At 36.0% G+C, this 461373-nt stretch carries 505 protein-coding genes, 1 tRNA gene, 2 pseudogenes, 7 riboswitches and 2 other annotated features (2 of these 517 cut by a window edge); of the genes and pseudogenes, 119 read left to right on the forward strand and 389 right to left on the reverse strand.

The genetic code is table 11. From position 1 onward, the window contains the following. The 26 genes from trmFO to BGI23_RS18460 form a co-directional block, all read right to left on the reverse strand. Positions 1-491, reverse strand: partial view of an FADH(2)-oxidizing methylenetetrahydrofolate--tRNA-(uracil(54)-C(5))-methyltransferase TrmFO gene (gene trmFO, locus BGI23_RS18335; RefSeq protein ID WP_002028254.1) — the 5' end (the start) only. It extends 814 nt beyond the left edge of the window; 491 of the gene's 1305 nt are visible here — the first part of the coding sequence; its start codon is at positions 489-491; the stop codon falls past the left edge of the window. Between the two features lie 50 nt (positions 492-541). Further along, complete coding sequence (gene topA, locus BGI23_RS18340; RefSeq protein ID WP_001286973.1) at positions 542-2620, reverse strand: type I DNA topoisomerase; 2079 nt, start codon at positions 2618-2620, stop codon at positions 542-544. A gap of 144 nt (positions 2621-2764) precedes the next feature. Further along, a complete protein-coding gene (dprA, locus tag BGI23_RS18345; protein ID WP_061131599.1) occupies positions 2765-3634 on the reverse strand; it encodes a DNA-processing protein DprA in 870 nt (289 codons plus the stop codon). An 87-nt stretch (positions 3635-3721) separates the two neighbouring features. Next, entirely contained in the window at positions 3722-4624 is a 903-nt protein-coding gene (gene sucD, locus BGI23_RS18350) for a succinate--CoA ligase subunit alpha (protein ID WP_000115178.1), read from the reverse strand. Positions 4625-4643: 19 nt separating this feature from the next. After that, a complete protein-coding gene (gene sucC, locus BGI23_RS18355) occupies positions 4644-5804 on the reverse strand; it encodes an ADP-forming succinate--CoA ligase subunit beta (protein ID WP_001020785.1) in 1161 nt (386 codons plus the stop codon). A gap of 193 nt (positions 5805-5997) precedes the next feature. Next, entirely contained in the window at positions 5998-6771 is a 774-nt protein-coding gene (gene rnhB, locus BGI23_RS18360) for a ribonuclease HII (RefSeq protein WP_001174718.1), read from the reverse strand. Between the two features lie 51 nt (positions 6772-6822). Next, positions 6823-7713 carry a ribosome biogenesis GTPase YlqF gene (ylqF, locus tag BGI23_RS18365; RefSeq protein WP_000236700.1) on the reverse strand — a complete coding sequence of 297 codons (891 nt, stop codon included), beginning with the start codon at positions 7711-7713 and terminating at the stop codon, positions 6823-6825. 20 nt (positions 7714-7733) lie between these two features. After that, the gene (gene lepB / locus BGI23_RS18370) at positions 7734-8285 is read right to left on the reverse strand and encodes a signal peptidase I (protein WP_000711860.1); all 552 of its coding nucleotides are present in this window, start codon (positions 8283-8285) and stop codon (positions 7734-7736) included. 101 nt (positions 8286-8386) lie between these two features. Next, positions 8387-8731 (reverse strand): 50S ribosomal protein L19, encoded by a 345-nt coding sequence (rplS, locus tag BGI23_RS18375; RefSeq protein WP_001186516.1) that lies wholly within the window; start codon positions 8729-8731, stop codon positions 8387-8389. 146 nt (positions 8732-8877) lie between these two features. Next, the gene (gene trmD, locus BGI23_RS18380; protein ID WP_000686892.1) at positions 8878-9612 is read right to left on the reverse strand and encodes a tRNA (guanosine(37)-N1)-methyltransferase TrmD; all 735 of its coding nucleotides are present in this window, start codon (positions 9610-9612) and stop codon (positions 8878-8880) included. Next, a complete protein-coding gene (rimM, locus tag BGI23_RS18385) occupies positions 9612-10127 on the reverse strand; it encodes a ribosome maturation factor RimM (protein WP_044791576.1) in 516 nt (171 codons plus the stop codon). The genes trmD and rimM overlap by 1 nt, the downstream gene beginning before the upstream one ends. Before the next feature lie 120 nt (positions 10128-10247). Beyond that, positions 10248-10475, reverse strand: coding sequence for a KH domain-containing protein (locus BGI23_RS18390; protein WP_000737403.1), 228 nt, complete (start codon positions 10473-10475; stop codon positions 10248-10250). Between the two features lie 14 nt (positions 10476-10489). Beyond that, positions 10490-10762, reverse strand: a complete 273-nt coding sequence (gene rpsP / locus BGI23_RS18395; protein ID WP_000268750.1) for a 30S ribosomal protein S16 — start codon at positions 10760-10762, stop codon at positions 10490-10492. A 100-nt stretch (positions 10763-10862) separates the two neighbouring features. Continuing rightward, on the reverse strand, positions 10863-12212 hold the full coding sequence (gene ffh / locus BGI23_RS18400; RefSeq protein ID WP_000863461.1) for a signal recognition particle protein: 1350 nt from the start codon (positions 12210-12212) through the stop codon (positions 10863-10865). A 12-nt stretch (positions 12213-12224) separates the two neighbouring features. Next, the gene (locus tag BGI23_RS18405; protein WP_000891062.1) at positions 12225-12557 is read right to left on the reverse strand and encodes a putative DNA-binding protein; all 333 of its coding nucleotides are present in this window, start codon (positions 12555-12557) and stop codon (positions 12225-12227) included. Positions 12558-12690: 133 nt separating this feature from the next. Further along, positions 12691-13680, reverse strand: coding sequence for a signal recognition particle-docking protein FtsY (ftsY, locus tag BGI23_RS18410; RefSeq protein WP_000007646.1), 990 nt, complete (start codon positions 13678-13680; stop codon positions 12691-12693). Positions 13681-13695: 15 nt separating this feature from the next. After that, positions 13696-17265, reverse strand: a complete 3570-nt coding sequence (gene smc / locus BGI23_RS18415; RefSeq protein WP_070806755.1) for a chromosome segregation protein SMC — start codon at positions 17263-17265, stop codon at positions 13696-13698. Positions 17266-17412: 147 nt separating this feature from the next. Further along, a complete protein-coding gene (gene rncS, locus BGI23_RS18420; RefSeq protein ID WP_001146876.1) occupies positions 17413-18150 on the reverse strand; it encodes a ribonuclease III in 738 nt (245 codons plus the stop codon). Positions 18151-18208: 58 nt separating this feature from the next. Then, positions 18209-18442, reverse strand: a complete 234-nt coding sequence (acpP, locus tag BGI23_RS18425) for an acyl carrier protein (RefSeq protein ID WP_000786062.1) — start codon at positions 18440-18442, stop codon at positions 18209-18211. Positions 18443-18511: 69 nt separating this feature from the next. Further along, complete coding sequence (gene fabG / locus BGI23_RS18430; RefSeq protein WP_000911785.1) at positions 18512-19252, reverse strand: 3-oxoacyl-[acyl-carrier-protein] reductase; 741 nt, start codon at positions 19250-19252, stop codon at positions 18512-18514. After that, positions 19252-20196 (reverse strand): ACP S-malonyltransferase, encoded by a 945-nt coding sequence (fabD, locus tag BGI23_RS18435; protein WP_000516951.1) that lies wholly within the window; start codon positions 20194-20196, stop codon positions 19252-19254. Before fabD ends, fabG begins: the two co-directional genes overlap by 1 nt. A 14-nt stretch (positions 20197-20210) precedes the next feature. Further along, entirely contained in the window at positions 20211-21203 is a 993-nt protein-coding gene (gene plsX, locus BGI23_RS18440; RefSeq protein WP_000684108.1) for a phosphate acyltransferase PlsX, read from the reverse strand. Further along, positions 21200-21793: a transcription factor FapR gene (gene fapR, locus BGI23_RS18445; protein WP_000747352.1), complete on the reverse strand. Its 594-nt coding sequence runs from the start codon at positions 21791-21793 to the stop codon at positions 21200-21202. The genes plsX and fapR overlap by 4 nt, the downstream gene beginning before the upstream one ends. A gap of 88 nt (positions 21794-21881) precedes the next feature. Next, the gene (gene recG / locus BGI23_RS18450) at positions 21882-23930 is read right to left on the reverse strand and encodes an ATP-dependent DNA helicase RecG (RefSeq protein WP_001006880.1); all 2049 of its coding nucleotides are present in this window, start codon (positions 23928-23930) and stop codon (positions 21882-21884) included. A 288-nt stretch (positions 23931-24218) separates the two neighbouring features. Then, positions 24219-25895: a DAK2 domain-containing protein gene (locus BGI23_RS18455; RefSeq protein WP_000027110.1), complete on the reverse strand. Its 1677-nt coding sequence runs from the start codon at positions 25893-25895 to the stop codon at positions 24219-24221. Positions 25896-25917: 22 nt separating this feature from the next. Beyond that, positions 25918-26280 (reverse strand): Asp23/Gls24 family envelope stress response protein, encoded by a 363-nt coding sequence (locus tag BGI23_RS18460; protein WP_000021109.1) that lies wholly within the window; start codon positions 26278-26280, stop codon positions 25918-25920. 378 nt (positions 26281-26658) lie between these two features. Between BGI23_RS18460 and rpmB the strand changes: the two genes are divergently transcribed. After that, positions 26659-26847 carry a 50S ribosomal protein L28 gene (gene rpmB, locus BGI23_RS18465; RefSeq protein WP_000124776.1) on the forward strand — a complete coding sequence of 63 codons (189 nt, stop codon included), beginning with the start codon at positions 26659-26661 and terminating at the stop codon, positions 26845-26847. A 73-nt stretch (positions 26848-26920) separates the two neighbouring features. Here rpmB and spoVM read toward each other — a convergent pair whose 3' ends face one another. From spoVM to BGI23_RS18550, 17 genes are all read right to left on the reverse strand, one after another. Beyond that, positions 26921-27001: a stage V sporulation protein SpoVM gene (gene spoVM, locus BGI23_RS18470; RefSeq protein WP_001213599.1), complete on the reverse strand. Its 81-nt coding sequence runs from the start codon at positions 26999-27001 to the stop codon at positions 26921-26923. Between the two features lie 66 nt (positions 27002-27067). Continuing rightward, a complete protein-coding gene (locus tag BGI23_RS18475; RefSeq protein WP_001998094.1) occupies positions 27068-27748 on the reverse strand; it encodes a thiamine diphosphokinase in 681 nt (226 codons plus the stop codon). A gap of 99 nt (positions 27749-27847) precedes the next feature. After that, positions 27848-28492: a ribulose-phosphate 3-epimerase gene (gene rpe, locus BGI23_RS18480; RefSeq protein WP_000589966.1), complete on the reverse strand. Its 645-nt coding sequence runs from the start codon at positions 28490-28492 to the stop codon at positions 27848-27850. A 2-nt stretch (positions 28493-28494) separates the two neighbouring features. Further along, positions 28495-29376: a ribosome small subunit-dependent GTPase A gene (gene rsgA / locus BGI23_RS18485; protein WP_001113936.1), complete on the reverse strand. Its 882-nt coding sequence runs from the start codon at positions 29374-29376 to the stop codon at positions 28495-28497. A gap of 285 nt (positions 29377-29661) precedes the next feature. Continuing rightward, positions 29662-31635: a serine/threonine protein kinase PrkC gene (gene prkC / locus BGI23_RS18490; protein ID WP_000904734.1), complete on the reverse strand. Its 1974-nt coding sequence runs from the start codon at positions 31633-31635 to the stop codon at positions 29662-29664. An 8-nt stretch (positions 31636-31643) separates the two neighbouring features. Further along, complete coding sequence (locus BGI23_RS18495) at positions 31644-32396, reverse strand: Stp1/IreP family PP2C-type Ser/Thr phosphatase (protein WP_000648696.1); 753 nt, start codon at positions 32394-32396, stop codon at positions 31644-31646. A gap of 4 nt (positions 32397-32400) precedes the next feature. Then, positions 32401-33489 carry a dual-specificity RNA methyltransferase RlmN gene (gene rlmN / locus BGI23_RS18500; protein WP_000450543.1) on the reverse strand — a complete coding sequence of 363 codons (1089 nt, stop codon included), beginning with the start codon at positions 33487-33489 and terminating at the stop codon, positions 32401-32403. A gap of 4 nt (positions 33490-33493) precedes the next feature. Further along, positions 33494-34828, reverse strand: a complete 1335-nt coding sequence (rsmB, locus tag BGI23_RS18505; RefSeq protein ID WP_001249687.1) for a 16S rRNA (cytosine(967)-C(5))-methyltransferase RsmB — start codon at positions 34826-34828, stop codon at positions 33494-33496. Next, positions 34825-35769 carry a methionyl-tRNA formyltransferase gene (fmt, locus tag BGI23_RS18510; RefSeq protein WP_000598789.1) on the reverse strand — a complete coding sequence of 315 codons (945 nt, stop codon included), beginning with the start codon at positions 35767-35769 and terminating at the stop codon, positions 34825-34827. The genes rsmB and fmt overlap by 4 nt, the downstream gene beginning before the upstream one ends. A 23-nt stretch (positions 35770-35792) precedes the next feature. Beyond that, positions 35793-36263, reverse strand: coding sequence for a peptide deformylase (def, locus tag BGI23_RS18515; RefSeq protein WP_000279468.1), 471 nt, complete (start codon positions 36261-36263; stop codon positions 35793-35795). 11 nt (positions 36264-36274) lie between these two features. After that, entirely contained in the window at positions 36275-38680 is a 2406-nt protein-coding gene (gene priA / locus BGI23_RS18520; RefSeq protein ID WP_070806756.1) for a primosomal protein N', read from the reverse strand. Beyond that, positions 38677-39882, reverse strand: coding sequence for a bifunctional phosphopantothenoylcysteine decarboxylase/phosphopantothenate--cysteine ligase CoaBC (gene coaBC / locus BGI23_RS18525; RefSeq protein ID WP_070806757.1), 1206 nt, complete (start codon positions 39880-39882; stop codon positions 38677-38679). Before coaBC ends, priA begins: the two co-directional genes overlap by 4 nt. A 172-nt stretch (positions 39883-40054) precedes the next feature. Then, positions 40055-40267: a DNA-directed RNA polymerase subunit omega gene (rpoZ, locus tag BGI23_RS18530; RefSeq protein ID WP_000933970.1), complete on the reverse strand. Its 213-nt coding sequence runs from the start codon at positions 40265-40267 to the stop codon at positions 40055-40057. Between the two features lie 2 nt (positions 40268-40269). Next, entirely contained in the window at positions 40270-40887 is a 618-nt protein-coding gene (gene gmk / locus BGI23_RS18535; protein WP_001257738.1) for a guanylate kinase, read from the reverse strand. Between the two features lie 13 nt (positions 40888-40900). Continuing rightward, the gene (remA, locus tag BGI23_RS18540; RefSeq protein WP_001251456.1) at positions 40901-41164 is read right to left on the reverse strand and encodes an extracellular matrix/biofilm regulator RemA; all 264 of its coding nucleotides are present in this window, start codon (positions 41162-41164) and stop codon (positions 40901-40903) included. A gap of 67 nt (positions 41165-41231) precedes the next feature. After that, positions 41232-42107, reverse strand: coding sequence for a YicC/YloC family endoribonuclease (locus tag BGI23_RS18545; RefSeq protein ID WP_000564125.1), 876 nt, complete (start codon positions 42105-42107; stop codon positions 41232-41234). A 100-nt stretch (positions 42108-42207) separates the two neighbouring features. Then, positions 42208-44928, reverse strand: a complete 2721-nt coding sequence (locus tag BGI23_RS18550) for a calcium-translocating P-type ATPase, SERCA-type (RefSeq protein WP_044791564.1) — start codon at positions 44926-44928, stop codon at positions 42208-42210. Between the two features lie 105 nt (positions 44929-45033). Here BGI23_RS18550 and BGI23_RS18555 point away from each other — a divergent pair, with 105 nt between their 5' ends. The 3 genes from BGI23_RS18555 to BGI23_RS18565 all read left to right on the forward strand — a co-directional run bounded on the left by BGI23_RS18555 (position 45034) and on the right by BGI23_RS18565 (position 48692). After that, positions 45034-46743 (forward strand): Rqc2 family fibronectin-binding protein, encoded by a 1710-nt coding sequence (locus BGI23_RS18555; protein WP_000863254.1) that lies wholly within the window; start codon positions 45034-45036, stop codon positions 46741-46743. Positions 46744-47013: 270 nt separating this feature from the next. Further along, positions 47014-48084, forward strand: coding sequence for a M24 family metallopeptidase (locus BGI23_RS18560; RefSeq protein ID WP_000172815.1), 1071 nt, complete (start codon positions 47014-47016; stop codon positions 48082-48084). Between the two features lie 83 nt (positions 48085-48167). Further along, the gene (locus BGI23_RS18565; RefSeq protein WP_001012034.1) at positions 48168-48692 is read left to right on the forward strand and encodes a DinB family protein; all 525 of its coding nucleotides are present in this window, start codon (positions 48168-48170) and stop codon (positions 48690-48692) included. Between the two features lie 29 nt (positions 48693-48721). Here BGI23_RS18565 and BGI23_RS18570 read toward each other — a convergent pair whose 3' ends face one another. After that, positions 48722-49090, reverse strand: a complete 369-nt coding sequence (locus BGI23_RS18570) for a YoqO family protein (protein WP_001208254.1) — start codon at positions 49088-49090, stop codon at positions 48722-48724. Between the two features lie 15 nt (positions 49091-49105). Continuing rightward, positions 49106-49471: a YoqO family protein gene (locus BGI23_RS18575; RefSeq protein ID WP_001226109.1), complete on the reverse strand. Its 366-nt coding sequence runs from the start codon at positions 49469-49471 to the stop codon at positions 49106-49108. A gap of 166 nt (positions 49472-49637) precedes the next feature. On the opposite strand from BGI23_RS18575, the gene BGI23_RS18580 reads away from it, so the two are divergent. The 3 genes from BGI23_RS18580 to BGI23_RS18590 all read left to right on the forward strand — a co-directional run bounded on the left by BGI23_RS18580 (position 49638) and on the right by BGI23_RS18590 (position 52143). Continuing rightward, positions 49638-51023: a hypothetical protein gene (locus BGI23_RS18580; protein WP_000537895.1), complete on the forward strand. Its 1386-nt coding sequence runs from the start codon at positions 49638-49640 to the stop codon at positions 51021-51023. A gap of 165 nt (positions 51024-51188) precedes the next feature. Beyond that, the gene (locus BGI23_RS18585; protein ID WP_001003945.1) at positions 51189-51443 is read left to right on the forward strand and encodes a YbeF family protein; all 255 of its coding nucleotides are present in this window, start codon (positions 51189-51191) and stop codon (positions 51441-51443) included. Between the two features lie 22 nt (positions 51444-51465). Further along, on the forward strand, positions 51466-52143 hold the full coding sequence (locus BGI23_RS18590; protein ID WP_070806758.1) for an HAD family hydrolase: 678 nt from the start codon (positions 51466-51468) through the stop codon (positions 52141-52143). A 39-nt stretch (positions 52144-52182) separates the two neighbouring features. On the opposite strand, the gene pyrE is transcribed toward BGI23_RS18590, so the two are convergent. The 39 genes from pyrE to panE form a co-directional block, all read right to left on the reverse strand. Continuing rightward, positions 52183-52815 (reverse strand): orotate phosphoribosyltransferase, encoded by a 633-nt coding sequence (pyrE, locus tag BGI23_RS18595; protein WP_000711449.1) that lies wholly within the window; start codon positions 52813-52815, stop codon positions 52183-52185. Continuing rightward, complete coding sequence (gene pyrF / locus BGI23_RS18600) at positions 52812-53528, reverse strand: orotidine-5'-phosphate decarboxylase (protein ID WP_000083494.1); 717 nt, start codon at positions 53526-53528, stop codon at positions 52812-52814. Before pyrF ends, pyrE begins: the two co-directional genes overlap by 4 nt. Further along, a complete protein-coding gene (pyrD, locus tag BGI23_RS18605) occupies positions 53513-54442 on the reverse strand; it encodes a dihydroorotate oxidase B catalytic subunit (protein WP_001081057.1) in 930 nt (309 codons plus the stop codon). Before pyrD ends, pyrF begins: the two co-directional genes overlap by 16 nt. After that, positions 54439-55218 (reverse strand): dihydroorotate oxidase B electron transfer subunit, encoded by a 780-nt coding sequence (gene pyrK / locus BGI23_RS18610; protein WP_000983358.1) that lies wholly within the window; start codon positions 55216-55218, stop codon positions 54439-54441. Before pyrK ends, pyrD begins: the two co-directional genes overlap by 4 nt. After that, positions 55215-58433, reverse strand: a complete 3219-nt coding sequence (carB, locus tag BGI23_RS18615; RefSeq protein ID WP_001126112.1) for a carbamoyl-phosphate synthase large subunit — start codon at positions 58431-58433, stop codon at positions 55215-55217. The genes pyrK and carB overlap by 4 nt, the downstream gene beginning before the upstream one ends. Beyond that, positions 58418-59515, reverse strand: a complete 1098-nt coding sequence (locus BGI23_RS18620; RefSeq protein ID WP_000828682.1) for a carbamoyl phosphate synthase small subunit — start codon at positions 59513-59515, stop codon at positions 58418-58420. Before BGI23_RS18620 ends, carB begins: the two co-directional genes overlap by 16 nt. Next, entirely contained in the window at positions 59512-60798 is a 1287-nt protein-coding gene (gene pyrC / locus BGI23_RS18625) for a dihydroorotase (RefSeq protein ID WP_070806759.1), read from the reverse strand. The genes BGI23_RS18620 and pyrC overlap by 4 nt, the downstream gene beginning before the upstream one ends. Next, complete coding sequence (pyrB, locus tag BGI23_RS18630; protein ID WP_000018853.1) at positions 60782-61696, reverse strand: aspartate carbamoyltransferase; 915 nt, start codon at positions 61694-61696, stop codon at positions 60782-60784. Before pyrB ends, pyrC begins: the two co-directional genes overlap by 17 nt. 148 nt (positions 61697-61844) lie before the next feature. Further along, positions 61845-63128, reverse strand: coding sequence for a uracil permease (uraA, locus tag BGI23_RS18635; RefSeq protein ID WP_070806760.1), 1284 nt, complete (start codon positions 63126-63128; stop codon positions 61845-61847). 146 nt (positions 63129-63274) lie between these two features. Further along, the gene (gene pyrR / locus BGI23_RS18640; RefSeq protein ID WP_001156487.1) at positions 63275-63817 is read right to left on the reverse strand and encodes a bifunctional pyrimidine operon transcriptional regulator/uracil phosphoribosyltransferase; all 543 of its coding nucleotides are present in this window, start codon (positions 63815-63817) and stop codon (positions 63275-63277) included. Positions 63818-64019: 202 nt separating this feature from the next. Continuing rightward, positions 64020-64928 carry an RluA family pseudouridine synthase gene (locus BGI23_RS18645; protein ID WP_000005838.1) on the reverse strand — a complete coding sequence of 303 codons (909 nt, stop codon included), beginning with the start codon at positions 64926-64928 and terminating at the stop codon, positions 64020-64022. Positions 64929-64932: 4 nt separating this feature from the next. Beyond that, entirely contained in the window at positions 64933-65391 is a 459-nt protein-coding gene (gene lspA, locus BGI23_RS18650) for a lipoprotein signal peptidase LspA (RefSeq protein WP_000642177.1), read from the reverse strand. 124 nt (positions 65392-65515) lie between these two features. Further along, a complete protein-coding gene (locus BGI23_RS18655) occupies positions 65516-65845 on the reverse strand; it encodes a TraR/DksA C4-type zinc finger protein (RefSeq protein WP_001004664.1) in 330 nt (109 codons plus the stop codon). Positions 65846-66001: 156 nt separating this feature from the next. After that, positions 66002-68767 (reverse strand): isoleucine--tRNA ligase, encoded by a 2766-nt coding sequence (gene ileS2 / locus BGI23_RS18660; RefSeq protein WP_000455926.1) that lies wholly within the window; start codon positions 68765-68767, stop codon positions 66002-66004. 71 nt (positions 68768-68838) lie between these two features. Then, positions 68839-69063: a binding site (T-box leader), on the reverse strand. Between the two features lie 51 nt (positions 69064-69114). Then, entirely contained in the window at positions 69115-69621 is a 507-nt protein-coding gene (divIVA, locus tag BGI23_RS18665) for a septum site-determining protein DivIVA (RefSeq protein WP_001131612.1), read from the reverse strand. Positions 69622-69710: 89 nt separating this feature from the next. Further along, positions 69711-70478, reverse strand: coding sequence for a YlmH family RNA-binding protein (locus tag BGI23_RS18670; RefSeq protein WP_000029726.1), 768 nt, complete (start codon positions 70476-70478; stop codon positions 69711-69713). Between the two features lie 15 nt (positions 70479-70493). Then, complete coding sequence (locus tag BGI23_RS18675; RefSeq protein WP_000450919.1) at positions 70494-70757, reverse strand: YggT family protein; 264 nt, start codon at positions 70755-70757, stop codon at positions 70494-70496. Between the two features lie 6 nt (positions 70758-70763). Beyond that, on the reverse strand, positions 70764-71234 hold the full coding sequence (locus BGI23_RS18680; RefSeq protein ID WP_000119138.1) for a cell division protein SepF: 471 nt from the start codon (positions 71232-71234) through the stop codon (positions 70764-70766). Positions 71235-71253: 19 nt separating this feature from the next. Then, positions 71254-71928 (reverse strand): YggS family pyridoxal phosphate-dependent enzyme, encoded by a 675-nt coding sequence (locus BGI23_RS18685; protein WP_000218033.1) that lies wholly within the window; start codon positions 71926-71928, stop codon positions 71254-71256. Next, a complete protein-coding gene (gene pgeF, locus BGI23_RS18690) occupies positions 71925-72743 on the reverse strand; it encodes a peptidoglycan editing factor PgeF (RefSeq protein ID WP_001209002.1) in 819 nt (272 codons plus the stop codon). The genes BGI23_RS18685 and pgeF overlap by 4 nt, the downstream gene beginning before the upstream one ends. A gap of 117 nt (positions 72744-72860) precedes the next feature. After that, positions 72861-73145 carry a YlmC/YmxH family sporulation protein gene (locus BGI23_RS18695; RefSeq protein ID WP_001998116.1) on the reverse strand — a complete coding sequence of 95 codons (285 nt, stop codon included), beginning with the start codon at positions 73143-73145 and terminating at the stop codon, positions 72861-72863. A gap of 167 nt (positions 73146-73312) precedes the next feature. Next, a complete protein-coding gene (gene sigG, locus BGI23_RS18700; RefSeq protein ID WP_000197753.1) occupies positions 73313-74092 on the reverse strand; it encodes an RNA polymerase sporulation sigma factor SigG in 780 nt (259 codons plus the stop codon). 157 nt (positions 74093-74249) lie between these two features. Next, complete coding sequence (gene sigE / locus BGI23_RS18705) at positions 74250-74969, reverse strand: RNA polymerase sporulation sigma factor SigE (protein WP_000976948.1); 720 nt, start codon at positions 74967-74969, stop codon at positions 74250-74252. Positions 74970-74988: 19 nt separating this feature from the next. Continuing rightward, positions 74989-75906 (reverse strand): sigma-E processing peptidase SpoIIGA, encoded by a 918-nt coding sequence (spoIIGA, locus tag BGI23_RS18710; RefSeq protein ID WP_000261994.1) that lies wholly within the window; start codon positions 75904-75906, stop codon positions 74989-74991. A 315-nt stretch (positions 75907-76221) separates the two neighbouring features. After that, a complete protein-coding gene (gene ftsZ / locus BGI23_RS18715) occupies positions 76222-77376 on the reverse strand; it encodes a cell division protein FtsZ (RefSeq protein WP_000888991.1) in 1155 nt (384 codons plus the stop codon). A 39-nt stretch (positions 77377-77415) separates the two neighbouring features. Further along, entirely contained in the window at positions 77416-78723 is a 1308-nt protein-coding gene (ftsA, locus tag BGI23_RS18720; RefSeq protein WP_001087553.1) for a cell division protein FtsA, read from the reverse strand. 401 nt (positions 78724-79124) lie between these two features. Beyond that, on the reverse strand, positions 79125-79895 hold the full coding sequence (divIB, locus tag BGI23_RS18725) for a cell division protein DivIB (protein WP_000798232.1): 771 nt from the start codon (positions 79893-79895) through the stop codon (positions 79125-79127). Positions 79896-79993: 98 nt separating this feature from the next. Then, positions 79994-80899, reverse strand: a complete 906-nt coding sequence (gene murB / locus BGI23_RS18730) for a UDP-N-acetylmuramate dehydrogenase (protein ID WP_000437033.1) — start codon at positions 80897-80899, stop codon at positions 79994-79996. 61 nt (positions 80900-80960) lie between these two features. Then, the gene (gene murG / locus BGI23_RS18735) at positions 80961-82055 is read right to left on the reverse strand and encodes an undecaprenyldiphospho-muramoylpentapeptide beta-N-acetylglucosaminyltransferase (RefSeq protein ID WP_001265415.1); all 1095 of its coding nucleotides are present in this window, start codon (positions 82053-82055) and stop codon (positions 80961-80963) included. A gap of 105 nt (positions 82056-82160) precedes the next feature. Then, positions 82161-83252 carry a stage V sporulation protein E gene (spoVE, locus tag BGI23_RS18740; RefSeq protein WP_044791554.1) on the reverse strand — a complete coding sequence of 364 codons (1092 nt, stop codon included), beginning with the start codon at positions 83250-83252 and terminating at the stop codon, positions 82161-82163. Positions 83253-83342: 90 nt separating this feature from the next. Continuing rightward, positions 83343-84695 carry a UDP-N-acetylmuramoyl-L-alanine--D-glutamate ligase gene (murD, locus tag BGI23_RS18745; protein WP_000860122.1) on the reverse strand — a complete coding sequence of 451 codons (1353 nt, stop codon included), beginning with the start codon at positions 84693-84695 and terminating at the stop codon, positions 83343-83345. Next, on the reverse strand, positions 84696-85670 hold the full coding sequence (gene mraY / locus BGI23_RS18750; RefSeq protein WP_000893058.1) for a phospho-N-acetylmuramoyl-pentapeptide-transferase: 975 nt from the start codon (positions 85668-85670) through the stop codon (positions 84696-84698). It lies immediately after the preceding gene. A gap of 22 nt (positions 85671-85692) precedes the next feature. Further along, the gene (murE, locus tag BGI23_RS18755) at positions 85693-87168 is read right to left on the reverse strand and encodes a UDP-N-acetylmuramoyl-L-alanyl-D-glutamate--2,6-diaminopimelate ligase (RefSeq protein ID WP_000766300.1); all 1476 of its coding nucleotides are present in this window, start codon (positions 87166-87168) and stop codon (positions 85693-85695) included. A 208-nt stretch (positions 87169-87376) separates the two neighbouring features. Further along, entirely contained in the window at positions 87377-89293 is a 1917-nt protein-coding gene (locus BGI23_RS18760; RefSeq protein WP_001266224.1) for a stage V sporulation protein D, read from the reverse strand. An 81-nt stretch (positions 89294-89374) separates the two neighbouring features. Next, positions 89375-91525 carry a penicillin-binding protein gene (locus BGI23_RS18765; RefSeq protein WP_083322780.1) on the reverse strand — a complete coding sequence of 717 codons (2151 nt, stop codon included), beginning with the start codon at positions 91523-91525 and terminating at the stop codon, positions 89375-89377. A gap of 21 nt (positions 91526-91546) precedes the next feature. Further along, entirely contained in the window at positions 91547-91909 is a 363-nt protein-coding gene (gene ftsL / locus BGI23_RS18770) for a cell division protein FtsL (RefSeq protein WP_000067081.1), read from the reverse strand. 15 nt (positions 91910-91924) lie between these two features. Beyond that, a complete protein-coding gene (rsmH, locus tag BGI23_RS18775) occupies positions 91925-92857 on the reverse strand; it encodes a 16S rRNA (cytosine(1402)-N(4))-methyltransferase RsmH (RefSeq protein ID WP_000481789.1) in 933 nt (310 codons plus the stop codon). Positions 92858-93225: 368 nt separating this feature from the next. Next, the gene (gene bshC / locus BGI23_RS18780; RefSeq protein WP_000403051.1) at positions 93226-94842 is read right to left on the reverse strand and encodes a bacillithiol biosynthesis cysteine-adding enzyme BshC; all 1617 of its coding nucleotides are present in this window, start codon (positions 94840-94842) and stop codon (positions 93226-93228) included. Between the two features lie 79 nt (positions 94843-94921). Then, the gene (gene panE / locus BGI23_RS18785; protein ID WP_070806762.1) at positions 94922-95812 is read right to left on the reverse strand and encodes a 2-dehydropantoate 2-reductase; all 891 of its coding nucleotides are present in this window, start codon (positions 95810-95812) and stop codon (positions 94922-94924) included. A 293-nt stretch (positions 95813-96105) separates the two neighbouring features. Between panE and BGI23_RS18790 the strand changes: the two genes are divergently transcribed. Next, a complete protein-coding gene (locus tag BGI23_RS18790) occupies positions 96106-96579 on the forward strand; it encodes an N-acetyltransferase (protein ID WP_000506707.1) in 474 nt (157 codons plus the stop codon). Between the two features lie 35 nt (positions 96580-96614). On the opposite strand, the gene BGI23_RS18795 is transcribed toward BGI23_RS18790, so the two are convergent. The 3 genes from BGI23_RS18795 to BGI23_RS18805 form a co-directional block, all read right to left on the reverse strand. Next, positions 96615-97121 carry an RsfA family transcriptional regulator gene (locus BGI23_RS18795; RefSeq protein WP_000246478.1) on the reverse strand — a complete coding sequence of 169 codons (507 nt, stop codon included), beginning with the start codon at positions 97119-97121 and terminating at the stop codon, positions 96615-96617. Positions 97122-97251: 130 nt separating this feature from the next. Beyond that, on the reverse strand, positions 97252-97425 hold the full coding sequence (rpmF, locus tag BGI23_RS18800; protein ID WP_001984764.1) for a 50S ribosomal protein L32: 174 nt from the start codon (positions 97423-97425) through the stop codon (positions 97252-97254). 61 nt (positions 97426-97486) lie between these two features. Further along, on the reverse strand, positions 97487-97987 hold the full coding sequence (locus tag BGI23_RS18805; RefSeq protein ID WP_000872145.1) for a YceD family protein: 501 nt from the start codon (positions 97985-97987) through the stop codon (positions 97487-97489). A 213-nt stretch (positions 97988-98200) separates the two neighbouring features. Between BGI23_RS18805 and BGI23_RS18810 the strand changes: the two genes are divergently transcribed. After that, the gene (locus BGI23_RS18810; RefSeq protein WP_001187903.1) at positions 98201-99382 is read left to right on the forward strand and encodes a nucleotidyltransferase; all 1182 of its coding nucleotides are present in this window, start codon (positions 98201-98203) and stop codon (positions 99380-99382) included. A 28-nt stretch (positions 99383-99410) separates the two neighbouring features. On the opposite strand, the gene BGI23_RS18815 is transcribed toward BGI23_RS18810, so the two are convergent. After that, positions 99411-100433, reverse strand: coding sequence for a SepM family pheromone-processing serine protease (locus tag BGI23_RS18815; protein WP_000476306.1), 1023 nt, complete (start codon positions 100431-100433; stop codon positions 99411-99413). Next, on the reverse strand, positions 100426-101217 hold the full coding sequence (locus BGI23_RS18820) for a patatin-like phospholipase family protein (RefSeq protein WP_000662598.1): 792 nt from the start codon (positions 101215-101217) through the stop codon (positions 100426-100428). The genes BGI23_RS18815 and BGI23_RS18820 overlap by 8 nt, the downstream gene beginning before the upstream one ends. Positions 101218-101330: 113 nt before the next feature. Between BGI23_RS18820 and ylbJ the strand changes: the two genes are divergently transcribed. Beyond that, the gene (ylbJ, locus tag BGI23_RS18825; protein WP_000273105.1) at positions 101331-102560 is read left to right on the forward strand and encodes a sporulation integral membrane protein YlbJ; all 1230 of its coding nucleotides are present in this window, start codon (positions 101331-101333) and stop codon (positions 102558-102560) included. Here ylbJ and coaD read toward each other — a convergent pair. Together coaD and rsmD are read right to left on the reverse strand one after the other, a co-directional pair. Further along, on the reverse strand, positions 102552-103043 hold the full coding sequence (gene coaD / locus BGI23_RS18830) for a pantetheine-phosphate adenylyltransferase (protein ID WP_000200598.1): 492 nt from the start codon (positions 103041-103043) through the stop codon (positions 102552-102554). The genes ylbJ and coaD overlap by 9 nt on opposite strands. Then, a complete protein-coding gene (gene rsmD / locus BGI23_RS18835) occupies positions 103040-103606 on the reverse strand; it encodes a 16S rRNA (guanine(966)-N(2))-methyltransferase RsmD (RefSeq protein WP_001266987.1) in 567 nt (188 codons plus the stop codon). The genes coaD and rsmD overlap by 4 nt, the downstream gene beginning before the upstream one ends. 503 nt (positions 103607-104109) lie before the next feature. Here rsmD and BGI23_RS18840 point away from each other — a divergent pair. Next, entirely contained in the window at positions 104110-104499 is a 390-nt protein-coding gene (locus BGI23_RS18840; protein WP_000616011.1) for a DUF7147 family protein, read from the forward strand. Positions 104500-104553: 54 nt separating this feature from the next. Here the strand turns inward: BGI23_RS18840 and BGI23_RS18845 are convergent, their stop codons facing one another. The 6 genes from BGI23_RS18845 to BGI23_RS18870 form a co-directional block, all read right to left on the reverse strand. Further along, positions 104554-104820, reverse strand: coding sequence for a YlbG family protein (locus BGI23_RS18845; protein ID WP_002080814.1), 267 nt, complete (start codon positions 104818-104820; stop codon positions 104554-104556). Between the two features lie 126 nt (positions 104821-104946). Continuing rightward, complete coding sequence (locus BGI23_RS18850) at positions 104947-105399, reverse strand: YlbF/YmcA family competence regulator (RefSeq protein ID WP_000634351.1); 453 nt, start codon at positions 105397-105399, stop codon at positions 104947-104949. A gap of 115 nt (positions 105400-105514) precedes the next feature. Next, the gene (locus BGI23_RS18855; RefSeq protein ID WP_001998138.1) at positions 105515-106087 is read right to left on the reverse strand and encodes a histidine phosphatase family protein; all 573 of its coding nucleotides are present in this window, start codon (positions 106085-106087) and stop codon (positions 105515-105517) included. An 82-nt stretch (positions 106088-106169) separates the two neighbouring features. Continuing rightward, positions 106170-106415, reverse strand: coding sequence for a YlbE-like family protein (locus BGI23_RS18860; protein WP_001200990.1), 246 nt, complete (start codon positions 106413-106415; stop codon positions 106170-106172). A gap of 11 nt (positions 106416-106426) precedes the next feature. Beyond that, entirely contained in the window at positions 106427-106876 is a 450-nt protein-coding gene (gene ylbD / locus BGI23_RS18865) for a YlbD family protein (protein ID WP_001143334.1), read from the reverse strand. A 141-nt stretch (positions 106877-107017) separates the two neighbouring features. Further along, on the reverse strand, positions 107018-108052 hold the full coding sequence (locus BGI23_RS18870; RefSeq protein ID WP_000735391.1) for a CAP domain-containing protein: 1035 nt from the start codon (positions 108050-108052) through the stop codon (positions 107018-107020). Positions 108053-108259: 207 nt separating this feature from the next. On the opposite strand from BGI23_RS18870, the gene BGI23_RS18875 reads away from it, so the two are divergent. Beyond that, positions 108260-108625 carry a YugN family protein gene (locus BGI23_RS18875; protein WP_001160940.1) on the forward strand — a complete coding sequence of 122 codons (366 nt, stop codon included), beginning with the start codon at positions 108260-108262 and terminating at the stop codon, positions 108623-108625. Positions 108626-108671: 46 nt separating this feature from the next. Here BGI23_RS18875 and BGI23_RS18880 read toward each other — a convergent pair whose 3' ends face one another. From BGI23_RS18880 to ctaB, 7 genes are all read right to left on the reverse strand, one after another. Then, entirely contained in the window at positions 108672-109670 is a 999-nt protein-coding gene (locus BGI23_RS18880) for a formamidase (protein ID WP_000535781.1), read from the reverse strand. A 228-nt stretch (positions 109671-109898) separates the two neighbouring features. After that, positions 109899-110804, reverse strand: a complete 906-nt coding sequence (gene ctaG, locus BGI23_RS18885) for a cytochrome c oxidase assembly factor CtaG (RefSeq protein WP_000069012.1) — start codon at positions 110802-110804, stop codon at positions 109899-109901. 85 nt (positions 110805-110889) lie between these two features. Further along, positions 110890-111222 carry a cytochrome c oxidase subunit IVB gene (gene ctaF, locus BGI23_RS18890; protein WP_000985699.1) on the reverse strand — a complete coding sequence of 111 codons (333 nt, stop codon included), beginning with the start codon at positions 111220-111222 and terminating at the stop codon, positions 110890-110892. A gap of 3 nt (positions 111223-111225) precedes the next feature. Further along, positions 111226-111849, reverse strand: coding sequence for a cytochrome c oxidase subunit III (gene ctaE, locus BGI23_RS18895; protein WP_000557861.1), 624 nt, complete (start codon positions 111847-111849; stop codon positions 111226-111228). Continuing rightward, positions 111849-113684, reverse strand: coding sequence for a cytochrome c oxidase subunit I (gene ctaD / locus BGI23_RS18900; RefSeq protein ID WP_011040617.1), 1836 nt, complete (start codon positions 113682-113684; stop codon positions 111849-111851). The genes ctaE and ctaD overlap by 1 nt, the downstream gene beginning before the upstream one ends. A 60-nt stretch (positions 113685-113744) precedes the next feature. Further along, positions 113745-114794: a cytochrome c oxidase subunit II gene (gene coxB, locus BGI23_RS18905; RefSeq protein WP_000745271.1), complete on the reverse strand. Its 1050-nt coding sequence runs from the start codon at positions 114792-114794 to the stop codon at positions 113745-113747. A gap of 93 nt (positions 114795-114887) precedes the next feature. Continuing rightward, complete coding sequence (gene ctaB, locus BGI23_RS18910; protein WP_001015058.1) at positions 114888-115811, reverse strand: protoheme IX farnesyltransferase; 924 nt, start codon at positions 115809-115811, stop codon at positions 114888-114890. A 498-nt stretch (positions 115812-116309) separates the two neighbouring features. Here ctaB and ctaA point away from each other — a divergent pair, with 498 nt between their 5' ends. Next, on the forward strand, positions 116310-117245 hold the full coding sequence (ctaA, locus tag BGI23_RS18915) for a heme A synthase (RefSeq protein WP_001188736.1): 936 nt from the start codon (positions 116310-116312) through the stop codon (positions 117243-117245). Between the two features lie 78 nt (positions 117246-117323). Here ctaA and pyc read toward each other — a convergent pair whose 3' ends face one another. From pyc to BGI23_RS18930, 3 genes are all read right to left on the reverse strand, one after another. After that, on the reverse strand, positions 117324-120770 hold the full coding sequence (gene pyc, locus BGI23_RS18920; protein ID WP_070806763.1) for a pyruvate carboxylase: 3447 nt from the start codon (positions 120768-120770) through the stop codon (positions 117324-117326). Positions 120771-121104: 334 nt separating this feature from the next. Further along, positions 121105-122286 (reverse strand): putative lipid II flippase FtsW, encoded by a 1182-nt coding sequence (gene ftsW / locus BGI23_RS18925; RefSeq protein WP_000832780.1) that lies wholly within the window; start codon positions 122284-122286, stop codon positions 121105-121107. A 125-nt stretch (positions 122287-122411) separates the two neighbouring features. Then, positions 122412-122699, reverse strand: a complete 288-nt coding sequence (locus tag BGI23_RS18930) for an Fpa/YlaN family protein (protein WP_000135695.1) — start codon at positions 122697-122699, stop codon at positions 122412-122414. Positions 122700-122849: 150 nt separating this feature from the next. Here BGI23_RS18930 and BGI23_RS18935 point away from each other — a divergent pair, with 150 nt between their 5' ends. Then, complete coding sequence (locus BGI23_RS18935; protein WP_001289788.1) at positions 122850-123347, forward strand: molybdopterin-binding protein; 498 nt, start codon at positions 122850-122852, stop codon at positions 123345-123347. Positions 123348-123378: 31 nt separating this feature from the next. Here BGI23_RS18935 and BGI23_RS18940 read toward each other — a convergent pair whose 3' ends face one another. Both BGI23_RS18940 and BGI23_RS18945 read right to left on the reverse strand, forming a co-directional pair. Next, the gene (locus tag BGI23_RS18940) at positions 123379-124707 is read right to left on the reverse strand and encodes a PhoH family protein (RefSeq protein ID WP_000358084.1); all 1329 of its coding nucleotides are present in this window, start codon (positions 124705-124707) and stop codon (positions 123379-123381) included. Between the two features lie 246 nt (positions 124708-124953). Beyond that, positions 124954-125409 (reverse strand): pyridoxamine 5'-phosphate oxidase family protein, encoded by a 456-nt coding sequence (locus tag BGI23_RS18945; RefSeq protein WP_000024590.1) that lies wholly within the window; start codon positions 125407-125409, stop codon positions 124954-124956. 145 nt (positions 125410-125554) lie between these two features. On the opposite strand from BGI23_RS18945, the gene BGI23_RS18950 reads away from it, so the two are divergent. Beyond that, a complete protein-coding gene (locus BGI23_RS18950; RefSeq protein ID WP_001995040.1) occupies positions 125555-125755 on the forward strand; it encodes a YlaI family protein in 201 nt (66 codons plus the stop codon). A gap of 37 nt (positions 125756-125792) precedes the next feature. Here BGI23_RS18950 and BGI23_RS18955 read toward each other — a convergent pair whose 3' ends face one another. The 3 genes from BGI23_RS18955 to typA all read right to left on the reverse strand — a co-directional run bounded on the left by BGI23_RS18955 (position 125793) and on the right by typA (position 128385). Beyond that, positions 125793-126068, reverse strand: a complete 276-nt coding sequence (locus BGI23_RS18955; RefSeq protein WP_001258148.1) for a hypothetical protein — start codon at positions 126066-126068, stop codon at positions 125793-125795. Positions 126069-126080: 12 nt separating this feature from the next. Then, a complete protein-coding gene (locus tag BGI23_RS18960) occupies positions 126081-126383 on the reverse strand; it encodes a YlaH-like family protein (RefSeq protein WP_000893666.1) in 303 nt (100 codons plus the stop codon). Positions 126384-126540: 157 nt separating this feature from the next. After that, on the reverse strand, positions 126541-128385 hold the full coding sequence (gene typA, locus BGI23_RS18965; RefSeq protein ID WP_000914763.1) for a translational GTPase TypA: 1845 nt from the start codon (positions 128383-128385) through the stop codon (positions 126541-126543). 140 nt (positions 128386-128525) lie between these two features. Between typA and BGI23_RS18970 the strand changes: the two genes are divergently transcribed. Further along, positions 128526-128705, forward strand: coding sequence for a DUF5325 family protein (locus BGI23_RS18970; protein ID WP_000400127.1), 180 nt, complete (start codon positions 128526-128528; stop codon positions 128703-128705). A 104-nt stretch (positions 128706-128809) separates the two neighbouring features. Here BGI23_RS18970 and BGI23_RS18975 read toward each other — a convergent pair whose 3' ends face one another. Further along, complete coding sequence (locus tag BGI23_RS18975) at positions 128810-129610, reverse strand: inositol monophosphatase family protein (RefSeq protein WP_070806764.1); 801 nt, start codon at positions 129608-129610, stop codon at positions 128810-128812. 88 nt (positions 129611-129698) lie between these two features. Then, positions 129699-129887, reverse strand: coding sequence for a hypothetical protein (locus BGI23_RS18980; protein ID WP_001250164.1), 189 nt, complete (start codon positions 129885-129887; stop codon positions 129699-129701). Positions 129888-130093: 206 nt separating this feature from the next. Between BGI23_RS18980 and BGI23_RS18985 the strand changes: the two genes are divergently transcribed. Further along, positions 130094-130720, forward strand: coding sequence for a YktB family protein (locus tag BGI23_RS18985; protein ID WP_000175082.1), 627 nt, complete (start codon positions 130094-130096; stop codon positions 130718-130720). An 82-nt stretch (positions 130721-130802) separates the two neighbouring features. On the opposite strand, the gene BGI23_RS18990 is transcribed toward BGI23_RS18985, so the two are convergent. Beyond that, positions 130803-131072 (reverse strand): UPF0223 family protein, encoded by a 270-nt coding sequence (locus BGI23_RS18990; protein WP_000456550.1) that lies wholly within the window; start codon positions 131070-131072, stop codon positions 130803-130805. 365 nt (positions 131073-131437) lie between these two features. Between BGI23_RS18990 and speA the strand changes: the two genes are divergently transcribed. Both speA and BGI23_RS19000 read left to right on the forward strand, forming a co-directional pair. Next, positions 131438-132910, forward strand: coding sequence for an arginine decarboxylase (gene speA, locus BGI23_RS18995; RefSeq protein ID WP_000084888.1), 1473 nt, complete (start codon positions 131438-131440; stop codon positions 132908-132910). A gap of 75 nt (positions 132911-132985) precedes the next feature. Further along, entirely contained in the window at positions 132986-133816 is an 831-nt protein-coding gene (locus BGI23_RS19000; protein WP_000635349.1) for a protein-glutamine gamma-glutamyltransferase, read from the forward strand. A gap of 34 nt (positions 133817-133850) precedes the next feature. Here the strand turns inward: BGI23_RS19000 and BGI23_RS19005 are convergent, their stop codons facing one another. The 4 genes from BGI23_RS19005 to BGI23_RS19020 all read right to left on the reverse strand — a co-directional run bounded on the left by BGI23_RS19005 (position 133851) and on the right by BGI23_RS19020 (position 134834). Beyond that, a complete protein-coding gene (locus BGI23_RS19005) occupies positions 133851-133979 on the reverse strand; it encodes a GapA-binding peptide SR1P (RefSeq protein WP_000536793.1) in 129 nt (42 codons plus the stop codon). Positions 133980-134024: 45 nt separating this feature from the next. Further along, positions 134025-134153: a GapA-binding peptide SR1P gene (locus tag BGI23_RS19010; protein ID WP_000536805.1), complete on the reverse strand. Its 129-nt coding sequence runs from the start codon at positions 134151-134153 to the stop codon at positions 134025-134027. A gap of 59 nt (positions 134154-134212) precedes the next feature. Continuing rightward, on the reverse strand, positions 134213-134341 hold the full coding sequence (locus BGI23_RS19015; protein WP_044790724.1) for a GapA-binding peptide SR1P: 129 nt from the start codon (positions 134339-134341) through the stop codon (positions 134213-134215). A gap of 196 nt (positions 134342-134537) precedes the next feature. Beyond that, positions 134538-134834, reverse strand: coding sequence for a DUF3055 domain-containing protein (locus BGI23_RS19020; protein WP_070807320.1), 297 nt, complete (start codon positions 134832-134834; stop codon positions 134538-134540). A 127-nt stretch (positions 134835-134961) separates the two neighbouring features. Between BGI23_RS19020 and BGI23_RS19025 the strand changes: the two genes are divergently transcribed. Continuing rightward, positions 134962-135354 carry a DUF1885 family protein gene (locus BGI23_RS19025; protein ID WP_001163309.1) on the forward strand — a complete coding sequence of 131 codons (393 nt, stop codon included), beginning with the start codon at positions 134962-134964 and terminating at the stop codon, positions 135352-135354. Position 135355: 1 nt separating this feature from the next. Here BGI23_RS19025 and BGI23_RS19030 read toward each other — a convergent pair whose 3' ends face one another. The 5 genes from BGI23_RS19030 to pdhA all read right to left on the reverse strand — a co-directional run bounded on the left by BGI23_RS19030 (position 135356) and on the right by pdhA (position 140719). Next, positions 135356-135583 carry a hypothetical protein gene (locus BGI23_RS19030; protein ID WP_001221351.1) on the reverse strand — a complete coding sequence of 76 codons (228 nt, stop codon included), beginning with the start codon at positions 135581-135583 and terminating at the stop codon, positions 135356-135358. A 239-nt stretch (positions 135584-135822) separates the two neighbouring features. Beyond that, positions 135823-137235 (reverse strand): dihydrolipoyl dehydrogenase, encoded by a 1413-nt coding sequence (gene lpdA, locus BGI23_RS19035; protein ID WP_000260111.1) that lies wholly within the window; start codon positions 137233-137235, stop codon positions 135823-135825. Between the two features lie 5 nt (positions 137236-137240). Further along, on the reverse strand, positions 137241-138530 hold the full coding sequence (gene pdhC, locus BGI23_RS19040; RefSeq protein ID WP_070806765.1) for a pyruvate dehydrogenase complex dihydrolipoyllysine-residue acetyltransferase: 1290 nt from the start codon (positions 138528-138530) through the stop codon (positions 137241-137243). A 92-nt stretch (positions 138531-138622) separates the two neighbouring features. Further along, positions 138623-139600: a pyruvate dehydrogenase complex E1 component subunit beta gene (gene pdhB / locus BGI23_RS19045; protein WP_000068166.1), complete on the reverse strand. Its 978-nt coding sequence runs from the start codon at positions 139598-139600 to the stop codon at positions 138623-138625. A gap of 3 nt (positions 139601-139603) precedes the next feature. Further along, positions 139604-140719 carry a pyruvate dehydrogenase E1 component subunit alpha gene (gene pdhA, locus BGI23_RS19050; RefSeq protein ID WP_000536893.1) on the reverse strand — a complete coding sequence of 372 codons (1116 nt, stop codon included), beginning with the start codon at positions 140717-140719 and terminating at the stop codon, positions 139604-139606. 513 nt (positions 140720-141232) lie between these two features. Here pdhA and BGI23_RS19055 point away from each other — a divergent pair. Next, the gene (locus BGI23_RS19055; protein ID WP_000274562.1) at positions 141233-141379 is read left to right on the forward strand and encodes a YjcZ family sporulation protein; all 147 of its coding nucleotides are present in this window, start codon (positions 141233-141235) and stop codon (positions 141377-141379) included. A 147-nt stretch (positions 141380-141526) separates the two neighbouring features. Next, entirely contained in the window at positions 141527-142081 is a 555-nt protein-coding gene (gene def, locus BGI23_RS19060) for a peptide deformylase (RefSeq protein ID WP_000957059.1), read from the forward strand. 60 nt (positions 142082-142141) lie between these two features. Here def (BGI23_RS19060) and BGI23_RS19065 read toward each other — a convergent pair whose 3' ends face one another. Continuing rightward, positions 142142-142915: a Cof-type HAD-IIB family hydrolase gene (locus BGI23_RS19065; RefSeq protein ID WP_070806766.1), complete on the reverse strand. Its 774-nt coding sequence runs from the start codon at positions 142913-142915 to the stop codon at positions 142142-142144. Between the two features lie 547 nt (positions 142916-143462). Between BGI23_RS19065 and BGI23_RS19070 the strand changes: the two genes are divergently transcribed. Together BGI23_RS19070 and rnjA are read left to right on the forward strand one after the other, a co-directional pair. Continuing rightward, on the forward strand, positions 143463-143675 hold the full coding sequence (locus BGI23_RS19070; protein WP_000576444.1) for a DNA-dependent RNA polymerase subunit epsilon: 213 nt from the start codon (positions 143463-143465) through the stop codon (positions 143673-143675). A gap of 4 nt (positions 143676-143679) precedes the next feature. Beyond that, the gene (gene rnjA / locus BGI23_RS19075) at positions 143680-145347 is read left to right on the forward strand and encodes a ribonuclease J1 (protein WP_000670368.1); all 1668 of its coding nucleotides are present in this window, start codon (positions 143680-143682) and stop codon (positions 145345-145347) included. Positions 145348-145385: 38 nt separating this feature from the next. On the opposite strand, the gene BGI23_RS19080 is transcribed toward rnjA, so the two are convergent. The 10 genes from BGI23_RS19080 to BGI23_RS19125 all read right to left on the reverse strand — a co-directional run bounded on the left by BGI23_RS19080 (position 145386) and on the right by BGI23_RS19125 (position 152362). Beyond that, entirely contained in the window at positions 145386-146051 is a 666-nt protein-coding gene (locus BGI23_RS19080; protein ID WP_000504032.1) for a potassium channel family protein, read from the reverse strand. 83 nt (positions 146052-146134) lie between these two features. Continuing rightward, the gene (locus BGI23_RS19085) at positions 146135-147001 is read right to left on the reverse strand and encodes a hypothetical protein (RefSeq protein WP_001167329.1); all 867 of its coding nucleotides are present in this window, start codon (positions 146999-147001) and stop codon (positions 146135-146137) included. Between the two features lie 241 nt (positions 147002-147242). Further along, positions 147243-148373 carry an N-acetyldiaminopimelate deacetylase gene (locus BGI23_RS19090; RefSeq protein WP_000261645.1) on the reverse strand — a complete coding sequence of 377 codons (1131 nt, stop codon included), beginning with the start codon at positions 148371-148373 and terminating at the stop codon, positions 147243-147245. 61 nt (positions 148374-148434) lie between these two features. Then, positions 148435-149157, reverse strand: a complete 723-nt coding sequence (gene dapD, locus BGI23_RS19095) for a 2,3,4,5-tetrahydropyridine-2,6-dicarboxylate N-acetyltransferase (protein ID WP_000783248.1) — start codon at positions 149155-149157, stop codon at positions 148435-148437. Positions 149158-149228: 71 nt separating this feature from the next. Next, entirely contained in the window at positions 149229-150113 is an 885-nt protein-coding gene (locus tag BGI23_RS19100) for a transcriptional regulator CcpC (RefSeq protein WP_001984809.1), read from the reverse strand. Between the two features lie 142 nt (positions 150114-150255). Then, complete coding sequence (gene cbpB / locus BGI23_RS19105) at positions 150256-150699, reverse strand: cyclic-di-AMP-binding protein CbpB (RefSeq protein ID WP_000623566.1); 444 nt, start codon at positions 150697-150699, stop codon at positions 150256-150258. 170 nt (positions 150700-150869) lie between these two features. Next, complete coding sequence (gene abbA / locus BGI23_RS19110; RefSeq protein ID WP_000817794.1) at positions 150870-151061, reverse strand: antirepressor AbbA; 192 nt, start codon at positions 151059-151061, stop codon at positions 150870-150872. 107 nt (positions 151062-151168) lie between these two features. Further along, positions 151169-151687 (reverse strand): ribonuclease H-like YkuK family protein, encoded by a 519-nt coding sequence (locus BGI23_RS19115; RefSeq protein ID WP_000896651.1) that lies wholly within the window; start codon positions 151685-151687, stop codon positions 151169-151171. Positions 151688-151761: 74 nt separating this feature from the next. Then, on the reverse strand, positions 151762-151911 hold the full coding sequence (locus tag BGI23_RS28465; RefSeq protein WP_000440537.1) for a hypothetical protein: 150 nt from the start codon (positions 151909-151911) through the stop codon (positions 151762-151764). A gap of 214 nt (positions 151912-152125) precedes the next feature. Further along, entirely contained in the window at positions 152126-152362 is a 237-nt protein-coding gene (locus tag BGI23_RS19125) for a YkuJ family protein (RefSeq protein ID WP_000055151.1), read from the reverse strand. Positions 152363-152595: 233 nt separating this feature from the next. Between BGI23_RS19125 and BGI23_RS19130 the strand changes: the two genes are divergently transcribed. Then, positions 152596-152832: a glutaredoxin family protein gene (locus BGI23_RS19130; protein ID WP_000717880.1), complete on the forward strand. Its 237-nt coding sequence runs from the start codon at positions 152596-152598 to the stop codon at positions 152830-152832. Positions 152833-152941: 109 nt separating this feature from the next. Here BGI23_RS19130 and BGI23_RS19135 read toward each other — a convergent pair whose 3' ends face one another. The 3 genes from BGI23_RS19135 to fadH all read right to left on the reverse strand — a co-directional run bounded on the left by BGI23_RS19135 (position 152942) and on the right by fadH (position 155820). Beyond that, entirely contained in the window at positions 152942-153430 is a 489-nt protein-coding gene (locus BGI23_RS19135) for a DUF3993 domain-containing protein (protein WP_001233819.1), read from the reverse strand. A gap of 182 nt (positions 153431-153612) precedes the next feature. After that, positions 153613-154830, reverse strand: a complete 1218-nt coding sequence (locus BGI23_RS19140) for an EAL domain-containing protein (RefSeq protein ID WP_000564304.1) — start codon at positions 154828-154830, stop codon at positions 153613-153615. Between the two features lie 225 nt (positions 154831-155055). Beyond that, a complete protein-coding gene (gene fadH, locus BGI23_RS19145) occupies positions 155056-155820 on the reverse strand; it encodes a 2,4-dienoyl-CoA reductase (RefSeq protein WP_000660918.1) in 765 nt (254 codons plus the stop codon). Between the two features lie 242 nt (positions 155821-156062). On the opposite strand from fadH, the gene BGI23_RS19150 reads away from it, so the two are divergent. Together BGI23_RS19150 and BGI23_RS19155 are read left to right on the forward strand one after the other, a co-directional pair. Next, complete coding sequence (locus tag BGI23_RS19150) at positions 156063-156920, forward strand: metallophosphoesterase (RefSeq protein WP_000724517.1); 858 nt, start codon at positions 156063-156065, stop codon at positions 156918-156920. 97 nt (positions 156921-157017) lie between these two features. Next, positions 157018-157254, forward strand: coding sequence for a hypothetical protein (locus BGI23_RS19155; RefSeq protein ID WP_000283744.1), 237 nt, complete (start codon positions 157018-157020; stop codon positions 157252-157254). 159 nt (positions 157255-157413) lie between these two features. On the opposite strand, the gene BGI23_RS19160 is transcribed toward BGI23_RS19155, so the two are convergent. Both BGI23_RS19160 and ppx read right to left on the reverse strand, forming a co-directional pair. Continuing rightward, entirely contained in the window at positions 157414-159522 is a 2109-nt protein-coding gene (locus BGI23_RS19160) for a polyphosphate kinase (RefSeq protein WP_070806767.1), read from the reverse strand. A 108-nt stretch (positions 159523-159630) separates the two neighbouring features. After that, the gene (gene ppx / locus BGI23_RS19165; protein ID WP_070806768.1) at positions 159631-161169 is read right to left on the reverse strand and encodes an exopolyphosphatase; all 1539 of its coding nucleotides are present in this window, start codon (positions 161167-161169) and stop codon (positions 159631-159633) included. Between the two features lie 177 nt (positions 161170-161346). On the opposite strand from ppx, the gene BGI23_RS19170 reads away from it, so the two are divergent. Then, complete coding sequence (locus BGI23_RS19170; protein ID WP_000804868.1) at positions 161347-161805, forward strand: YkyB family protein; 459 nt, start codon at positions 161347-161349, stop codon at positions 161803-161805. A gap of 31 nt (positions 161806-161836) precedes the next feature. On the opposite strand, the gene BGI23_RS19175 is transcribed toward BGI23_RS19170, so the two are convergent. After that, on the reverse strand, positions 161837-162499 hold the full coding sequence (locus tag BGI23_RS19175) for a YkyA family protein (protein WP_000922491.1): 663 nt from the start codon (positions 162497-162499) through the stop codon (positions 161837-161839). A gap of 630 nt (positions 162500-163129) precedes the next feature. Further along, the gene (locus BGI23_RS19185) at positions 163130-163771 is read right to left on the reverse strand and encodes a diguanylate cyclase domain-containing protein (protein WP_070806770.1); all 642 of its coding nucleotides are present in this window, start codon (positions 163769-163771) and stop codon (positions 163130-163132) included. A gap of 164 nt (positions 163772-163935) precedes the next feature. Between BGI23_RS19185 and BGI23_RS19190 the strand changes: the two genes are divergently transcribed. Continuing rightward, positions 163936-164169, forward strand: a complete 234-nt coding sequence (locus BGI23_RS19190; RefSeq protein ID WP_000939450.1) for an SPP1 phage holin family protein — start codon at positions 163936-163938, stop codon at positions 164167-164169. 31 nt (positions 164170-164200) lie between these two features. On the opposite strand, the gene BGI23_RS19195 is transcribed toward BGI23_RS19190, so the two are convergent. Next, on the reverse strand, positions 164201-164701 hold the full coding sequence (locus BGI23_RS19195) for a hypothetical protein (RefSeq protein WP_070806771.1): 501 nt from the start codon (positions 164699-164701) through the stop codon (positions 164201-164203). A 403-nt stretch (positions 164702-165104) separates the two neighbouring features. Between BGI23_RS19195 and BGI23_RS19200 the strand changes: the two genes are divergently transcribed. The 3 genes from BGI23_RS19200 (at position 165105) to metE (ending at position 170332) form a co-directional block, all read left to right on the forward strand. Then, complete coding sequence (locus BGI23_RS19200; protein ID WP_000842024.1) at positions 165105-166646, forward strand: MDR family MFS transporter; 1542 nt, start codon at positions 165105-165107, stop codon at positions 166644-166646. 154 nt (positions 166647-166800) lie between these two features. Further along, positions 166801-167364, forward strand: coding sequence for a PadR family transcriptional regulator (locus BGI23_RS19205; RefSeq protein WP_000062057.1), 564 nt, complete (start codon positions 166801-166803; stop codon positions 167362-167364). A gap of 363 nt (positions 167365-167727) precedes the next feature. Further along, positions 167728-167915, forward strand: a riboswitch (cobalamin riboswitch). Between the two features lie 128 nt (positions 167916-168043). Next, the gene (gene metE, locus BGI23_RS19210) at positions 168044-170332 is read left to right on the forward strand and encodes a 5-methyltetrahydropteroyltriglutamate--homocysteine S-methyltransferase (protein WP_070806772.1); all 2289 of its coding nucleotides are present in this window, start codon (positions 168044-168046) and stop codon (positions 170330-170332) included. Between the two features lie 38 nt (positions 170333-170370). Here metE and comJ read toward each other — a convergent pair whose 3' ends face one another. Continuing rightward, the gene (gene comJ / locus BGI23_RS19215) at positions 170371-170760 is read right to left on the reverse strand and encodes a competence protein ComJ (RefSeq protein ID WP_000424015.1); all 390 of its coding nucleotides are present in this window, start codon (positions 170758-170760) and stop codon (positions 170371-170373) included. Positions 170761-170798: 38 nt separating this feature from the next. After that, positions 170799-171233: a DNA-entry nuclease gene (gene nucA / locus BGI23_RS19220; RefSeq protein ID WP_000811499.1), complete on the reverse strand. Its 435-nt coding sequence runs from the start codon at positions 171231-171233 to the stop codon at positions 170799-170801. Between the two features lie 236 nt (positions 171234-171469). Between nucA and BGI23_RS19225 the strand changes: the two genes are divergently transcribed. After that, complete coding sequence (locus BGI23_RS19225; protein ID WP_000388462.1) at positions 171470-172219, forward strand: DUF3967 domain-containing protein; 750 nt, start codon at positions 171470-171472, stop codon at positions 172217-172219. 53 nt (positions 172220-172272) lie between these two features. Here the strand turns inward: BGI23_RS19225 and kinB are convergent, their stop codons facing one another. Then, a complete protein-coding gene (gene kinB / locus BGI23_RS19230) occupies positions 172273-173547 on the reverse strand; it encodes a sporulation sensor histidine kinase KinB (RefSeq protein ID WP_000420387.1) in 1275 nt (424 codons plus the stop codon). A 309-nt stretch (positions 173548-173856) separates the two neighbouring features. Here kinB and BGI23_RS19235 point away from each other — a divergent pair, with 309 nt between their 5' ends. Together BGI23_RS19235 and BGI23_RS19240 are read left to right on the forward strand one after the other, a co-directional pair. Beyond that, a complete protein-coding gene (locus tag BGI23_RS19235) occupies positions 173857-174057 on the forward strand; it encodes a hypothetical protein (RefSeq protein WP_000929285.1) in 201 nt (66 codons plus the stop codon). Positions 174058-174180: 123 nt separating this feature from the next. Beyond that, positions 174181-175338 carry an aminotransferase A gene (locus BGI23_RS19240; protein WP_000434567.1) on the forward strand — a complete coding sequence of 386 codons (1158 nt, stop codon included), beginning with the start codon at positions 174181-174183 and terminating at the stop codon, positions 175336-175338. A 21-nt stretch (positions 175339-175359) separates the two neighbouring features. Here the strand turns inward: BGI23_RS19240 and malR are convergent, their stop codons facing one another. The 4 genes from malR to BGI23_RS19260 form a co-directional block, all read right to left on the reverse strand. Next, positions 175360-176382 carry a maltose operon transcriptional repressor MalR gene (gene malR, locus BGI23_RS19245; protein ID WP_000219043.1) on the reverse strand — a complete coding sequence of 341 codons (1023 nt, stop codon included), beginning with the start codon at positions 176380-176382 and terminating at the stop codon, positions 175360-175362. Between the two features lie 280 nt (positions 176383-176662). Beyond that, positions 176663-177505: a maltosaccharide ABC transporter permease MalD gene (gene malD, locus BGI23_RS19250; RefSeq protein ID WP_001022608.1), complete on the reverse strand. Its 843-nt coding sequence runs from the start codon at positions 177503-177505 to the stop codon at positions 176663-176665. Further along, the gene (gene malC, locus BGI23_RS19255; RefSeq protein ID WP_001194989.1) at positions 177506-178807 is read right to left on the reverse strand and encodes a maltosaccharide ABC transporter permease MalC; all 1302 of its coding nucleotides are present in this window, start codon (positions 178805-178807) and stop codon (positions 177506-177508) included. A 65-nt stretch (positions 178808-178872) separates the two neighbouring features. Beyond that, positions 178873-180132, reverse strand: a complete 1260-nt coding sequence (locus BGI23_RS19260; RefSeq protein ID WP_070806773.1) for an extracellular solute-binding protein — start codon at positions 180130-180132, stop codon at positions 178873-178875. A 324-nt stretch (positions 180133-180456) separates the two neighbouring features. On the opposite strand from BGI23_RS19260, the gene BGI23_RS19265 reads away from it, so the two are divergent. Continuing rightward, a complete protein-coding gene (locus tag BGI23_RS19265) occupies positions 180457-182217 on the forward strand; it encodes an alpha-glycosidase (RefSeq protein WP_070806774.1) in 1761 nt (586 codons plus the stop codon). Between the two features lie 41 nt (positions 182218-182258). On the opposite strand, the gene malL is transcribed toward BGI23_RS19265, so the two are convergent. After that, the gene (gene malL / locus BGI23_RS19270) at positions 182259-183935 is read right to left on the reverse strand and encodes an oligo-1,6-glucosidase (RefSeq protein WP_000415194.1); all 1677 of its coding nucleotides are present in this window, start codon (positions 183933-183935) and stop codon (positions 182259-182261) included. 263 nt (positions 183936-184198) lie between these two features. Between malL and BGI23_RS19275 the strand changes: the two genes are divergently transcribed. Further along, complete coding sequence (locus BGI23_RS19275) at positions 184199-185299, forward strand: ABC transporter ATP-binding protein (protein WP_000818923.1); 1101 nt, start codon at positions 184199-184201, stop codon at positions 185297-185299. A gap of 55 nt (positions 185300-185354) precedes the next feature. On the opposite strand, the gene BGI23_RS19280 is transcribed toward BGI23_RS19275, so the two are convergent. The 3 genes from BGI23_RS19280 to BGI23_RS19290 form a co-directional block, all read right to left on the reverse strand. Continuing rightward, a complete protein-coding gene (locus BGI23_RS19280; protein ID WP_000218426.1) occupies positions 185355-185864 on the reverse strand; it encodes an SDR family NAD(P)-dependent oxidoreductase in 510 nt (169 codons plus the stop codon). 64 nt (positions 185865-185928) lie between these two features. Further along, a complete protein-coding gene (locus BGI23_RS19285; RefSeq protein WP_000145657.1) occupies positions 185929-186027 on the reverse strand; it encodes a hypothetical protein in 99 nt (32 codons plus the stop codon). A gap of 174 nt (positions 186028-186201) precedes the next feature. Continuing rightward, positions 186202-186657 (reverse strand): RDD family protein, encoded by a 456-nt coding sequence (locus tag BGI23_RS19290; protein WP_000769088.1) that lies wholly within the window; start codon positions 186655-186657, stop codon positions 186202-186204. 132 nt (positions 186658-186789) lie between these two features. Between BGI23_RS19290 and BGI23_RS19295 the strand changes: the two genes are divergently transcribed. Further along, the gene (locus BGI23_RS19295; RefSeq protein ID WP_000758783.1) at positions 186790-187221 is read left to right on the forward strand and encodes a DUF3997 domain-containing protein; all 432 of its coding nucleotides are present in this window, start codon (positions 186790-186792) and stop codon (positions 187219-187221) included. Positions 187222-187267: 46 nt separating this feature from the next. Here the strand turns inward: BGI23_RS19295 and BGI23_RS19300 are convergent, their stop codons facing one another. Next, positions 187268-188032, reverse strand: a complete 765-nt coding sequence (locus BGI23_RS19300) for a hypothetical protein (RefSeq protein ID WP_000973883.1) — start codon at positions 188030-188032, stop codon at positions 187268-187270. Between the two features lie 37 nt (positions 188033-188069). After that, positions 188070-188798 carry a DUF4184 family protein gene (locus BGI23_RS19305; protein WP_001116879.1) on the reverse strand — a complete coding sequence of 243 codons (729 nt, stop codon included), beginning with the start codon at positions 188796-188798 and terminating at the stop codon, positions 188070-188072. Between the two features lie 152 nt (positions 188799-188950). On the opposite strand from BGI23_RS19305, the gene BGI23_RS19310 reads away from it, so the two are divergent. Both BGI23_RS19310 and BGI23_RS19315 read left to right on the forward strand, forming a co-directional pair. Beyond that, the gene (locus BGI23_RS19310; RefSeq protein WP_000059971.1) at positions 188951-189220 is read left to right on the forward strand and encodes a hypothetical protein; all 270 of its coding nucleotides are present in this window, start codon (positions 188951-188953) and stop codon (positions 189218-189220) included. A 10-nt stretch (positions 189221-189230) separates the two neighbouring features. Further along, the gene (locus tag BGI23_RS19315; RefSeq protein WP_000567995.1) at positions 189231-189983 is read left to right on the forward strand and encodes an AAA family ATPase; all 753 of its coding nucleotides are present in this window, start codon (positions 189231-189233) and stop codon (positions 189981-189983) included. Between the two features lie 29 nt (positions 189984-190012). Here BGI23_RS19315 and BGI23_RS19320 read toward each other — a convergent pair whose 3' ends face one another. The 3 genes from BGI23_RS19320 to BGI23_RS19330 all read right to left on the reverse strand — a co-directional run bounded on the left by BGI23_RS19320 (position 190013) and on the right by BGI23_RS19330 (position 192179). Then, the gene (locus BGI23_RS19320) at positions 190013-191188 is read right to left on the reverse strand and encodes an acetyl-CoA C-acetyltransferase (protein WP_000552088.1); all 1176 of its coding nucleotides are present in this window, start codon (positions 191186-191188) and stop codon (positions 190013-190015) included. A 139-nt stretch (positions 191189-191327) separates the two neighbouring features. Beyond that, positions 191328-191777 (reverse strand): NUDIX hydrolase, encoded by a 450-nt coding sequence (locus tag BGI23_RS19325; protein ID WP_000540524.1) that lies wholly within the window; start codon positions 191775-191777, stop codon positions 191328-191330. 108 nt (positions 191778-191885) lie between these two features. Next, positions 191886-192179: a DUF3928 family protein gene (locus BGI23_RS19330; protein WP_000288327.1), complete on the reverse strand. Its 294-nt coding sequence runs from the start codon at positions 192177-192179 to the stop codon at positions 191886-191888. Positions 192180-192339: 160 nt separating this feature from the next. Here BGI23_RS19330 and BGI23_RS19335 point away from each other — a divergent pair, with 160 nt between their 5' ends. After that, the gene (locus tag BGI23_RS19335; RefSeq protein ID WP_000371612.1) at positions 192340-192957 is read left to right on the forward strand and encodes an ImmA/IrrE family metallo-endopeptidase; all 618 of its coding nucleotides are present in this window, start codon (positions 192340-192342) and stop codon (positions 192955-192957) included. A gap of 15 nt (positions 192958-192972) precedes the next feature. Here the strand turns inward: BGI23_RS19335 and BGI23_RS19340 are convergent, their stop codons facing one another. From BGI23_RS19340 to BGI23_RS19355, 4 genes are read right to left on the reverse strand one after another with little or no spacing between them, the layout of a single operon-like run. Next, positions 192973-193272, reverse strand: coding sequence for a hypothetical protein (locus BGI23_RS19340; protein ID WP_001190634.1), 300 nt, complete (start codon positions 193270-193272; stop codon positions 192973-192975). A 51-nt stretch (positions 193273-193323) separates the two neighbouring features. Further along, a complete protein-coding gene (locus BGI23_RS19345) occupies positions 193324-194085 on the reverse strand; it encodes a DUF1129 domain-containing protein (RefSeq protein WP_000703256.1) in 762 nt (253 codons plus the stop codon). Positions 194086-194101: 16 nt separating this feature from the next. After that, positions 194102-194878: a DUF1129 domain-containing protein gene (locus BGI23_RS19350; RefSeq protein ID WP_070806775.1), complete on the reverse strand. Its 777-nt coding sequence runs from the start codon at positions 194876-194878 to the stop codon at positions 194102-194104. After that, positions 194878-195210 (reverse strand): PadR family transcriptional regulator, encoded by a 333-nt coding sequence (locus BGI23_RS19355; protein WP_070806776.1) that lies wholly within the window; start codon positions 195208-195210, stop codon positions 194878-194880. Before BGI23_RS19355 ends, BGI23_RS19350 begins: the two co-directional genes overlap by 1 nt. Before the next feature lie 195 nt (positions 195211-195405). Between BGI23_RS19355 and BGI23_RS19360 the strand changes: the two genes are divergently transcribed. After that, complete coding sequence (locus tag BGI23_RS19360; RefSeq protein WP_070806777.1) at positions 195406-196182, forward strand: 3-hydroxybutyrate dehydrogenase; 777 nt, start codon at positions 195406-195408, stop codon at positions 196180-196182. A 30-nt stretch (positions 196183-196212) separates the two neighbouring features. Here the strand turns inward: BGI23_RS19360 and BGI23_RS19365 are convergent, their stop codons facing one another. The 4 genes from BGI23_RS19365 to BGI23_RS19380 all read right to left on the reverse strand — a co-directional run bounded on the left by BGI23_RS19365 (position 196213) and on the right by BGI23_RS19380 (position 199850). Beyond that, a complete protein-coding gene (locus BGI23_RS19365; protein WP_000393331.1) occupies positions 196213-196374 on the reverse strand; it encodes a YvrJ family protein in 162 nt (53 codons plus the stop codon). Between the two features lie 67 nt (positions 196375-196441). Then, positions 196442-197503, reverse strand: coding sequence for an S-methyl-5-thioribose-1-phosphate isomerase (gene mtnA / locus BGI23_RS19370; RefSeq protein ID WP_070806778.1), 1062 nt, complete (start codon positions 197501-197503; stop codon positions 196442-196444). Continuing rightward, positions 197500-198681, reverse strand: a complete 1182-nt coding sequence (gene mtnK, locus BGI23_RS19375; RefSeq protein WP_070806779.1) for an S-methyl-5-thioribose kinase — start codon at positions 198679-198681, stop codon at positions 197500-197502. Before mtnK ends, mtnA begins: the two co-directional genes overlap by 4 nt. Before the next feature lie 91 nt (positions 198682-198772). Further along, a riboswitch (SAM riboswitch) is annotated at positions 198773-198914 on the reverse strand. A 72-nt stretch (positions 198915-198986) separates the two neighbouring features. Then, a complete protein-coding gene (locus BGI23_RS19380; protein ID WP_044821791.1) occupies positions 198987-199850 on the reverse strand; it encodes a carbon-nitrogen family hydrolase in 864 nt (287 codons plus the stop codon). 14 nt (positions 199851-199864) lie between these two features. Here BGI23_RS19380 and BGI23_RS19385 point away from each other — a divergent pair, with 14 nt between their 5' ends. From BGI23_RS19385 to BGI23_RS19410, 6 genes are all read left to right on the forward strand, one after another. Continuing rightward, positions 199865-201043 carry a pyridoxal phosphate-dependent aminotransferase gene (locus BGI23_RS19385; RefSeq protein ID WP_044793867.1) on the forward strand — a complete coding sequence of 393 codons (1179 nt, stop codon included), beginning with the start codon at positions 199865-199867 and terminating at the stop codon, positions 201041-201043. 64 nt (positions 201044-201107) lie between these two features. Then, positions 201108-201213: riboswitch (SAM riboswitch) on the forward strand. 64 nt (positions 201214-201277) lie between these two features. Further along, positions 201278-202522, forward strand: a complete 1245-nt coding sequence (mtnW, locus tag BGI23_RS19390) for a 2,3-diketo-5-methylthiopentyl-1-phosphate enolase (RefSeq protein ID WP_044793866.1) — start codon at positions 201278-201280, stop codon at positions 202520-202522. After that, positions 202519-203178 carry a 2-hydroxy-3-keto-5-methylthiopentenyl-1-phosphate phosphatase gene (gene mtnX / locus BGI23_RS19395; protein ID WP_070806780.1) on the forward strand — a complete coding sequence of 220 codons (660 nt, stop codon included), beginning with the start codon at positions 202519-202521 and terminating at the stop codon, positions 203176-203178. Before mtnW ends, mtnX begins: the two co-directional genes overlap by 4 nt. Further along, a complete protein-coding gene (locus tag BGI23_RS19400) occupies positions 203175-203813 on the forward strand; it encodes a methylthioribulose 1-phosphate dehydratase (protein WP_000811326.1) in 639 nt (212 codons plus the stop codon). The genes mtnX and BGI23_RS19400 overlap by 4 nt, the downstream gene beginning before the upstream one ends. Beyond that, positions 203791-204303, forward strand: coding sequence for a 1,2-dihydroxy-3-keto-5-methylthiopentene dioxygenase (locus BGI23_RS19405; RefSeq protein ID WP_000057307.1), 513 nt, complete (start codon positions 203791-203793; stop codon positions 204301-204303). The genes BGI23_RS19400 and BGI23_RS19405 overlap by 23 nt, the downstream gene beginning before the upstream one ends. Positions 204304-204607: 304 nt before the next feature. Next, a complete protein-coding gene (locus BGI23_RS19410; RefSeq protein ID WP_000054670.1) occupies positions 204608-204883 on the forward strand; it encodes a hypothetical protein in 276 nt (91 codons plus the stop codon). Between the two features lie 38 nt (positions 204884-204921). Here BGI23_RS19410 and BGI23_RS19415 read toward each other — a convergent pair whose 3' ends face one another. From BGI23_RS19415 to BGI23_RS19430, 4 genes are all read right to left on the reverse strand, one after another. Next, a complete protein-coding gene (locus tag BGI23_RS19415; protein WP_000365613.1) occupies positions 204922-205254 on the reverse strand; it encodes a DUF3909 family protein in 333 nt (110 codons plus the stop codon). Between the two features lie 5 nt (positions 205255-205259). Then, positions 205260-206138, reverse strand: a complete 879-nt coding sequence (locus BGI23_RS19420; RefSeq protein WP_070806781.1) for an NAD(P)-dependent oxidoreductase — start codon at positions 206136-206138, stop codon at positions 205260-205262. A gap of 4 nt (positions 206139-206142) precedes the next feature. Continuing rightward, on the reverse strand, positions 206143-207282 hold the full coding sequence (locus BGI23_RS19425) for a serine hydrolase domain-containing protein (RefSeq protein ID WP_000591952.1): 1140 nt from the start codon (positions 207280-207282) through the stop codon (positions 206143-206145). 90 nt (positions 207283-207372) lie between these two features. Further along, on the reverse strand, positions 207373-208665 hold the full coding sequence (locus BGI23_RS19430; RefSeq protein WP_001023204.1) for a GGDEF domain-containing protein: 1293 nt from the start codon (positions 208663-208665) through the stop codon (positions 207373-207375). A gap of 332 nt (positions 208666-208997) precedes the next feature. Between BGI23_RS19430 and BGI23_RS19435 the strand changes: the two genes are divergently transcribed. The 3 genes from BGI23_RS19435 to BGI23_RS19445 all read left to right on the forward strand — a co-directional run bounded on the left by BGI23_RS19435 (position 208998) and on the right by BGI23_RS19445 (position 210686). Further along, a complete protein-coding gene (locus BGI23_RS19435; protein ID WP_000180604.1) occupies positions 208998-209615 on the forward strand; it encodes a nitroreductase family protein in 618 nt (205 codons plus the stop codon). A 290-nt stretch (positions 209616-209905) separates the two neighbouring features. Further along, a complete protein-coding gene (locus BGI23_RS19440; protein ID WP_000100487.1) occupies positions 209906-210124 on the forward strand; it encodes a hypothetical protein in 219 nt (72 codons plus the stop codon). Positions 210125-210320: 196 nt separating this feature from the next. Further along, a complete protein-coding gene (locus BGI23_RS19445; RefSeq protein WP_000468018.1) occupies positions 210321-210686 on the forward strand; it encodes a DUF3915 family protein in 366 nt (121 codons plus the stop codon). 97 nt (positions 210687-210783) lie between these two features. On the opposite strand, the gene ptsP is transcribed toward BGI23_RS19445, so the two are convergent. The 4 genes from ptsP to glcT all read right to left on the reverse strand — a co-directional run bounded on the left by ptsP (position 210784) and on the right by glcT (position 216146). Then, on the reverse strand, positions 210784-212496 hold the full coding sequence (gene ptsP, locus BGI23_RS19450; protein WP_070806782.1) for a phosphoenolpyruvate--protein phosphotransferase: 1713 nt from the start codon (positions 212494-212496) through the stop codon (positions 210784-210786). Further along, positions 212496-212759, reverse strand: a complete 264-nt coding sequence (gene ptsH, locus BGI23_RS19455) for a phosphocarrier protein HPr (protein ID WP_000411079.1) — start codon at positions 212757-212759, stop codon at positions 212496-212498. Before ptsH ends, ptsP begins: the two co-directional genes overlap by 1 nt. A gap of 135 nt (positions 212760-212894) precedes the next feature. After that, complete coding sequence (ptsG, locus tag BGI23_RS19460) at positions 212895-214958, reverse strand: PTS glucose transporter subunit IIABC (protein WP_000473192.1); 2064 nt, start codon at positions 214956-214958, stop codon at positions 212895-212897. Positions 214959-215297: 339 nt separating this feature from the next. Then, a complete protein-coding gene (gene glcT / locus BGI23_RS19465) occupies positions 215298-216146 on the reverse strand; it encodes a glucose PTS transporter transcription antiterminator GlcT (RefSeq protein WP_000073863.1) in 849 nt (282 codons plus the stop codon). A gap of 165 nt (positions 216147-216311) precedes the next feature. Here glcT and BGI23_RS19470 point away from each other — a divergent pair, with 165 nt between their 5' ends. Beyond that, positions 216312-217118, forward strand: a complete 807-nt coding sequence (locus BGI23_RS19470) for a Cof-type HAD-IIB family hydrolase (protein WP_070806783.1) — start codon at positions 216312-216314, stop codon at positions 217116-217118. Positions 217119-217188: 70 nt separating this feature from the next. On the opposite strand, the gene phnF is transcribed toward BGI23_RS19470, so the two are convergent. From phnF to scpA, 6 genes are all read right to left on the reverse strand, one after another. Continuing rightward, the gene (gene phnF / locus BGI23_RS19475; protein ID WP_002194085.1) at positions 217189-217920 is read right to left on the reverse strand and encodes a phosphonate metabolism transcriptional regulator PhnF; all 732 of its coding nucleotides are present in this window, start codon (positions 217918-217920) and stop codon (positions 217189-217191) included. Beyond that, positions 217850-218638 (reverse strand): glucosamine-6-phosphate deaminase, encoded by a 789-nt coding sequence (gene nagB / locus BGI23_RS19480; RefSeq protein WP_001024206.1) that lies wholly within the window; start codon positions 218636-218638, stop codon positions 217850-217852. The genes phnF and nagB overlap by 71 nt, the downstream gene beginning before the upstream one ends. Positions 218639-218642: 4 nt before the next feature. Further along, a complete protein-coding gene (gene nagA, locus BGI23_RS19485; RefSeq protein ID WP_014893528.1) occupies positions 218643-219785 on the reverse strand; it encodes an N-acetylglucosamine-6-phosphate deacetylase in 1143 nt (380 codons plus the stop codon). 208 nt (positions 219786-219993) lie between these two features. Beyond that, positions 219994-220896, reverse strand: coding sequence for a ComEC/Rec2 family competence protein (locus BGI23_RS19490; RefSeq protein WP_001214100.1), 903 nt, complete (start codon positions 220894-220896; stop codon positions 219994-219996). Between the two features lie 77 nt (positions 220897-220973). After that, positions 220974-221546, reverse strand: coding sequence for a segregation/condensation protein ScpB (gene scpB / locus BGI23_RS19495; RefSeq protein WP_070806784.1), 573 nt, complete (start codon positions 221544-221546; stop codon positions 220974-220976). Between the two features lie 158 nt (positions 221547-221704). After that, a complete protein-coding gene (gene scpA, locus BGI23_RS19505; RefSeq protein ID WP_001199760.1) occupies positions 221705-222448 on the reverse strand; it encodes a segregation/condensation protein A in 744 nt (247 codons plus the stop codon). Positions 222449-222617: 169 nt separating this feature from the next. On the opposite strand from scpA, the gene BGI23_RS19510 reads away from it, so the two are divergent. Together BGI23_RS19510 and BGI23_RS19515 are read left to right on the forward strand one after the other, a co-directional pair. After that, on the forward strand, positions 222618-222713 hold the full coding sequence (locus BGI23_RS19510; RefSeq protein WP_000510194.1) for a YjcZ family sporulation protein: 96 nt from the start codon (positions 222618-222620) through the stop codon (positions 222711-222713). 98 nt (positions 222714-222811) lie between these two features. Next, on the forward strand, positions 222812-223330 hold the full coding sequence (locus BGI23_RS19515; RefSeq protein ID WP_000283586.1) for a DUF309 domain-containing protein: 519 nt from the start codon (positions 222812-222814) through the stop codon (positions 223328-223330). A gap of 20 nt (positions 223331-223350) precedes the next feature. Here the strand turns inward: BGI23_RS19515 and ribT are convergent, their stop codons facing one another. The 3 genes from ribT to BGI23_RS19530 all read right to left on the reverse strand — a co-directional run bounded on the left by ribT (position 223351) and on the right by BGI23_RS19530 (position 224623). Further along, entirely contained in the window at positions 223351-223719 is a 369-nt protein-coding gene (ribT, locus tag BGI23_RS19520) for a GNAT family N-acetyltransferase RibT (RefSeq protein ID WP_000908396.1), read from the reverse strand. A 68-nt stretch (positions 223720-223787) separates the two neighbouring features. Further along, complete coding sequence (locus tag BGI23_RS28760) at positions 223788-223970, reverse strand: hypothetical protein (RefSeq protein ID WP_041184137.1); 183 nt, start codon at positions 223968-223970, stop codon at positions 223788-223790. Between the two features lie 215 nt (positions 223971-224185). Further along, the gene (locus tag BGI23_RS19530; RefSeq protein ID WP_000853792.1) at positions 224186-224623 is read right to left on the reverse strand and encodes a peptidylprolyl isomerase; all 438 of its coding nucleotides are present in this window, start codon (positions 224621-224623) and stop codon (positions 224186-224188) included. A 187-nt stretch (positions 224624-224810) separates the two neighbouring features. On the opposite strand from BGI23_RS19530, the gene BGI23_RS19535 reads away from it, so the two are divergent. Next, entirely contained in the window at positions 224811-225677 is an 867-nt protein-coding gene (locus BGI23_RS19535; RefSeq protein WP_000850502.1) for a DUF1002 domain-containing protein, read from the forward strand. A gap of 30 nt (positions 225678-225707) precedes the next feature. Here the strand turns inward: BGI23_RS19535 and BGI23_RS19540 are convergent, their stop codons facing one another. The 14 genes from BGI23_RS19540 to dacF all read right to left on the reverse strand — a co-directional run bounded on the left by BGI23_RS19540 (position 225708) and on the right by dacF (position 236331). Further along, positions 225708-226511 carry a Cof-type HAD-IIB family hydrolase gene (locus BGI23_RS19540; RefSeq protein WP_070806785.1) on the reverse strand — a complete coding sequence of 268 codons (804 nt, stop codon included), beginning with the start codon at positions 226509-226511 and terminating at the stop codon, positions 225708-225710. 97 nt (positions 226512-226608) lie between these two features. Beyond that, complete coding sequence (spoVAF, locus tag BGI23_RS19545) at positions 226609-228081, reverse strand: spore germination protein SpoVAF (RefSeq protein WP_000165587.1); 1473 nt, start codon at positions 228079-228081, stop codon at positions 226609-226611. Continuing rightward, positions 228068-228637 (reverse strand): stage V sporulation protein SpoVABEA, encoded by a 570-nt coding sequence (gene spoVAEA, locus BGI23_RS19550; RefSeq protein WP_001254414.1) that lies wholly within the window; start codon positions 228635-228637, stop codon positions 228068-228070. Before spoVAEA ends, spoVAF begins: the two co-directional genes overlap by 14 nt. A gap of 5 nt (positions 228638-228642) precedes the next feature. Continuing rightward, positions 228643-228993, reverse strand: coding sequence for a stage V sporulation protein AE (gene spoVAE / locus BGI23_RS19555; RefSeq protein WP_000345905.1), 351 nt, complete (start codon positions 228991-228993; stop codon positions 228643-228645). 3 nt (positions 228994-228996) lie between these two features. After that, positions 228997-230013, reverse strand: coding sequence for a stage V sporulation protein AD (gene spoVAD, locus BGI23_RS19560; protein WP_001241152.1), 1017 nt, complete (start codon positions 230011-230013; stop codon positions 228997-228999). A gap of 13 nt (positions 230014-230026) precedes the next feature. Further along, entirely contained in the window at positions 230027-230485 is a 459-nt protein-coding gene (gene spoVAC / locus BGI23_RS19565; RefSeq protein ID WP_000147736.1) for a stage V sporulation protein AC, read from the reverse strand. Positions 230486-230499: 14 nt separating this feature from the next. Further along, entirely contained in the window at positions 230500-230916 is a 417-nt protein-coding gene (spoVAB, locus tag BGI23_RS19570) for a stage V sporulation protein SpoVAB (protein ID WP_000572932.1), read from the reverse strand. Further along, positions 230909-231529: a stage V sporulation protein SpoVAA gene (gene spoVAA, locus BGI23_RS19575; protein ID WP_070806786.1), complete on the reverse strand. Its 621-nt coding sequence runs from the start codon at positions 231527-231529 to the stop codon at positions 230909-230911. The genes spoVAB and spoVAA overlap by 8 nt, the downstream gene beginning before the upstream one ends. A gap of 116 nt (positions 231530-231645) precedes the next feature. Further along, positions 231646-231744 (reverse strand): methionine/alanine import family NSS transporter small subunit, encoded by a 99-nt coding sequence (locus BGI23_RS19580; protein ID WP_000016826.1) that lies wholly within the window; start codon positions 231742-231744, stop codon positions 231646-231648. Next, positions 231744-233270, reverse strand: coding sequence for a sodium-dependent transporter (locus BGI23_RS19585; protein WP_000450065.1), 1527 nt, complete (start codon positions 233268-233270; stop codon positions 231744-231746). Before BGI23_RS19585 ends, BGI23_RS19580 begins: the two co-directional genes overlap by 1 nt. Positions 233271-233407: 137 nt before the next feature. Then, entirely contained in the window at positions 233408-234166 is a 759-nt protein-coding gene (sigF, locus tag BGI23_RS19590) for an RNA polymerase sporulation sigma factor SigF (protein ID WP_000350729.1), read from the reverse strand. A 12-nt stretch (positions 234167-234178) separates the two neighbouring features. Continuing rightward, complete coding sequence (gene spoIIAB / locus BGI23_RS19595) at positions 234179-234619, reverse strand: anti-sigma F factor (protein ID WP_001243400.1); 441 nt, start codon at positions 234617-234619, stop codon at positions 234179-234181. Next, positions 234620-234970 (reverse strand): anti-sigma F factor antagonist, encoded by a 351-nt coding sequence (spoIIAA, locus tag BGI23_RS19600; protein ID WP_000059133.1) that lies wholly within the window; start codon positions 234968-234970, stop codon positions 234620-234622. A gap of 170 nt (positions 234971-235140) precedes the next feature. Beyond that, on the reverse strand, positions 235141-236331 hold the full coding sequence (gene dacF, locus BGI23_RS19605) for a serine-type D-Ala-D-Ala carboxypeptidase DacF (protein ID WP_000831992.1): 1191 nt from the start codon (positions 236329-236331) through the stop codon (positions 235141-235143). A gap of 166 nt (positions 236332-236497) precedes the next feature. On the opposite strand from dacF, the gene BGI23_RS19610 reads away from it, so the two are divergent. From BGI23_RS19610 to BGI23_RS19625, 4 genes are read left to right on the forward strand one after another with little or no spacing between them, the layout of a single operon-like run. Then, on the forward strand, positions 236498-236917 hold the full coding sequence (locus BGI23_RS19610; RefSeq protein ID WP_070806787.1) for a GntR family transcriptional regulator: 420 nt from the start codon (positions 236498-236500) through the stop codon (positions 236915-236917). Then, the gene (locus BGI23_RS19615) at positions 236883-237764 is read left to right on the forward strand and encodes an ABC transporter ATP-binding protein (RefSeq protein WP_070806788.1); all 882 of its coding nucleotides are present in this window, start codon (positions 236883-236885) and stop codon (positions 237762-237764) included. The genes BGI23_RS19610 and BGI23_RS19615 overlap by 35 nt, the downstream gene beginning before the upstream one ends. After that, positions 237754-238818: an ABC transporter permease subunit gene (locus BGI23_RS19620; protein WP_044793856.1), complete on the forward strand. Its 1065-nt coding sequence runs from the start codon at positions 237754-237756 to the stop codon at positions 238816-238818. The genes BGI23_RS19615 and BGI23_RS19620 overlap by 11 nt, the downstream gene beginning before the upstream one ends. Positions 238819-238830: 12 nt before the next feature. Then, entirely contained in the window at positions 238831-239895 is a 1065-nt protein-coding gene (locus BGI23_RS19625) for an ABC transporter permease (protein WP_000486549.1), read from the forward strand. 24 nt (positions 239896-239919) lie between these two features. Here BGI23_RS19625 and BGI23_RS19630 read toward each other — a convergent pair whose 3' ends face one another. Then, positions 239920-240465, reverse strand: coding sequence for a hypothetical protein (locus tag BGI23_RS19630; protein ID WP_000873780.1), 546 nt, complete (start codon positions 240463-240465; stop codon positions 239920-239922). A gap of 99 nt (positions 240466-240564) precedes the next feature. Further along, complete coding sequence (locus BGI23_RS19635; RefSeq protein ID WP_001003315.1) at positions 240565-240984, reverse strand: MarR family winged helix-turn-helix transcriptional regulator; 420 nt, start codon at positions 240982-240984, stop codon at positions 240565-240567. Positions 240985-241142: 158 nt separating this feature from the next. Here BGI23_RS19635 and BGI23_RS19640 point away from each other — a divergent pair, with 158 nt between their 5' ends. Both BGI23_RS19640 and BGI23_RS19645 read left to right on the forward strand, forming a co-directional pair. Beyond that, on the forward strand, positions 241143-241814 hold the full coding sequence (locus tag BGI23_RS19640) for an SIMPL domain-containing protein (RefSeq protein WP_001161458.1): 672 nt from the start codon (positions 241143-241145) through the stop codon (positions 241812-241814). A 134-nt stretch (positions 241815-241948) separates the two neighbouring features. Continuing rightward, positions 241949-243238 carry an NCS2 family permease gene (locus BGI23_RS19645; RefSeq protein WP_000676254.1) on the forward strand — a complete coding sequence of 430 codons (1290 nt, stop codon included), beginning with the start codon at positions 241949-241951 and terminating at the stop codon, positions 243236-243238. Between the two features lie 34 nt (positions 243239-243272). Here BGI23_RS19645 and corA read toward each other — a convergent pair whose 3' ends face one another. The 9 genes from corA to spoIIM all read right to left on the reverse strand — a co-directional run bounded on the left by corA (position 243273) and on the right by spoIIM (position 251350). Beyond that, positions 243273-244235, reverse strand: coding sequence for a magnesium/cobalt transporter CorA (gene corA / locus BGI23_RS19650; RefSeq protein WP_001998197.1), 963 nt, complete (start codon positions 244233-244235; stop codon positions 243273-243275). A gap of 62 nt (positions 244236-244297) precedes the next feature. After that, positions 244298-245602 carry a pyrimidine-nucleoside phosphorylase gene (locus tag BGI23_RS19655; protein ID WP_001243079.1) on the reverse strand — a complete coding sequence of 435 codons (1305 nt, stop codon included), beginning with the start codon at positions 245600-245602 and terminating at the stop codon, positions 244298-244300. A gap of 7 nt (positions 245603-245609) precedes the next feature. Further along, positions 245610-246431, reverse strand: a complete 822-nt coding sequence (locus BGI23_RS19660; RefSeq protein WP_001078446.1) for a purine-nucleoside phosphorylase — start codon at positions 246429-246431, stop codon at positions 245610-245612. A gap of 12 nt (positions 246432-246443) precedes the next feature. Further along, positions 246444-247628 (reverse strand): phosphopentomutase, encoded by a 1185-nt coding sequence (gene deoB, locus BGI23_RS19665; RefSeq protein WP_001046082.1) that lies wholly within the window; start codon positions 247626-247628, stop codon positions 246444-246446. A gap of 424 nt (positions 247629-248052) precedes the next feature. Further along, entirely contained in the window at positions 248053-248796 is a 744-nt protein-coding gene (locus BGI23_RS19670) for a FixH family protein (protein WP_001993299.1), read from the reverse strand. A gap of 143 nt (positions 248797-248939) precedes the next feature. Next, on the reverse strand, positions 248940-249830 hold the full coding sequence (xerD, locus tag BGI23_RS19675) for a site-specific tyrosine recombinase XerD (protein ID WP_000390084.1): 891 nt from the start codon (positions 249828-249830) through the stop codon (positions 248940-248942). A gap of 6 nt (positions 249831-249836) precedes the next feature. Further along, on the reverse strand, positions 249837-250067 hold the full coding sequence (locus BGI23_RS19680) for a YqzK family protein (protein WP_001250432.1): 231 nt from the start codon (positions 250065-250067) through the stop codon (positions 249837-249839). Between the two features lie 103 nt (positions 250068-250170). Beyond that, positions 250171-250626 (reverse strand): ferric iron uptake transcriptional regulator, encoded by a 456-nt coding sequence (gene fur / locus BGI23_RS19685; RefSeq protein WP_000392655.1) that lies wholly within the window; start codon positions 250624-250626, stop codon positions 250171-250173. A gap of 106 nt (positions 250627-250732) precedes the next feature. Next, the gene (spoIIM, locus tag BGI23_RS19690; RefSeq protein WP_223290733.1) at positions 250733-251350 is read right to left on the reverse strand and encodes a stage II sporulation protein M; all 618 of its coding nucleotides are present in this window, start codon (positions 251348-251350) and stop codon (positions 250733-250735) included. 155 nt (positions 251351-251505) lie between these two features. Between spoIIM and BGI23_RS19695 the strand changes: the two genes are divergently transcribed. Continuing rightward, complete coding sequence (locus BGI23_RS19695) at positions 251506-252057, forward strand: GNAT family N-acetyltransferase (RefSeq protein WP_000803491.1); 552 nt, start codon at positions 251506-251508, stop codon at positions 252055-252057. A 23-nt stretch (positions 252058-252080) separates the two neighbouring features. Here BGI23_RS19695 and BGI23_RS19700 read toward each other — a convergent pair whose 3' ends face one another. Beyond that, a complete protein-coding gene (locus BGI23_RS19700) occupies positions 252081-252620 on the reverse strand; it encodes an NUDIX hydrolase (RefSeq protein ID WP_000067038.1) in 540 nt (179 codons plus the stop codon). Between the two features lie 74 nt (positions 252621-252694). Between BGI23_RS19700 and mciZ the strand changes: the two genes are divergently transcribed. Both mciZ and BGI23_RS19710 read left to right on the forward strand, forming a co-directional pair. After that, positions 252695-252823 (forward strand): Z-ring formation inhibitor MciZ, encoded by a 129-nt coding sequence (gene mciZ / locus BGI23_RS19705; RefSeq protein WP_000870299.1) that lies wholly within the window; start codon positions 252695-252697, stop codon positions 252821-252823. A gap of 59 nt (positions 252824-252882) precedes the next feature. Further along, a complete protein-coding gene (locus BGI23_RS19710) occupies positions 252883-253797 on the forward strand; it encodes an aldo/keto reductase (protein ID WP_044793853.1) in 915 nt (304 codons plus the stop codon). 29 nt (positions 253798-253826) lie between these two features. Here the strand turns inward: BGI23_RS19710 and BGI23_RS19715 are convergent, their stop codons facing one another. The 3 genes from BGI23_RS19715 to BGI23_RS19725 form a co-directional block, all read right to left on the reverse strand. Next, positions 253827-254654 carry an aldo/keto reductase gene (locus BGI23_RS19715; protein ID WP_044793852.1) on the reverse strand — a complete coding sequence of 276 codons (828 nt, stop codon included), beginning with the start codon at positions 254652-254654 and terminating at the stop codon, positions 253827-253829. Between the two features lie 129 nt (positions 254655-254783). Further along, a complete protein-coding gene (locus tag BGI23_RS19720; RefSeq protein ID WP_001227172.1) occupies positions 254784-255308 on the reverse strand; it encodes a GrpB family protein in 525 nt (174 codons plus the stop codon). A gap of 68 nt (positions 255309-255376) precedes the next feature. Continuing rightward, positions 255377-255640, reverse strand: coding sequence for a YqkE family protein (locus tag BGI23_RS19725; protein ID WP_000727549.1), 264 nt, complete (start codon positions 255638-255640; stop codon positions 255377-255379). Positions 255641-255841: 201 nt separating this feature from the next. On the opposite strand from BGI23_RS19725, the gene BGI23_RS19730 reads away from it, so the two are divergent. Beyond that, the gene (locus BGI23_RS19730; protein ID WP_070806789.1) at positions 255842-257431 is read left to right on the forward strand and encodes a bifunctional metallophosphatase/5'-nucleotidase; all 1590 of its coding nucleotides are present in this window, start codon (positions 255842-255844) and stop codon (positions 257429-257431) included. A 123-nt stretch (positions 257432-257554) separates the two neighbouring features. Here BGI23_RS19730 and BGI23_RS19735 read toward each other — a convergent pair whose 3' ends face one another. After that, complete coding sequence (locus tag BGI23_RS19735; RefSeq protein WP_070806790.1) at positions 257555-258031, reverse strand: ribbon-helix-helix domain-containing protein; 477 nt, start codon at positions 258029-258031, stop codon at positions 257555-257557. Positions 258032-258152: 121 nt separating this feature from the next. On the opposite strand from BGI23_RS19735, the gene BGI23_RS19740 reads away from it, so the two are divergent. Beyond that, the gene (locus BGI23_RS19740; RefSeq protein ID WP_000898954.1) at positions 258153-259151 is read left to right on the forward strand and encodes an alpha/beta fold hydrolase; all 999 of its coding nucleotides are present in this window, start codon (positions 258153-258155) and stop codon (positions 259149-259151) included. A gap of 131 nt (positions 259152-259282) precedes the next feature. Further along, the gene (locus BGI23_RS19745; RefSeq protein ID WP_000994774.1) at positions 259283-260602 is read left to right on the forward strand and encodes a Na+/H+ antiporter family protein; all 1320 of its coding nucleotides are present in this window, start codon (positions 259283-259285) and stop codon (positions 260600-260602) included. Positions 260603-260625: 23 nt separating this feature from the next. Here the strand turns inward: BGI23_RS19745 and BGI23_RS19750 are convergent, their stop codons facing one another. Both BGI23_RS19750 and BGI23_RS19755 read right to left on the reverse strand, forming a co-directional pair. Beyond that, entirely contained in the window at positions 260626-261489 is an 864-nt protein-coding gene (locus tag BGI23_RS19750; RefSeq protein WP_070806791.1) for a LacI family DNA-binding transcriptional regulator, read from the reverse strand. 102 nt (positions 261490-261591) lie between these two features. After that, entirely contained in the window at positions 261592-262071 is a 480-nt protein-coding gene (locus BGI23_RS19755; protein ID WP_046197871.1) for a GNAT family N-acetyltransferase, read from the reverse strand. Positions 262072-262152: 81 nt separating this feature from the next. On the opposite strand from BGI23_RS19755, the gene BGI23_RS19760 reads away from it, so the two are divergent. Next, a complete protein-coding gene (locus tag BGI23_RS19760) occupies positions 262153-263076 on the forward strand; it encodes an alpha/beta hydrolase (RefSeq protein WP_014893526.1) in 924 nt (307 codons plus the stop codon). 10 nt (positions 263077-263086) lie between these two features. On the opposite strand, the gene BGI23_RS19765 is transcribed toward BGI23_RS19760, so the two are convergent. Further along, complete coding sequence (locus BGI23_RS19765; protein ID WP_000360809.1) at positions 263087-263332, reverse strand: YqkC family protein; 246 nt, start codon at positions 263330-263332, stop codon at positions 263087-263089. A gap of 139 nt (positions 263333-263471) precedes the next feature. Here BGI23_RS19765 and BGI23_RS28205 point away from each other — a divergent pair, with 139 nt between their 5' ends. The 5 genes from BGI23_RS28205 (at position 263472) to ribH (ending at position 267735) form a co-directional block, all read left to right on the forward strand. Further along, on the forward strand, positions 263472-263678 hold the full coding sequence (locus tag BGI23_RS28205) for a CDGSH iron-sulfur domain-containing protein (RefSeq protein WP_001151582.1): 207 nt from the start codon (positions 263472-263474) through the stop codon (positions 263676-263678). A 190-nt stretch (positions 263679-263868) separates the two neighbouring features. Continuing rightward, a riboswitch (FMN riboswitch) is annotated at positions 263869-264012 on the forward strand. Between the two features lie 298 nt (positions 264013-264310). Further along, positions 264311-265423, forward strand: a complete 1113-nt coding sequence (gene ribD / locus BGI23_RS19775) for a bifunctional diaminohydroxyphosphoribosylaminopyrimidine deaminase/5-amino-6-(5-phosphoribosylamino)uracil reductase RibD (RefSeq protein WP_070806792.1) — start codon at positions 264311-264313, stop codon at positions 265421-265423. Further along, positions 265405-266049 (forward strand): riboflavin synthase, encoded by a 645-nt coding sequence (gene ribE, locus BGI23_RS19780; RefSeq protein WP_000493919.1) that lies wholly within the window; start codon positions 265405-265407, stop codon positions 266047-266049. Before ribD ends, ribE begins: the two co-directional genes overlap by 19 nt. 12 nt (positions 266050-266061) lie before the next feature. Continuing rightward, positions 266062-267255 carry a bifunctional 3,4-dihydroxy-2-butanone 4-phosphate synthase/GTP cyclohydrolase II gene (gene ribBA / locus BGI23_RS19785; RefSeq protein ID WP_000468988.1) on the forward strand — a complete coding sequence of 398 codons (1194 nt, stop codon included), beginning with the start codon at positions 266062-266064 and terminating at the stop codon, positions 267253-267255. A gap of 18 nt (positions 267256-267273) precedes the next feature. Then, positions 267274-267735, forward strand: coding sequence for a 6,7-dimethyl-8-ribityllumazine synthase (gene ribH / locus BGI23_RS19790; RefSeq protein WP_000230900.1), 462 nt, complete (start codon positions 267274-267276; stop codon positions 267733-267735). A gap of 23 nt (positions 267736-267758) precedes the next feature. On the opposite strand, the gene BGI23_RS19795 is transcribed toward ribH, so the two are convergent. The 8 genes from BGI23_RS19795 to BGI23_RS19830 all read right to left on the reverse strand — a co-directional run bounded on the left by BGI23_RS19795 (position 267759) and on the right by BGI23_RS19830 (position 274670). Beyond that, a complete protein-coding gene (locus tag BGI23_RS19795; RefSeq protein WP_000549778.1) occupies positions 267759-268079 on the reverse strand; it encodes a hypothetical protein in 321 nt (106 codons plus the stop codon). A 330-nt stretch (positions 268080-268409) separates the two neighbouring features. Next, positions 268410-269408 (reverse strand): biotin synthase, encoded by a 999-nt coding sequence (gene bioB / locus BGI23_RS19800; protein ID WP_070806793.1) that lies wholly within the window; start codon positions 269406-269408, stop codon positions 268410-268412. A gap of 1 nt (position 269409) precedes the next feature. Further along, positions 269410-270219, reverse strand: coding sequence for a malonyl-ACP O-methyltransferase BioC (gene bioC, locus BGI23_RS19805; RefSeq protein ID WP_070806794.1), 810 nt, complete (start codon positions 270217-270219; stop codon positions 269410-269412). Beyond that, the gene (locus BGI23_RS19810; protein WP_070806795.1) at positions 270185-270925 is read right to left on the reverse strand and encodes an alpha/beta fold hydrolase; all 741 of its coding nucleotides are present in this window, start codon (positions 270923-270925) and stop codon (positions 270185-270187) included. The genes bioC and BGI23_RS19810 overlap by 35 nt, the downstream gene beginning before the upstream one ends. Next, positions 270922-272109: an 8-amino-7-oxononanoate synthase gene (bioF, locus tag BGI23_RS19815; RefSeq protein ID WP_070806796.1), complete on the reverse strand. Its 1188-nt coding sequence runs from the start codon at positions 272107-272109 to the stop codon at positions 270922-270924. The genes BGI23_RS19810 and bioF overlap by 4 nt, the downstream gene beginning before the upstream one ends. Beyond that, complete coding sequence (gene bioD / locus BGI23_RS19820) at positions 272075-272803, reverse strand: ATP-dependent dethiobiotin synthetase BioD (RefSeq protein ID WP_070806797.1); 729 nt, start codon at positions 272801-272803, stop codon at positions 272075-272077. The genes bioF and bioD overlap by 35 nt, the downstream gene beginning before the upstream one ends. Continuing rightward, positions 272803-274191 (reverse strand): adenosylmethionine--8-amino-7-oxononanoate transaminase, encoded by a 1389-nt coding sequence (gene bioA / locus BGI23_RS19825; protein WP_070806798.1) that lies wholly within the window; start codon positions 274189-274191, stop codon positions 272803-272805. The genes bioD and bioA overlap by 1 nt, the downstream gene beginning before the upstream one ends. Before the next feature lie 122 nt (positions 274192-274313). Next, positions 274314-274670 carry a hypothetical protein gene (locus BGI23_RS19830; RefSeq protein ID WP_070806799.1) on the reverse strand — a complete coding sequence of 119 codons (357 nt, stop codon included), beginning with the start codon at positions 274668-274670 and terminating at the stop codon, positions 274314-274316. 140 nt (positions 274671-274810) lie between these two features. Beyond that, positions 274811-275031: a binding site (T-box leader), on the forward strand. A 277-nt stretch (positions 275032-275308) separates the two neighbouring features. On the opposite strand from BGI23_RS19830, the gene nhaC reads away from it, so the two are divergent. Continuing rightward, a complete protein-coding gene (gene nhaC, locus BGI23_RS19835; RefSeq protein ID WP_070806800.1) occupies positions 275309-276682 on the forward strand; it encodes a Na+/H+ antiporter NhaC in 1374 nt (457 codons plus the stop codon). Between the two features lie 49 nt (positions 276683-276731). Here nhaC and cpdB read toward each other — a convergent pair whose 3' ends face one another. Further along, positions 276732-279116, reverse strand: a complete 2385-nt coding sequence (gene cpdB, locus BGI23_RS19840) for a bifunctional 2',3'-cyclic-nucleotide 2'-phosphodiesterase/3'-nucleotidase (protein WP_070806801.1) — start codon at positions 279114-279116, stop codon at positions 276732-276734. 356 nt (positions 279117-279472) lie between these two features. On the opposite strand from cpdB, the gene BGI23_RS19845 reads away from it, so the two are divergent. Together BGI23_RS19845 and BGI23_RS19850 are read left to right on the forward strand one after the other, a co-directional pair. Then, complete coding sequence (locus BGI23_RS19845; RefSeq protein ID WP_070806802.1) at positions 279473-280252, forward strand: GDSL-type esterase/lipase family protein; 780 nt, start codon at positions 279473-279475, stop codon at positions 280250-280252. A gap of 72 nt (positions 280253-280324) precedes the next feature. Further along, complete coding sequence (locus tag BGI23_RS19850) at positions 280325-280771, forward strand: MarR family winged helix-turn-helix transcriptional regulator (RefSeq protein ID WP_000445817.1); 447 nt, start codon at positions 280325-280327, stop codon at positions 280769-280771. Positions 280772-280795: 24 nt separating this feature from the next. Here BGI23_RS19850 and BGI23_RS19855 read toward each other — a convergent pair whose 3' ends face one another. The 7 genes from BGI23_RS19855 to argC form a co-directional block, all read right to left on the reverse strand. After that, the gene (locus tag BGI23_RS19855; protein ID WP_070806803.1) at positions 280796-281002 is read right to left on the reverse strand and encodes a hypothetical protein; all 207 of its coding nucleotides are present in this window, start codon (positions 281000-281002) and stop codon (positions 280796-280798) included. A 58-nt stretch (positions 281003-281060) separates the two neighbouring features. Further along, on the reverse strand, positions 281061-281621 hold the full coding sequence (locus BGI23_RS19860; protein ID WP_070806804.1) for a DUF2062 domain-containing protein: 561 nt from the start codon (positions 281619-281621) through the stop codon (positions 281061-281063). A 177-nt stretch (positions 281622-281798) separates the two neighbouring features. Beyond that, positions 281799-282749, reverse strand: a complete 951-nt coding sequence (gene argF / locus BGI23_RS19865; protein ID WP_070806805.1) for an ornithine carbamoyltransferase — start codon at positions 282747-282749, stop codon at positions 281799-281801. 12 nt (positions 282750-282761) lie between these two features. Beyond that, positions 282762-283922: an acetylornithine transaminase gene (locus BGI23_RS19870; RefSeq protein ID WP_070806806.1), complete on the reverse strand. Its 1161-nt coding sequence runs from the start codon at positions 283920-283922 to the stop codon at positions 282762-282764. Then, on the reverse strand, positions 283919-284686 hold the full coding sequence (gene argB, locus BGI23_RS19875; protein ID WP_001286781.1) for an acetylglutamate kinase: 768 nt from the start codon (positions 284684-284686) through the stop codon (positions 283919-283921). The genes BGI23_RS19870 and argB overlap by 4 nt, the downstream gene beginning before the upstream one ends. Positions 284687-284697: 11 nt before the next feature. Next, a complete protein-coding gene (gene argJ / locus BGI23_RS19880; RefSeq protein WP_070806807.1) occupies positions 284698-285921 on the reverse strand; it encodes a bifunctional glutamate N-acetyltransferase/amino-acid acetyltransferase ArgJ in 1224 nt (407 codons plus the stop codon). A gap of 10 nt (positions 285922-285931) precedes the next feature. After that, complete coding sequence (argC, locus tag BGI23_RS19885; RefSeq protein WP_070806808.1) at positions 285932-286969, reverse strand: N-acetyl-gamma-glutamyl-phosphate reductase; 1038 nt, start codon at positions 286967-286969, stop codon at positions 285932-285934. 223 nt (positions 286970-287192) lie between these two features. Between argC and BGI23_RS19890 the strand changes: the two genes are divergently transcribed. After that, positions 287193-287378 carry a YqzH family protein gene (locus tag BGI23_RS19890; protein ID WP_001003230.1) on the forward strand — a complete coding sequence of 62 codons (186 nt, stop codon included), beginning with the start codon at positions 287193-287195 and terminating at the stop codon, positions 287376-287378. A 183-nt stretch (positions 287379-287561) separates the two neighbouring features. On the opposite strand, the gene BGI23_RS19895 is transcribed toward BGI23_RS19890, so the two are convergent. Beyond that, complete coding sequence (locus BGI23_RS19895) at positions 287562-288356, reverse strand: SDR family oxidoreductase (RefSeq protein ID WP_000147804.1); 795 nt, start codon at positions 288354-288356, stop codon at positions 287562-287564. Between the two features lie 9 nt (positions 288357-288365). Beyond that, positions 288366-289319, reverse strand: coding sequence for an MBL fold metallo-hydrolase (locus BGI23_RS19900; RefSeq protein WP_070806809.1), 954 nt, complete (start codon positions 289317-289319; stop codon positions 288366-288368). A 165-nt stretch (positions 289320-289484) separates the two neighbouring features. Here BGI23_RS19900 and proI point away from each other — a divergent pair, with 165 nt between their 5' ends. Next, positions 289485-290324, forward strand: coding sequence for a pyrroline-5-carboxylate reductase ProI (gene proI / locus BGI23_RS19905; protein ID WP_044793839.1), 840 nt, complete (start codon positions 289485-289487; stop codon positions 290322-290324). Between the two features lie 50 nt (positions 290325-290374). Here proI and sdaAA read toward each other — a convergent pair whose 3' ends face one another. The 4 genes from sdaAA to rnz form a co-directional block, all read right to left on the reverse strand. Further along, positions 290375-291253, reverse strand: coding sequence for an L-serine ammonia-lyase, iron-sulfur-dependent, subunit alpha (gene sdaAA, locus BGI23_RS19910; RefSeq protein ID WP_000489463.1), 879 nt, complete (start codon positions 291251-291253; stop codon positions 290375-290377). 18 nt (positions 291254-291271) lie between these two features. Further along, positions 291272-291931, reverse strand: a complete 660-nt coding sequence (gene sdaAB / locus BGI23_RS19915; protein ID WP_000877446.1) for an L-serine ammonia-lyase, iron-sulfur-dependent subunit beta — start codon at positions 291929-291931, stop codon at positions 291272-291274. A 45-nt stretch (positions 291932-291976) separates the two neighbouring features. After that, positions 291977-292123 (reverse strand): hypothetical protein, encoded by a 147-nt coding sequence (locus BGI23_RS28210; RefSeq protein WP_001998205.1) that lies wholly within the window; start codon positions 292121-292123, stop codon positions 291977-291979. Between the two features lie 549 nt (positions 292124-292672). After that, positions 292673-293596 carry a ribonuclease Z gene (gene rnz / locus BGI23_RS19925; protein WP_000397444.1) on the reverse strand — a complete coding sequence of 308 codons (924 nt, stop codon included), beginning with the start codon at positions 293594-293596 and terminating at the stop codon, positions 292673-292675. A 189-nt stretch (positions 293597-293785) separates the two neighbouring features. On the opposite strand from rnz, the gene BGI23_RS19930 reads away from it, so the two are divergent. The 3 genes from BGI23_RS19930 (at position 293786) to BGI23_RS19940 (ending at position 298200) form a co-directional block, all read left to right on the forward strand. Further along, on the forward strand, positions 293786-294037 hold the full coding sequence (locus tag BGI23_RS19930) for a DUF3932 family protein (RefSeq protein WP_000656493.1): 252 nt from the start codon (positions 293786-293788) through the stop codon (positions 294035-294037). 182 nt (positions 294038-294219) lie between these two features. After that, a riboswitch (M-box (ykoK) riboswitch) is annotated at positions 294220-294387 on the forward strand. Positions 294388-294717: 330 nt separating this feature from the next. Continuing rightward, on the forward strand, positions 294718-297423 hold the full coding sequence (mgtA, locus tag BGI23_RS19935) for a magnesium-translocating P-type ATPase (RefSeq protein ID WP_070806810.1): 2706 nt from the start codon (positions 294718-294720) through the stop codon (positions 297421-297423). Between the two features lie 75 nt (positions 297424-297498). Further along, on the forward strand, positions 297499-298200 hold the full coding sequence (locus BGI23_RS19940; RefSeq protein ID WP_000262358.1) for an MgtC/SapB family protein: 702 nt from the start codon (positions 297499-297501) through the stop codon (positions 298198-298200). A gap of 41 nt (positions 298201-298241) precedes the next feature. Here BGI23_RS19940 and BGI23_RS19945 read toward each other — a convergent pair whose 3' ends face one another. After that, on the reverse strand, positions 298242-299480 hold the full coding sequence (locus tag BGI23_RS19945; protein ID WP_070806811.1) for a DNA polymerase IV: 1239 nt from the start codon (positions 299478-299480) through the stop codon (positions 298242-298244). Between the two features lie 151 nt (positions 299481-299631). Between BGI23_RS19945 and BGI23_RS19950 the strand changes: the two genes are divergently transcribed. After that, positions 299632-299832 carry a hypothetical protein gene (locus tag BGI23_RS19950; RefSeq protein ID WP_000842873.1) on the forward strand — a complete coding sequence of 67 codons (201 nt, stop codon included), beginning with the start codon at positions 299632-299634 and terminating at the stop codon, positions 299830-299832. Positions 299833-299876: 44 nt separating this feature from the next. Here the strand turns inward: BGI23_RS19950 and BGI23_RS19955 are convergent, their stop codons facing one another. Both BGI23_RS19955 and BGI23_RS19960 read right to left on the reverse strand, forming a co-directional pair. Then, on the reverse strand, positions 299877-300995 hold the full coding sequence (locus BGI23_RS19955) for a tripeptidase T (RefSeq protein ID WP_000609808.1): 1119 nt from the start codon (positions 300993-300995) through the stop codon (positions 299877-299879). A 127-nt stretch (positions 300996-301122) separates the two neighbouring features. After that, the gene (locus tag BGI23_RS19960; protein WP_001993297.1) at positions 301123-301668 is read right to left on the reverse strand and encodes a GNAT family N-acetyltransferase; all 546 of its coding nucleotides are present in this window, start codon (positions 301666-301668) and stop codon (positions 301123-301125) included. 190 nt (positions 301669-301858) lie between these two features. On the opposite strand from BGI23_RS19960, the gene prli42 reads away from it, so the two are divergent. Next, positions 301859-301951: a stressosome-associated protein Prli42 gene (gene prli42 / locus BGI23_RS19965; RefSeq protein ID WP_000549038.1), complete on the forward strand. Its 93-nt coding sequence runs from the start codon at positions 301859-301861 to the stop codon at positions 301949-301951. A 72-nt stretch (positions 301952-302023) separates the two neighbouring features. Here prli42 and BGI23_RS19970 read toward each other — a convergent pair whose 3' ends face one another. The 19 genes from BGI23_RS19970 to BGI23_RS20070 all read right to left on the reverse strand — a co-directional run bounded on the left by BGI23_RS19970 (position 302024) and on the right by BGI23_RS20070 (position 320647). Next, positions 302024-302263, reverse strand: a complete 240-nt coding sequence (locus BGI23_RS19970; protein WP_070806812.1) for a DUF3894 domain-containing protein — start codon at positions 302261-302263, stop codon at positions 302024-302026. 66 nt (positions 302264-302329) lie between these two features. Beyond that, complete coding sequence (locus BGI23_RS19975) at positions 302330-302890, reverse strand: L,D-transpeptidase (RefSeq protein ID WP_001146556.1); 561 nt, start codon at positions 302888-302890, stop codon at positions 302330-302332. A gap of 16 nt (positions 302891-302906) precedes the next feature. After that, positions 302907-303875, reverse strand: a complete 969-nt coding sequence (locus tag BGI23_RS19980; protein ID WP_000472677.1) for an aromatic acid exporter family protein — start codon at positions 303873-303875, stop codon at positions 302907-302909. 100 nt (positions 303876-303975) lie between these two features. Beyond that, complete coding sequence (locus BGI23_RS19985) at positions 303976-304698, reverse strand: amino acid ABC transporter ATP-binding protein (protein WP_044793835.1); 723 nt, start codon at positions 304696-304698, stop codon at positions 303976-303978. Then, complete coding sequence (locus BGI23_RS19990; protein WP_001046919.1) at positions 304691-305350, reverse strand: amino acid ABC transporter permease; 660 nt, start codon at positions 305348-305350, stop codon at positions 304691-304693. The genes BGI23_RS19985 and BGI23_RS19990 overlap by 8 nt, the downstream gene beginning before the upstream one ends. Before the next feature lie 36 nt (positions 305351-305386). Further along, entirely contained in the window at positions 305387-306166 is a 780-nt protein-coding gene (locus BGI23_RS19995; RefSeq protein ID WP_000735480.1) for a transporter substrate-binding domain-containing protein, read from the reverse strand. Positions 306167-306416: 250 nt separating this feature from the next. Further along, entirely contained in the window at positions 306417-306830 is a 414-nt protein-coding gene (locus tag BGI23_RS20000) for a BrxA/BrxB family bacilliredoxin (RefSeq protein ID WP_001998211.1), read from the reverse strand. A 143-nt stretch (positions 306831-306973) separates the two neighbouring features. Next, a complete protein-coding gene (locus BGI23_RS20005) occupies positions 306974-307381 on the reverse strand; it encodes a YjdF family protein (RefSeq protein ID WP_070806813.1) in 408 nt (135 codons plus the stop codon). 121 nt (positions 307382-307502) lie between these two features. Then, on the reverse strand, positions 307503-307967 hold the full coding sequence (locus tag BGI23_RS20010; protein WP_014481752.1) for an NUDIX hydrolase: 465 nt from the start codon (positions 307965-307967) through the stop codon (positions 307503-307505). A gap of 69 nt (positions 307968-308036) precedes the next feature. Then, positions 308037-308741, reverse strand: a complete 705-nt coding sequence (locus BGI23_RS20015) for a DUF421 domain-containing protein (protein ID WP_044793833.1) — start codon at positions 308739-308741, stop codon at positions 308037-308039. 105 nt (positions 308742-308846) lie between these two features. Then, positions 308847-310025 (reverse strand): FtsW/RodA/SpoVE family cell cycle protein, encoded by a 1179-nt coding sequence (locus BGI23_RS20020; RefSeq protein WP_000831200.1) that lies wholly within the window; start codon positions 310023-310025, stop codon positions 308847-308849. A 341-nt stretch (positions 310026-310366) separates the two neighbouring features. After that, positions 310367-311686 (reverse strand): dihydrolipoamide acetyltransferase family protein, encoded by a 1320-nt coding sequence (locus tag BGI23_RS20030; protein ID WP_070806814.1) that lies wholly within the window; start codon positions 311684-311686, stop codon positions 310367-310369. A gap of 15 nt (positions 311687-311701) precedes the next feature. Beyond that, a complete protein-coding gene (gene bfmBAB / locus BGI23_RS20035) occupies positions 311702-312685 on the reverse strand; it encodes a 3-methyl-2-oxobutanoate dehydrogenase subunit beta (RefSeq protein ID WP_000290076.1) in 984 nt (327 codons plus the stop codon). A gap of 13 nt (positions 312686-312698) precedes the next feature. Next, positions 312699-313700: a 3-methyl-2-oxobutanoate dehydrogenase subunit alpha gene (gene bfmBAA / locus BGI23_RS20040; protein ID WP_000852555.1), complete on the reverse strand. Its 1002-nt coding sequence runs from the start codon at positions 313698-313700 to the stop codon at positions 312699-312701. 27 nt (positions 313701-313727) lie between these two features. Further along, positions 313728-315149 (reverse strand): dihydrolipoyl dehydrogenase, encoded by a 1422-nt coding sequence (gene lpdA / locus BGI23_RS20045; protein ID WP_001051291.1) that lies wholly within the window; start codon positions 315147-315149, stop codon positions 313728-313730. 4 nt (positions 315150-315153) lie between these two features. Further along, positions 315154-316257: a butyrate kinase gene (buk, locus tag BGI23_RS20050; RefSeq protein WP_000115774.1), complete on the reverse strand. Its 1104-nt coding sequence runs from the start codon at positions 316255-316257 to the stop codon at positions 315154-315156. 87 nt (positions 316258-316344) lie between these two features. After that, a complete protein-coding gene (locus tag BGI23_RS20055; protein WP_001162675.1) occupies positions 316345-317445 on the reverse strand; it encodes a leucine dehydrogenase in 1101 nt (366 codons plus the stop codon). Between the two features lie 34 nt (positions 317446-317479). After that, on the reverse strand, positions 317480-318379 hold the full coding sequence (yqiS, locus tag BGI23_RS20060) for a phosphate butyryltransferase (RefSeq protein WP_070806815.1): 900 nt from the start codon (positions 318377-318379) through the stop codon (positions 317480-317482). Between the two features lie 195 nt (positions 318380-318574). Beyond that, positions 318575-320647 (reverse strand): sigma-54 interaction domain-containing protein, encoded by a 2073-nt coding sequence (locus BGI23_RS20070; protein WP_000811007.1) that lies wholly within the window; start codon positions 320645-320647, stop codon positions 318575-318577. A gap of 136 nt (positions 320648-320783) precedes the next feature. Between BGI23_RS20070 and BGI23_RS20075 the strand changes: the two genes are divergently transcribed. Further along, positions 320784-321017, forward strand: a complete 234-nt coding sequence (locus BGI23_RS20075) for a DUF2627 domain-containing protein (protein WP_001190187.1) — start codon at positions 320784-320786, stop codon at positions 321015-321017. A gap of 54 nt (positions 321018-321071) precedes the next feature. Here the strand turns inward: BGI23_RS20075 and BGI23_RS20080 are convergent, their stop codons facing one another. Then, complete coding sequence (locus BGI23_RS20080; protein ID WP_044793830.1) at positions 321072-321800, reverse strand: glycerophosphodiester phosphodiesterase; 729 nt, start codon at positions 321798-321800, stop codon at positions 321072-321074. A 50-nt stretch (positions 321801-321850) separates the two neighbouring features. Here BGI23_RS20080 and BGI23_RS20085 point away from each other — a divergent pair, with 50 nt between their 5' ends. Further along, the gene (locus tag BGI23_RS20085; RefSeq protein WP_001247671.1) at positions 321851-321997 is read left to right on the forward strand and encodes a YycC family protein; all 147 of its coding nucleotides are present in this window, start codon (positions 321851-321853) and stop codon (positions 321995-321997) included. Between the two features lie 253 nt (positions 321998-322250). Here the strand turns inward: BGI23_RS20085 and BGI23_RS28765 are convergent. The 20 genes and pseudogenes from BGI23_RS28765 to accB all read right to left on the reverse strand — a co-directional run. Beyond that, a pseudogene (locus BGI23_RS28765) lies at positions 322251-322349 on the reverse strand (sporulation initiation factor Spo0A C-terminal domain-containing protein); the annotation flags it as partial. A gap of 241 nt (positions 322350-322590) precedes the next feature. Then, positions 322591-322827 (reverse strand): winged helix-turn-helix domain-containing protein, encoded by a 237-nt coding sequence (locus BGI23_RS20095; protein WP_070806816.1) that lies wholly within the window; start codon positions 322825-322827, stop codon positions 322591-322593. Positions 322828-323099: 272 nt separating this feature from the next. Further along, the gene (locus tag BGI23_RS20100; RefSeq protein ID WP_070806817.1) at positions 323100-323558 is read right to left on the reverse strand and encodes an SMI1/KNR4 family protein; all 459 of its coding nucleotides are present in this window, start codon (positions 323556-323558) and stop codon (positions 323100-323102) included. Between the two features lie 19 nt (positions 323559-323577). Then, the gene (locus tag BGI23_RS20105) at positions 323578-324030 is read right to left on the reverse strand and encodes a YrhA family protein (protein ID WP_070806818.1); all 453 of its coding nucleotides are present in this window, start codon (positions 324028-324030) and stop codon (positions 323578-323580) included. A gap of 139 nt (positions 324031-324169) precedes the next feature. Continuing rightward, positions 324170-324739: an imm11 family protein gene (locus tag BGI23_RS20110; protein ID WP_070806819.1), complete on the reverse strand. Its 570-nt coding sequence runs from the start codon at positions 324737-324739 to the stop codon at positions 324170-324172. A gap of 36 nt (positions 324740-324775) precedes the next feature. Further along, on the reverse strand, positions 324776-326062 hold the full coding sequence (locus BGI23_RS20115; protein ID WP_083322785.1) for a WXG100 family type VII secretion target: 1287 nt from the start codon (positions 326060-326062) through the stop codon (positions 324776-324778). 573 nt (positions 326063-326635) lie between these two features. Then, positions 326636-327430: a sporulation transcription factor Spo0A gene (spo0A, locus tag BGI23_RS20120; RefSeq protein WP_014297988.1), complete on the reverse strand. Its 795-nt coding sequence runs from the start codon at positions 327428-327430 to the stop codon at positions 326636-326638. A gap of 287 nt (positions 327431-327717) precedes the next feature. Then, positions 327718-329016 carry a SpoIVB peptidase gene (spoIVB, locus tag BGI23_RS20130; RefSeq protein ID WP_070806820.1) on the reverse strand — a complete coding sequence of 433 codons (1299 nt, stop codon included), beginning with the start codon at positions 329014-329016 and terminating at the stop codon, positions 327718-327720. Between the two features lie 118 nt (positions 329017-329134). Next, the gene (gene recN / locus BGI23_RS20135; RefSeq protein ID WP_000947749.1) at positions 329135-330874 is read right to left on the reverse strand and encodes a DNA repair protein RecN; all 1740 of its coding nucleotides are present in this window, start codon (positions 330872-330874) and stop codon (positions 329135-329137) included. A 266-nt stretch (positions 330875-331140) separates the two neighbouring features. Further along, on the reverse strand, positions 331141-331590 hold the full coding sequence (argR, locus tag BGI23_RS20140) for an arginine repressor ArgR (protein WP_001032581.1): 450 nt from the start codon (positions 331588-331590) through the stop codon (positions 331141-331143). Positions 331591-331732: 142 nt separating this feature from the next. Continuing rightward, on the reverse strand, positions 331733-332572 hold the full coding sequence (locus tag BGI23_RS20145) for a TlyA family RNA methyltransferase (protein WP_001274741.1): 840 nt from the start codon (positions 332570-332572) through the stop codon (positions 331733-331735). 3 nt (positions 332573-332575) lie between these two features. Next, complete coding sequence (gene dxs / locus BGI23_RS20150) at positions 332576-334468, reverse strand: 1-deoxy-D-xylulose-5-phosphate synthase (RefSeq protein WP_070806821.1); 1893 nt, start codon at positions 334466-334468, stop codon at positions 332576-332578. A 302-nt stretch (positions 334469-334770) separates the two neighbouring features. After that, on the reverse strand, positions 334771-335661 hold the full coding sequence (gene ispA / locus BGI23_RS20155; RefSeq protein WP_000150362.1) for a (2E,6E)-farnesyl diphosphate synthase: 891 nt from the start codon (positions 335659-335661) through the stop codon (positions 334771-334773). Beyond that, positions 335661-335891 carry an exodeoxyribonuclease VII small subunit gene (gene xseB, locus BGI23_RS20160; protein WP_000428423.1) on the reverse strand — a complete coding sequence of 77 codons (231 nt, stop codon included), beginning with the start codon at positions 335889-335891 and terminating at the stop codon, positions 335661-335663. Before xseB ends, ispA begins: the two co-directional genes overlap by 1 nt. Then, entirely contained in the window at positions 335881-337239 is a 1359-nt protein-coding gene (gene xseA / locus BGI23_RS20165; RefSeq protein ID WP_000415266.1) for an exodeoxyribonuclease VII large subunit, read from the reverse strand. Before xseA ends, xseB begins: the two co-directional genes overlap by 11 nt. Before the next feature lie 26 nt (positions 337240-337265). After that, positions 337266-338126 (reverse strand): bifunctional methylenetetrahydrofolate dehydrogenase/methenyltetrahydrofolate cyclohydrolase FolD, encoded by an 861-nt coding sequence (folD, locus tag BGI23_RS20170; protein ID WP_000226728.1) that lies wholly within the window; start codon positions 338124-338126, stop codon positions 337266-337268. 23 nt (positions 338127-338149) lie between these two features. After that, positions 338150-338542, reverse strand: coding sequence for a N utilization substance protein NusB (gene nusB, locus BGI23_RS20175; RefSeq protein ID WP_000830249.1), 393 nt, complete (start codon positions 338540-338542; stop codon positions 338150-338152). Positions 338543-338889: 347 nt separating this feature from the next. Further along, positions 338890-339282: an Asp23/Gls24 family envelope stress response protein gene (locus tag BGI23_RS20180; RefSeq protein ID WP_000807630.1), complete on the reverse strand. Its 393-nt coding sequence runs from the start codon at positions 339280-339282 to the stop codon at positions 338890-338892. Positions 339283-339304: 22 nt separating this feature from the next. Continuing rightward, entirely contained in the window at positions 339305-340657 is a 1353-nt protein-coding gene (accC, locus tag BGI23_RS20185; RefSeq protein WP_000592876.1) for an acetyl-CoA carboxylase biotin carboxylase subunit, read from the reverse strand. Between the two features lie 16 nt (positions 340658-340673). Further along, positions 340674-341162: an acetyl-CoA carboxylase biotin carboxyl carrier protein gene (gene accB, locus BGI23_RS20190; protein ID WP_070806822.1), complete on the reverse strand. Its 489-nt coding sequence runs from the start codon at positions 341160-341162 to the stop codon at positions 340674-340676. Between the two features lie 469 nt (positions 341163-341631). Here accB and BGI23_RS20195 point away from each other — a divergent pair, with 469 nt between their 5' ends. Beyond that, on the forward strand, positions 341632-341820 hold the full coding sequence (locus tag BGI23_RS20195) for a hypothetical protein (RefSeq protein WP_002081027.1): 189 nt from the start codon (positions 341632-341634) through the stop codon (positions 341818-341820). A 98-nt stretch (positions 341821-341918) separates the two neighbouring features. Here the strand turns inward: BGI23_RS20195 and BGI23_RS20200 are convergent, their stop codons facing one another. Genes BGI23_RS20200 through BGI23_RS20240 form a run of 9 tightly spaced genes read right to left on the reverse strand, consistent with a single transcriptional unit; the run spans position 341919 to position 347441 of the window. Then, entirely contained in the window at positions 341919-342575 is a 657-nt protein-coding gene (locus BGI23_RS20200) for a SpoIIIAH-like family protein (protein ID WP_000914701.1), read from the reverse strand. A 15-nt stretch (positions 342576-342590) separates the two neighbouring features. Next, entirely contained in the window at positions 342591-343253 is a 663-nt protein-coding gene (gene spoIIIAG / locus BGI23_RS20205) for a stage III sporulation protein AG (protein ID WP_000368876.1), read from the reverse strand. Then, positions 343243-343875, reverse strand: a complete 633-nt coding sequence (spoIIIAF, locus tag BGI23_RS20210; RefSeq protein ID WP_001161050.1) for a stage III sporulation protein AF — start codon at positions 343873-343875, stop codon at positions 343243-343245. The genes spoIIIAG and spoIIIAF overlap by 11 nt, the downstream gene beginning before the upstream one ends. 12 nt (positions 343876-343887) lie before the next feature. Further along, positions 343888-345060: a stage III sporulation protein AE gene (spoIIIAE, locus tag BGI23_RS20215; protein WP_000943695.1), complete on the reverse strand. Its 1173-nt coding sequence runs from the start codon at positions 345058-345060 to the stop codon at positions 343888-343890. Positions 345061-345070: 10 nt separating this feature from the next. Beyond that, positions 345071-345454 carry a stage III sporulation protein AD gene (gene spoIIIAD / locus BGI23_RS20220; RefSeq protein ID WP_077317075.1) on the reverse strand — a complete coding sequence of 128 codons (384 nt, stop codon included), beginning with the start codon at positions 345452-345454 and terminating at the stop codon, positions 345071-345073. A 23-nt stretch (positions 345455-345477) separates the two neighbouring features. Beyond that, complete coding sequence (spoIIIAC, locus tag BGI23_RS20225) at positions 345478-345681, reverse strand: stage III sporulation protein AC (protein ID WP_000020914.1); 204 nt, start codon at positions 345679-345681, stop codon at positions 345478-345480. 14 nt (positions 345682-345695) lie between these two features. Next, entirely contained in the window at positions 345696-346211 is a 516-nt protein-coding gene (gene spoIIIAB / locus BGI23_RS20230) for a stage III sporulation protein SpoIIIAB (RefSeq protein WP_000238697.1), read from the reverse strand. Next, positions 346205-347131, reverse strand: a complete 927-nt coding sequence (gene spoIIIAA, locus BGI23_RS20235) for a stage III sporulation protein AA (RefSeq protein ID WP_070806823.1) — start codon at positions 347129-347131, stop codon at positions 346205-346207. The genes spoIIIAB and spoIIIAA overlap by 7 nt, the downstream gene beginning before the upstream one ends. Before the next feature lie 28 nt (positions 347132-347159). Continuing rightward, positions 347160-347441, reverse strand: coding sequence for a YqhV family protein (locus BGI23_RS20240; protein WP_000816054.1), 282 nt, complete (start codon positions 347439-347441; stop codon positions 347160-347162). A gap of 186 nt (positions 347442-347627) precedes the next feature. Here BGI23_RS20240 and BGI23_RS20245 point away from each other — a divergent pair, with 186 nt between their 5' ends. After that, the gene (locus BGI23_RS20245; RefSeq protein ID WP_070806824.1) at positions 347628-348206 is read left to right on the forward strand and encodes a GNAT family N-acetyltransferase; all 579 of its coding nucleotides are present in this window, start codon (positions 347628-347630) and stop codon (positions 348204-348206) included. After that, the gene (locus BGI23_RS20250; protein ID WP_000825748.1) at positions 348187-348489 is read left to right on the forward strand and encodes a hypothetical protein; all 303 of its coding nucleotides are present in this window, start codon (positions 348187-348189) and stop codon (positions 348487-348489) included. Before BGI23_RS20245 ends, BGI23_RS20250 begins: the two co-directional genes overlap by 20 nt. Positions 348490-348524: 35 nt before the next feature. On the opposite strand, the gene efp is transcribed toward BGI23_RS20250, so the two are convergent. From efp to BGI23_RS20270, 4 genes are read right to left on the reverse strand one after another with little or no spacing between them, the layout of a single operon-like run. Beyond that, the gene (gene efp / locus BGI23_RS20255) at positions 348525-349082 is read right to left on the reverse strand and encodes an elongation factor P (protein ID WP_000626512.1); all 558 of its coding nucleotides are present in this window, start codon (positions 349080-349082) and stop codon (positions 348525-348527) included. Positions 349083-349103: 21 nt separating this feature from the next. Beyond that, complete coding sequence (pepQ, locus tag BGI23_RS20260) at positions 349104-350165, reverse strand: Xaa-Pro dipeptidase (RefSeq protein ID WP_000411051.1); 1062 nt, start codon at positions 350163-350165, stop codon at positions 349104-349106. A 4-nt stretch (positions 350166-350169) separates the two neighbouring features. Beyond that, on the reverse strand, positions 350170-350610 hold the full coding sequence (aroQ, locus tag BGI23_RS20265; protein WP_000757087.1) for a type II 3-dehydroquinate dehydratase: 441 nt from the start codon (positions 350608-350610) through the stop codon (positions 350170-350172). Between the two features lie 52 nt (positions 350611-350662). Beyond that, the gene (locus BGI23_RS20270) at positions 350663-351151 is read right to left on the reverse strand and encodes a YqhR family membrane protein (protein WP_070806825.1); all 489 of its coding nucleotides are present in this window, start codon (positions 351149-351151) and stop codon (positions 350663-350665) included. A gap of 244 nt (positions 351152-351395) precedes the next feature. Between BGI23_RS20270 and BGI23_RS20275 the strand changes: the two genes are divergently transcribed. Both BGI23_RS20275 and BGI23_RS20280 read left to right on the forward strand, forming a co-directional pair. Next, positions 351396-352316: a DUF1385 domain-containing protein gene (locus tag BGI23_RS20275; RefSeq protein ID WP_000797109.1), complete on the forward strand. Its 921-nt coding sequence runs from the start codon at positions 351396-351398 to the stop codon at positions 352314-352316. 79 nt (positions 352317-352395) lie between these two features. After that, entirely contained in the window at positions 352396-352797 is a 402-nt protein-coding gene (locus tag BGI23_RS20280; RefSeq protein ID WP_001014455.1) for an SA1362 family protein, read from the forward strand. On the opposite strand, the gene BGI23_RS20285 is transcribed toward BGI23_RS20280, so the two are convergent. The 3 genes from BGI23_RS20285 to splB form a co-directional block, all read right to left on the reverse strand. Further along, on the reverse strand, positions 352794-353456 hold the full coding sequence (locus tag BGI23_RS20285; protein ID WP_070806826.1) for an HAD family hydrolase: 663 nt from the start codon (positions 353454-353456) through the stop codon (positions 352794-352796). The genes BGI23_RS20280 and BGI23_RS20285 overlap by 4 nt on opposite strands. A gap of 53 nt (positions 353457-353509) precedes the next feature. Further along, positions 353510-353938 carry a transcriptional regulator MntR gene (mntR, locus tag BGI23_RS20290; RefSeq protein WP_001143076.1) on the reverse strand — a complete coding sequence of 143 codons (429 nt, stop codon included), beginning with the start codon at positions 353936-353938 and terminating at the stop codon, positions 353510-353512. 144 nt (positions 353939-354082) lie between these two features. Further along, complete coding sequence (splB, locus tag BGI23_RS20295; protein WP_070806827.1) at positions 354083-355108, reverse strand: spore photoproduct lyase; 1026 nt, start codon at positions 355106-355108, stop codon at positions 354083-354085. A gap of 271 nt (positions 355109-355379) precedes the next feature. On the opposite strand from splB, the gene BGI23_RS20300 reads away from it, so the two are divergent. Then, a complete protein-coding gene (locus BGI23_RS20300; RefSeq protein ID WP_044793817.1) occupies positions 355380-356222 on the forward strand; it encodes a hypothetical protein in 843 nt (280 codons plus the stop codon). A gap of 28 nt (positions 356223-356250) precedes the next feature. Here the strand turns inward: BGI23_RS20300 and BGI23_RS20305 are convergent, their stop codons facing one another. Next, positions 356251-357087, reverse strand: a complete 837-nt coding sequence (locus BGI23_RS20305; protein ID WP_000514091.1) for a lipoate--protein ligase family protein — start codon at positions 357085-357087, stop codon at positions 356251-356253. A gap of 170 nt (positions 357088-357257) precedes the next feature. Between BGI23_RS20305 and BGI23_RS20310 the strand changes: the two genes are divergently transcribed. The 6 genes from BGI23_RS20310 (at position 357258) to BGI23_RS20335 (ending at position 360540) form a co-directional block, all read left to right on the forward strand. Next, a complete protein-coding gene (locus BGI23_RS20310; RefSeq protein ID WP_000108655.1) occupies positions 357258-357641 on the forward strand; it encodes a rhodanese-like domain-containing protein in 384 nt (127 codons plus the stop codon). Positions 357642-357891: 250 nt separating this feature from the next. After that, complete coding sequence (locus BGI23_RS20315) at positions 357892-358869, forward strand: LacI family DNA-binding transcriptional regulator (RefSeq protein WP_001273962.1); 978 nt, start codon at positions 357892-357894, stop codon at positions 358867-358869. A 96-nt stretch (positions 358870-358965) separates the two neighbouring features. Continuing rightward, complete coding sequence (locus tag BGI23_RS20320; RefSeq protein ID WP_041184139.1) at positions 358966-359547, forward strand: TetR/AcrR family transcriptional regulator; 582 nt, start codon at positions 358966-358968, stop codon at positions 359545-359547. Positions 359548-359618: 71 nt separating this feature from the next. Continuing rightward, positions 359619-359951 (forward strand): DMT family transporter, encoded by a 333-nt coding sequence (locus BGI23_RS20325; protein WP_000312351.1) that lies wholly within the window; start codon positions 359619-359621, stop codon positions 359949-359951. Position 359952: 1 nt separating this feature from the next. After that, complete coding sequence (locus BGI23_RS20330; protein ID WP_000312623.1) at positions 359953-360267, forward strand: DMT family transporter; 315 nt, start codon at positions 359953-359955, stop codon at positions 360265-360267. Positions 360268-360282: 15 nt separating this feature from the next. Beyond that, positions 360283-360540, forward strand: a complete 258-nt coding sequence (locus BGI23_RS20335; RefSeq protein ID WP_000265384.1) for a DUF3975 family protein — start codon at positions 360283-360285, stop codon at positions 360538-360540. Between the two features lie 10 nt (positions 360541-360550). Here the strand turns inward: BGI23_RS20335 and BGI23_RS20340 are convergent, their stop codons facing one another. From BGI23_RS20340 to gcvT, 12 genes are all read right to left on the reverse strand, one after another. Continuing rightward, on the reverse strand, positions 360551-360742 hold the full coding sequence (locus BGI23_RS20340) for a hypothetical protein (protein ID WP_070806828.1): 192 nt from the start codon (positions 360740-360742) through the stop codon (positions 360551-360553). Positions 360743-360993: 251 nt separating this feature from the next. Next, positions 360994-361587 (reverse strand): ABC-2 transporter permease, encoded by a 594-nt coding sequence (locus BGI23_RS20350; RefSeq protein WP_001249400.1) that lies wholly within the window; start codon positions 361585-361587, stop codon positions 360994-360996. Between the two features lie 14 nt (positions 361588-361601). Then, positions 361602-362225, reverse strand: coding sequence for an ABC-2 transporter permease (locus BGI23_RS20355; RefSeq protein WP_070806829.1), 624 nt, complete (start codon positions 362223-362225; stop codon positions 361602-361604). A 32-nt stretch (positions 362226-362257) separates the two neighbouring features. Further along, entirely contained in the window at positions 362258-362890 is a 633-nt protein-coding gene (locus BGI23_RS20360; protein ID WP_070806830.1) for an ABC-2 transporter permease, read from the reverse strand. A gap of 14 nt (positions 362891-362904) precedes the next feature. After that, positions 362905-363573 carry an ABC-2 transporter permease gene (locus BGI23_RS20365; protein ID WP_070806831.1) on the reverse strand — a complete coding sequence of 223 codons (669 nt, stop codon included), beginning with the start codon at positions 363571-363573 and terminating at the stop codon, positions 362905-362907. After that, the gene (locus tag BGI23_RS20370; protein WP_070806832.1) at positions 363554-364426 is read right to left on the reverse strand and encodes an ABC transporter ATP-binding protein; all 873 of its coding nucleotides are present in this window, start codon (positions 364424-364426) and stop codon (positions 363554-363556) included. The genes BGI23_RS20365 and BGI23_RS20370 overlap by 20 nt, the downstream gene beginning before the upstream one ends. Before the next feature lie 3 nt (positions 364427-364429). After that, positions 364430-364804, reverse strand: a complete 375-nt coding sequence (locus BGI23_RS20375; RefSeq protein ID WP_001021352.1) for a GntR family transcriptional regulator — start codon at positions 364802-364804, stop codon at positions 364430-364432. Between the two features lie 116 nt (positions 364805-364920). Next, positions 364921-365112 (reverse strand): hypothetical protein, encoded by a 192-nt coding sequence (locus BGI23_RS20380; RefSeq protein ID WP_000535935.1) that lies wholly within the window; start codon positions 365110-365112, stop codon positions 364921-364923. Between the two features lie 70 nt (positions 365113-365182). After that, positions 365183-365386 carry a DUF3929 family protein gene (locus BGI23_RS20385; RefSeq protein ID WP_000262495.1) on the reverse strand — a complete coding sequence of 68 codons (204 nt, stop codon included), beginning with the start codon at positions 365384-365386 and terminating at the stop codon, positions 365183-365185. Between the two features lie 362 nt (positions 365387-365748). Then, positions 365749-367224 (reverse strand): aminomethyl-transferring glycine dehydrogenase subunit 2, encoded by a 1476-nt coding sequence (gene gcvPB, locus BGI23_RS20390; RefSeq protein ID WP_000795696.1) that lies wholly within the window; start codon positions 367222-367224, stop codon positions 365749-365751. Then, complete coding sequence (gene gcvPA / locus BGI23_RS20395) at positions 367221-368564, reverse strand: aminomethyl-transferring glycine dehydrogenase subunit 1 (protein ID WP_000903231.1); 1344 nt, start codon at positions 368562-368564, stop codon at positions 367221-367223. The genes gcvPB and gcvPA overlap by 4 nt, the downstream gene beginning before the upstream one ends. Positions 368565-368584: 20 nt before the next feature. Next, positions 368585-369685: a glycine cleavage system aminomethyltransferase GcvT gene (gcvT, locus tag BGI23_RS20400; RefSeq protein ID WP_000631772.1), complete on the reverse strand. Its 1101-nt coding sequence runs from the start codon at positions 369683-369685 to the stop codon at positions 368585-368587. A gap of 391 nt (positions 369686-370076) precedes the next feature. Between gcvT and BGI23_RS20405 the strand changes: the two genes are divergently transcribed. Both BGI23_RS20405 and BGI23_RS20410 read left to right on the forward strand, forming a co-directional pair. Continuing rightward, positions 370077-371759: a DEAD/DEAH box helicase gene (locus BGI23_RS20405; RefSeq protein ID WP_001100019.1), complete on the forward strand. Its 1683-nt coding sequence runs from the start codon at positions 370077-370079 to the stop codon at positions 371757-371759. After that, a complete protein-coding gene (locus tag BGI23_RS20410) occupies positions 371746-372540 on the forward strand; it encodes a YqhG family protein (RefSeq protein WP_001183969.1) in 795 nt (264 codons plus the stop codon). Before BGI23_RS20405 ends, BGI23_RS20410 begins: the two co-directional genes overlap by 14 nt. Before the next feature lie 35 nt (positions 372541-372575). Here the strand turns inward: BGI23_RS20410 and BGI23_RS28770 are convergent, their stop codons facing one another. Both BGI23_RS28770 and BGI23_RS20420 read right to left on the reverse strand, forming a co-directional pair. Further along, a complete protein-coding gene (locus BGI23_RS28770) occupies positions 372576-372707 on the reverse strand; it encodes a hypothetical protein (protein ID WP_000064669.1) in 132 nt (43 codons plus the stop codon). 97 nt (positions 372708-372804) lie between these two features. Further along, complete coding sequence (locus tag BGI23_RS20420) at positions 372805-373032, reverse strand: hypothetical protein (protein ID WP_000032699.1); 228 nt, start codon at positions 373030-373032, stop codon at positions 372805-372807. A 73-nt stretch (positions 373033-373105) separates the two neighbouring features. On the opposite strand from BGI23_RS20420, the gene BGI23_RS27810 reads away from it, so the two are divergent. Continuing rightward, positions 373106-373222, forward strand: coding sequence for a GTP pyrophosphokinase (locus BGI23_RS27810; protein ID WP_083322864.1), 117 nt, complete (start codon positions 373106-373108; stop codon positions 373220-373222). Between the two features lie 128 nt (positions 373223-373350). Then, the gene (locus tag BGI23_RS20425; protein WP_001073109.1) at positions 373351-373983 is read left to right on the forward strand and encodes a VC0807 family protein; all 633 of its coding nucleotides are present in this window, start codon (positions 373351-373353) and stop codon (positions 373981-373983) included. 67 nt (positions 373984-374050) lie between these two features. Here BGI23_RS20425 and BGI23_RS20430 read toward each other — a convergent pair whose 3' ends face one another. The 10 genes from BGI23_RS20430 to comGA form a co-directional block, all read right to left on the reverse strand. Further along, positions 374051-374251, reverse strand: coding sequence for a YqzE family protein (locus BGI23_RS20430; protein WP_000106079.1), 201 nt, complete (start codon positions 374249-374251; stop codon positions 374051-374053). A gap of 38 nt (positions 374252-374289) precedes the next feature. After that, positions 374290-374787, reverse strand: a complete 498-nt coding sequence (locus BGI23_RS20435; protein ID WP_044793804.1) for a shikimate kinase — start codon at positions 374785-374787, stop codon at positions 374290-374292. A gap of 119 nt (positions 374788-374906) precedes the next feature. Beyond that, a complete protein-coding gene (locus BGI23_RS20440; RefSeq protein WP_070806833.1) occupies positions 374907-375557 on the reverse strand; it encodes a 2OG-Fe(II) oxygenase in 651 nt (216 codons plus the stop codon). 175 nt (positions 375558-375732) lie between these two features. After that, positions 375733-376104 (reverse strand): competence type IV pilus minor pilin ComGG, encoded by a 372-nt coding sequence (gene comGG / locus BGI23_RS20445; RefSeq protein WP_000595196.1) that lies wholly within the window; start codon positions 376102-376104, stop codon positions 375733-375735. Next, entirely contained in the window at positions 376101-376571 is a 471-nt protein-coding gene (comGF, locus tag BGI23_RS20450; protein WP_000923058.1) for a competence type IV pilus minor pilin ComGF, read from the reverse strand. Before comGF ends, comGG begins: the two co-directional genes overlap by 4 nt. Then, positions 376541-376843 (reverse strand): competence type IV pilus minor pilin ComGE, encoded by a 303-nt coding sequence (gene comGE, locus BGI23_RS20455; protein ID WP_070806834.1) that lies wholly within the window; start codon positions 376841-376843, stop codon positions 376541-376543. The genes comGF and comGE overlap by 31 nt, the downstream gene beginning before the upstream one ends. Further along, positions 376836-377291 carry a comG operon protein ComGD gene (gene comGD / locus BGI23_RS20460; protein WP_000810387.1) on the reverse strand — a complete coding sequence of 152 codons (456 nt, stop codon included), beginning with the start codon at positions 377289-377291 and terminating at the stop codon, positions 376836-376838. Before comGD ends, comGE begins: the two co-directional genes overlap by 8 nt. Then, positions 377288-377587: a competence type IV pilus major pilin ComGC gene (gene comGC / locus BGI23_RS20465; RefSeq protein ID WP_001178694.1), complete on the reverse strand. Its 300-nt coding sequence runs from the start codon at positions 377585-377587 to the stop codon at positions 377288-377290. The genes comGD and comGC overlap by 4 nt, the downstream gene beginning before the upstream one ends. Before the next feature lie 11 nt (positions 377588-377598). Continuing rightward, positions 377599-378630 (reverse strand): competence type IV pilus assembly protein ComGB, encoded by a 1032-nt coding sequence (gene comGB / locus BGI23_RS20470; RefSeq protein WP_052587781.1) that lies wholly within the window; start codon positions 378628-378630, stop codon positions 377599-377601. Then, positions 378623-379666: a competence protein ComGA gene (gene comGA, locus BGI23_RS20475; protein ID WP_044793799.1), complete on the reverse strand. Its 1044-nt coding sequence runs from the start codon at positions 379664-379666 to the stop codon at positions 378623-378625. Before comGA ends, comGB begins: the two co-directional genes overlap by 8 nt. Positions 379667-379871: 205 nt before the next feature. On the opposite strand from comGA, the gene BGI23_RS20480 reads away from it, so the two are divergent. The 3 genes from BGI23_RS20480 to BGI23_RS20490 all read left to right on the forward strand — a co-directional run bounded on the left by BGI23_RS20480 (position 379872) and on the right by BGI23_RS20490 (position 382435). Beyond that, positions 379872-380567: a helix-turn-helix transcriptional regulator gene (locus BGI23_RS20480; protein ID WP_044793798.1), complete on the forward strand. Its 696-nt coding sequence runs from the start codon at positions 379872-379874 to the stop codon at positions 380565-380567. A gap of 125 nt (positions 380568-380692) precedes the next feature. Next, positions 380693-380935 (forward strand): DUF2626 domain-containing protein, encoded by a 243-nt coding sequence (locus BGI23_RS20485; protein WP_044793797.1) that lies wholly within the window; start codon positions 380693-380695, stop codon positions 380933-380935. Positions 380936-381040: 105 nt separating this feature from the next. Further along, positions 381041-382435: an L-cystine transporter gene (locus BGI23_RS20490; RefSeq protein WP_044793796.1), complete on the forward strand. Its 1395-nt coding sequence runs from the start codon at positions 381041-381043 to the stop codon at positions 382433-382435. 239 nt (positions 382436-382674) lie between these two features. Here BGI23_RS20490 and BGI23_RS20495 read toward each other — a convergent pair whose 3' ends face one another. Continuing rightward, positions 382675-383073, reverse strand: a complete 399-nt coding sequence (locus BGI23_RS20495; protein ID WP_070806835.1) for a hypothetical protein — start codon at positions 383071-383073, stop codon at positions 382675-382677. An 87-nt stretch (positions 383074-383160) separates the two neighbouring features. Further along, on the reverse strand, positions 383161-383376 hold the full coding sequence (locus BGI23_RS20500) for a DUF3912 family protein (RefSeq protein WP_001008330.1): 216 nt from the start codon (positions 383374-383376) through the stop codon (positions 383161-383163). 254 nt (positions 383377-383630) lie between these two features. Here BGI23_RS20500 and BGI23_RS20505 point away from each other — a divergent pair, with 254 nt between their 5' ends. Further along, positions 383631-383942 carry a hypothetical protein gene (locus tag BGI23_RS20505; RefSeq protein WP_001080447.1) on the forward strand — a complete coding sequence of 104 codons (312 nt, stop codon included), beginning with the start codon at positions 383631-383633 and terminating at the stop codon, positions 383940-383942. Positions 383943-383978: 36 nt separating this feature from the next. On the opposite strand, the gene BGI23_RS20510 is transcribed toward BGI23_RS20505, so the two are convergent. The 6 genes and pseudogenes from BGI23_RS20510 to BGI23_RS20535 form a co-directional block, all read right to left on the reverse strand. Continuing rightward, positions 383979-384467: a hypothetical protein gene (locus tag BGI23_RS20510; protein WP_070806836.1), complete on the reverse strand. Its 489-nt coding sequence runs from the start codon at positions 384465-384467 to the stop codon at positions 383979-383981. A 79-nt stretch (positions 384468-384546) separates the two neighbouring features. Beyond that, a pseudogene (locus BGI23_RS20515) lies at positions 384547-384889 on the reverse strand (group-specific protein). A gap of 90 nt (positions 384890-384979) precedes the next feature. Then, a complete protein-coding gene (locus BGI23_RS20520; protein ID WP_000817964.1) occupies positions 384980-385240 on the reverse strand; it encodes a DUF3966 domain-containing protein in 261 nt (86 codons plus the stop codon). Between the two features lie 96 nt (positions 385241-385336). After that, entirely contained in the window at positions 385337-386395 is a 1059-nt protein-coding gene (murG, locus tag BGI23_RS20525) for an undecaprenyldiphospho-muramoylpentapeptide beta-N-acetylglucosaminyltransferase (RefSeq protein ID WP_070806837.1), read from the reverse strand. Positions 386396-386413: 18 nt separating this feature from the next. Beyond that, on the reverse strand, positions 386414-389812 hold the full coding sequence (gene metH, locus BGI23_RS20530) for a methionine synthase (protein ID WP_070806838.1): 3399 nt from the start codon (positions 389810-389812) through the stop codon (positions 386414-386416). Continuing rightward, the gene (locus BGI23_RS20535) at positions 389812-391644 is read right to left on the reverse strand and encodes a bifunctional homocysteine S-methyltransferase/methylenetetrahydrofolate reductase (protein WP_000770334.1); all 1833 of its coding nucleotides are present in this window, start codon (positions 391642-391644) and stop codon (positions 389812-389814) included. Before BGI23_RS20535 ends, metH begins: the two co-directional genes overlap by 1 nt. Positions 391645-391714: 70 nt before the next feature. Further along, positions 391715-391824: riboswitch (SAM riboswitch) on the reverse strand. 203 nt (positions 391825-392027) lie between these two features. Then, a riboswitch (SAM riboswitch) is annotated at positions 392028-392137 on the forward strand. Between the two features lie 93 nt (positions 392138-392230). Here BGI23_RS20535 and metI point away from each other — a divergent pair. From metI to BGI23_RS20555, 4 genes are all read left to right on the forward strand, one after another. After that, on the forward strand, positions 392231-393343 hold the full coding sequence (gene metI, locus BGI23_RS20540) for a cystathionine gamma-synthase/O-acetylhomoserine thiolyase (RefSeq protein ID WP_000103875.1): 1113 nt from the start codon (positions 392231-392233) through the stop codon (positions 393341-393343). Beyond that, positions 393340-394503, forward strand: coding sequence for a cystathionine beta-lyase (gene metC, locus BGI23_RS20545; protein ID WP_000122291.1), 1164 nt, complete (start codon positions 393340-393342; stop codon positions 394501-394503). The genes metI and metC overlap by 4 nt, the downstream gene beginning before the upstream one ends. Before the next feature lie 162 nt (positions 394504-394665). Then, entirely contained in the window at positions 394666-395178 is a 513-nt protein-coding gene (locus BGI23_RS20550) for a cysteine hydrolase family protein (RefSeq protein WP_016718484.1), read from the forward strand. A 433-nt stretch (positions 395179-395611) separates the two neighbouring features. After that, entirely contained in the window at positions 395612-395902 is a 291-nt protein-coding gene (locus BGI23_RS20555; protein WP_000894375.1) for an ArsR/SmtB family transcription factor, read from the forward strand. 143 nt (positions 395903-396045) lie between these two features. On the opposite strand, the gene BGI23_RS20560 is transcribed toward BGI23_RS20555, so the two are convergent. Beyond that, positions 396046-397158, reverse strand: a complete 1113-nt coding sequence (locus BGI23_RS20560; RefSeq protein ID WP_000525121.1) for a class I SAM-dependent methyltransferase — start codon at positions 397156-397158, stop codon at positions 396046-396048. Positions 397159-397167: 9 nt separating this feature from the next. Continuing rightward, on the reverse strand, positions 397168-397797 hold the full coding sequence (locus tag BGI23_RS20565; protein WP_000871248.1) for an MBL fold metallo-hydrolase: 630 nt from the start codon (positions 397795-397797) through the stop codon (positions 397168-397170). A 170-nt stretch (positions 397798-397967) separates the two neighbouring features. Between BGI23_RS20565 and BGI23_RS20570 the strand changes: the two genes are divergently transcribed. Continuing rightward, complete coding sequence (locus tag BGI23_RS20570; protein ID WP_000524853.1) at positions 397968-398141, forward strand: DUF2759 domain-containing protein; 174 nt, start codon at positions 397968-397970, stop codon at positions 398139-398141. Between the two features lie 80 nt (positions 398142-398221). On the opposite strand, the gene glcK is transcribed toward BGI23_RS20570, so the two are convergent. The 14 genes from glcK to BGI23_RS20640 form a co-directional block, all read right to left on the reverse strand. Then, positions 398222-399205, reverse strand: coding sequence for a glucokinase (gene glcK / locus BGI23_RS20575; RefSeq protein ID WP_000391706.1), 984 nt, complete (start codon positions 399203-399205; stop codon positions 398222-398224). A gap of 19 nt (positions 399206-399224) precedes the next feature. Next, complete coding sequence (locus BGI23_RS20580) at positions 399225-399425, reverse strand: YqgQ family protein (RefSeq protein ID WP_000949156.1); 201 nt, start codon at positions 399423-399425, stop codon at positions 399225-399227. A gap of 103 nt (positions 399426-399528) precedes the next feature. Further along, the gene (locus tag BGI23_RS20585; RefSeq protein WP_046197825.1) at positions 399529-400107 is read right to left on the reverse strand and encodes a 5-formyltetrahydrofolate cyclo-ligase; all 579 of its coding nucleotides are present in this window, start codon (positions 400105-400107) and stop codon (positions 399529-399531) included. A gap of 104 nt (positions 400108-400211) precedes the next feature. After that, positions 400212-400361, reverse strand: a complete 150-nt coding sequence (rpmG, locus tag BGI23_RS20590) for a 50S ribosomal protein L33 (RefSeq protein WP_001265616.1) — start codon at positions 400359-400361, stop codon at positions 400212-400214. A gap of 69 nt (positions 400362-400430) precedes the next feature. After that, positions 400431-402785 carry a sugar phosphate nucleotidyltransferase gene (locus BGI23_RS20595; protein ID WP_044793786.1) on the reverse strand — a complete coding sequence of 785 codons (2355 nt, stop codon included), beginning with the start codon at positions 402783-402785 and terminating at the stop codon, positions 400431-400433. A gap of 379 nt (positions 402786-403164) precedes the next feature. Then, the gene (phoU, locus tag BGI23_RS20600) at positions 403165-403821 is read right to left on the reverse strand and encodes a phosphate signaling complex protein PhoU (RefSeq protein ID WP_000251231.1); all 657 of its coding nucleotides are present in this window, start codon (positions 403819-403821) and stop codon (positions 403165-403167) included. A gap of 168 nt (positions 403822-403989) precedes the next feature. Continuing rightward, a complete protein-coding gene (gene pstB, locus BGI23_RS20605; RefSeq protein WP_000226683.1) occupies positions 403990-404805 on the reverse strand; it encodes a phosphate ABC transporter ATP-binding protein in 816 nt (271 codons plus the stop codon). A 28-nt stretch (positions 404806-404833) separates the two neighbouring features. Then, positions 404834-405700, reverse strand: coding sequence for a phosphate ABC transporter permease PstA (gene pstA, locus BGI23_RS20610; RefSeq protein ID WP_001242546.1), 867 nt, complete (start codon positions 405698-405700; stop codon positions 404834-404836). A gap of 1 nt (position 405701) precedes the next feature. Continuing rightward, positions 405702-406652 (reverse strand): phosphate ABC transporter permease subunit PstC, encoded by a 951-nt coding sequence (pstC, locus tag BGI23_RS20615; RefSeq protein ID WP_000940902.1) that lies wholly within the window; start codon positions 406650-406652, stop codon positions 405702-405704. A 27-nt stretch (positions 406653-406679) separates the two neighbouring features. Next, positions 406680-407597 carry a phosphate ABC transporter substrate-binding protein PhoX gene (gene phoX, locus BGI23_RS20620; RefSeq protein WP_000871254.1) on the reverse strand — a complete coding sequence of 306 codons (918 nt, stop codon included), beginning with the start codon at positions 407595-407597 and terminating at the stop codon, positions 406680-406682. A gap of 322 nt (positions 407598-407919) precedes the next feature. Further along, on the reverse strand, positions 407920-410040 hold the full coding sequence (locus tag BGI23_RS20625; RefSeq protein WP_000516825.1) for a peptidoglycan D,D-transpeptidase FtsI family protein: 2121 nt from the start codon (positions 410038-410040) through the stop codon (positions 407920-407922). 109 nt (positions 410041-410149) lie between these two features. Beyond that, complete coding sequence (locus BGI23_RS20630) at positions 410150-411427, reverse strand: MFS transporter (RefSeq protein ID WP_000871368.1); 1278 nt, start codon at positions 411425-411427, stop codon at positions 410150-410152. Positions 411428-411543: 116 nt separating this feature from the next. Beyond that, positions 411544-412155, reverse strand: a complete 612-nt coding sequence (gene sodA / locus BGI23_RS20635) for a superoxide dismutase [Mn] (RefSeq protein WP_001052031.1) — start codon at positions 412153-412155, stop codon at positions 411544-411546. Between the two features lie 221 nt (positions 412156-412376). Continuing rightward, positions 412377-412450, reverse strand: a tRNA-Ile gene (locus BGI23_RS20640). A 242-nt stretch (positions 412451-412692) separates the two neighbouring features. Here BGI23_RS20640 and BGI23_RS20645 point away from each other — a divergent pair. The 3 genes from BGI23_RS20645 to ispG all read left to right on the forward strand — a co-directional run bounded on the left by BGI23_RS20645 (position 412693) and on the right by ispG (position 415144). Then, on the forward strand, positions 412693-413457 hold the full coding sequence (locus BGI23_RS20645; RefSeq protein ID WP_000021910.1) for a DUF1189 domain-containing protein: 765 nt from the start codon (positions 412693-412695) through the stop codon (positions 413455-413457). Positions 413458-413510: 53 nt separating this feature from the next. Then, the gene (locus BGI23_RS20650) at positions 413511-413876 is read left to right on the forward strand and encodes a hypothetical protein (RefSeq protein ID WP_070806839.1); all 366 of its coding nucleotides are present in this window, start codon (positions 413511-413513) and stop codon (positions 413874-413876) included. Positions 413877-414040: 164 nt separating this feature from the next. Continuing rightward, positions 414041-415144, forward strand: coding sequence for a flavodoxin-dependent (E)-4-hydroxy-3-methylbut-2-enyl-diphosphate synthase (ispG, locus tag BGI23_RS20655; protein ID WP_011040674.1), 1104 nt, complete (start codon positions 414041-414043; stop codon positions 415142-415144). An 80-nt stretch (positions 415145-415224) separates the two neighbouring features. Here ispG and BGI23_RS20660 read toward each other — a convergent pair whose 3' ends face one another. The 4 genes from BGI23_RS20660 to BGI23_RS20675 all read right to left on the reverse strand — a co-directional run bounded on the left by BGI23_RS20660 (position 415225) and on the right by BGI23_RS20675 (position 418314). Beyond that, positions 415225-415638 (reverse strand): Fur family transcriptional regulator, encoded by a 414-nt coding sequence (locus BGI23_RS20660; RefSeq protein ID WP_001054512.1) that lies wholly within the window; start codon positions 415636-415638, stop codon positions 415225-415227. Positions 415639-415651: 13 nt separating this feature from the next. Beyond that, the gene (locus tag BGI23_RS20665; protein ID WP_000613823.1) at positions 415652-416485 is read right to left on the reverse strand and encodes a metal ABC transporter permease; all 834 of its coding nucleotides are present in this window, start codon (positions 416483-416485) and stop codon (positions 415652-415654) included. Further along, entirely contained in the window at positions 416485-417255 is a 771-nt protein-coding gene (locus tag BGI23_RS20670; RefSeq protein ID WP_001059652.1) for a metal ABC transporter ATP-binding protein, read from the reverse strand. The genes BGI23_RS20665 and BGI23_RS20670 overlap by 1 nt, the downstream gene beginning before the upstream one ends. 180 nt (positions 417256-417435) lie before the next feature. Further along, on the reverse strand, positions 417436-418314 hold the full coding sequence (locus tag BGI23_RS20675) for a YitT family protein (protein ID WP_000435966.1): 879 nt from the start codon (positions 418312-418314) through the stop codon (positions 417436-417438). A 149-nt stretch (positions 418315-418463) separates the two neighbouring features. Between BGI23_RS20675 and BGI23_RS20680 the strand changes: the two genes are divergently transcribed. After that, positions 418464-418718: a DUF2624 domain-containing protein gene (locus BGI23_RS20680; protein ID WP_001048963.1), complete on the forward strand. Its 255-nt coding sequence runs from the start codon at positions 418464-418466 to the stop codon at positions 418716-418718. Between the two features lie 26 nt (positions 418719-418744). Here the strand turns inward: BGI23_RS20680 and BGI23_RS20685 are convergent, their stop codons facing one another. Further along, on the reverse strand, positions 418745-419641 hold the full coding sequence (locus tag BGI23_RS20685; protein WP_000912464.1) for a deoxyribonuclease IV: 897 nt from the start codon (positions 419639-419641) through the stop codon (positions 418745-418747). A 133-nt stretch (positions 419642-419774) separates the two neighbouring features. Beyond that, entirely contained in the window at positions 419775-421085 is a 1311-nt protein-coding gene (locus BGI23_RS20690) for a DEAD/DEAH box helicase (protein WP_000194027.1), read from the reverse strand. A 180-nt stretch (positions 421086-421265) separates the two neighbouring features. Here BGI23_RS20690 and vrrA point away from each other — a divergent pair, with 180 nt between their 5' ends. Together vrrA and BGI23_RS20700 are read left to right on the forward strand one after the other, a co-directional pair. Next, on the forward strand, positions 421266-422003 hold the full coding sequence (vrrA, locus tag BGI23_RS20695) for a VrrA/YqfQ family protein (protein WP_000484139.1): 738 nt from the start codon (positions 421266-421268) through the stop codon (positions 422001-422003). Between the two features lie 89 nt (positions 422004-422092). Further along, positions 422093-423043: a 4-hydroxy-3-methylbut-2-enyl diphosphate reductase gene (locus BGI23_RS20700; protein ID WP_070806840.1), complete on the forward strand. Its 951-nt coding sequence runs from the start codon at positions 422093-422095 to the stop codon at positions 423041-423043. A 40-nt stretch (positions 423044-423083) separates the two neighbouring features. Here BGI23_RS20700 and BGI23_RS20705 read toward each other — a convergent pair whose 3' ends face one another. The 31 genes from BGI23_RS20705 to gpr all read right to left on the reverse strand — a co-directional run bounded on the left by BGI23_RS20705 (position 423084) and on the right by gpr (position 454224). Further along, positions 423084-424205, reverse strand: coding sequence for a Nif3-like dinuclear metal center hexameric protein (locus BGI23_RS20705; protein WP_070806841.1), 1122 nt, complete (start codon positions 424203-424205; stop codon positions 423084-423086). Next, complete coding sequence (locus tag BGI23_RS20710; protein ID WP_070806842.1) at positions 424202-424909, reverse strand: tRNA (adenine(22)-N(1))-methyltransferase; 708 nt, start codon at positions 424907-424909, stop codon at positions 424202-424204. The genes BGI23_RS20705 and BGI23_RS20710 overlap by 4 nt, the downstream gene beginning before the upstream one ends. A 165-nt stretch (positions 424910-425074) precedes the next feature. Then, positions 425075-425431 (reverse strand): cytochrome c550, encoded by a 357-nt coding sequence (cccA, locus tag BGI23_RS20715; RefSeq protein ID WP_000828145.1) that lies wholly within the window; start codon positions 425429-425431, stop codon positions 425075-425077. Positions 425432-425816: 385 nt separating this feature from the next. Beyond that, positions 425817-426944 carry an RNA polymerase sigma factor RpoD gene (gene rpoD, locus BGI23_RS20720; RefSeq protein WP_000764060.1) on the reverse strand — a complete coding sequence of 376 codons (1128 nt, stop codon included), beginning with the start codon at positions 426942-426944 and terminating at the stop codon, positions 425817-425819. A 59-nt stretch (positions 426945-427003) separates the two neighbouring features. Continuing rightward, the gene (gene dnaG, locus BGI23_RS20725; protein WP_000528216.1) at positions 427004-428800 is read right to left on the reverse strand and encodes a DNA primase; all 1797 of its coding nucleotides are present in this window, start codon (positions 428798-428800) and stop codon (positions 427004-427006) included. 851 nt (positions 428801-429651) lie between these two features. Then, positions 429652-430464 carry a pyruvate, water dikinase regulatory protein gene (locus BGI23_RS20740; RefSeq protein ID WP_000368943.1) on the reverse strand — a complete coding sequence of 271 codons (813 nt, stop codon included), beginning with the start codon at positions 430462-430464 and terminating at the stop codon, positions 429652-429654. Positions 430465-430493: 29 nt separating this feature from the next. Next, positions 430494-431126 carry a transcriptional regulator CcpN gene (locus tag BGI23_RS20745; RefSeq protein ID WP_000583759.1) on the reverse strand — a complete coding sequence of 211 codons (633 nt, stop codon included), beginning with the start codon at positions 431124-431126 and terminating at the stop codon, positions 430494-430496. Positions 431127-431233: 107 nt separating this feature from the next. After that, positions 431234-431980 carry a DNA repair protein RecO gene (gene recO / locus BGI23_RS20750; protein ID WP_000487010.1) on the reverse strand — a complete coding sequence of 249 codons (747 nt, stop codon included), beginning with the start codon at positions 431978-431980 and terminating at the stop codon, positions 431234-431236. Between the two features lie 33 nt (positions 431981-432013). Further along, complete coding sequence (locus BGI23_RS20755) at positions 432014-432157, reverse strand: YqzL family protein (protein ID WP_000883924.1); 144 nt, start codon at positions 432155-432157, stop codon at positions 432014-432016. Positions 432158-432333: 176 nt separating this feature from the next. Continuing rightward, positions 432334-433239, reverse strand: a complete 906-nt coding sequence (era, locus tag BGI23_RS20760) for a GTPase Era (protein ID WP_001080241.1) — start codon at positions 433237-433239, stop codon at positions 432334-432336. Continuing rightward, positions 433232-433630, reverse strand: a complete 399-nt coding sequence (locus BGI23_RS20765) for a cytidine deaminase (RefSeq protein WP_001014347.1) — start codon at positions 433628-433630, stop codon at positions 433232-433234. Before BGI23_RS20765 ends, era begins: the two co-directional genes overlap by 8 nt. Before the next feature lie 99 nt (positions 433631-433729). Beyond that, a complete protein-coding gene (locus tag BGI23_RS20770; protein WP_000715482.1) occupies positions 433730-434083 on the reverse strand; it encodes a diacylglycerol kinase family protein in 354 nt (117 codons plus the stop codon). Then, positions 434080-434550 (reverse strand): rRNA maturation RNase YbeY, encoded by a 471-nt coding sequence (gene ybeY / locus BGI23_RS20775; RefSeq protein ID WP_070806843.1) that lies wholly within the window; start codon positions 434548-434550, stop codon positions 434080-434082. The genes BGI23_RS20770 and ybeY overlap by 4 nt, the downstream gene beginning before the upstream one ends. After that, positions 434547-436691, reverse strand: coding sequence for an HD family phosphohydrolase (locus BGI23_RS20780; RefSeq protein ID WP_000946450.1), 2145 nt, complete (start codon positions 436689-436691; stop codon positions 434547-434549). The genes ybeY and BGI23_RS20780 overlap by 4 nt, the downstream gene beginning before the upstream one ends. 193 nt (positions 436692-436884) lie before the next feature. Then, positions 436885-437844, reverse strand: a complete 960-nt coding sequence (locus BGI23_RS20785) for a PhoH family protein (protein WP_000840516.1) — start codon at positions 437842-437844, stop codon at positions 436885-436887. Between the two features lie 3 nt (positions 437845-437847). Further along, positions 437848-439047 (reverse strand): sporulation protein YqfD, encoded by a 1200-nt coding sequence (yqfD, locus tag BGI23_RS20790; protein WP_000792485.1) that lies wholly within the window; start codon positions 439045-439047, stop codon positions 437848-437850. Between the two features lie 296 nt (positions 439048-439343). Then, positions 439344-439637, reverse strand: a complete 294-nt coding sequence (gene yqfC, locus BGI23_RS20800; RefSeq protein WP_000732266.1) for a sporulation protein YqfC — start codon at positions 439635-439637, stop codon at positions 439344-439346. 107 nt (positions 439638-439744) lie between these two features. Then, a complete protein-coding gene (locus BGI23_RS20805; protein WP_000054571.1) occupies positions 439745-440188 on the reverse strand; it encodes a GatB/YqeY domain-containing protein in 444 nt (147 codons plus the stop codon). 15 nt (positions 440189-440203) lie between these two features. Then, positions 440204-440377 carry a 30S ribosomal protein S21 gene (gene rpsU, locus BGI23_RS20810; RefSeq protein ID WP_000048061.1) on the reverse strand — a complete coding sequence of 58 codons (174 nt, stop codon included), beginning with the start codon at positions 440375-440377 and terminating at the stop codon, positions 440204-440206. Positions 440378-440772: 395 nt separating this feature from the next. After that, positions 440773-442125: a tRNA (N(6)-L-threonylcarbamoyladenosine(37)-C(2))-methylthiotransferase MtaB gene (gene mtaB / locus BGI23_RS20815; RefSeq protein ID WP_070806844.1), complete on the reverse strand. Its 1353-nt coding sequence runs from the start codon at positions 442123-442125 to the stop codon at positions 440773-440775. Positions 442126-442131: 6 nt separating this feature from the next. After that, the gene (locus BGI23_RS20820; RefSeq protein ID WP_070806845.1) at positions 442132-442881 is read right to left on the reverse strand and encodes a 16S rRNA (uracil(1498)-N(3))-methyltransferase; all 750 of its coding nucleotides are present in this window, start codon (positions 442879-442881) and stop codon (positions 442132-442134) included. Positions 442882-443026: 145 nt separating this feature from the next. Next, entirely contained in the window at positions 443027-443965 is a 939-nt protein-coding gene (gene prmA, locus BGI23_RS20825) for a 50S ribosomal protein L11 methyltransferase (protein WP_070806846.1), read from the reverse strand. A 28-nt stretch (positions 443966-443993) separates the two neighbouring features. Then, on the reverse strand, positions 443994-445109 hold the full coding sequence (gene dnaJ / locus BGI23_RS20830) for a chaperone protein DnaJ (RefSeq protein WP_000043935.1): 1116 nt from the start codon (positions 445107-445109) through the stop codon (positions 443994-443996). A 204-nt stretch (positions 445110-445313) separates the two neighbouring features. Continuing rightward, on the reverse strand, positions 445314-447149 hold the full coding sequence (gene dnaK, locus BGI23_RS20835; RefSeq protein WP_000034690.1) for a chaperone protein DnaK: 1836 nt from the start codon (positions 447147-447149) through the stop codon (positions 445314-445316). A 26-nt stretch (positions 447150-447175) separates the two neighbouring features. After that, the gene (gene grpE / locus BGI23_RS20840; RefSeq protein ID WP_070806847.1) at positions 447176-447754 is read right to left on the reverse strand and encodes a nucleotide exchange factor GrpE; all 579 of its coding nucleotides are present in this window, start codon (positions 447752-447754) and stop codon (positions 447176-447178) included. A gap of 121 nt (positions 447755-447875) precedes the next feature. Beyond that, positions 447876-448892, reverse strand: a complete 1017-nt coding sequence (gene hrcA, locus BGI23_RS20845) for a heat-inducible transcriptional repressor HrcA (protein ID WP_000954950.1) — start codon at positions 448890-448892, stop codon at positions 447876-447878. A 133-nt stretch (positions 448893-449025) separates the two neighbouring features. Then, positions 449026-450165, reverse strand: a complete 1140-nt coding sequence (gene hemW, locus BGI23_RS20850) for a radical SAM family heme chaperone HemW (protein ID WP_070806848.1) — start codon at positions 450163-450165, stop codon at positions 449026-449028. A gap of 52 nt (positions 450166-450217) precedes the next feature. After that, positions 450218-450592, reverse strand: coding sequence for a winged helix-turn-helix transcriptional regulator (locus BGI23_RS20855; RefSeq protein WP_001293546.1), 375 nt, complete (start codon positions 450590-450592; stop codon positions 450218-450220). A 132-nt stretch (positions 450593-450724) separates the two neighbouring features. Continuing rightward, the gene (gene lepA, locus BGI23_RS20860; protein WP_001030957.1) at positions 450725-452548 is read right to left on the reverse strand and encodes an elongation factor 4; all 1824 of its coding nucleotides are present in this window, start codon (positions 452546-452548) and stop codon (positions 450725-450727) included. A 210-nt stretch (positions 452549-452758) separates the two neighbouring features. Continuing rightward, the gene (locus tag BGI23_RS20865) at positions 452759-453121 is read right to left on the reverse strand and encodes a YqxA family protein (protein WP_000534316.1); all 363 of its coding nucleotides are present in this window, start codon (positions 453119-453121) and stop codon (positions 452759-452761) included. Then, a complete protein-coding gene (gene gpr, locus BGI23_RS20870; protein ID WP_000662632.1) occupies positions 453121-454224 on the reverse strand; it encodes a GPR endopeptidase in 1104 nt (367 codons plus the stop codon). The genes BGI23_RS20865 and gpr overlap by 1 nt, the downstream gene beginning before the upstream one ends. A gap of 181 nt (positions 454225-454405) precedes the next feature. Between gpr and rpsT the strand changes: the two genes are divergently transcribed. Further along, a complete protein-coding gene (rpsT, locus tag BGI23_RS20875) occupies positions 454406-454663 on the forward strand; it encodes a 30S ribosomal protein S20 (RefSeq protein ID WP_001274011.1) in 258 nt (85 codons plus the stop codon). Positions 454664-454747: 84 nt separating this feature from the next. Here rpsT and holA read toward each other — a convergent pair whose 3' ends face one another. Continuing rightward, positions 454748-455758, reverse strand: coding sequence for a DNA polymerase III subunit delta (gene holA, locus BGI23_RS20880; protein ID WP_001279918.1), 1011 nt, complete (start codon positions 455756-455758; stop codon positions 454748-454750). A 345-nt stretch (positions 455759-456103) separates the two neighbouring features. Here holA and BGI23_RS20885 point away from each other — a divergent pair, with 345 nt between their 5' ends. After that, positions 456104-456238 (forward strand): YqzM family protein, encoded by a 135-nt coding sequence (locus BGI23_RS20885; protein WP_000997609.1) that lies wholly within the window; start codon positions 456104-456106, stop codon positions 456236-456238. A 26-nt stretch (positions 456239-456264) separates the two neighbouring features. Here the strand turns inward: BGI23_RS20885 and BGI23_RS20890 are convergent, their stop codons facing one another. From BGI23_RS20890 to BGI23_RS20900, 3 genes are all read right to left on the reverse strand, one after another. Further along, entirely contained in the window at positions 456265-458586 is a 2322-nt protein-coding gene (locus tag BGI23_RS20890; RefSeq protein ID WP_070806849.1) for a DNA internalization-related competence protein ComEC/Rec2, read from the reverse strand. A gap of 14 nt (positions 458587-458600) precedes the next feature. Further along, on the reverse strand, positions 458601-459158 hold the full coding sequence (locus tag BGI23_RS20895) for a ComE operon protein 2 (RefSeq protein WP_000439783.1): 558 nt from the start codon (positions 459156-459158) through the stop codon (positions 458601-458603). 63 nt (positions 459159-459221) lie between these two features. Further along, positions 459222-459821 (reverse strand): helix-hairpin-helix domain-containing protein, encoded by a 600-nt coding sequence (locus BGI23_RS20900; RefSeq protein ID WP_070806850.1) that lies wholly within the window; start codon positions 459819-459821, stop codon positions 459222-459224. Positions 459822-459898: 77 nt separating this feature from the next. Here BGI23_RS20900 and comER point away from each other — a divergent pair, with 77 nt between their 5' ends. After that, complete coding sequence (gene comER / locus BGI23_RS20905) at positions 459899-460726, forward strand: late competence protein ComER (protein WP_061132138.1); 828 nt, start codon at positions 459899-459901, stop codon at positions 460724-460726. Between the two features lie 171 nt (positions 460727-460897). Here the strand turns inward: comER and BGI23_RS20910 are convergent, their stop codons facing one another. Then, positions 460898-461373: the 3' portion of a class I SAM-dependent DNA methyltransferase gene (locus BGI23_RS20910; protein ID WP_070806851.1), read on the reverse strand. It continues 274 nt past the right edge of the window; 476 of the gene's 750 nt are visible here — the last part of the coding sequence; its start codon lies off the right edge, out of view — the gene reads right to left on this strand; the stop codon is at positions 460898-460900.

Here is a 461373-nt window from a genome sequence, read left to right on the forward strand (position 1 = left end):
GGTGCTGCTGCATCATAGAAATAAAAGTAGTCTTCACCCGTTAATTCTTTTAATTGCGCAGAAAGATCAGGCGACGTAAGTGGACCTGTCGCGATAACAGTAGGACCTTCTGGAATTTCAGTGATTTCTTCATTCACCACAGTTACGTTCGGATGATTTTTCACATATTCCGTTACTTTTGCCGCAAATTCATGACGATCTACCGCTAAAGCCCCTCCTGCTGGTACAGAACACTCATCAGCTGCACGAATAATAACAGAATCCATTAAACGCATTTCTTCTTTAATAACACCAACAGCATTTGTTAATGTGTTTGCGCGAAGCGAGTTACTACATACTAATTCTGCAAATTTATCTGTGTGATGAGCTGGCGTTTGCCTTACCGGTCTCATTTCGTATAATCTTACTTGGACACCACGTTTTGCAATTTGGTAAGCTGCTTCACTTCCTGCAAGACCTGCGCCAATGACGTTTACTACTTGTGTTGTCATATATTTATCACCTTTCCTTTTCTTCCCGAAAAAAATGTGAGCAGTTACGCTCACATTTGTTGTTCTTCTTCATAATCACACGAAATACATTGTACTTGTACGCCCTTTTTCAACTTCTTCTCTACTAGCATACCTTCACACTTCGGACATTTACGGCCAATCGGCTTATCCCAAGATACAAAGTCACACTCTGGATACGTACCGCACCCATAGAAAAGACGTTTCTTTTTATTACTACGACGTTCAATAATTTGACCTTTATCACATTTCGGACAAGTAACACCGATTTCTTTCACAATCGGTTTTGTATTACGACAATCTGGGAAATTCGAGCAAGCCATAAATTTCCCGTATTTACCCATTTTAAAGACCATTGGGTGATTACATAATTCACAATCTTCCCCAGCTGGTTCATCTTTAATTTCCACTTCACGCATTTCTTTTTCCGCTTTTTCTAAACGCGGTTCAAATCCTACGTAGAAATCATCAACAATTTTTACCCAATTCGCATTTCCTTCTTCTACTTCATCGAGGCTTTGCTCCATGTTAGCAGTAAATTCAATGTTAATAATTTCCGGGAAAAACTCTAAAATAAGTTCAATTACTATTTCACCTAGTTCAGTTGGAACGAAGCGTTTATTATCCAAACCTACATATCCACGTTTTTGAATCGTTTCAAGTGTCGGTACGTAAGTCGACGGTCTTCCAATTCCAAGCTCTTCAAGTGTTCTTACTAAACGAGCCTCTGTATAGCGCGGCGGAGGTTGTGTAAAGTGTTGCTTCGGTTCTAAATCCTTCGAAAATACGGTTTCCCCTACTTCTAAAGGTGGCAACATCTTATCCTTTTCTTCAGCCCCATCATCTTTCGACTCTACATACACTTTCATAAATCCTGGGAACTTTACAACCGATCCACTTGAACGGAACTGAACATTATTATTAATGAGTCTCGCTGTCACAGTATCCATTATAGCAGACGCCATTTGACTTGCAACAAATCGCTCCCAAATCAATTTATACAATCGAAGTTGGTCACGACTTAAGAAACTCTTTAGTTCCTCTGGCTTTCTCATTACCGAAGTAGGACGAATTGCCTCATGCGCATCTTGTGCGTTCGACTTCTTCGTTTCTTTCTTCTTTTCTGTTCCTATGTATTCCGTACCAAACGCCTCAGTAATGTACGTACGTGCCTCTGTTTGAGCTGTTTCTGAGATACGTGTTGAATCAGTTCTCATATACGTAATAAGACCTACAGTTCCTTGTTTTCCAAGATCAATTCCTTCATACAATTGCTGCGCAAGCATCATCGTTTTCTTTGCTCGCATGTTTAACTTACGCGCCGCCTCTTGTTGCAAGGAAGATGTTGTAAATGGTAATGCTGGATTACGTTTTCGCTCTTTTCGCGTTACATTTTCAACTGAGAACGCATTATCTTTCAGCCGTTCAATTATTTCATTCACTTGTGTTTCATTCGTTAATTGAACTTTTTCACCATCTACACCGTAAAAGCTTGCTTCAAATGTGTCTTTCCCTTTCACAAATTCTGTCTTAATTGTCCAGAATTCTTCAGGCTCGAAACTTTGTATTTCTCTTTCACGTTCGATAATTAAACGAACTGCTACAGATTGTACGCGTCCTGCACTTAATCCTTTTTTTACTTTCTTCCATAATAAAGGACTAATATTGTAACCAACAAGACGATCTAGTATACGTCTTGCTTGTTGTGCATCTACTAAATTCATGTTAATCGCGCGAGGATGTTTGAATGATTCTTTTATTGCATCTTTTGTAATCTCATTAAACACAACTCGGCAATCTGATTCAACGTCCACATTTAACGTATTGGCTAAATGCCAAGCAATAGCTTCCCCTTCGCGGTCTGGATCGGCCGCGAGATAGACTTTCTTTGCTTTTTTTGCTGCTGATTTTAAGTCTTTTAAGACGGGACCTTTACCACGAATGGTAATATACTTCGGGGTGAAGTTGTTCTTTACTTCTATCCCCATTTGGCTTTTAGGTAAATCGCGAACGTGTCCCATAGACGCGACAACTTTGTATTTTTTCCCTAAATATTTCTCAATGGTCTTCGCCTTAGAAGGCGACTCCACGATTACGAGGTAATCTGACATGCTAGTGCCTCCTTAAGAGGTGGATTCAAGTCTTCATTAATCTTATTGATTTCTCTTGTTTTTGTCAATCAAGAATGAATATACCATACAGTGCCTATCTACCATTTGTCAATAATTGTTTAATAAAAACATAAAAATATAAGGTTAATTTAAAATCTCTTCCAGTATATCTTCTGCATTTCTTACTAGTTTCGCTCCTTGTTGAATGAGATGATTTGTTCCTGATGCACTATCTATAAATATAGGTCCAGGAAGTGCAAATACCTCTCTATTTTGCTCTAGAGCAAGGTCTGCGGTAATAAGTGTTCCACTTCTTGATTTCGCTTCTACAACTAAAACACCTTTACTTATGCCACTAATAATTCGATTCCTTTTTGGAAAATACCATTTTTTCGGTGCATAGTGCGGAGGATACTCTGTTAATAACAATATATATTCATTCCACACTTCATATAAATATCGATTCTCTCTTGGATATATATACGATAATCCATGTCCTAGTATCGCAATTGTTGGGCAATGCCGTCTTACTGTAATTTCATGAGACATCGCATCTATCCCTCTTGCAAATCCACTGACAATAAGCCATTCTTTTTCTAATAATGGATGTAAAATAAATTTCAAACTTTCATATCCATATAAAGTCGGTTCTCTTGTTCCAACAACCGCTAATTTATTCACTTTATTGAGAAAATCTTTTTCTCCTTTTCCATATAATACAAAGGGAGGATCTTGTATTTCACGTAATAATTTTGGATAATCTTCATCCCATATTGTCATATAAAAGAATCGATTTTTCTCTAAATAAGATATATATTGTGGGAGATTTGAACTTTGAAGAAAATTTACTAATTCTGAAGATTTTTTCGAGGATATTCCAGTGTAACATTCAATTTGTTTTGCATTAAAATTGTATATTTCCTTCAATTCTGGATCGACATGTAATAGCCTCTCTATCGCCTTCCAATGGTCTGCTAACAAGTAATGAAGATGTAATAATCGTTCTCTTTTCATCCCAATTCTCCTTACCCATAATTTTTATTATGTTAACAAGAAGTTTGTAAAAAGACACCTTCAAGCAAGAAGGTGTCTTTCAACAGATTAGTAGTTTTTACAAGTCTCAAATAGACCTTTTTCTTTTAAGACAGAGATTAGCGTTTCACCCATAACTGCTGGAGTTTCCGCTACTTTAATACCACAAGCTTCCATCGTTTTAATCTTTTCTGCAGCAGTTCCTTTACCGCCAGAAATGATTGCACCAGCATGACCCATACGTTTGCCAGCAGGCGCTGTTTGGCCGCCAATGAAGCCTACAACAGGTTTTGTCATATTAGCTTTCACCCATTCAGCTGCCTCTTCTTCCGCTGTACCACCGATTTCACCAATCATAATTACAGCATGTGTTTCTTCATCTTCATTAAATGCTTTTAACGCATCAATAAAGTCTGTACCGTTAACAGGGTCTCCGCCGATACCTACAGCCGTAGATTGACCAATACCTTCTTGTGTTAACTGATGTACAGCCTCATACGTTAATGTACCAGAGCGAGATACGATACCTACATGACCTTTTTTATGAATGTACCCTGGCATAATACCAATTTTACATTCATCAGGTGTGATAACACCTGGGCAGTTCGGTCCAAGTAAACGTGTATGTTTACCAGCCATATATCGCTTTACATTTACCATATCTAATACAGGAATTCCTTCAGTAATACATACTACTAAATCAATTTCTGCATCAACTGCTTCCATAATTGCATCAGCCGCAAAAGCGGGTGGAACGTATACAACTGAAGCGTTTGCGCCTGTTGCTTTCACTGCATCTTCTACAGTATCAAATACTGGTACACCTTCAATATCAGTGCCACCTTTACCTGGCGTTACACCACCGACAATTTTCGTACCGTATTCTATCATTTGCTTTGTGTGGAATAACCCTTGAGAACCTGTAATACCTTGAACAATAACTTTTGTATCTTTATTAACTAATACGCTCATTTTTCTCCCCCGCTTTCTATTAGCCCACTAGTGAAACAATTTTTTGCGCACCGTCTGCCATAGATTCTGCTGCAACAATATTTAAGCCAGACTCATTTAAAATTTTCTTACCTAACTCTACGTTTGTACCTTCAAGACGTACAACTAAAGGCAATTCAAGACCTACTTGTTTCGTTGCTTCAATAACACCTTCTGCAATAACATCACACTTCATAATGCCACCAAAAATGTTAACGAAGATACCTTTTACATTTTTGTCAGAAAGGATAATTTTGAATGCTTCTGTAACCTTTTCAGCTGTCGCACCGCCACCAACATCTAAAAAGTTAGCTGGATCGCCATGGTAATGTTTAATGATATCCATAGTAGCCATCGCTAAACCTGCACCATTAACCATACAACCGATATTTCCATCTAAAGGAATGTAGTTTAAGTCATATTTAGAAGCTTCGATTTCTTTTGCATCTTCTTCATCAAGGTCACGAAGTTCTAAAATGTCTTTATGGCGATATAAAGCATTAGAGTCAAAGTTTAATTTCGCATCTAATGCCATAACTTTACCATCACCTGTTGTAACAAGTGGGTTAATCTCTGCGATAGAGCAATCTTTTTCGATAAAAGCACGGTATAAGCCCATCATAAACTTCACAGCTTGTCCTACAAGCTCTTTTGGAATATTGATGTTAAATGCAATTCGGCGTGCTTGGAAGCCTTGTAAGCCTACTGCTGGATCAATATATTCTTTAAAGATTTTTTCAGGTGTTTTTTCTGCTACTTCTTCAATTTCTGTTCCGCCTTCTTCAGAAGCCATTAAAACAACTTGAGAAGTTGCACGGTCTAAAACAAGACCTACATAATATTCTTTTTTAATATCGCAACCTTCTTCGATAAGTAAGCGTTTTACTTCCTTACCTTCAGGACCTGTTTGATGTGTCACAAGTGTAGTTCCTAAAATGCTCTCTGCATATGTACGAACTTCATCTAAATTTTTTGCAACTTTTACTCCGCCAGCTTTGCCGCGTCCACCAGCGTGAATTTGTGCTTTCACTACACATACATCCGTTCCCAATTCTTTCGCCGCTTCTACAGCTTCTTCTACTGTAAATGCAACCTTCCCGTTCGGAACGCTAACCCCATAGCTTCTAAGGACTGCCTTACCTTGGTACTCATGGATATTCATGGTCCCATCCTCCCCTGTTTTCCTGTTTTACTCAAAAAGTTTTTTAATGTTTAAAAAACATTACATTGCCATTGTATAAGATGATTGGCACGCTGTCTACAATAAAGTGTCAGAAAACTGAAATCGCTTTATTCTTTTTGGGAAATAGTAATGTTTATATGTCAAAATACAAAATAAGCTGCGTTTTCGCAGCTTATTTTTGAATCATATCTTTAATTGGCGCAAACGATTTTCGATGTTCTTCTAATATGCCATGCGCTTCAATCGCTTCTAAATGTTGTTTTGTGCCATATCCCATATGTTGTTCAAATCCATATGCAGGATACTTTTCTCCAAGCTCTTTCATCATACGATCTCTCGTTACTTTCGCAATAATGGATGCAGCTGAAATAGAAATACTTTTTGCATCACCTTTAATAATAGATGTTTGCGGAATTGGTGTAGGGAGTTTCATCGCATCAATTAATAAATATTGTGGTGTACAAGATAAATTCGCAACAGCATCTAACATCGCTTGTTTCGTCGCTTGATAAATATTTATTTCATCAATAACTTGCGGTGATACAATTCCAACTCCAATTGCAATTGCTTGCGCTTTAATTTCATCATAAAAACGCTCACGTTTCGCTTCACTCAGCTTTTTCGAATCGTTTAACCCTGGAATATAAAAGTCTTCCGGAAGAACGACAGCTGCCGTCACAACAGGCCCAGCTAACGGTCCACGACCTACTTCATCTATACCCGCGATATATGTGAGACCTTTTTCACGTAACGCATTTTCATATTTAGACATTTCTAGAAATTTTTCTTTTTCCTTTTGTGCTAACTCTTTTTGTTTATACCACTTCGAAATGAGCTTTTGTACCCCTTTACGTTCATCTTTCATTAATATCTGAAAGCGGTCGTCCTCTTCACTTATAATCTCTTGCAGTAAATGTTCCGCCTCTTGAATCGTCACTTTTTGCATTCATGCCACTCCCTTTATATACAAAAAAGAAAAGACGTACAAACGCACGTCTTATACTTCTTCTACTTTTTCTGCATCTTCTGTCTGCTCTGCAAACTCTTCTGGTGTTTCAAACGTCATTTTTCCAAGTTTGCCACCACGAAGCTCACGAAGTACAAGTTCAGATGTTTTATCATAATCAATCATTCCGCCGCCCATTAAACAGCCTCGGTTTTTTCCAATCGCATCAAATAACTCCACGATATCTTCTGGAATGTCATTTAAATTATAGCGCTCTTTTAATCGCTCTGGGTAATGTTTCTCCATAAAACGTAGCGCATAAACAGCTACGTCTTGTAGATTTAAAATAGAATCTTTAATTGCACCAGTCGTAGCTAGACGTAATCCAACTAATTGGTCCTCAAATTTAGGCCATAGTATACCTGGTGTATCAAGTAATTCCATTTCCTTCCCAACTTTAATCCATTGCTGAGCTGTTGTCACACCAGGACGATCTCCTGTTTTAGCAATATTTTTCTTCGCTAACTTATTAATCAACGTAGATTTACCAACATTCGGTATCCCCACAATTAATGCACGAATCGCTCTCGGTCTAATACCTTTTGCAACCATTTTATCAAATTTCTCTTTCACTAACACTTTACAAGCCGCCGCAATTTCCTTCATACCTTGTCCAGCCTGTGCGTTAATTGAAATTGCCATATGGCCTTTTTCTTTAAAATATGCGATCCATTGCTTTGTTAAACGATCATCTGCCATATCCGCTTTATTTAAAACAACAAGCCTCGGTTTATGTGTAATAATCTCATCGATCATCGGATTTCGAGAAGATAAAGGTAATCGAGCATCTACAAGCTCAATTACAACATCAATTAACTTTAATTTTTCTGTTACTTGGCGTCTAGCCTTTGCCATATGTCCCGGGAACCATTGAATTACCATGTTGCCACCTTCTTTTTCTTTTATTTCACAATACGAGCATCTTTTAACGGCCAATATAGTATATTTGCCTTTCCAATCACTTGGTCCATTGAAATTGTACCAATCGAACGGCTATCTTTACTAAAACGACGATTATCGCCTAAAACAAATAATTGACCTTCTGGAACAGTTTTCTTCCCTGTCATTTCTTCAAGAGTGAAATCATATGTAAGCGGTCCGTCAGCAATTTGTTTTTTCTGCTTGTCTAAATACGGCTCCTCATAAGTCTTTCCGTTAACATATAGTTTATCATTACGATACTCTATTTCATCGCCTGGCAGGCCGATAATACGCTTAATATAATCTTTATCTTCCGTTGCTCGGAATACAATAATATCAAATCGTTTCGGATCTCCTATGTGATAACCAATTTTATTAACAATCATTCGATCGCGATCATGTAATGTAGACGCCATCGATACTCCATCTACGAGAATTGGCGCAAAGAAAAACTGTCTAATAACACCTGCTAATACAACAGCTATCAAAATTGCCTTAATCCATTCCCAAAGTGAACTCTTTTCTTTCTTCATGCTTTTCCCCTCCACGATTATGTAAGCTGATCGTATTATATCAAAATTTTATATAGATTGGAAAAAGGGAGCTTGTGCATTTACAAGCTCCCATACATGTCTTATCGAATTTCTTTAATACGTGCTTTTTTACCGCGAAGGTTACGTAAGTAGTATAACTTAGCACGACGTACTTTACCACGGCGAAGTACTTCGATTTTCGCGATTCTTGGCGTGTGAACTGGGAATGTACGCTCTACACCTACACCGTAAGAAATCTTACGAACTGTGAATGTTTCACTGATTCCGCCACCACGACGTTTAATTACAACACCTTCGAAAAGCTGAATTCTTTCACGAGTTCCCTCAACTACTTTTACGTGTACACGTAAAGTGTCTCCAGGACGGAATGAAGGAAGGTCAGTTTTTAATTGGCCTTTTGTAATTTCTGCGATTAATTGTTGCATATTAAATTCTCTCCTTTAAACAGATGCTCTTATAAAGTCTAAATAAATTACAGCGGAACATCGTTAATACGGCTACTGATTTCAGCAGCACAAGTGTTATAATAGCATATTGCTAAGGCTGTTGCAATAGAAAATATATCAAGCACTTATTTGCCTTCTTTAATCTGTTCTAGCCACTTCTTTTCTTGCTTAGACAATTCTCGTTCTTCTAGTAAATCCGGTCTACGCGTGTACGTACGACGTAGTGATTCTTTATGTCGCCATTCATCAATATTTTTATGATTTCCCGACATTAATACATCTGGCACTTTCATACCACGAAAATCAGCTGGACGTGTATAATGAGGATGCTCTAATAAACCTGTACTAAACGAATCCTCGACTTGTGAAGCATGATTTCCTAGTACTCCTGGAAGGAGACGTACGACACTATCAGTTATAACCATAGAGGCTAACTCTCCACCCGTTAATACATAGTCACCGATAGAAATCTCATCTGTTACGAGATGTTCACGAATTCGTTCGTCATATCCTTCATAATGCCCACATACAAAGATTAAATGTTCTTCCTCTGCAAGCTCTTCCGCTTTCTTCTGAGTAAACCTTTCACCTTGCGGACACATTAAGACAACTCGCGGCTTCCGCTCTGTCTCTTTCGTTAAATCTTCTACAGCATCAAAAATAGGCTGAGGAGTTAACACCATCCCAGCGCCGCCACCATACGGATAATCATCCACACTATTATGCTTACTCGTTGTATAATCGCGGAAATTGACAACACGAAGCTCTACCGCTTCTTTTTCTTGTGCTTTCTTTAAAATTGAAGATCCAAACACACCTGTAAACATATCTGGAAACAAAGTTAAAATGTCAATTTTCATTATAGTAGCCCTTCCATTACATGAATGGTTACTAATTTATTCTCAATGTTAACTTGAAGCACAACATCATCAATATAAGGAATTAACAAATCTTGACCTTTTGGACGTTTAATTACCCAAACATCATTTGCACCAGGAGATAGAACTTCTTTTATTGTCCCTAGCACTTCTCCTTCTTCCGTTACAACGTTGCAACCAATAATTTCATGATAGTAGTATTCACCTTCAGCTAGTTCGCCTAATTGATCTTCAGGTACTTTTAAAAGAGAACCTTTAAACTGTTCTACTTCATTTACATTCCCATATCCTTCAAATGTCAATAAATCAAATGTTTTATGTTGACGATGAGAAGTAATCTTTACTGGGAAAGGCTCTCCACCTTTTTCATTCGATATGTATAACGTATTCCCTACCTTATATCGCTCTTCTGGAAAATCAGTACGAGAAACCACACGAATTTCTCCTTTTACGCCATGAGTATTTACAATTTTTCCTACGTTAAACCATTTTGTCATAAACAGTATGTCACCCCTGGTTTCTATATAAATTAAGCATCCCCATTTCACATATGGAACATGCAACTTCTCTTTAAATGTTAAAAAAGGGAGAGGAATAACTCCTCGCCCTTTTTACGTTTATTGAATTTCCAGTGTTACTTTTTCACTATTGTGATGTCCCACTGAATACAAGAGCATTCGAATTGCTTTCGCAACTTTCCCTTGTTTTCCAATGACTTTTCCAACATCCTCAGGATGTACAGTTAATCGATACTTTATCTCTCCGTTGTAAAGTTCCTGTGTAACTTTTACATCTTCAGGATAATCGACAAGAGGCTTGACAATCGTCTCGACTAACTTCTTCATAGTCATTGCCTCAATTACTTACCTTGTTTAGATAAGTGGAATTTCTCCATGATACCTTGGTTAGAGAATAAGTTACGAACTGTATCAGATGGTTTAGCACCATTTCCTAACCATTTTAATGCTGCTTCTTCGTTGATCTTAACTTCAGCTGGTTGAGCAACCGGATTGTAAGTACCGATTTCCTCAATGAAACGTCCGTCACGAGGAGAACGAGAATCTGCAACAACTACACGATAGAAAGGAGTTTTTTTAGCTCCCATACGTTTTAAACGAATTTTAACTGCCATTTATAAAGCACCTCCGAATTTATTTCACACAGATAATTATATTAGCAAAAAGACTATTGCTTTGTAAAGTATTTTTTCTTAACAGAGCCATCTTTTTTCCTTACATGAATGGAAACTTCAATCCACCTAGTCCTTTTTTCTTACCTTTTTGCATTCCAGTCATCGTTTTCATCATTTTTTTCATATCATCAAATTGCTTGATTAAACGATTGATTTCTTGTACCGTTGTACCGCTACCTTTGGCAATGCGTTTTTTGCGACTAGCATTGATTATTTCCGGTTGTTCTCGCTCTAATTTAGTCATAGAACGAATAATTGCCTCAATATGCCCAATTTGTTTTTCATCAACTTGTGCATTTTTCAGCCCTTTAATTTTATTTGCACCAGGAAGCATTCCTAACAATTCATCAAGCGGTCCAAGTTGACGCACTTGTCCAAGTTGTTCTAGGAAATCGTCAAGTGTAAACGAAAGCGTACGCATTTTTTGCTCAAGTTCTTTTGCTTTCTCTTCATCAACTGTAGCTTGCGCTTTTTCAATTAATGTTAAGACGTCTCCCATCCCTAAAATACGGGATGCCATACGTTCTGGATGGAACGCTTCAAGTGCATCTAGTTTTTCACCCATACCAGCAAATTTAATTGGCGTATTTGTAACAGCTTTAATAGACAATGCCGCACCACCGCGCGTATCACCATCCAGCTTCGTTAATACAACCCCTGTTAAACCTAGCTGTTCATGGAAACTTTGTGCAACATTAACCGCGTCTTGTCCTGTCATCGCATCGACAACAAGGAAAATTTCATCCGGTTTCGCAACTTCTTTCACTTTCGCTAATTCATCCATTAGTTCTTCATCAATATGCAGGCGACCTGCTGTATCAATTAAAACATAATCATGATGATCTTCTTTCGCTTTTGCAATCGCTTGTTTCGCAATTTCAACAGGACTTACTTGATCTCCTAAAGAGAATACAGGCATGTCCAATTGCTTCCCTAATGTTTCAAGCTGTTTAATCGCTGCAGGACGGTAAATATCCGCCGCAACAAGCATTGGTTTACGATTATGCTTTTTACGAAGCAAATTCGCAAGCTTACCTGTCGTCGTTGTTTTACCTGCACCTTGCAGACCAACCATCATAATAACAGTCGGTGGCTTATTAGCAACAGCAATTTTGCTTTGCTCTCCGCCCATAAGTTCTGTAAGTTCTTCCTGTACAACCTTAATTACTTGTTGTCCAGGTGTCAAACTTTTCATTACATCTTGTCCGACAGCACGTTCAGATACACGCTTTACAAAATCTTTTACTACTTTAAAGTTAACGTCCGCTTCTAAAAGAGCTAGACGAACTTCTCTCATCATTTCTTTCACATCGGCTTCAGAAACTTTTCCTTTGCCGCGGATTTTTTGCATCGTCTGTTGAAGTCGGTCGGCTAATCCTTCAAATGCCATATTGCCGCCCTCCTAATCTAATTTTTCGATAGCTTCAACAACTTGTTTCATTTCTTCATTCACATGCTCTTCTTCGCTGATTAGCTGTTTTAGCTTTGCAACAAGTCGCTGTCGCTCTTGAAACTTTTGAAGTAATACTAATTTTTCTTCATATTCTTCAAGCATCGCTTCAGTCCGTTTAATGTTATCATACACGGCTTGGCGACTCACATCAAATTCTTCCGCAATTTCACCAAGAGATAAATCATCTAGATAATAAAGCGACATATAACTTCTTTGTTTTTGCGTTAACAACGATTGATAAAAATCAAATAAATAGTTCATTCTCGTTGTTTTTTCGAGCATGTTGGATCATCCTTTGTTAAGTGATTTCCCTTTACATGAATTAGTTTACATGGAGTACAAAAGAGTGTCAAGTTTTTTTCTTAACATCTCATATTTTTATGGAAAAAGAAGCGGAAAATACCGCTTCTTTCACTTATACTTCTTCTGTTTCTACTAAGTTCGCAAATAAACCATATACATATTGTTCTGGATCGAACTGTTGCAGATCATCCATTTGCTCTCCTAATCCAACGAATTTCACCGGTACATCCATTTCGTTACGAATTGCTAATACAATACCACCTTTAGCAGTTCCATCTAACTTCGTTAAAACAATACCAGTCACATTCGTTGCTTCACGGAATGTTTTCGCTTGACTTAAACCGTTTTGTCCTGTTGTTGCATCAATAACAAGTAATACTTCATGAGGAGCTCCTGGTACTTCACGCTCAATTACACGCTTTACCTTCTCTAACTCTTTCATTAAGTTTACTTTATTTTGTAAACGTCCTGCTGTATCACATAGTAATACATCTACTTTACGTGCTTTTGCAGCTTGTACAGCGTCATACATAACCGCTGCTGGATCAGACCCTGATCCTTGTTTAATCACTTCTACCCCAACGCGATCGCCCCATACTTCTAATTGTTCAATCGCTCCAGCACGGAATGTATCTCCTGCTGCTAATAAGACAGACTTACCTTCTGATTTAAACTTATGAGCCATCTTACCAATTGTTGTCGTTTTACCTACACCATTCACACCAACAAATAAAACAACTGTCAAGCCATCCTTTTGCTCATTAATTTCATTAGTAAAATCACTGTCACCTTTATAAATCTCTATTAATTTTTCCGAAATAACAGCTTGTACTTCTTTTGGATCTTGAATATTACGACGTTGTACTTCTTCTTTCAGCTGGTCGATTAATTCCATCACTGTCGAAACGCCAACATCTGCACCGATTAAAATTTCTTCTAATTCTTCGAAGAAATCTTCATCTACTTTACGGTAACGAAAGACTAAATCATTTACTTTATCTGCAAACGAATTTCTCGTTTTTTCTAATCCTTGTTTAAACTTCTCTGTTACCGTATCTGTTTGTTTTGAAATTTTTTCTTTTAGTTTTTTAAAAAAGCTCATACTGTCCCATCCTTTCTATTTGCTTGCAACTAGTTCTTCTCCATCATCTAAACGAACAGAAACAAGTTTAGATACCCCTGACTCTTGCATTGTTACACCGTACAATACGTCAGACTCTTCCATTGTACCTTTTCTATGTGTAATTACAATAAACTGTGTCTCATCACTAAATTTCTTCAAATACTGAGCAAAACGGGCAACGTTTGCCTCATCAAGAGCAGCCTCTACCTCATCTAATACACAGAATGGGACTGGGCGCACTTTTAAAATACCAAATAGCAGCGCAATTGCCGTTAAAGCACGCTCTCCACCTGAAAGTAAACCTAAGTTTTGCAGTTTCTTCCCTGGCGGTTGCGCTACGATATCAATACCCGTATTTAATAAGTCCTCTGGATTCGTCATAACTAAATCCGCTCTACCGCCTCCAAATAATTCAGAGAACACCGATTGAAACTCCATTCGAATTCCTTCAAACGTAGTAGAAAAGCGTTTTTTCATTTCTTCATCCATTTCAGTAATAAGTTGGTGCAATGTCGTTTTTGCTTCTTCTAGATCATCTTTTTGCTCTAGTAAGAATGTATGACGCTCTGCCACACGCTCATACTCATCAATTGCTCCTAAGTTTACTGTACCTAGCTCTTCGATGGAGAGTTTAATTAGTTTCACCTTTTTACGTGCATCCTCAGCAGGCATCACCATTGTATACTTCAGTTTTGCCGCTTCAAATGAAATCGTATATGTTTCACGTAAATGTTGTAATCTATTTTCTAACTCTACATCAAGTCGGTTTATTTTTACCTCTTGATCTTTCAATATCTCAAGAATGTATTTATGTTTACCTGTTGTTTCTTTCAGGTTACGCTCTAACTGTTCTACTCTCTCTTGTAACGATACACGTTGTTCACGACGAGAGCGAATTAACTCTGAAGTTTGATTACGATCATATGCTTTCTTCTCAATCATATTCGTAATTTGTTCTTCACCACTTGAATTCGATGTCATTTCTTGTTTTAAGAATGCTAAATCCTCTTTCGTTTTGACAAGCGTTGCATCGGTTTCTTCTTTTTCCTTCGTCAATCGTTCTACTTTTTCTTTTTGATTAGATAAGCGTTGTTGCTTTTCAGCTGCTAACACTTTTAACTCAGTCATTTCTTTTTGAACTTTTTCTTTCGAAGAATGTTGCTCACTTTTTTGTTTTGTTAAAGCTGTGATTTTGCTATCTAATTCCGTAATCTCTGCCTGAAGAGTCGCTAAAATCTTTTCTAACTCTTCTTTACGGCCTTGCATTTTCACTTGGTCTTGCAAGAACCCTTCAATCTCTAAATCGTAAATAGATAAACGATCATTAATACGATGTTCTTCTAATTCTAAGCGACTAATTTCTTCTCTTAATTTCTGTTCATCTACACGCTCTGCTTCTACACTTTGCCTTAGTTCGCGTATTTGCACTTCTTTTTCTTGAATCTCTTGTTTTACTGCTTTAACAAAGTTTTCTAACTTCGTTGTTTTTTCTTCCATATCAGTTAACTTACTCGTCCACTCTTCTAGTTCACGTTGACGTCCTAATAAAGATGATTTCGCCTGTTTTACCGCTCCACCCGTCATAGAACCGCCAGGGTTTACTACATCACCTTCGATTGTTACAATGCGATAACGGTATTGCAATTGTTTCGCCAACTCATTCGCTCCGCGTAAATCTTTTGCAACAATAACAGTACCTAATAAATTTGAAACTACATTTTCATATTTATTGTTATATTGCACGAGTTCTGCTGCCACACCTACAAACGATGGGTGCTGATTTACAATACGTAATTGCTCAAATGATAACGATCTACCTTTAATAACAGCTTGCGGTAAAAACGTTGCTCGTCCATGTTTATTTTGTTTTAAAAACGCAATTGCACTACGAGCATGTTCTTCTTTTTGTACAACTATATGCTGCATCGCTGCACCTAGAGCAATTTCCATTGCAATTTCATATTCTTTCGGTACCGTTAGCAGTTCTGCAACAGCACCCTCAATACCTTGCAACCTATTTTCTCTAGCTTTTAATACTTCACGTACCCCTTGATAGAAACCAGAGTAGTCCTCTTGCATCTCTTCTAGCATTTCTTTTCGAGAACGTGCCTGTTGTACAAATTGATATGCTTGATACAGTTTTGTTTCGTTTTCACTATACTGCGCCTTGCATTTCCCAAGTGCCGCTTCTGTCTTTTGTATATTCGAAAGGATTCCAGCTACTTTTTCTTTTACTTGTTCATAACTTTCCACAAGTTTTGTCTTTTTCGCTGTAATTTCCATACGCATTTCTACATATTTCGCATTTTCTTCATCAAGGCGTTCATTTTTTGAGTTTTGTTGTTTAGATTGTTCTTCAATCATAGATAACTCATTACGATGACTAGCTTGTTGATTTAAAAGTTCAATATAGTCACCTTTTAAATTCTCAATTTGCTCTTCTAAATTGTCAGCAAACGTTGCAAGTAATTGCTCATTATCATGCAATTTCGTCTCCAACTCTTTTACATGATTTACAAATTGCATCAATACTTCTGTACTCGATTCAATTTCACCATCATAACTTGTAGCTTTCTCTGTTAATTCAACAATTAACTGTTCGAGTTGTGCACAATGCGTCGTTGCATTTTGCTTTCTCTCTTTTAATAGCTCACGTTGTCCTTCTAACTTTTCTAGCTCTTTACTAGAAAGCAAAAGTACTTCTTGCAGGGAATCTACAGACTCATCTACTGCTTGTAATTGGCCTCGTAATTCCTCTAACTCTTCTTCACCTTTTTGTAAATGCGTTGACATTTTCGCTTCTTCGTTTTTATTATGCCCAAACTGATTTCGAAGCGCTTCCCATTTCTCATGTAATTCTTCAATTTCATGTACAATAAGCGCCGCTTCTACTTTCTCTAATTCTTCTTTTTTCTCGAGATAATCCTTTGCAATAGAAGCTTGTCTTTCTAAAGGTTCTACTTGACTACTTAATTCGTGAATTATATCTTGTACACGATTTAAGTTTTCTTGTGTGTCTGCTAATTTACCTTCAGCTTTCTTTTTACGAAGTTTGTATTTCAGCACTCCCGCCGCTTCTTCAAATACACCACGACGTTCTTCTGATTTACTACTTAAAATTTCTTCAACTTTCCCCTGGCTAATAATCGAAAAAGCTTCTCTTCCCATACCAGAGTCCATAAATAAATCGATAATATCTTTCAACCTGCATGATTGTTTATTAATATAAAAATCACTATCACCAGAACGAGATACACGACGCGTTACACACACCTCATTATATTCAATCGGTAAACGTTGATCTTCATTATTTAAAGTTAATGTTACTTCAGCAACATTAACCGCTCTTCTCGTATCACTACCTGCAAAAATAATATCTTCCATCTTTGCACCACGTAATGATTTTGCCGATTGTTCACCAAGTACCCAACGAATGGCATCAGTAATATTACTTTTCCCGCTTCCATTAGGTCCTACTACAGACGTTACACCTGGGACAAAATCGACAGATACACGCTCAGCAAAAGACTTAAATCCTGCTATTTCTAATCTTTTTAAAAACACGAAAGGCCTTCCTCCTATTCTCCGTTGCTATAAATGTTGTTTATACAAAAACAAACGATTATACGGATTTCATTTCCTTACATTTATAAACGAAAGGAAAGTTTCATTCTATGCACAAGGAATCCCCCTCATTCAAAGGGGGATTCCTTATAGTTGTTCTTTTAACTTTTTCAACGCTTCTGCAGCAGCTTGTTGCTCTGCTTCTTTTTTCGACTTGCCACTACCAAGACCTAAGGCCACGTTATTTAACGTAACACGTGACACAAATTCTCGATTGTGAGCCGGTCCTTTTTCTTGCAAAATTTGATACTCAATATTGCCACTACCATCACGCTGAATCAACTCTTGTAATTGACTCTTATAATCCATCACATGAGAAAAAGCACCTTCATTAATTTTAGGGTATACAATTTCTTTTAAGAAGCCCCATACTGTTTCTAACCCTTGATCAAGATAAAGGGCACCAATAAACGCTTCAAAGACATCCGCTAATAAAGCTGGTCGTTCACGTCCGCCTGTCATTTCCTCACCTTTTCCTAATAAAACTAGGCTACCAAATGACAACTCGTTTGCAAAACGAACAAGAGATGGTTCACATACAATAGCTGCACGTAGTTTTGTTAACTCTCCTTCGCTCATTGTCGGATATTTTTGAAACAGATACTGCGATACAGTAAGTTCCAATACTGCATCTCCAAGGAATTCGAGACGCTCATTGTCTTCATGCGGTTTTTTTCGATGCTCATTCACATACGATGAATGCGTAAATGCTTGAATCAATAATTTTTCATCTGTAAACGTAATACCTATTTTTTCTTGAAATACTTTAAACGCTTCACGATATTTTGTTTCGTATTTTTTTTCTCTATATTTACGGTACGGCATAGGTCCCTCCAGATATAAGCCGAGAAGCCCCGCTAAAAAACGGGACTTCATTCAAGCATTATAGATGACTCTCTATGTAAGTCACAGCATCGCCAACAGTAGCAATCTTTTCAGCATCTTCATCAGAAATTTCCATTTCGAATTCGTCTTCTAATTGCATTACAAGTTCTACTACATCTAGGGAGTCTGCTCCTAAATCTTCCTTGAAGCTTGCAGCTGGTACTACTTCTGTTTCTTCTACTCCTAAACGATCAACGATAATTTTTGTTACACGCTCTAAAACATCTGCCATTCCATTCACCTCCCCTCAAATATTATATTAAATATTGTCCAAAAAAACTAGCTGAAATCGATTCTTTTATTACATTACCATACCGCCATCAACATTTAACGTTTGACCTGTAATATATTTGCTTTGATCAGAAGCAAAAAACGTTACAGCATTTGCGATATCTTGCGCTTCCCCAAACTGAGCTGCAGGAATTAATTTTAACATTTCAGCTTTTATATTTTCATCTAATACGTCTGTCATATCTGTCGCAATAAATCCAGGAGCAATTGCATTTACAGTAATATTACGGCTTGCTAACTCTTTTGCTGATGTTTTTGTTAATCCGATTACACCTGCTTTAGCAGCAACATAGTTTGCTTGTCCTGGGTTTCCCGTTACTCCGACAACAGAAGCGATATTTACAATACGTCCTTGACGTTGACGCATCATATATCGAGATACTGCCTTTGTACATAAGAATACACCTTTTAGGTTTGTATTAATAACTGTATCCCATTCTTCTTCTTTCATACGCATTAATAAATTATCTTTTGTTACACCTGCATTATTTACAAGAATATCAACTTGTCCAAATACATCTACAGTTTGTTTCACCATATTTGTAACGTCTTCAGCATTTGCAACATCTGCTCTTACTGCAATTGCATCCGAACCTAGTTTCTTTATTTCATCAACTACTTCATTTGCCTTTTGCTCGTTACCAGCATAGTTTACTACAACATTTGCCCCTTGTTTTGCTAAATCAATCGCAATTGCACGACCAATTCCACGTGAAGCACCCGTTACTAATGCTACTTTCCCTTTTAACATCAGTTTTCTCCTCTCAAATTTGAAATGGTATCTTGTAATGTCTCTTCATCGTATATCGCGTATGCTTTCACTGATGAATCAATTGACTTCATAAGTCCAGCAAGTACTTTCCCAGGTCCAATCTCAATAAATGTATCTACCCCTTGACTCACCATATATTCAATGGATGGATACCATAAGACAGGCGAATAGAGCTGCTCGATTAGCTTTTCTTGAATATGCGCACCACTTGTAATAACGTCTGCTGTTACATTTGCGATTACCGGAATATTCGTATCTTGAATTGTAATTTCATTTAAGACACTTTGGAATTTCTCCGCCGCTGGCTTCATAAGCGCAGAGTGGAACGGTCCACTTACTTTAAGCGGAATTGCTCTCTTTGCACCATGTTCTTTCGCTCTTTGAGAAGCAATCTCGACTCCTTGCTTTGTTCCAGAAATCACAATTTGCTTCGTACTATTCATATTAGCAATTTGTACTGCATACCCTTCACTTGTTACTTCTTCTGTAACTTGTTTCAGCATATGTGGATCAGCACCTAAAATAGCCGCCATTGCACCTTCTCCGCCAGGAACAGCTTCTTCCATATATTCCCCACGTTTCCTTACAGCATATACTGCATCCTCAAAAGTTAATGCACCCGCTGCTACAAGAGCGCTATACTCACCTAAACTATGCCCTGCGACAAAGTCTGGTGTAATATCATATTCTTTTAAAGCTGTCAAAATAGCAAAACTCGTTGTTAATAAAGCAGGTTGGGCATTTGTTGTTAACGTAAGCTTTTCCTGCGGCCCTTCAAAAATCACTTCTGAAAGTGAGTCTTGCAACACCTCATCTGCTTTTGCAAATACATTTGCAACCTCTTTATTATTCTCTGCTAACTGTTTACCCATTCCAACTGCCTGTGAACCTTGGCCCGGAAAAAGAAATGCTAGTTTTCCCATTTCAAACCCTCCTCTTATTGGAGTGGCTCTTTCTCCATTACGCTTGAAATAGTAGGAATAACTTCTTTCGCTACCATTTCTCTCGTTTGACGAATCGCACTAAATATCGATTGGTCATTGGAAGAACCGTGAGCCTTAATGACAGGAGCCTTCAATCCAAATAATGCCGCTCCTCCATACTCCGAATAATCCATTTTATCTTTTAATACCATAAGTTTTGGCTTTAATACCGCTGCTGCTAATTTGCTCGTAAACGAACTCATTAACTGTTCTTTTAACATAGAGAATAATGCAAGTGCTGTTCCTTCTAATGATTTCAGTGCTACATTCCCTGTAAAACCATCACATACAACAACATCTGCTACACCTTGCAATAAATCTCTTGATTCAACGTTCCCAACGAAATTAATTGGGGCATCTTTAAGCATTGCAAAGACTTGTTTTGAAAGCTCGTTACCTTTACCATCTTCTGTTCCAACGTTTAAAAGTCCAACGCGAGGATTTTTAATTCCTCTTACTTTCTCAGCGTATACAGATCCCATTACTGCATATTGATATAAATGAATTGGTTTTGCATCAACGTTCGCTCCAACATCTAACATAACAAAACCTTCTCCATCAACAGTTGGCATTGTAGGGGATAAAGCTGGTCGCTCAATTCCTTCCATACGACCTACAACAAACAATCCAGCCGCCATTAAAGCTCCTGTACTACCAGCTGATATACAAGCATCCGCTACACCGTCTTTCACTTGCTGCGCCGCAAGTACCATTGAAGCCTGTTTTTTTCGACGAACCGCTCTTACTGGTTCATCTGTCGATTCAATTTTTTCGTCTGTATGAAGTATAGTAATTCGTTCTTCACTCGTTAAGTATTGACGAATTTCCTCTTCTTTCCCCACTAACGTAATATGTAAATCAGAATATTCCTTAATAGCTTTCATTGCTCCTAGTACGACAGCCTTTGGAGCATGATCGCCGCCCATTGCATCTATTGCGATTTTCATAAGTTGTTACCTTCCTCACTATAATTACTAGATCGATACATTTCAAAAGTGCCTGTAAAAACAAGTTCTTCTCCAACAAAGCTACGCACTTTGACAACCGTCCGCCCTTTATCATTCTCTACATCTTCCACGCGCGCTTTTGCAACAACACGCTCTCCTAATTTTACAGGACGAATGTATCGAATGGTGGACTTTGCAGTTAAAGCTAATTCTTCATCAATAACCGCAACAGCTAGTGAGTTTGCTTGTGCAAACAAATGATGCCCACGGGCAATTTGATTTCTTTTAAATACGTGTTCTACCTTCACTTCAAAAATAGAAATCGCATGTCTATCTAATTCTATATCAATAATTTCTCCGACAACCTCTTCTAACGGTAAAGATTTCACATCTTCTTCATGTTGCTTTGTAGCTACATGTTTAATTCTTTCTCTTAATTCAGGAATAGATAATTCCATACGATCAAGACGTACAGTTTGTATACTCACTTGAAATTTTTCTGCTAAATCTTCATCCGTAATAAAAGGATTCGTTTCTATCGTTTGTTGTAATAATTCTTGTCTTTCTTTTTTACTTCTTCTTTTTTTCATACCGCACCATCCATTTTTATGACTAGGTACTAACAGTAGTATATAATCATTAAAAGTAGAATGCAACAAAAACTTTTGTTGCCTCCCTTTAATCGAGCTTCTCTCCCTGGAACACACCTGTCCCATCAAGATACGTACGCAACGACGCATATTGATCATTATGCCAAAATGCTTCTGAATCTACTAGTAACGCCGCATCTTGTCTAGCTGTTTCTAGCGCCCGATAATCATGTACCATATCAGCAACCTTGAATTCTGGTAAACCACTTTGCTTACTCCCAAAGAAATCTCCAGGACCTCTTAACTCTAAATCTTTTTCCGACAATACAAATCCATCATTCGTTTCGGTCATAATACGCATTCGTTCTTTTCCCGTTTCCGATTTTGGATCCGCGATTAATAAACAATACGATTGTTCACTACCACGCCCAACACGTCCTCTTAGCTGATGAAGCTGTGATAAACCGAAACGCTCTGCATCATAAATAACCATTACAGTCGCATTCGGTACGTTCACACCTACTTCAACAACTGTTGTCGATACAAGAATTTGCACTTTATTTTCACTAAATTGTCCCATTATCTCTTCTTTTTCTTGAGATGATAATCTTCCATGCATTAATCCAACTTGACATTTCCCCTGATAATGATGAGTCAGCATACTATGTAAATCGATTGCATTTTGCACATCAAGTTTCTCAGATTCTTCAATAAGAGGACAAATAACATATGCTTGTCTTCCTTTTTTTATCTCTTTCTCTACAAAACCGAGAACACGATCTAACATGTCATGTTTTGCCCAGTATGTTTCAATTACCTTTCTACCAGCCGGCATCTCATCGATTATAGAAACATCCATCTCTCCAAATGCAGTAATTGCTAACGTACGTGGAATCGGGGTCGCTGTCATAAATAATACGTCTGGACTCTCGCCTTTCTCACGTAAAACTCGTCGCTGCGCTACACCAAATCGATGTTGTTCATCAGTAATCACGAGACCTAACCTATGAAAAATAACTTCATCTTGAATTAAAGCATGCGTTCCAACAAGGATATCTATTTCTCCTTGTTCTAATTTTGCCAAAATCTCTCGGCGTCTCACACCTTTAACTGAACTTGTTAACAATTCAACCTTCATACCAAAGTGCGAGAACGTCTCTGCGAGCGATTGATAATGTTGTTCTGCTAAAATTTCTGTTGGAACCATTAAAGCACCTTGATAATGCGCTAATTTCGCTGCATAAAGACCAATTGCAGCGACCACCGTTTTACCAGAACCTACATCACCTTGCAGCAGACGATTCATTCGATAAGGAGATGTCATATCTTTCATAATTTCATCTACAACTCGGCGTTGCGCACCAGTTAATGGAAACGGAAGTGCATCGATAAACTCTTGCAATTCTTCTGAAGGAATTTCTTTTTTCGTCCCTTTCGAATTTTCCCTCTCCATTTTTCGTAACGTTTGCATTTTCAACTGAAATAAGAAAAACTCTTCATATACAAACCGGCGACGCGCTTGCTTCAAGTCTTCCTGCCCCGATGGAAAATGCAAAGCCCGAAGTGCTTCATAACGTGGCAGTAATTTATACCGACTTAGCAATCCATCTGGTAACACTTCAACTATAGAGTCTCCATACTCCTTTAACGCTTGTGCAATAAAACGGCGCATCTGTTTTACTGTAAGTTTCCCTTTCACTGAGTACACAGGCTCCACTTCTTGTTGACGTACAACCGGTCCAAAATGAAGTTCTGATACCGCAATCGTTTGACGATGCTGGTCCCATTTTCCAGTAATCGTTACCGTTTCATCTAAATTTAACTTCTGCTTATAGTACGGCCTATTAAAACATACAGCTGTAATTAAATAACGACCTACGAGGACACGAACCGTAAGACGCGACTTCTTCTTCCCGTAATATTGCAGTAAAGGAGCACTATGAACTTTTCCCTCAACTGTTACACGTTCATCATGCTTTACTTCTGCAAGATCTTTCATCGCATAGTCTTCATAACGGTACGGAAAATGTTCTAATAGATGAGAAACTGTATAAATTCCCATCTCGTGTAGTAATTCAGATGTTTCTCCTCCGATTCCCTTTACATCCGTAACAGGAACTTGTACAACTTCATTCAAAATTCTCACGCTCCGTCACATTATTTTTTGATTCATTATCCATTAACATGATTGACATCTGTAATCGCTCTCTTTCACCCTATATATTCTATCATAGGCATTCTAAGAGAAACTACTCAAATCCCTCATAAACAACACGAAAGAAAAGAGCCTCACTATTAGCAGCAAGGCTCTTTTTTATCTTCAATATGCTAGCCTTTTGAATAAAAACTAGTAATAAACTTCATATTACTACTTATTATCCATTAGCAAGTAAGTAATCCATTTATTTTCAAAACGAATTTTTTCTTATTCTACAGAGAAGATGAAAGAATACACCGGTTGGTTTCCAGCATGTACTTCTACTTCTGCATCTTCAAAATTCTCTTCTACAAACTCAACTAATTCAGCTACTTCTTCATCAGTTGCATCTTCACCTTGTAGAATCGTTACGATTTCAGAATCTTCATCAATTAGTGCTTCTAGTAATTGCTTCGCAGCTCCTACTTTTTCAGCATTTGTTGATACGATTTTTCCATCTGCGATACACATGAAATCATCTTTTTGAATTGCCACACCATCAATTTCCGTATCACGTACAGCATACGTAATTTGACCTGTTTTCACATGAGATAAAGCTTCTTTCATGTTTTCTTCATTTTCCTCTAGCGTTCCAACTGGATTAAATGCTAACATTGCAGCCATACCTTGAGGAACTGTTTTTGAACGAACTACAATCACTTCTTGATCCACAACTGACGCTGCTTGTTCTGCTGCCATTACGATATTCCCGTTGTTCGGTAAAATAATGATTTTTTCAGCGTTTGCTTCTTCAATTGCCTTCACGATATCCTCCGTACTTGGATTCATCGTTTGGCCACCTTCGATAACTTTCGTCGCGCCAATGCTTTCAAATAAAGTTTTAATACCAGATCCCATAGCTACAGTTACGATACCATATGGTTGTTTCTCTTTAGGCTGGCTAGTTGGCTCAGGCATCATAGCAGGCTCATCTAATAAAGCGGTATGCTGTTCACGCATATTCTCTACTTTAATCTTTATTAAACTACCGTAACGTTGTCCGTAGTTCATAGCGTCTCCAGGATGTTCTGCATGAATATGAACTTTTACAATTTCATCATCAGATACAACTAGTAGTGAATCACCATACACACTAATATCTTCACGGAATTTTTGTTCAGAGAAATTATGTTCTTTCACTTTATCAGCTTCTAATTTCACCATGAACTCCGTACAATATCCATACTTAATATCTTCTGTACTCAATTGGCTTTGTACACTACGGTGATGTTCTGCGCGCACCATTTCATTCATAGATGGTTGGGCAGGTGCATCAGAAGAAATCGTTTCTCCTTTTAAGTCAGCTAAAAACCCTTCGTAAACTACTACAAGACCTTTACCACCGCTATCTACAACGCCAACTTGTTTTAATACAGGTAATAAATCTGGCGTACGATTTAACGATGCATTTGCTTCTTTCACAACGTCTTCCATAAACAAAACAAAGTCGCGCTGTTTTTTCGCAACTGTTACTGCATATTTACCCGTTTCTCTTGCAACCGTTAAAATCGTTCCTTCAATCGGTTTCATAACCGCTTTGTAAGCCGCCTCTACTCCAGCTTCTAAAGCTGCAGCAAAATCAACTGTTGTTAATTCTTCTTTTTGTTCAATGGATTTCGAGAAACCACGGAACAACTGAGATAAAATAACTCCAGAGTTACCACGAGCTCCCATTAATAATCCTTTGGCTAAACTTACGCCGACTTTACCAGCATGTTGTGAAGGATTTGCTTTCACTTCACGTGCGCCTGAAGTCATAGATAAGTTCATGTTTGTACCGGTATCGCCATCTGGAACTGGAAATACGTTTAATGCATCAACAAGCTGAACATTATTCGTTAAATTATTCGCTCCTTGAATGATCATTTGTGATAAACGTTTTCCATCAATTTTTTGAATTGACACAGATTTTCCTCCTTAATGCACATTACAAGTTTATTACTTTAACTCCTTGTACGTAGATGTTTACAGAATCTACTGCTAGTCCTACAGTTTGATCTAATGTATATTTCACTTTCGTCTGCACGTTATGTGCTACTTCTGAAATTTTCGTACCATAGCTCACAATAATATACATATCAATATGTACTTCATCTTCATCTTTACGAACAATAACACCTCTAGTGAAATTTTCTTTTCGTAAAATGTCTGTTAATCCATCTTTTAACTGATTTTTTGATGCCATACCTACGATACCGTAGCAATCTACCGCGGCACCTCCAGCAATTGTTGCAATTACATCTGTACTAATATCAATTTGACCGTACTTCGTTTTAATTTCAATTGACATCTCGTTTTCCCCCTTCATAAATGGTGAAAGTGAGTTAGACTACTTTAGTTACTATCATATAATCTTTTTAAAGAAAATTCCATCGTTCTTTCTTTTTCACTCTCATATTTTATGTTGAAAACTACACTTTTTTATGATGAGCAAAATAGTCCATTGTTATTATACAACATGTATCACTATAATATGTCAAGCAATTTTTCTTGATTTCAACTTTTCTTCATTGACATATAGTGTCAAGTAATTTTTCTTGATTTCTTTTTTCTACAGTGTTGCATTCTCTTTTTAGTTGTGTTAAATTATAGTAGTGTTTTTAGCATCGCATAAAAGACTAACATTGAAAAATTACGTATGGTAAGGTATCAAGGGAGGGAAATATAAATGGCTCGTGTTTGTGCTATTACTGGAAGAAAAGCTCGTTCTGGTAACTCTCGTTCTCACGCAATGAACGCTACAAAACGTAAGTGGGGCGCTAACCTTCAAAAAGTTCGCGTACGCATCGACGGAAAAGTTCAACGTGTTTACGTTTCTGCTAGAGCATTAAAATCTGGCAAAATCGAACGTGTTTAATAATAAAAAAAAGAGCCGCTAGGCTCTTTTTTTACTATACCAATGGAAAAAGCACCGGTAATAGGTGCTTTTTTTAATCTTTTTTGAAGGTATTTAACATGGCACGAACAATTCCACCAAGAAATTTAGGTAACTTAATTGTATAAAATCTCATGGTTTCCCTCCTAATCCCCATTACTCCACTTGGTCACTATATGATGTAAGGAGCAAAATTGTTTCTTTAATCAGTGCTTCTTATCACCATTAATATGCCAGAAGTAAATGAAAAAGTACCTTTTTCCTCAACGAGTTCATTACTAATACAAAGTGTGGATCCCCACTCTATTTTTTTATTCGTTAGAGGATATTTAAAACCAAGTAATGTAATCCCTTCCACTATTTCAGTAACAGGCACAAAAGATACATAAGGGAAATTTTTATTTTCTTCAATTATATGTGTACCCACTCTTTTTACACTTATTTCATTTTGATTGTCTACAATACACATCTCTATTCCTACTTCTAATCCTTTTAAAAGCATTTGTATATTCGCTAAACCGTGATCAAGTCTTCCGCCAGTAGCACCAAAAATACGAATGAGTGCCGGCTTTTGTTCTAACGCCCAGTTAATCGCAATTTCTAAATCTGTTTGATCTTTTTCACGAGGAACAATATGTAAATCATTTGTTTGTTGCCCCATCCATGCTAATTCTTCTTCAGTAACCGAGTCATAATCTCCAAACGCAACAGCAGGAGTAATACCTCTTTTTAATAAACGATATACTCCTCTATCAACTGCCGCCCACACTACTTTCTCATTTTCATATGAAGAAAAATCTGCACAATATTCCGCAGGTCCTCCCGCTAAAATATGAATAATCATGTTTCCTTCCCCTTCTATTGTAAAAAGGCAATCTGCCATTCGGTAGATTGCCTTTTTATATATTTTTTCTCTACCCTTTATAAATAGTGAAAACTTACTACACTAGAAGATTCACTGGGATAAAGACTCGTTCATTCATTATCCACGAATGACACGAATTGCTTCACCGCGGTCTTTTTGATTGTATACCGCTGACCCAGCTACAAGTACATTTGCTCCTGCTTCTACACAAAGTCTTGCTGTTTCAGCGTTTACACCACCATCAACTTCAATTTCTACTTCTAGATTGCGCTCTTTAACCATTTCTGCAACTTGTTTAATTTTCGGTAATACAGAATGAATAAATTTCTGCCCACCAAATCCAGGGTTTACTGTCATAAGTAATACCATATCAATATCTTCTAATACATGCTCAATCACTGAAACTGGCGTATGCGGATTTAATACAACTCCTGCTTTAATGCCATGAGATTTAATTAACTGAATTGTACGATGTAAATGAGGGCACGCCTCTACATGAACAGTAATAATATCCGCTCCCGCTTTTGCGAAAGTCGGGATATAGTTATCAGGATTTTCAATCATTAAATGTACATCTAACGGTAACGATGTGATCGGACGAATTGCTTCTACAATTAATGGTCCAATCGTAATATTTGGTACGAAATGTCCATCCATTACATCGACGTGAATGTAATCCGCTCCGCCTTTTTCTACATCTTTAATCTCTTCCCCTAATTTTGAAAAATCTGCTGATAAGATCGATGGTGCAATTTTAATCATAACTAATACCTCGGCTTTCTCTCTCTAATTTCTTCTACAAATTGTTTGTAATTCTTATAACGATATTCTGTAATCTTCCCCTCTTCAACCGCAGCCTTCACAGCGCATTTCGGTTCAGAAAGATGTGTACACCCTCTAAATTTACAGTATTGGCTCGCTTCTTTCAACTCTGGAAAACAATATGTAAGATCTTCTACCTCTATATCTATGAAATCGAGTGAACTAAAACCAGGTGTATCTGCAACTAGTCCGCTTCCAATCGCAATTAATTCTACGTGTCTTGTCGTATGTTTCCCGCGTCCTAAATGTGAGGAAATATCATTCGTTTTCAGTTCTAATTCTGGACGTAAGACGTTAAGCATAGAAGATTTTCCAACACCAGATTGCCCCGCAACAACGGAAACACAACCTTCTAAGAACGGTTTTAAAATATCAATACTTTCCGATGTATTTATAGAAGTAAATAATACATCATATCCCATCTCACGATAGTCATTTGCATAAGATTCAACAGTTTCTCTCATTTTTTCATCAACTAAATCCATCTTACTAATGCAAATAATCGGCTTAATGTTATGATATTCAATCAGCACTAAAAATCGATCTAACAGCCCCGGATTAAAATCTGGTTCTACTGCTGAAAAAACAAGAATTGCTTGATCAACATTAGCAATAGGAGGCCTAACAAGTTCATTTTTTCGATCAAATACTTCAAGTACGTATCCTTCACTTGGATTATCAGCCTGAAAAACAACTTGGTCTCCTACCAGTGGTGTAATTTTATTTTTTCTAAACACACCACGCCCGCGACATTGTGTAATCCCTTCTTCATGCTGCACATAATAAAATCCACTTAGAGCTTTTACAATTTTTCCTTCTGGCATATAATTCTCCTTTATTCTGTATAAAGTGAAGCTGGAATTCATATTGAATGGATTATCATTCTTTAAATAAAGATTTCAAAACCCGTCATATATACACATTAATATATTTAATCTACCATCATATTTAATCTACCATCAAATTTAAAATATTATTTATAACAGTATCACTTTTATATCTTTTTGAATCATATATTTTTGCCTGTTATACAGTCCACTATATGTAGACAGCATAACAGGCAGAAGTAATACATTCCATTCTCTTTGGAGATAAAATGGAATTCATTATTATTGAGTTGGGTATGGTACTTCTTTGTCGATAATCGTTACACCATCTCGTACAATTTTATAATGTCCTTTTGTACCTTCTTGAATTACAAATTCTAATGAAATAGTTGCCGACTCTGAAATTGTTCTAGTTTCAATTGGTCTATCCATTTTTTGTTGCATATCTTCTTTATAAATTTCTATCGTTTGCGGTTTTTTCTCACCTATTATAGAAGACTCATACGGAATAGAAATATTATCCACTTTCACGGTTTTCGTTACTTTCGGCTTAGGGCCCTCTGAGATGATAATCGTCACTTTATCCCCTTCTTTTAACGGCGTTCCCGGTTTTGGAGATTGCGAAATTACAAGTCCTTTATCAACAGTATCGGAATACTCTCGTTTTATATCTGGAGTTAGTTTCCTCTCATTCAAATAACCATTGACACTATTTTCAGTCCATCCTGAAAAGTCACCTGGTCTAATTTGATAAGGACCTTTACTTACCCAAATTTTCAGGTCTTGTTCCGCCTCTACTACCATTTGATCTGGCGTCGGAATTTGCTCAACGATTTCACCTTTTGGTCTATCATTTTCAATATAATTTATTGTAACTTGTTTATATTTTTCTTCTAATTCAGACCTTATGCTCTCAAAATCTTTCCCTGTAAGATCACTCATCTTACTTTTCTTTTTCCCACCTGATTGATAGATAGTAATTTTAGAGTTTTCTTTCACGACTCTTCCTGCCACAGGGTCTGTTTTTATAACATCACCGGTTTCAACATCATCTGTATATACAATATTAGGTTCCGTAACTTCAAAACCCTTTTCAACTAATGTATTTACTGCGGTCGTATATTTCATACCAGCCACATCAGGTACTTTTACATCTTTTGGAATAAAGAATCCTGGAATAACAGTAAGCGCTAACGTTATTCCAATCGCTAACAGTAAAAATGTTGTAATTAAAATTTTGAGCCATTTATTACTTCGTTTTTTCTTCTTACTTAAATCCGTTTCTTCTTTTCTTATCTGTTCATCCACTTTACTTCCTTGTAAAACAATTGTTTCATCAGTTACATTTTCGAATAATTGTTCCTGTTGAATAACCGGAATCGCTTTTGTCGCTTCCATATCTTCCGGTATGTAAAATGGCTGCTCATTTATCCTCTCTGGATATAGCGCAGTTTCAATATCTCGTTTCATCGCATTAGCAGATTGATATCGATGAAACGGATCTTTCGCAGTTGCCTTTAATATAATATTTTCGACACTTTGCGGAATATTTTCATTCCATCTTTTTGGAGACGGAATTTCACTTTGTAAATGTTTTAAAGCTATAGCAACAGCAGATTCGCCAGAAAATGGTTGTCTTCCTGTTAACAACTCAAACATAACAATCCCTAGGGAATAAATATCTGATTGTTTATTTGCTATCCCGCCACGTGCTTGTTCTGGTGATAAATAATGCACCGAACCGAGTACTGAATTTGTATGTGTAATTGTTGTTGCACTTGTAGCTGTCGCAATTCCAAAATCTGTTACTTTTATTACTCCATCAGCTCGAATTAAAATATTGTGCGGTTTAATATCGCGGTGCACAATTTCAAAATGATGGGCGTGTGCCATGGCGGATGTTAACTGCTCCATAATATCAAGAGCTTCTCCTATCGGTAACATTCCTTGCTCAATTATGTATTGCTTCAATGTTTGTCCTGGTACATACTCCATTACAAGATAATATATACCATCTTCTTCTCCGACATCATACATATTCACAATATTTGGATGCGACAACGTTGTAACAGACTGCGCTTCTCGATGGAAACGTTTAATAAACTCTTCGTTATTTGAATAGTCGAGTCTTAATATTTTCACCGCTACATCTCGGCCTAGTATATCATCATGAGCTAAATAAACATTGGCCATTCCACCGCCACCAATCATTTTCAGTAGCTTATAACGGTCATTTAAGCGTTTTCCAATCAGCACGTTGCACTTCACCTACTTTCGTTTGTCGAACCCGCATAATCAATGAGAACAAGGGTGATATTATCTTCCCCGCCACGATCATTCGCCAATTGAATGAGACGTTGTCCCTTAGTTTCTAGCTGTTCATTTAACTGTAAAACTTGTTGCATATCAGCAATAGAAACTTTGTTAGATAGTCCATCAGAGCAAAGAAGTAACTGATCATCTTCCTCTAGCACTAATGTTTTCACATCTAATCCGACTTTCTCTTCTGTTCCTAATGCCCTTAACAAAACATTCTTTTTCGGGTGATATTCTGCGTCTTCTTTTGAAATTTCACCATGTCTCACAAGTTCATTAACAAGTGAGTGATCTTCCGTTACAAGCGAGATTTCTCCCTCTGATACCATATAACAACGACTATCTCCTATATGACCTATCGTCACAAAATTTGGTGTACAAATCGCTATTATAAGTGTTGTTCCCATACCATTACATTCTACATGTTGCTTAGAGTATTCATATATACGCTCATTAATAATCCCCACGCTAGTATGTAACCACTCTTCTACTTTTTTTGGCTCGTTCATATTATGCGTTTGCTTCCAATAATCATGGAATAATTGAATGGTCATCGAGCTAGCTACATCACCAGCTCGATGACCTCCCATTCCATCTGCTACTACCGCTAAAATATTTCCATCTAAATTGTGAAAAACTCCTGCACTATCTTCATTATGTTGACGAACTTTTCCTTTATCTGATAGAAACACGGCTTTCATCTCGTCACCTCGTCTCTTCTTTGCGCTCCTTCGCACGCAACTGACCGCAGGCTGCATCAATATCATGACCTTGTTCACGGCGAATCGTTACATTTACTCCACGATCTTTTAACGTTTTTTCAAATAAGAAAATTTGTTCACGTGGCGTACGTACATAATCACGTTCAGGTACATAGTTTACCGGAATTAAGTTCACATGACATTTTACACCTTTCAAGAGCGCAGCAAGCTCTTCAGCGTGCTCAACTTGGTCATTTTCGCCTCCAAATAGTCCATATTCAAAAGTAATACGACGCCCTGTTCTATTTACATAGTATTTAATAGCTTCCATCAAATCTGGTAGCTTATAAGCACGGTTAATCGGCATTAATTTTGAACGTAATTCTGAGTTTGGAGCATGCAGTGAAATCGCAAAATTAATTTGTAAATCTTCTTCAGCGAACTTATAAATTTTCGGGATGATTCCACTTGTCGAAACTGTCATATGTCTCGCACCAATATGAAGTCCTTTTTCATGATTAATGATGCGTAAGAATCCCATTAAATTATCATAGTTATCAAATGGTTCTCCAATTCCCATAACGACAAGAGAACTTACACGTTCTTCTGATTCATCAAGTGCACGTTGCACTTCTACTACTTGTGCTACAATTTCTCCAGCTTCTAAGTTTCGCTTTAAACCGCCAAGCGTTGAAGCACAGAACGTACACCCAATACGACAACCTACTTGTGTTGTTACACAAATGGAATTTCCATATTCATGTCGCATTAATACCGTTTCAATAGAATATCCATCATATAATTGGAATAAGAATTTAATTGTTCCATCCGAAGACGTTTGTTTTACTAACGTATTTAAAGTAGTAATATCAAAGGAATTCGACAATTTTTCACGCAATCCTTTAGAAAGGTTTGACATATCCTCATAATTTTTTACACGTTTTTTATATAACCAATCAAAAATTTGGCCAGCACGGAACTTTGGTTCTCCTTGCTCCTTTAACCAATCTTGCATTTCATGAAGTTGTAAAGAGTAAATTGATGGTTTTTTCGTTTCTAAATTTTTCTTTTGTTTTCTCACAGTCGTTTCCACGATGCTACACCTTCTTCCTTAAACAAGCAATATAAAAGCCATCTGTTGCAAAATAATGCGGTAAAATTTGTACTTGACCTTCATCAATATACGGACTTAACTTTTCTGGCATACGCTCTTTTATCGTAGTATCCCACTCGAACTCAGGATGCTCTTGTAAAAATCGTTCTATTACTTGTTCATTTTCTATTTTCTCAATTGTACACGTACTATAAACAAGGCGACCACCTTGTTTTAATAACGGTGCGATTTTTTCTAGTATTGCAAGTTGAATCGTCGATAGTCTTTCACTATCGCCTTTATCTTTACCTAACTTAATATCAGGCTTACGTCTAATTACACCAAATCCAGAACATGGGGCATCTACTAATATTTTATCAAACGTTTCATTTGCAAAGTGTTCTTGTACTTTTCTAGCATCTAATGCCTTTGTTTCGACATTTCCTAGACCAAGTCGCTCTGCTTGTTGTTTAATTAAACGTACTTTGTGTGCATGTAAATCAAGGGACATGACTTGACCAGTTCCTTTTAATCGCTCTGCAATATGCGTTGTTTTTCCACCTGGAGCAGCACAACTATCAAGAACTACATCTCCCTCATCTGGTTCTAAGGCACGTGCTACCAGCATAGAACTTTCATCTTGAATAGAAAGAAAACCTTTTTTAAACGCATCTGTGTGCGCTACATTCCCTCTTTCAATTTGAATTGCATCATCTGATAAATCGCCACGCTTCGCTTCTATACCTTCACTAGCTAATAATGTAATTGCTTCTTCTACTGTTATTTTATCAACATTTACACGCGCTGTTGGTACAGGCGGTAACATGTTCACTTCACACATTTTCTCAGCAGTTTCTAAACCATATTCTGAAGCCCATTCTTGGACAAGCCAAACTGGATGACTTGTTGCAGTTGCCAAGCGTTCTACCGGATCTTTGATTTCATCTACAGAAGGTACACCTTCTCTTTGAATCGAACGTAATACACCGTTCACCATACCAGCAATTCCTTTATGCCCGCGACGCTTTGCAATCTCAACGGCTTCATGAATAGCCGCTCTTTCTGGTACTCGGTCTAAATAGATCATCTGATATAACGATAAACGAAGCAATACCCTTACCCATGCCTCAACCTTCTTTTTTAAAAAAGGTTGTAAATAATAATCTAATGTATCACGACGTTGAATTGTTCCATATACAATTTCAGTTAATAAACCAATATCTTTTCTATCAATTGTACTTTTTTCAATTAGATTATTTAAAAGTAAGTTACTGTATGCACCACTTTTTTCTACTTGAATTAAACCATCAAGAGCTAATTCACGAACATTTTGTCTCATGCATTTTCTCCTAACTTCGTTCCAATTTCAGGTTTTGTGCCACGTAAAAATTGCTCACAACTCATACGCTTTTTACCAGAAGGTTGTAATTCTGTAATTTTAACACCCGTTTCATTACCAGTTGCTACAACGAAACCATCTTCTTCGATCGCAACAATCGTACCTGCTTCAGCTGATTTCGTTACAGGTACTTTTTCTCCCCACCATACTTTAACAACTTGTCCTGCTAAAGTTGTATAAGCAACTGGCCATGGATTCAATCCGCGAATGTGATTGTATACTTCTTCACCTGTTTTTGTCCAATCAATTTTCTCTTGCTCACGTTTTATATTATATGCAAACGTTACTTCTTCCTCGTTTTGTTTAATTGGTTCTAACTTACCTTGAATTAGTAAAGGTACTGTTTTAGATAAAAGATGTGCCCCTGCTTCACTTAACTTATCAAATAACGAGCCTGTCGTTTCACGCTCTTCAATTTCCACTTCTACTTGCGTTAAAATATCACCAGCATCCAATTTTTCTACCATATACATAATTGTAATACCTGTTTTTTCTTTCCCTTCCATAATTGCATAATGGATTGGTGCACCACCACGAAGTTCAGGAAGTAAAGAAGCGTGGACGTTAATACATCCATACTTTGGTGCTTCTAAAATTTCATTTGGTACAATTTGACCGAACGCAGCTGTTACAATTAAATCCGGCTCTAATGCCAATACTTTTTCATATTCGTCTTTTTCACGGATTCTTAACGGTTGTAACACTGGAATACCATGTTTTTCTGCTTCCACTTTAACAGGTGTAGGTGTTAATACTTTCTTTCTGCCTACCGGACGATCTGGTTGCGTCACAACACCTATTACATCATAGCCATCTTCAATAAGACGACGAAGCACCGGCACTGAAAAGTCCGGTGTTCCCATAAATACTACTTTTATCATTTAAAAACCGCTCCTTTTAATACCTATTCTAATTCGTTTTCCTCATAATATCTTGTCACTTTCGATGTAAATAACACACCGTGTAAATGATCGATTTCATGTTGAATTGCACGCGCTAAAAACCCTTCTGCTTCTAGTAAAAATACTTTGCCTCGACGATTTTGCGCACGCACTTTAATATAATCCGCACGTTCCACTTCACCATAAAGTCCCGGGAAGCTTAAACAGCCTTCGGGACCTACTTGTTCACCACGTTTTTCTAATATCGATGGATTGATTAACTCAATTTTCCCAGTATCATCACCGATATCAACTACCGCCACTTGCAAGCTTACCCCTACTTGAGGCGCAGCTAAACCGACTCCGTCCGCAATTAACATTGTTTCATGCATATCTTTCAACAATTTCACTAACTTTTTATCAAAGTTAATTACTCTTTCACACGGTGTTTCTAACACTTCATTTGGATGCTTTACTATTTCTAAAACTGCCATATTTCCCTCCGCTACATTAACATTGTTGGATTAAAATCAATTGAGATTTGTAGCTCTTTTTGCATTTCTGCTTGATAATGTTCATTTACCATTTTGAGCACGTTCTTTAAGTTTGGTTCCCGTTTGTATTTTATCATGCATTGATAACGATATCTATCTTTTATCCTTGGAATTGCTGAAGCAACCGGTCCTAACACCATCGTTTGCTGCGAACAGTGCGTCCGTAAATGACCGACAATTTTTTCCGTCACTTGTACTGCCTTTAATAATTCTGGATGAGATACCGTCACAAGTACAACATAGTAATAAGGTGGGTATTGTCTCGTTCGCCTCATTTGCATTTCTTGATCAAAAAACACATCATATTGTTGGTTCTTTGCTAACTCTATACTATAATGTTCTGGCGTATACGTTTGAATGATAACTTCCCCTGGCAATTCATGTCGGCCTGCTCGTCCACTTACTTGCGTCAATAACTGATAAGTCTTTTCACTCGCCCGGAAATCAGGTAAATGAAGCATCGTATCAGCAGTTAAAACACCAACAAGCGTTACTTTCGGAAAATCTAACCCTTTTGCAATCATTTGTGTTCCAAGTAATATATCTGCTTTTTCTTCCCCGAACGCCTTTAATAATTTCTCATGCATCCCTTTACGACTCGTCGTATCTACATCCATTCGAATGACTCGTGCCTCTGGAAATAGTTTTGTAATTTCTTCTTCGACCTTTTGCGTACCTGTACCAAAGAAACGAATGTATGTACTTTGACAAGCAGGACACGCAGTCGGCATATTTTCTTCGTAACTGCAATAATGGCATTTTAAACGATGATTCATTTTATGATATGTCAGCGAGATATCACAATGCGGACATTGTACAACATACCCGCAATCACGGCACATAACAAATGTAGAATGACCTCTTCTATTTAAAAAGAGCACCATTTGTTCTTTCTTTTCTAACCGATCTGCTATTTTTTCATGCAGTGCCTTTGAAAACATGGAGCGATTCCCGTCACGAAGTTCTTCACGCATATCAACAATCTCTACTGTCGGTAAAGCTTGTTCGTTCATACGTTTTTCCATCGTCAGTAATTCATACACACCTTTTTTCGCTCTTGCAAACGATTCAAGCGTCGGTGTTGCACTACCAAGAACGATAGGGCATTTATGATATTGTCCTCTCCACACAGCTACATCCCTTGCATGATACCTCGGATTATCTTCTTGCTTGTAGCTCGATTCATGTTCCTCATCAATAATAATAATCCCTAAATTTTCAAAAGGAGCAAATACAGCTGAACGTGCACCAACTACGACTTTCACTTCTTTTCTTAAAATCTTACGCCATTCATCATATTTTTCTCCAACAGACAGCGCACTATGAAGAACTGCAACTTGTGAGCCAAATCTACCTTTAAAACGATCTACCATCTGAGGCGTTAGTGCAATTTCAGGAACAAGTACAATAGCTTCTTTTCCTTTCTCGAGCACCGCTGCTATAGATTGTAAATATACTTCTGTTTTTCCGCTTCCTGTAACACCATATAGTAAAAATGGATTGTAAGTTTCATTTGTAATTGATGATAAAATCGGTGTAATAACTTGCTTTTGTTCCTCAGTAAGTGGGAATGGTTTCGTTTGTTCAAAATCGTCATCGTCATACGGATTTCGGTACACTTCCACATACTTTTCTGAGAGTAGTCCCTTTTTAACAAGTGCTTTAATTGGAGCATCTGTTATTTGTAACTCTTCTGTTATTACTTTCAACGGTACACTTTTATAATTTTCCACAAAATAATAGAGGACATCTTGTTGTTTTTTACTTTTCAGTTCAAATGCTGCTAATTCTAATTTATCTTCTGGCAACTCCGGTTGAACGACTCTTTGTTTCTTCTTTTGTACTTTATCTTTTACTTGATAAACAACTTCAATCGTACCATGTTTAATTTCTTGTTGAATCGTGCGGTATAGCTGTGGCTGCGTCTCAATCGCTTCCCAATCTATCGCTTCTTTGTCCTGAAATAAAAACAGTAGTTCAGGTGCTACTTCTTCTTGTTTACGAAGTTGTAGACGTTTTTTATATGTTGCTTTTATCGCCGTTGGAAGCATAACTTGAAAAGCTGAAATCATATAACATAACGTTTCACTTGTAAGCCAATACCCTAGCTTTAACAACTCTTCATTTAAAACGGGTGTTACATCTAAAATTTCATGAATTGTCTTTAACTTCTTACTTTCTACTTCAACCGAATCTTTAATCCCAATAATAAAACCTTGCAATTTCCTTGGGCCAAACGGAACTACTACACGCATGCCTGTCTGGACAATATCTTCCCATTTTTCAGGGATAATATAATCAAATGGTCGATCTGTCTGACGTGCAGGTACATCAACAATTACACTTGCAAATTTCATAGACGATCATCTTCTAACATCATTTCAATTTGCTTTAATATTTCACGAGCAACCTCTTTCTTCGTTAAAAGTGGCAACTCTATAACTTCTCCATCTTTTCTATACATTGTTACAATGTTCGTATCTGTACCAAATCCAGCTCCTTGCGCCTTTACGTCGTTTGCAACAATCATATTCGCATTTTTCTCACGTAATTTTTTCGTTGCATATTCCTCTACGTTTGTCGTTTCAGCCGCAAAACCGATAAGTAACTGTTTGTCTTTCATCTCACCTAACGTTTTTAAAATATCTACTGTTCTCTCAAGTTCAATTACAGCATCGCCATTTTTCTTTTTCATTTTATTATCATGAACGTATTTCGGGCGATAATCTGCAACTGCTGCTGTTTTAATAACAACATCCACGTCTTCATAATGTTGAATAACCGCCTCTAACATATCTTGTGCAGATTCCACTTGCACCGTAGTTACATGTAATGGCGGGTTTAATGCTGTCGGTCCCGAAACGAGTATAACATCAGCGCCTAAGTTCGCTGCCACTTCCGCAATCGCATATCCCATTTTTCCAGAAGAAAAATTGGTCATAAAACGAACTGGATCAATCTTTTCACGTGTTGGACCAGCAGTTATTAATATTCTTTTTCCATGCAATGGTTTTTGTTCTGAAAAAGCCTCTTCTAACCGTGCGATAATCGCTTCAGGTTCTTCTAATCTTCCTTTCGCTACATAACCACACGCTAAAAAACCTTCTCCAGGCTCAATAAATGTATATCCTAACGTTTTTAACGTCATCATATTTTTTTGAACAATTTTATTTTCATACATATGCACATTCATAGCAGGTGCAATCCACACTGGGGCTGTAGTAGCTAACAAAGTAGTTGTAATCATATCATCTGCAATACCGTTAGCTAACTTTCCAATACAATTGGCTGTAGCAGGTGCAACAAGTACAACATCTGCCCAATCTGCTAAATCGATATGAGCAATAACAGCTGAGTCTTTCTCATCGAATGTATCCGTATATACATCATGGCGAGAAAGCGCTTGGAATGTAAGAGGTGTAACAAATTTCATTGCCGACTCACTCATCATTACTTTTACAATAGCACCAGATTGTGTCAATTTACTCGTTAACGCAGCCGCTTTAAAGACCGCAATGCCTCCTGTTACACATAAAAGTATCTTTTTCCCTTTTAGCATATGGCTCGTCCTCTTTCTTTTTCAAACTTATAATACTGAAACAAGATTATCAGCTCATCAGTATCAATATTTCTTCCCTACCGTAAAAAAATAACAACCTACTTGTAAATAGGTTGTTACCGTTACATAGAAAATTATAAAGTCTATGTTTTAAATTGTCGAAGACAAAGTCTTATTCAGTTACTTTATCTTCACTTGGTACGTAGCTTAACGCTTCCATATCGATTTCTTCTAATGCTTTACCTACACATTTATGAGAAACTGGTTTTTCTACAACACAGTTATTAGCAAGTTGCATTTCGCGCGCACGTTTTGCAGCCACTGTTACAAGTGTATATTTAGAATCGATTTTTGTTAATAATGAATCAATTGATGGATTTAACATAATTATAGACCCTCCGTCATTTCTTTATAATATTTTGCTACTCTTTCGCGGCGGCAATGTTCGCCAACCACAATTGCTTTAATTCTTTCACAAGCTAGTTCAACTTGGTCGTTTTCTACAACGTAGTCGTAAGCGTCCATCATATCAATTTCTTCTTTCGCTACCGTTAAACGATTTTCAATAACATCTTCAGTTTCTGTACCACGACCGACAATTCGGTTCTTTAGTTCAGATAAACTTGGAGGTGCTAAGAAAATAAATACACCTTCTGGGAAAGCTTTCTTAACTTGAATTGCTCCTTGCACTTCAATTTCTAAGAATACATCTTTTCCTTCTTGTAATGTTTTTTCAACATAGTCAATTGGTGTTCCGTAATAATTACCTACGAACTCAGCCCACTCAAGTAATTTTTCATTACGAATCATTTCCTCAAATTCTTCTCTCTCTTTAAAGAAATAATCCACACCATCCACTTCACCTTCACGTGGCTTACGTGTCGTTACTGAAATGGAGTACTGAAAACGTGTATCCTCATGACTAAACAGCTCTTTTCGAACCGTTCCTTTACCAACCCCAGAAGGTCCTGAAAGAACGATGAGCAATCCTCTTCTACTTCTCATAAATATGTAAAACCTACCCTTCCTCACTTAAATCTTCTTTATTATTCAAACGATGTGCAATCGTCTCTGGCTGAATTGGACTTAATACAACATGCCCATCATCCATAACAATAACCGCCCTTGTTTTTCTCCCATACGTAGCATCAAGCAAAGCATTGTGTTCGCGTGCTTCCTGTACTGTTCGTTTAATAGGAGCTGACTCCGGACTTACAATAGCAATAATTCGATGAGCAGATACAATATTTCCGTATCCAATATTTAAAAACCGCATGGCCATAGTTTGCGCCTCCTAGTAAGTCTATCCGATTTCTCCACCACGTATAACTTTATATATTTTTTGAAAGCTACTCAATATTTTGTACTTGTTCACGAATTTTTTCAAGGTTATTTTTCATTTCTACAACATATTTTGAAATTGTTAAGTCATTTGCCTTAGAACCAATCGTATTAATTTCTCTATGCATCTCTTGCACGATGAAATCCATTTTCCTTCCAACAGGCTCTTCAATCTGCAGTGTTTCACGGAATTGTTCTAAATGACTTTGCAAACGAACTAACTCTTCGTGAATATCACAACGCTCAGCAAAGATTGCAACTTCTGTTAGCAATCTTTGTTCATCTAGATCTTGATTATGTAATTCCTTTAAGCGATTTTCTAATCGTTCACGATATTTTTGTGTAACAATTGGTGCATGCGGAATAATAGCATTTACACAATTATGAATCTCTTGTAAGCGATACGCTATATCTTTATGTAATCGTTCTCCTTCGCCATCTCTCATCGTTTTTAACATATGAGCAGCTTGGCGAACAGCCTCATATAAACTGTTCTCAAATTGTTCATTTACGTTTTCTACCTCTTCAATCGCTGTTACTTCTGGCATTGCCATTAATTGCTCGAGTGTAATAGAATCTTGTAATTGAAATTTTCCTTTTATATCTTCCATAATTGATTGGTACTGCTCAAGAAGCGACCAATTCACACTTAATTTTCTTTCAACAAGCCCTTCACCCGCTATACTAATAGACACTTCAATACGTCCACGGCGAACTTGCTGTGCAATTATTTTACGAATTTTGTCTTCAAATACCGTCATTTGCTTCGGTAGTCGAATACTCATCTCTAGAAAACGGTGGTTCACCGATTTCATTTCTACTGTAATTTGAAAAGTATCACTCTCTACTTTCGACCTTCCAAATCCTGTCATACTACAAATCATTTTTTATCACATCCAAGCCATGAAATAACTCAATGAAAAAGGTAATAGAGACAAGGCTCTACTACCTTCTGTAAATTATATCACATTTTCATATCATTGACTATTTCAAGTTTAATCCCTTCTTATATAATATTGGCTTTTTCTTCCCCTTTTTCCCTGTTAATAAAGAGCCTACTAATAAGAAGGTCGGAATTGACGATAAACCTCCAATTAACAACCAATCTCTCGCTTGTATTGGCATCGTGCTAAAAATCGGTTGTAACGGTGGATAATATATAACGACTAGCATGAGTAGTAATGAAATGATAACCGCTCCTACTAAATACACATTTCCAAACGGATTGCGGTGGAAAACAGAATGCTCACTTCGGCAATCAAATACATGAATCAGCTGAGCAAGTACCAATGTTGCAAACGCTACAGTTTGTGCATATTTCAGTTCATTTGGATGTTGATTATACGCAATAATAAATGCTACTAACGTCACTGCTCCTATTAGAAAGCCACGGCTTATAATTTTCCAGGCAAGCCCTCTAGCAAATACCCCTTCTTTCGGATGACGCGGCGTTCTCTTCATCACGTCTCCCTCGGCCTTATCCAAACCTAACGCCATCGCCGGTAAACCGTCAGTAACTAAATTCACCCATAAAATTTGAATTGGAACCATCGGCAGCGGTAGTGCAAGTAACATGGCAAATAACATGACCAAAATTTCTCCAACGTTCGATGCTAATAAATAACGAATAAACTTACGTATGTTCTCGTATATATTTCTACCTTCTTTAATTGCTGATTTTATCGTAGCGAAATTATCGTCCAGCAATACGAGAGATGAAGCTTCTTTTGCAACATCTGTCCCTGTAATTCCCATCGCTATCCCAATATCCGCAGTTTTTATAGCCGGAGCATCGTTTACTCCATCACCTGTCATCGCCACTATATGCCCTTTATTTTGCAACGCCTTAACAATTTTCAATTTATGTTCTGGTGATACACGAGCAAATACATACGTATCTTCTACAACATTTTCTAATTCTTCTACATCCATAGTTGCGAGTTCTACCCCTTCAACAACGCGTCCACCTGGTGGTAAAATACTTAATTGTTCTGCAATCGCCATTGCAGTCACTTTATGATCACCTGTAATCATCACTGTTCGAATACCAGCTTCTCTGCACTCTTTTACTGCCTGCTCTACTTCTGGTCTTGGCGGATCAATCATTCCTTGTATTCCAACTAACATAAAATCTTTTTCAACGTCTCTTTCATGTTCAATTGAGTCTGTTACTTTTAAAGGCTTAAAAGCAACTGCAATTGTTCGAAGTGCTTGACTACCTAAGCTATGAATAGCCGCCTGTACTTCTTTTCTATACAACTCACTTAATGGTTGCTGCTTATCCCCCCATAAAATCGTTTGACTCATTTGCAGAAGGACATCTGGTGCTCCCTTCGTAACGACAAACTTTTTCCCCTCTCGATCTCGTACAATAACACTCATCATTTTTCGAGTTGAATCAAACGGAAATTCACGAATAATTTCAAATTTCCCTTTCAGCGCCTCACGCGTTATCCCCGCTTTCATTGCTGCAGCTACAAGCGCCCCCTCAGTTGGATCTCCATCTAATACATACGCCTTTTTCTTTTGAATAATATTTGCGTTATTACATAGCGAACCAAATGTAAGTAGTTGATAAAGTGATTTCGTCTTAGCTGGATTAATTTCTTTTTCACCTTTCATAAAAGAGCCATTAGGTTCATACCCTTGGCCTGTCACTTTCCACAATTCTCCACCTGACCACATATGTGTTACCATCATTTTGTTTTGCGTCATCGTTCCTGTTTTATCAGAGCATATGACAGAAGCACAGCCTAACGTTTCTACTGCTGGTAACTTCCTTACAATTGCTCTCTTTTTTATCATACGCTGTACACCAAGCGATAAAGCTACTGTAACGATTGCTGGTAACCCTTCTGGAATAGCAGCAACAGCTAGCGACACGCCAGCTAAAAACATATGATATACTTCATTCCCTTGATACACACCAGCTAACACGACAAGCGCTGTCAAAATAAGAGCCACAATAATTAATATTTTTCCAAGTTGCTCTAATCTTCTTTGCAATGGTGTTTCCATTTGCTCTGCATTTTGCAACATATTTGCAATTTGGCCCATCGCTGTATTCATACCCGTTGCTACAACGACTCCTGTTCCAGACCCTCGTGTAATCATCGTACCCATAAAAGCCATATTTTTTTGATCACCAATTGAAACATCTTGCCCTTGCAACGCTTCTACTTTCTTCTGCACTGGAACTGACTCTCCTGTTAAAGCTGATTCTTCAATATATAAACTCGACGCCTCAACAAGACGTACATCAGCTCCAATACGATCGCCACTAGAAAATTTAATAACATCACCTAAAACGAGTGCTTTAGACGGTGCCTTTACCCACTTTCCATTTCGCAGTACAGTTACTTGTGGAGCGGCTAGCTCTTTTAAAGCTTCCAAGGACTTTTCAGCTTTTCTTTCTTGAAAAAATCCGAGGATACCATTGATAATAACAATTGCCACAATCGCAATAGAATCAATGTATTCCCCTAAAAAAGCCGAAACGATTGTTGCACCAAACAAAACAAGCACCATAAAATCTTTAAATTGCGCCAAAAATACCATTAGTGCAGAAGGCCTTTTTGCTTCATCTAGTTCATTTGTACCAAATTTTTTTATTCGCCCTTCTGCTTCTTTCTCTGTAAGTCCAACCTTCACATTCGTATTCGTTCTTTCTTCCACTTCATGTGCACGCATTCCATACCAGTTCATCCTGCTATCGACCTCCTGATTCCAGACATACTCTATTGAAAGCTTATTCAGCCTCGTCCAAAAAAATGCTATAATTAACTTTTAGTTAGAAAGGAGTGTTCATTTATGGCATTCGATGGATTATTTACAAGAGCGATTACACATGAAATTGCAAATTCTCTTTACACGGGAAGAATTTCAAAAATATATCAACCTTCAAAATACGAGATTTTATTACATATTCGAGCAAACGGAAAAAATCAAAAACTGATTCTTTCCGCTCATCCGACATATGCACGTTTACACTTAACAAATCAAAATTATGATTCACCTGCACTTCCACCAATGTTCTGTATGCTTCTTCGTAAGCATTTAGAAGGTGGATTCATTGAAAAAATTGAACAAATTGATTTAGAGCGTATTATTCAAATTACCGTTCGTAGCAGAAATGAAATTGGTGATGAATCGCTAAAAACATTAGTAATTGAAATTATGGGACGACATAGTAACATCATTTTAGTAGACACAAAAACAAACAATATTTTAGATAGCTTAAAACACGTTTCCTTAGCAGTAAACCGACATCGAACTGTATACGCTGGAGCTGAATATATTGCACCACCAGCACAACATAAAATTAACCCACTTCAGATCGAAACAAATGATGAATTTATTAGACCGCTAGACTTTCTATCTGGAAACATGGATAAACAGCTAGTCGGAACCTTTACCGGAATATCACCGTTATTCGCAAAAGAAGTAGTGAAAAAAGCAGGTATGGTAAATGAAAAAGCATTAGCTGACGCATTTTTCTCCATACAAAAACCATTATTAACTCATACATATTCACCAACAATGACTACTTCAAATGGGAAAGAATTCTTTTATCTTTTCCCTCTTGCGCACTTAGCTGGAGAAGACAAGACATTCTCATCTGTTAGTGAATTGCTAGACCGTTTCTTTTTTGGAAAAGCAGAGCGTGACCGTGTAAAACAACAAGCTCATGATTTAGAGCGCTTTATGCAAAACGAAAAAAATAAAAATGAGAAAAAACTCATTAAACTAGAAAAAACATTACAAGATGCTGGAAAAGCAGATAAATATCAACTATTTGGAGAACTACTTACAGCCAATATGTACGCTTTGAAAAAAGGCGATAAAGATATTGAAGTCGTTAACTATTATGATGAAAATGGTGGAACTGTAAAGATCGCATTAGATCCTTTAAAAACGCCATCTGAAAATGCACAACGCTATTTCCAAAAGTACCAAAAAGCGAAAAATTCCGTTGTTGTTGTAGAAGAACAAATCGAAAAAACAAAGGAAGAAATTCTTTATTTTGATAGCTTACTTCAACAAATGGAAGCTGCTTCTTCAAAAGATATTGAAGAAATTCGTGAGGAATTAGCTGAAGAAGGTTATATGCGCAATCGTAAAACGAAAAACGGAAAGAAAAAGCCTACTAAACCAGTATTAGATAAATATGTAGCAAGTGATGGCACAGAGATTTTCGTCGGTAAAAACAATAAACAAAATGATTATTTAACAACGAAATTTGCCCGTCGTGATGAAATTTGGTTACATACGAAAGATATACCTGGTTCTCACGTTGTCATTCGTTCTTTAGAACCTGCTGAAGAAACTTTACTAGAAGCTGCCAAAATTGCTGCTTATTACAGTAAAGCAAAAGAGTCTAGTTCTGTACCTGTTGATTTCACAAAAATACGCCATGTGAAAAAACCGAGTGGTGCAAAACTTGGTTTTGTTACGTACGACAATCAGCAAACAGTTTATGTAACACCAGATGCTGATACTGTAATGAAATTAAAAGCGTAAATACAAAAATGCGTTGCTTATAAGCAACGCATTTTTTATATGTTGTCAATTTAGTTGCTATATCCATTCCATATTGTCAAAAAATTTGACAGTTTCATTTCACATTTGTATAAATTTTTTTACAACATGTAAATAACGTACAAGTGCAACTCCAATCAATATTTTTATCTCCCCTCCCCTAAAATATATGTTGCCCCTACCATACTTTCTTCAAATATACATCTTGGCACACTTTTTGCTTTATTCAATACTGTGAATAGGGGGAATAACATGACTTTAAAAATTAATAAAATCCAAAATCAACTACAAAACTACGAAATTGACGGATTGCTTATTACCAAAAAAGAAAACCGCCAATATGCAACTGGTTTTACAGGTAGCGCTGGCGTCGTCTTACTCTCTGCGGATAAAGCAGTTTTTATAACTGATTTTCGCTATGTTGATCAAGCGAAATCACAAATAAAAGATGCTGAAATTATTATGCATAAAGGAAATTTAGAGGAAGAAGTTGCAAATCAAGTATCAAAATTAAACATTCAAAAACTTGGAATTGAAGAAAATAATATGACATTGCAACAATATAAAAACTTACAAAAATATGTACATACAGAAATGGTTCAAGTGTGTGAAATCATTGAAAACATTCGTCTTATTAAAGACACTCATGAAATAGAAACAATGAAAATCGCAGCTAATATTGCGGACGAAGCATTTCACCACATCCTTACGTTTCTAAAACCAGGAATAAGTGAAAATGATGTACGAGATGAGTTAGAATTTTTCATGCGAAAAAAAGGGGCTACATCCTCTTCCTTCCAAATCATCGTAGCTTCTGGCGTCCGTTCTTCCCTTCCTCATGGAGTTGCATCCAATAAAATAATCGAACGAGGCGACGTCGTTACATTAGATTTCGGTGCACTTTACGACGGATATTGTTCCGATATAACACGTACTGTAGCAATTGGAGAACCATCAGAAGAATTCAAAAAAATATACAATGTTGTACGGGAAGCATTAAAACGCGGGACTGAAGCGATTAAACCTGGGGAAACTGCGAAAAGTATCGATGATATAACGAGAGATTACATTACTGAGCATGGATATGGCCAATATTTTGGACACTCTACTGGTCATGGTCTTGGGTTAGAAATACATGAACCTCTTCGCCTATCCCAAGAAAGTAAAGCTACTTTAGAAGAAGGTATGGTTGTTACCGTTGAACCTGGTATTTATATTCCGAACTGGGGCGGCTGTAGAATTGAAGATGATATCGTCATTACAAAAGACGGATATGAAGTGATTACAAAATCAACTCGGGAACTAATTGTTATTCCGTGTTGAAATCATAGCCTTTTTTAAAGGAGTTTTTCGTTGCACATAGAATTCATTCTCTGGAGTCATCGTTTAAAGAGGGGGAATTTTAATTGAACTTTGTAATTGATAAAATAGATGGTTTACAGCCTGAATTTTCAAAACTTGTTTCCATGATGGATTACGCTCGCTATACAACAATGCAAGCCGTGGAAGGTTTAACAATTGAAGAACTTGATTATTTATATGATGAGGAAGCAAACTCAATTGGCATGCTTTTGTACCATATGGCCGCTATTGAATTTTACTACCAGATTCATACTTTTGAAGACCGTGAACCAACGGAGGCTGAGTTAGAACGTTGGTTACCTGCTATTGAGTTAGGGGATCTTGGACGTGAGAAAATAAAAGGAAACTCTATAGAATTTTACATAAACACATTACAAGAAGTACGTTCGAAAACGATCGAGACTTTTCAATCGTTACCTGATGAATGGCTATTTAAAACGACAGACTTTTGGTATGACAAACCAGCAAATAACTACTTTAAGTGGTTTCACGTATTTGAAGATGAAATCAATCATCGCGGACAAATTCGCTTAGTTAAAAAGATGCAAAAAGCTCATTCAATAAAATGAGAAAATGCCACCTTATTTGGTGGCATTTTCTATTCGTTAGCGAATAGCTTTTCATTTACTTTTTTAACGACTAGCGCTACCACTATTAAAATGCATGTTAAATATAACAATTTCGCAAAAAATAACCATCCTTGAAACATTACAATTCCATCTATTATTTCATTTCCCTTCAGTAACAAAAATGGAATCGTGCTAATTATAATACCAAACTCGATGCTGAAAACAATTTTCTTTTTTCTGCTATATGATTTCCATTCGTTCCAGCGATACATAGGTGCAAAAATCAATACTCCTATACATAATATAACTGGTACCCATTCACTTTTAAAAAATTGCCCTGAAATAACTGATAATAGTAAACAAACGAGCACACCATAATAACCTATTTTCTCTCTCATTCGTACTCCCCCATTCTACTTCTCCTTTAATATGTAACTTGCTATGCTTATAACAATTCTTAGAAAAATAACTACTACAATTACAATATAAAGACTTTTTGCAGACGACATCCATTCTTGAAAAATAGACATTTTCTCCATTTGTTTCTGACCCTCTATTAAAATAACTCCTACGAATAATGAACAAACAACGATGATACCTATCATAATTCCAATACTTTTCTTGCTATATTGTTTCATATCATCCCAGTTATATAAAAGTATAAGTACAAACCCAAAAACAGGTATAATACTGATCCATTCATTGCTTGTAAACATATTTAAAATGATTAATAGACTACAAGAGAGGATAAAGCCCCAAAACCCAATTATTTTGCGCATAAGCCCTCCTTTAATTCCATTTTTAGGATTAATTGTATTGTAACATCCATTTTTTATCCTTACCATTGCAGTACATGAAATTTTACTTTTTTTCTGTTTCTTATACTCACATACTTTCCCTACTTTCATACAATAAACTACACGATTGCCTAAGGATGTGAATGTTATGGGAGTTGAATTAACGCTATTACACGCTCTCTATGTTATTTGTTTACTCACTATTATTATCTTTTTTATTTTCCGAAAGGATACGACGATTATTTGTATCGTTTTCATCTTTTTATTAGCATTAACTGCTACAAGTTCTATCCCTCTTGCCGTTAGCGGCATTTTTCAAAGTTTTATTTACGCTATTACTGAGCTATTACCAACTATATTAATCATTTCCATTATCGTATCCATGAGCAATTTACTCGTTCATACCGGCATAAATGATACGATGATTTCACCATTTACAAAGATGATTCGTACCCCTACCCTCGCCTACTGGATTATCGGCCTTTTAATGATGACAATTTCTTTCTTCTTTTGGCCTTCTCCAGCTGTTGCCTTAATGGGAGCGATTTTATTACCGGTTGCTGTACGTGTCGGTCTTCCGCCAATTGGAGTGGCAATTGCTATGAACTTATTCGGTCATGGGATTGCTTTATCCGGCGACTTCGTTATACAAGGTGCACCAAAATTAACTGCAGACGCTGCTGGTCTTCCTGTTTCTAGCGTTGTTTCTGCAAGTGTTCCACTCGTTATCGTTATGGGGGTTGTGACAACTTCTGTCGCTTTTTTCTTCTTACGAAAAGAGTTTCATACAAGACCATCGTTACAAGACTCTGTTTCATCAACGGAACCATCTAAAACTACTATTTTATTATCCCCTCACATAAAGAAATGGCTCGCTATATGTATCCCTATCGTATATATCATTGATATCCTTTGCATGATTCAATTTAAACTACAAGGAAGCGATGCAACTGCACTTATCGGCGGGACGACTGTTATTATGATTATCATCATTTCTCTCATCGCCTATAAAGGCAATGGACTGAATAAAACGACCGATTATTTTATAGAAGGTCTCCAATTTGGATTTAAAATTTTCGGACCAGTTATTCCAATCGCTGCACTCTTTTATTTAGGGGATAGCGGCTTTGTGAAAATTATCGGGGACTATTTACCGAAAGGTTCGCACGGAATCATTAACGACTTAGGAATCGCTTTGTCTCAAACAGTTCCTTTAAATCAATATGTATCGGCGGGAACATTAACTATCGTTGGTGTCATAACAGGTTTAGATGGATCTGGCTTTTCTGGTATATCACTTGCTGGTTCCATTGCCAATCTTTTCGGAACAGCACTTGGGCATGGCACAGCTACATTAACAGCACTCGGGCAAATTGCTGCCATATGGACCGGAGGCGGGACGTTAATTCCTTGGGCACTTATTCCTGCCGCTGCAATTTGTAAAGTGGATCCATTTGAACTTGCACGCCGAAACTTTTTACCGGTTGTTATCGGTTTACTTGTCACCACGATCGTTGCGATGTTTCTTCTATAGCGTAAGCAAGTTTTCTCTTGCTTACGTATTTTATTGTGAAATCCAGCATTTATTACTGACTTTCAAAAGGGATTATATACATGTTAGCGAAGTTACATTAAGAGAGTATTTTTTTAAAACGTTTACGAGAAACAGATTACTTCCATTCGAAAAGGGGACATAACTATGAATGAATTGATTTTCGTCTTATTAATTTGTCCGTTACTTATCTTTATCGTTTCTGTTGTTGGAACCCGCAAGACGAAAACGTATTACGTCATGCCGATTGTAACGTTTGCTAGTTTTTTAATAATAGGTGTTATCGCCTTTACTCCAAAATTCTTCTTTTGGGTTGGCATGTACAGTATCTTTTCATTTATTATTTCTTATATGACGCTATTGTTTGTAAGAGGATATGAGGTTGCGGAAAACGCTAAATAGTTATTAGCAAGGAGATTATCATATGATTTTCTTTGATATTGATGGAACTTTACTTGATTATAAGGCTGCTGAAAGAAATGGTATTATAGATTTCTTTCAAGTATATAGTACTATTTTTTCAGGTAATGAATTAGAGGCGACAGAAGTCTGGCATGAATTATCAGAAGCATATTTCAACAAATTTTTATCCAAGGAATTATCTTTTCAAGAACAACAAAGGATGCGAATGTATCATTTATTTAAAACATATGGAGTAAACTTATCACCCGAAGAATCTCAGCACAAATTCAATCAATATATAAAACTATATAAGAACAACTGGACGGCGTTTGAAGATGTACACTATACATTACACGCCTTGCAGCAAGAAGGGCACACATTAGGTATCATTAGCAATGGTGACTATGAGCAACAAGTCGAAAAGTTAACCACTCTAAACATTCTACAATATTTTAAATATATATTTACTTCTAGTGAACTTGGCATATCAAAACCAAACCCTGAAATTTTTCAAAGAACTGTATTACAATCGAATTTTGAAATGAAAGATTGCTATTATATTGGTGATCGATTAAAGACAGATGCAATTAGTAGTACAGCAGCTGGAATGCAAGGGATATGGTTAAATCGGGATAACTCGCAACTCAAGTACAATATTCCTACTATATGCTCTTTACATGAAGTTTTAACAGTGATATAAAAAGACGACCGCGTTCCCCCGCAGTCGTCTTTTTTCGTGTTACGCTGTGATCCAAGCTTCGTTAGCTGGATTTTTGCGCCACTCTTGTAATTTTTTCGTTTCAGCTTGTCCGATCATACCTTTTTCTGCTGCTACTTCAGTTAATGCACTGTAGTCGCTTAAAGAGTATGATGCTACGTTAGCTGCTTCTAGTTTTTCTTTTCCTGCTTCTAGCTCGTATGTGAAGATTGATACGATTCCTAATACTTCACAGCCAGCTTCGCGAAGTGCTTCTACACATGTAATTGCACTACCGCCAGTTGAAATTAGGTCCTCTACTACTACTACCTTTTGACCTTTTTCAGCTTTTCCTTCAATTTGGTTCCCTTTACCGTGACCTTTTGCTTTACTACGTACGTAGCACATTGGTAAATCCATACGATCGCTTACCCATGCAGCATGCGCAATACCAGCAGTTGCTGTTCCTGCAATAACTTCTACAGTTGGGAAGTGCTCTTTAATTAACTCTTCTAATCCAGCTGCAATCGCTTGACGTACTTTTGGATAAGATAAAGTTAAACGGTTATCACAATAAATTGGTGATTTCATACCTGAAGACCAAGTGAATGGATCATTCGGTTGTAAAAATACTGCTCCAATTTCTAATAAATGCGATGCGATTTCTTTTTTCATACTGTTACACCTTCCCACTGTTTTTTTACTGTTTTATACGCTTCAAGCGGATTTTCTGCTTTTGTAATACTACGTCCAACTACGATATAGCTTGAGCCAAGTTCCCTCGCACGTTTCGGTGTTGCTACGCGCACCTGGTCATTTACATCATCGCTCGCAAGACGAATCCCCGGTGTTACTGTTACAAATTCATTTCCGCATACTTCACGTAATTTTGGAACTTCAAGTGTTGAACAAACAACGCCATCAAGTCCACTTTCTTTCGTTAGTTTTGCATAATGAGCAACCGCTTCTTCTAACGTTTTCTCAATGCCGATCTCTTTTTTCATCATAGCTTCCGAAGTGCTTGTTAGTTGTGTAACTGCAATACAAATCGGTCTCTCTTTTCCTTCTTGCTTACCTTCCTCTAATCCCTCAATCGCAGCTTTCATCATACTGCTTCCCCCAGCAGCATGAACATTTACCATATCAACATCTAGACTAGCTAGGCTACGCATAGCGCTTTTTACTGTATTCGGAATATCATGAAGTTTTAAATCTAGAAAAATCTTATGTCCTTTTTCTTTTAAGTACGTAATAATCGCAGGGCCTTCTTTGTAAAATAACTCCATACCAACTTTGACAAATAACTCTTCCCCTTCAAAGTGGCGCAAGAATTGTTCTACATCTTGTTTCCCTGGAAAATCTAATGCAACGATTAACGACTGTGACATGTTTGCTTCCAGCTCCTTCCTTGGCATTCCGAAATGTGATCAAATCCTAATTCATCTAGTAACGCTGGTAACTCTTCAATAATTGTCGGACATACGAACGGATCGATAAAGTTCGCTGTACCTACTGCAACTGCGCTTGCGCCAGCGTAGAAGAATTCGATTACATCTTCCGCTGTTTCAATACCACCCATTCCGATAATTGGAATGTTAACCGCTTGGCTTACTTCATGTACCATACGAATTGCTACTGGCTTAATCGCAGGACCTGATAATCCACCTGTACGGTTTGCTAAAATTGGTTTAGCTGTTTTTAAATCTAGACGCATACCAAGCAATGTATTAATCATCGTTAAACCATCGGCACCTGCATTTTCAATCGCTTTTGCGATTTCTACAATGTTTGCCACGTTCGGTGACAACTTCACGTATACAGGTACTTCAGAAACCTCTTTTACTCGCTTCGTTAAATCAGCAGCAATTTCAGGATTTGTACCAAAGGCGATACCACCTGTTTTTACGTTCGGACAAGAAATATTTAATTCTAGTGCATGGACATTAGGCGCTTTAGAAATTTCCTTTGCAACCGCTACGTAATCCTCAGCTTGTGAACCTGCAACGTTTGCAATGATTGGAAGGTCAAATTGTTCTAACCATGGTAATTCAGAATTCATTACTTTTTCTAATCCTGGGTTTTGAAGTCCGATTGCATTTAACATGCCACCCGGTGTTTCAGCAACACGAGGCGTCGGATTTCCATAGCGTGGTTGTTCTGTCGTCGCTTTAATCATGATTGATCCTAGTACACTTAAATCGTAAAACTGTGCATATTCACGACCAAATCCAAAGCATCCAGATGCCGGTATAATTGGATTTTTTAATGATAATCCTGGTAATTCAACTTGCAATCTGTTCATAGTACAACCTCCCCGATTGGAAATACTGGTCCGTCGCTACACACCTTCTTGTAAGAATGTCCACTTGGATCTTCTTGTAAGTGGCATACACATGCGAAACAAGCTCCAATACCACAGCCCATACGTTCTTCTAATGAAATATAGGCTTTTTTCTCTTTGTAACGTCCTTCTAATGCACGAAGCATCGCTAACGGACCACATGAATAAAGAATATCAAAGTCAATTCCATAATGATCAATTACATCTGTGACAAATCCTTTTGTACCGTGTGTACCGTCTACTGTCGCAACGTACGTATCACCAAGCTCTGCAAATTTTTCTTCATAGAAAACGACATCTTTCGTTTGGAAACCTAAGATGTGAATCACACGTACACCTTTTGCAACGAGGCGCTGTGATAGTTCATAAAGTGGTGGTACACCAATCCCCCCGCCTACTAGTAAAGCTGTTTGACCAGCTTCTGCTTCTTCTACAGGAAAACCGTGTCCTAATGGTCCTAATACATCTACCATTTCACCTTGTTTTCTAGTTGCTAATGTTTTTGTCCCTTGTCCTTCCGCACGATATAGCATTGTAAATTCGTTCTTCTCTTGATCTACATTACAAATACTAATTGGGCGGCGCAGAAGGGGCGCAATGCCCTCTGCTACCTTAATGTGTACAAACTGCCCTGGTTCGTTCATTTGCTGTACTAAAGTTCCTTGAAGCACTAATTCGTAAATGTTCTTTGCGATTTCTTTTTGATTAACGACGATCATATTTTGCTTTTGCATCATGCATGTACCACCTCGTGACGCTTTGTTTGCGTAATTTCTTTCATTGAATGAGCTGAGAATGTCATAGATTCTAATACTCGTAAGATTGCTCTCGTTGTATCAAGTGATGTTAAGCAAGCTACACCATTTTCTACTGATTCACGGCGAATGCGGAAACCATCACGCGCTGGTTGTTTGCCTTTTGTTAATGTATTGATTACAAACTGTGCTTTTCCTTGGCGGATAATATCTAGTAAGTTGTAGTCCTCAGAATCAATTTTGTTTACAACTTGTACTGGGATATTTTGCTCTGTTAACGATTTTGCTGTTCCAGCTGTTGCTAATAAGTTATAGCCGATTTCATGGAAACGTTTTGCAATTTCCATCGCCTCTTCTTTATCTTTATCCGCTACAGTAATGATTACTGATCCGTGCGTTGGGATGTTAATTCCAGAAGCAACTAACCCTTTGTATAATGCTTTTTCAAGCGTTAAATCTTTACCCATTACTTCCCCTGTTGATTTCATTTCAGGTCCTAATGTTGTATCCACTGAGCGTAGTTTCGCGAATGAGAATACCGGAGCTTTTACATATACTTCTTTCTCTTCTGGGTGATAGCCCGTTCCGTATCCTTGCTCTACTAGGTCTTGCCCTAGAATAACTTTTGTTGCAACGTTTGCCATTGGTACACCTGTAATTTTACTTAAGAATGGTACTGTACGGCTCGCACGTGGATTTACTTCAATTACGTACACTTGATCTTCGAATACTACAAACTGGATATTTAGTAATCCAACAATGTTTAATCCTTTTCCAAGTGCAATTGTATGTTCAATAATTTGTTCTTTTAATTTTTCAGATAAGCTTTGTGGTGGATATACTCCAATTGAGTCACCAGAGTGAACTCCAGCGCGTTCAATATGTTCCATAATACCTGGAATGAATACATTCTCACCGTCTGAAATTGCATCTACTTCAATTTCTTTACCGACCATGTAACGGTCGATTAATACTGGGTGATCTGCGTGAACTTTAACTGCATTTTTCATGTAGTGCAGTAGTTCTTCTTGACGATATACGATTTCCATCGCACGTCCACCTAGTACGTAAGATGGTCTTACTAATACTGGGTAACCAATTTCTTCTGCGATTGCTACCGCTTGTTCTACAGTCGTTGCTGTTTTACCAACTGGTTGTGGGATACCAAGTTTTGTTAAAGCAGCTTCGAATTTATCTCGATCTTCTGCACGGTCTAAGTCTTCAAGTGATGTTCCTAAAATCTTCACACCATGTTCTTCTAATTTTGCCGCTAAGTTAATCGCCGTTTGTCCACCGAACTGAACGATAACACCTTCTGGTTTTTCTAAATCGATGATGTGCATTACATCTTCAATCGTTAATGGTTCAAAGTATAATTTGTCAGAAATACTGAAGTCTGTTGAAACAGTTTCTGGGTTATTGTTAATGATAATCGCTTCATATCCAGCTTCTTTAATTGCCCATACTGAGTGAACTGTTGCATAGTCAAACTCAACACCTTGACCAATGCGGATCGGACCAGATCCTAGAACTACTACACTCTTACGATCTGTTACAATTGATTCGTTTTCCTCAGCGTATGTGCTGTAGTAATACGGTGTTGCAGATTCAAACTCTGCCGCACAAGTATCTACCATTTTGAATACTGGCGTCATATTATTTTCTTTACGCATATCGTAAATTTCGCGCTCCGTTTTGTTCCAAGCTGCTGCGATGTAGTGATCGCTGAAGCCCATTTCTTTTGCGGTTTGTAGTACTTCCATATTTCCTACATTCGCTTTTACTTCGCGTTCCATATTTACGATGTTTTCAACTTTTTGTAAGAAGAAGAAGTCCATTTCACACCATTCGTTAATCTCTTCTTTCGTTACACCTTGACGAATTGCTTCTGCTATGATAAACAGTCGCTCATCATCTGCTTTAATAATGCGTTTTTTCATTGTTTCTTTATCAAGTTCTTTTAAGTGGTCTAATTCTAAGTGATAAATGCCAAGCTCTAAAGAACGAACCGCTTTTAATAATGATTCTTCTAAGTTACGTCCGATTGACATAACCTCACCAGTTGCTTTCATTTGCGTTCCAAGTGTTCTGTTCGCTGATTCAAACTTATCAAATGGCCAGCGTGGAATTTTTGAAACAACATAGTCTAATGCTGGCTCGAAGCAAGCGTAAGTTTTTTGTGTTACTGGGTTTACGATTTCATCTAATGTTAAGCCGACTGCAATTTTCGCTGCTAATTTCGCAATTGGATATCCAGTTGCTTTAGATGCTAATGCAGATGAACGACTTACACGTGGGTTTACTTCGATTACATAGTATTGGAAGCTATATGGATCTAGTGCAAGCTGAACGTTACATCCACCTTCAATTCCTAGTGCACGAATAATTCGTAATGAAGTGTTACGTAACATTTGGTATTCACGGTCGCTTAACGTTTGGCTCGGTGCTACAACGATAGAATCACCTGTATGAACACCAACTGGATCAATGTTTTCCATGTTACATACTACAATCGCGTTATCATTTGAATCACGCATTACTTCATATTCAATTTCTTTACAACCAGCAATACTTTTCTCTAATAAACATTGTGTTACTGGGCTATGTTTTAAACCACTTGTTACGATTTCAATTAACTCTTCTTCGTTATGGCAAATTCCGCCGCCCGTTCCGCCTAATGTGAATGCTGGACGAACGATTACTGGATAACCAATTTCGTTTACAAAGCTATATGCTTCATCAAGGTTATGAATGATTTCACTTGGTGGTGTTGGTTCATTTAAATCTTGCATTAATGTACGGAACAAATCACGATCTTCCGCTTGCTCGATTGCCGATAATTTTGTTCCTAAAATTTCAACTCCGCACTCTTCAAGTACGCCTGATTTTGCAAGTTCAACAGCCATGTTTAAACCTGTTTGACCACCTAATGTTGGTAAGATTGCATCTGGACGTTCTTTACGAATGATTCGGCTTACGAATTCTAATGTTAAAGGCTCAATGTATACTTTATCTGCTGTTGCAGTATCGGTCATAATTGTTGCTGGGTTAGAGTTAACAAGGATTACTTTGTAACCTTCCTCTTTAAGAGATTGACAAGCTTGTGTACCAGAGTAGTCAAACTCCGCTGCTTGCCCAATTACAATTGGTCCCGATCCGATTACTAAAATTGTGTTAATGTCTAGGCGTTTTGGCATAACTCTTCCCCTTCTTTCTTGAAGTTTTCAATCATTGTTAAGAAATCTTCGAATAAATCATTTGCATCTTCTGGTCCTGCTGAAGCTTCTGGATGGTATTGTACTGTAAATGCAGGGAACTTCTTATGACGAAGGCCTTCTACTGTTCCATCATTTAAAGCAACATGTGTAATTTCAAGTTCTGTATTTTCAACTGATTCTTCTTCTACTGCGTAACCATGGTTTTGAGATGTAATTGCTACTTTTCCAGTTGCAAGATTTTTTACTGGATGGTTTAACCCACGGTGGCCGAATTTTAACTTACTTGTATTCGCCCCAGATGCTAGAGCGAACAATTGATGCCCTAGGCAAATTCCGAATAAAGGAACTTTACCGATAATGTCTTTTAACATTTCAATTGCTTCTGGTACATCTTTTGGATCCCCAGGTCCGTTACTTAGCATAATCCCATCTGGGCTAAGGCGTAAAATTTCTTCAGCTGTTGTGTTGTAAGGAACTACAATCACATCGCAATCACGTTTATTTAATTCTCTTAAAATACCATGTTTCATACCGAAGTCTACTAGTACAACGCGATGTCCGCGACCTGGGCTTGGGTATGGATCTTTCGTTGATACGCGTTTCACATGATCTGTAAATACTGTCGCTTTTAATTGACTCACGATGTATTCTACATCTGCATCCATATTACAAAGGCGTCCGCGTAATGTACCGTATTGACGAATTTTTCTCGTTAATTTTCTCGTATCAATCCCTGCTAATCCTGGGATGTTTCTTTCTTTTAAGTAGTCATTTAACGAAATTTCATTACGGAAGTTTGATGGGTGATCACAAATTTCGTTTACGATTAAACCATTTACAGATGGGTGAATCGATTCAAAATCGTCACGGTTGATGCCGTAGTTTCCGATTAATGGGTACGTGAATGTTACAATTTGACCGCAATATGATGGATCAGATAATGTTTCTTGATATCCAGTCATTCCTGTTGTAAATACAACCTCACCTGACTTTTCGATTTCTCCTCCGAAACCTGTTCCAATTAATACTGTTCCATCTTCTAAGATAAGTTGTCTTTTCATACTAATGCACTCTCCTTTTGCCATGCGATCTTACCACCAACGATTGTCATTACCGGCCATCCTTGGCATTTCCAACCTGCGAATGGTGTATTTTTTCCTTTTGATAAGAATGTTGTTGGGTCAATCTCTTCTTCTTGTTCTAAATCAATAATTGTAATATCAGCTGTTCTACCTTCTTTCAGGCGACCTGCTTCTAAGCCGAATGTATCAGCTGGCTTTTCTGTTAAGAATTGAATTAATTGTTCTAATGTAATAATTCCTTTTTTCACAAGGTTTGTGTATAAAAGCGGGAATGCTGTTTCAAAACCAGTAATTCCGAATGGTGCTCTTTCAATTCCTTGTGCTTTCTCTTCTGCTGTATGCGGTGCATGATCAGTTGCGATTATATCGATTGTTCCATCTAATAAACCTTCAATTAATGCTGCATGATCTTCTTTTCCACGAAGCGGTGGGTTCATTTTAAAGTTAGGGTCAGCTGATGGGATATCATCTTCACATAACACTAGGTGATGAGGTGTTACTTCTGCTGTTACTTTAATTCCAGCGCGCTTTGCATCACGGATTACACGTACAGAGCCTTTCGTACTTACGTGACATACGTGATAGTGACAATCTGCCGCTTCAGCAAGCAGTATATCCCTTGCAATATGTACAGATTCACATACTGATGGGATACCGTTTAATCCGTGTTTCTCAGAAAACTTCCCTTCATGTACACAACCTTTATTAATAAGAGTATTCTCTTCACAGTGCGCAACTACTGCCATATTTAATTTCGCTGCACGTTTCATAGCAGCTAACATCATGCTAGCATCTTGTACGCCTACACCGTCATCAGTGAAAGCAAATGCTCCAAGTTCTTTTAACGTTTCGAAATCTGTCATTTCAGAACCCGCTTGACGTACTGTAATTGCTCCATATGGTAATACGTTAACATGCGCTTTTTCTTTAATACGATTTTGTAAGTCTTCCATATGTTCTCTACAATCTGGTACTGGGCGTGTATTTGGCATTGCACAAATTGTAGTGAATCCACCTTTTGCCGCTGCTAGTGTACCTGTTTCAATTGTTTCTTTATGTTCACCACCTGGTTCACGAAGGTGTACATGTACATCTACTAATCCAGGTGCGATTAACTTTCCGTTCACATCGATTACTTCAGCATTATCTGCCGTAATATTTTCTGCTACCTTAGCGATTTTACCGTCTTGTACGAGAAGATCTGTTGCTACGATTTTTCCTTCTTCATTCATATAACGACCATTTTTAAACAAGTAATTCATGTTTCATTCCTCCTAATACATTTGGTAAGGCGCGTTTTAGTACAGCCATTCTTACGTAAACTCCATTTTCCATTTGTTTAAATATGCGTGAACGCTCACACTCAACAAGTTCACTTGCAATTTCAACATCTCGGTTTACAGGAGCTGGATGCATAATAATGCTTCCTTCTTTCATACGCTGTTCTCTTTCCACTGTTAATCCGTGTTTCTCATGATACTCTTTCATAATGTCTGTTTCATAATGATCATGACGCTCATGTTGTACACGAAGTAACATCATTACATCCACTTCTGGAACAAGCTCATCTAATGGTTTGTATGTTCCAAATGTGTTGTCTTCATCTTTCCACTCTTCTGGACTTGCGAAGTAAATTGTTGCACCCAGTTTCGTTAATGCTTCTGCATTCGAACGTGCTACTCGGCTATGACGAACATCTCCTACTATCGCAATCTTCAATCCTTCAAATCTTCCAAACTCTTGTTTAATTGTAAGAAGGTCGAGTAAGCACTGCGTTGGGTGGTTTCCACATCCATCTCCAGCGTTTAAGATTGGAATATTCACCTGATCTTTTAGTTCATCGAAGTAGCGATCTTGCTCGTGGCGGATGACCACTGCTTTTGTTCCGATTGATTCTAGTGTTCTTATCGTATCGTATAATGTTTCTCCTTTTTGTACGCTAGATGCATCAGCTGAAAAGTTTAAAACATCAAGTCCTAATCTCTTCTCAGCAACTTCAAAGCTAAATCTTGTTCTCGTACTATTCTCAAAGAACAAGTTTGCAACAAAAGTTTGCTCTGTCGTTTTGCTTTCTTTCCCATTCGCAAAATCTTCTGCGTCTTTTAGGATTTCTGAAATTTCTACTTCCGATAATTCACTCATCGTTAACAAATGGCTCATCGTCATCCCTCATCTTTCTGATTTTTATGTTACCACTTTTGTATTTTTATAACAACCTTTGCATAAAAATACCCTAGTCATGTGAGACTAGGGTGCAAGAAAGAAGCCACCCTTTCCGGTCTCACAGGACTGAATTAAAAGGTTATTATTATGAAGCAATCTGCTTAGATTGTTTTATTTGTTTCGTTTCCGGTAGTAGTAAATTTAGCAGTACACCTACAATTGCTGCTAGTGCCATTCCTTCTACTTGGAATGATTCTCCTACGTGAAGTACCGCTCCACCAATACCGATTACTAGTATTACTGATGCAATCATTAAGTTTCGTTTGTCACTTAAATCTGTTTTATCGTCTACCATCATACGTAATCCGCTTGATGCGATTACACCGAATAGTAAGATTGATACACCCCCCATAACTGGTGTTGGTATCGAATGAATCAGTGCAGAAATCTTACCGATAAATCCGAACATGATTGCGAATACGGCTGAACCGATGAATAAGTATACACTGTACGCTCTTGTAATTGCTAGCACACCGATGTTTTCACCATACGTTGTATTCGGTGGTCCACCGATTAGTGATGCGATTAATGTTGCTACTCCATCACCGAAGATTGAACGGTGTAAACCAGGTTTGTCAATTAAATCTCTTTTAATAACATTTCCTAGTACAATTTGGTGTCCGATATGTTCTGAAATTGTTACTAGTGCAACTGGTACCATCAAGAGTACGATCTTCCATGAAAACTCTGGTGTGTATGTTACAAATGGTACTGTGAAATCTGGTACAACAAACCATTTTGCCTCAGCTACCGGCTTTAAGTCTACTAGCCCTTGGAAGTAAGCGAAGATATATCCGCCGATAATGCCAAGTAACACTGGTATGATACTGAAAAATCCTCTTCCGAATATTGAGCATATAATTGTAATTGCTAATGTTACTAATGCTACTGAAAAGTGTGTAAAGCTATATTTGCCATCCGCACCATTCATCGCCATGTTAACTGCTGTATGTGCTAAAGCTAGACCGATTACCATTACTACTGGACCAACTACGATTGGTGGTAGTAATTTCATAATCCACTTTGATCCTGATTTCTTAATTCCGATTGAGATTAAGATATACACAAGCCCTGCTAGCAAACCACCAAGCATTGCTGCTCCCGGTCCACCTGCCGTTTTTGCTGTTATAATCGGTGCGATAAAGGCGAATGATGATCCTAGATAGGCAGGTACTTGACCTTTCGTTATAAGAAGAAACGCTAACGTTCCTAATCCACTTGATATTAATGCTACTGACGGATTCAATCCTGTTAAAAACGGAACAAGCACTGTTGATCCAAACATCGCGAACAAATGTTGTATACTTAAAAATAACCATTTTCCCGGTTTCGGTACTTCATTAACGTCTAACACTGGCTTTTGTTCCATTGTTACATCCTCCTTCAGTTTAAAACTTTGCAATAAAAAAACTCTTTGTGCCTGTGCACAAAGAGTCCTACACTTTCGTATGCCAAATTTGACATATGAAAGCCAAGACCCTTTGGCAGCCTCACAGGACTACATTTAAAAGGGCTTTACTTATCGTATATGCTTACTCGATCTTGTTGATCTGTCTCTTGCAAATCAACTTCGATACGCTCTTCACTTGATGTTGGAATGTTCTTTCCTACATAATCAGCGCGAATTGGTAGTTCACGATGACCTCTATCAACAAGAACCGCCAATTGGATTTGTGATGGTCTACCTAAATCCATCAGAGCATCCATTGCTGCTCGAACTGTTCTGCCTGTATATAATACATCATCTACAAGGATAACTTTTTTCTTCGTAATATCTACAGGGATATCAGAACCTTTTACAAGTGGTTCTTTATTTTTCGATTGTAGCGTTAAATCATCACGATACAACGTAATGTCTAGCTCTCCAACTTCTATTTCTTTTCCTTCAATTTGACCAATTCGTTCTGCCAAACGTTGTGCAATAAAAATTCCACGAGTTTTAATTCCGACAAGAACACAATTATCGACACCTTTATTTCGTTCCACGATTTCATGACTAATTCGTGTTAAAGCGCGGCGAATCATTTGGTCATCTAAAACGACAGCTTTCTCTTGCATGCTCTACACCTCCAAGCTTTTTTCTTGCGTGAGAGTAATGGTATAAAAAAAGTCCTCTCAGCGTGTGCGAGAGGACTTTTGAAAAAGGGTACAGCATACCCTATGCATTTCAAACCGTTACCTTCTCAACCTCACGGGGCTGTGTTAAAGGATCATTATTTAACTGTTGTCAGTATCTCAGTTTTCTTATGATTTGTCAATACTATTTTCGTAAAATATTTAATGCGTCTTCAAATACTTCTGGAATCGGTGCCTCAAACTGAATATATTCACCAGTACGAGGATGATCAAAGCCTAAAATACCTGCATGAAGTGCTTGTCCGTTCATATCTAATGTTTTCTTTGGTCCATACTTTGGATCTCCTGCAAGTGGATAGCCAATATATTTCATATGAACACGAATTTGATGTGTACGCCCTGTTTCTAAGCGACATTCTACAAGTGTGAAATCTTTGAATCGCTCTAACACTTGGAAATGCGTAACAGCATGCTTACCATTTTCATCAACCGTCATACTTTGGCGTTCTTTCTTATCACGAGCAATCGGAGCATCAATCGTTCCCTTATCGTGCGGAATAACACCGTGTACAATCGCTTTGTAACGTCTCGTTACTGTTTTTGCTACAAGTTGATTTACAAGTGATTCGTGTGCCATATCATTTTTAGCAACCATTAATAGACCAGACGTATCTTTATCAATACGATGTACGATACCCGGACGCATCACACCATTAATGCCTGATAAGTCTGTACAATGGTGCATAAGACCGTTCACAAGTGTACCACTTGTATGACCTGGTGCTGGATGCACAACCATACCACGCGGCTTATTAACAACAAGTACATCTGCATCTTCATAATAAATTTCTAAGTTCATATCTTCTGGCTGAATATCTAACTCTTCTGGCTCAGGAATCGTCACTGTAATTTCATCATTTTCTCTAACTTTATAATTCCCTTTTACAGCTTTTCCATTAACTGTAACAACGTCATCTTTAATCCATTGTTGTACTTGTGTACGTGACCATTCATTATTTATTCCTGCAACGAATTTATCAATTCGCTCGTTTTTTTGTTCTTCTGCAACTGTTACTTGTACTACTTCACTCATTCAATTACTCCTTCGTTTTCTTGCCTTCTAATAATGTTTGAATAATAATTAATACAACACCAATACATAATGCTGAATCAGCGATATTAAATACTGGATAGTTATACGAGAAAATATACACGTGAATGAAATCCACTACTTCTTGTCTAAATACACGATCAATAAAATTACCAATTGCTCCGCCTAAAATTAGACCTAATGAAATTCCTAGAAGCTTGTCTGTTTTTGCATATTTTTTCATATAAAATACGATAAATGCTACAAAAACGACTGTAATAATGTAGAAAAACCACATTTTATTTTCTAAAATGCCCCAAGCAGCTCCTCTATTTCGATGTGATGTTATGTATAATACATTATCGATAATCGGAATACTCGTACCCAATTCCATGTTCTTTACAATTAGCCATTTCGATATTTGATCGATGGCAATGACAAATAACGCTATTACATAATATATCATTTTCATTTCCCCCACAAAGACAGTGTACCTCAAAATTTTAGCATAGCTGCCACCTTTTCACAATGAACCTTTATAGAAGAATAAAATAAATTAAAAAAAGGTAATATAATATCGTTGTGCACATTCATACATTTACTTTTTCATAGAAAAATTCATGAATGGTACGTGCAGTCGGCATCGTTTTCATTTGTTTTACCGACATTACTCTCCCTGTATCTTCACAAATACCATACATATCTATTTCCATTTTAAATAATGCACGTTCTACATCTTTTAAATCCTCTTTTATATCATGTAATAAAAGTTTTTTCTTTATCTCTTCCTTAATTTCATACCCAAGCTCTTCGCTAAACTCTGTATTATATTTGTACATAACCTCTTTAGCTAGCCTCTCTTGTAACTCTTTTCGCATCAATTGCAATTCTTCTTTGATTTCCATATACATTTCATTCACGTGTACATTCCTCCCAGTTGCAATGTACGATTAGTGTGTCCGAAATTTATATGCTTACCTCTCACACATTTTTCCTTCATAGGAAAGAGAGTGAAAGTTATTTCAATATACTGTTAACCAAAAAAATGACTGCACTTTACGTGCAGTCACCCCTTATTATTTTACATAATTTTCTTTAACAACCGTTGCACAACGCTCACATAATGTTTCATGTTCAGCATCTTTACCAATTGTTTCTGAAACTACCCAACAACGTTCACATGTTTCACCAGTTGCTTGAACAACAACAACCGCTGTATGTTCATACTTCGGTGCATCTGCTGGCGCTTCTTCCATCATGCCACCAAGTTTGTACTCAGAAACGATGAATAATTGCTTTAAGTCTTCGTTAATAGACTCTAACATAGCTTTCATTTCTGCAGTTGGATATAGCGTAATACTTGCATTTAATGACTTACCGATTACCTTTTCATTACGAGCTACTTCTAACGCTTTTAATACGTCATCACGCAATGTCATAAACGCATCCCATTTTGTTTTTAATGCTTCTGCACCATCTAATTGTGTAGCTTCTGGCATATCAGTTAATTGTACACTTTCTTCTGTTACACCTGGAATGTATGGCCATACTTCATCAGCTGTATGCGGTAAGATTGGTGTTACAAGTTTCGTCAATGCAACAAGAACATCATATAATACAGTTTGAATTGCACGACGATCTTCATGGTTCGCACCTTCAATGTATAAAATGTCTTTTGCAAAGTCTAAGTAGAATGAACTTAAATCAATTGTACAGAAGTTATGAATTGCATGATATACAGCAGCGAAGTCGTATGTCTCATATGCTTCTTTTACTTTTGTAATTAAGTCATTTAATTTCACTAACATGTAACGATCTACTTCACGAAGTTCAGCTATAGCTACTGTATTTTCACTTGGCTTAAAGTCGTCTAAGTTTCCTAACAAGAAACGGAATGTGTTACGGATTTTACGATACACTTCTGCTACTTGTTTTAAAATATCATCCGAAATACGTACATCAGATTGATAGTCAACAGAAGATACCCATAATCGTAAAATATCTCCGCCTAATTGATCCATAATTTTCTTCGGTACGACGATGTTACCAATCGACTTACTCATTTTACGTCCTTCACCATCTAATACGAAACCGTGGCTTAGTACGCCTTTATATGGCGCTTTTCCTGTTACAGCAACTGCTGTCGATAATGAAGAGTTAAACCAACCACGATATTGGTCAGATCCTTCTAAATATAAATCTGCTGGACGTTGTAAGTCATTGCGCTCTTCTAATACCGCTTGGTGAGAAGAACCTGAGTCGAACCATACATCCATGATGTCTGTTTCTTTACGGAATTCACCATTTGGGCTACCTGGATGTGTAAATCCTTCTGGTAATAGATCTTTCGCTTCACGCTCAAACCATACGTTAGAACCGTGTTCACGGAATAAATCAGCTACATGGTTAATTGTTTCATCCGTAATGATTGGATCACCATTCTCAGCATAGAATACAGGAATTGGCACACCCCATGCACGTTGACGAGAAATACACCAGTCACCACGGTCACGAACCATGTTATGAAGACGAGTTTCGCCCCATGCTGGTACCCATTTTGTTTCCGCAACAGCTTCTAATAACTCTTTACGGAATGCTTCAATAGATGCAAACCACTGTGCTGTCGCACGGAAAATAATAGGTTTTTTCGTTCTCCAATCATGTGGATATGAATGCGTAATGAATGTTAGCTTCAGTAATGCGCCTACTTCTTCTAATTTTTCTGTAATTGGCTTGTTAGCTTTATCATAGAATAAGCCTTCAAATCCAGGTGCTTCCTCTGTTAATACACCTTTATCATCAACTGGGCAAAGTACTTCTAAGCCATACTTTTTACCAACAATAAAGTCATCTTCCCCGTGTCCTGGTGCTGTATGAACACAACCTGTACCTGCATCTGTTGTTACGTGATCTCCTAGCATAACTAATGAATCACGATCGTAGAATGGATGCTTTGCAACTGTATACTCAAGCTCACTACCTTTTACTGTTTTCACAACTTCAGCGTTTTCCCACTCTAACGTTTTTGCAACTGTCTCAAATAGTTCAGAAGCAATAATATATTTTTCATCATTTACTTTTACAATAGCGTATTCAAGTTCTGGGTGAACAGAAATACCTAAGTTTGCAGGCAACGTCCAAGGCGTTGTTGTCCAGATAATGTATTTCTCATCACCTTCTAATACGTTCTTTCCATCTTTTACAGGAAATGCTACGTAAATAGATGCAGATTTTTTATCTTGGTATTCAATTTCAGCTTCTGCTAAAGCTGATTCACTCGTTGGTGACCAATAAACTGGTTTTTGTCCTTTATAGATATAACCTTTTTTCGCCATATCACCAAACACTTTAATTTGTTGTGCTTCATATGCTGGCTCTAAAGTAATGTATGGGTTATCCCAATCAGCACGTACACCTAAACGCTTAAATTGCTCACGCTGACGTTCTACTTGTTCATATGCATACTCTGCACATAACTTACGGAACTCAGCAACTGTCATTTCTTTACGCTTCACACCTTTATTTGTTAAAGCTTGTTCAATTGGTAAACCGTGTGTATCCCAACCTGGGACATATGGTGCACAGAAACCAGTCATTGATTTATAACGAACGATAAAGTCTTTTAATACTTTATTTAATGCATGTCCCATATGAATGTCACCATTCGCATATGGAGGTCCATCATGCAGTACAAATAAAGGACGACCTTTCGTATGTTCTTGTACCTTTTCATAAATATTCATTTCCGCCCACTTTTCTTGCATTGCAGGCTCACGTTTTGGTAAATTCCCACGCATCGGGAACTCTGTTTTTGGCATTAGTAATGTATTTTTGTACTCCATGCTCAATTCCTCCTTACATGTATAAAAGAAAGACCTAAAAAACGGAATAAAAAAGAGACTTTCTCATCCCAAAAAGGGACGAGAAAGTCTCCCGCGGTACCACCCTAGTAGATTCTATACGTATGTATACAATCCTCTTTATATTCTTAACGCGAATATACGCCTACGCTTACTCTATTTGTTCAGCGCGGAACTCCAGGGTGATATTCCCATTATCTCCTTATCCTGAGCTTACACCATCCTCAGTTCGCTATATAAGGTATGAAAAAGGTACTTATCCCTATCTTCGTTTTTCTTAATAAATATGTTGTTTAAAATTATATGTAATAATGAGAAAAACGTCAAGCTTACACTGTTTCTTCTTTTTTCAACAGCTCGTCTACTTCGTCTTCTAACTCAATTAGCTTATCCCAATCATCGTTGTTTAACATTTCAAGCTGTGTTTCTAATAACATACGGAAACGAGTGCGGAATACTTTCGCTTGTTTCTTTAGCTCTTCAATATCAAAAGCAACTTTTCTTGATTTTACTAAAGCTTCGTTAATAATACGGTCTGCATTCTTTTCAGCTTCACGTACAATTAATTTCGCTTCTTTTTGGGCATTACGTTTTACTTCTTCCGCTGCTTCTTGTGCAACAACGATAGATTTGTTTAACGTATCTTCAATATTAGAGAAATGATCTAACTTCCCTTCTAATTGTGCAACTTGTTCTTCTAAAGCTTTTTTCTCACGAATGACTAATTCATAATCTTTGATAATTTGATCAAGAAACTCATTTACTTGATCCTCATCATAGCCACGGAATCCGCGACCAAATTCTTTGTTATGAATATCTAATGGTGTTAACGGCACAACGCCACCTCCAAGTAGTTATCTAAATTTCCTCTTTCAATTATATCTTTTCTTCGACAAAATAGGAGGATTTCCTTCTAAAAAACCAATCATTTTAGTATACCATACAAAATTCTCCATTTGTCGCGCTTTGTTCTACCTTCTACAGAAAACAATTTACTGCGTCCATATCCTCTCACTGAAAAAACATCTCCTGGATAACATTCATAAGAGGTTTGCTCCACTGTTTTCCAATTCACTTTTACTAAACCATTTTTTATGAAAGGTTGTACTTTTTGCCTAGATATATGTAACATTTCAGCTAACATAACATCTAAACGAAGTGAAGAAACCGTTCCGGATTTCTCCCCCCACGTTTCTTGTATCTGTAGAATTTTTTCCCTTTGCACTGGTGATAAGGAGACTTTCACTTTTCCTATAGATTGTAAGTTCATCTCAATATAAGATACAACTTCTTTCGCGACTACAATTTGGGCACGATCTTCTTGAAGCAAAATATCACCACATTTTTCTCTCGTTAAACCGAGAGACATAAATGTACCTAATATTTGCCTATGCTCTAGCGTATAAAACTTGGAAGGATAGTCAATTTCCAATACTTCTACTTGAAATTCCTCTTCATTTATTACTAGATAGTCCGGATAAATGAGTGCTCTTTTGCGCTCTGCTTGAGACGTTGCACCATCAAATTGTACAGCAACATCTCCTTGTCCTATTACCATCGTGACAATTTGTTGTTGTCTTGGATCAAGAAAGTCTGTTAACTTCACTTGATGGTACTCTGCTGCTCGCTTCCACTCTAACACTTTATCCACAAAGACCACTTCATCAGGTCTAAAATGCTCGTAGATGCTCATGTATTTAACCTCTTACTATAAGAAATAGCCGAATAAAGTTACTAAACCACTTGTAGCAAGTCTCAACGCAAAAATCGCAACAAGTGGTGAGATGTCAATCATACCAAGCGGCGGAATAAATCTGCGAAATGGTTCTAAATACGGTTCACAAATACGGGCAAGAAAATCTCCGAAAGTTGATTCCTTTGCACCTGGGAACCATGATAGGAGAATGTAAATAATAAGTGCCCACGAGTAAATCTCGATAGCAGTAACTAAAAGCCTTAAAACTGTTTCCATGGCGTATTACCACCTCTTTATATTTGTGTCTTCTTCTTCACCGAATAACTCTGAAATTGCACCAACTATATCTACATTTTCAGGCGTACACATAAATGTTTTCGGTCCTATTTTTTGAATGTCCCCGCCTATAGCGTATACAGTACCACTTAAAAAGTCAACGATACGTACAGCTTGATCCGTAGACATTCGTTGTAAATTAATTACAACAGCTCGTCTACCTTTTAAATGGTCCGCAATTCCTTGCGCTTCCGAATATGTGCGTGGTTCTAATAAAACAACTTTTGAGGATTGCTTCGCTGTTTCAATGCTCACAACATTTTGTTTCGTTTGCGCTTTTGGAAACGTAACATCTTGTTGTTCTGGCGGATCTTGCTGCTTCTTCATGTCCGTTTGCTCCTTTTCATAACTATATTGAGCTGCTTCTTTTTCTTCAGGTGTATCAAAAAAGAAGTATTTTACTTTTGACCAACTCATAATAAGATTCTCCTTCCTTTTACGCTTTTCCTACTAAAATCGTCCCCAAACGAATGTATGTAGCACCTTCTTCAATTGCAATGGTGTAATCATTAGACATTCCCATTGATAATTCTTTACATGGCGCATGTAATAATTCTAACTCCTGCACCTTTGTTTGTAGCATACGTAATGTCTTAAAACAGCGTCTGATTTCTTCCTCTTCTTCTGTAAACGGAGCCATTGTCATTAGTCCAACCACTTCAATCTTATCGAATTCTTGCAAACTTTGAATAAAAGAAACGGTTTCTTCTATTGCCAATCCTTGCTTTGATTCTTCAGATGATGTTTTCACTTGAATAAAACATTTCACTTTCTTATCCGCACGTTTTTGAATTTCTTTTGCAAGTGAAAGACGATCTAATGAATGTAAATAATCGATTTCATTAATGATTTCTTTTACTTTTCTCGTTTGTAATGATCCAATAAAATGCCAATTCACTTTTGAACCGAAATGTTCATACTTCTGTAAGAAACCTTCATTTCTATTTTCACCTAAATCGATAATTCCTGCTTCAATTACTTCGTTTGTTTTTTCAATTCCTACCGTTTTTGTAACTGCAACGAGTTTAATATCTTGCAAAGAACGTCCCGCTCGCGCGCAAGATTGTTTAATTGCTTCGTTTACAGTTGTTAAATTTTTTTGTACTGTCACTTGCTTTCATCCTCCTTAAAACCTATGAAACTCAACATTCTCCCTGTCTTACCTTGATCACGACGATGAGAGAAAAACAGTTGTTCTTCACAGCTTGTACAAAGAGATGACATTACAATATTCTCTTCTTTTATGCCTGCTTGTACACATAATATACGATTAATTTCTTTTAAATCAATTGCGTACTGTCCGTCTGAAACTTTTTTATAAGGAACAGAACCGTTTACTACTTGCTCTGCTGCTGTTAACACTCGATCATCAACAACGTAACAACAAGATCCAATTGCTGGTCCAATCGCAACATGAATTTCATCACTCGAAATCCCTTCTGCATTCCATTTTTGAATCATTTCTTTTGCAATCTCTTTTACAGTCCCTTTCCATCCAGCATGCGCAAGTCCTATCATACCATGTGATGGTGCATAAAAATAGAGTGGAACACAATCCGCATAACAAGATGTTAAAAGAACATCATTATTAGTCGTATAAATGCCATCTGTTTTTGAAATGCCGTCTTCATATGAATAAACGCCACTTCCTTTTTCCTGTTGTCCTACTTTTTCAACATGATGATCATGAACTTGTTCAGAGCAAATCCAGTTTTCTAATGGTTTTTGTAACTTATTTGCTAAAATGCGTCTATTTTCATGAACGTTCTCGGCAATATCATTCACATGTAATCCTAAATTCATTGCATGAAAGGAGCCCGTACTTACCCCACCATCTTTTGTCGTAAATCCAGCAGTAATGTTTCCAAGTTCTTTCCACGCTTCTAAATACAGTATACCGTCCACATATTTAAATGGTTCTCTCATAAGGCTGCTCCTTTTAATTAAAATAACATAAAAAAGCATGGTACTTCCTGTCTATTTTACCATACTTTTATTTTTTCATAATCCTAACAGAAAAAAAAGAGGAATTTGTAATATTCTTTATGAAATTGTCGGTGTTTGTATTGATTCTGTTACAGAATTAACAGGATTTACTCTAACAAGTATGACATCTTCCCCAATTTTCACAATTTCTTTCCAAGGAATTACAATTTCTACGTCTTTCCCAAAAATCCCAAACATACGTGCCTGTTTAGAAATAATAATAGAATCGATCTTCCCTGTGTTCATATCAATTTCAATATCACCAATATTCCCCAGCCTTTTTCCGTCTGAAACATTTATTATATCTTTCATCTGCAATTCCGAAATTTGTATCACTTTCATCCTCTCCCTTATATATGACGAATCGAAAAAACATTGTTTCACAAATGAACAGGAAGCACCCTCTTACCAACCTCATATTATTTTCATTATATGAACACAACTATCCTACTATGAGCGCAAACAAACTATATGACATATAAAAAGGTCTCACCATAAATGGTGAAACCTTATCCTTGAATCGTCTTATTCATTTGTTTAATAGCTGATTTCTCTAAACGTGACACTTGTGCTTGAGAAATCCCAATTTCTTCTGCAACTTCCATTTGTGTTTTTCCTTGGAAGAAACGTTTTCGAATAATCATTTTCTCACGATCATTTAAACGCTTCATTCCTTCTTTTAGAGCTAACTCTTCAACCCACTGCTCGTCCTTTTGTTTTTCATCACTTAACTGATCCATAACAAAGATAGGATCCCCCCCATCGTTATAAATCGGCTCAAATAATGAAACTGGATCTTGAATTGCATCTAAAGCAAAAACGATTTCTTCATGAGTCACTTCAAGCACTTTTGCAATATCCATTGCTGTTGGTTCTTTTGAATTTTCTGCAATCAACTTTTCTCTTACTTGTAACGCTTTATACGCAATATCTCGTAAGGAGCGAGATACGCGAATCGGATTGTTATCACGCAAATATCTGCGTATTTCCCCAATAATCATCGGCACAGCATACGTTGAAAATTTTACATTTTGGCCTAAATCAAAATTATCAATGGATTTCATAAGTCCGATACAACCAACTTGAAATAAATCGTCAACATATTCTCCTCTGTTATTAAATCTTTGGATGACGCTCAGTACAAGACGTAAGTTTCCATTCACTAATTTCTCTCTTGCGCTTATCTCTCCACTTTGCATTTCACGAAATAATTTACGCATTTCATCATTTTTTAGTACGGGAAGTTTAGCTGTATCAACACCGCAAATTTCTACTTTGTTTCTCGTCAAAGTGTTCCCTCCTATCGGGAGTTGCTGTACAGTGTAAAGTATTTCCTTTGAAGGGGATTTTATGCATGCGGTTTTCTCTTCATTTTTCATTTTCGTTGTCTCTCCTCATACAACGAAAGAGAATAAGACCAGCCTACATAACGGCTGGTCTTATTCTTTACACCATTTTATTAAATTCTTTTCGTAACCTTTTTATGATTCTTTTTTCCAAACGCGAAATGTATGACTGTGAAATCCCAAGCATATCCGCTACATCTTTTTGCGTCTTTTCCTCTCCTCCAGCGAGCCCAAACCGAAGTTCCATAATTTGTTTTTCACGATCATTCAATTGATGTAATGCTTTCATTAGAAGATGACGATCAACAGTAGCTTCTAAATCTTTTGTAATAATATCATCGTCTGTCCCTAATACATCTGATAATAAAAGTTCATTCCCGTCCCAATCGATGTTAAGTGGTTCATCAAAAGAAACTTCTGAACGATTTTTATTATTGCGGCGTAAATGCATTAAGATTTCATTTTCGATACAACGTGAGGCATATGTTGCTAATTTTATTTTCTTTTCTGGATTAAATGTATTTACCGCTTTAATAAGCCCAATTGTTCCAATGCTAATCAAATCTTCAATATTTATCCCTGTATTTTCAAACTTTCTTGCTATATATACGACTAGCCGTAAATTACGTTCAATCAGTAACGACCTTGCCGCCTGATCTCCTTTTGGCAATTTATTTAATAAAACTTCCTCTTCTTCTTTCGTTAACGGCGGTGGTAACGCCTCACTTCCACCAATGTAATAAATTTCATCGGTCTTAATTCCTAATTTCAACAATACTTTATACCAAAGGTATACTAAATAAAATTTTAATTTCATCATATTATCCCGCCTCCCATTATTAAGCAATTACCATTTTTTGCGAAATTAACATTTTCGGATGCACAATACATTGATATTCTCCATTGGTTGACAACTGTTGTGTATTTAATCCAATCAATACTTTATTCACGACAATAGAACTACCTTCATGATAAATTTGTACACTTTCTGGCTTAATTGCCCATAAAAATTGATTCTCTACTCCTACTGCTCGGAAAGGAATTAAGCGTAATTTTGTCGCCCACCCAGAATCATTTTCTGGTATTTGAGGAATCTGTGTTTTGGAATAAATTTGTTCTGTTAACCAAGCTGGCAAACAATGTTCTAATGATGAAATATGCATAATCATAACAGGTGTTTTCGTTAACGGGTCGTAAAGTTGATTCCCACTATCAATTAAACCTGCGAGTTCTAGTTCCTCTTCAGCTAATTGAATTTTCAATTTCACAATTTGATCATAGTGTATTTTTGTAACCTCTACGCTTTCAATACGCTTTTTAGAAAAATAATAAATGACTGGAAAACCAAAAATAACGAACAACCAACTAATTGGGTCACCGTAAGAAATTGATTGAGATTGAACCAACCCATTTACCATTTCATTCGTTTGCAAAAAGAAATGAGTGCCCATTAATCCTCCGCCAACCATAAAGGTTACAAAGTAAAAAGTAAAAACAGTTTGTGCATAATTTCTAAATGTTGTAAACCCAAATGCTGTATACACAATAAGTAACGAGTACAGTAGTTTCATAATCGGATGTGTCATCATAGAAGCAAAAGGAGTAAAGGCAAAAATAACAATGGTTGAACCTATCAATGCCCCTAACACAAGCCTCCATCTTTTGATCTTCTTTTTTAACACGGTAGCCGTTAATAAAAGTAAAAGAAAATCAATGCAGGCGTTTAACAACCAAACAACGTCGGCGTAAACAACCAAACAATTCACCTCTTTTTTTAAGTTGAGACTAGTATAATGCATATCCAATAGGAAAGTGTGTCAATTTGCGGAGGTGTTTTTTTGTTATTTTGTGCTTTCTAGACATAATCTGTCGGTAAAAAATAAAAGTATATGTTTCATAGAATGCTATATACTTTTTACTTACATATAAAGTGAAACTTTAATCGCCACGCACCAATCGTGCTATCCGGCAAATAGCGGAATAGATTAAAATATATAAAATAAAAAAAGACCTGCTTAGGCAGATCTTTTCCCTGTATAAAACAAAAAAGGAGCATAAATGCTCCTTTTCTTTTATCGTCTACGACGATTACGTAAGAATGCTGGAATATCGATATCATCTGAATCTGAATGACGCTCATGTACAACTGGCTCTTCACGCTTCATTTCACGTTTTACTTCACGTTGTTTTGGTGGTTGAGCTACTGGCTGTTGCTGTTGTTGCGTGTGATTCACATTCGGACGGATAATTGGTTTTGGTGGTTGAGTTGCAATTGTATCATCAAAACCAGTTGCAATTACAGTTACAACGATATCATCTTTTAATCCTTCATTAATAACCGAACCGAAGATCATATTTACTTCTGGATCTGAAGCTGAAGCTACAATGTCTGCCGCTTCTTGTACTTCATATAAGCTTAAGTTAGCTCCACCCGTAATGTTCATGATAACACCTTGAGCTCCATCAATAGATGTTTCTAATAATGGACTAGAAATCGCTTTTTTCGCAGCTTCAGCAGCACGATTTTCTCCATTACCAGAACCAATACCCATTAAAGCAGAACCTCTATTAGACATAATTGTCTTTACGTCTGCGAAGTCTAAGTTAATTAAACCTGGTGTTGCAATTAAATCAGAAATACCTTGAACACCTTGACGTAATACGTTATCTGCTTCACGGAATGCCTCTAACATTGGCGTGTTTTTATCAACAATCTCTAATAAGCGATCGTTTGGAATTACAATAAGTGTATCTACATTTTCTTTAAATGCCGCAATACCAGATGCCGCTTGTGTTGCACGCTTACGTCCTTCAAATGTAAATGGGCGTGTTACAACACCAACTGTTAATGCACCTAATTCTTTTGCCACTTGAGCAACAACTGGAGCTGCACCAGTTCCAGTTCCGCCGCCCATACCAGCAGTTACGAATACCATATCAGCACCACGAAGTGCTTCTTGGATCTGTTCTTTACTTTCTTCTGCAGCTTTTTTCCCTACTTCAGGGTTTGCACCTGCACCAAGTCCACGTGTTAATTTTCCACCAATTTGCATTTTCGTTTCAGCTTTTGATAGATTTAATGCTTGTGCATCAGTATTCACAGCGATAAAGTCTACACCTTGTACACCGTGTTCAATCATACGGTTTACAGCATTGTTTCCGCCACCGCCGACACCGATAACTTTTATATTCGCTAATTGATCTTGAGTAGTATCAAACTCTAACATGTCGAAATCCCCCTAGAACCTCATTTTTCGTGTCCAATTTTAATCCCATAAATAACGGAATACACGTTTTACTTTTGACATCATACGGTCATCATTTTGATTATTATTGTTTTGATTACGCGTTTTTTGTTTCGCAGGTTGCTGTTGTACCGGCGTTGGAGCTGGTGCTGGTACTGGTTCAAAATGCTCTTGTTTTTCCTGCACATTTTTCCCACGCAACTTAGCTTTTTGATAAGAATGTTTAATTAATCCTACTCCACTTGTATATTGGGGCTCACGCACGCCAATATAATCAGGAGTTGCTATACGAACATTTTCATGTAAAATATCATATGCAAGATCAAGAACACCTGGCATAGAAGCAATTCCACCAGTTAGTACATAACCAGAAGCTACTTGCTTTACCCCTAACTTACGCACTTCATCTTGAACAAACATTAAAATTTCCTCTACACGAGCCTCTATTATATCCGATAATTCCAACTGAGAATATTGTTCTGTTTGATCGCTTCCCATAATAGGAACCGTAAACATCTCTTCTTCAGACGCTGTATCATAAAAAGCATGTCCATATTTCAACTTAATTTGATCTGCATTTTCTGTTGAAGTTTTCAACCCAATCGCAATATCTTTCGTTATATGGTCTCCACCTAATGGTAATACGCTTGTCGCTTGTAACTCTCCATCTTTAAAAATAGATAAAGTTGTAGATCCTCCCCCCATATCAACAAGGGCTACTCCTCTATTTTTTTCATCTGAAGATATAGCAACTGTTGCAGCCGCTAAAGGTTGAAGACAAATATCAACAATTTCAAGACCTGCTTTTTCTACACAACGAAGTAGGTTATGTAGTAAAGTTCTCGAGCCTGTAATAAGTGTACCTTCCATTTCTAATCTTACACCGATCATCCCGCGCGGATCGTTAATCTCGTCAAGACCGTCTACAATGAACTGTCGAGGTACCACATCAATAAACTCACGTTCTGGAGCAATTGACACAACTTGTGCTGCATCTAGAACGCGTAAGACATCTTCATTCCCGATTTCACGATCTTCATTTGAAACAGCGACTACTCCGTGACAAGGAAGTAGCTGTACCTGGTTTGCATTGACACCTACTACAACTTGCTCAATGTGGATTCCCACCATGCGCTCAGCTTGTTCAATTGCTTTTTTAATTGATCGAACAGTCTCGTCTATATCAACTATCGATCCCTTCTTTAAACCATTTGATTTTACATTTCCAACACCAATAATGTTTAAGCTGTCATTAACCATTTCACCAATGATGACTTTAACATTGGATGTACCGATGTCAAGACTAACATATATTTCATTGCTGTTCATTCTTTGGCACCTCCTTCTTTATTTATACCATACAACTCAATATATGGAACAACAATCGCAACTTTACTATTTATAAGAAAAATATTCAACGTCTTTATACGTTTCCCTTTTTTAACCCTATATTTTTCTTATTTTTATTTAACATTCATTTAAGAATATTGCAGTAAACTGTGAATAACTGCTTATCTTGAAATAATTCTATTTCAAGTGTAAAGATTACCGCCAAGTATAAGTCTACACTAAGATGTACTCATAGAAAAGTGAAACTTGTACCAATCCTAGTATGAATCTAAGAATTTTTACATATTTTTCATCAAATGAACCATTCTTGTAAATTCCTATGCACCAAGCAGAACGTTCGTTTCGTTTTTTTCTACAATAACGTAGTGAAAACTATCATTCTATTCTTTTTTTTCTTCTGCTCCTAATTCTTTCGTATACGCCCCTACTTCTAAGTCAATTAATACCTTTTTACCTGGCTCAATTGTTTTTAAGATAAGTGGATAAGCTTCCATACGTTTTGCGAAATTTTGAATCGTAGTGCTCACTTCATACCCTTCATTCATATATAAAGTAAGGTGGTCTTCATTCGCATTTGTCGGTGAATAACGAATTTCAGAAATAGACCTTAAAATAGTTGGTGTTAATTTTTCAAGCTCAGCAATTAACTCTTTCATTTTCTCCTCTTTAAAAGGTTCAAAAATTGGCGCTGCAACAGGAAGTTTTCCGTTCGGGAGTACATCAAGTGTTTTCCCGTTCTCTAATAACGGTTGTAATTTCCCATCTTTGTTTATATAACCAATCGTTAAATATTCTTCAATATGAACGTCAATTTTATTTGGAAAACGCTTCTTTACATTTACTGCTTTAATTTCTTTTCGTTTCGTTAAGTTTTCTTCTGCTTTATGTGCTGTCACTCGGAAATAACTTGTATCATATGTCACACCTGATTCCTTCATCACTTGTTCATCTGTCATATAATGATTTCCAAACACGCTTATCTTTTTTATATTGCTAAGCGGAGACCGAAAATAAATTAAAAAGAGAACTAATAAAAATAAAATTGATATGTATAAAATCAACCGATGATTAACATTTTTCTTGTTTTTTTTCTGTTGATTTTTTAACTTTGGTACACGATCCTGTAGTTTAATCACTTTACTATTTTTCATGTACGATCCCCCTACGTAACATAAAGAACGGCATGTTCCTCATGCCGTTCTTATCTTCTTATTATAACATAAATGATAATGAGCGGAACGAATAACCGTTATCTTCCAATGATTTCTACTTCTGTATGCATTTCTACGCTAAATTTATCCTTGATTGTTTGTTTTACTAATGCTATTAAAGATAATACATCTTGCGCGCTAGCTCCACCAGTATTAATAATGAAGTTTCCATGCATTTCAGAAATTTGAGCTCCACCTATTTGATAACCACGAAGCCCCGCCTTCTCTATTAAATCTCCTGCAAAGTATGGAATTGGATTCCGAAACACACTTCCTGCACAAGGGTGATTCCATGGCTGTGTTTCACGACGGTAATCTTTATTCTTTTGCATGACACTTACAATTCCCTCACGCTCTCCTATCTGCAATTGAAACTCAGCTTCCAAAACAATACCAGGACGTTTCGTTTGCAATACAGATGTACGATAGGAAAACTCCATTTCTTCATGCGTTAACCAGTCAATTGTTCCATCTTCAAACAAAATAAGAGCTTTTGAGAATATGTTTGATATATCCGATTTATGTGCTCCTGCATTCATATACACTGCACCGCCAACACTTCCTGGAATACCACTTGCAAACTCCAGACCAGCTAACCCTTGACGACTAAGTAAAGTTGATAATTTAATCAGGGGATACCCACCACCAACTCTTACTCTATGTTTTTCGACTTCTAAGTGGTCTAATCCTTCTCCTAAACGAATAACGACACCTTCTATCCCTAGATCAGATACAAGAAGGTTCGAACCGCGACCAATTACAGTCCACTTTGTTTTATATTTCTTTACTAACTGCAACGTTTTTTCAATACCGGCAACATGCTTTGGCACAATTAAAATATCAGCTGGTCCACCTATTTTCATAGTTGTATAACGTGCTAACGGTTCATCCACTAACACACGACCAACCTTTGCTTCTATAAGCTCATTTACTAATTGCTCCATAAACAATCTCCCCCATACTAAGCATCCTTATTACAGTAGTATGCAGGGCGTTCACCTAACGTTATTTTTTTACAAGCTTATTCATTACTTCATACAACTTATTTGCTGCATCTGGAATACCTAATTGCCCAGCAGCAAGCTTCATATTTTGTAATGTTTGTGCATCTAATAAAATCTCGTCAATATCACGAATAAGTGTTTCAGCTGTTAAATCTTTTTCAAGCAACATTTTTGCTGCTCCTTTATCGACAACAGAACGTGCATTTTTTTCCTGATGGTTATTTGTTACATAAGGACTCGGAATTAACACACTTGGCTTACCTAACGCTGTTAATTCTGCAAGTGTTGTTGCTCCAGCTCTTGAGACAACAAGGTCTACACCTGTAAGTACTTCTGGCATATTATGAATGAAAGGTTTAATAATAACATTATTCGGGTTCCCTTTTTGCTTCACTGCATCCATCACTTTGTCGTAATGAACTTCACCTGTTACATACAATATTTCGTAACTTTTATTTCCAAACTGTTCAATTGCCTCTACGAAAGCATCGTTAATTGGTCTAGCCCCACGGCTGCCACCAAAAATAAGCACGGATTTTTTAGGAAGAGATAAACCTACTGAACGTTTTCCTTTCATTCCATTTTGATCCATTACTTCTGACGCTCGTGGGTTTCCAGTCATGACCACTTTTGACTGCGGAAAATGTTCTGCAGCCGCTTCAAAACAAACTGCAACTTTATCAACATAGCGGCTTAAAAATTTATTCGTTACACCAGGTACACTATTTTGTTCATGTACAATAGTTGGAATACCTAATTTTGCCGCAGCATATACAACAGGTCCACATACATATCCACCTGTTCCAATTACAATATCTGGATTGAAACGACGAATATATCGTTTACTATCTTGTACACCTTTTAGAAAACGCATCACCGTTTTCACGTTATCTAACGATATTTTACGCTTAAATCCACTTATAACAATAGATTGAAACGGTATACCTGCTTTGGGCACGATTGTGCTCTCTAATCCATTCTCCGTACCAATATATAAAAACCTTGCTTCCGGATTTAATTTTTTTATTTCTCTTATTAAAGCAAGAGCCGGATAAATATGACCTCCAGTGCCCCCACCACTTACTAATACACGCACTACTAACTCCTCCGCTTCTCTTTTTCTTATTACAGTCGTATTTATTTCTATATACATATTGTTTCTTCGTACACATACGAAAAACCCTGTCTTATAAAACAGGGTTTAGTAGCGAGAATGGCGACTTATATTTAATAATACACCTACTGCCATTAACATTAATGTCAAACTTGATCCACCATAACTTAAAAACGGCAAAGTAATACCCGTAACAGGCATCAATCCTGTTACAACACCAACATTAATCATTACTTGAATCGCAATCATCGCCACAATACCTACTGCTAAAAACGTACCATATAAATCTGGCGCTCCTAAAGCTATACGAATCCCACGCCATAATAATAGACTAAATAATAATAACACAAATGAACCACCAATAAAACCTAATTCCTCGGATAAGATTGCAAATATAAAGTCTGTTTGCGGTTCAGGTAAATAAAGAAACTTTTGTCTACTTTGTCCAAGTCCAAGCCCGAATAATCCACCTGGTCCAATTGCGAGTAACGATTGAATAATTTGAAATCCACTTCCAAGCGGATCTGACCACGGGTCTAAATATGATGTAATACGTTTCATCCGATACGGTGCTGATGCAATTAGCCCTACAAATCCTGCTACACCAAGCAAACCAAACATTGCAAAGTGAAAGACTCTTGCTCCTGAGATAAATATCATAACGATACATGTCCCAACCATTACCGTCCCTGTACCAAGGTCCGGCTGTAACATAATCATTCCGAAAGCAAGAAATACAAAACCTAAAGCTGGTAGTAAACCACGTTTAAAAGAGGTAATTAATTTTTGTCGTTCCGCTAAAAATTTCGCTAAGAAAATAATCATCGCAAACTTCATAAATTCGGACGGTTGAATGGAAAATGCCCCGATTCCAATCCAACTTCGCGCTCCTCCTCGAACAAGACCTACTCCAGGAATAAGAACGAGAATAAGAAGAATGAAGCAAACTAGCAAAATTACTTTTGAATACGTACGCCACACCCAATAATCAATTTTCATAATAAAAAACATAGCCACTACACCAAGACCTGCGAATAGCAATTGCCTTTTTGCAAAAAAGAATGAGTCCCCCATTTTATAAGAGGCCCAAACCGCACTCGCACTATAAACCATAATCATTCCGATTGTTAACAACGCAAGTGTAACGATGATGAGAATAAAATCAGGCGTTTTCTTCATTACCCATAAACACCACCTCTTTAGGCAGAAACTTTTGCCCTATGTAACAAAACATCAGTAGGTGTTAGCCTACTGATGTTTTGATTTACTTTATATAAGTTTATGCACAGCTTGTATAAAAATGTCTCCTCTTTCTTCAAATGTTTTAAATTGATCCCAGCTTGCACATGCTGGAGAAAGAAGAATTACATCGCCATCTGTAGAATGAGCATAAGCTTTCACTACAGCTTCATCTAAAGTATCGACACTTTCAATTGTATCTAATCCCGCTTTTTCTGCAGCTCTTACTAATTTTGGAGCTGTTTGTCCAAATGTTACAATCGCTTTAACATTTTTGAAATACGGAATTAAATCATCGAATTCATTTCCACGATCCAGCCCACCTGCTAATAACACAGTCGGTTGTGTAAACGCAGATAAAGCTTTCTCTGTCGCTAACATATTCGTTGCTTTTGAGTCATTATAAAACTTACGGTTGTTTATAGTTGTTACGTATTCTAAACGATGTTTTACACCTGTAAAACGTTTTAAAACTGCCGTAATCGCTTCATTAGAAACACCCAATAATTTTGCGATACTCATCGCTGCTAAAATATTTTCTAAATTATGTTGACCAGGTAAAACGATATCGCCTACTTCAACAACTTTTTCACCTTTAAAATAAAGAGCATTATCTTTTATACACGCACCATCTTCAATTTCTTTCGTTGTTGAGAACAGTACTTTTTGACCTTTACTATAAGCAGATAAAGCCATCACATCTGCATCATCTGCATTTATTACACTATAATCATTTTCTGTTTGGTTTTTAAAAATATTCGCTTTTGCTAAACCATATTCTTTCTTCGTCCCATGATAATCTAAGTGGGCCTCAAATAAATTTAAAAACGCAGCAATTTTAGGTTGGAACAATTCTACTCCCATCAATTGGAACGATGAAAGTTCTGTAACTACAACTTCATTTTCTTTCGCATCCTGTGCAACTTCACACGCTACAGTTCCAATGTTTCCTGCAATTACGGGATGCTTTTGTCCTTCTTTTAGCATTTCAAATGTAAGCATTGTCGTCGTCGTTTTACCGTTAGACCCCGTAATCCCAACAAATGGTGCTTCTGAAATACGATATGCTAATTCAACTTCCGTAACAATTGGAATTTGCTTTTCTTTCGCAGCAACTAATATTGGATTAGAATACGGGATTCCTGGATTTTTTACTACAAGAGAAATATTTCTCTCTAATAATTCTAAAGGATGACCACCGCATACAACATCCATTCCTTTTGCTTGTAATTCTGCAGCAAGTACATTCTCTGCTAAAGGCTTTCCGTCATTTACAATAACATTTGCCCCTAACTTTTGTAGCAATGTAGCTGCTGCATAACCACTTTTTGCAATGCCTAATACAAGAATATTCTTATTTTGAAATTCAGTTACAGTTTTCAATTACATCCACACCCCGATATAAATTCCTAACACAGCTAATAAAAATCCTACAGACCAAAACGTCACAACAACACGCCATTCTGACCAACCACATAATTCATAATGATGGTGTAATGGACTCATTTTAAAGACACGTTTTCCTGTTGTTTTAAACGAAATAACCTGAATAATAACCGATAAAGTTTCCATTACGAATACTCCGCCAATGATTACAAGTAGCAATTCTTGTTTTAATAAAATTGCTACAGCTGCAATGGCTCCACCTAAAGCTAATGAACCTGTATCTCCCATAAACACTTTTGCTGGATTCGCATTGAATACTAAAAATCCAAGTACAGCTCCTACAACTGCCATACAGAATATCGCTACTCCAAATTGCTCTTGTGCCACAGCAATTATACTAAATGCTCCAAATGCAATAGCAGCTGTTCCTGATAATAAACCATCTAAACCGTCAGTTAAGTTAACTGCATTTGATCCACCAATAAGCATAAATAGTACAAGTACAAAATACGCCCAACCTAATTCAAACTTAACATCCGTTCCCGGAATCATGATGTATGTGTGGAACGCTTGCCCTTTTCCAATTAAAAAGAACGCAATAGCAATAACAAGCTGACCTACTAATTTTTGTTTTGATGTTAAACCAAGATTTCTCTTCTTAACTACCTTTATGTAGTCATCTAAAAATCCAATCAATCCGTAACCAAATGTCACTAATAGTAATAACGATACCTCTGCACCTAAATGATTAAACTTAATCGCCATAATAAGTGAAGTTACCATCATAGATACGTATATGACGATACCACCCATTGTCGGTGTCCCTGATTTTTTTTGATGTGATTTTGGTCCCTCATCACGAATACTCTGTCCGAACTTTAATTTTCTTAAAAATGGAATAAACAATGGCGAAAGGGCAACAGAAATTAAGAATGCTACCCCAGCCGTTACTAATAAACCTTGCTCAAGCACATGTAGTCCTCCTCTCACGTTGTTACTCTTCGTTGTTTAAACGCTCTGTAATTGCTTCTTTAGCGATTTCACGATCATCAAAATGATGAACATCTTTACCAATAATTTGATATGTTTCATGACCCTTACCAGCAATAATGATAATATCTTCGGCTTTTGCGTTAGCAATTGCATGGTATATCGCTTCTTTTCTATCAATAATTACTTCATAATTATTTCCATTTGCACCATGTACCATATCATCTAAAATAGCTCCTGGCTCTTCACTTCTTGGATTATCTGAAGTGTAAATGGCGTGAGTTGCATATCGTGTTGCAACACTTGCCATGATTGGTCTCTTCGTTCTATCTCTATCACCGCCACAACCGACGATGCAATATACGTCACCTTTTGCAAACTGTTTTGCTGTTTTTAATACATTTTCTAAGCTATCTGGTGTATGTGCATAATCAACAATAACTGTATAATTTTGTCCACCATCAACTACTTCAAAACGTCCTGGAACTCCAGCTAGTTCCTTTATTACATCAATGATTGTTTCTAAACTTACACCAGAAACAAGTCCTGCCGCTGTCGCAGCTAGTACGTTATATACATTAAATTTCCCAATTAATTTCATCGTAACATTTACACTCTCATACGGTGTTACAAGCGTAAATGTAGTTCCACCACTTGTCATAACGATATCTTTTGCCATAACATCACTTGTTGTATCAATTCCATACGTTACAACAGTTGCTGCAGTACTTCTCATATATTCCGCTGTTACAGCATCATCGTTATTCAATACCGCGTATTTTTCACGATTATGATTATAACTATTGCCAAGTTGCGCAAATAGCAACCCTTTTGCATGTTTATATTCTTCCATCGTTTTATGATAGTCTAAATGATCTTGTGTTAAATTTGTAAACACTGCTACATCGTAATCACATCCGTGTACACGGCCAAGATCTAAAGCATGTGACGAAACTTCCATTACTGTGCTATCCACACCGTGTTCAACCATTTTTGCAAACGTCTGTTGAAGTGTTAGTGCATCTGGTGTTGTATTTTTCACCTCAAATGTTTCATCACCGATTTTCATATTAATCGTTCCAATTAGCCCCGTTTTATGACCATGTGCGCGCATAATCTCATCCATAATATGCGATGTTGTTGTCTTTCCATTTGTACCTGTAATACCGATTAAATGTAACTTGTGTGTTGGTTGACCATAAAAATAATCAGCTAAAACCGCTAACGAACGAAAAGTATTTTTCACAAGTACAACTGGAACGTCAACATCAATTGGTCTTTCCGCAACAATAGCAGCCGCTCCTTGTGCCGCTGCTTGCTTAGCAAAATCATGGCTATCAACCGTATATCCTTTCATACATACAAATAAGCTTCCTTCTTTCACTTTACGTGAATCAGCTTCTATAGATGTGATTTCTGGATTTTCTTTTGGAACAACTGGAAAATCATGCAAACATGATACAAGTGTATGCAACTTCATTTCACTAAACCCTCTCTACATTGTGTATTTATCTCTTTTATTAATAAGCAACACGTTACCTCCTAATTATGTAAAATAGGAGGTAAGTGCTACTGTGTCTAATAAATAGACCTATTTATAACCGAGACTCTTGCGGTCTCAAATTAAGTAACTCTTCTATAAAGAACTCACTTCCACCAATTGTACCATAAAACGTACTAGGTTACCTTTAATTCCCGAAGTAAATTCTAATTTTTGAGCCTTCTTTCACTTTAGCTCCTGCTTCCGGGGACTGTTTAATGACTTTCTCTCCATCTCCGCTTATATCAAGCTTCAAATCAACGAGTTGCGTCTGTAAGTCTTTCTTTTTCATACCAATTAAATTCGGAACTTCCACAGTTGGTGTATCGCCCCATTTATATTCTCTCTCAACTTGTTCTTTTCTCGGTTTCACTCCCATAACAGGAAGTGCATCCCGCAGAATATTCCCAACAATTGGAGCTGCTACTACTCCACCAAATTGCGTTACACCTTTCGGATTATCAACAGCAACATAAACAACAATTTCCGGATCATCTGCTGGAGCAAAACCGATAAAAGATACAATATAATTATTCTCTAAATATTTACCATCTTTCACTTTTTGAGCTGTACCTGTTTTTCCACCTACACGATACCCATCAATGAAAGCACCTTTACCAGATCCTTTTGCTACAACATTCTCTAATGCATACCGAACTTTTTCTGAAGTTTCCTTGGAAATAACTTTCCTTTTTGCTACAGGTGTTTTTTTACTTACAACTTGATTTTTTTTCGGATCAATAAATTCTTTAGCTATATACGGTTGATACAAAGTTCCACCATTTACAGCCGCTGCTACCGCCGCTACTTGTTGGATTGGCGTAACAGAAACACCTTGACCGAATGAAGTTGTTGCTTGCTCGACTGGACCGACTTTATCTAAATTAAATAAAATCCCACTACCTTCACCTTGCAGATCGATTCCTGTCTTCTGTCCAAAGCCGAAATTACGAATGTATTTAAACAATCGGTCTTTACCAAGACGATCACCCAGTTCGATAAATCCTGGGTTACAAGAGTTTTGAACTACTTCTAAAAACGTTTGGCTACCGTGGCCTCCTGCTTTCCAGCATTTCAATCTTGCTCCACCAACTTCAGCTGCTCCATCATCATAAAACGTATCTTTCTCTAAGTCTACTAAATTTTCATTCAAAGCTGCGGCTAACGTAATGATTTTAAATGTTGAACCAGGTTCATACGTACTCCATACTGGTAAATTTCTATTGTACACTTCTGGAGAAACACTTTGAAAATCTGCCGGATCAAAACTCGGCCGACTCGACATACCTAAAATTTCACCATTTTTCGGATTCATCGCAATCGCAATCATACCATCTGGATTATATGTCGACTCTGCAATATTCATTTCTCTTTCCATAATTCTATTAATACGTGCATCAATTGTTAAACCTAAATTCAAACCAGCTTCTGGTTTTTTGAAATCATCACCAACATTAGGCATCCTTTGCCCTTTTGCATCTGCAAAAAAACGCACATGACCTTCATCACCATTCAGCTCTTTATCATAATACTTTTCTAGTCCCATAAGACCTTGGTTATCACTACCTGCAAACCCTAATACGTGTGATAAAAAGTTGCCAAATGGATAGTACCGGATAGAGTCCTCTGCGATATAAACACCTTTCAAACTTAATCCTCTTACCTCTTTCGCCTTATCATGTGATATTTTCCTTCCGCCTTTATCTAACCTTACAATTGATTCTTTTTTTGTAATCCTCTTATAAATCTCATCTTTTTCCACACCTAATACTGCAGCTAACTTCTCTGCAGTCTCTGCTGGTTTTTCAATTTGCCTCGGTACAACAAAGACAGTTGGAGCACTTTTATTCGTGGCAAGTTCCACACCATTTCGGTCTAAAATTTTTCCACGTTCAGGTTCAAAAGTAATATTACGACTCCATGAATCTTTCGCACGATCCGTTAACATATTCCCAAGAAAAAATTGCACATATCCAAGACGAATATCGATGATAGTGAAAATAAGTATACCTGATATGAGTATAAAAATAAGTCGTTTTCTAACTGTTACATTTGATACACGCATATTGGAACAAGCCTCCCTTACGCCTAGCTTGTTCCAATATATGCTTGTACTTATTTAATTAGAACTTCTTCTCTTTTACCATTACGGCTTTTCTGCTTCTTGTTGTGGTTCAAGTGGCGGCACAAGTGTTACACCTAACTCTGTACCAGGTTGCAACAATGTTCCTTCTGGCACACTTTGTTCAGTTACGTATCCGGTACCAGTAGGTTTTAAGTTAAGCTTTAATGTTTTTGCTAAATTCATAACATCACGAAGTGCCCAGCCTTGTATATTCGGCATTGAAGGTTGATCTCCCACTAAGAACACTCGATCACCCTTCAATGTTTGTTCAGTCGCTTTCGGTACTTGTTGCTGCACTTTCCCTTCACCTAATACGATTGGACGAAGTTTTGCTTTATCAATAGCTTTTTTCGCTTCTTCCATCGTTTTTCCGGTTACATCTGGAACAGCAGTTTGCTGCTCTTTCACATATTTCTTCGGATCTTTCACTTCATTAGGTTTAATCTTTAAATACTCTAAACTATTCTTCGTTACATATTTAAAAATATCAGCTAAAGGTTGTGCGCCACTCTCATCATCTTTCAACTTCGGTTTTTTTACTGCTACATATACAACAAGTTGTGGGTCATCCATAGGTGCCATACCTAAGAACGAGAATATGTAATTCTCTCTTCCTGTCATATAGCCACCTTTTCCATCCGGAATTTGCGCTGTTCCTGTTTTACCACCAACTGAATATCCATCGACTTTATAAGCAGTTCCTGTTCCTTTCGGCGATGTAACAACGCGTTCTAATAACTGTCTTACTTGCGCTGCTGTCTCTTTTGTAACAGGTTTGCCCACTTCTTCTGGCTTATGTTCTAATTTTACTTCGCCTGTTATTGGATCTACAATTTTATCAATTGTATAAGGTTTCATCATTTTCCCATCGTTCGCAATAGCCGTTGCAGCTTGTACAAGCTGAATTGGTGTTACAGTGGAGCCTTGTCCAAAAGCTGTCGTTACTTGCTGTATTTGCTGATCGAATAAAATGGTATTTGAACCTTCATCAGGTAAATCAATATTCGTTTTTTCATCTAATCCGAAAGCATGAATATACTTTCTGAAACGGTCTGGACCAAGTTTTTGATCACCTAAAATAGCAAACGCTACGTTGGAAGAGCGCTCTACCCCTTCATCAAATGTGATAGATCCCCATCCAGCGCCGCCATTATGATCTTTTATTTTGCGGTTCCCGACTTGATATGTACCAGACTGATAATAATCTTGTCCCTTATACACACCTTCATTTATAGCTGCTGCTAGCGTGAAAATTTTCATTGTTGATCCAGGTTCAAATGCATTTGCAATTGCATCATTATAATAATACTCATTATTTTCCTGGTTCGGATCATAACTAGGTTTACTAGACATCGCTAATATTTCCCCTGTTTTTGGATCCGCAACAATTCCTATTAAGCTTTCCGGTTCATAATGTTTACTCGCTTCTTTCATCGCGTCTTCTAAATAACTTTGAATACGTTGGTCAAGCGTTAAATAAACATTATCACCATTTTTAGGTGCCTTTACATTCACTTTTCCACCGTCAAGAGATACTCCTTTACGGTCACCTGTATAAGCTACTTTTCCATTAGCAGCACCTAAATACTTATCCAAACTCTTTTCTAAACCAAATCGTCCTATAGCAATTCCTTTATCATCAGGTCTCGCATGACCTACAACATAAGATGCGAAATCACCATTTGGATACACTCTTGCATTTTCTGTAATAAAAGATATGCCCGGCAACTTCAATGCTTCGATTTGTTCCTTCTGTTCTTTCGTCAAGCCCCTACCTAAATTCCCAAACTCTACCTGACTTCTACCTTCTTTATTTAACGTATCTAAAATCTTCTTTTCATCTTTTCCGAGTACACCCGCAATTTTCTTGGCGGTATCCTCTTTATTCTCAACCGGCTTCGCACCTTTTAGTTCCGCTACAAGTTTATAAGAGTTTGCATCTTGCGCTAACACATGACCGTTTTGATCATAAATCGTCCCGCGATTTGCTTCGAGAACTCCTGTTTTACTATGTTTTTGCTGAGCGAGTTTATCCAAATCCTGATTATGCACTGTTCCTGTCGCTTGTATGTAAAAAAATCGGGCTAATAACAGCAAAAAGAGCAGGAGGAATAAAATCATAAAATACCCTGCTCCCTTATTGGTATGAAATTTAGTCATATTTCTCTTCATTTTCCCTTCACACCTATTGCCTTATTTGAGGCCTTTCACATTATTCGCATTAATTTCTAGCCCGTGTTTTTTTGCAACTTCAGCGATTCGTTCATAACGACTTAACTTCTCTACTTCAGCCTGTAATTCTTGATTTTCTTTTTGCTGCTGTACAATTTTTTGTTCTATTGTCGCAGCTTCTACATTAACTTGATAAAGGCCTGCTTTATTTCCAATAAACGCTACACAGGCATACAATAAAAAGCCAATAAACGCTACATACAACAGTTTTTCGATTCTTGTAATCTTCGCTTTAGCTTTTGGCTGAACCATCTGCTGTGGGGGCGTTTGAATCTGAACCTCTTCTTGCGCTTGTTGCTTGTACTTTACAGCTAAGTTACTCATACCTCTCTCCCCTTTTTATCGTTTTTCAGCGATTCTCAATTTCGCAGAACGCGCTCGATTATTTTCTTCTAACTCTATATCAGAAGGTAAAATCGGTTTTCTTGTAATAAGCTTTAATTTTGGCTTAAATTCATCAGGAATAATTGGTAATCCTGGTGGCAATTGTGGCGTTGTACTATTTCGCTTAAACGTCGTTTTACAAATACGGTCTTCTAAAGAATGGAATGTTATAACGCTAACTCTTCCGCCTGGCTTGACCATCTCAATTGCAGATTCCAACGCTTCTTCAAATACTTTCAATTCATCATTTACCGCAATACGGATCGCTTGGAACACTCGCTTCGCAGGATGTCCACCCGTTCTACGAGCAGGAGCTGGAATACCCTCTTTAATTAGTTCTACTAATTCCCCTGTCGTTTCAATAGCTTTATTCTCACGATACGCTTCAATTTTCCTTGCTATTTGTTTTGAAAATTTCTCTTCGCCATACTGGAAGAAAATTCTTACAAGTTGTTCATATGACCAACTATTTACAACATCATAGGCTGTTAATGGGGCATCTTGATCCATTCGCATATCTAACGGTGCATCATGATGGTAACTAAAGCCACGCTCTGGTGTATCTAATTGCGGGGATGAAACACCTAAATCAAATAAAATACCGTCTACTTCTGTTATACCTAATTCCTGTAGTTTTTCAGATAGGTAACGGAAATTACTCTTTACTGTTATGAACTGCTCACCGTATGAAGAGAATTTTTCTTTCGCATTTTGAATTGCTATCTCATCTTGATCAAACGCGATTAATCTTCCGCCTTCAGTTAATTGGGATAATAAATAAGAACTATGTCCTCCTCCCCCCAGTGTACAATCTACATATGTACCACCTGGCTTTATATCTAAGCCATCTACTGTTTCCTTCAAAAGCACTGTTACGTGATTAAACATTGTTGCACCTACTCTTTTTCCAATTAATTATGTTGAATGTATCTCCTCCTCTAAACGCATATTTCACGACTAGAGAACGAAATACTATGAAAGAACGACTCATTTAACTTGCCTACAAAGGCAGCATACTATACAAATCGCCATTTTCTTTTATTATATACTAAATTTTATCATCTTTTGCGGGAATTTAAATAAAAAACTGTCGAAAAAGATAATAATACGTTTACATTTTGTGCTATTTTGTCATATATTTAAGTATCCTGCATAATTACGATATTAGCTTTATTAAAATTAATAATTCAGAAAAATTTCACTTCACAGTAAATTCAACGGAATAAAAATAAAATCCTGCTCCTAAGAGCAAGATTCTACAGTTTTATAACGTGATGTTTTCCATTCCAAGAAAACGGTTTTTCCATTACACGATCAACGAAATCTAAACCGAACTGATTTAAATAGTAACATACATTCCACACACGCTCTTGTGGCGCTCCCAATGGACGGATTGCAAATTGTATACGACGGAATTTATTTAGTTCCACTTCATGTTTTTTCTCAACATTTCTTTTCAACATTCTTTCCAACAGTTCAATTTGTTCATTAATTTTGAACTCATTTTTCCCTGCAAATGCACTTAATCCAGGATCTATTTCCTTCACAAACTGTTGTAATGACGTATGAATATTCATTATTTCTTTTTTCGCCTCTACAAATCGTTCATCTATCGGTTCCTCTATTTGATTAGATAACCAGTTCTCACGCAACTTATCCACGTTATTTAAAAACGGATCACTCTCTTGCAATTGTAAATCATGTAAATCTGTCGCTATATCCCTCTCAATATAAGTAATTGTAATACGAGGAACGACAGGCGGCATTCGGAAACCGATAGTATGGAAGACTTGTTGTAATTCACTCCAGTAAGCTAATTCCCCTGGACCTCCAATAAACGCCAACGTAGGAAATACATACTCTTGCATAAGAGGGCGCGTTACAACATTATTACTAAAGCGCTCTGGGCTTCTTTCCATCTCTTCAATCAATTCTTCATATGAAAAGGAATACGTCCCATCCTTCCCAACAAACTTCCCTTGATTGTCTTCAAGCAACACTCGCTCATTATCAATTTCCATGAATATATGTACTGCATTAGACTTTGTTTCAATAATTGGCTTATATCCTAATTCTTTAATTACTTCCTGTTGGTTATGAAGCCCCTCTTGCACTTCTTTATACTTACTTACAATTTGTTTAAAAAACGGCACTTCTAATTTTCTTAATTCAGGATGATGCGAATCGACAAGAATTAAACCAGAATTTATGAACATTTTCATAATAAGGTGACCAAAGAAATCTACATACGTATTCGATTTCCGTAAAGAATCATCAATAAATCGCAGTACATCCTTTGTAAAATTCGTTTCAGGGTATGTTTTAAAAATTTCTTCAATCCACTTTCTACAGTCTTCCAAAGAAAGCTCAGACTCTGAAGCACTCGCCTTTTTCGGATTACGATCATGAAAAATGGTCTTTTTTATTTTTTTATTCTTCGTTACAAAAGTATGATTAATTTCATCCATATCATGGTCTTCACCAGCAATCCAGAAAACAGGAACAACTTTAACGCCTAAACTTTCTTCCTTTTCCTTCGCAAGCTGTAAAACTGAAATAATTTTATGAATCGTATAAAGTGGCCCAGTTAATAACCCAGCTTGTTGTCCAGCTATAACAACATATGTATCTTCATCTTCAAGCGCTTTTACATTTTGAATTGTAGCTTCTCCCGCTTGTAATTTTGTATTATATTCTAATAAATGCGCTACTAAATCTTGGCGGAAAAACTCCCTCTCACGCAAATCTTGTACACGCTGTTTAAAAGCATCTTCTGTTAACATATAATCAAAACACGACTGTATCTCTTTTTTACCGTTCATATAGTCCGCTACAACACCTTGTTGCGGAACAGAGATTTCTTTTATCTCCATATAATTCTTCCTTTCGTATCCTGTTCTCTCACCAATCCACATTGTAGTCAATGTTTCACATAAAAGCAAAGAATTACACTTATACTTTTACTTCTAACCCTTTTATTGCATCGAACAAAAATTGAAGTGTCGGAACGGATCGTTGCTGTTTCTTAGCTTCTTCTAATACATATCCAACAATCGCACCAATCTCTGTTTGTCTATTCGCCCTTACATCTGCCAGCATAGATGATGTATTATGAGATGTTCTTTCACATACATGACGTACCATTTCCCATACCATTTCTTTTTCTTCTTTAACGAGAAAAACGACTTCCTGGAATACTTGCTCCATCATCTGATAAAAAAACGGGTTCGTGATCAATTCTCCGTTCTTGACCTGTAATAATGCCGTCAATGGATTGATACATACATTCACTACTAATTTTTTGTGCATAACATCCTTCCAATTATCTTCTATTCGAATTGGAAAATACGGAAAAGGAAAGCAATTAAATATTTTTTCAAAATGTATAGACCGACCGCGCACGATTCCAAACTTCGTTACACCTATCCCTGTATGATAAACGATATGTCTTTCTTCTTTTTTCGCACCATGCTCTACAATTCCAACTGCAATATTTTCATTCTCTATTTTCTGCATAGCATGAAGGTGTGACATTCCGTTTTGCAAAAAGACTACTGAGGATTTCCCTCGCACAAAAGGTAGTATGTCAGTTATATGATATTGCTTAACAGCAATAAATATATAATCTAGCTGCTGGTCTAGCATACTTTCTATTGGTAATACTGGCGGGAATACCGTTTCACGTTTCCCCTCCCTAATACAAGTTACACCCGTTATATTTAATTCGTCAGCCTGCTTAGCTGTCCTTGTAAACAACGTAACATCTTGATTACTTTTTTGTAAATAAAATGTATACAATAGACCGATAGCTCCCGGTCCCACAACTCCAATTTTCATTTTCACACAAGGAACTCATTTGAACACGATACATAAGTCCCTTTTTCCCCTCCTCTTTTATTCCGCGAACCTCCGATTCATACGGAATCATAATTAACTAAAGATGATCAAATGCCACCTCTTCTTTCAATATGTATATACTACTTATTACTATGCTTCTACTCTTAGTTTAGCAAATCCTCAAAAAAATAATAAAAGAAATACACTATCATCTTCATAAAAATAAAAAAATGAGTTATAATATTATTATAAATATTTTCACTTTTCTGCATTCAACGAGACAAAAAGGATGTGATGTTATGGGATTCCCAAAAGTTGAGCGCTTGCTCATCAATTATAAAACATTAGACGAGTTTAAAAAATTTAAAGGCTGCGGAGCTCAAGAACTATCCATGTTAGAAGAATTACAAGCAAACATTATTGAAAACAATAGTGAATCTCCATTTTACGGTATTTATTACGGCGGATCACTCATTGCACGTATGAGTCTATACATGAAAAGGAACGGCGGGGAACCATTCGAAATTACAGGTACTTACCTAGAACTTTATAAACTTGAAGTATTACCAACTTTCCAAAAACAAGGATTCGGAGAAATGCTTGTAAATTATGCGAAGGGACTGCAGTTCCCAATTAAAACGATCGCACGTATCCATTCAGCTGGTTTTTGGGATAAATTAAATTTCCAACCTGTGTCAGTACCTGATGGTGATTTTTACGTTTGGCACCCAGAAACAAATTTGAATGCGGTTACAAACGAAGAGTCTGCATAAGAAATAAAAAAAACAGCTACATAGCAGCTGTTTTTTTATTTCTTTAACTTCTCTAATTTCCCATTCGAACGAGCGCTATTTCTTTCCGCTACCATTACACTTCTTTTTTGATCAATATAATCAAGCAATGTTCTATATTCTTCCTCATATACTGATAATCGCTCCAACAGGCTCTCTTTCTCTGTTTGTAACGATTCAATTTGCTGTTGCAACACCACTAAAGAGTTTTCATCTTTATAATTTTGCAAGAAATCAATAACATCATTCAATGTAATTGACGTAGGTTCTAATACCTTTGTCTCTTTCACTTCATAATTTTCCACTTTACGCAGTTGCTTCGCTTCTTCAATACGTTCTTTGTATTGCTTTCTAACGTAAGAATTCCACCTAAAGCCACATGCTGCTGGTGTACGTGATAAATGTCTTCCCACTTCTTTAAAGGCAGATAATTGCGTTCCACCTTCTCGAATATGCCGGAGTACTACTTCTGCCAGAAGCAAATCTTCATCATCAGTCCAAGCATCTTGTCTTGTTGTCGCCATCTCTCTAGTCCTCCCTATGCATTTTTTATTAAACATATGCAGTTACTAGAAAAGATAGAATACAACAAATGAAGAATAAGACAAAAAAAAATAAACGTAGAAGATATCTTCTACGTTTATTTTCCCGCAATTACTTGCTGATTACTTCTTTACCTTTGTAAGTACCGCATGCTTTACATACACGGTGAGCTAATTTCGCTTCACCACAGCTTGGGCACTCTACCATACCAGGTACTGATAATTTGAAATGCGTACGACGCTTTCTTTTTACTGTTTTAGAAGTTCTTCTAAAAGGTACAGCCATTCTTCCCACCTCCTTAAAAGAAATAGTTATTTTCATATGAAGGCCTGAACCAGTCTTCCGATTATTTGTCAAAAAACTTTGCAAGTCCTGCCAATCTTGGATCAACAGGCTTTTCTTTGTCTTCTTCCGAAATCACTTGCCAGTCTTGACCTTGCGTCGGTGCTCCACCAGAAACATCATCACTGAAAATTTGCATTGGAATCTCCAAAAGTATATTTTCCTTGATTACGGGCAGTAAGTCAAGTACTTCTCCTTCTAAACAATGAATTTCAGCTTCAGTTTCAAATTCTTCTTGTGAAGTTTGGAACACCTCAGTTGTTTTAATGTCAAATGGTAATGTCACATCTACTAAAGAGCGAGAACATGGTAAAACCATGCTTCCAGTTATATGTAGATGGAACGTAAACTTACCGGAGCCAAAATCAACTCTTCCTGTTACGTGAACAGGATTAATTTCACGAATATCTTTCTCGACCTCTTTTAGCTCACTTACATCTACCATCTCATCCAATGTCAATCCTTTATTTCTCAATTTATTCAATTGATGGATGGACCATTTCATATCATATCACCTCAAGGCAACAAACAAAATTATAGCTAGCCATTTTATATTTGTCAATGTTTTTTCTTTACACTATAATGAAGTCATCATAGTAAATAATATATAGAGTATCACGTTTTTCAAAAAGATGCTACATCGAAAGGAGAGATTACCATAAAAGCCAGTGGTATTGTTGTTGAATATAACCCTTTTCATAACGGTCATGCTTATCATGTGCAACAAACAAAAAAGTTAACACACTCTGATATTACAATCGCTGTTATGAGTGGCCCTTTTTTACAACGTGGTGAGCCAGCACTCGTATCCAAATGGTATCGTACCAAAATGGCCTTAGCATGCGGTGTAGACCTCGTTGTAGAGCTTCCTTATGCCTTTTCAACGCAAAAGGCCGAAACCTTTGCAAATGGCGCTATTTCTATTTTAAACGCCCTACACGTTTCTGAAATTTGTTTCGGCAGTGAAGATGGACAAATCGAAAATTTTTATAACACCATCTCTGTGCAGAAAAATGAAGAAGAGACTTTCAATCGTCTTGTAAAGCAATTTATGAACGCAGGTAATAGTTACGCAAAAGCTACATCTGAAGCTTTTCTACACATTTTATCTTCTGAAAAAAATATAGACATGTCACAACCAAATAACATTTTAGGCTTCCAATACATAAAAGCAATTCTAATGCAAAATAGTTCTATGCAAGCACAAACGATAAAAAGGTTCGCATCTCATTATCATGATGAAACATTTAACGACCAACATATTGCAAGCGCAACAAGTATTCGCAAACAACTTTTTAGTGAAAATAGTTCCTTTACAGAAATTGAGCCTTTCATCCCAAAAGCGACTGCTTCTCTTTTAGCAAGTTATAAACAAAACTACGGGACATTACATAATTGGGAACAATACTTTTCATTTTTTAAATACAAACTTATGACAATGTCTCCAGAAGACTTACGACATATATATGAAATTGAGGAAGGTTTAGAGCATCGTATTTTATCAAAAATACAAACCAGTTCCTCCTTCCATTCATTCATGGAAGCATTAAAAACGAAACGTTATACGTGGACTAGATTACAAAGAGCTTGTACACATATTTTAACAAATACAACAAAAGAAGAAATACATTGCGCAAATATAGAGCAACATGCACCATACATTCGTCTATTAGGCATGTCACAAAAAGGACAAACGTACCTTTCAAAAAACAAGAAAAAAATAGAGCTTCCAATCCTTACCCATACAAAAACATTTGACCACCCTACTTTACACATAGATCGAAAAGCCAATTCTGTATATTTCTCCATCATACAAGAACCATTACGAACACAACTACTAAAACAAGATGCAACACATCACCCAATTCGTTACGATGAAACAACTGCAAAATTCCTATAAAAAAATCTCTCTTTTCAGAGAGATTTTTTTATTTCTTGCCCATTTTTTCCAAATACATTAATGCATCATCCAACGTATCAACTGGCACAACTTTCATTTTCGTTTTAATATCTTTCGCAGCCTCAAGTGCATCTTTATAATTCGATTTCTCCGCACCTTTTTCATTTGGTGCAAAGAACACTTCAGCACCAGCATCACTTGCAGCAACCACTTTTTGCTGAATACCACCAATCGGGCCAACTTCTCCCTTTTCATTGATCGTCCCTGTTCCAGCTATTTCATGCCCTCTTGTTAAATCATCTTCCACCAGTTGATTATATATTTCTAATGTAAACATTAGGCCTGCCGATGGTCCGCCTATTTCATGAGAGTCAATTTTCACTTTCGGATCTACCACTAGTTCTCTTTCCGTAACGATAGAAACACCTATACCAACACGTCCATTTCCATTCGGAATAGTCTTTACATTTAAATTTTCTTTTAACTGTTTCCCATCCCTCTTGTACTCAATATTTACTGTATCTCCTTCTTTTTTCCCTGTCATATATTCAATAAATTGTTCTGTCTTTTCAAATGTTTTTCCATCGACGGCAATGATAACATCTCCAAGTTTAAGCTTTCCTTCTGAAGGCATCCCTTTCGCTACACCAGCAACCAACACACCCTTATTTTCAAAAGAAACAGTACGATTTGCACGTTTATAAGCATTATAAATCGCTGCATTTTGCGAATCTTTCATCGCATAATTTTGGCGAAATTGATATTCTTCATCACTTTCACCCTTTTGCAATATTTCTTCCGCTTTTGAAATATGTGTATATTTATTAAACTGTGCCGCTATTAAATTCACTACATTTGCCGGTCCCATTGAAACCGTAACAAGCATAAAATCACCTGATTCTTTTGTTCCCCCTTCAACTTGAACGTAAGGCTCTAATTTGGCAGCCATTCCTGGTTTCGTTACATAATACGGCAGACGTACATAAACAAGTAACATTGCCAATATAACCCCTATTAAAATTGCATATATAAACCGAAAACGCTTAAACATTATGTTTCTCCTTCCACTGCTCAATTAATAAATGAATATTTGCAACATGCTTTTCCGCTTCTACCTCTCCAACTCGAATAATGTCTTCAATGTTTGTAAAAGCCCGGGAACTAAATTGTTCTACAGCTGGTCGCATCATTAAATCAGATGCAATTTGCCGATTTATCACAAGCTCATGTTGCATAATTTCAATACTCTGCATAATTACATCATAAATAGACGTAACCTCTCCATTTACTTTAATCGGGGATACATCAACAGCAATGACAATATCGGCACCTAACTCTTTCACAACCGATACTGGGATGCGATCAATTACTCCGCCATCTACCAATAATCGTCCATCTATTTTCTCTGGCACAAACACTCCAGGTACAGAAATACTTGCTCTCACCGCCTCTGCAACTGGACCACTTGTAAAAACTACTTTTTCCCCCTTTAAGATATCAGTAGCCACAACAGCCGTCGGGATATCTAATTCTTCTAAATTTTTATTATATGTAAACATTTTAATCATATCTTTGACACGTTTTCCAGAAATAAATCCCATTTTCGGAACCGTAAAATCTAAATAATATTTCCTCTTAAAAACATTTGCCAGTTTATACAGTCTTTCAACGTTTGAACTAGCCGCATAAAATGTACCTACTAAAGCCCCCATACTACTTCCTGCAATCATATGAATCGGTATATCATTTTCCCTTAAAACCTTTATAACACCAATATGAGCAAAACCTTTTGCGCCCCCAGATCCAAGAGCTAAGCCAATTTTCGGTTCTTTCACTTTTCTCACCCTTTAATTTTTTTCGTTCCTTTTTCATACTTATGGTCTAAATTCACTACATATCCACGTATACTGAAATGAACGTTTTTTGGGACAAAGGGGGATTTACTTACATGTATGAAAAATGGAAAACGGCTTTCCTTACCATATCAACACTTTTTTTAACCTTTTCTCTTGTACTCCACCCCCAAGCTGCTTTACAAGCTTCCATTCGAGGGTTAAATATATGGTGGGAAGTTGTATTCCCTTCACTTTTACCGTTTTTCATCATTGCCGAACTTCTCATTAGTATTGGTGTTGTAAAATTTATAGGCGTTATATTAGAACCACTTATGCGACCACTTTTCCGCGTTCCAGGAATAGGCGGATTTGTTTGGGCAATGGGAATGGCTTCAGGCTTTCCCGCTGGCGCCAAATTAAGCGCTAGACTGCGCAAAAGCAATCAGCTAACACAAATTGAAGCAGAGCGCCTCGTATCTTTTACAAACTCATCCAATCCACTTTTTATTTTTGGCGCTGTTTCTATCGGTTTTTTCAATAATCCGAAATTAGGAATCGTATTAGCTGCTGCACATTATGTAAGTAATTTTGCTGTCGGGTTACTGATGCGTTTTTATGGCAATAACAACAGTTCCACGCATGATAAACATGTTACTAAAAAACACCCTTTTCAAAACCCTTTTTCAATTCTACACGAGACACGTATGCAAGAAAAAAGACCAATAGGAAAATTACTTGGGGACGCTATCGTTTCTTCTATTCAAACGCTACTTATGATTGGTGGATTTATTATTTTATTCTCTGTTTTAAATAAAATGATTACTGTATTTCATATTACAGCAGCCCTTTCTTTTATTATGCAACATATTTTATCATTCTTCCAACTAACTACTGAATTTAGTATCCCCATATTATCTGGCATGTTTGAAATGACACTTGGAAGCCAAATGATTAGTCAAATAACTGAAACACCCCTCCTGCAGCAAGCTATGGTAACAAGCTTTATTTTAGCATTTAGCGGCCTTTCTATTCAGGCACAAGTCGCTAGCATATTAGCTGAAACAGACATTAGATTTAAGCCCTATTTTTTCGCACGAATTATCCAAAGTATTCTTGCCCCTATTTTTACTTTTATATTTTGGAAACCATTTTATGAAAAAGTAAGCTCTTTTTCACCTATGCAAAAAGATATCCCTGTCTTTTTATCGAATCATTCTTCTATTCTGCATGAAATTTGGACATCTTTTATACACTACGGACCGATATTTACATTATTTTGCTTATATGTATATGTCATCTTATTATTTTTTCGGAGCAACAAAGAAAAACCCCGTTCACTTTAACGGGGTTTGAAACTTTTCTTTTAAAGCACGTTCTACAACAGGAGGTACAAGATCTACTACACTTCCTCCATATCTCGCAACTTCTTTCACAATGCTCGAGCTTAAAAATGAGTATTGATTGTTTGTCATAATAAAAAAGGTTTCAATGTTTTCATCTAACTTTCGATTCATAGAAGTAATTTGCATCTCATATTCAAAATCAGAAACTGCTCGTAATCCACGTAAAATCGCGTTCGCATTACGCATTTTTGCATACTCAACTAGTAGTCCACTATGTGAATCTACTTTGACATTAGGAATATCCTTTGTTGCTTCCCGAATTAAATCTAAACGCTCTTCCACTGAAAAGAACGGTTTTTTTGACGAGTTGTTTAAAACTACTACGTATACCTCGTCAAATACTTTTGCTCCCCTTTTAATAATATCCAGATGCCCAAGGGTAATTGGATCAAAACTTCCCGAAGAAATAGCTATACTTGTCATTCCGTCCCCTCACCTTCATACTTATAAATCGATATCGCTGTAATGCCATAATTTTCAGCTCGCACTTTTACAAGTCTTCCTATAGCCTCAGGTAAAACTACATCATTACCATGCTCCGCCATAATTAAACCATCGTTATGTAGTAATCCATGTTGATCCATTACACTAATTAAAGATACAATTTTTTGATCTTTATATGGAGGATCAATTAATATAAGATCAAATGATATTTCACGTTTTATAAGTGCTTTTATCGCACGTTCTGCATCATTCCGATATACTTCAGCTTGTTCCTGTATTCTACAACTTTCTAAATTTTGATGGATTACCTTTATCGCTTTATTGTCTCGATCAACAAAAATTGCTTTATCAATCCCTCTACTTATAGCTTCGATTCCAAGACCACCGCTACCACCAAATAAATCAAGAGCGACACCCCCATCAAAATAAGGGCCTATCATATTAAAAATGGATTCTTTTACTTTATCAGTCGTTGGACGTGTTGTATTACCTGGCACCGCTTTAAGTGGGTGTCCTTTACATTTTCCTGAAACTACTCTCATCTGTTGTCACTACCTTTATTTCAATCTATCGAGCAATTATAGAAAGCCTTTCTCCATTCGGTAACCGCTACCAAACTTTACGATTCCATTCATCTTCCAACGAAGACTAGAAGAACTTAGCTTAAAATAACCGCTCTGCATTTTTATGTATTCATCTCACCATTCGCTAACACGAACTATTCGTTTCACTTTATCTTTTTTATCCTATCATAAAATAAAAAAAAGAAAAATAAAAAGCCCAACATAAAATTTAATTTCATCATGTATATCTTCATTTAGATTGGACATAAATAACTATAACAACATCACCTTCGATGTTGTTGCCAACCGCGGAGAAGACTTACGTTTCCCCATAAGTTCTTCCTCCGGTTTCTCCTCTCCCTTTGCCTTCTTACTAGTACATGCTAGTATAAGAAGGGCCCTGCTTTGCAGGGTTTTTTTTCTTTGTCTACTTTTCATTTAAAAAGTGAGATGGTACAGTAAAAGAAAGAGGAGGAAAAGATATGATTCAACGCTTTATAGAACTCGGAGAGGGCTACTCTGATTTATATGAATTACTTGAAATTGCCAAAGCAAATCAAGAACGTATAACACATATGTTACAATTTGAAACAATTAAAAATGAAAAAAAAGTGTGCTCACTTGTTGTAATATTAAAACCAACTACTACTGGTGATTTCCAACCATTATACATATGTCGTGAAGGCATTCCTGTACTTGAAAATAAAAAAAGTAAACGCGTCATTTTATTTGAAGAAACGGCAGAACAACTTGGAAAAAAAGTGACTACCTTTACGGTAAAACCGTCCACAACTTTCCCAGAAAAAGAACTGTTTTTCAATCATTTAATTGGTATTTTACGAATGAATAATTTTATTCCTCCAATGAAATAATGTGTTATTTCAAATAAAAAATCCCCTGTTAAAATTAGCAGGGGATTTTTTCTATTAGCTATAATCGTATTCTTTTGCCCGATCAGGACGTGAATTTTCAAATTCCGTTTTTAAATACGGGCGGTACGACTGTTCTATCTTTTTCACAAAAGGAAGTTTGTTCAACTTTTGCATCATATGCTCAATTTGTTCCATATCACAATATACTACTGCATATTTTAAACGTTTTGATATGTAATGTATGTTACCATATTTTCTTAAAATCTTGGCATGTTTCAATGAATGTAAATAAACAATCATACTTTGTCGTTGCCCGAACATAATCTTCTCCATCTTCTCCTTTTAAAAACATATATTTTATATTTTATGAAAACCAATCAGAAATTTATGACATTACAGGACAAACTCTGTATACGTTTTCTTCTATCTTCTAAAAAACGGGGTGATTTACCCCGTTTTTTTACAACCGCAACCTCCGCCGGTACCACAACCGCCACCACAGCCACCAGCATCAAAAAATGGATTTCCTGTTGGAACTTTGATGGAAGAGGACACCTCAGAACCGATTGCTACACTAACTTCATCTAACAACTTTTGTAAAGCCGTTTCTACTCGTTTAAAAGCTGCAATCTTATCATGTAAATCTACAGAACGCTTCAATTCCCTCATTTTCGTCGAAACGAAAGTATAGTCAGGATGATATTTACCGAAACGTTGCACTTCCTCATATCGTTCTTTCATCGCTGTAAATTGCTGAATTAACGTCTGAACTTCCATATCTTCATGCAAGTCTTTATAACATTTACGGTAATCTTCTGCTATATCTGAACAGATGATCGCTTTTGCAAGCTGCTCTGCCTTATCTAATATTAATACGCTTTCTAGCGTCGCTACAATCATGAGAGACACCTCCGAGTATTTATCATACCACATTTAGAATAGAACTACTAATTGAAGTGTCTCACTAAACAGAAAGATATCATTCTAACTATTTTTTAATAATTTCAGTACACATTTATACATTAATATGTTCCGCGATGTTGTATTTAACAACATCCCACTTCCCACTATTTTCATTCACATAACTAATACATGCGTTTTTTAACGGTGTCTTAAACGAAATATCTTCCGGAGCAATTGCATGTAAAATTGCTTTTATCGCATGAGAATGGGCTACAATAATAATACGTTTGCCAGAATGAGTTTCTGCAACATCTTTTACCGCAGCAAAACAACGAGCTACAATTTCTTCATCTTGCTCCATACCTTCTACTTTACCTTCTGCAATTAATTCCCTAACAGTCGCAACTGGCTTCCCAGAAGCTTCACCAAAATTACGTTCAACAAATCGCTCATCTAATAAAATTGATTGTAATCCAGTTGCCTCTGCAATTTCCTTAGCTGTTTCTTGCGCTCTAATTAATGGGCTACTTATAATTATATCCCATGCCTCCGCTTGCAAAGCAGCTGCACTTTGACTCGCTTGCTTCTTCCCCACTTCATTAAGCGGAATATCTTCACGTCCCTGAATAATCTCTTGAAAATTCCAATCAGTTTGTCCATGTCGTACTAAACAAATTTCCGTCATGCTCATGCTGCAACTCCTTTTTAAATAATCCGCTTCTATTGTATCAAAAGTTCTGCATGACGGACATAGTTTTCCCTTCCAATTATGTTGCATTTTGCTGCTTCATATACTGAAACATATCAATCATAATGGAAGCAACTGCCAATTGATTTTGAAATTTCTCAACTTTATCTGGTATCGTTTTTTTGAAATGTTGCATAGCTGCTAACTCAAATGCCTCTTTTTCTTCAGGGTTTCGCGTTAATTTTCTATACCAGTAAGGTTGCTCCCTAATATAGCGAGATAAATCCTCATCAGCCTTTATAAACTCCATAATTTCTGCTCTCATCCGCTTTCCTCCTAATCCTTCTGAAAGAAAAATGGATTATTTTCTGAAGTACTCTCTTCTTGCTGCGTGCGTTTTCCTTGAAATTGTTGAAAAACTTGTTGCACACTCCCAATAGCACTCGTCACATTGGCTAAATGATGTTGCATTTGTTCCACGTCTAACTTTTTAAAGAAAGAAAGCATTTGTCCCATCACATCAGCAGTTTTTTCCTCTTCAGTTCGAGTATCCTTTTCTTTTCCTTTTTCTTTTTTCTTTTCTTTTACCGAAGAAAAAGCAGGCGCTCCATCCGGTCTAAAAGTTGCCCATATTGGATCTTCTTCACCAAGTAAGTACCATTCCTCATAAAACTGTTGCCAAGTTTTATGACCACTTCGAACTTCATGAACCATTTTAGGGTGATGGTTTACAAACTCTTTAAACTGTTGAACCGATGGATGTAACGGTCCTTTTGTTGTCGGCATAATCCTCACCTCTTCATGTATATCTACTATATAATAAGAAAAAAAAGGCGCATGGTTCGCCTATTTTTAGACGATTCATGCACCTTTTTATCCTACTATTTGCATAGGGGAAGATTCCCATCCACAATTTACAGTTTCATTTTATTTCCGAATAAAATTTTGTGTATAAAACTTATCGTATACACCAACACCTAATCCTGTAAATTGTTCATTCAATAAATTTTTTCGATGTCCCTCACTATTTAACCAACCTTGCAATGCCGCAACCCCATCACTATGTTGCGCCGCTATGTTCTCACCGGCAAGTTGAAATCCTACTTTCCCGCGCTGTAAACGATCTCCTAACGTACCTAATGTAGGTGAATCGTGTGAAAAGTAATTATTATCCTTCATATCTTTACTATGACCGATTGCCACCTCTGCCGTTTGTTGGTCCCACGCTAATAACGGTAAATTATGACGGCTTCGAATAATATTTGTTAAATCAAAAATTTGTTGCATATTCCCATTCTCTATTTGTTTCATTTTATCTGGAGTTAATGGTTGTTCTGCTAATAATTCACCCGAATAAACGAGCTGATACGGTCTTTGACGTAATAACGTTTCGTCATCCATATAACGAACACCGACAAGCTCATGCGTAAAATGATCAAAATATAATTGTGCCCAACCATCTTCTACTGGTACTAATGGTTGTTCCATCACTTCGGTATCAGATAACTCAAATTGATAACTATTCTTTCCTCTTTTTAACGAAATCTCATGAGAAAGTGGATTCTTTTTATACACATCTTCATACTTTTCATTTATATAATAAGGTGGCACCTTAACTTGCTCACCAGCGACATACGCCGTTACAATTTTACGTTCAGCAACCCCAAATTGAACATACTGAGCTAAATCTTGATTGTATACCCACCATTCATATCCGTAAGCAGATGGTTCTATTCGAGAAGGTTCGCCCCATTTTGCTAATAAATTTTCAGAGTCCCCACCAATCATATTTAAAACCGTATCAGAAGAGTCTTCATTTACTTGTTTTTTCTTTTTCACAATTTTATTTTCTTGCTTTGATTGAGATGGGGTTAATATATATTGTGAAACGAGTAATTTCCCGTATAAATCAACAGCTAAAATTAAAATTGTAATCATTACGATACGCAATAATTTCTTCAATCGATATACCTCCTGCAAAAAACATAAAATTGAGATATACACAAATCCTTTTCTTTCCTTTTTTTGTGTGTACCGTACTCTTTTCACTATATCATATTTTCGCAAAAAAAGTCTGGATTATCCCTTTTCTCTCAATATGAATTGCACTTTCTTATTATTCATACTATTATAAAAATAATGGTGTAACATTAAAAAAGGAGGTATTTTATGCAATTTACAAATACGAAATTTAATGGGGCAGTCGTTGATTTAACACTATTAACAGAGATTATGGAAAAGAACCATTTTGTACTTGCTGGACAGTGGGATTATGAACGAGTTACATACGATTATAAATTCGAAATATTAAACGATGTTTATTATTTACGTGTACAAGGTTTAGCTGTTGAAGGTGACATTGGCAGCAGACACGCTGAAATAAAGCTACTCCCTCCCTTATTAGGTAAACATTATTATCCTCACGGCGTTGAATATGGTGATGGTGAAACTTTCCCAACGAATGTCATTCAAAAAAGCGAACAACTCCTACAAAATATCGAAAAAGAGTTAAAAGAATTCCAAATCATTGAGTAAATAGAACAAGCGCATCAATATGATGCGCTTGTTCTATTTATCTTAATTAAGAATGAATCGTCTTTTTGACTGGATACCCATAAATAGTTCCATCCTTTACTTTAATCTCATCTTCCCAAGGAACCTTATATTTACCTTCAGCTAAATCTTTTACAAACGTATATGGGTTTTCTTTCACCCCACCAGGAGTCGCTACATATCCCCTTGAACCTAGATTATATATATTATTTTCGAGACCCCATCCTAATCTAGCTTGATCTGCTAGCTCTGGATATACTTCAGCAGTAACAATCTCCCAAGGATTTCGGTGTCCCTGCACTAAAGTAGTCCCATCAAAATTACATACTTGTCCTTCACCAAAATAATAAAATACACCATCATAACCGGCTAAGTTCACCGACAATGTATACATTAAATTTTGCCATGCATTCGAACGATTAGTTAACATCCATTGTTCACTAACTTGTGTGCTATATCCAGAAATACGAATCAAGACATTTGCACCTTTATAAGCTGCTTCACGAGCTACTTCAGGAAACATACCATCATGACAAATACAAACAGCTAATTTACTTCCTCCTGGTCCATCACAAACAGGTAAACCTAAATCTCCAGCCTTCCAAGGTTCAACTGGCACCCAAGGATTTAGCTTACGATACTTCAAAATCATTTCACCTTGTGGATCAATAATTATTGCTGTATTATACGGTTCTCCACCATCAGGATTTCTTTCCATTATAGAAAAAACACCATATACTTCAGACTCTTTACATGCCTCAGCAAACAAGTCTGTTTCTGGCCCAGGGACCGTACATAAAAACTCTTCTGTAGTCCATTTTTTTGTATTAAGCCCTTGCGTACTATATTCTGGAAATACTATCAATTCCAATCCAGGATACCCTGCTTTAGTTGAATGAATTGTTTTTATGATCTGTTTAATTTGTTTATCAATGTCTGCACGTGACTCTACTACCGGTACTGGATATTGTATTAATGCTGCTAAAAAACCACTAATTGGCTTTACCATACTTCCACTACTACCCATTTAAATTCCCCCTTAAAATAGTCCTTGTTTTATTAAAGATAACAATATAAATTTGTAACTCTCTAAAAAACTTGTACTACACATGGAATTATTATGCATTAAAGCTAGTAGTAAATCTTATATCCACTTTTAGTACATGCCTACACTAACTTAACATAAATAATTAGAAAATTCAATCTATTAAAGTTTAGTAAAACTAAAAAAGTGTATGGAAACCCATACACTTTTTTACTTCGTTTGTAAATACGGCGGCAATTGTTGTAACTGCTCTTTATCCTTTTCACGCTCTCGACGCGCCCATCGAAAGAACACATAACCAATAATTGTACCGTACACTATTTCCTGGACAATTTTCATAATGATGCCGCCTGTTTGTTGGTCTTGTACGATCGGCATCCAGTGTAAAAATTCTGGTCCAGTTATATTTAAATCAGATAAAGTTCCCGCTGGTACACATAGTTCCATCGCCTTCATCCAAGCAGCCGGATCCGTATACGTTGCAAACAACGGCGCCGTTGCAAAAATAATTAACGCGCAAGCTGGCGTTAATAATATACCGTTAGCAAACATATAACCAAGTTTCTTTATATCACTTAACGTTTGATATTCTGGTAATGGATTTAGCATCGGCCACCACATCATGATTGCCGTAAAGAACAATATAGCGAGACAGATAGGATGAGCAATTTGACTTTGTTTTACTGCATCAAAAACAACTGGTAAATGATAAAAAGAAAACAGGCCATTAAATACAAACAATGCAATAAGTGGCTTAGCAAATATCTTTAATATAATTTGAACGAACTTAAAAGAAGTAATATAACGATATAACCAAACTGGTATACCAAGCAACAACAAAGGCGGAACGGCAATATACATAACTGCCATTTCAAACATATGTGCACTAAATATAATATGACCAATTAAATCAATAGGCCCTCCCTTTACAAAATACAAAAGAACAATTCCAGTCGTAAAATAAAAAACTTGCTTCTTACTTACCTTTGTCGCATGTTCAAATCGCATTCTATACGGCCCAATAATTAAAAAATATCCAATGAGGATCGAAAGCATAAATAATAAAAAGATTGGACTCCATAGCGCTTGAAAACCAAATATCCACAAGTTACTCATTTTCACACCTACCTTCTTAAGGTTATCCGTTCACATAACATGAAGAGGGAGCTGTGTCAACACAAGCTCCCTTATTCTTCACTTTTCAAATCCACACAATTGTCATAAAAGCTAAAATTGTAATTAATCCGATCAGCAGACCAGAATAAAGAAAGAAACTTGCCGCTTCATGTCCTTTATGACTCATATGCATAAAATAATACAATTGAAAAATTACTTGTACCACCGCTAATAGTAAAATAAATGGTACTGAAAAAGTCGGACTAAAAGTTTTCGGATATGCTACCGCTGCAAATGCAACTAATGTTAAAAAAATCATTAATGCAAATGTAATAACTTGATGCTTCATTTCCTCCGCACTTTTTCTTTTCCGATAAACAAGATCAACTTTAGGATTATTCGTTTGCTTTATCGCCATTGTTTATCCCACCATTCCCATTAAATATACTACAGTGAAAATAAACACCCAAACTACGTCAATAAAGTGCCAATAAATCGATGCAACATAAAACTTCGGTGCATTGTATAAATTTAGACCTCTCTTCGCATTCCTAAAGATTAATGTTAAAATCCAACACAATCCAAACAATACGTGGAGTCCATGTGTACCAACAAGAGCATAAAACGCGGAACCAAATGCGCTACTTCTCATAGTATGCTTAAATTCATGCGTATAATGATAAAACTCATATATCTCAAATCCTAAAAACCCTAAACCTAGCAGCACTGTTACTAGTAGCCAAAGTTGCATTTTCTTAAAATTAAAGTTTTTCATATGATACATCGCATATACGCTCGTTAAGCTACTCGTTAATAAAAGCATCGTCATAATGAAAACGAGTGGCATTTGGAACATCTCTTGAGATGTTGGTCCGCCATTTGTAGAATTCTTTAACGCTAAATATGTGCCAAATAAGGAAGCGAACAATACTGTTTCGCCTCCAAGAAATAACCAAAAACCGACAAACTTATTTTTCCCCTCAAGGGTTGCTTTTTCAGGCTCTGCTGGAAATGTTTCATTCGTTAATTTTTCATCTACATGCATTACGCCTTGCCCCCCTTATCTTCTAAATCTTCTTTATGAATATGATATCCATGATCATCAATTACTGAACGTAGGAACATTGTACCAAACGTAATAATTAAACCGATAATTGCTACTAATAACCAAAACTTATCTTTTCCACCCTGCATATACATTGCACCGAATGCCGCTATAAACAATCCTAAAGAAATGATAAATGGTGAAAATGATGGATTTGGCATATGAATATCACCCACTGGTTCCGCCGCTGTCATCTCTTTATTCCCTTCACGTTTTTCAATCCAAAACGGATCTAACCCGCGAACAAATGGTAATTGTTTAAAGTTATATTCTGGTGTAGGTGCTGGCATTGTCCATTCTAATGTACGTCCATCCCACGGATCACGACCAGCCTTTTCTTTTGATACTGTTGTTTTAATTACATTGAATAGAAGAACAATCGTTCCAAGAGCCATAAATACCGCTCCAATAGAACTAATCATATTGCCCATTTCCAACCCTTGACCTTCAAGATATGTGTAGTAACGACGTGGCATACCAATTAAGCCAAGGAAATGCTGAATGAAGAACGTTAAATGGAAACCGATAAAGAATAACCAAAATGTTATCTTTCCTAACGTTTCATTCAATACTTTATTAAACATCAGCGGCCAATAATAATGGGCTCCTGCAAGTAAACCAAATACAACACCACCGACAATTACATAATGAAAGTGAGCTACTACGAAATAGTTATCATGAAATTGATAATCAGCTGGTGCAGATGCTAGCATAACACCTGTAACTCCTCCCATTACGAATGATGGAATGAAGGCTACTGCCCACATCATCGGTGTCGTAAAACGAATACTTCCGCCCCACATTGTAAAGAGCCAGTTGAATATTTTAATACCGGTCGGAACCGCAATCGCCATTGTTGCAACTGAGAAAATAGCATTTGCAACTGGACCAAGCCCAACAGTAAACATATGATGCGCCCATACCATAAACCCTAAAAATCCAATTAATACTGTCGCAAACACCATCGATGAATAACCAAATAATCGTTTTTTCGAAAACGTCGCAAAGATTTCCGAGAATATTCCGAAAGCTGGGAGTATAAGAATGTATACTTCTGGATGACCGAAAATCCAGAATAAGTGCTCCCATATAATTGTATTCCCGCCCAGTGCTGGATTAAAGAAACTTGTTCCAAATAAGCGGTCTAACATTAAAAGTCCTAATCCTACAGTTAACGGCGGAAAAGCAAATAATATTAATGAAGATGTTACAAATGTCGTCCACGTAAACATCGGCATACGCATATACGTCATCCCTGGCGCACGCATATTAATAATGGTTACAAGGAAGTTAATACCTCCAATTAATGTACCTATACCGGAGATTTGCAAGCCAAGCACATAAAAATCAACACCATGGCCTTTAGAGGCTAAAGCTAAAGATGCATAAGATGTCCATCCTGCATCAGGCGCTCCACCTAAAAACCAACTTAAATTTAAAAATACTCCACCAAAGAAAAATAACCAAAATCCGAGTGAATTCAAAAACGGGAACGCTACATCACGTGCACCAATTTGAAGTGGTACAGCGGCGTTCATAAATGCAAACACGAGTGGCATAGCTGCGAGGAAAATCATTGTTGTACCGTGCATAGTTAATACTTGATTATAAGCATCCCCAACAAGAAAAGCGTTGTTAGGAATCGCTAATTGAAGGCGAATAAATAGAGCTTCTATTCCGCCTATTATAAAAAACAATCCACCTGCAATTAAATAGAGAATGGCAATCTTTTTATGGTCTACTGTCGTTAAATAATCCCATATGACAGCACCCATCCCCTGTTTTTTTGCTACAGAACTCACGTTTTCAACCTCCCCTTCGCGAATAATCCCTCTTTACTTTTCAACTTTTAACGTTTGTAAGTATGCATTTAATGCATCAATTTGATCGTCTGTTAAGTTGCCATATTTACCAGTCATTTTATTTCCTGGTTTCATATTTTCAGGATCTTTCAGCCATTTTTTTAAGTTTTCTTCATTGTTTTCAGCAATGCCGGCAACTGTATCGCGATCCGCAAAGTTTGCTAAGTTTGGTGCGATACGAGCGGAAGGTGGTCTACTATCATTAGATCCAACTGCGTGACAACCAATACAGCTTTTATTAAATATTTCTTGGCCTTCTTGCGCCTTTGTTGAAGCTACTTCTTTCTTCCCATCAATTTTCTTCATATCAGCAAGCCACTTTTTGTACTCGCTTTCATCTAAAGCTTTCACTTTGAATTGCATTAAAGAATGTGATGGGCCGCAAAATTCTGTACAAAAACCATTATAAGTGCCCGATTTATCTGCCTTTAACCACATTTTGTTCACATTATCTGTATTTGTATCCATTTTCCCAGCTAAAGATGGAACCCAAAACGAATGTTTAATATCGGCACCCTTCAAATTCAAATACACTTTCTTACCTGTGGGGATGACTAAATCTTGAGAAGTTACTATCTTTTCTGATTTATAAGAAAATTCCCACCAATAAAGATTCGCTGTTACATCAACAACGATAGTATCTTTATCAATATTCTTTTTCTCCATCGCACTTACATCAGCAAGTTTGAATGTATATGTAACCGTCGGAACAGCTAAGATTAGCAAAAGAATAATCGGAATAACTGTCCATATAATTTCTAGTTTGTGATTCCCTTCAACTTGCTCCGGAATATAATCTTCCTGACCTTTCTTTTGTCGGAAACGCACAATTACATATAAGAAAATAATAGTAACTACTAGTACTACTCCTACCATGATCGCACTTGCTAGTAAGAGCAGATCATATTGCATTTTTGCTACTTCTCCTTGCGGAATTAAAGTAGATTGAAAGGCTTTACCGCATCCCCCTAACAGTAAAGCCAGCAGTGAAACGAACGAAAGCAGTCGCCACTGTTTCTTCATACAAACAACCCCCACTTTCCTTGTGAATTAGATTGTACTTTATAGTTAAGTAAAGTAAATCTCAACGTAAAGAAATCCAATTATGTCGTTGTCTTAGAAGAATGTAACTACAATCATTGATACAAATAAGATTGTTAAATAATTTAGGGAATAAACAAACATTTGCACAGACCATTTGATGTCATCTTTCTTACGGAAGCCATAAAAACCTAAAACGATCCATCCGATGTTAAGCAGTGTTGCAATTACCATAAATGTTATCCCTAGTCCACTCATATAAAATGGTAGTGGTAATAAACATACTGTCCAAATCATAATTTGGCGTTTCGTAATTTCAAATCCATGAACTACAGGAAGCATTGGAATTCCTGCGTTTCGATATTCATCAACACGTTTCATTGCTAATGCAAGGAAATGTGGGATTTGCCAAATAAACATAATTAAAAATAACATCCAAGCAATTGGATGGCCTAAAGATGGATCGATTGCTGCCCATCCAATTAAAGGTGGAACTGCACCAGATATACTACCTACAACAGTATTTAGTGTATACTTTCTCTTTGTCCATAAACTATATAGAACAACATATGTGAAAGCACCAATAAATCCCATTAAGACTGCCATTGGTGTTGTTAATAATAAAAATACAAAACCAAGAAGTAATATAACTAGTCCAAATGTAAGTGCAAATCCTGGTTTATACTTTCCAGTAACCGTTGGACGGGTCTTTGTTCTTTCCATTAATGGATCGATGTCTCGATCAATGTAGTTGTTTAAACAACATACCCCTGCCATAACTAATCCAGAACCAACGATTGTAAAGAATAACTTATCCAGATTGTCCATTACACTTAATCCATTAAAGTGTAATGCCAACCAAAATCCTGTAAATACAGTAAGTGTATTTGAATTTACAATCCCCATTTTAACGAGCGCTTTTAAATCTTGTAACCGAGTTGTTTCCGGTACGCTTGTAACAGCAGACTCATCATGCAGCTCACTTGTTGCATGGTTCATCACTTTAACCCCCTCTTAAAACTTTCATCTTTCTTTTTGCGCCTATTTCAAATTGAAATATTTCGCTTCTATATAGCAATATTATTACAGTAGAAACATTGTTAACCCATTCTACTACTAATCTACGCCCATACTCCAATATATTAAATCATATTTCCCGAACATTTTGTGAAGAAAACATGAACTTTTTGTGTCGAACATAAAAAACTTAATTGTTACTTATCCATATCATAACATGATGTTACCTTCTATAATAAACTTTTTTGTCATATTTAACACGTATTCTCCCCATTTCTTTTCAAAATAGCCTATTTTTCACCTAAAAATTTCCTTATAAACCTTATTTCCACACCCGTTTTCTCTTCCCTGTCTTCCCCCTCCATTTCTTTGCTATTTTATTATTTTTTATATATCATAGGAACTAGCGCGTTTTATTCTATACATAATGGAATGAAAATATTTCGCAATAACTTCATAGCAGAAAGATGGTGAAAGAGATTGCAACGCTTTATTAAATGGTTAGCAGTCATTACGAGTCTTGATTTATTAATAGTTTTATTAGGAGGCGCCTTAGTTACAAAAACAGGCTCTGGCCAAGGATGCGGTAAATCATGGCCACTTTGTAACGGTGAATTTGTTCCATCTAATTTATCAATGGAAACTATTATTGAACTAAGTCATCGCCTTACATCAGGATCAGCAGGAATTCTTGTTACTCTCCTTTGTATTTTGTCCTGGAAATATTATAAACATGTGCGCGAAACAAAAACGTTAGCAATTTTATCCTTCGTATTTTTAGTTGCACAAGCATTAATGGGAGCCGCAGCGGTTGTTTGGGGGCAAATGCCAGCTGTACTTGCTATCCATTTCGGTATTTCCTTAATTTCATTTGCTTCTGTCATTTTATTAACGTGTCTTATCTTTGAAATTGACCAAAAATTTGATGCACGTTCACTTATTATGGACAAAAAAATGAAATTTCATATTTATGGTGTAACAATTTACAGTTATATTGTCGTCTACACAGGGGCTTTAGTACGTCACGAACGAGCTAGCTTAGCCTGTCCAGACTTTCCTTTATGTAGCAAAAATAGACCTATGCCAACTCAATTACATGAATGGGTTCAAATGGGACATAGAGTTGCAGCGATGTTAATTTTCGCTTGGATACTATACGCGATGATTCTCGCTATCCGCCATTACAAACAGCAGCCTGTCGTATACTGGGGATGGATCATCTCATTTATCCTTGTTACACTTCAAGCTATCGTAGGAATTTTAGTCGTATTTACAAATGCTAGTTTATCAATGGCATTATTACATTCCCTATTCATTTCTTGCTTGTTTGCTGTACTATGCTATTTAGTTATGTTAGGTACAAGAAGTAAAGTGAATGCAAAAGAAGCTGCATCAATTTCTAAACAAACAAAATAAATGAAAATACCTTGCCCGAATTGGCAAGGTATTTTTTCGTAATAAAAAAGAGCTGTGTTTCCACAACTCTTTTTTATTTTAGTGATCTAATTCAATGAGTAAGTCACCCGTTTGAATTGCATCTCCATCGCTAACATATACTTTTTTCACTTTACCATTAAACGGCGCTTGAACTGTCGTTTCCATTTTCATCGCTTCTGTAATTGCCATAGATTCGCCTTTTTTCACTTCATCGCCTTCTTTTACAACTACTTTAATAACCGTTCCTGGCATTGTTGCGCTAATGTGGTTTGGATTTTCACGGTTTCCTTTCACACGTTGTGCAACTGTCGCTTTCACACTTTCGTCTTTCACAACAATCTCACGTGGTTGACCGTTAAACTCCAAGTAAAGCACACGATTTCCATCCGGCTGAGGCTCTCCAATTGATACTAGTTTAACCATCAATGTTTTACCTTGTTCAATTTCCACATCGATTTCTTCACCAAGTCTCATACCATAGAAAAATGTCGGTGTATCAAGCACAGATACATTTCCATAAATCTCAGCAACTTTTTCGTAATCCATAAATACTTTTGGATATAATGCATATGCAACTACATCAAACATCGTCACTTCGCGTCCAAGTTTATGGAATAGCTCTTCTTTTAACGCGTCGAAATCTACTGGTTCTAATAATTCACCTGGTCTTACTGTTAATGGTTCTTTCCCTTTTAAAATAATTTCTTGTAACTTTTTCGGGAAACCACCATATGGTTGTCCTAAATCTCCAGAGAACATTTCAACAACAGATCCTGGGAAGTCCATAGAATGTCCACGCTCTAAAACATCTTGTTCTGTTAAGTGATTTTGAACCATGAATAATGCCATATCACCAACAACTTTAGATGATGGTGTTACTTTAACAATATCACCAAACATGTCATTCACACGGCGGTACATTACTTTCACTTCATCGAAACGATCGCCTAAGCCAACCGCTTTCGCTTGTTGTTGTAAATTACTATACTGTCCGCCTGGCATTTCGTGCATATATACCTCTGTATGAGGAGCATTCATACCACTTTCAAACGGTGCGTAGTATTTACGTACATCTTCCCAGTAATGAGATAATTTTTCTAATGAATCTATATTAACATCTGGCTGTCTTTCGTTTCCACCTAACGCATAGTATAGCGTGTTCGCACTTGGTTGTGACGTTTGACCAGCCATAGAACTTACTGCTACATCGACAATGTCAACACCTGCTTCAATTGCCTTCGTATACGTTAATATACCATTTCCACTCGTATCGTGTGTGTGCAGGTGAATCGGAATCGATACCGTCTCTTTTAATGCTGAAACTAAATCATATGCTGCATTTGGTTTTAGTAAGCCCGCCATATCTTTAATACCTAAAATGTGAGCTCCTGATGCTTCTAATTCTTTTGCTAAATTTTTATAGTAATTTAAATCATATTTACTACGCAGTGGATCATGAATATCCCCTGTGTAACACATCGTTGCTTCTGCAATTTTACCAGTATCTCGTACAGCATCAATCGCAACTCTCATACCTTCTACCCAGTTTAAGCTATCAAAAATACGGAACACATCAATTCCAGCTTGGGCAGAACACTCCACAAACTTTTGAATTAAATTATCCGGATAGTTTTTGTAACCAACCGCATTTGAAGAACGAAGTAACATTTGGAATAAAACATTTGGCATTTTTTCACGAAGATCTAGTAATCGTTCCCACGGATCTTCTTTTAAGAAACGATATGCAACATCAAACGTTGCACCGCCCCACATTTCTGCTGAGAATAAGTTCGGTAACATTCTCGCTGTCGGCTCTGCAATTTGGTGTAAATCTTTTGTGCGAATACGCGTTGCAAGTAATGACTGATGCGCATCACGGAATGTTGTATCCGTTAAAAGTACACGTTTTTGATCTTGTACCCATTTTACTAATCCGTCTGCTCCACGCTCATCCAAAATTTGTTTCGTTCCATTTTTGATTGGCTCTGAGTGTAATACATTCGGTATACGAGCATCTGGGAAAATTGGTTTCTCTTTTTTCCCTACTCCTGGGAAGCCATTTACTGTTACTGTCCCGATGTAATTTAACATTTTCGTTCCTCGGTCTTTACGTTTCGAGAACAAGAATAGTTCAGGTGACGCATCAATAAATGAAGTGTCATATTCCCCTGATAAGAAGTTTTTATGTTTTACTACATTCTCTAGGAATGGAATATTCGTTTTAATACCACGGATACGGAATTCTTTTAAGTTACGTTCCATTTTTGCAGCAGCTTGTTCAAAAGTAAGCGCCCATGTTGTAACTTTTACAAGTAAAGAATCATAGTACGGTGTAATAACAGCACCTTGGAAACTATTACCTGTATCAAGACGAACTCCAAAGCCACCACCTGATCGATATGCCATAATTTTTCCTGTATCCGGCATGAAATTATTTAGTGGATCCTCAGTCGTTACTCGAGATTGTATTGCAAATCCATGTACAACAACTTCCTCTTGCTTTGGAACACCCACCATTTTACTATGTAATGCATGTCCATCAGCTATTAAAATTTGTGATTGAACGATATCGACTCCTGTAATCATTTCTGTAATTGTATGTTCTACTTGAACACGCGGATTCACTTCAATGAAATAGAAATTATCATCTTTTACAAGAAATTCAACTGTTCCTGCGTTTAAATAATTTACATTTTTCGTTAATTTCACAGCAGCATCACAAATACGCTGACGCAAATCATCTGAAAGCGACACACTAGGTGCAATTTCTACTACTTTTTGATGACGACGTTGTACAGAACAGTCTCGCTCGTATAAATGAACAACATTGCCCTCTTCATCTGCTAAAATTTGAACTTCTATATGTTTAGGTTTTTCAACGAATTTTTCTACGTATACTTCATCATTACCAAAGGCTGCTTTTGCTTCTGACTTTGCTCGATTATACGATTCTCTTAATTCTTCACTAGTACGTACAATACGCATACCACGACCGCCCCCGCCAAGGGAAGCTTTAATAATAATCGGGTAATCATACTTTTCAGCAAATTTTTCGACTTCTTCTAATGAATCTACTGGCCCATCACTACCAGGAATAACTGGAATTTGTGCTAGCTGCGCTTGTGTTCTTGCTTTTACTTTATCTCCAAACATATCTAAATGCTTACTTTTTGGACCGATAAAGATAATTCCTTCTTCTTCACAACGTTTTGCGAATTGAATATTTTCTGACAAGAAACCATATCCAGGGTGGATTGCATCTACATGATTACTTTTCGCAATCTCAATAATGCCCTCAATATCTAGATAAGCATCAATTGGCTTTTTTCCTTCCCCAACTAAATAGGATTCATCGGCTTTATAACGATGATAAGAACCACTATCCTCTTTAGAATAGATTGCAACTGTTTTTAATCCCAGTTCCGAACAAGCTCGAAACACACGAATTGCAATCTCTCCACGGTTAGCTACCAATACTTTTTGAATACGTTGCAGCTTTGTCATGATTTTCCCCCTCTACTTTCCTACCACTCTAGAGATAAAATATATACACACCATAAAGAGCGTGAAGTTCTTCACTTTCTACATTATATTATACTTAGAAAGCTTCACTTTATTTTTATCCATCATACCTTATTTTTTAACAAATGATAAGTTTTCTGAGCAATTTGTCTCACAAAAATAGTATAGCATACCTCTTCCTTTTCTAACAACTTAATTGTATATCACATTAAATTAAATGTGATATATCTTTTGATATTAAAGTCAATTAATACATCACATTTAACTTGTCTTAAAAATAAAAAAACACATCGCGCTCTAAAGCACAATGTGTTTTTTATTTTACAACTACAAGACGTGGTCCATCTTGTTCTCTTTCTTTCATTATCGTATTTTGCTCTTTTTCTTGTCGTTTCACATAACTAGCAATATTCAACAATATACCCATCGCAATTAAATTAGCCAATAAAGAACTACCACCATAACTAATAAACGGTAAAGGTACGCCTGTAAGCGGGATTAATCCAGACATACCACCAACATTAACAAAAGTTTGTATGCCAATTAAACTTGCAATTCCGATTGCAATTAAACTACCAAATGGATCTTTACATTTTTGTGCTACCCTAAACGAACGAATAATAATAAGTAATAAACAGATTAAAATGATAGCTACACCTATAAAACCTAGTTCTTCAGATATAATTGCCATAATAAAATCCGTTTGCGGCTCTGGTAAGTAGCCATACTTTTGTATACTATTCCCTAATCCTCTACCATTTAACCCACCTGAGGCAATTCCAATAAATGAATTAACTAATTGGAATCCATCATTTTGAGGATCGTTAAACGGGTCAAGAAAAACTGAAAATCGGGCTTTTTGGTAATTATTCAATTTATAATTCCCAATAAAATACAATGCAGGAACCCATACGATAGATGTTAATATAAACCTTTTTATCCACAGGTTAACATTAACTCCTGAACAGAAGAACATAATTAACACTGTTCCACCTATTAATATGTCAGTCCCTAAGTCATTTTGTAATAAAATTAATACCATCGATCCACCCACCACAAATAAGGGGGGGATTATCCCTTGTAAAAAAGGGGTTTGCCTCTCTTGTTTCTTAGCAAAAAAACTTGCTAACGTAATAATTACTGCTATTTTTACAAACTCAGCTGGTTGTATACCTAGTATCCATCCTTTTGCACCATTGATTACCTTACCGAAAAGGAAGGCTGCTGTTAATAAGCCAATCCCCCCTAACCCCATAGCTGCAAGAACTATTTTCTTCCTCCAAAATTTGTAAGGTACTACAGCGACAATCACTAGCATTACCGTTCCAATAGCAAGAGAAACTAATTGTTTTTTAAAAAAGTGATCTGCCGGCCAGTTATATTTCGATGAAATCGCAACAATGGAACTAGAACTATATACCATTATAACTCCCAGCACACATAAGATAACAAGAGGAAGTAATAATGAATAATCCATTGATTTCCATACTCTTTTCATTTCATTTCCTCTCTCTGTTTCAATTTAATTATTGTTGTATTCCATATGTACATTGGTTCTTCCTGCTTTATTATACAAATAAAAAGCTCAAACTTTTTCAGTTTGAGCCCCCTTATTTGAACCCGTTATTGTTGTTTGTTTGTAAATGCTTCATGAAGTGCAGATAACTCACGTTCAAGCTCTCCTAACATTGCTTTCCCTTGTTCTTCTGCAATAAGACCAAGGCGAACTGCAAAATCGACTTCGCGGGATAGTCCAAACATTTGTGTGTCTAACACTTCTTCATATAATGGACATTGCGGCATTGTAAGATGGTCCATTTGCACCTTAATAAGTCTTAAAATCTTCTCCGCATCCGCTTGTAGAAGGGCTAGTGCCTTTTCCTGATGATTTGATACTGTCTCAGACGCCAAATTGATTCCCTCCGTTTCCGTCCTACTCTCTCCTATCTATTAATATTAGCGATAGTTTTAATAAATTGCAATAGAAACATTTTTTGTGACAATAGTGTCTAATACTATTATACTGAAAAGTGGGAGTATAACACAAATGGGGGAACAACAATGAGCGAAATTTTATTTATTAATGGAAAAGTTCGTTTTCCAATCACTATCGATCCAACCGTTTGGATCTTTGATGATCGAAAAGTAGATTTGACAACTTACTTTGATGAAACGAGAGAAAACACTTCAGAACTAGAAGCTTATTTAAAAAACACTTCGGAACATTGGGATCGCGAAATCCGTGATGGTGCTGCTTTCCCGCCGATACAACAAAGTGTAAAGAAATTTAAAAAAGAACAGCTAATTACTGGAACGTTTGGTATACCATTTCAACCTTTTCTTGCTAATGCCGAAATTTCAGATGACGCTACGCAAGTCGAGATCGAAACAGTAGATGATACAATAACGCTTCCATTAGAAACTGTCAAACATGCTATTCTTGGTTTTTCAAAAGAAGGAAAACCATTAAAAGAAGATGGACCTGTTCATTTATATTACAATGATGGATCTAATAGACAAAATCCAATCCGTAACATCCGCAAATTTACAATTATTTAAAGAAAAGGAGTGAGCTTTTGCTCACTCCTTTTTATAGTAAATCTGCGGCTAGTTGAGCTAAATTAGATCGCTCCCCTTTAACAAACTTTACATGACCACTAATACGTTGCTCTTTAAACTTCTCTACAACGTATGTTAAACCGTTATTATATTCATCCAAATACGGATGATCAATTTGCTGAGGATCTCCCATTAATACGATTTTACTTTTTTCTCCTACCCTCGTTAGTATCGTTTTCACTTCATGCTTCGTTAAATTTTGTGCTTCGTCAATTATAATGAATTGATCTGGAATACTTCTCCCGCGTATATACGTAAGAGCTTCTACTTCTATCGAACCCATTCCAGCTAAAATAGCATCTAACTCTCCTGGTTTTTTCGTATTAAATAAATACTCTAGATTATCAAAAATCGGTTGCATCCACGGTCTTAACTTTTCTTCTTTTTCTCCCGGTAAATAACCGATATCTTTCCCAACTGGAACAATTGGCCGTGCAACGAGTAGTTTTTTATATAACCCTAAATCTTCCGTTTGCATGAGCCCCGAAGCTAAAGCTAGTAATGTCTTTCCTGTACCAGCTTTCCCTGTTAGCGTAACTAGTGGAATATCTTCACGAAGCAACAATTCTAATCCCATAATTTGCTGCACATTTCGTGGTCGTATTCCCCATACTTGTTCATTGGGAAAAATAAGTTTCTTTACCTTCTTACCTAAATGATCCACAATACCTAGTGCTGAACTAGATCCACCTAACGCATCTTTCATTACTACAAACTGATTTGGATAAAAAGGATGATTTGCAATTTCGGATAAAGGCAATTCGCCTTTTTCATAAAAATAATCCAATTGTTCTTTTGATATATATCCTTCTAAAAATCCTGAATATATATTTTCCACTTCAATAACCCGATCACTTAAATAATCTTCCGCCTTTAAACCTATTGCATCTGCTTTTACCCTTACGAGCACGTCTTTACTTACTAAAATAACAGACTTCCCGTCCTCTTTTTCTTGTTCTTCTAAAGATAGATTTTTTGCTACAGCTAAAATTCGATTATCATTTGTTTTTTCTACAAAAATATCTTGTAGTTGGACAAACGAACGATGATTTAATTCAATACGAAATGTACCGCCGTTTTCTAGCGGAATACTTTCATGCAGTTTTCCTATTTCACGAAATTTGTCTATTAACTTAGATACATAACGAGCGTTTCGTCCTACTTCATCCATATAACGTTTTTTCGAATCAACCTCTTCTAATACAACTGCTGGAATCACTACTTCATTGGTTTCAAATGAAAAAATAGATAAAGGATCCTGCAAAAGTACATTCGTATCTAACACATAAATTTTATCCAACCTGTTACCCCCTGACTCCACTTTTAAATTTGTAGAACAAGGGTTTCATCCATAAAATATGGACGAACCATTGTTATAATTATATGTACCGTATAAACGAGGTAGAATCGAAATTTATAGCCATTAAACCTTTTATTTATTTTTTATTCATTTCTATTCAATATATTACTTTTAATTATAATTATTAACCTAAAATCACAATAAGTAATTACAAAAGTTAATAACTGACTTTCTTATTTATCACATTTATAATTCTTTCATTCCTGCTAACACTTGGTTATCGAGCTTTTTAGCTGCACGAAGATCATACGTTTTTTCATATGTTGGCTCAATTGCAAGTTTTGCACCATAAAACATAACATCACGTACTTCTTGTACATTTACTTCTATTACAGTTAATTTTAGAGGAATGTCTTCCATTCTATCAGTCAAAATTTCACCTACACCACTTATGGAAAATACGGATTCATTCGCCATTATAGTCAATACCACTCCAGTACTATGTCTTATATTTTCCACAATACGTGAACGTTGATCTACTGCAAATCGAATACTAGTTTTACTCACTGCATACACCCAAGAAATAGCACTTACGTTAGGAACTTGTTTTTCAAAATCTGTTGTTGCTACCATAACAATACACTCTTTACGTAACGTTTGTACTAAATCATCTGTTAATGTGGGCTCTACTACATTCGCCATATTTCCACCTCCAAATATACTTCATATATCCTTATCATAACCTATTTTTTGAATTGCGAAAATATTATTTTTTCCCACTATTATTCAAAAACATTACACTTCCATGATATACTTATACTGATAGAATTCGTATTGAGGTGACGAAATGAGAGTCAAATGTATGATTTGTGATAAAAAAGATATGTTAGATGATGAAAATCCTATGGCAAAAAAACTGCGTAATCGCCCTATTCATACATATATGTGCATGGAATGTTCGGAACGAATTGCTGAACGTACGATGGAACGTCATGCAAGTGGTAATTTCCGATTATATCGTGATAAAAAAGTCGAAGACGATTGGTAAAATATAAATAAGTCCTTTATCAATATTGATAAAGGACTTATTTATATTTTTCAGGTTCGCGATTCATTTGATCCAAAAAACAATCAATAGCTTCTAATGGAAACCTTGCAGATTTTCTTTCTCCATTTATTTCATATGTAACTAAATACATTTCCTCGTTCTTCTTAACTTCCACATTTCTCAATTTATGTTCTTCATATATCATATTTTGAAATAACAAATACGTTTCTTTTGCAGCACTATCATCCGGACGTGCTTCGGCAACTGTTTTAATTGTTAACCAATTATATAACGCATCTTGTACGGAACGCATAAAACTCCCCCCTCATCCTGCTTTTTGTTGTCTTGCTTGACGTAATCGCAACCTATAAATCCCAAGTACAATTGCTGCTACAACAAGCCCCTCTCCAACAGGTAAGAAAACTGCAAAGAAAGTTAACACTGTACACCCAATCGCTAACGATATATATATCACTATATTTTTTATTATAGATAGTTTTCTTGCAAAACCTAAATTATACACAAGTGCACTTAATATAATAATGACGCCATACAGTAACCACATCCCTAGCTCTGGATTTTCATCAACTTTACATAACTTCGCAAAAAACGACATTCTTTCTAACACCATTTATCCCCCTTCCTCATAAATCAAACCATTTTTCTTTATGTACTTAATACAAGAGTAACCTGTGAAAAAAATACTGTCCACAAAAAGAGTAAATATTCTAAAAAATAAACATAAAAAAACAGCTACCTTAATTAAAGGTAGCTGTTTTACTATTTTACGCTTCTACAGATTTCTTTTTCTTAGCAGCTCTTTCACGTTCGCTCTTATCAAGAATCTTTTTACGTAAACGAATTGATTCTGGAGTTACTTCACAGAACTCGTCATCGTTTAAGTACTCTAATGATTCTTCTAAAGTCATTAAGCGTGGTTTTTTCATTGTTGAAGTTTGATCTTTCGTCGCAGAACGAATGTTAGTTTGTTGTTTCATTTTCACAACGTTAACTGTTAAGTCATTCTCACGAGTGTGTTCTCCGACAATCATACCAGCATATACTTCTGTACCTGGTTCAACGAAGATTACACCACGATCTTCAACTTGCATAATACCGTATTGTGATGCTTTTCCTGTTTCAAGTGAAACTAGAACACCTTGACGACGTCCACCAACTTGTCCAGCGTGTACTGGTTGGTAGCAATCGAATGTATGGTTTAAAATACCGTAACCACGAGTTAATGTTAAGAATTCTGTTGTGTAACCAATTAAACCACGTGCTGGAACCATGAAAGTAAGGCGAACTTGACCGTTTCCGTTATTCACCATATCTAACATTTCACCTTTACGTGCACCCATAGATTCCATAATAGAACCAGTGTATTCTTCAGGTACATCGATTTGTACACGCTCTACAGGCTCACATCTTACGCCATCAACTTCTTTAATAATTACTTCTGGCTTAGATACTTGTAGTTCATAACCTTCACGACGCATGTTTTCAATTAAGATAGATAAATGTAGTTCCCCACGTCCAGATACGATCCATGCATCAGGAGACTCTGTATTATCTACACGTAAACTTACATCTGTTTCTAATTGTGAACGAAGACGCTCTTCAATTTTACGAGATGTAATGTATTTACCTTCACGACCTGCAAATGGACTGTTATTTACAAGGAACGTCATTTGTAGTGTTGGCTCATCAATACGTAATAATGGTAACGCATCTTGATGTTCAACTGGACATACTGTTTCACCAACGTTAATGTCTTCCATACCAGAAACAGCTACTAAGTCTCCAGCTTTTGCTTCTTCAATTTCTTGACGTTTTAATCCCATGTAACCAAATAATTTTGTTACGCGGAATTGTTTTACGCTTCCGTCTACTTTCATTAAAGCAACTTGTTGTCCAACCTTCATTGTACCGCGGAATACGCGTCCAACTCCAATACGTCCAACATAGTCGTTGTAATCAAGAAGTGCTACTTGGAATTGAAGTGGCTCTTCGCTGTTATCAATTGGTGCAGGAATATGTTCAATAATTGTATCAAATAATGATTTCATATTCTCTTCTTGATTTGCTGGGTTTGAATCTAAGCTTGCTGTTCCGTTCATTGCTGATGCAAATACAACTGGGAACTCTAATTGATCTTCGTTTGCACCAAGTTCGATGAATAAGTCGATTACTTCATCAACTACTTCATCAGGGCGAGCGAAGTCACGGTCAATTTTGTTTACTACTACGATTGGAGTTAAGTTTTGCTCAAGAGCTTTCTTTAAAACAAATCGTGTTTGTGGCATACAACCTTCATATGCATCAACAACAAGTAAAACACCATCAACCATTTTCATAATACGTTCTACTTCTCCACCGAAGTCAGCGTGACCTGGTGTATCTAAAATGTTAATTCTTTTATCTTCATAGTGAATCGCAGTATTTTTCGCTAAAATTGTAATACCGCGCTCTCTTTCTAGATCATTTGAATCCATTGCGCGCTCTTCAACGTGTTCGTTCGCACGGAAAGTCCCCGCTTGACGTAATAACTGGTCAACAAGTGTTGTTTTACCATGGTCAACGTGGGCAATAATTGCTATATTACGTAAATCTTGTCGTTTTTTCAACATGTCCAACTCCTAATGTCTTTTTAATCCTTCTCTATTATAAGAGCGAAGGGGATACAATAGCAATTAAAATAAAATCAAGAATGAAAATATAGTTGTATTCTTACTTTTGTGAAAGTAAAATGAGATTGGAGGGTGAAGAAATGGAACACATTCAATATCGCTTTTTGTTAACTGCAATTATCGGTGTTATTTTCTTAATTGGTATCGGCATTATGATTGCTGAAAATAGTCCAATCGGTATTATTATTTGCATTATCGGCACATTTGTTACAGTTGGATACGGTTTTGTAACAAAAAGAAAAATGCGTAAATCGCAATAACGTCAAAAAGTAAGAAGCCTGTATACAGCCTCTTACTTTTTTTGTTACTTGGATATAAAGTGAAACTTTAATCAGTGGGGTTTTTCTTCATCCCCCACTGATTATCAGCCCTCACCAATCGGGATAAACGATAACACTTCTTCATACACCCCTGGCTTCGCAACTAATACGCTACTCTTCTCTACGATAGAAAGTGGCACTCCGGAGAATGTTGTTACCTTGCCTCCAACTTCCTCTACAATTATCTGTCCCCCACCAAAGTCCCATGGTGATAATCTAGGCGTTACATATGCATCGATTCTTCCAGTTGCAACGTATACCATCTCTAATGCTGCACAGCCATATGATCTCGTACCTCTTGCTTTCTTAACAAGTGCCATCATACTTTCCATATTAAGCAATGGATTGTCGGTAAGCCATATCGCATTTAAAGCTACAATACCTTGCTCTACAGTACCTTTTTCTAATAAAGGTATCGGTACTTCATTACAAAATGCTCCAGCCCCTTTTAACGCATGATATAATTCATCATGAACTGGATCATAAATAAGTCCAATCTTTCCGATACCGTTCTCATAAATTCCAATTGAAATTGCAAAATTTCTTTTTTGGTGAACAAAGTTCATCGTGCCGTCAATTGGATCAATTAACCAAACAACCCCGTCAGAAGAAGTTACCTCGTCTCCATAGCCCTCTTCACCTAAAATTTGATGATGTGGGAATGTTTCTTTAATTTTCCCAATTAAAAACTGTTCTATTTCTCGGTCCATATTTGTTACTAAATCAGCTGCATTTGATTTTGTTTCTATAATAAGTGCTTTTTTCATTGATGCCATTAAATGCTCTCCCGCATCCCGAATCCACTGTTTGGCGTGTGCATCGATGTCTTTCCATACTTCTTGCATGTTTAAACACTCCGATCTATACTGTTCACAGAAAAAACGAACCCTTTATAAGGTTCGCACCAACTAATTTTTTATACATATACTATTATTACGCTTCTAAACGAATCATTTCAAGTCTTAACACTTCTAACTTTTGTACACACTCTTCTTTTTTCTGTTTATCATCTTCCATCATCGCATCATATAAAGTTGCTAATTCATAATCTAGCTCCAAACGTAGCACCGGTATTCTCTTTTCAGCATCTGTTCTCTTTAACGCATTAATCACCTGTCTCATATTATTTGCCTCCTCCCAATATTCGTCTGCCCTCGGACTAGAATTGATTCAATTTTCTGATTTTTTGTTTTATACTATACTATGTTGGATAAATCATCTATGCAACAAAATTATATTTTTTTATTTAAATTTTTTTGTGCTGTTTTTTTTATGAATAGTACAAGCTATGCTAAAATAAAAGCAAAATAGGAGTTGGAGGAACAATCATGACACTACAAACATTCAAATCAACTGATTTTGAGGTCTTTACAGTTGATGGTCTCGAAGAACGAATGAGTGCAATTAAAACGAACATTCATCCTAAGCTAGAAGCTTTAGGGGAACAGTTTGCAGCTTATTTATCCAAACAAACTGATGAGAACTTTTTTTATCATGTAGCAAAACACGCACGTCGCAAAGTCAATCCACCGAACGATACTTGGGTTGCTTTTTCAACAAATAAACGCGGATATAAAATGCTACCACATTTCCAAATTGGATTATGGGGTACTCATGCCTTCATATACTTTGGTTTAATCTATGAGTGTCCACAAAAAGTGGAGACGGCTCACGCCTTCTTAGAACATATAAATGATTTAAAAACAAATATTCCAAATGACTTCGTTTGGTCCATTGACCATACTAAACCAAGTGTAAAATTACATAAAACACTTGAAACAAATGATTTACAAAAGATGATTGAACGTCTAGCTACTGTAAAAAAAGCAGAATTATTAGTTGGTATTCATATATCACCAGAGGAGTTTTCAGCAATGACCAACGAACAATTCCTTGCTAAGATTGAATCTACGATGCAATCACTCCTTCCTTTATATGCACTTTGTAATCGATAGTAGAAAACGGACAATTTATATTGTCCGTTTTTAGTTGTTATCACATTATATCACTTCAGTTTTTATTTTTCAAAATATTTTTTTACATTTTCACAAGCTTTTCTTCTTCAATTTCTTTAGCCTTCTGAATCGCACGGTATATAGAATATCCACTTACTTCTTGAAACTCTTTATCAATTTTCTTTTCTTCTGCTTTCGATGGAACAATCTCTTTAAAACGACGATATAACCCCATTAATTCTTCTCTTATAATTCCTTTTTCATATGCTTTCTCAATCGCTTCATAAAACTTCACAATTGTAACCATTTCCTCATTTGACCAATCATAATCTAACGGATATTGATATTCCATTTTGCACCTCATTTATCATTTCTTCTTATTTCAATATGCTATCTTAAGTTTTTTTTTCCTCTTCACTATAGCCACTTTGCATTATACACTATTTATTCCTTATGAAGGAATTGTCTTCCTCTATAAGTTAATTGGAAATAACTATTTAACATACGCACTGTAAAAATATTTTTTTCTATACATCTATAATTATTGGTGATATAATGCTTTTGTTTTATAGAAAATAAAGTGAAGCTCCCATCTCAAAAAAGCTTTTGTGAATGGCAGAAAAACAAGTCTCATTCTAAAAAAGAACGTAACTTTTTTAGAACAAGATTATATAAAACAAACTCTAATAAATATTAAAAAAAGAAGGGGTGTATAGATTGTCCCAATACGAAACACCATTGTTTACCGCTTTAGTTGAGCACAGTAAGCGAAATCCAATTCAATTCCATATTCCAGGGCATAAAAAAGGACAGGGCATGGATCCTGAATTTCGCGAATTTATTGGGCATAATGCATTAGCAATTGATTTAATTAATATTGCGCCGCTCGATGATTTACATCATCCAAAAGGTATGATTAAAGAAGCACAGGATTTAGCAGCCGCTGCATTTGGTGCGGATCATACTTTCTTTTCTATTCAAGGTACAAGTGGCGCAATTATGACAATGGTGATGAGCGTTTGCGGTCCTGGTGACAAAATACTAGTACCACGAAACGTGCATAAATCAGTAATGTCAGCTATTATTTTCTCAGGTGCAAAACCTATTTTCATGCATCCTGAAATTGATCCAAAACTTGGTATTTCACATGGAATCACAATTCAATCTGTCAAAAAGGCACTTGAAGAGCACTCAGATGCGAAAGGCCTACTTGTTATTAACCCAACATACTTTGGCTTTGCTGCGGACTTAGAACAGATTGTACAATTAGCACATTCTTACGATATCCCTGTACTCGTTGATGAGGCTCATGGTGTTCATATTCATTTTCACGATGAACTGCCGATGTCAGCGATGCAAGCCGGTGCAGATATGGCAGCAACAAGTGTTCACAAATTAGGTGGGTCTTTAACGCAAAGTTCTATTCTTAATGTAAAAGAAGGCCTTGTGAACGTAAAACATGTTCAATCTATTATTAGCATGCTTACGACTACATCAACGTCTTACATCTTGTTAGCCTCCCTAGATGTCGCTAGAAAACGTCTTGCTACAGAAGGAACGGTACTCATAGAACAAACAATACAATTAGCGGAACAAGTTCGTGATGCTATAAATGATATCGAACATCTTTACTGTCCAGGGAAAGAAATGCTAGGTACGGATGCTACTTTTAACTATGATCCTACAAAGATAATTGTATCTGTAAAAGATTTAGGTATTACAGGCCATCAGGCTGAAGTATGGCTTAGAGAGCAATATAACATTGAAGTAGAGCTCTCAGATTTATACAACATACTATGTCTTGTCACTTTTGGGGATACAGAAAGTGAGACAAATACACTTATTGCAGCATTACAAGATTTATCAGCAACATTTAAAAATAAAGCTGATAAAGGTGTTCAAGTGCAAGTAGAAATTCCAGAAATACCTGTTTTAGCACTTTCTCCTCGAGATGCTTTTTATTCGGAAACAGAAGTCATCCCATTTGAAAATGCAGCAGGTCGTATTATAGCTGATTTCGTTATGGTTTATCCGCCAGGGATTCCAATCTTTACTCCGGGGGAAATTATTACACAAGATAACTTAGAGTATATTCGTAAAAACTTAGAAGCAGGTTTACCTGTACAAGGTCCTGAAGATATGACATTACAAACATTACGCGTGATTAAAGAGTACAAGCCTATCAGTTGATAGGCTTTTCTTTCACCCTTTTGGCCTTTTATCATACGATATTATGTAATGTAACGTATAGGTGGGGATACTATTATGATTGTAATAGGCCGTTCTATTGTACATCCTTATATCACAAATGAATATGAGCCATTTGCAAATGAGAAACAACAAATTTTATCTATCATGGCAGGAAATCAAGAAATCTATTCCTTCCGAACATCTGATGAACTCAGCTTTGATTTAAACTTGCGCGTTAATATTATTACTTCTGCATTAGAACTTTTTCAAAGTGGATTTCAGTTTCGCACATTTCAACAATCTTTTTGCAACCCTCAGTATTGGAAAAGAACGTCCCTTGGAGGATTCGAGCTCCTTCCAAACATACCCCCTTCCATTGCCATACAAGATATTTTCAAAAACGGAAAACTATATGGAACTGAATGTGCCACCGCAATGATTATTATTTTTTACAAAGCTTTACTATCATTGTATGACGAAGAAACCTTCAACCGTCTCTTTGCAAACCTTTTACTTTATACGTGGGACTACGATCAAGATTTAAAGCTCATAACAAAGACGGGTGGCGATCTTGTCCCAGGTGATCTCGTTTACTTTAAAAATCCACAAGTGAACCCAGCTACAATCGAGTGGCAAGGAGAAAATACAATCTATCTAGGAAATTTCTTTTTTTATGGGCATGGCGTAGGTGTAAAAACAAAAGAAGAAATTATATACGCGTTAAATGAACGACGAGTCCCTTACGCTTTTATTTCCGCTTTCTTAACCGATACTATTACCCGTATCGATAGCCGTCTTATGAGCTACCACGCTTCTCCTAGCACACCACAGACATCCATAGGATTTATTCCGATTAGAGATGATGCAATTGTTGCAACAGTTGGCAACACAACTACAGTTTATTAAAAAAAGCACCTACATATGTAGGCGCTTTTTTTATTTAAGCTTTTGAATGTTCTTTATGGTCACAGTCGCAATGAGATCCACATTTCCCGTATAGTACTGTTGATTTTTCATCTTCAAAATGTCCGATTGTTCCTTCACATACTTGGCATACGATTGTTCCCATTTTTCATTTCCCCCTGAGTTTTAATAGTAATCTATTTATTTATCATTAAGCTTTCGCATTATCCCTACTAGCACAGTCACAATTTGTTCCGCATTTTCCGTAAAGCACTGTCGTTTTTTCATCTTCAAAATGTCCGATTGTTCCTTCACATACTTGGCATACGATTGTTCCCATTTTTCATTTCCCCCTAAGTTTATGGTCCTAAAAACTTTCAGCTGTCCATTTCCTATCAATTATTGGGCTTTTGTATGCTCTATGTGATCACATCCGCAAGATCCACATTTCCCGTAAAGTACCGTTACTTTCTCATCCTCGAAGTGTGCAATTGTACCTTCACAATCTTGACATACGATTGTTCCCATTTTTCATTTCCCCCTAAGTTTATAATCCCAAAAACTTTTTTGTAACCGCTTAACTTTCTGTCTTTATTTTAATATGTTATACTTTTTGCGTCAATAGGTTTTTAGTATAACACATTAAATATTTTAATTTTAAATTAGTATGCGATATTCAAACAAAAAAACAGCCATATTTATACGTACGACTGTTTTACATTATTTATTCTTCGTATTCCGCATGCAAAGATGTAGATGGAACTAGAAATAAGAAGAACTGAGCTAACTCAGCTGCTTCCTCTTCTGAACCTAATTTGAACACTTCCTGCAAATGTTGAACATTCTCTACATCATCTCGTCCAAGTAAAGTAGACCTTCCTGTTTGCATGCAAACAATAAGTGGCTTTCCAAAAAACATATTTGTATAAATAACACCAAAATCATAACGAGTATCATGTGTCATAAACCCCAAAAATCGTACCTTCACACTTTCATGCTCATCATACAATTTTTCAAACATCGGTTTCCACCTTTCTACATCACCTTTCATTAGTATATTAAACAAAAAAAGGAATACTCCTTTTAATTGTCAAAAAATTCAGCAGGATGTAGAATGAGAGTATTCTACTAAGTTAGGGGGAACTTATATGCAACATGCCTTTATTACGCTTGTACCTAAATCCAACCAACAATCTGTTTCAATAGATGATATAAAACAACTTTTTCATTATTATAAAACAGTTACTTCCAAAACTGGTGTTCAAATTAATTACGCTTATACAAATACCGCTTTTCCGTATGAAATTTTAGATACATCAGCAACAACATTCAAACTACAATCTACTCACGATCGATATGACTCCATTTATGTTGGTGTCGGTATAGAAAAGGAACAAACTTATATTCAAGTTTCTTTACCACCTAATGCAACATTTGGTGATAAAGGAAAAGCAAATGAATTTTGCCGTTTTCTAGCGAAGAAATTAGAAGGAGAGTTAAAATTATTTAATGGAAGAACAATGTATTTCTATAAACGTTAATTTAAAAAATAGAAAATATAATTAAGAAAAGTATGCAATTTGAACACGTAAGGAATAATGCCTGCTTTCTAATTTGCAATACAAAATATGCGATCACATATGCTAAATAAAGAAATACAAAAAATAGAATAACTTTATAATGCAACTTATCACCATTTGACAATGATAATACAACGGAAAAACCACTCCATAATAAAAAATGATAAAATATAACATGTAATATTCTCATGGAACCTTCTCCTTTGACATGCTCTATTTTATTACTATATGGGATTAAGTTTGAATCAATTACATATTACACGAAAGCATATATATGGCTTTTGGATTTATATATGTTCTAACAATTCAATTAAATTATTATATATTCATTCGACAAGTACGTATAAAGACCTTGCAAGCCACTTTTATTATAAAATAAAAAATAGCCCATCTCTTTAAATAAGAGATGGGCTATTTTCATTACTTAAATTATTTTACAATGTGAATTGGCATTCCAAGAGCAACTTCAGCTGCTTCCATTGTGATTTCACCTAATGTTGGGTGAGCGTGGATTGTTTGAGCGATATCTTCTGCTGTCATTCCAGCTTCGATAGCTAAACCAATCTCAGAAATAATATCAGAAGCGCCTGCACCTGCAACTTGAGCACCTACAAGAAGACCATCTTCTTTACGTGTTACAAGTTGTAAGAAACCGTCAGTGCTGTTTAATGATAATGCACGACCGTTAGCAGCGAATGGGAACTTAGATACAGTTACAGTCATTCCAGCTTCTTCAGCTTGTTTCTTAGTGTAACCAACAGATGCTAATTCTGGATCAGTGAAGCATACTGCAGGAATTCCGATGTAATCGATAGCTGACGCATGGCCACTAATTGCTTCTACAGCTACTTTACCTTCGTAAGAAGCTTTGTGAGCTAATGGTGGTCCAGGAACGATATCACCGATTGCATAGATGTTTGGTACATTTGTACGACATTGCTCATCGATTTCGATGATGCCGCGGTCAGTCATTTTAACTCCAACTTGCTCAAGACCGATTTCTTGAGTGTTTGGACGACGACCTACAGTTACTAATACGTAATCTGCTTCTACAGTTTGGATTTCACCTTTAACTTCGAAGCTAACTTTTACGCCAGTTTCTGTTTCTTCAACGCCTTTAGCCATAGCTTTTGTATGGATTGTTACGTTACCTTTTTTCTGTAGAGCACGTTTAACAACAGAGCTCATAGCTTTTTCGAAACCAGCTAAGATTTCGTCGCCAGCTTCTACTACAGTAACTTCTGTACCGAAGTTAGCATATGCAGTACCTAATTCCATACCGATGTAACCGCCGCCGATTACAACAAGTTTTTTGGGAATTTCAGGTAAGCTTAAAGCACCTGTAGAGTTGATAACACGTTTAGAGTATTTGAATCCTGGAATTTCGATTGGTGTAGAACCAGTTGCAAGAACAGCATTTTTAAACGTATAAGTTTGAGCTGCATCTTCAGTCATTACGCGTAATGTGTTAGCATCTACGAAGTAAGCTTCACCGCGAATGATTTCAACTTTGTTACCTTTAAGAAGGCCTTCAACACCGCCAGTTAATTTCTTAACTACGCCGTTTTTCCATTCTTGAACTTTTGTAAAGTCAACTTTTACGTTCTCTGCAGTGATACCCATGTCATCAGAATGCATTGCATTCTCATAACGATGACCTGCATTGATTAACGCTTTTGAAGGAATACATCCAACGTTTAAGCATACGCCACCAAGGTTAGCTTTTTCAATGATCGCTACCTTTTGACCTAATTGTGCTGCACGAATTGCCGCAACGTATCCACCAGGACCTGCACCAACAACGACTGTATCTAATTCAATTGGGAAATCTCCTACTACCATTGTTATTACGCCTCCATTACTAATAATTGTGGGTCATTCAATAGACGTTTAATTTGGTTTAATGCTTTTTGAGCAGTTGCGCCGTCAATTAAACGATGGTCAAAGCTTAGAGATAATGCTAATACTGGAGCTGCAACGATCTCACCGTTTTTCACAACTGGTTTCTCAGCGATACGGCCGATACCAAGGATTGCTACTTCTGGGTGATTGATAACTGGAGTGAACCATTGTCCACCTGCAGAACCAATGTTTGTAATTGTGCAAGAAGCGCCTTTCATTTCAGCAGGAGCTAAACGACCTTCACGTGCTTTACCAGCAAGATCATTGATCTCGTTAGAAATTGTGAAGATAGACTTGCGATCTGTATCTTTAACAACTGGTACTAATAGACCTTTGTCTGTATCAGCTGCGATACCGATGTTGAAGTAATGTTTATGAACTACTTCTTGAGAAGCATCATCTAAAGAAGTGTTTAACATTGGATATTCACGTAATGCAGATGTTAAAGCTTTAACAACGTATGGAAGGTAAGTTAATTTAATACCTTTGTCAGCTGCAACAGCTTTGAACTTCTTACGGTGAGCAACAAGTTCAGTTACATCTACTTCATCCATTAATGTTACGTGAGGAGCTGTATGTTTAGAGTTAACCATTGCTTTCGCAATTGCTTTACGGATACCACTCATTTTCTCACGAGTTTCTGGATATTCACCAGCTGGGATTGGTTGTGCTTTTGGTGCTTCTTCTTTCGCTGCTGCTGGAGTAGCTTCTACTGCTGCTGGAGCCTCAGTTGCTGCTACCGCTTGTCCACCATTTGCAAATGCATCGATGTCAGCTTTTACGATACGACCGTTCTTACCAGAACCAGCTACTTTATGAATGTCTACGCCGTTTTCACGAGCATATTTACGAACAGATGGCATAGCGATTACGCGCTCATTTACTACTTCTGCAGTTGCTGCTGGAGTAGCTTCAGCTTTAGGAGCTTCGTCTTTTGCTTCTTCAGCTTTAGGAGCTTCGTCATGATCGTCGCCTTTAAATTTAAGGTTTTCGTATCCAGGAGCATCAAATTTAATTAATGTATCTCCAACTACTGCAACCGTACCTTCTTCTACAAGTACTTCAAGTACTTTACCTTTAACAGGAGAAGGAATTTCTACTACTGCTTTATCATTTTGTACTTCAAGAAGTACGTCGTCTTCGTTTACTTCGTCGCCTGGTTTAATAAACCATTTTACGATTTCACCTTCGTGGATACCTTCACCGATATCTGGTAGTTTAAATTCAAATGCCACGGAATTCAGCCCCCTGATTCATTTCTTTATTATGGAATATGGCAAAAGAAATCAGCATGTGCTGATTTCTTTTGCACATGAATAAGTAAAAATTAGAAGTTCATTACTTTGTTAACAGCTTCAACAATATCTTTGTGGTTTGGTAACCATACGCTCTCAGCTTGAGAGAATGGGAATACTGTATCAGCAGCTGCAACACGTACAACTGGAGCTTCTAAGTTTAAAATTGCACGGTCGTTAATTTCCGCTACAACGTTAGCTGCAATACCAGCTTGTTTTTGAGCTTCTTGAACTACAACTACGCGGCCTGTTTTTTCAACAGAAGCGATGATTGTTTCGATATCTAATGGTTGAACTGTACGTAAGTCAACAACTTCTAAAGAGATACCTTCTTTTTCAAGTTCTTCAGCAGCTTTTAATGCAGCGTGAACCATAGCACCGTAAGCGATAACAGATACATCTGTACCTTCACGTTTGATGTCAGCTTTGCCTAAATCAATTGTGTATTCGCCTTCTGGTACATCTTGACGGAATGAACGGTACAATTTCATATGCTCTAAGTAGATAACTGGATCGTTGTCACGAATCGCAGAGATTAAAAGACCTTTTGCATCGTATGGAGTAGATGGAATAACAACTTTTAGACCAGGTTGTTGAGCCACTAAACCTTCTAAGCTATCAGCATGTAGTTCAGGAGTATGAACACCACCACCGAATGGAGAACGAACTGTTACTGGAGCAGTCCAACGTCCACCAGAACGGTAACGCATACGAGCTAATTGACCAGAAATTGAATCCATTACTTCATAAACGAAACCGAAGAATTGGATTTCTGGAACTGGACGGAATCCTTCAAGTGCAAGTCCAACTGCAAGTCCACCAATACCAGACTCTGCAAGTGGAGTATCCATTACACGGTCTTCACCGAATTCAGCTTGTAAACCTTCAGTAGCACGGAATACACCGCCGTTTACACCAACGTCTTCACCAAACACAAGTACGTTAGGGTCATTTTTCATTTCAACGCGTAAAGCATCAGTGATTGCTTGAATCATTGTCATTTGAGCCATGGCTTACTTCGACTCCTTTTCTTTGTAAATTTCATATTGTTCAGCTAAGTTGTAAGGCATTTTTTCGTACATGATTTCCATTAAATCAGTAACTTTTTGTTTTGGAGCTTGGTCAGCCTTAGCAATTGCTTGTTTGATATCTTCTTTTGCTTCTTCGATTACTTTCTCTTCAACTTCTTGTGACCATAGGCCTTTGTTTTCTAAGAATGCACGGAAGCGTACGATTGGATCTTTTTGTTCCCATTCGTTCTCGATATCTTTTGTACGGTAACGAGTTGGATCATCACCAGCCATTGTATGTGGACCGTAACGGAATGTTAAAGTCTCGATTAAAGTAGGACCTTCGCCATTTACTGCACGCTCACGAGCGAAAGCAGTTGCTGCGTATACAGCTAATGGATCCATACCGTCTACTTGAATTCCGTAAATACCTGCTGCTACTGCTTTTTGTGCTACAGTTTTAGCTGCAGATTGCTTTTCTACTGGAGTAGAGATTGCATAACGGTTGTTTTGTACAACGAAGATTGCTGGAGCTTTGAATGCGCCCGCAAAGTTCATACCTTCATAGAAGTCACCTTGTGAAGCACCACCGTCACCAGTGTAAGTAATTGCAACAGATTTTTTACCACGTAATTTCATACCTAACGCAACACCAGCAGTTTGGATGATTTGCGCACCGATGATGATTTGTGGAGCAAGTGCATTTACGTTCTCAGGCATTTGGTTACCCATGAAATGTCCACGAGAGAATAAGAATGCTTGGTATAATGGTAAACCGTGCCATACTAATTGTGGCACATCACGATATCCTGGTAAGATGAAATCTTCTGCTTCAAGTGCGAAATGACTTGCTAATTGAGAAGCCTCTTGTCCAGCTGTTGGTGCGTAGAAACCTAAACGTCCTTGACGGTTTAAAGAAATAGAACGTTGATCTAGTACGCGAGTATACACCATACGGCGCATTAATTCTTTTAATTGATCATCAGATAATTCAGGCATAGCTGCTTCATTCACAACTTCGCCTTTTTCATTTAAAATTTGTAATGTTTCAAATTGAGCTGCGATAGCTTTCATTTGCTCATCAACATTAAATAGGGTCTTTTTTGTTTTAGTACCCATTCCGTTCACCTCTTCCTCTCTTGAACCATATTCTGAAACGCTTTCACTATCTATTAGCTAGATGGAAACCGCAACAATGTAAACCAACAAATTTATTTGTCGGTTGAGAATAATTTTGTGTACCTAACAATCTGTACTAATGTTTTTTCAGAAACATATTAATACAATCTTGATCACGTTTTTTAGTTTACAACTATTCTAATTACGATGTCAATTACTTTGAATACGTTTTTTTATAAATAATCTGCAGGTTTCTCCTACACAAACGTGTTTTTATTTTTCACATCTGTATTAGTAAGCATTAACCTACTGTTATATTATTCCCTTTTTAACTTGTTTTTTCTCTTAGAATAATATGTAAACGATTTAATTCCCTTTAGTTTTTCTCTCTTCTTAGCAAAAATATACAAACTCTTCTTCCTTTTATAGGTAATTACCCATACATTTCTACTCTTCCCTCCATACATTATAGTAACCGCAGTATTAGCGGGAAATGATAAAGGAGGTCATCTCATGTACGGATATTCATATTGCTATCCAACTTGTTCATATCCTTCCTACGGTTATGGCGGTTCTTGTGGTGGGTCTGGACGCGGCTTCGCCTTAATCGTTGTGTTGTTTATTCTTTTAATTATCGTTGGTGCTGCTTGCATTCGCTAATGTAAAAATGAAACAACTATGGAAAGAAAGAGACGGCTCTGCCGTCTCTTTCTTTTTATTCCTACATAACCGATCCATCTTTCCCTTACTTGCCGATGACTTTTTCCATCTCCTTTGGTAGACTAAAAGGGAAAGGAGAGATTACATATGCTTACAATGAAAGATGTAATTCGCGAAGGAGATCCTATTTTGCGAAACGTTGCAGAAGAGGTAGTACTACCAGCGAGCGAAGAAGATACAAATACTCTTAAAGAAATGATTGAATTTGTAATAAATAGCCAAGATCCTGAAATGGCTGAAAAATATAGTTTACGCCCTGGAATCGGATTAGCGGCTCCGCAAATCGGTATTTCAAAAAGAATGATTGCGGTTCATGTAACAGATACGGACGGTACGTTATATAGTCATGCATTATTCAATCCAAAAATCATTAGCCATTCTGTTGAACGTACATATTTACAAAGTGGTGAAGGCTGTCTATCAGTAGACCGTGAAGTACCTGGTTATGTCCCTCGTTATACAAGAATTACAGTGAAAGCAACTTCTATTAACGGCGAAGAAGTAAAATTACGTTTAAAAGGGTTACCAGCAATTGTATTTCAACATGAAATTGACCATTTAAATGGTGTTATGTTCTATGACCATATTAATAAAGAAAATCCATTTGCCGCTCCTGACGATTCAAAACCTCTGGAGCGATAGTAAAAAAGGCGGAATATACTCTTCCGCCTTTTTACTATATGAAATAGATTCCATATTCACTTATAGCAATCCAGCCCATTTTAAACCGTGATATATACCGTCTTCACTAACATCCTTTGTCACATGATTCGCAAGTTTTTTCAAGTCTTCATGCCCATTCCCCATCACAATACCTGTCCCAACTGCTTCAATCATTTCTAAATCATTTAAGCCATCCCCAAATGCATACACTTGTCCACGGTTAAATCCTAGCTTTTCAATGAATTTCTCAATCCCTTTTGCCTTAGAACCACCATTTGGAATAATATCCATTGAATACGCATGCCAGCGAATAAAATGAAAGTCTGGGTACTGATTTATAAACTTTTCTTCTTCATTTACTTCACAGAAAAGAAGTGTTTGATAAATATTACGCTTCTCATAAAAATCAGGTTCATATGCCGGATGCTCAAAATGTAAACTTCCAAAACCTTCTTTCACATAATCATGATATTCCACTGATGCTCTCATTTGTTGATGATCAAGATATACAAGTGGATATCCTTCTTGTTTTGCAAACTGAGTAAACTTATGTAGAGCAGCTGGATGTAATGGGTTATTAAATACTACCTCATCTTCAAATACAACGTACTGTCCATTAAAGCTAACATAATTGTGGATATTAAGTTCCTTACGAATATCTTCGAACATAAATGGCGCACGTCCTGTCGCAATTGCTACATGCACGCCTTTTTCTTGTAACTGCCTTACTGCGTCTCGCGTAGATTGCGGAATCTTCTTATCATGATCTAATAATGTTCCATCAATATCAAAAAAGACAATTTTATCATTCATTTGTCAAAATCCTTTCTGTTACTCTATATTCCTATTTTGATTATCGCTTTTCAAATGCTAAAAAAAAGTATAACATATTAAACATCTGTGAAGAAAGCGTTCACTTTCTGACCTTATTTATGAAACCTGCATATATATATTAGTAAAAAATGTGGATACTTGTTCGTATGAATTTTCTTTTCTATTCTTTCTCATACTATAGCTATAACTAACGGCTACTAATCGTTACTATAGAATAACTTTCTCTGTATGAGAAAAGACAAGATTCAACATTCACTTTTGTCCTCTTTCTTATATCAGAGACGGCGTTTTCACTAGTAATATGCATGTTTAAAATAAGGAAAGGAAGGAGTAATCATGCTGAAGAAGCTGAAGAAAAAGCTGAAGCGTTATTTAAAAGATCTAGTCCGTAAAAAGACGATCGCTTAAATTGTGCCCATTTCGGGCTTTTTCTTCATTCTCATTCGAAAAAACATGAAAATCGTGACTGTTTGCTTTATAATAAGTAACAGATAATGCAAAACATAGACAAGGAGAGGTTTTCCAAATGATTTTTAAAGTATTTTATCAAGAAAAAATGACTGAGGTTCCAGTACGTGAAAATACAAAAGTTTTATATTTAGAGGCTACGTCTGAAAAGGATGTTCGTACAAAATTAAATAAGTTCGCATATAATATCGAATTCGTTCAGTCTGTGACTGGCAATCATCTTGAATATGAAAAAGAAAACGCTGATTTAACATTAGCGGAAATCGTATAGTCATATGAAATTTCTAAAGAATGATCAAGCAGCCGTTTTTGCTTTAGGTGGTCTTGGTGAAATCGGTAAAAATACATATGCTGTTCAATTTCAAGATGAAATTATTATAATTGACGCTGGAATTAAGTTTCCAGAAGACGAACTCCTCGGAATCGATTATGTAATACCAGATTACACTTATTTTGTGCGAAACGAAGATAAAATTAAAGGGCTATTCATTACACATGGTCACGAAGATCATATCGGTGGAATTCCTTACTTATTACGTCAAGTAAACATTCCGATTTATGGCGGAAAATTAGCAATTGCACTAATTAAAAACAAATTAGAAGAGCACGGATTACTTCGTAAAGCCAAGCTTTATGAAATTCAAGAAGATGATGTTATTAAATTTAAAAAGACATCAGTTTCCTTCTTCCGTACAACTCACAGTATCCCAGATTCATACGGAGTTGTTGTGAAAACACCTCAAGGACAAGTGGTTCATACTGGAGATTTCAAATTTGACTTCACACCGGTTGGTGAACCAGCGGACTTAACAAAAATGGCTGAAATAGGAAAAGACGGTGTACTTTGTCTCTTATCTGACAGTACAAACAGTGAAGTTCCAAACTTTACAATGTCTGAGCGCCGTGTTGGTGATAGTATTCAAGATATTTTCCGCAAAGTAGAGGGTCGTATTATCTTCGCAACCTTTGCATCAAATATCCATCGCTTGCAACAAGTCGTTGAAGCGGCTGTTGAAAACAATCGTAAAGTGGCTGTATTTGGCCGAAGTATGGAGGCAGCGATTGAAATCGGACAAAACCTCGGTTATATTCGCTGTCCGAAAGATACATTCATAGATGCATCTCAATTAAATCGTCTACCGGCTAATAAAGTTGTTATTTTATGTACAGGTAGTCAAGGGGAGCCAATGGCAGCACTTTCACGTATTGCTAATGGTACCCATCGTCAAATTCAAATTATTCCTGGCGACACAGTTGTGTTCTCTTCTTCACCAATCCCTGGTAATACAATTAGTGTAAGCCGTACAATTAATATGTTGTACCGTGCTGGTGCCGATGTAATCCACGGAAAACTGTCAAACATTCATACGAGTGGACACGGTGGACAAGAAGAACAAAAACTAATGCTTCGTCTAATTAAACCGAAGTATTTCATGCCAATTCATGGTGAATATCGTATGCAACGTATGCATATGAAATTAGCAAATGATTGTGGTATTCCAGAAGAAAACTGTTTCATTATGGATAATGGTGATGTTCTTGCCTTACGTTCAGATGAAGCAAGTGTAGCTGGTAAAATACCATCTGGATCTGTTTATATTGACGGAAATGGTATTGGAGATATCGGTAATATCGTATTACGCGATCGTCGTATCCTTTCTGAAGAAGGACTTGTCATTGTCGTTGTAAGCATTGATATGAAAGAATTTAAAGTTGCAGCAGGGCCTGATATTATCTCACGTGGTTTCGTTTATATGCGCGAAAGTAGTGATTTAATTAATGATGCTCAAACATTAATTACAACTCATTTAGAAAAAGTAATGGAACGTAAAACAACACAATGGTCTGAAATTAAAAATGAAATTACAGATACATTAGCACCATTCCTATATGAGAAAACGAAACGTCGCCCAATGATTTTACCAATCATTATGGAGATATAAGAAAAAGGACAATACCTTTATGGTATTGTCCTTTTCTCTTATCTTAAAAAGTGCTTGAAACGATCTACTTCATCGTCATGACCAATTACAATTAATATATCTCCCGCTTGAATGTTTTCCGTAGCTCGAGGGGATACAATAACTTCTTTACCACGTTTAATCGCTACAATATTCAATCCAAACTTCGCACGAATATCTAATTCGATTAAAGAATGACCATCAATTTTTTTATTTGCAATAATCTCTACAATGCTATGCTCATCTGAAAGCTCAAGATAGTCTAACACATTACTTGATGCAATATTATTTGCAATCCTTTTTCCCATATCACGCTCTGGGTGCACAATGTGATCTGCTCCTATTTTACTTAATACTTTTTCATGGTAATCATTTTGAGCTTTTACAGTAATATTTTTTACACCTAACTCTTTCAGAATTAACGTTGTTAAAATACTTGAATTTAAATTGTCCCCAATCGCAACGACTACATGATCAAAATTACGAATACCAAGACTTTTTAATACCATCTCATCTGTTGAATCTGCAATTACAGCATGTGAAGCTATATTTGCAAACTCATTAATTTTATCCTCATCTGAGTCAATTGCCATTACTTCCATACCTAATTGAGCAAGTTCCCGACAAATACTTCCACCAAAACGCCCAAGCCCAATGACAGCAAATTCTTTCTCTTTTTCACCCACAGGAATTCCTCCAATAACATCGAATACTATGTATTTTTATTGTAACATACTTTAGATTTGCTACAAAAACCTGTATATCATTCTTATTTTTGTTTTTGCATATAAAAATACTGTTGTAAATAAAATGCGATACTGAAAATTAACATACCAAATACAAATATGTTTCCAAATGAACTAAACGTTTCAAAAACGAATAATAACGTTTCTTGTCCGAAGAAAGCAAATAATAGTTGTGTAAATGCGAATAGCAATGCCAATATATAATGGTGTTGATGGAATAAATAATGCGTTGCACCTAAAAAAGCGATAAACGAAAGAATGAAAATCCACCAATTTTCTAAAAACAGTTGCCAATTCGTAAATTGATACCCATTTACTAATATCGCAATAATTGCTATAACCGCCATCGTTGGCACACTCCATAACAATGCACGCCCTCTAAAGAAATGCGTACCTTTTACATCCCCCTTTTCATTTGCAATGTATGTTAGCACGACAGTACTTATATACAACACAGAGAGAATTGTTAAAACAATTATGAGCCAAAAATGCAACTGATAATATTCATGTTCTATATTCGTCACGATAGCAGCTAGCATACACGGTATTAGCATTCCCGTCCAACCATCTACTTTTCTCTCATTCCAAAATACCGTATTACCAATACGAATTCCTAATAGCATAAAAATAATGATACCTAGTACAAATAATGTAGTCTTATTTCCTACTAAGCTCGTTGAAAAAGCAATTAATCCAATAAATAAAAAAAGAACAAACCCATTCATAATTTCTAGTACAGGTGATAAATACCTTTTCACCCAGTTGTATGTCTCTTCATATTCATTATTATTCGCTAAACGGTAGGCATAAAAACTTATTCCAAAATAAACCGCCGCAATAATAACATATGTATATAAAACAAAACATAAAATCGCACTGCTAATCTGCACGTAATTCCCCACCCTTTTTTCTACGTTTCACCTTGATTTTACACACTTTCCACACGAATTGTAAACATATATAAGCTAGTTAACTAATCATCTTCTCAATAAGCGATAATGAATAATGAGCAGCGGCTCAAAACCACTGCTCATTATTTTATCCATTTGTATGCCGATGTGTATTCAAAACAAATATAAAAGATGTTTTCACCTTGGAACTAACAAATACCCACCAAGTTGGCGAGCAAATTTACTTTCTAGTTCCCTTCCACTTTACATATTGATCTAAAAATACGATAGCTTTCTCAATAGCCTCTTCATCTGGCTTTAATTTTGCATGATGTAAACCATATTCTGAATTTACCCCAAGCCAAAACATAAATCCAGGAATCTCTTGAAGCATATAACCAAAATCTTCACCTGTCATTGCCTCAGTACACGTAATTACTTTCATATCAGTTTGTTCACTTACAAATTGCATAAACTCTCTCGTTAATGCTTCATGGTTGTATACTTGGTGATACATCGCTCCGTAGTCAATAACCGCTTCACATTGGAAGGAAGCTTCTATACCTGCAACAATTGCCTCAATCCTACTTTTCACACGACTCATTGATTCCACTGATAACGTTCGAATCGTTCCTTCTAACCGAGACTTTTCTGCTATGATATTTTGAACTGTACCGCCTGTTATTTTTCCGATTGTAATTACTGCACTATCAAGTGGGTTTACATTACGACTAATAACAGACTGAAGCTGTGTAACAAGGTGACTAGCTGCGACAATCATATCATTTGCAGTATGAGGATAAGCTGCATGTCCACCTTTCCCCTTTAAATCAACATATAACTCTGATGTATTTGCAAATAATAGCCCCTCTTTTGTAGCAATTGTCCCTACAGGGTATTCAGGTGCAATATGAAGGCCGAGAATAATATTCGGCTTCCATTCTTTTAACTCTTCACTCTCTAACATAGGAAGAGCCCCTCCAGGCCCTTCTTCAGCTGGTTGGAATAGAAATACAAGGTCATCATCTATTCTTTCTGTTACAGCTGCTGTTAGAAGGCCTAAACCGATTGTCGTATGTAAGTCATGTCCACATGCATGCATCATTCCTTCATGAACAGAAGCGAACTCATATCCAGTTTCCTCTGTAATTGGTAAACCGTCTATATCTGCGCGATAACCTATAACTTTTTCTGGATTCCTTCCCTTTACTTTAACAATAACACCCGTTCTCCACACTTTCACTTCCACATGTTCATTCGAAAGCGTTCCTATGTAATCTAAAATATACTGTTGTGTTTTCCACTCTTTAAATCCAATTTCCGGTATTTTATGTAAGTCTCTACGAATTTGAACGAATTTGCTTACTACCATTTTTGCACCTCTATCTATAAAAAGCGTAAGAGCCTGTTTATGCTCTTACGCTTTTTTGTTTTTATTTCTCTGGGTTTAATTGACGAAGCTCTTGTTTAATTTCAGTTTTTGCTTTTGTCTTCTCATCAATCTCTTTAATTACACGTGCTGGAGTACCTGCTACAACTGTATATGGAGGTACATCTTCTGTTACAACAGCTCCTGCTGCTACAACTGCACCTTTACCTACTGTAACTCCCTCTAACACAACTACGTTAGCACCAATAACAACATCGTCTTCAACGATAACTGGTTTTGCTGAAGGTGGCTCAATAACACCTGCAAGTACTGCGCCTGCACCTACGTGACAGTTCTTACCAACAGTTGCACGTCCACCAAGTACCGCGTTCATGTCGATCATAGACCCTTCACCAATTACAGCACCGATATTAATTGTTGCATTCATCATAATAACAGCGTTGTCGCCGATTTCAACGTGGTCACGAATAATCGCACCTGGCTCAATACGAGCTTTAATACCTTTTAAATCAAGCATTGGAATTGCAGAATTACGACGGTCATTTTCAACAACGTAATCAACAATGTACTTGCTATTTTCATCTAGAATTGTCTTAATTTCAGACCATTCTCCAAATAATACACCAGACTTTTTATTTACAAATGCTTGTACCGTTTCAGGGAATGTTACTTCTTTTAAATCCCCTTTTATGTATACCTTTACAGGAGTTTTCTTTTCACTTTTTTGAATAAACGAAATAATTTCGTTAGCGTCCATCATTTTCATTCTTGTTGCCTCCTAAATCCATTTATAATGTTACTCTACCAAACGATAGGGCGAGTAGCAAGATAATAATCCTATTTTTCCATTTGAATTTCTTCTATAATTTCTAAAAATGCTTGTACTTGCTTCAATTGTCTAGCTGATTCACTCGTCAATAACCATGTTTCTCTCGTTAATTGGACAGGTGTTTTATACATATTTTCCTGTACTTCTTTTAAAACAGTAGAAGGTAAAAGAGCATAACCTATACCATTTAAAACGAGTTGTTTGCAAGTCTCAATTTGATCAACGACAATTGTTCTCTTAGGTGGATTAGAAAATAAACCATACCACCAATTTTGTATCTGTCCATAATAAGTCGAATCACTTTTAAATTGAATAAATGGTCTATTTGTTTCTTTTAACATCGAAATATCTTTTATTTCTTTATCCACTAAATAAAGTTCATCTTCAAATAATTGTTGCTTCTGGCCTTTATATTCTTGTGTTCCTCTCAATATAGCAACATGCACGTCTCCTTCATAAAATTGCTTTTGCACCTCACTACTCCAGCCAGTAAACAGCGATATTTTTACAGAAGGATATTTATGTACAAACTTCTTCAAAACAGGAGGAAGCCAATATTGACCAATAACTGATGCGACAGCTATTTTTAACGTCCCATGAGTTTCTGTTCTAAAAACAGCTAGTTCACTTTTAATATCCTCTTCCCTTTGTAGCATTTCTTTTGCGTAATTTGCAACTTTTTCCCCTTCAGGTGTAATTGTCAATCCTTTTTGCGAGCGAATAAAAAACTTCATTCCCCATTGTTTCTCCATAGATTGTAATCGTTGACTAAGCGCAGGTTGTGAAACAAATAAACGTTCCGCCGCTTTTCTCATATTTGATTCCTGTGCTAACACAACCATCATTTGAAAATCATCAATTTGCAACTTTCTCCCTCTTTCCTTAGCTTCCATACACCTTATCTCAATAAGCTTTTCATCCGTAATTTAACTACATACGCTTATATTTTTTATCTTTTTAAATATAATACATACACAACTGATATGCACGAAAAAAAAGTGACTTCTTCGGTTCTATGAAGTCACTTTTCTCACATTATCGATTATGTTGCCTTACTTTTTTATTCAACAATTTTAAAATCGCTCGACGTGTTAAAATCCCCTCAAAATACCCATCTTCATTGACAGCGCAAATAAATGGATGATCAATAGTCATTTCTAATGCTTTTGCAAACGAATCTTCTAACTTAAGAACCGGGATATCTTTCTTCATTACTTGCTCTACTTTCATTTCGTCAAGTCTTTCAAACTCAATGCGTTCTAGCCCTAACATACCGTCTAAAATCATAGCAGTACTAATTAACCCATGCAATTTGTACATCGGGTCCAAAACAGGTATCGCCGAATATCCAGATTTCACAAGTACGAGTAAAGCATGCTCTAAACCATTCCCTATTTGGACGTGTGCTACTTTTTCTGATGAAATCATTAAATCTTTTACAAAAATTTGTTGAAACTCGTCTTTTGGAATACTAATCATATTACATCCCCCATTTTCCCTTTTTCCTGCTTATAATTACCGGCTCTATTCACATTTTATGACAGCGTTTTCATATTATTATTTTGTCCTTACATTCTTTCAGTAAAAAACAAAATTACACAGCTATTTTAGCATATAACACAAAAAAAAGACTACCATTCCGGTAGCGCTTAATACCCTTTATTTTTTAATCTGTAAAATAACCTTGTGATTTTTTTATATTGCATCACGTCTGTCTTTTTTAAACCATTCTCGATATCTGTAAGTTCCACAGCTAAAATTTCACTCGCATAATTTTGCTGAAATAAAATATCTAGTAACAAACTTTCCTCTTCTTCTGTTAAAACAAATTCCCTTTTCATATACCCCTCTCCTTATACTCGCATCGTTACCATTATTATATAAAATTTTCAACCTATTTAATAGATGTAATATTCAGTTTTTAGTGAAAGAAATATATAAATTGTTTTTATTTCGTATATCGATTTGCATAACTAAACGCCGCATAAGCATCTGGCTTAATTTTTGCAGTTAATCCCATCGCTTGAATTTTCGCTGTCATATCTAGAATAAATTCTTTTGTTAAACCATCATTTCCGATATCTAAGTGAATCTCCATTATAAAACCAGCCCCATCTTGAGCATATGGATGCAATAAATCCCATATTGTTTGTATATGATTAGGAGTAAATAGGCATGCAATTTCTTGACTAAACTGCGTCTCTAAATATATTTTCTCACGTAAAGTTTCTGGCTTATCTTTTACTGATTGATGGTGTAAACACCCCCAGGCTCCTTTTCCAACGCGATGAATATGAATTGCCGTAATAAACCTCGTATCCTTTTGATGTGCTTGTGAGTCTGTCCCAATGGATAAACGATATAAATTTCGCGGATCCTTTTCAATGAAATTACAAATACGGGTAAAGACCATATCAAAATTTAAATGTCTCTCTGAAACATTATAAAATTTATGTTCACCGGCCACATAGTCACGTCCTTTCAATTAGACAGACTTTTCGTATTCTCATTGTATGGGACAAAAACAAAAATTATAACTCCCTACCCTTTATTCGTTTCAATATTCCGAATTACATAATGGCAAACTTGGCACGTATAAATTACGTTTTGATTCGATTGAGCCGTTAGTACATGAATAATCTCAGCAGAATTGTGACAATTAGGACAAATCACAACTGGTAAACGTTCCATATAACACACCTCCTCACTATTTTCATCCCGCTATTTACTATCCGTCCTCAATTGGTGATGGATAATAAGCTGTATAATAGGACGAAGAAACCCTACTAATTACACTTTCACTTTATTACCATTGTAGGAAAAATGAAAAATCCTTATACATATATACTAAAAGTAATAGAACTAAAAAAGGTGTTGCCCTATGGCAACACCTTTTTTATATGTATCAAGAAATGATATCGTAAATCTCAATTGCAACCATGTCGATATTATCGAATTGATACACTTGAGGTTTTTCACCTTGTTGATACACTTCTAACTCATACATTTCACTTTTATCGAAAAATTTCACGCTACATTTGCGCTCACCGTTCACTTCAAAATAGCGTTGTGCTACTTCACCGCTTTCAGCTTGTTCTTGTAGACTAACAAGTCGAGTTAAAATTCCTTGGAGTAGAGACATGAAATCTCTCCTTTCTCTGATCTTCCTACCAATAGGTTTTACAGCTATACTCATTCTATCCGTCATAACAGAAAAAATGTTCCACACTCTAGGATAAAGGTTATTGGCCAGAAACTCAACTAAAAATTTGTCGAAATACGAAGGAAAAAACAGAAAGAACATCTTTTCCCTTCTTTATTGCGATTTTTATACTGGAAGAATATAATAAAAAACAGTAAAAAGGAGGAATTGCAATGAAAAAAATTGAGGTTTACACACAACCTGATTGTCCGCCATGTGTTATTGTGAAAGAATTTTTAAAGCATAATAACGTTGTATACGAAGAGTTTGACGTAAAAAAAGACGCCGCTGCTCGCAATCGTCTTTTATATGACTATGATTCTTATTCAACTCCGACGGTTGTAATTGATGGAGAAGTTGTTGCTGGTTTTCAAATTGAAAAATTACAACAACTTCTTAATATAGAATAGGAATAGGTAAAGACCTATTCCTATTTTTATCCCGATATATTTTGGAAGTATGCATCTAATTGTGGCAAGTTCATATTAAACGGGATATGCCCCTGATTAAAGTTTCACTTTATAATTGTTGTAACCTTTTTATTTCAGTTAAAAGTTCTTGACTTTCATGATATCCAGCCAATTTCCATTTCCCTTGATCTCTTTGCAATGTTATAATTTGATATTGTCCACTTTTCGCCCGTTCATAAACATATAAAATTTTATGCTCTTCATCATATGACATTTTCGTTTCTGAATTAAAAGAAAATGGCGCTTCTTTTGCTGGAAGTAAATATTCACCACTTTGTTTATCACTTCTACTATTTTCATCTGTAAATACTTGAAGGAAATTCTCTGTAAAATATGGTGATAACGTTTCTATCATCTTATTCATCGGCAAACGCTTCCCACGAATTGAAAATTGGCTTTCATAGCCTTTTTGTATCGTTACAAACACTTCTTTCCGATCGACTTTCACTTCCTCTTTTCCTAAAACAGTTGTAACACTATAACCAACTAGAAAGGCAACGCATACAAATAGAACTAACCATATTCCATATTTTCTCATTTTTTCACCTTCCTTTTAAGAAAACTTGTCTTTGTAGTATTCATTGTAACAATGATTATGCAAAGAAAGGGCTGGTTTCGTTCGTAAAATCTTTACAACGATAGACAGCATTTTCGGCACCATTTTCACTATTACCAATTTATGATAAAAACAAACAAAAAATGCACGAATCTCTTCGTGCATTAAAATAAAACATCTTCTTCATATAAATATTCATACGATAAATCTATAAATAAAAAGTTCTCATCATCAATCGGGAAAGAAAATGTTCGTACCATCTCACCGGTTTCAATATCAGCATATAAATCTGAAAGTCTTGCCTTATTCTCAAAACGCATTTTCATAATATTCTCTAGAAAATACGGGCGCCAACTCCAGTTCTTCATATAATACTCAGGCATCACAATCCATTCCCCATCTTTTTTCATAACGTTTCCTGATTGTTGAAAACCATCTTCGTTACAAATAAATATACGAAAACTACATTGTGATACACTTTGGCTAAATTGTAATAACCAATCATTTATATCTTCATTCTTTTTCTGTTTCGCTAAAACATCGCCAATTCGATCACGTAACATTTCTGTTAAATTATAAATCTTTTGTAGTTTTTTCTTCTCATGTTGAATAAATTGATGACACTCATTACCAAGTCGTTCTTTCAAAACGTTCGTTTCAATAAAATCAGGTAAGCATTCTTTCAAATAATTCCCTTGATAGTACCTACCACCGTTTTTCCATGCATATTGTAATTGATAAAAAGCATCTATTTCTTCATATAACAATGTCGCACCAATTCTTCTAGCAAGTAATGATAAAGAATATAAAATATCTTGATAAGATTGTAAAAGTGCAGTTTGTCTTAAATTTGTTAAATCTACTTTTAAAATATCAGGTGCTAACACGCTAATACGTTCTAAATTACTTGTACCTGTTCCGACTTTATTAATCGAAATTTGAATACCATATGTACGATAATACATAAGCAAATGATTAAATTGCTCTATATCTTCTTTACATTCATGTTCTGTAATCTCTAAAACAATGTTTTTCAAATTTAAACCTTGTTTTTCATACATCAATAAAAGTTGAAGTAAACTTTCATCATCATCGTTCATTAATACGTTAGCATTCCGATGTATAAATAATAATAGTTTTTGATCACTTTCTAAATAACGATTTAAAGCCTTTTCTACTATAATGTTATCCGCTTCTAGTTGAAACTCACTTGGAATAGAGTCATCATGAAAGAAAGAAGCTAAGCTTTGTATGCCCTCTTCTGTTTGAATACGCCCTACTACTTCATATCCAATTACAGTATGTTCATCAGCACTAAAAATTGCTTGATAATAAGGAAGGACTTTATCCAAGTTACTCATTACATCTAATGCATCTATCAACGTGCTTCCCTCCCTTTACTTTTCAAAAATTATAACATGATATTTACGGAAAAATAATAAAAAATCCCTTCAGTTTTCCTGAAGGGATTAGAGGGGTAAAATGCTAAGGGGAATTAGCAATTCTACTATGAAGAAAAAAGAGGTCTTAAATATAACGTATATATGACCTCTTGTAAACACTTTTCTTTCATATGTCACAATTCTGTCACATTTTTCTTATCCCTTTTAAAATGGGTATTGATGTAAATGTTGTCCTCCATCCATTGTCATACAAGTTCCATTTATGTACGCAGCTTCATCTGAACATAAATAATAAGCTAGACCTGCAATTTCTTCTGGCGTACCCAGTCTTCCAAGCGGAACACTTTGTATCGTACGCTTAGCCATTTCTTCTGAAATCCATAATTTATCAGCACCGCCCGTACGTTCAATTGGTCCTGGCGCAATAGCGTTAACTCGGATTCCATATTTACGTCCCCACTCAACAGCGAGTGTCTTCGTCATTGCTAATACTCCAGCCTTCGCTGCAGCCGAATGAATAACTCCCGGACCTGCATCCCACGCATATGTTGCTACCATGTTAATGATATTTCCTTTTATACCTTTTTCAATCCAATATTTTCCGACAGCCTGGCTACAGTAAAATGTACCGTTTAACACAATATTAATAACCGAATTCCAGCCGTTCACGGATAAATCTTCTGCTGGACAAATAAAGTTTCCAGCTGCATTATTTATTAAAATATCAATTCGTCCAAACTTCTCATCAATCTGTTCAATCATTTTCTGAATATCATCCGTATTTCTTACATCCATTTGTACCGGTAATATTTGTCCTGGAAATTGTTCAATTTCCAATTTTGTTTCCTCTAGTTTTTCCTTTGTACGTCCTGTAATAACAACTCGTGCCCCTTCTTTTGCAAAACGAGTCGCCATTCCTTTTCCCATTCCGCTCGATCCACCTGTTACAATAACTACTTTTTCTTTCATATTATATCCCCTCCAAAAAATGAATACACATTCATTTTATCATTTTATTTAATAGAAATCTTTATATTTTTAAACTTTTCTGATATTTTAACGTAAAGAGATTTCTTTTTATTCACTTTTTCGTTATCTATACTACTTTTACATGATTTAAAATATATTAAAAAAAACGAAAGGAGATTTGAGTAACCTGTAAATGTAACGAACACATGTAATATAAGCCAAATAGGTATACTCATATTTTTATGAAGAAAATTACAAGAAGAGATTTTTTAAAAACTGGAATGCGTACTTGCCTATATTCATTTATAACGACTAGTATCGGATACTATTATGCTAAATATATTGAGCCTCATCTGCTCTCTTTTACAGAACATACACTGAAATCACAACTCATCCCAAAAAGCTTTCACGGTATGAAGATTCTTCAATTTAGCGATTTACATCTCGGATACTATTTCTCTCTCCAACATTTATCTCAAATCGTCTCTAAAATTAATGCTGTAAAACCCGACATTGTTCTTTTTACTGGTGATCTCATTGATAATTATCAAACGTATACTGACACTCCTTTCGTTGCATCTATTTTAAAAAATATACAAGCACCCTTCGGTAAATTTTCTATTTATGGTAACCATGATCACGGCGGATATGGAACGGAATACTACGAACACATCATGCGTGAATCTGGATTTGAACTGTTACTAAACAGCGAAAAGAGAATCCGTCTACTGGATAATAGTGAAATTTCAATTTTCGGTCTTGATGATATACTATTAGGCAAACCCAAAATAAAGGAGACACTACAGCGTGCTCGGAAAAACATTTATAACATTGTTCTTGTTCACGAACCAGATATTGCACCGCAAATTGCTACATATCCAGTTAACTTACAACTTTCTGGTCATAGCCATGGCGGACAAGTACAAATCCCTTTTTTAGGCGCTATTATTACCCCAACACTTGCTAAAAACTATGTAGAAGGTTTCTATACGATCCAAGATTTAGCTCTCTATGTCAATCGCGGCCTTGGCAGAACACGTGTCCCATTCCGATTTATGGCAAAACCTGAGATAACAATTTTTACACTCCAACATTCGTAATCATTCGCCTATTTTCTTACATATCCTTTCTTGTACGCGCTCATCCATGTTTCATTTACCATATGATAAAAGTGAGTCCAATAAAGGAGGTTTGTTCATGTATCCATATTATCAACCAATCCCAGTCCGTTCAGCACCTATTGGTCCAGTAGGCGACTCACGCTTCTTTCCGTTTTTTGGCGTCCCATTTCTAGCTGGTATTGCTGGTGGACTGCTTGGCGGAGCATTAGCTTTCGGTCCTAGACCGTATTACCCACCATATCCACCACCTTTCCCACCGCCGACACCTTATCCTTGTTATGGCGGACCTTGTCAACAACCATTCTATTATTAATGTACCGCAACAATTCTACTAATGTTATTTCCTTTCTTAACCGATTCATAATCCATTAACATGCTTATAATAAAAAGTATTCTCTCTACGCATCCTTTATAATAAGTAGAGAACAAAGTAAAAAACCTCTTAAAAAAGAGGTTTTTTACTTTGTTCTCATTATTCGGCATCTGTGTTTTGATACGCCATCTTAAATAACTTCACTTGGCTATCAATCTCTTCTGCCCCATTATTAATAACATAATAATAGTCACCGTCTTTATTTTGTTCACGTGTTTTCACATTATCAGCTAAAGTAAGCTGTAAAATCGCCTTAATTCGTGCCTTCATTTCAATATCTAATATCGGGAAAGATATTTCTACACGTTTCTCCATATTTCTTGTCATCCAGTCAGCTGAAGATAAATATATTTTCTCTTCTCCATTATGATGGAAATAATAAATACGGCTATGTTCTAAATATCTCCCGACAACACTAACTACCCGAATATTTTCACTTACATTTGGAATACCAGGTCGTAGGCAGCATGTTCCTCGAACGATGAGCTCTACCTTTACTCCAGCTTGTGATGCTTCATACATTTTTTTAATAAGTGGTTTATCAGTTAATGAATTCATTTTAGCAATGATATATCCATTTCCATATTGCCTATGATAACGAATTTCTTCATCTATTAAATCGATAAATTGCTCTCTTATATCAAATGGTGCAACCGATAAATGATGAAAATGCGGCTTTGTTGTATAACCACTCAAATAATTAAAGAAATTTGTTGCATCGACCCCAAAGTCTTTTCGTGATGTAATATAACCAAAATCAGTATATAACTTTGCGGTTGCATCATTGTAATTTCCGGTTCCAAGATGTACGAACCTTTCAATTTTTCCGTTTTTTCTTCTTACAACTAGCGTAATTTTACTATGTGTTTTCAAATGACTTACACCGTAAATAACATGACAACCCGCCTGTTCTAATTCTTTAGCCCAATGCACATTATTTTCTTCATCAAACCTTGCCTTTAACTCAACTAATACCGTCACTTGTTTCCCTTTTTCAGCCGCTACCTTTAGCGCCTGAATAATTGGAGAATCACCACTTACTCGATATAATGTTTGTTTGATCGCAAGTACATTCGGGTCGTCTGCTGCATCACGAACAAAATCAACTACTGGCTGAAACGATTCAAACGGATGATGTAATAAAATATCATGCTCAATTGCTTTTTCAAATACATCTTCCGCATCCCCTAAATCTTGAGGTCGTTGTGGAATAAGAGCCGGATATACTAAATGTTCATATAAAGGCGCTAGTTTTTTATATAAAGAAAATAGACATGTTAAATCTAACGGTCCATCCATTATATACACATCTTCATCCTTTACTTCCAACACCTCATATAATAATGCTAATACTCTTTCATCAATATGCTCTTTGCCAACTTCTAAACGTACAGCAGCTCCCCACTTACGCTTTTTTAATTCTTTTTCAATTACCTTTAATAAATCTCTCGCACCTTCTTCGTGAATTGTTAAATCCGCATTGCGTGTAATACGGAAACGAGTAACAGATGATACTTTATATCCTGTAAATAATTTATGAGTAAAACTACTAATTACGTCTTCTAATAAAATAAATTTATGCTTTTGTCCTTCACTCGGTAAAAATATGAAACGTTCCAGTAGTGAAGGAACTTGTACAATTCCTAACTTCGTGCGGTTTTCTTCTTCCACTTGTTTCTCATCATATAAAAGAGTAGCTAAATTTAAACTTTTATTTAATAACATCGGAAATGGACGATATGCATCGATAGCTACAGGTGTTAAGACTGGGAAAATTTGTTCATCAAAATACTCTTCTATAAATTCTCTCTGTTCTTTCGTCAAATCATGAAATGTTAAACGCTCAATCCCCTCTAACTCCAGCGCTGGCAACACATAATTTTTAAACGTATCATATTGTACAGTCATTAATTCATGGGCCTTTATCGCAATTTTATTTAATTGCTTTTTTGGTGTTAAGCCGGCCTTATTTTCTGGTTGGTTAAAACCAGCACTCACCTGATCCTTCAATCCTGCCACGCGTACCATAAAGAATTCATCTAAATTTGAGCTAAAAATGCTAATAAACTTTAATCTTTCTAAGAGTGGATTCATTTCATCTTGTGCTTCTTGTAGTACACGTTCATTAAATGCTAACCAACTTAACTCTCGATTGTTGTAATAAGCTGTATCATTTAAATTTACTATATTCCCCTTCGATAATTCCATCCTCTTCACACTTCCCCTTGAAACTTTTTTACTATAATTTAGTTACTTTCATTTTAGCAAATTACAATATTATAAAGTGTAAATTTTTTGTAAAGACATCCGTACAACTCAATGCTTTAATTTAAATAATAAGGTAATATTTGTTTTCAATACTCTTTCTAGCTGTTTCTTCTGCTTTTCAGCTTGCACTTTTTCCGCTAACGCCGATTGTTCACATACAATTTCAAATGTTAATCCTTCTTTACTTTCTGTTATAGATATTGATTCAACAAGCGATCTTTGTCTTATATTTAGAGCTGCTGAAAATTGTAAAACAGCCCCTAATAGGCGAATTTTTTTTTGTTCGTTTTTATCAAACCATCCTTCAAACGGAGACAGATGTTGTTTGAATAACATTTTTGATTTATAAGACGCAATAAGCGCTAATCTAACTCGCTCTTTATGCATCATACCATCAATTGTTTTATTTGCTAATAAATAAAACGTATGTAAACGGCTCGCTTCTTCGTCTATATATTTGCCTATATTAAATACTTTTGCTGCTTGATGGAACACTTCCCAGTCTTTTACTGACATAGAAATCAGCCCTGTTTCTTCAAGCTGTTGACAAATTAATCTTCCATGTTTAATAAGCTGTATTACAAATTCCATGTCCATTTCATATTCATGTGATAATAAATACAAACTTTCTTCGACCACGTTCGGATAATATGAAATCCCCAAATCTTTTGTCAACTCTTCATAGAAAACACCTTCTCTTAATCCTTTTCTACTTAATACAAATGCTGGTGCCTCTATAACATTAACAAGCGTATGAAATACTTCGACTGCGGGAACAATTGTATCCGCTCGATCTTTTGCCAATCCTTCCAATTTTTGAAGTTCTATGAACGACAAGCCTTCCAATTCTTCTTTCACATTTTTAATATCTTCTTCTTTCATCTTGTATAAATGTACTCCTGCTATAGGATAACAAATTAAATTTTGATGAATTTTCACTAAGTTCCTCGCACTACCACCAATTGCAATAAGGGGTAATTTCTTATCAATTAACCATGGTAATGTTCGAAATTGATATTCTAAGTACGTTTGAAGCTTTTCCAACTCTTCTTCAGTAGGTATGTCCCCTTTAATAAATTGTTGCTTTAAAGAAAGTGCCCCAAAAGGAAAGCTATGATACTCTAAAATCTCTCTATTTCGAAAGTATGTAACTTCCGTACTTCCTCCACCAATATCTACTGTAATCCCTTCCGAGAACGAAGTTGAATTCATAACCGCTAAATAGCCGTAACGCGCTTCTTCATATTCTGATAATACTCTAAGAGTAAAGTCTGTTTGTCCTTCAACAAGTTTTTTAATTTCCTCTTGATTCTCAGCCTGCCTAATTGTTGCTGTTGCAACACAAAGTACATGGCGCAACTGATGGAATCGTGTACTTTCTTGAAATTGAAATAATGTTTGTAACAATACCTCTATTCCTTCTTCAATCAACACACCATCGACTAAGTAATTCCTTAACCTTGCAACCACTTTCGTATTTTCAATCTCTTTATAAAAACCTCCGTTTTGCTTTTCATAAATAACTAAACGCATTGTATTAGATCCAATATCTATAATGGCATATTGCTGTTTTAATATTTCTTTCAAACTTCTCACTCTTTCATTATCAAATTTCTAAAACACATTCTATTACTATTATACAAAATAGTTGTTTTTTGTAACAATATTGCTTTAATATTGAAAATATATACAATCACTTTTTGCATATAATAAAAATCGCTTTTACTTATGGTATAATAATGAAAAATTGAAAGGAGATTTAATATGAAACCTTCACAACCACAATCTCAATTACAAAACCAACATTCTATTAATCGACTAGCTCAATCTATTTTCGTTGTGAATCGTCATGCTAAAGCTGCAACTAATCCGAAGTATTTATACTGGTTAAAAAAGACAGCTTTAGAACGCTTAATTACTGAAAAAAAAGCTATTAAAGAAGGATTACATTTCTCTAGAAATCCACGTTTTAGCCAACAACAATCTGATGTTCTTATACGTTTAGGTGATTACTTTTTCCATATTCCTCCTACAAAAGAAGATTTTCGAATCCTACCACATCTCGGTCATCTTGAATCCTCCTATCGAAATCCGAAAACAACCTTATCTTTAACAGTAGCAAAAAAAACACTTCAAGATTATATTGGTCCTGAAGCGCTAAAACAAGAAAAAAAATTAAGTGAACCTGTCCCATGGTATAGTCGTACGTATACAAAAAAATAAAACAGTTTGGCCAATTGTAGGCCAAACTGTTTTATTTTTTCTCTTCTTTAATTTTAATATTTGCTTGTTTATAAAAAGCAATTTTTTCTGTATTATAAGACTTCGTAAATTCATTAAACTTGTCTTTTTCTGATTCAATATCTTTATAAGACTGATTTACTACTTTTACTTTTTCACTAATATCTTTTAATTTCGTACCTTTATCTTGTAACATTGTATATAATTCTTTTTCTTGTTTTAACGATTTATTATAGCTATCATACATTTTGTTAAATGAATCATGTCGTTTCTCATATGTGCTTTTCACTTTATCCGCTTGATCTTTCAATTTCTTATCTTCAATTTTCTTCACATATTTATCTGCCGATTTCACTTCTTCTTGTGCCTTATTTAAAGATTCTTTTTCTTTTTTAAGCACTTTTTCTCGTTCATCTGTATTTTTCACTGCTTGGTTTAGTTTTTCCTTAACAGTTTGATTATTATCTTTTCCTTCTTGAACAATCTGGTTATATAATTCTTGTCCCTCTTTCTCTAAAGTTTCAAGTTTTTTTGCATCTTCAAACATTGTTTTTTCTTGCTTTGCAGCATTTTCAAATGCAACATATAATTCCTCTTCTGGTTTCGGCCCGAAACAACCCGCTAGTAAAGTCATTGATAATGCAGTTACAATTGCTAATTTACTATATTTCAACATCTTTTTCCTCCTACTTATATACGATCATCGTGTAAAAAGCTATGAAATTATATAACCTTCTATAAACTCCACACTCGCACCTTTTTCACGAAAATCATTCATATTGTTTATAATGCTTGCACAAATTGTATTACTTAAAATTACATTTTCCGTTTTCGAACTAAATAGCAGTTTCATATCCATCTTTTACTTGGAACTTTTTAAAACCTATTCATACTATGTATTACATAAAAGTACAACGGAATTCATCACAACCATAATAATTTGAAGAACAACAGTAATTATTCACCTGATAAAAGATGTTCGTTGTTCTCACACGTCTATCATTCTATCATTCCCTTTCCCGCTTTCTATCAAATAATCTCTTCGTTCATTTTACACAGTATAAATGCTATCTTGCAACTATTCCCTAAAAAGGAAAAGTGTAGAGTATGCTTTCCTCTACACTTTTAAAGTGAAACACATTGTGCAAAATGCATTGACACATCCATCATAATTATATGCCCATTTCATATATTTTTAAAGACTTTTATTACAAAAAAAGTTCTTTTTGTAATAAAAGTCAAAAAAATGTTACAATCAAAACTTCTTCATATCATATTTCTTTAAATCAAAATTTCACTTATTTTTTTACAAATTTCTATGCTGGTACAATTGATTTTGTGCCTTTCTTAACAATTCTTCAAACGTTTTTCCTTCTATAGGATAACTAGCAGCCCCAAATAATAGAGTCATACTTAACAAACCATTTTCTATTTCACTTTCAATATTTTTCATTAATCGGTTTGTTATTGTCGATTTTTCATGTCCGTTATCAATCGCCACAATCACATACTTATTTTCATCCCACTTCGTAACGACATCGCCTTTACGAATTGTCTTTACAATCGTGCTCTCCAATTTTTGTACTAACACCTCCATTTTTTTTTCTTGCACTGTTTCTTTTAGTCCTTTCCATTCTTTCACAGAAAGAATGTACACTGTAATATTATGAGAATCTCGTTCTGATAAAGCAGCTACTTTCTCAAAAAAATCAACTACAAAATCATTACTTGCCATTCCTCCTACTTCCGTATCCATACGCCCACTCGCTCTTTTATCATACCAATGTCCAAAATAATAGCTGAGTATCATTTGCAATATATAAATAATAAAGACGGTATAAAATGATCGCGAATCCAGTTTTGTAATTACATCCTGAAGCGCAATCCATTCTGTAACTGCCACTGTATTCCCAAGTAATAATCCACTAATTTTCCCTTTATGTTTCATACTTCACCTCCCTTCTATACCAATATATGTTTCTATAACAATTATGTTTTTCTACAAAATAAAAAATGTACATATTGAGTGTACATTTCCGCTTAAACTTGTCTACCTTTTCTACTTCATTTCATATATATACTATATATCGTTTTTAGAAAGGAGTGACCTATATGCTACAAAAAGAAAATCTATCAGATATTATACGTTTACTAGCGGGCTTTCTATTATCCTTAAAATTACTATTCAATTCTTTCGGAATAAACTTTATTACAAACGATCAAATCGATGCTATTGTTAATGTTGCTTCATTTTTATTTATTCTATACTTTGGCTTCAAAAATAACTATGTAGGGAAAAAAGGAATAGAACAAAAGAAAGTACTCAAAAAGCATAACCTTCACTAAAAAAGGAACCTTCCATACAGGTTCCTTTTTATCATTGCCGCACTACAACTTCATTTGTTTGCAGTGGACCATATGATACTCCGTTATATTGAAATGTATATGTAGCCTGAAATAGTGTGTTTTTGAGTTCTTTATCTTTATTTGCTTTTATTTTACAAATTAATTCTACCTTCTCATTTGGTAATAAATTATCGATTCTCCACCTTACAAGCTGGAACAGAAACTCGCTCATCCCCTTATCAACCTTTAATGAATTAGGGATATATGCAAAATAATCTCGAATCATATGGCTTACTACAACTCGTGAAATCATTTCCATTCCTTTATTTTCAACTTCAATTCGAATAATAAGTATGTCGTTTACATCATAGGTCAGTTCATATGAAAATTTTTCTTTATACATACTACGGATTTGTAATGTAACTGCTACATTGGGACATTCGTTTTCCTTTTTTGATCCATCAATCCATAATACCGGTTGTAGCGGTATTGAACGCCTTCCTTGATCCGAAATTCGTTTCCATATTTTCATAATAATATTCACCCCATTTCAGATGCATCATTCATACGACCTTATTCTGCCTCTCTGCACAATACAAACGATATATAGTTATTACTCTTCCTTTTATCCTATTCGACAATATAAAGAAAAAACCATTTTTCCTCTGTTAACTGAAGGTATTCTTGCTGAAATATTTTTTTACAATTTCCTTCATTGACTTTATACCAATATTAAGTATTACTCACTCTTTCGCAGTCCATACAACAGAATATTTTGACGAATGAAAATATTTGCCTTTTAGTCAAATTTGACTATAATATTCTTTATGGCTTGTGCACTTGTGTAAATTGATTTGAAAGAACTGTCCTTTACATTTTTATGCGCTGCACTCAAAACTTAATATAGTTTACTTATTTTTAAAGGAGGGTTATATTTGAAATCTCAATTATCAAAAAAAGACTCCAACAAGACAAAATTTGTTGTTGCTGGTTTACTACTTGGTATTTTAATGGCGGCAATGGATAATACAATTGTTGCAACAGCAATGGCAACGATCGTTGGAGACTTAGGAGGATTTGACAAGTTCGTTTGGGTCACATCTGCATATATGGTAGCAACAATGGCAGGTATGCCTATATTCGGAAAACTTTCTGATATGTACGGACGGAAACGTTTTTATATCGGTGGCCTCATTCTTTTCTTATTCGGTTCTGCACTTTGCGGAACAGCATCTAGTATCGAACAGTTAAGTATTTATAGAGCAATTCAAGGGATTGGTGGGGGCGCTCTTATGCCTATTGCCTTCACAATTATGTACGATATATTCCCACCAGAAAAACGCGGAAAAATGACAGGACTATTCGGTGCCGTTTTCGGGACATCTAGTGTGTTCGGTCCTTTATTAGGCGCTTATATTACAGACTATATAAGTTGGCACTGGGTCTTCTATATTAATATTCCATTAGGGCTTATCTCCTTCTTCTTCATTACTAAATACTACAGTGAATCTCTAGAATTTAGAAAACAAAAAATTGATTGGGCTGGCGCTATTACACTTGTTATTAGTATCGTTTGCTTAATGTTCGCCTTAGAACTTGGTGGTAAAGAATATGCATGGAATTCCACTGTAATTATCGGTTTATTTACAACAGTTGTTATTATGCTTATTATTTTCTTCTTCGTAGAACGAAAAGCAACGGAGCCTATCATTTCTTTCCATCTCTTTAAAAAACCTTTATTCGCAGCTAGCCAAGGCGTTGCCTTTTTCTATGGTGCCGCTTTTATTATCTGTACAGTTTATATTCCAATCTTCGTTCAAGGTGTTCTCGGCGGTTCAGCCTCTAATGCTGGATTAATTTTAACACCTATGATGGTTGGCTCTGTAATTGGAAGTCAAACAGGTGGACAGTTAGCTTCACGAACAAGTTATCGTAACATCATGATCGTATCTGGCGTTTTCTTTGTAATTGGTATTTATTTATTAAGCACTTTAACGATGGATACACCTCGTCTACTTGTAACACTATTTATGGTTCTCACTGGACTTGGGGTTGGTTTCTCGTTCTCAGTTTTAAGTATGTCTTCTATTCACAAGTTAGAAATGCGAGACCGTGGTTCTGCTACATCAACAAACTCATTCTTCCGTTCACTCGGTATGACTCTTGGTGTAACAATTTTCGGTACCATTCAAAATCATATTTTTACTAATAAATTAAGTACGGTGTTCCCTCCTGAACTAGCTAAATTAGCTCCAAAGGGCGGAGACACAAGTTTCTTATTATCACAAGGTGCTACCGAGAAGATGCCACCTGAAATATTAACTGGTATTAAAGAGGCTCTCGCTACATCTATTGCCAGCACATTCTTCTGGGCACTTATCCCGGCTGTGCTAAGTATTATTTGTATTTTACTTATGGGAAATGAACGACTATTTACAGGTCCAAAAACGAAACAAAGACAAAAGCAAGTAAGTTAGTATAGAAAAAAGAAACGGCATACCCTTTATGAAAAAGGGTATGCCGTTTATAATATATAAAGTAAATCTTTAATCAGTAAGGAACCATTCCCACTGGTTATTATCCCTCACCAATCGGGATAAAGTTTCTATATACAGGAGTTGAGACAACAGAATGAGCATGAAATTAGTCATTCTCGGTTTGCTACTCGAAGGGGATAAACATCCATATGAAGTGCAACACATTATGAAAGAAAGACAAATGGATTGTTATATTAAATATGCAAAAGGTTCACTTTACTACGCCTTCGAGCAATTAGAAAAGCAAGGTGCAATTTGTATTACCACGATTGTTCGAGATACGAATAGACCAGATAAAACAATCTTTCATATAACAGAAGAAGGTAAACAATTATTTCACAAATTACTATTAAAACAATTCGAGGCAAAAAATCAAATATATAAACCGATTTATTCGGCACTCTCTTTCGCTCATTTTGGTGATGACCAAGAGTTAGTTCCTATTTTAGAAAAGAAGAAAAATGATACCATTCAATATTTACATAATATGCAAACTATTTATGATTGTAGCAAAGGCAAAATCCCACGTGCACAACTATATATTTTACAAAGCGTTATTGAACATATTACAGTTGAATTACAATGGTTAAACACCCTTCTTACAGATGCTGTTGCCGGGCGACTTTCAGAAATTGATATAGATACGGATACGGATTAAACTTTTAAAATAGAAACTGTAAAATGACAATATAGTTATTTTATTTCAAAGTCTAAAACAAGTATAACCCCATTCTAATTTAGGTTGGGGTTATGCTTGTTTAATTTTCTATATAAGATAAACCAATTATTTAATAACATAACTGGCATCTTATGTATGTATGTATGTATGTATAGGTACCCATTTCTTTATAAATTTAATCGCACTTTATTTCAATTCTCCTCATGTTTCTTCACCCTAAAAAATCAGAAAAATACAAATAATTAAAATAAAAAACTTTAGAATTTTCTTATTTCAAAACAGTAGACAAAATTCCAAAAATTGTGTTAGAATTTGTTTCAATATCATATCGCTTGTTAAATTCCTTTCAAAAGGAAAATGGGTACACGAACAGTTTGTTTCGTGTTTAAAAGGGAAGCTTGGTGAAACTCCAACACGGTCCCGCCACTGTAAATGCTGAGATTTCTTTTTAATGCCACTGTGAAAACGGGAAGGTGAAAGAAATCATATGAAGCATAAGTCAGGAGACCTGCCTGTTTTAACAACACTGATAGATTCACGGATGATGATGAGGTGTTAAAACAAAAAGGAAGGCTTATTTTCTATGCCTTTATACTTTTTGTTATAGGTATTTCCTAGTAAACGGAAATGCTTACTTTCAATTAGGGAGGAATTTGAAATGGCTATTCAAACAAGTAACTTAGGTTATCCACGTATCGGACTACAACGAGAGTGGAAAAAAACATTGGAAGCTTTTTGGTCCAATAAAATCGATGAAGAACAATTTTTAACAACAATGAAAGAGATTCGCCTTCAACACGTTAAAGCACAGCAAGAAAAAGGGATTGAACTTATTCCAATTGGCGACTTTACATATTATGATCACGTTTTGGATACTGCTTATATGCTAGGATTTATCCCATCACGTTTTTCTCAGTTTACATCTTACCTTGATGTATATTTCGCAATGGCGCGTGGCTCTAAAGATCACGTAGCTTCCGAAATGACAAAATGGTTTAACACAAACTATCATTATATCGTTCCTGAATATGAAGAGGGATTACAAATCTCTTTAAAAGATAATCGTCCACTTCGCTTATACGAAGAGGCAAAACAAGAATTAGGAGTAGATGGAAAACCTGTTATTTTAGGACCATATACTTTCTTGAAATTAGCTAAAGGCTATACACAAGAGCAATTTGCTACTATTTTAAAACAGTTAGTTGCACCTTACGTACAACTGCTTTCAGAACTACATGCAGCTGGTGCACAAATCATTCAAGTTGATGAACCGATTTTCGCTTCTTTAACGAAAGAAGAAGTTCAACAAGCAAAAGAAATTTATGAAGCTATTCGTAAAGAAGTTCCAAATGCGAATCTTCTTTTACAAACATATTTTGATAGTGTAGAAGAAAACTATGAAGAAATCATTACATTCCCAGTATCAAGTATTGGATTAGATTTCATTCATGGTAAAGAAGGTAATCTACATGCTATTTCAAAATATGGATTCCCAGCTGATAAAACTTTAGCTGTTGGTTGTATAGATGGCCGTAACATTTGGAGAGCCGATCTTGATGAAGTTCTTACGTTATTTACAACGTTACAAAAACAAGTCCAAACGAAAGATTTCATCGTTCAGCCTTCTTGTAGCTTATTGCATACGCCAATCGATAAAACAGAAGAAACTCACTTATCGACTGAGCTATTTGATGCGTTGGCATTTGCAAATCAAAAATTAGAAGAGTTAGTTCTTATTCATTCCGCTCTAACTCAAGGTACAGAAAGTATTCGTAATGAGCTGGAAACATATCGAAACGTACATCATACAATTCGTTCATCTGCTGCACGTAACCGAGAAGATGTCAAAGCAGCACGAACAGCACTAAAAGAAGAAGATTTTTCACGTCCTCTTCCATTTGAAAAACGATATGAATTACAACAAATTGCCCTGAAGTTACCGTTGTTACCAACAACGACTATCGGTAGCTTCCCGCAAACAACTGAAGTTCGCCAAACGCGAAAAGAATGGCGTAACGGTGTTATTTCAAATGAACAATATGAACAATTTATTGAAAAAGAGACAGAAAAATGGATTCGTTACCAAGAAGAAATCGGTCTCGATGTTCTTGTGCATGGTGAATTTGAAAGAACTGACATGGTTGAATATTTTGGTGAGCGCCTTGCTGGTTTCTCATTCACTAAAAACGGTTGGGTACAATCATACGGTTCCCGCTGCGTAAAACCACCTGTTATTTATGGTGATGTAGCCTTTATTAACGGAATGACTATTAAGGAAACTGTTTATGCACAAAGCTTAACAGAGAAAGTTGTAAAAGGAATGTTAACTGGACCTGTTACGATTTTAAATTGGTCCTTCGTTCGAAATGACATTCCAAGAAAAGAAGTTTCATATCAAATTGCATTAGCTCTTCGTCATGAAATTGAACTACTTGAATCTTCTGGAATTCGAGTAATTCAAGTCGATGAACCAGCACTTCGTGAAGGTATGCCACTAAAAGAAAAAGATTGGGACGCTTATATTACATGGGCAGTACAATCCTTCCTTTTAGCAACTTCTTCTGTAGCAAATGAAACACAAATTCATACTCATATGTGTTACAGTAACTTCGAAGATATCGTTGATGCGATTCGCGCATTAGATGCAGATGTGATTTCTATCGAAACATCAAGAAGTCACGGTGAATTTATTGATACATTAAAACATACAACATATGAAAAAGGCATCGGTCTAGGCGTATATGATATTCATAGCCCACGTGTACCAAGTAAAGATGAAATGTATAAAATCGTAGAACAATCTTTAAAAGTATGCGATCCTAAATATTTCTGGATTAATCCTGATTGTGGTTTAAAAACGAGAAGAACAGAAGAAGTTATTCCAGCTTTAGAGCACATGGTGCAAGCGGCAAAAGACGCTCGTTCCTTGCTAAAAACAAACGCATAATAAAAGTGGGGTATCCTTTTTGAGGATACCCCACTTTTTTATTCTTTACTTTCAAAAAAGAATTCATATTGTATTTTATATAATTCATCATCCGTTGGTTCTTCAAGAGGTGTTGCTTGTAATACAACCGTATACTCACCATTTGGAATAGGAATTTGAAATTTATTTGAAAGAATACTTGTTACAACGATACATTCATTTTCAACTGTAAAAGGAACTGTAACCGTTCTAATTACTTCTTCTTTCTCAATATGTTTCCCTGGGGTCACTTTTACTTCACAAGTATAATCAGAAAGTGCTTCAAAAATAACAGTTCCATCCGCCTTCGCATAACCTCTTTCAAAATCTTCATCCGTCCAATCAACGTAAGGCTGATCACCGTCATAGTTCATCAACATTAATTGCGAATACGAAATTGTTAACTCCATCGTTCCCTTCTCCTTCATTATGAAATATGCAACTACTACTACTTTACGTCAAATTTCACACGCGTACCATCTGGGTATTTATCTAACTTATTTCCTACCCAAGAGCCTGCTCCGCGGTTATCGGCTGGACTTATATATTCAATATGTGCTCCTTTTCCGCCTTCTTTACACATCGCCATTGGCCATTCATCACGATCATACCCTTTTTTTGATGGGTATGGAGCTAACGATAATTTTCTTCTATCCGCAGCGCCACCACGGTCGATTGTACACACTTCTGAATGTCCTTCTTTTATAGCATCCGTAATATGTTTCCCTGTCTCTGGATATCGATCTTTCGGAAATTCTAGAACTTGATCATACGCATTTGTTTTTTTAATACTTGTTTCCTCTGGAACAAGCACTTCATACACCGCTACTACAATAGAAAGAATTGCAATAATTGAAATGATAATACCCTTTAATTGCTTCATGTATACCTCCATGATTCTACCAGTTTCTTTTCCTCAGTTATTATAACAAACTTCTCCTGTCTATGTTTTCAGACATTATTTCAGCTCTTCTTCGCCATTCCGCCAAAAACTCTCATTTTTCTTCATCTTTTCACTAATGCTGTAGAAAACTAATAACCTTCCGACATTCTTTTTCAAAGGAAGTCCTCATAAAAGATTGAAATGATATATACGATACTTTTTGGGGAGGAAATATTATGGAAGCTACCTATAAAACGAAAGATGTGACGAATAAAACAGGCATCCCAAAACATATAGTCCGCAAATATAGTCAACTGTTAGAGGAACATGGTTATATAATTTCCAAAACAGCTGATGCTCGTATTTATAAACTTGATGATTTAAAACTATTGAAATCTATACATGAAAGAGCTGCTACATTGCAGGAAGATATTTCAGAAACGATACCAATTATTTTAAAAGAAAAAGAGGCCCCACCTGTACCAGTTATACAAAATACGCAAGAAATACAACCGAAAGAAAAAGAAGATGGGCGTAACTTCGAGGAGTTCATGTTAAAACTTGAAATGCTCGCTCAACTAAATGAAGCCATTATTCATCAAAATTCTACCCTTATTACCCAAAATCGTTTAAAAGATGAAAAGCTAGATGAGTTGATGCAACAAGTTTATGTAAAAGAAGGATCTCAGGAAAAAATGCTACAAGAGTTAGTGGATCATGCCGCTCAAACAGATGCTCTGCAAAAAGAAAAGATGGACTTATTAATGAATCATATGTATAAACGAGAATCTAAACAAGAAGAAAAAATGAATAAACTCGTAAATCAAATTTATAATAAAGATAGCAACCGTGATGCACAACTTATGCAAGTAATTCGCGAAATTCAAGAAACAAAAAGATTAGTCGCCGCCTCAAAAGAACAAAGCTTTTTCCAATCATTTAGAAGTTTATTTAGCCGAACAAAACAAGAAAAAACAACTGAATAGCATAATATATTTTTTCTAATATAAAATAAAAAGTTACCTTCTATCGGTAACTTTTATTCCTTATTTCTTACAGCTGGCAATATAATAATCGCTTCAGTTCCTTTCCCACTTTCGCTTTTATATTCCAGCGTACCATTATGCGCTTGTAAAATACTAAATGTTACCATTAGTCCTAATCCTGTCCCTTTTTCTTTTAAAGAATAATACGGTTGTCCGAGCCTTGCTAATTGTTCTTTCGTCATCCCAACACCACTATCTTTAACTCTTATTACAATCGTTTCATCTTTTTGCATAGCTGTTACTTTTAAATATCCTTTATTTCCTTGAATTGCTTCAATACCATTTTTAACAACATTCATAATAGCTTGCTTCAATTTCGTTTTATCACCGATCGTATAAAGACTTTCAGAAATCTCAACTTGCAAATATACACCTTGCATCGCTGCAAATGATGACATAAGAGTTGTCATTTCTATTAATTGAGCGGATAAGCAAATATGTTCTTTTTTCTCAATTTGTGGTCTTGCTAAATTTAAATAATCTGAAATAATTTGTTCTGCCCGGTCCAATTCAGCTAATACGAGACGCATATAATCCTTGTTCTTCACATCTTCCGTACTTTCTAGCAATTGAATAAAACCACGAACAACAGTGAGCGGATTTCGAACCTCATGTGCAACACTTGCTGCTAACTCACTTACAATATTAAGTTTCTCTGACTTTTGCATCTCTGTACGTAGTATTGCATTTTCATTTAAATATTCTGTTAAGTACACCTGAAATACCATTGTCATAACCATAATAAGCGAAGCAAATATATATCCGCTATATAAGTGCGAAACATATGGTGTAAACCCCGTTTCTAACAGAACGTTAATCATACCAATCACTAAAGAAACAAGTACGTACAATGATGAAATCATAAATGCTAAAATTAGCTTCTTATCCCTTGAAAATAGAGACCATTTCTTTGATAAAAATAATGGAACTATCAATAGAAATATTACTTCTATGACTGGAAGAAGGTTTATGCCCTTTAGCGCCCATTCATAGACAACAAAAATAACGGCCGGGATTAAACCAACAATCCCACCATATAAAAAACCACTAACAATTGGGATTGGGTGAAAGTTATACCCGCAAACGTCCCCAAAACAAATAGAATATGTCATAGAGAGAACGAGTGTAATGCTAGATAAAAACATAATAAAGTAGCGGTTCGGCTTCGGAGGCATTTCTTGATAACGATTTAAACGAATCGCTTCGTATAAAAATAGTGGCAAAATAATGATGGCAATTTGGATCATTAAATCACGGATAAGCTCCATAGCCTCTCATCCCCTATATGTATTTTGATATGATTATATCATTTTACAGGTTTGTTTGTTTTAAAATTTTGATTTTTCTTAACATATTTGTTAATTCTTTGTTAACAACACATAATAATTGTTACAGATTTTCGAAATGAATGTAAACCCTGTACCAAATTTCTGCCCGGCAGTATACAATGAATACGGATTACAAAGAAAATAAAAAATACTTCATAAGACGGACAACTATAGCAAAATACAGCATATAATCCATACTATCTATGTTTACAAATAAGTGATCATTATTTTAGTAGGAGGAAGATAAATATGGCGGGTACTACGCTTGTTTTAAAAGAAGAAAATTTGGTCGTTCTAGAAAATGTTGAAAAATCAGTGTATGAAGAGTTACAGCATAAAACAGGAGAAGAAAATTGCACATGCGCTGTGAATGAATCAGTTGTTCACCTTGGCAAAGTATCCTCTGTACTTTGGAATGAAGATGAAATAGATTGGGAATACGGATATTAAAAAGTCGCTTACAGCGGCTTTTTTTCTATTATTCCTCTCTTTCTACATACCATATACGCAAGCGAAATGATAGAAAATATGTTAAAATGAACTTAATTTTCAAACGGAAGAAAGGGAGATACAATGGAACAATTCATTAACCCTAGAGTAAAGGACATCCAAATTTCTGGAATCCGTCAATTCTCTAACATGATTCAAAACTATGATAATCTTATCTCTTTAACAATTGGACAACCTGATTTTCCTACACCTTCTCTCGTAAAAGAAGCGGCAAAACGGGCTATTACAGAAAATTATACAAGCTATACACATAACGCTGGTTTACTAGAGTTACGCAAGGCAGCTTGTAACTTTGTAAAAGATAACTATGATTTACATTATTCACCTGAAAACGAAACCATCGTTACAATCGGTGCTAGTGAAGCAATTGATGTTGCATTTCGAACGATTTTAGAGCCAGGAACAGAAGTCATTTTACCTGCCCCTATTTATCCAGGGTACGAACCGATTATTCGATTATGCGGCGCAACACCTATTTTTATCGATGTTCGTGAAACTGGCTTCCGTTTAACAGCCGAAGCACTGGAAAAGGCCATTACAGAAAAAACAAGATGCGTCGTACTGCCGTATCCTTCTAATCCAACTGGTGTAACTTTATCAAAAGAAGAACTACAGGATATTGTAAATGTTTTAAAAGATAAAAATATTTTCGTTCTTTCTGATGAAATTTATAGCGAACTTGTATATGAACAGACACATACATCGATCGCTCATTTCCCGGAAATGCGTGAAAAGACTATCGTCATTAACGGTTTATCAAAATCACATTCTATGACCGGCTGGCGTATCGGTCTATTATTCGCACCAAGATATTTAGCTGGGCATATATTAAAAGTTCATCAATACAACGTAACGTGCGCTACTTCAATCGCTCAATATGCTGCAATTGAAGCTTTAACAGCTGCTAAAGATGCACCAAAAATGATGCGTCATCAATACAAAAAACGACGTGATTACGTATATAATAGACTCATTCAAATGGGCTTAACAGTTGAAAAGCCAACAGGTGCATTTTACTTATTCCCATATGTTGGCCATTTAACATCTTCATCATTTGATTTTGCACTTGATCTTGTCAAAGAAGCTGGACTTGCCGTCGTTCCTGGAACAGCATTCTCTGAATATGGTGAAGGCTACCTTCGCTTATCCTATGCATATAGTATTGAAACTTTAAAAGAAGGCTGTGACCGTTTAGAAGCCTTTCTACAACAAAAAAGCTAAGAGTTAAACTCTTAGCTTTTTTTATGCATAATGATCGCAAGTTTGACGCTTCAGTAATTTATGCGGAATAATGATACACTTTGCAGTAGACTCCGCATTCTCTACTTTATCAACTAAAGCTTTTGCTGCCTCATATCCTAGCTGATATATATTCACGTCAACTGTTGAAAGCGGAGGACTCGCAATTTCTGATAATAAAGCATTATTAAAGCTTACAATTGAAACATCCTTCGGTACAACGAATCCTTTTTTAGAAAGTGCACTTAGCACACCAAGTCCAATCAAGTCATCTGTTGCCATAATTGCTGTCGGTGGTTGCTTTAGCCCCATTAATTCCTCCACGGCTTGTTGACCACTTTCTCTTGAAAAATCAAAATGTAAAATATACTCTTTCGGCAATACAATGTCTGCTAATTTTAAAGCATCACTCATACCAGCCAAACGATCTCTCGTCACAAGTAAATCTGATCCACCGCCGATGAACGCGATTTGTTTATGACCTAATGAAATCAAATATTCTGCCACTTCTCTTGCAGCTGTATAATTGTCATTATCTACATATGTAATTTCTTCTTTACGATCATATGGTTTCCCGATTAATACGAACGGGAAATTTTGTTTATGTAAATATTGAATAATCCGATCATTCTCTCTTGAATATAAAAGAATAATGCCACCAATTTGGCGCCCTTGCACCATCTTTACAACACCATTAAAAATTTCATCTTCCGTTTCACCTGTCGACATATAAAGCGCATACCCTTCCACATGTGCAAACGAACTAATCCCTCTTATAACTTCTGGGAAAAACGGATTTTGAAAAGCTTTACTTGCAGAACTTGGCATAACAAGGCCAAGTGTTTTTGTTGTTTGGTTAGCTAGGTTTCTTGCGTTTAAATTAGGATGATACCCTAGTTCACTCATTACTTTCCGAACACGACGCTTTGTTTTTTCACTTATACTTGGATTATCAGCAATTACACGAGAAACGGTAGATGGTGCTACATTCGCCTTCTTCGCCACATCTTTAATTGTAACTGTCATAAAAATCCCCCTCCTTTCACTTCTCTGCCATTTTATATATTTTCATCTTGCACCCGTTGCAAGTAATAGGGGAAGTCATAAACTTTCATTGATTCTATCTTGTAAAACCTATCATATTCTCCCTCTCCATGTATTGTAAGGGATAGAGCTCTTTTTTCCTATACTATAATATACTATTTATTTCACTTCTTTTCATATGGGATGTCAAATCTCTTTTCATCTCCCTATAAAATGTTTTATAGGAAGATGAAAAGAAAAATGGGACATAATGTCCCATTTTTCATCCTTTCGTACCTCCAGCAGTTAAACCAGAGATAAAGTATTTTTGTAGTGATAGGAATAAAATTGAAATTGGGATTGCAATCAATACGGAACCCGCTGCGAACGTTGTAAATTCATTCCCAAATTTCTTCGCCACCATTTCATATAATCCAACTGCTAACGTATAATTTTCTGGTGTGCGCAAAATAATACTCGCTAAAATAAAATCTGTAAATGGGCCGATGAAAGTAAATAACGCTACAACCGCTACGATTGGCTTTGCAAGTGGCATAATGATTTGCCAAAAAATACGAAAATGTCCTGCTCCATCCATACGAGCTGACTCATCCAATTCTTTCGGGATCGTATCAAAATACCCTTTCATAAGCCATGTATTCATTGGAATTGCCCCGCCTACATAAATTAAAATTAATGCAAGGTGCGTATCAATTAATCCTGTTAACTGTGCTAATACGTATAAAGCGATTAACGCTGCAAAGTTTGGAATCATTTGCAAAATTAAAAATGTTAATAAACCATTTTTTCTTCCAACAAAACGGTATCTCGAAAATGCATAAGCAGTAAAACTAATTGCTAACACTGAAAAAATCATCGTTAAAACACTTACTTTTAATGTGTTTTTATACCATAGTAAATAATTACTATTCTCTAAATCTAATAACTTACGATAATGATCTAGCGTTGCATTTTGCGGAATAATACTTGATCCAGATAAACTATCACCCGGATTAAACGATGAGCCAATAATCCATAATAATGGATAGAAAATGATGGCACACATTACGAAAATAACGAGATAACTTAATGAGAGACGTAACATCTTTTGTCTTTTAATATTCATTTACATCATATCCTCTTCTTGGAATGATTTTGTTCTCTTAAATTGCCATAACGCAACTGTAATAACGATTAACGATAAGATCATTGTAAGAGCTGCTGCTTTTCCGTACTGCGCGGAAGTCATCGTTAACTTATAAATCCATGAAATTAAAATATCTGTTCCACCTGCGTCTTGTCCAGCTACAGCAGGACCTCCGCCGTTAAATAAATAGATGATACTAAAGTTATTAAAGTTAAACGTATATTGCGTAATTAATATTGGTGCTGTTGCATATAGAACAAGTGGCAATGTAATTTTACGAAACTGTTGCCAAGCTGTAGCTCCATCTACTGTAGCCGCTTCGTATAATTCTCCTGGAATCGATTGCAGTATACCTGTTGTCATTGCAAAGACGAACGGGAATCCAAGCCACGTTTGAATCATAATTAAAGCAATCTTCGCCCAAAATGGATCTGTCATCCAAGCAATCTTTTCAATTCCGAATAAAGCTAATACTTGATTGTTAATCGCTCCAAATGTTTCATTAAACATACCAGAGAAAACAAGAATAGATACGAATGCTGGGACCGCCCACGGTAAAATGAAGATTGTTCGAATAATCGCCTTCCCTTTAATACCAGGCTGATTTACGATAATCGCTAAGAAAATACCAAGCGCAACTTGTAATGTCGTTGCAACGAATGTCCAGATGACAGTCCAAGAAAATACACTTAAAAACGTTTCTCTCCACATCGGTAATGTAAAGATATCAATAAAGTTTTTAAACCCTACCCAATCTACTAATTTAGCTGGAGGAGAATGATATAAATCATAGTTCGTAAATCCAATTAAAATTACGAAAATGATTGGAAATACAACGACAAAGATAAGTAATAAAAACCCTGGTGAAACCATTAAATACGGAAAACCTTGGTCTAGTAAATTACGGTATTGCTCTTTTACAGAGTTTAACGGTGTTCCTATATCCCGTTTCTTTCCGTTTTGGTATGCATCATATAAATTAAATGCATATATTCCGAGTCCAAACACGATGACAATGAGTGCCAAGATTCCTTCTACTAATAGAAAGACAGAATGATCACGTGGAACTTCTGTACCAAGCGTTACAATTCCCCATAATCCCATATTTAATAAATCAGCAAAGGCTACAATAAATGAACCTGTTAATACTAGAAAAATAAGACCTTTTACAAATTGTTTATTATACATTTGGCCCACGCCTGGAATGATTGATAACATGGTTGCCATTTTCCTATGTTTTGAACCGTTTAAGCCGTTTGCTGGTTCCATAGATGTTTGCATGTTCCTTCCCCCTTTTTTCTTGGGAGAGAATTCGTGCCCCTCATATTAGAGGCACGAATTTCACCTTATTTTTTCTTACTATGATTTGCCTCAATATTACCTTTAATTTGCTTCACTGCATTATCAAGTGCTGCTTTTGGTGCCTCTTTATCCGTAACAACTAATTGAAGCGCATCTCCAGCTGGTTTCCATACTTCTTGCATTTCTGGAATGTTTGGCATTGGAATTCCATTTTCAGATTGTGTTGCAACTGCTTTTGCAGCTTCGTTATCTTTAATAATTGAATCTTCCATTACTGCTTTTACTGGAGGAATTTCTTTCGTCTTCTCAAATCGAATTTTTGCGTTTTCTTCATTCGTTACCCATTCAGTGAACTTTGTAGCTAAATCATTTTGTTTAGAGAAACTTGTTACATGCCATCCTTTAACCCCAACAAACGTTTTCATTGGTTGACCATTTGGTAATTTCGGCATTGGAGCAACGCCATAATCAATTCCGTTCTTTTCCATTGCTTGGAACGCCCAAGGGCCGTTCATGATAGATGCTGCTTTTCCTTCATTAAATAGCCCATCAGCAGCAGGTCCACCAGATTCACCGATAATACCTTTCGGGAATAACTTTTCTTTGTACCATTTTTGAAGATACTCAGCACCTTGTACTGCTCCGCTATTATTTAATCCAACATCACTTGCATTTGGCTTTCCATCTTTTTCACCAAACACATAACCACCCATACCTGCCATGAATGCATTAGCAAAGTAGAAGTTATCTCCTAATGCTAAAAATCCGTACTTGCCATCTTTCGTAAATTCTTTTGAGAAGTTAAACAGCTCGTCCATCGTTTCTGGCGCTTTTGGCATTAGTTTTTTATTGTAAATAAAGACTGGTGTCTCAATTGCTTTTGGTAAACCATATAATTTTCCGTTATATGTCTGTGCTTCTATTGATGAATCAGTAAATTTACTCTTTACAGCATCATCAGCTTTCACTTCAGAAAGTAAACCTTCTGTTACTGCATTTCCGATTTGATCATGTGGCAATGTTACAACATCTGGTCCCGTCCCCGCTGGTCCATCAAGGCGTAACTTCTTCACTTGATCTGTCATTTGCATTTCAACAACTTTTACTTTTACTTTATATTTTTCCTCAAAGCTTTTCACTGCTGGTTCTAAACCAACACCTTTTTTATCATCTTCCCAAACGAGTAGATCGTAATCTTTCTTTGCTTTACTTTCTTCTTTTTTCCCTGAATCTTTCGGTCCACATGCAGATAACATACCAATTGATAATGCTGAAACCGTTAATAATGATAATGCTTTCTTCATCCCAAAAACCTCCCTGAATTGTATATGTACCTTACTAATTGAAAACGTTTGCATTAAATAGTTTAATAGAAGCGCAAACGATATCTCAATCTATGAAAACGTTTGCGTTATTTGTCTATCATTATACATTCTTTTATTCATTTTGCAAATATTAATTTTTAAAATATTATTACTACACTCTTTATAGATTGACTTTATATGAAATGAATACTACTCTTATAAGCAATATTAAAGCTATGCAAAAAGCAATCGTTTGCAACATATGCTTTATTATTATACTTAAGGGAACAATATGCATAGAGATAGTAAAGGGGGATTTTTTATATGCTTAAAGACGCCATCTATCATAGGCCAAAAGATAATTACGCATACGCTTACGATGAAAAAACGATTCATATCCGAATACGTACGAAAAGAGACGATGTTCAAAGCACCAATCTTATTTATGGTGATCCTTATGAATGGACAGACGGGAAGTGGATTTCTTCAAGTGCACCGATGAAAAAAACTGGTTCTACTGCATTATTTGATTATTGGTCCATTTCCATCGAGCCAAAATTTAAGCGCTTACGTTATGGATTTGAATTAAAAGCAGAGACAGAAACGCTTATTTATGCAGAACGTGGATTTTTTTCTAGCATTCCAAATGATGACGTTGGTAACTTTTTCTGTTTTCCATTTATTCATGCAAATGATGTATTCAAAGCACCTTCCTGGATTAAAGATACTGTTTGGTATCAAATTTTCCCAGAACGGTTCGCTAACGGAGATCATACGTTGAATCCAGAAAACACCCTTCCTTGGGGAAGCGCTGAACCAACTCCAACTAATTTTTTCGGCGGAGATTTTGCTGGTATTATTCAAAACCTCGATTACCTTGTTAAGCTTGGAATTTCGGGAATATATTTCACACCTATTTTCAAAGCACATTCAAACCATAAATATGACACAATTGACTACATGGAAATCGATCCTCAATTTGGCACAAAAGAAACATTCAAAGAACTTGTTGAGGCATGTCATACACACGGTATAAAAGTAATGCTCGATGCCGTATTCAATCACAGCGGATACTTTTTCGATAAATTTCAAGACGTACTAGAAAATGGTGAACAGTCAGCATATAAAGATTGGTTCCATATTCATGAGTTCCCAATTAGAACTGAGCCACTCCCGAATTATGATACTTTCGCGTTTACACCGTATATGCCGAAATTAAACACTGCACACCCGGATGTAAAAGAATACTTACTTGAAGTAGGGCGTTATTGGGTAAAAGAATTCAATGTAGACGGTTGGCGCCTTGATGTAGCAAATGAAGTCGACCATAAATTTTGGAGAGAGTTCCGAAGTGAGATAAAAGCATTAAATTCTGAAGTATATATTTTAGGAGAAATTTGGCACGATGCACTTCCTTGGCTACAAGGAGATCAATTTGATGCTGTAATGAGCTACCCTGTTACAAACGCTCTACTGTCTTACTTTGCTAACAATTCCATTAAGGCAAATGAATTTATGAAACAAATTATAGAATCTCTACATTCCTACTCTATGAATGTAAATGAAGCAGCATTTCATTTATTAGACAGCCATGATACACCAAGAATATTGACAACATGTAACGGAGATAAAAATAAGTTAAAGTTACTTTATGTATTCCACCTTTCTTTCATCGGCTCTCCTTGTATTTATTATGGAGACGAAATTGGTATGGATGGCGGTATGGACCCTGATTGCCGCAAATGTATGGTTTGGGATACGAAAGAACAAGATCATCTATTATTTACACATGTACAAACATTAATTTCGTTACGAAAGCAATATAAAGCATTTGGAGGACATGGTACTTTCCAATTCATTGAAGCAAATGATGAACATAATTATATTTCTTATACAAAAACATATGAAGATGAAACTATCTTTTTCGTTTTAAATCCGACTAATAGTGATATTACAGCTTCACTGCCTCTCCATGTTACTGGAAAGAAAATCATTAATATTTATACAAACGAAGAATTTTCAGCGGAAGCAAGTGTATTACAAGTTACACTTCCTCCATATGGATTCTCCATATTAAAATGGTAACCAAAAAAAATCCTTATACCAAAGTGGTATAAGGATTTTTCTTATTTCAATTTGAACACGATTGCTTCATACGGACGTAATGTCATGTTATCTATCGGTCCATTCTCTACGTCGTAATTGTGTATAAATAACTCTGCTTCACTATAACTAATGTCCTCAGGCAATTCAAATACACATTCTTCCGCAGTAAAGTTTGCAATAACAAGAAGTTTTTCTTCTCCATACGTTCTTACGTATGCAAAAATAGATGGATTATTCTCCAATATTAAATCATATGATCCATACACAACTATTTCGTTATTTTTGCGTAACTCAATTAATTTTTTATAATAATAAAAAATTGAATCTTTATTTTGGATCGCTTGTTTCACATTGATTTCTTTATAGTTAGGGTTTACCGTAATCCAGGGCTCACCTGTTGTGAATCCAGCATGATCTTTATCATCCCACTGCATCGGTGTTCTAGCATTATCTCTGCCTTTTATATAAATAGACTGCATCACTTTATCTATATTTTCACCGCGCTCTATCACTTTTTCCTTATACATATTTAATGTTTCAATATCTCGATATTCATCAATCGATTCAAATCGAACATTTGTCATTCCGATTTCTTCGCCTTGATAAATATAAGGTGTTCCTTTCATCATATGAAGCACCGTCGCTAACATTTTCGCAGATTCAATGCGATACATTCCATCATTACCAAAACGAGATACAACACGAGGCTGATCATGGTTATTCCAATACAGACTATTCCAGCCTGTATGTTCTAATGCTTTTTGCCACTTCGTTAAATTCTCTTTTAAAGTAAGAAGTGAACATGGTTTTACATCCCATTTTCCGCCTTCTCCTGAGTCTAAATCCATATGTTCAAATTGGAATACCATCTGCAGTTCTTTTCGTTCTTCCCCGGTATACAATTTCGCTTCTTCTGTCGTTACACCAGGCATTTCACCAACCGTCATAATATCATAATGAGACAATACTTCTTCATTCATTTCATGTAAATATTTATGAATGTTTGGACCGTTCATAAAATACTTATGACCTGAAACATACCCCTCTTCTTCTGTTTCAACAGCTGGTAATCCCTCTTCTTTAGAAATAAAATTAATAACATCCATACGGAAGCCATCAATTCCTTTTTCTAACCAAAACTTCATCATTTCATAAACATCTTGTCTTACCTTTTCATTATCCCAATTTAAATCTGGCTGTTTTTTAGAAAACAGATGTAAATAATATTCATCTGTCATTTCATCATACTGCCATGCAGATCCGCTAAACGCTGCTCCCCAGTTATTCGGCTCTTTTCCTTCTTTTCCAGGGCGCCATATATAGTAATCTCTATATTTATTATCTTTTGATTTACGTGATTCAATAAACCAATTATGTTCATCAGAAGTATGATTAACAACTAAGTCCATCATAAGTTTCATATTACGTTCATGCATTTCATGTAATAGCTCATCCCAATCTTCCATTGTGCCGAACTCATTCATAATTTTACAATAATCACTTATATCATAACCATTATCATCATTTGGAGATTCATAGACTGGTGATAACCAAATTACATCAATCCCTAATTCTTTTAAGTAATCTAACTTTGAAATAATACCGCGAAGATCCCCGATGCCATCACCGTTGCTATCCATAAAGCTACGAGGATAAATTTGATATACTACGCTTTCTTTCCACCACTGTTTTTCCATTATGCTACCCCATTTCATTCATAATTCGATTTTCTCTTTTCCCAAGGTGCAAACGTTTTCATTAATGAATGATAACAGATTCCATCTTAAATTAAAATAGCGCTTACAACTTTTATTCTTATTTTTCTAAGAAAACATACGAAATTTACTAATATTCTTCCAATTCATGAAAACGTTTTATTTTTTTGTTTATTTTTTGAATCTATTCGTTTATAATGAACTCAAAGAAAACGTTTGCATAATTATTTCTAGGGGGAAATACCATGGCAGAACTGAAATTAGAAAACATTTATAAAATATATGATAATAACGTAACAGCTGTAACAGACTTCAATTTACACATTCAAGATAAAGAATTTATCGTATTTGTCGGTCCTTCTGGATGCGGAAAATCTACAACATTACGAATGGTGGCTGGACTTGAAGATATTTCAAAAGGAGAGTTTTCAATTGATGGTAAGCTAATGAATGATGTCCCTCCAAAAGACCGTGATATCGCAATGGTCTTCCAAAACTATGCCCTATATCCACATATGAGTGTGTATGATAATATGGCATTTGGATTAAAACTTAGAAAAATACCAAAAGATGAAATTGATCGTCGTGTAAAAGATGCAGCAAAAATTTTAGGACTGGAACAATATTTAGATAGAAAACCGAAAGCATTATCTGGTGGACAACGTCAACGTGTTGCGTTAGGGAGAGCAATCGTTCGAGACGCGAAAGTGTTCTTAATGGATGAGCCATTATCTAACTTAGACGCTAAATTACGTGTTGCAATGCGCTCAGAAATTTCTAAGTTACACCACCGCCTTGGTACGACAACAATTTATGTAACGCATGATCAAACTGAAGCGATGACAATGGCTTCTCGTCTTGTTGTTATGAAAGACGGAAAAATTCAACAAATCGGTACTCCAAAAGAAGTATATGAAACACCTGAAAACATTTTTGTTGGTGGATTTATCGGCTCTCCAGCGATGAATTTCTTCCGTGGTAAATTAACTGAAACCGATTTCGTTATAGACAATGCTGCAAAAATTAAAGTAACTGAAGGAAAAATGAAGATATTACGTGAACAAGGCTATGTAAATAAAGACATTGTTTTAGGTATTCGTCCTGAGGACATTCATGATGAACTATTATTTTTAGAAGCTTCACAATCTACTGCCTTCACAACAAAAATTGAAGTTGCTGAGTTATTAGGTGCTGAATCTATTTTATATATGAAACTTGGAAATCAAGATTTTGCAGCACGTGTTGATGCAAGACATACATTTTCACCTGGTGACCAAATTAAACTAGCATTTGATATGAATAAAGCGCATTTCTTTGATAGTCAAAACGAACAACGCATTCGTTAAAAAATAATTTTCATACAAAAAAACCGTCCACATATATTGAGGGCGGTTTTCACTATTATACGAGGGCTTCTACTGTATGAAATGATTGTCCTTTCGTGCTAATAATACCGAAAATCGGTAAGTCACTTAGCACCACTTCTTCTTGCTGTTTCATAAAAGATGACGTTAATTGTTTTATCTCTATCCATACGTCATTAATACAAAGCACATTGGAATCGTTCTCTTGTTGGCGTGAAAATATAGAATCTATTTTATATAAACCAGCATTTTGAAAAAGCATATCAATGCGACTGAATGCATTCAAAGTAATGCTGATTACGCGTTGCCAATCTCCTTGTTTTTCCATATTATAGGATACAAAAAGTGCTTCTCCGCCTAGATTCGTAATTTCCTCCACTGTTGCTTGTCCACTTTCTTGATCAATGTCCGTCACAATTACTTTTGCGCCTTGTTTAGCCAACAAAAGAGCTGTATTACGTCCAATACCGATGCCACCGCCAGTTACGATAGCAACTTTTCCTGCAAGCTTCATTTTCATTACCCCTTCTATAAGTCTTACCGTCATTCAGTATACTCCTTTATGAGATTAGTCTGCAAGTAAGAAAAGTTGCTTATTCATTTGTAAACGGTTACTTTTTTACTCCTTCTTTTTTCTTACTATTACGCTGATCGAAAACTAAACCGATGAAAATTAAAATCCCCCAAAAGATTACGCTACCTCCAGTCATTTCAATTTCCCCCTTATTATATAAACATATTATTTTAATCATTATAACATTTTCTTAATTTTCAATCTATTAAATTCGAAAATGATATAGATTAACTTTTTCCCTATTATATATCCATTAAAATATATTTGTATAACAAAAAGAGACCTTTTTATATAAAAAGGTCTCTTTTTGTTATACAAGACTTATCACTTTCGTTTTTGTAATTAAATCCTGAAAACCACAATTATCTTTGCGGAATAACATCATATATACGTTACATAATATCGGAATTCCAAGCAGTAATATGTTCGGTAATAACAATACAAAAAATCGAATCGTTAATGTTTGTAATGTTAACTTTTCACTCTTCAATGAAATTAATTTTATTCTCGTTACCTTTTTACCAAGTGTTACACCGTTCCAAATAAAGGGTAGCAAAATAAAATATATCGCCATTAATATAAAAACTACTGCAAGATCATATCTATAATCGCCAAAACTAATATTAAAGCGATTAAAAATAGCACTATAATTTCCAGTCATAACAGCTACTACTGCACCATACATAACCGAGATTAAAAACATGTCAATTAGGGAAGCACCTATGCGGTTCATTACAAGCGCTGGACGATGCATCTTTAACTTCATTTTTATGTCGACTCCTTCATATCCTTCTTTACCCGTCTCATCGTACCACTTCTAAAAAACATTGTAAACTAGCGTTTCTCTTACTTTTCTTGTACAATGTGTTACAACAGCATTGTAAAGGAGGTTCCCATATTGAAAAAATGGATAATCCTATTCGTCGCATTCCTATTAGCCGGTTGTGCTGGAAATACAAATCATATAACATATACGATTAACGATGAATACGAACTCATACGTACTTCTGGAAATGCATTTGAACTTTTCCCCACGCAAGATGCTGTATATGCCACACAATACATTCCTGCAAAAATTACAGACATAGCCTGGGATGATAAATACATTATTGCAAAACAAACTGAGGAAAAGTCAGATCCTAATAATCCTGACGCAGCAATTGCAAATAAAAAAAGCGAGCATTATTGGATTATTGACGTAAAGCATAATAAACGTTTTGGCCCCTATAATGAAAAACAATTTCATGAACAAAAAGATGCGTTTAAAATTAAGGTACCTTTTCAAAGTGTAGATTCATACATAGAAGAACAGAAAAAACAGTCAGCATAATAGTTTGAGCGCTGACTGTTTTTTCTTGCATATATTTAAAAACAACTTACTCAGAAAGTGAGATGTTAAAAGTTTGTGGCTCTTTTACAACATCTTGCGTTTCTGTATTTGCTGCGATTACATTATCTGTTGTAAATTTAATATCCTTTACCTTTTCTTTTCCATCATCAAGTATTAGGCCGATAATACCATCTCTTGTTTCACCAGGCTTATAGTCTTCCCTTGATACATTTTTTGTACCAACGAGCGTATCTTCATCATATAAAAAGTTTTGCGTTGCTACTTTAAAATGTTGTTTATCATTAATCGCAACATCATTCATAGAGAAAAATTGTATATTTTTATTCCCGCTATTTTCCACCTTATATGTAATTTCAACGTAACGAATCGTATCACTAATCTCTGTTCCACTTAGCGATGCATATAACTCTGCATCTTCTTGACTTACTTTATCTCCTAATCTACGCTTTACTTCTTCAGGAGTTAATGCCGTATATACTTTTAATGTATTTTTTGCATCTTTACTCATCTGTGATAAAGAGATTACTTTCACATCTTGTACGTGAATTTTCATTGGTGCTACTTCAAATGTTTGATTTACTGAATGAATCTGCTCTAACTTAAAAGTACCCCATCCAGTTTCTTTCACTTTTTGTCCTACTTTTTTCAGCTCACGTCCACCATATTCTTTTGTTTCAGGAATAGATTCTTTCTTCTTCGGTTCAACTTTCTTTTCTTCTTGATGGAAGCAACCACTTAACATAAGAAGAAAACTACATAAAATAAAAATACTTTTCCATGCTTTCATCATTTAATTTCTCCTAACACTATCATTCATGAATATAAAATTAGTCCCTTGCTTTGTAAACTATAGAAACAATAAGAAGTCCACAAAACGAACTTGTCAGTCCAGATACTATTATACCCCCTATTTGGAAAATATGAAAATAGGGATCTACGAACGCGTGCACGATAAATATAATAGCTGCCACAACAATTATCGAAATCCAATATTTTATTTTTTCCGAAGCTAAAATAAGGTCTTTACCCATTTCATTTCTACACTTCCATAAAACGTATACTAATAACAGAAAACCAATACATGTACTTCCATGTTGCATATATTTATAAACAGAGATACCGTACCATTCTCTTTGCAATAATGGTATTTTCATAACAAAATAGCCTGTCTTATGAGTGAATGCATCCCAAACAACATGCGTTAACATACCGAATAATGCTGAATAACAAAATACAAAGAAATCTTTCCTTGTGTAAAGCCCCCACCTCTCATCTACTGCATATGTATAGTAGCCAGCAAATGGTTTAGGTAAATGTGTTATAAACGGCTTTTTTAAAATGTAATGATATATGTATGCTAATAAAAATACGAGTGGTAAATTAAAATATAAGAATCCAAGCCACGTATGCCCAATTACACCATACGGTCTAAAGTGTAGGAAATATTCAAAGTCAGGCGCCATACTACCTAATATAAGAGCCGTTACTGAAATATGTTGAGAATACTTTTTTGCAAAAGGAAGAACTGCTGCTGGATGTGCAAATGTAAACGGCATGTTTTAGCTCCTTTTCAGAATTACAATAGATTACATACTATCTATCATAACGACATGAATAATCTCCATGCAATATTTATTTTCACATTGGAATATGATAGTTTAAATGATATAATCCACATAAATATTCAGAAAATAAGGAGGGAGTTCACGTGTCATTAACACTTGTCTTTTTTCTTGTTCTGTTTACCTTGTTTTTAAGTACATACATTGGCTTCTATCTATGGAAGCACTACAAAATTATAAAATATATACCTGCTCTCGTTGGTTTTATAAGCACTCTTTTTATTTTCATATGGAAGAGAATGATTTTCAGCTGGGAAGGTCTTGGCTTTGGCGCACTTCAATATACAATACTATTTGCAAGTTGTCTTACCCTTGTATTTGCTGCTTTTTTAGAATCAAAATCCGTTATGAATTGAGGTTTCTATATTGATTGATGTACCCTTTTTACAAAATGTCACATTAAAAAAAGAAAATATCCCTAGTTTCTCCGCATACCCTTACTGTTTACCCGCTATTCGAACATTACAATCACTAGCTTTCCATCCAAATGTAACATTCATTATTGGAGAAAATGGAACGGGGAAGTCAACATTACTCGAAGCGATTGCAATTGCTTTAGGATTTAATGCAGAAGGTGGAACGAAAAACTTCCGTTTTAGTACAAACGATTCCCATTCATCTTTACATGAATACCTTCGAATTTCCAAAAGTTTCAATACACCAAATGACGGTTTCTTTCTTCGTGCCGAATCATTTTATAACGTTGCTTCTTATATTGATGAAATGGATGCCGATTCAGAAGCACGTGGAAATCCAATTATTGACTCATATGGTGGTACTTCACTACACGCCCAATCACACGGTGAGTCATTTTTCTCCTTATTTATGAATCGTTTTTCAGGACAAGGCTTATACATTTTAGATGAGCCCGAGGCCGCTCTATCACCAATGAGACAACTTTCTATGCTCATTCGAATGCATGAACTAGCGGAACAAGGTTCACAATTTGTTATCGCAACGCATTCTCCAATTTTAATGGCTTATCCTGAATCCACCATATACTCTTTAACACAAGAAGGAATTCACGAGTCCGCCTTAGAAGACACCGAGCATTACCAAACGACGAAACTTTTCTTTGAAAATCGTGATCGATTATTTCATCATTTATTTGATTCTTAATAAAAAGAAGCAGCGATTGCTGCTTCTTTTTATAGTGCTTCTATAAATAATGCTACCCCAATACCGCCGCCGACGCATAGAGAGGCAATTCCTTTTTCTAACCCGCGTCTCTTCAATTCATGAATTAAACTTACAGTAATACGAGCTCCTGTACAACCGATTGGATGTCCAAGTCCTACACCACTACCGTTTACATTCACTTTTTCACGATCTAAACCTAGTTCTTTCTCTACAGCTAAGTATTGCGCAGCGAAAGCTTCATTAATTTCCAGTAAATCTGCATCTTCTAATGACCAATCTACTTTTTCTAATCCTTTACGAATTGCTGGTGCTGGTCCAATCCCCATAATTTTTGGATCTACTCCAGCTACTGAATATCCAACAATTCTAGCTAACGGTTGTAAGCCTTTTTCTTTCGCTTTTTCTTCGCTCATTAATACTAGAACCGCGCTTCCGTCATTCAGGCCAGATGCATTCCCTGCCGTTACAGATCCGCCTTTACGGAAAGCTGGTTTTAATCCTGCTAATTTTTCTGCTGTAATGTCAGCACGTGGATGTTCATCCTTCGAAAATACTACTTCTTTTCTACGTTCTTTTATTGTAATAGGAACAATTTGATCGTCAAAATATCCAGACTCGATTGCCTTCAATGCCAATGTATGACTGCGAAGCGCAACTTCATCTTGTTCCTCTCTTGTAATTTCATATTGTTCAACTAAATTTTCCGCTGTTTCCCCCATCATAATATGATGAATTGGATCTTCTAATACTTCCCACACCGTATCACGAATTTCTCCGTGTTGTAGGCGTTGTCCCCAGCGGTGTTGTTTTAATGCATAAGGGCTTGAACTCATTGCTTCTACTCCACCTGCAACGACAACTTCACTTACACCTAATTGAATTTGCATTGCAGCCGACATAATTGCTTGCATACCTGAAGAACATTGGCGTTGGATTGTATAACCTGTAACTGTGTCAGGAAACCCTGCCGCTAATGCAGCCGTTCTCGCCGTATTTGCTTCATCAGTTCTTTGAATACAATGACCTAAAATCACTTCATCAACTTCGTGTGGTTCTACCCCGCCTCGTTTTACAGCTTCCTGAAGTACAGGAACAGCTAATTCTACTGGCGTTACATTTTTTAGCGCTCCCCCAAAAGTTCCAATTGGCGAACGAACTGCAGCTGTAATAACAACATTATGCATTTTGCACTTGCCCCTCTCTTATGTACCCTAGTCAGTTTTTAGGTGAAATTCCATAAGATGTATGTCTACACCTATCATACTATAAACATACTAAAAAATCAAAATATTTAATATAATAAAAATAGAAGGAATTAACCTTCTATTCTGTTAATGCATATAGAAATTTTTGTAAAATTTTCTCTGTTGTTTTATTCAAATTCGGTAACTTATCTACTGGAAAATATTGAAGCTGTAATCCTTCATGGTCAAGCCTTAATTCCCCGCTCACATGATGTCCCTGATACAGATGAATGACATTAAAAATTTCATCTCCATTTGGATATTGGAAGTACACTTCTTTTCCCGAAAGAACCCCGATAAATTGCATAATTTTCGCATTTAGTCCCGTCTCTTCAAATAGTTCTCTACGAGCAGTTTCTTCTGTCGTTTCTCCTAGCTCCATCGCTCCACCAGGTACACCCCAATCATATGTATCTGAACGATATTGAAGCAATACTTCTTGATTATCATTTAAGATAATAATTGCTGATCCTACTAGAATAAGCGGCCTTGTACCAACGACTTTGCGTAACTCTTCAATATACCCCAATATGTAAACTCTCCTTTCCTCACCCTCCCTTATCATAACAAAATTTTTCTCCTTTTGTTGATGTAATTTTAAAGAAAAAAAGGAAGCTTTCGCCCCCTTTTTTCACCTTTATTTCTTAAAACTTTCATATTTTACAGCTTCAAAAGCTTCTTCTATTTCATCATTACGATAATGGACATATGTAAAACGCCCTAATTCTACTAATCTTGCTATTTCTTGTAACGCTTTATGTTGCTCATATGTTTCCTCAAGCTTAATATGTACATAAAATTTCATTAAAGGATGTTCATATAAAGGTTCTCCCACCTCTACATATACATCTTCCACCCCTTGTACAACTCTTACATAACTTGCAAATTGATACAGTGCTTCTCTGTCTGAAACGATTTTTAATGTATACATATATTCTCCCCCTTTCCTTTACTATATCAAAAAGACAGCCAAACCATGTTATAGAACTATGAAATTTTTTCGACTTGTAATAAACAAGGCGTTTATCCATACATAGGATCTTTTCCCAACATATATTATAGAAAGAATTTTTTCAGTTGAGGTGTTCCTTATGGATCCATACGTCAATATATGTATTTGCATTACGCCAGGCGCCGATATTTCTGATGACCGTATTGCAAAAGATTTAGCAGTTGCAGAGTCAATTTGGCACCCGATTACCTTTCAAATTCAAGAAGTAATTGTTTTAAATGAACTCTTCCGTTTTTCTGACCGTGAAATTAGTTATAAAGATTCTATTCAAAGTCAGGAAAAATTAGCATCCTTTTTTCAAACTTGTGTAAATGAAGCTCCTGAATGCGACCTTTACATTTGTTATATTGGCAGTGATTATTTCAAAGAAACAGCAGTAATTGCCTGTGCCTACTCTTTAGCAAAACAACAGCAACTTACAGGGTATATCGTTTTAACAAACTCGGCTGCTCCTATGAAAAATATATATACGCTCGCTCATGAAATTGGTCATATTTTATTTACAAGACGTGTTCATGGAAAACTTACTCACGCAGATCCTCATTCCCCAACTGGCTCGGAGCACCATCCTTCTCCAACAAATCTTATGTATCCGATCGTCCCTCGCCCTGAAAATGTCCATATTCAGTCTCTATTAACGAACGAACAAAAAGCTCTCTCTTTACAAAGCTCTTTATTGCAAAGAAAAAAACAGTAACGATTTTGTTACTGTTTAAAACAATAGATTCCAATCAATAAACCAAATTTCGGCTGCAACGGATGCAAATATACAACTAAACATAAATACAATTACTCTAAAAATCTCTATATAATATTTCTTTGGAAATAATTTTTTGCATATCCAGAGCAGCCCTTTACCTATTAAACCGAAGAACAAAACATAACCTGATGTGTCATCTAATAAAGTATCGAAATAGTCATCGTGTACCTTTTTCGAAAAGGTAGTATATAGCCCAAAAATCGTTAAACCTAAAAATGTAATAGACAATATACCTAGAAATATACTTTGCATATTTGTTCTCCTCTTAATAAAAAATTCAGTTCGTTCGCTATTAATATAAAGCTAGCTTACAGTTTTTTTCTCCTCAATTTTCAAAGACCATCTCATTAATACATATAAACTTCCGTACAGAAGTAACGGCTCTAGCATTCCCCAATATGGGTTGTTCTTCCCTAATTCTTTAAATACAAACATAATGAATAGCGGGACAATAACAGTTAATATCCCAATCCAGCCAAGTATGTATGCTTCTCCAATTAACAGTACTAGCAAGATAACTCCAGCTAGTATATAACTTTGTATAGTCGTTAATTGTAATACAGGTGTCCCATACCATTTATTCATAAACATTAATAATACTAGTAATAAAATCGGTAGCAATGCTGCTACATAAATAATGCTAAATTCTTTTATTTTATTCTTAAATGATGACATTTTAAAAGCAAATATAATTCCTACAATCGTAATCATTAAAACAATTGGGTATCCAATTAATTGTACATTCGTTAATGTAAATTCATGATTTGGGCTTTCAAATAAAATATTTGTAAGTAACCAATATCCCCCTATTCCAATTATCATTCCTAAAATAGTCTTTATACTTCCGCCTTTATCCTTCTCCATCTCTTTCGCTAATTCTTCCGCATACTCTTTTGGTGAATCACCAAATATATCACTTACCGTCTTTCCCTCTTTCTCACCTTCAATTAAATGAAGCTCTGCATCTTCTAAAAAAGCGTCCACATCTTCTTCTTTAATTCCTTTTGTTATTAAATATACTTTCGTATCGATTAAAAACTTTTCTCCTTCTTTAGAAATCTTCATAATAACCCCTCCCTTATTAAACCGTTTCTCTTCTATTCGTCTTCATCATAATTTCAAGGAAAATTAAAATAAATAAACTTCCGTATAAACATATAATCTGAAATAGCATTGGAACAAGGTCTTCTGATGTAAATGTTTTAAACAGTAACATAATCGAAAGTGGAATAATTAAATATAAGTTTTTAAACCATCCATTAAAATATATATTTATTGCAACTGTAATGATGAAAATACTACCAGCTAATATATAACTTTGCATTTGGGTGAATATAAACATTTTTGTAGGATAAATCACATCTAATATCGTTACAGCCCCTATTAGAAACATTGGTGCGATTATGACTAACGACCACATAGCAAACCAAGTTTTTGTAAAACTTGTTACAAAGGTCATTTTGCGCAGTAGAAAATTAGGACCTATCACAACTAAAATCAATGACAAACTATACCCCACGCCCTGAATAAGTGACATCTGTAATAATCCGTTATTCACTATTAGAATAGAAGCAATAATCCAAAACGATACGATATTCATTACTGTAAAACCAATTTGCTTCCACGTTTCCTGTCTATCCCTTTCCATCACTTTTACAAGTTCATTTGCATATTCTTTCGGTGAGCTTCCGAAAATTTCTTCTACACTTTTCCCATCACTCTCACCTTCTATTAAATGAAGTTCTGCGTCTTCAATAAAGCTTTCCATATCGCTTTCCATATCGCTTTCTTTCACACTCTTTGTAGCCAAAAACAATCTCATATCTAATAAAAATTTTCGTGCTTCATTTGATAACATTATCTTCTTCTCTCCTTCCCTTCAAGTAGACGTTCCACACTACTTTGCATCGCTTCCCAGCGATCCATAAATTCATCCAGTGCATCTTCGCCATCTTCTGTTAACGTGTAATACTTCCGTTTTGGACCAGATGGGGATTCCTTCATTACACTTTTTATGAATCCTTCCTTTTGCATTCGTATTAATAACGGATAAATACTTCCCTCACTCGCCATTGTAAAGCCATACTTTGCTAGCTTCTCACTCATTTCATAACCGTATATTTCACCTTCAGAAATAATAGCAAGTAAGCATCCTTCTAAAATCCCTTTCAGCATTTGACTTGTCGACATAATTCAAATCCTCCTACTATCTTGTTTTACAAGATAGATAAGCGTAAGTATCTTGCTTTACAAAATAGTATAGCAGAGACTATTTTGCAAAACAAGATAGCTAACAATATTTTTCCAAATCTTTGCAGGATTTTCATTATCCACTCTCTAAATAGAGCAATATGAGAACTTTATTACGAAGGGATGTTTTTCATCATGGTTACAAATCGAGTTGTTTTTTTAACAGGTGCTGCAAGTGGTATTGGTTATGAAATGGGAAAAGCTTTTGCAAAAGAAGGTGCAAAAGTCGTTATTACCGATCGTCTTGAAGAACGTGCAAAAGAAGCTGCTGAACAATTGCAAAAAGAAGGCTTTCAAGCTATCGGCTTAAAATGTGATGTTACATCCGAAGAAGAAATAGAAGCATCCATTTCTCAAACTGTTACTCATTTCGGTTCATTAGACATATTAATTAATAACGCAGGCATGCAACACGTTTCACCAATTGAAGATTTTCCGACCGAAAAATTCGAGCTACTAATTAAAATTATGCAAATCGCTCCTTTTATAGCAATAAAGCATGCCTTCCCAATCATGAAAAAGCAAAAGTATGGTCGTATTATTAATGTCGCATCCATTAATGGCCTCGTTGGATTTGCAGGGAAATCCGCCTACAATAGCGCGAAACATGGTGTAATTGGATTAACAAAAGTTGCCGCTTTAGAAGGCGCTACTCATGGAATTACCGTTAACGCGCTTTGTCCAGGCTATGTCGATACACCTCTTGTACGCAATCAACTACAAGATTTAGCTACGACACGAAATGTACCACTTGAAAATGTGTTAGAGGATGTCATTTATCCACTTGTCCCACAAAAACGCTTATTACAAGTACAAGAGATTGCTGATTATGCGATGTTTTTAGCGAGCGAAAAAGCGAAAGGTATAACTGGTCAAGCTGTCGTTATCGATGGTGGTTATACTGCTCAATAAAAAATAAAGTTTGCTCACGAAGAGCAAACTTTATTTTTTATCGCGAGGATCATCATACTGTAGTAATTGCCGTGGTAACTTCTCTATTGCAACAATTACCCCATCTAATTTACTTTCAATACGGTGGAGTAAATATAATGTTACAACAATTGGAAACCCTACATTACCTATCATCTTGATCCACTCTTCCATCTTTTTCTCCTCCTTTCATTATATAAATAAGAAAAAAGAACACATTTAGGCATAGAAAAACAAGCTATTATGTATTAGCTTGTTTTTCAAATAATGATGCAATTTCCCGTTTATAATCCCCGCGTATAATACCTTGCTCAGTAATAATACCTGTAATTAATTCATTCGGTGTTACATCAAATGCTGGATTATAAACAGTAGTTCCAACTGGTGCCACCTGTTTCCCAAAAATTTTCGTAACTTCTGTTTCATCTCTTTCTTCAATAATAATTTCTGCACCTGTTTGTTTCGTAATATCAAATGTAGATAGTGGAGCTGCAACGTAGAACGGGATATCGAAATACTTTGCTAATATAGCTAAATTCATCGTTCCGATTTTATTTGCTGTATCCCCATTTGCGACAATTCGGTCCGCTCCTACAATAATTGCGTTGATTTCTTTCGTTTGAATAGCATGAGCTGCCGTATTATCTGTAATAAGTGTTACATCGATACCTGCCTGTTTTAATTCCCAGGTCGTTAAGCGACCGCCTTGTAAAACCGGTCTCGTTTCACATGCATATGCATGTAAATGTACACCTTTTTCTTTCCCAATATAAAACGGTGCTAATGCAGTACCATATCTAGCAGTTGCAATACTGCCAGCGTTACAAATTGTTAAAATGTTATCACCGTCTTTAAAGCATGTTAATGCATGTTCTCCAATACTTCGGCATACCGCTTCATCTTCTTGCTGAATACGAAGCGCTTCTTCTTCTAATATTTTTTGCGCTTCTTTTATTGTAGTAATTTCTTGAATAGATTCTCTCATACGATCGATTGCCCAAAATAAATTGACTGCTGTCGGGCGTGACGTCCCTAAATAATTACAATCTCTATTAAACTTCTTTTGAAATTCTTCAATATGTAAAGTAGTATATTTTTTTGATGCAAGCGCCAATCCAAATGCAGCTACAATTCCAATTGCAGGTGCTCCTCTTACTTCTAGCATGACAATACTTTTCCATACCTCTTCAATCGTCGTTAATGTTTTATATTCTGTGCTATGCGGTAGCTTTGTTTGATTTAATACTGCAATGGCATCACCTTTCCAACTGACAGACCTCGGAATCGTAACAACTGTACTCATGCTTTTACCCCTCCAGAAACTGTCTGTTGAAATAATGTTCGGAACAGTTGAATATCAGCGTTTTTAGATTCATATTTTATTAGTTCTTTACCTAAGGATAAAGCTTGTTTCTTGGCTTGAATTCTCTTTTCTTTATTTGCTATTTCATCTAAATCAGCTACATGTGCTAAGCCAATTGTTCTTCGGATAAGCTCACATCCAGCAAATCCGACCACATCCTTAAAAATATTTTGCAAAATAATCGGCAACCATTGTTTCTCTTTCGTATATGCTTCTACACCTTCTCCAATCCATAACTTCGTAAAAGTGTCTACGAAAAAGCTCCATGTTTTCTCAATATGGAAAAATAGCACACTTCTCTGTTCTTCCTCTCTAGATAGAGCATTTAATAATAGATTTGCAATAAATTGCCCGATGTCAAATCCAAATGGACCGTACGTTGCAAATTCTGGGTCAATCACTTTCGTTTCAGAAGGTGATGAAAAAATACTTCCAGTATGTAAATCTCCATGAATGAGTGCCTCTTTTCTCGTTAAAAATTTATATTTATATTGCGCTACTTTTAGTTTTAAAGTTTTATCACTCCATAGTTCATCTACAGCCAATTGTAACTCCGACTCATAATCATTCGTATCGTAATGCCCAAACGGATCTGTAAACACTAAATCTTCTGTAATTTTGCAAAGGTCTGGATTTACAAATGTACCTTCTAGTACCCTTTTCTCTTCTGACTGTAAACCAAAATCTGAAGTATAAAATAAAACATTCGCTAGAAAACGACCGATATGCTGGGATAGAAGTGGATACTCTTCTCCATCTATTAATCCTTTTCTTGTAATAGTTAATTTGGATAAGTCTTCTATGATTGTTACCGCTAATTCTTCATCATGACTATACACTACCGGCACATATTCCGGCACATACTTTGCAAAAATTTGCAGCGCCTTACTTTCAATCGTCGCTCTTTTTATAGACAACGGCCAGCTCTCACCAACTACTTTCGCATATGGTAGTGCTTGTTTTATTATAATAGACTTCTCTCCATCATCTAATTTGAACACGTAATTTAAATTTCCATCCCCAATTTCATGACAAACTACATTTGCTTTCTTTTCAAAATAGCCATGTTCTTTCGCATATTGTACAGCGGTTACTTCTGTTAATGAATAATATCCCATCGTCTTCTCCCCCTTTTTTTAATTCAGAGGTTTTTCTAACACAGAAAAACCTCTTTCCACTAAGAAAGAGGTTTGAAGTTTATCTTCTCCCCTCTTATCTGCCAGAAAGTTTTACTTTCTGCTGGAATTAGCACCGTGCCTTTTGGCGTCATAAACGCCCCATTTCACAATGGTATTACGGTCGGTTGCTGGGCTTCATCGGGCCAAATCCCTCCACCTGCTCTTGATAAGAGTTGTATAATTTTTTAGAATTTTTAACTTTATGTTGAAGACTATACCAAGAATAAAAATCACTTGTCAACATTTTATTTGTATAATTCTGGACGTCGATCTGCAAAAACTGGAATTCCTTTGCGTACTTCTTTAATTTTCTCGAATGTAAGCTCTCCAAATAGAATTGATTCTTCTTCATTCGCTTCTACAACAACTTCACCCCAAGGATCGACAATTAAAGAATGGCCAGCAAACTCATTATTTGGATCCTTCCCTGCCCTATTACATGCTACAACATAACACTGATTTTCAACTGCTCTTGCTTGTAATAGTAAACGCCAATGCGCTAAACGAACTAATGGCCATTCAGCTACAACAAATAAAACTTTTGCACCTTTAGCAGTATGAACGCGCATCCACTCCGGAAAACGAATATCATAGCAAATGGTGCCGGCGCACTCTACATCATCTAACTTAAATTCACCAGTACGATTTCCAGCGATTAAATATTTATGTTCATCCATAAGCTGAAATAAATGCACTTTACTATATTCATTGACTAGTTCTCCTTTATTCGTTACAACATACATTGTATTTGTAACACCTTGTTCCGTTTGCTTTGCTATAGAACCACCAACAATATGTACACCATATTGTTTCGACCATTCTATCAACTTTTCTTTCGTTTCCAATCCATCCCTATCTGCAATTTCAGAGAGTCTCGTTAAATCATAACCTGTTGTCCATAGTTCTGGTAAGACGATAACATCTGGTCTTTCCTTCATCGCTTCGCTTATTTTATTTTTAGCATTCTCAATATTTTTTTCTACATCTCCAAAGACAATATCCATTTGAATACATGCGACTTTCATTTTTTCAGCCCCATTCTCATTTTTTTCTTTACAAAATACTGGAAAGATTATATCATTTGTCACTAGAATTGTAACAACTTTCAAAAGAGGTGGAAAGTATGAAATCATTTCAACCTTCTGAGATAGTAACATCATTGCCAACACAATTTTTCGCTTCACTTGTTGCAAAAGTTAACAAAGTCGTTGCAGCTGGTCACGATGTTATTAATCTAGGTCAAGGTAATCCAGATCAACCAACACCGCAGCATATCGTAAAAGCTTTGCAAGATGCTGCTGAAAAGACCATTCATCATAAATATCCGCCATTTCGCGGACATGAAAGCTTAAAAGAAGCCGTGGCAACATTCTATCAACGTGAATATGATGTAGTAGTAAATCCGAAAACTGAAGTTGCTATATTGTTTGGTGGAAAGGCTGGATTAGTAGAATTACCAGTTTGCTTTACAAACCCTGGTGATACAATTCTCGTTCCCGATCCAGGCTATCCAGATTATTTATCAGGTGTCGCTTTAGCGAAAGCACAATTTGAAACAATGCCGCTTATTGCAGAAAATAAATTTTTACCAGATTATACAAAAATTGACGACTCTATTGCCGAGCGTGCAAAATTAATGTTTTTAAACTACCCAAATAACCCTACAGGTGCTACTGCATCAAAAGATTTTTTTGATGAAACGATTCAATTTGCTAATAAACACAATATATTGGTTGTTCATGATTTTGCCTATGGTGCTATAGGGTTCGATGGTCAAAAGCCAGTTAGTTTCTTACAAGCAGACGGTGCTAAAGATACAGGAATTGAAATTTATACTCTATCGAAAACTTTCAATATGGCTGGGTGGCGTATCGCTTTTGCAGTAGGGAATGAAAGTGTCATTGAAACCATTAACTTATTACAAGATCATATGTATGTTAGTATTTTTGGTGCAGTTCAAGATGCCGCCCGCGAAGCACTATTAAGTTCACAGTCTTGCGTAATAGACCTTGTAAATAGTTACGAAGCTCGACGAAACGCTCTTATTTCAGCTTGTCACTCAATTGGTTGGAATGTAGACATTCCAACAGGATCATTTTTTGCATGGCTTCCTGTTCCAAAAGGATATACTTCTGAGCAATTTTCTAATATTTTACTAGAAAAAGCACATGTCGCAGTTGCTCCTGGTGTTGGATTTGGTGAGCATGGCGAAGGGTATGTCCGTGTTGGTCTCTTACATACAGAAGATAGGTTAAGAGAAGCCATTCATCGAATTGATAAATTAAATTTTTTCAAAAAGTAATTGACAACATGAAAAATATCTGACAAAATTCAGTTATCTTAAAAATTTAAACATTTCTAAATACTTCTTATCAAGAGCAGGTGGAGGGACGAGCCCGACGAAACCCGGCAACCGATCTACAATTGTAGACACGGTGCTAATTCTCGCAGCATTACGCTGACAGATAAGGAGCTGGTTGTAAAAAAACCTCTCCTTAGCTGAGAGGTTTTTTTATTTAACTAGGAGGTTATAACAATGAGCGGAATTATAGCGACATATTTAATCCATGATGATTCACATAACTTAGAAAAAAAAGCTGAGCAAATTGCACTCGGTTTAACAATTGGCTCTTGGACTCATTTGCCACATTTATTGCAAGAACAATTAAAGCAGCATAAAGGCAACGTCATTCATGTTGAGGAATTAGCTGCACATGAACATACCAATTCGTATTTACGTAAAAAAGTGAAACGCGGAATTATTAAAATCGAATATCCGTTATTAAATTTCAGTCCGGATTTACCAGCAATTTTAACGACTACATTTGGAAAGCTATCACTTGATGGCGAAGTAAAATTAATTGACTTAACTTTTTCAGACGAATTAAAAAAACAGTTTCCTGGTCCAAAATTCGGGATAGATGGTATTCGAAATCTTTTACAAGTACATGATCGTCCCCTTTTAATGAGTATTTTTAAAGGAATGATTGGACGAAATATTGGGTATTTAAAAACGCAATTACGCGATCAAGCAATTGGTGGTGTAGATATCGTAAAAGATGATGAAATATTATTCGAAAATGCATTAACACCACTTACGAAACGCATCGTATCTGGAAAAGAAGTTTTACAATCCGTATATGAAACGTACGGACATAAAACGTTATATGCCGTAAATTTAACAGGACGAACTTTTGATTTAAAAGAAAATGCGAAACGTGCAGTGCAAGCTGGAGCCGATATTCTATTATTTAACGTATTCTCTTACGGACTAGATGTACTACAATCACTTGCAGAAGATGATGAAATCCCAGTTCCTATTATGGCACACCCTGCTGTAAGTGGTGCTTATTCTGCATCTAAGTTATATGGAGTTTCATCTCCATTATTACTCGGAAAGCTACTCCGTTATGCTGGGGCTGACTTTTCATTATTCCCATCTCCATACGGAAGTGTTGCGCTAGAAAAAGAGGAAGCTCTTGCTATCTCAAAATATTTAACTGAAGACGATGCATGTTTCAAGAAGAGCTTTTCTGTTCCGTCTGCTGGTATTCACCCTGGTTTCGTTCCCTTTATTGTACGAGATTTCGGTAAAGATGTTGTGATTAATGCTGGTGGCGGAATACATGGACATCCAAATGGGGCGCATGGCGGCGGTAAAGCTTTCCGTGCTGCAATTGATGCTACTTTGCAAAATAAACCACTCCATGAAGTAGATGACATAAATTTGCATAGCGCACTACAAATATGGGGAAATCCCTCTCATGAGGTGAAATTATGAGTATTCAAATATTTTGTGATTTCGATGGCACGATTACAAATAATGATAACATTATGTCCATTATGGAAAAATTTGCACCACCAGAAGCTGAAGAAGTAAAGAATAGAATTTTATCACAAGAGCTATCTATTCAAGAAGGTGTTTCTCAATTATTTCAATTCATACCTACTAATCTGCACGATGAAATTATTCAATTTTTAATAGAGACTGCTGAAATCCGTAATGGTTTTCATGAATTTATACAATTTGTAAATAAAAATAATATTTCCTTTTATGTTATATCAGGTGGAATGGATTTCTTCGTCTATCCACTCTTACAAGGACTCATTCCGAAAGAGCAAATTTACTGTAATGAAACAGATTTTTCAAATGAATACATTACGGTGAATTGGCCTCATCCTTGTGATCATCATTGTCAAAATCATTGCGGATTATGTAAATCATCACTCATCCGTAAATTAAGTAATACAAATGACTTCCATATTGTAATCGGAGATTCAATTACTGATTTACAAGCTGCGAAACAAGCGGATAAAGTGTTCGCTCGTGACTTCCTTATTACAAAATGTGAGGAAAATCATATTTCTTATACACCATTTGAAACATTTCACGATGTTCAAGCTGAATTAAAACATTTGTTGGAGGTGAAATTATGAAACAACTTTTTCGTCAATGGTATGACTTAAGCGAGATAAAAAAAGAATTAACGACACGAAATTGGTTTCCAGCAACGAGTGGTAATATTTCTATAAAGGTTAGTCATGAACCACTCACTTTTCTCATTACAGCAAGTGGTAAAGATAAAACAAAAACGACTCCAGATGATTTTCTATTAGTAGATCATCTAGGTGTTCCCGTATTAGAGACTGAATTACGCCCTTCAGCAGAAACAATCTTGCATACACATATTTATAACAATACGAATGCCGGGTGCGTCCTTCATGTTCATACAACCGATAACAATGTTATCACAAATTTATATAGTGATGCAGTCACACTTCAAAATCAAGAAATTATTAAAGCTCTCGATATTTGGGAAGAAGATGCAACAATTCACATTCCTATTATCGAAAACCATGCTCATATCCCAACGCTTGGAGAAAACTTCCGCAAGCATATACAAGGAGATTCGGGGGCAGTATTAATCCGTAACCATGGTATTACCGTATGGGGCCGAGATAGCTTTGATGCAAAGAAAAGATTAGAAGCTTATGAGTTTTTATTCCAATTTCATATAAAACTATTATCAATTCAAGGAGGCGTTTCTAATGGCGCAAATTCGTATTCATGAAATAAATACTCGCATTGAAAATGAAGTGGAAGTATCAAAATTTCTACAAGAGGAAGGCGTTTTATATGAGAAATGGAATATTTCCAAACTTCCTACTCATTTAAAAGAAAATTACTCATTAACAGATGAAAACAAAGCTGAAATATTAGCTGTGTTTTCAAAAGAAATTGCTGATGTTTCATCACGCCGAGGTTATAAAGCACATGATGTAATTTCACTTTCAAATAGCACACCTAACCTTGACGAACTATTAATTAATTTCCAAAAAGAACACCATCATACTGATGATGAAGTTCGCTTTATTGTTAGTGGTCATGGCATCTTTGCCATTGAAGGAAAAGATGGGACATTCTTTGACGTTGAACTTGAGCCAGGCGATCTCATATCTGTTCCTGAAAATGCAAGACATTATTTTACCTTGCAAGATGATCGTCAAGTTGTAGCTATTCGTATTTTTGTTACAACTGAAGGCTGGGTTCCAATCTATTAAGGTAGTTAGTTGAATAAAAGGCCTTGGACCCCCTTTTCCAACCTTTTATTCACTCTACATATATACATCCTCCTATGGAACAGGCTTATTTCATTTTGAAATAAGCCTGATTTTTTATGGTTCTAACCGTATTATTCCTTCTTTTCAGTACAATCTCTCCCTTCAATTTTTCAAGTATATTTATTAAGACTTTTTGAACATTTATTGAACTTTTTTTGAACTTTTTCTGAAAATTCTGTTTTATGTATGATATACTACAATTAACTAAGAAGGAAAAGAAAATCGCAAACAGAGGGGGAGAATCATGAGTTTACTTATCGCACTTATACTAGGGGTTACGTGTGGAGCACTTCCTATTATTCTAGGAGCTATTATGGAAGAGTTAGAAGTTGGTGTTTTAGGTTTTGTTGCATCTTGTGTAAGCGCTTTACTTTTTGGTTTATTCGGTGCTATTCCTGTTTCAATTCTCTGTGCATTTTATATAGTACGCCATGCTCGTACAAAACAATTCGGTCCTAATCACATCGCGCAAGTTATTCCATTCCCAATTGAACGATGCCGCCGGGCTTCTAGCTTATAATTACAAAATTAAAAATAAAAGTCCTCAAATGAGGACTTTTATTTTTTTTCTTCTAGAAATTGAAACAATTCTTGTAGGTGCAAAGCGTCTTCACTATAGCTAACAGATACATGATATATACCATCAATCTCCGCTTCCATGTAAAGGTCAACTCCATCTCGATCATATTTCAATGCCAAATAAAATTCCATTTCTTCTAGCATCTTTTTTGAAGTTCGAATAACATAATGCCCTTTCTCATCTCTTCCATATTCGAAATTCGGTTCAAAATCATATTTTTGTTTAAAAGCTTCTTTTTGTTTTTCATTAATTTGTATACATGTTGCTCTTTGTACAGTATCAATCATCTCATCAAATTTTTGAAGATCCATCTCATTTACCCCCTTACATATTTTTTGTATAACACTTGTGTTCCGCTATTTTCTTCCCCATCTTTTATTAGCTCTTCATACAATTCCTTCGCCAAACTTAAACCTGGTACTGGCAATTGTAATCTTTCAGCCTCATCTAACGCGATCTTCATATCTTTCATAAAATGCTTTACATAAAAACCTGGTTCAAAATCTCCCTTTAACATTCGAGGAGCTAAATTACTTAATGACCAGCTACCTGCTGCTCCCGTTGAAATACTCTCCAATACTTTATCAGGATCTAATCCAGCCTTTTTCGCATAAGCAACAGCTTCACATACTCCAATCATATTAGAAGAAATCGCAATTTGATTGCACATTTTTGTATGTTGTCCACTTCCAGCAGGCCCTTGCAACTGAATATTTGTTCCTAGTTTTTCAAATAACGGTAAACATCTATCATATATTTCTTTCTCTCCACCGACCATAATTGCGAGTCTTGCTTCTTTCGCACCAACGTCTCCTCCAGATACAGGTGCATCTAACGTATATACATTCTTACTTTTACCAGTTTCATTAATACGTTTTGCCAATGTTGGTGTAGATGTCGTGAAATCAATTGCAATCGTACCTTCATTTGCATTCTCCAAAATTCCATCTATCCCAAAGTACACTTCTTCTACATCATGTGGATACCCAACCATAGTCATTACAACATCAACTTGCTTTACTAACTCTTTCGGTGTATCACACCAATTTGCACCATCTTGCACTAAAGAGTCTGTTTTCGATTTTGTTCTATTATATATATATACTGTATGACCGTCTTGCATGAAATGACGCACCATACTTTTTCCCATTACACCAATACCAATGAAACCAATTGATACATTTTTATGTTTCATTTTCTCATCCCCTTTGTTCTAATAAATCACTTACCATCTTTCGAAAATCTTTATTGAAGTCATCATCCATACTATTTTTCACATTTGAAAATAAAATAACAAAAATCCCTTTTTCTTTATTAAAATTATTGAAAGTGTTCCAACCAGATAGTACACCATGATTATGAAAATAATCCGGATATATGTAAAAACTAAATGCATATTTTCGTTCTGTTGAAGGTGAAAACATCGCTTGTATACTTTGTTCAGAAAGAAGTTTTCCATTTATAATTGCTTCGTCTAATTTCTTCATATCTCCAACTGTCGTATACATCTCACCACAACCATATAGCCAATCCATGCCTACCTTCTGCGCTGGTACAAGCTCTTGATTTTTTTTCACATAACCCTTTGTAAAATTTTTATCTCCAGGTACCATATTTCCCATACCAGATTCATGCATATCTGCTTTTGTAAATATATTTTCTTTTATATAATCTCCTAAAGGTTTTTTCGATATATGTTCTATTATATAGGCAAGCACCATATAATTATAATCTGTATATCTCCAACCTGTTCCTGCAGGAAATTCTAAATTTTGACGTCCAATCCAATTCATTAACTGTAAACGGGAAGCAGCATTAACATTGCCTTTTGCGTGTTCAGGTAAACCAGAGGTATGCGTTAATAAATGATATAACGTAATATTTTTATTCTCCGGAAATGAAGGAATATATTTATTTACATTATCTTGAATATTTAGCTTACCTTGATCCTGCAGTTGTAAAATAGATGTAGCCACAACTGTTTTCGTAATAGAACCGATACGATATTTTGTGTGAGGCGTATTTTCTATTTTATTTTGAACATCAGCATACCCATATCCTTTATTCAATATAACATGCTCTTTGTCTGTTACCAAAACTGTTCCATTGAATTGCTTTCCGACTAAATATTGATCTAATTTTTGAGATATGCTAGCGTAATCAATTTGCTTTTCTTTTTTTTCTTCTTCTATATTCTCTTGTACTTCTGATTCAACAGCAGGATTCACCTTAGTTGTTAATTCTTTATTTTCCTTTATATTAGAATTATAGAGAAAATAGTATACTCCTCCACAAACTACTGCACATATTGAAACTATCATCATTATTTTTTTTATCATTTTGTTCCTCCATAATTCCTTCGTTCAAAATCCCCCCTACACTCTATTATCAAGTAATAAAAAAAAATCGCAACAATTTGTTGCGAAAAATCACTTTTTTTCTTTTCTATATACACACACTTGATTTTTCCCATTTTTTTTCGCTTCATATAATGCAATATCCGCTCGTTGCATTAATTCTTCTCTTGTAATCCCTTTTTCATATAATGCAACTCCAAAGCTCGCTGTTAATTTCGAAATTCCTGAGAATTGCTTTGTTTCAATGAAAAATCGTAATGATTCCGCAACTTGAAATGCTTCTTTTTCTACTGTATTCGTTACTAAAATAATAAATTCTTCTCCTCCCCACCTAGCAAATACATGTTGCTGCTCCACTTTAGATTTCATGAGCTCTGCAAGCTCAATTAATGCTAAGTCACCAAAATCATGGCCATACGTGTCATTTACTGCTTTAAAATTATCTATATCAAATAAAATAAGTGCTATGTTTTCATTATTACGCATCGCATTATCCCATTCTGCCTCGAGTATTTGTTGGAATTTCAAACGATTATAAATCTCTGTTAACGAATCTATCATAGCAAGTCTTTCTTGTTCTTGATAGATTTCATCTAATTCGGTAATCTCTGTACACTTCACAATAAATCTTGATAAATCTTCTGGCAATGGTGTCGCACGCAATAAAAAAGTTGACACTTCCCCTTCATAGTTGGACATCTTAATTCGTCTATCATATGATAATGTATCATCTAACCATGTTATATCATGAGTTGTTGAATAGTATCCATTTTCTCTAATAAGATGTTCAGCAAATACTAAATGTTGCTCACGATAAGCAAACAAATTTTCATATCCGAAAAACTCTAAAAAATTTGTATTACAATCAACAATCTCATCGTCTTCTACTATAAATAATAGATCATTTCGAAAATCAAACATCGTTTGAAGTAGTTCTTGTTGCAAACTTACTTGCCGCACTAAAGAAAGCTGATATAAACTTTTATTTACTTCCTCTAACACCATTTGCGGAGTCACAGGGGCTATCACAATATTACGTATTCCTAACGTAAGCACCTCTGCAAACTCGCTTGTTATTTGTTGATCCCAAATGACAATAAATGTACTCTGTGGATTATACATATTCTTTATATATTTTATTTGAGAAAAATCTGTTACATACATAATTACAATATGTGGTTTAGTCCTCTGAAATAATACTTCTCCTTCTTCAAAACTATTTGCTATAAACATACATTTTGGATGGATATTTTCTATCGTTTGTTGATGTGTGCATCCATTTTCTATATAAAGGACATTTAACTGAAGATCTTGTAATACATTTTGGAAAACCGTATTCTCTAATAAAAAATGTAGTATGTTCATCACTAGTCTTCACTCACTTCATATATCTTGTTCTACAGAATTCCTCACAAACATTTTATAAAAAACTGTTCTCTAAAAACTTTAATGAGTGAGGGATACATGTTAACAAGCTAATTGAGAATGTTATCTTTGCTTTTTCACTCTATAAATTCCTTTTTTAGTGTATGATTATAGGAATTGTATCGTTTGTATGAATGCCCTAGCTTCCGCTTGAAAACTTGACAATTAAAATAAAGATATTATATTCTTAAATTCGACAACTTACAAAATGTAAGTAGAATATATTACATGTATTTTTTTCATAATTTGATATGTAATTTGGAGGATATATAATGACAAACGAAAACTTTTTTAATGTTTTATATGAACGCACATCTACACGTGCATTCAACCCAGAGAAAGAAATTTCATCTACAGAGTTACACGAGATTTTAAAGGGAGCTGCTCAAGCACCTTCTGCTTGGAATTTACAGCATTGGAAATTCCTTGTATTCCAAGGTGAAGATGTACAGAAACGATTACATCCAATTGCTTATAACCAACAACAAATTCTTGATGCTTCTGCTGTAGTCGCTATTTTAGGTGATTTAGAAGCTTATAAAAACGTTGAACCCGTTTATGGTCCAATTGTAGAACAAGGATTTATGAAAGAAGAAGCAAAAGAACGCTTAGCTAAAAATATTGAGTCTGCATATGCCCGTGAGCAATTCCCAAGAGATGCAGCCTTTTCAAATGCATCTTTAGCAGCAATGCAACTTATGCTTGCAGCTAAAGCAACTGGCTGGGATACTTGTGCGATTGGTGGTTTCAACCCACAAGCACTTACAGAAGAATTCAATGTTTCATCTCGCTACGTACCAATTATGCTTATTACAATTGGGGAATCAACTTTAAAAGGCCATCCTGCACCACGAATGAGCGTAGAACAAGTGAGTGAATGGGCAAAATAATAAAGTGAAACTTGAATCAGTGTGAGGGTCTTACTGCCCTTTCATACGAATAAAAAAGAAACGAAGGTAATTTCATTACCTTCGTTTCTTTTTTTATTCTGTCACACATCCGTAATACTAAAATGTATGATTCGACATCCACACATAAAAAACAGTAAATTTCATGCTATTCGCATACATATAAATGACGTTTCGTGTCGAATTTTGTTAAAGTATCGAAATATAACCGTGTGTTTTTGTTACAATTATGATACAATGATAACAAATAGATAACAAGAGAGGGATTTTCATTGAGTTCATACGGAAGCTTTATTGCACTTTTATGTTACATAGTAACTGTACTGCTTCTATATTTTATTGGCGATGCTGCAAATATTTCAGTTTTACAATTTCCAAAAGAAGAAGCATTCCAATTAGAATCAGAAAAACATACTGCACGATCCATTGTACCGCTACTGTTAGCTCTTCCTGTATATATCATCGTTTTATATAAAAGCAAAAAAGTGTAAAGGCTACCTATTTCATTCATTTCGGTGGTCTTTACACTTTTTTGTGATATCTATCCTATTTTAAACATCATTCCGTAATAAACACCCAGCTAGTCTTTTAAAATGAGAAATTCCCCTAGAAAAAATTCCACTCTCTGTCCAGTCACTCACTACCGAACTTACATAGATTATAAGTGTGAAGGGGGTGATGAGGATTATGTTTGGATCATTTGGATGCTGTGATAACTTTAGAGACTGTCATCATCATGAAAGAGAGTGCAGACATCATGAGAAAGAGAAAGAGAGAGAAGTAGTTAGACCACAACAACCAGCTGTATGTAACGTACTTGCTAGCATTTCAGTTGGAACAGAGCTTTCTCTATTAAGCGTTAAAGGTGTTGGATCTTTCAACAATGTAATTTTTGAAGGTTTCTGTAACGGTGTTGCTCTTTTCTCTGCTTTAGCTCGTAATGACAAAGATAACAAAGATAACAATAAAGACGATAAGCACAATCAAAACCGAAATACTTTTACTGGTATTTTACGTGTATGCCCAGCTGATATCGTTGCTGTCGCTATCTAATTTTGTTCCTTATCTTCAAGAGTAAGAAAATAAGTTTTACTTTTCTCATAGAAAAAACCTGAGACCGATTTCAAATCGACTCAGGTTTTTTTATTGATTATATACTTTTAACTAGTTCAACAACTTCTTCAGCAGTTGACATCATTAATGCTTTTTCTGCTAATGTTTCCATTTCTGCTTTTGACAACTTGCTTAGTTGTGTTCTTGCAGGAAGAATAGATGTTGCACTCATACTGAACTCATCTAAACCTAATCCTAATAATAATGGGATAGCAAGTGAATCGCCCGCCATCTCACCACACATACCAGCCCATTTGCCTTCTTTATGAGCAGCATCGATAACCATTTTTACAAGACGTAAAATAGATGGGTTATATGGTTGGTATAAGTAAGATACTTGTTCGTTCATACGGTCTGCAGCCATTGTGTATTGAATTAAGTCGTTTGTTCCGATAGAGAAGAAATCAACTTCTTTTGCGAATTGATCTGCTAATACTGCTGAAGCTGGGATTTCAACCATCATACCAACTTCAATAGAATCAGAAACAGTTGTACCCGCTTCTACAAGTTTTGCTTTCTCTTCTAATAAGATCGCTTTCGCTTGACGGAACTCATCAAGAGTTGCAATCATTGGGAACATAATTTTTAAGTTACCGTATACGCTAGCACGAAGTAATGCACGAAGTTGTGTACGGAACACATCTTGCTCATCAAGACATAAGCGAATTGCACGGTATCCTAAGAATGGGTTCATTTCTTTTGGTAAATGTAAGTATGGAAGCTCTTTATCTCCACCGATATCAAGTGTACGAACAACAACAGGTTGACCTTCTTTTACACCTTCAAGAACTGCTTTATACGCTTCGAACTGCTCTTCTTCTGTTGGAAGATTATCACGGCCCATGTATAAGAATTCTGTACGGTATAAACCAACGCCTTCTCCGCCATTATCGATAATACCTTGTACATCATTTGGTGTTCCGATATTTGCAACAAGCTCAACGTGATGTCCATCACTTGTTACAGTAGCTTGGTCTTTTAATTTTGCCCATTCAGCTTTTTGCTCTTCAAATTTCGCTTTCTTTTCTTCAAACGAGCGAAGAGTTTCTTCTGATGGATTAACAATTACTTCTCCATCTAAACCATCGATGATTACGATATCGCCGTTTTGGATTTTCTCCATAACAACTTTCGCACCAACAACAGCTGGAATTTCCATAGAGCGAGCCATAATTGCAGAGTGAGATGTACGTCCACCGATATCAGTTGTAAAACCTTTTGCATACTTACGGTTTAACTGAGCTGTATCAGATGGTGTTAAATCTTCAGCAATAATGATTACTTCTTCAGAAATTGTACCAGGATTTGAGAAGTTAATGCCTAGTAAATGTGCAAGAACACGTTTTGTTACGTCACGAATGTCCGCAGCACGTTCTTTCATATATTCGTTATCCATGTTTTCAAACATAGAAATAAACATTGATGCAACTTCATCCATTGCAAATTCAGCATTTACTTTTTCACTATTTACTTTATCTTTTACTGGGTTTACTAGTTCTGGATCATTTAACACTAATAAATGTGCTTCAAAGATCGCAGCTTTGTCAGCACCTAGCTCAGCAAAAGCGTGGTCCTTAATAGCTTCTAATTCAGTTTTTGCTTTCTCAAGCGCAGCTTCTAAGCGTGCAATTTCTGCAGCTTCGTTTGTAATTGATTTCTTTTCGATGTTAAATTCAGGATTTTCAAGTCTGAAAGCCTTTGCAATAGCAATCCCACTTGATGCAGCGATCCCTTGAATGTTAAGAGTCATTATTCTCCTAATCCTTCGTTTTTCATAGTTTCTTCGATAGCTGCTAGTGCTTGAGCTGCATCATCACCATTTGCAGTGATTTTAATTTCTGCGCCTTGTTGAATACCTAAAGACATAACGCCCATGATTGATTTTAAGTTAACGTTCTTTCCGTTATACTCTAAGTTAATGTCAGAACCAAATTTGCTTGCAGTGTTTACAAGTAGAGTTGCTGGACGAGCATGAATTCCTGAGTCGCTAGTTACTTTAAAGATTTTTTCCATGATAATTTATCTCCTTTAAATTACAGTATTTTTTAGTTGTATAGACGTGAGTACTACATCATCTATTGTATATAATAGGCGATGTTCGGTCAACCACATCGCCTATTATAATTATAAACATTTTGCGTCAAATTCCTACTGAATGTCAATAATAGCGTTTTCGCCCTTCTTAACATTTCCATCTTTTTTCAATTCGACTTGTTGCCCTTGTTGTAAATTCGTAAATACAATTGGTGTAATGATAGATGGTGCATTTTCTTTTACAAATGCAAGATCTACTTTTAATAATGGCTGTCCTTGTTTCACTTTGTCACCTTGCGCTACAAGTGCTTCAAAACCTTCACCATTTAATTTTACAGTATCAATACCGAAGTGGATTAAAATTTCTTTTCCGCCTTCAGATTGAATACCAATTGCATGTTTTGTAGGGAATACGTTGACAATTTCACCGTTAACTGGAGAAACTACTGTTCCTTCTGTTGGCTCAATTGCAAATCCATCTCCCATCATTTTTCCTGAGAATACTTGATCCGGCACTTCTGTAATTGGTAGGATTTTCCCTTCAATTGGTGAAACGATTGTTTCGTTTTCATCAACTTTCTGAGGAGCTTCTTCTACTTTTACAGGTTCTGCTTTTTCAACATGAGGTGTACGACCTGACATAATATCATGAATTTGTGATTTTAATGTGTCAGATTTCGGTCCAAAAATAGCTTGAATGTTATTTCCAACTTCAAGTACACCAGCTGCTCCAAGCTCTTTTAAACGATCTTTGTTTACATTCTTTTGTTCGTTAACTTGAACACGTAAACGAGTAATACAAGCGTCTAAAGAAGCAATGTTTTCTTTACCACCAAGTGCTACTAATACTTCACGAGGAAGTTCACCAGCTTCTGCTTTTCCTGCACCTTCATTCGCATTTGCAACTTCACGGCCAGGTGTTTTTAAATCCCATTTACGGATTGCAAATCGGAATCCGAAGTAGTAAATAACTGCTAGTACAAGACCAACAATAATTACCCACCACCATGCCGTACGGCCTGGTAGTACACCGAATAATAGGAAGTCGATTAAACCACCAGAGAATGTCATACCAATTTTAACACCTAAAATTTGCATTGTCATAAATGATAGACCAGCGAATACAGCGTGAATTCCGAATAATACTGGTGCTACGAATAAGAATGAAAATTCAAGTGGCTCTGTAATACCTGTTAAGAAAGATGTTAATGCAGCAGAACCTAAAATACCAGCTGCTAATTTTTTATTTTCTGGACGTGCTTCATGGTACATTGCTAAAGCTGCTGCTGGAAGACCGAACATCATGAACGGATACTTACCAGTTGTAAATGTACCTGCTGTTAATTCTACACCGTCTTTTAACTGTGCCATAAAGATTTTTTGGTCACCACGAATTAATTCGCCAGCCGCATTTGTATACTGACCGAATTCGAACCAGAACGGTGAATAGAAAATGTGATGTAATCCAAATGGAATTAATGAACGTTCAATTAAACCGAAAATAAATGCTGCTAACGTTCTATTTGCATCAATCATTTGATGTGAGAACGTGTTTAAGCCACCTTGAATGTATGGCCAAACGAAGCACATGATAATACCTACTATTAAAGAGAATGTTGCAGTTGCGATCGGTACGAAACGCTTACCTGCAAAGAAACCTAAGTATGATGGTAATTCAATGTTGAAGTATTTATTATAGCAATATGCCGCTACTATACCGACGATAATACCACCAAACACTCCAGTTTGTAGCGTTGGAATTCCTAATACGTTTGCATATGCTGGATCCGTAAATCCAATTTTTACTGGATCTGCTCCAGAACTTGTTACTTTCACTAGCTTATCTACTTCTAAGAACACACTCATCGTTTTGTTCATAATTAAGTAGCCGACGAACGCTGCTAAACCAGCTACTCCATCTCCACCAGCTAAACCAATCGCTACCCCAACTGCGAATAATAATGCAAGGTTAGCGAAAATAATATCACCAGATTGTTCCATAATTTTTGCTACCATTACGAACCAATCTGCTTTTAATGCAGGAATAACATTTGTTAACTGTGGATTTTGAAATGCATTACCAAATCCAAGTAAAATACCTGCTGCCGGTAAAATCGCAACTGGAAGCATTAACGCTTTTCCGACTTTTTGAAGAACACCAAAGATCTTCTTAAACATGGAAACCCTTCCTCTCTTATCTATATTGATACCTTCCGACAAACGCCAAAAAGACATGAGGAAAAAAAGATAGAACGATAGCTATACAAAGGGTAGTATATCCCTTTCTCTAGCTTACATTCCTTACTTTTCTCCACTCATGCCTGATCGAGTCAGTAACACGTGTCAAAAATAGGTTTACGTATAAGTTCACTATAATTAAGGCAAACGTTTTCGTTTTATACCTTAATGTGTTTGTCGAAATTTGTATAACTTTGCAATAGTTATTATACATAACTATTGTAAGCGATTCAATGATTTTTTTTAACGTTTTCATTTTCGACAAAAATATATGTCTTTTTACACATGCTCTGCCTTCACTAAGCGCTGCAGGTGCATCGTTAAATATATACTCTCTGCTTCATAAACAGGAAGTTGCAATTCTTTTTGCATAACCTTAACTAGCTTCCAAGCTAAATTATAACAGACAGGATATTCCGCCTTTAATAAATCAGCAAAACTTTGCGATTCCTCTACTTTTTCTCCTTTTTTCACCCTCTCAATAGCATATTGAAGATGACGAATAAGGCGTAAATAGTGAATACTTTCTTGGTCTAATGTAATTTGTAAGTTCGTCTCAATTAAAGATACAAGCTGTGCAATGAGACGGGAGTTTTGATTAACTGAAGATAAATCTGAATTTGTAAGTGAACTGTAAATATGGAGTGCAATAAACCCGATTTCTCCTTCTGGCAATGTAATTTGCAAACGAGAATTTAAAAGGTTTACAACACCTTCAGCAATTTTATATTCCTCTGGATAGAGCATTTTCGTTTCAACTAAAAAAGGATTATCAATTGTAAACCCTTGTTTTAAACGCTTAATTGCAAAAGAAATATGATCTGTTAAAGCGATATGAATATGTTCATTCAATGGAGATTTTGCTTTTTCTTGAATATAGAACATAATATCATTCATTAATTCAATTAATTTTTCACTCACATGTGGAACTAGCAGTTTGTATTGTTCACGATCACGTTCATTTTTTAGAACAAACATTTTTTCAATTTGTTCTTGCTCCAATACATCTTTCGCTTTTTTCCCAAATCCAATTCCTTTACCAATCACTACTACTTCCTCATGTTCAGGATGGCTAGCAATGATGACATTATTATTTAAAACTTTTTTAATTTCTAGATAATTACTCATATAACACCACCCTCGTACTTAAATAGCCTGCTTTTATGTTACAGAACATTCTTCTTTGTCGTCAATGTAAAACATCTACCATTTCATAAAAATTCATTTTTTAGACATGTTTATATATGATGCGTATAATGTAAGAGCAACTGTACATAGAAAGGAGATAGCAACATGATTAAAATGTTTGTAAGCGATATCGACGGTACAATGATGCAACACGGAGGTTTAATTGACGAACAGGATATTGTAGCACTTCGTAGTCTTGCTGAACAAAATGTGATTCTTTGTTTCGCTTCTGGCCGACTTGATAATGAAATTGCAGGCTTAATGAAAGCTGTAAATACAAATTTCCACCGCATTAGTGTTAATGGTGTTTTTGTATATACAAATGAAAATAAGCAGCTATTATCTGCAACTTTTGATTCCAGCATTCTTCCTGAATTGTTACACATGACGAATGAAGATCCTTATTTCCGTTATGTTAGTGATGAACATAATTACTACATTGAAGAAAAAACACCGTTTATTCACGAACTTGAGCAACAAGTAACGATGACTTCTGTCGAAGAACCAAATTTATTACAGAAAATAGATGATACAATTTTCCCGAATAAAATTTCTGTCGGTGGAACAAAGGAGAGCTTACAACTCCTTCAGAAAAAAATTGATGAAAAATTTCATGGAAAAGTTAGTACGTTCATTTCAGCAGAACAATGCTTAGATGTAATGCCACCTAATATTAGTAAAGGTTCTGCTATTTCTGTTTTATTAAAAGAGTTTCAATTACAACCAGAGGAAGTTGCTTGCATAGGGGATTCTTATAATGATATTCCAATGTTTGCTTTAACTCCTCACAGTTTTGCTATGGCTCAAGCAGATGACGCAGTAAAAGAACACGCTCACTATGTGGTAAATACAGTTAAAGATGCTGTTAACCACGTAATTGCTCATAATAAAAATACGACTCACTCCTTGTAAGGATGAGTCGTATTTTTTCTTTACATGTTAAACAATTTGACATTTACTGTACTTCACAAACTGAAATATATTATTTGTTACGTGCGATGTTTGTAATAAACTTATAACGATCTCCACGATAAATACATTTCACATACTCTAACGGTACTTCACCTTCTGAATATGACCATTGACGCATTACAAGCACTGGCGCCTTTTTAGGAATATGCAGATGTTCCGCTTCATTATCCGTTGCAATTGAAGCTTCGATTGATTGAGTAGCGCTAACAAGTTTGAAGCCCAGTTTTTTCTCTAAATGTTCATATAAAGATTGTTGCAATATTTCTTCGTTAATATCTTTTACAAGAGCTGGCGACAAATATGTCGTCTCAAAAGCAATCGGTTCATCGTCAGCTAAGCGAATACGCCTCACTTCATAAACCGACTCTCCCTCCTGTATTCTCAGCCGGTCTGCTATTTTCGCAGTAGCTGGAACTAGGCGGAAACTTAATAATTGACTACTTGGGTTCATCCCACGAGAAATCATATCTTCCGTGAATCCTGTCATTCCTTGCAATTTTTGTTCCACTTTCGGAAGTTGGACAAACGTACCGATTCCACGTTTCCGATATAAATAACCTTGTTCCACTAAATTATTAATCGCCTGTCTGATTGTCATACGACTCACTTCGAACTTATCGCAAAGTTCATTCTCAGATGGGATTTTATCTCCCGGCTTCCATTCGCCGTCCTCAATTAGCTGTTTCACCCACTCTTGAATCTGATAATAGATCGGAAATGGTGAATACTTGTCGATGTTCATCAGCAATCGCCTCACTGCATAAAGATAGAGCTTCTTGATCAGCGATTACGGTTACATTCGGATGACGTTGTAAAACTGTAGCAGGACACGCTTCACTATATGCACCTTGCAATAATTCTTTAACAGCTTCTGCCTTTTTAGAACCCATAGCAACAAGTAGAATTTGTTTCGCTTTCATAATGCTTCCAATTCCCATTGTAATTGCATGAGTTGGCACATCTTCTTCTTTTTCGAAGAAGCGAAGGTTTGCTTGGCGTGTAGATTCTGTTAATTCAACAATGTTTGTTGGAGAATTAAACGGTGTTCCTGGTTCGTTAAATCCGATGTGACCGTTTTCACCGATTCCAAGAATCTGTAGGTCAACTGGGTTAGCAGCTAGAATGCCCTCGTAACGTTTGCACTCTTCCTCTAAATCACTTGCCATCCCGTTTGGTACATAAGTTTGTTTAAATGGAAGATGATCAAACAACTGTTCTTGCATGAAATAGTGATAGCTGTTTTTATCTTCATGTGGTAAATTTACGTACTCATCTAAGTTTACAGTGGTTACACGGCTTGTATCAAGTTTATTTTTTCGCATTTCTGCATAAATACCTAATGGAGAGCTTCCTGTAGCCATTCCTAATGTTGGATTTTCTTTTGTTTTTACAACTTCTTCAATTAATTTATAACCTGCTTCTGCTAGTTCTTCTGGAGTTTTTACAACAAGAATATTCATTTCATTACTTCCCTTCCTTCATATGAATTCCTAAACGAACCGTATCATATACATGTAAATCTTCATTCATCACAACAAAGTCTGCATCTTTTCCTACCGCTAATGCACCTTTATTATTTAATCCAAACTCTTCTGCTTGGTTCACTGATGTCATTAGTACTGCATCTTCGATTGAACAACCTGTAAATTCAATTACATTTCGGAAAGCTTGATCCATTTTTAGAATACTACCAGCTAACGTTCCATCTTCTAATCGAGCACTACCATCTTTTACATGTACTGGCTGTCCGCCAAGCTCATATAATCCATCTTCAAGACCTTTTGCACGCATTGCATCAGTAATAACACTTACTTTTTTCGGTCCTTTTAATTTATATGCTAATTTCACCATATCCGGGTGAATGTGAATACCATCTGTAATTACTTCAACCATTACATCTGGATTTAATAACACATGACCAACAACTCCTGGTTCACGGTGATGTAATCCACGCATTTGATTGTATAAATGCGTTGCATGTGTAATGTTTCTATTTTTTAGTTGCGCATCAATTGCATCGGTATGTCCCATTGTGCCAACAACACCAGTTTCAGCAAGATATTGCTCAAACTCTAACGCACCTTCTTCTTCAGGTGCATATGTTACTAATTTAATTAAATTTCCGCTTGCTTCCTGCCATTGTTTAAATTGTTCAATATTCGCAGGAACAATATGTTCAAGTGGTTGTGCACCTGCACGTTTCTTTGAAACATACGGTCCTTCTAAGTGAATATATTCGAAATGTGCTCCTTTTTCTTTCGCTTCCTTCGCAGCATGTAGTGCTGCTTCGATTGCTTCTGGAGCTTGTGTCATTGTTGTTGGGAAGTAAGTTGTAACTCCTTCTTTTAACATTTCTTTACCTAGAGTTACTAACCCATCGCTATTTGCATCCATCGCATCAATATCGTATCCACCATGAATATGAACATCAATCATACCTGGAATCACAATTTTCCCTGCCGCATCTAAAACCGCTTCATTTTCTTGTGATACATATTGAGCCATCAAACCAATTTCTTTAATTGTTTCTGTGTAACGAATAAATCCGTTTTCCACTACTTCTTGACCTGTATAAATTTTGGCATTGATGACAACTTGCGTTTTCATTTTCATCGATCCTTTCCCATGAAATACCTACTTGTTATTATTACCTTATTCGCCTAATTCCATCTTAATATATGCACGAGTAGTTGTCTATACATTCTAATGAAATTTCCTCTTTGTTTAACAAAAAGGAAACTTAGTACGTCTCTCGCAATTATAATATATGTTATTCATTTTTTCCAAAAAGGAACAATATCATCTATTGTATGAATCACTTAAGTAATGGCATTAATCCGCTAGACCCAATTGTAATATGTTCGCCGTCTGTTTCCATTTCTACTGTACGCTTATTTGTTCCATACATCATTATACCATGCTGTTTTAATCGTCTCACTACACTTTGATGCGGATGTCCATACGGATTTCTGCTACCATAAGAAAGAATCGCGAACTGTGGTTCTACCTTCTTTATAAACCTTTCACTTGTTGAAGTGTACGAGCCATGATGTCCCACCTTTAACACATCTGCATGTACATCAAATTGCTTTAATATTTCAGTTTCCGTTCGCACATCAGCATCACCCATTAGTAAAAAATCTGCCTTACCATACCGAATCTTTAATACAATTGAAGATTCATTATTTTCATCTTTGGACTTCCCATTGTTTAATACTTGTATGGAAACATGCGGATCTAGCGGTATGTATTGTCCCTCTTTTACTGAAATGAAAGGGATTCCCCTTTTCTTTATATGATTTCGATACGTATGATAAGTAAGAGAACTATATGTTTTTCCACTATCTAATATAAGTGATACCGGCATCTGCTCTACAATCGGAATGAGTCCTCCAATGTGATCCATATCCGGATGAGTACTGACGATAGCATCTAAATGGTTAATTCCTTTTTCAATTAGTTTTTGGATAACAACCTCACCAGCTTCATAAGGCCCTCCATCAATTAACATCGTTTGTCCATTTGGCAATATAATAAGTGTTGCATCACCTTGTCCAACTTTTAAGAAACTCACTTTCATTTTACCAAAATGTTGCCGCTGCATATGTAAAGGAGACGCGGTATGAATAGACATCATATACCTTTTGGCAGATGCACTATTTAAAGAAAAGCATAACAAAACAGAAACTAATAATAAAACACTTCGTATACCTCTCATAACTCGTCTCCTTTTTTCAATTAGTATGGCACGGTATATAATTGATATACAAAAAAGCTTAGCAAAATGCTAAGCTTTTATTTCGATATCTCTTGTAAAGAACCGAAGAATAAATCCGCTTCATTCATTTGTTCGTTTTCTTCAGAAAGCGGAGGTAAATCATCTAATGTTTTTAATCCAAATGTGTCTAAAAATTCTTTTGTCGTTCCATATAAAATCGGACGCCCAGGTCCTTCTGCTCTTCCCATTTCTTTTATAAGTAAGTGTGATACTAACGTTTGTAACGCCTTATCGGTTTTTACCCCTCTAATCTCTTCCATTTCTGTTCTTGTAATGGGTTGACGATATGCAACAATTGCTAACGTTTCTAGCGCAGCCTGAGAGAGTGAAGCAGCTGTTGGGATATCTATTAGTTTTTGATAGTACAACGCATGTTCTTTCTTTGTAGCAAAACGATATACTTTTGCATACTGTACAATTTGCAAACCTCGGTGTGCACCTTCACATTCTTTTTGCATTTCTTCTAAAATATCGATTACTTCGTTTCCTTCAATTTCAAGGACTTTTGCTATTTGTTCAGGAGAAATCCCTTCATCACCAGAAACAAATAAAAGCCCTTCAATGATTGATTTCTGTTCTGTTCTATCCATCTTACGAGCTCCTTCCTCCTATTTTCTCCATAAAAATACACATCAAAAAACCGAATCACAATCAATGCGTTCGGTTCAATATTTTTTCTCTTGTTCCAAACGATACATTCAAACCTAGCATGAGATATACTATTTCTATCCCATTTTCCATACTAACTCTATGCAGATTTAGTATAGCTTGATACGAAAATTTCATCAAAATTATGTTCTTGTTCAATTACGATTTGTTGATTTTTCATAAGCTCAAGAACCGCTAAAAATGTTACAACCATGATTTCCCGTTCATCATCAACAAACAAATCATAAAAACTTTGACGACCACCTTGTATTTCTAACAGCTTTAAAATATCCGTCATACGCTGTTCAATTGGTATTTCCTGACGAGTAATACGTGTTGTCACAGGTTTCTTTGCTTTTTTACGGCGCATTAATTTTTGAAATGCCGCTAGCATATCATATAACGTAACATCAAGAGGCAAGCTTGTCTCCTCTTCTTGTTGCAACGATGTAAAATCAATTGGCGGACGTGTATATAGCTGTGCTCTTTCTTGTTCTCTTTCTTTTAGTTCAGTAGCAACTTGCTTATATTTCTTATATTCAATTAACCTCTCCATCAATTCTTGACGAGGATCATCTATAAAGTCATCACCGTTATCAAGTACATCTTCTTCATGTTTCGGCAACAACATTTTACTTTTAATTTGTAATAACGTTGCAGCCATTACTAAATACTCACTTGCAACATCTAATTGTAGTTCTTTCATCGTATGAACATAAGATAAATATTGCTCTGTAATTTCCGCTACAGGAATATTATATATATCAATTTCATAACGATGTATTAAATGTAACAATAAATCTAAAGGCCCTTCAAAAGCCTCTACTTTAAAATTATACTGCACAAAGCATCCCACCACATTTTTTCTATAACAACATAAGTATAGAGCATACTCATGTTCTATCCAACCTTTTTAAGAAATTTAATTAAAAATAGACCTATGCCTATGGCATCATGCCCACCACTTCATATGATAACAGTGTAGTAAGAACAATGTAGGAGGTCAAAAAACTATGGGTCACGTTGATTGTGGTTTTAGCGGTGGGTTCGCATTACTTGTTGTATTGTTTATTTTACTCATTATTGTAGGGGCAGCTTGCTTCTGCTAATATGAACAATAACGACTAGGGAGAAATTCCCTAGTCGTTTATTGTTCATATTTCTATGATAAACTTATACTTATAACCGTTAGATAGGGGCGAAGAAAATGTATCCTACGGAATACATACAGTTTTTAATTCATTTTCACGGAGATTATGATTATTTTGAATGCCACGAAATACTGGAAGAATATTGGAAAACAAAACCGAGAGGAAATCGGGATCATTATTTAGTCGGCCTCATTCAAATTGCAGTTTCTTTATACCATCACAGACGCTCTAACTGGAATGGCGCAGAGAAGATGATGAAAAGCGCCATAACGATTTTAGAAAAAAACAGTGCACATTTACTTCGTTTAGGAATAAATGAGGCACAACTTCTGTTCTTACTCAAAGATAAATTGCAATCTATCCAGAAAAAAGAAAGTTTTACACCGTTATTTTTACCATTGTCGGATACAACATTAGAAAAGTACTGCATAGAATTATGTCAGAAACAAAACCTTCCTTGGAAAGACGTGAATGCTACTTCTAATGAATTTATAATACATAAGCACACATTACGTGATCGAACAGAAGTCATCGCTGAACGAAACGAACAATTACAAAAAAGAAAGCAGAGATAATAAACTACTTATCTCTGCTTTCACGAATGTATATTTTGTTCAAGCTCTTTACACTTTTTGCAAAAACTTGCTGTTTGCTCATTTCCGCAAATTGTAAATTCAAGAAATTTACTCTTTAACTCTTGAACCATCTTCGTCCCAATACCCATATGACGGTGAGATGGATTCACACTCAAATGCTGAATTTCCAAAACTTGATTCTCTTTTTTTACAATCCCCATTATCCCAACAAAATCTTCGTTTTGTTTCCACAAATACAATTGCCAATCATCCTTTGCTTCATAATCTTTCATAGTCAATTGTAATGTTTTCACATCTTTTTCAGTTGGCATAAATGAAAGAAGCCCCATTGCAATCTTTTCATAACTTTTTTTAAAACGAATTAACATAACCCTTATCCCTTCTTACAAAAGTTACAAACTATTAAATCCCCTCAATCACTCTTTTCATATCACATTCATTTTACAATATTTTCAACAGAGTGAGAAGAGCTTAAAACAACTTGATAATCATACAAAGCGAAAAGAAGAAAGTCAAATATACGTTTCATTACTATTTTTGTTAAGTAGATAAAAGAAGAAACACTGTTATATGAAAGTGAAAAGAAACATCCACCGCTCATTATCACTTCACTATTCATCACCTTAGAGCAGATGAATTCTAGCAAAATGAATGTAATAAACAACTTTTATTGAAATGTGTAATCTAATGTATTCTATGTAATTTGTTAATATTTTGTTCTCATAAGCGACTTATTTTCACTACAATCACATTACTACTTGTATCATGTACCGTAAACGAAATACCCATTCCTATTAAAAAAAAAGAGAGCAATAGCTCTCTTTTCTCATTCACTTATTCTTCCCAAACTTTAACTTCTTTCATTACATCACCTTGACGCATGTTTAATACTGTTTCAATACCGCTTGTTACTTTACCGAATACAGTATGTACACCATCTAAGTGTGGCTGTGGCTCATGAACGATAAAGAATTGGCTACCGCCTGTGTTACGGCCAGCATGAGCCATAGAAAGTGATCCTACAAGGTGTCTATGAGGATTTCCATCAGTTTCACATGGGATAGAGTAACCTGGGCCACCCGCACCTGTTCCTGTTGGGTCTCCACCTTGGCTTACGAAGCCAGGAATAACGCGGTGGAATGTCACACCATCATAAAATCCTTGCTCTGCTAGTTTTTTAAAGTTTTCTACTGTTTTTGGTGCCTCTTCTGGGAAAAATTCCAAATCGATTTTTTCACCATTTTCCATTACTATGTATCCTAAAGTTTTCATACGTATATGTCTCCTTTCAACTATCTCAGCACTATATTACCACATTCATGACTAGAAACAAAAAGAATCCGACAATCTACATACTTCTTTTTTGAAATGTGGAAAAAGCTAGGTGACAAATAAGAAATATATACTATAATAACTGTGTTGCCCGAAAATTTTAGAAAGAGAAAGGGAGCGATTTTTCGTGAAAACGAAATTACTAGCTCTGCTATTAGCTGTAGCAGTATTTATTATGCCAACAGCTTCGTTTGCAGACATCATCGAAGGAGAATCAATTGTTACACTAGGAGAAAACTTGTCTGAACAACAAAAACAAGATCTGTTAAAAGAAATGAAAGCACCAAAAGATGCTACAATTATTACTGTGTCTAATGCGGAAGAACATAAATTTCTAGAAGGGATTGTTCCAAAAGCGCAAATTGGTACGAGAGCAATTTCCTCTTCTATGATCACATACACAAAGCCAGGTTCTGGTCTCATTGTACGTTCAAAAAACATTAATTCAATAACAGATGCAATGTACACAAACGCACTTATTACAGCAGGTGTGAAAGATGCAGAAATTCAAATTACTGCACCATTTAAAGTTTCTGGAACTGCTGCTTTAACTGGTTTAATGAAAGCCTATGAAACAACATCAAACAAAGCAATTCCTGAGGAAGTAAAAAAAGTAGCCAATGAAGAAATGGTGCAAACATCCCAGCTCGGCGATAAAATTGGTGAAGAAAAAGCAGTTCAACTTGTTGCGAAAATTAAAGAAGAAATTGCCAAAGAGCAGCCAAAAACGACTGAAGATTTACGTTCATTAATTAAAAAAATTGCGGATCAACTTGGTATTACATTAACGGATGAACAGTTAGATAACTTAGTTGCTCTATTTGATAAAATGAAAAATCTTAACATTGATTGGAATCAAGTTGGCAGTCAGTTAAATAAAGCAAAAGAACACGTTTCTGCCTTTTTAGGATCTGAAGAAGGGCAAAGTTTCCTAGATAAAGTGAAAGATTTCTTCTCAAGTATCATTGATTTTGTTAAATCGTTATTCAAGTAAAAAGAAGCTCGCTAGTAGCGAGCTTCTTTTTTATACAAGTAACGGCAATTTCATAATAGCTTCTTCAACCGAACGAACAATATGATTCGCTTTCTCCTTCACATATGGATGAGCATGGTGCAGAGTAAATGAATGCGGGGTTACTTCAAACATAGAAATATCATTGAAAGAATCTCCAATGCATGCAACTTCATTTGCTTCAATTTGCAAATGTTCCATTAGTCGTCTTAAAGCACTCCCTTTACTTACTCCCCTTGGCATAATGTCAACATAGCGTTTACCAGACATAAAAACTTCCGCTTCGTTCTGAAATGTATCTCGTAATTCTTGATCTAATGCTTCAATTGTCTCTTCTTCCCCAAAAACAAACAATTTCGCAGGATGTACAGTTTTACCAAATTCCTCTTCTAACGCTTCAATTTCAGCGATATGCACCCCCATATACGCTTCAAAATTATGGTGATGTTCATTCTTCCTTTTTGTATATCGCTGCTCATTTGCACAAACAATATCCGCTAGTCCTTTTTTATGTATATATCGATATATTTCTTGGGCAACCGTATTTTCAAAACTCGATTCATAAAATAAATTCCCATCCGGAAGTAACATTGTCGCTCCATTTAAGCCAGTTGTGTAATATGGGAATGCAAACCTATTTACGACTTCATCAATTCGATGAGTAAAGCGGCCTGAGGCAAAACAAATATTTGTCCCTTTTTCAGCTAACCAACAAATTGCACGTTCATCTTCTTTTTGCATATCATTCACATTGTAAACGAGCGTGTCATCTAAATCACTTACAAATAATTTAATCATGTCCTCTTCCCCTTCCATACACAATATCTACTCTAAGTGTACACAAAAAATGTTTGATTTTTGTTAAAAAACAATAAATTTTCGCTAAAAAAAATAAACGGGTGTATAATCCCGTTTATTTTTGTCTTTTTACATTTTGAGGTCTTACGATACTTGGTCGTACTTTTAAACTAGACATCGTCGGACGGAGTAGAATTTTTGTTAATGCGCCCCAATCAAATGGTAAAAACGGCCATAAGTATGGTGTTTGTAAACTTTTGATAGACGTTAAAAATAAAATCAATATCGTCATACCAATTACAAATCCCATCTCATGAAAGAGACCTGTTAAAATAATAACAAACAATTTTCCAACCTTATTTCCAAGTCCTAATTCATAACTCGGTGTTGCATATGCCCCGATCATAGAAACTGCTACATACAAAATAACTTCTGGTACAAACAAACCTACATCAATTGCTATTTGACCAATTAATATGGCAGAAATTAATCCTGCTGCAGACGATAACGGCGTTGGAGTATGAATGGCTGCCATCCTTAAAAATTCAAGCCCTACTTCTGCCATTATCACCTGTAATAAAATTGGTAAATGTGTCATCTTAGTCGGTCCAATAAAAGCAAGATTTTCTGGTAAAAGAGTTGGATCAAATACAAACACTAACCAAAACGGTAGTAAAAACAAAGAGAATAAAACACCTAAAAAGCGTACCCAACGTAAAAATGTTCCGACAGCTGGATTTTGTCTAAACTCTTCTGCATGCTGTAAATGATGAAAATATGTTGTTGGCGTAATCATAGCACTCGGTGATGTATCAACTAGTACTAGAACATGTCCTTCTAATAAATGATTTGCTGCTACATCCGGTCTTTCTGTATATCGAATAAGCGGGAATGGGTTATAGCTTTGCTTTACAACAAATTCTTCCACTGTTTTATCCGCCATCGTAATGCCATCGACATCGATGTTATTTAATTCTTGTTTTATAATCTTTACTAAATCTGGATTTGCAACATCTTGTACATATGTAATACAAATATCCGTTTGCGATCGATCCCCTACTCGAATAATTTCATTTCGAAGACGTGGATCTCGAATTCTTCTACGAATTAACGCTGTATTTACAACGATATTTTCAACAAATCCATCTCTCGCACCGCGTACTACTTTTTCAGTATCTGGCTCTGTCGGTGTTCGTCCTGGGTAGCTACGAACATCTATCGCAAACGCTTCTGTTTCGCCTTCCACAAATATAATAATAAGCCCTGATAACGCTTGAACCATTACTTCATCCATCGTTTTCACTTTACTTACTTGCTGATGAATTAAACGATTCTCTAAAAGCTTTACTGTATCTTCTTCAACATCCCTTATTTCATTCGTATCCACAGCTTCTTCTAAAATAGGAATAATATAATTCGTATCACAAAGTCCATTTACGAATAACACAGCAATTTCTTTATTCAAAATTTGAAATTTACGAATACCAACATCAAATGTAACGCCTAATCCAACCGTTTGTTTTAAATAATTTTCATTGTCACTTATGAAAGTTGAAATAGGGATATCTATTTTTTTAGGCTTCGTCATAAAACCCACTCCTTTCCAAAATTAACTGAATTGCTTTTTTCGTAATTGGTGAGCCTCTCTCCCATTCATCATTTCCACACATCTTACCAATATCACCAATTCCAACAATGACAGGAACATTCAAATCATCTAAACAATAAATTGTATCTCCGCTAATTCTGCCAATTTCACCATCTGGGAGTCCAAACTTATCAACGCCATATTCCGTTAAATTCCCGTTTCGATCCACGCTTACATCTACACGTGCCCATTCCCAATGATGTGTATTAGACGCTACCGCTAAAATCCCAAGTACATCAATTTGTTTATGCGTGGCTACATATTTTAAAGCTTTTTCACCAGATCCTTCTCCAATAAATCCACTGTCATCAAACATGACAAATACAGGGTCATATGGCGTTTGCATAATAAGCTCAACAACTTTCTTCCCTGTCAATTTGGTTGGATTGCTTTGTGATGCTGAAATACACCTTCCCCCAAATTCCTTCGTTAAAAGCTCAATTGTTCGCTTTGCATATTCATCTCCATCTGTGACCAAAACAACCCTTCGTCTCATTTGATTTATCCTTTCGGTTTACATATAAGTGCTATAAAAAATGAAAATAATATTGCTGCAGAAATACCTGCAGATGTTAAACTAAACATACCCATACCAATCCCTATATATCCATGTTTTTCTGCCGCATGCATTGCCCCGTGTAATAGAGAATGTCCAAAACTTGTAATAGGAACTGTCGCCCCAGCACCAGCAAACTTTATAAGCTTATCGTACAATCCAAATCCATCTAAAACTGCTCCTATCACTACAAAGGTAGCCATTAAATGAGCTGGTGTTAACTTTGCAAAATCTAACAATACTTGTCCAACTAGACAAATAGCGCCTCCTACAAGAAATGCATATATAAAATCCACAATTCACTCTCCCTTCACTCTTTCAAATACGACACCATGTGCAATTGTTGGAATTGTTTCTTTCTGCTGCATCATCATCGGGCTTAATAACGCGCCAGTAGCAACGACAAAAATTCGTTGTAAATTCCCTTTTTGCATCTCGCTTAATAAATGACCATATGTGACAACAGCTGAACAAGCACAACCACTACCACCTGCAAATACTTCTTCTTGACCCGAATCATAAATCATTAATCCGCAATCATTATATATATGCCCAATATCATAACCTTCTTCCAGTAACAGTTGTTTCGCGATCGGTGTCCCAATAGCAGATAAATCACCGGTAACAATCACATCATAATCATTGGCACTTCTCTTCAAATCTTCAAAATGCTGCTGAATTGTATGAGCCGCAGCCGGCGCCATCGCCGATCCCATATCTAAAGGGTTCGCAATTCCTAAATCTTGTACTTTTCCAATCGTAGCCGACGTAATTTTAATGGCACTTTTTTCTTTACTAATTAATATGGATCCCGCACCTGTAACAGTGGAATTTGCTGTTCCTGGTTTTTGTCCCCCATACTCTGTTGGATAACGAAACTGTCTTTCAGCTGTTGCATTATGACTACTTACCGTCGCTAAAACACGATTTGCGAATCCACCATCTATAAAGGCTGATCCGACCGCTAAAGTCTCCATCGAGGTCGCACAAGCACTAAACATGCCTAAAAAGGGAATTCCCCACTTACGCGCCACGTAATTTGCTGTTACTGTTTGATTTAATAAATCACCCGCTAAAAAGAAATCAATTTGTGATGTTTCTACATTTGCTTTTTGCATGACTTGTTGAATAGAATCTGACATTAATCTTCGTTCCGCAAGCTCCCAGTTTTCCTCTCCGCAATGTAGATCATCATATGAAATATCAAATTCCTTTCCAAGAGGGCCTTCAGCTTCTTTTGGACCGACGGCAGTACCGGTTGCATTCACATAAATATCATTTTGAAATACCCACGTTTGTTTTCCTGTCAACCTCATACTAGCCCCTCCTTTAAGACATAAAAATTTTAAAAGTATATCTTATTAACCCAATAATGTACGCCCCGACAACACCAAAAACGATTACACTTCCCGCTAGCTTAAACATGTTTGTAGCAACCCCAAGTACAATTCCTTCACTCTTATGCTCTAGCGCAGCACTTGCCATAGAATTCGCAAATCCCGTAACAGGTACGGCCGAACCTGCTCCAGCAAATTGACCGATTTTATCATATACACCACAACCTGTTAAAATCGCCGATAATAGTACAAGAGTTGCGACTGTTGGATTTCCTGCCTCTTGTTCACTAAAATGAAAATAATGTATATAAAATTTCATCAATACTTCTCCGATTGTACAAATGAGTCCACCTACAAAAAATGCCTTAACACAATTTATAAAATAATTTGGCTTCGGATGGTATTCCTTCACTTTATTTACGTAATCGTCCTTTAGTTTTCGCCCTGTCATTTATATATTGCCTCCTACTTTACGAAATAAATCCAGTGAAACAACGAGCCTATTACTTTTCCAAGTACAAGAGCAACGAGTAAAACAACAATCTTCCCCTCTACCCCTACTCGTTTCGCTAAAATAGGTAGAACATTTAACACTTCCGTTAATGCGGCAGCGAGCATTCCAATGAATGTGCCACAAAATATCCCTAATATAACAAGCCAATATTGCGATGTTTGAAATGTAATATTTTTCAAACTACACCAAGCTCCTGTTAATGTACCTGCAATAACTGCCCACTCAAAATATTGAATGTGCTTTCCACTTCTCGTTAATTGAGCTAGACGAGGGATTATACCAAGTACAGCTAAAAACGCAACATATCCGCTACCTACAGCAATTCCTCCTGCTAAAGCAATTAAAATAACGAATCCAGACTCAATCATCGGTAAGTTGTTTCATATTATCCTTGTTTTCATGAACAATTACATATTGGTCAAGTGATTGCTGGTATTGGAACATCTCCACTTCTAACGGACTCGGCTCTTCATTAATACGCTTTTGAAATACATGATTAAAAAATAAAACCATGCCTAGCCCAAGACCTAATGAATAAGGAATTTGAAATAAAAGTGGTTGCGCCTTAAATTCTCCCGTAATCATGTAATATAACCGTTGGTGCACTTGTTGCATACTTACATCTTCATGAAAATATATGATGGCAAGGGCTGCTCCAATGAAAAGTAACAACCATACAAGTCCGAAAAAAATCGGATGTACTTTCTTTTTTTCATATATAATTTCAACAAGAGTTTGTCCAGAACCGAGTAAATTAATTTGTATATGAGCGGTTTTTCGCCTAATAATCTCAATTATTTTCATAACATCAATTACAACATGCGTTTTATCACGCGCTGTAATTTTATAAATTACCTCATCCTGTAACGACTGAACTACTGTAGCATCTCCGGCAAGTTGAGCAACATCTCCCAGCTTTACTTCATACGTAGGAGAAACTTTTAATCGATTACGCATTTTAATATAAATTGTTTGTTCCAATTTCCATTCACCTCTTCACTCTTCCTCGTAGTTGTAGTATGGTTATTCAATTTTTTTCTAATACAATTTTTTCATAAAAAAACATCTGTACCATTTCGGTACAGATGTTTTTTAGTTTATGCTTTTTTCTTAAATAAATTTGCAATGCTTAATGCGAGCCCTCCCCAAATGACTACTATTCCAATAACCATCATCATAATCGCTGATCCACTCATTATGAAACACCTCGATCTTTCCATTCTTTTTCAAGCTTAGCAGAATCTGAATGTATTTGTGCATTCCATTTCTTTAGACTAATAATTAGCGCAATGATAAGGAACGCTGCTGCAATTGACCAACCATATGTTACGACAAACTCCGTTGAGTAACCTCCATAGTTCTTTTTAATATTTTGGATTGTACCATCAATTAACATGTACCCTAACATAAGCGGAGTAATAACGAGTAAACTCACCCTCCAAAACGTCCCTAACTTAATATCAGATACGAAGTTTGCGTGGTTTTGATAAACTGGTAAACGACGTAAAATGAGTCCTATCGTAACTACTTCCGCTAGAGCAATTGTAATTAATCCGAAGTTATTAGCGAAGTAATCGACAACATCTAGGAACATAAGCCCGCCACGTGTCGCAAAAACGAGAGAAACGAGTACGAGAAGCGTCCCCATAATTCCAATTGTTTTCTGGCGACTTAAGCTGAACTTTTCAGATACAGCAGCAAAACATACTTCCGCAAGCGAGATGAGGGATGTAATTCCGGCAACCGTTAATGATAAGAAAAATAATACGCCAAATAAAGGTGACATCGGTAATTCATTAATAATTTGCGGGAATACTACGAAAGCAAGCCCTACACCAGCACTTGCTACTTTATCAACTGGTACTCCCATATTATTTGCCATAAATCCAAGAGCCGCAAAGACCCCAATCCCTGCTAATAATTCAAATCCTGAGTTTGCAAACCCAGTAATAAAAGCGTTATTTGTTGTATCTGAGTTTTTCGGTAAATAACTAGAATACGTAATCATAATTCCAAATGCTAAAGATAAGCTAAAGAAGATTTGACCGTAAGCAGCAAGCCATACTTTTCCGTCAAAAATACGACTCCAATCTGGTTTAAAGAATGCATCTAATCCTTGCATCGCACCTTCCATCGTCACTGCACGAACTACGATAATAAGGAACATAACAACTAGTAAAGGGATGAAAATACGGTTCACAACTTCGATTCCTTTTTTAACTCCTTTAAAAGCAACACCAAGCACAATAATCCAAACGAGAGCTAGTGGAATTAATACTTCCGGTACGAGCCCTCCAAACTGTCCCGGTTTATCTGCAACATGTAAATACTCTTTAAATAAAAATGATTCCGTGTCTTTCCCCCATGCGCCAGTAATTGCAAAATACGTATAAGAAATAGACCAAGCAATAATTACTGCATAATATGTTGAAACGATAAACGTTACACACATTTGCCACCATCCGATGAATTCAGCACGCGGATGAATACGAAAGAACGTAAGTGGCGCTGAACCACGGTGACGATGCCCAAGAGCAAATTCAAACGCCAATAATGAAATACCAGTCGTTAATAATGCGAATAAGTACGGTAAAAAGAATGCGCCTCCTCCATTTTCATACGCCGTATAAGGAAAACGCCATATGTTTCCTAATCCAACGGCAGAGCCGACCGCTGCAAAAATGAATCCAGCCCTCGTTCCCCATTGTTGCCTCGTTTCCATATTTCCTTCCCCCTTTGTGACAAGTTCATAATTGGATTATATTTTAAATTTACTAAATTATCAATAAATTCTGTTAATTTTTAAGAAAGTTTACAATCTCCTCCTATTAAATTCATAAAAAAAAATCGAATAGATAACTATTCATCTATTCGATCTTTCATCTGTTTTAATATTTTCTTTTCAAGTCTTGAAACTTGCACTTGAGAAATCCCTATTCGCTCTGCTACTTCTGATTGAGTTTGGTCTTTATAATAGCGTAAATATACAATTAAACGCTCTCTCTCATCTAATTCTCTAATTGCTTCTTTTAAAGCAATTTTATCAAACCATTTCGTTTCAGATTGATCTGCAATTTGATCTAAAATAGTAATTGGATCTCCGTCGTTTTCATACACCGTTTCATGTATGGATGAAGGGGCACGACTCGCTTCTTGCGCCAGAACCACTTCCTCTGGCGTTAGTTCTAACGCTTCAGCTACTTCATTAATCGTTGGAGCCCTTCCGAATTCTTTCGAAAGCTCATCTCTCATCTTTCGAATTTTGTTTCCTGTTTCTTTTAAAGACCTACTTACTTTCACTGATCCATCATCACGTAAAAATCGTTGTATTTCGCCAATAATCATGGGAACTGCATATGTTGAAAATTTCACGTCGAAAGATAAATCAAATTTATCTACCGATTTTAAGAGTCCAATACATCCAATTTGAAACAAATCGTCTGGTTCGTATCCGCGATTAAGAAAACGTTGCACAACCGACCATACGAGACGCATATTACTTTGAACAATTGTATCTCTTGCTTGTTGATCTCCATCTTGACTTTTTTGAATTAACGCTTTTAGCTCGTGGTCCTTTAACTGAGGTTTCTTCTTCTCATTTTTGACCTCTATGTCCATAGGCTATTCTCCTTAATTGCATAGAGCGTTACTATTTGATAAGTATTTTGTCAAATGGATTGTTGTCCCGAAAGATTCGTTTGAAATAACTTCTACTTCATCCATAAAATTTTCCATGATAGTAAATCCCATTCCGGAACGCTCTAATTCAGGTTTAGTTGTAAAAAGGGGTTGTCTCGCTTCATCTAAATTAAAGATGCCAATCCCTTCATCTCGAATCGTGAGTTTCACCATTGCTTCTTCCAAAATTACAGAAATATAAACAACACCTTCTGCATTTCCTTCGTACCCATGAATAATTGCATTCGTAACCGCTTCTGACACAACTGTTTTAATCTCTGTAAGTTCTTCCATCGTAGGATCTAGTTGTGCAATGAAAGCAGCTACTGTAACGCGAGCGAACGATTCATTTTGACTTAATGCTGAAAATTGAAGGTTCATTTCATTTCTCATTTATGCCACCCCCAACGTCGCGAGCGCATGCGCTTCACTTTCTTCTAAGCGAACAATTTTAAATAAGCCCGACATTTCAAATAAACGTTTAACAGGCGGTGAAATTGCACAAACAACCATTTCTCCACCTAATCCCTTTACATGCTTATATCGGCCTAATATAACACCTAAACCAGAACTATCCATAAACGATAAGTTCTCTAGGCTCAAAACAATATGATGAACACCATGTGTCTCAATCATATCTGTTACTTTCGTTCGCAACTCTTCAGCAGTATGATGATCTAATTCACCCGCTAGCCTCACACATAGGACGTCACGTTTTACTTCTAATTGCATGGAAAGACTCACACGATTTCCTCCTTATGCTCAAACTTTACTCATTTACATACATAAAGATTTTCGTGATACAACATAAGAATCCTTCCTACTGACAAAAGAAGAACTATTTCGCCATAAAGTGAAACCATTCAGCAATTATTTACTTACATACGAATAGAAAAGCGGCAAAATGTTTGCCGCTATTTTGATGTTGAAAACATCCCAAAACTTCTTTTAAATAACTCCCACCAGCTCGCTGCAGCAACATCTTCTTTTGCTACAATTGTTTGTTTTAATAAAACATCTTTATCTTTTTTTATAACAAGTGTACCAAGCGCATCGCCCTTTTTAATCGGCGCTTTCACTTTCTTTTCAGCAATTACTTCTTGCTTTACCTTGTCCATATTTTCACCCTTCTTCATAAGAAGAGATACATTATCTGACGCAACTAAATCTACTTTTTCTTTTTTCCCTTTTCCTACTTGGACAGTCTTAATTTTTTCGCCTCGTGTATACAATTTCTTTGTCATATATTGACCAAATGCGTAGTCAAGAAGCTTCGTTACTTGATTGTTCCGTTCTTTCGATGTAGGTGCTCCCATAACAACTGAAATAACACGCATCCCATTCTTCTCAGCCGAAGCTGTTAAACAATATTTCGCTTCTGTCGTAAAGCCCGTTTTTACACCATCTACTCCAGGATAAAAACGTACTAACTTATTCGTATTAACGAGCCAAAACTTCTTATCCGTATCTTCACGTAAATAGTCTTCGTATTTACCAGTGTATTTGCGAATAAGTGGGTACTTCATCAATTCTTTCGCCATTATAGCCATATCGTTCGCTGTAGAATAATGGTCTTTAGCCGGAAGACCTGTCGGATTTTGAAAATGAGTATTTTTCAATCCTAAGTCTTTCGCTTTTTTGTTCATCATATTTACAAAACCTTCTTCTGAACCAGCGATATGCTCCGCTACTGCAACAGACGCATCATTTCCAGATGCAATTGCAATACCCTTTAGCATTTCATTTACAGTCATCTCTTCTCCAGGCTCTAAAAAGATTTGTGATCCACCCATTGAAGCTGCATGCTCACTTGCTCTCACTTTATCCGTCAGTTTCAGTTTTCCTTTTTCAACTTGTTCCATAATTAATAGCATTGTCATAATCTTCGTCATACTAGCAGGCGGTAATTTCTCATTTGGATTTTTATCAAACAAAACTTTACCTGTATCTTGTTCAATTACAATTGCTGATGACGCTTGTTCCGCTAACTTCGGCGTTGTTTCTTCTGTTTTCTCCTGCTTCGTCTTCTCAGATTGTGCGAAACTAACTGAAGTACCAGAAAGCAATAACATGAAACAAACAAGTATTCCAAAAACTCGCTTCATGACTAACCCTCCATTCTATATCAAACCTATTTTTTCCAATTCACTGTTTTTTAATACCATATTTTTCTAACATTTTCAGTTGACAAATACATTCATCACCTTTATTGTATTAAGTGTATTACACATAGTAGTACACTTAATACAAGTCAGAAAGGAGACATTGCTCTTGCATATTCAACTTGATCCAAGAAGCAACACTCCGATATGGGAACAAATTGTTCAAAATATAAAAGAACTCGTATTAAAGAACATGTTAGCTCCAAGTGACAAACTACCTTCTGTACGCGAACTCGCTTCTTTACTCGTTATAAATCCAAATACAGTGAGTAAAGCGTATCAAGAGTTAGAGCGACAAGGTATTATTGAAACATTACGAGGAAAAGGAACATTTGTATCCCAATCGATTACCCCAACATTAGACGAAAGGAAAATCGCTATGGTTGAAAAGCAATTTCATCAATTACTATTAGAAGCCTCTTATCTTGGTGTTACGAAAGATAAAATTCATGATTGGATAGATTCATACTATAAAGAGATTGGAGGAAATGCGGATGCTGAAAGTGACAAGACTGAAGAAAACAATTGATAATCAAACGATTTTAGACGATGTTTCTTTCACATTGCAAAGAGGGAGTATCATCGGATTACTCGGAAGAAACGGTGCGGGAAAAACAACTTTATTACGAACGATGGTCGGCATTTTAGACCCTGATGCAGGGACTGTTACATATGAAGATACAAACATTCATAAGTGTCCTGAAATAAAGCAAAAAATCGTATATGTTCCGGATTCTACTAACATACTGAACGGCTATGCGGTAAAAGAAATTGTAAAGTTTTATAAAGCAGTTTATACCGTATTTGATGAAGCATATTTCTATGAACTGTTGGAACGTTTTAACTTACCAAACAAAAGAATTCGTAGCTATTCAAAAGGAATGAAAGCACTGCTTGCTATCATTTTAGCCGTTTCTACAAAGGCAGAATATATTATTTTAGATGAACCGACAAATGGACTTGATCCTATCGTAAAAAGACAGATTTTACAGTTTCTCGTTGGAGAAGTTGCAGAAAAAGAGATTACCATTTTCATCTCAACTCACCATTTAGATGAAGTGGAACAAATTGCAGATACAATTATTATATTAAAAGGCCATACTATCTCGTCGATTACATCACTAGACGATGCAAAATCACGATTTGCTAAAATACAAGTTGCTTACGAACGTTCACTACCTCAAAAACTAGAAAACTTGAGCAATATTAAAATATTAAATCAAACAGGAAAAGTATATACCATCTTAATTGAAGGAAATGTGGCTACAACACTGGAGAAGTTTTATAAAGAACAACCTATACTCATTGAAGAATTAAAAATGTCACTTGAAGATGTCTTCGTTACGACGCTGGAGGAGGATGGGTATGTTTCATAAGGCATTGTGGATGTGGAATTGGAAACGCGGGAAATATGCTGTGTTACTATTCTTCTTTAGTTCGCTTTACTTGTTACCTTTTGGCTACTATAGAAGTGCTCAGCAACAACTTGATGCGTATTATGAATTACAAGAAAAAGGGAAACAGTATTATTATTTTTATATTTTTTCTTCAGGAGAAAGTAATAGTTTTTGGTTAACTGTTCTTATTATCGCTTTAGCCTGCTTATTGATAGGATGGGAACGCAGCTACCAATCTAATACACTACTTATGACAATGCCATTTAAAAGAAAAGATGTTTTCTTATCTAAATGGGCTTTCGGTTCATTTTGTATTGTGGGCTCATTACTTTTCAATTGGGTTCTTATGTATGTTATTTATAGAACCACTATTCATTTTGATTATCAATCTTTTAGTCCGTTTCATCGATACTTTCTTTATGCGATAGTTTCTTATGTTGCAGTCTATACAGCTGCCTTATGTATCGGTACTTTTACTGGAAGCATCGTTTCGCAGATTATTTTTTGTATTCCATGGTTACTAGCAGGGGTTACATTTATTACATTACTATACACTTTTACAACTAACCATTTATACGCTGCAAATATTAAAAATGAAAACTTATATCGACAACTTTATGAAATCAATCAAAAAACAAATACAGCTGCACCAATTAGTCATTTTTCTATCAATTATTACTATAATCCGGAATCCCGTGAGATCGAGAACAATCCAACTGCTTTAAGAGATCCAGCATCTCATATATATTATTCAGCCAAATCAATGTTAGTCCCGATTTTTTATACATTAGTTTACTTACTACTTGGAACATATTTATATACAAGATCACCAAATGAAAACACTCAGAAGATATTTATGTTCCAAAAGAGTTTACCGATATGGATATGGGGCTCAACCATTTACTTTGCATTACTAGGCGGCTATAAAATAAACCATTTTAATTTCTTACCTAGTTACTATATCGGTTTGTTTCTAACCGGAATCATTACTTATGTTATATTATCACGCCTAACAAATTATAAAGTTTTTTAAAGGAGAGATCCTATGTTTCAAAAAGCACTGTGGCTAAGAACGTATCAACAAAGTAAATATGTTGTATGGTTATTTTGGCTCGTCAGCTTCTATACTTTGTCATATCAATACTATATGACTTCTATTCAAGAGCAACAATTTCTAAATGACAATAAAAAGTGGAACTATGTATATCATTACCATTTTGATTTAACACTTCTAGATCCTGTTCTGCTGTTAGGTAGTGTACTTATCGTTCTAGCTTGTACGTTAATTGGATGGGAAAGACAAAATAACGCTAGCGACTTGTTATGGTCCATGCCCTTTAAACGTTCGCACCTTTATATAACAAAGTGGTTATTTGGAATCTGTAATATCGTCGCAGTTGTCATTTTAAACTGGGGGCTATTTGCTATTATGAAAAAGTTAACTTTTCATAATAAATATCAAGTATTCTCTCCCTTTCATAGTTATTTTATATACATGTTAATTGTATTAATCGCTATTTATACAATTACCTTATGTGTAGGTACAATGACAGGGAATATTATATCGCAAGGATTTCTCACTACAGCTATATTAATCTTTCCAGCTTTACTTCCATCACTTATCTCCGGAGTCATTGCTGTTCACTCAAACACTGAATTTCATGAAGACAACAGTCTTATACATGATGTGATGGAAAACATACGTATCTCTAGCCCAGCAGAAGATTTTCGTATTTACTTTAATTATGATCCACAGAGCGCTTATACTGATCAAAATGGAGTACGTCATAACGAACCAAACTTTACAAAAATTCCACCGGCAAAAACATTGATTGGACCTATTGCACATATTATTCTTTTATTACCACTCGGTATATATTTATATGCTCGTTCAATCAATGAGCGAAATGGTAACTATCTATTATATCCAAAGTTACAAAAGTTAGTAATGGCATGCGCTATTTTCTTTGGTGGGATCGTTGGAGGTTTAATACTAAGTCGAGCGCACTCATTGTCCAGCTTTTACATCGGATTTTTAGTAACTAGTTTCATTACGTATTTCTTCCTACCTAAAATATTAAAATGGAAAGTCTCTTGGAATTTTAAATAAAATAGCCTCCTCTTATTGAGGAGGTTATTTCACATTCTCTCTCCTATCCCCATACACCATCTCTTCTTTCATCCCAAATCCATCACCATTTTGCACAATCTGCTCTGTCGGTGCAACTACACTTTCAGCAATTTTCCATTCCCCACGCTCTTTCACAAATACTTGTAGAAAATAGTTCATGCCATCTAATTGATATGCATTTTCTTTTTTCACATTATAGTGAATCGCAATGTAGTACACTTGAATATTTTCTTTTCCTATTTTTGATACGTATTGCGATAGTCTCGGTATATAGAGTGCTGCTTTCTGAAAAGATAGTTGCTTCGCTTTAACAAGCGATGAACTTGTTACATTACGTAATGTGTCCTGATTACGAATATTATCGCTATGGTGGAATAATACTGTGTTTTGCATAGAACGAACCCATAATTTTGAATATAAGACTGTATTATCGTTTTCAATGTACTTCACTTCTTTTCGCACCACTTGGATAGGCGTATCTGCGTACGTGAATGTTTGAAAATAGAAAAAACCACCAAATAAAATGGTAAGTGCAGCAATATATTTCATAATCTTTCCTCCGATCTTTTAATTAAAGTATCGGAGTTTCAAAATGTTTTTATTCAAAAGAAAAAGGATAGAAAAGCTGTCGCTCCCTATCCTCATTTATTATAATACGCGGCCAAATAGCTCTAACACCATTTCTATTTCTTGGTCGCTCCAACCTTTAAATCTCTCTTTATAATATTCTTTTCGTACAGCTTCTAGTTTTTCAGTTACTTCTCTTCCGTGTTCTGTAATTTCTAAGTACACGATACGACGATCTGAATTGGAACGTTTTCTTTCTACTAATCCTTTTCGTACAAGACGATCTGTAACAGCTGTAATATGACTGGAGGTTACGTTTACTTCACTCGCAATTTGCGAAGCCATCTGTGGACTGTTTAAAAATAATGCGCGTAATACAGAAAATTCATTATATGGCATATGTTCTGCAAAACGTGTATTAATATCATTTTGTAATAAACGTATCATCTTTCGAAATGATCCGGATAACTCTAAAATCAGTGTTTCTCTTTTTTCGTTCACTAGCCTCGTCCCTTTTTTATCATATTTACACATATTATAATCTATAAATACCCTCGTTGTATATGCTTTCTTTCTTTAACATTCCCATTTATGTAACTTTTTCATACAAATTTCTTTTTTGTTCACACATATACATATAAAAAGGATGGTGATGGAAGATGCAAGGTGGAATGAATCCTTATTTACACAATGTACGCACAGCTAATACTGGTAAAGAAGCGACTATTACTGTACAAGGTGAGGGTGTTGTCAAAGCGAAACCAAATGTTGTTATACTAACACTTGGCATTCGAACTGATAGTAAAAATGTGAAACAAGCGCAAGAAGAAAATGCAGTACAATCAAAACAATTGCTGGATGCACTTAAACAGCTTGGTATCGCTGAAAAAAATATAGAAACCATTTCATATACGATTACGCCTCAATACGAATATATAAATGATAAAGCATTACTACAAGGATATCGGGTGGAACATTTGTATGAAATTACCGTTTTAAATGTACAAAAAGCAGGGGAAGTATATGATATAGCCGTTTCAAATGGAGCAAACGTAGCAAAAGGTTTACGGTTTCGAATATCTCACCCAAATAAATATTATGAGCAAGCTCTCATTCAAGCTCTGCAACAAGCTGTAGAAAAAGCTCGTGCTATTGCGAGTACATACAATTTAAACATTAATCCTGTTCCACTCTCATTCGTTGAAGAATCTGCTCAATTACCAAGGGAAGTCGCGTCCTATGCTACTTTACATGCACAAGCAGCTCCTCCCATTCAATCGGGAGAATTAGAAATCATTTCTACAATACGGGCGATTTTTACGTATTTATAAATAATTTCATTTATAAGTAAACGTTATCATTTTCCTTGTTGTAAAAACATGATGTTCTGATATAATAAAGGACGGTGAGCTCTTACGAAAGAGATATCACGGGTGGGAGAGGGATATGAAAAAGAAGGTTTAACATGAAAGGAATACTTGAAAGAACATTTAAATTAGGTTTACACGAAACATCACCAAAACAAGAAGTTTTAGCTGGAGTTACGTCATTTTTTACGATCGTATATATTATGATTGTAAATGCATCCATTTTATCCGATGCTGGCATTCCTCTTGAAGCTGGAATTTTAGCAACTGTTTTCAGTTCATTTGTCGGATGTCTGCTCATGGCATTTTGGGCAAATGCACCTGCTATTCTTGTCCCTGGTATGGGTGTAAATGCATTCTTCACGTACACTGCTGTGCATACGCTCGGATTAACTTGGCAGGAAGCATTAGCAGCTGTCTTCATCTCTGGTATTATTTTTGCAATTGCTGCGTTTACACCAATCGCTCGCGTGCTTTCAGTATCGATTCCAAAGTCACTAAAGGAAGCTATCACTGTCGGCATCGGATTATTTTTAGCATTTATCGGATTGCAAAAAGGTGGTTTAGTCGTTTCGAATCCAAATACTGCTGTTGCAATGGGTAAATTAAGTAGCCCTGTCGTTCTTGCGACCGTGCTTACTCTTATCGTTGCACTCGTATTATTTATTCGTAACGTACGTGGAAACTTTTTATGGACGATTGCAATAGGAACTGGTATTGCATGGCTGTTTGGCCTTGTTGATACAAGTCAAATCGGAAATAGTTCATTCTCATTCGCGAGTTACGGCGATGTGTTTGGGGCTATGTCATTTGGCAAACTTTCTTCCTTACCATTTTGGATTGCAACATTCTCCTTAAGCATGGTGCTTATTTTTGAGAACATGGGACTTCTGCACGGTTTATTAGAAGATGACCGTAAATTCCCACGTGCTTACCAAGCCAATGCAATTTCAGCAATGACATGTGGTCTATTTGGCACAAGCCCTACCGTATCAACAGTAGAGAGTGCCGCAGGTATTACTGCAGGCGGAAAGACAGGTCTGACGTCTATCGTTACAGGGTTGTTATTCTTTGCATCACTGTTTGCACTTCCGTTTGTCAAACTAATTCCTGATAGTGCCATTGCACCAATCTTAATTATTATTGGCGGCCTGATGATTACAAGCATTCAACAAATTCCTCTGAACGATTTTTCAGAAGGATTTCCAGCGTTCTTAATTATCGTCATGATCCCGCTCACATATAGTATCGCTGATGGCATTGCGTTCGGATTTATTGCTTATCCTATCTTAAAAGTTGCTCTTGGAAAGCGTAAAGAAGTCGCACCGTCTATGTATATCATTACATGCTTATTCTTAGCCATGTTCGTATTACATGCTATTGGTTAAGTAAAAACACCGAGGAATTTTCCCTCGGTGTTTTTTACTTAAACCATCCTTTTTTATAAAACCAAGCCATCATGCCGCCGCCAATTAGTGCCATAATAAGTAAACAAATAAAATAACTATATTGTCCACCGAGCTCTGGCATATGCGTAAAGTTCATTCCATATACTCCCGCAATAAATGTTAATGGCATGAAAATAGTCGAGAATACAGTTAATGTTTTCATAATGTTATTCATATGATGCGAGTTTAATGAAAAATAGCTATCTCGAATATCTGCTGTTAACTCCCGGCTTGCTTCAATCATTTCGGTCAGTTTAAGCAAATGATCATGTATATCTTTAAAATAAATTTCATGATCACTTATACCGTAAAAACGAGTCGAATTTAAAATACGATACAATAAATCACGCATCGGAATAATTGTACGTCTTAACTTCGATAAATCTGCACGTATATCAAATACTTCTTCTAGTACACTTCCTGCCGTTTCACCCGTTAAATTATCATCAATTGCATTTAAATGATCCTCAATGTAATATACAGGCGCAAAATAGTCATCTACAATTTGATCAATAATTGTATGTGCTACGTGCAGGGGACTATTTTTAATACGCTTCTTTTCTCCAAGCGTTTTCCATACTCTTTCAATTGCATTGTTATGAGAAAAGTGGAAAGAAACAATATAACGATCACTAATAAATAAATCAATCTCGTGCGGTTCTAATCCATCCTCACCAAATGCATGAAGAACTAAAAAGTTATATCCATCATAAAAATCAACTTTTGGCCTTTGTACATATTCTATGCAGTCTTCAATTGCAAGGGGATGGAACTTAAAATGATCTTGCAAAATGTATGTATATTCTTCTTTCGTTGGCTTATATAAATCTAGCCAATACCATACAATATGGTCTTTCTTTGTTTCCTCTAGCGAAACATCATATAATACTTCATCTGTTTTTGTTATTGCACAAATTCTAATCATATTTTCACCCATTATTATTATAAACAAAAAATAGTAAAAAAAGCCAAGGAGAAATACTCCCTGGCCCTTCTTTATTATTCAGTAACGATGCCGTGCACTAATGTTGGTGCATCTACATGCTCTTTAGAGATCTTCATGTTCTCATAAATTTTTGCTTTTACGTCTTCTACATTTTCACGGTTTGCGTAAATGGTAACAAGTGATTCACCTTTTTTCACGCTGTCCCCTACTTTTTTACGAAGCATTAAGCCAACTGCTAAATCAATTTCAGATTCCTTCGTCGCACGTCCTGCTCCTAAAAGCATTGCTGCTGTTCCGATTTCATCTGCAACGATTTCTGATACATAACCGTCTTCCTTCGCTTCCACTTCAATTTTAAATTGTGCTTGTGGTAATTTAGAAGGATCATCAACAACAGATGCATCGCCGCCTTGCGCTGATAAGAACGTTTTAAATGATTCTAGTGCCTTACCGTTGTTCATTACTTCAATTAATTTCTCACGTGCATCTTCTAGAGATGAAGCTTGTCCAGCAAGGTATACCATTTGACTTCCAAGCGTTAAACATAACTCTTCTAAATCTTTCGGTCCTTTACCTTGTAATGTATCAATTGCTTCTTGTACTTCAAGTGCGTTACCAATCGCCTCACCAAGTGGTTGACTCATATCAGAAATAACAGCCATCGTATTACGACCAACGTTATTACCAATGCGCACCATTGCTTCTGCTAAACGTTTTGCATCTTCATCTGTTTTCATAAATGCACCTGCTCCAGTTTTTACATCAAGAACAATTGCATCTGCACCAGCAGCAATTTTTTTACTCATAATTGAGCTTGCAATAAGCGGAATTGAGTTTACTGTTGCCGTTACATCACGAAGTGCATACAATTTTTTATCCGCAGGTGTTAAGTTTCCACTTTGACCAATAACTGCGATTTTATTTTCATTTACAAGACGCATGAATTCATCATTTTCGATTTCAACATGGAATCCTGGAACTGCTTCTAATTTATCAATTGTACCACCGGTATGTCCTAGACCACGTCCAGACATTTTTGCAACCGGTACACCTAAAGCGGCTACTAATGGACCTAATACAAGTGTTGTTGTATCACCAACGCCACCTGTCGAGTGCTTATCTACTTTTACTCCTTCAATAGCTGATAAGTCGATTGTATCACCGCTATTTACCATTGCCATCGTTAAATCTGCACGTTCTTGATCGTTCATATCTTGGAAGAAAATTGCCATTGCAAGTGAACTTACTTGATAATCAGGAATATCACCATTTGTATATCCTTCAACAATAAAGTTAATTTCTTCTGTCGTTAATGCATGTCCGTCACGTTTTTTTGCAATTAGGTCCACCATTCTCATTGTGAGGTCACCCCTTCATTTGTTTTACGATTGCTTTTACTAATGCTAAGAAGTTAGCTTTAACACGTTCTGTCGTTTCGATTACTTCATCGTGGTGAAGTGGCTGATCTAAAATACCAGCTGCCATATTTGAAATACAAGAAATACCAAGTACTTTCATACCAGCGTGACGCGCTACAATTACTTCAGGTACTGTTGACATACCAACTGCATCTCCACCAAGTGTACGAAGCATACGAATTTCAGCAGGTGTTTCATATACAGGACCTGTCATTCCAACGTATACCCCTTCTTGTACTTTAATATTTAAGTCTGCTGCAACTTGTTTCGCCATTTCGCGAAGCTCTACTGTATATGATGTAGACATATCAGGGAAACGTACACCCATTTCAGAATCATTTGGTCCGATTAATGGATTTGTACCCATGAAGTTAATGTGATCTGAAATTAACATAAGATCGCCTGGTTCGAATGATGTATTTACACCACCAGCTGCATTTGTTACAACAACTGTTTCTACCCCTAGTTCTTTCATAACACGAACTGGGAATGTTACTTTTTGCATATCATATCCTTCATAGAAGTGGAAACGTCCTTGCATTGCTACTACCGTTACACCTTGAAGTGTACCGAATACTAGTTGACCTGCATGGCCTTCTACAGTGGAAACTGGGAATTCAGGGATTTCACTGTAAGGTACTGTTACTGCATTCTCGATTTCATCTGCTAATACACCTAGTCCAGATCCAAGGATTAGTCCTACTTGTGGTGTCTCTTGAAATTTCTCTTTTAAATATGAAGCTGATTTTGTAATAAGTTCACGATTCATTTGTTTATCCCCCTATTTCTTTAGCTCGTTTAAGAAGCTTGTTCCGTATTCTGGCATTTTCACACCGAAGTTTTCTGCTACAGTTGCACCAATATCAGCAAATGTTTGACGAAGTGGTAACTCTTTTCCGCCTTCTTTCATGCTTGGGCTATATGCTAATAACGGTACATATTCACGTGTATGATCAGTACCATGATGCACTGGGTCATTACCGTGGTCTGCTGTAATTAATAATAGATCATCTTCTTTTAGTTTTTCGAATACTTCTGGAAGACGTGCATCATATTCTTGCAGAGCTTCTCCGTATCCTTGTGGATCACGACGGTGACCGAATAATGCATCAAAGTCAACTAAGTTTAAGAAGCTAAGACCTGTAAAGTCCATATTTAATGTATCTACAAGCTTATCCATTCCATCCATGTTAGACTTCGTACGAAGTGATTCAGTTACCCCTTCACCATCATAGATGTCAGAGATTTTACCGATAGCAATCACATCATAATCACTATCTTTTAATTCATTCATTACTGTACGGCCGAATGGTTTTAATGCATAGTCATGACGGTTCGGTGTACGTGTAAAGTTTCCAGGCTCACCAACGAATGGACGAGCAATAACACGGCCTACCATGTACTTCTCATCTAACGTTAATTCACGTGCAATTTTACAAATTTTATATAACTCATCAAGCGGCACTACTTCTTCGTGTGCTGCGATTTGTAGTACGCTATCAGCAGAAGTGTAAACAATTAAAGAGCCTGTTTCCATTTGTTCTTGACCAAGTTCATCAAGAATTTCAGTTCCAGAAGCTGGTTTATTACCGATGATTTTACGGCCTGTTTTTTCTTCTAATTCATCAAGTAATTCTTTTGGGAATCCTTCTGGGAACACTTGGAATGGTGTATCAATGTAAAGACCCATGATTTCCCAGTGGCCTGTCATTGTATCTTTACCAGTAGATTTTTCTTGCATTTTTGTATAATATCCAAGTGGTTTTTCTACTTTAGAGATGCCTTTCATTTCACGAATGTTACCAAGACCTAATTTCACCATGTTAGGCATTTGTAACCCATTCATATGTTCAGCAATGTGACCAATTGTGTCAGATCCTAAATCACCAAATTGTTCAGCATCTGGTGCTTCACCGATTCCAACAGAGTCCATAACGACTAGGAATATACGTTTATATTTATTCATAACTGCGACCTCCTATAAGTTCAGTTCTACTTCTTGTAGTATGTTCAAAACGCTATAAAGTGAAACTGTTCTCCATAAGAATTATCTTTCGTTCTCATTATCAAACAGTACTTCTTTAAATCATTCTCTAACCTATTTCGTTTACCTTGAAACGACGCAAAAACATTTCTAGTTTTTTCTAAGTCAGATGTCAGACATCTGATACTGATATCATAACATGTTTACGCTTTCTTTTTAATACATTTTCGTAGAATTTCTCATTTTCTTCACACTTCTATTGTAATCCATTATTCACAGAAGTGCTAATCATTTTATGATTTATTTCTTCATATAAAGTGAAATTTTAATCAGTGGCGGTTTTGTTCTTTCCCACTTATCATTTTCAGAATAAAAATAAAAAAAGCAGCTCTAAAGAGCTACCTTTTTATTTTACTTCTACTGTTTCTTCTTTATGTTCATGCAATTCGCCTTTTTTAACATGAACTTTCACTTTGTAAGAACCCTTTTCTTTGAAAGTATGTTTCGTTTCATACTCCCCTTTATTTCCTTCTTTTGCTGGAATGAATTCGTGTTTTTCCACACCATCTTTCCAAATCTCAAGTTGTACTTCAGCACCAGTTAAAGCTTCTTCTTTTTGTTTTAAATGAACTTTCATTGTTGATTCAGCATTTGCTTTTATGTCACCAGCCATAAGGTGAATCATTGTATCGCTTTTATGATCGCCATGTCCTGCACCATGATCACTATTTTCTTTTTTCGCATCTTCTACTTTCGCATTTCCTACAGCCACTTTTACTTCTGGCATAACATGCATTTCACGCGCATTTGTGTGAGCGATAATATGGTATACGCCATCCGTCTCGAACGTTTTCTCTACAGCATAAACACCTTTTCCTTTATGCTTACCTTCTAGCATCTCGTGCTTTTCGTCGCCAGCTTTCCAAATTTCAAACTTTACATCATCAGCATCTGTTACCTTTTCTTTTCCTTGTGTAACAAGTGCCTGTACTTCTGTTTTTTCACCAGGTTTAATTTCTTTCGGATTTGTTTGAACTGCTACTTTTACAGCTTCTAGTTTCTGTTCTTTTTTCGGTTCTTCTTTGTTTGTATTACAGCCAGCCAATGCTAGCATCGCGATAAATAAAGTCATAATAAGTTTTTTCATCATCATTTCCTCCTTCATACTTTATTTAGTATAGAGGAAATACATTGTAATATTCTAGTCTTCTGCTGAAAACAATGTACGAAATGTTTGTGAAGTTTCTGTGAAGTGCTATAGCCTTTTGAATCTATGAAAAAAGAGCATAGTACCTATGCTCTCGGATGAAACTGTTTATATACATCTTTTAATCTAGTTTTTGAAACATGCGTATAAATTTGTGTCGTTGAAATATCTGCATGTCCAAGCATTTCTTGCACAGCACGTAAGTCTGCTCCATTTTCTAATAAATGCGTAGCAAAAGAATGACGCAATGTATGAGGTGTAAGCTCTTTTTCAATATTTGCTTCTTTCGCTAATCGTTTTAAAATTTTCCAAAATCCTTGTCTTGATAATCGATTGCCATGATGGTTTAAAAAGAGTGCATCTACTACTTTTTTCCCCATCAATTCTCTTCTTCCCTTTTCAATATACTTTTGAATCGCTTCCGTCGCTAAACTTCCTAGTGGAATAATTCTTTCTTTATTCCCTTTCCCTATGCATCGAACAAATCCCATCGTTAAATGTACATCTTCTAAATTTAATGCAATTAATTCCGAAACACGAAGTCCTGTTGCATACAATAACTCTAGCATCGCTTTATCACGAACCCCAAAAGCGCTCGTCATTTTTGGTGTCTGCAGTAACGCCTCTACTTCATCAACTGACAATACTTTCGGTAATTTCCGTTCTCCTTGCGGCGTTTCAATATGTACGGATGGATCGTGCTCTACCGCTCGTTCACGAAGTAAAAATTGGTGAAACGAACGAATCGATGCAATATGACGTGCTAATGTTTTCGAAGATTTTCCGTTTTCTTTTAAGTGCTGCAGAAAGTTAACAATGTGCAAGCGTGTCACTTCGTGAAAGCTTTTCGCTTGTTCTACATTTTGCAAATACTTTACATAACTTTTTAAATCACGTTCATAAGATACTACTGTATTTTTCGCTAGTCCTTTTTCAACAACCATATAATGAATAAAATCTTTTAATTGATCTTCCAATCTACACTACTCCCCATTTTCATAGAAAAACATCATTCTATTTACGAAAGCATCCTTTGCCGGCTCTTCATTCCCTGATACTTTTTCTACAGTCTCTTCTTTTGGCTTTTCATAACGATGATAGCTTTCATATTCTTCATTTATCCATAGTATAGCGAAATAAAACAAAATCGTACAACTTGTAAATAATAAAAATACTTTTATCCCATCAAAAGTTAATTTTAAAGCTCGGCGCATTGTAAATTCCTCCAAAATATAAGTTATTACAACATATGCCAAGCTTTCACCAATTTATACCTTATTCAAATAAAAAACCTCTTCCTAGTTAAATAGGAAAAGGTTATTTTTCATCCGTTTCATTTTCTTGACAATTTTTACAAATCCCATGGAATGTTAAACGATGATCCTTCACCTTAAAGCTCCAGTCATGTTCTACTTTCCTTTCCACTTCACCAAGTAAATCTTCTTGTATTTCTTGTACAGCACCACATTGTGTACAAATCAAATGATGGTGGAAACGCTGCGCACCTTCTTGGCGTAAGTCATAGCGTGAAACACCGTCTCCGAAGTTAATCTTATCGACAACTTTTAACTCAGATAATAGTTCTAAAGTTCGATAGACGGTTGCTAATCCGATCTCTGGCGACTTTTCTTTTACAAGGAGGTAAACATCTTCTGCGCTTAAATGATCTTCTTCATTTTCTAGCAGCACACGAACTGTTGCTTCACGTTGCGGTGTTAATTTGTAGCTCGCTGCATGTAATTGCTTCTTAATTCGTTCAATTCTTTCTTCCATTCGGTACTACTCCCTCCTCGCCACTCTTACACCATTATATCAGAAGAAGGGCTTCTGTCAAAAGAAAAACAATAAAAACAAATTGATAATTATTCTCATAAAGTATTTATTGTTTATTAATAGCCTCAACGACTTCTTTCATTAAAACTGGTGATGCATAAGCCTCTACACTTGAAGCAAGAGCTAACACCGCTCCAATTACAAGAAAGAAGCATGTATAACGGATCAATAATGGTAATAGCGGCTCAGTTATTTTTCGGATAAATTGATGCCTAATCATGCGTAAGGAAAAACTTGCGGCAATTGTTGTCATAACGAGAAATACTGGGATGATAATGAGATTTTGTGGCAATACAGAAACGAATGCTAATAATAATCCATTCCATCCATGCTGACTTACTAAAAAACCTACTGTAAATCCGACAACTACTCCTTTTGCAAATAATAAAATAAAAATGAGTGGCAATCCAATAATTGAAATCCCTAAAATCCAAATAAATCCAATGTATTTTAATTGTGAAAAGTAACTTTCTCGAAACATTTCGCCTGCAATAGCAAATTCTCCTTTAGAAACTTGTCCAAAAAAACGTTGCAAATAAAATGATAAATCTTGTTTTTGATTTAATTGTAAACTATTTACAAGAATCGCTCCAAATATTACTCCCATCAATAACAAAACAGCGTTAAATATATATAATGAAGAGTTTTCCTGTATGTGAGACATTACACGGTCTTGCCAAGTTTTTCTCCACATTTTTCTTCCCTCCGTTCACACTCTTACTAAAAATGTATGAAAGAAAGAAAAAAGTATGACGAATTAACATTGAAATTCCGCTCTACTTTGCTAAACTAAAAAGTAGAGAATAGGAGGGATTTCTCTTGAAACCATTATTATTAGATTTTCCAACATTATTTCAAACTGAACGCTTACAGGTTCGTAAGCCATTTCCAGGTGATGGTGCAGAAGTGTATGAAGCAATACAAGCTTCTCTAGAAGACTTAGTACCGTGGATGCCAATTAACGCTGAAACAGAAGAAAGTGCTGAAGAAATCGTTCGTAACGCTCACGGACAGTTTTTACTTCGTGAAACACTTGATTTTCACTTATACGATAAAGTATCTGGTACATTCATCGGAGCTATAACGCTCAAGCCTGAAAACTGGGATATTCCAAAGTTTTCACTTCACTTCTGGCTACATAGCGCTTATACAAAACAAGGCTATATGACCGAAGCTGTGAAAGGTGCCATTCAATTTGCCTTTGATAAGCTAAGCGCTCGAAGAATTGAAATTCGTATTGATGCAACAAATACAAATGCATGTAACTTAGCAGAACGTTTAGAATTTATTCTAGAAGGTACAATGGAAAATGATTTCATAGCACCAGATGGTAGCTTACGTGATGCACGCGTATATGCAAAAATTAATTAAAAACACTCGCCTTTGGCGAGTGTTTATTTTTGTAGTTGTAAATATTGTACTGCAAACATCGTCTTCGCATCGTGAATACGAAGATCTTTCATAAGAGTAGTTGCTTCTTCTAATGATACTTCCATTAATTCCACAAACTCATCTTCATCTAACGCAGCTTTATTTTCTTTTTTCGTCAAACCTGTCGCTTTATATACATATAAAATTTCATCTGCAAATCCTGGAGATGTATAGAAAGAAGTAATAAGCTCCATATTTTCACATACATAACCTGTTTCCTCTTCTAATTCACGAACTGCTGTCACCTCAGGTTTTTCACCTGGCTCTAACTTGCCAGCTGGAATTTCTATAATCGCCTTTTCAAGCGCTTTACGATACTGCTCAACAAGCACAATTTTCCCCTCATCAGTAATAGCAATAATAGCAACTGCACCAGGGTGATTTACAATTTCACGTTTACTCATTGCTCCATTTGGTAATACTACATCATCAACACGAACTTTTATAACTCTACCATCAAAAATCGGCTCAGTTTTTACTGTTCTCTCTGCAAGATTACTCATACTACTTCATCTCCCTGTTCTATTTCCTATTCTTTCCTCATACATTTTACCACATTGAAAGGAGCGTGATAGAAATGAAAGTTTATATTTTACCAAATCGCGTCACTTTAGTCGGAAAAGCATGGCAAATTCGCCATAAGCTAAAACAATATGGCAAAGAGTATACAACTGTACAAGAGTGGATTACAGCAACTAAAAAGTAAACGTTTGTCAACCTCTTTTCCCTTGCGTACAATAAGAATAAGGAGAAGGAGGTTGAACTATGAAAAAACGTCAATTAGGAAACTCAGATTTATTTGTGACAGAAATGGGACTTGGCTGTATGTCCCTCGGTACATCTGAAAAAGAAGCCCTGCGTATTATTCATGAAGCAATCGATTTAGGAATCAATTTTTTTGATACAGCGGATTTATATGATTATGGATTAAACGAAGAATTTGTTGGAAAAGCCTTAAAAGGAAAACGAGACCAAATTATCCTTACAACGAAGGTTGGGAATCGATGGACAGAAGAAAAAAACGGCTGGTCTTGGGATCCTTCTAAAAATTACATAAAGGCTGAAGTGAAAGAAAGTTTACGTAGACTTCAAACTGATTATATTGATCTTTATCAACTTCACGGCGGGACGATTGAAGATCCTATAGATGAAGTAATTGAAGCCTTTGAAGAATTGAAAAAAGAAGGTATCATTCGCCATTACGGTATTTCTTCTATACGTCCAAATGTCATCCGTGAATATGCACAGCGTTCAAATATCGTTAGTGTTCTAATGGAATATAGCCTTTTGAATCGTCGCCCTGAAGAATGGTTCCAGCTTCTTAATGAACATCAAATTAGCGTCATTGCTCGCGGACCACTTGCGAAAGGAATATTAACTGATAACAATACAAGAAAGATAGAAAGAGTAAAAGAAAAAGATTACCTTTCTTATTCTTACGATGAATTATATGCAACGCTTGCGAATGTAAAAGAAATAATTGGAGAAAACTCCTTAACTGGAACAGCTATTCAATATTGCTTACATAACGAAACTGTTGCAGCTGTTATACCTGGTGCAAGCTCTATTGGGCAATTACGAGAAAATGTACAAGCTAGTAAACAAACACAGTTAACAACAGCAGAATATACACAGCTTCAGCAAATTGTGAAATGTAATACGTACGCATTACACCGATAAAAAGACGCTACCATACTGGTAGCGTCTTTTTATAACGTATCATATTTATCAGGATTCGTTCCTACATGTAAATTACGATTTAACGTATTAATTCGAGTCATCTCTTCTTCTGTTAATGAAAAATCAAAGATAGAAAAATTCTCCTGAATGCGAGATGGTGTAACAGACTTAGGAATCGTCACAATCCCGCTTTGAATATCCCACCTTAATATAACTTGCGCAGGTGTTTTTTCATATTTAGTAGCAATGGCCTGAATAATCGGGTGCTGAAATACTTCTCCGCCCCTCATTAATGGACTCCATGCTTCCATTTGAATTTGCTCACCTTGACAGAAATTACGCAATTCAAATTGTGTTAACATGGGATGAAGTTCCACTTGGTTTACCATCGGCTTTACTTTGCAATTTGGTAATAGCAGTTCTAAATGATGTTTATGGAAGTTAGAAACACCAATCGCGCGCACTTTACCGTCTTCATACAGTTTTTCTAATGCTCGGTACGTATCAACATACTTCCCTCTTATTGGCCAATGTATTAAATATAAATCTACATAGTCCATTTGTAATTTTTTTAAGCTTTTCTCAAACGCCTCAAGTGTTTCCTCGTATCCTTGATCATCGTTCCAAACTTTTGTTGTAATAAAGATGTCTTCTCTCGGAATCCCTGATTCACGAACTGCTTCTCCGACACCGCTTTCATTTTCATATACAGTTGCTGTATCAATCGAACGGTATCCAACTTCTAACGCTGTTTTTACTGCTTGTTTTACTTCGTCGCCTTCTTTCGCTTTATAAACGCCTAAACCAATCATCGGCATTTTTACGCCATTATGAAGTGTAGTTGTTGGAATGTGCACAGTCGTCTCCCTTTCATCATTACATTTTTTTATAAGCCACCACTTTATTTGAACAAGATTCAACTAAAAAGTCAAAACATATGTACAGTTTACATAATAAACTTATATACTTTCTAAAATAATGCGAACTCATTCATTCACATTATTTTCCATCCATTTCTTCGCTTTTTCATCAACATTACGTACAAACTCAGTTTTCCCTTCCGAATATAACTCACCATCATATGTATACTTTTCAGCTAATTCTTTCTTTAAAGTTGCATATGCCTCAGCTTCTTCACAATGAGCCATCATATAATCACGAAATGCTAAATGCCTTACTATCTCAGGGTTTCCTTTTTCAAACACGTGTAGGTGATACGAGCGTTTTTCCTCCGTTCCATGAATAAAATAACGGCGTCTTGAAATACCATTCTCCCCTTTTACGATATAGCCAAGCTCTTCAAAACGTTCATTCCACCTATCTACTCTGTCGATACTCTCTACTTCCATAATCATATCTATAATTGGTTTCGCTGCCAGTCCTGGCACCGACGTACTTCCAATATGATGGACCTTCACCTTTTCTGGCATCGCCGCTTTTAATCTTTCAGCCTCCATTTGAAATTTTTCACCCCAATGATTTTCATGCGGAACAACTACAATTTTTCTCATTCTAACTCCCCTTTTCTTACAAGCTCGTCAAAAAAATGATCAGCGTTATTCACTGATCATTTTCGTTATTATTTAAAGTCTTTCCAAGTAAGGTTACTTTCACTTAACAGTTCTTCAAATGATTTATTCTTTTCACGTTCTTTTTGTTCTTGGCGCTTTCTTTCCTGTTCAGCTGCCACTTTTTCCTCTTCTCTCACTTGCAACTCTTTCTTCTTATTCTTTAATTGCTGCATGAGTGAATCATTTAATTGATCACCTAATGTAAGCGACTCTTTCTTTTGTTGATTCACTTGCGCTTGTCTTTGCATTTGTCTTTGTTTCTTTTTCTTCATACTACTCACCTTTTACTTTTTTCTCCATTATAGTAGATACACAATGAACTCGACAATAAAAAAGGTCCTTTACTCTATTATTCACTTTTTGTAAATATGTTAATTTTTCGAAAAAACTATTTTTTTGTCTGGATATAATCCTATGAATCTATTAAAATTATGTCGTATGATGTCAGATTATAAAAAAAGGAGAATTAGATTATGTGGAAAAAAATCATTCCTGCTGTTGCCGTTTTAAGCACCATTACTTTTTCAACCGTATTTGCTGCTCCCCCATCCCAGACTCCAGCTGAACAAAACCGCTACATAGACGTACAAATGCTTGGTATTAATGATTTCCATGGACAACTAGATACTGTTAAAAAAATTAATAACAAAGAAGCTGGTGGCGCTGATTACTTAGCTACTTATTTAAAAGAACGTAAAAAGCAAAACCCGAATACACTTCTCGTACACGCTGGCGATATTGTCGGAGCTAGTCCACCAGTTTCAGCATTGTTACAAGACGAACCAACGATTGAATTTTTAAATGACTTAAAATTTGATGTTGGCACAATCGGAAACCACGAATTTGATGAAGGTATTGATGAAATGAAACGTCTCATTTACGGTGGCTATCACGAAAAAACAGGGAATTTCAAAGGTGCAAATTTCCCTTATGTCGCTGCAAACTTCTATAATAAATCCACTGGCCGCTTATTTTTACCGCCATTTACTGTAAAAATGGTAAATGGTGTGCCTGTAGGATTCATTGGCGTAGTTACAACTGATACACCAAATGTCGTGATGCCTACTATGCTTAAAAATGTAGAAATCACTGACGAAGTAGAAGCAATTAATAAATCAACGCAGCAATTAAAGCGTCTTGGCGTTAAATCCATTGTCGTCCTTGCTCATGTCGGTGGAACAACAGATGAGTCTGGCGTGACAAATGGAGACCTTACTCGAATTGCAAATGAAACAGATCCGGAAGTTGATGTTATTTTTGGTGGGCATAGTCACACGTATGTAAATGGTACTGTAAATAATAAACTAATCGTCCAAGCGAACTCTTACGGAATGGCTTTCTCAGATGTAGATGTAACAATTGATCGTAAAACAAAAGATATTGTAAAGAAAAAAGCTGAAGTTGTTACAACATACCATGAAGGTGTAGAACCTGATAAACAAGTAAAGAAAAAACTAGATCAATATAAAGAAAAAATTGCACCGCTTGTAAATGAAGTTGTCGGAAAATCTACAGCACCTATCGACCGTAAACAAAATGATGCTGGTGAGTCCACTCTTGGAAATTTAGTTGCCGATGCCCAGCGCCAAACGATGCAAACTCAAATCGCACTTATGAATCCGGGCGGCATTCGTAATGACTTAGATGCTGGCGATATTACATGGGGCGAATTATACGGCATTCAGCCTTTTGGAAACCAATTAATTAAAGTAGATTTAACAGGTCAAGATATTCGCGACATTTTAAATCAACAATGGCAAAAAGGAACGACGAGAATGCTTCAAATTTCAGGTATTCAATATACGTGGGATGCAAATAAACCAAACGGTCAAAAAGTTACAAATATACGTTTAACAAACGGTGAAGAATTATCTCCATCTAAAACGTATAGCGTAGTGGCAAATGCCTTTTTAGCTTCTGGCGGTGATGGATTTGTATCATTTAAAAATGGTAAAAATGTAGAAACTGGTCCAAACGACTTTGAAGCGCTAGTCGATTACGTAAAACAATTAAAAGAACCTATTCAGCCAATTATCGATGGTAGAATTCAAAAAACAAATTAAGTACACTCATAATAAACAATCTTAATTTTTCATCGTAAAAGATACACATAAACCTTTTATCCGTCATATATGTGAAACCTAAAAAGGATACTCGTTCTTACAATGAACATAGTATCCTTTTCTTTATTTATCAATATGTGATGTGTTGTTAAAATCATATTGTTGTAAAAATTGTTGTAACGCCTCTTCTACAAGTTTAGATTTTTGAATTCCTTTCGATTCTGATATAACGTCTAGTTTTGCTAATATTTCTTTATTAATAGAAAAGGTACGTTTCTTTTTTTCTGTACTTATATTCATCATGGGCGCAATTACTTCTTCTTTCTTTCTTAATAACTCATAAATACTTTGTAATTGTTCATAAATTAATAGTTGATAATCCGTTTTCGCATATTGAAGGGCTGTCGCTTCTTGGAGTTGTAAGTGACGCGGTTCTTCTCCATCTCCTACAAAAATACGCTTTTTCTGTTCTCCATCATATTCGTATCCAATCAACCTTAATTTCTTCGATAATGTATACGGGCTTATTTCAAGGCGTTTTGCTATAATAGCGATGGATTCACGCCTATTTAAACAATCGACAATTTCTCCAATCGTCACAATTTCCCTCCTCCCATATTGAAATGACACTAGTATGGTATGTTACAATGATTTTCTAACAGTATATGCAAAACGAATAGCCTGTGCGATTCATACGATTTTAGAAAAGGAGGTTTTCAATATGCTTTTTCGTAGCAATACCCCGCAGTTCTATAATGAAAATAAAAAACTCATTCCTAATAGTATCGCTACGATGGAAAGCGTTATGATTAACAACCGAAAACAAACTCTCCTTATGCGCGGGCAAAACGTAGAGCAGCCTATTTTATTATGCTGTCACGGTGGACCAGGCATGGCACAAATCGGATTTATTCGTCATTTTCAAAAAGAATTGGAGAAACACTTCATCGTAATTAATTGGGATCAGCGCGGGGCAGGTAAATCCTTTTCAATGAAAGATTTCGGAGCAAATTTTACAATCGAACAATTCATTTCCGATGCAAAAGAAGTGATTCAATATGTACTTAAAAAATTCAATAAACAGAAACTATTTCTCGCTGGTCATTCTTGGGGAAGTATTATCGGGCTTAACATAGCACACTATTATCCACAATATATCGAGGCTTATATCGGTATTGGGCAAATTGTACATATGAAACAAAACGAGGAATTACTATATCAGCATTTAATTCGTTCTGCAAAAAAATATAATCATAAAAAAGCATTAGCGTCCCTTTTAAAATTAGGAAAACCGCCATTTTTAGATACGAGACGCCTTATTATTCAAAGAAAATGGCTTGGCACATTCGGAGGTGCAATCCAAAACGGATCTTCCTTTTCTTTCATACGAAAAGGCTTCTTTTCTCCCGAATATACACTATTAGATTGGTTCAAGTTTCTCGCAGGAAATTTAAAATCTGGCGTTTTATGGGAAGAAATGTTGACAGTCGATTTCTTTTCTTCTATTACGAGTTTATCTATTCCAGTTTATTTTTGTTCTGGTCGCTATGATTATCAAACTCCTTATGCACTCGTTCAGGAATATTGTGATGTAATAGAAGCACCGATAAAAAAGATGATTTGGTTCCCAAATTCAGCACATTCTCCCGATTTAGAAGAGCCAGAATTATTCGCTCGTTCTTTACAATCCATTAAACAAGAGCTAGCTTTTCACCATTAGTAACAAAAGGCTCTTTTACATTTCATAAAAAACAATTTATAATAATATGTCGCAACTATGTATAAATCTAGCAAGGTGATTCATATTTCCTTGCCTTAACACAATAAAATTTTGGGGAGATTACATTTATTATGAATGCTGTACTCATTGCAGTAGCAGTTATGCTATTGCTTAGTTTGTTACGTGTCCAGGTCATTGTCGCCATCATTGTTGGAGCTTTAACAGGCGGACTTATCGGTGGACTCGGTATTTCAGAAACGATTAACACTTTTACAACTGGTCTTGGAAACAGTGCTCCAATCGCTTTAAGTTATGCAATGCTTGGTGGTTTCGCTATTTCTCTTTCCAAAACCGGACTTCCAGATGCTATGATTCAAACTGCATTAAAGTGGATTGGCAATGAACAAGACACGAAAAAACAAGTTTACTCTAAAATACTTATTCTATTTATCATTTTAACGATGGCTTGTTTCTCACAAAATGTGATTCCTGTTCACATCGCTTTCATCCCCATCTTAATTCCAGCACTTTTAAAAGTATTAAATGAGCTGAAAGTGGATCGCAGACTTGTTACATGTATTATTACATTCGGATTGATTACTCCTTATATGTGGATTCCAGCAGGATTCGGAAAAATTTATCATGACGTATTACAAACAAATGCTGCGCAAAGCGGTCTTACATTTGATGTCGCACTTATTCCAAAAGCAATGACCATTCCAGCAATCGGTATGATTATCGGATTATGTGTGGCAGTATTTATTACATACCGAAAACCTCGTACGTATGAAACAGAACAAATTCATACTACTGAAAATGAAATCGTTCCCTATACAAAACGAAGCATTACTTTCGGGCTAGTATCTATCTTAGCTACATTAACTGTTCAATTAGCAACAGAATCAATGATTTTCGGCGCTCTAGCGGGGATTATCGTTTTATCAGTTAGTGGTAGTCTACCTCTTAAAGAAGCTGATGCAATTTTAACAAGCGGAATGCGTATGATGTCCTTTATCGGATTTGTTATGATTTCTGCCGCTGGGTTCGGAGCTGTTCTTCGAAAAACAGGACATGTTGAATCTCTTGTACAAACGAGTGCACATATAATTGGGAATAACAAACCACTCGCTGCATTTCTTATGCTTGTAATTGGACTTCTCGTTACGATGGGAATTGGTTCATCCTTTTCAACCATTCCTATTTTAACAACAATTTTTGTACCTCTTTGTATTCAGCTTGGATTTAGTCCAATGGCCACCATTGCAATTATCGGTACAGCCGGAGCGCTAGGAGACGCAGGATCTCCAGCATCAGATAGTACACTTGGACCAACATCCGGTTTAAACGCTGATGGTCAACACCATCATATATGGGATACATGTGTACCAACTTTTTTACATTACAATATACCGTTACTAATATTCGGCTTTATTGCCGCCATTACATTATAAAAGGTGCGTTTTATACGCACCTTTTACTTTTTTATTTTTCCTTTTAATTGTTGCAACGCTATTTTCCCATTTTCTTCGATACAACTTTCAATTTTCAGGAATGACGGCCCTACCCACTCACTGTCTATACTCCCGTTCAGTCCAATAATTTTCAATTTATTCGGTATACGGATATTTAAATTCTTTGCTGCTCGAATTAATTCAAAAGTAACCTTATCACTTGCAGTTACAATTCCATCTATATACGGATAAGTTTGCAATAATGTAACAAACTGTTTATTCGTATACCCTTGTACACATTCTTCTCGATAAGAGATTCCTTCCTCCCAAACAGCGTCTAAAAATCCTGATATGTACTCTTCCATTTCTTCACTATCTTCGCCCTCACCGAAATAAGCAAGAAAGTGACAACCTTTTTCTTTTAATAAAGAGACCGCTCTTTGGCCACTTTCATAATAATTTGCATGAGATTTTTTTTCATCAATCACAACAAACGGAAGTGGGATTTCTCCTATACTTTTAAAAACGGATCTTGTCAAAATAACACCTGCAACGTTATTTTCCTTCAACATATGTATGTATCTATCTTTATTCTCTATATTACAAACAATAATTTGATATCCTTCTTTATACGCTATTTCCTCAATACAATGTAGCAAAGTGATGTTTGATGGGTCATATAGATTATCTACAAGTAATGCAATTATCATTGAATTCTCTTTAAATAGTGGCTTTGCTGCACTATTTGGCCTATAACGTAATTCCTCAATTGCTTCCTTTACTTGTTTTACTGTGTCCTCATGAACGTATCCTTTTTCATTTATAACTCGTGAAACGGTTGCGACTGAAACACCTGCCAATTTTGCAACATCACGTATAGTTGCCACATCGTCACCCCTTAATATGGTAATAGATTACAATTTTACGGTAACCTAAATTACAATATTCGTCAAGGTTAATAATTTATATTTCTGAAAATTGTTACATCATTACACTAAACTATATTCTAATTGAATTTCATGTAAAATCGGGATATTATCATACCCGATGCGCGGAATTTCTTTCTTTATTTTTCGTGCCTCTTCCACCGCATTTACATATAAATTCGTCATCAAAAAATTACGTTTTTGGTAAAAACGTAACGCATTCATATTATCATTTGTTGTTATAAGCCAAACCTGCCTGCACCGTTCTTCTTCTGCAACTCGTAATACACAATCCACAAGTTTTGTCCCTATTCCTTTTCTTTCTTCAAAGCTATCTAACGATACAATTTCGCACATATTTCCGATCAATTCATAAGTTACAATTCCGATTATTCTGTCTTCTGAGAGCGCAACAAATCCTGGCAACTCTTCTAACTGATGTCCCTTACCACGTGAAACCATCAATGAACTCCCCCAGTTCTCACACATGAACATTCGGATTGTTTCTTTCATCGCTGGCGTAATTTTTTGTATATGCACCATTTCCTATTTCTCCCCTTTTCTATCCTTGTGATACAATATAAGTGTATCACATGTAACGGTATTTGGAGGATGAGGTAAAGTATGAAACGTTTTTTTGCAGCATTGTTTACTATACTAGGTGCGATAACTGCCCTTGGGATTTTCTTTACAAATAAGGTGATGTACTTAAAGAAAAAAACAGAGGAAGAAATACTCGAAAGAGAAACGAAAAAACATTTTCGTATAGAGGATTTTGAAGCTCTTCATAAAGAAGAAATTCATATTCCTTCGCAATTCGGATATGATCTTCACGGATATTACATTCCTGCTGGTCATTCCAATAAGTTTATGATTTTCTGTCACGGCGTAACTGTAAATAAAATGAACTCTGTAAAATATGCAAGGTTATTTTTAAACAGAGGATATAATGTCGTTATTTATGATCATCGTCGTCATGGTAAAACTGGCGGAAAAACAACAAGCTATGGATACTATGAAAAGCATGATTTAAAATCTGTAGTTGACTGGCTAAAAGGTCGTTTTGGAACAAATATAACACTCGGTATTCATGGTGAATCGATGGGCGCTGCAACACTTCTTCAGTACGCAGGACTTGTAGAAGATGGTGCTGACTTCTATATTGCAGATTGTCCTTTCTCTGATTTCTACGGACAATTACAGCACCGTTTAAAGGTTGAATTCCATTTACCAAAATGGCCTTTATTACCTTTAGCAAATGCTTTCTTAAAAGTGCGTGACGGTTATACGATTCGTGAAGTTTCACCAATCGATTGTATAAAAAACATTAACAATCCTGTCCTCTTTATTCATAGTAAAGATGATGATTATATTTTAGCTGATATGACGAAAGCACTCTATGAAGCAAAGGAAAACAATAAACAACTTTATATTGCAGAAAATGGCGCACACGCTTGCTCTTATAACGAAAATAAAGAAGATTATGAAGCAGCCATTGATCAATTTTTAAACTCATATGTAAAAGAAACAAAAAACAGGCTTGCATAAGCCTGTTTTTTTATTGCGCTAAAACGTCTGTAACTTGTTCCATATTTTCAGAAATCCACTTTATTGCATCATCTAGCGTTGGAAATTCTGTCGTTTGAAATGTTACCTCATCTTGCAGTAACCAAACATCCTTTGACTCTTGTCCTACACCAGCAATGGACCAGTGTAACAAACTATATGGATGATTATCATTCAAAAATGATGCCCACGTGCGCTCATTTGCAATATTTCGTAATGTACGTAATTGTTTATCCATCTTTCGTCACCTTACTCTAGTCAGTTATAAAAAACATTATAACACTCTCTTCTCTTCCAAAGAAAGTGCTCTTTTCATATTGTCAAGTACTTCTCTTGATTATATGATGAAATTAAGCGTTTGGGAAGGAGGGATAGCGTTGGCTAAAGTACAAATTAAAGTAAATGATAATGGCTCTTTTCGCGTTACAGGGGACGTGGAATTAGTTGATTCACAAGGGAATGTATTCCCAGCAAAACCGGCATTTTCTTTATGCCGTTGTGGTTTATCAAAAAATATGCCTTATTGCGATGCTTCGCATAAAGGTAAATTCGAATCTGTTGTTAGAGCACCAGAGGCAGAATAATTTCACATGTGACATGCACATTTTTTTGTGCATGTTTTTTCTTTTTAGCAACTCCGTTATATCCCTTCTCCTTACAACATTTCTAATACTTTTATCTCCATCTCAGCCTACATATATTTTCACACAATTCTTCACATTCGAATACTTTTTACTAGCCTTTTATTTTTTTTGTGCTATAATTTGAGCAAACAGCATCCTTCGGGGTCGGGTGAAATTCCCAACCGGCGGTGATGAAGTGCAAACTTCTAAGTCCGTGACCCGTTTTCAACTCGGAAACGGTGGATCTAGTGAAACTCTAGGGCCGACAGTATAGTCTGGATGGGAGAAGGATATGTTTTCTAGTAATTTTATATAGCGAATACACTTTTATTTCAGTATGCATATTTTTATAGATTCAATTCAAATCTATATATATGTTTTATTTTGTATACTTTTCTTTCTATACTGGAATAAAAAGAGACGACTAGCGCTTGAAAAATTTGATATTTTTCCTTATGCAAAAATATCAATCATCGTTAGGTTTCTTTCCTATGCTTTCGTATTCGAACTATATTTCTAGAAATCACGTCTCCCAAACCTCAAGGATATTAAGTCCTTGAGGTTTTTTGATTTTTTCAGGAGAGGTGAAAAGAATGACAGATCAAGAATATATGAGGATTGCCCTGCAGTTAGCAGAAGGAACATCTGGACAAACAAGTCCAAATCCTATGGTTGGTGCTGTTGTTGTAAAAGACGGAAACATCGTCGGTATGGGGGCTCATTTACGTGCTGGTGAAGAACACGCAGAAGTTCATGCTCTTCATATGGCTGGTGAAAAAGCAAAAGGAGCTACCGTGTATGTAACACTTGAACCATGTAGCCATTTTGGAAAAACACCACCTTGCTGTGAATCGCTCATCAAAAAAGAAGTTAAGCGCGTTGTAATTGCTACTCTTGATTGTAATCCGCTCGTTTCTGGTAATGGAAAAAGGAGATTAGAAGAAGCTGGCATCGAAGTAACGACTGGTGTTCTTGAAGCGGAAGCAGTTTTATTAAATCGCTACTTTTTTCACTACATGAAAACGAAACGTCCATTTGTAACAATAAAAACAGCGATGAGCTTAGACGGAAAAACAGCGACTGTCACTGGTGAAAGTAAGTGGATTACAGGTGAAGAAGCACGAGCTGATGTTCACCAATACCGCCATACACATGATGCAATTCTCGTTGGAGTGAATACAGTTATAGCTGATAATCCACATTTAACAACAAGAATTCCTAACGGGGGTAAACATCCTATACGCGTTATTTTAGATACTCATTTACGAACGCCACCATCTTCTCATGTCATAACAGATGGTTTAGCACCGACATGGATTTTTGTCGGTAAGGATGTAAATAAAGAGAAAATAGCTTCTTATGAATCTGAAAATATAGTGATATTCCAAATGAAAACGAAGCAAATTGAAATACAAGATATTTTAGATTTACTCGGCGAAAAACAAATCCTATCTCTTTTCGTTGAAGGTGGGCAAACAGTTCATGCAAGGTTCTTACAAACAAACAATTTCAATGAAATTGTAACTTATATAAGCCCAAAATTAATTGGCGGGAAAGATGCCCCTACTTTATTTGGCGGCAATGGTTTTTCAACATTACAAGATGCACTTTCCTTGAAAATTCAAGAGATGAAACAAATTGGCGACGATATAAAGATTGTTGCTCATGCCCAAAGTGAGGTGACGGAATGTTTACAGGAATTGTAGAAGAATTAGGAACGATTGCAAACATGCAACAAAGCGGAGAAGCAATGAAGTTAACGATCCATGCAAATACAATTTTATCCGATGTTCACTTAGGTGATAGTATCGCGGTGAACGGTATTTGCTTAACTGTAACGAGTTTCACAACAACTTCATTCACCGTGGATGCAATGCCTGAAACGATGCAATCTACGTCACTTCGCATGCTTAAACCGCACTGTAAAGTAAATTTAGAACGTGCAATGGCTGCAAACGGACGATTCGGTGGACATTTCGTTTCAGGACATATTGATGGCATCGGAACGATAGTAAGTAAAAAACAACACTATAATGCCGTCTATTACAAAATAGCTATCGCTGATGAATTATTGCGCTATTGTTTGCATAAAGGATCCGTTGCTGTTGATGGAACGAGTTTAACAATATTTGATATAGACGAATCTTCCATTACAATCTCACTCATCCCGCACACAGTAAGTGAATCTGTTATCGGAGAAAAAAATGCTGGTGACATCGTAAATATTGAGTGTGACATGATTGGTAAATATATCGAACGCTTTATTTCTAAACCTGTAAAACGAACAGGTTCAATGACCGAAAGCTTTTTACAAGAAAACGGATTTTTATAAGGGGGAAGCATGATGTTTCATCGTATTGAAGAAGCTCTAGAAGATTTAAAACAAGGGAAAGTCGTAATCGTATGTGATGATGAAAACCGTGAAAATGAAGGCGATTTTATCGCTTTAGCAGAGTATATTACGCCAGAAACAATTAACTTTATGATTACACATGGGCGCGGCCTCGTTTGTGTACCAATTACGGAAGAGTACGCAGAACGTCTACAATTAGAACCAATGGTAGCTCATAATACAGATTCGCATCATACTGCATTTACAGTGAGCATTGATCACGTTTCTACAACAACTGGGATTAGTGCTCACGAACGTGCAACTACGATACGAGAGTTGTTAAATCCTGCATCAAAAGGTGCTGATTTCAATCGTCCTGGACATATCTTTCCATTAATTGCGAAAGAAGGCGGTGTCCTGCGCCGTGCTGGTCATACAGAGGCTGCTGTCGATTTAGCACAGCTTTGCGGAGCGGAACCAGCTGGCGTCATTTGCGAAATTATTAATGAGGACGGTACGATGGCACGCGTACCTGATTTACTACAGTGTGCAAAACAATTTGATATAAAAATGATTACAATAGAAGATTTAATTGCTTATCGCCGCCACCATGAAACATTAGTGACGCGAGAAGTGGAAATTACATTACCTACAGATTTCGGTACTTTCCATGCAATTGGCTATTCTAATTCATTAGACTCGAAAGAGCATATCGCACTCGTAAAAGGTGATATTTCAACAGGAGAGCCTGTACTTGTACGCGTTCATTCAGAGTGCTTAACAGGAGATGTATTTGGCTCGTGCCGCTGTGATTGCGGACCACAACTCCATGCTGCCCTTGCTCAAATTGAGCGTGAAGGAAAAGGCGTTCTTCTTTATATGAGACAAGAAGGACGAGGTATTGGGCTTCTAAATAAGCTTCGCGCTTATAAGTTACAAGAAGAAGGGTTCGATACTGTAGAAGCAAATGAAAAGCTTGGATTCCCAGCGGATTTGCGTGATTATGGTATCGGTGCTCAAATTTTGAAAGATTTAGGTTTACAACATTTACGATTATTAACGAATAATCCACGAAAAATTGCTGGCTTACAAGGTTACGATTTAGAAGTAATCGAGCGTGTACCGTTACAAATGCCAACAAAAGAAGAAAATAAAACGTATTTACAAACGAAAGTAAACAAATTAGGACATTTACTAAATTTATAATTAAAGGAGAGATTTATTATGGTATTCGAAGGTCATTTAGTTGGTACAGGATTAAAAGTTGGGGTTGTTGTTGGACGTTTTAATGAATTTATTACAAGTAAGTTACTTGGCGGAGCTTTAGACGGATTAAAGCGTCACGGTGTAGAAGAAACTGATATTGATGTTGCTTGGGTGCCTGGCGCATTCGAAATTCCTTTAATCGCTAAAAAGATGGCGAATAGCGGGAAATATGATGCTGTTATTACGTTAGGCACTGTCATTCGTGGTGCTACAACACATTATGATTACGTTTGTAATGAAGTAGCAAAAGGTGTTGCATCTTTATCACTACAAACAGACATCCCCGTTATTTTCGGTGTATTGACGACTGAAACGATCGAGCAAGCGATTGAACGCGCGGGCACGAAAGCTGGTAATAAAGGCTATGAATCCGCCGTTGCTGCAATCGAAATGGCTCACTTATCAAAACAATGGGCATAAAAAAAAGAGGCTGCGGCCTCTTTTTATTTTTTTACTTTTTTCCGTACATCTTTTATTAATTCATCCATTGTTTTTCCTTCTGTTTGTATACGAAGTGTTTGTGCTGTTCTCCATACATTCTCTCTTTTCTTCGCTTCTTCTATAATAGTAATTTCTTTTCGTACTTCCTTTAAATCTTTCCCTTCTGTTTTCAATCCAAAATGTTCAGCTTTCGTTCGAAAATGTTGTTCAATTCGTTGTTGCATCTCTTTTTGTTCAGGATTTTCGGCGGCCTTAACTGGATCAGCACTTATTGCTTTTAGTAAAATGAGACAAGTCATAATCGCTAATATATATTTGTGCATGTAAAATCCTCCAACCCAATATAAAGTGAAACTTTAATCAGTGGGGGGGCTTCATCCCCCACTGATTATTAGTTGAACCAATCGGACTTTTATGGGCAGTTGATCCCCCACCTAACTTCTTTGCTTTCGCTGCTTTTTGAGGTGTGGGTCTTACTGCCCATTAAAGTCGGATAAATTACATATTTACTATGTACAATTGGTGCTTGGAAAATTCGTCCACCAAAATTCTTTTTTTCGCTCAAAAGTCACTAGTATCAAGCGTTCACAACTATTTATTACATTTTATTTACAAAAAAAGCAAACTCTTTTACAAGTTTGCTTTTTTCCATCTTATAATGCACATTCCTCAATCTCAAACCCTAAATCTTCAATCATACCCCAGTCTGCAGTCGGTTCTTGTCCAGCTGTCGTTAAGTAGTCTCCAACAAAAATAGAGTTCGCTGCAAATAAACCGATTGGCTGTACAGAACGTAAATTGATTTCACGCCCTCCTGAAATACGAATTTCTTTTGTTGGGTTTACAAAACGCATCATTGCCAGCACTTTTAAACATTCTACTGGCGTTAACTCCTTTTGTCCTTCAAGCGGTGTACCCTTCACAGCAACAAGGAAATTACATGGAATGGAATCTGCATCTATACGTTGTAATTCGAATGCAATTTCAGCACGTTCTTCTATTGTCTCTCCCATTCCAAAGATTGCCCCAGAACATGGTGAAATACCCGCTTGTTTCGCTTTTTGAACTGTATCAACACGATCGTCATACGTATGAGTGGAGCAAATACTTTCGTAATTATTCGCATGTGTATTTAAGTTGTGGTTATAACGGTGTACACCCGCTTCCGCTAAACGTCCTGCTTGATCTTCGTTTAAGAAACCTAAACAACAACAAATCTTTAAATCTGTCGTTTCACGAATCTCCTTAACGGCTCCAATTACGTGATTTACCTCTTTATCAGTCGGACGACGACCAGATGCTACAATACAATATGTACCCGCTTTACGGCGAATTGCTTCATGCGCTCCTTCTACAATCTTTTCCTGCGTTAGCCATGCATATTTATCAATCGGTGCTTCTGAAATAATTGACTGTGAACAATATCCGCAATCTTCAGGACATAAGCCCGATTTCGTATTAATAATCATATTTAATTTTACTTTCTTACCAAAGTGATGATGGCGAATGATGTAAGCAGCATTCATAATTTCTAAAATCTCTGTATCGTCAGCCTCTAATATCGCTATTGCATCTTCTTTCGTAATCATTTTCTCTTCTACTACGTCGTATGCAAGTTTTTTCCAATACCTTTTTGTTTGTACTTGTTTCATTTCATCTCTTCCCCTCTTTTGTTATATGCACAAATAAAGCATGATACGTCGCCATTATCCCTTCATTTTCCGTGAAGTCTCTTTCGTATATGCGAAGCATCGCACGAAAGAGTGAGGGACTTTGACAATAGGATTCTTCATTACTATTAGTCGCTCCTACTTTTCGAATAGAATGTAGAAACTCCCTAACTTCTGTAAATCTCTCTATGTAACATGTTTCAGAAACATGTACATCCCCTGTTTCTATCTCACAAATATGACGCAATTGATTTTTCGAATAAAAACGTTGCCCAATCGATGTTTCATTTTGTATATTTTTTTCTTCTTTCGCCCGCTGGAACGAAGCATGCAATTCTTGAAATGTCTCCTGTCCAAACGTTGAAAAGAGTAATATCCCATCTATAGATAAATGATGAAATACATTTCTTATCACTTGTTTTAAATCATTTAGCCATTGAAATGTGGCATTTGAAATAATGACATCGTACGTTTCTTCTAGTCGTAATCGTTCGATATCCTCACAGTAAAACGTTACATCGTTCACATTTTGTCTTGCTTTCGCAACTGCAATCATACTTTCAGCAAAATCAATAGCTGTAATATGCGCTTTCGGAAATAAGTTTGATAATTGCTCTGTAACATATCCTGTCCCGCATCCAAGTTCTAAAATACGTATCGATGCATTTGCACTATATCGCTGATTCAATGTAGAAAGTAATGAATGTGCCATCTTTTTTTGTACATTTGCATATTGATCATAGGATACAGCTGCCACGTTAAACCGTTTTTGTAGTAACGTTTTGTTGATCATGTCGTATCCCCTCTACAAATTTAATTATCTCATTTACGCAATATTCGAAATTCGTTACACATAATGCGTGTCCAGCTTCATTTACTACCTTGAGCGTTGCAGTCTCATTCTCAGCCATACTATGTGCTGCAGGCAATGGACATATTACATCCTGCTCTCCGTGAATAAGTAGGATAGGAACTTTAACTTCTTTCAGTTCTTCTCTCATATCTGTTTCTATTAAATAATCTAAACCTAATTGTAAAGACTGAATAGAATCACCTTTAAAGTGTTTTATCATACCTTCAAAGCTTTTATTCTCTTTCAGCTCATCTTTCGTAAACATATTTTCATAAAACCGCTTGAGCGTATCTTCTTTCTTTCTCGCCAAATTCTTTTTTAGCCGTTCTACATGCAAAGCATTCCATCCACTCGTATAGTCGCTCGTATTTGTAAATTTGGCAGTACCACCAATTAATACGATACCTTTTGCCTTAATCTTTTTATGAGCTTCAACTGCCGCTAACGCCCCTAGTGACCATCCAACTAAAATTACATTTTCATCCTTTGCTACCTCTATGATTCGCCCCGCAAATTCACTTTGTTCTTTCACATTACGCCAATTCATACATTGAACAGAATATCCTTTAAAATACGGCAGAACTAAATTCCAAACAGCTTCTTCCATTCCCCATCCAGGAATAAAAATAATCTTTAGCTCTTTCATACTAAAAGCCCCTCTTCTTTACCAATGCGTATAATATGCTGAATAGCCCAGTTCAAATCAGCTATTGTATGTTGGGACGTAACTGCAAAACGGACCCGCGAACTATTAACTGGAACCGTTGGTGGACGAATTGCAATTGCAGCAATCCCTACCTGTTGCAACCTTTTACTAAACCGTAAAGCTTTTTCATTGGAACCGACTACGATCGGTACAATATGAGTTGAGCTATTTCCTATATCAAAACCAGCTTCTTGCAAATGTGTCCTAAAATATGCTCCATTCTCTATAAGCCTCTCTCTTCTTTCATTATCTTCTTTTACAATTTCAATTGCTTTTTGTACCGCTCCTAATGTTCCTGGCGGTAATGCAGTAGTAAAAATAAAGCTTCTCATCATATTTTGTAAATACTCTATATAAATTGCATCGCCTGTCAAATACGCACCGTAACACCCTAAAGCCTTACTAAACGTCCCCATATGTATATCTATTTTTTGAGCAAGATCTTCTTCTATATGAGATAATCCAGCTCCGCCGATTCCATATATTCCACTCGCATGCGCTTCATCCACTACAATAATTGCCCCGTATTTTTCTTTCAACTCCACTAACTCCCTCAAATACGCAGTATCACCATCCATACTAAAAACAGTATCTGTTACGATTAATTTCTTCTTTTCAGGAGATGCTGTTTTTAACAACGTCTCCAGATGATTGAAATCATTATGACGATACCTTTTATGCTCTGCCCCGCTCAATATAATTCCATCAACGATACTTGCATGATTTAATTTGTCACTAAACACAATGTCGTGACGACTCGCTAATGAAGAAATCACTCCAACATTTGCGGTATATCCACTATTTACAACTAAGGCTTTTTCAGTACCCTTCCAATCGCATATACTTCTCTCAACCTCTTCATACAGTGAGTAATTTCCTACAACGAGCCTTGATGCTGTCGCCCCATTTCCATATTTTCTTGTGCATGCAATAGCAGCTTCTTTTAACCTTTCATCTCCAGCTAACCCTAAATAATTATTTGATGCTAAATTTAGCATCCTTTTCTCATCTCGAATAAGCCATGTCTCTTCTGCTTGTTCTGTTACATGTAAATTACGATACTGCCCTTGCTCTTTTAGTTGTTGCAATTTAGATTGAAGATGTGTGCGCCACGTTTGATTCATTTCGGATAAGCTCCTCTAATTTTGAAATCATTATATATTCTTTAGCAGATTCCAAGACTTCTTCTTTTGTAAACGCACCTTCAAAGAATGGTAACAAACCTAAAACTGGTACCCTACTTAACTCTTCAATCATTTCTTTATTTTCTTGTACTCTTTCCATTTCGCATTCTTTGCAGCCAGATAAAATGACACCTGCTACTGTTAAACCATGTGCCTTTGCATAAGCAATCGTTAAAACTGTATGATTTACTGTTCCTAATGTAGGGCGTGCTACTACAATAAGTGGAAGTTGTAATTCTTTTGCGAAATCAATTACTAAAGCATCCTCTGTATACGGAACAGCTAATCCACCTGCTCCTTCTACAAGCAGACTATTAAACTCTTTCAATCGTTCATTATAGTGATGAATAATGTCTTTTAACGTTACTGTCCTTCCAGCTCTTTTCATAGCAAGTCTCGGAGCAAGCGGCTCTTCAATAGAATATGGGCAAATTTCATCTTCATTTGTCGGTACACCTGATAATGCCTTTAACCTTGCTGCATCTCCCTCTGGATTTGATGCAACATGTCCACTTTGCAACGGTTTATATACCCCGATGTTATATCCCAATTCTCTAAATACACCTGCTAATGCACCGGCAACGACAGTTTTTCCCACTTCAGTATCCGTTGCTGTTATAAAAAAACCGCTCATTATTCTCCCTCCGTAACATCCGAGATTGCTTTATACAAAATACGTAACATATCATCAATCTCATCAATTGTAGAAGCAAGAGGTGGCATAAAGACAATCGTATTACCGAGCGGTCGGATAATCATGCCTAGTTCTCTTGAGCGTTTACATACTTGAACACCGACTCTCTCTGTCCATTCAAACGCTTCTTTCGTTTCCTTATTCTTCACAAGTTCAATTCCAACCATTAATCCGCACTGACGAATATCCCCTACATGTTTATAAGCAAAGAGCGATTCTAATTGCGTCGCCACATATTCTGTCTTACGTGCCACTTCTTCTATTAAATTTGTTTTCTCGTATAGTTCTAGATTCGCAATTGCTACCGCACAGCCTAACGGATTCCCTGTATAACTATGACCGTGGAAAAACGTTTTTTGTTCTTCATAGTCGCCTAAAAAGGCATTATAAATTTCATCTGTCGTTACGGTGATTGCAACTGGTAAATATCCGCCCGTTAAACCTTTTCCGGCTGTTAAAATGTCCGGTGTTACATTTTCATGTTCACATGCAAACATTTTCCCAGTACGCCCAAATCCAGTCGCTACCTCATCTGTAATAAATAAAACATTATATTTTGTACATAAATTACGTAGCCCTTTTAAGTATCCTTTTGGCATTGTAATCATACCGCCAGCACCTTGCATTAAAGGTTCTACAATAATCGCCGCAATTTCTTCATGTTTATCTTTCAGCAGCTCTTCCATTTCTTCTAAATGTTTTTTTACAATTTCCTCCTTATTATTTCCATAAGGAGAACGATATGTATATGGATAAGGCATTTTAATTGCTTCAAATAAAAGTGAACTATACACTTGGTGAAACAAGTCTATTGCTCCTACTGAAACAGCTCCAATTGTATCACCGTGATACGCTTCTTTTAATGTAACAAATCTTTGTTTCTTCGGTTTTCCTTTATGCTGCCAATATTGAAAGGCCATCTTAATTGCAATTTCAACAGCGCTAGAACCAGAGTCTGAATAAAATACTTTCTTCAAACCTTCTGGAACAACTTCAATTATTTTTTCTGCTAATAAAATAGATGGAACGTTAGCAAGTCCTAGCATAGTAGAATGGGCAATTTTATTTAATTGTTTACGAATTGCCTCATCTAGTTCCGGCACTTGATGCCCATGAACATTTAACCAAATAGACGAAACACCGTCCCAATATTCATTTCCATTTACATCGTATAGCTTTCTTCCCTCTCCACGTTCAATAATGACAGGATCTTCTTCTAAATAATCCTTCATTTGTGTAAATGGGTGCCATACATAGGCTTTATTTTTCTCTGATAATTCTTCATATGTATAAGATGGTTTGTCAGTCGTATCCTTACTAAAAGTCACAATTGTCACCCCTAATGTTAACTAGTTTATAAATATAGTTAACATTAAAACTAAATGACTGTCAATTATTTTTAAATCAAGTAGTTCTTAAAAAAGAACAACTTATCATACGATAAGTTGTTCTACTTTCCATGTTGTATCTTTCCAATTTCTAAAATAATCTCTTCATCTTTTTTTCCTTCTGTATCAATTCCAAGTTGTTTGGCATGTTCAATCAATAAATCATGGCGCTTCTCAAATCTCGCGGTATTTACTTCTTTCGTAACCTCTTCTTTTGTTTTTCCTTCCGTAGAAACCCCTAGTTTCTCAGCTGCTTTTTCCATCGACTTCTTCTCTTCAGCTTCTTTCGCTTTCTTCACTTCTAACTGCTGTATTTGCTTTTGCTTCGCCTGCTCTGATTCAGCTGCAAAAGCTGTGTAAATTCCAGCACTTCCGCCAATGACTAGTAAGGTGGTAAAAAGAATTATTTTTTTCTTCACTCGTTCCTCCCCTTTCAAATTCATTATAACGCACATTTTTCGGTGTTAAAACCTATCTCCTTTATTTCCCTAAAAAAATATTACACATTTTCATTGACATGTATGATGAATATATGATAAAAATTTAACTAACATCATATGAATCGGCATTGATAGGATTTAGTAGTATTTCGATTTCTGATTTCAGAGAGCTGGTGGTCGGTGCGAACCAGTACAGAGCGAATTATGAATTACCCCCTGGAGCTTCTTTTGCGAAACGTAAGGAGTAGTGAAAGACGGTTATAGACCGTTATATCTAAAGAGTGGTGAAACGAAACTGTTTCACAATTTAGGGTGGTACCGCGAATTTTTCGTCCCTGCATATATTGCAGGGGCGTTTTTATTTTATTAGCGCATATCATACGACCCTTTATTTTGTGATACATTCATTTCACAAGCTAGGGTGGTACCGCGATTTCTTCGTCCCTGCATATTTATATGCAGGGACGTTTTTTTATCCAAACATTTCCGTATCATATTGAAGGATTAACAATTACCGGTAATTTGTCACAAAATTCTAAATTTTAGAAGGAAATAAACAATATTGGCGAATTTTATATAAAAAAGAGCTATTTTAGATTACTTAGGAGGGAAAAACAATGGTTTCAAAAATTGAATCTGTACTTTTAACGTTATTTATCTTTTTCTGCATTGGCTTTAGTGTTATTCAATTAGAAGTTTCACCACACATCCCAATTTTATTTGGTATCGTGCTTTTATTAGCATTTGGATTTATGAAAAAAATTGATTGGTCTACGATGGAAAAAGGGATGATTAGTAGTATTTCAGCTGGTATTCCATCTATTTTTATTTTCTTACTTGTAGGCGTATTAATTAGTGTTTGGATCGCCGCTGGAACAATCCCAACTTTAATGGTATACGGCTTCCAACTTGTATCTCCTAAAATTTTCATTCCAACTGTTTTCGTTGTTTGTGCAATTGTTGGAACGAGTATCGGTAGTGCCTTTACAACTGCCGCAACTGTAGGACTTGCCTTTATGGGTATGGGTAGTGCTCTCGGATACGATCCAGCTCTAATCGCTGGCGCAATTATTTCTGGTGCATTCTTTGGAGATAAAATGTCTCCTTTATCTGATACAACAAACTTAGCTCCTGCTGTAACAGGTGTAGATCTATTTGAGCATATTCGTAACATGCTTTGGACAACAGTTCCAGCATTCATTATTGCTTTTATCGCCTTTTTCATTTTAGGAGGAGGTACGAGTGGAGACGTTGACTTCACAAACTTTATTAGTACATTAGAGAAAAATACAACGATTTCTATCGTTACACTAATCCCAATTTTATTACTGTTCCTATTCGCATTTAAAAAAGTCCCAGCAGTACCAACATTGCTTGCAGGAATCGTGGTAGGAATTATTATTCTCTTTATTTTTAAACCTAGCACTTCTTTAGCTGATTTAATGAAAATTATGCAAGACGGATACGTTTCTAAAACTGGTATTAAAGACATTGATAGTTTACTATCTCGCGGTGGTCTACAAAGTATGATGATGTCGATTGCCCTTATTTTCCTAGCTCTTTGTATGGGAGGATTATTACAAGGAATGGGTATTATTACGCAGCTAATGAATATCATCTCTAGCTTCGTTAAAAATAGCACACGCTTAATTATTTCTACTGCTTCAACTGCAATTGGTGTAAACTTCTTACTTGGGGAGCAATACTTATCCATCGTTTTAACGGGACAAGCATTTGCTAATAAATACGATGAAGTCGGTTTAGAACGTCGTAATTTATCACGCGTACTAGAAGATGCAGGTACAGTTATTAACCCGCTCGTACCATGGGGAGTAAGTGGTGTATTCTTATCGAACGTCCTTGGCGTTCCGACATTTGATTACCTTCCATTCGCAATTTTCTGTTTAGCTTGCCCAGTCTTAACAGTTATTGTTGGTTTCACAGGATTTGGCCTTTCATGGAAGAAAGAAAAAGCAGTAACAATTTCATAATATACGAAAAAGGATTACCTGAATCGGTAATCCTTTTTATATTTCTCGACTATCTATTTGCTTTCTTTCTTCTAAATAACAGAAGTAATCCCGCTCCAACAAATGCCAAACCTGCTCCAATTGTAGAAACAACACTTGTACCTGTTTTCGGTAAATCACGTTCTTCTTTCTTTTCACTTACAGTTGTTGTTTCTTTTGAGCTTTCATTATCCGTCGTAGTTTGTCCAGATCCTGCATTATTACCTTCATCTGTTGGTGGTGTCGTTGGATTCTCTCCATTATTACCTTCACCTGTTGGTGGTGGTGTTGGATTTTCTCCATTATTGCCTTCACCTGTTGGTGGTGTCGTTGGATTTCCTCCATTATTACCTTCACCTGTTGGTGGTGTCGTTGGATTCTCTCCATTATTACCTTCACCTGTTGGCGGTGTTGTTGGATTCTCTCCACCCGTTTCTTTACCCTCATCGTTCTTCTTCGTTATATCAATTGCATATTTAGCAAATTCATTTTCAGATGGTCCAACATATGATATTTTCCCATCTTTCTTTATATACTTTTGTGCATTCGGTGAAGAATCGAACGTTGTATTTAATTTTTCCGCAACAATTGGTTTAAACGTCCAATTTTTATCTGCTGCTGGATCAATAACTGGTGTTTCTTGCATATACTTCACAATGATTTGACGTGTTTCATCTTGTGATTGGTATACAACCTCCCCTTTACTTACACCTGGGAACGTTTGGCTACTTCCACGATAGTTATTTGTAGCGACGATAAACTCTTGATTGTCAGCTACTGGCTTACCTTCATATGTCATATTTATAATACGATTCGTATTAGCATTTACAACTTTTCCATCTTTATCGTATTTCGCTGGTTGTGTTACATCAATTTCGTATTTTAAGCCATCTAAAATATCAAAGTTATATGTAGGGTATCCGATATTTACTAACGGCTGTTCTTCTGTTTTCTTTGGATCGATTTGATTAAACTGACCTGCAGACATTTCAAGCCATTCTTTCACTTGTGCCCCATTTACTTTTACAGCATATAAAGTATTTGGATATACATATAAATCTGCAACGTTTTTAATTGCTAACGTTCCAGCTGGAATGTCCGTATAATATGTAGCACCGTTTCGGCCACCTGCTTTAAATGGTGCTCCTGCAGATAAAACTGGAATTCCTTTATATTTGCTATACTGTCCATTTTCAGCAAATAACTTTTCTACATACCATTTCTGTGCATTTGTCACAAGTTGTACAGAAGGATCATCTTGTACTAATGAGAAATAACTATTAATTGGTGCTGTCGTTTTTCCTACAGCTGTATTCACATAATCAATTGTTGCTTGATGATCATCTTTAATTTCATTAACTAATTTTTCATCAGATTTCACTAATGGGTTCCCTTTACTATCAGCAATCGGACGAAGTTGCGGCTTTGATTGCTCTTTTTGTACTTCCCATTTTCCGTTTACCTTTTTCAATTGCATATCAATAATACCTAAGTTACTTCCAAAGACACCAGGCATTACAACTGGAACACCATTAAATACATCCTTCACTTCAGTATGTGAATGTCCCATTAATACTGCATCTACACCAGGAACTTCTGTTAAATAATACGAAGCGTTTTCCATACCTGCGTTGTAGCCACTCTTATCAACACCAGAATGTGCTAGTGCAACGATAACATCTGCACCTTCAGCTTTCATTTTCGGCACCATTTTCTTCGCTGTTTCTACTATATCTTTCGCTTTCACTTTTCCTTCTAAATTTACTTTATCCCAGTTCATAACTTGAGGTGGAACAAATCCCATTACGCCAATTTTCACTTTTTGTTTTTGCCCTGATTCATCTTCTACTTCTTTTTCAAAAACATGATATGGTTTAAAGTAGTTTTGGTCGTTCTCGTCATTATTATCTTTATCATCTTTGTAGACGTTCGAGTTAATAACCGGGAACTCTGTTTTACTAATTACTTTGTTTAAATAGTCTAAACCGTAGTTAAATTCATGATTCCCAAGAGAAATGACGTCATACTTCATTAAATTCATTAAACGATATAATGGATGTGTATAACTAGGATCCACAGGCTTCTTCGGATCATTTATTTTATTCGCTACATAATCTCCAAGCGGTGTCCCTTGTAATGCATCTCCATCATCAAATAGGACAGAGTTCTTCGCTTCTTCACGTGCTTTATTAACAAGTGTTGCCGTTTGTACGAGACCTACTTTATTATCGGTTTTCGTTTGATAATAATCGTAATTCATTAAGTTAACGTGAATATCTGATGTTTCTAGAATTCGTAAGTTAACCGTACTCTCCCCAGTTTGCTCATCCGCATGAGCTGTTGTTGGCAATACTTGCGGCGCTATTACACCTATAGCAAGAGTTGCTCCAGCTAGCATTTTTTTTGACTTTTTCACAAAAAATCCCCCTTATACAATTACCAAAAATAATGAAATGAATCTGTCTTTAATCACATACCTTTTTTCTTCTATTAAAGATAAGATTTTCATTTCACCCTGCGCTAATGAGTAGTCCCCTTAAACGCTCGATTGGTGAGACTTTACTTATCGGGAAATAAAGCCCTACTAATTAAAATTTCACCTTATCTGACATAATCATATATAATGTACTTTCATATCGTCAATATTTTTTGACATACTTCTACAAATTTTCTGTAAAGTTATTGTAAACTTTTCATAAACATATAATATGCCCTTACATTGTTAATACTGCTGAATATGATACAATTACCAATTACAAGGAGGATGAATTTATGAAAAAAGTCATCTTAACAATTGTTTGTCTCCTCCTTCTAATCATTTCTTATTCTTATTTTGAAAAGAACGATGAGACAAAACAAAATGAACCTGAAGAAAAAACAGAAAAAACATCTACTCCAAGTTGGATTGATAAACAAACAAACGAGTCCTTTTATCATCTCGTACTAGGTGATTCGCTCGCCAAAGGATATGGATCGACACAAGGAGGATTTGCCGAATTAGCCTCAAGACAAATAGAATCACAAATTCATAAACCAATTACAGTAGAAAACCTTGGTATAAATGGTCTTACAACAGATCGGCTCGTTAAAAAAGTTCAATCAGAAGATATAAAACAAAAAATTAGAGCGGCAAATATCATTACAATTAATATTGGAGGAAATAATTTATTTCGTTTAAATCGAGATGTCGGTGTTATAGATGGTATTAAAATGTTAAATAAAGAAAAAGCTCATTTTGAAGCGGATGTAAAAAGTATTGTAAAGACAGTTCGAGATCAAAATTCGGATGCTTTACTCATTCTTTCTGAACTCTATAACCCGTTACAACTCGATGACTCGATCGCAAGTTATGCAGATATGTTTTTAGACGGCTGGAATGAATCCGTTTATTCCATTGCAAAAGCAAATCAACCATCTATCGTTTTACCAATTCGCAAATTAATATCTAATGATAAGAAAGAATTACTCTTTGACCAAGTACACCCTAATGACAAAGGCTATACGATTATTGCCGATTCATTTACAAAAAAAGTGTTGGCCTACAAATATTAAAATTCACATGAAACAATTCTATTTTTATAACATGTCTTTTTTGTTACAATGAGAGTGGAAGGGGGCCTTTATATGGAATCACGCGAGTGGGAACGTATTGTTGATCATCTTCTTTCGCTAGTGCCTCTTTTTTATCGCAAATTTATGCTTCCTGGAGAATTTTCTTCTCAAAGACATATGCCGCCATCACATACACAAGTATTGCTACTTCTGCATGAAAATGGCACATTAGCAGTTTCCGAAATCGGTAAGCGGCTAGCGATTTCACGGCCTAACATGACACCTCTATTAAACAAACTGATTCAAGAAGAACTAATAGAACGTCATTATAGCGAAAAAGATCGACGGGTCATTTTAATTTCCCTAACAGCTGAAGGGAAATTGTTAGTAAATCAGTATCAACAATTCATTTTAGACAAATTAAAAGAAAATTTCCAAACATTATCTGAGGAAGAACGTGAAAAACTCATTCACTCTCTTCAAACCATTCAAAATTTAATTTTGAAAACAAACGCATAAAGCTGCTTCTAAATAGAAGCAGCTTTATGATTCATAATAATTACCATAATATACATTTGAATACGGCCATGTCGTTAAATATGGTTTTTGTTCTTGTGTAGGCTGTTGCTGTGGTATTTGTGATAATTGCTGTAATTGTTGTTGTCGATATAATTCGTATTGTCTATTCATATCATAAGCCGGATAATAATTTACATATGGATATACTTGAGGTACGTAATAATAATACATTCATTCTCTCCCCCTTTTTCTTAAACATATTCAAAGGAGAAAATGAGTGTGACACTCTTTATATTTGCACGAGCGGTTCTGTCACGCGTTTTTTTCTGTTCTTCAAACGTAACTTACGGTTCTTTTCATATAAATAATGCACAACGAAATATGAAACTACCCCAAATACAACTCCTAAAATCGTCATTCCAATTAATACATACACTTCACTCTGCAATAAACCCTTCAGTATCGTAAAAATATGGCTCGAAAACAAATCAGATAGCGTAAATGGTTCATGATGTATTTTTTGTACATGAAATGGATATATCATTTTCCCTAACGCATAAGCAAACGGGAATAAAAATACTGGTAGAAACGATATTTTCCCAATAATATTGCCAATAACCGCAGCAGGAAAAGATCCCTTTGCTAATCGAACGATCGGATAAAATATTATATATACGAGCGATGCCGTATATATGACCAACATCTCTAAACCAAAACCAATCGCAAAACCTAATGATACTTTCTTTGCACCTTCTGGCGATCGAAGCAACTTATAATATTGAAACTTTAATATTCTCCATGTCCGCTGGAAAAGCGAATATCTTCTCTTAGTTGTTTTCAAATTCATCATCTCTTTAACTATATTTTTATATGTAGTATGTCCTTACACACTCTGAAAAACAAATTTAGTTTCTTCTTTTATTATAAATGATATCAAAATGGTTAACTAAATATACATATGACATTTCAATACAAAAAGTGCATCTCCAATTGTTATTTGTACGTAACAATTGGAGATGCACATCATTTAAGAGAGTTCTTCTACATTTTTAAATAAACTTACTAATAACGCTTTTTGCGCATGCAATCGGTTACCTGCTTGCTCAAAAACGATAGACTGTGGTCCGTCTATAATCTCTCCAGTTACTTCTTCTTCACGATGAGCGGGTAAACAGTGTAAGAAACGATATGTTTGCTTCGCATGCGTAACAAGTTCGTTATTGATTTGGTATGGTTGAAATAACGTATATTTCTCTTCTTCGCCCTCTTGCCCCATGCTCATCCAAACGTCAGTATAAATAAAATCTGCTTCACTCACCGCTAATTCGGGGTTATGCAAAATTTCAATTTCAGCTCCTGTTTTTTCAGCAATCATTAATGCTTTTTTTACAATTTCCTCATTCGGTTCATATCCTACAGGCGTTGCGACAGTCATATGCATTCCAACTTTCGCACTCGCTAACAACAATGAATGACATACATTATTTCCGTCACCTACGTAAGCCAATTTTATTCCTTCAAATGTATTTACTTCTTCATATATTGTCATTAGGTCTGCCAATGCTTGGCAAGGATGGTGATTGTCCGTTAATCCATTAATAACAGGTATGCTCGATTCTTTTGCAAGCTCTTCTACATCGGCATGTGAGAATGTACGTATCATAATCCCGTCAATATAATGAGATAATACTTTCGCAGTATCTGAAACGCTCTCCCCTCTTCCAATTTGCATCTCTTTCCCACTTAAAAACATACCATGTCCTCCGAGCTGCACCATTCCTGCTTCAAAAGATACGCGAGTACGAGTCGAATGTTTATCAAAGATAAGCCCTAATATTTTTCCTTGTAATAAAGGCTCTTGCTTATTCTTTTTTAAATAGATAGCGAACTCAATTAAAGAAATGATTTCTTCTTGCGTCAGTTCTTCTAATGTTAAAAGATCTTTCGTATTTAATTTCGGTACTTGTACAGTTGACATGGAATTTCCCCCTTATATGATTGATACGTTTTTTGTACAAACTACTTTTTTTATCATATATACTGCCTGTTCTAACTCTTCATTCGTTACAATAAGTGGTGGTAATAGTCTAATTACATTAGGTCCTGCTTGTAATACGAGAAGCCCTTCCTTCTCTAGTTGTTCTATAAAACTTGCAACTTCATGCTTACACTCGATCCCTATCATAAGCCCCTTACCACGTATATTTTGAATACATTCGGCATGGCACAGTTCCTCTCGCAACTTCTGTAATACATACTCGCCCTTTTCCTTTACTTCTTTTAAAAACGATGGTTTCTTAGTTATTTGCAATACTTCTTTCGCTGCAGCCATTGCAATATAATTTCCACCAAACGTGGAACCGTGTGATCCTGCAGGAAACGATGTTCCAAGTTCTTTCTGGCCAATCATTGCTCCAACGGGAATGCCATTTCCAAGCGCCTTAGCGGTAGTAACGATATGAGGATATATTCCCATTTGTTCGTAAGCAAATAATGTCCCAGTTCTTCCAATTCCAGTTTGTACTTCATCTATAATAAATAGGGAACCGGACTTCTTACATAATGTTTCAATCTCTTTCAAAAAGGCTAGGTTAGCAGGTACTACTCCTCCCTCACCTTGAACAACTTCTACCATTACTGCCGCTACTTCTTCATTCATTACCTCTTTCAATGCCTTAATATCATTAAAAGGAATATGTAAAAAAGATGGAAGCAATGGACCAAATCCTTCTTTCACTTTATTTTGCCCCGTCGCGCTCATCGTTCCGAATGTTCTACCGTGAAAAGACTGCTCGCATGTTACGACGAGAGATTTTCCAGTATGCTTGCGCGCTAGCTTCAAAGCTGCCTCATTCGCCTCTGCCCCGCTATTACAGAAAAACACATAATCTAATGCTATATTTTCTGTTAATAATGACGCTACTTCTTCTTGTAAGCTGTTTGTAAACAGGTTAGATATATGCCACATATCATGAAGTTGCTCTTGGACAGCTTTCATAACAGTAGGATGACAATGTCCTAAATTACATACACCAATTCCTGATGTGAAATCTAAATATTGCTTACTGTTATTATCAATGACTTTCGTTCCTTTCCCCTTTACAAACTCAATCTTTCTTCTCCCATACGTTTGAAAAAGATGACTTATCATGCAATACTCACGCCCCTCGTTACCGTTGTTCCAATACACTCACCTGTAACCTCGGTAAAATCCTTCGTCCCATTTACGATACTAACCTTTTGCACTCCCATTTTTAATGATGCTAGTGCTGCCTGTACTTTCGGAATCATCCCACCGGTAATAACACCGTTTTCTATAAAATTAACAATCTCAAATTCGTCGGTTTTCTTTACTAACTTTCCTTCATGTAATACCCCATCTACATCTGTAATAAAAATGAGTTCTTTTGCAGATAATGCGGCTGCAATTCCAGCTGCGGCGGTATCTGCATTTATGTTATAAATCTCATTATCATTTATGCCGACCGGAGCAATAACAGGAATATAATTCATATTTATTAATCCTTTTAGTAAGGCCGTTTCGACATAACTTACTTCTCCCACATATCCTATCTCCTCGCTGACAGGTTGAACTTGAAGTAGATTGCCGTCACATCCTGAACAACCTACTGCAAGTAAATTATGCTTTTGTAAATTCATTACGAGTTTTTTATTCGTACTTCCGCATAGCACCATTTGAACAACATCCATAACTTCTTTTGGTGTTACTCGTAATCCATCTCTTTTTTCTGCGTTGATGTTACAATCTTTTAATTGGGCATCAATTTCTGGGCCACCGCCATGGACAATCACTACTTTATACTTCTGTTGCAATTTCTTTATGCAATCAAAAAACACATCATTTAATTGATCCAACATACTACCGCCGCATTTCACTACAATATAATCACTCATCTTCCCTCTCCTTATGTACGATAACAAGCGTTTATTTTCACATATTCATAGCTTAAGTCACAGCCCCAAGCTGATCCGGTCTCTTCTCCTAAATGTAAATACACATCAATCATAATTTCATGTTCTTGTAACCTCATTTTCATTTCCTCTTCAGAAAACATTTGAGGTTCACTATTTTTCAGCACCGCAATAGATTGAAGAGTAATATCAATTGTATTTGGGTTAATCGCGACTTCACTTTGTCCAATGGTACTAATAATTCGCCCCCAGTTTGGATCTTCACCATGTATTGCTGTTTTCACAAGACTCGAACCGACTATTTGCTTTGCAATTTTCTTTGCCTCTTCATTCGTTCGAGCTCCTAACACATTTACTTCTATTAACTTCGTAGCACCTTCACCATCTTGTGCAATTTTTTTCGCTAAATCTTCACATACCTTCTGTAAAGCAACTACGAAAGTTTCCCAATCTGCATGTTCCATATCAATTGGTTTCGTTTCTGATAATCCACTTGCCATAACGATGACCATATCATTCGTAGAAGTATCTCCATCTACCGTAATTTGATTGAATGTATGATTCGTGATTTGTAATAATGCTGTTTGTAATACGTCATGCTCTATATGAGCGTCTGTCGTAATAAAACTTAGCATCGTTGCCATATTTGGATGAATCATCCCTGAACCTTTCGCAACACCAGCAATCAGCACTTTCTTCCCATCAATCACCATTTCATAACAAGTTTCTTTCGTTATAAGATCCGTCGTTAAGATCGCTTCAGAAAAAGAATGAGCTTCCCTTTCTTCCTTCGCCGGGATAAGAGTAGCAATCCCATTTCGAATTATATCCATCGGCAGCGGAACACCAATTACACCTGTTGAAGCTACTGCAACGTAATTTTCTTTCATTCCAAAATGTTTCGCCCCTAATGCACGCATTTCATAAGCATCTTGTAATCCTTTCATTCCCGTACAAGCATTTGCATTTCCACTATTAACGATAATAGCTTGTAATTTTCCCTCAGTCGTTATACTGTCCTTCGTTACTTGCAACGGGGCTGCTTGTATTTGATTTGTTGTATAAACAGCAGCACATGATGCCGGTACATCACAAACGATTGCCCCTAAATCCTTTTTCTCCTTTTTCAAACCAATTGCAGTGCCAATGGCCGAGAAACCTTTTGGAGTTACAATCGAACCATTTTCTACTTTTGTAATAGACGCTACTTTAATCATCATGTCCCCCTTATAGATAAAGCGGCATATGTTGTAAACCTGTTGTTTCTTCTAGTCCCGCTATTATGTTTGCATTTTGAATTGCTTGCCCAGCCGCACCTTTCACCATATTGTCTATAACAGAAACGACTGTCACTCTTCCTGTTCTTTCATCGTAAGCTATCCCCATATCACAATAATTTGAGCCCCTCACTTCTTTCGGACTTGGAAACTCTCCTTGCAGACGAATTCGAATGAAAGGCGATTGTTCATACGTTTCTTCATATAATTTTTGAAGTTGTTCTATTTCCATTTCTCGTTTTACTTTCGCATAAAGTGTAACCATAATCCCCCGTGATACCGGTATTAAATGTGTACTAAACGTGATTGGCTTCGTTTCCCTATTCCACTCCGCAAGCATTTGCTCAATCTCAGGAACGTGTTGATGCTCATTTACTTTATAAATACGCAAGTTATCGTATAACTCAGGAAAGTGAGCCATCGTTGTTGGCGTTTTTCCTGCTCCAGATACTCCTGATTTCGCATCAATAATAATCGAATCTTCTTCAATTATGCCGCTACGAACTAACGGTAATATCGCTAATAATGCAGCTGTAGCAAAACATCCTGGATTTGCAATTAAATTTGCCTTTTGAATTTCGGACCTTTTCCATTCACTTAACCCATATACAGCTTCCCTAAGGACTCCTTCTTTTGCAGCTGCCCTTTTATACCACTGTTCATATATGAAAGGATCTTTCATACGAAAGTCTCCAGATAGGTCAATTACTTTTAAGCCTACTGCTAATAATTTGGGAGTTAACTCTGCTGATACTCCTGCTGGGGTTGCTAAAAATACAATTTCTGCTTCCTTCTCTATTTCCTCCACATCAATTTCTTGTAACGTATGAACAAGAACATTTTGAAAATGCGGATATACATTTGTTATACACTCGCCAACTTGTGAAAAAGAATGGAGAGATGCTATCGAAAAATATGGATGTTGCTCTAATAACCGAATTAATTCAATACCTCCATACCCAGTTGCTCCAATAATCGCGACCTTCATATGCTCCTCCTCATATCGATTCTTTAAATTAAGTATGATTATAATATTGTATATTTATAGAGTCAATTAAATATTTATAAATTTTATAAACTTAAAAAACTTAATTTTACTAGAAAAATAATATGCGCAACCGAATTTTTATACATAAATATTGCATAGTAGTTTTTTCATTTCACTTCAAGTACAATAAAACAATACATACGTACATACAGGCGGGGAAAACATGAATGAAAAATTAATTGAGAAAATGATTATAAAAAGTTTTCAGCAATATCAATGTAGTCCTATGTCAAATGAGGATCAGGAAATGCTTGTTAAACATATTCAAACGATTATTCATTCAAATACTAAAATTGATGTATACGAGGCAGTTGAGGATATCGTTTACGATTATGTGACTGGAAAATAAAGTGAAACTTTAATCAGTGGGGGTTTTCTTCATCACCCACTGATTATCAGCCCTCACCAATCGGACTTTTATGGGCAGCCCGCCCCCCACCTAACTTCTTTGCTTTCGCTGCATTTTGAGGTGGGGGTCTTACTGCCCATTAAAGCGGGATAAAAAAATAGGAGATTTCCATATGGAAATCTCCTATTTTTTACTTAATGATTTACCTGCTACGCGCTCAAATAAACCTGGGAATAAAGCATACAGTTTCGGACCAATGCCCATCCATTTCGGTAAGTTTACTTCACGCTTTTTCGTTTGCATCGATTTTACAATTTGCTCTGCTACATATGTTGGTTTTAACATGTATCGTCCCATATTTTTCACATATGTACCGGATTGATCAGCTATTTCAAAAAAGTTTGTATCTATCGGACCTGGATTAATCGCTGTTACGAAAACATTCGTACTAGACAACTCCATGCGTAAACTATTCGTAAATCCTAATACTGCATGTTTCGTCGCTGCATACGCACTCGATTTCGGCGTTGCAATTTTCCCAGCAAGTGATGCAATATTAATAATATGTCCTTCGTTTCTTTTTACCATATAAGGTAGTACTGCTTTCGTACAAGCTACTAATCCAAATACATTTACTTGGAACATATCTTTCACTTCATCCATTGACGCATCTTCAAACGTTTTAAAAATACCAAATCCCGCATTGTTTACTAATATATCAATACGTCCCACTTCTTGTAATACCTTTGAAAAAACAGATTGTACTTCCGTCTCTTCACTTACATCTAATACATAATAATAGCAAGGCGTATTATAAGTTTCTTTAATTTTGTCTGCTAGCGCTTTTAATTTCTCTTCTGTTCTAGCCATTAATACTGGAGTCGCCCCCTGCTCTGCAACTTGCATTGCAACTTGCTCTCCAATTCCACTAGAAGCACCTGTAATGACGATTACTTTATTTTGTAAACGTCCCGTCATTGCTGTCACCTACTTTGCATAATAAATCAATTGTTGCGAAGATTCATCAATCATCACTTGTTGATTATATGCTAAAAAGTCTAATTGTCCAACCGTTTCTGAAATAGTAAGTGGCAATTGTTCCTTATACAATACCGGAAATAGTTTTACACATACTTCAAATGCTGTCATTGGTTTTTCCTTTAATAACTCAAGCACTTTAAATGCACGTGTTCCTTGCTTTTGTAATCTCGTTTCAATAAGTTGTTTCACATTTAGAACATCTTCTCCATGTCCTGATAAAATGCGTGAAATATTCATTTCACTTAAACGCTTTAACGTTTGATTATATTGTAATAACGGGCGCGCCCTTTCTGTTTGTCCTTCATATGGTGGTTCTAATATTGGATTCGAAGAAATATGACTAATGAGAGCATCCCCTCCAATTAGTATTCCATCAGATTCTCTATATAATGAAATATGAGTGGAAGCATGCCCCGGTGTTTCAATTACTGTAAAACCAGGCATTGAATCAATACGATCTCCCTCTCTCACAGTATGCGTTAACGATCTATTACAAGAATATTTCAATGTCCTTGTCGTCAATAACGCCTCGTCTTTCAAAAATGCTGCTGGAACACCAAATTGTAAAGCCGTCTCTCTAAAAAAATCATGATATCGCTTTAAAAATTCTGGATTTTGCGTGATCCACGGCTCATTCCAAGGGTGTCCAATAATGTTCGTCTTCTCAGAAAATATATTTAAAAGCCCACAATGATCTGCATGATGATGCGTAATAACTACTGTTTTAATATCTTCTATCGTATATCCTAATGTACATAACTGACTTTCTAACGCATTTCTTGCCTCTTCTGTATTCGTCCCTGTATCAATTAATGTTAATGTCTCCCCCTCAACTAAAAACACATTTACAGTTTCAACTGCAAATGGCACAGGAATCTCCATTCGGTGAATCGCCGTCATGCTTAGCCCCCCTGTCTCTTTCCGGTTCAAAAATGAATACTTCTTCAGTTTACAACTTCTATATATATTTGTCATTATTTTCAGATAAAAAGAGGTGTTTCCTATTTAAAAACGAATGTATGTACATTTATAAGAATTTCTAACCAAATTTAAAGGAGGAACATCATGTCTATTCAAAACATTTCCTTTCTCGGTGCGGGCTCTATTGCTGAAGCGATTATTGGTGGCTTGTTACATGCAAATGTTGTGAAAGGCGAACAAATTACTGTAAGTAATCGTTCTAATGAGACAAGGTTACAGGAGCTACATAACAAATACGGTGTCAAAGGTACACATAATAAAAAAGAACTACTTACTAATACAAATATTCTTTTTCTAGCAATGAAGCCAAAAGATGTTGCAGAAGCGCTTACCCCTTTTAAAGAAGACATACATAATAACCTGCTTATTATTTCGTTATTAGCAGGTGTTTCTACTCATTCAATTAGAAATCTACTTCAAAAAGACGTTCCGATTATTCGTGCTATGCCAAATACATCTGCAGCTATTTTAAAATCAGCTACTGCTATCTCGCCTTCTAAACATGCAACAAAAGAACATATTCAAACTGCCATAGCTTTATTTGAAACGATCGGTCTCGTCTCTGTTGTAGAGGAAGAAGATATGCATGCTGTCACTGCATTATCCGGAAGCGGGCCTGCTTATATTTATTACGTAGTAGAAGCGATGGAAGAAGCTGCAAAAAAAATCGGTTTAAAAGAAGATGTTGCAAAGTCACTTATTCTCCAAACGATGATTGGTGCTGCTGAAATGCTAAAAGCAAGTGAAAAACACCCGTCTATTTTGCGAAAGGAAATTACCTCTCCTGGTGGAACGACCGAAGCGGGCATTGAAGTATTACAAGAACACCAATTTCAACAAGCGCTTATTTCCTGTATTACACAGGCAGCGCAACGATCACATAATCTTGGGAAAACGTTAGAACAATTAACAAAAGAAAAATAAAAAATGGAGCTCAATCTTACTTGAGCTCCATTTTTTATAAACATATATTTTTAGTTATTCGTCTTCCCAAAAATCTCTTCTTGTAGACGACGACCAGTCGGTGTTGCTGCAAGTCCACCTTCAGCTGTTTCACGAAGTGCTACTGGCATCGTTTGTCCGATTCTAAACATCGCCTCAATTACTTCATCACATGGAATAGTACTCGTTACACCAGCTAATGCTAAATCAGCTGAAATCATCGCATTTGCAGCTCCTGCTGCATTACGTTTTACGCAAGGTACTTCTACAAGCCCTGCAACAGGATCGCATACTAAACCAAGCATGTTCTTTAATGAAATTGCCATCGCTGTAGCTGCTTGCTCTTGTGTTCCACCAGCCATTTCAACTGCAGCTGCAGCTGCCATTCCACTTGCTGAACCAACTTCAGCTTGGCATCCTCCCGCTGCACCAGAAATACAAGCGTTATTCGCAACAACCATACCGAAAGCTCCCGCTGTAAATAAGAATTCAATCATTTCTTCACGTGTAGGCTGCAATTTTTCTCTTAGTGCAAATAGTACACCTGGCACTGTTCCAGCAGACCCTGCTGTTGGTGTTGCACAAATAATTCCCATCGCTGCGTTTACTTCATTTGTTGCAACAGCTTTACTCACTGCGTCCAAAATCGTATCTCCAGATAAGCCTTTTCCACTCTTCATATACGCCTGAACTTTTACAGCATCTCCACCAGTTAAACCAGTTGGTGATTTCACTCCGCGAATACCACGTTCTACCGCTTGCTCCATCACGACTAAGTTCTTTTCCATACCAGCAATTACTTCTTCACGTGAAATACTTCTTGTTTCCATTTCACATTGAATCATAATTTCTGCGATTTTTACATTTTGTTCTTTAGCTTGCGCCACTAGTTCCGCTGCGTTCCGAAACATGGTGTGTCCCCCCTGCAATTATTCCATAATAGTTACTTGACAAATATTTTGTTGCGCTTTTATTTCTTCAATCACTTCATCTGCTAATATTTCATCTGTTTCGATGACCATAAGCGCTCTTCTTCCTTTTTCCTTACGAGAAACACTCATTGTACTAATGTTAATCTCGTGTTTCGCAAGGATTGAAGCTACTGCTGCAATAGCACCGAAGCGATCGTTATTTACAATAAGTAGTGCTGGACTCGTGCCTGATAATTGAAGATCGAATCCGTTTAATTCTACAACTTCAATTTTACCGCCACCAATTGAGCAAGCAACAACTTCAATTTCTTCTTCACCTTTATACAAACGAATTCTCGCTGTATTTGGGTGAGGTGCATTGGCATCCTCTTCAATAAATTCCACTTCAATTTCGCGCTCTTTTGCTATCTCTAGCGCCTCTGGAATACGTAAGTCATCTGTTTCAAACCCTAATATCCCACCTATTAGCGCTACATCTGTACCATGCCCACGATACGTCTTTGCAAATGATCCATATAATGAAATGCTTACTCTTTCTGGTTCATGACGAAACAGCTGGCGAGCAACTTGCCCCATTCTTGCTGCGCCTGCTGTATGTGAACTTGATGGACCAATCATAACTGGACCGATAATATCAAATACTGAGCGATACTTCATCATAACTCCCCCTAAACCTCTATGAAAAAATTTTTTACTATTCTATTAAGCTACCAAATCGGTTGCTTTTCCAGTTGTACTACGAATTTGTTCCGCTATACGAATTGGATCGTTTTTGAATAACAGTGAAGCGATATATCCTGAAATAATACCAGTTATAATATGAAATAAGAAACTTAGCATTACCTTCATTTACACATAATATAAGATAATCTACAGTAAAGTCTTGTAGCAATCCAAAGTTTAACACAGAACCCCTTACAAGCATAGCATAAACAAGTGAAACGCCCATTGCTTTCATACCTTTTGATGCCTTAAAGCTAAAAAGTGAAAAAGGCTTCATACAAATAATAGTAATGTCCTTCCTATTATAATTTCCATGTTGCCCTCTCATAATTTATTCAACTTCACTTGTTATGATAAACGTCTCAAACACATGTAGCCTACAGTAAATTATAATCTGTCCTCATTATAACTTGTTTTTAATAAAACGCTTACTTTTAATAAATTTTAAAAGTTCTGAATAACAATCCATTTTTGCTATTTGTACTACTTGTATGTCGTCCGACTTATATAACAGTTTTTCTAAACACTCGATACTATGTAGTTTCATCTTATATCTTTACATCATTAAAATTTTCTGTTTCATCCTATATAAGCATAAAATGATAACAGTTTTATTTTTATTTTTTTAGAAATAAAAAAATGGCAACCTTTCGTCACCATTTTTTCACAACATTATTATCTGTCCACTGGAAATGATTTTAAATCTGTAGCTATTTCTGTATTAGAAAATAGCTCTCTTGCCTCTTTCAATAATTCCTTATATGTATCTCCTTGATAACGAGAACTAATATGAGTCAATATTAATCGTTTTACATTTGCCTGAAGTGCAATACTTGCAGCTTGCTTAGATGTGGAATGAAAATAATCATAAGCTTGTTGTTCATCTTCTGCTGCAAAAGTTGCTTCATGAACAAGTACGTCAGCGTCTTGTGCTAGCTTTCTACTCGCTTCACAATATCTCGTATCACCTAAAATGGTAATAATTCTTCCCTTTTGAGGTGGGCCGATAAAATCTTTTCCGTTTAGTATCGTACCATTTTCCAATTCAACCACTTCTCCATCTTTTAAACGTTTAAAGAGTGGACCTGGTTTCACGCCCATCTCCAGCAATTTATCAACTAAAAGGGCGCCTTGTATATCTTTCTCTATAATCCGATATCCAAAACATTCAATACCGTGTGACAACCTTTTCGTTTCCACATGAAATTCATTATCTTCAAACACAGTACCTTCTTCTGTTATCTCAACAATTTCAAGCGGGTATTTTACATGTGTCGTGCTTACTGATAATGCGACTTCAATAAACTGTTTAATTCCTTTTGGTCCATACACTGTTAAAGGTGTAGTCCCTCCTTGAAACGAACGACTTCCTAATAAACCAGGCAAACCAAAAATATGATCCCCATGTAAATGCGTAATAAATATTTTTTCAATGCGGCGTGGACGTACTGATGTATGTAATATTTGATGTTGCGTCGCCTCACCACAATCAAATAACCAAGTCTGTCCTCGTTCTTCTAACAATTGCAAAGCAATTGCCGAAACATTCCTTCCTTTTGAAGGAACACCTGCACCAGTTCCTAAAAATACAAATTCCACTTTCTTTCCTCCAGCTCTTTATATAATCTATCTTTCATCTTACGGAATGTTATTTCAAATGGCAAATCGAATTTACATAACCAATCATCTAGACAACTATATATCACGAACGTTATACTTAAAAAACTTAGCAATTGTTCGTGTTTTATGTTAAAATGATTATACTACATTTTAAGGGAGCGTTTTATTATGAAAGAAGCATTTCGTTTACAAACTGATTTTTCATCTTCATTTGATCGCTGGGTAAGTTCTTTCGTGTCTGATCACCCAGCACAATTAGAATGGACGACTTTGAAAGAATTAATCCATGAATATACAACAACACATACAAATGACTCGTTACCAACATATATTTCTTCAGCTTTAACATATTATGCACAACGTGTTTCAACAACAAATCGTTCAGAAATTGTTATTTTTGAAAATGCTACAATCTCATAATCTATAAAAAAAGCACTGTAATCAGTGCTTTTTTTATGTTTATTACGGTATTTATTTTCCAAACTTATTTCCAAAAACCCCCTCTTATTTCCTACTATATAGCCAAGATGAATCTATTTGAGTTTTCAAAAAATATATTGACACTACAAAATTTCAGTGCTAACATTCAACGTGTAATTGAATATGGTCTCTGTTAGGTGAGGCTCCTGTATAGAGAAACGCTGCTGCCCAAAAATGTCGAGAGACGCCAATGGGTCAACAGGAAAGGTCGGAATGAAGGCCTTTTTTAACGTAGCTGGTTTCAGTACCTATGCTATACAGTGCTAAAACTCAACGAGGGAGAGGTGCGTATATTTTGTCATACACAAAACTGTTTTAATCTATATTTACTAACAGTCTTTGTCGTGGACTCTTTTAACTACGAATTCAGACCTTTACTCGTTTTGAGTAAAGGTCTTTTTACGTATATATGCACCTTACTATGAAACAAACATAGCATATTCAGAAACTACTAAATTGTACGGAGGTGAGGAACAGTTGGCAATTGATGATTCGGCCCAGATGCCCATATGTTTTACGTTAATATTTCATCATGTAGGTAGGAAAGAAACTGTTCCTCCTAATTTTAAATAGTCGAGTAACAGCTTGTTTCCTCCTTCATGAAAAAGGAGGAACTACCGATGTTAAATTTACAAAAACAAGAAACGAAACATTCATACGATCAAGATTGTATGAAAACAAATCACAAATTATTAGTGGAAGTCGCAACGCAGGATGCAAACAAAGCGTTACGACTTTTAGAAACAACAGAAAATGGACTCTCTAAAGAAGAAGCGTCTCGTAGACTTTCTTTATATGGCCTTAATGAAATAGCTCATAATAAAACATCACCGTGGTACATTCAATTTCTGCTGGCATTTAAAAATCCATTTATTTTTGTTTTATTAGCTCTCGGCGCACTTTCTTTTTTCACAGATGACATACAAGGAACGATTGTCGTATCTGTAATGGTAATGCTAAGTGCAACGATTCGCTTTTTACAAGAATTTCGTTCTCAAAAAGCTGCAGATCAGTTAAAGGCTATGGTTCGAACAACGGCGAGTGTCTTTAGAATAGATGGATTTGTACACGAAACAAAAAATGTAAAAAATTTAAAGCAAACTGATACAACGGAAATTCCAATTGAGGAACTTGTACCTGGCGATATTATTTCACTTTCAGCCGGAGACATTGTTCCAGCTGATGTGCGTATTTTATCGGCTAAAGATTTATTTGTGAACCAATCTTCTTTAACAGGAGAAGCACTTCCTGTAGAAAAATACGAAAACTGCTACCATACAGAAAATAAACATCTATTACCGAAAAGCACGAAAAAAAATTACAATCCACTCGATATGGAAAATCTTTGCTTCATGGGGACAAATATTGTAAGTGGTAGCGCAAGAGCGGTTGTCATCTCCACAAGTACCGATACGTATTTTGGCTCTTTAGCAAATAAAGTAATTGGTAAGCGCGTAGAAACAAGCTTTGATAAAGGTGTAAACAAAGTAAGCTGGCTTTTAATTACATTCATGCTTATTATGGCACCTATCGTTCTTCTCATTAACGGATTCACAAAAGGGGATTGGCAAGAAGCTTTCTTCTTCGCTATTGCAATCGCAGTTGGTCTAACACCTGAAATGTTACCAATGATTGTGACTGCTAATTTAGCTAAAGGTGCCGTTAACATGTCTAAACAGAAAGTAATTGTAAAACAGCTGAATTCTATTCAAAACTTAGGTGCTATGAACATTCTTTGTACCGATAAAACAGGAACTTTAACAGAAGATAAAGTTGTACTTGTTCGCCACTTAGATCCTAATGGTAATACATGTAATCGTGTATTACACTTTGCCTATTTAAATAGCTTCTATCAAACAGGATTGAAAAATTTAATAGATAAAGCCGTTATAAAACATACAGAAGAAAATCAAAAATTTGATCCATCTGTTTTTCAAAAGCTAGATGAAATTCCATTTGACTTTGCTCGTCGGCGTATGTCCGTCATTGTAAAAAACAATTCAGGTGAACATACAATGGTCTGTAAAGGGGCTGTAGAAGAAATTTTATCTATTTGCAACTACACTGAAATAGATGGCAAAATTGCTTCTCTTACCGATGACATGCGCTTACATGTAAAACAACTAAGTGAAACTTTGAATAGTGAAGGTATGCGCGTTATTGCTGTAGCTTATAAAAAAAATAGACCAACAAATAATAAAGAGTACGCCGTACAAGATGAAAATGATATGATTCTCGCTGGATATATTGGCTTTTTAGATCCGCCGAAACCATCTGCCGCTACTGCCATTCAAGCATTACAAAAACATGGTGTACAAGTAAAAATTTTAACTGGTGATAACGAAATCGTGACAAAAAAGGTATGTAAAGAAGTTGGATTAAATATTGGCGAGCCTATCCTTGGTTACGAAATCGATGCTTTACCTGATAAAGCATTAGCAAAGCTAGCCGAAGAAACAACTGTTTTTGCTAAACTAAATCCAATGCAAAAATCCCGCATTATACGAGTATTACAAGGAAATGGACACACTGTAGGTTATATGGGAGATGGCATTAACGACGCCGTAGCGTTACGGGAAGCTGACGTTGGCATATGTGTTGATACTGCAACTGATATTGCAAAAGAGTCTTCCGATATTATTCTACTTGAAAAAAGTTTAATGATATTAGAAGCAGGTATTTTAGAAGGACGCACTACATTCGGTAATATTTTGAAATACATTAAAATGACAGCGAGCTCTAACTTCGGAAATGTATTTAGTGTGTTAGTAGCAAGTGCCTTCATTCCTTTCTTGCCGATGCTTGCCATTCACCTTTTAATTCAAAACTTACTTTATGATATTTCACAACTGTCTATCCCATGGGACAAAATGGATAAAGAGTTTTTAGAAAAACCAAGAAAATGGGATACTGCAAATTTACGGAACTTCATTATTTGCATCGGTCCCATTAGTTCCATATTTGATATCATCACCTATGTGGTCATGTGGAACGTCTTCGGTGCAAATACAGCTAGCGAACAATCATTATTCCAATCTGGTTGGTTTGTCGTTGGATTGCTAACACAAACTTTAATTGTTCACATGATAAGAACACAGAAGATTCCATTTATTCAAAGTACCGCATCAGTACCGGTTCTTTTATTAACCGCTTGTATTATGATAATCGGAATTTATATTCCATTCTCACCACTTGGAGCAGCCGTTGGATTACAAGCATTACCACTTAGCTATTTCCCTTGGTTAGTAGGAATACTATTAGGCTATGCTTTCTTAACACAATTCCTGAAAAATCTTTATATTAAAAAGTTTCATAGCTGGTTATAAAAATGAGAATGAGCGGGTGCTTCCCGCTCATTCTCAAAAACATAACTTGGACTTATATGTATGGAGGTGACCATGATGGTATGGTATGACATTGTACTAAGATTATTTATTGCAATTATTGTAGGTGCTTGCATCGGAATGGAACGACAATGGAGACATAGGATGGCTGGGCTACGGACAAATGCTCTCGTATCACTTGGTGCCTGTATATTTGTTTTATTATCCGTCATGATTGATCACGATGCTAGCCCTTCACGTATTGCCTCTCAAGTCGTCAGTGGGATTGGTTTTTTAGGAGGCGGCGTTATTATCCGCGATGGTTTTAGTATTAGGGGGCTTAATACTGCGGCTACCCTATGGTGCGCAGCTGCTGTTGGTACTCTTACAGGCGCTGGTTTCCTCATTGCAGCTATATTAGGTGCAGCTGGTGTTTTACTAGCAAACATACTACTTCGCCCAATCGCTCTCTTTATGAATCAGAAATCAAAAGAAGAATCACCTGAACAAACGAACTACTTACTTTCTCTCACTTGTTCAGAAGAACATGAAGCCCATATTCGTTTTTTACTTATGCATATGGTAAGTTCTGAAGGCATTGGTTTAAAAGAATTGTATAGTGAGGACGTAGATTCTAATCAAAAAGTGTGTATACAAGCGACATTACACTGCAGCACAAATACAGCAGTCTTAATTGAAAAAATAGTGAGCAGAATGCTATTAGAATCTGGCGTTACTGCAGCTGGTTGGAAAACTTCATTAGATTTAGAAGCAAGTTGAAAATGAAAGGTGTCATGATATGTACAGCTTCATGACACCTTCTACATAAACTTATTTTCTAATTTTTGCTGAAAAGACTTTTCTTGCTTACGTAATAATTGACTACCTCGTTGTAAAAGCGGCATTCCATACTTATCATTAATTTGATCAATGACAGCAAGTAGCGGCTCTTCTTTCGCATCTTCTTCAAATGAAAACAAATCTAATTGCTTCACCGATTCAGTCTTCCACTCTATTTCAGTAGCTGTAACACCTAATAAACGAACGGAATCACCGTCCCAATGTTGCTTCCATAAACGAGAGGCTGCTTGAAAAATATCTCGTTCTTCCCAAATGGCATTTTTCAATTGCTTACTCCTCGTTACTGTCCGCCTATCATGATATTTAATCATAATTTGAATATTATAACTGACAAGAGTTCGCTTTTGTAATCTTTTACTCACTGATTTTGATAGCCTTTCTAACATATCAAGTAATTCTTTTTCTTCATCCATATCCTTTGAAAAAGTCATCGAATTACCAACGCTTTTATGTTGTCCCATTTGACTCGGATCAACTTCTCTATCATCCACACCTTTTGCCCTTCTTTGTAAATCAACACCATGCTTTCCAATTTTAGCGCGAATGATATGTTCATTTCCTTTTGCTAACTGTTCAATTGTTTGTATATGAATATCTTTTAATTTCTCAGCTGTTTTTTCTCCAATTCCATGCATCGCTCCAACCGGAAGCGGCCAAATCATTTCTGGAATATCTCGTTTTCGGAGCACGGTAATACCGAGAGGCTTTTTCATATCAGAAGCTGTTTTTGCTAGGAAAAGGTTTGGAGCAATTCCGATACTACACGGCAACTGTAACTCTGTTAATAACGCTTGCTGAATCATCTTTGCTATTTCAAGAGGCGAACCGAGTGTGTAACAATCTGTAATATCTAAATATCCTTCATCTATTGAGACTGGTTGTATTTTTTCCGTAAAGCGGGAAAGGATTTGAAACATTTGAAATGAAGCTTCACGATATAATGTAAAATTAGGACGCCTTACAACTAATTGTGGACATAACCTTTTCGCTTCCCAAAGTGGCATCGTTGTACGTATTCCATATTCTCTCGCCTCATAACTACATGTGATGATAATTCCTTTTCTTTCTTTTTCATTTCCAGCAACCGCTAACGGCTTCCCCTGTAATGATGGGTCATGAGCAATTTCAACAGATGCGAAAAAACAATTCATATCTACATGTAAAATAACACGACCTTTTTTGGGATACATTTCTCGCATAGTACTCACCCCCTAATCAGAACGTTAGTTCTTTTATTATATCAAATTTTGCACAATAATTATAATCATTACTTGTTCTTTTCTATCATATTCATCGCTATAATTTAAATAAAGTGGATATATTTGTATTTCAAAAAAAGGGGTGATTATTATGAAATCGACTGATAAACTCAATTATACGTTTCTCGTAATTATACTAATCGTCGCAATCAATTATTTACTTCTTCCTATTTTTGATATGAACATAGCTGGTTTTCTCCCTCGCCTAGTCCATGTAGTAACAACTTACATACTGCCATGGATTTTCTTGTATTGGCTTATCCGCCTTGTAAAAGCAATCGAATCAAAATAAAAAGCGTGTAAATCAGTTGTGATTTACACGCTTTTTCTATTACATTACTTCGCTACTTCTTCAATAATTGCAACAACTAATTCTGCTGTTTTCGCTAATTCTTCAACAGGAATCTTTTCATTTGTTGTATGAATTTCTTCATAACCAACTGCTAAGTTAACTGTTGGAATGCCGTGTCCTGCAATTACGTTTGCATCACTTCCGCCACCACTTTGGTGAAGAGAAGGTGTACGACCAATTTTTTCAGCTGCACGTTTTGCAACTTCTACAACGTGATCGCCATCAGCAAATTTAAATCCTGGATACATAACGTTTACTTCAACGTCTGCATGACCGCCCATTTCTTTTGCAGTTGTTTCAAATGCTTCTTTCATTTTCGCAACTTGCGCTTCCATTTTTTCATTGATTAAAGAACGCGCTTCTGCAAAGATTTGTACGTGATCGCAAACGATATTCGTTTGTGTACCACCTTCAAAACGTCCAATATTTGCAGTTGTTTCAGAATCAATACGGCCAAGTGGCATTTTCGCAATTGCTTTCGCTGCGATAGTAATTGCAGATACACCTTTTTCTGGTGCTACACCAGCATGAGCTGTTTTCCCGCGAATAATCGCATTCACTTTCGCTTGTGTTGGAGCTGCAACAACGATTTCACCAACTTTTCCATCACTATCTAATGCGTAACCGTATTTCGCAGTAATGCGCTCACGATCTAATGCTTTTGCACCAACAAGACCAGATTCTTCTCCAACTGTAATAATAAATTCAATTGTACCATGAGGGATATTTTTCTCTTTTAAAACACGGATTGCTTCGAACATGGATGCTAATCCTGCTTTATCATCTGCACCTAAAATCGTAGTACCATCTGATACGATATATCCATCTTTAATAGAAGGCTTAATTCCATTACCAGGAACTACTGTATCCATATGAGAAGTAAAGTAAATTGTATCAACACCATCTTTTGTTGCTGGTAATGTACAAATTAAGTTACCTGCACCATGCCCAGTAACAGCCATTGTGTCATCTTCAAATACTTCTACACCTAAATCTGTAAATTTCTTTGTTAATACTTTGCAAATTTCTGCTTCAAATTTCGTTTCAGAATCTACTTGTACTAACTCCATAAATTCATTTACTAAACGTTCTTGATTAATCATAAGACTGCGCCTCCTGCACTACCATTATGTATGTAACACTATTAATTATAACAGAATTTCGCAAAAGTTTCGAAATACAAGACAAAAAACAGACGGTTTATATGTCTAGATAACCATCTGCTTTCTATTACTCATTTAACAATACCCAGCGCATATGATCTTCCCACACTCCATTAACCATTAACATCTTCCTAGACACGCCCTCATACTGAAAACCTATCTTCGTCACGACTTGTATAGATGCTAAATTTCGTGGCATAATCGGTGCTTCTATACGATGTAATTGAAATTCCTCAAAAGCAACTTGAATCGCTTTTCTAAGAGCTTCTGTCGTATAACCTTTGTTTAACTCTTCCTTATCTAATTTATAGCCGAGTACACAAGATTGGTAAATTCCACGAACAATTAAATTAAATGAAATACATCCAATTATTTTCGTATCATCACCTTTTTTAAAAATCCAAAGCCTAATGATTTTACCTTCTGCGATCTCTTTTCTATCCTTTTGTAACTTTTTCTTTTGATAATCTAACGTAAAAAAATCATCCGGTCTATACTCTTCCCAGGCTTTTAAAAATTCACGATTTCTGTCGTAATATTGAAGAACTTTTTCAGCATACGACTCATCAATTTCCCTTAAATGTAAACGATTTGTTTCATATATTTTCATCATCGTATCTCCATTCTTCAGCTTGCATAACAAAAAACTTATACCCTATCATTCTTATATATTCTCTACGTACATACAAATTTCCTGTTATACTTTACACACACTTCTCGAATTTTGTCATTTCTCTCCCCCTTGTCCACAATATCATTTCTCGTTACAATGATATTGTACTGATTTGCAAGGAGGTTTAACGATGCATAAAAAAGCTCAAAAAGTTATGATTTATGTAATGCTAATTTCTATGCTTGTAACAACATTACTTGCTGGCGCAAGTATGTTTTGGTAAAAAGGACGATCTGTTCGTCCTTTTTTTACTTTTTACACATAACAAAATAAACCATCTCGAAATCGAGATGGTTTATTTTATGTAAAGCACAATCGCTACAATACTAAAGGAAAATGACATTACAAGTGCTAGCACAAAACTTGTATATTGTTTCTGCTGAAATGCCCCAATAACAAAAGTAAGATTAAGTAATGCCATACATACAATCGCTACAAGATAAGAACATATATTAAAAGTTGCCAATATGAATGTAATAATAAATAAAAATCCCATAAAAAACTGCATATACGAAAGTTTTGGATTCAAGTACATATGAGCAACTCCTTTATCTAATTTGATCTTTCTATACTCTCATTAACGCATGGTTATGTACACATGTCAAGACAACTTATTACAATAGAAAAAACCAACTTTTTCGTTGGCTTTTTCATATGCAATGGCTCCTTTTTCTTTTGCCAATTGCTGAAATGATTTTTTCGATTTTACAATCCACACTTTCGTTCCAATTGGAATACGATCAAATAAATACTCCACATCATTTTTCTTCATTCTTATACACCCTTGTGAAATATACTTTCCAATTGAACTCGGTTGGTTTGTTCCATGTATTCCATATTTACTCCCATCAGTTCCTCGTGCATTGAATCCCATCCACCTAGATCCAAGTGGATTTTTCGGTGATCCCCCTGGAATATCTTTTGCAATATAATACGGATCCTTTGCTTTCATTACAATATCAAAAGTTCCCTCTGGGGTTAATTCATTTGTTTTTCCTGTCGCGACTGGAAAAACCTTTTGAATCTTCCCATCGTCAATATAAGCTAGTTTATTCGTCGCTTTATTTACAATAATAAACGGATCACCGGCACGTGGATTATCACCAAGGGGCCAAATAGGCGATAAAGAAAGACATAATAGGAAAGAGAGAAGATACGGCATAAATAATTCCTACCTTCTATATAAGTTCTTTTATATTATCCTTTCCCTTAAAACGACTTTTAATGAGTAAATATTGTTCCATTTCGTATACAAGTTGAACAAGTTTCGCACGTATCTCAAATTCTTCACGTGTAGCCGGCAATGGCATCTCTCTAAATAATTCTCTCATTTCTTGAAGCTGTCTTAAAGAAATAACCCCGGTACTCTGAGGGCTAATAGCATTACTAATGTTTTCAACCACATCCGCAATCATGTCAGCTTGTTCATATGTCCACGATAAAGAAGCTGCTAACGGAATCATTCGCTCTAAAATTTCGAATTGTTGCATGCGCATATTGAAATAGCGATAGTAATAGTCATCTTCTCGCATAAATGCATTCTCAAGTTTCTTAAACGATAAATCTCTAGCTTCATTTAGCATCTGTTCAGTTTCAATAAGTTCTGCCCCGCTCCAACTACTTTCTCGATTTCGTAAATACACAACCATTTCAAACAAAATCGTTTTAAAATTACTTTCTATTTTACCTTGATACTCTTTTAGCTTATTTTCACTACTTGGCATATACATATTCACTAAGAGAGCCACGCTAATCCCTATCGTTAATATCGCAATTTCATTTCCAACAATAAGCCATGTAATTTGTTTCAATGAATATAGATGCATCACAATAACTGAACTCGTGACAATACCTTCTTGAATTTTAAGCATAACTGCAGTCGGAATAAATGTAAGTAATAATAGGCTAATTGCTAGTGGTGTATATCCAATTGTTTCAAAAATACAAAATGCGAACACCATTGATAATACACAAGCTAAAAAACGATGTAACGATACTTGAAGTGATTTACGTTTCGTATTTTGTACACATAATATAACTAAAATACCCGCTGAACTATAAAATTCTAATCCTAATAACTGAGCAATAAAAACGGCTGCGCCTGTCCCTATTGCTGTTTTTACTGTACGGTATCCAATTTTGAACATAGCATTGCTCCTATATGTATAAACGTATTTACAGTTAGTATAAAAAAAGGATGACACAATGTCATCCTTTTCTACTTATTATTCACGTATCCTTTACATATTACAATATTTTTTGTAAAAATTGTTGCGCACGCTCACTTTTCGGTGCTGCAAAAAATTGTGCTGGCGCACTATCTTCTACAAGTTTTCCACCATCTAAAAAGAGAACACGATCTGCTACTTCTTTTGCAAATCCCATTTCATGTGTAACAATTGCCATTGTCATTCCTGTCGTAACTAATGATTTCATAACTTCTAACACTTCTTTTACCATCTCTGGATCTAGTGCTGATGTCGGTTCATCAAATAACATTACTTCTGGTTCCATTGCTAACGCTCTTGCAATTGCTACACGTTGCTTTTGTCCGCCAGAAAGACGATTCGGATACGTATCTTTTTTATCTAATAAACCGACCTTTTCTAAAAGTTTTTCGGCTTTCTTTTCAGCTTCTTGTTTCGTTACTCCTTTTACATTGATAGGAGCATACGTAATATTTTCTAATACAGTCATATGAGGAAATAGGTGGAAATGCTGAAATACCATTCCGACATTTTCACGGACGTGCATAATATTCGTTTTCGGATTCGTTACTTCTTCCGCTCCAATCCAAATGTGACCATTTGTCGGTGCTTCTAACACATTCATACAACGTAAAAATGTTGATTTCCCTGATCCAGACGGTCCAATAATTGCTACTACTTCCCCTTTTCCAATCGTTGTTGTAATTCCTTTTAATACTTCGTTTTTTCCAAATGATTTATGAAGGTTTTCAATTTTAATCACTTTTCTTCATTCTCCCTTCAATTGCCTTCCCGACTAATGTAAGAATAATGACTAGCATATAATAAATGAGTCCAACAAAAAGTAATGGTTCAAGATATTTAAATGTCTCCCCGCCTACGATGTAAGCACGGCGCATTAAATCCGTTGCGCCTATTACTGTTACTACAGCCGATTCTTTCGTAAGTGTCGCAAACTCGTTTACAAGTGCCGGTAATATATTTTTTAAAGCTTGAGGAAAAATGATATTTCGCATCATTTTTCCGTATGGAATTCCTAAAGCCATCGCCGCTTCTGTTTGTCCTTTATCAACCGCTTGAATGCCAGCACGGATTACTTCTGACATATATGCACCTGAATTTAAGCTAAATGCAAGTACAGCTGCTACGAATGCTGGTATTTCATAACCAATTATTTGCGGGACACCGAAATAAATAATCATTAATTGCAATACAAGTGGTGTACCACGGAAAATTGATGTATAAAGATCTGCCGCTATATTTAATGCTCGTATTCTAGCAATTTTGCAAAGTGCTAATAGCGTTCCTAAAATAAACCCTGCTAAAGCTGATACTGCTACAATTTTCAAAGTAACTTCTAAGCCTTTTAATATATACGGTATCGAAGGCGTAATCGCCGAAAAATCTAAGTTCATTCTTTTCATTCCCCTCACAGAAAAGTGAAAGGCAGCTTATTTTTCGCTGCCAAACCATTTCTTCACTAATTTATCCATTTCTCCATTTTCTTGCATTTTTTTAATTACTTTATTAAATTCAGCTGTTTTATCACTATTTTTCGGAAGGGCAATTGCTGCTCCAACTTCTTCTGGCGCTTCTTTAATTTCAATTCCTTGTAAATCTTTCATTTTCTCTAAATAATTTTTAGCAACTGTGTCTTCTATAATTGCAGCGTCAAAACGACCAGCTTTAATTTCTTGTACGATTTCTGGTATACGGTCACGTCCCTCAACTTTGAAATCTACTTGTTTTTTAAATTCTGCAGCTTTCTCTTCTTGAATAGATCCTGTTTGTACCCCTACTTTTTTCCCTTTTAAATCCTCTACAGATTTAATGTTAGAGTCCTTTTTAGAAACAACCATGTTTTTCGCAACAAAATAAATATCTGTGAAATCAACATTATTTTTACGCTCTGCAGTTGGCGTCATACCTGCCATTACGAAATCAACTTTTCCTGAGCTAAGAGATGCTAATAAACCACCAAAATCCATATCTTTCACTTTCACTTCATAACCAAGTTCTTTTCCGATATATTTAGCAACATCAACATCAAAGCCAATAATTTCATCACTTTTTGAAGCTTCTACGTATTCATATGGTTTATAATCTGCTGAAGTCCCCATAACCAGTACTTTCTTATTTTTCCCAGTAACCTTTTCTTCCCCATTACTACAAGCACTGAACATACTTACAATTAAAATAAGTGCAAATGATATTGATAATAACTTCTTCATCTTTCTTCCCCCTAATAATGTATATTTAAAAGTTTAATAGAATATTTATTCGATGTTTGTATTGTATCAGCACTTTCATTTTTATGCAATATATAAAATAAAAATAAATAAATTATCAGTACAAATACCATTTTGTATGTATAAAATACTGTATAAAAAACATAACTATGCATATCCCATAAGTTTTAATACTAAATAAAAAAGGCGGCACATCCACTTGAGTGTGGACGTACCGCCTTTTTGCTTATTTTTATAGTTCTTCGCAATTCTCTTCGAAATAAGATTGTAGTTTTGCAATAACTTGCATCGGTTCATGACCTTCAATTTCATGACGTTCTACCATTGTTACAATTTTTCCATCTTTTAATAAAGCAAATGATGGAGAAGATGGTGGGTACCCTTCGAAATATTCACGAGCTCTTGCTGTCGCTTCTTTATCTTGACCTGCAAACACCGTTACAAGGTGGTTAGGACGTTTATCATAATGTACAGAATGCGCAGCAGCAGGACGAGCAATACCGCCTGCACAACCACATACAGAGTTTACCATTACAAGTGTTGTTCCATTTCTTTTAAACGCTTCGTCTACTGCTTCTGGCGTCGTCAATTCTGTATATCCAGCAGAGACAATCTCTTCACGCGCTTGGCGGACAACATCATTCATAAAAAAGTTAAAATTAATCAATCTTTTCCCTCCTCTAAAACTACCTATTTGTATCTTACCAGTTAATGTTTATGAAATACAAGTAAGTTTACTTGTATTTCAGCATAGAAAAGGTGTTAGAGCTCTTGCTCTAACACCTTTTCTTAATGACCACGATGTTTTTGCTTTGCTTTTTGTATTTTGATTAAACGTCTTCTTTGTTTTTCAGCCTCTCGCTTCTCCTTAGATTGCACTTTCTTTTCTTGTTTATGCAGTTCATAAGATAAGCTAATTGCCTCTTGCGCCTTAGTAAAGCGGTTTACATTTACTTCTTTTGCTGCTTGTCGTATGATCCGCTTTATATTTTTGGGACGCTGTTTTTCTTTCACTTCCACGCCACATTTTGCAAAGTGCTGAAAATACGCTAACATTGAACCGTTCACAAATATAAGCACTTCTTCGTCTGAAGGTTCCGTTCCAAAAATATACCTCGCTCCATACAACTTCCCTTTTTCTTTACATGTAATGATTCCAACAAAAAATTGGCCATCGTGATATACTGTCAAATCCATTGACAGCCCCCCCTAAAAAAAATTAGAAATACGGGACATCCCGGAGGGGAAGGTTACTGACATGAAATCATGCGTCTGGACTACCAACCAGAACTGTGTTTTTGTATTTCTTTCACTATTATTATATCTTTTTTTCCATAATCTTCATATATTCACTAATCATTTTTTTATGCGACCCAACAATATAGTCAGGTAGTTCTGTTAGAGGGAAGAATTTAAGCTGAACCGCTTCTTCTTTGTTCATAACAAAATCTCCATCGTATTCATCCGTATAATAAGCGGTCGTTACAGATTGAAATTCATCACCATTTGCTAATTTTGTAAAATAGTTCGCTCCAGAAAACACATTGATTAATCGTAGGTTCTTCACCTTTATTCCTGTTTCTTCGTATACTTCACGAAAAGCAGTTTCTTCTGGTGATTCACTAAGCTCCATTAATCCGCCAGGCAGCCCCCATTTTCCGTAAGGCTCTGTTCTTTGTTGTAATAATACATATCTATTTTCATTTATAACGAGTACAACAGCACCAACTAAAATTAAAGGGCGATGACCAACTATTTTCCGTAATTCTTCTACATATCCCATCGTATCCCTCCTTTTTCGTTGTCCACACTATTGTATCATATGTATGAAACGACAAAATGCGTATATTTTTCATTTTTTTAACAAAATATTTATTTTATGTGTTTCATCAACTGTAGCTAACAAAATGGATTCAACTTCTGCGTTTTTCTCTAGAAATTCTCTCGCCCATTCTTCTGTTTTCCCTAATAAAGCAAGAACATCTTGCTGAATGCTCCCATCCTTTACTAATATAAAAGAAACTGGAGATTTTTTTCCTGCCACTTTTAAATCAAGTCGAGAAACTGCCTCATATTCTGGATACCGAAATATAGAAACGACACCGTTCGCTTCCCATAATGCTAATTTGATCGTTTGAATATCGCTCACATTTCGCATACGAAGTTCTGAAAATAAATATTCCACCGTAATTCTCGCTTTTTTCAAATTGCTAAAATCAATGGAGCCATTGTGTATAAGAATGATAGGTGCTGGCTCTAAAAAGCGTCTCCATCTATCCCATTTCAACATTAAAACTGAACTTATAATATGAAGTACAACGAGTATAAACGTTGTAATCATCGAGCCCATTAATCCTACTTTTTCATCAGACAATGCGTTAGAAATATTCCCGCCAAGCAATAACACTAATACAACATCTAAAAAGCGAAGTTGTGCGATGGACCTTTGCCCCATTGCTTTCGCAACTAATATTAAAAATATGTATGCTATAATAGCCCGAATAACCCATTCACTATTAGAAAGATGCCGTGCTCCTTCAAAAATATGCATATGCATCACTTTGCACTCCTTACATCCCAAACTGCGAGTCTGTTTTAGTTTGCAACGTTTATGAGTATATATGTAAAAAAGCTGGTTCGTTTAAAAACGAACCAGCTTTTTTTACTTAACGGAAAACATATACTTTTTATACGTTTTTCGTACCGATAATATGAGACCCATCATAATCATATTCGAGAACAAGGAACTTCCCCCATACGATAAGAAAGGTAATGCAATCCCTTTTACAGGCATTAATCCAACAATCATACCGATATTTTGGAATATTTGAACCGTTAATATCCCAATCGATCCAGCACATAATAATGTACCGAATAAATTATCAGCAGAATAACCGATAATAATTGTTCTATATAGTAGTAATAGGAACAAGAATACAACTAACGCTGCTACGATAAATCCACCTTCTTCGGCAATTGTAGCGAAAATAAAGTCTGTATGCTTCTCAGGGATATAAACATTCCCTTCGCCAAACCCTTTCCCTTCCATACCGCCACTACCTACAGCTAAAATTGATTGCTGTGTTTGATAACCTTGATCTGTATGTTCAAATGGATCTAACCAACCTAAAATACGTGATTGTTGGTGCGGTTTTAGTAGCGTAACTAACTTATTAAAGAAGAAATCCTCATACCTTACGTAAATAAATATTAACGTGGATAGTATGGTGACTGGAATAACTGTACATAACGCTATCAATTTCTTCTGAATACCTGACATAAATAAAATACATGCAATGGCAGCAGCGTATAAGAACACCATCCCTGTATCCGGTTGGCTATATACAACAGCCATAGGCGGGAGGGATACTAGCATAATTTTACCTACTAATTTTAAGTCCGTTTGAAATGTCCTTGCCATATACTGCGCATTATGTTTCACTGCTATACTTGCTACTACGAGAAGCAATGAAATTTTGAAAAACTCAGATGGCTGAATTTGTCCAACTAGTGGAAATACAAACCATCTTTTTGCACCTAATTTTTCAGGTGTGAAATTGGAAACCGGTAGTATTTTCAAAAGAATAAGTGAAGCAAATCCAACGATATAAAGTGGCCAAGACAATTTTTGTAATTGATCTAAGTCGATGCTTGCAACAAGCAATAACAATACAACCCCAATTATGTAGTTCAAACCTTGTTTCATTGCAAAGTTTGCCTCTCCATATTGGCCAGTTTGTTGACTGCTATATATAGCAGCTATACTCGTAACACATAATGCTAACAAAATTAATATTAATTTTACATCTAAACTTTTTAGAAACTCGGTACTTCTTTTCATGACATCCTCCTGAAACATTGTTACAGCAAAATAAAAAACCAGGAGTCAACATTCCTCATGTTTTGACGACTGATTACACATTATCTATAAAACACTTATATAGAATAACTCTCTTTTTCATACAATACAATATATTATACTACAGTTTCGTCAGTAAGATTTGCCAAAAAAATTATTCTTTTCTTATTTTATATCCATATACCATATATCAGCAATGTATTTTCATAAATTCCTAATACATAATCGTTCATTGTAAGATTACTGGGAAAGGTATTATACATATAGTAGGATGTAGATGAAGAAATAATATAATAAAAAGCTCGCATAAGCGAGCTTTTTATTTAATATACAGATGTATTATGTTCTGACGTATTTTCTAAAATTTCTTTTACACGTCCTAAGAACTTACCACAAATTAAGCCATCTAGTACACGGTGATCAAGTGATAAACATAAGTTAACCATGTCACGAGCACCAAACATGCCATTATCCATAATTACTGGGCGTTTTACAATTGATTCAACTTGTAAAATAGCCGCTTGTGGGTAATTAATAATACCCATAGATTGAACAGAACCGAATGATCCTGTGTTATTAATTGTAAATGTTCCGCCTTGCATTTCGTCCGCTTTTAACGATTTCGTACGTACTTTTCCTGCAAGTTCTGTAATTTCACGAGCGATGCCTTTAATTGTCTTCTCGTCCGCATGTTTAATTACTGGTACAAATAGTTCGTCCTCTGTTGCAACAGCGATAGAAAGGTTAATATCTTTCTTCTGAACGATTTTATCGCCAGCCCACATTGAATTAATTTGAGGGTATTCTTTTAACGCTTGTGCTACTGCTTTTACGAAGAAAGCAAAGAACGTTAAGTTAAAGCCTTCACGCTTTTTGAAATCACCTTTAATTGAATTACGGTATGACACAAGGTTTGTCACATCTACTTCAATCATCATCCAAGCGTGTGGCGCTTCGTGTTTACTACGTAACATGTTCGCTGCGATTGCTTTACGCACACCTGTTACTGGAATTTCGATATCGCCAGGCATTGTTGGTACAGAAACTGGTTTCGCAGATTCTACTTTTTGCGCTACTGGCGCTGCTTTTGGTGCTTCTGGACGCGCTTCTACTACAGCTGCTACCGTTTCCTCTTTCTTCGCCGCACCTGCTTGCGGAATATTTCCAGATTCCACTAGCTTTAAAATATCTTTACGAGTGATACGGCCGTTTGCTCCCGTACCCTCTACTAGATCTAAATCAACGTTATGCTCACCCGCAAGTTTTAACACAGCTGGTGAAAAACGAGGTTTTCCATCAGTTGGTTGTTTTGCTTTCGGTGCTTTTTCAGGCGTAGCTACTCCTGCCTTTGATTCTTCTTTTGTTTTTTCCTCAACAGCTGTTGCTGCTACTTCATCTGCGCCTTCTACTTGAATTACACAAACTACTTCACCTACAGCTAACGTATCACCTTCACTAGCGATTAACTCTTTCACAATACCAGTGAAAGAAGATGGTACTTCAGCATTTACTTTATCAGTCATTACTTCTGCAAGCGGATCATATTTATTTACGTGATCGCCAACATTAACGAGCCATTTACTAATTGTACCCTCTGTAACGCTCTCCCCGAGCTGAGGCATTGTAATATTTTCTACAGCCATGTATAGTCCCCCCGATTAAAATTCCGCAAGTTCACGCATTGCTTTTTCAACTTTATCTGGATTTACCATAAAGAATTTTTCCATTGTTGGTGCATATGGCATTGCTGGAACGTCTGGACCCGCAAGACGTGCGATTGGTGCGTCTAAATCAAACAGACAGTTTTCAGCAATAATTGCTGCCACTTCACTCATAATACTTCCTTCTTTATTGTCTTCTGTTACAAGAAGAACTTTACCTGTTTTAGAAGCTGCTTCAATGATTGCTTCTTTATCTAATGGATATACAGTACGTAAATCAAGAATGTGTGCAGAGATGCCATCTTGCGCTAACTTTTCAGCCGCTTGAAGAGCAAAATGAACACATAATCCGTATGTGATAACAGTAATATCATCACCTTCACGTTTTACATCTGCTTTTCCGATTGGTAATACGTAATCATCTTCTGGCACTTCACCTTTAATTAAGCGATATGCACGTTTATGCTCAAAGAATAATACTGGATCTTCATCACGAATTGCAGCTTTTAGTAAGCCTTTTGCATCATATGGTGTAGAAGGGATAACGATTTTTAAACCAGGTTGGTTTGCAAACATCGCTTCTACAGATTGCGAATGATACAATGCACCGTGAACACCGCCGCCAAATGGCGCACGAACTGTAATTGGACAAGTCCAATCATTATTAGAACGGTAACGAATTTTTGCTGCCTCAGAAACAATTTGGTTTACTGCTGGCATGATGAAATCCGCAAACTGCATTTCAGCGATTGGACGCATTCCATACATTGCTGCACCAATTGCGACCCCAGCGATTGCAGATTCTGCAAGTGGTGTATCTAGCGCACGATCTTCACCAAATTGATCATATAATCCGTGTGTCGCTTTAAATACGCCACCTTTTTTACCAACATCTTCACCTAAAACGAATACTTTCTCATCGCGTTCCATTTCCTCGCGCATTGCTAATGTAATAGCATCAATATAAGACATTACAGCCATGAAACGTTCCCCCCTATTCTGCGTATACGTGCTTCAATGCATCTTCAGGTGCTGCATACGGAGCATTTTCTGCATATTCTGTTGCTTCGTTTACGATATGCATAATTTCGTCTAACATTTGTTTTTCAGATTCCTCAGTTAACACGCCAACCTCTTTTAAATAAGCAGCAAATGTTACAATTGAATCATTTTTCTTCGCTTCTTCTACTTCTTCTTTATCACGATAAACACGATCATCATCGTCACTTGAATGTGCTGTTAAACGATATGATACTGTTTCAATTAAAGTTGGACCTTCACCACGGCGGCCACGGTCTGCTGCTTCTTTTACAGCTTTATATACTGCAAGCGGATCGTTTCCGTCTACTGTATATCCAGGCATACCGTATCCAATTGCACGGTCGGATACATTTTTACATGCTAATTGTTTTTCAACTGGAATAGAGATCGCGTATTTATTATTTTCACACATAAAAATAACAGGTAACTTGTGTACGCCAGCAAAGTTTGCACCTTCATGGAAATCACCTTGGTTGGAAGAACCTTCACCGAATGTAACAAACGTTACTAAATCTTTCTTTTCCATTTTTCCAGCTAATGCAATACCAACTGCATGTGGTACTTGCGTTGTTACTGGAGATGAACCTGTCACAATACGATTTTTCTTTTGACCGAAGTGACCAGGCATTTGACGACCACCAGAGTTTGGATCTCCAGCTTTCGCGAAACCAGATAGCATCAGTTCTTTCGCTGTCATACCAAACGCTAGTACAACACCCATATCACGGTAGTATGGTAATGCATAATCTTTCTCTCTATCAAGAGCGAATGCTGCTCCAACTTGTGCTGCCTCTTGTCCTTGACAAGAAATTACGAATGGAATTTTACCAGCACGGTTTAATAACCACATACGTTCGTCGATTTTACGTGCAAGTAACATCGTACGGAACATTTCTAATACTTGCTCATCACTTAAGCCAAGCTCTTCATGGCGCTTTTCTTTTACTTCTGCCATTTTTCATAACCTCCTAAATCCACATTTTTATGCGTGTAACGCTTTTCCATCTACAGCTAATGCTGCTTCACCAATCGCCTCAGATAATGATGGATGCGGATGAATTGTATGTGCTACTTCCCAAGGTGTTGCATCAAGTACTCTTGCAAGACCCGCTTCAGAAATCATATCTGTTACATGCGGTCCAATCATATGAACACCGAGAATATCATTTGTTTCTTCATCAACTACAAGTTTTACGAAACCATCTGATTCGCCGTATACAAGCGCTTTTCCGATTGCACGGAATGAGAACTTACCTACTTTTAGCTTATAGCCTTTTTCTTTCGCTTCTTGTTCTGTTAAACCGACAGAAGCAACTTCCGGACTGCTATATACGCATTTTGATACCATAGAATAATCAATTGGTGTAACTTCTTTACCAGCAATATGTTCTACTGCAACAATTCCTTCATGAGAAGCAACGTGAGCAAGCTGTAAGCCACCGATTACATCACCGATTGCGTAAATATGAGATTCTTTCGTTTGATAAAACTCATTTGTTTGAATGTATCCTTTTTCCACAACGATATCCGTATTCTCTAAACCAATATTTTGCGTATTGGCTTGTCGTCCTACAGATACAAGCATTTTTTCTGCTTTAAATTCTTTATTCTCACCGTTATGTTCAGCTTGAATTGTTACTCCATTATCTTTTACCAATGTTTCTGGTAATACTTTTGCACCAGTTACCACTTTAATACCTTTTTTCTTGAATAGACGTTGCATTTCTTTTGAAACGTCTTGGTCTTCTAGTGGTAGTATCGTTTTCGCATACTCTAATACTGTAACTTCTACACCGAAGTCAGCAAGCATAGATGCCCACTCAATACCAATTACACCGCCACCAACGATAATAATCGAGCTAGGAAGCGTTTCCATTTTTAGGGCATGATCGGAAGACATTACATACTCTCCGTCTAATTCTAAACCTGGTAATGAATTCGGACGAGAACCTGTTGCAATAAGTACATTTTTTGGAATTAACATTTCATTCTCTTCTCCACTTGCAAGTTCAACTGAAATTGTCCCTGGCATCGGAGAGAAAATAGATGGGCCAAGAATACGGCCAATACCTTCAAACACATCAATTTTACCTTGTTTCATTAAGTGCTGAACACCTTTATGAAGTTGCGTTACAATCTTCTCTTTACGCTCTTGTACTTTCGCAAAGTTTAGTTCTACATTACTTGCAATAACTCCGAACTCTTCGCTTTTTTTAGCAGTTGCGTATACTTCCGCACTACGTAAAAGGGCTTTACTAGGAATACATCCTTTGTGTAAACAAGTACCACCAAGATTTTCTTTTTCAACAAGTGCAGTTTTTAACCCTAGTTGTGATGCACGAATTGCAGCAACATATCCACCAGTACCGCCGCCAACGATGACTAAATCATATTCTTTTGCCATTATCTCAACCCCTAGCTACCGTTTCTTTTTCACGTACAATATATTCTTTTGGAGCTTCTTCTTCACGTAGTACACGAAGTGCCCCTTCTGCTAATGCTTGTAATTCATCTTCTCCTGGATGTACGATAACATCTGCAATCCAGTCTACTCGTTCTTTTATTTCATCAACAAGAATTTTACTGTAAGCAAGTCCACCAGTTAATACGATTGCATCGATTTTCCCGTGAAGTACAGCGCTAGCTCCGCCAATCTCTTTTGCAACTTGATATGCCATAGCTTTATAAATAAGAGTTGCTTCAGGATCACCTTTTTCAACCATTTGTTCTACTTTAATCGCATCATTTGTACCGATAAGACTTACAAGTCCACCTTGTCCGACAAGTTTTTTAATCATTTCATCTCGGTAATACTCACCAGAGAAACACATTTCTACTAGTTGCCCTACTGGTACTGTACCAGCGCGCTCTGGACTAAATGGGCCTTCTCCGTTTAAACCGTTATTTACATCGATTACTCTTCCTTTTTTATGAGCACCAACTGTAATACCGCCGCCCATATGTGTAACTAATAAATTTAAATCCTCATATTTGTGATTTAACTGTTCAGCTACTTTACGAGCAACTGCTTTTTGATTTAATGCATGGAAAATACTTTTGCGTTCCATACCAGCAATACCACTTATACGAGCAATAGGCTCCATTTCATCTACAACGACAGGGTCTACAATGAATGCCGGAATATTTAATCCAGAAGCTATTTCATATGCTAAAATGCCCCCAAGGTTTGAAGCGTGATGACCGCTAAAACCATTTTTTAAATCTTCTAACATCGCATCGTTTACTGTGTATGTTCCGCCTTCGATTGGACGAAGTAATCCCCCACGGCCACAAACTGCGTTTAATTTTGAAATGTTAATACCGTGAGAATGTAGAACTTCTAAGATCGTTTCTTTACGAAACTCATATTGGTCGATAATTCGCTTATATTTTCCAATCTGTTCTTCGTCATGACGAATAGTTTCTTCTAAAACGGGTCTTTCATTATCAAAAACACCAATTTTTGTGGATGTACTACCCGGATTAATAACAAGAATTCGATTTACAGACACTGTTGCTACCTCCACTAATAAATTCAAAAGGAGGTGGAAACCTCATAAGAGGTAACCACACCTTTTGTAAAAGTAATATATGAATGATTAGCGACGGCTAATAATGTCGTGACCGTTGCGTAAGTATGTGCTACGAGAGTTTTTCAAGCTTGCAATGCGCTCTTCAGCTAGACGATCAGCTGCTACATAAGTTGCAATGCCATCGCGTTTTGAAATTTCAATTACTTTTGCAATTGTGTCATAAATTGATTCTACGCGTTTTAATGCACGTTCTCTATTGTATCCATATAACTCGTCTGCTACGTTAATTACGCCACCTGCATTAATTACATAGTCTGGTGCGTATACAATACCCATTTCATGAATGATGTCGCCGTGACGATCTTCTTTTAATTGGTTATTTGCAGAACCTGCAATTACTTTTGCTTTAAGTTGTGGAATAGTTTCGTCATTAACTGTTGCGCCTAATGCACATGGTGCGTAAATATCACATTCAACACCGTAAATTTCATTTGGCTCAACTGCTGTTGCACCGAATTCTTCTACTGCACGTTGTACAGCTTCTTTATTAATATCTGTAACGATTAGTTTTGCGCCTTCAGCGTGTAAATGTTTGCATAGGTGATATGCTACGTTACCAACACCTTGAACAGCAATTACTTTTCCTTCTAAATTATCAGTACCGAAAGCCTCTTTCGCAGCAGCTTTCATACCACGATAAACACCGTATGCAGTTACTGGAGATGGGTTACCAGAAGAACCGAATGATGGTGAAATACCTGTTACAAAGTCAGTTTCTTCGTGGATAATATCCATATCATCTACTGTTGTACCAACATCTTCAGCTGTAATGTAACGTCCGTTTAGTCCTTGAATATAACGACCTAATGCACGGAACATTGCTTCGCTCTTATCTTTACGTGGATCACCGATAATTACTGTTTTCGCACCACCTAAGTTTAAACCAGCTGCTGCGTTTTTATATGTCATCCCTTTTGCAAGACGCAATGCATCTTCAATCGCCGCTTCTTCAGAATCATATGTCCACATTCTTGTTCCACCAAGAGCAGGTCCAAGTGTTGTATCATGAATTGCAATGATTGCTTTTAAACCTGATTCTTTATCTTGACAAAATACTACTTGCTCATAATCATATTTTTCTAAGTATTCGAAGATTTCTAATGCCATTGTCGTTTCCCCCTAATGTTTTACCCTATTTGGTTTATTTTGAAGCAGTGGCAACTGCCAATGCTAATGAATATACTTTTGTTTCTGCTGAATCAGCACGAGATGTTAAAACAATCGGTGCTTTTGCGCCAGCAATCATTGCTCCTACTTTTGCATCCGCAAAGTATACGAGTGATTTATATAGCACATTTCCAGCTTCAATTGTTGGGACGAGTAAAATGTCTGCCTTACCTGCTACGTCACTTACTATGCCTTTATGTTCTGCTGCAATTTGTGATACTGCATTATCTAAAGCAAGTGGTCCATCAACGACACAATTTTTAATTTGTCCGCGGCGATTCATTTGAGTTAACATCGCTGCATCAATTGTCGCTTGCATCGCAGGATTCACAACCTCTACCGCTGCAATTGGGGCTACCTTCGGCGAATCAATTCCTATTGCCCGGGCAACTTCTACAGTATTTTGTATAATAGCAGCTTTTTGTGTTACATCAGGTGCAATGTTCATTGCTGCATCTGTAACAAAAATGAGACGATTGTAGTTTGGAACTTCAAATGCTGCAACGTGTGAAAGTACGCTACCTTTACGAAGTCCCCACTCTTTATTTAATACAGCTTTCAAAATATTTGCTGTTGGGATGTTCCCCTTCATAAGCACATCTGCTTCGCCATTTCTTACAGCTTTAACAGAAAGTTCTGCAGCCTCAGCACTTGACTGTGTTGCAATCACTTCAATATGTTCTGAAGTTTGTAAACTATGTTCTTGTAGCATCCCCATTATTTTTTCTTGATTTCCATATAGACGAAATTGAGCTAGCTGTAATGTAATTGCTTTCGCTACAGCTTCAATTACTTCATGATCTTCAGCTACTGCTACAGCCACAGTTTTTTTAGGCTGGCCTGCCGCTTGATCAATTAAGTGTTCTAACTTCATATTTTGTAATCAACCCTTTCCGTCGTCCCTCGTCTTTTTATTAAGCAAATACCGTGCCAACTTTTTAAAGTGGTCTTACCAATAATGAAAACGCATTCAAAACACAGTAAAATCAATACTTTGGAAAATAACAAAAGATTCTGTCTTATTTTGTCGCTTTTTGTATACCATGCAATAAATTGCATGGTACGCAATTTATTGCATGCTATTTTTTGCACACTCATATTTTTCTAGCTTGTAATATAAATTTCGAACCGAAATCCCTAACGCTCTGGCTGTTTGTGTTTTATTTCCACCAAATCTCTCTAAATATTCATGAATGATATTCCCTTCAAACTCCGTCACTAAATGCTCAAGTGGCTTTTCTTCTAACTCAGGTAATAAATGAGCTTGCTTTGACTCCACCTGCTCTTCGTTATGTAATGGCGGTAAATGTTGTACATCTATATAGGTCTCGTTATAATTCATAAAGATTATAGCTCTCCCCAAAATATTTTCAAGTTCCCTCACATTTCCTGGCCATTCATATGATTGTAAATATGAAATAGCCGAATTAGTGAGTCCCTCTATATTTCGGCCATAATCTTGGTTAATTTTTTGAATTAACCTGTCTGCGATTGCCGGTATATCCCCTTTACGCTGACGAAGAGATGGGATTTGAATTGGAATTTTATTTAATCGATAATATAAATCCTCCCTAAACTTCCCTTCTAGAATGGCTTTTTCTAAATTCACGTGCGTCGCTGCAATTACTCTGACATTGATAGGAATTGCTTTCGTTCCACCAACTTTTACAATTTCTTTCTCTTGCAAAACGCGAAGGAGTTTCGCTTGCGTATTTGCAGATAGTTCCCCTATTTCATCTAAAAAGATGCTGCCGTTATTCGCTTCCTCAAAGAATCCACGTTTTCCCCCTCTTTTCGCACCAGAAAATGCCCCTTCCTCATAACCAAACAATTCACTTTCTAACAACGTCTCCGAAATAGCCGCACAGTTTACACGAACAAACTTATTATATTTCCGATTACTTCCATTATGGATAGCATGCGCAAACAATTCTTTACCTGTCCCCGACTCCCCGCGTAACAACACTGTTGCTGGTGTATTCGCCCCCAGTTTCGCCTGTTCAATAGCAGCCGTTGTTTCATCTGAATTTCCGACAATGTCATCAAATGAATATTTTGCTTCTAACGTTCGAATAATTTGCCTCGCTCGATTCAATTCATTTGTTAACTTTTGAATTTCTGATACATCACGAATTACACCAACGCTTCCTTTTAATATTCCATCTACAATGACCGGTGCTACATTTACAATTACGTCTCGCTTTTTTTGGCCAATCTTCATATGTATTCCTCGTACCGCCCTACGTGTTCGAAGAACTTTCATATGCATACTTTCACCTTCTACAATATCGGTTGTAGCCGGCTTTCCAATAATGTCCTCTTCTGTTAAACCTGTTAATTTCGTATATGCAGGGTTAATTACTAATCCTCGACCTTTTTCATCCACGACCGAAATAGCTTCCTCAGACGAGTTAATAATCGCCTCAAGTAACGTTTGAATCTCCTTTAAATCTGTAACTTCTTCCGCAAGATCTACAACCTCTGTTATATCTTTAAAAATCGCAAATGCCCCTTGCACTTCTCCTCCCTCTTTTAATATTGGAATACGGGTTGTAATAATTTTCTTTCCATTCTCAAGCGTCAATTCATAATTTACTTCTATTTGTTTCGTACGTATAATACGAAGCAACTTACTAGTCGGAATAACTTCTAAAATATATTTCCCTACCGCATCTTCTTTTTTATACCCGATAATACGCTCTGCACTTTTATTAAATAGGCGAACTTGTCCCTCTCGATCAATCACAATCATACCGTCATGCGTAGAATTTAAAATCAAATCACCTTGCTGCGTTTGCTCTTCTAACTTTCCAATTAAATCTTCCTTCTCATGTGCTAATCTCGTAACAATCTTTGCAATATCACCTGGTATAAGAAGAGTATCTTTATGCTTTTTCTTTAATAAATCTTTATGTAAATCATCGTCACCTGTCATATCAAACATTACATCAATGTGCATAGAAAGAAATGGAGTCACACTCTCTCCAATTGCAATCCCGTATTCCTTTGCCATCTGTAACCCTTTTGCTATCGGATTTATATCAATAATCCCTATAATTTGAAATATATTCGAACTCTGTAACAGACGCAGCAGTGTACTACCACCTTCACCTGCACCAACAATTAAAACTTTTTGTTTCATATATTACACTTCCTCTCGGAGTATCTCTGCAAAATTTTTCACACCCTTATCTTACTCGTTCAGCCCCCTCTTGACAAACCCCCTTTTCATATAACATCATTAAAATAAACAAAATAATCTGAAAAGGAGCGTTTATATGCAGCGTTACCTTGCTCTATTATTAGCACTCATCCCTATTTCATTAGCTGTGTTTGGCATTAAGTTAATGAGAGATACCGTATTCGGGATTTTATTTCCTCCACTCTCTATACTATGGTTACAATTTTTAATCGGGGCTCTCTGCTTCGCGCTCGGATTTTATATCTTTGGTGGTTTCGTCTTACACCGAGATCGTAAACGAAATAAAGTACAAGCTCGCTTTCGAAGATAGGATAGGAAATCTCTACTATTTACAAATAAAAAAATGAGACCGTTACAAGCGGTCTCATTTTTTTATTTGCAATAACGTTCTTGCCGTTTCAGGATAATCCGTAATAATCGCCGAAATATTCATATCAAAATATTTACGCATAAGTGTTTCTTCATTAATTGTATAGGGCCGAACTTCTACATCACTTTCCATCGTTAATTCAGCAATGGCATCTTGAAGGTAACGATAATTCGGATGCACCGCAGTAGCTCCCATCTTTTTTGCATATGCCCACGGGCTATGCAGGCCTTCGCGATATAAAATCGCTGTTTGAATATCAGGAGCCATCATATGACACCTTTTCATACTGTAGTGATTAAATGAAGAAAATATAACACGATCTTCTAAATTAAATTTCCGTACAAGCGTTATAACTTCTTCTTCTAAACCTCTGTATGGAATTTTATTGTTTTTAAGTTCAATATTAAGTAGCAACTCTGTTTTTTCAATCCATTGTAACACCTCTTCTAAAAGGGGTATTTTACAAAATCCTACTTTATCACCAAATTTATAGCTCGCATCTAATTTACATAAATCCTCATATAAATAATTTCGAACCGCACCTTTTCCATTCGTTGTCCGGTCCACTGTTTCATCATGAATGACGACAACCTTTCCGTCTTTCGTTAATTGAACATCAAGCTCAATTCCATCTGCCTTAAAAGATTCAGCTGCTTCAAATGAAATCATCGTATTTTCTGGGTATGTTCCCGCTGCACCACGATGTGCAAATATAAGAGTCATCCTCACTCCCCCAATCTTATGCTATACTATACGAAAAAGGAGGTACTTCTATGAGACCATTACAAATTTCTCCAGACACTGCAGTCCGCCTATCAAAAGCACTAGGTGTTCCACTTGAACAACTTATGCATATGCCGCAGCACATTTTAATTCAAAAGTTAGTTGAATTAGAAAAACAAAATAAAGACGAAGAATAATACAGTCCTGTTTCACAGGACTTTTTATTATTTTCTATTATATCACGGATGACTTGCTTGCTAAAATCCCTCATTGGATATACCATGATTCAATTTAACCTTCACTTCGAACATGTACAATAAAAAGACCAACGAATTCTAACATTCATTGGTCATTAATTAAAAAGTTCATTGGTTTTAAATTTACTATCGAGTATACATTTCAAGAATTATTAAGCTTTATTAAAACTTAAATCCCTTACTTCTTCTATTCTCAGCTAGCCTTATGTTCAAGTCTCAGCTTATCCGCAACCATTGCGATGAACTCTGAGTTCGTAGGTTTTGCTTTTGACATAGATACTGTATAACCGAAAGCTTTAAACGTTGATATATATACGTTTCTAACATTTTCTTTTCGTCCAATAAATACGTTAAATTTCACGCCCTTTATTGGTTTCGTTTTTCTTAATTCATTGGTAACATTACATTACTAATGTGTATAAGAATATAATACATATTCACAGGGGCAAACGTCAATAGAATTCAATGATATCCACGTACTGTTTCACGTTACCCTCTATTCAGCTTCTTGATTTACGACTATATCCTTATTCCTATAGTCTAAGTTGGTACGTATTTGAAGCTTTCCCCTGTCCTACTGTAACCAACAATAGCCCCTGTTCTTTTAGTTCTTTTATTGCCTTTGATGTTGTATTACGTTTAGCCCTTAAATAGTCTTGTAACTGGTTATAAGATAACTTTACTGGTGCTTTATCCGCTTCTAATTCTTTCATAATATATAGTAACAACAGTTCTGTTTTATCTAAGTTAGTGCGTTTGAACAGTGCCAACCGCAATCCCCTTCCCTTGTTCTGTCATTTAGCACTCATACTAATGGTGCCTTACACTTCATATAGTACATATTAATTACTATAAAAACAATAACCCCCCCTTAACTTGTAGGCTATATATATTAAAAAGACTTATGCGTAATTCACATAAGTCTTACTTTTGTTATTCATAAGTAATTATTATTCGTCTTCGCAATTACATAAGCTAGAAAACAATTCTTAAAAGGATGAACCAATAATGCACCACTCTACAAAAATAGACTTGATATCTATTAAATATAGTAGTCAGGATTTTCATCCATTTTAATTAAAAACTCCTCTAAAGAATCCGCTATTTTTACGTCCACAGAGTAAATTGGACATTGACCTAATTCATTTTCCTGCTTAAATTTAATTGTTAAAAAGCTAAGTTCTGTTACTTCAAAAAACACCAATGATTCTTCATCATCTACACCATCTATATTAGGGTCATATTCATAGATATCTTGTCTCAAACGAAAATCCGCAACAGAAAATGGGTCCATAAATCTGTTAAAAAAGAACTTACTTGATGCCTCTAAAAAACCATAACCAATTTCTTTATAAAAAATTTTCAATTCTTTAGGGAATTTCATTTTTAATAAATCTTCTGCTTCCTCTATCTCTTCTTTTGGCAAAAGGTAAAAAATAGGGGTTTGATTAGATTTAATACTTTCGTCTGCTACAATATGTTTTTTCAAAAAGTTAAACATAATTTTTACTACCTCCTTATTACAGAAGGGCTGTTCTCAATGCTTCTTCAAGCATTGTATTGAAATCATTATATGTTTTCATCACTGTGCCAGATGGTTTATCAAGTTCTAAGCAAGTACCATCAGATAAGTTTTTACAAAACCAAGCAATACTTGAATCTCCAAAGAAAAGATACTCTTTTTGAAATTCATTTTCATACCAAATCTTATTCGTGTCTATAAATCCACAAATCGGTTCGTTTCTTTCTGTTTCTAGTAAAGAAGGGTCAACTCCATAAATAACTAGTCCACCAAAATCTAAACCATTTACGTTTTTAATAAACTCCTCAAATTCACTCGGTAAATCAACATTAAATTTCTCTTTCACACGTTCTCTTAATCTATGAACTTCAGTATCTGTTGCTGGTGTGTTCAGATTAAAGTTAACACTTTTCAGTATATCTTCAATTTCTAAAATCAGATTTTTCCACATATAAATTTCACCATTGCTTCAGCTTGAATCTGTTCAAAAATTTCTTTTTCATTTCCCTCATAATTGTTTAACATTCTTAGAATTTCTGAAACCTTTGCATCTATGTTACTAACTCCTATCAGTTATTTTAGGACTTTTTTTACATGTCCGTTTCTGAATCCCATACCTCTATAAATTCAAAACCTTTTAAATCACTTTCTAACACTGCATTTCTAAATTCATCTGATACAAAAACGGAAGTAGGATGGATTCTTTGATTTATATATACTTTAAAAATCATTTCATTGTGAACAATGTTAGGAATAAATGCGAATTTTTCACATCCTATTACTAAACCTGTGATTAATTTTTTAAAGATTGCTTTATTACTATCAATTGCATCTAGTACATTTAAAACATGGACTACATAATATACTTCATTTGTTTTATTATGAACAAGTGGAAGAAACTCAACATCAGCACCTATTAAAGGTTCTAATAATTTTTTTGCTTGTTCACTAATCATTATTGAACCAGTTTCCCCCCAAAAATGCGGACAGTCGCTAGGTTTATCTCCTTCTATACATTCAATAAATATTTCTCCCCATGAATCTAGTAAAATTGCAGTGGAGTTGAACTTCCCTTCAAAATATTTTTTATCCTCTTTATATTTCAATAGCTGGAAAGACTGGTAATCATCAAACGAACTTCTCAATTCCCAAATTTTCATTTTTTATTCTCCTTCGAGATTTAATATATTTACAAATTATTTCGATTTATTTAATTTTAAACTCCCCTCTAATAAACGTATCCTTATGTCATGTAGGGCTGCAATAGCATCAGCTTGAGTACCACCGTATACTTTAACTTCTTTTAACACTCTAGCCACTTCATCTGCATATTCTGCTGAATGACTACCGATATGTAATGCTTCAGTAGTTACATAATCATTCACTTTATATGGTAAAAATACCCCATTAGCAGCAGAGTCATGGTGGATTCCAAACTCTTCTAATAATTCTTGTGCTTCAATAGCTTTGTTATCCTTCCAAGGAACCAAGTGATGTGCTGCATTAGAATATGGGGGTGGTTCAATCCCTGCATCCTTAAGTTCTTCACGTAATATTTTAGATGCTGTATACGAATCAGGATACTCATTTTTCACTTCAACTCTATCAAGAACTTTATCCGCATAATCTTTTATTACTTCTTGTACACCTTTAACTCTACTTCTTCCACCAGTTTCAGAAAACATAAATGTATCACGGGCTTCTTGTAAAGCTTCAAAAGTTTTTATCTGATTGCTACCAAAGCCACTAGTACCTGCAAATGCAAATCGTTCTTTTAATGGTAATTGATTCGAAACGGACGAGATACCTTCTGAGAATTTTGTTAGATTGGTACCTTTTGAAAGTGTAGTTACTTTACTTATTCCTTTATCCCCAAGCCATCCCAATCCAAGTCCCATAAAAATACTTGTTCCCCATTTTGTACGACTTTCCGCATCACCATGCCAAAAATCATTCATAAATGAATCCGAAACAGCATTCCAAGCAGTAAAGGTTGTCTCTATAGGGTGACCTATAGCATACTTAATATTTTCTTTTGTTACTGTATCGTCTAGTGAATCAAATCCTTCTACAATCCCCCCAATAACTTGCCCAGAACCAACGTATATACCGTCCCAAATTTTTCTAAGCATAGATTTTTCAGAGGGTTTGCCGCACATTGCCCCTTCTTCTACCTTTTCATCTGATAAATTCCCATCAACTAAATTACCATCATAACGTTCATCAGCATTACGAAACTTTTCAGCAGCGTGCATTAGTTCTTCTGCAATCTTATCAAACTCCCGAAACACATTAAACATTTGAGGTTTTGTTTCATTAAACATCTGATAAAACCTTTGACTCGTTGCACCGTTCCACATTGCAGCTACGTATTCCGTTTGGTTATATAAATCTTTATGTATTTGTTCTAACCTATTTTTAGTTTCAAGAACAAGCTTTGCTGACTGTTCTAGCCGTTCTGGCGTAACCTTTATTTGCGTCACGCTACCCCTTCTCCATACAATATTTCACACAAGAATTATATCATGTGGAGCTATTTCACTGTACTAAATATTGGGAATTTACGACCCGAAAAAATTTTAATCCCACCTTTTAAAGAAGTTGAAACGAAGCTGTCTGCTATTTAAAACAAATAAACACGGAAATCCTATCAAAAATATACCTCCACTTAACTTCTTCTTTGCAGAATCAAGCATCCATCTTACTCTTTCAGAGTGATTTATATAATATAAACAAAAACTTTAATCAGTCGATTTTGTTCGTCCCCATTAATTATTCGAACCAATTGGGCGGTTACAGGCAGTTGATCTCCCGCCAATTTTCAAGACAGGAGTCTTACCGTCCATTAATGCGAGATAAATCACCTAAATCTCGATATGATAATTGTATGCTTTCTATCAACAAAAAACCTCCTAATTCTCGGAATTAAAATCCCAATAATTAAGAGGTTTTTAAATTAACCGCCAATTACCTATGTACTTTATTGCCTACATACGCAATTCGTTGGTTATTAAATTTTGTTATGAAACACGCTTAACACTTTGATATTACAGCGTTTACGAAGCCTTATGTTCAAGTCTCAGCTTATCCGCAACCATTGCGATGAACTCAGAGTTCGTAGGTTTTGCTTTTGACATAGATACTGTATAACCGAATAAGGACGAAATAGAATCGATATTCCCACGACTCCATGCTACTTCAATTGCGTGACGGATTGCACGCTCAACGCGGCTCGCTGTTGTATTATATTTCTTCGCGATATCTGGATACAATACTTTCGTAATAGATCCAAGTAATTCGATGTCATTGTACACCATAGAAATTGCTTCCCTTAAGTACATGTACCCTTTAATATGAGCAGGCACACCAATTTCATGAATGATACTCGTAATGCTTGCATCTAAGTTTTTCGGTTTTCCATCTACTGTTGTTGCTGATCGGAAAGATGGCAGTGGACGTTTAATAGTAGCGTTCGCTTTACCGCTCACTTGACGAATATGACTCGTTAAATTCTCCATATCAAATGGTTTTAATATGAAATATGACGCACCTAAGTCAACTGCTTTTTTCGTCACATCTTCTTGTCCAAACGCTGTCAACATAATTACGCTAGGCTGTCTTAACCTTTCAATATGGCGCATTTTCTCTAGTACAGCTAACCCATCTAAATGTGGCATAATAATATCTAATACAAGTACATCCGGCTGCTTATCTTTTAATAAATTTAAACACTCTTGACCATTATAAGCAGTACCAATTACTTCCATATCCTCTTGAGCAGCTACATAACTCTCTAGCATTGATACTAATTCTTTATTATCATCCACAAGACATACTTTAATTTTCTCCACAGCTTTTCCTCCCTTACCGAATCGATTCTCCGACATGTGTATCCTTCTAGGCTACATGAATTGTTCGACAATTGTGTGAAAATTCCCTTTTAAAGTTTGTTACTTTCCGATAAAATCACAAAAAAATATGTTTATCGTTTATTTATTCCTTTTCGCAACACATTCCATCATAGAAAAACAACGAAACGTTCAACCCTTTCCTTTTATTTTACAACAAAAAACACCTCTTGCGGAGCTTTTACAAAATTTCAACGAATTTTTCAATAGAAAAACGAGCTAATTATTAATTAGCTCGCTTTTCTTTCTTGATCATAAATGTTAATTCCAGCCTCATGTAACATCCATTCAATATGAACACCATATCCTGATGTTGGATCATTTACAAATACATGTGTAACAGCGCCAATTACCTTTCCATTTTGTACAATTGGACTTCCGCTCATCCCCTGTACGATACCACCTGTTTTCGCTAATAAACGTTTATCTGTTACTTTTATTACCATGCCTTTTGTTGCCGGAAACTTTTGCGGTACTGTACTCACAACTTCAATATCAAACGCTTCCACTTTATCTTGATCAATAACCGTTAATATTTTTGCTGGTCCTTCTTTTACTTGATGAGATAGTGCAATAGGCATTGCTTTATCCATTACGCCATTTGTCATATTTGTATTCAATTTGCCAAAAATACCAAATGGACTATTTATTGTAATATTGCCAATCACTTCACGATCAGGTGAGAACCTCGCTAATTTCTCCCCTGGATTCCCATGACTACCTCTTTCAATTGATGTAACTGTCGAACGCATAATTTGTCCATCTTCGACTTGAATCGGCTTTTTCGTATCATTATCAGAAATAACATGACCAAGTGCCCCATATTTCATAGAATCAGGATGAACAAATGTCATTGTTCCGATTCCAGCTGCCGAATCACGAATATATAAACCAATGCGATAAGACGATTCTCCACTGTCTTTTTGTGGTGTTAATTTAGTGCGGATATGCTTTCCATCCCTTAGCAAAACGAGATTAAGCGGTTCGCCTGTTTCCCCACTATTATGAATAAATGGTGCTACATCACTCATTCTTTCAATTGTTTTACCATTAATTTCAGTAATCATATCTCCAATTTGCACACCAGCTGTTTCACCAGGAGATAATTTCCCTTTTTCAGTTTGAATTAAATGATGGCCTACAACAAGTACCCCTTTTGTGTTTAACTTTACACCAATTGATTGTCCACCTGGAATAACTTTAAAATCTTTTAATACTCTCACATTTACTTTTTTCACTGGAAAACCAGCAAGCTGAAACACCATATCTGCTTCACCATTTTGATGAGAATTTACCATAAGTCCTTGTTTTTGTTCATTTGAACTTACTGTAAACACATGACGATCTGTAGATGAAGCTTTAAATACTGGTAATGAAGCTATTTCTGATTGTTGTCCTTCAAAAACAACAAGTTGCTTCGGAGATGAAATAAACGTCCGAAGCGGTTTAAAACACCCAATAAAAACTAAAGAAACAAGGAGAAAAATACCTATTATTTTGCGAAATCTTTCTAATTTCAATTTGTTCACTCTCCTCGCTCCTACCCCACATTCAGCCTTTTGGCTTCACTTTTTAATCTCTCCTTGCAATGCTTTATTTATAACCGGAAGAATTAAGAAATCATCATTTGAGAAAAAAAGCTATCCATTACTGGATAGCCTCTGCTGTCTGTTTAAAATGATGCGCTTGCGTAAGTAATTCTTTCGCATGTTCTGTCGTTAAATCTGTAATTTCCACACCAGAAATCATTCGAGCTATTTCTGTTACTTTATCCTCCATAGTTAAAACGGTAACTGATGTAATTGTTCGATCATTTGCTACTTGTTTTCGAATAAATAAATGCGAATCCGCCATTGAAGCTACTTGAGGTAAGTGCGTAATACAAAGTACTTGTGAGTTTACTGATACTCGATAAATCTTTTCCGCAATAGCCTGTGCGACCCGGCCACTTACACCAGTATCCACTTCATCAAAAATAACAGATGCAACACCTTGATGCTTAGAAAAAATGCTTTTTAAAGCTAAAATAATACGGGATAACTCTCCGCCAGAAGCAACCTTTGAAAGTGGTTTTAGCGGCTCACCCGGATTTGTTGAAATATAAAATTCCACATGATCGTAACCATCCGCTGTAAGCCTTACCGGTGCTCCCTCCACGAGAGGCTCTTCTGCATTTCCTTCTCGCTTCATAATTCTCACTTCAAATTTTGTTTTTTCCATATATAATTCTTTTAATTCCTGATGAATGGCATTTGTAAGATGCTCTGCAAGTTCATGACGCATATTACTTAACAACGTTGCTTCTTTCAGAATAACACTTTCTAATTCCTTCAACTGTTTCTTCGTCGTTTCAATATGAACGTCTTTATTTTCAATCGTAAAAATTTCTTGTTCAATTTTATCAGCATACGCTAAAATCTCTTCTACAGTATTTCCATATTTTCTCTTTAGCATACGAATTTCATTTAAACGCGTTTCAATTTCATCTAAGCGATTCGGATCATATTCCATCATATCGAGCTTTTCTCTTAGTTGATAGGCAACTTCTTCTAATAAATAATAACTATTGGCAATGGAATCATGATTTTCTTGATACACTTCATCTAAATGTGTAATACTCTCCATTTGTCCCATTGCGCTTCGTACATTATCTAACCCTTGTCCGTCAGCACTTAACGAGCGATACGCATCCCCTAATGCTTTGTAAATTTTTTCGAAATTAGAAATTTGCAATCGTTCTTCAGTTAAGTCATTTTCTTCATCTATCTTTAAATCCGCTTTACGGATTTCTTCATGCTGAAATTGAATTAAATCTAAACGATGTGCCATTTGTTGTTCATTTTCACTTAACGATTTCAACTGTTTTTTTAATTTCTCATAGTCAGCATATACGTTTTGGTATATATCTAATTGTTTAACGATACGCTCTCCATCAAAATGATCGAGCATAAATAGATGACGTTCTTCATTCATTAAGTCTTGCGTTTCGTGTTGTCCATGAATATCAACAAGTGTTTTTCCAATTTCTTTTAATACACTAAGGGTAACTAGTTTTCCATTTACACGACATACACTTTTTCCGTTTGCAGCGATATCACGCTTCAAAATAATCATGCCATCTTCTATTTCTATATCCAACTCTTCTGCTTTTTCAATACATGGATGCTTATCATCTTCCACATAAAATAGCCCCTCTATCTCAGCTTTTTCTGTTCCGTATCGAACAAATTCTGCTGAACCACGGCCACCTACAAGTAAACTAATCGCATCAATAATAATCGATTTTCCGGCCCCTGTTTCACCACTTAAAACCGTTAATCCTTTTTGAAAAGAAATATTTAATGCCTCAATAATAGCAAAGTTTCTAATCGATAATTCCGATAACAATGCCCCATTCACCTCGTTATAAACTAATCCCCTATGAAGGGCTTTTCTCAGTTCTTTATTCAAATAGTCATACTATATGTTTGTATGTATAAATTACTTTTCTAACCGCTCCATTGTACCAAACATTTGTTTTACGGGTCAATCCACCTATTCCCTAATTTTATTCAAAGAAAATATTATATTACAATTAAGAATTCACGTTTTTAACCAATAAAAATATCCTGTTCGCTTTCCACTTTACAGAGGAAAGCAAACAAGATTTTTTGTTACAGCATATTTAAGAAACGATCAGAGACAACACCTGTATCTTCAGGTGTACGGCAAATAATTAAGCAAGTATCATCACCACAAATGGTTCCGATAATCTCATCCCACTCTAAATGATCAATAAGTGCCCCAAGTGAATGAGCGTTACCAGGCAATGTTTTTAGCACAAGCATATGTCCTGCCGTGTCTAATTTTACAAATGAATCCACTAGATTGCGTTTTAATTTTTGTAACGGGTTAAATCGTTGATCTGCTGGCAAGCTATATTTATAGCGACCATCATGTAATGGCACTTTCACTAAGTGCAATTCTTTAATATCGCGCGATACTGTCGCTTGCGTTACATTAAATCCCTCATTACGTAGAATATCAACTAATTCATCTTGTGTTTCAATTTCTTTGTTCGCAATAATTTCCCTGATTTTAATATGGCGCTGACCTTTATTCATACATTTGCACCTCACACTATCTCTTACCATAGTTTAAACATTGGTATACTTCACTTATTTATGTTAACTTATAATTCGTTACTTGTACACAATTGTTTTTACAATCATTATACAATTACAACAAAAAGAGGAACAACATATGTTATTCCCCTTTCCCTTTTTGTTTTAGGACATCATGTGCCTCTGTAACTACTTGCTCAACAGAAATTGGAGAATGATTTTCGCCCTTCTCACGTTCACCATGCCATTTCAGATGAATTAAAAATTCAATATTACCATCCCCGCCCGTAATCGGTGAGAATGTTAAGCCTTCTACGTCGTATCCTTCTTTTATAGCAAAGTCGACAATCATTTCTACGACAGCCTCATGTACTTTTCGATCGCGAACGATACCCTTTTTACCAACTTGCTCTCTTCCAGCTTCAAACTGCGGTTTAATTAACGCTGCTACATCCCCATTCGGCATAAGCATTGTTTTTAAAACTGGCAATATAAGTTTTAATGATATAAACGAAACATCGATACTAGCAAATTGCGGTAAACCACGTTCTAAGTCTGCTGGTGTTACGTAACGGAAGTTCGTTCGTTCCATTACGACAACACGCTCATCTTGACGCAATTTCCACGCAAGTTGATTGTACCCTACATCTAATGCATAAGATAATTTCGCTCCATTTTGAAGCGCGCAATCGGTAAAGCCACCAGTTGATGAACCAATATCTATCATAACTTTATCTTGTAAATCAAGATGAAATGTCTCTAATGCCTTTTCAAGTTTATAACCACCACGGCTTACATACGGCATAACTTGCCCCTTCACCGTAATCTCTGTATCTTGTGGGATTTTCTCCCCTGGCTTATCCAATCTCATCTCATTCGCATATACAAGGCCGGCCATAATGGCGCGTTTTGCTTTCTCACGTGTTTCTATAAGCCCTCGCTCTACTAATAGTACATCTACTCTTTCTTTTTTCGCACTCATTTGTTACGCCCTTTTTTGTTTTGATGGAATCATTGTATGAATACGGTCTACAACAGCATCTGTCGTTAAACCGATTTCTTCTAATAATTTTGTTACACTACCGTGCTCTATGAAACGATCTGGAATACCCATTCGTTCAACTAACGCACTATGGTACCCGTTCTCAGACGCAAATTCAACTACTCCTGTTCCAAAACCACCAATTAAGCAAGCTTCTTCAATCGTTAAAATTGGTATATTTTTTCCTAAGAGATCATGTAAATATGCTTCATCCATTGGTTTAATGAAGCGAGCGTTCACTACTTTCACTGAAATACCAGCCTTTTCAAGACGCTCAGCCGCTTCCATTGCCATTGATATTGTCGTACCAAATGTTAAAATAGCTGCTTGTGTACCTTCTTTTAACGTTTCCCATGAACCGATTGGAATCGCCTTTAATTCTTCATCCATATGAACGCCAAGTCCATTACCACGCGCATAACGTAATGCGATTGGTCCATCTTCATATTGCATCGCCGTGTATACTAAATGTTGCCCTTCATTTTCATCTTTTGGCATCATAAGTACCATATTCGGCAAGTGGCGTAAGAATGAGATATCAAATACACCTTGATGCGTTTCACCATCTGCTCCTACTAAACCAGAGCGATCAATTCCGATGAAAACATTTAAATTTTGGCGGCATATATCATGAACAACTTGGTCATAAGCTCTTTGTAAAAATGTTGAATAAATCGCTAAGAATGGTTTCATACCTTGCGTTGCCATACCCGCTGCCATTGTTGTAGCATGCTGTTCTGCAATACCTACATCAATCATACGATCTGGGAATTCTTTTTGGAATTTCTCAAGTTTCGATCCAACAGGCATTGCAGGTGTAATTGCAACGATACGCTCATCCGTTCTCGCTAACTTAAGTACTGTTTCACTAACAACAGCACTCCATGCTGGTGCAACTTCTTTCGGTTTAACGAAGTCACCTGATTCAATTTTATAAGGTCCTGTTCCATGCCAAGTGCCAATAACATCACTCTCAGCTGGTTTGTAACCTTTTCCTTTTTTCGTAATAACATGAACAAGCACTGGGCCTTTTGTTTTCTTTGCATATTGCAACGTTTCGAATAACTTTTCATAATCATGCCCATCGACTGGACCTAAATATGTAAAGCCTAACTCTTCGAAAAAGACACCAGATACTAGTAAATATTTAAGACTATCTTTTATTTTCTCTGCTGTCGCAGCAACTTTCCCACCGACAGCTGGGATTTTCTTCAAAATATACTCTAGCTCATCTTTTACCCAATGGTATTTTCCTGCGGTACGTAGACGTCCAAGCACATTATGAAGCGCACCAACGTTTGGCGCAATTGACATTTCATTATCATTCAAAATAACAATCATGTCTGTTTTTTCATGTCCAATATGGTTCAATGCCTCTAAAGCCATTCCGCCCGTTAAAGCGCCATCACCAATGATTGGTATAACATATTCTTTCGTTTTCTTTAAATCACGTGCTAGAGCCATTCCCATCGCAGCAGATAATGATGTCGAGCTATGGCCAGTTTCCCATACATCGTGCTCACTCTCACAACGTTTTGGGAAACCACATAGACCTTGATATTGCCTTAATGTGCCGAATTCTTTTGCACGTCCAGTTAAAATTTTATGTACATAGGATTGATGTCCTACATCCCATAAAAATTTATCTTTCGGACTATCAAATAATTTATGCAGAGCAATTGTGAGTTCTACTACACCTAAATTAGGCGCAATATGTCCACCTGTTTGAGAGAGCTCTTCAATTAAAAACTTACGAATATCCTCACTCAATCCCTCTAGTTCACTGATAGACATCTCTTTCAAAAAACTAGGGTTTTGAATTTGCGTTAGATCCACATGGATCACTCACTTTCATTTCATAATCTGTCAACATGTCAAATATTATAAAAAACATTTACACAAAACAAGAAATTCTCTTTTTTTATTTTTCACCTTGTCCTGCTATTAACCAGTCTATTGCGCCCTAATCTTATTATAAACCATATTTCTTTAGGCGATGAAAAAAATAGCCGCTAACACGAAGTGATAACGGCAATGTAATCTACATATATTTTTGCCAATAACAAGAAAAGAAAAACCTTTTCCTACATTTATATCATAAAATGACGAATGACTCAACAAATGAAAACGCTGTTATATTAGTTATTACGTTTTGCAATCAAATCGCAAATAGATAGTAAATATTCATCTTGTAATTGCAAGGAACTAATAGCATCTTTTGCTTTTGCAATCGTTTCTTCTAAAATATCCTTTGCTCTATCTACAGTAAATAACGTCGTATATGTGCTCTTTTCGTTGGAAACATCACTACCAATTGGTTTTCCAATCTCTTCTTCGGTTCCTTCCACATCTAAAATATCATCTCGAATTTGGAAAGCTAGGCCGATATATTTTGCAAACTCAAGTAATTTTTCTTCCTGTTCTTCTGTGGCATTAGAAAGTATCGACCCTGCAAGTACAGCGAATTCAAGTAGTTTCCCAGTCTTATGCTTATGAATATACTCTAGCTCATCGATCGTAAGCTGTTTCCCTTCCGCTTCCATATCTGCTACTTGTCCGCCAACCATTCCCTCTGGCCCTGCCGCCTTTGCAAGCTCAAGTACAAGTCTTACTTTTTTCTCAGCAGAGATTTCCTTTTGCTCATATGCCATAATAACTTGAAAAGCATATGTCAACAAACCATCTCCTGCTAAAACTGCCATCGCTTCACCAAATACTTTATGATTTGTGGGCTTCCCTCTTCTTAAATCATCATCATCCATACAAGGTAAATCATCATGAACTAACGAGTATGTATGTATCATTTCAAGAGCACAAGCTGCACCTACACCAAGATTTTTTTCTTTACCAAACGCTTGTAATGTTGCAAATAAAAGTAACGGGCGGAGACGCTTTCCACCCGCTTCCAAAGAATATGCCATCGCTTCACGAAGTACATTTGGACATTGTAATTCATTTGCATAGCTTACAAGCTTCTCTTCTACGAAAGTTTTACTTTCTTTCAAAAAAGTATCAAAAGCAATTGTCACTATGCTTCATCTCCTAAAGCAGTAAACGGTTCAAGCTCTCCATCTTCCCCAAGAATAACTGCCATTTGTTCTTGTACGTTCTTCAACTTCTCATCACAAAGCTTAGATAATTCCATACCCTCTTTAAAATAAGAAATTGCTTCTTCTAAAGGTACGTCACCTTGCTCTAATTTAGAAACGAGGTGCTCAAGTTGCGAAATTGCCTCTTCAAAGCTTAATTTATTTTCCATTATTCAATTCACGCTCCTCTATTCCTGATACGCTACAATCTAATATTCCATCTTGTAATTGAACTGAAACAGCATCTCCAAGGCTAACATCTTTCACACTTTTTAACACTTGCTTCTCTTCATCATATACAAGCCCGTACCCTCTCATCATTACTTTAAGCGGGCTTAGCGCTTCAAGTTTTTGAGCAGCTCTTACAAAGGCAAATTCTTTCGTTTGGAGTAACGTTTGCATTTCACGTTGCAATTGCTTTTGCAATGTTTCAACTGCTACCTTTGTTTGCATAATTTTTTGAGATGGGTGGTGCTTCTCTAAATAAAATGAAAGCTGTTTTAACTGATTTACCTTTTTATCAATATAGCGCTCTTTCGCTAACACAAGCTGTTCTAACGCTCTATCCAATTGCTCTTCTTTTTGCTCATATACTTGTCTTGGATAACGGAACGCATAAGATTTTTGCAATACTTGTAGTTTTTCTTCTTTTTTATGTACTAACTCTCTCATTGCTCTTTGCAACCTTAGAGTTCTTTGTAATACCTTTTCTTGTAACTCGATAATATTAGGCGCTGCCAGCTCAGCCGCTGCAGTTGGTGTTGGTGCTCTTAAATCGGCAACAAAATCCGCAATTGTAAAGTCTGTTTCATGGCCTACTGCTGAAATAATAGGGATCTCACTCTTGAAAATAGCTCTTGCAACCATTTCTTCGTTAAACGCCCACAATTCCTCAATAGAACCTCCACCGCGCCCAACGATTAGGACATCTATCCCTTCCATTTCATTCGCTGTACGGATCGCTTGTACAATTGAGGGAGCTGCTGACTCCCCCTGTACAAGTACTGGAAACACAATAACATTTCCAATTGGATAACGACGTTTAATCGTTGTTATAATATCACGAATCGCTGCTCCTGTTGGTGACGTAATCACACCTATTGTTTTCGCATAAGGAGGGATTGTTTTTTTATAAACTTGAGAAAACAATCCTTCTTCCTCTAAACGAACCTTTAATTGTTCGTAAGCTAAATGCAGGTTTCCGACTCCGTCAGGCTGCATGTCTTGAATATAAATTTGATAAGAACCACTCGCCTCGTAAACAGAAATTTTCCCTTTCACGAGTACCTTCATCCCATTTTCAGGTCTGAATTTAATATTACGATTATGACCCGCAAACATAACCGCTGCGATTCTTGCATTTTCATCTTTCAATGTAAAATACATGTGGCCACGGCTATGATTTTTAAAGTTGGAAATTTCACCTTTTAACCAAACAGACTGTAAATGCGGATCATATTCTATTTTTGTTTTTATATAGCGTGTTAACGCTGTAACGGTTAAATATTGTTTCTCCATTTCTCTCTCCTCATAGCCGACTCAAATTATTTACAAACAACACCTGCACGCTTAGCCGATTCAACAGTATTATGAAGAAGCATTGTGATCGTCATTGGACCAACACCCTTTGGCACAGGTGTAATGTAACCTGCAACATCTAACACATTGTCAAAGTCAACATCACCACAAAGTTTTCCTGTTTCTAAACGGTTTACACCAACGTCGATTACAACTGCTCCTTCTTTCATATAATCAGCTGTTACCATTTTAGGTCGTCCTACTGCTACGATTAAAATATCAGCTAATTTCGTTAACTCTTTCATATTTTGCGTCTTAGAATGACAGTATGTGACAGTTGCATTTTCATTTAAGAACAATTGTCCCACTGGCTTGCCGACAATATTACTTCTTCCAATTACTACAACATGTTTTCCTGAGATATCAAGATTTGTTTCTTTTACTAACTCTACAATACCATGCGGTGTACATGGAAGGAATGTATCTTGTCCCGTCATCATACGTCCTACGCTGATTGGGTGAAATCCATCTACATCTTTTTCTGGTGAAATTCTTTCAATGATAGCTTTTTCTTCAATATGTTTTGGTAAAGGTAATTGCACTAATATGCCATTAATGCGGTCATCGCCATTTAAGCGATCGATTTCAGCAAGCAAACGCTCCTCCGTAATTGTTTCAGGAAATTCAATTAGCTCTGAATAGATTCCTACTTGTTCACAGCCCTTTTCTTTTCCTTTTACATAAGAACGAGATGCTGGATCTTCTCCAACTAAAATAACTGCTAATCCTGGTACAATCCCTTGCTCTTTCAACTTCACAACTTCTTCTGTTAATTGTGCTCGTTTTTTCTCCGCAACTTCATTTCCTTTGATGATTACTGCTACCATTTTAAGATTCCCCCTTAAAGAAATTACAGTGTATCTTTTATATTAGATAAAACGCCGTTAATAAAACGACGAGATTCCTCATCCCCAAATGTTTTAGCAATTTCAATTGCCTCGTTAATTGTTACGTTGTGTGGAATTTCTTCCATGTATTTCATTTCATACACAGCTACACGTAAAATACTGCGATCAACAATACTAATACGCTCAAGCTTCCACTTTTTTAAATTTTGACGAATCGCTTCATCAATTACTTCTTTATTTTCTACAAAACCTACAACAAGTGATTCTAGAAACTCATTTGTTTCTTCACCTTCATCTAGCGTGTTTTCCACTGCTACTTTCGGTTCTAATTCACCTGTAATATCCATTTGATATAATGCTTGCATAGCTCTTTCTCTAGCCGTCCTACGTTTCATTGTAACTCTCCTTTATGCTTCAAGTCTTTCCTTATGCTTTGTTATATTATTATAATTTATAAGCCGTCAATTCACTTACTCTTACAGTTTTCATTGATTTTCCAACCTTATAATACAATGATAATAACACAATTTATCGTTTCACACACGGGTTACAAGGCTGAAAAATAATAAAAAGATTAACTTCAAGTTCCATATCTTATCACAATGTACGTTTTTTGGTAAAACGAAACATTTTCTTTTTTATTTCTCATTTTTTGAAATAGTATAATAATTAGAGGGTTGTAATTTGTGAAGAAATGAAACGATAAAAAAGATGCCTATGTTACTAGGCACCTTTTTCATTCTTACACTGGTTCGATTTCTGTTTTTTGTGTTTCGAATGTTACGCCAACGATGTGAACATTCACTTCTTTTGGCTCAAGCCCTGTCATTGTAAAGAGTGCTTGGCGAATGTTGTCTTGAATCTTTTGTGCAACAACTGGAATTGCTACGCCAAAATACATTACAACATAAAGGTCAACGATAATATCTTCGTTTGCTAATTCAACCTTTACACCTTTACCATGATTTTTCTTACCTAACTTCTCAACAACATCTGTAGCAAAATTACCACGCATTGCCGCTACGCCTTCTACCTCAGCAGCTGCAATACCTGCGATTACTTCAATTACTTCTGGTGCAATTTCTACTTTACCAAGAGTTGTATCTTGCCCCATATCTAACATATGTTCAGCCATGAAAAAAACCTCCTTTAATGTATCACTGCGTCACAAGTTCATGCTCTTCCAAAAATTTCGTATTAAACTCACCTTTTACAAAATCAGGATGATCTAACAATTGCAAATGGAACGGGATTGTTGTATGTACGCCTTCAACGACAAACTCACTGAGTGCACGCTTCATTTTTGCAATTGCCTCTTCACGTGTTTTTCCGTGAACAATTAATTTAGCAACCATCGAATCATAGAAAGGTGGGATTGAATATCCCGGATATACAGCTGAATCGACGCGAATACCAAATCCGCCTGGTGGCAAGTACATTTCTACTTTACCTGGAGATGGCATAAATTTTTTGGCAGGGTTTTCCGCATTAATTCGGCATTCAATTGCCCAACCATTAAATTGTACTTCTTCTTGCTGTAACGATAACTTTTCTCCAGAAGCAACAAGAATTTGTTCTTTAATTAAGTCTACCCCTGTTACCATTTCAGTAACTGGATGCTCAACTTGGATTCTCGTATTCATCTCCATGAAATAAAAGCTTTTCGTTTTATATTCATAAATAAACTCAACCGTACCAGCACCTGTATAATCAACCGCTACCGCCGCTTTAACTGCCGCCTCACCCATCTGCTTACGCACATTTTCATCAAGTGCTGGTGATGGACTTTCTTCTAGTAGTTTTTGCAAGCGGCGCTGAATCGTACAATCACGCTCTCCTAAATGAATGGCATTTCCGTGTGTATCTGCCATTATTTGAATCTCAACATGGCGGAAATCTTCAACGTACTTTTCTAAGTATACACCAGGGTTCCCAAAAGCGGTACTAGCTTCTTGCTGTGTAATTTGAATTCCTTTTACAAGCTCTTCTTCATGGCGCGCAACACGAATACCTTTTCCGCCGCCACCTGCAGTCGCTTTAATAATAACAGGATATCCAATTTGATTCGCAAGTTCGATCGCTTCTTCGGTATTTTTAATAATTCCTTGTGAACCTGGTACAATCGGAACCCCTGCTTCTTTCATTGTATCACGAGCAACGTCTTTTGTGCCCATCTTTGAAATAGCTTCTGGACTTGGACCGATAAAAATTAAGTTACACTCACGGCATAACTCTGCAAAATCTGCATTCTCTGCTAAAAATCCGTATCCTGGATGAATCGCATCGCAGCCTGTTAACTTCGCAACACTAATAATGTTCGTTAAATTTAAATAGCTTTCTTTCGAAATCGTTGGTCCTACACAATACGCCTCATCAGCAATTTGTACGTGAAGTGACTCTTTATCTGCTTCTGAATAAATTGCGACTGTTTCAATATCCATTTCTTTACAAGCACGAATAATTCGTACAGCAATTTCCCCACGATTGGCTATTAATACTTTTTTTATCATCACAAAGACTCCCTTATTACGCTTTTACAAGAAATAGCGGTTGTCCATACTCAACAAGCTGTCCGTTATTAACAAGAATCTCAACAATTTCTCCATCTACATCTGCATCGATTTCGTTAAATAACTTCATAGCCTCGACAATACATACGATAGAATCTTTCGATACTCTATCCCCAACACTTACATATGGAGGCGTATCAGGAGAAGAAGAAGAATAGAATGTACCTACCATTGGTGATGTAATTTTATGTAGGTTTTCATTCTGAACAGCTTTTTTCTCTTCTTGTTTTGGCACTTCCACTTGTGCTGCCGCTACTGTCGTTTCAACTTCAACAGGTGCTATTGGTTGCACGGCTTGTTTTGCTACAGGTGCTTGCACCGCAACAACTTCATTACCACGCTTTTTCATTTTGATTGTCGTACCATCTTTTTTGTATTCAAATTCATCAATATTAGAGCTATCAATTAATTTAATTAATTCACGAACTTCTTGAATTTTAAACATGTAAAATCCACTCCCATACTCTTGTTTGTCCCGTTTTTACAGATTTCTCTTCACTAAAACTAGATTGACTGTAAAAATACGATGTACTCTATTAGAAAATGTATTTCATTTACTAATAGAAATAGTTACTATTTCCATCTTACGATAAATTTTTTAAACATTCCAATTTATATTTCTTTATAATAAATCGAAACTCCTGTAAAAATATTATTCCAATAAAAATTTATTACCTAGTAATAATACCAAGTTTCACACAAAATTGGCAAGACCACTTCCGAAAAAACATTCCTTACTTTTCAAAATACTATAAAGTAAACCTACCATTACCGCTTTACTCGTCACCTCATCTATAGTCAATAACATATTTTTACCAAATATTATTTTTTTGTTTACACGTCGTTCATCATTCCTTCATATAAGAATAGTATGTTCAAAGTGTAGAAAATATATCGTATCGAGGTGTGGACATATGATATGGCTCATTCTCTTCTTACCTGCCGTAATGGTCTGGGCATTCGTTCTCTTCATCCACGTCAAATCCGGAAAAAGTAATCATCACTACCATGAACCGCTAATCTTTTACTCACAACGTATTTCTCCGTTCCGAGTTGAACATAGTAAAAACAAAGACGAAACAGAAAAAAGCTATCGAAAATGATAGCTTTTTTCTATTATTATTTTTATCTAACTATTTTCAAACAATCCGATTACTAAAAACGAATAATCCGCGGAGGAATTCCCCGCGGATTATTCGTTTTATTTTGTTGGTGGATCAAATTTTACACCTACATCTTTTGATCCGCCTTCACTTCTTACAAGTTGTATAATTTTATTCGCTTCTTTTTGTGAATGTTTTGCTGCTTTTACAGTTACTTTAATGTCAGTTCCATCAGCTCTTACAAGGGCATCTTTATATCCACCTTGAGATTTAATTACTGTCTCAAGTAATTCTTGCTTCGTTTCCATTGTAGTGATTGCATCAAAATTTTCTTTCGCTTTATTCTTTTCTGTTGCTGAAGCTTTTGTTGAACTCATCACTTCTTGTAATTTTGCTTTTTGTTCACTTCGCTGATCTTCCATTTGCATACGTAATGCTGTGAAATTTTCATCACTTGATTGAACTGTTACGTTAGCTTCTTTTTTGCTTGTTTCTTTTGTAGCACTCTCTTTTTTATCTGTTTCTTTGTTTGTTTCTTTATTTGATGTTTCCTTGTTTGTATTTTCTTTTTTAGGCGTTTCTTTAGGTGCTTCGTTTGTTACTGCTTTATCAGTACCTTGTTTTTCTTGTCCAATCTTTTCACCTGTTGCCGGCGATGCTGTATTCATTTTGTCTGGAGTTGTTACGTAATACACAGATAGTACAACAACTAAACTTAACATCGTTAATAGCCAAACCGTTTGTTTTTTTAACACTTTATTTCCTCCCTATCAATTTTTCGGTGAAACTGAAACGCGATGGGCTGGTACATCTAGTAGCCGTATGACAGCTTCTTTTACCATCGCTTTAACTTGTATATTATCCACTCCCTTTGCTACGACAAGAACACCTCGCACTTTCGGTTTCTCTGTTCGTAAAACAACGGGAGTTTCTTTATCCCCTTCACGTATAATGACTGTCTTTTCATCAAGAGACTCATCTTCTACTTCCCTCTTGCCACCTGTTTTATCTGTTTCACCTGTTGTTTGTGAACGTTTCACTGTATTTTTTTCTAATATTTTTTCCTCTGATGAGTCTAAATTTACATTAATCGTTACATCTTTTACTCCTGCTATTTCTTCTAAGGCTGCTTTTAATTCTTGTTCATACGCTTTTTCATATTTTTCTACATTTGACATATTATCATTATTTTTTTGTCCAAAAGTTGGTACGTCTTTTTCTTGGTTTTGAGTTTTTTGTTCTTTAAATACAGGTACTTCTTCTTTTTTACTTGAAAAGAAACTACTAGAAAACATAAGCAACATTCCAAGTATGAGTAGGACAAGTAAGAACTTAGGTGTTACCTTTTTTCCCTTCTCATTACTTTCTTTTTCATCTCCATTCAATAAGTTTCGAAAAAATGAGAACTTCGAATTTTTATCTTTATTGTCCATTTACTCTACCTGTCCTCCCTTCCATTTGAACTTGGATTTGTTTATTCTCTAGTTGCCACCTGCTTGAAAAGAAGTCTTTCATTTCTCCATTCGTTTCCTCTACTTTTTTCGGTGGTTCTTTCGTATTAATTTCAACTGGTTTTACTGTTTCGATTGCATCATTTTTACTACGTTCTTTTTCTTTCAACGTCACAACAACAGATTGAATATCTTTCGCTGACTTTACTTCCGCTGTGCTTTCCGCTGCGACTATTTGTATTTCAGAGACTGACATACCATACTGTTTCTCAAACTCTTTTCCTACTTCTTTTTTCATTTTGGTAGCCATCTCTTCTAAACTATATGCACGTGTTAGAGCTTGTATTTCTTTTTTCTTCGAATCTATTGAATTTTTTACAGATCCTTCTGCTACGTACTTCTCTTCATTAAAATTTGCGATTACTTCATTTACATCTGTTTGCAATAGTTTAAAAAGGGGCGTTAAAATTAAAACAACTAATAATAGACTTACAACGAATTTAACGTACTTTTGCAAATTGGAATTTGGAAGAATAAGATGAAGCATTGTCGCTAAGAGTAAAAAAACGATAATATTTCTAATCCACTCTGTAACAAATTGCATACCCTTCACCTCCTACCGCATCATAAGTGTAATGTTCCCCGCAGCAATAATAATTGTGATACTTAAAAAGAACATAAACGATACGATAGCTAAGCAAGCAAATACATAAATAATGCTCCGTCCAATGATATCTAAACATTGAATAATTGCTCCGCCGCCAACTGGTTGCAATACTGCTGCTGCGAACTTATAAATAAATGCAATGCAAAAAATTTGAATCGCTGGAAAAGCGACAATTAAACATAGAATGACGAGTCCGATAATTCCGACTGTGTTTTTTAATAATCCCGACGCACTAATAACTGTATCCGCCGCCTCTGTAAACATTCTTCCTACTACGGGAATAAAGTTTCCTGTTACAAATTTAGCTGTTTTCACAGCGATTCCATCCGCAACAGCTGTCGCTGTTCCTTGTACAGATAATACGCCTAAAAAAATCGTTAAAAAAATACCGATAATCCCGACGCTAACGTTTTGCAGAAGCTTGGACAATTTCGTAACTTTATATTGATCACTCATCGTACTTACAATACTTAATATCGTTGCAAGTAATAAAAGTGGTAGAACGATATAATTCATCAAAAGCCCACTCGTATTCATTAAGAAGATGATAATCGGATGAAAAAACGATACGGATACAACGCCACCACCTGTCGCTATGAGTGCAAGCAAGATAGGTAATAACGCTAATATGAAATCTACCATTGTTTGTATCGTTTCTCTTGCATATGTCATAACGACATAAAAGCTATTTAAAGCGAAAATAATTAGTACCATATATACAACTGCATCGGCTATTTTGCTTACGCTACTCTTTGAAAATGCAGATTGCAGTGATTGCAACAATGCACTAAAAATTGTGAGCATAATGAGCGTTCCGAGTAGTTTCCCATTTGCAACAAGTTCGTGAAATAAGTACTTTAATAAACCTAGCATCCACTCTTTTATAGAGATTTCTTTTTCTCCCTTTACAAACTCCATAAAGCTACCTTTTTGACTCTCTGGTAAGTAACCTCCATATTTTGTAACAAGCCCGTCCCAAAATTGCTTCACATCTTCAATTCCGAGCTTATCCAATTGTTGATCAACGACGTTTGTCTCTACAGGAGAAGCTTGTACAACAACCGGTAAAGAAAAGAAAAGGAAGCAAGCAAATAGCAGCTTAGCTCCAAACCCCCTCAACATTCACTCCCCCTTATCCCGTCGGTAAAAATCCGAGAATAGTTTCAATTACAACCGTCAAAATAGGGATCGCCATAACGAGAATTAAAATCTTTCCAGCTAATTCAATTTTCGAAGCGATTGCCCCCTGCCCTGCATCCTTTGTAATTTGCGCTCCAAACTCAGCGATATAAGCAATCCCAATAATTTTTAGCAACGTTTCTACATATACGTTGCTAACTTTCGCTTCACTCGCTACTCTCTCAATCATTTGTAAAATAGCGTGAATTTGATCGATTAAAAGAAGGAACATTACGCTACCTACGAACACAATAAATAATGACGTAATGCTAGATTTATGCTGATTCAATACAGCCGCTAAAAACGTAGCAACGAGGCCTAATCCGACAATTTGTATAATTTCGATTCGAACCGCCCCCTTTACTGGAAGAGAAAGACACTTTTAATCTTGTCGAATAGTGTATTAATTAAAAATGCGACATGAAATAAAATAACGACAAAACCGACGAGGATAACCCAATTTGCAATATCCTCACGCTTTAATTCTTTTAGTACAGTATGAATGAAAGCTAAAACAATGCCGATTCCGGCGATTTGAAATATTAATCCAACATCAATGGACATCGCCTTTCTCCCCCCTATAGCAGTAAAATTACGATAAGTAGCCCCGCTAGTACTCCTAAGCTCTTAATCATCTTTTCATATTGCAGCTGTAATGCTTTCGCTTCTTCTTCTTCTCTCTCTAAATGTGTAATACATAACCGAATATGTTTTTGTTGTGATTCACGATCATGTTGTCCGAGCGTTTCACCAAATTGCTGCAAAATCTCATACTCAGTTTGTTGAAATGCTGTTAGCTTCCAATTTTCTTTCAAACTATCTATCCAAGCTTCTCTAACTGTTTGTTCTCCACTTTCTAGCCTGCTAGCGAAACTTTGAAATATCCAATTTAACGGCTTCGGCATTTGTTTCACTAATCGCTCAGCAGCTTCAGACAACGGTGTATGCCCATACATAATTTCTGCCTCTAATGATTGCAGTGCCGCTTTTAATAATCTAAGTTGCCTCGGTCTCTCACTGTATCTTTTGGCGTATGAAAACCCGAAAAAGGTGCTGACCGCAACGATTAACACTGCACCAAATATTTTCACCATACGCCCTCAGCCTTTCTATGAGGTAATACCGGTTTTCCATATTTATCTTTCACTTGCATAACTGTTCCTGGCCCTCTTGCTTTTGACAATTCCACAAACCTATCAAAAATGCCGAGCTCTAGCACTGCCTTTAATGATGGGCGTTTCACAACATCATCATAGGAAAATCCATGTGCACTTATAAAAAGCTGAACCCCTGCATGTACAGCCTCCATAATTGCTTCACTATCTTCTTTACGACCAATTTCATCCACAATTAATATATCTGGGCTCATAGAACGGATCATCATCATCATTCCTTCAGCTTTTGGACATGCATCTAACACATCTACTCGTGTGCCAAAGTCATATTGCGGGATACCTTTCACACAGCCAGCAATTTCTGACCGTTCATCAACAATCCCGACTTTACAAGAAGGAATTTTCGAAGTACTTACACCTTGACTCATGCAACGCGCTACATCTCTTAAAAGTGTTGTTTTTCCCGTTTGTGGCGGGCCAATTACCATCGTGTTTAACCATCGTGATTCATACAAATACGGTAAAAGTGGTTCAGCAATGCCTATTTTTTGACGAGCAATACGAATATTAAAAGAAGAGACATCTCGAATCATTTTCACTGTGCTTTTTTCTGTAATAACTTTTCCTGCTAAGCCTATTCTATGCCCACCTCGGAGTGTCACATACCCACGCTTTAATTCTTCTTCCATTGTATAAATTGAGAAGTGACTTAACTTATTCAATAAGTAAATAGCATCCTCTGCTGTAACGATATAGTCATAAAAAAACACTTCACCTTGAGCAATACACTCTAGCGGTCTTCCAATTCGAACACGGATTTCCTCTAGAGCATCGCAGCACTTACAACTTTCCACTAACTGCTTCATCGTTTTTGGTAAAACTTCTAATACTTCTTTCATCAGCTTCGCCCCACTATACTCGACTTACTTATTTCAACAACGCGATAAAAATGCAGCCAATTCCAAGCGCTAGAAAAAAGAGTTTCAAGAAAGAGATCTCACTTGCCACACTCGCTATGCCTATTGTCATTGTTAAAATTAATACGGTCGGTCCAACAAACGCCAACATACCATTTATAAACAATGCTTTCTTCGCATCATTCACATAAAGCATAAGCAAAGCGGCGAATATTTCCGCGCTACCTGAAAACAACCGAAGCAGCCCCATTACAAGCACAGATGTTTCCATTGCCGCTAGCCACTGTTTCATTCTCCCACCTTCTCCCATAACGGTTACTAGTGCGTGTGCTAAAAAAGAATATATTTGTACAACCATATGCAGAGGTTGTCTATTTCAGAATTAAAAACATAATTTTTATCTACCGCCTATAATAATTTGAATATTCTTAATAATAATGGTATTTTATGGTATATTTATTGAAAAGGAGGGAAAATGATGCAACGAGTTACTTTATTACCACTCGATTTCCGTTATGCAAATGCGATTTTCAAGCTATCAAGTGATCCACATGTAAAAAACACATTAGGAATAAAAGTAGAAACAATCGAAGACACGAAAGCATTCCTTCTTTTCGCCATAGAAGAAGAACGCCAAAAGAAGTCTTTATCGAGAGTGATTGTAAATGCAGAGCATGAAATAATTGGTCTCACCACACTTAAACATATTAATTACGAGAAGAAACAATCTCACATTGGCAGCTGGCTCGGCTATCCATACTGGGGAAAAGGATATAATGAGGCTGCAAAAAAAGAAATTTTTAAGATTGCTTTTTTAGACTTACAACTTTCCTATGTATTTGCTGGTGCTAAAACGAATAATATTCGCTCTTTAAAAGCACAAGATAAACTACCTTATATTTCATTGCATGTGGAAAACAAATTTCCAGACGAACACGCTGCACTAGAGAAAGAAGTAAGGTCACCTTGCTCTCTGCACGTCGTGTCACGTGAAAAATTTTTAAACTGGTTGGAATTACAGAATGAGGAGGAAAAATATGAAGAGATTAAAAATTAGTTTAACAGTCGTAGTAGAAGTAACTCTTATTTATCTTTTTTCATCATTGGTCGGCTGGTCATTCATGGAAGCCTTTTTCCTTGGTAGTTTAGCGATATTCGGGGCAATTTGGCTCGTTGCTTTAAATATAAGCCAAAATAACAACATTGATCACACTATATATAAAACAGGTACAGTAAAACCTTTTCAAATGACATGGGGTCCTTACACAACAGGTGCTGCTAGTCTTACAGCTTTCAGTTTTATAATAACTACTATTTATTATTTGCCCTATTTTCTATAAAAAAAGCACTCGTGATAATCACGAGTGCTTTTCTACTATGCACGAGAAACGTATTTACCTTCACCAGTGTTGATGATAAGTGTTTCACCTTCGTTAATGAAGATTGGTACTTGTACAACAAGGCCAGTTTCTAATGTAGCTGGTTTTGTTACGTTAGAAGCAGTATCACCTTTAATACCTGGCTCTGTTTCTGTAACTTGTAATTCAACTGTGTTTGGAAGTTCAACACCAAGTACTTCGCCTTGGTAAGTCATAATAGATACTTCCATGTTTTCTTTTAGGAATTTAAGCTCGCGCTCGATTTGTTTTTCACCAAGTTCGATTTGCTCATAAGTTCCGTTATCCATAAATACGTGAGACTCACCGCTTGCGTATAAGTATTGCATACGACGGTTTTCGATGTGTGCTTTTTCCACTTTCTCACCAGCACGGAATGTTTTCTCTTGAACAGAACCTGTGCGAAGGTTACGTAGTTTAGAACGAACGAATGCAGCACCTTTACCTGGCTTCACGTGCTGGAAATCAAGTACTTGCCATAGGCCATTATCCACTGCAATTGTTAAACCTGTACGAAAATCGTTTACTGAAATCATGTAAAAAAATCCTCCTGTGTATTACAAAATAATAAGTTCTTTTGGTGATTTCGTAATTACTTCATTACCTTCACTTGTCACAATGATATCATCTTCAATACGTACGCCGCCAATACCTGGAATATAAATACCTGGCTCTACTGTTACAGCCATACCTGGTTCAAGTACTGTATCAGAACGGAATGCTAAACCTGGTGCTTCATGGATTTCAAGACCGATTCCATGACCAGTAGAATGTCCGAAGTATTCACCGTATCCTTTTTCCGTTATGTAATCACGCGTTAACGCATCCGCTTCACGGCCAGTTAAACCAGCTTTAATACCGTTCACACCACGTAATTGTGCTTCTAAAACGATATTATAAATTTCTTTCAATTTATCAGATGGTTCACCAACTGCAATCGTACGAGTAATATCAGAGCAATATCCTTTGTAATAAGCGCCGAAGTCTAATGTAACGAAATCTCCTGTTTCTATCACTTTTTCAGATGCCACGCCGTGCGGTAATGCCGAACGAAGACCTGAAGCAACGATAATATCAAACGAAGAAGATGTTGCTCCTTGTTTTCTCATGAAAAATTCAAGTTCATTTGACACTTCAATTTCAGATACTCCCGGGCGAATGAATGATAGAATATGTTCAAAGGCAGCATCTGCAATCTGTGCAGCTTCCTTTAATATCTTAATCTCTGAATCAGTCTTTATCAAGCGTAACTTTTCTACAAGCCCAGAAGTTGGGATAAATTCAGCATCGATCGCTTCTTTATGAGCTGAATAAGAACTATATGTAAGAGTATCTTGCTCAAAGCCAAGCTTTTGAATTCCTAATTCTTTCACTTGCTTTGCAACTTCATCGATAATTAATCCCGCATGCTGTACAATCTCGTATCCAACCGCTTGTTTAGTAGCTTGCTCTACGTAACGGAAATCTGTAATAAATTGAGCGCGGTTTTTCGAAATGAGTACAACACCAGCTGTTCCTGTGAAGTTAGCCATATATCTACGACTATGTTCATTTGTTAACAAAATACCGTCAATACCAGCCTCATCAAATGCACTTCTTAATCTTTCGATTTTCTCCATTACTTTATGCCTCCCTCAATTTCTCCATTAATGCAAATAACGCTAACTTATAGCCATAAAAACCAAATCCAACAATTTGTCCCGCACAAACAGCTGCCGTCACAGATTCGTGACGGAACGACTCACGCTGATGAATGTTAGAAATATGTACTTCAATAACAGGAATCGAAATGCTCGCAATTGCATCTCGAATCGCATAGCTATAATGCGTAAATGCTCCAGGATTTAAAATGATCCCTTCATATATATCTTCCGCCTCATGAATACGATCGATAATCGCACCTTCATGATTCGATTGGAAACATTCTAACTCCACTCCCATTGTTTCTGCTTCTTGCTTCATATCTGCTTCAAGTGTCGCTAGCGTGCCCTTTCCATATACATTTACCTCTCTGACACCGAGGCGATTTAGGTTAGGACCGTTTACGAGGAGTACCTTTTTCATATGCTTAAAACTCCTTAATATTAAATGTCTATATAACATTTTAACATAGGAGTTACTTGTTTGAATAGTTTGTCTTCTCTTCCCCTTTTCGCTCGGCCTTATTGGTATTTACTGCGTAAGAAACAGAGTATGCTATAAATACACCATACAATATAAAAATGCATATCGTCGTCACAATTGTTTCTTTCGGTAAATGGAGTGCACTTTTAATAGCAGGCGCTATTAACCCCACTCCGAAAAATAGTAACGCCCACCAAAATAGACCATAAATCATCCCTGGAAGAACTCCTTCAAACTTTCCCAAAAACGCTTTATACAAAAAGGCAATTAAAATCGAAAGTAGTCCCATACAAACAATTCCTGACACATTTCCCCATACCCCTTCTTTCCAGCTTCCAAAGGCAAATGGTAAAAGTAAATAGTTCGGCCCCGCTTCTGTAAATGAAAATATATGAAGGAAATACCATATCCCTCCCCAAAACAGTCCACCAAATAAACCAATTTGTACAAAATCCCTTGTTCCTAATTGTTCTTGACTCACATCGACACCTCCGCTCAATAGTATGCCCGAAACTATTTTGAACCATGTTTAAATACTGCGAAATTTGTCTATAAAAAGAATAAGAAATGTCCGACTCTCGTAACATTTTTCCTTGTCATATACTTGTATTTGTCGATAAAATAAAGGAAACTCGGTGATTGTCTTATTTCAAAATGACAGAACCCAGTATGACAATTGCCTCTTTTTCTACATAAGAGAGAAACAAATACAGGTTGGTGTTAACATGGCAGAAGAGTCAAAACAAATATATGGCGGGCAAGCAGTCATAGAAGGAGTTATGTTTGGCGGTAGAGAATATACTGTTACAGCGGTTCGTCGCAAAGATAAATCGATTGAATTTTATCGATTACCACGCGTTCGTAATAAAGCATTATCTATCCTAAAAAAAATTCCATTTTTACGAGGGATTGCCGCTATTGTGGATGCAAGCGCGAACGGGGCAAAACATTTAAACTTTGCTTCAGAACGATTTGATGTTCACCCAGAAGAAGATGAACAAATTGCAAATAAAAAAGAAGAACAATCGAAGTTAACGATGGTATTAGGAGTTGCAGCAGTTGGCGTTTTATCTTTCATATTCGGTAAAGTCATTTTCACAGCAGTTCCTGCATTACTAGCTGAATTAACGAGACCGATTTTCCCATCTCATACAGGGCAAATCATTGTCGAAAGTGTCATTAAGCTCATGCTATTATTGAGCTATATATACTTTATTTCTTTAACGCCACTCATTAAGCGGGTCTTTCAGTACCACGGTGCGGAGCATAAAGTAATTAATGCCTATGAGAATAATCTTTCATTGACTGTAGAAAATGTTCAAAAACAAACTCGCCTTCATTATCGTTGTGGCAGTAGCTTCATTATATTTACAGTCATTATTGGAATGTTTGTTTATTTCCTTGTCCCTACAGATCCACTTTGGGCCAGAGTGTTAAACCGAATTTTATTAATTCCAGTCGTGCTCGGTATTTCTTTTGAAGTGTTACAATTTACGAATCGATTACGCGATATTCCAGTATTACGCATACTTGGATATCCCGGATTATGGCTACAACTATTAACAACGAAAGAACCAACAGATGATCAAGTGGAAGTAGCTATTGCATCGTTTGAAGAATTATTACGTTTAGAAAACAAACAATAATTATTTAAAAATGGTGTTCAACTCCTTTCCTCATCGTTAATATACTAATTTTAATATATGTTTTTAGGAGGTGTTCCTTATGAACGGTCGTTCGTTTACTTTCGCTATATTTGTGCTTATTATCGGATTAGCAATATTCGGCCTTGTTTCATCTGTCATTACAAACCCAATGGGAGTGTTAAGAAATATTGGTATCATGTTGGCTGTCGTTGGTATCTTTTATCTACTCTACAAAATGTTTACAAACTCTAGCGGTTCAGCAAATTCGCAAAGCTCATATAAGCGTGCTGCAAAACAATCGAGCCGCAAACATGGGAAACAAAATGTAGCACCCCTAAGCAATTCTTTCTTTAAATCAAACGCTTCTAATGACAAAGGGAAAAAAGGCACTCCTTCCACTTTGAAGCGAAAAAGAAAACAATCTCATTTAACTGTCATTGAAGGTAAAAAAAACAAAAAGAAAGACCGTGCTTCCTTTTAGGAAATACGGTCTTTCTTTATATTTTGCAGTACTTCTTTCAAACTTTTATCTTTCATACTTTCAATTCGAAGGTGATGATTTTCAAATGGTAAATTACGTGTCACATCATTAGGTACAACAACGCACGTTAATCCCGCTGCAATCGCTGCTTTTAATCCGTTTAACGAGTCTTCAAATACAACTGCTTCAGACGAATCTACCCCTAAATCTTCTATTGCTACTCGGTAAAGTGCTGGATCTGGTTTTACCTTTTCAACATCTTCTCTCGTTTTGATAACTTCAAAATAATCTCGAATTTGTAGCTCTTCCAAAAAAGGAACCACCCATTCTCTAGATGAACTAGAAGCTAACGCAATTTTTAATCCCATTTCTTTCGCTTCTTCTAGGTATTCTTTTACCCCGTCACGAGCTTCTGGTGTTTTCATTTTTTCTTTATGTAAAATTTTCACTTTTTCTTTTAATGCATGCTTGTTAAACTTCTCTTTTAATTGCTCATTTAAATATGCATACAGTACATCATCTGTCGTTCCAATACACTTTGTAAATTCCTCTAAAGGTAAATCTCCACCGTACTCACGAACGGCGTCTCTGAAAGAGTGAAACCATATTGTTTCTGTGTCCACAATTAATCCATCAAAATCAAAAATAATTGCTTTCATAATTCTCCCATCCTTTTCGATTGAAATAAAAAAGGAAACGACATACGTTCCCCTTAATTACTTTTCTCTTCATTTGCCTTTTGAACACCACGAAGGGTTTCCACTCGAACCTCATCTTGTTCAAAGTATTGCACTAAATCACCAATGCGGTCAATTGCTTCCCAGCTTAAATGATGTTCAATTCCTTCTACATCATTGTAAATCTTACTTTCATCCACACCGATAATACGCATAAATTGCTCTAACAATTCATGACGATATACGAGACGTTCTCCAATTTTTTTACCTTTTGATGTTAATACAAGCCCTCTATATTTTTCATAAATTAGATATTCATCTTTGTCTAATTTTTGCACCATTTTTGTTACAGAGGATGGATGTACACTAAGCGCTTCAGCAATATCAGATACGCGGGCATAACCCTTTTCATCAATCAACAAATAAATTTGTTCAATATAATCTTCCATACTAGGGGTAGGCATCGGTTTCCTCCATCCAATTTCATTTTGCTCATTCCGTACGAAGCAATCAATAAAATGATACACCAGAAAGAATAACGTGACAAGTTGAAAACAAGCCTAAATATATAAAACAAAAAAGAATCTGTATTTGTATACAGACTCCTCTTAAGTAAAGTATTGTATTTCTGCATCAGGAAAAAACTCATGTATATAACCTCTTATCGTTTCTTCTAATACTTCCGCATCATCTTTTTTATATACGTATTTCCCGATTCCATATCGTCCCCATTTATATTTACGCTTCTCTTCATCCATTTCAAGTTTCGTACTCGGATAACGCTCCTGAATGACCTTTTTTGCTGGTTTTGTAAAGCGATGTTGAATTAATTCAAACGTTAAATTCGGTATGGACAAATCTTTTAGTGCATTGTACAGTCGTTCAAATAATTCACGGTATCCTTCTTCCCATCCTTCATGCATATAAAGTGGCGCAACTATAAAACCAAGTGGATAATCAGCGCCTGCTACTTTACGTGCTGCTTCAATACGCTCTTCAAAGGGTGACGTCCCCGGCTCAAAATTTTTAATTACATACCGTGAATTAATACTAAACCTGAAACGAGTTTTCCCGTTATGTTTTGCATCTAACAAATGATCAACGTGCGAATATTTCGTAACGAAACGTAAACGTCCATGCTCACTTTCTCCAATGAATTCGATCGCGCGCTTTAATGCATGTGTTAAATGATCGATCCCAACGATATCTGATGTACAAGCAGCTTCAAACCTTGTTATTTCAGGTGCTCTTTCATCCATATATTGCTGTGCTTTCTCAAATATTTCTTCAAGATTCACATACACGCGAACGTAAGGCTTACTCCCAAGTGTCGTTTGCAAATAACAATAATGACAATGCCCCATACACCCTGTTGCGAGCGGGATTGCATATTCAGCTGACGGTTTTGACGTATCGAACTTTAATGTCTTCCTTACCCCAACAACAAGCGTTGCCTTTGCATTACGGTACTTTTGCAAATCATTTTCACCTGGTAAATTTCTAATTTGATTATGGGATGTCGTTTCACGAATTTCTAATCCCATCTTCGTAAATTTCTCATACAACTCTTTTCCAAGTGGATATTCAAGTGCCTTCGGTTCAAAGTAAACGATTTTTGGCATAAATGGTTTCATACGCTTCCCTCCTCTCGTTAGTATGGGAAACGCTGAAAATTTAACACGCATTAAAGTTTTCCACGTTTTAACAGCCCTTCAAAAGGCTGTTTTTCTTCTGTCTAATTTTACAAATTGAAAAATTTCATAAAGAAAATAAGAAAAATGCAAAATAATTAAAGTTAATTGTTGACGTGATGCTTTTATTATCGGTATCATAAATCTTCGTGAGCAATTATTTTTCGTTATACGATTTTTTTATTATTACTGAATTTTTGAGAGGAGAAATTAGATGTCAGTTAAGAAGAAAACGCAAGTACGCACCGGCAAAATGGTACGTGAACTAATGTTAGCAGACGAAGATGTAAATGCTTCGCTAATTATGGTATATAGTGAAAACGGTGTAAACGCAGAAATTAAAATCGAGGGCTTAACGCCGAAATGTAACGAAGAATTATTTTTGAGCGGAAACGTGGATTGGAACAAGAGTGTTATTTATAAAATTGTTGATTTCACTGGAAACGCTGAAGTTGGTAAAGTTACATTAACAGCGATGAACAAAAATAATGTTTCTCTAGAAATAGAACGCGTTATGTGGAGTAAAGAAAATAAAGAGGCTGCTGAACAAGAAGAAACAGTTGTAGAAGCTACTCCGAAAAAAGAAGTAATTGTAGAAGCTCCAAAAGCAGTTACACCTGCTCCAAAGCCTGTTACACGTGTGGAAACACCTGCTATAGCACCAACACCTAAGCCTACTCCGGCACCGAAGCCAGTAAGTGTAGAAGCAGCTGTGGAATTATCTACTCCAGCACCTGTGAAACGAGAAGTACCAACTCCAGTTACAAAGCAAGAGACAACGCCGGTCGCGCCTGCAAAACCGAAGCAACCTGCTTTGACTGAAACAAATTCAAAACTACAAGAAAATTATGTGAAACTCGTGAAAAAGACAATTGAAGTTTGTCAAGATTACGAGCTTGGCATCGACATAGATGATTCTATTGAAAGCTTAAAAGAAGAACTACAAAGCCAAGGTATTAGCGTTACATTTGACAAAGAAATTATGGACGTTGTCAATCGCCTTCGTTCTTTACAAGATAAAGGAATCAAAGTAGAAAAAGTACTTAATTTACTATAAAAAAATAAGAGGCGGCAATTGCCACCTCTTATTTTTTATAATTCCATTCTTTACTTTCATACTTTTCTTTTGCCAATGTTTGCACTTCACGTAATTGTTCTTCTGTTAATTCATACGGAACAAGCTCTACATCTAATCCTTTTTCAAACCCAACCTCAAACGCTTTAATTAACTGCTCGATTGTAAACGTACGGTCTGTTAATTCATTAATTGCTACCGCTTTAGAAGAGAACATACTCTTCATACGTTCTTTTACACGTTCATTCGGGAATAAAAACAGATCATATAACTCATCTAAATCTATTTCTAACGGAATCGACCCGTGCTGTAAAATAACACCTTTTTGACGTGTTTGCGCACTACCTGCGATTTTTCTTCCTTCTACTACAATTTCATACCAAGACGGCGCATCAAAACATACGCCTGAGCGTGGATTTTTTAAATTTTCACGATCTGCTTCTGTTTTTGGAACTGCATAATAAGCTTCTAACCCTAATGCTTTAAAACCATCTAGTAAACCTTGCGAAATAACACGATACGCTTCTGTAACTGTTTTTGGCATATTCGGATGATCTTCAGACACAATAACACTGTACGTTAATTCTTTATCATGTAGTACACCCCTACCGCCTGTTTGACGACGAACGAATCCATATTTCTTTTCGTTAACTACATCCATATTAATATCTTTTTCAACACGTTGGAAATACCCGACTGTTAATGTTGGTACTTCCCATTCGTAAAAACGAATGGTTGGTGACATTTTCTTTTCACTTTGCCAATTTAATAAACATTCATCTAACGCCATATTAAATGCCGGTGAACATTGACCAGAGTTAATATAACACCATTTTTCTTTTCCCATCCTGCACCTCATATAACCAATTATTTTTCACATTCTCTAGTCTACCAAATTCGACAAAATTTGTGAAAGAATACGAAATTTCTTCTTATATACAAATGAATCTGTTGCATAAATACATACGGGCATTATAATATTGAAAGTAGGATAAGAAAAAAGGGAGCGATAGAATCGTGTCAACAACTTGGATTATTTTATTAGCCGTAATCGTAGCGTTCATCGGTTACACTGTATGGATGTATTTCTATCAGAAAAAATTAATTACAACACTTTCAGAAGAAGAGTTTCGCGCTGGCTACCGTAAAGCACAGCTTATCGATATTCGCGAAGCAGACGAATATACTGCAGGGCATATTTTAGGCGCACGTAACATTCCATTATCACAAATTCGCCTTCGTCATAAAGAACTTCGTAAAGATCAACCAGTTTACTTATACTGTCAAAGCGGATTCCGTACTGGTCGTGCGGCTCAATACTTAAAGAAACAAGGCTACAAAGATTTCTACCAATTACAAGGTGGATTCAAAACGTGGACTGGAAAAATTAAAAAGAAATAATAACATACAAAAACTAGCTGAATAATTCAGCTAGTTTTTTCATTTGAAAACTTTCCACGTTATTCTCACACATTTTGACAAAACTTCTTTTATAAACGCAAAAAAGACCCCTATCATTCTCACGCCCAAATAAAAAGGTTACGCGAATAACAGAAGTCATATTTATAACATAGTTTGTGAAAAGCTTTTCAGGTCAAGATTTTTTCATTCTTATTATTTTCCCTTTATAATAAGGAGAGAGGTGATACATATGGCCAATATAAAACAAATTGCAAAAACCGCTGGTGTATCCATATCAACTGTTTCTCGTGTCCTGAATAATCACCCTTACGTAAAAGAAGAAAAACGTAAGCGTGTTCTAGATGCTGTTGAAGAATTGAACTATGCCAAAAATATAAATGCTATTCATTTAATAAAGGGAAAAACATATACGATCGGCGTTATGCTCCCTTTCATTAACCTTCCATACTTCAGTACCATTATTGAAGGAATCGGAAACGAAGCGTTAGCTGCTGGCTATCACATTAATTTATGTCAAACGAATTACGATAGTATTGAAGAAATTCGTGTTCTTGAAATGATGAAAATGAAACAATTCGACGGGATGATTATTTGCTCTCGAACGAGTTCATGGGAACAAATTGAACCTTTCGCAAAATTTGCTCCTATTATTTCATGCGAAAAAATGAAGCACCCCCTCATTTCATCTGTCTACGTAGATCATTATGAAGGCTTCCGTCTCGGCACCGCCTATTTACTCAATAAAGGCCATGAAAAAATCGGGATTTGTTTAGCAAGAAAAACAAGTGTAAATTCTATGGAACGTGAAAAAGCGTTTGCTGATACACTTCGTAACGAAGGCAAAACGTTACATCCCGAATGGATTTTTCATCAATGCTATACAATGCAAGACGGTGCACAAATACTCCATCGTATTGTAAACATGAAAAATCGTCCAACCGCTATTTTTACAGCTAACGATCAAGTTGCAGCTGGTTTATTAACAGAGGCTCGAAAGCAAGGTCTTCGAGTACCCGAAGATCTTGCTATCCTCGGATTTGATAATCATGAAATTTCAAAGGCGTTAGAAATTTCAACAATTGAACATCCCGGTCTCGAAATGGGCTCACATGCGTTTTCTTTATTCCATAAACAAATCCAAAGCGAGCAAATTATCGGGAACGCAAAAGAGCTTTCATTCCATTTAATTGAACGAGATACTGTCTAATAAGAGCGTTATCTATAGCGCTCTTTTTCAGTTCTTCACCTATTGACTTTGTATTTTTACTCGCATATAATGAACCTAACGAACGGTAGGTAGGGGATGAAAATGACAGCAAACCGCATTAAAGCTGTAGCACTTTCTCATTTCGCACGCTACGGCTATGAAGGAACTTCATTAGCAAATATTGCTCAAGAAGTCGGGATTAAAAAACCATCAATTTACGCACACTTTAAAGGAAAAGAAGAGCTATATTTTATATGCTTAGAATCCGCTCTTCAAAAAGATTTACAAAGCTTCACAGGCGATATCGAAAAGTTTTCCAATTCGTCTACTGAAGAATTGCTCTTACAGCTACTAAAGGGCTATGCAAAACGATTTGGTGAAAGTGAAGAATCAATGTTTTGGTTACGAACTTCTTATTTTCCGCCTGATGCATTTCGCGAACAAATTATTAATAAAGCAAATGTACACATTGAAAACGTCGGAAAACTTTTATTCCCTGTATTTAAAAGAGCAAGCGAACGAGATGAGTTGCATAACATTGAAGTAAAAGACGCCTTAGAGGCTTTTCTATGCTTACTTGACGGTCTTATGGTTGAACTACTATACGCAGGTTTAAATCGTTTTGAGACACGTTTAGACGCTTCTTGGAAAGTATTTTGGCGTGGACTTTCAAACTGACGGATTGCTCCTTCGCAATGCGTCGTTTTTAAGCCCTTTACCTAACGACTGGTAGGAAGGAGAGATGACATATGGCATGGATTTATGTAATCTTAGCTGGTATTATTGAAATCTTTTGGGTAATTGGATTAAAACACGCGGAGGCTCCACTTGAATGGGCTGGTGTTGCGTTATTAATTACAGTTAGTTTCGTCTTATTATTTAGAGCTTATAAAGATTTACCTGTTGGTACTGTATACGCAGTCTTCACTGGAATTGGAGCTGGTGGAATCGTTCTTACAGAAATTTTCGTTTTCGGAGAGCCATTCTCTATCGTAAAAGTATTATTAATTGGTTTAATCTTCTTTGGCGTAATTGGTTTAAAGCGAGTAACAGAAGAAAAAGAAGCGAAGGAGGCCGCATAAAATGGCTTGGGTATTTTTAATTCTAGCTGGTATTTGTGAAATTATTGGTGTACTCTTTATGAAAGTAGCCACTGAAAAGAAAGGCTGGGCACCAAAAGTTATTTTAATCGCTAACTTCGGCGTAAGCTTCTTCTTCTTATCCCTTGCGATGAACACATTACCGATGGGAACTGCTTACGCGATTTGGACTGGAATCGGAACTGCCGGAAGTGCACTTCTAGGCATCCTTATTTTCCGCGAATCAGCGGATTGGCGTCGTCTTGCTTTCTTAAGCTGCATTCTATGCGGCGCTGTTGGCTTAAAACTATTGAGCTAACGTGAGGTGAATGTCATGTGGAAAGAAAAAGGGAAGCAACTGTTAGCATGGATCACGCTTAGTATCGTCATTCTATTACAAATCAGTTTTCACATAATAGAATGGTTGTTTCATAAAATAGTATCCATTCTCACATTCCTTCCTAACTTGACACTTGAAATGATATCAATCGTTTGGTCCATTATTGCCTCCATTTCAATCGTCATTATATGGAGTATCGCCAAGCTGTGGAATAAGTTATTTAAAAAGGACAGTACTTCTGAAAAAGAGTAACTGTCCTTTTTTATATTCCTTCAGACTTTCTGTAGAAGTTTGATGTGATAAGACAAAGAAGACCAACTATGACAATACTTATACCAATCCCTTTATGCAAATTAGGAAATGGTGATGGGATATCTGAATAGAAATTTGCTAATATGAGACCGACTGAAAACAAAAGTACTCCTATTCTATATAACCATTTTCTTTTGTTCATCATTCTCCCCTCCTAAAATTTTTCATACACTCCTTTCTTTTGGACATACTACCTAAAAAAGGAGTGAATAATATGCAAAATTCCGTACATAAGCAGATCCTATTTTTATTTTTCCTCTTTCTTATTCTCGTTATCGTTTTCAGCTTTATATTACATACTCCAAAAGATGTTGTACCGAGTAATCTTTCTGTTTATAAACTTTTACTTTCCTATTGTCGTTATTGAATAAGGTGCCTTATATAGGGCACCTTTTAAAATTCTCTTTTTTCATATAGCTTTACCGAAGCAAGTACAGATAAAAGCAACATACAAATAGAACAACTTAACAATACTCCATTATGTAAATGAATTTGTTCTATATTAACTTGAAAGAACATTTCTATAATAACAATCGGTGCCATTAGTATAAAAAGCGTAATAAAAATAGATTTTTTATATCCTAGCCAAAACGATATCGGTAAGACAAGACTTAAATATATAAAAACAAAGCCAGTAATCGTAACTAATGTTGTCGTTATAAATTCAAAAGTTCCACCTTCAAACTGATTGATTACTAAAGGACTAGACACTATCATACTTATAATAAAAACAATAAATGCCATTATGTATTTTGCTACTACAATTTCTTTTTTTGCTAGCGGTAAACTATTTAACATTACTTCACCATCATATTTTTTATCATCATTAAATGTTTTTAAAATTGCTATAACTGGAATTATAGCTGACATAATTACGTAAAAGCTTTTAACATCTGTTAATGTCATATACAAGAAAAGAGGGTATATTAAGTACCATATTAAATGCTTCCATTGCATGATAAAATCCTTTATTATGAGTTGCCTCACGATTACTCCTCCCCTCATAAATCACGCTCATTATATAAGCTAACTGAAAGCAACATGGACATGATATACAAAAGAATGAGTCCTGCTATAAAACAAATATTTACGACTAGACTCGTGTTCCAAGCATTTTCTACATCTAACCAGACGTTACTTACAATCAGTCCACTTAAATACCCCAACGCAAGTCCAGCGAACGGAGCAATTTGTTTTGCACTGTTATATCCTACTGAAAATTCAATCGGAAGTACAATTATGCTACAAACAACCCCACCTGTTATACCACCGAGAATTTCTCCCCACAGCATAAATCCAGTCATATGCTCATTTTGTAGCTGTATGAAACCAACCACTAGGGAGAAACATCCACCTAGAGCAACTAAAATACTTACAAATATGTATTTCCCTATGACAAGATCTTTACGGTCAAACGGTAAACTATTTACTATCAGTTCACTTTTATTTTTCCCCTCATAACTCATTGACAGTATCATGCCAAGAGCAGGTACAAACATACTAAATGTCATCAAAAAACTATCACTACTAAAATCAACAATGAGCAGGAACAAAAAACATATAAGATAAACAAACCCTAACTTTCTTTGCATCATCATATCTTTTAAAACTAATTGCTTGATCATGTTTTGCACCTCCTAATATGAAAATGTCCCATCTATAACTCTGCCTCCTGAAACATTTTCATTGAGAGGAACATTGATATGAATATACTCACTAATACTCCAATACCAAGAACACCCATTGCTTGTGTAGCCTCTTGAGAGTGAAGTACTTTTAACATAATTGTTTTATCACCAAAAATATTGCACATAAGACCAATCATACCTATTAAAGGAAACAGCATAATCAAATTCAAGACTGTAATAACTTTATATCCCCCAATGTAATTAGTCGGTATCGTTACTACACAATAAATCAAAGTTGCTACTATCGCTGAAAACACTGCATATCCAGGCATGACTATATCCCTGTCCAATAAAATATTTCCTAATATTACGACTATAAAAGTTACACTTAAACCAGCCATAATAAATAATGTGCTTGAAATATATTTAGCTATAATTATCTCTTTTCTCGTTATAGGTAAACTCACTAATACTTTTTCCGCTTTACTTTTCTCGTCATAATAAAAAGAAATATATATAATCGTACTACATGTTATAAATAATCCTATTGCAATCCCCATTGGTTCGACGGAATTCTTAAAAATAGATAAAATAGGGATTAAAAAATAAAAAGGAAACATCTTCTTCTGTAAAAAAAACTCCTTCAAAATCAACTGTTGCATATGAATTCTCCTCTCTATAAATCACGCGTTTCATAAATTTTAATTGTAAGAAGCATAGAAACGATATAGACACTAGCTAATATAATTCCTCCAATTATAAATACACCAATATGCAGCGGATTCATAATCCACTCAATGAATGAAGGTGCTGTTTCATCCAATCCATCTCCTATGAATATCCAAGCAATTCCACCAACTACCATTGATGCTCCTGACACTATACTCCGTGCTATCTGTGACCTTGTAACATAATAACTAGGAAGGAATATTACAACAAAAAATATGGCGTAAACAGCTCCATTTATTACTTCATACCATGAAATCTCAATATATAGATTAAGGTGGTATGTACCGATATCCGCAATAAAAGTAATACCTCTTATAAGAAAAACAATCAACATAGTAGAAATCATGCCCCCTACAATGAATATTGCACAGGAAATATATCTAGCAATTATGATATCCTTTCTACTTAGCGGTAAACTATTCATCATAATGTCACTTGTATTCCGTTCATCTATTATGATTAATATAATAACTGAGGAAAGAGTTATAAATAAACAACTCATAGGAAACAGCATTCCCTCACCGGGTTCAAATAAAAAGAATATAAAGGGTATAATAAAGTATACGAACCATATCCCCCGAAAAAAGATCAAATCCTTATATACGAGCTGACGCATAGGCACTTCTCCCTTTCGCAGTGTAAACGATAATATCATCTAATGTAGGCTTTTCTAGTACAACCTTATTTCCAAACCAGTCAATAATTGCTTGTTTATCCTTCGCTAAACCTTCAAAACCAAATTTATTTTTTCGTAATCCAACAAATAGCTCTTTTCCTTCTCGGTCTAATAAATCGTTACTTCCTTTTACGATTACGTAGTTCTCCATTAATTCATCTTTCTCACCAGTAAATATAATTTCGCCATCGTTGATAAACGTAATATAATCTGCGATGCGCTCTAAGTCTGTTGTAATGTGCGTTGAGAATAATACGGATACTTCTTCTTCCATTACAATTTCTTGCAGCATATCAAGTAATTCACTTCGAACAACTGGATCTAATCCTGCTGTTGGTTCATCCATGATGATAAATTCTGCGTGGTGCGAGAGCGCGATGGCAATCGCAAATTTCATTTTCATTCCTTTTGATAATTCTTTAATTTTTTTATACTTCGGAACTTGCAATCTATGCATATACGATTGATACTGCTCTTCGTCCCACTTTTTATATAACGGTGCAATAATACGCTTCATTTGCTCACACGTTAAATCTTCGTAATAATGATTTTCATCATATACAAAGCCGATATTTTGCTTTATTTCCTTTTCGGCTTTCTTGTTGTCCTTGCCAAAAATTTTTATATCGCCACTATCTTTTCTAATTAAATTCATAATCATTTTGATCGTCGTACTTTTCCCGGCCCCGTTCGGTCCGACAAATCCCATAATATATCCGCGTGGTAATGTAAAACTTATATTTTTTACTGCAAAATCTTCATAACTTTTACATACGTTTTTTAACTCTAACATCTCTTATTCCCCCTCATATAAACACGCAATCATCTGCTGTAATTCTTCAAGTGAAAGCTGTAACGCTTTACTTTCATTTACAATCTCTTCCGCTTTGCTTTCCAATAGACGAAGCCTTTGTTCTTTTAATAGTTCATTATTTTTACGTGAAACATAAGTCCCCTTCCCAGCAACAGTTTCTATATATCCTTCTTTCTCAAGCTCCTCGTACGCACGCTTCGTAGTAATTACACTAATCTGTAATTCCTTTGCTAAGCTACGAATAGACGGTAATTGGTCTCCACCCTTTAAACCACCATTTAAAATAAGCTGGCTTAATTGTTTTCTTATCTGTACATAAATAGGGTCTTGGGAAGAATTCGAAATAATAATATTCATGTTTTCCTCCAGTGTGTATATACTGTATATACCTTATATATACAGTATATACACATCATCCTATTTTTGGCAAGAAAAAAAGACCAACATTTTCCTGTTGGTCTTTCGTATATGTATCACTTTTCAAAGCGATCTAACATCTCATCTCTCATTCCGAAACTCACTACCGCAATTCCTACATACATAAACAGAAGGAACGCCGGATGAACTGTGTTGTACCAAGTGCTATCAACAATTAAATAAATCGTTAATGCCACAACAAGAACAAACGCTAAGATAAACATATAAAAGTGTCTTGTACTACCCATGATAAACTCCTCTCTTCTCACTTCACCATTCAACAGTATATTTTATCGAATAATTCGATATGACTCAAGGTTAACTTTCTGTTATGTAATCAAGTTCCACCTTTACAATGTCCTCACATGCTATTGAAATGATCGTTCCTTGCTTATCAATTGCCGTCACTTCTCTATTATCCATTACACGATGCGCTACTCTTTCTAACACTTTTCCTTGGTCTCGATAGCAAAATTCTTTTACATCTTTAATTGTTTCTCCATTTTCTAAATGGTATACCATTCTATAACATCGATATCCCACACTTTCACCCCCGTCTTGCTCGTTTTTTCACATATACATAAAAATGAGTAATTTTTGCCTCATCACATCTTCTTAATTTCAATAAAATTCTAACAAAAATAAATACTTTTATCAAACTGACTTTTTCAACAAAATCACCTATAAAACTGCCTCTTTACACCATTATGAAACAAAAAATATAAATTTTTAACATTTTCTTCACCACTTCTGCATAAAGTGAAACTTTAATCAGTGGGTGTTTTTGTTCATCTCTACTGATTACCAGGCCACAAATTGCGGAACAAATTCTCCATACAAAAAAAAGAACTCGCATATAGCGAGTTCTTCCTTTGTTATTCTAATCAAACTTGTACAGGAGCTGGCTTTTCATAACGTAAAACTGGTTTACGTGCAGCCATCGTTTCGTCTAAACGTTTAATGACTGTTGTATGAGGTGCTTCTTGTACAACTTCTGGATTTTCTTCTACTTCTTTAGCGATTTGAATCATCTTATCAATGAAACCGTCTAATGTTTCTTTTGATTCTGTTTCCGTCGGCTCAATCATAATACATTCTTCCACATTTAATGGGAAGTAAATTGTCGGTGGATGGTAACCGAAATCAAGCAGGCGTTTTGCGATATCTAATGTACGTACACCAAGTTTCTTTTGACGACGACCTGATAATACAAACTCATGCTTACAATGTCTATCGAACGGAAGATCATAGAATGGTGCTAATCTTCTCATCATATAGTTCGCATTTAATACCGCATACTCCGTTACTGCACGTAATCCATCTGGACCCATAGAACGAATGTATGTGTATGCACGAACGTTAATTCCGAAGTTACCGTAGAATGGTTTTACGCGCCCAATTGCTTCTGGACGATCATAGTTAAAGCGATAGCCATCTTCCGTTTTCTCTAAAATTGGTTTTGGTAAGTACGGAATTAAATCAGCTTTCACACCTACTGGACCAGAACCTGGGCCACCGCCGCCGTGAGGGCCTGTAAATGTTTTATGAAGGTTTAAATGCACAACGTCAAATCCCATATCTCCTGGGCGCGCTTGGCTTAATACCGCATTTAAGTTTGCACCATCATAGTATAATTTACCGCCTGCGTTATGGACGATTTCTGCCATTTCTAAAATATTTTCTTCGAATAAACCTAATGTATTAGGGTTTGTTAACATAAGTGCTGCTGTTTCTTCATTTACAACACGTTTTAAGTCTTCTAAGTCAACAAGACCATGTTCATTTGATTTTACCGTAATTGTTTCAAAACCAGCTACAGTTGCAGATGCTGGATTCGTTCCGTGAGCAGAGTCAGGAACAATTACTTTCGTACGGTTAAAGTCACCATTTGCTTCATGGTATGCACGAATTAACATTAAGCCTGTCCATTCTCCGTGTGCACCAGCTGCTGGTTGTAATGTAACAGTATCCATACCTGTAATTTCAATTAAATGCTCTTGTAAATCGTACATTAATTCCATTGCACCTTGTACTGTCTTTTCATCTTGCAACGGATGAATATTTGCAAATCCTGCGAAACGAGCTACACTCTCATTAATTTTCGGATTATATTTCATCGTACAAGATCCAAGTGGATAGAATCCAGAATCAACGCCGTGGTTACGGTTTGAAAGTGCTGTATAGTGGCGCATAATATCAAGTTCAGATACTTCTGGTAGCTCTGCATCTTCTACTCGAATATAATCGCTCTCAAATACATCTTCTAGTTTCACTTCTTCTACATCTAATTTTGGTAGGCTATATCCTATGCGTCCTTCTTTACTTACTTCAAAGATAAGTGCTTGGTCTTGGTTCTTCATTGGATAGCCCCCATTTCGTTTACAAGTGTGTCAATTTCCTCTTTTGTACGAAGCTCAGTTACTGCTACAAGCATATGGTTCTCATGCTCTTTATAATCACGGCCTAGGTCGTAACCGCCGATAATATTCTTTTGTAATAATGCATCGTTTACTTCTTTCACTGGGCGCTTGCAATCTACAACGAACTCATTAAAGAATGGTCCAGCAAATGTAACTGTGAAGCCTTTCGCTTCAAATTGACGTTTTGCATATTGTGCTTTAGAAATGTTTTGACGCGCCATTTCTTTCACACCTTGTTTACCAAGTGCCGTCATTGCAACTGATGCTGCTAATGCATTTAACGCTTGGTTTGAACAAATGTTAGACGTCGCTTTATCACGACGAATGTGCTGTTCACGTGCTTGTAACGTTAATACAAACCCACGTTTCCCATCTGAATCTACAGTTTGTCCAACAAGACGTCCTGGAATTTTACGCATAAATGCTTTCGTTGTTGCAAAGTAACCACAGTGTGGTCCACCAAACTGCGTTGGAATACCAAATGGTTGTGCATCACCGATTACAATATCAGCACCAAATTTTCCTGGTGGTGTTAATGCGCCTAATGATAATGGATTTGAAGAAACGATAAATAATGATTTTTGTTGATGAACGATTTTTTCAATATCAGCTAATTTTTCAACTTGTCCAAAGAAGTTTGGATATTGAACGATTACACAAGCAACTGTATCATCTACTTCACTTTGTAATACATCTAAATCTGTTACACCATCTTTATGATTAATTTCAACAACTTCAAGATGTTGACCTTTTGCATATGTTTCAAGTACAGCTCTTGATTCTGGATGAACTGCGCTAGATACAAGAATTTTCTTTTTACGAGTATGGCCAGCTGCTAGCATTGCCGCTTCAGCTAAAGCTGTACCTCCGTCGTACATAGAAGAGTTTGCTACATCCATTCCTGTTAATTCACAAATCATTGTTTGGAATTCAAAAATTGCTTGTAATTCCCCTTGTGAAATTTCCGGTTGGTATGGCGTGTAAGCTGTATAAAATTCTGAGCGAGAGATAACATGATCTACGATTACTGGAGCGTAATGGTCGTATACGCCTGCCCCTAAGAAAGAAGCGTACTCTTTTAAGTTAGCATTTTTACTAGCCATTTGAGATAACTCTTTTAAAAGCTCTGGCTCTGATTTTGCTTCTTTAATTTTTAAATCCCCTTTAAAACGAACACTCTCTGGAATATCAGAGAATAACTCATCGATCGTTTGAACGCCGATCGTTTGTAACATTTCTTTTTTGTCTTCTTCTGTCATTGGAAGATAACGATGCAACATGAAATCTACCCCTCTCCCCGTTACTTTGAACGTTTATAAAATGGTGTTGGAACAACTACTGCTTTGACGCGTTTATTACGAATTTCAATTTCTACTTCTGTATCAACTGCTGCGTATTTTACATCAATTAGTGCTAAACCAATGCTTTTCTTTAACGTTGGAGATTGTGTACCACTTGTTACTTCCCCGATCTTTTCTTCTCCAATAAATACAGGGTAATGCGTACGAGGAATTCCACGTTCAATTACTTCGATGCCGACTAATTTGCGAGGCGCACCGTTTTCTTTTTGCTCTTTCAACGTTGCTTTTCCAAAGAAGTCTGCTTCTTTATTTGGTTTTACCGCAAAGCCAATTCCAGCTTCAACCGGTGTAATATCTTTTGATAATTCTTGACCGTAAAGTGGTAATGTTGCTTCGAAACGAAGTGTATCACGAGCACCTAAACCACATGGTTTTAAGCCCTCTTCTGCTCCAACTTCAAGAAGTTTCTCCCAAAGTTTTGCAGCATCTTCACTCTTACAGTAAATTTCAAATCCATCTTCACCTGTATAACCTGTACGAGATACAAGTGCTGGAATTCCATCTACAAGAATATCGTTTTTAAATTTAAAGAACTTAATTTCTTTCAAATCTTCTGACACAACTTTTTGTAAAATGCCTTCTGCTTTTGGTCCTTGAATTGCAAGCTGTGCAACTTCACTAGAAACATTGACTACTGTCGCATCGCCAATTACATGGCTAGCTAACCATTCATAATCTTTCTCGATATTTGATGCGTTGATAACTAATAAATAGTCTTCTTCACCACGTTTGTAGATTAATAAATCATCTACTGTACCACCATTTTCGTAGCACATTGCTGTATATTGTGCGCCCCCTACCTTTAAGGTAGATACGTCATTTGTAACAACACGTTGTAAAAATGCTAAACTATCTACACCTTTTACCTCAACTTCTCCCATATGAGACACATCGAACAAACCTGCCGCTGTACGTACAGCTTCATGTTCTTCTTTAATGCTTGAAAATTGAACTGGTAACTCCCAACCACCGAAGTCGATTGTTTTCCCACCATACTTCGCGTATACATCAAATAACGGTGTACGTTGTAATGTAATCATGATCTCTCCCCCTTATGCTCTGACAAATCAATAAAAGTTGTTACTCATTTCTAAACATTTTCATTCTAAAAAGATAGGATATACGGAATCTCATTATATTTTTTTATGAAAGCGTAAATAAAAAATCACTTTCTTGGATAAAATACGAAAGATTCCACACATTTCACAACATTATCCTAACATTATTCGCTATATTTCATCAATATTCTAGCATAAAAAATAATTTAGAATTTTTTACACTTAATCTTATTACATACAGTTTTTAAGATTTAGTCCTTTATCTTTACTTATTGTTTACCTTTCAGTAAGTGTAATAGCGCCTTATTACAAGGCTTATATATTAAAGATTTTTTCATAATTACTTTAGTTTATAAAAGGTGGGAGAGTCGTAATGAATGTCGATATTTCCATAGATCGAACGTGGCAAAATAATTTTTTAAATAGAATTGATGAAGATGGTCCTTGGACAAACTGGGATTTATATCATTTAGCTTATGAAACAGAAAAATCATTACTTGTTCCTACTTTTGATGGATTACAAGCACCGAAACATTTATCACATTTCACACCACTTCCTCATCAATTAGAAGTCGCTCAAAATGTTATTGAACAAATGAATGGTAAAGCGATTCTAGCAGATGAAGTAGGACTTGGAAAAACGATTGAAGCTGGACTTATTTTAAAAGAATATATGGTCCGCGGCCTTGTGAAAAAAGTACTTATACTCGTTCCAGCCTCTCTCGTATCACAATGGGCATACGAATTAAATACAAAGTTTTTCATTCCAGCTGTAGCTCAAAAGAAAAGCTACTCGTGGGAACAAGCCGATGTGATTGTATCATCAATTGATACTGCAAAACGTTCACCACATCGTGATATCGTTTTGAACTTAGAATATGACCTTATTATTATCGATGAAGCACATAAACTTAAAAATAATAAAACAAAAAACTATGAATTTGCACAGCGATTAAAAAAGAAATTTTGTTTATTATTAACCGCTACTCCTGTCCAAAATAAGATTGATGAAATTTTCAACCTCGTTTCTTTATTAAAACCAGGACATTTAGGCAATCAATCCAATTTTGAAGAATATTATGCTTCAAAAAATCGTTCAGCCGAATCTGATGAAGATTTAAAAGCTCTTATTAACAAAGTAATGGTCCGAAATCGGCGTCATAATACCGGGATTGATTGGCCAAAGAGACATGTACGTACAATTTTTGTTGAGTTTAATGAAGAAGAGCAAGCTCTATATAATGATATCGAAAATTGGCGAGGACAAGACGCCTTCACGTCTGCTTTCTCATCATTAACTTTAAAACGGGAAGCGTGTAGTAGTCGCGAGGCCGTTTACTATTCATTAAAAAAACATGTAGAAAAACGACAGAAGGAAAATGAGAATTACGTAAAAGATCCGCATATTGATGTGCTAATGGACAAAATTAACCGTATTCCTTTTAACTCAAAAGCAAATAAAGCGCTAGAGCTTATAAAAGAAATTGACGATAAAGTCGTCATTTTCACAGAATACCGAGCGTCACAAATGTACTTACAATGGTTTTTACAACAGCACGGTATTTCTTCTGTCCCATTCCGCGGCGGATTTAAACGGGGAAAGAAAGATTGGATGAAGGAACTTTTCCAAAATCATGCGCAAGTGCTAATCGCAACGGAAGCTGGTGGTGAAGGAATTAACTTACAATTTTGTAGCCATATGATTAATTACGATTTACCATGGAACCCAATGCGCCTTGAACAAAGAATCGGACGTATTCACCGCCTTGGTCAAAAGAATGATGTTCATATTTATAACTTAGCTACAAAACACACTGTGGAAGAACATATTTTGAAACTGTTATATGAAAAAATTAATTTATTTGAGCGTGTGATCGGTGAACTTGATGAAATTTTAACGAGAATTAACATGAAAAACATCGACGCACACATTCAAGAAATATTTGCGCAATCAAAAAGCGAAGGAGAAATTCGAATTAAGATGGAAAACTTAACATCTATTATCGACTTTGCGAAACGAAATGAAGCTGAGGTGCAAGGCTATGCAGCAACATGAAATTCATAATTACTTATACAATTTTTTTGAGGCGAATAACTGTGAAATTTTAGAACGTTCTCCTCATCTATTGGATGTGCAATTAACAATTGAGATGGATAAATTATTAATGAATCGCCCTTTTTATTGGCACTATCTTGAAAAAACAGGAGGCGTACCGAATCCGATGCGCCTTACTCTTATTACAAATCCAGAAAATGAAGAAAACGATGGTGAGCTTATCCACTACGGTTCACCACGTCTTCATCAAATTTTTCAAACGACAAAAGAATTAGGCTCTTACATACGCTTATATGAGGAAGTACGGCATAGCGGAGCGACACATACACCGCTCCATCCGTGGCTCGGTGTAAATATAAAAGTTTCCTATCAATGTGATCGAAAAAAAGATATCCTCCACTCGATTGGCATTCATCTTATTTCTGGCACAATGATTGCAAACTTTCATGAAACATTAACGAAAATTAAACTTACACCGAAAATACCTGACTTTTGTTTTACGCTCTCGCCTATTATTAAACCGCAAAGCGGTTTACAACGTATAGAGGACGCTTTAAAAAATATCATTGCAGAAGATGACCATACGTGGGCGAAAGAAGCAAGAGTGCGCTGGAATCACGATTTAGACCTTTTAAATCGTTTTTATGAAGAAAGTGATGAACTTCCCGAAAGCTATGAAATTGAAAAGCAAGCTTTGCAAGAACAATATGAACCCCGCATTACAGTACAAATTATTAACGGTGGACTCTTTTATGTTACCGCGAATCATTTTCTAACTTAAAAAGCCCCTTCTGTTTTAGAAGGAGCTTTTTTGAATTATCCTCTATCGCCATTACGCTCTTGTTGTTTTTGCTTTGCCATGCGTTTTTGATACGCACGATCCTTTGCGCTCACATGATTAGCATCAGTTGGAAGATTTTCTTTTGAACGGCCAATTCCATTGCTCATCTTTTCCCCTCCTTTTTATATCTTTCAAAATACACCCTTATTTTCAGCTAGAGACACCATCCTTATACAAAAAAATAAGAGTAGCCAATGGCTACTCTTACTCACTCACATATTTTTGAAACATATCATGGATGCCTTTATTTACTAGGTTCGAGATCTGCTCGTCAGATTTATTCGGATAACGATCACGCAATCTGATAGATGCCTTCACCATTAAATTTTCTAATACAGAACGGCCGCCTTCTCCATAAATAATTTCCGCATATTCAACAAGCCTTCCATCCTCTACTGTTGCTGGATTATGATTGAAGAAAAATTTACTCATTGCCTCCACCTCTCTCTTTTGATAACGTTTACATTTATATAAATTATTTATGTTATTTATTTCACAATATTGTATGCATGTATATTTAATTAGTTTCATTATAAAGCAACATATCAATAGTAAATATGTGATTTTCCGTCCATTTTGTGAACAAACTAAAAATGAAAGCGTTTCCTTTATTATATACTAAAAAAACTTACTACGCTAGGGGCAATTTTTTCAATCTACTAATCATATACTTTTTCTTTTTTCAATAAACCTTATACAATTTTCAGAAATTATATTATAAAATATATGTATGACTTAAGGAGGCTGTATATGAATCAAAATAAAAAAGCTATATTAGATCTTGTCTTTTATCTCGTAATCCCATTCCTCATTTGGAAATTCGCAAAACCTTATATCGATCCGTATTACGCGATGTTACTTTCCTCTGTTCCGGGAATTATTTATACACTGTATACCTTTAAAAAAGAAAAGCAGTTTAACGTGACAGGGTTCTTTATTTTAATTACACTCATTTCTAATACAACGGTAGATTTATTATCTGGATCAGCTGAACGAATGTTGTGGAACGATGCGTATTATCACATCGTACTCGGTATTATCGTTATATGTACAATTTTTATAAAAAAACCACTTATGTTATATTTCGCAGCAGATATTGCTGCACTGCAAGGCCATGACCGTGATAAAAGTCGTGAACTGTATCGTGATAGTCGTATCTATCCAGCATTGCAATATTTAACGCTCTTTTTCGGTCTCCAATTCATATTAAAAAGCTTCTTAAAAATTTATTTCATCTCTGTTTTCGGTGTAGATGGCTACGGTGAAATGAGAGCAATTATGACCGCTGTTGGATGGGGCATTTCCATTTGTATCGGAATTGGATTTGTCTGGGTAAACAATAAAATACATGCCGTTACAGAAGAAAAAGAGTCTATGCAGTAAATGAAAATCCCCTAGTAGTATGATGCTACTAGGGGATTTTCATTTTGCTACACATATTACGAAATCTTTAACTTGATTTTTTTCTTTTATTTTTTACGTTTTGATAAAACAAAGCAGCACTTAGCGGCATAACACCAAACCACTTATTCATAAATGGCTCTTTTTCAGCACGGCGTTGTTCTTTCTTTTGTTTACGATCTTCTTTTGGAGCATCCATATACGACACAAACTGCTGTGTCACAAAGCGAACATAATCATTAGTAGACATATTATCATCACCTCTACTTGATTAGTATGTCCACTTTTTTATTCATTAATCTTTTCTTTTAATTCATCCATAATTTGCTTTACAGACTTATTCGTCGTATCGATATGAATATGAGCCTCTTCATAATAAGCTCGGCGCAATTCGAATTTCATTACAAATGCATCTATATCTTTCTTCTGAAATAGTGGGCGTGTCGTATCTTCACGAAGCCTTTCTGCAATTACATGTGGATCACAATATAAATACACGACATTTCCATTTTCCTTCATCCACTTTCGGTTTTCCTCTCGCTCAATGATTCCGCCGCCAGTTGTAATGATTACATTTTCAACAGGTAGTGAACGTAACATCTCACTTTCATATTCCCGAAAAGCCATTTCACCTTCTTCGGCAAAAATATCACGAATCTCCTTCTCTTGCTTCTCTTCAATTTTTTGATCTGTATCTATAACATCCATATGAAGTTCTTTACTTAATGCTTTTCCAATTGTTGTTTTCCCAGCTCCCATATAGCCGGTTATGTATATAGATTTCATTTTCGTTCCTCTCAATCGTCATGTATTACTTGTTATTATAACGAAAGATGCTACTTTATTTAATAAAAAAACGTTTTGTTCTTCTTATACACTGAAGAACAAAACGTAACATACTCGCTTTATCTATAAGTACCTCTTCTCACCCACTGTGTTGCAATCCATTTCTCACCTTTCGTTACAGGTGCCCCTCCGTGTAACGTAAGCTCATTTAGTGATCGATCTTGATAGAAATACTCAAAGTATACTGCCATTCCCTTTCTAGGGTGCACAGAAAGATTTAATTTCGGAAAGAAAGTTTCTCCGCCTTCTTCTACATCATTTAAGTACATGACAAGCGTACTAATACGATTATTAGCAGCTGATCTACTATGTTCCGCAAAATAATCATAGTGTGCTTTATATTGTTGATCCACTTCATAATTTAAAATGTGTAATCCTTCTCCATGCGAAACAGGAACATTCATGATAGATGAAATTCGTTTTTCAATCTTCGCAGTAAGTTCATTATCATCTAAAAATGCACCACTACTCGTTCGAATATCATTTACATCACGTGATGAACCAATTTTAGAACGCGCTAATTTATTTTTAGACAATTCAATTAATTCATCGCACTCTTCATCACTTAATACATTTCCTAACACGACAATAAGAGGTTCTTCGAATTTTGAAATAATTTGTATTTCCCTATCTTCTGTCATAATTGCATTTCCTTTATGATCAAAAATAGTTTGTTCCTTATTTCCACCTATTTGATTGTTGTTTGTCATTTCCCTATTCTCCCTAAAAATAATGATTGGATAGCATGAATATATCATATTCTTTCTACCTTTCTCTTTTTTGAGAAAATTTAAACTTTTAATTGTTTTATTTATCCATTTCCTTTTAAAAAACAGCCTATTTTCAAATGATAAATCATGGTTTTTTATCCATATATTTCACATACTATCCTTCTATCCAATCGAATATTTTCTCATCTTTTTTTCTATACCGAAAGCTTACTTTATAGAAAACTTCCTGTTTTATTTTGCACTGCAATGAAACGAGAATAACGTCGTTTTCAAATACGTAATTTCCACTCGCTTCGCCCTTTTCATATGAAAAGAAAAAAGTATCTTCCTTTTCTTTTTGCCGTAAGTCTTTTTTTATATTTGTAATAGATTGATTTAGTATTTCCTCCAGTACAAACTTTTGCTCTATTTCAATATAAAATTTTTTATCTATAAGCAACATATTCGTTTCGTATATAAAGAACGAAGTTAATAATATAAGAAAAATGATTGTTCCTGGCATCGTAAATCCATCTTGTTTTATCATACATGTATTCCCATTTCGCTATACCTTATAGCTACACCTTCATATTTTTTCCCGCTCCTATCTTTCACATTGATAAAGAGCAAATGAGGTGTTACTTCATACGAAACCATTTCAACATTTTGTAATATAACTTCTCTTCCGCGCATGTTCACTTTTCTTATAAGGTGATTATTCAATTTTTCATACGTCACTTCATCTCCAGTGCGAAGACGGAAGCGCAACATACTCTCTCTATTTTCAGGAACTATTTTTTCCACAAATGATACTTCCCGAAACTCTAACTGTACTTGTCCTACAAACACATCCCATTCCCAATTATTTAACCCTTTTGATTGCTTGTTTTCTATTCCAATAAAGCTTAGACGTGGTAAGAGTAAAAAGAAAAGTGATAACAGAAAAAAACATACGATCATTTCAATTAATGTAAATCCAACTTCTAATTCATTTTTTCTCCCGCATAAAAGCATTGTTCCATCATTTTTCCTCTCACATCTTTCCACATCGCACAAACTTCATTTCCTCCCCAATATGTGTAATATACATTTCCATTTATGACTTTTTCTTTCTGTTGTTTTGCCTCATTCTCATACATATATAAAGCTGCTTCTTTTTTTAATAATACAAATGCCTTATAACGAATTTGTATGTTTTTTCGTTCTTGCATAATCAATACTGTTTGCGGAAGTAGTAAAGATACCATCATCATTACTATACTTAATGCTACAAGCATTTCAGCCATCACTGACCCTTTTTGACATTTCACGATACGTAAATCTCCCTCTTCCAAGCTGGAATACAATCTCATATTTATAACTTCGATACGAAAGTAAAATCGTGCCACCTCTATTAATATTCCCACTCGGATTATATGTCATCGGATTTGGAAAAGTATTCAAATCCAATTGTATATCGCTATCATATTCTCTTTTAATGATAGAATGATCCGTACTCGATTCCCCTATATAATACATATGTCTATCTTTATGCCATCGTAATGTATAGTGTTTTTGACGGTTTATAGCTAATTGTTGCATATACAAAATATCATTTGAAAACTGTCTTAAAAATTGTTCGATTTTTTGTTTTTCGTATAATGAATGTACATGAAAATACGTGACCATACTTAATACAGAAATGGCAAATAAAACGAGTAGCATTTCTAAAAGTGTAAAACCTTTTTGCTTCACAGTTTCCCACTTGTTACCGTGCCATCATTGGAAATATGAATAGCTTCACCATTCGGACACTCATCCTTTGTAATATATTTCCCATCAATTAGCTCTTTTAGCGAGGGAATTTTATTATGTTGTAGTTGATATACTTGTATTTGCGCTTCTATAGATTTCACATAGGCTTTACATCCTTTTCCTTCGACGGATGAGCGCTGCGTAACTACATTTGGAATAATTAATAGTAATAATACAGTGATGACGACCATAACTAATAACATTTCTAAAAGGGTAAACCCTTCCTCATTCTGCATGTAAATGCCTCCTATATAGAATTCATCATTTGAAACATTGGCATAATCATCGCTAAATACATAAGAACAACTATTGCTCCAATACACGTAAATAAAATCGGTTGAATAATCACTAACATACGTTTAATTTTTTGCTCCATCTTTTCCATAATCAGATCACTATAATCACCTAATTCAATCGCCAAATTACCGTTTGCTTGACCATGTGTAATAATATAAGAAAGCTCTTCCTCATAATATCCGCTTTTAGCAATAATAGATTGCAACGGTTCTCCCGCAATTAATTGGTGTTTAACTCGGCCCGCTTCATACTGAAAGAACGGCTGATACTTTTGCTCCATCATTATTGTTAGAGCCTCAAGTACTGATAGTCCTCCGTGTAATAAGCCGCTCAATTGAGTAGCGAAATAATGCGAATGCTTTAAAATAAGAAATGTTTTTACAAGGGGGATACGAAGCAAAATTTTTATCTGCTTCATATGCGGGAGTTTCCGAAAGTACAATATATATACACTACAACCCACCATAACAATAAAAATAGTGCTAAAAATAAGATAGGGTAGTAGCTTAATTGTACTTAATATTTGTTCTGTGAATAACGGTGCTGTAGAACCAAATGAACTATATACCATGTCAACTTGTGGTAATAAAATGCGGTTAAAAATCAAAATCATGATTATTAAAAAGAACGCCAAAAACATAGGATACTGCATTATTTTCATCATATCTTTCCTATACTTATCCTTTTTATAAAGAAGTGCACTCCCTTGTTGCAACGCAAAAGAAATATCACCATGTTGCTCGGCATAAAATAAATAGCTTAACATCTCCTGATGAAACTTTAATTGATGAAAAGAATCGTGTAGATTTTTTCCATTTTTTAATCCATCAATCATGCGCTGCAATTGTACTTTCTTTTCTAAAGGTAATTGAAACCGTAAAAATTCTAATGCCTGCAAAAGAGAGTATCCTTTTTCTAATAGTTCTCCTAATCGTTTCAGTAATATTACTTGATCACTTAAACTCCATATTTTCTTAAACATAAACATCCTCTTCTAAAAATCCTAAAGCGTATCCTTTTCGCAACGAAGACTCTAATGTCTCATGCTTGTACGTGACACATTCCCCGTTTGCTTCTTTAATCGCTTGTTTTAACTCATATCCATATAACAACTCATAAATACTCGCTTGCCTTACTTGCCTCATTGATTTACATACAGTTGAGCACTTTCTTTTACAAAACGGACACTTCAATTCAACAAGTCGCTGTGCAGCTATAGCCAATAAAGATTGTTCAATCTCTTGCCTCGTTATGCCAAAGTCCATAAACCGAAGTATCGCTCCTTTCGCATCGTTCGTATGCAATGTCGTCATTACTAAATGGCCAGTCAAACTTGCTCTTATAGCGATTTTTGCTGTTTCTTCATCACGAATTTCACCCACTAAAATAACATCTGGATCATGACGCAAAATAGCCTTTAGTCCCGCCTCATATGTGATACCTGCTTTTTCATTTATTTGAATTTGTAATACACCGTCATTTCTTTTTTCAACTGGATCTTCCAGTGTAACGATGCGGCGTGTTTTCTTTTTTCTAATTACCTCTAATAATGCATACATTGTTGTTGTCTTCCCCGACCCAGTCGGTCCAGTAAATACGAGTAACCCATGGGAATAATGTAAAAAAGAAAGTAGTTTCTTCGCTGTACTTGGAAATAACGAAAGATGAGATAACGGCTGAATAGATGCTTGTAAATGAAGACGAATAACGAGACTTTCTTGATATACAGTTGGAAGCGTGGAAAGACGTAAATACACTTCTTGTCCGTCCATTTGTAAATACAGTGAGCCATTTTGTGGCTTCCGCCTCTCCCCTATATCCATGGATGCTAAAAATTTAAAGTGTGAAACAAGTTTTTCTCCAAACTCCTTTTCAATGCATTGTTTCGTCATTAAATCTTTTCCTATACGCAACTGAACCACTACATCCTTCTGCCGGGGCACAATATGTAAGTCCGACGCTTGTACCCTGCACGCTTCTTTTAAAATCATATTCGCAAAGCTTTCAATTCCATTCATCATTTTTCCCTCCCCACTATGTATATAGCATGAAGAAATCCATCTGAAAAATCGGTATTTTTGCATTTTCACTAGATGAAAAAGGAAAAATATGTTTGTGAAATTATGAACAATTTCCGAATTATTGTCTGAAATTACCTATACTCATGTTTATCTGTATTATAATGTTATTATCTTGGATAAAGTGATAAAGGTGGAGATCCTCATGGAACAAGCTTTAAAAATTACAGGTGTTTTAGCTGACCCAACTCGTTATTACATTTATAAATATATTTCTCAAAAACATAGTTACGTAACTGTACAAGAAATTGCAGATGAGTTTGAAATTCATCCAAACGTAGCGCGTTTACATTTATCTAAATTAGAAGATGTTCATATGCTGAAATCCGAAACGAAGAAAACTGGAAAGGGCGGAAGACCAAGCAGATTATATGTATTATCTGAAGATGTTATCCAATTACAATTTCCATTCCGTGACTATCAATTGTTAGCAAAAATCGCGTTTAATTCTTTACTTAGCCTTGGTACTGCTGGTGAAAAAGCGCTCTACGAAACAGGGAAACAATTCGGGGCCGAATTAATGCAACAACATATGCAGCGTTTAAATGTGAGTGAAGATGCTTTAACAGTGGAACAAAAAATTCAAATTGCAAAAGAAGCCTTTTCGACAGCTGGCTTATCACCCGCATTTGAATTAAGTGCAGATGGAACGAAAATTTTCTATGATGTACACAATTGTCCATTTAAAGAAGTTGCCGTTCATCATCCAACTGAAATTTGTAATATGCACGGAGATATGATGAAAGGGATTTTTGAAATCCTATTCCCTAACACGGAATTAACACGAAACGATAGTTTACTAGATGGATGTAAATCTTGTAATTATAAACTAACAATTTAATTTCTCATATAAAAAGAAGCCAATTATAATTGGCTTCTTTTTATATGAACGAATATTTACAATAGTAAGAAAAATAAACTATAATGAAGTGAGGTTTACTTTTTTTAGAAAAGGAGGGAGATGGCATGGAGCGCATGTTTCGCGTTCTCGGCTTTTGGACTGGAATTTTCTCGGTTATGTTTTACGTAGGGGATATGCATTCGGCTGCACTACTATTTTTAGGCCAAACAGGATTCTTCGTACTTTTAAGCTATTTAAAATTAACAGAGCGTATGTATATATACGTATTCGGGGCATATTTGACTGTTTTCTTCATAGGATTTACATACTACACGACGTTTTTACTTGTCCCAGGGGCTGGACATTAAAAGGTGGCATTTCGCCATCTTTTTTAATTCCGGAATTCCCTAGTTGACTTATAGGTTTTATTGATTTATATTCTATATAACAGATTGGAATTAGGGGGAATCATCATGAATACACTGCTTGTCGGAATTAACGTTGCAGTCATGCTCATTTTAGTTGGCGTATTATATTATATGCAACGTAAGCATGTATCTTTTAATAAACGCGTATTTACTGCTTTAGGAGTCGGAATTATCTTCGGTCTTATATTACAATTTATTTATGAGCCAACTTCTAAAGTCATTATTGAATCAAATACTTGGTTTGGCTTAATCGGTAACGGTTATGTGAAGTTACTTCAAATGATCGTTATGCCACTTATTTTAGTATCTATTATTTCAGCATTTACAAAATTACAGTTAACGAAAAACCTTGGTAAAATTAGTGGTCTTATTATCGGAATTTTAATTCTGACTACAGGAATTGCTGCAGCTGTCGGTATCGCTGCAAGTGCAGGATTTGATGTATCTGCAACTGGTCTGCAACAAGGTGATGCAGAATCTGCTCGTCTGAAGCTAGTTGAAGAAAGATTTACTTCTATTGAGAAGACAACAATTCCAGATAAATTATTAGAGCTGTTACCTACAAATCCATTTCTTGATTTAACAGGTGCTCGTCCAACTTCAACAATTTCTGTTGTAATATTTGCAGCCTTTATCGGTATCGCTTTTATAGGTGTAAAACGAAAATATCCAGAACAAGCAGAGCTATTTAAGAAAATGCTTGATGCTGTATATGCAATTGTAATGCGTATGGTAACATTAATTTTACGTCTTACTCCATACGGCGTATTAGCTCTTATGGCAAAAACAGTTGCTGGTAGCGACATAAATGCTATTTTAAAACTTGGTAACTTCGTGTTAGCGTCTTACGTGGCACTTATCGTAATGTTCGTTATCCACTTATTATTAATTGCTCTATCTGGTTTAAATCCAATTCAATATTTGAAAAAGGTGTTCCCTGTATTAACATTTGCATTCACATCTCGCTCTAGTGCTGGTGCAATGCCATTAAATATTGAAGCTCAAAAAGAAAAACTTGGTATTTCTGAAGGGATTGCAAACTTCGCAGCATCATTTGGAGTATCTATCGGACAAAACGGTTGCGCAGGTATTTATCCAGCAATGCTTGCAATGATGGTCGCTCCAACTGTAGGAATCGATCCATTACAACCACAATTTATTTTAACTTTAATCGCTGTCGTTGCGATTAGCTCATTCGGTGTTGCCGGTGTTGGTGGCGGTGCAACATTCGCAGCGTTAATCGTACTATCTACAATGAACTTACCAATCGGTATTGTCGCTCTTGTTATCTCAGTTGAACCATTAATCGATATGGGTCGTACAGCTCTTAACGTAAGTGGTTCTATGACAGCAGGTCTTATTTCGAGTAAATGGCTTGGTGAATTAGATCAAGATACGTACAATCAAGATGAGATAAAAACTGGTGAAATTGCTTCATAATGAAAAGGACGCTAACAGTTTTGTTAGCGTCCTTTTTTAGTTCTTTTCATCTTCCTCTTTATCTTTTATACATAAGGCATAACATATTGTTTCAAACACTATGTATAAAGCTCTACCAATTACTTCAACCATGGTAAAACACCACCTGTATATTAGAATAGATAATTACAAATAAATTATATACCTTTTCTGACTTTTGTAAAAATTACATTTTTGTAAGGTTTTATAAAAACTGAGCTTTATTTTTCTACTAAAAACTCTTCTAATTGCTCTTTTAACTCCTCCTCAATCTCATCACAAGATTCATCAACAAGTTCCCCTACTTTCTTACTCCCAAAAATGTTTGATTGAATTGACATTCCTAAAAAGATTCTTTCGCATTTCCAAATTGGAATATGGTGAAATTCAATCATCTCTTTTTCTTCATCTAATATAGCTATCGAAATCGATGAATAATATCCTGTTTCAAAAGGATCGTCTTTATCTCTGATGAGTTCTATAAATAATTCCATGTTTTTTTCTATGTACAAATGTGAATAATCTTTAAGAAGTTTAAATGATATTCCCTCTATTTCCTTCTCCATGTATTGAATTTTCTCTTTTAATTCCAGTGTAAAATCTCGTTCTGTATACTTCATCTCCGTCTCCTTACACATAGAAAAAGAGAATATAATAACATATTCTCTTCTTTCAAATATATTTCATTATCTCACAGCCCGTCCTTTTCACAAATAACCATTTTGTTCGCACCATTTATGAAATTGTCCTACGTCTACTCCAACTAATACGATATCCTTTAGCTCTACATCAATGATTTGTTCTCCAATTACAATAGCAAACTGCGATTCTAATTTTGTCTCGTTTTTCTTTACAATTCCAATTCGGTTCCGATGCGGTCCATCTTTTATATATGCTTTTTGTCCTACAATATCAAAGTTCAAGATTTTCACCTCTTTTACTGCGCTCAAATTGGAAATACGATCTCCAACTCGGAAAATTTCCTTTCATTGCACTATTTCTCTATATATATGACGAAACAATAAAAGAGTCCTCCCTTCTTTACAATTATTTTTTCTTTGTTTCATTTTTGTGATTGAAACGTAAAGTTTATAATAAAATACACTTGGAAGCGCTTTCTATGTAATTTTTTATGTTATAATGTATAAGTAGAACTTCGTAAAGAGGGTTAAAAAAAATGAATAGAAAAATGATAAAAAAAGTAATTGAAGCATTAAAAGTATATGGCTTTCAGAATGTATCATTCTGTGACAAAACGAAGCAATTTTTATTTCATAACGAAACAGATATTATGAGCGGCTATGCAGAAATAACATATAGTAGTCAATTTGAAAAATTCAACGTACAAATTCATCCTATTGAAACGCATCACCAAGCAGAGTTACAAGAGGTTGAAAGACATATACAAGCCTGTATAAGAAAAGTGGAATATTTAAACGCACTTCTTAGCGGACAAACGAAACTAGATGATAAAATTATTATAATGTAAAAAAAGAACGTGATAGTCTCACGTTCTTTTTTTACATTATACATTCATCTTTTCTTTCAGTTGTAATCCTGTAATAGACTCTAACAGATCCATTGCTTCTCCAAATGTCATATCAAAAATTGTCTTGTCCTCTATGTATGGAAATTGTCTAAAACGCTTTTCTAACGTTTTCACGGCGTCTGACGTAAAGTTTGCACTATCAATGCTAAATTCTGTTTCAAGAAGAACGATCCAATCTAACACATGAAAACCTAATCCATTTACAAATGAAATAAGTTTTTCTTCTGGCTGTGAAGATAAGAATACGTGTCGTTCCATCTCACTAAAAAGTTCTTCTCCTAAAATATGAGCTAATTCATCATCATGTTCGCGGTCAATGATTTCTTCATAACCATAATCATCTACAAGCTCTTCTACTTCTTCACTATCTGCAAAAAGTAATTGGCTAAGAAGTGCCTCTTTCTTAAATTCACTATTTTGTACGACTTCTAAAAAGCTCGTTTCCCATCCATTTTCTAATTTCATATTATGTACTCCTTTATATATGTTTCTTATCATCACTGTACCCAAAAGATCACTTTTATAACCTTTTAGATAGTTACTATTATTTCACATGATTCATAACATAAGATGCAAATTCTGCTGCATCTCCTTCAAAAATATTTATTTCTGGCAAATGATAGAACGTTGTTTGGAGCGGATTTCCTTCATGATATACATATATATTTTTCTCTAACGCGATCGCCATCTAATATAAGTAAAAATATATCCGCTTCTTTAATAGCATTCTTTTCTGCCTGACCAATTTCTCCTAATTGCTCTTGATTCACAGCTCTTTCGTTTCTTGTCCAATCATATGTATGGTGCCATCCTGCATATTTCAGTTCATTTGCTATAGAACGTACAAGATGTTTATTTTGGAATCCTGAAGCGATATAAAAATTCATTTATATACACCCCTTCTTTATATACGGGAAACTCCTTTTTAGCGTTACTTGCTATATAATAAAAAACGACTTCAAAAAAAATCCCCATCTTTAAAACTTATTTGCGTTTAAATGATGGGATGCCTCATGGTCTTCTTTTATTTTTTGTTTTTTATAACTTTCATCAGCTAACATTTCTAGTTCAGCTGTTATTTCTGATTTTTCAAGCTCTCTTTCTTGCGAAAACTTCCTTGAAATATAAACAATAACACTACCAACGTACAACACAAAGCATATAATAAGTGCAGTATTTTCATAGAGACTTAGCTCCAACACAGTCACTCCTAATCCATTCGTATTTTCACGCTTCATTAATTGGAATTTCCCTACTAATCCATTTGCTATTGTAACATAAAAACACCGTTTCTTGGAATCTTTCATCCTACTAAAAGAGGCATGATTGTTTCATCATGCCTCTGAAATATGTTGAATGATTGTTTGAATTGCTTCTTTTCCATTATATTTTTTTAGAGCTGTTTTATACACTTCATTATTTTGATTTAATTCTTCGACATGCTTTATAAGAGATTTCACAGTCACATCTTCTTCATACAATACGGAAGCATATCCTTGTCTCTCAAAAGACTCTGCATTTAGTATTTGATCTCCACGACTTGCAAATTTCGATAGTGGAATTAAAACCATCGGCTTTTGCAATGTTAAAAACTCAAAAATGGCATTAGAGCCCGCACGTGAAATAACAAAATCTGTTATGGCTAATATATCTGGCAGTTCTCCGTGTACATACTCAAATTGTTTATATCCTTCTTTATTTTGTAAACTATCATCAAGATTACCTTTTCCGCAAAGGTGAACAATTTGATATTTTTTCAGAAGTTCTGGTAACGCTTCTCGAACCGTTTCATTAATTTTTTTTGCGCCCAAACTTCCTCCCATGATTGTAATAACTGGCTTTTTACGTGAAAAACCTAAAAATGCTAAACCTTTTTCACGATTTCCCTTTAGTACTTCTTCACGTACAGGAGATCCTGTATAAATTACTTTTTCTTTCGGTAAATGTTTCGCAGCTTCTTCAAATGTAACAAATATTTTCGAAGCGAAACGGAGCGCAATTTTGTTTGCTAGTCCTGGCGTCATATCAGATTCATGTAATAAAACTGGTACCCTGTTTAACCATCCGCCTATTACGACTGGTACAGATACGAAACCACCTTTTGAAAAAATCACATCCGGTTTTAGTTTTTGAATCCTTACATACGCATCCATAACACCTTTCATTACAAGAAAAGGATCTTTTATATTTTTCAAATCAAAATAACGGCGTAGCTTTCCGCTCGCAATACTATAGTACGGAATACCTTCCTTTTCTATAATCGTTTTCTCAATTCCTTGATGAGAACCAATATAAGAAATATCCCAATTCTGTTCTTGTAAATGTGGAATGATGGCTAAATTAGGTGTTACATGCCCTGCCGAACCGCCACCTGTAAAGACTATTTTTTTCATACGTCTCCCCCTTCTAGACTATAATACACTAAAATATCTTGCCTCGGGGTGAGAAAATACCATAGCCGTTACAGACGCTTCTGGCTCCATCATAAATCCTTCCGTTAATGAAATACCTATTTCCTCTGGATGAATTAAGCGAAATAACTTTTCTTGATCTGCGAGTTCTGGACATGCTGGATAACCGAAGGACACTCGTATCCCTCTATATTTCGTACGGAAGCGTTCTTCCATCGTCAATTCTGGCGAATCTGGAATCCCCCAGCGATCGCGAATGAGCATATGTGTTTTTTCAGCAAGTCCTTCTGCTAGTTCGAGCGCTAATGATTGAATAGCATGACTGCGTAAATAATCACCTTTCGCTTTCCACTCTTCAGCAATGTCACGAACACCTTCTCCAACCGTAACAGATAGGAAAGCAACATAGTCCATTTCATCTCCAACTGGGCGTAAATAGTCACCTAAAGTACGATATGGTGCTTTTCCTTGTCTTGGGAATGTGAAACGCTCTATAACACGCGTATGATCTTCTGGATCATATATTACAATATTCTGTCCGTCGCTTTGCGCTGGGAAAAATTGATACACCGCTTTTGGTTTTAACCAAGATTGTCCTTCCTGCAATAATTCATCTATTAAATCATTTAATTCATGCGCTCTTTTATCTCCCTCTCGCAAAAGTTTCTTCACACTTCCCTTTAGGCCAAGGTGATGTCCAAGCAGCATTTGTCTATTTAGAAATGGCGCGAGATGTGAAACAGGAACATCTCTTAATACAATTCGTTTTGTTGAATCCGGCACGATAACCTCAGCCTTCGGCAATGGCTCAATTACTGCTGGAATTTCTACTTTCTTCTCTTCTTTTGTTACGATATGAAGATGACGTTCTTTTTTATCCTGCTTCATCTTCTCACGCTCTTCTTCTTTTTGAAGCTTATTAATAATATCCAGCCCCGTCATCGCATCACTCGCATAACATACGAGCCCTTTATAAGATGGCGAAATGCGATTATCTGTAAACTTTCTCGTTAACGCTGCCCCGCCTACAACAATTGGAATATCAATATCCGCCGCTTTTAAATCTTCAGCAGTCGTTACCATTTGTTGCGCCGATTTTACTAATAAACCAGAAAGACCTATAATATCAGGCTTCTTTTCTTGTACTTCTTGCACAATTCGATCCGAGCGAACATTAATTCCTAAATTAATAATCTCATATCCGTTATTTGCTAAAATAATTTCAACGAGATTTTTCCCAATATCATGCACATCACCTTTTACAGTTGCTAATAATACTTTCCCTTTTTTCGCACTATCGCTAGATTCCATATGTGGCTCTAAATAACTTACAGCAGCTTTCATACTTTCAGCACTTTGCAATACTTCAGCAACGATAAGCTCATTATTATTAAATAATCGTCCTACCTCATCCATTCCTGTCATAAGTGGGCCATTAATAATATCCAAGGGTTTTCTTCCTTCTGTAAGTGCGAGACTTAAATCTTCGTGTAAACCTTGTTTCGTACCTTCTACAATGTAATTTGCGAGCCTTTCATCAAGTGTTAATGTTTCTTGGACAACAACATCTTTCTTTTTTGCCACGCGATAGAAGTTTGTAAATTTTTCTAACGTCTCTTGCGTCGTTTCAAAAAGCAATGCATCTGCAAGGCGTTTTTCTTCATCAGGAATTGACGCATAGCGCTCTAATTTTTCCGTATTTACAATCGCGTAATCTAACCCTGCTTTCGTTGCATGATATAAAAAGACGGAATTTAACACTTCGCGACCAGCTGGTGGTAAACCAAATGATATGTTACTTACACCTAAAATCGTTAAACACTCTGGTAATGCTTCTTTAATAAGGCGAATCCCTTCTATCGTCGCAGCCGCCGAGCCAATATACTCTTCATCACCTGTCCCTACAGGAAATACAAGTGCATCAAAAATAATATCTGATGGGCGTATACCATATTTCGTCGTCAATAACTCATAACTTCTTTTCGCAATTTCTAATTTTCTTTCCGCACTTACTGCCATTCCATCTTCATCGATTGTTCCAACTACAATTGCAGCACCATATTTACGAAGAAGCGGTGTCACTTTTTTAAATCGCTCTTCTCCATCTTCTAAATTAATTGAATTAATAACAGCTTTCCCTTGAATATAAGTAAGAGCTCGCTCCATCACATGTTCATCTGTTGAGTCAATCATAATCGGTACTTTTAACACTTTCGTAACTTCTGCCAAGAAGTTTTCCATATCTTCTATTTCATCGCGGTCCGGGTCTGCCATACAAATATCAATAATATGAGCATTTTTCTTCACTTGCGCTCTAGCGATTTCAGCAGCCTCTTCAAATTTCCCTTCTGCTACTAATCTTTTAAATTTACGTGATCCAATAACATTTGTTCTTTCACCAACAAATAACGGTCTCATAGAGTCATCATATTGCAGTGCCTCTAATCCACTAACCCCATGTCCCGCTCTCTCTTGCTGTTCACGAGGTTTAAGAGACGTTAATGCGGATTTCATTGCTTTTATATGTTCTGGTGTTGTACCACAACAACCACCGATAATATTAACCCATCCTTCTTCTGCAAATCGCTTCACTTTCTCGGCAAGCGAGGATGGAGATTCATGATAATGTCCATCTTCATCAGGAAGACCTGCATTTGGATAACAAGAAATGTAACACTCCGATAAATCAGATAGAGAACGAATATGGTCTCTCATAAACTCCGGACCAGTCGCACAGTTTAATCCAACAGATAATGGCTTCATATGTTCTACCGATAAGTAAAAAGCCTCAATTGTTTGCCCAGCTAGAGTCGTTCCCATCGGTTCAATCGTTCCCGAAATCATGATAGGTACAACTGTATTTAGTTCATCAAAAGCCGCTTGAATTCCAATATAAGCAGCCTTCACGTTACGCATATCTTGACTCGTCTCAACGAGTAATACATCCACTTCTCCTTTCAACAATCCTCTTGCCTGCCGTGTATAAGCTTCAATTAATTCTTCAAACGTTACACCACCAGTAACACTAATCGCTTTCGTTGTCGGTCCCATTGCTCCCGCAACATATACTTCCTTCCCGCTTTCTTCGACTGCTTGCTTCGCTAAACGCGCTGCCTTCTCATTTAGCTCCTCGTCTAAATGAGATAACTCATAATCACTTAGTACAATATTGGTTGCCCCAAATGTATTTGTTTCAATAATATCCGCTCCAGCTTCAATATAGGCTTTATGAATCTTTAAAATAACATCTGGTCTTGTTTCTACTAAATACTCATTACACCCTTCGTACTCCTCTCCTCCGAAATCTTCCGCAATTAAGTCCTCTTGCTGGATCATTGTTCCCATTGCACCATCTAATAGTAAGATGTTATTTTGTAATTTTTCTTCTATACATTTCATCAATTAATACCTTCTTTCACTTCTTGCTTTTCTCTCACATATTTAACAAGATGTTCTGTAATTTCATATTTTAGAAATGGTGTAATAAGATAAATGCCGTTAAAGTATTTCATCGCCGCATCGATTAATTCTTGAGAAATACGAATCCCTTCCTCAATTGCTGCCTCTTTCGTTTCATGTCCATCCATTCTCTCTCTTACTGCTTCAGGTAAAGTAATACCGGGCACCTCAAAATGAAGAAAATCTGCATTCCGTTTACTTATTAATGGCATAATTCCAATAAAAATAGGTTGTTCTAAATGCTTTGTCGCTTCATACACTTCTTCAATTAACGCGATATCATAGATTGGCTGCGTTAAGAAATATTCTGCTCCAGCATCTATTTTCCGTTCCATTCGCTTAACCGCTGCTTTTAAATGTCTTACATGCGGGTTAAATGCACCGCCCACAGAAAACCTTGTTGCCGGTCCAATGGATTTCCCTAAAACGGAACGCCCATCGTTCATTTCTTTAATCATTTTAATGAGCTCGATAGAGGACAAATCATATACAGAAGTGGCACCTGGAAAATCACCAACGCGCGCTGGATCTCCAGTTAAAGCTAACACTTCTTCCATGCCTAACGCTGATAATCCTAGTAAATGAGATTGTAGTCCGATGACGTTATGGTCTCTACATGTTAAGTGCGTCAATACCGGAATATCATGCTTCGTTAATAATGCTCCCATTGCCATATTCGAGATACGGGGCGATGCTAATGAATTATCTGCTAGAGTAATAGCATCTGCTCCAGCTCTTTTCAATGCTCTTGCGCCTTCAAAAAACCGCTGCGTATCTAACGTTTTTGGTGGATCTAATTCCACTACTACGGTCGTTTGTTTTTTTGCTTTCTCTGCTAAAGTGACATGAGCTTTTGAACGTTTCTCATGTGTATGAACTACTTTCGGTCTTTGAACCGTATCCTTTTCTATTACAGGCGTAACATTTAGAGTAGCACGTTTCATACTTTCAATATGTTCTGGAGTCGTGCCACAACAACCGCCCAATAACCGAATACCTTGCTCAATAAATTTCGGTGTCATCGCTTCAAAATAAGCTGGACTTCCCTCATATACGTATCGTCCCTCTACATAATTTGGGAGACCTGCATTTGGATATGCTGACAAGTAACCATTTTTCGGAATCGATATCATTTTAAAAGCTTCCGTCATATGAAGTGGCCCTAGTTGGCAGTTCAATCCAACAACATTTGCACCGTAATCTAAAAGCTGTTTTAATATTTCATTTACATCATTTCCATTTTGAGTCGTACCCGCCTCATGTAACGCCAATTGCGCTACAATTGGAATATTTGTTTCTTTTCGTAACACCTGGACAGCATGAAGTAATTCAAACTCATCATAAAAAGTCTCTAATAGCAATCCATCAACCTGTTCTTCTAATAATGCACTTGCCTGTTCCAGTAACATAAATTCTCGCTCCATATCAGTTGTCGTAACCGCCCCGATATGTTTCATACCACCAATTGTGCCTAAAATTGCATTTCTGTCTGTAACAGATGCTTTCGCCAGTTTTACTGCCGCTCTATTAATTTCAGTAACTTGATTTTCTAATCCATACATACGTAATTTCGCTTCATTTGCTCCGTACGTATTTGTTTGAATCACATCTGCCCCAGCCGCTACATATTGCTTATGAATCGATATAATTAAATCTGGATCAGATATATTCAATTCTTCAAAACTACTTTGCAAACCATGTGAATGTAATAACGTCCCAACCGCACCATCACCTATTACAATTCCTTTTGATAATAAATCTAGTAATTTCACAAATCTCCCTCATTTCTATCAATATAAAAACCCCCTCTTCACTTTGAAGAGGGGGACATAATCGATCCTCCTCTTATTATGCAAAACATTCGTTTTGCAGGTATTAGCACCGTTTCAAACATTTCGTTTGAAGGTTGCCGGGTTTCACAGGGCCTTTCCCTCCACCGCTCTCAATAAGAGTTTGTCTTTATTATTTTATTTATGTAGCTAAAAGGAAATGCGTTCCCCTTTTAACAATGTTTGTTAATTTTTTTATAAATTTAGCACGCACAAATATAAAAGTCAATGACACTTGCGGAAAAATAAAAATTATTTAAAATAAAGTTGCAATTCAATTATCTTTTGTTGTAAAGTTAAAAACATAATAAAATTTCATACGAACATTCTTATCTAGAGAGGTAGAGGGACTGGCCCTATGACGCCTCAGCAACCATTAACATTTGTTAATAAGGTGCTAATTCCAGCAAATTGTGAAAGATTTGACAGATGAGAAGAAGACTCTATTCAAACCGAAAGCCTTCTTCTTAGAAGGCTTTTTTATTTTATATTCAACTAATGGTTCAATTTAAAAAGGAGGAATTTTCACATGTCAACTATCGAAACAAAATTAGCGCAAATCGGAAACCGGAGTGAAACTACAACAGGAACTGTTAATCCACCTGTTTATTTTTCAACTGCTTATCGTCACGAAGGAATTGGTAAATCTACTGGATTTGATTATTCACGAACTGGAAATCCAACGCGCGGCCTATTAGAACAGGCAATCGCAGACTTAGAATGCGGTGAACAAGGTTATGCCTGTAGTTCAGGGATGGCAGCCGTTCTTCTTGTCCTTTCCCTATTCCGCTCTGGAGACGAACTTATTGTTTCCGAAGATTTATACGGTGGCACTTATCGATTATTTTCTGAGCACGAAAAAAAGTGGAACGTTCGATGTAGATACGTAAATACACAATCTATTAAACAAATTGAGCAAGCCATCACAACGAAAACGAAGGCTATTTTCATAGAAACTCCAACTAATCCATTAATGCAAGTTACCGATATTGCCGCTGTTGCAACTGTAGCGAAAAGACACGGACTACTTCTTATTGTAGACAACACATTCTACACACCTTATATACAGCAGCCATTAACAGAAGGTGCCGATATCGTACTTCATAGTGCAACGAAATATTTAGGTGGTCATAACGATGTACTAAGCGGACTTGTCGTTGCAAAAGGAAAGGAACTTTGTGAGGAAATCGCTCATTATCATAATGCCTCTGGTGCAGTCTTAAGTCCATTTGACTCATGGCTATTAATTCGTGGTATGAAAACGTTAGCGCTTCGCATGAGACAACATGAAGAAAATGCAAAAGCAGTTGTTGCTTATTTAAATGATGAGGATGGGGTGACAGATGTATTTTATCCTGGAAGAGGCGGCATGATCTCGTTTCGTCTGAAAGATGAAACATGGATTAATCCATTCTTACAATCTTTATCCTTAATTACATTTGCCGAAAGTCTCGGTGGTGTTGAAAGTTTAATGACATATCCAGCAACACAAACACACGCTGATATTCCTGAAGAAATTAGAACAGCAAACGGTGTATGTAATCGTCTTCTTCGATTTTCCGTTGGTATTGAAAATAGTAACGATTTAATTCAAGACTTAAAGCAAGCCATTAAACTTGTAAAAGAAGGTGTAAGAATATGAGTTATTCTATAGATACACTCTTACTGCACAACCAATATAAACATGACTCGCAAACAGGAGCTGTTAACGTTCCCATCTATAACACATCAACATTTCACCAATTTGATGTAGATACGTTCGGGAAATATGACTATAGCAGGTCAGGCAATCCAACTCGTGAAGCTCTTGAAGACATCATTGCTTTATTAGAAGGCGGAACAAAAGGATTTGCCTTCGCATCAGGAATTGCAGCGATTTCTACTGCATTCCTCCTCCTTTCACAAGGTGATCACGTACTCATTTCAGAAGACGTATACGGAGGAACTTATCGAATGATAACTGAAGTTCTCTCCCGTTACGGTGTTTCACATACATTTGTTGATATGACCAATTTAGAAGAAATAAAGCAAAACATTAAGCCAAATACAAAACTCTTTTATGTAGAAACACCTTCCAATCCACTTTTAAAAGTGACAGATATTCGTGCTGTTTCTAAACTTGCAAAATCTATTGGCGCCCTTACTTTTGTTGATAATACATTTTTGACACCACTATTCCAGAAACCACTTGACCTTGGCGCTGATGTTGTTCTTCATAGTGCCACAAAATTCATTGCCGGTCATAGTGATGTTACTGCCGGATTAGCAGTTGTAAAAGATACCGATCTCGCTCAAAAACTTGGCTTTTTACAAAATTCATTCGGTGCTATTCTAGGCCCGCAAGATTGTTCTCTCGTACTTCGTGGTCTAAAAACATTGCATGTACGTCTTGAGCATTCAGCTGCTAATGCCAATAAAATTGCACACTATTTACAAGAGCACGCTAAAGTTCAAAATGTCTATTATCCAGGATTACAAACACATCTTGGATTTAACATTCAACAATCTCAAGCTACATCAGCAGGAGCTGTCCTATCTTTCACTTTACAATCAGAAGACGCACTTCGCCAATTTTTATCAAAAGTAAAATTACCTGTCTTTGCGGTTAGTTTAGGGGCTGTCGAATCGATCCTTTCCTACCCAGCTAAAATGTCACATGCAGCACTATCTCAAGAAGCTCGTGATGAAAGAGGGATTTCAAATTCATTACTTCGCCTATCCGTCGGTCTTGAAAATGTTGACGATTTAATATCCGATTTTGAAAATGCCCTTTCTTATGTAGAAGAACCTGTAAATGCATAGAGAGCAGAGAAGATATGAAATTAAGTTATCATATCTTCTTTTTTACGCTGATAAGTATATTTGTCAACCCTTCGTATAATTCATAAAAAAATGACAGATCACTATCTATTTCCAAGTAATGAATTAATTGATATATTAAGAAGTAAAAAAGGGGCAAAAATAATGGATACATGTGCAGATGTTTTAATCGTTATCGATTTACAAAATGGAGTATGTTATAGTGAGGAGCATTTATTTAATTTACAAAATTTACTTACAAAAGTAAATAAAAGAATTTCTTCATACAGAAAATCAAATAAACCAATTCTTTTCGTTCAACATTGTGATGATGATTTAGTACCTGAAAAAGAACTTTGGGCTATTCATTCAGATTTAGATGTTCAAAAACAAGATTTTTTTGTAAGAAAAACACATGCCAATTCTTTTTATAACACAAACTTGAAAGAAATTTTAGATCAATTATCTGTACATCGTATTGAATTTTGTGGTGCCCAAACAGAGTACTGTATGGATACCACGATTAAATTTGCCCATGGACTAGGGTACGAAAACTTCATGTTCCAGAAAGCAACCTCTACGTTAAATAATCCATTTATGTCCGCAAAAGAGACAATTGATTTTTATGAAAATATATGGAACCACAGATTTTTAAAATTGATGAAAGATGAAATCTAGAATACATAACTAACGTCTTGGTAATTCTAAGATGTATCAGCTATATTCAAACATTTCATTTTCACCATAAAGAAGCTGACTACATTCGGCTTCTTTTCTTTTAACCTGTTTTATATTCTATATATAACATTATAATTCCTTTGTCATATTATTTTAAAAATTTCGTATATTCATTTGAAAGAATAAGAAAATCATGATAAAATTGTGTTACAAATATATCTATATCTTTCAATTTTTAAAACGCATCGAAATTTTCACCCAAAAATGTCATTTTACAAAACCGTGCTAAATTATCTACTTTATTTACATCAGGGTCTCTTTTCTTACAATTTCTTTACTTTAGGAATGTTTTTCTGCAACAACTGTTTTCTTTTCTTTAATTTTTTGGTATGTATAGTATGGTATAACAGCTCACACGGAGGTGGAAAAGAACATGTTAGAAACCTTTCAAAAAGAAATAGAACTATATGAAAGCAATGCAGAATTATTGAAAGTACTTGCTCATCCTGTTCGCTTATGTATTGTAAAAGGATTAATTGAACGCGGTCCAAGCAACGTTTCTACAATGTACACTGGCTTAAACATGCCACAATCTACAATTTCACAGCATTTAGCAAAGTTAAAAAGTGCTAAAATCGTTTCAAGTGAAAGAAAAGGATTGGAAATTTATTACAAAGTAGAAAACGAGACAATTATTCAACTCGTTCGCGTATTATTGGGTTAGGGACTCATAGACAGAGAAAAAGGACGTATTCTATATTTTTCATCTCATATCTTTAATATAAATATATATCATGAGAGGAAATATATGATGCTACATAAGTCGTATTAAAAAACAAGACACAGAACTATGCTGTGTCTTGTTTTTTATATTTTCAAATACCGATCCAAGTGTAACTGTTGCATATGTTTCGTATGTATAACAACATCACATGCACTCCCTAATCCTCCACTCAAAATCATAGAATGAACTGCACGATTTTGTTTTTGAATTTCAGAAAAAGGATCCCGATCTTGATGATTCGTAAGCAGCTCTAGTATTCCTGCTGCTAACAAAAACTCAGATTGTTTCTTATGCCATACCATATTCATACCTTGCAGGCTAAACATTTCTTTCAGTTCGTCCCAATGAATATGAGTAGTAAGATCCATTTCACCTGGATACGCTAAAGGATTACGAATTAACTTATGCTCGTAATACCCTCGTAAACTACCTTCTTGATGTGCAGGATGCATCCATTCTTCTTTTGTATATCCATAATCAACTGTAATACATACACCTCGTTGAAACCATTTCGCAATTTCTTTTATATATTCTTCCATCGCAATTGGCACTTCAAAACGCTGGCCTTCAGCGAGATGAATATTATATTTCAATAAGTATCGACCAATTCTTTTATGTAACGGCCTACATACTTCTGCAAGTTTCCCTTCCTCTGTGTACGTAACACGTACTTCATACAATATTCCATTTCTCTTCTCAATTACTTCAACAGGAAATGCATCAAATAACTCATTCGAAAAAAGAATCCCCTCGAACGATTCTCCCATTTCACTATGCGACGTATAATATGACACATTAGAAAACGAACAAAGAGTCTTTTGCTGCAATTTTCTATGAAAAGGGCTCATTTCAATTATCGAATAGTTTAAATCAATAAAGGTTTCCGGTGATAATTGCTTCCATTCTTGTAAAACATCATAGGCAAACCTTCCTGTCCCCCCACCAATCTCACAAATATGTGGAGCAACTTCACCATTTTCAACAAGACGAATAAAAAACTTAGCAAAAGTTTTTGCAAACACAGAGGATACGTTGCTACTTGTAAAAAAATCCCCTTGTCTTCCTATTTTTTCACGTTCTTTCATATAATATCCATGTTCCTCTGCATATAATGCGAGGTTCATATATGTACTGTATGAAATTGAATAATCCTTTTCTTTTTCCATCCATTCTTTTAAAATGAGCTCCATCCCCATACTAGCTCCTTACTGTAAAAATGGATTATTTTCTTTTTCAAAACCAATGCTTGTTTCTGGACCATGTCCACATAACACCGCTGTTTCATCAGGTAATACAAATAATTTCTCTTCAATACTTCCAATCAACTCTGCAAAACTTCCACCAGGTAAATCTGTTCTTCCAATACTCATTTGGAATAATACATCTCCAGAAAATACAGCATTCGCCTCTTTACAGTAATAAGAAATACTGCCTGGAGAATGTCCTGGTGTCTCAAAAATTTCAAAGTTAAATGAACCAATTGCTAATGCACCTTCTGCATCAATAATATGATCTGCTGGTTTTGCTGTAATGCTGCGATTCATCATAAAGATTTGAGAACCATTTACAGTTGCATCGCCTAACCAATCTGCTTCTTCTTTATGTACGTACACAGGAATATGAAAAGCGTCTCTTACCGCATCAACAGCACCAATATGATCAAAGTGAGCATGTGTTAATAAAACAGCCAGTGGCTTTAATTGTTCTTCTTGTAAATATGTAACGAGCTTCTCTCCTTCGTGACCAGGATCAAAGATAATACACTCATTTTGCTCATTCGTTAAAATATAAGCATTTGTTTGTAATGGGCCTAACGGCATTTGTATCCATTTCATATGAAAATCTCCTCCAATTATTAAACTTACTTTCAATGATACAACATTTTTTTCTCTTAGGAAAAGAAAGGATGCTATCTCGACAATCATTTTTAAAACATGTACAATATAAAAGAGTAAATATTCCAAAAACTCATATTAAGGAATGGGTAGACAGAGGAGGATATTGTATGGGCCTTGTTATTATTTTTACGCTTGTCACTCTGTTAGCTGTATTTGCTACGCTTAGAACACTTCGCGAAAAGAATTTTCTCGCGGGCGGCTTTGCAATTGCAACTGTACTCGTTTTCGGATGGTTTACAATCATGACTGTTCTATATAACGGGTACCCACCAGCAGCTTAATTCATTTACATGCTCGTCTTCATCAAGATTTCGCACAAAAAGAGGAAGGGTTTCCCCTTCCTCTTTTCATACTTCACAACTTATATCATCTTCGCTTCGTATTTGTGCTTTTTTACAAGCCAAGCTCCTCCGATAACACCTGCATCATTACCAAGTGTTGCAATAGCTAACTTCGTGCTCTTTACAGCACGTGAGAAAGCATATTGCTCAAAATAGCGTTGAATTGGTTCTAAAAGTGCATCTCCAGCTTTAGAAACGCCTCCGCCAATAACGATTTTCTCTGGGTTCAACGTGCTAGAAAGGTTCGCTACAGCTAATCCTAAATAAGAAGCTACCTTTTCTACTACTTCGCCTGCTAGTTCATCACCTTGTCCATGTGCTTCAAATACGTCTTTTGATGTGATACGTCCTTCTTCTGCTAACATAGAACGTAGAATACTTTCTTTATCAGTCTCTTGTATTTTTTGCATAGCAACACGCACAATACCTGTTGCAGATGCTACAGTTTCTAGGCAACCAGACTTCCCGCAATTACATGGGAAAGCGTTCTCTGTAACGACTGTAATGTGTCCGATTTCACCAGCAGCACCGCTTACGCCGTGTACAATCTCTCCATTGGCAATTACACCGCCGCCAACACCAGTGCCAAGCGTCATACAAATTAAATCTTTTGCTCCTTCACCAGCACCTTTCCACATTTCACCAAGCGCTGCTAAGTTCGCATCATTATCAATAACAACAGGTAATCCTGTTTCTACTTCTAATAAATCTTTTAACGGATAGTTCTTCCATCCTAAGTTAACCGCTTCATAAATCATCCCAGACGCCACGTGTACAGGGCCAGGAGCTCCCATACCAATACCGATTAACTTACTTTTTAATTCGCCTAACTCTTCTAACTTTTTATCAATAGCTTTCGCTACATCAAGTGTAATATGTTTTCCTTGCTCATTTGTATTCGTAGGGATTTCCCACTTATGTAAAATTTCACCGTATACATTAATAAATGCTAATTTGATCGTTGTACCACCAAGGTCAACACCAACTAACCATTTCTCTTCCATGTTACTTACCTACCTTTATCTAATTCTTATTTAGCTCTTTTTGAATTTCTTGCTTCAATAAAAATAAAGCTGTTTGATAGTCTTGTGAATCGATTAGCTGTGATTGATTTAATTCACGCAATTCATCTTGCATTAATTGTAAATCTGCAATTCGATCTCCCGTATAAATAATCGTACCAAATTTCTTTAGCAATTGCTGAATATCATATATAGATAACATTTCATCACCCTCTATGCTCACTTACTATAAAAAATTATAATAAGAAAACGTTCACATATTTTATTATAATCAAGAAGAAAAAGTCTCGTCAATTTTTATTTGTCTATACAAGCCCATTTTTAACCATTGTTCCTTTTTCTGTAATAATTTTTTCTACATTTTTATCAAACGGCTCTATTGGAATATGGTCTACCATTTGAAAACTATAAGCTAATGATAGCGTTTTCCCTTTATAATGCATGAGATAACGATCATAATAGCCACCACCATATCCAATCCGTTCTCCTCGCTCTGTATAAGCTACACCTGGTACAATTTGAAGGTCAATTTCATCTGCATTCACTTCTTCCGTAAGCGCTGGAATTGGCTCACGTAAATTCATATACACTGTTTCCAATTGATCAAAATTACTAATTTGCCTAAAGGACATTGTTCTTGTTTCTTTATTACACTTCGGAACAACAACTTTCTTTCCTTCTTCCCAAGCTTTTTCGATAATAGGATATGTATTCACTTCATTTTCCATTGAAAGAGTGATTCCAATTGTTTTAGCTTCAGCCCACTCTTTTTGTGCATACAACGAAAATGCAATTTGCTCTGATAAAGTTGTATACCGTTCTTTTGATAAAGAATTCATGTGCTCTATTATTTGTTTACGTAAACGTAGTTTCTCTTCTCTCACACATTTCCCCCCTCACAGTGATACTTTGCTCTACGATGATAGTGTATCACTTTTAAGAGAGGAATCGAATAAAAAAAGAAACAGTAGGAAAATATTCCTACTGCTTACTTTGTTTCACGGTGTAACGTAGACTTCTTGTCACGCTTGCAATACTTTTTAAGCTCGATACGCTCAGCGTTGTTACGTTTGTTTTTCTTTGAGATATAGTTACGATCTCCGCATTCTGTACATGCTAGAGTAATATTCACACGCATTCTTATTTCCCTCCAGTACTAATAACTTAAATCAGACTATACTATAATACCACTTTTAAAATAAAAATTCTACACCTTTTGATATTGTCTAATTTTTTCTATAAGATTTTTCATGTTTTCCCTTGCTATTACTGGGTTTCTAGCATGTGAATACACTAAAAATTTCGGTTGTTTTGTGTCAGAAACGATATAAGACCACTCTTTTTCGGTATATTTGAACTGTACTCCTTCAAATATGCCTTCTTCCTTCCTTTCGATATCAGCCAATAATTTCCTCATCACCTTCCCTTTTTCATTCCACGAACATACAACTTCATCACAAAGTAAATAAAGCGGCGGGGATTGCTCTACTATGCTGAGAAAGGTTTTTCCCTGCAATGCTATTAACTCGAATAATTTTCCAATTCGATATAAAATATCTCGCTTCCATCTCGCTTGAAACGATTTTTTTTCATCCTGCGTATAAAATAGAAGATAACATTCTCCTAATTTCAAAGACATTGGGTAAATATTTCCTGCCGATTCCAGTAATAAATCTGGAATATCAATCTCTTCAAAATCCGTCCCTTGGTAAATATTACTATGATTATCATATAACTCGAAATAATTTCCTTGCTCTGAAAACATAAGCGCCATATTTGCTTTACTTGATTTCATCAAAGCTTTCACATGATCCTTTTGTTCGCCCGCATAAATCCACGTAACTGTGCATCCGAGCCTTTGCAAAAAGAGCATAAGCAGATGTTGTAACATATCATTTCTCTTATTAATAAGAAGATGGAACTTCTGTTTTTTTATTTTCTCAATATCAATACGCTCTAATACAGCCTCTATATAATTATGTAAAGAAACGTGTACTAGCTTATTCCGCCCCATTTCCTTCTCACATACGTAATAAAACGACTCAGACATATACACTTGTTCTATCGCTTTTTGCTGCTTATACGTTAACTGTGCCCCATCCTTACCATACAACTTTATAACAATCTCTTTTTCTTTTTCCGCTTGAATGAAAACCCCGCCCGCACATTGCAAATCTTGAATGCTGTACTGAAAAAGTGATTCGTTCATTTCTTTGCATTCCATCGTATGAATCCCAATACCATGAATTGCATGAAGAAAAAGATTTTTATAAGAAGTCGTTTCTATATGTTCTTGACTCCCGATTAATATACTTTCCCCTTTTGTAAAAAGAGATCCGTACGCCATTGCAACCTTTACAATAAATTGAGGGGTGATTTCAACGTTCCCTCTTCCTACAATGCGGCTTTTTTGCAACCATCCTGCACTCTTCTCACTTTCTTGAACACCAGCCGATCCTACTACCGAATGACTATCAATCGCCTTATATGGCCATAGTTTTCCCTTTTGCTTAATTACCGTACTTTTCCCTATATGACAATGGTCCGCTACAATGCTTTTTTGAAACAATGTAACATCATCTTCCACCATTGTATGTTCTCCTATTGTCGTTTCTAGTAACTCACAATATTTCCCAATGTGCGCATTTGCAAAAATAATACTTTTTTGAAGATGAGAATAACTCGAAACAATACTATTTTTCCCGATAATAGAGTACGGCTCAATTACAGCCCCGGCACCAATTTTTGCTCCCTCTCCAATAAAAGAAGGGCCGTGAATTTTCGTTCCTTTTCCAATCGTTACCCCTTCTCCCATCCATACCATCGGTAATACTTCCGTATATGGGATAGGTACTTGCAATTTTTTCGTTAACAAATCAAATTGTGCTTGTCGATATTGATCAAATGTACCGATATCTAACCAGTAACCTTCTGACAAATATGCAAATAATGCGTTCTTATTTGCCAATAACGGAAACACATCTTGACTAAAATCAAAAAATTCTCGGGGCGGTATGTAAGAAAAAATTTCTGGCTCCATAATATATATACCTGTATTCACAATATTAGAGACTACTTCATTCCAACTCGGTTTTTCTATGTATCGTGTAACCTCTTGTTCTTTGTTCATTACAACTAAACCAAATGAGAGTGGATTTTCTACTTCCTTTACAAACATAGTTACCATTCTTTTCTTTTGTTCATGAAACGTAATTCCTTCTGATAATTGAAAATCAGTTAACGCATCCCCACTTATGACAACAAACGGTTCATCCAAAAATTTTTCCGCTTGTTTAATACTCCCTGCAGTTCCAAGCGGTGGAGAGTCTTCAAAGTAGTACAAGTTAACGCCCCATTTGCTACCGTCACCAAAATATTGCTTAATAGCCGCACTCATATACTGAACAGTAATGGCAATCTCACGTATACCATGCTGACGCAATAATTCAATGTTGTATTCTAAAACTGGCTTTTCTAATAATGGCAACATCGGCTTTGGAGTATTACATGTTAATGGTCTAAGGCGTCGTCCTTTTCCTCCAGCTAAAATAACCCCCTTCATATACTTCAGCCTCCACTTATATAATGTTCAGTAACTTCATATACGATATGTATATTATCTACCCAGCATTAACTAGCAGTATAAAATAAAGTGAAACTTTAATCAGTGGGGGTTTTCTTCCTCCCCTACTGATTATTAGCCTTGACCAATCGGGCCGGCAGGCAGTAAAGTTCCCCTTATATACATTCATCTTTCAACAACTGAAGAAAGCGCTTACTATTAATTTTTAAAATATTACTTAATAAGCGAATAACATATACGCCCTATTTTTTCCATTATATTATGATACATCTTATCATCATAAACTAAAGGAAACAACGAGCTTTTTTTGTCATGTTTTGACTAAAAAAAGCAGGTGATGTTTCACCTGCTTTTTTCTTTATTCATTTAATAAGTAATGCTTTCCCTTTACTAAATAAAAAACATTTTCAGCAATATTTGTAATATGGTCTGCTACACGTTCGATATATCTCGCTACAAAGGATAATTGTGTAATTTGTGTAATTGCTTCTGGTTGTTCTGGAACTGAAGATATAAATTCACGAATCGCTTTCCCATATATTTCATCAACAGAATCATCCATTTCGGCAATTTGTTTCGCAAAAGTTAAATTTTCTTGCTCATATGCATCTAGCGCTAACTGTAACATCTTATTTGCAATCGCAAACATCTCATCAAGATTGTGCAAACTAACAGACACGTCTTTTTCCCCGAGACGAATGGTTGATTTCGCAATATTAACAGCATGATCTGCAATCCGTTCTAAATCTGTCGCTGTTTTAATTGAAATGAAAATCCTTCTTAAATCACTCGCTACAGGTTGCTGCTTCGTAATGAGCATAAGCGCAAGATCATTTATTTCCTCTTCTAAATTATCCATACGATAATCACCATCTATTACCTCTAACGCTTTCTCTACATCCTTTTTATGAAGCCCTTCCATAGCAAGCAATAAAGCTTCTCTCGCTAGTTCACCAAGCTCAATCACCTTTTGCTGTAACGTTTTTAAATCACATTGAAATTGTTCTCGTACCATTGTTTCTTCCCCCTCAATATTATGTACCACTATATATAACTCTCCTACCTAGCCTACTTATAATAAACCTTAAGATAGGAGGAGTATTACTTCTCCTATCTTAAATAAGGTAAAAATAAGAAATACCCTCTGTTAAGAGGGTATTTGCTCTTAGCCTTGCTAGCGACATCAACCGAATCGGCCTGTAATATAATCTTCTGTACGCTTATCTGAAGGTGTCGTAAATAATTTATTTGTATCTGTATACTCTACAACTTCTCCACTTAAGAAGAAAGCAGTTTTATCTGAAATACGCGCAGCTTGTTGCATGTTATGCGTTACGATAACGATACTAAAATCTTTCTTTAACTCTTGAATTAATTCTTCTACTTTTAATGTTGAAATTGGATCTAGTGCTGATGTTGGCTCATCCATTAAAATAACGTCTGGTTCAATCGCTAAACAACGTGCAATACATAGACGCTGTTGCTGTCCACCAGATAAACCGTATGCATTATCATGCAAACGATCTTTTAACTCATCCCAAATCGCTGCTCCACGTAAACTTTTTTCAACAATTTCATCTAACGTTTTCTTGTCGCTAATCCCATGAATTTTCGGGCCATATGCTACATTTTCATAAATAGATTTTGGAAATGGATTTGGTTTTTGGAACACCATTCCTACATGTGTTCGTAATTCTTCAACTGGATATGATTTATCAAATATATTGCGCTCTCTATATTCAATTACGCCTGTAGTTCGCACGATTGGTACTAACTCTACCATACGATTTAATGTTTTTAAGTACGTTGATTTACCACAACCACTTGGCCCGATAATTGCTGTAACTTCATTCTCATGAATACTTAAGTTGATATCTTTTAAAGCATGGTCTTCTCCATACCATAAATTTAAGTTTTTCGTATCAAATACTACTTTCTTTGGCGCAGTCTCGATTTTCTCCTCGTTTTTCACCTGTACATTTACTACTGTTGCTACCATTTGAATTCCCCTTTCATCCATTTCCAACTTATTTTCGATTTCGTAACCATAGGACAACTATATTGATCAAGAGCAACAAACCTAACAAAACAATCATCCCAGCAGCTGCTACATACTGAAATTCTTCCTGTGGTCTACTCATCCAATTAAAAATTTGAATTGGTAAAACTGTAAATCTATCAAACATACTAAACGGAACATAATTTGCAAATGCAAGTGCCCCGATAACTAATAACGGTGCCGCTTCTCCAATCGCTCTTGATATCGCTAACGTACAACCTGTTATAATTCCTGGGAACGCATATGGCAATACAACTTGATACATCGTTTGCCACTTCGTAGCACCTAACCCGTAAGAAGCTTCTAATAATGACCTCGGTACAGATCGTATCGCTTCTTGACTCGCTACAACAACTGTCGGTAAGACGAGTAAGCTCATCGTCAGTGCCGCTGCAATAATACTCTCACCTAAGTGAAGAGCGTATACAAAAATGGTTAAGCCGAGTAATCCAAATACGACGGAAGGTACTCCCGCTAACGTTTGATTATTAATTTCTATTACCTTTTTAAATATAGATTCCTTCGCATATTGCTCTAAATAAAGAGCAGTTCCGACCCCAAATATAAAGGAGAGTGGTATAACAATACTCATAAATAATATTGTTCCTGACAAAGCTGCAACAATCCCAGCTTCTTTCGGATTACGCGAAGCGAAGTTTGTAAAGAAATCTAACGAAAGGTAACTGACACCTTTTTCAAAAATTTGAAAAAGCAAAATAAGCAGGATTACTATCGAAAACAAAATTGCCATATAAAATAACAATTTGTAAATTCGATCTTTTAAAAAACGTGATGCCATATTTTCTTGTATTTTTTTATGATTCAACATGCGCATATTATGTCACCCTCCTAAAGCGGCGCATAATAAACTGCGAAATGATGTTCATTATAAAAGTAAACAAGAATAACATTGCGCCTACAGCGTACATGCTGTAATAAGTAATTGTTCCATGCGGAGCATCACCTAAACTCACTTGCACAATATAAGCTGTTAACGTTTGAATAGAGTGTGTCGGATCGAGAGATACGTTCGGTGTGGACCCTGCTGCAATTACAACGATCATCGTTTCACCGATTGCTCTTGAAGCAGCTAATATAATCGCTGCCATAATCCCTGCGAAAGCTGAAGGAAACACGACTTGTTTTACCATTTCAAACCGAGTTGCTCCAAGTGCTAACGAAGCTTCTTTCGTCCCTTTCGCTACAGCTCTCATTGCATCTTCAGACAGAGATGCAATTGTCGGTATCATCATAAAGCCAATAACAATACCTGGACTAATCGCATTAAAAAACTGTAAATCTGGTATAATCCGCTGTAAAAGCGGTGTGACAACTGTTAATGCAAAAAAACCATATACAATCGTCGGGATACCTGCTAATAGTTCTAACATCGGTTTTAATACTTTTCTTACACTGTTTGAAGCATATTCACTTAAAAATACGGCACACGCTAAACCGATAGGAATTGCTACGAACATAGCAATTGTTGTTACAAGGAACGTTCCACATATAAGTGGTAATATACCGAATTTAGGATCTTCAAAAAAAGGTAACCATTCTTTCTCTGTCAAAAAGGAGAGCAATGGTATTTTTTGAAAAAACATCATTGTTTCATTTGCCAGCGTAAAAATAATTCCAAGTGTCGTCACAATAGACACACTAGCAATTATTTTTAGTAATAATGGAACGATTTGATTGATTCGCTGCGTTTTTTTTCTTTGTTTTGTATTTCTCTCAATCAAATGTTGTACAGAAAATGTAATTTGACTTTTGTCATTATGAGCCAAAGATGAAAACCCCTTTCCACCCTGACATTACCTTTTTATTTCTGTTAACATCCGCAGCTGTTCATTGTATTTTTCTTTTGGTAATTTTACATATCCTACCTCTTCAGCAAGATTACCAACATGCTGAATCATAAACTCAACATAATTCGCTACATTCATTTTATTTCGGATAGATGCATCATTTACATAAGCAAATAGCGACCTAGATAATGGCTTATATTTACCTGATTGAATCGTATCTTTCGTCGGAAGTACACCATCCACTTTTATTGCTCTCACCTTATCTCGATTGGCCATATAATAAGCATATCCTACAAAAGCAATGGCATTTTTATCATTCATTACCCCTTGCATAATAACTTGATCATCTTCAGACAAAGAGACTTTTTTTACAATGCGATTATTTTGTAAGATGACGTTTTGAAAATAATCATACGTACCAGAGTCTACACCTGGCGCATAAAACTTCACCTGTTCACGTGGCCATGAAGAATGAATTTGTGACCATCGCTTTTCGTTTCCATCTTCACTCCATAATAGACGTAACTCGTCTACCGTCATATTGTCTACCCAAGTATTTTCGCGATTCACAACGATCGTAAGACCGTCGTAAGCAACTTCAAATGGTGTAAACTGAATGGAGTTTCTCTTCATTTCATTTTCTTCCACTTGTTTCATTACTCTCGAAGCATTATTTATATCGACTTCTCCTTTACTGAAACGATTAAATCCTCCTCCTGTTCCAGAAACACTGATGGAAATTTTCACGCTTGGATGCACCTTTGTATATTCCTCCGCTACCGCTTCTATAATAGGAAAAACCGTTGAGGATCCATCAACTCTCACTTCTCCCATTTCATTCGCAGCAAATGCAGTAGACGTGCCAACATAAAAGAAACATGTTGACAGTATGAAAACTTTAATTGATGCACTTATCCATTTCACGTGTTCTTCCTCCTAGAAGTAACCGGAAATAACAGGATTACAGATATAAGAATACTGCTAAACTATTAATTCGGTTTTAATTGTTTGTAAAAGTTTTGTAAAGTTCCACAAGAATCAACATTAGGTAAATTATTAATCCGTAGCCACTGTTCATCTTCACTGAGGATTGGTCCATAACTTCCATAGTGAATGCATACGTATTATTTGCAAGGTCCCTTAAAATTCCGATATGATCTGCTTGTCCACTTTATTAAAACGTATGCATGAATCAAAAAAAAAAGCACACTATCTTTTCAGATAGTGTGCTTTTTTTACAACTTTTTTATTCATCATCTTGCTTTTTATTTTTCTTATCTATTTCCTCTTGTGTAGCTTCGCCATTTTCTACCTTTTTCAAATCAAAGTACGCGTCCATAATGTCACGACTAATATAACCGTTAATACCTGATTTATCATCTACCCAAGGTACAACAACAGAAAATGCTACTTCAGGGTCTTCAAGTGGCGCATAACCTACTAATGTTAAGTTATATGTTTCTTTACGCTCACCGTTTGCTTTTCTACCAATCTCTTTATCTCCGCCATACACAGTTTGAGCTGTACCTGTTTTACCAGCAGCTTTATATGATGCGCCTGTAAAGTATTTCGCAGCTGTACCACCAGACTCATTAAATACTTGTCTAAATCCTTCCTGAACACGTTTAATTTGTGATTCAGGCATATCAATACGGTTTAGTACTTTTGGTTCCATTGAATGAACGACTTTTCCAACTTCGCCTTGTTTCGCTTCCGGTTGACGAATTTCCTTTACAACTTGCGGCTGCATACGGTAACCACCATTTGCAATTGTTGAAACATACTGTGCTAATTGAAGTGGTGTGTACGTGTCATACTGCCCAATTGATAAATCTAATAAGAAACCTGGCTGATTTCCTCTACCTGTTTGACCCGCAGATTCATTTGGTAAATCGATACCTGTTTTTACACCAAGTCCAAATTGTCCGAAATAATAACGCATCGTATCAAATGCTTTTTGTGGTATATCTAACGTACCACCTCTTACATATGGAACACCTGCGATATTCATCGCTGTTTTAAACATATATACGTTAGAAGACATTTTTAATGCTGTTAAATCATTAATGTATCCCATCGTCTTCCAAGAAGATTTTTGTGGCGTTCCCTTTAATCTGATTGGTTCATCAAGTTGAACTGAACCTGGTTGAATGGCACCTGTCTGATACCCAGTAAGTACTGTCGCACCTTTTACAGTTGATCCCATCGGATAAGAACTTGTCATCGTTCCTAATGCGAAATCTTGCACTTTCGTTTCGCCATTTTCTTCTACTAACTGTTTCCCTGCCATAGATAAAACTTCACCATTTTTTGGATTCATCATTACAACGAATGCACGATCTAAAAGAGGTTGTCCCCCTTTATATCTCAATAAATTTTTCGTGATAATTTCTTCTACACGCTTTTGTAATTCCATATCAATTGTTAAATTCAGATTGTTACCACTTTGCCCTTTTGATACATTAATCGTTTCTAAAATATTACCGTTTTTATCCGTAATATTTCTCACTTCCGCTTTATTACCGTGCAAACTATCTTCATATTGCTGCTCAAGATAACTTTTCCCTACGCGGTCATTTCGATTATAATCACGAACAAGATAGTAATCTAGTCTTTCTCTCGGTAAACCTTCATCAGACGTTGACACGCCGCCAAGTACACTTCGGAATAAATCATCATAAATATACTTTCGATCCCAATCAACATTCGTATCTACACCCGGTAATGCTGCTAGATTTTCACTAATAATCGCATATTCTTGTTCTGTAGCATCCTTTTTAATGACTTGTGGTGTCATCGCATATCCGCCGTCCATTTTGCTTTTAATCGCTAGCACTTCTAAATCTTTTGCGGATAATTGATTCACTTCTTCTTCTGTCACGCGATTTCGTTGACGCTCATCTAATTCTTTATCGTCAATTTTTTTATCTTTAAACTCTTGACGATCTTTTTTCGTAATTTTTTCTTGCGCTTCTTCTTTATGAATAGCAAGCCAATAATCTTTTTTATCGCGATCTGTTAATTTATCTGTCGGTACTTCAATCAAATCTGCTAATTTTTTCGCTGTTTCTAAGCGAGCCTCTGCAGTTGATCCTTTCATTTTTGTAAATGTAATCGTACGTACAGCTGCATTATCTACTACAGCTCGCCCATAACGGTCAAATATTTTCCCACGTGGTACAGGATTACTTATCGTCGAGTTTTCTTTCCTCTCCACTTCATTCTTATATTCCTCACCGCGAACAATTTGTACATAACCAAGCCTTACAATAACCGCGGAGAACATTAAAAACACGCAGAAAAACAGCACGTTTAACCGAAAAGGAACGTGAGTCTTTTTCTTTTGTTGTTTCTGCTTCTTGCCCATACAAACCCCCTCTACCAACAGCTATGTAATTTGAAAGGGACACCTTCATACAGGTGTCCTCACTGCTGTCTTACATCTTTTTCTATTCTAGCATAAAACAAACGATAAGTTAACCTTCTGGTTCTGTTTGATTCTGCGTGGTTCCTTGTGCTACGACACTTGTGTTCCCTGCATTTCCTTCATCATATTTGACATTTTTAACTGCAAAATAAATAAGAAAATGTCCAGCACCTAAAATACATAGTAAGACAGGTAAACTCTTTTCAGGCGGAAAGAATAATACAGCACATAAAAAACTTAAAACTGAACAAATTCTCCCGGCATTTAACCATAATTCTCGGACAACAACATACTCTACACGCCACTCTCTCGCATTTTTCGCTCTACCAATTACATCATATGTCATCGATCCATATGGAACGAGTAAAATAGGGTATGCAATCGCAATGCATGCTGCATAAATAAGTAATTTTGTGTATGTAACATTGAATATAACTAAAAATACAACAGCATATAAAATAATGCCTCCAAGTAAAATTGCTTTTTTTCGCCACTCTTTCTTTAACATACGGGCAACTAAATAGTAACATACAAATGATACAGCAGAATTTACTAAGCTATATTTCCCTAATGCAAGCTCACTATCGGTTGCTAAGTACACATATACTGAAATAACAAAAATGAATGTCCCCTCTCTCAATCCTTGGAAAAAATGAGCACGTGTAATTCTCCCCCAATTTTTATCAATCCGTCGCTCTTTCAAAACTTGTGTAACCTCATAACGACCTTCACATTCTCTCTTAGATACAAAAAAGCTTAAAACGACAGCAATTGCAAATAACAATAACGAGAGAAAGAATATGACCGTATAACCACTCCACTTCTCCATACGTGAAATTGTGTATCCAGCTGCTATCGGTCCAATCATGCCAGAGAAGGATGTAAGAAGCCCAAGAAACCCGTTAAAGAAATCTCTTGTTTCTGGTTCTGTAATCTCAAATGTTAATAAGTTAAACGCGAGCCAGTAAAAACCATATCCGACTCCTAAAAGAGCCCCCATTAATAAAATATAGTGAGAAGCGCTTTTCCCCGCTACTAAAACAACGATAAAAAAAATCGCTAACGTGCCTACGCCTATTCGTAACAAGATCGAGCGATCAATACGCTTCGCTAATTTCCCACCTATAAGAAATGTGAGGGGCTGCAATACAACGCTGGCCAAATTATACAAGCCGAGATTCACATAATTTTGTGTTTGTTTCCATAAATAAATGTTAACAAACGTATTCGATAAAGAAATTGCGAGCGTGTATAAACCTCCAATAAGGAGTAATAACACTAAATCCCGATTCACTTCAACGTCACCAATTATATGTTTCCACTTCATACACAACTCTCCTTTACTTCATGTTCTAGTCTTCCAAAGACAAGCTCAATTATGTAAAAGGAAAGCATAGAAAAAAGCTAGGAGCATTCTCCTAGCTTTTTCTATCGTTATTACAATTATTTTGCTTCTTGGTAACGTTTTTCAGCAGCGTTCCAATCTACAACGTTCCAGAATGCACCGATGTAGTCTGGACGACGGTTTTGATAATTTAAGTAGTAAGCATGTTCCCAAACATCTAAACCGATAACTGGAGTTTTACCTTCAGTTAGAGGAGAATCTTGGTTTGGCGTGCTTGTTACTTCTAACTCACCATTATTTACTACTAACCAAGCCCAACCAGAACCGAAGCGAGTTGCGCCAGCTTTTGCGAATTCTTCTTTGAATGCATCGAAGCTACCGAATTTCGCTTCAATTGCAGTTGCAAGTTCGCCTACTGGTTGTCCGCCGCCGTTTGGAGATAAGATTGTCCAGAAGAATGTGTGGTTAGCATGTCCGCCACCATTGTTACGTACTGCTGTACGGATTGCTTCTGGTACTTCGTTTAAGTTTGCAACTAATTCTTCTACGCTTTTGTCAGCTAATTCTGCATGACCTTCTAAAGCAGCGTTTAAGTTTGTGATGTACGTGTTATGGTGTTTTGTATGATGGATGTTCATTGTTTCTTTGTCAAAGTGAGGCTCTAAAGCATCATACGCATAAGGTAAATTTGGTAATTCGTGTTTTGCCATTGTTATATTCCTCCCAGTTTATGTATTGCCACTTAAGTGACATACAACTACATTCTACCCTAATTGCCATAGGGTGCAAACAAATAAATCACATTGTCTTGCTATCATTAAAGTAGCAAAATTCCCACTTCTTTTCAATTAAAATGCTCATATATTTCATAAAAAAAGCTCCCTTCTACAAGGAAGCTTCCTACTGACATAATAAACATGTGAAATGGATATGGACCCTGTAGGACTCGAACCTACGACCGGACGGTTATGAGCCGTCTGCTCTAACCAGCTGAGCTAAGGGTCCACAATTATGTATGTAATAATACATCAAATAAAGGAATTCCTATCGGATATATCCTTTAAGAAATGTAAGATAAATTTACCATATAGAAAAGAAAAGTGTCAATTGTATTTTTCTCATTTAAAAGAAGAAAATTAATAAAAAGAAATTTAGTTATCTCTACTATATGTAAATATAATATATCTTGAGATTCCCTAGATTCCTACGTTACAATGATTTTATACATACATAAAGGAAGTGAATCTATGTCCATATTTACCCAATTAGTCAAAAGCGTATATTCGCCTAAAGATATGGCGCTATTCCGTTTTCAAAAAATCGGAAAAACCATTTTGTATATTATGCTACTTTGTCTAATCACTACTATTCCAAGAACATTCTTTTACGGTAGCTTTATCCAAGATAGTGTTACTATGGTAAATCAAGCAATTGAAAAAGATTTACCTGATTTTAAAATCGAAAATGGTGAACTAAAAGCTGATATTGAACAACCTATTCAAAAAGAAGAGGGAGATGCTCTTTTCGTATTTGATCCAAATACAACAGATATCGAAAAGTATCAAAATAAAACTGGTTTATTTATTTTAAAAGATAAAGTAGTTTCTATAGGAAATGGCCAGACGCAAACATACTCCTACAATGATTTATTAGGGACATCTCTTGAGAAAAAAGATTTGCAAGATTTCATTTCTGTATTCGATAGTATTTATCCAATTTTACTAGCTGTTATCGGAGTGTTAGTATATCTATTCCAATTGTTCATTACTTTCTTAGGAATTACTTTACTTGCGTTTATCGGTTCTGCTATGAGTGGTCAACGTAAATTATCTTATAAGCAAGTATGGACGTTAACTGCCTACAGCTACACAATTCCAACCATCTTCTTTATGATTATGGATTTATTCAAAATCGTTGTACCTGGCTCAACATTCATTTATATCGCAGTTGTTTTAATTGTTCTATACTTAACAATTAAAGAAGTTCCAAAACCGAACGAAAAAAATGCCTAAATAGGCATTTTTTTTTTGGACAAGCATATATTCCTAGCAAAGGAGTGAAGAATATGAAGAGATTAGGTATATTCTTATTCGTGCTTGTTCTTGGTTATATATTTTATTACGATATAAAAATCGGCACTTTACCGATGTTAAGTTCATATAAAAAGACAAATGCGACCGAAACGATAAAACAAGAAAGTACAAATGCAAAACAAAAGAAAGAAAACAAAGCGGAAAAAGAAACAGATGTCACTTATAAAACAATTGAAGTCAAAACAGGTGATACGGTTCTTTCCATTACAGAAGCGATTAATAAGAAGAAAATTCCTTCTATCGAAAAAGTAATTGATGATTTTAAACAATTAAATAAAAATACACCTGCTACAAAAATACAACTTGGAAAGTCTTATAAATTCCCGTTATATCAATAAGCAATCACTTAATCCTTGTCAATTACATAAAGGCGCTGATACAATAGTAAAAGTGAAACCGAGCACTTCGGTTTCTATAGCCCTGTATCACGTATACTATCATTGATATAAGGGACTAAATAAGAAACTTCTTTTATAAGGAGAGCGATCTATTCGTGAATGAAATGACTCATCGTACAAAAACACGTCCAGTTAAAGTCGGTAATTTAACAATTGGCGGTAATAATGAATTAATTATACAAAGTATGACAACAACAAAAACACATGATGTTGAAGCAACAGTTGCTGAAATTAAACGTTTAGAAGAAGCTGGCTGCCAAGTCGTGCGTGTTGCTGTTCCAGACGAACGCGCAGCAAATGCTATTGCTGATATTAAAAAACAAATCAACATTCCACTTGTTGCTGATATTCATTTTGATTATCGCCTTGCTTTAAAAGCAATTGAAGGCGGCATTGATAAAGTACGTATCAATCCAGGTAACATTGGTCGTCGCCATAAAGTAGAAGCTGTTGTAAATGCAGCAAAAGAACGCGGCATTCCAATCCGTATCGGTGTAAACGCAGGTTCATTAGAGCGTCACATTTTAGAAAAGTACGGATACCCAACTGCAGATGGTATGGTTGAGAGCGCCCTGCATCACATTAAAATTTTAGAGGACTTAGATTTCCATGATATTATCGTATCTATGAAAGCCTCTGATGTTAACTTGGCAATTGAAGCATACGAAAAAGCTGCACGTGCTTTTGATTATCCACTACATTTAGGTATCACAGAATCTGGAACGTTATTTGCCGGAACTGTAAAAAGTGCCGCTGGTCTTGGAGCAATCTTAAGCAAAGGCATCGGAAATACACTACGTATTTCATTAAGTGCTGACCCAGTTGAAGAAGTAAAAGTTGCGCGTGAACTATTAAAGTCATTCGGCCTTGCATCTAATGCAGCAACACTTATTTCTTGTCCAACTTGCGGTCGTATTGAAATTGATTTAATTAGCATCGCTAACGAAGTGGAAGAGTACATTTCTACACTACAAGTACCAATTAAGGTTGCAGTACTTGGCTGCGCTGTAAATGGTCCTGGTGAAGCTCGTGAAGCTGATATCGGTATTGCCGGCGCGCGCGGAGAAGGACTATTATTCCGCAAAGGGCAAGTCGTTCGTAAAGTACCAGAAGAAATAATGGTAGAAGAACTGAAAAAAGAAATCGACGTAATTGCTGCTGAAATGGCTGCTGAACGAGAAAAAGAAAAAGAAACACAAGAACAATAAAAAGAAGGTTGCCCACAACATTTGTGAGCAACCTTCTTTTCTACGTAAAAAAGCTCGTCAGTTATAGAACTAACGAGCTTTTACTTTGCACATTTTGGACAACGTCCGTATATTTCAAACTTATGACCTGTTACTTCATAACCATTAAAATCTTTATTCATAAAATCCATCGGGCAAGAAGTAATCTCTTTCGTCCCTCCGCAATCTAAACAAATAAAATGATGATGATGTTCCATAATAGAACATGTAAAACGAAAATGTTTTTCACCGTTTAATTCCGTTTGTTCTAAAACACCGATTTCAGCAAACACCGTTAAGTTACGATAAATCGTGTCAAAGCTAAGACCTGGATAATCATCCTTCATATGCTCTAAAACGTCCTTCGCCGTTAAATAACGATTGTGAGCTGCAAATAACCTGAGCATTTCTTCCCTTTTCCCAGTATGTTTGTATCCTTTATCTTTCATTAGGCGTAAAGCTTCTGTTAGATTCATATCTATCCCTACTTTATGCAGTTTTTTTCTTCTTCCATAAAATCGCACCAATTAAAATAAGAACTGCTATCATAACAATTGTACCACCTGGTGCTAAATCAAGTTGATACGAAGCAAACATTCCACCAATTACTGCAATTTCACCAAATAAAATGGAGAAGAAAATTGTTTGTTTAAATCCATTCGCAATACGAATACTTGCTGCAACTGGTAACGTCATTAATGATGATACGAGAAGAACCCCCACTACACGCATTGATACCGCAATGACAAGCGCAACCAATATAATGAAAATAAAGTGAATCCACTTTGCACTCAAACCGGTTGATACAGCGTATTCTTCATCAAACGATAGTAAAAATAACTCTTTGTATAATAAAGTAATCGTTACAATAACAACAATTGCTACAATGCCGATAATTATTAAATCCGTACTTGTTACAGCACTTACACTACCAAATAAATAACTAAATAAATCTGTGTTAAACCCATTTGCAAGTGAAATAAAAATAACGCCAATCCCCATTCCTGCTGAAAGAATAATTGGAATTGCTAATTCTTGATAATGTTTATATACAGTACGTAGTTTTTCAATAAGTAACGCCCCACCAATAGAAAAAATCATCCCCATATATAACGGATTTAAAAATCCCCCTGTGAAAATTGTTTTTTCTAGTAGTAAACTTGCAGCAATACCCGATAATGTCACGTGGCTTAATGCATCCGCAATAAGCGACATGCGGCGAATGACAACAAATACACCTATAAGCGGTGCAACAAGTCCTATTAAAATTCCTGCATATAAAGAGTTACGTAAAAAGTCATATTGTAAAAAATCTTGTATCATTATATCCTCCCGTGATGCTCATGCTCGTGTTCTAAACGATGAACATGGTGTCCATATAAGACGGACATTTCTGCATCTTCTAACTCTCGGAACTTTTCTACATTTCCATGGAAATGTAAATGTTTGTTTAAGCATGCAACATGTGTTACTTTCTCGGTAACAGCTCCCATATCATGCGTAACGAGAATTAATGTGATTCCTAGCCTTTTGTTTAAATCCTCTAATATCTCATAAAAACTTTCTACATTCTTCACATCAATTCCAACAGTGGGCTCGTCCAAAATAAGTAATTCAGGATCACTAACGAGCGCACGAGCAATAAATACGCGCTGTTGTTGTCCACCAGAAAGTTCTCCAATATTACGCCCTTGAAACTCACTCATTCCTACATCAGCAATCGCTTTTTCTACCTTTTTCTTATCGTTTTTCGTAAAAAAGCGAAACAGCCCTTTTTTCGAAACGAGTCCCATTGACACAACTTCAAACACAGTTGCCGGAAAACCAGAATTAAAGCTATTTGCCTTTTGCGACACATAACCAACTTTGTTCCATTCTTTAAACTTCTTACTATCAACACCAAACAAACGAATGCTTCCCTGTTTTGGCTTTAAAACGCCTAATAAACATTTTAGCAAAGTGGATTTCCCTGAACCATTTGGCCCAACTAAACCTAAAAAAGCTCCCTTCGGAACTTGCAAATTTATATCTTCTAACACATTTCGATCTTCATATCGAAATGACAATCCTTCTATTTCTAATATATTGTTCATAGCATCTCACCTATTTTAATTCAGAATGATTCCGATTTATATCTATTTGAATTATAGTACAGCTTATTATAGTTGTAAACCAATCTGCCTAAAATATATCTACTTTTTCAAGAAACCTTACTATTATAACAAAAAGCAGAGAAAAATTCTCTGCTTTCAAAAGATATTATAATTAATTTTTTAGTGAATAGCCGATTTAAACTTACCACCATTTGTCTCTTGTGTACTCATAATCGTAACAAACGCATTCGCATCAATTTCATACACAATTGATTTTAACTTTGTCACTTCTAGACGTGTTACCACTGCATAAATAACTTCTTTTTCTTTATCCGTGTAACCGCCTTTCGCTACAAGCTTTGTAGTTCCACGACCAAGACGATGCAAAATCGCATTTGATACTTCCTCATATTGATCTGATACAATTAAAACAGCTTTCGTTTCATCTAAACCTTGAATGACTGTATCAATTGTTTTGAATGCAATGTAGTACGTCATAACAGAATACATCGCTTGTTCAACACCAAATACAAATGCTGCCCATGCAAAAATGAATAAGTTCACAAACATTACAAATTCGCCTACGGAGAAAGGTAATTTCTTCGTTAATAAAATACCCATAATTTCTGTTCCGTCCATTGATCCACCATGACGAATAACGAGCCCTACACCAAGACCTAAAATAAGACCACCAAACACTGTAGCTAAAATTGGCTCTGTTGTAAATGGCGGAACAGCATGTAACGTTGATTCAATAAACGCTAAAGCTACAATACCGAACGCCGAAGATAACATGAACGTTTTTCCAATTTGCTTATAACCCGAATACATAAATGGGATATTGAGAATAACGACCAAAGTAGAGAAACTTAACCACCAAATATTAGGAGTAAGATAATCTAATATAAGAGAAATACCAATAATTCCACCATCAATAATTTTATTTGGCATTAAAAATAATTCAATCGCTACCGCTGCGCATGCTGCTCCAAAAATAATCATAACTAAACGATACATAAGATGGATAACACTTTCTTTTCGATGTTGCTTCTGCTCCATAAGTCCTCCCTATACTCTTTTTCTATATTTTTGTCCTTATATTATAACATACGCTTCTTTTTCTCATGAAAAAAGAAGCTCTATATGAATATGTACAAGCTACGTACTCATATATTTCGATAGAAGAACGTGTGAAGGAGGATAACTCGATGAACCTCATTAAACAACTTGTAAATAAAAAATTAAATCATATTTCTACAAAGGAATTATTGAAATATAGTAAAGAATATGATGTTCCAATTACGACTGCACAAGCTGATCAAATTGTTGGACTTATGAAAGGAAAGAATATTAACATTTACGATAATGACGAACGACTAGCGCTCTTAAAACAAATAGCTCAAGTAACCTCGCCCGCTACTGCCCAACAAGTAAATACTTTATTTCAACAACTACTAAAATAAGGAGGGGATATTCCCCTCCTTATTGCTTATTGCGCTTTAATTTTCTCAAGGAGTCCTTCATCAAAAGTACCATTTTTCAGCATTTCGATTTCCAATTTATATGGCGGCTTCTTGTCCTTTTTATCTTCACCTACATATGGTGTTTCCAGAATTTTTGGTACGTGCATTAATTGCGGATGATGCACAATATGATGCAATGCTTTATAACCGATATGACCGAAACCGATATTTTCATGACGGTCCTTTCCTGCGCCGCGTACATTTTTACTATCATTAATATGAAGTACTTGTAAACGATCGATACCAACAATCTTATCAAATTCGTTTAATACACCGTCAAAGTCATTTACAATGTCATATCCTGCATCGTGCGTATGGCATGTATCAAAGCATACCGATAGTTTTTCATTATATGTTACACCATCAATAATTTTTGCAATTTCTTCAAAGCTACGGCCGCATTCTGTTCCTTTTCCTGCCATCGTTTCTAACGCAATGTTCACCGTCTGATCTGGCGTTAATACTTCATTCAGTCCTTTAATAATTTGTTGAATACCAGCGTCTGCCCCTGCACCAACGTGCGCACCTGGGTGAAGAACGATTTGTTTTGCCATACCTAATGCTGATGTTCTTTCAATTTCCATACGAAGGAAATCTACACCTAATTGGAATGTTTCTGGCTTCGTCGTATTTCCAACATTAATAATATATGGCGCATGTACGATAATCTCTTCGATACCGTTTTGTTCCATATGTTTTCTTCCTGCTTCTATATTCAATTCTTCAATTGGTTTTCTTCTTGTATTTTGCGGTGCACCTGTATAAATCATAAACGTCGTTGCACCGTATGAAACAGCCTCTTCACTTGCTGCTAATAACATTTTCTTACCACTCATAGAAACATGAGATCCAATCTTTAACATACAATCACCTCTTCAATATACAATAGATATAATGATAGCATAATTTGTAGAAATATGTAGTGAATTGTTTTTCCATTCTCCACTGATTATTATCCTCGTAAATAGCTAGATAAAAAAAGATAAGGGAAATCCCTTATCTTTTTTTATTGCTATATTTTCTTTTCACTTTGTCACGTTCTGTTGCAAGTTTACGTTTATAATTTGGTTTTACTTTTTTCGGTTTTTTAACAACTTTCGTTGCCATAACATCAAGTTCATCATTTGGTTTTTTACGGCTCTTACGACGACGACGTTCACCTAAATCCGCCCACTCATCTCCGCGTAAATCTACATGTTTAAACTCGATATGGCGTTGTTTTTCTAAACTATCTAACGCTTCTTCGTTTGCTGGATCATAAATCGTCACTGCAATACCTGAATAGCCTGCACGTGCTGTTCTTCCCACTCGGTGAACGAAGAAATCTAAATCTGATGGAAGTTCGTAGTTAATAACATGACTAATTCCTTCAATATCAATACCACGAGCTGCTAAATCAGTTGCAACAATATATTGGAATTCAAGGTCACGAATTTGTTTCATCATTTTTTTACGATCACGAGGTGATAAATCTCCGTGAATTCGTCCAACTTTTAAGCCGCGTTCCGTTAATCCGTCAGCAACTTGATCTGCCATTTTCTTCGTATTCGTGAAAACAACTGCTAAATACGGCTTAAATTGTAGCAACATTCTTTTCACTAAATCGATTTTGTTACGATGTTTAGAAGGCACTAAATAATGCTCGATATTTCCAGCCGCAACTTGTTTTGGATTGATATGAATATGCTCTGGATTCTCCATGTATTTCTTCAGAAACGGTTTTAGTTTTTGAGGAATTGTTGCAGAGAAAACTAACATTTGCAAGTTTTTAGGCATGCGTGCTGCAATCTTATCTACATCATGAATGAATCCCATATCAAGCATTAAGTCTGCTTCATCGACAATAATTGTATTTGCTTTATGAACAAACAGTGCTTGTTCTTCTACTAAGTCTTTAATACGTCCTGGTGTTCCAACTACAATATGAGGTTGTTTTTTCAACTTTTCAATTGATCGTTGTTTATCAGTTCCACCAATTAAACAACGTGCTGTAATCATTTGATCTTCCGCACAGAACTTTGTTAATTTCACGATTTCTTCGTAAATTTGTTGTGCTAACTCACGAGTAGGCGCTGTAATAACAAGTTGTACTTCTTCACGACCTGGGTTAATTCTGTTCAATGTAGGAAGTAAGTATGCATGTGTTTTCCCAGAACCTGTTTGGGATTGTCCAATTACACTTACACCTTTTTTCACGACCGGGAAAATTTTCTGTTGAATTCCTGTCGGCTCTGTAAAGCGTAGTTCACGAACTGCATCTATTAAAAATGGTTTAAAATCATACTGTGTAAAAGTTTGTTGTGTCATAAGTTACACCTTCTTTCTAAATTTCTACTGCGCGCACAAATCAGTCAAGTCTACATTATATCGAAATCTACAAGTAAAATCCATCTTTAGTTTAGGTTTTTACTTCAAAAACTAACCTTCTTCCCTCTTATTGCATATTGTATGTGTATATACCTAACTGAAGAAAGGAGGATTTCTCACATGTTTCCAAAATCCCCCATGAGGCAAATGTATCCGAATCCAGGGCAGCAACCTTATACACCATATCCAATTCCACAACTACCACCGATGGCACAAAAAAAGAAAGGATTTCTTGCTAAACTCTTTAAAAAACACGATCCAACCGAAGCTTTCATGCAAATGGTTCCGCCTTATCGACAAATGGAAGGACCGCCAATGATGCACCAGCAACCGCCACCTCAATATCGACAGCAATATCAGCAACAATACCAACACCAATACCCGCAACAATATCAACAGCAATATCAACCATACATGCAGCATCATCCCGAGCAAATGATCCCTCCTCAAATGTATGAATCAAACGAAACGCGCGGCGGTGCAGCAACTACAACCGCATCAAGTAGCGGCATCGGTAGTTTTTTTTCGAATTTAATTTCGAATCCAACTAATATGATAAATAATATCGAAAAAGTATCACAAGTCGTTCAATCTGTAAGCCCTGTCGTCGAACAGTACGGTCCCATTATGCGTAACCTACCAAGCATCGTTAAAATCCTCACCTCTGGAAAAAGTACGGAAGAAAATCCAACCGAAGATCAAACTGAAGACGTAACAGAAAAGGTTGAAGTAGCAACTCCACCTCCTCCACAAAAAAAAAGAAAAAGAAAAAAAATGGTGATTGAGCCAGTTATAGAAAAAGAAGTGCGCGAGGAGCCTGTTCAAAAAATAGCAACAAAACCAAAACTATATGTGTAACAATCCTTTGTTTTCTATCCACTCCTCCTTTATAATGTAAAAGACTATGCACAAAAGTATCTCTTGTTTAGAAGGAGAGGATTACTCATATGAAAATTGTTAAAATTTCCCCTCGTGGTTATTGCTACGGTGTTGTGGACGCGATGGTTATTGCACGTAACGCCGCATTAGATACATCATTACCAAGACCTATTTATATTTTAGGTATGATTGTTCACAACAAACATGTAACAGATGCATTCGAAGAAGATGGTATCATTACATTAGACGGTCCAAGTCGATTAGACATTTTAGATAAAATTGATTCTGGTACTGTTATTTTCACTGCACACGGTGTTTCTCCAGAAGTTAAACAGCGTGCAAAAGAAAAAGGTTTAACAACAATCGATGCCACTTGCCCAGATGTTACAAAAACACATGACCTTATTGAAGCAAAGAAAGCTGAAGGTTACCATGTCATTTATATCGGCAAAAAAAATCATCCAGAACCAGAAGGCGCAGTTGGTATCGCACCTGACATCGTTCATCTTATCGAAAGAGCCGATGATTTAAAAACATTAGAAATCCCAACGGATAAAATTTTAGTTACAAATCAAACAACGATGAGTCAATGGGATGTTCAACATTTAATGGAGGACATTCAGAAGAAATTCCCAACAGCAGAGTTCCATAAGGAAATTTGTTTAGCAACTCAAGTTCGCCAAGAAGCTGTTGCCAAACAAGCTGATGTTGCAGACTTAACAATTGTTGTTGGTGACCCGAAAAGTAATAACTCAAACCGTTTAGCACAAGTATCGCAAGAAATCGCTGGTACGAAAGCATATCGCGTTGCGGACGTAAGTGAAATCAAATTAGAATGGCTACAAGGTGTCGAGAACGTAGCTGTTACAGCAGGCGCTTCTACTCCAACACCAATTACAAAAGAGGTTATCACTTTCTTAGAGCAATATGACCCAATGAATCCTGCTACATGGGAAAGAGTTCGAAAAGTACCGTTACAAAAAATATTACCTCGTGTAAAAGTGAAAAAAGAACAATAATAAAAACCGTTGCCTATATGAGCAACGGTTTTTATTTTTCTTATACAAATGTAAATGGATCTGTATGTAACTGCGAAGCATGAATATGTACATTCAGTTTCTTTGCATCTGCTTTTTCTTGTAATTGCTTTTGTACACCTTGCTTCATTACCTTTTCAACGTTATGTCCTGGGTCGACGATATTTAAACCGAGCATCATCGCATCATGGGCAACATGATAATACATGTCACCTGTTACATATACATCCGCACCTTTAAATTTAGCTTGATTGATGTATTTGTTACCATCGCCACCAAGTACAGCTACTTTGCGCACTTTATCATCTAATTTCCCAACAACTCGCGCACCCTTTACATCTAACGATTGCTTTACATGTTCCGCAAACTGTCCAAGTGTCATTTCTTCTTGTAAATACCCTATTTTTCCAAGCCCTAACGTTTCACCTTTGTTATCAAGTGGATACACATCATAGGCTACTTCTTCATATGGATGTGCTGTTACCATTGCTTTAATCACTTTTCGTTGTAGTGAAGCTGGAATAATCGTTTCGATTCGCACTTCTTCTACGCGCTCTAACTGTCCAGTTTCCCCGATATAAGGATTTGCCCCCTCTTGAGGTACAAACGTACCTGTACCCTCGCTATTAAACGTACAGTGACTATAATTGCCGATATGACCAGCACCTGCGTCTCCTAATGCTTTTCGTACTTCTTCTGCATGAGTTTCAGGCACAAACACAACAATTTTTTTCATTTCTTCTGCATATGTCGGTGCCAAAACTTCTGTATTTTGCAATCCTAACGCCTCAGCAAGTAAATCATTTACCCCGCCCTTAGCAACATCCACATTTGTATGTGCGGCATAGATTGCAATATCATTTTTAATACACTTTTCAATAATTTTCCCATATGCCTTATCTGTATGAATCGCTTTTAGCGGGTTAAAAATTAAAGGATGATGCGCAATAATGACATTCGCTCCTAATTGAATTGCTTCATCCACAACTTCTTCCGTTACATCTAACGCAATTAATACGTGCTGCACGGGTTTATTAAGCGCTCCAATCTGCAAGCCAATCTTATCTCCTTCCATCGCCAAATGCTTCGGATACATACTTTCAAATAACGAAATAATTTCATGACCATTTGGAATTTTACTCATGATAAAACCTCCCCTATCATTTTCATTTTCGCTTCTACTTCCGCACGCTTCGCTTTTGTTTCTTCAGAATCAGCCGCACGTTCTAACTGCTTTAAAATATTTTGGAAGTTTTTTAATTCTCCTTCCCACTTTTCAACGAAAACTTCACTTTTTTCTTTCATTAAAAATGGTCCCATAAATAATTCAGCCTGTTTATTTTCAGAGTAAGGAACCGTGATATTTCCTCGCTCCCCTACTAAAATCTCGTAAATTTTCCCATCTTCTTTTACGATTTTTTCATGGATAAGCTCCCATCCATTCTCAATAAACCATTCACGAATGTGATGCGCTGCAATATTCGGCTGTAAGATTAAACGTGTTACACCTTCTAATTTTTCTTTACCACTTTCTAAGATATCACGAATTAACGCTCCGCCCATTCCGGCAACCGTAATTACATCTACTTCTCCTGGCGCGATAACAGCTAATCCATTCCCTTTACGCACATCTACTTTATCTTGTAAGCCACTTTCAGCTACAGTTGCCTGCGCAGAGCGAAATGGTCCATCTACAACCTCTCCAGCAACTGCTTTAGTAGCAATATTATTTATAATTGTATAACACGGTAAATACGCATGATCCGATCCAATATCGGCAACTGTAGATCCTACTGGTATTTCACGCACAACTTCTTCTAATCGTTTTGAAAGCTTTACTTCATTCATGTATTTCCATTACTCCTTCTCTTGTCAGTCTGTCTCCATGATAATGAATTTATAGTAGTTGTTGCAAGCCTATAACAACAATTCACTTCTCTATCATTCATCGTATTTTAGAAAATATAGAAAAACAAGCCTTTTGCTTAAGCAAAAGGCTTGTCATACGGAACTTTATTTTTTCTTCGATAACCAATCAGCTACTTTAGCGGCTTGATCAGCTGGAACTATATTCGGTGGCATATTGCCTTTTCCTTTCGAAAGAATTTCTTTAATTTCATCCTTTGAAAGTTTCCCACCAATTTTTTGTAAATTAGGTCCTACCGCCCCTTGTAATTGATCACCGTGGCAGCTCGTACAGCTTTGCTTCACAATATCCTCTGGCTTGGATGCTGTTTGTGCTGGCTTCCCGCCATTTTTTGCATCAGCTAACTCTTTAGATTTATTTAGCCCCTGAAATGAAAATACAAACATAACGATAATACCCAATGCTGCAATAAGAGCGAACGGAATCAGCGGATTACGTTTCATATCTCTTCTCCCCCCTCTATACCCCTAAATAGTTAGATGATTCAGTCATTTCCATTGTACTTGAAAACGCTCTATCAGAAAAGAGTAAACTACTAATCGTTAAAAATATTCCATAAATTCAGTTTATTGTTTTTTATTGTTATATCGCTTATTATTTCGATAATTATTAACGTTTCTCATCATATTTTTCACTTTTCTACATATATTTTTGTATAGAATAAACAAAATTAATCGAAAAATCGAAAAATGAGCATTTGCAAATCAAAAGACAATTCTGTAAAATAAATTACAAGAAATTGTAATCGTTGCTGACAGCTAAAGTTTAACAAAAATTAACAAAATAAAAAAGTTTACTTCACAAAAGTGAAGTAAACTTAAAGGTAGCCTATTCTAAGAAATCCTTAAGACGCTTACTACGGCTTGGATGTCTCAATTTACGAAGTGCTTTTGCTTCAATTTGACGGATACGTTCTCTCGTTACGCCGAATACTTTCCCAACTTCTTCAAGCGTACGAGTTCGTCCATCATCTAAACCAAAACGAAGACGTAGAACATTTTCTTCACGATCTGTTAGTGTATCTAACACATCTTCTAATTGTTCTTTTAGCAATTCATACGCTGCATGGTCCGCAGGCGATGTTGCTTCTTGGTCTTCAATGAAATCACCTAAATGGGAGTCATCTTCTTCACCAATCGGTGTTTCAAGAGAAACTGGCTCCTGTGCAATTTTCAAGATTTCACGTACTTTTTCTGGAGCAAGATCCATTTCTTCACCAATCTCTTCAGGAGATGGTTCACGTCCTAAATCTTGTAATAATTGACGTTGTACACGAATTAACTTATTAATCGTTTCAACCATATGAACTGGGATACGAATTGTTCTTGCTTGGTCTGCAATCGCACGTGTAATTGCTTGGCGAATCCACCAAGTTGCATACGTACTAAATTTGAAACCTTTACGATAATCGAACTTTTCAACCGCTTTAATTAGACCCATATTCCCTTCTTGGATTAAGTCTAAGAAAAGCATACCACGGCCCACGTAGCGCTTTGCAATACTTACTACAAGACGTAAGTTTGCTTCTGCAAGACGACGTTTCGCTTCTTCATCGCCTTCTTCAATACGCGTTGCAAGTCGAATTTCTTCTTCTGCAGATAGTAAATCTACACGACCAATTTCTTTTAAATACATACGAACAGGATCGTTGATTTTAACCCCTGGTGGTACACTTAAATCATTGAGGTCGAATTCTTCTTCCGATTTTGCTATTTGGCGATTATTAGGGCCTTCGTCGTTGTCATTGTCGCCAACTAAGTCAATCCCTTGTTCACCTAAATATTCATAGTATTCATCCATTTGATCGGATTCAATTTCAAATCCATTCATGCGTTCTGCAATCTCTTCATATGTAAGAACGCCACGTTTTTTTCCGAGCTCAGTGAGTTGTTCTTTCACTTGCTCAAGGGTCATTTCAGTTTCAATTTGTTTAGAACGAGCTGGTTTGTCAGCCATCTGTTCCCCTCCTTACGCGAGATACAAACATTCATTATACTAAAAATTTATCAAAAAAGCTATTTTCTCGCTTTTTGATTTTGTAAATATGCTACATAATATTTAGCAGCCTCTACAGGATCTGTTTTTTCCATTTGTTTTATCTTGAAGATGATTTCCATCTTTTCAAGTTTTTCTTGATGACGTCTAAGCGTCTCCAAATGGCCTTGTAACACTTCTTCTGTGTATTCTGGATTAATAAATTCATCCGTCGAAATATCAGTAATAATATTTTTCAACTTTTCATCAGAGAGCCAACTTAAAAATGTTCCGACTGAAGGTTCATTTCCCTTTTCATAATATGCGTATAGTTCATATAAAATCCCTTTATGTTCTTCTGTATGAAAATCTTCTATGTGGGATTCCATACGAACGGCCACTTCTGGACTTTGCAACATATGGTAAATAATTTCTCTTTCTGCCCTTTCAAAACCTGTTAACTTCGGTTTTGTTTGAACAATTTGAGACGGCTTAGAAACCTGCTTTACTTGTTTTTGCTGTACCTTTTGTTCTTTGCGATATTGGTGCAATTGATTCAAAAGTGTTTCCATTGAATACGAAAATTCTTGCGATAATGACTTCAAATATGATTCTGCCTGCATCGCATCCTGTAACAACGATAACTCTTTTAAAACACTTTTCACATACTCTTCTTTGCCCGACTCATCTTGCAAATTTTTCCCTAAACGCAAATAATTTATTTTAAAACCAACAAAACTTATACTTGATTTCACAAGATTTTCAAAAGCAGTTGTCCCATATTGTTGCACATATTCATCAGGATCAAGCTTATCTGGCAAGGATGTAACTTTCACTTGGCAACCAACTTGCAACAATAATTGCCCTGCTTTCATCGTCGCTTCTCGCCCTGCTTTATCACCATCATAGCAAAGAACAACAGTTTCAACGTTACGTCGCAGAAGTTTTGCTTGTTCTTCAGTTAAAGCTGTTCCCATTGTCGCAACAGCTTCTTCCACACCACTTTTTACCGCAGCTAGTACGTCAGCATACCCTTCAAAAAGGACCACTTGCCCACGTTTTCTAATAAACGGCCTCGCTTGGTGGAAGTTATACAACAATTTACTTTTGTGAAAAATTGGTGTTTCTGGGCTATTTAAATATTTCGGAGTGTCATCTCCTAATGCCCTTCCACTAAACGCTATCACTTTACCTTGTAACGTATAGATTGGAAACATAACTCTTCCACGGAAGCGATCATAATGACTACCATCCTTCTCGCTTCTTATGAGAAGACCAGCTTGTTCCATACTTGATAGCGATAAACCTCTTTTTTGTAAGATTTTCGTTGCTGCATCCCAAGCAGGTGACGCATAACCAATTTCAAACTTCTCAATCATCTCTTTTGTAATACCACGTTTTAACAAATACGAAAGTGCTTCATTTCCTTCTTCTGTATTTACTAATAAATGATGATAATACTTTTTCAAAAGTTCATGAGCCTGTTGCATGATGACAGTGTCATCAGATATGTCTTCTTGTTGTCCTTGCCCTGATGTATACTCTGCAACCGCAATTCCATTTCTTTCACCTAGCTTTTGAACAGCTTCGGTAAAAGCCAGTCCTTCCATTTTCATTAGAAAGGAAAATACATTTCCACCTTCTCCACATCCGAAGCAATGAAAAATTTGCTTGTCAGATGAAACAGAGAATGAAGGAGAATTCTCACCATGAAACGGACAAAGGCCGAAATAGTTACGTCCCTGTTTTCTAAGTTGAACGTATTCACCAATCACTTCGACAATATCGGATGATGTCCGAATTTGTTCAACAACTTCTTCAGGAATTCTGTTCCCCATAACTCCATCTCCGTGTCGTATTTTGTATTCGATATAAATTAAAAAATTCCTTTATAATTCGACAATATTTTTTCTAAACTTATTAGAAAATGTTGTCGATCACGTTATCAAGCGATTTTGCAGACCCTTTTCTGCGTAACTTCGCAGATACGTACCTACTATATAAAATTGTATCCATTTGCTCATCTATTACAAATGTACCTCATGGAGACAATACATATGCACTTTTTCATAAGAAGACTAGCAAGCACCATATCCTATGTGATCACGAGATCTGTTTTTTGCATGTTGATACATATAAAGAAATCAACTTTTGCTTATTCAGCATCTACATAGATCCAAATTCCCTCGCTGCTTCCTTAAACGATGAGCATACGATGTGACAAACAAAATTTTGACATGAAATTTCGTTCCAGCTCGCACAATTGTCAGCCTTCACAATATATGCATCTGCATCAACTCATACCATATTGATGTTTTGCATATTTCTGTATTCTACATCCCTTCTGCGAATCCTTCCATAATGTGCGTTTTCTTGTATAGATTTTGTCGATTTAACGTAATTACATGTCATTTCTTAAATCCTATCCCTAGTTTATTCTGAAAAATTAAAGTCTAAACGTAAAATATAGGTTTTTATCACAATTTTTTATTATAATATATTTTCTTCAACTACGCTACATATCCCTTTATTTTTTCATCTTCTATTTCAGGATAGCGAAACCCTACCTTTAGCATAATAAAAAGACCGAAAAATATAAGCATAACCACTTCGCTATCATCTATTACGAAATCAGCAGGCACTGTGTTTCTCACGAGCGAAAAAAGCACATTCACCTTTGGTAAATGTGCTAAAACATTTTTTGGTTTTGCACTGCATTCACAATAATGTTAGCTGTTTCTTCAATCGCTTTGTTCGATACATCAATTACTTGACAATTTATTTTACTAACTACATTCTCAAAGTGATCAATCTCTTCTTTAATACGATTAATATTGGCATATGTTGCTCCATCACTTAGTCCAAGTGATTTCAATCGCTCTTTTCGAATATGATTTAACTTCTCTGGCGTGATTTTCAAACCGAAACATTTTTCTTTAGCCACTTGATATAATTCTTCAGGCGGATCTACTTCTGGTACTAGTGGTACGTTGGCAACTTTCAAACGTTTGTTATGAGCTAAATATTGAGAAAGTGGTGTTTTTGATGTGCGCGAAATCCCAATTAACACGATATCTGCTTTTAAAATACCACGTGCATCTCTACCATCATCATACTTCACAGCAAACTCAATCGCTTCAATCTTTTTAAAGTATTCTTCATCTAACCTACGAACAACACCAGGCTCATATCTAGGCACTTGCCCGGTAATTTCTTCAATTTGATCGATTAGAGGGCCAATAATATCATATGCCTCTACACCTTCTTTTGCAGCCTCTGTCACTAAATATTGGCGCATGTCAGGCTTTACTAACGTAAAACAAATAAGTGCTTGATTGCTCTTAGCAATCGAAATCACTTCTTTTAATGTCCCTGTATCTTCTACATACGGCACACGTCTAATATCAGGAGCAAATGGGAATTGCCCCATTGCTGCTCGAACAACCAAATCAGCCGTTTCTCCTACAGAGTCAGATACGACATATACGATTTTATTATCCATTACATTACCTCACTTTAAACAAATTACACTTATTCGTTATTTACTAAGTTTACAAACGCACGTGTAATATTTGTTTTTGTAATTCGTCCAACCACTTCTAAACCTTGTTTCGTATCTTTTACAACTGGCATCGCATCAATCTGTCTTTCTATTAATTCCATCGCAATATCATATAAAGAATCTTCTCTACGACACATCGCAATGTTTGGCATCCTTGTCATGATAATATTAACCGGAAGTGAGGTTAAATCCTGCTTCCCTAAGCTAGCTCGTAATAAATCTTTACGAGATACAACGCCTACTAATAGAGTCGATTGATCTACAACGAATAATGTACCTACATCCTCTAAAAACATAGTACAAATCGCATCGTATACCGATACATTTTTATCAATTACAACCGGTCTAGATTGATAATCTTGTACTTTAATTTTCTTAACAGCTTCAGATAATAACTGCCCCCCAGTTTTACCCGTATAAAAATAACCTACGCGTGGACGTGCTTCTAAATAACCAGCCATCGTTAAAATTGCTAAGTCTGGTCTTAGCGTTGCACGTGTTAATCCCAATTGCGCAGCAATTGACTCCCCTGTAATAGGACCGTGATCTTTTACAATCTGAATGATATGTTCTTGCCGTTTATTCAGCTCTATGATAATCACCACCTTTAATGCACAACGAAAAAAGTTATACTATCTCTTAAATATTATATACTAAATATGCTATTCGAAAAAGAAAGGATGTAAAAAGGACCGTATACGGCCCCAAATTATATTTGAAACTTATCAAGTTGTTCTAAGAAACGTCTTGATTTCAAATAAATCCCGCAATATTCATCATAATATGTATTCAATACTAAACGCATTTGTTTTTTTGTGCTATCCTTTACTGATACATTGCCAAGTCTATGTAAATCGAAGTGGTAGAAAAGACGCAATAATTTATGAACGGCTTCCCCCACTGGTATACGATACTGATCTTGCTCAGCATGACGTGAGCACAGAAAACCGCCCTCCCTAACAGAGAAGGCGACAAAATCTGTTTCTTGATGACAAATCGCACATGTATCAAAGTACGGGCGCATCCCTAATACCGGAAGCATTTTCGTTTGATAAATTAATGATAATACTTCTGGATCAACACCCTCACACATATAATGCAACGTTTGATATAACATTTCAAATAAATATGGATTATGTTTTTTATCTTCTGTTGCTTTATCAGTTAACTCAACAATAAATGATGCATAAGCAGTTAAAAATATATCCTCGCGAATTTCTTTCATAGTTGAAATAATCTCGCCTTGTTGCAAAGTTCCAAGTCCAGATCCCATTTGAATAAGAAAATGACCATGTGTCATAAGTTGCGAAACAGATGCTAACCGGCTTTTCGGTTTTTTCGCTCCTCTTGCCATTGCACTTACCTTACCCAATTCTCTTGAGAATATTGTAACAATCTTGTTCGTTTCTCCGTAATCTGTCGTACGGATAACGATGCCCTCAACTTTTTGAAACATGTTCGTCACCATCCAAGGTTTGAACAAAACGGGTCAAGAAATTGGAGAGTCTAGATGCGCTAGCTCCTCTTCATGTTGATCCATCTCATCGTTTACGTCTTTTTCCATTTCTTTCAAAAGCAAATACGTCTCAATGCTTCCTGTTTTGGAGAAAAACTTCCAGGTAAAATCTAGCATAAGAATCCACCTTTCTCAATAAGCGTAGCCTATAAACCAATTTCCTTTGTTGTTATTAAATTGACCCATTTTGTCCATTTTCATGTGAGAAAAATTTTTCCTAATTTATCAAAACTCGTAAAAACCAATAATCAGCGGATGAACAAAACATCCGCTGATTACAGCTTTACTCTATTTTAATACTCGTCTTCGCGGAAACCAAGGTCACGAAGCTGAGACATTTTATTACGCCAATCTTTTTGCACTTTTACCCATACTTCTAAAAATACTTTAGAACCAAGTAATGCTTCAATATCAAAACGAGCTCGCTTACCGACTTCTTTTAACATCTTCCCTTGTTTTCCGATAATAATCCCTTTTTGCGACGGACGTTCCACAACAATCGTTGCATTAATATAAACTGCCCCGCCCTCGCGTTTTTGAATTGCATCGATAACAACAGCTACAGAATGCGGCACTTCTTCACGTGTTAAATGTAGTACTTTCTCACGAATAAGCTCTGCAATAATAAATCTCTCCGGATGATCCGTTACTTGATTATCTGGGTAGTATTGTGGTCCTTCCGGTAAATACTTTTTAATTGTACCAATTAGGGCCTCTACGTTATTACCGTCTAATGCAGAAATTGGTACGATTTCTGCAAAGTCATGTAATTTGCGATATTGATCAATTAACTCTAATAATTGTTCTGGGTGAACTTGGTCAATTTTATTAATAACTAAAAATACTGGTTGTTTCGTTTCTTTTAACTTCTCGATGATGAATTCTTCACCACGACCAAAGCCTTCAACAGCATTCACCATAAATAGAACGATATCAACTTCTTTTAATGTCGTTTGCGCCATCTTCACCATGAAGTCGCCTAGTTTATGTTTCGGTTTATGTATTCCTGGTGTATCAATAAAAATTACTTGTGAATCATTTTCTGTATATACACCTTGAATTTTATTACGAGTTGTTTGTGGCTTGTCACTCATAATAGCAATTTTTTGACCAATAATACGATTTAAAAATGTAGATTTCCCAACATTCGGTCTGCCAATAATAGAGACAAAACCTGATTTATAACCTTTTCTATTCATGTAAATCCTCCGCTAAAAATGCTCCTGGTAACAATTCCCCGACTGTTGTCTCTTGAACGTCACCATGTAAATTTGATAGGTATACTTTCGTATCCTGTTTACATAATTCTACCATAACTTGTCGACATGCTCCACAAGGAGGTACTGGACGCTTCGTATCCGCCACAATTGCGATAGCTACAAACTCTTTATCTCCTTCAGAAACCGCCTTAAATAAAGCTGTTCTTTCTGCACAGTTACATAAGCCATATGAAGCATTCTCAACATTACATCCACGATATACTTTTCCATCCTGCGTTAATAATGCTGCACCTACTTGAAATTTAGAATATGGTACGTACGCTTGTTTACGCGCTTCGATTGCTTCTTGAATTAATTGTTGACCATTCATATTCCCGCATCCTTCCTGTTCACAGCTGTGAATAGATACACTCTCTTATTAAAGGCCTTTACGGCACCTTCAAAGCTTAAGAAAAGCTTTGGAATGCAACTATACCACATACGGTAAAAAGATAATAGCACCAATTATAACGGCTATTATCGCAAACAATAAAACCGCTCCCGCTGCGACATCCTTTGCGACCTTCGCAAACGGATGTATATCGGTAGTCGCTAAATCTACTGTTTTTTCCACAGCCGTATTTACCATCTCTAAACTCATTACAATTCCTATTACAATAAGTAATACCATCCATTCTACTTTTGTAATATGGAAATAAAAGCCGCAGCATATAACAACAACTGCGGCTAAATAATGAATTTTCATATTTCGTTCATGACGAAGACAAAAGAATATACCGACTATAGCATACCCAAAACTATCTATAAGTTTTCCTTTTTTCATCGTCCTAATCCAAATGCTTCTAAAATTTCTTTTTGTCTTCCGAACATTTCTTTTTCATCCGCTTCTGTCATGTGGTCATAACCAAGTAAATGTAAAAAGCCATGTAACGCTAAAAAGCCAAGTTCACGATCAAAAGAATGTCCATACTCTTCAGCTTGTTCTTTCGCTCTCGGAATAGAAATAATAAGATCACCTAACATACGCGGCATTTCTGCGCCCACAATTTCCATTTCTCCTTCTCCCATTTCTTCCATAGCAAAAGAAATGACATCAGTAGGCTGATCCTTATCTCGGTAATCACGATTAATCTCGCGAATGCGTTCGTTATCTACAAATGTTACTGATAACTCTGCACCATCCTCTATTTTTTCCATTTGAGCTGCTTTTCCTAATATCTCACGAATTAAATTCACATACTCTTCTTTCACTTCTTCTGTTTCATCAATGAAATCAATTAATAAACTCATTCTTTCTCCTTATCTTCCGGTGGTTCCGGATATGTAATACGCGAATGGAAAATACCATTTAACGTTTCACATAACGTTTTTCCAACGATTTGTAGTTCCTTAAATGTCAAATCACATTCACTAAATTGCCCATCTTGCAGGCGATCTTTAATAATACTTTGTACTAAATTATTAATTTGATCTGGCGTTGGGTGATTCATAGAACGTACCGCTGCCTCAACACTATCCGCAATACCAACGATTGCCGATTCTTTAGAAGTTGCTTTTGATCCCGGATAACGGAACATCTCTTCTGTATATTTTTCTTTATCTTCTTTAATCGCCTTATAATAAAAATATTTCAGGAGCGTTGTACCATGGTGTTGTCCAGCAATATCGATAATTTCTTGCGGAATATGGTATTCTTCGAGCATCTTTACTCCATCGGTTACATGAGCAATGATAATATCTTTACTCGTCACAGGATCTAATTTATCATGCGGATTTTCAATTCCCATCTGGTTTTCAATAAAGAATTGTGGTTGTACTGTTTTTCCTACATCATGATAGTACGCCCCTACACGCGCTAATACACCATTTGCTCCAACTGCTTCACAAGCCGCCTCAGAAAGATTCGCTACCATTACACTATGGTGATATGTCCCTGGCGCTTCTAATAAAATTCTACGCAACAGCGGATGATTCGGACTTGATAATTCCATAAGCTTCATACTTGATACAATTCCAAGTCCACTTTCTAAATATGGTAATATCCCCATAGCCAAAACGGATGAGATAATTCCTGAAAGGGAAGCCATTAATAATTGGGTACCAATTTCAAGAGGCGAAAAATTCCCATTACGTAATAATAATAACGCCGCCAAGACGACTACATTTAAGATTGAAACGAGTATACCAGCTTGTAAAATCATCGTACGACGATTTTTTTCTCTTAAGAAAATGCTCACTGATAATGAACTTAATAACACATAAATGCCTACACTATAATTTAGTGTACTTGTTACTCCTTCATTAAACATAATACTTCCGCACACAGAAAAAATCATACTTGTTAAAAATACAAATCGATCGCCAATCATTAGTTTTACAAGTATCGTTCCCATCGCAACTGGGACAACATACGCAATTCCTGCATATTCAAGCTTTTGAAACAAACTAATAATTTTCATTAAAACAATCGTGATAGACAAAATTGTAATATACGCTAAAATGTACGGTTTGTCTTCTCTTTTCCGCTGTAAAAATACTTCAAACTGTTTATGCATAAAGTATAGTAACACACCAATGAGCACCGCTAATCCAACATAAGGCTGAAAACTATTACCTTTTTCTAATAAACCGACTAATTTCAACTGATTATACATATCACTTGAAATTGTTTCACCTTCTCTAACAATAACTTGTCCTTGAAGAATATAAACAGGTGGAACTAAATCTTCTTCTGCTTTCTTCTTCTCTTTCGTTACAGCCGGATCATAGAAATAATTTGCTGTAATCGCATATGATCCTAGCGCATTCACAGCTTCTTTCAATCCGCTATTCACATTCAGGCTTTTCATTTCATTAACAAATCGCTCTTTCGCCGCCATTTCTTCGGACATTTTAATATTTCCACCCATGATAACGCTAACAGACGTTAAAGCCGCATTCTTTGCTAATTCTAATTGATCCGGTTCTGCATTAATAAAGTATAATAAATTCTCATCCGATAATTCCTTCGTTAAATTGGATGGCAACTTCTTCTTCAACTTTTCTAATTTATTCGCATCGGTCATCTTTTTTTGCTCTTCAGGTCCAGCAGCTTTCATCTCCTGAATTACTTCATTCACCTTAGCAAAAACATCATTTACAATATCTACTCTATTTTGTTTATATTCACTTCTATATGTATATTGATCCCCGACTTTTTGAGCGGCCTCTTGTTTTTTTCTTTCCGTTATAACCTTATCTTCAATTTTAATAGGAGAATGAATTGTTTTTTTCGCAATAGAATACATATCAACATCTAATTGCTCTGGTTTCACATTATTCATAAGTGCAAAAAACAGCACCGCCCCTAATAAAACGTAAGAAATCCAACTTAGTTTTTTCGAATGTTGTAAATTACGAAACCACTTAGAAATTTCTTGAGATCTTAACATGATTTCAATACCTTCTCCTCTCTAGAAATAAAGTGAAACTATTTATAGCTTTCATTTCTTCTAGCCAACGATACTTTTAGGTAACATTTTTATACACCAGTACCTATAGTTTATTTCTCTTATCTTTTATGATAGTAAAAAATATGCCGTTCGCCAACCTTAATACAAAAAGAAATGATCCTGACAAATAGGATCATTCCATTTTATCATATGCCTCAATAATACGTTGTACCAGTGGATGCCTTACAACGTCCGTTTGTTCTAACGTAATGAATGAAAGACCTGATACACCAGATAAAATGTTAGCGGCTAGCGTAAGCCCTGATTTTACCCCTTTTGGTAAGTCTACTTGTGAAGGGTCCCCCGTAATAACCATTTTAGAACTAAAACCTAATCTAGTTAAAAACATTTTTATTTGTGCACCCGTTGTATTTTGCGCTTCATCTAAAATAACAAATGAATCATCGAGCGTACGTCCTCTCATATAAGCAAGAGGCGCGATTTCAATTACACCTCTCTCCATCATACGCTGCGTATATTCTTGTCCAAGAATATCGTGCAGAGCATCATACAATGGACGTAAGTACGGATCTACCTTCTCTTTCAAATCACCTGGTAAAAATCCTAAACTTTCTCCAGCTTCTACAGCCGGTCTCGTTAAAATGATTTTCTTTACATACCCTTGCTTTAAAGCTCTTACAGCCATTACTACAGCTAAGTATGTTTTCCCAGTCCCGGCAGGTCCTATTCCAAATACAATATCATTTTTCTTCATTGCATGAATATATCTTCTTTGTCCCATCGTTTTTACACGAATGGATTTACCTTTTGCCGTTTTAAAGATTTCTTCTTCATATAACTCTTCAAATTGAGCAATTTTCCCTTGTTGTGCGAGCTGAATTGCATACGCAACATCTCTTTCTGTAATTGACACACCTTTTCGAATAACAACAAGTAGTTGTTGTAAGATTTTTTCTACGAGTGTCACAGTTTCAACTGCTCCAGATGCATGAACAGTTTCACCTCTAGTTACGATTGATACATTCAGTTCCCGTTCAATTACTTTCAAATGAGCATCATTGACTCCAAAAAGAGCGATTGCTTCATTAGTATTTTCCAATTGTTGGTTCATTTCTACTAATTGTTCTGCCATTACTCAGTCTCCTTGAATATCGGATTCGGATATTGGTTGTGGCTCTGCAATATTTTCAATCACAGTATAATGCAAAGTGACTTTTAGTTGATCCGCCTCAACCTCTTTACTCAAAATCTTATCACTTACAATCATAGCATGTTCATCCAATTTTTTCTTTAGTTCTTTTTCAGCCATCTCTTTTGCTACTTTCATTGCCTGTTTTTCTGTATATTCTCGGTTCGCCTCTTCCTCTTCTCGCACTACATCTTTTTCATATGCAATCGGCAGTGTAAAACCAAATAATTTCACATCATGTTTTACACTTTCCGTACGAGAACGTTTATACTTATCATGCTGAAATCCCCATATTTTTATTTTTGTACTCCCAAATGTAAGGTAATGCTCATTATACGTATTACCAGTATATACTTGAAATTGCGTCTTGAGTGGTACATTCACCTCAGATGTGTACCACGTTTCTCCATATACAATACCTTTCGCCGAAACAATGGTTGGACTCTCCTCATTACCGTATATCCCTGATACGAGAAGCTGCCCTTTTTCTACATGATCATTTTTTAAAACGACTGGTTTTCCAACTTCAACAAATGTTTTTGTAACAATCGCTTCTTTTTTTGCCACTAAATTTTGCGGCCTTTGTTCTTTTTCTTTTTTCGGCTCATTTTTTTCAACAATTTTAAAATGGTACGTCGTTCCCCTTACTTCTAGTCCTGCCCAAGTAATCGCATTAATATTGTCCGTCAAATGACGTTGTACATCTTCTACACTAGGCATTTGGAATTGTAATTTTCCTTTTTTAATACCCATTTTGTCCAATTCTTTCATCAATATATATTCTGTTTCAGGTTTCGCTCCCGTAATTTCAATTTTCCAAACCATATTCGATAATGCAATCATGCCAAAGAAGAAAATTAAAAAACCAATTAAGAATCCACTATTTTTAATTAAGCGCTTATTCCAAAATGGAAAACCGTAACGCCCAATAAAATATAGTTTACACTCATTTTTTCTATAAATCGGCTTTATTTTTTTCACATCTCGTAATAGCATACAAAAGACTAACGTTTCATCGGCGATTTTCTTAACGTCCCAAACTAATAATTTTCTACGCACACATTCGTTAACAAACCGCTCCGCTCCTCTACCTTCAATTCGTACCTTTACATATCCAAGCCACTTTATAAACCATTTATTTTTCATCTACTACCTTCACTACCTTTCCAAAAGTAGACACACTACTTTTCACTTTAATTAGCAAAATAGCTCGTACGAAAATGAAATAAAGAGTTTTATTTTCCATAAATAGCGGGATAAAGTGAGACTTTAATCAGCCCTCACCAATTGGACTTTAATGGACAGCCCGACCCCCACCTAACTTCTTTGCTTTCGCTGAATTTTGAGGCGGGGGCTTACTGCCCATTAAAGCGGGATAAACTTAAATAGTAGGGGCAAATCATTAGAATAAAGAAGAAAAACTTCACATACGGAAGTTTCCCTTACTTCTCTTTCTGTTCGTCTTCTAAAAACGTCACTTGCTCAATTATCCCTTCAAGCAAAAGTTCTTCCGGAAGGATTGTTTTAATAACAAAGGACTGCCCCTTAATTAATAACTGACCATGCTTTAACAACAATCTTACTTCTTTATCTGAAAACACTAATAAACCTCGATGATTTTCTATATAGATATGCACTTGCCCAACAAGCGTGATCCGAGGTAGATCCATTAGCACATCCACTGGTAGGTCTATTTGCTTCGTTAACCAATTCTTCATTTGTTCTAATTTTTTCATCCCAAAAGACCCCCTCTCATCCCATATGTATGAAAAAAGAGCTTGTAATATCACGTCCAAACTGAAAAAAGCATAAAAAAACGTCTCATACGAAATGAGACGTTTTTTTATGCTAATAGCTGGATAACCAGCTTATTCACAAGCGATCCATCTGTTTTACCTTTTACTTTCGGCATAACAGCAGTCATCACCTTACCCATATCTGCTTTAGACGTCGCACCAACTTCAGAAATAACTTGCTTGATTATATCAACTAGCTCTTCTTCCGTTAATTGCTCCGGCAAATATGCGCTTAAAATCTGAATTTCACTTTGCAGTTTATTAACAAGGTCTTCACGACCAGCTTTTTTAAATTCAAGGAGGGAGTCCTTATGCTGTTTTACTTCACGAGCTAAAACTGTTAGTTCCTCTTCTTCAGTAAGAGTATGCTGTAGTTTAATACCTTCATTTTGTAAAGCAGCCTTAACCATACGAATGACGGTTAATTTTTCTTTTTGTTTATTCTTCATCGCTTGTTTCATATCATCGTTTAAACGACCGAGAAGACTCATAACTTACACCCTCTCTTAGAATTTACGCTTTCTTGCCGCTTCAGATTTCTTCTTACGTTTTACACTTGGTTTTTCATAAAACTCGCGCTTTCTTGCTTCAGCAAGTGTACCAGTTTTAGAAACCGATCTTTTAAAACGGCGAAGTGCATCCTCCAAAGACTCGTTTTTACGAACGACTGTTTTTGACATTCTCTTTCCCTCCCTCCGAAACATCACACTTACATACTAACTCCAGCATGCAAAAAGAAACACTTCTTCAGCATGTCTTTTACGATTATAATACATTTTATCACTTCAGGTCAACTATTTGACAGAATAAAAGAAGAATAGATGCTCTTCCTTTTTCAAAAACTATGCAGATAGCTGTTATCTTTTCCCCTGAAGGCAACTATATTTTTGTCATTATACCTTTTTTCATGCAGAAACGTACGGAAAAACTACTCATTTCATACATTTTCAGTACTTAACTTCTCCACTAAAAAAAGAAAGCATGCAAATCGTTTCCGTTTGCATGCTTTTTTATCCCAATTGGTGCGGGCTAATAATGAGCGGGGAATGAATCCCACGCTCATTAAAGTTTCACTTTATGCGCTTGCTGATTCCTTTTTCACATCATCTTCAAGGACACGAACAAATTGCGCTTCGTTATATGGATAACCAGCTTTTGTGATTTTTACTTTCACTAGTTTACCGATTAATTCTTCTGATCCTTCAAATACAACTTTCAAGTAGTTATCTGTATAACCTACATATAGGCCTTCACGGTCGCCCTCTTTAAATTGTTCTTCTGGAATAATTTCAAGTACTTCTCCTTCAAACTGCGATGCATACTCTTTCGCTAATTGATTAGATAGTTCAATTAAACGGTGAACACGATCATTCTTCACATCTTCAGGAACTTGATCTTCCATACGCGCTGCAGGTGTTCCTGTACGTTTTGAGTACGGGAATACGTGCAACTCAGAGAAGCGATTCTCTTTAATGAAATTGTATGTTTCCATGAATTCTTCTTCTGTTTCACCTGGGAAACCAACGATTACGTCTGATGTAATCGCAAGACCTGGTAACGCTTCTTTCAAACGATCTAAGCGCTCTTGGAAAAATTCCATCGTATATTTACGACGCATACGCTTTAATACAGTATTAGAACCAGATTGCAACGGAATGTGTAAGTGACGTACAACTACTTCAGACTTATCTAACACTTCAATTACTTCATCTGAAATTTGACTCGCTTCAATAGAAGAAATACGAAGACGTTTTAATCCGTCTACTTCCGCTTCCATATCACGAAGTAATCCAGCTAAGTTATAATCTTTAATATCTTCACCATATCCACCTGTATGAATACCTGTTAATACGATTTCCTTATAGCCTGCATCTACTAATTGCTGCGCTTGTTTAATAACTTCTTTCCCATCGCGAGAGCGCATTAAACCACGCGCCCAAGGAATAATACAGAATGTACAGAAGTTATTACAACCTTCTTGTATTTTTAAAGATGCACGTGTACGGTCCGTGAAGTAAGGTACATCAAGTTCTTCATATACACGTGTTTTCATAATGTTACGTACAGCATTAATTGGCTGACGCTCTTTACGGAATTCTTCGATGTATCCTAACATTTTTTCACGATCTTGTGTACCAACTACAATATCTACACCTGGAATCGCCATAATTTCCGCTGGAGATGTTTGTGCATAACATCCTGTTACACAAATAACCGCATCTGGGTTTTGACGAACAGCACGTCTAATAACTTGACGACTTTTCTTATCCCCCGTATTCGTTACTGTACATGTATTAATAACATATACATCAGCTTTTTTTTCATATTCAGTTCTTTCATATCCACCTTGTTTAAACAATTGCCAAATGGCTTCTGTTTCATAGTGGTTTACTTTACAACCTAACGTATGGAACGCAACAGTTGACATTGATCATCACCCCATCAATTCAAAATGATACGAAGCAGCACTTAACGTATATAACGGCGCCGTTTCTGTTCTTAAAATTCTTGGTCCTAAACTACATGGTACAAATTTATGTTCACGAAGCGCTGTAATCTCTTCCTCAGCCAAACCGCCTTCTGGGCCAAATACAATCAATAACTTTTGACCTGGTTTCATCATCGTTAAAGCTTTCGCAAAATTAGATTTCTCGCCTTGTTTCGCTTCCTCTTCGTAAGCAACAAGGCAAACATCATACTCACCACTCATTGACAGCAATTGTTTAAACGATGCTGGGGCGTGTACTTCTGGAATTTCACTTCTATGTGATTGTTCCGCAGCTTCTTTCACAATTTTTCTTAAACGTTCAACTTTTTTATCCGCTTTTTTCGCATCCCATTTTACGATAGAGCGAGATGCTTGAAATGGTAAGAATGCAGCTGCCCCAAGCTCAGTTCCTTTTTGAAAAATTAACTCTAGCTTGTCTCCTTTCGGCAGTCCACTTGCAATCGTCACGAAAACAGGAAGTTCACTTGACGCCTCTACCCATTCTACAATAGCCGTATGAATAAATTCACTGGTAATTTCATCAATTGAACATACGGCTGTTTTTCCGTTTACACAGCAATAAATGTGATCACCAGCTGACATACGCATCACTCTTGCGATATGATGTACGTCATCACCTACAATGCGAATACTTGTCTCATTTACATATTTCTCTTCTACAAAATAACGTTGCATATAATCACCTTAGTAGAGTTTCGTTCTTTTCGTAAGTCAATACTTACGAAAAGAACGAAACGTTATCATTTTTCATATAACAAACGGCAAGTCCCTCACCCTATAGTGAGAGACTCCCCCTTTTCATTATAGACTAAAATCTATATTACGCATTTCGTGCAATAATTGCTACCCAATCTTCCATTCGTAACACTTCTTCAATCGTAAATCCAGCTTTTTCTAGCGCTTCAGAAATTACTTTTTCCTTCGCAGCAATAATGCCCGATGTAATAAATAATCCGCCTGACTTCACAACTCTCGCTGCATCTTCAGGGAATAAAAGAATAATTTCTGCTAATAAGTTAGCTACGATTAAATCAACAGGACCTTCAATACCTTCTAAAAGACTATTTTGTCCAACAGATACGATATCATCTGTTTTATTTAAACGTACATTCATTTCTGCACTTTCAACTGCAACCGGATCTAAATCATATGCTTGAACAGAAGACGCACCTAATTTTGCTGCTGCAATACTCAGTACACCAGAACCTGTTCCTACATCAATGATCGTATCACCTGGCTGTACTGTTTTTTCTAAAGCACGGATACACATCGTTGTTGTTGGATGAGTTCCCGTTCCAAATGCCATACCTGGATCTAATTCAATAATTTTTTCTTCCGGAGAAGATGGTGTATATTCTTCCCACGTCGGCACAATTGTGAATGTATCAGAAATTTGTACTGGATGGTAATATTTTTTCCAAGCAGTAGCCCAATCTTCTTCATTGACCTCGTTAACGGTAATATTTCCAGTACCAATTTCGATGTCGTAAGATGGAAGAGCATCAATAGATGATTTTACACTTACAATTGTTTCATGTAAAGAATCCGTTTGTGGGAAATAGGCTTTTATTAACACACCTTCCGCCGGGTACTCATCTGGGTTCAATGCATAAATTTCACCATATTGTTGCTCGCGCTCTTTCGTCAATTCCGCTGGATCCTCAATCGCAACTCCACTAGCACCAGCTTCATGTAAAATATGAGAGACAGCTTCTACTGCTTCTTCTTTTGTATGAATACTAATTTCTGACCATTTCACAATTTACCAACTCCAATTTTTATTTCCATTATTCCCCTTTGAAAGCACGTTTAAGCTTTCCGAATAAACTATCATCCTGCTCTTCTTGTCCTGCAAATTCACGCAATAAATCTTTTTGCTGTGAAGTTAATTTCGTCGGTACAACAACACGCACGACTACATATTGATCTCCTTGACCGTATCCACGTACGTTCGGAGCACCCTTTCCTTTTAGGCGGAATTCTGTTCCTGTTTGTGTTCCTGCTGGAATTTTCAGCTTCACTTTACCATGAACAGTAGGAACTTCTACTTCATCACCAAGTGCCATTTGCGCAAATGTTAATGGCATTTCGCAAATAATGTGATCTCCTTCGCGCTCAAAGAATTCATGATTTCTTACATGAACAACAACATATAAATCTCCTGCTGGGCCGCCATTTACGCCCGCTTCACCTTTTCCAGATACGCGGATTTGTTGACCATTATCGATACCTGCTGGAATTTTAACATTGATTTTTTTACGTTTACGAACTTTACCAGAACCGTGGCATGTCGTACATTTTTCTTTAATGATTTGCCCAGTTCCTGAACAATGACCGCAAGCTTGACGGTTTACGATACGACCAAATGGTGTATTTTGTTCTACACTTACTTGCCCTGATCCTGAGCAATGTTTACATGTTTCTTTTGAAGTTCCTGGTTTTGCCCCGCTACCTTTACAAGTATCACATGGATCTTCTACTGGAATCTCAACATTTAACTCTTTACCAAAAATAGCTTCTTCAAAATCTAAAGTGACTTGATATTGTAAGTCAGCACCTTGGCGCGGAGCATTTGGATCACGACGTCTGCCGCCACCGCCGCCAAAGAATGAACTAAAGATATCTTCAAAACCGAAGCCACCACCGAAGTCTCCTCCGCCGCCAAAGCCGCCGAAGCCTTGATTAGCACCAGCATGACCAAATTGATCATATTGCGCACGCTTTTGATCGTCGCTTAATACTTCGTATGCTTCTTGTACTTCTTTAAACTTTTCAATTGCATTTTCTTCTTTACTTACGTCTGGATGGTATTTTTTAGCCAAACGACGATACGCTTTTTTTATTTCATCTTTTGAAGCACCCTTGCTAAGTCCAAGGACCTCATAATAATCTCGTTTACTCATAAATTTACAACCCCCGAATCTTTCACATAAACGTAATTTTAACACCGAAAGAAAGTGCTTTGCAACAAAGTTTCCTCACTTACAGTATGCAAAGTAAAAAACTTAAGACCCTCACACATTCCTTCTCATTCGTGAAAAAAGCCAAAGCCAAGGCACGCTTGACTTTGACTTTTTGTCATCTTACTTATTATGTTTAAAGTTGAATTACTTGTCTTCTTTTACTTCTTCAAACTCAGCGTCTACTACATTGTCTTTCTTCGCGCCAGCATCTTGTGCCCCTTGTGCACCTTCTGCTTGCCCTGCAGCTGCTTGAGCTTGCTCATATAGTTTAACAGTTAGTTGTTGTACGATTTCTTGTAAAGCGTCTTTTTTCGCACGGATTTCCTCAAGCTCGTTCTTCTCAATCGCAGCTTGTAATGCTTCTTTCGCTTCTGTTGCTTTTGCAACTTCAGCTGCATCTACTTTACCTTCTAAATCTTTTACAACTTTATCTGTTTGGAATACAAGTTGGTCAGCTTCGTTACGAAGTTCAACTTCTTCCTTACGTTTTTGGTCAGCGTCAGCGTTTGCTTCTGCTTCTTTTACCATACGATCTACTTCTTCATCAGAAAGACCTGAAGAAGATTGGATTGTAATAGCTTGTTCTTTGCTTGTTCCTAAATCTTTTGCACGTACGTTAACGATACCGTTCGCATCAATATCGAATGTTACTTCGATTTGTGGAATACCACGTGGTGCTGGTGGGATATCCGTTAATTGGAAACGTCCTAACGTTTTGTTGTCAGCTGACATTGGACGCTCACCTTGCAATACGTGAATGTCTACTGCTGGTTGGTTATCAGCAGCTGTTGAGAATACTTGTGATTTACTCGTTGGAATTGTAGTGTTACGCTCGATTAATTTCGTGAACACACCACCCATAGTTTCAATACCTAAAGAAAGTGGAGTTACATCTAATAATAGTACGCCTTCTACATCACCAGTAAGTACCCCACCTTGAACTGCAGCACCTAATGCTACAACTTCATCCGGGTTTACACCTTTATATGGTTCTTTACCAGTTTCACGTTTAATAGCTTCTTGTACAGCTGGGATACGAGTAGAACCACCTACAAGGATAACGCGATCTAATTCACTTGCAGATAGACCAGCATCTTTTAAAGCACGACGAGTTGGTTCTAATGTTCTTTCAACAAGGTTTGCTGAAAGCTCTTCGAATTTCGCTCTTGTTAATGTTAATTCTAAGTGTAATGGACCAGCAGCTCCAGCACTAATGAATGGCAATGAAATTTGTGTTTGTGTTACACCTGAAAGATCTTTTTTCGCTTTTTCAGCTGCATCTTTCAAACGTTGAAGTGCCATTTTATCTTGGCTTAAATCAATGTTATTTTCTTTTTTGAACTCAGCTACTAAGTGATCAATGATAACTTGGTCAAAGTCATCTCCACCAAGACGGTTGTCACCAGCAGTTGAAATAACTTCAAATGTTCCATCTGCTAACTCAAGGATAGATACGTCAAATGTACCGCCACCTAAGTCATATACTAAGATTTTTTGCTCTTCATCTTGTTTTTCTAAACCGTAAGCAAGCGCTGCTGCTGTTGGTTCGTTAATGATACGCTCAACTTCTAAACCAGCGATACGACCAGCATCTTTCGTTGCTTGACGCTCTGCATCGTTGAAGTATGCAGGTACTGTAATAACAGCTTTTGTTACTGTTTCACCTAAATATGCTTCAGCAGAAGCTTTTAAGTTTTGTAAAATGATTGCAGAAATTTCTTGAGGTGTATATTCTTTACCTTCGATTTCTACTTTGTAGTCTGTACCCATATGACGTTTAACAGACATGATTGTATTTGGGTTTGTAATTGCTTGACGCTTTGCTACTTCCCCAACTTGACGTTCTTCATTTTTGAAAGCTACAACAGAAGGTGTTGTACGGTTTCCTTCTGGATTTGGGATAACCTTTGGTTCTCCACCTTCCATAACAGCTACACAAGAGTTTGTTGTACCTAAGTCAATACCGATAATTTTACTCATGGCGAATCCTCCTACTTTTATGTAAATTATTGATTTACTTTTACCATCGATGGGCGAATTACACGGTCTTTTAATTTATAACCTTTTTGGAATTCTTCCACAACCGCATTTGATTCAAATTCGCTGTCTTCTACTTGCATAACAGCTTGGTGTTCATGAGGATCAAACTGTTTACCAACAGCTTCAATCGCTTCTACACCTTCTTTTGTCATCGCTTCTAACAATTGACGATATACCATTTCCATCCCTTGTAATAAGGACTTCATTTGCTCATCAGTTGCTTCCACTTGCATCGCTCTTTCAAAATTATCAAGAGCTGGCAAAATATCTGAAACAAGACTTTGTGCTCTATATTTTTCAGCAGCCTGTTTATCCATTTGAACACGACGCTTATAATTTTCAAAATCAGCTTGTAGACGTAGCATACGGCCTTCCGTTTCCGTCAGTTTCGCTTGCAATTCATCTACTTTTTCTTGTAAAAGAGCAGCCTCACTTTTTTCTTCAACAGTTGCTTCGCTGTCTTCAGATGTTACGGCTTCTTCAACTTGTGCTTCTTTTACTTCTTCTTTCACTTCTTCTACAACTTGTTCGTTACGCTCTTCCACAATTTTCACCTCCTTAAAAGGTATTAGGTATCATGCATAGCATGATTACCTAAGTATAGTTATATATTACACACAGTGATGTATTGCTTATCACTTGAGCGAATGTATTCTTCTTTATTCTTTATTTTTTTAGTCCATCTGTAATTTGCCTTGTAAATAACTGCAACAAACTAATTACACGAGAGTATTGCATTCTCGTTGGACCTAAAATTGCAATTGTTCCAAGTTGTTCTTCTCCAATCGAATATGTTGCAGAAATCAAACTACAATCTTCCATGGCTGTCGCAGAGTTTTCCCTACCAATTTTCACTTGAATACCAACTTGTTTATGACGCAAAATATCATAAAACTCAGCTTCGTTATCAATCATGGTAAGTAAAGATCTAACTTTTTGAATGTCATGAAACTCTGGTTGCGAAAGCATATTTGCCTTCCCTCCAAAGTATATCTTTTCCGATAACGGAACTTGAAATGTACCATCCAATATTTTTATTGCACTATCGTAATTATGAACATACCCACGCAATACCGTAACAATCTCCTTAAAGATTTTATTATGGAGTTCCGACATTGGTACGCCCGATAGCTTTTCATTTAAAATATTAACCATTTTTTCTAAATCTGATAAATCAACAGATTCCGGAACGGTAATCGTTTTGCTTTGTACATGCCCTGTATCCGTTACAATAATAGCGACTGCGGTTTGACGATCAAGCGGAACAATTTGTACGTTTTTAAGTTTATTTGTGCTTAACTTCGGTCCAAGAACAATGGCCGTATAATTTGTAAGCTCTGATAAAATTTGAGCTGATTGTTGTGCAATCTTTTCCGCTTCAAAAATTCTTTCAGCAAATAAATCTTTAATTTGTACAATTTCATCGTTCGGTAAATTTTGCGGCGCTAAAAGATGGTCTACATAAAATCGGTATCCTTTTTCAGAAGGAACACGTCCAGAAGAACTATGCGTTTTCTCAATAAATCCTAGTTCCTCTAAATCAGCCATTTCATTTCGTATAGTAGCTGAACTAAATGTAATTTCATCTTTTTTAGCCAACGTCCTTGACCCAACAGGTTGCGCTGATCCAATAAAGTCATCAATAATTGTTTGTAAAATTAAGAGCTGACGTTCCGTAAGCATCTCATCATCACCTCTGTTAGCACTCTTTGTCTTCGAGTGCTAAATCTATTAATAACTTACCAAAATTGACATTCAATTGTCAACGGAAACGTCACGAAATAATGAAACTTTTTCACGTTAATGGAACATTTAATTAGTCAATCAAAAATGATTGGAATACTTCATTCCCTAATAATTTTCCTTTTCGCGTTAAACGAACATATCCATCGCTCTCTTCAAGCAATCCTTGTTCTTGGTTGTTTTGTAACTGCTTCGCGAAAACTTGATCCATTTCCATATTAAATTTCTTTTGAAACGCTATTTTAGATACACCTTTTGTTTTTCGGAGTCCTAAGAACAACTCTTCTTCCATTTTTTCTTTCTCCGTCACCACGTGAACATCTAAATACGGAAATCCGGTTTCATCGATTTTATTGAAATATTGCTTGAGCGGCCCTACATTTTGGATACGTTCTCCATTTACATAACTATGCGCTCCAGCTCCAAATCCATAATACTCTTCATTATTCCAGTATGTGAGATTATGTCTACTTTCATTATTACCTTTTGAAAAATTACTAATTTCATACTGGGTATAGCCATGTTTCTGCATTTCATCCATTACCATTTCGTACATTTTCGCTTCATGGTCTTCACCTGGAAGTCTTAATTTCCCTTTATTCATTAAGTTATAAAATACTGTTTTCGGTTCCACAATTAATGAATATGCCGAGAAATGTTGTACACCAAGCGTAAAAGCAATGTCTAATGTTTCTTTTACATCTTCTATCGTCTGTCCTGGCAGAGCATAAATAATATCTACATTTATATTTTTAAAGCCTACTTCCTGCGCTTCTCTAATTGCTACAAACGCATCTTCTCTCGTATGCTTACGTCCAATTTTCTCAAGCAATTCATCTCGAAATGTTTGCACCCCAAAACTAATTCGGTTCACTCCACCTTCTAGCAATACATTTAATTTCTCTTTCGGCAAATCACCTGGATTCGCTTCAAATGTTAATTCACAATTCGGGGCAAACGGACGTAAACGACGATTTATAATATTTAACAATTTCTTTGTCTGTTCCATATTTAATGCTGTTGGAGTTCCCCCGCCAACAAAAATCGTTTTCATACTATCAAACGGTACCTTTTGAACTGTATTTATTATTTCTTTCTCTAAATACTCTAAATATTGATCGACCGGCTGGCGTTCAATAAACACTTTATTAAAATCACAATAGTGACAAATATGCTGACAAAACGGAATATGAATATATGCAGCTTGCACCAAAAATAACTCCTACCTTTCTAAAAAGAAAACCTCCGCGCTCGGGAGGCTTCTTTTACTTCTCTAACGTATTACGAATTTGTTCCATTCGCATTTTTCCCCAATCATACATCATTTCAACGATTGGTAAAAGCGACATGCCTAATTCCGTCATATAATATTCCACTCGCGGTGGAATTTCTGGGTATACTGTTCGATCAACAATCCCATCTTCCATTAACTCTTTTAATTGGTTTGATAAAACTTTATGAGAAATGCTCGGAAATAATCGCTGTAATTCACTAAAACGATGAGGCCCTTCCACACCAAGATGCCACAATATTACAACTTTCCACTTTCCACTAATAATAGAAAGCGTCAATTCCTTTTCACAATTAAAATTGCCATTTTGTATTTTTTCTTGAATATCTTTTCGAATATTTTCGGACATTAACAAACCCCTAACTTTATATGAACTAAAAAGCTCTCTCACTATTGTAAATGAGAGCTACTCAGATGTCTAAAAAGTAATTATACGTAAAAAAGAAGCCGCATAAACGACTTCTTTTTTTCATTCCAACTATTAGTTGTCATCCATTTTCAGTACAGCCATGAATGCTTCTTGCGGTACTTCTACAGAACCAACAGACTTCATACGTTTTTTACCTTCTTTTTGCTTATCAAGAAGTTTACGCTTACGCGAAATGTCACCACCGTAACATTTCGCAAGTACGTTTTTACGCATCGCTTTAATTGTAGAACGCGCTACAACTTTGTTTCCGATCGTCGCTTGAATTGGCACTTCGAACTGCTGTCTTGGAATTAATTCTTTTAATTTTTCTACGATTACTTTACCACGGTCATACGCTGAATCACGGTGTACGATAAATGATAGAGCATCGACTTGCTCAGAATTTAAAAGAATATCCATTTTCACAAGTTTAGATGGCTTGTAACCAATTAACTCATAATCAAATGATGCATATCCTTTCGTATTTGATTTCAACTGATCGAAGAAGTCATATACGATTTCTGATAATGGGATTTCATATGTCAATGTAACACGCGTTTCATCTAAATATTGCATATCAATAAACGTTCCGCGTTTACCTTGGCAAATTTCCATTACAGCTCCAACATAGTCATTCGGAACCATAATTGCTGCTTTAACAAATGGCTCTTCAACACGATCAATTGTCTGTGGATCCGGCATATTAGACGGGTTATCGACAATCATGTCTTCACCATTCGTTAAGAATACTTTATAAATAACACTTGGCGCTGTTGTAATTAAATCAATTTTAAATTCACGTTCAATACGCTCTTGAATGATTTCCATATGAAGAAGTCCTAAGAATCCACAACGGAAACCAAATCCTAGCGCTTGAGATGTTTCTGGCTCAAACTCAAGAGCAGAATCGTTTAATTCTAATTTCTCTAGCGCATCACGTAAGTCGTTGTAACGTGCAGAATCAATCGGATATAAACCACAGAATACCATTGGGTTTAATTTACGATAACCAGGTAATGGCTCAGCTGCTGGACGTTTCGCGTGTGTAATCGTATCACCAACGCGTGTATCACCAACATTTTTAATCGATGCTGCTAAGAAACCTACATCACCTACTGTTAACTCGTCACGTTGCGTAGTTTTCGGTGTAAATACACCTACTTCTGTTACTTCAAATTCTTTACCAGTTGCCATCATACGTACTTTATCGCCAACTTTTACCGTTCCATTTACAACACGGATATAAGCAATTACACCGCGGTACGGATCATATAAAGAGTCAAAGATCATACATTGTAACGGTTCTTCTGAATCACCTGTTGGTGCTGGCACTTTTTCAACGATTTGTTCTAAAATCTCTTCGATACCAATCCCAGCTTTTGCCGAAGCAAGTACAGCTTCTGATGCATCTAACCCAATTACATCTTCCACCTCTTGGCGTACACGCTCTGGGTCTGCACTTGGTAAATCGATTTTATTAATAACCGGTAAAATTTCTAAATTGTTATCAAGCGCTAAGTATACGTTTGCTAACGTTTGCGCTTCAATACCTTGCGCTGCATCTACTACAAGAATTGCACCTTCACAAGCCGCTAAACTACGAGATACTTCGTACGTAAAGTCGACGTGTCCTGGTGTATCAATTAAGTGAAGAATATATTCTTCGCCGTCTTTTGCTTTATAGTTTAATTGTACTGCGTTTAATTTAATTGTAATACCACGCTCACGCTCTAAATCCATAGAGTCAAGCAACTGAGCTTTCATTTCACGTTGTGTTAACGCGTTTGTTTTCTCTAAAATACGGTCTGCTAACGTTGACTTTCCGTGGTCAATATGAGCAATGATAGAGAAATTACGAATTTTGGACTGTCTTTTTGCTCTTTCTTCTTTGTTCATCTATGTTCTCAACTCCTAATAGTCTCGCCAATATACACTAGCACTGATTATATCAATAGAGCAGCAAAGATTCAATGAAAACTCGTGCTGCTTACAATACAAATCATTCTATTTATATCTTATGCGAACAAACCATAAGAGACAAACCTTTTTCAAATTAAAGAACGGCTGTCTTACAAACCTGTAAAACAACCGTCCTCCGTTTGACTCTTAACTAAAAATCCCTTTTACTTTCCCAACAACTATATCTGTTCCAAACTTTGTTATTTCATAGGCAACGCTTGCTATCGCCATACCCATTCCTTCTACAATATTAAAACTTTTTAAGCTTTCTAATTGTTTTTGTTTTTCAGTAGCGGAAAACGAACCTTCCAAAGTTTCTGATTCAGTGGCCTCACCTTTTGTTCCTGTCATATGAGCGATTTGTTCATACGACATTTGCTGATAACCTTTCATACTTTTCAACCCATGATTTGCAAGTGCCACCCCTGCTATTACCATAAGTAAGCATATTGCCACACTACATATACATAAAAGCGAAAAGCGGCTTACATGATTATCGTCACTTCCCATCAATGTGTATATGCTCCTGTATTATCTTGGTCAATTTGATGATGCAGCGCTGCATTTAAACCACTTGCTATTACATTTGCCATATCCTCTATGAAGGCATCCACTTCTTTCGGAGTCACCATTAAATTATGACCAAGAGGAGATAACACTTCATAAATTAATTTTCTCTTCTCTTCATCTTCCAGTGTACCTACAGCACCTAAAAACATATTCCGGCTCTTTTCATCCGGCATATCCTCTTCTGTTAATTTTTTCTTTTCTCCAAATGTAAAACCAGCCGGCAACAAAGATCGGGAAGGTTTATTTCCTTCTTTCATCTCCCGTCCAAAATGTTTCAAAATAAAATCAATTGTATCGCTTGTAATCGAAACGGCATCCACCACAGTCGGAACACCAATTGCGATAACAGGAATACCTAATGTTTCTTTACTGAGTTCCTTACGTTTATTCCCAACACCCGACCCTGGATGAATTCCTGTATCAGAAATTTGTATCGTACTATTTACCCTTTCAATAGAACGAGCAGCTAATGCATCAATTGCAATGACAAAGTCTGGCTTTGTCTTCTCAATGATTCCATAAATAACATCGCTCGTTTCAATTCCTGTAATCCCCATTACCCCCGGCCGAATTGCACTAACAGGCCTAAACCCTTCTTCTACACTTTCAGGCTGCAATTGAAACAAATGTCTCGTTACCAATACATTTTCTACAACTATCGGTCCAAGCGCATCCGGCGTTACATTCCAATTTCCAAGACCAACAATTAAACAACTCGCTTCTTTCGTAACGCCAACCTCTTCTAAGAAATAAGAAAATTCTTTTGCAAAAATACGCTCTACTTTTTGTTGCAGCTCCGTATCTTGTTGACGTATACCTTGTACTTCAAGCGTTAAATAATTTCCAGGTTTTTTACCCATCGAGTCAGAGGCAGCTTCATCAATTGTAACTTTTGTAATGGTAATACCTTCTTCTTCCCTCTCTTTTACAATAACGCCTTGTATCCCTTTTTGCTCTTCTTGACGCTCTTGCAGCATTTGATGCGCCTCTACAGCAAGATCCGTTCTAACACTATATTTACTTAAATCTAATGGTTCTTTCATCGTATCTCCTCCGTCATTCATAGTAAATATCGTTAGATTTCCCAAAGTTATATAAGGTCATTCTTTCCTTTACGTGAAATTTCATAGATATACTATTGCAATTCTCTTCACCGTTTGATAGAATATCACTTGTTCTATGTTAAGAATCGAGTCATTCGATTGCACCAGGGAGGTGAAAAGTATGGCAAACATCAAATCTGCTATCAAACGCGCTAAACTTAGCGAAGAGCGTCGTGCACATAACGCTTCTATCAAGTCTGACATGCGTTCTGCTGTTAAAACTGTAGAAGCTTTAGTTACTAATAACGATCTTGAAAATGCTAAAGAAGCTTTCAAAACTGCTTCTAAAAAACTTGACAAAGCAGCTCGTAAAGGTCTTATCCACCAAAACGCTGCAGCTCGTCAAAAATCTCGCTTAGCGAAACAAGTAAACGCGTAAGGCGTTTAAAAAACGATCCATTCGGATCGTTTTTTTATATACAAAAAAGTTCACGCTCTTAGCACGTGAACTTTTTTTGTTTCATCACATATGATTTAACCGCATTAAGAAAAACTCGAGCACAAGTTTTTTATCCATTTTTCCCGTTTTCATACTATAATCAGCTTCCGCTAATTCCATTATCACTTTTTTTAATTCTTCAAAAGAGAAAAACTTCGTTTGATTCATCGCTAATTTTACACGATATGGATGCACACCAATATGAGACGCGATTTGATTTTGGCCGTAACCACGCTGCTGTAACTCTTTCACTTGATGCAGTAAACGAAATTGACTTACTAATAACGCAAGTAATTTAATAGGTTCCTCCTGCTGCGTAAATAATCCATCCAAAATTTGCATTGCACCCGCGATATCTTTTTTTACCACTTTTTCTGTCAAAGCAAACACATTTTGTTCAACTGATTTTGGCACAAGCTCTGCAACGAGTTTCGGTGTAATGTCTCCGCCCATACCGACATATAACGTTAACTTGTCCATTTCCTTCGCCAACATCGTTACATTACTTCCCACAAGCTCTAACAACAAACTAACAGCCGCATGATCAATATGCACATGCACTTCATCTGCCCGAGCAACAATCCACTTCTGAACATCCTGCACTTGCATTGCATTCGCTTCTACTACATCCGCTGTTTTCTTTAATAGTTTTGTAATTTTTTTTCGTTCATCCAGCTTTTCGTAAGGCGCAACAAAAACAAGAATAGAAAAGGGAGAAGGTTCCCCGATATATTCTTCTAAAATTTTTATATTTTGTTCTAACTTTTCTTTTTGTGAAGTTAAAAAGAGTGGTGATTTTATTAATAACACTTTACGTTCTCCGAAAAAAGGAAGTGTACGTGCATCCTCAACCACATCTTCTAAATATGCTTCTTCTAAATCATATGTAACAACATTAAACTCGCGATCTTCCTCTTCAAGCGCTTCTGTTGTAATAAGCTTTATCGTTTCATTTATAAAAAACGCTTCCGTTCCATACAGTAAATATAACGGAGCAAACTGCTTCTTTTTAATCTTTTTATGTATATCACTCATACTTTTTCCTACTCCCTAACTTGGCAATATATATTTATACTAATGCCCTAGCTTTTGTTTTACAAGTACAAAGGAACAGGCAATATAACCCGTCCCTTTATTTATATTAAACGCCACGCAATAAGCCCCGGGTTTCTTATTGGTGTGCGGTAATCACCTTCCCTTTATTATTCGCAATAAAAATTCGAGTATAAGTGCCAACTGTTAACATGCTTGGAAACAAAAATTCACATTGCTTCATGATCTAAAAGTAGTAAAAACGCTCTATTTCTCCTCACATGGAAATTGTAGATTTTTTTCTGACAATATTTTATACTAAAGTGGAATGTTGGGGAGGGATTCTAAATGAATGATTTTGAACAAAACGTTCAAAGTAAACGCAATGACGCTATTGATTCAGGGGTAGGATTTATCGTCTCATTTGGTTTTTTCGCAACACTTTTCATCATTGCAACTGTTATTAAATTTATCGGTTCTTAAAGACTGCTGCTTACTGGCAGTCTTTTTTATCTATTATGTGTTTCATCATATGTGATTTTGCTGCGAAAGGTTCCGTTTTCCCCTTTAAAAACATAGGAGATAGCCCCTTGCTTATCCGTACGCCATATTTCAATCCCCCTCTTCTCAAAACGCTCTATAGCGTCCTTATGAGGGTGCCCATACCTATTACGCTCACCGGCAGAAATAACTGCTATATTAGGCTGTACGACGCTCAGAAAAGTTGTTGTAGATGACGTATTACTCCCATGATGAGCAACCTTTAAAACATCCGCTCGCAACTCTGGATACGTAGCTACTAAAAACTTCTCACCTTCTTCTTCTAAATCACCTGTAAACAACCACGTTAGTCCTCCTAATTTTGCCAACATTACAATTGAAGCGTTATTTTCACTGCTCTCCTTCCCTGTTGGCGCTAATACGAAAAATTCCGCTCCATTTATGCTCCAACTTTCTCCTTCTCTCACTTCTCTTATTTTCACTTCCTTTTCTAAAGCCTGTTTCTTTACTATTTTTTCTAATTCCGCATCTTGTTCCTTTCGGCCAAATACAACTTCTTTTACGGTTATATTTGATAATAACTGTTGCGCAGCACCTATATGATCCGCATCTCCATGCGTTATAATTAATTTATCGATCTTTTTAATACCTTCCTTTTGTAAATAAGGAATCAAAATATCATTTCCGACAGAAAATTCATGCTTTTTACGTTGCCATTCTTCCTTGTTTGGACGAATTGTTCCACCAGTATCAATAAGGTAAATCTCTTGATCATACGGGAGGCGAATTAATATTGCATCTCCCTGTCCAACATCGAGAAAGGTAACACTCCCACTTTCTCGAAAATACGGATATACATAATGGCATGTACTAATAAAAAGAAATACACCCGCAGATATAAACAGAATCCCCTTCGTCATTCGCCTTTCCCAAACCATCAATATACTAATAATACTCACGCAATATAGGGCTACAAGAAGTATAGGTGTTTGTCCGAAATTAAGACGGGTAAATGGTAAGTTTTCGCAATAACTTAAAAAATCATTAGAAAGATTCAAACCTATTGATAATACATTCCCAAGCCTTTTTGCAAGAAAAGGAATGATCGGTATACATATCAAAATAACAATACTGCACGGCAATACAACGAGAGATAAAAACGGAACGTATAGGATATTTAAGAAAATACTATATGGAGAAAAATAACCGAAGTGATATAACAAAATCGGAGTACTAACGAGCTGCGAAATAAGAGAAATATAAATAGAATTTCGGATTACTCCATTACTACTCTCTAGTAAAAACGGGGCTGACAAAAGTAAAGCAAAACTACCAACGAAAGAAAACTGAAAACCAATATTAAAAACAAGATACGGATCAAATATAAGCATACATATAGCTGTTACACTTAAAGCATCTAAGCTAGATAAACGAATAGAACATATGAAAGCACTCAACATCAAAACTCCTGTTATAGAAGCTCTTATAACAGAAGGTGACGCTCCTGCTAAAACCATATATAGAGGAATACAAAAAATAAGACATACTGTCGCTACCTCCCTTGTCACACCGCTTCTTAGCAAAATAAAATACACAATCACCATTAACAATACGATATGCGATCCTGAAATCGCCAACAAATGCACAAGACCGAATTGTTGATATTGCTCTTCAACTTCAAATGTCATTTGTTGTCTATCACCAAATACTAATGCATTCATAAAAGCGCCTGATTGCTCTGGAAACATTTCTGTAACTCCCAAGATTACGTGCTGCCTTAAAAGAAGGATCCATTGCACGAGTGACAACGATGTTTTATGGCATTCAGAAATATATGTAGCTTCCAATATGAAATGAATATTTTGCTTATATAAATAATCACGATAATTAAAACCATGAAAATTCCGAGCTATCGGCGGTTCTTTTCTCTCACCTTCGAATACACATGATACTCCTGCATGTAATTGTCGCAGTTGTTTCTTTTCCGAGGCTGATTTCATTTTGTAACTTAACTGCACTATATTTTTATTCTGATCTTCAACTTGAAATGATAGGCGATCCCCGTTAATAAGAGGTGTATTATGTATCACCCCTCTTGTAGCTTCGTAGGACTCTCCTAGAGGCATGTTTTGCCCTTGAACATACGTGGTGTATATAGCGCCACTTAAACACGCTATCATACAATAAAAGAAGGTTTTACGCGAAGTACGATACAAACAAAAGAAAACATTTAGAACGAGACAACAAATTAGCCATACAACTGAAGAGGAGAAGGCAATTGCAATCCCAATTATAAATGAGATTGCAACATAGCCCCATTGTCCTTGCAACTCATACTCACTCCTTATAGCATCATTTTTGCTTTCGTGAATACATGCTGTAATTCTTCCATTGATAAGTTCTCTTTTTCTAAAGATGCAAATAGTTCTTTTAACTCCATATGACGCTTTTGATCCTCTAATGCTGCAATATCGTATTCTAGCGGAACGTGTTTCACTGTTACATTCGCTTTTTCAAATAACTCTACGGCATACGGATGATTTTTATAATCCTGTGCATAATAAACTGCTGTAATACCACTTTGAATAATCGCCTTACAACATTGTAAACAAGGAAAATGCGTAACATAAATTTCCGCTTCCTCCGTTTTCACGCCAAATTTTGCACACTGTAATAAAGCATTCATTTCTGCATGAATTGTACGAACACAATGATTATCAATAACGTAGCATCCATCATCTATACAATGTACGCCACCTTTAATTGAACCATTATATCCACCAGCAATAATTCGTTTATCACGAACAATTGTCGCTCCTACTGCAAGCCTTGTACATGTACTACGTAAAGATAACAAATGGCTTTGCGTCATAAAATATTGATCCCATGAAATTCGTTCCATATTCTTCACCTACTTTTTTGTCTACTTGTAGTGTAGCGAATGAAGAAAAACTTCGTCAATCTTTTACGGAATAATAATTTGATCTTTTATTTTCTCCAAAGACTTCACACCAATCCCATCAATCTCTAACAAATCTTCTATTTTTTGAAACGGACCATGTTCCTCTCGATATTTCAAAATACTTTCTGCTTTCCGAGAACCAATACCTGTAATTTTTTCAAGTTGTTCTTTAGAAGCTGCATTTATTTGAACTTTTCCCTCTCCCTTTGAAACAGCAGCTACCTCTTGCACTTGTTCGTTTTTATTCGGTACATAAAGAAGCATTTGGTCTTGTACCATTTGCGCTAAATTTACCTTCATCCTATCTGCCTCAGGCAAAAAACCACCTGCTTTTTCAATGGCATCCTTGACCCGGTCCCCTTCTTTCATTTCATACACCCCCTCTTTAACAACAGCCCCTTTCATATCAATTACAATTATTTTTTTCTGCTGCTTTGTATCCGATATTTTCGGTTTACTTTTCTTCTCTATATCTTTCGCTTGAACATCCGTTGCAATAGCTGATCGCTCTGTATGCTCGTTCGTTTTCCAGAAAAGAAGAAAAAGCACAGTTCCAATAATAGCTGCTAATCCTAACCATTTCTTTGGAAAATCCCACATCATTTTTCACCTCTAATCATAAATTTATAACATCATTCATATTGTTTAGGAGAAAGCTGTTACGAAGGAGGGATGAAACATTGAACATAGGAATTATAGGGACAGGAAACATGGGGAATATACTAATCGATGCATTTTTAGAAACCCGTGCTACCAAACCTTCGTGCCTTACGATCATTAATCGAACGCCCGCCAAAGCATATCATATAAAGGAAAAATACCCTTCTGTTCATATAGCCAAAACTATTGATGAGGTAATCGAACGATCACATCTTATTTTTATTTGTGTAAAGCCGATAGATATATACCCAATCTTACAAAAATACGCCGAACATTTTTCTGATGAAAAGTGCTTAGTTTCTATCACAAGTCCAATATCTCCATCACAATTAGAGACACTTGTACCTTGCCATGTTGCTCGTATTATTCCGAGCATTACAAACCGCGCCCTATCTGGCGCATCACTATTTACATTTGGAAGTAACTGCTCTGAAGAATGGCAACAAAAACTATTCCGCTTATTCAAAAACATTTCTACTCCCCTTGTAATAGAAGAAGATATAACGCGCGTTTCATCTGATATAGCAAGCTGCGGCCCTGCATTCTTTAGTTATTTATTACAATGTTTCATTAATGCTGCTGTAGATAAAACAAATATTACACATGAAGAAGCCACTACTTTAGTAAGTGAAATGGTCGTTGGAATGGGGAAACTACTCGAAAAAGGAATTTTCACATTGCCTACTTTACAAGAAAAAGTATGTGTGAAAGGCGGCGTTACAGGAGAAGGTATTCGGGTTTTAGAAGAACATGTTGGAGATATGTTTCATAAATTAATCGAGCGGACACACGAGAAATTTGATGAAGATTTAAAATGCGTTGATCAGCAATTCAATAAACACACATAATAAATACGTCATCGTCATTCCAAATCCTTTTTATAAATACTTAATTTTTCACATTACATTTTTACTTAAAGTAGCATTTTCACAATTCACGTATGTCATTTTCTTATTATCCTAGAACTAAAATTACAGCTTCTTCACAAAACAAAAGCAACCTTCTCGGTTGCTTTTGTTTTATCCGTTTTTCTTCGCCATGAAGAAAATGCGCTCTGTTTGTTCTGTAACTTCAAGTCGCTCAAAGTCACCAGTTACACGAAGCACTGTAAAACCAGCTTCTTCAAGCCATTTCGTTAACTCTTCAACCGGATATGCACGTTGTACGTGACATTCGTCAAAACGATGGTACACATCTTCTTCTGGGTCTTGAACAAAGAATGTTAAATCATGTTCTACACTGTTTGAATCTTCACCAGGGAAGCAATTCCAAATAAGAGATATTTCTTCTCCATTCACTGTGTATGTTTCATTTTGAAATACATGATGTATTTTATATAAAGAATGTACATCAAATAAAAACAAACCATCTTGACGTAAATGATGAAACACTCTTCGGAATGTTTCTTGCACTCCATCTTCTTGCAATACATAGTTTAATGAATCACAAAAGATCGTTACACAGTCAAACTCACCCAGAACATCAAGCTCTCGCA

It is taken from the genome of Bacillus sp. ABP14 (assembly GCF_001831375.1).
GTDB lineage: Bacteria > Bacillota > Bacilli > Bacillales > Bacillaceae_G > Bacillus_A > Bacillus_A paranthracis.

What these genes read in the sequence shown, in the direction of transcription:
- BGI23_RS19730 (WP_070806789.1), top strand. Translation starts at nt 255,842, where the DNA reads ATGTGGAAAAAAATCATTCCTGCTGTTGCCGTTTTAAGCACCATTACT.
- BGI23_RS18990 (WP_000456550.1), bottom strand. Translation starts at nt 131,072, where the DNA reads ATGGAATATCAATATCCGTTAGATTATGATTGGTCAAATGAGGAAATG.
- BGI23_RS19030 (WP_001221351.1), bottom strand. Translation starts at nt 135,583, where the DNA reads ATGAGAATATTACATGTTATATTTTATCATTTTTTATTATGGAGTGGT.
- BGI23_RS20320 (WP_041184139.1), top strand. Translation starts at nt 358,966, where the DNA reads ATGAAAATGACAGCAAACCGCATTAAAGCTGTAGCACTTTCTCATTTC.
- BGI23_RS20055 (WP_001162675.1), bottom strand. Translation starts at nt 317,445, where the DNA reads ATGGCATTAGAAATCTTCGAATACTTAGAAAAATATGATTATGAGCAA.
- pdhB (WP_000068166.1), bottom strand. Translation starts at nt 139,600, where the DNA reads ATGGCTCAAATGACAATGATTCAAGCAATCACTGATGCTTTACGCGTT.
- spoVM (WP_001213599.1), bottom strand. Translation starts at nt 27,001, where the DNA reads ATGAGATTTTATACAATTAAGTTACCTAAATTTCTTGGTGGAATTGTT.
- mtnW (WP_044793866.1), top strand. Translation starts at nt 201,278, where the DNA reads ATGAGCGGAATTATAGCGACATATTTAATCCATGATGATTCACATAAC.
- fabD (WP_000516951.1), bottom strand. Translation starts at nt 20,196, where the DNA reads ATGGGAAAACTAGCATTTCTTTTTCCGGGCCAAGGTTCACAGGCAGTT.
- typA (WP_000914763.1), bottom strand. Translation starts at nt 128,385, where the DNA reads ATGTTGAAAAAACGACAAGATTTACGTAATATAGCAATTATTGCCCAC.
- BGI23_RS19400 (WP_000811326.1), top strand. Translation starts at nt 203,175, where the DNA reads ATGAAACAACTTTTTCGTCAATGGTATGACTTAAGCGAGATAAAAAAA.
- lpdA (WP_001051291.1), bottom strand. Translation starts at nt 315,149, where the DNA reads ATGGCAAAAGAATATGATTTAGTCATCGTTGGCGGCGGTACTGGTGGA.
- BGI23_RS19345 (WP_000703256.1), bottom strand. Translation starts at nt 194,085, where the DNA reads ATGAAGATTTCTAAAGAAGGAGAAAAGTTTTTAATCGATACGAAAGTA.
- bfmBAB (WP_000290076.1), bottom strand. Translation starts at nt 312,685, where the DNA reads ATGGCTGTAATGTCTTATATTGATGCTATTACATTAGCAATGCGCGAG.
- BGI23_RS18545 (WP_000564125.1), bottom strand. Translation starts at nt 42,107, where the DNA reads ATGATTTGTAGTATGACAGGATTTGGAAGGTCGAAAGTAGAGAGTGAT.
- BGI23_RS18980 (WP_001250164.1), bottom strand. Translation starts at nt 129,887, where the DNA reads ATGAGACAGGTGATTAATGCGTTAAAGAGAACAGATGCTGAAAAGAGA.
- BGI23_RS20420 (WP_000032699.1), bottom strand. Translation starts at nt 373,032, where the DNA reads ATGAGTAAATTTTTCTTCAATCATAATCCAGCAACAGTAGAGGATGGA.
- BGI23_RS20555 (WP_000894375.1), top strand. Translation starts at nt 395,612, where the DNA reads ATGTTAGAAACCTTTCAAAAAGAAATAGAACTATATGAAAGCAATGCA.
- dnaK (WP_000034690.1), bottom strand. Translation starts at nt 447,149, where the DNA reads ATGAGTAAAATTATCGGTATTGACTTAGGTACAACAAACTCTTGTGTA.
- BGI23_RS19405 (WP_000057307.1), top strand. Translation starts at nt 203,791, where the DNA reads ATGGCGCAAATTCGTATTCATGAAATAAATACTCGCATTGAAAATGAA.
- rpmG (WP_001265616.1), bottom strand. Translation starts at nt 400,361, where the DNA reads ATGCGTGTGAATATTACTCTAGCATGTACAGAATGCGGAGATCGTAAC.
- metC (WP_000122291.1), top strand. Translation starts at nt 393,340, where the DNA reads ATGAGTTATTCTATAGATACACTCTTACTGCACAACCAATATAAACAT.
- BGI23_RS28210 (WP_001998205.1), bottom strand. Translation starts at nt 292,123, where the DNA reads ATGAAGGTAATGCTAAGTTTCTTATTTCATATTATAACTGGTATTATT.
- BGI23_RS18790 (WP_000506707.1), top strand. Translation starts at nt 96,106, where the DNA reads ATGGGATTCCCAAAAGTTGAGCGCTTGCTCATCAATTATAAAACATTA.
- BGI23_RS19620 (WP_044793856.1), top strand. Translation starts at nt 237,754, where the DNA reads ATGTTTCATAAGGCATTGTGGATGTGGAATTGGAAACGCGGGAAATAT.
- ribH (WP_000230900.1), top strand. Translation starts at nt 267,274, where the DNA reads ATGGTATTCGAAGGTCATTTAGTTGGTACAGGATTAAAAGTTGGGGTT.
- bfmBAA (WP_000852555.1), bottom strand. Translation starts at nt 313,700, where the DNA reads ATGGCAGAAGTAAAAGAAAAGCGCCATGAAGAGCTTGGCTTAAGTGAT.
- BGI23_RS28760 (WP_041184137.1), bottom strand. Translation starts at nt 223,970, where the DNA reads ATGAATAGTGAAGTGATAATGAGCGGTGGATGTTTCTTTTCACTTTCA.
- fapR (WP_000747352.1), bottom strand. Translation starts at nt 21,793, where the DNA reads ATGAAAAAAAGAAGAAGTAAAAAAGAAAGACAAGAATTATTACAACAA.
- BGI23_RS20625 (WP_000516825.1), bottom strand. Translation starts at nt 410,040, where the DNA reads ATGGGCAAGAAGCAGAAACAACAAAAGAAAAAGACTCACGTTCCTTTT.
- hrcA (WP_000954950.1), bottom strand. Translation starts at nt 448,892, where the DNA reads ATGCTTACGGAACGTCAGCTCTTAATTTTACAAACAATTATTGATGAC.
- ctaG (WP_000069012.1), bottom strand. Translation starts at nt 110,804, where the DNA reads ATGAGTAACTTGTGGATATTTGGTTTTCAAGCGCTATGGAGTCCAATC.
- ileS2 (WP_000455926.1), bottom strand. Translation starts at nt 68,767, where the DNA reads ATGGAGTACAAAAATACATTACTAATGCCAAAAACAGAGTTCCCGATG.
- BGI23_RS19855 (WP_070806803.1), bottom strand. Translation starts at nt 281,002, where the DNA reads ATGTATTATTATTACGTACCTCAAGTATATCCATATGTAAATTATTAT.
- bioD (WP_070806797.1), bottom strand. Translation starts at nt 272,803, where the DNA reads ATGAGCGGTTTTTTTATAACAGCAACGGATACTGAAGTGGGAAAAACT.
- BGI23_RS19150 (WP_000724517.1), top strand. Translation starts at nt 156,063, where the DNA reads ATGAAGAAAATTACAAGAAGAGATTTTTTAAAAACTGGAATGCGTACT.
- rpoZ (WP_000933970.1), bottom strand. Translation starts at nt 40,267, where the DNA reads ATGTTAAATCCATCAATTGATTCATTATTAACAAAAATCGATTCTAAA.
- BGI23_RS18675 (WP_000450919.1), bottom strand. Translation starts at nt 70,757, where the DNA reads ATGGAAACAGTTTTAAGGCTTTTAGTTACTGCTATCGAGATTTACTCG.
- BGI23_RS20645 (WP_000021910.1), top strand. Translation starts at nt 412,693, where the DNA reads ATGTCCATATTTACCCAATTAGTCAAAAGCGTATATTCGCCTAAAGAT.
- BGI23_RS20005 (WP_070806813.1), bottom strand. Translation starts at nt 307,381, where the DNA reads ATGGATTTGACAGTATATCACGATGGCCAATTTTTTGTTGGAATCATT.
- ctaF (WP_000985699.1), bottom strand. Translation starts at nt 111,222, where the DNA reads ATGGCGATAAAGCAAACGAATAATCCTAAAGTTGATCTTGTTTATCGG.
- BGI23_RS19725 (WP_000727549.1), bottom strand. Translation starts at nt 255,640, where the DNA reads ATGAAGAAAAAGAAACAAAGACAAATGCAAAGACAAGCGCAAGTGAAT.
- ylbD (WP_001143334.1), bottom strand. Translation starts at nt 106,876, where the DNA reads ATGCCGACAACAAAAGGACCGTTACATCCATCGGTTCAACAGTTTAAA.
- def (WP_000279468.1), bottom strand. Translation starts at nt 36,263, where the DNA reads ATGGCAGTTTTAGAAATAGTAAAGCATCCAAATGAAGTGTTAGAAACA.
- pepQ (WP_000411051.1), bottom strand. Translation starts at nt 350,165, where the DNA reads ATGGAGAAAATCGAAAGATTAAGAAGTGCATTTGATGAGGCTGGTATT.
- rpe (WP_000589966.1), bottom strand. Translation starts at nt 28,492, where the DNA reads ATGATTAAAATTGCACCATCGATCTTATCAGCAGATTTTTCAAAATTA.
- BGI23_RS20315 (WP_001273962.1), top strand. Translation starts at nt 357,892, where the DNA reads ATGGCCAATATAAAACAAATTGCAAAAACCGCTGGTGTATCCATATCA.
- cbpB (WP_000623566.1), bottom strand. Translation starts at nt 150,699, where the DNA reads ATGATTAGTATTCCAAAAGACGAGTTTCAACAAATTTTTGTAAAAGAT.
- BGI23_RS19655 (WP_001243079.1), bottom strand. Translation starts at nt 245,602, where the DNA reads ATGAGAATGGTGGACCTAATTGCAAAAAAACGTGACGGACATGCATTA.
- BGI23_RS20510 (WP_070806836.1), bottom strand. Translation starts at nt 384,467, where the DNA reads ATGAAATTAGAAAATGGATGGGAAACGAGCTTTTTAGAAGTCGTACAA.
- BGI23_RS19515 (WP_000283586.1), top strand. Translation starts at nt 222,812, where the DNA reads ATGTATCCTACGGAATACATACAGTTTTTAATTCATTTTCACGGAGAT.
- BGI23_RS20895 (WP_000439783.1), bottom strand. Translation starts at nt 459,158, where the DNA reads ATGGAACGAATTTCATGGGATCAATATTTTATGACGCAAAGCCATTTG.
- BGI23_RS18390 (WP_000737403.1), bottom strand. Translation starts at nt 10,475, where the DNA reads ATGAAGAAGTTAGTCGAGACGATTGTCAAGCCTCTTGTCGATTATCCT.
- pstB (WP_000226683.1), bottom strand. Translation starts at nt 404,805, where the DNA reads ATGGTAGCAACAGTAGTAAATGTACAGGTGAAAAACGAGGAGAAAATC.
- BGI23_RS19510 (WP_000510194.1), top strand. Translation starts at nt 222,618, where the DNA reads ATGGGTCACGTTGATTGTGGTTTTAGCGGTGGGTTCGCATTACTTGTT.
- yqfD (WP_000792485.1), bottom strand. Translation starts at nt 439,047, where the DNA reads ATGAAAAATAAATGGTTTATAAAGTGGCTTGGATATGTAAAGGTACGA.
- lpdA (WP_000260111.1), bottom strand. Translation starts at nt 137,235, where the DNA reads ATGGTAGTAGGAGATTTCCCAATTGAATTAGATACAGTCGTTGTTGGT.
- acpP (WP_000786062.1), bottom strand. Translation starts at nt 18,442, where the DNA reads ATGGCAGATGTTTTAGAGCGTGTAACAAAAATTATCGTTGATCGTTTA.
- proI (WP_044793839.1), top strand. Translation starts at nt 289,485, where the DNA reads ATGTCTATTCAAAACATTTCCTTTCTCGGTGCGGGCTCTATTGCTGAA.
- BGI23_RS18585 (WP_001003945.1), top strand. Translation starts at nt 51,189, where the DNA reads ATGAATGAATTGATTTTCGTCTTATTAATTTGTCCGTTACTTATCTTT.
- xseA (WP_000415266.1), bottom strand. Translation starts at nt 337,239, where the DNA reads ATGGAGAAACAATATTTAACCGTTACAGCGTTAACACGCTATATAAAA.
- BGI23_RS19850 (WP_000445817.1), top strand. Translation starts at nt 280,325, where the DNA reads ATGGAATCACGCGAGTGGGAACGTATTGTTGATCATCTTCTTTCGCTA.
- BGI23_RS20480 (WP_044793798.1), top strand. Translation starts at nt 379,872, where the DNA reads ATGGAACAAGCTTTAAAAATTACAGGTGTTTTAGCTGACCCAACTCGT.
- mgtA (WP_070806810.1), top strand. Translation starts at nt 294,718, where the DNA reads ATGTTAAATTTACAAAAACAAGAAACGAAACATTCATACGATCAAGAT.
- xseB (WP_000428423.1), bottom strand. Translation starts at nt 335,891, where the DNA reads ATGGAAAATAAATTAAGCTTTGAAGAGGCAATTTCGCAACTTGAGCAC.
- BGI23_RS19280 (WP_000218426.1), bottom strand. Translation starts at nt 185,864, where the DNA reads ATGACGGTAAGACTTATAGAAGGGGTAATGAAAATGAAGCTTGCAGGA.
- BGI23_RS20375 (WP_001021352.1), bottom strand. Translation starts at nt 364,804, where the DNA reads ATGAATATTATTATTTCGAATTCTTCCCAAGACCCTATTTATGTACAG.
- coaBC (WP_070806757.1), bottom strand. Translation starts at nt 39,882, where the DNA reads ATGCTAAAAGGGAAAAAGATACTTTTATGTGTAACAGGAGGCATTGCG.
- BGI23_RS19625 (WP_000486549.1), top strand. Translation starts at nt 238,831, where the DNA reads ATGTTTCAAAAAGCACTGTGGCTAAGAACGTATCAACAAAGTAAATAT.
- rsmH (WP_000481789.1), bottom strand. Translation starts at nt 92,857, where the DNA reads ATGTTTAATCACGTAACAGTGCTTTTGAAGGAAACAGTAGATGGCTTA.
- ffh (WP_000863461.1), bottom strand. Translation starts at nt 12,212, where the DNA reads ATGGCATTTGAAGGATTAGCCGACCGACTTCAACAGACGATGCAAAAA.
- ctaD (WP_011040617.1), bottom strand. Translation starts at nt 113,684, where the DNA reads ATGGGTGCTGTCATATGGGATTATTTAACGACAGTAGACCATAAAAAG.
- ribBA (WP_000468988.1), top strand. Translation starts at nt 266,062, where the DNA reads ATGTTTCATCGTATTGAAGAAGCTCTAGAAGATTTAAAACAAGGGAAA.
- ftsZ (WP_000888991.1), bottom strand. Translation starts at nt 77,376, where the DNA reads ATGTTAGAGTTTGATACTACTCAAGATCAATTAGCGAATATAAAAGTT.
- BGI23_RS18580 (WP_000537895.1), top strand. Translation starts at nt 49,638, where the DNA reads ATGGGAGTTGAATTAACGCTATTACACGCTCTCTATGTTATTTGTTTA.
- BGI23_RS19975 (WP_001146556.1), bottom strand. Translation starts at nt 302,890, where the DNA reads ATGCCGTATCTTCTCTCTTTCCTATTATGTCTTTCTTTATCGCCTATT.
- coaD (WP_000200598.1), bottom strand. Translation starts at nt 103,043, where the DNA reads ATGACAAGTATAGCTATTTCTTCGGGAAGTTTTGATCCAATTACCCTT.
- BGI23_RS19240 (WP_000434567.1), top strand. Translation starts at nt 174,181, where the DNA reads ATGGAACAATTCATTAACCCTAGAGTAAAGGACATCCAAATTTCTGGA.
- BGI23_RS20755 (WP_000883924.1), bottom strand. Translation starts at nt 432,157, where the DNA reads ATGCTAGATTTTACCTGGAAGTTTTTCTCCAAAACAGGAAGCATTGAG.
- BGI23_RS19680 (WP_001250432.1), bottom strand. Translation starts at nt 250,067, where the DNA reads ATGCGCCGAGCTTTAAAATTAACTTTTGATGGGATAAAAGTATTTTTA.
- ctaB (WP_001015058.1), bottom strand. Translation starts at nt 115,811, where the DNA reads ATGAACCATGCAACAAGTGAGCTGCATGATGAGTCTGCTGTTACAAGC.
- BGI23_RS19290 (WP_000769088.1), bottom strand. Translation starts at nt 186,657, where the DNA reads ATGAAGTTAAAGATGCATCGTCCAGCGCTTGTAATGAACCGCATAGGT.
- BGI23_RS19000 (WP_000635349.1), top strand. Translation starts at nt 132,986, where the DNA reads ATGATTGTAATAGGCCGTTCTATTGTACATCCTTATATCACAAATGAA.
- rplS (WP_001186516.1), bottom strand. Translation starts at nt 8,731, where the DNA reads ATGCAACAATTAATCGCAGAAATTACAAAAGGCCAATTAAAAACTGAC.
- pyrF (WP_000083494.1), bottom strand. Translation starts at nt 53,528, where the DNA reads ATGTCACAGTCGTTAATCGTTGCATTAGATTTTCCAGGGAAACAAGAT.
- BGI23_RS20195 (WP_002081027.1), top strand. Translation starts at nt 341,632, where the DNA reads ATGATATGGCTCATTCTCTTCTTACCTGCCGTAATGGTCTGGGCATTC.
- BGI23_RS20340 (WP_070806828.1), bottom strand. Translation starts at nt 360,742, where the DNA reads ATGAACAAAAGAAAATGGTTATATAGAATAGGAGTACTTTTGTTTTCA.
- BGI23_RS19540 (WP_070806785.1), bottom strand. Translation starts at nt 226,511, where the DNA reads ATGGAAGGGGAAGAGGACATGATTAAATTATTTGTAAGTGATTTAGAT.
- rpmF (WP_001984764.1), bottom strand. Translation starts at nt 97,425, where the DNA reads ATGGCTGTACCTTTTAGAAGAACTTCTAAAACAGTAAAAAGAAAGCGT.
- glcT (WP_000073863.1), bottom strand. Translation starts at nt 216,146, where the DNA reads ATGAGTAATTATCTAGAAATTAAAAAAGTTTTAAATAATAATGTCATC.
- accB (WP_070806822.1), bottom strand. Translation starts at nt 341,162, where the DNA reads ATGTTTAAAATTCAAGAAGTTCGTGAATTAATTAAATTAATTGATAGC.
- spoIIIAF (WP_001161050.1), bottom strand. Translation starts at nt 343,875, where the DNA reads ATGCAATTTGTTACAGAGTGGATTAGAAATATTATCGTTTTTTTACTC.
- BGI23_RS18680 (WP_000119138.1), bottom strand. Translation starts at nt 71,234, where the DNA reads ATGAGTTGGTCAAAAGTAAAATACTTCTTTTTTGATACACCTGAAGAA.
- sigF (WP_000350729.1), bottom strand. Translation starts at nt 234,166, where the DNA reads ATGGACATAGAGGTCAAAAATGAGAAGAAGAAACCTCAGTTAAAGGAC.
- BGI23_RS19530 (WP_000853792.1), bottom strand. Translation starts at nt 224,623, where the DNA reads ATGAAAACTTTAGGATACATAGTAATGGAAAATGGTGAAAAAATCGAT.
- BGI23_RS19300 (WP_000973883.1), bottom strand. Translation starts at nt 188,032, where the DNA reads ATGATGAAAGCATGGAAAAGTATTTTTATTTTATGTAGTTTTCTTCTT.
- bioF (WP_070806796.1), bottom strand. Translation starts at nt 272,109, where the DNA reads ATGAATCAAACGTGGCGCACACATCTTCAATCTAAATTGCAACAACTA.
- BGI23_RS19100 (WP_001984809.1), bottom strand. Translation starts at nt 150,113, where the DNA reads ATGGAAGCTAAGGAAAGAGGGAGAAAGTTGCAAATTGATGATTTTCAA.
- lspA (WP_000642177.1), bottom strand. Translation starts at nt 65,391, where the DNA reads ATGATATATTATGTAATAGCGTTATTTGTCATTGCCATCGATCAAATA.
- mtaB (WP_070806844.1), bottom strand. Translation starts at nt 442,125, where the DNA reads ATGTCAACTGTTGCGTTCCATACGTTAGGTTGTAAAGTAAACCACTAT.
- BGI23_RS20685 (WP_000912464.1), bottom strand. Translation starts at nt 419,641, where the DNA reads ATGTTAAAGATTGGATCTCATGTTTCTATGAGTGGTAAGAAAATGTTA.
- remA (WP_001251456.1), bottom strand. Translation starts at nt 41,164, where the DNA reads ATGGCCATGCGGTTTTTAAATATTGGATACGGAAATATTGTATCTGCT.
- BGI23_RS19950 (WP_000842873.1), top strand. Translation starts at nt 299,632, where the DNA reads ATGAAATCGACTGATAAACTCAATTATACGTTTCTCGTAATTATACTA.
- BGI23_RS20145 (WP_001274741.1), bottom strand. Translation starts at nt 332,572, where the DNA reads ATGAGTGCGAAAAAAGAAAGAGTAGATGTACTATTAGTAGAGCGAGGG.
- BGI23_RS19755 (WP_046197871.1), bottom strand. Translation starts at nt 262,071, where the DNA reads ATGGTGCATATACAAAAAATTACGCCAGCGATGAAAGAAACAATCCGA.
- spoIIIAB (WP_000238697.1), bottom strand. Translation starts at nt 346,211, where the DNA reads ATGGTGAAAATATTTGGTGCAGTGTTAATCGTTGCGGTCAGCACCTTT.
- nusB (WP_000830249.1), bottom strand. Translation starts at nt 338,542, where the DNA reads ATGAAACGTAGGACGGCTAGAGAAAGAGCTATGCAAGCATTATATCAA.
- spoVAF (WP_000165587.1), bottom strand. Translation starts at nt 228,081, where the DNA reads ATGACGAAGCCTAAAAAAATAGATATCCCTATTTCAACTTTCATAAGT.
- BGI23_RS18495 (WP_000648696.1), bottom strand. Translation starts at nt 32,396, where the DNA reads ATGAAAGCCGTGTTTCTATCAGATAAAGGAAAAGTTCGTCAACATAAT.
- BGI23_RS20550 (WP_016718484.1), top strand. Translation starts at nt 394,666, where the DNA reads ATGGATACATGTGCAGATGTTTTAATCGTTATCGATTTACAAAATGGA.
- BGI23_RS19005 (WP_000536793.1), bottom strand. Translation starts at nt 133,979, where the DNA reads ATGGGAACAATCGTATGCCAAGTATGTGAAGGAACAATCGGACATTTT.
- pdhA (WP_000536893.1), bottom strand. Translation starts at nt 140,719, where the DNA reads ATGGGTACTAAAACAAAAAAGACCCTATTTAATGTTGATGAGCAAATG.
- mciZ (WP_000870299.1), top strand. Translation starts at nt 252,695, where the DNA reads ATGAAAGTTTATATTTTACCAAATCGCGTCACTTTAGTCGGAAAAGCA.
- topA (WP_001286973.1), bottom strand. Translation starts at nt 2,620, where the DNA reads ATGTCAGATTACCTCGTAATCGTGGAGTCGCCTTCTAAGGCGAAGACC.
- BGI23_RS18880 (WP_000535781.1), bottom strand. Translation starts at nt 109,670, where the DNA reads ATGGGTAGTAGTGGAAGTATGGTAAAGCCAATTAGTGGTTTTTTAGCA.
- argC (WP_070806808.1), bottom strand. Translation starts at nt 286,969, where the DNA reads ATGAAGGTCGCGATTATTGGAGCAACTGGGTATGGAGGTATTGAATTA.
- BGI23_RS18875 (WP_001160940.1), top strand. Translation starts at nt 108,260, where the DNA reads ATGCAATTTACAAATACGAAATTTAATGGGGCAGTCGTTGATTTAACA.
- BGI23_RS20765 (WP_001014347.1), bottom strand. Translation starts at nt 433,630, where the DNA reads ATGAATGGTCAACAATTAATTCAAGAAGCAATCGAAGCGCGTAAACAA.
- accC (WP_000592876.1), bottom strand. Translation starts at nt 340,657, where the DNA reads ATGATAAAAAAAGTATTAATAGCCAATCGTGGGGAAATTGCTGTACGA.
- BGI23_RS19660 (WP_001078446.1), bottom strand. Translation starts at nt 246,431, where the DNA reads ATGAATCGTGAACTTATTACAAAATCAGCTTCATATTTAAAAGAGAAA.
- BGI23_RS20110 (WP_070806819.1), bottom strand. Translation starts at nt 324,739, where the DNA reads ATGAAAATTTGGGAATTGAGAAGTTCGTTTGATGATTACCAGTCTTTC.
- BGI23_RS19580 (WP_000016826.1), bottom strand. Translation starts at nt 231,744, where the DNA reads ATGAGTGGATCAGCGATTATGATGATGGTTATTGGAATAGTAGTCATT.
- sucC (WP_001020785.1), bottom strand. Translation starts at nt 5,804, where the DNA reads ATGAATATCCATGAGTACCAAGGTAAGGCAGTCCTTAGAAGCTATGGG.
- BGI23_RS18985 (WP_000175082.1), top strand. Translation starts at nt 130,094, where the DNA reads ATGACACTACAAACATTCAAATCAACTGATTTTGAGGTCTTTACAGTT.
- comGC (WP_001178694.1), bottom strand. Translation starts at nt 377,587, where the DNA reads ATGCAGAATGAGGAAGGGTTTACCCTTTTAGAAATGTTATTAGTTATG.
- abbA (WP_000817794.1), bottom strand. Translation starts at nt 151,061, where the DNA reads ATGAAAAGGGAATTTGTTTTAACAGAAGAAGAGGAAAGTTTGTTACTA.
- BGI23_RS19160 (WP_070806767.1), bottom strand. Translation starts at nt 159,522, where the DNA reads ATGGAATTATCGAAGGGGAATATAGTAAATTTAAATGATACAGCTTAT.
- spoIIIAA (WP_070806823.1), bottom strand. Translation starts at nt 347,131, where the DNA reads ATGAAAGAAGTATTAGAAGTTTTACCAAAAACGATGAAGCAGTTAGTG.
- BGI23_RS19810 (WP_070806795.1), bottom strand. Translation starts at nt 270,925, where the DNA reads ATGAAAGAGCTAAAGATTATTTTTATTCCTGGATGGGGAATGGAAGAA.
- BGI23_RS20900 (WP_070806850.1), bottom strand. Translation starts at nt 459,821, where the DNA reads ATGATGTGGGATTTTCCAAAGAAATGGTTAGGATTAGCAGCTATTATT.
- BGI23_RS19275 (WP_000818923.1), top strand. Translation starts at nt 184,199, where the DNA reads ATGGCAGAACTGAAATTAGAAAACATTTATAAAATATATGATAATAAC.
- BGI23_RS19010 (WP_000536805.1), bottom strand. Translation starts at nt 134,153, where the DNA reads ATGGGAACAATCGTATGCCAAGTATGTGAAGGAACAATCGGACATTTT.
- ftsY (WP_000007646.1), bottom strand. Translation starts at nt 13,680, where the DNA reads ATGAGCTTTTTTAAAAAACTAAAAGAAAAAATTTCAAAACAAACAGAT.
- BGI23_RS18950 (WP_001995040.1), top strand. Translation starts at nt 125,555, where the DNA reads ATGAGAGTCAAATGTATGATTTGTGATAAAAAAGATATGTTAGATGAT.
- BGI23_RS19720 (WP_001227172.1), bottom strand. Translation starts at nt 255,308, where the DNA reads ATGAGAAAAATTGTAGTTGTTCCGCATGAAAATCATTGGGGTGAAAAA.
- dnaG (WP_000528216.1), bottom strand. Translation starts at nt 428,800, where the DNA reads ATGGGGAACAGAATTCCTGAAGAAGTTGTTGAACAAATTCGGACATCA.
- BGI23_RS20305 (WP_000514091.1), bottom strand. Translation starts at nt 357,087, where the DNA reads ATGGGAAAAGAAAAATGGTGTTATATTAACTCTGGTCAATGTTCACCG.
- BGI23_RS19860 (WP_070806804.1), bottom strand. Translation starts at nt 281,621, where the DNA reads ATGATGAATTTGAAAACAACTAAGAGAAGATATTCGCTTTTCCAGCGG.
- BGI23_RS19335 (WP_000371612.1), top strand. Translation starts at nt 192,340, where the DNA reads ATGGATCCATACGTCAATATATGTATTTGCATTACGCCAGGCGCCGAT.
- BGI23_RS19870 (WP_070806806.1), bottom strand. Translation starts at nt 283,922, where the DNA reads ATGATAAGTCATCTTTTTCAAACGTATGGGAGAAGAAAGATTGAGTTT.
- malL (WP_000415194.1), bottom strand. Translation starts at nt 183,935, where the DNA reads ATGGAAAAACAGTGGTGGAAAGAAAGCGTAGTATATCAAATTTATCCT.
- BGI23_RS20740 (WP_000368943.1), bottom strand. Translation starts at nt 430,464, where the DNA reads ATGGATAATAAAATCGTATATGTCGTATCTGACTCTGTAGGAGAAACG.
- BGI23_RS20105 (WP_070806818.1), bottom strand. Translation starts at nt 324,030, where the DNA reads ATGTGGAAAAATCTGATTTTAGAAATTGAAGATATACTGAAAAGTGTT.
- BGI23_RS20505 (WP_001080447.1), top strand. Translation starts at nt 383,631, where the DNA reads ATGAATAGAAAAATGATAAAAAAAGTAATTGAAGCATTAAAAGTATAT.
- BGI23_RS19170 (WP_000804868.1), top strand. Translation starts at nt 161,347, where the DNA reads ATGAAACCTTCACAACCACAATCTCAATTACAAAACCAACATTCTATT.
- BGI23_RS20700 (WP_070806840.1), top strand. Translation starts at nt 422,093, where the DNA reads ATGAAAATTGTTAAAATTTCCCCTCGTGGTTATTGCTACGGTGTTGTG.
- metE (WP_070806772.1), top strand. Translation starts at nt 168,044, where the DNA reads ATGGCTATTCAAACAAGTAACTTAGGTTATCCACGTATCGGACTACAA.
- BGI23_RS19205 (WP_000062057.1), top strand. Translation starts at nt 166,801, where the DNA reads ATGAGCATGAAATTAGTCATTCTCGGTTTGCTACTCGAAGGGGATAAA.
- BGI23_RS20015 (WP_044793833.1), bottom strand. Translation starts at nt 308,741, where the DNA reads ATGCATATGCATATTTTTGAAGGAGCACGGCATCTTTCTAATAGTGAA.
- BGI23_RS20250 (WP_000825748.1), top strand. Translation starts at nt 348,187, where the DNA reads ATGAAGAGATTAAAAATTAGTTTAACAGTCGTAGTAGAAGTAACTCTT.
- deoB (WP_001046082.1), bottom strand. Translation starts at nt 247,628, where the DNA reads ATGAATAAATATAAACGTATATTCCTAGTCGTTATGGACTCTGTTGGA.
- BGI23_RS20435 (WP_044793804.1), bottom strand. Translation starts at nt 374,787, where the DNA reads ATGAAATCTATATACATAACCGGCTATATGGGAGCTGGGAAAACAACA.
- lepA (WP_001030957.1), bottom strand. Translation starts at nt 452,548, where the DNA reads ATGAACAAAGAAGAAAGAGCAAAAAGACAGTCCAAAATTCGTAATTTC.
- BGI23_RS20670 (WP_001059652.1), bottom strand. Translation starts at nt 417,255, where the DNA reads ATGAACAATATATTAGAAATAGAAGGATTGTCATTTCGATATGAAGAT.
- pyrC (WP_070806759.1), bottom strand. Translation starts at nt 60,798, where the DNA reads ATGAATTACTTGTTTAAAAATGGTCGTTATATGAATGAAGAAGGAAAA.
- splB (WP_070806827.1), bottom strand. Translation starts at nt 355,108, where the DNA reads ATGAAACCATTTATGCCAAAAATCGTTTACTTTGAACCGAAGGCACTT.
- comGB (WP_052587781.1), bottom strand. Translation starts at nt 378,630, where the DNA reads ATGTTTAAGAAAATATGGAGTTTAAGTGATCAAGTAATATTACTGAAA.
- ribE (WP_000493919.1), top strand. Translation starts at nt 265,405, where the DNA reads ATGTTTACAGGAATTGTAGAAGAATTAGGAACGATTGCAAACATGCAA.
- BGI23_RS19235 (WP_000929285.1), top strand. Translation starts at nt 173,857, where the DNA reads ATGGCGGGTACTACGCTTGTTTTAAAAGAAGAAAATTTGGTCGTTCTA.
- BGI23_RS27810 (WP_083322864.1), top strand. Translation starts at nt 373,106, where the DNA reads ATGCATGTATATTTAATTAGTTTCATTATAAAGCAACATATCAATAGT.
- ftsW (WP_000832780.1), bottom strand. Translation starts at nt 122,286, where the DNA reads ATGAAAAGAGTATGGAAATCAATGGATTATTCATTATTACTTCCTCTT.
- cccA (WP_000828145.1), bottom strand. Translation starts at nt 425,431, where the DNA reads ATGAAACGTAATCCGCTGATTCCGTTCGCTCTTATTGCAGCATTGGGT.
- ptsP (WP_070806782.1), bottom strand. Translation starts at nt 212,496, where the DNA reads ATGACTCTTAACATTCAAGGGATCGCTGCATCAAGTGGGATTGCTATT.
- BGI23_RS19585 (WP_000450065.1), bottom strand. Translation starts at nt 233,270, where the DNA reads ATGGAAACGAGGCAACAATGGGGAACGAGGGCTGGATTCATTTTTGCA.
- BGI23_RS20490 (WP_044793796.1), top strand. Translation starts at nt 381,041, where the DNA reads ATGAATACACTGCTTGTCGGAATTAACGTTGCAGTCATGCTCATTTTA.
- ylbJ (WP_000273105.1), top strand. Translation starts at nt 101,331, where the DNA reads ATGTATGAAAAATGGAAAACGGCTTTCCTTACCATATCAACACTTTTT.
- BGI23_RS18550 (WP_044791564.1), bottom strand. Translation starts at nt 44,928, where the DNA reads ATGAACTGGTATGGAATGCGTGCACATGAAGTGGAAGAAAGAACGAAT.
- comGF (WP_000923058.1), bottom strand. Translation starts at nt 376,571, where the DNA reads ATGCTTTTATGCGGGAGAAAAAATGAATTAGAAGTTGGATTTACATTA.
- rpsT (WP_001274011.1), top strand. Translation starts at nt 454,406, where the DNA reads ATGGCAAACATCAAATCTGCTATCAAACGCGCTAAACTTAGCGAAGAG.
- dacF (WP_000831992.1), bottom strand. Translation starts at nt 236,331, where the DNA reads ATGAAGCGAGTTTTTGGAATACTTGTTTGTTTCATGTTATTGCTTTCT.
- BGI23_RS20580 (WP_000949156.1), bottom strand. Translation starts at nt 399,425, where the DNA reads ATGTTATCTATATATGATATTCAGCAATTGCTAAAGAAATTTGGTACG.
- comGG (WP_000595196.1), bottom strand. Translation starts at nt 376,104, where the DNA reads ATGATAAAACAAGATGGATTTACGATGCCAGGAACAATCATTTTTCTT.
- coxB (WP_000745271.1), bottom strand. Translation starts at nt 114,794, where the DNA reads ATGAAGAAACAGTGGCGACTGCTTTCGTTCGTTTCACTGCTGGCTTTA.
- ribT (WP_000908396.1), bottom strand. Translation starts at nt 223,719, where the DNA reads ATGTTAATTCGTTTTAAAAAAAGTTATGAAAAGATTGCAATGGGGCTT.
- BGI23_RS19960 (WP_001993297.1), bottom strand. Translation starts at nt 301,668, where the DNA reads ATGATGAAAATATATGAAACAAATCGTTTACATTTAAGGGAAATTGAT.
- spoIIM (WP_223290733.1), bottom strand. Translation starts at nt 251,350, where the DNA reads ATGTCTCACATACAGGAAAACTCTTCATTATATATATTTAACGCTGTT.
- BGI23_RS19285 (WP_000145657.1), bottom strand. Translation starts at nt 186,027, where the DNA reads ATGACTGGAGGTAGCGTAATCTTTTGGGGGATTTTAATTTTCATCGGT.
- BGI23_RS20300 (WP_044793817.1), top strand. Translation starts at nt 355,380, where the DNA reads ATGTCAGTTAAGAAGAAAACGCAAGTACGCACCGGCAAAATGGTACGT.
- BGI23_RS19990 (WP_001046919.1), bottom strand. Translation starts at nt 305,350, where the DNA reads ATGAACTTAGATTTTTCGGCGATTACGCCTTCGATACCGTATATATTA.
- BGI23_RS20705 (WP_070806841.1), bottom strand. Translation starts at nt 424,205, where the DNA reads ATGAGTAAAATTCCAAATGGTCATGAAATTATTTCGTTATTTGAAAGT.
- BGI23_RS19090 (WP_000261645.1), bottom strand. Translation starts at nt 148,373, where the DNA reads ATGGTAGTAAGCAAATTCGTTCAAATTCGTAGAGACTTACATAAAATA.
- BGI23_RS18620 (WP_000828682.1), bottom strand. Translation starts at nt 59,515, where the DNA reads ATGAAAAGACAACTTATCTTAGAAGATGGAACAGTATTAATTGGAACA.
- malD (WP_001022608.1), bottom strand. Translation starts at nt 177,505, where the DNA reads ATGAATATTAAAAGACAAAAGATGTTACGTCTCTCATTAAGTTATCTC.
- bioB (WP_070806793.1), bottom strand. Translation starts at nt 269,408, where the DNA reads ATGAAACAAGTACAAACAAAAAGGTATTGGAAAAAACTTGCATACGAC.
- folD (WP_000226728.1), bottom strand. Translation starts at nt 338,126, where the DNA reads ATGGTAGCAGTAATCATCAAAGGAAATGAAGTTGCGGAGAAAAAACGA.
- phoU (WP_000251231.1), bottom strand. Translation starts at nt 403,821, where the DNA reads ATGGTACGAGAACAATTTCAATGTGATTTAAAAACGTTACAGCAAAAG.
- BGI23_RS19640 (WP_001161458.1), top strand. Translation starts at nt 241,143, where the DNA reads ATGCAAGGTGGAATGAATCCTTATTTACACAATGTACGCACAGCTAAT.
- argF (WP_070806805.1), bottom strand. Translation starts at nt 282,749, where the DNA reads ATGTCAACTGTACAAGTACCGAAATTAAATACGAAAGATCTTTTAACA.
- BGI23_RS20675 (WP_000435966.1), bottom strand. Translation starts at nt 418,314, where the DNA reads ATGGAGCAGAAGCAACATCGAAAAGAAAGTGTTATCCATCTTATGTAT.
- BGI23_RS20630 (WP_000871368.1), bottom strand. Translation starts at nt 411,427, where the DNA reads ATGAAGTGGAAACATATAATTGGTGACGTTGAAGTGAATCGGGATTTA.
- rnhB (WP_001174718.1), bottom strand. Translation starts at nt 6,771, where the DNA reads ATGCAAAAAGTGACGATTCAAGAGGCGGAACATTTACTGCAAGAGATT.
- BGI23_RS20425 (WP_001073109.1), top strand. Translation starts at nt 373,351, where the DNA reads ATGAATCAAAATAAAAAAGCTATATTAGATCTTGTCTTTTATCTCGTA.
- BGI23_RS20325 (WP_000312351.1), top strand. Translation starts at nt 359,619, where the DNA reads ATGGCATGGATTTATGTAATCTTAGCTGGTATTATTGAAATCTTTTGG.
- spoVAC (WP_000147736.1), bottom strand. Translation starts at nt 230,485, where the DNA reads ATGACAGGGCGAAAACTAAAGGACGATTACGTAAATAAAGTGAAGGAA.
- dprA (WP_061131599.1), bottom strand. Translation starts at nt 3,634, where the DNA reads ATGAAAAGAGAACGATTATTACATCTTCATTACTTGTTAGCAGACCAT.
- mtnK (WP_070806779.1), bottom strand. Translation starts at nt 198,681, where the DNA reads ATGGGATATTATTCATTAACAGAAGTAACCGCTGTACAATATGCGAAA.
- comJ (WP_000424015.1), bottom strand. Translation starts at nt 170,760, where the DNA reads ATGGAGTTAACAATTTCGTATTCGCAATTAATGTTGATGAACTATGAC.
- BGI23_RS19970 (WP_070806812.1), bottom strand. Translation starts at nt 302,263, where the DNA reads ATGTACTTGAATCCAAAACTTTCGTATATGCAGTTTTTTATGGGATTT.
- def (WP_000957059.1), top strand. Translation starts at nt 141,527, where the DNA reads ATGCTTACAATGAAAGATGTAATTCGCGAAGGAGATCCTATTTTGCGA.
- sdaAB (WP_000877446.1), bottom strand. Translation starts at nt 291,931, where the DNA reads ATGAAGTATCGCTCAGTATTTGATATTATCGGTCCAGTTATGATTGGT.
- BGI23_RS19955 (WP_000609808.1), bottom strand. Translation starts at nt 300,995, where the DNA reads ATGATTAATCAAGAACGTTTAGTAAATGAATTTATGGAGTTAGTACAA.
- BGI23_RS18570 (WP_001208254.1), bottom strand. Translation starts at nt 49,090, where the DNA reads ATGAGAGAGAAAATAGGTTATTATGGTGTGCTCGTTTGTTTACTATTA.
- BGI23_RS20855 (WP_001293546.1), bottom strand. Translation starts at nt 450,592, where the DNA reads ATGTCCGAAAATATTCGAAAAGATATTCAAGAAAAAATACAAAATGGC.
- ptsG (WP_000473192.1), bottom strand. Translation starts at nt 214,958, where the DNA reads ATGTTTAAGAAGATCTTTGGTGTTCTTCAAAAAGTCGGAAAAGCGTTA.
- ybeY (WP_070806843.1), bottom strand. Translation starts at nt 434,550, where the DNA reads ATGAGTTTATTAATTGATTTCATTGATGAAACAGAAGAAGTGAAAGAA.
- BGI23_RS19355 (WP_070806776.1), bottom strand. Translation starts at nt 195,210, where the DNA reads ATGTCGACAAGTCAAATGCTGAAAGGGATTTTAGAAGGATGCTTACTT.
- BGI23_RS20380 (WP_000535935.1), bottom strand. Translation starts at nt 365,112, where the DNA reads ATGGGTAGTACAAGACACTTTTATATGTTTATCTTAGCGTTTGTTCTT.
- dapD (WP_000783248.1), bottom strand. Translation starts at nt 149,157, where the DNA reads ATGAAAATGATGGACGCTAACGAAATTATTTCGTTTATTCAAAAAAGT.
- spoIIIAE (WP_000943695.1), bottom strand. Translation starts at nt 345,060, where the DNA reads ATGTTGAGGGGGTTTGGAGCTAAGCTGCTATTTGCTTGCTTCCTTTTC.
- plsX (WP_000684108.1), bottom strand. Translation starts at nt 21,203, where the DNA reads ATGAAAATCGCAATAGATGCAATGGGCGGCGATCATGCTCCAAAGGCT.
- murE (WP_000766300.1), bottom strand. Translation starts at nt 87,168, where the DNA reads ATGAAGTTGCATACACTTGTATCATGTTTGCATGATTTTCCAGTTGTT.
- BGI23_RS20245 (WP_070806824.1), top strand. Translation starts at nt 347,628, where the DNA reads ATGCAACGAGTTACTTTATTACCACTCGATTTCCGTTATGCAAATGCG.
- mntR (WP_001143076.1), bottom strand. Translation starts at nt 353,938, where the DNA reads ATGCCTACCCCTAGTATGGAAGATTATATTGAACAAATTTATTTGTTG.
- BGI23_RS19135 (WP_001233819.1), bottom strand. Translation starts at nt 153,430, where the DNA reads ATGAGAAAATATGGAATATGGTTAGTTCTATTTGTATGCGTTGCCTTT.
- BGI23_RS20885 (WP_000997609.1), top strand. Translation starts at nt 456,104, where the DNA reads ATGAATGATTTTGAACAAAACGTTCAAAGTAAACGCAATGACGCTATT.
- aroQ (WP_000757087.1), bottom strand. Translation starts at nt 350,610, where the DNA reads ATGAAAAAGGTACTCCTCGTAAACGGTCCTAACCTAAATCGCCTCGGT.
- BGI23_RS18945 (WP_000024590.1), bottom strand. Translation starts at nt 125,409, where the DNA reads ATGGCGAATGTAGTAGAGCCCACATTAACAGATGATTTAGTACAAACG.
- rpsU (WP_000048061.1), bottom strand. Translation starts at nt 440,377, where the DNA reads ATGTCAAAAACAGTCGTTCGTAAAAACGAGTCTTTGGAGGATGCACTT.
- BGI23_RS19995 (WP_000735480.1), bottom strand. Translation starts at nt 306,166, where the DNA reads ATGAAGAAGTTATTATCAATATCATTTGCACTTATTTTAATTGTAAGT.
- murG (WP_070806837.1), bottom strand. Translation starts at nt 386,395, where the DNA reads ATGAAAAAAATAGTCTTTACAGGTGGCGGTTCGGCAGGGCATGTAACA.
- BGI23_RS19365 (WP_000393331.1), bottom strand. Translation starts at nt 196,374, where the DNA reads ATGGAAGAGTGGATCAAGATGATAGGTAATGTAGGGTTTCCAATTGTT.
- ylqF (WP_000236700.1), bottom strand. Translation starts at nt 7,713, where the DNA reads ATGGTAATTCAATGGTTCCCGGGACATATGGCAAAGGCTAGACGCCAA.
- BGI23_RS20385 (WP_000262495.1), bottom strand. Translation starts at nt 365,386, where the DNA reads ATGGTATACCATTTAGAAAATGGAGAAACAATTAAAGATGTAAAAGAA.
- BGI23_RS18645 (WP_000005838.1), bottom strand. Translation starts at nt 64,928, where the DNA reads ATGAGTGAAGTAGTACAAGTAACAGTTGCAGAAGAACAAAAAAACGAG.
- BGI23_RS19415 (WP_000365613.1), bottom strand. Translation starts at nt 205,254, where the DNA reads ATGGATCTTCAAAAATTTGATGAGATGATTGATACTGTACAAAGAGCA.
- malR (WP_000219043.1), bottom strand. Translation starts at nt 176,382, where the DNA reads ATGACAGTTACAATTAAAGATGTGGCGAAGAAGGCGAATGTAGCACCA.
- nagB (WP_001024206.1), bottom strand. Translation starts at nt 218,638, where the DNA reads ATGAATATTCTTGTTGTAAAAACTCCAGAAGAACTAGCAGAAGCAGGT.
- BGI23_RS18560 (WP_000172815.1), top strand. Translation starts at nt 47,014, where the DNA reads ATGACTTTAAAAATTAATAAAATCCAAAATCAACTACAAAACTACGAA.
- BGI23_RS28465 (WP_000440537.1), bottom strand. Translation starts at nt 151,911, where the DNA reads ATGGAACGTTTACCAGTTGTGATTTGTCCTAATTGTCACAATTCTGCT.
- rnjA (WP_000670368.1), top strand. Translation starts at nt 143,680, where the DNA reads ATGAAATTTCTAAAGAATGATCAAGCAGCCGTTTTTGCTTTAGGTGGT.
- BGI23_RS19980 (WP_000472677.1), bottom strand. Translation starts at nt 303,875, where the DNA reads ATGTTCAAAATTGGATACCGTACAGTAAAAACAGCAATAGGGACAGGC.
- mtnA (WP_070806778.1), bottom strand. Translation starts at nt 197,503, where the DNA reads ATGAGTACAGTTGTTACGATTCCGAGGTCTGTCAGTTGGAAAGGTGAT.
- pyrR (WP_001156487.1), bottom strand. Translation starts at nt 63,817, where the DNA reads ATGCAAGAGAAAGCTGTCGTTTTAGATGACCAAATGATTCGCCGCGCT.
- recO (WP_000487010.1), bottom strand. Translation starts at nt 431,980, where the DNA reads ATGTTTCAAAAAGTTGAGGGCATCGTTATCCGTACGACAGATTACGGA.
- BGI23_RS20520 (WP_000817964.1), bottom strand. Translation starts at nt 385,240, where the DNA reads ATGAAGCGTGAAAATACGAATGGATTAGGAGTGACTGTGTTGGAGCTA.
- spoVAEA (WP_001254414.1), bottom strand. Translation starts at nt 228,637, where the DNA reads ATGAGACGAAGGGTTGTTTTGGTCACAGATGGAGATGAATATGCAAAG.
- BGI23_RS20070 (WP_000811007.1), bottom strand. Translation starts at nt 320,647, where the DNA reads ATGAAACAAAAAGTTTTAATTGTTGGTGCAGGTGAAGGTGGTAGTACA.
- argJ (WP_070806807.1), bottom strand. Translation starts at nt 285,921, where the DNA reads ATGATTAAAGTAGCGTCTATTACAAAAGTAGAAAATGGTTCGATTGTA.
- metH (WP_070806838.1), bottom strand. Translation starts at nt 389,812, where the DNA reads ATGAAATGTATAGAAGAAAAATTACAAAATAACATCTTACTATTAGAT.
- ribD (WP_070806792.1), top strand. Translation starts at nt 264,311, where the DNA reads ATGACAGATCAAGAATATATGAGGATTGCCCTGCAGTTAGCAGAAGGA.
- bshC (WP_000403051.1), bottom strand. Translation starts at nt 94,842, where the DNA reads ATGGAGATAAAAGAAATCTCTGTTCCGCAACAAGGTGTTGTAGCGGAC.
- BGI23_RS19360 (WP_070806777.1), top strand. Translation starts at nt 195,406, where the DNA reads ATGGTTACAAATCGAGTTGTTTTTTTAACAGGTGCTGCAAGTGGTATT.
- BGI23_RS19420 (WP_070806781.1), bottom strand. Translation starts at nt 206,138, where the DNA reads ATGAAACATAAAAATGTATCAATTGGTTTCATTGGTATTGGTGTAATG.
- BGI23_RS19195 (WP_070806771.1), bottom strand. Translation starts at nt 164,701, where the DNA reads ATGAAAATATGGAAACGAATTTCGGATCAAGGAAGGCGTTCAATACCG.
- BGI23_RS19410 (WP_000054670.1), top strand. Translation starts at nt 204,608, where the DNA reads ATGAGTTTACTTATCGCACTTATACTAGGGGTTACGTGTGGAGCACTT.
- uraA (WP_070806760.1), bottom strand. Translation starts at nt 63,128, where the DNA reads ATGGAACAAAAGCCAGTGTTAGACGTTAATGAAGTACCGAAACCGGGA.
- pyc (WP_070806763.1), bottom strand. Translation starts at nt 120,770, where the DNA reads ATGACAAAGCTGCAACGTATTCAAAAAGTATTGGTAGCTAACCGTGGA.
- holA (WP_001279918.1), bottom strand. Translation starts at nt 455,758, where the DNA reads ATGAGTGATATACATAAAAAGATTAAAAAGAAGCAGTTTGCTCCGTTA.
- sucD (WP_000115178.1), bottom strand. Translation starts at nt 4,624, where the DNA reads ATGAGCGTATTAGTTAATAAAGATACAAAAGTTATTGTTCAAGGTATT.
- BGI23_RS19795 (WP_000549778.1), bottom strand. Translation starts at nt 268,079, where the DNA reads ATGCACAAATATATATTAGCGATTATGACTTGTCTCATTTTACTAAAA.
- BGI23_RS18805 (WP_000872145.1), bottom strand. Translation starts at nt 97,987, where the DNA reads ATGAAATGGTCCATCCATCAATTGAATAAATTGAGAAATAAAGGATTG.
- rsgA (WP_001113936.1), bottom strand. Translation starts at nt 29,376, where the DNA reads ATGCCAGAAGGAAAAATTGTAAAAGCTCTAAGTGGATTTTATTATGTG.
- BGI23_RS20820 (WP_070806845.1), bottom strand. Translation starts at nt 442,881, where the DNA reads ATGCAACGTTATTTTGTAGAAGAGAAATATGTAAATGAGACAAGTATT.
- BGI23_RS20770 (WP_000715482.1), bottom strand. Translation starts at nt 434,083, where the DNA reads ATGAAAAAAGGAAAACTTATAGATAGTTTTGGGTATGCTATAGTCGGT.
- BGI23_RS19055 (WP_000274562.1), top strand. Translation starts at nt 141,233, where the DNA reads ATGTACGGATATTCATATTGCTATCCAACTTGTTCATATCCTTCCTAC.
- BGI23_RS19445 (WP_000468018.1), top strand. Translation starts at nt 210,321, where the DNA reads ATGTTTGGATCATTTGGATGCTGTGATAACTTTAGAGACTGTCATCAT.
- BGI23_RS19895 (WP_000147804.1), bottom strand. Translation starts at nt 288,356, where the DNA reads ATGACGGGACGTTTACAAAATAAAGTAATCGTCATTACAGGTGCTTCT.
- BGI23_RS18760 (WP_001266224.1), bottom strand. Translation starts at nt 89,293, where the DNA reads ATGCGTGTATCAAATGTAACAGTTAGAAAACGACTTATTTTTATACTC.
- rpmB (WP_000124776.1), top strand. Translation starts at nt 26,659, where the DNA reads ATGGCTCGTGTTTGTGCTATTACTGGAAGAAAAGCTCGTTCTGGTAAC.
- pyrE (WP_000711449.1), bottom strand. Translation starts at nt 52,815, where the DNA reads ATGAAAAAAGAAATCGCATCGCATTTATTAGAAATTGGAGCAGTATTT.
- BGI23_RS20010 (WP_014481752.1), bottom strand. Translation starts at nt 307,967, where the DNA reads ATGGGATATGTAGAAGAATTACGGAAAATAGTTGGTCATCGCCCTTTA.
- BGI23_RS19190 (WP_000939450.1), top strand. Translation starts at nt 163,936, where the DNA reads ATGCTACAAAAAGAAAATCTATCAGATATTATACGTTTACTAGCGGGC.
- BGI23_RS18555 (WP_000863254.1), top strand. Translation starts at nt 45,034, where the DNA reads ATGGCATTCGATGGATTATTTACAAGAGCGATTACACATGAAATTGCA.
- BGI23_RS20660 (WP_001054512.1), bottom strand. Translation starts at nt 415,638, where the DNA reads ATGAATCTAACAGAAGCTTTACGCCTAATGAAAGATAAAGGATACAAA.
- BGI23_RS19175 (WP_000922491.1), bottom strand. Translation starts at nt 162,499, where the DNA reads ATGTTGAAATATAGTAAATTAGCAATTGTAACTGCATTATCAATGACT.
- argR (WP_001032581.1), bottom strand. Translation starts at nt 331,590, where the DNA reads ATGAATAAAGGTCAGCGCCATATTAAAATCAGGGAAATTATTGCGAAC.
- BGI23_RS18845 (WP_002080814.1), bottom strand. Translation starts at nt 104,820, where the DNA reads ATGTTCGGGCAACGACAAAGTATGATTGTTTATTTACATTCATTGAAA.
- BGI23_RS18575 (WP_001226109.1), bottom strand. Translation starts at nt 49,471, where the DNA reads ATGCGCAAAATAATTGGGTTTTGGGGCTTTATCCTCTCTTGTAGTCTA.
- BGI23_RS19320 (WP_000552088.1), bottom strand. Translation starts at nt 191,188, where the DNA reads ATGCATAATGTTGTTATTACAGCTGCAGTTCGTTCGCCAATTGGAACT.
- BGI23_RS20805 (WP_000054571.1), bottom strand. Translation starts at nt 440,188, where the DNA reads ATGAGTCTTCTCGGTCGTTTAAACGATGATATGAAACAAGCGATGAAG.
- BGI23_RS20495 (WP_070806835.1), bottom strand. Translation starts at nt 383,073, where the DNA reads ATGAAGTATACAGAACGAGATTTTACACTGGAATTAAAAGAGAAAATT.
- BGI23_RS20285 (WP_070806826.1), bottom strand. Translation starts at nt 353,456, where the DNA reads ATGAAAGCAATTATTTTTGATTTTGATGGATTAATTGTGGACACAGAA.
- BGI23_RS18970 (WP_000400127.1), top strand. Translation starts at nt 128,526, where the DNA reads ATGGAACACATTCAATATCGCTTTTTGTTAACTGCAATTATCGGTGTT.
- BGI23_RS20430 (WP_000106079.1), bottom strand. Translation starts at nt 374,251, where the DNA reads ATGTCTACTAATGATTATGTTCGCTTTGTGACACAGCAGTTTGTGTCG.
- BGI23_RS20275 (WP_000797109.1), top strand. Translation starts at nt 351,396, where the DNA reads ATGGCAGAAGAGTCAAAACAAATATATGGCGGGCAAGCAGTCATAGAA.
- era (WP_001080241.1), bottom strand. Translation starts at nt 433,239, where the DNA reads ATGAATAGAAAAGGTTATAAATCAGGTTTTGTCTCTATTATTGGCAGA.
- BGI23_RS19765 (WP_000360809.1), bottom strand. Translation starts at nt 263,332, where the DNA reads ATGGATAAACAATTACGTACATTACGAAATATTGCAAATGAGCGCACG.
- BGI23_RS20865 (WP_000534316.1), bottom strand. Translation starts at nt 453,121, where the DNA reads ATGGGAAGTGACGATAATCATGTAAGCCGCTTTTCGCTTTTATGTATA.
- vrrA (WP_000484139.1), top strand. Translation starts at nt 421,266, where the DNA reads ATGTTTCCAAAATCCCCCATGAGGCAAATGTATCCGAATCCAGGGCAG.
- BGI23_RS19265 (WP_070806774.1), top strand. Translation starts at nt 180,457, where the DNA reads ATGCTTAAAGACGCCATCTATCATAGGCCAAAAGATAATTACGCATAC.
- pgeF (WP_001209002.1), bottom strand. Translation starts at nt 72,743, where the DNA reads ATGAGAGAACCATTTAAATATGTGGACGGTATACTGTATTTAGAAGCG.
- nhaC (WP_070806800.1), top strand. Translation starts at nt 275,309, where the DNA reads ATGGTTTCAAAAATTGAATCTGTACTTTTAACGTTATTTATCTTTTTC.
- BGI23_RS19890 (WP_001003230.1), top strand. Translation starts at nt 287,193, where the DNA reads ATGAATGAAAAATTAATTGAGAAAATGATTATAAAAAGTTTTCAGCAA.
- BGI23_RS19025 (WP_001163309.1), top strand. Translation starts at nt 134,962, where the DNA reads ATGCAACATGCCTTTATTACGCTTGTACCTAAATCCAACCAACAATCT.
- BGI23_RS18405 (WP_000891062.1), bottom strand. Translation starts at nt 12,557, where the DNA reads ATGCTCGAAAAAACAACGAGAATGAACTATTTATTTGATTTTTATCAA.
- BGI23_RS20365 (WP_070806831.1), bottom strand. Translation starts at nt 363,573, where the DNA reads ATGCGTCAGCTCGTATATAAGGATTTGATCTTTTTTCGGGGGATATGG.
- BGI23_RS18975 (WP_070806764.1), bottom strand. Translation starts at nt 129,610, where the DNA reads ATGCAAGAAGTATGGAAAGACATCGATGCACACGCCAAACAGTGGATT.
- BGI23_RS18475 (WP_001998094.1), bottom strand. Translation starts at nt 27,748, where the DNA reads ATGGCAGATTGCCTTTTTACAATAGAAGGGGAAGGAAACATGATTATT.
- BGI23_RS20560 (WP_000525121.1), bottom strand. Translation starts at nt 397,158, where the DNA reads ATGGGGATGGAGCTCATTTTAAAAGAATGGATGGAAAAAGAAAAGGAT.
- pyrK (WP_000983358.1), bottom strand. Translation starts at nt 55,218, where the DNA reads ATGATGCAAAAGCAAAATATGATCGTCGTTAATCAAAAAGAAATCGCA.
- corA (WP_001998197.1), bottom strand. Translation starts at nt 244,235, where the DNA reads ATGGGTGAAAATATGATTAGAATTTGTGCAATAACAAAAACAGATGAA.
- BGI23_RS20335 (WP_000265384.1), top strand. Translation starts at nt 360,283, where the DNA reads ATGTGGAAAGAAAAAGGGAAGCAACTGTTAGCATGGATCACGCTTAGT.
- rpsP (WP_000268750.1), bottom strand. Translation starts at nt 10,762, where the DNA reads ATGGCAGTTAAAATTCGTTTAAAACGTATGGGAGCTAAAAAAACTCCT.
- mtnX (WP_070806780.1), top strand. Translation starts at nt 202,519, where the DNA reads ATGAGTATTCAAATATTTTGTGATTTCGATGGCACGATTACAAATAAT.
- BGI23_RS19340 (WP_001190634.1), bottom strand. Translation starts at nt 193,272, where the DNA reads ATGCAAAGTATATTTCTAGGTATATTGTCTATTACATTTTTAGGTTTA.
- spoIIIAG (WP_000368876.1), bottom strand. Translation starts at nt 343,253, where the DNA reads ATGGACAATAAAGATAAAAATTCGAAGTTCTCATTTTTTCGAAACTTA.
- BGI23_RS19700 (WP_000067038.1), bottom strand. Translation starts at nt 252,620, where the DNA reads ATGAGTAATCTTGCAGAGAGAACAGTAAAAACTGAGCCGATTTTTGAT.
- lepB (WP_000711860.1), bottom strand. Translation starts at nt 8,285, where the DNA reads ATGAAGAAAGAAAAGAGTTCACTTTGGGAATGGATTAAGGCAATTTTG.
- scpB (WP_070806784.1), bottom strand. Translation starts at nt 221,546, where the DNA reads ATGGATAGAACAGAACAGAAATCAATCATTGAAGGGCTTTTATTTGTT.
- BGI23_RS20570 (WP_000524853.1), top strand. Translation starts at nt 397,968, where the DNA reads ATGGGCCTTGTTATTATTTTTACGCTTGTCACTCTGTTAGCTGTATTT.
- spoVAB (WP_000572932.1), bottom strand. Translation starts at nt 230,916, where the DNA reads ATGATTGAGTCTGGATTCGTTATTTTAATTGCTTTAGCAGGAGGAATT.
- ptsH (WP_000411079.1), bottom strand. Translation starts at nt 212,759, where the DNA reads ATGGAAAAAATCTTTAAAGTAACTAGCGACTCAGGAATTCATGCTCGT.
- rsmB (WP_001249687.1), bottom strand. Translation starts at nt 34,828, where the DNA reads ATGAGACAAAATGTTCGTGAATTAGCTCTTGATGGTTTAATTCAAGTA.
- BGI23_RS20360 (WP_070806830.1), bottom strand. Translation starts at nt 362,890, where the DNA reads ATGCAACAGTTGATTTTGAAGGAGTTTTTTTTACAGAAGAAGATGTTT.
- pyrB (WP_000018853.1), bottom strand. Translation starts at nt 61,696, where the DNA reads ATGAGCCATTTGTTAACGATGAGTGAATTATCGGAAGTAGAAATTTCA.
- BGI23_RS19350 (WP_070806775.1), bottom strand. Translation starts at nt 194,878, where the DNA reads ATGTTATCAAATGAAGCACGAAAATTTTTATTAGATATGAGATTGTTT.
- sigE (WP_000976948.1), bottom strand. Translation starts at nt 74,969, where the DNA reads ATGATGAAATTAAAATTTTATTTAGTATACCTTTGGTATAAAGTATTG.
- BGI23_RS19945 (WP_070806811.1), bottom strand. Translation starts at nt 299,480, where the DNA reads ATGCGAGAAATGTATCCCAAAAAAGGTCGTGTTATTTTACATGTAGAT.
- BGI23_RS18840 (WP_000616011.1), top strand. Translation starts at nt 104,110, where the DNA reads ATGATTCAACGCTTTATAGAACTCGGAGAGGGCTACTCTGATTTATAT.
- rpoD (WP_000764060.1), bottom strand. Translation starts at nt 426,944, where the DNA reads ATGGCTGACAAACCAGCTCGTTCTAAACAAATTGAAACTGAAATGACC.
- BGI23_RS19065 (WP_070806766.1), bottom strand. Translation starts at nt 142,915, where the DNA reads ATGAATGATAAAATTGTCTTTTTTGATATTGATGGAACATTATTAGAT.
- gmk (WP_001257738.1), bottom strand. Translation starts at nt 40,887, where the DNA reads ATGAGAAGTAGAAGAGGATTGCTCATCGTTCTTTCAGGACCTTCTGGG.
- rsmD (WP_001266987.1), bottom strand. Translation starts at nt 103,606, where the DNA reads ATGAGAGTAGTTTCAGGAAAATGTAAAGGACACCCACTTAAAGCGGTG.
- BGI23_RS18935 (WP_001289788.1), top strand. Translation starts at nt 122,850, where the DNA reads ATGAGCGAAATTTTATTTATTAATGGAAAAGTTCGTTTTCCAATCACT.
- BGI23_RS19430 (WP_001023204.1), bottom strand. Translation starts at nt 208,665, where the DNA reads ATGAACATACTACATTTTTTATTAGAGAATACGGTTTTCCAAAATGTA.
- BGI23_RS18955 (WP_001258148.1), bottom strand. Translation starts at nt 126,068, where the DNA reads ATGCGTTCCGTACAAGATGCGTTATATAATTGGTTAACAATTAAAACA.
- divIB (WP_000798232.1), bottom strand. Translation starts at nt 79,895, where the DNA reads ATGAAAAATAGTAAAGTGATTAAACTACAGGATCGTGTACCAAAGTTA.
- BGI23_RS19470 (WP_070806783.1), top strand. Translation starts at nt 216,312, where the DNA reads ATGATTAAAATGTTTGTAAGCGATATCGACGGTACAATGATGCAACAC.
- BGI23_RS20330 (WP_000312623.1), top strand. Translation starts at nt 359,953, where the DNA reads ATGGCTTGGGTATTTTTAATTCTAGCTGGTATTTGTGAAATTATTGGT.
- BGI23_RS20030 (WP_070806814.1), bottom strand. Translation starts at nt 311,686, where the DNA reads ATGGCTGTAGAAAATATTACAATGCCTCAGCTCGGGGAGAGCGTTACA.
- BGI23_RS20020 (WP_000831200.1), bottom strand. Translation starts at nt 310,025, where the DNA reads ATGAAAAGAAGTACCGAGTTTCTAAAAAGTTTAGATGTAAAATTAATA.
- BGI23_RS20710 (WP_070806842.1), bottom strand. Translation starts at nt 424,909, where the DNA reads ATGAATGAAGTAAAGCTTTCAAAACGATTAGAAGAAGTTGTGCGTGAA.
- fabG (WP_000911785.1), bottom strand. Translation starts at nt 19,252, where the DNA reads ATGTTAAAAGGGAAAGTAGCATTAGTAACGGGTGCTTCACGTGGAATT.
- nagA (WP_014893528.1), bottom strand. Translation starts at nt 219,785, where the DNA reads ATGAAAACGCAAGTTGTCATCAATGCCAAAATTTATACAGGTCAAGAA.
- malC (WP_001194989.1), bottom strand. Translation starts at nt 178,807, where the DNA reads ATGCAAACATCTATGGAACCAGCAAACGGCTTAAACGGTTCAAAACAT.
- spoIIIAC (WP_000020914.1), bottom strand. Translation starts at nt 345,681, where the DNA reads ATGTCCATTGATGTTGGATTAATATTTCAAATCGCCGGAATCGGCATT.
- BGI23_RS19710 (WP_044793853.1), top strand. Translation starts at nt 252,883, where the DNA reads ATGAAAAAACGTCAATTAGGAAACTCAGATTTATTTGTGACAGAAATG.
- gcvPA (WP_000903231.1), bottom strand. Translation starts at nt 368,564, where the DNA reads ATGTTGCATCGTTATCTTCCAATGACAGAAGAAGACAAAAAAGAAATG.
- BGI23_RS18670 (WP_000029726.1), bottom strand. Translation starts at nt 70,478, where the DNA reads ATGAGCATCTACGAGCATTTTAGACCTGATGAAGTGGTCTTTGTGGAT.
- efp (WP_000626512.1), bottom strand. Translation starts at nt 349,082, where the DNA reads ATGATTTCAGTAAACGATTTTCGTACAGGTTTAACAATTGCAGTGGAT.
- BGI23_RS20370 (WP_070806832.1), bottom strand. Translation starts at nt 364,426, where the DNA reads ATGTTAGAGTTAAAAAACGTATGTAAAAGTTATGAAGATTTTGCAGTA.
- BGI23_RS18860 (WP_001200990.1), bottom strand. Translation starts at nt 106,415, where the DNA reads ATGAGAGCAGAAATTATGGAGTTTATAAAGGCTGATGAGGATTTATCT.
- BGI23_RS18850 (WP_000634351.1), bottom strand. Translation starts at nt 105,399, where the DNA reads ATGATTGTAGCGACGCTAGAAAGCGTATTAATATTAGATAAGGCAGAG.
- BGI23_RS19490 (WP_001214100.1), bottom strand. Translation starts at nt 220,896, where the DNA reads ATGAGAGGTATACGAAGTGTTTTATTATTAGTTTCTGTTTTGTTATGC.
- BGI23_RS19125 (WP_000055151.1), bottom strand. Translation starts at nt 152,362, where the DNA reads ATGTCTCTACTCCAAGGAATTTTAACTCGACTTGTTAGTCTACAAGAA.
- glcK (WP_000391706.1), bottom strand. Translation starts at nt 399,205, where the DNA reads ATGGAAGAGAAATGGTTAGTTGGTGTTGACCTTGGTGGTACAACGATC.
- fur (WP_000392655.1), bottom strand. Translation starts at nt 250,626, where the DNA reads ATGGAAGAAAGAATTGAACGAATTAAGAAGCAATTACATGCAGCGAGC.
- ftsL (WP_000067081.1), bottom strand. Translation starts at nt 91,909, where the DNA reads ATGAGTAACTTAGCTGTAAAGTACAAGCAACAAGCGCAAGAAGAGGTT.
- BGI23_RS20280 (WP_001014455.1), top strand. Translation starts at nt 352,396, where the DNA reads ATGAACGGTCGTTCGTTTACTTTCGCTATATTTGTGCTTATTATCGGA.
- BGI23_RS20240 (WP_000816054.1), bottom strand. Translation starts at nt 347,441, where the DNA reads ATGAAACAGTGGCTAGCGGCAATGGAAACATCTGTGCTTGTAATGGGG.
- BGI23_RS28770 (WP_000064669.1), bottom strand. Translation starts at nt 372,707, where the DNA reads ATGAGCAATGGAATTGGCCGTTCAAAAGAAAATCTTCCAACTGATGCT.
- BGI23_RS20085 (WP_001247671.1), top strand. Translation starts at nt 321,851, where the DNA reads ATGAGACCATTACAAATTTCTCCAGACACTGCAGTCCGCCTATCAAAA.
- BGI23_RS18815 (WP_000476306.1), bottom strand. Translation starts at nt 100,433, where the DNA reads ATGTTTAAGCGTTTTCGGTTTATATATGCAATTTTAATAGGGGTTATA.
- BGI23_RS20355 (WP_070806829.1), bottom strand. Translation starts at nt 362,225, where the DNA reads ATGATCAAGCAATTAGTTTTAAAAGATATGATGATGCAAAGAAAGTTA.
- comGE (WP_070806834.1), bottom strand. Translation starts at nt 376,843, where the DNA reads ATGGCTGAAATGCTTGTAGCATTAAGTATAGTAATGATGATGGTATCT.
- BGI23_RS19015 (WP_044790724.1), bottom strand. Translation starts at nt 134,341, where the DNA reads ATGGGAACAATCGTATGTCAAGATTGTGAAGGTACAATTGCACACTTC.
- spoVE (WP_044791554.1), bottom strand. Translation starts at nt 83,252, where the DNA reads ATGAAGAAAACGCCTGATTTTATTCTCATCATCGTTACACTTGCGTTG.
- gpr (WP_000662632.1), bottom strand. Translation starts at nt 454,224, where the DNA reads ATGAAAGAACCATTAGATTTAAGTAAATATAGTGTTAGAACGGATCTT.
- pyrD (WP_001081057.1), bottom strand. Translation starts at nt 54,442, where the DNA reads ATGAACAGATTGCAAGTTGAATTACCAGGATTATCATTAAAAAATCCA.
- BGI23_RS19130 (WP_000717880.1), top strand. Translation starts at nt 152,596, where the DNA reads ATGAAAAAAATTGAGGTTTACACACAACCTGATTGTCCGCCATGTGTT.
- BGI23_RS19745 (WP_000994774.1), top strand. Translation starts at nt 259,283, where the DNA reads ATGAATGCTGTACTCATTGCAGTAGCAGTTATGCTATTGCTTAGTTTG.
- murB (WP_000437033.1), bottom strand. Translation starts at nt 80,899, where the DNA reads ATGGAGCAATTAGTAAATGAGCTTATAGAAGCAAAGGTTGGTCGTGTG.
- BGI23_RS19645 (WP_000676254.1), top strand. Translation starts at nt 241,949, where the DNA reads ATGAAAGGAATACTTGAAAGAACATTTAAATTAGGTTTACACGAAACA.
- BGI23_RS20665 (WP_000613823.1), bottom strand. Translation starts at nt 416,485, where the DNA reads ATGATACAAGATTTTTTACAATATGACTTTTTACGTAACTCTTTATAT.
- BGI23_RS19305 (WP_001116879.1), bottom strand. Translation starts at nt 188,798, where the DNA reads ATGCCGTTTACATTTGCACATCCAGCAGCAGTTCTTCCTTTTGCAAAA.
- BGI23_RS19615 (WP_070806788.1), top strand. Translation starts at nt 236,883, where the DNA reads ATGCTGAAAGTGACAAGACTGAAGAAAACAATTGATAATCAAACGATT.
- BGI23_RS19845 (WP_070806802.1), top strand. Translation starts at nt 279,473, where the DNA reads ATGAAAAAAGTCATCTTAACAATTGTTTGTCTCCTCCTTCTAATCATT.
- fadH (WP_000660918.1), bottom strand. Translation starts at nt 155,820, where the DNA reads ATGAAAGAAAAAGTAGTTATTGTAACAGGTGGATCGAGCGGAATGGGA.
- BGI23_RS20080 (WP_044793830.1), bottom strand. Translation starts at nt 321,800, where the DNA reads ATGACTCTTATATTTGCACATCGTGGTGCAGCGGGAACATACCCAGAA.
- BGI23_RS19020 (WP_070807320.1), bottom strand. Translation starts at nt 134,834, where the DNA reads ATGTTTGAAAAATTGTATGATGAGCATGAAAGTGTGAAGGTACGATTT.
- BGI23_RS18855 (WP_001998138.1), bottom strand. Translation starts at nt 106,087, where the DNA reads ATGACGGAAATTTGTTTAGTACGACATGGACAAACTGATTGGAATTTT.
- phnF (WP_002194085.1), bottom strand. Translation starts at nt 217,920, where the DNA reads ATGAACATCGACAAGTATTCACCATTTCCGATCTATTATCAGATTCAA.
- rncS (WP_001146876.1), bottom strand. Translation starts at nt 18,150, where the DNA reads ATGCCGTACCGTAAATATAGAGAAAAAAAATACGAAACAAAATATCGT.
- BGI23_RS20180 (WP_000807630.1), bottom strand. Translation starts at nt 339,282, where the DNA reads ATGGCTGAACATATGTTAGATATGGGGCAAGATACAACTCTTGGTAAA.
- BGI23_RS18590 (WP_070806758.1), top strand. Translation starts at nt 51,466, where the DNA reads ATGATTTTCTTTGATATTGATGGAACTTTACTTGATTATAAGGCTGCT.
- spoIIAB (WP_001243400.1), bottom strand. Translation starts at nt 234,619, where the DNA reads ATGAGAAATGAAATGAACCTTCAATTTTCAGCATTAAGTCAAAATGAA.
- sodA (WP_001052031.1), bottom strand. Translation starts at nt 412,155, where the DNA reads ATGGCAAAACACGAATTACCAAATTTACCTTATGCGTATGATGCTTTA.
- BGI23_RS19760 (WP_014893526.1), top strand. Translation starts at nt 262,153, where the DNA reads ATGAAACGTTTTTTTGCAGCATTGTTTACTATACTAGGTGCGATAACT.
- BGI23_RS18795 (WP_000246478.1), bottom strand. Translation starts at nt 97,121, where the DNA reads ATGGCGACAACAAGACAAGATGCTTGGACTGATGATGAAGATTTGCTT.
- BGI23_RS20000 (WP_001998211.1), bottom strand. Translation starts at nt 306,830, where the DNA reads ATGAATGATGTTGTCCGCCAAGCGCGTGAAGAGATTGTCTCTGCTGGA.
- BGI23_RS20680 (WP_001048963.1), top strand. Translation starts at nt 418,464, where the DNA reads ATGAACCTCATTAAACAACTTGTAAATAAAAAATTAAATCATATTTCT.
- BGI23_RS19330 (WP_000288327.1), bottom strand. Translation starts at nt 192,179, where the DNA reads ATGTATACATTAAAAATCGTTTCAGACAGAGAAGCACTGTATCAATTT.
- rimM (WP_044791576.1), bottom strand. Translation starts at nt 10,127, where the DNA reads ATGACAAAATGGTTTAACGTAGGAAAAATTGTAAATACTCATGGCGTA.
- BGI23_RS20780 (WP_000946450.1), bottom strand. Translation starts at nt 436,691, where the DNA reads ATGTTAAGATCTCAAGAAATTTCTAAGTGGTTTCGTAATTTACAACAT.
- kinB (WP_000420387.1), bottom strand. Translation starts at nt 173,547, where the DNA reads ATGGAGCTTATCCGTGATTTAATGATCCAAATTGCCATCATTATTTTG.
- BGI23_RS19155 (WP_000283744.1), top strand. Translation starts at nt 157,018, where the DNA reads ATGTATCCATATTATCAACCAATCCCAGTCCGTTCAGCACCTATTGGT.
- BGI23_RS19940 (WP_000262358.1), top strand. Translation starts at nt 297,499, where the DNA reads ATGGTATGGTATGACATTGTACTAAGATTATTTATTGCAATTATTGTA.
- BGI23_RS20785 (WP_000840516.1), bottom strand. Translation starts at nt 437,844, where the DNA reads ATGGCAGAACAATTAGTAGAAATGAACCAACAATTGGAAAATACTAAT.
- BGI23_RS18765 (WP_083322780.1), bottom strand. Translation starts at nt 91,525, where the DNA reads ATGAAGAGAAATATGACTAAATTTCATACCAATAAGGGAGCAGGGTAT.
- prli42 (WP_000549038.1), top strand. Translation starts at nt 301,859, where the DNA reads ATGCATAAAAAAGCTCAAAAAGTTATGATTTATGTAATGCTAATTTCT.
- BGI23_RS19225 (WP_000388462.1), top strand. Translation starts at nt 171,470, where the DNA reads ATGGAAGCTACCTATAAAACGAAAGATGTGACGAATAAAACAGGCATC.
- bioC (WP_070806794.1), bottom strand. Translation starts at nt 270,219, where the DNA reads ATGATCAACAAAACGTTACTACAAAAACGGTTTAACGTGGCAGCTGTA.
- carB (WP_001126112.1), bottom strand. Translation starts at nt 58,433, where the DNA reads ATGCCAAAACGCCTAGACATTAACACAATTTTAGTAATCGGATCGGGA.
- BGI23_RS20075 (WP_001190187.1), top strand. Translation starts at nt 320,784, where the DNA reads ATGCAGCGTTACCTTGCTCTATTATTAGCACTCATCCCTATTTCATTA.
- comGA (WP_044793799.1), bottom strand. Translation starts at nt 379,666, where the DNA reads ATGAATGGAATTGAAAGCTTTGCGAATATGATTTTAAAAGAAGCGTGC.
- BGI23_RS19670 (WP_001993299.1), bottom strand. Translation starts at nt 248,796, where the DNA reads ATGATGAAAAAACTTATTATGACTTTATTTATCGCGATGCTAGCATTG.
- gcvT (WP_000631772.1), bottom strand. Translation starts at nt 369,685, where the DNA reads ATGATTACATTACAACGTACACCGTTATTTGATGTATACGCGAAGTAT.
- BGI23_RS19425 (WP_000591952.1), bottom strand. Translation starts at nt 207,282, where the DNA reads ATGATAAAAAAAATAATGATGATAGTTTCAATATGTGCAGTAGTTTGT.
- ctaE (WP_000557861.1), bottom strand. Translation starts at nt 111,849, where the DNA reads ATGCATGTAGATGAAAAATTAACGAATGAAACATTTCCAGCAGAGCCT.
- priA (WP_070806756.1), bottom strand. Translation starts at nt 38,680, where the DNA reads ATGAAATTTGCAAGTGTAATTGTTGATGTACCTGCACGTCAGACAGAT.
- gcvPB (WP_000795696.1), bottom strand. Translation starts at nt 367,224, where the DNA reads ATGAAGAACCAAGACCAAGCACTTATCTTTGAAGTAAGTAAAGAAGGA.
- ispG (WP_011040674.1), top strand. Translation starts at nt 414,041, where the DNA reads ATGACTCATCGTACAAAAACACGTCCAGTTAAAGTCGGTAATTTAACA.
- BGI23_RS19185 (WP_070806770.1), bottom strand. Translation starts at nt 163,771, where the DNA reads ATGAAACATAAAGGGAAAATTAGTGGATTATTACTTGGGAATACAGTG.
- BGI23_RS20595 (WP_044793786.1), bottom strand. Translation starts at nt 402,785, where the DNA reads ATGAAGGGGGTTATTTTAGCTGGAGGAAAAGGACGACGCCTTAGACCA.
- pstA (WP_001242546.1), bottom strand. Translation starts at nt 405,700, where the DNA reads ATGCGCATGTTGAATCATAAAAAAATACAAGAAAATATGGCATCACGT.
- fmt (WP_000598789.1), bottom strand. Translation starts at nt 35,769, where the DNA reads ATGATAAAAGTAGTATTTATGGGAACACCGGACTTTTCAGTGCCGGTG.
- BGI23_RS20405 (WP_001100019.1), top strand. Translation starts at nt 370,077, where the DNA reads ATGAATGTCGATATTTCCATAGATCGAACGTGGCAAAATAATTTTTTA.
- BGI23_RS20100 (WP_070806817.1), bottom strand. Translation starts at nt 323,558, where the DNA reads ATGTTTAACTTTTTGAAAAAACATATTGTAGCAGACGAAAGTATTAAA.
- ftsA (WP_001087553.1), bottom strand. Translation starts at nt 78,723, where the DNA reads ATGAACAGCAATGAAATATATGTTAGTCTTGACATCGGTACATCCAAT.
- spoVAD (WP_001241152.1), bottom strand. Translation starts at nt 230,013, where the DNA reads ATGAGGTTGACAGGAAAACAAACGTGGGTATTTCAAAATGATATTTAT.
- BGI23_RS19900 (WP_070806809.1), bottom strand. Translation starts at nt 289,319, where the DNA reads ATGACGGCGATTCACCGAATGGAGATTCCTGTGCCATTTGCAGTTGAA.
- dnaJ (WP_000043935.1), bottom strand. Translation starts at nt 445,109, where the DNA reads ATGAGTAAACGAGATTATTATGAGGTCCTTGGACTTAGCAAGGGTGCT.
- BGI23_RS20690 (WP_000194027.1), bottom strand. Translation starts at nt 421,085, where the DNA reads ATGACACAACAAACTTTTACACAGTATGATTTTAAACCATTTTTAATA.
- metI (WP_000103875.1), top strand. Translation starts at nt 392,231, where the DNA reads ATGTCAACTATCGAAACAAAATTAGCGCAAATCGGAAACCGGAGTGAA.
- BGI23_RS19435 (WP_000180604.1), top strand. Translation starts at nt 208,998, where the DNA reads ATGACAAACGAAAACTTTTTTAATGTTTTATATGAACGCACATCTACA.
- BGI23_RS20650 (WP_070806839.1), top strand. Translation starts at nt 413,511, where the DNA reads ATGAAGAGATTAGGTATATTCTTATTCGTGCTTGTTCTTGGTTATATA.
- BGI23_RS19930 (WP_000656493.1), top strand. Translation starts at nt 293,786, where the DNA reads ATGAAAGAAGCATTTCGTTTACAAACTGATTTTTCATCTTCATTTGAT.
- argB (WP_001286781.1), bottom strand. Translation starts at nt 284,686, where the DNA reads ATGAGTGATTATATTGTAGTGAAATGCGGCGGTAGTATGTTGGATCAA.
- trmD (WP_000686892.1), bottom strand. Translation starts at nt 9,612, where the DNA reads ATGAAAATTGACATTTTAACTTTGTTTCCAGATATGTTTACAGGTGTG.
- BGI23_RS19070 (WP_000576444.1), top strand. Translation starts at nt 143,463, where the DNA reads ATGATTTTTAAAGTATTTTATCAAGAAAAAATGACTGAGGTTCCAGTA.
- BGI23_RS18460 (WP_000021109.1), bottom strand. Translation starts at nt 26,280, where the DNA reads ATGTCAATTGAAATTAAAACGAAGTACGGTCAAATTGATATTAGTACA.
- sdaAA (WP_000489463.1), bottom strand. Translation starts at nt 291,253, where the DNA reads ATGTTTCGGAACGCAGCGGAACTAGTGGCGCAAGCTAAAGAACAAAAT.
- BGI23_RS20410 (WP_001183969.1), top strand. Translation starts at nt 371,746, where the DNA reads ATGCAGCAACATGAAATTCATAATTACTTATACAATTTTTTTGAGGCG.
- yqiS (WP_070806815.1), bottom strand. Translation starts at nt 318,379, where the DNA reads ATGAAGTTAGAACACTTAATTGATCAAGCGGCAGGCCAGCCTAAAAAA.
- BGI23_RS18695 (WP_001998116.1), bottom strand. Translation starts at nt 73,145, where the DNA reads ATGAAAGTGATACAAATTTCGGAATTGCAGATGAAAGATATAATAAAT.
- BGI23_RS19740 (WP_000898954.1), top strand. Translation starts at nt 258,153, where the DNA reads ATGCTTTTTCGTAGCAATACCCCGCAGTTCTATAATGAAAATAAAAAA.
- BGI23_RS19630 (WP_000873780.1), bottom strand. Translation starts at nt 240,465, where the DNA reads ATGAAATATATTGCTGCACTTACCATTTTATTTGGTGGTTTTTTCTAT.
- BGI23_RS20485 (WP_044793797.1), top strand. Translation starts at nt 380,693, where the DNA reads ATGGAGCGCATGTTTCGCGTTCTCGGCTTTTGGACTGGAATTTTCTCG.
- nucA (WP_000811499.1), bottom strand. Translation starts at nt 171,233, where the DNA reads ATGAAGCAATTAAAGGGTATTATCATTTCAATTATTGCAATTCTTTCT.
- BGI23_RS20565 (WP_000871248.1), bottom strand. Translation starts at nt 397,797, where the DNA reads ATGAAATGGATACAAATGCCGTTAGGCCCATTACAAACAAATGCTTAT.
- BGI23_RS19385 (WP_044793867.1), top strand. Translation starts at nt 199,865, where the DNA reads ATGAAATCATTTCAACCTTCTGAGATAGTAACATCATTGCCAACACAA.
- yqfC (WP_000732266.1), bottom strand. Translation starts at nt 439,637, where the DNA reads ATGAAAAAATTAGAACAAATGAAGAATTGGTTAACGAAGCAAATAGAC.
- BGI23_RS20440 (WP_070806833.1), bottom strand. Translation starts at nt 375,557, where the DNA reads ATGACAAACAACAATCAAATAGGTGGAAATAAGGAACAAACTATTTTT.
- BGI23_RS19260 (WP_070806773.1), bottom strand. Translation starts at nt 180,132, where the DNA reads ATGAAGAAAGCATTATCATTATTAACGGTTTCAGCATTATCAATTGGT.